The organism is Riemerella anatipestifer (assembly GCF_035666175.1).
Taxonomy (GTDB): domain Bacteria; phylum Bacteroidota; class Bacteroidia; order Flavobacteriales; family Weeksellaceae; genus Riemerella; species Riemerella anatipestifer_D.
Genome location: NZ_CP142016.1, coordinates 1,440,710 through 1,902,082 on the forward strand (window position 1 = coordinate 1,440,710; position 461,373 = coordinate 1,902,082).

Below are 461,373 nucleotides of genomic sequence, written 5' to 3' on the forward strand. Positions count from 1 at the left end.
AAAATGGGAGATTTTCTTGAAAAGGAATATTTACCAAAGGCAAGAACTACCGACGGCTACAATGCTCTACCAAAAGGTAAAGAAATCTATAACTATCATGTAAAGCGCTGGACAACCACCAACCAAACTCCAGAAGAAATCCACAATATTGGATTAAGCGAAGTTGCGAGAATAAGAGGTGAAATGGAACAAGTAAAAGAAGAGCTCAAGTTCAGCGGAACTCTAGAAGAGTTTTTGGTGCATTTAAAATCCGACCCTAAGGCAATGCCTTACCAAACGTCTCAAGAAATTTTAGATGGGTTTAATGCTATCTTATCAAAGATTAAACCTAAGCTAAAAACGATGTTTAATAATGTTCCAAAAACAGGCTTTGAAATTAGACAAACCGAAAAATTCAGAGAAGCATCTGCTAGTGCAGAATATCAACCAGGTACTCCAGATAGAAAAAGAAACGGTATTTTCTACATTCCAATTCCTAATCCTAAAGCCTTTAATGTAACTTCTGGTATGGAATCTCTTTTCCTTCACGAAGCTATTCCTGGGCATCATTATCAAATTGCTTTACAGCAAGAGAATCTTAATTTACCAAAATTTATGCGTTTTGGTTGGATAGGTGCTTATGGAGAAGGTTGGGCTCTCTACTGTGAGTCTTTAGGAAAAGAATTTGGACTTTATACCGACCCATATCAAAAAATGGGAGCCTTGAGTGATGAAATGATGAGAGCCGTTAGACTCGTTATAGACACTGGACTACACACAGGGAAACTTAATAGAGAAGAAGCTATAAAATATTTCCTAAGCAATGTAGCATACGATGAAGCTGGAGCCACAGCAGAAGTAGAACGCTACATGTCTATGCCAGGACAAGCACTAAGCTACAAGACTGGAGCATTGAAGATACAAGCACTAAGAGCTAAATATGAAAAAGATTTAGGCACTAAATTCAACTTAGCTAAATTCCATGATGAGCTCTTAAATCAAGGTTGTCTTCCTCTACAAGTTCTTGAAAGAAAAATGGAAATTTGGGCAAAAAACCAAAAGTAGAAGTATGAAAATAGAGAAGTAATGTATAAATAGAGGTTTGTATTTTTAAGAACTCTTACAATCATCATTTTTAACACAAAATTTAGTTAGAAACTTTATTAAATTTGATTCATTGAAAAATAGTATAAAAAACACACTTAGAATAGGAGCTATTATTTTAGGAAGCGTTGTTATAATATTAAGTATATTAGTATTTAGCCTTAATATTCCTGTCGTTCAGAACTTCGTTAAAGACCGTGTTGTAAGTTATGTTGAAACTAAAATAAAAACTCCTATAAGCCTAAAAAGAGTTTACATTAGCTTCCCTAATAAATTAGGACTAGAAGAACTTTATTTAGAAGAAAAAAACAAGGATACATTACTGCACATCAATAAATTAGACGTTGGTTTAGATATTTTTCAGCTTTTGCAAAACAAAGCAGACTTCACATCTATTGAATTAGATGGACTTAGAGCCAATGTAAAAAGAGACGAACAAGGGCGTTTTAATTTCGATTATATACTGGACGCTTTCGCTAGCAACAAAGACGAAGAAAAACAAGATTCTAAGCCTTTCATTCTATCTCTAAATAAAATAAAATTACAACACGTTAATGTCAATTTTAATGATTTTCAGCAAGGAAACCATCTGAAAATAGAATTCAATAATTTCGAAACAAAAGTTAAAGACTTTAATCTTAAAGAAAATATTTATGCCCTCAATGGGCTTACTGCTGATGGTCTCAAACTAAGGTTAAAACAAGAGGTCTTAAATGAAGCTATAAAAGAAACTGCAAAAACAATAGATAGTCTTTCAGCCAAAAAACCGATGCAGATAAAACTAGATTTTCTGCGTTTTACCAATTTTGATGTAGATTATGCAGACAATACTACTCAATCTTATTTCAAGGTTTTATTTAAAGAACTATCTGGGGATTTTAATAATATAGATTTACCTGAAAATAAATATGATATAGACCAAATTAAACTTCTAGGTGCCAAAATAAATGTGGATCTCAAAAGCTCTTCTCAAAACAAATCTTTACAAGATGAGCTTCCAGAGAACCCTGCAAAAGTCAAGAGTAAAACTCCCAATGTAAAACTTAATTTGTTCGCTTTAGATGATGTAATGTTATCCTATAATGATAATTCAAAAAAGCATCAACAAGGATTTGATGCTAATCATTTAAACTTCAAAAAACTCAATGTAAATATTAGAGATTTTAGAATGTTGAATGAAGAGCTGATTGGTTCCGTAAAAAAAGTAGAACTTTACGAAAAGAGCGGGCTTGCAGTAAAGAATTTCAAAACTGACTTCGCGTACAAGAAAAATATAGCATACCTTAAAAATCTGCTTTTGGAAACCAACAACAGTATTCTTAGAGACGAAGCTGTAATTACCTATAATTCTCCGCAACAACTGTCTAGTAACATAGGCTCTGCTGGGCTAGCCATTAACCTTAGAAACTCTAAAATAGGCTTCAGTGATTTGTATTTATTTGCTCCTGATTTAAAGAAAAATGAGATACTTAAACAATATCCCAAATCAGTACTAAATATAGATGCCAGCTTAAGAGGTAAAGTAAATGATTTAAATATAAACACATTACACATTAGTGGTTTAGGTAGTACAATACTGGATATTTCGGGACAAATAAAAAATGTAACTAATCCTAATTTACTAAATTACAATATCGCCATTAACGAGTTAAAGACAACTAAAAAAGATATACAAAATTTAGCTCCTAGAAATAGTATCCCCTCAAACATTGAACTACCTCAAACTATTTCTTTAAAAGGCACTGCTAGAGGCAGTACTTCCTCTGTTTTATCCCACCTGAAGATAAATACCAGTTTAGGAGACCTTAGACTAGATGCCTATGCTAACCTTAAACCCAAAAATGGAGAAAAATACACCATCTTAGCAGAAACGGAACAACTCGTTCTAGGAAAATTATTAAGGAATAAAGATTTAGGAATATTTTCAGGAGAAATAAAAGCAAATGGAGTAGGGTTTAACCCTAAAACGGCCCAAACATCAATCAACGGAAATATTAAAAAATTTGACTTTAAAGGCTATCGCTATACAGGTGTTAATCTCAAAGGGAGTCTAATGACAGGGAGATTAACCGCTCATATTATGTCTAAAGACCCTAATGCTAATTTAGATCTTAAGCTAGCAGGCAACCTCAACAAAACCTCGAATATAAAACTCAACGGAAATATTGAATTACTAAATCCATATAAGCTAAATTTATACAAAGAGCCTCTAGCCTTATCAGGTAAAATAGATAGTGATTTTAGTAATATCAACCCAGATTTTCTCAACGGTTATATTCTTTTAGAGAATTTTAAAATCACACATAAAGACCAAACTTTACCTTTACAAGAGATTAAACTTGAAGCATTATCTACCCCTAATGAGAACAAAATAAATTTAAAATCTCAAGTTATAGATGCTTCTATACAGGGAAAATATAAACTTACTCAAATTTCTGATATTTTATTAAAAACACTTAATAATTACTATGAATTTAACCCTAAATCTAATTACAAAAAGAGCTTAGAACCTAACCAGCACTTCACTCTGAATGCTAAAGTAAAAGATGACAATCTTCTAAGAATATTTGTACCTGATTTAAAATATTTTGATGGAGGAGATATAACAGGTGTTTTTGATTCAAATCAGCAAAAGATAGAGTTTCAGGCAGATTTCCCAATAGTAGAATATGCAGCATATAAACTTAGTGGGCTATCACTTAACATAAACAATAGTCAAGAAGAACTAAGATATAGACTCGGTCTAACAGAGGTAACTAATGAAAATTTAGCCTTACATCAACTCGATTTGAATGGAACCATTAACAATAATAATATCGGAATTAACTTTAGCACTAAAGACTCCAAAGGGACAGAGCAATATGCGTTAGCTGGTATATTTAGAAATGAAAAAAACATCAACAAATTTAGTTTTATTCCGCAAGGTTTAATGCTCAACTATGATAAATGGCAGGTAGAAGAGCAAAATGTTATCGGCTTTGGAAAGGAAGGTATATTTGCTGATAACTTTAATCTTACCAAAGGAAACTCTTCCATTTTGTTGCAAAGCCAAGAACAAAAATTAGGTAGCCCATTAAATATCTCCATCTCTAATTTTAAAGTAGAAGATATTACAGAGATGGTAAAAAAAGACAGTCTTATTGCTAGTGGCTCTGTTAATGGTAATGCATTAGTCTCTACTTTTAAGCCCAATTTAAAGGTAGATGCAGACCTAAATATATCTAACCTAAAGCTAAAAGGAAACAGAGTAGGAAATCTAGATATAAAAGCCAATACCAAAGTGATTGACTTAATTGATACCAAAATTGCTCTTACAGGAGAAGGCAATGATGTACAATCAGAAGGTAACTATCACCTCAAAAAAGGAGATTTAGGGTTTATTTTAAATCTTAATAATCTTCCTACTAAAACTTTAGAGGCTTTTGCCTTAGGTAATATAAAAAATGGAGAGGGCTATTTTAGTGGAAAACTAAACATCAATGGTACGGCTCAAAAACCTCAAATAAGAGGTGGGATAAAATTCAATAATGTAGGGCTAGAGATTGCTAAAACAGGAACTGTTTTTAAAAATATTGAAGATGAAATAAGATTTTCAGGACAAAATATTGTTTTTGAACAATTTAAACTTCGTGATACAGAAAATAACAGTTTACTCATAAACGGAGATATACAAACCGAATATTTCAAGAAATATGCTTTCAATCTTGATGTTAATGCCAAAGATTTTAAGCTAGTAAATTCTGAAAAAGATAATGATAAAATGATGTACGGTGTACTCTCTCTAGATACCAATCTAAGGATAAGAGGTAATTTGGATTTGCCAAAAGTGGACGGGACATTATCTGTAACCGATGCCACAGATTTTACCTTTATACTCCCTCAAAGTACTCCTACGAAACAAGATAGAGAAGGAATTGTTGAATTTGTAGACAAAGCTAAATTTGGATTGGCTAAAAATGAGATAGCAGACACTTTAAGCCCCAAAAATCAACTTAAAGGTATGGATATCTCGGTTAATATAGATATAGATAAAAATGCGAAAATGTCTTTGGTCATAGACAAAGCCAATGGCGATTTTGTAAAACTACAGGGGCAAGCACAGCTCACAGGAGGTGTATCTCCTTCCGGAAGAACCACTCTCGTAGGTGTCTATGAGGTACATTCTGGAGCCTATGAGATGTCCGTGAATATGCTCAGAAGAAAATTTGAAATAAAAAAAGGAAGTACCATTACATGGAACGGAGAACCTACTGAAGCTGATATGAATATAACTGCAATTTATACCACAGAAACGGCTCCTCTAGATTTGGTACAGCAACAGTTGGCAGGACTTAGCCCAAGAGAGCTTAATCAGTATAAACAACGTATTCCATTTAATACCCACCTCATTATGAAAGGTGAACTCATGAAGCCCGAAATCTCTTTTGACATTACAACAGAGGATAAGAACGCCGCAGTAAGTTCTACCGTAATATTAAACACAGAACAAAGACTAGCTCAGCTTCGTCAAGAAACTTCAGAGTTAAACAAACAGGTCTTTGCCCTTCTACTCCTCAATCGTTTTATTGGAGAAAACCCTTTTGAAACGAGTTCAGGAATATCCGCTGAATCAATGGCAAAACAAAGTGTTAGTAGAATTTTAAGCCAAAGTTTAAACGATTTAGCTGGAGATTTAATTGCTGGTGTAGAACTTAATTTTGATCTAGAATCGTCAGATGATTATTCTACTGGAGAAAGAACCTCAAGAACAGACCTAAATGTAGCTTTGAGTAAAAAATTACTTAATGATAGGCTCAAGGTATCTTTAGGTAGTAACTTTGGATTAGAAGGAGCTACTAGACTTGGAGAACAAGCCTCTAATATAGCAGGAGATATTATGGTAGATTATATGCTTTCTAAAGACGGCAGATATCTTCTAAGAACTTACAGAAAAAACCAATATCAAGTAGCTCTACAAGGGCAAGTTATAGAAACAGGATTAGGCTTTGTAATCACTCTGGATTACAACGACCTTAGAGAAATTTTAAAAAAGAAAAAGAATAAAAAACAATAGAATATCTTTCTTCAAAAATGAAACATATAATCAAACAATATTCAATATTCATACACATTGTTTATATCAGTATTTTTATAGTAGGCTGCTCTGGAGCTTCTACCCTTAAAGAAGGAGAAATTTTATATACTGGAGCTAAAATCAAAATAAAATCAGAACAATTGAACAAAAACGATATTTCTGAGCTGAAAAAAGGTACGGAGAGCAAACTTTCTCCTAAACCTAATGCTTCATTTTTAGGAATACGTCCTAGATTGTATTTTTATAAATGGGCAGGAGAAACTAAACAAAATAAAGGTCTGCGATATTGGATTAAAAATAAACTAGGAGAAAAACCTATTCTTCTACAAGATGTAGATAGAGAGTTTAATAAAGAAATTACCGTTAATTATGCAGAAAATATTGGCTATTTTAATACTAAAGTAAGATATGATACCCTCACAAAAGGTAGAACTGCTAAGGTTTTATATACTATAACTCCTTACAATAGATATTTTATAGATACCGTAAACTTCCTGTCTTCCACCAATGAAGAGGTAGTAGAAGATATAAAAGCAACACAAAAACAAAGCCTAATAAAACCACAAGAACCCTATAATCTCGAAATAATAAAAAATGAGAGACTCCGTATAGATACTTATATGAAGGAGAATGGATATTATTATTTTAGTCCAGATAACATCATTATTCAAGCGGATAGCACTGTAGGAAACAATAAAGTTGCAGTCAATGTAAAACTAAAAGACCAAACTCCAGAACTTAGCAAAAAAAAGTTTAGTATAGATAAAGTAATTATTTACCCCGATTATAGCATACAAAATGTAGAGAAAGGAAGTATAGCTATTCCCACCACGACTGACGGCCTAGAAGTTTACAAAGACATGTACATTATAGACCCTGAAAAAAAATTTAAACCACAAGTTTTTGATAGGACTATGTACTTTCACTCAGGTGAAATTTATAACAGAAGAGACCATAACCTTACGCTTAAAAGACTTATAAATCTAGGTGTTTTTAAGTTTGTGAAAAATCAGTTTATCATTTCAGATTCTCTAAATAATAAATTTGATGCGTACTACCTACTCACCCCAAACAATTTTCAATCACTCCGTATGGAAGCATTAGGTAAGACTAATTCTGCAAACTTTAACGGTGGAGAGATAAATATCAATTGGCTTCACAGAAACTTATTTAAAGGTGCAGAGCAACTAAGAATTACTGCTTATGGAGGTATGGACGTGCAAGCTGGAGGTCCTAGAGCTTTCAGTAATATATTAAGATTTGGAGGCAACGCTCAACTTACTTTCCCAAGGATTATAGCTCCTTTTAAGTTTCATACCAGTTCAGAGTTTGTTCCAAGAACACAAGTAAACCTAGGGTATGACTATCAGCGAAGAACAGGACAGTATACTTTACATAACTTTAGTACCTCTTTTGGATATTTGTGGAAAGAAAATGCACAGAGAGAGCACGACCTTAAAATATTTAGTGCTACTTATGTTAACCCTAAAAGTGTTTCGAATGAATATAAATCCCTAGCAAAGATATACCCTAATTTAGCTAGAGCAATAGAAAGGCAGTTAGTTTTTGGACCTATGTACCAATATACATACACCAATACCATCATACCTAGAACACACCAATTCTACTTTCGTGGTATAGCCGACTTATCAGCCAATCTTACAGGGTTACTGTCTAATGCAAATGTAAAAGAAGGAAGACAAAAAACCATACTAGGTGTACCCTTTAGCCAGTATGCAAAATTGGATACAGACTTTCGTTACTACTATAATATAAACTCTAAAAATGTTTTAGCTGCAAGGCTAATGATGGGATTAGCTTACCCTTACGGCAATTCTATTACAGTACCTTTTTCTAGACAATTTTTTGTAGGAGGAAGTAATAGTATCAGAGCCTTTAGAGCTAGAACACTAGGTCCAGGTAGTTATGACCCAAGAAACCAACAAGGCAGTTTCTTTTTAGACCAAGCAGGAGATATTAGGCTAGAAACTAATTTAGAATATCGTTTAAACCTCTATCGTTTTCTTAACTTAGGTCTCTTTTTAGATGCTGGTAACATTTGGCTTATCAATGATGATCCTACTCGCCCAGGTGCTAAGTTTGGTAAAGATTGGGCTTCTGAAATTGCTATAGGAGGAGGCTTAGGACTTCGATTTGATTTTAATATATTTGTACTAAGGACAGATCTTGCCATTCCTATAAGAGTACCCTATTATAACAAAGGGGAACGATGGAGATTTAACCATATTGATTTTAACAATTCTTCTTGGAGAAAAGATAACCTAATCCTAAACATAGCCATCGGCTATCCTTTTTAGAAAAAAGACTATTATGAAAGATAATCTTAAATTTTACTGGGAAACCATTAGAAAAGCAGGAGCAGATTGGAGCAACTCAAATACAGATAGAGATGCGGCAGGAATTGCTTACTATGCTATATTTTCCATACCTGGATTACTTATAATTTTAATTTGGGTTATGGGGATTATTTTCGGAGATACCAATTTTCAACAAAAAATATTACAAGAGGTTACAAAAATTATGGGAGAAGATACCGCCAAAAGTTTAGATGGTATCTTAATATCTTCTATGATAGACCAAGACGGAATTATTATGAGAATTATTGGAGTGGTAACTCTCATTTTTGGGGCGACAACCCTATTTTTTCAACTTCAAAAGTCTCTCAATGAATTATGGGGTGTAAAAGCAGCTCCCCAAAAGGCTATACTCAAATTTCTAGTAGACCGTGCAAATTCACTAGGAATGATACTCATTATTGGCTTTCTAATGATGATTACAATGATTTTATCTACACTTATAGGGCTAACTAATGATTTTATCTCTCAACACCTAGGGCTAGAGACCTATTATATTATACAAATCATAAATACACTTGTGGGGTTCCTTATTGTTGTTCTACTGTTTGCTCTTATGTTTAAAGTCCTTCCAGATGTTCAGCTTTCTTGGCGTTCTGTATGGGTAGGAGCATTTATTACCGCATTTTTGTTTACTTTAGGTAAATCTCTATTAAGTCTTTACTTCAGTCATTTTAAACCTACATCTGCTTTCGGAGCAGCTGGATCCGTTATTCTAATTATAATGTGGATAAATTATACTTGCAGACTCATCTTTTTTGGAGCAGTATTTACCAAAGTTTATACCTACCGTAGAGGTCTAAAAATACAGCCTTCTCAACATGCTAAATGGACTTCCGACAGAAGAGAGCCTTCTTCATACTAACCATTCTCTCTAGGTATGAGCAAAAAATTTCAACATAAAAATATCCTCATCACAGGAGGCGCTAGCGGCATCGGTAAAATTATGGCTAGACTTTCGTTAGAGAAAGGTGCTAAAGTGATTATTTGGGATATTGACCAATCAAAAATTGATGAAACTATCCTCCAGTTTTCATCACTAGGTTCTATCTTCGGATATAAGGTAGATGTTTCCAATTATGACGAAGTACAACACTTCGCCATAAAAACTAAACAAAAGATTGGTAATGTTGATATTCTAATTAACAATGCAGGGATTGTGGTAGGCAAATATTTCCACGAACACTCTCAAAAGGATATTTTAAAAACCATAGAAATCAATACCAATGCACCTATGGTAATCACTAATCTATTTTTACAAGATATGCTCACAAAAAATTTAGGACATATCTGTAATATTGCCTCTTCGGCAGGATTGGTATCTAACCCTAAAATGTCCGTATATGCAGGGAGCAAATGGGCTGTTGTTGGTTGGTCTGACAGCCTTAGGCTAGAAATGGAACAGCTGAAAAAAAACATCAAAGTAACCACCATTATGCCTTACTATATCAACACTGGAATGTTTGATGGCGTAAAATCTGTTCTACCTATATTAGATCCTGAAAAAGCAGCTAAAACTATCATTAGTGCCATAGAAAACAACAGAAAAATGGTAACGCTTCCTAGCTATATCTATCGTTTAACTCGTATAGGTCAAGGGTTGTTCCCTCTTCGTTTTTTTGATTGGTTTGCAGGAAGTTTACTAGGAATCTATAAAACAATGGCTGACTTTAAAGGTCATAAAAAATAATTATACCAATGGAAACTCCAAAAGCCCAAATATCAGCACTCGTCCAAAAGCAAAAAGCATTTTTTGCAACTCAACAAACCAAGGCTATTGATTTTAGACTAAAGCAATTATCTCTACTAAAACAAGCCATACTAAAATATCAACCCGAAATAGAAGAAGCCTTATGGAAAGATTTACACAAATCTAAAGAAGAAGTTTACCTTACAGAAATTAGCATTGTTCTCAACGAAATTAATTATCATTTAAAAAAATTAAAAAGTTGGACTCGTCCTAAGAGGGTTTGGTCGCCTATTTCGGTACTTCCTGCATCTAGCCGTATCATCTACGAACCCTTGGGTGTAGCTCTTATTATCTCTCCGTGGAATTATCCGTTCCAGCTTCTTATCAATCCTCTAGTAGGGGCTATTTCCTCTGGCTGTTGTGCTTTACTAAAAGCCTCTCCTGACGCTCCACATCTTGCGAATGTAGTGGAAGAAATGCTAACAGAATATTTTCCGCCAGAGTACATTACCTTTGTTAAAGGTGGACGAGAAACCAACACCTACTTGCTAGAGGAATGCTTTGATTTTATTTTCTTTACCGGAAGTCCATCTCTAGGAAAAGTGGTTATGAAAGCGGCGGCAGAAAATTTAACACCCATTGTGTTAGAATTAGGTGGTAAAAGCCCTTGTATTGTGGATAAAGAGGCAAACCTCAACCTTGCTGCCAAAAGAATTGCGTGGGGAAAACTCATCAACGCTGGACAAACTTGCATCGCTCCAGATTATCTTTGGGTACACCGTTCAGTAAAAAAAGAGCTTCTTGAAAAAATAGCTTACCACATTAAAGAAATGTATGGCACCAATGTTAAATCTAGCCCTTTTTACCCTCGTATTGTAAATGATAAATCAGTAGAAAGGCTTTCTAAGTTTCTTAATGAAGGAAATATCTATTTAGGTGGAGAAGTAGATTCCAGCCAAAAATACATCGCTCCAACTATTATAGATAATGTAGAGCCTCACTTCGCCATTATGCAAGAGGAAATTTTTGGACCATTGTTACCTGTAATGACATTTGACCATATTGATGAACCTATCTCGTATATCAATCAACATGAAAAGCCATTAGCATTGTATTATTTTGGTAAAAATAAAACTGCTAAAGAGGTAATTTTAAAAACAAGTTCTGGCGGAGGTTGCATCAACGATACGCTTATGCATATTGCCAATCATCATCTTCCTTTCGGTGGTGTTGGGAATAGTGGTATGGGCAAGTACCACGGAAAGTACAGTTTTTTAGCCTTTAGTAATGAAAGAGCTATCGTAAAAACACCAACATTTTTAGACCTTCCGTTCAAATATGTTCCATTTAAATTTTTTGAATGGGTAAAGAAAATGATATAGTTTTGCTAATAAAAAAAACCTCAGAATAAATATTTATTCTGAGGTTTTTAAAGAAGTCAATCAAGTATCAAAAATGTAGAAACTAATCTACATCTTTATTCAAAAATTTGTTTTCTCTAAGCTCTACTCTGCCATTGTTATCAGCTAAAAAACTACTGATACGCTCATCAGAAGGGCTATCATCTAGTTTAATATTTTTTCTTCTAAAAGCAGGTACTGTTTCAAAAGTATTTTCCTCATCTACATTTTGGTAACGAGAATTAAATTCTTTTAGCTTATTTCTTCTCTCCTGTACTTTAGAGTCTTCTACTTTTTTCTCTATAAAAGTAAAAAGCGTTTCCTCTTGAGCTATTTCTTCATTACGAAATATAGGTTTCTCTTCTACTTTCTGAGTTACTTGAGGCTCTTGAGACACAACAGTATTAGATACTGTTTTTACTTCCTCTTCAAAAGTAGGCTCTTCTTCTTTTATTTTAAAGCTGAACTCTACAGGTTTTTCATCTAAGAATAAAGATTTGGTAGGTTGTATGCTACTTTCGTCTTTTGATTCAAAAGTAAAAGATATTCCTTTTGGTTCTTCGTATCCTTCATCATAAGAGAATAAATCTAGTTCATTACTTCCTTCTTCAAATTCTTCATTAACCTCTTCAACATAGGTCATTGGTTGTACTTCTTGAACCGCTAACTGCTCTCCACTTAACCTATTTGCTGAAAATTGTGGTGAAGAAAAATCATCTTCTTCATCTAGCTTCACGATGTTTTTCTCTGTAGCAACAGAACCTAACCCTGCATTCTTAGCATCAGAAGAAATTTTAAAAGGCGACTCTCTTCTAACTGAGTTTGCCGTTTCGTGTAAAGGTACCTTAACTACTTCCGTAGGACCTGCATTGATGTGGTTTTCATTAGTAAATCCCGTAGCAATTACCAATACTCTAATAGCATCACCAAGTTCTTCATCTGTACCTACACCAAAGATAATGTTAGCTGTATTTCCTGCCTCGTTTTGGATATAATCGTTGATAAGACCAATTTCGTCCATCGTAGCTTCAGAAGCCTCATCAGAACCACTCTGAATAAGAAGCAATACATCTTGAGCTCCCGTAATTTTGTTATCATTAAGAAGCGGGGAGTCTAATGCCTTTTTAACAGCTTCTTCTGCTCTCTTCTCTCCTGTAGCACTTCCTGTAGACATCAAGGCTGTACCTGAATTCTGCAACACCGACTTAGCATCTCGGAAGTCAATATTGATAACAAAAGAACCAGTAATTACCTCTGCCATACCTTTGGCTGCATTGGTAAGCACCTCATCTGCTTTAGAAAAACCTTGTTTAAATCCTAAATTACCAAACTGTTGTCTTAGTTTATCGTTGTTTATCACGATGAGAGAATCCACATTATTTCTTAGTTTCTCTAGCCCTGCTTCAGCTTGGTCTAATCTTCTTTTTCCTTCAAAAGAAAACGGAACTGTAACGATAGCCACCGTTAAAATACCCATTTCCTTCGCCGCCTTAGCAATGATAGGTGCCGCACCTGTACCTGTACCACCACCCATACCAGCGGTAATGAACACCATTTTGGTATTTTGTCCTAGAGTGCTTTTTATTTCGTCTATACTTTCTATTGCAGCCTTTTCTCCCACTTCTGGGTCTGCACCAGCACCTAAGCCTTCTGTAGTTGTGATACCTAACTGAACTTTATTAGAAACAGGATTGTTATTCAGCGTTTGTGCATCTGTATTACAAATGACGAAATCTACGCCGTGAATCCCTCTTTCATACATATGTTTTAAGGCATTGTTTCCGCCACCACCTACACCTATCACCTTGATAATAGATGAGTTGCCTTTTGGTAAATCAAATTCAAAACCTGTTTTATTGGTATTTTCCATTACTTCATTTTAAATGACTAAATTACTTAATTATTCCGATTCCTCAAAGAATTTTTTTATCTTTTCTAAGATGTTTTGCCCTATGGTAGGCTTTCTAGAAGCATTTTGCTGAACCACAGTCTCATTATGAGTTGGTTCGGTACTATCTAATGCTTTATCCTCTTGACTGGTTTTATCAGCAACCGTTTGGTTAGAAACAGATACTTCCTCTTGAACTAAAGAATTAGTTTTCTTATCTCTAATAGACAAACTCTCCATTAGAAGCCCTATAGATGTTGCAAATTCAGGGCTTTTTAAATGTTGATTTTTATCGTTAGAAATATATTCATTAGCGTAACCTATACGGCTATCAAACCCTGTGATATAATTTGCGAGCTGTCTCAGATGTTTTAGATTAGAACCACCACCTGTAAGCACAATCCCCGCAATGAGTTTTCTTTTTTTCTCATGTGCTCCGTAGGCTTTAAGTTCGGTATTTACCATCTCCAAAATTTCTTCTACTCTAGCATGAATAATCTTCGCTAATGTTTTTAGAGAAATTTCTTTTTCAGTTCTTCCATGAAGCCCAGGAATGGTAACAAAAGTGCTTTCCTTTTCCAATTCTGGAACAGCAGACCCAAAACGAACTTTAAGTTGCTCTGCGTGTTTTTCGATAATAGAACAGCCATCTTTAATATCCTCGGTAATAATACCACCTCCGTAAGGGATAACACAAGTGTGACGGATAATATTATCCTTAAATATTGCAATATCAGTAGTACCACCACCTATATCTACAATGGCTACTCCAGCCTCCTTTTCTTCCTTAGTAAGAACAGCTTCAGATGATGCCAACGGCTCCAAAGTAAGCGACTCCATCTCTAGCCCTGCTTCTTTAACGCATCTACTGATATTTTTAATACTACTCATCTGCCCTACCACCACATGGAAATTAGCTTCAAGACGCTTTCCGTGCATTCCTATTGGCTCTTGGATTTCGCCCTCCGAGTCTACCTTATATTCTTGTGGAAGTACATGGATAATCTCTTCACCAGGAAGCATCACCAATTTCTTAACTTGATTTTTAAGCTCTTCTATATCCTCCTCGGTAATGTATTGATCTGGATTTTCTCGCATAATGTAATCCGAGTGTTGCAAAGAACGGATATGTTTACCTGCAATACCCACCGTTACCTTAGTAATAGGTACACCTGCACTTTTTTGAGCCTCGCTAACAGCTGTTTTAATGGAATTGATGGTTTGGGCAATGTTGTTTACAATCCCTTTATGCACACCTAAACTAGGTGCCACACCTACTCCCATAACCTCTATCTTACCGTACTGATTACGACGACCAACGATGGCAACGATCTTGGTGGTCCCAATGTCTAATCCTACTGAATACTCTTGGCTTTCCATTTATCTTGATTTGAATTTGATTTTATTGATTCTTTTCTTCTTCTTTATCTGTTTCTTCTTTGTAACCTTTACTAAGTGTAGTTACAATCTGATTATCATATTTCAATGATATTTTGGTGTACTTATCCGAAGGTTGATAAACCAAATACTTTTCTACAAACGCTTTGAAACCTTTAACTTTGAAATCTATATTTTCCAAACTTCCTAGCTCCACTCTGTAGTTTTCTTCATTGGCAATAAGATAATAATTTTCTCTCTCTTTTACAATACCAATGAAAAACTTTTTACTAAAGTCGTCTTTATTTATTTTTTTTACCAGCTCTATCAATTGAGGATATTCCTCTGGTTGCACATTACCACTCACAAGCATACACGATGCTGAATAATTACGATTGATAGGAAATTCAATCCCCTTTTCATCTACATAAAACTCTTTCTTCCCTTTGCTTAGCCTAAACACAGGCACTCTTTGCACAATATCTAAATGCAATATACCATCAAGGCTAAGATAAACATTGGCACTATCTACCGCGGAATATTCTGTGATTTTTCGTTCCAATTTGGGTATATCAATATCTCCAACTTTATTGGTAGTATTGGCTTTTTTAACAATGCTTTCTATTTCTTTCTCATCAATAAAATAGACTGGCTTCTCTCCTTGAATAATATTAACAGCCACTTTATCCATAGAGGTATTATTAAATCTTTTCAATGAAAAGTTTAACAAAAATCCCAGCAGGATAATCGTAACAGCTATTTTTAATATTCTGTACTTGTTCTTCATTTTAAAGTTCTATGCTTCCTTTAACCAGCTTACAATACCATCATAAAGCGTGTCTATATCTCCCGCACCTACCGTAAGTAAAATGTCAAAGTTTTTATTTTTAATTTTACCAAAAGTCTCCGACAAACTAGAAACCTCTTTGTCTGCCAATGTTACTTTTTCTAACAACCAATCTGAACTAACACCTTCAAAATCCTTTTGCAATTCTCTCGCAGGATAAATATCTAAAAGCATCAACTCGTCTCCTTGAGACAAACTTTTAGCAAAGTCATCTGCAAAATCTCGCGTTCTACTGAACAAGTGCGGTTGGAACACCACCAAAAGTTTCTTATCGGGATAGAATGTTCGGATAGAACCAATCACCGCATTAAGCTCCGTAGGATGGTGGGCATAATCGTCTACATAAATCTTTCCGTTAGGGAAAATATGCTTGGTATATCTCCTTTTAATGCCTTTAAATTTAGCCAAAGCCTCTTTTAAATCTTCTAAAGAAACACCTATTTTATGCAAAACAGCCAATGCTGCTGTGGCATTTTCCACATTATGAATGCCTGGTATTTCCCAACTAAAGCATTGAGTTTCCCCATCTGGAGTATAGAAATTAAACGATATAGAATCTCCCTCCAACCTCAACTCGTCTGAATAATAATCGGCCTTTTCGTTCACAGCATAGGTAGTCGCATTTCTATCCAAGTTTATACCTTTTCGCACAAAAAGCTGACACTCCTCCGATACCAAATGAGCAAAATCTCTAAAGCCCTTTTCTATGGTAGTTTTATCTCCATAAATGTCTAAATGGTCTGCATCTGTAGAGGTTATAATTGCCCAATCTGGAGCTAAATTAAGAAAACTTCTGTCGTATTCATCGGCTTCCACCACAGAATAATCGTTACCATTAAATATGAAATTAGACCCAAAGTTTTCAGCAATACCTCCCAAAAAACCAGAAAATGGCAAATTAACTTCCTTACAAAGATGGGCTACCAAGCTAGAAGTAGTAGTTTTACCGTGAGTTCCTGCAACAGCGATGCACTCGGTTTCACTAGTAATAAGTCCTAAAACCTTCGCTCGTTTAAGTACCGTAAAGCCTTTTTCTTGGAAAAAATCTAAAATGCCTAATTGTTTAATTGCTGGCGTATAAATTACTAAAGTGTCTTCAGGTTTAAAGGCTTTTATTTGCTCATCAATACTATCTTCAAAACTGATTTTTATCCCTTCCGAAATAAGTGTCGAAGTTAGTTTGGTAGAAGTTTTATCATAGCCTAAAACCGTTTTCCCAATGGAATGGAAATATCTCGCCAAGGCAGACATTCCTATCCCTCCAATGCCTATGAAATAAAAATTTTGATATGTACTAATATTTTGCATTTCTATTTAAAAATTTTAATTATTTCATCTACAATTTCCTCTGTAGCCTTTGGTTTTGCGAAATAAGATAGGTTTTGCCCCATTTCCTTTCGTAAATTTTCGTTACCACAAATTTCTGAAAGCGTATTCCAAAAACGCTCTTTCATCTCCACATCTTTTACCATTCTCGCTGCATTTTTCTCAACTAAAACCATTGCATTTTTGGTCTGGTGATCCTCTGCTGCGAAGGGAAGAGGCATCAATAAAATAGGCTTCTTAACTACCGCCAACTCCGAAATAGCAATCGCACCTGCTCTAGACACAATCACATCTGCCGCAGAATAAGCTAATGCCATATCTGTGATAAATTCCTTTATTTGGATTGTATCTTCTTCTAAATTAACCTTATCTTTAATCGTTTGATATTCTGTTTTTCCTGTTTGCCAAATCAGTTGCCAACCTTCCTTTTTAATCCTTTCCAAATTTTCTAACCAACCATTATTAAGTGTTCTAGACCCCAACGAGCCTCCCACGGAAAGAATACTCAATTTATTAGGGTCTAATCCTAACTTTTCTTTAGCCGTAGCAGTATCTGTAAGCCCCTCCATTAAAGATTGTCTAATAGGATTTCCCGAAAAAATCGTCTGAGTTTTTGGAAAAAAATGAGCCATATCAGGATACGCCGTAAAAACAGCCTTGGCTTTCTTTCCTAAGAAAAGATTAGTTTTACCAGGTAGAGAGTTTTGCTCCTGAACAAAAGTAGGCACACCCAAACGAGAAGCCATATATAAAGCTGGACCACTGGCAAATCCGCCTGTACCTATTGCCACATGAGGTTTAAAATCTTTTATTATGCGATTGGCTTTCCTAACACTAGAAACAATTTTGAAAGGCAGTTTAAAATTCGCTAAAAGACTGCTCCTATTAAATCCTGAAATGTTAAGTCCTTCTATTCTAAACCCAGCTTGAGGCACTTTCTCCATCTCCATCTTATTCTCTGCCCCAATGAACAAAAATTCCGCTTTCGGAAATCGTCTTTGTATCTCTTGAGCAATGGCTATCGCAGGGAAAATATGTCCTCCCGTGCCACCACCACTCATTAAAACTCGAGGTGCAAAATCTTGATTGATATGATGTATATTTTCTGACATTTTATTCTTTAATATTAAATTAGCTTTTAGGCAATATCATTTATTTCCTCGATGTTTTGTTTTTTACCAATGCCTTCTTCATCATAAATTTGTATCCTAGAGCTAATATTGAGTATTAAACCTAGTTGAGCGTAAGTTACTAACATAGAAGTACCTCCGTAGCTTATCAACGGTAAAGGCTGTCCCGTTACAGGAATGAGATTAAGTGCCACCATAATATTAGCACTGAGCTGAATGAAAATCATAATTCCTAAAGAAATAACCAATAGAGAACCGAAAAAAGCCCTAGTTCTACTCGCTATAATTAGTATTCTTATAATGATAATAAAATACATACCCAATAAGCCAACTGCGCCTATTACACCATACTCTTCCACAATAATGGCAAAAATAAAGTCTGATGCCGACTGCGGTAACCTCTGTTTAAGAGCACTTTTGCCTGGTCCTTTACCTGTAATACCTCCGTGTACTATAGCTGCCTTAGCGTGCATCACTTGATAATTTTTAGCCTTTACTGCATCTCTTTCGGCACTATCTAATTGTGCATCTTTGGAAGAAGAGAAGGTTTCTACCCTACTTATCCAAGTATGAACACGGTTGTTAGGCATTAAATTAGTGTTCAATGCTACCAAAATAAAAATAATAGACGCTAAGCCCGACAAAGAGACAAACCCTGCAATATACTTCCAAGGGAATTGCCCTATTATAAGGACAATTAGTGAAGTAGCTAAAATCATCAGTGCCGTAGAGCCGTTATCTTTGGCTACTAAAATAAATACCAATAATATAGGTCCAAAAACATACATAATGTTTTCTATGGGCAGCCTTTGTCTTTGAATATTTTTAGTTAAATAACGGCATAGATAGATAACTAACATCAAAGCTGCCAACGCTGACGGCTGAAATGAGATTGCCGTACCTGGTATTTTAAGCCACCTAGAAGCACTCGCCCCATCTATGGTTTGCCCTGTAAAAATAGTAACTCCTAAAAGAATTACAGAAATTACAAGAAGTATGGAACTCAACTTTCCTATAAACTCATATTTTATCGCTCCGATGACTCTCATCAAAAATAACCCTAAAGCAATGAACATCACATGCTTGATAAGGTGGCTGGTGGTTGTTCCTGTATTTACGATGTACTCTAAATTAGAACTCGCCGAATAAACAGGAAGTATGGAGAATACAGAAATAAGAATTACTGTAATCCACAGCACTCTGTCTCCTTTTAGATATTCTATTTTTTTATTTACTTCTGTATGCTCCATGGTTTATTATTTTAGAACCTCAGCTTTAAACTTTTCACCTCTATCTTCGTAGTTTTCAAACAAATCAAAACTTGCACAGCACGGCGAAAGGAGTACAGCATCTCCTGCTTCTGCTATGGATTTTGAAATTTTAATAGCTTCCTCCATACTAGAAGTATTATAAATAAACTCTTTTTTATCTCTAAAGAAATCTATAATCTTTTGGTTATCTATACCTAAGCAAACAATCGCTTTTACTTTCTTTTTAACCAATTCTTCTATTTCGGTGTAATCATTGCCTTTATCCACTCCTCCTACAATCCAAACGGTAGGCTGAGTCATACTTTCTAAAGCATAGTAAGTAGCGTTTACATTAGTCGCTTTACTATCATTGATAAATTTAACTCCATTAAGATTAGCTATTTCCTGTAACCTATGGTCTACAGCTTGGAAGGTCATCAACGAATTTCTAATACTTTCATTGCTAATATTAAGTATTTTACCCGCTATAGACGCTGCCAAGCTGTTAGCCACATTATGATTCCCGATAAGAGCTAAGTCTCTAATTTTCATAGTAAACTCATCTTGAAGTTTTACCACAATATTTTCATCGTTCATATATCCACCCTCTGAGAGAGTTTCTTTTATGGAGAATGGCACTTTTTTGACCTTTAAATCTAACTCCTGAAGAATTTTTTGACTCATTTCATCATCTTTATTATAGATGAAAAAATTATCATATTCTTGATTTTCAGTAATTCTGAATTTAGCTAAAGCGTACTCCTCATAATTATAATTGTATTGGTCTAAATGGTCTTGACTCAAATTAAGAAGTAACGAAATATATGGTCTAAAATTCTGAATATCATCTAATTGAAAACTACTGATTTCCAAAACATAATAATCAAAAGATTCATCGGCTACTTGTTTAGCAAAACTCTTACCTATATTACCTCCCAAACCTACATTCATCCCATTATCTTTAAGGATGTGATAGATGAGAGAAGTAGTAGTAGTTTTACCATTACTGCCCGTAATTGCTACAATTTTGGCATTAGTAAATTCCGATGCAAATTCTATTTCGGAAGACAGTCTTATCCCTTTCTGATTGATTTTAAACACAATATCTGCCTTTTTAGGAATACCTGGGCTTTTGACCACCCAATCGGCATTTAAAATTCGTTCTTCATCATGCTGACCTTCTTCAAATTCTATATTATTCTCTATCAGTTGTTTTTTATACTCTTCTTTTATACTTCCTCTATCGGATACAAAAACCTCCATACCTTTCTTTTTAGCAAGGTAGGCTGCTCCAAAACCACTTTCTCCAGCTCCTAAAACTACTATTTTCATATTCCTTAATATTTTTATTGAAAATATTTATCTGATTTTAAGTGTAATTAAACATACAATCGCTAAAACTACCCCTATGATTATCATTCTATTAACAATCTTACTTTCGTGGTAACCACTCTTCTGATAATGATGATGAAGAGGAGACATTTTAAACAATCGGTTATTTTGAGCATATTCTAATCCATATTTTTTCTTTCTGTATTTGAACACTGCTACCTGAAGCATTACCGATAAGTTTTCAATTAAAAATATTCCACACAGCACAGGTATCAATAATTCTTTTCTTAGAATAATGGATAAAACTGCGATAACTCCTCCTAGCATTAAACTACCTGTATCACCCATAAATACTTGGGCAGGATAGGTATTATACCAAAAAAAACCAATAACCGCTCCTACCATTGCCACCGCAAAAATGGTAGTTTCTCCCATATTAGGCAGAAACATAATATTGAGATAATCCGCAAAGATGATGTTACCCGAAACATACGCAAAGAAAGCTAATGTGAGTAAAATAACCGCACTCGTACCTGCAGCTAAACCATCTATACCATCGGTAATATTAGCTCCATTAGAAACGGCTGTAACAATAAATATCGCCATCGGAATGAAAACCACCCAAGCCCATTCTTCTGCTTCTTGCTCATCCATCCAAAAGAGAATACCACTATAATCAAACTCATTATTTTTAATCATCGGTACGGTAGAAATTACTTTTTTTTCTTCCTTCATAAAGTTCTGTTCTACATTGTTACGATTAATTTCTTTTGCATCTGCATATTTTCTTTTAACGGTAATATCTGAATTAAAAAACATTGTAACCCCAACAATTAGCCCTAAACCAACTTGACCTATGACTTTAAATTTGCCACTTAAACCGTCTTTATTCTTCTTTATTTTTTTAAGATAATCATCTATAAAGCCTATCGCCCCCATCCAAAGCACAGATACAATGAGTAGAATAATATAGATATTCGTAATCTTAGTAAACAGTAATACAGGTATTAAGGTAGCTATAATGATGATAAGTCCTCCCATAGTAGGAGTACCTTCTTTTTGTTTTTGCCCATCTAATCCTAAATCTCTTACCAGCTCTCCCATCTGTTTTCTACGAAGAAAATTGATGATTTTTTTACCATAAACCAGTGCAATAATAAGCGACAATAGAACCGCCATAGCAGCCCTAAAAGAAATGTACCTCAACAGGTTAAGACCTGGTATATGTATGCCGTTAGCCGTAAGATATTCGTATAAGTAGTATAACATATTTGTATTTCTTATTTTTAAATTATTGTTTTTCTATTTACTCATCATTTTACACAATTCTAATATCACCTCTTTATCATCAAAGTGATGTTTTACCCCATTAACTTCCTGATAAGTTTCGTGACCTTTCCCCGCCACAAGTATAATATCTTTTGGCTCTGCAAATTTTATAGCCATTTTAATAGCTTCCCTTCTGTCTGGAACTACCGTATATTTACTAAAACATTGTGGCTCCACGCCCGCCTCTATCTCTTGGATAATGGCATTAGGGTCTTCTGTTCTAGGATTGTCCGATGTAATAATCGCCAAAGTAGATTTCTGTGTAGCTATTTTCCCCATTTCTGGGCGTTTACTATGGTCTCTATCACCACCGCAACCAAACACACTAATTAGCCTTTCGTTTTTAGTTCGTATTTCATTGATGGAGTCTAGAATATTCTCTAAAGCATCTGGCGTATGTGCATAATCTACCACAAAAAAGATTCCGCCTTCTGACTTTATCGTTTCAAATCTACCATTAACTCTTTTCAGTTGAGAAATTGCCGTAAGTATTTCCACCTCATCAAACCCTAACTCTCTAGCTATACCAAATACTAAAAGCAAATTATAGACATTAAACTTCCCTGTTAAGCTCGTCCAAACTTCTTTACCATTAAAATTGAGCAACATTCCGTTAAAATCCACCTCCAACAATCGCCCATGATAATCGCTTAAAGTTTTTAACGCATAGGTTTTCTTTTTAGCCTTGGTGTTTTGGAGCATTACCAATCCGTTTTTATCATCTAGATTAGCAATTGCTACCGCTGAATCTGGCAAATTATCAAAAAATGATTTTTTGGTATTAAGGTATTCTAAAAAAGTTTTATGATAGTCTAAATGGTCGTGAGTAATATTGGTAAAACCTGCCACTTTAAAATGCAAACCTTCCGTTCTGTTTTGATGAATGCCGTGAGAAGAAACTTCCATAAAGGCATACTCGCAACCTTGTGCCACGGCTTTTGCCAATAGTTCATTAAGTTTAACCACATCTGGCGTAGTGTGTGTAGATGGGAAAACCTCATCGCCAATTCTATACTCCACCGTAGAAATAAGTGCAGACGGATAACCTAAATTCTTAAAAACATCGAAAAGCAAGGTAGATACAGATGTTTTACCATTAGTACCTGTAACTCCTACTAGATTAAGCTTTTCAGAAGGATTACCATAGAAGTTAGAAGCTAATTGCCCCAATACTTTAGACGAATTTTTCACTTTAATATAAGTGATGGTTTCATCTAAAATTTCAGGTAAATCTTCCAATACAATAACTTTAGCTCCTTTTTCTATTGCAGAACTAATGAACTGGTGTCCATCTGAAACACTCCCTTTGATAGCTACATAGAGGCTTTTTGCTTCCGCCTTTCTACTATCAAAAATAATAGAGCTTACCTCAATGTCTAATGCACCGATGGTTTCTAAAACTGGTATATTATGTAATAACTCTCTGAGTAACATTTTATCTTCAATTTTTATTTTTGTAGTGTAAGATAAATTTTTTGGTCTTTTTTCATGATAGTTCCCTCTTTAGGAAACTGTTCTAAAACTTTACCTACACCTTTATAATCTACACGATAACCCAAATTCTCCAACTGAGGAATAACCTCTCTACCCGCCATACCTACTAACGCTGGCATTTGCTGACGGTTTATTGCTATCTTTACTTTGGGAGTGGTCATCTTATTTAAATTCACTTTTTTATCTTGGAGCATCTCTTTTTCCACATTCAGTGGTGTTTTTAAGAAAGTTTTTCCTGCTATTTCCTTAAACACCGGAGCCGCTACCGTACCTCCGTAAAACCCAATAGAAGTATCAGGCTGATTAACCATAACAATACAAGTATATTTTGGATTATCTGAAGGATAAAACCCTGCAAAAGATGCCTGATATTTCATTGGTCCAGCTTTCCAGTATTCAAACCTTGCCGTTCCTGTTTTTCCTGCCATTTTAAGGTTAGGTGTAAAGATACTTTTTGCTGTACCTTTTTCTACCGCTTTGGTAAGAGCATCTGTCATCATTTTTATGGCTTTATCTGATGCCATTTTATTTACCATTACCTCTGGTTTGGCTTCGTATGTAATCTTACCGTCTTTCATTATTTTGTCTATGAAAAGAGGCTTTACCATTTTACCATTATTAGCAATACCATTATAAAATGTAGCTAACTGCAACAATGTAAAGTTGGACGAGTAACCATAAGACAAAGACGCCAAAGTAGCTTTGTTCCACCTCTTATCTTTTGGAGTAACTATCTTTGGTTTTGTAATCCCAGGAAGTTCTATATCCATCTTATCAAACATCTTCCATCTTCTAAGATGATTAAGGAATACTTCTGGTTTATCTGCATAATATTTAGTAATGAGTTTTGCCGTACCCACATTGCTTGATTTTGCCAAAACATCACTAATCTCATAAGTTCCTCCACCGTGTCCGTCGGAAATTCTTTGCTTAGCGTAAGTCCATACTCCGCCACCTACATTTACGGTTGTATTTTCATCTATAAAACCGTCGTCCATCGCTGCCAAAAGAGAAACTACCTTAAAAGTAGAACCTGGTTCGGTAGCGTTTTTTATAGCGTAATTGTATGAATCTACATAAACTCCACTTTCTTTTTTTCTGAGATTTACCATTGCTCTTACCTTTCCCGTTTGGGTTTCCATAACGATAACCGTCCCATGGTCTGCATTAAAACTTATTAGCTGCTTCTCTAGTGCAGAATGAGCAATATCTTGTATCCTTAAATCAAGAGTAGTATAGACATCTTGCCCATCAATAGGTTCTTTAGCCTTCCAATGGTCAATGGGTTTCCACTGAGTGGAATTAACTCTTTGTTCTAGCCTTGAACCATCTTTACCCGATAGATATTCACTAAACGCTCCTTCTAGTCCAGATTTATAGGCTTCGTTATCCATACCTATAGTTCCAGAACCTATTTTTGCAGTAGCTAATTCTCGCTTGTATTTTCTATCAATGATAAAGCCGCCCTTATTTTTACCTTTATTAAAGATAGGAAACTTTCTTATACGGTCATACTCATCAAAATCTAAATCTCTTTTAAGAGAATAATACTGATTGCCTTTTTTCCTTTGAGCATCAAAATTTCCCCTAAAGTAATGCTTAGGTTTCCCAAACATTTTGCTTAAAGAATCGGTAAGAGCTCCTATATTTTTACTATACAGAGTATCTTTTATAGTCTTAAAATCTATATAAACATCATACCTCATAACTGTAGTAGCAAGTATAGAACCATCTGATACATACAAATTTCCTCTTGCTGCTTTTAGCGTTGCCTCTCTATAGTTTTTGTTGATATAATCCTCTTCTATCTCCTGAACATTAGTATTTTGCAATAAGAAAATACGAATAATAAAAGTGATAAACAAAAAGAAAGCAGCACCTCCAAAAAGATACCCCCACACTAAAGTTTTATTTCTTTTCTTATCAAATTCGTTCTTAGTTTGCATTAGTAGAATCTAATTTTATAATCAATTTATGAGGATGATTTTCTAATGGTACCAAAGAATCCTTAACTACTTCTTTCCCCAATTCGCTCTCTAATTTTATTTTGATTAGCTTACTCTGTGCATACGCATTTCTAGATTTATACTCTTCTGTTTGCTCTTTCAAAGTATTGATTTGCTTTATTTTTTTGCTCGCTAAATGGTTGGTATAGATAATCCCTGCCATCATCACGGCTAATAATATAAAATACTTGTAATGAGCCTGTATCTCATCACGATTTAAGAAATTACCTTTAACAATATCACTAAAGGTTAGTTTCTTCTTTTTATATGTCTGTTTTTTAGCCATCTCTAACTTTCGAAAAAACATTACACCTTAATACCTACCCTCATTTTAGCACTTCTTGCTCTAGAGTTAGCTTCAATTTCCTCTTCCGTAGGAACAAATGCTTTGGATTGCAACAACTCAAACGCTTTATTATAGTTACCATAAATATCTCTTTCAGGCTCACCATCAAACATTCCATTCTTCAAGAAACGCTTTACCAGCCTATCTTCCAAAGAATGATAAGATATCACCACCAATCTTCCTCCTGGTTTTAGAATTCTATAAGCCTGTTCCAGCATTTCCTTTAAAGCCTCTAATTCTTGATTAACCTCAATTCTTATCGCTTGAAATAACTGTGCAAAAAATTTATTCTGCTTATGTGGAGGAATATATTTAAAAACACTTTTTAAATCTTCCGTTGTCTTAATCGGTTTTGATTTTCTGTAATGAACCAACTCTCTCGCCAATCTCCTTGCTTCTCTTAACTCTCCATAATGATAAAATATATCAGCTAAATGCTCCTCTTCGTACTCATTAACTACCTTTTGAGCGTTTAACCCTTGCATTACATTCATTCTCATATCCAACGGAGCATCACTCCTTGTAGAGAAACCTCTTTCCGCTGCATCAAACTGATGAGAAGACACCCCCAAGTCAGCCAATATCCCATCTACTTGGGTAACCCCATAAAGCATAAGAGAGTTTTCTAAAAATCTAAAATTCTGATTAATAAGTGTAAAACGCTCATCGTCTAATTTATTTTCTAAAGCATCTAAGTCTTGGTCAAAACCAAAATGCCTCCCAGCAGGAGACAACCTAGAAATGATTTCTCTAGAGTGTCCACCACCTCCAAAAGTACAATCTACATAAACCCCATCTGCATTTTGCACAAGAGCATCTACACTTTCCTTTAATAAAACCGACTGATGATACATCTTCTTAATTTACTATAATTTACAAACTTTCCCAATCACTCCCCATCACTTCCTCTGCCAAGCTAGCAAAGTCTTCTTCTTTCATTGCTATATTTTCTTCGTAGGATTTTTTATCCCATATTTCAAAAAAATCTCCCACGCCAGAAATCACTATCTCTTTTTCCATACCAGCAAAGTCTTTTAAATCTTTAGGCACCTGTATCCTATCTGATTTATCCACCTCTACCGCCTTTACCCCTGCCGTGAAAACTCGTATAAAGTCTACATTTTTCTTCACAAACCTGTTCAGTTTATTTAGTCGCCCCATTAGAGACTCCCAAGTACTCACAGGATAAACCTCTAAACATTTCTGAAACACCGCTCTCTTTATCACAAAATCCTTCCCATGAGCCTCAGACAAAAGCTTAGCTAACGCCGAAGGCAGCTTTATTCTACCCTTATCGTCTATCTTACACTCATATGTTTCAAAGAAATAATTCATCGGATACAAAAATAGATAATATTTTCTAAAAATTTCCACTTTTTACCACTTTTTAACTCATTGTGGATAAGTTTTATTTAATCCGACAAATCCACATAACCATCTGATTATCTAAATATAACAAAACATTTCATACATCTCTAATAAAACCTCAATCACACAGAAATTTCTAAGTATAAAAAAGTAAAACATTATGATTTTTATATCGTTTGTTTAATCTTTAATTTGTATTTTTGCATGGCTTAGTAGTGTTTTTATGATTTTTAAAACTAAAAAAGAAAAGAAGTTCAATTTTATTGAAGAGGGAGAGGGACACCCTTTGGTACTCCTGCATGGACTTATGGGAGGGCTAAGTAATTTTGATGATATGGTAAAATTCTTTTCTGAAAAAGGGTATAAAGTCTATGTCCCAGAACTACCTATATATGACCTTCCTGTTCTAAACACGAATTTAACTGCTATTTCAAAATTCGTTGCAAAGTTTATAAAAGAGGAAGTTAAAGAGCCTGTTACTATTGTAGGCAACTCTATGGGAGGGCATATAGGGCTTATTCTTACACTATCAAAACCTGAACTTGTTAAAAACTTAGTACTTACAGGAAGTTCAGGATTATATGAAAAATCTTTTGGAGATAGTTTCCCTAGAAAAGGAGATAAAGAGTACATTAGAAAGAAAACACAAGAAGTTTTCTATGACCCTGCTGTAGCTACAGACCAATTAGTAGATGAGGTATTTTCTGTAGTTAATGATAGAATGAAAGGCATTAAAACCGTGATGCTAGCTAGAAGTGCTATAAAGCACAATATGATAAAAGATTTACCTAAGATTACTTGTCCAACCTGCATTATTTGGGGCAAACAAGACAATGTAACTCCACCAGAGGTAGCCGTTGATATGCACAAGTATATTCCTAATTCAGATTTGTACTGGATAGATAAATGCGGACACGCAGCTATGATGGAAAAACCACAAGAGTTCAATGAAATTCTCCTCTCTTGGCTCAAGAAGGTTAATAAATAAGAACTAAAAAATAGAGGAAGCCTAAATGCTTCCTTTTTTATTATTTAAAATTTAATACTAATAAAAATGATTTCTATAAAAAGTGCCGAGTTTGTTAAAAGTAGTCAAAAGTGGCAAGAATGCCCCGAAGCTAATCTTCCAGAATATGCATTTATAGGGCGTTCTAATGTAGGTAAATCCTCGCTAATCAATGCCATTACAGGAAATAAAAATTTAGCTAAAACCTCCCAAACTCCTGGAAAAACCCAACTCATCAATCATTTCATTATCAACGAAGAGTGGTATTTAACCGACCTCCCTGGTTATGGTTATGCCAAAGTTTCTAAAACCCAAAGAAAAGATTTTGAAAAACTAATCACCAACTATATCCTCAACCGAAAAAATTTGGTAAACCTTTTCATTCTTGTAGATATAAGACATACGCCTCAAAAAATAGATTTGGAATTTATTGAATGGTGTGGCGAAAGTGGCATTCCGTTTTCTATTGTTTTCACAAAAGAAGACAAACTAAAGCCTAATACCGCTAAAAGAAATGTAGAAGACTACACCAAAAAACTATTAGAAAATTGGGAAGAAGCTCCACAAATGTACATTACTTCCGCCGAAAAGAAAACAGGCACAGAAGCTATTCTAGAATACATAGAACAAACCAACCTATTTTTACAACAGAATAAAGTTAACTTTAATGAATAATATCAATACTACAGATTTGACTTGGCATATTAAAGCCTTTGATGAGCTTTCTGCTTTGGAGCTTTATAAAATCATGGTTGCTAGGCAAGAGGTGTTTATTATAGAGCAAGATGTAAAATATCAAGACGCTGATAACACAGACCAAAAAGCCTTTCATATATGGGCAGAGAATAGTGAAGGGCAACTATTAGCTTATTGTAGAATCTTCCCTGAAGGTGTAAAATACAACGAAACCTCAATAGGAAGAGTACTCACTACCTCTCTTGGAAGAAGAAAAGGCATAGGAAGACAACTCGTATCTTACGCCATAGAAGCCATAGAGAATATATATAAAACTTCCCGAATCAGAATATCTGCCCAAGACTATCTTTTGAAATTCTATTCAGAATACGGTTTTTCTGATACTGGTAAAAAGTATTTGGAAGATAATTTACCACATACAGAAATGGTTCGACAGTAATTTAATATTCCTTCAACCAACCTAAAGCTCCAAAATGAGCTTTAAATTTAGCGACTTTTGGTCCCACCACCGCACTACAATAAGGCTGAGTGGGATTATCTTTATAATACCCTTGATGATAGCTTTCTGCTTTCCAAAACTTTTTAAAAGGAGCAAGTTCTGTAACATAAGTACCACTCCATTTGCCTGTTGCCTCAGATGTTTTTATAGCCTGTTCCGCTTTTTGTTTTTCCTCTTCTGAACGATAGAAAATCACCGAACGATATTGTGTTCCTATGTCTTCTCCTTGTCGGTTAAGTTGAGTTGGGTCGTGTAGAAAAAAGAACACCTCCATCAGCTGTTCAAAAGAGATTTCATTGGGTCTATAAGCTATCTGTACCACTTCCGCATGTCCCGTTTCTCCTGTACACACCTCTTCATAAGTTGGATTTTCTTTATGACCTCCTGAGTAGCCAGACTCTACCGTTTCCACTCCTTTTAGCATATTGAAACAACTTTCCACACACCAAAAACAACCACCTCCTATGGTTAAGTATTCTATATTTTCCATATTCTCATTTTTATTTAAAGAAACTTGTACTTGGTTATTTTTACAATCAACCAAACTTATAAAACTCACCAAAAGTATTAAAAAATTCTTCATCAAAACAAGTTTTCATTTTGTTAATAGCCAATTTCTATCTTAAAACCTACACCTAAAATTGGCATAGGAATTGGGACTATAAAGCACTGCTTTAATTCTACTTATTTAAAAGTAAAATAAAGACAAAAGTAACGATTATAAAAACAAAAAAGCGACAGTTTGTCACTTTTAACATTTATTGAAGCCATAAAGATATGATTGATATTGAAGAACTTTCTCTAGACGGACTTTTAAATGAAAATTTCAGTTTCGTAACTGAAGAAATTCAAGAAAAGGCAGAGAATACAGAGCAAAACTTATTTCCTATTCTTCCTGTAAGAGATATGGTTATGTTTCCTAAAATTATTATGCCTATTACTGCGGGGAGAGAAAAATCTATAAAATTACTACAAGATGCACTGCTTAATAACGAAATTATAGGCATCATTTCTCAAAAAAACGCTAAAGAGCAAAACCCTACCGAAAAAGACCTGTATAAAGTAGGCACTACTGCCAAAATACTTAAAATCATTAAACTTCCCGATGGTAATATCACCGCAATTATGCGAGGTGTGGGAAGGTTTAAACTAAATAAACTTGTAGAAAAAGAGCCTTTCTTAAAAGCCGAAATAGAAAAGCTAAACGAAACTTCTACCAAAAGCAAAGAAGAGTATGATGCTCTTATAGAAAACATTAAAGAGTTAGCTCTTAAAATTATAGAGCTAGACCCACAAATTCCTAACTCGGCAAGGTTTGCAATTACAAATATTGAATCTCAAGAGGAACTCCTCAATTACATCTGTGCTAATGCAAAATTTACCGCAGAGGAAAAACAAAAATTATTAGAAACCAAGAGCTTTTTAGTTCGTGCAAAAAAATGTTACGAACTGATGCACGATGAGTTTAATAAATTAGAACTCCGCAGCATTATCCATCAAAAAACCACAAGAGAGATGGATAGAAACCAGAGAGAGTATTTTCTGAATCAACAAATCAAAGTCATACAAGAAGAGCTTGGCGGTGGTCCAGAAAACGATGCCGCAGAACTCCAAGAGAAAGCAAAAAAAATAAAGTGGAATGAGGAGATAGAACAACATTTCCAAAAAGAAATACATCGCCTTAACAGACAAAACCCTCATTCTCCAGACTACAATGTACAGAGGAACTATCTTGATTTTTTCACAGATTTACCTTGGGAACACTACTCCAAAGATATATTTGATTTGAATAGAGCCGAAAATGTACTCAACTCCGAACATTTCGGTATGGAAGATGTTAAAAAACGGATTCTAGAATACATTGCCGTTCTCAAGTTAAAAAACAATATGAAATCGCCTATCCTTTGCCTTGTAGGACCTCCAGGCGTGGGGAAAACCTCATTAGGAAAATCCGTTGCAGAGGCTTTAGGAAGAAAATACATCAGAATTTCTTTAGGAGGGCTACACGACGAAAGCGAAATTAGAGGACACCGAAAAACCTACATCGGTGCTATGGCAGGACGCATACTCCAATCCATCAAAAAGGCAGGCACCTCTAACCCAGTCATCGTATTAGACGAGATAGACAAAATAGGTCAAGGCATACACGGCGACCCTTCCTCTGCCTTACTAGAAGTCCTAGACCCAGAACAAAACAAAACTTTCTATGATAACTTTCTAGAAATAGGGTACGATTTGTCTAAAGTAATGTTTATTGCAACCGCCAATAGCCTAAATACCATTCAAAGACCACTATTGGACAGAATGGAGGTCATTCAGCTTTCAGGCTATACCGTAGAAGAAAAAGTACAAATTGCAAAAAAACACTTAATAAAAAAACAAATTGCAGAAAACGGATTAAAAAACACCCAACTAAAACTAGGAGTTAAAGAAATCACTCATATCATAGAATCTCACACTAGAGAAAGCGGTGTGAGAAATCTAGAGAAAAAAATAGCCAAAATAGCTCGATGGGTTGCCCTGCAAATTACAATGGAAAAAGAGTATAATCCTAAAATCAACATTGTTACCATTGACGAAATATTAGGCGTTCCTATCAAAAAAAATCTATCTGAAATGCTAGATGTTCCTGGTGTAGTTACAGGTCTAGCGTGGACAAGTGTAGGAGGTGATATTCTTTTTATCGAAAGTATTTTATCCGAAGGAAAAGGAAATCTCACGATGACGGGTAATCTAGGAAATGTAATGAAAGAATCTGCCACCATTGCACTAGAATACATCAAAGCAAAGCACCAAAGCCTAGGAATAGAACAAGAAACTCTATCCAAAAACAACATACACCTGCACATTCCCGAAGGAGCCACACCAAAAGACGGTCCTTCAGCAGGTATAGCTATGCTAACCTCAATGGTTTCTAGCTTCAGAAATAAAAAAGTAAGACCTCATATCGCTATGACGGGCGAAATTACTCTAAGAGGTAAAGTACTCCCAGTAGGAGGCATCAAAGAAAAGCTGTTAGCCGCATCTAGGTCAGGCATCAAAGAAGTTATCTTATGCGAAGACAATAAGAAAGACTACGAAGAGATAAAAGACAAGTCTTTAAATAGCCTAAAAATCCATTATGCAAACACAATGGAAGAAGTCATTAATATTGCATTAGAAAGTTAAAATTAGGGGTAAATCTATCTTGTTTTAGCATAAAAACTCACTCCATCATTTTATGTATGGAGAGAGTTTTTTTCTATATAGTTTTTTGGGCGTATCCCTTAGCAATTCTAAAGCCCTAGCAAGGGTCGGTCTACGGGCAGTCGCTATCTTAAAAAGCCCACGCCTATCCCTTACTCTTTTGTAAGATGAGCTTCAACAATGCCCTTCGCCCTTACGCAACTAAATCCTACACATAATCATCAATACCCTAAAACAAAAAAAGCCTCTAGCAGTGTTGCTAGAGGCTTTTCAAAAATAAAAACTGGCGGCGACCTACTCTCCCACTTTCGTAGTACCATCGGCGCTGGTGGGCTTAACTTCTGTGTTCGGAATGGGAACAGGTGAGCCCCACCGCTAAAACCACCCTAAAGTTCTTTATATAAAAATTAGTGTGTCCTAATTCTTTTTATCGGTAATTTTCATCACAAAGACAAAACCTTGCTCGCACTTATAAGGCTTTTTTAACATAACCCATTAGGCTATAAATCTACGGGTAATTAGTACTACTCGGCTATGCTGTTACCAACTTTACACCTGTAGCCTATCAACGTGGTCATCTCCCACGACCCTTAAAAGATGTCTCATCTTGAGGCAGGTTTCGCACTTATATGCCTTCAGTGCTTATCCTTACCAAACTTAGCTACTCTGCGGTGCGCCTGGCGGCACAACAGATACACCAGAGGTTTGTTCAAATCGGTCCTCTCGTACTAGATTCAAGCCCTCTCAAACATCTAACGCCCGCAATAGATAGAGACCGAACTGTCTCACGACGTTCTGAACCCAGCTCGCGTGCCACTTTAATGGGCGAACAGCCCAACCCTTGGGACCTTCTCCAGCCCCAGGATGTGACGAGCCGACATCGAGGTGCCGAACCTCCCCGTCGATGTGAGCTCTTGGGGGAGACTAGCCTGTTATCCCCGGAGTACCTTTTATCCTATGAGCGATGGCCCTTCCATACGGAACCACCGGATCACTATGTCCTGCTTTCGCACCTGATCGACTTGTAGGTCTCACAGTCAAGCACCCTTATGCCATTACACTCTACGCACGGTTACCAAGCGTGCTGAGGGTACCTTTGAAAGCCTCCGTTACTCTTTTGGAGGCGACCACCCCAGTCAAACTACCCACCACGCAATGTCCTCGTTTCCGAGTTAGGCTCTAAGTAAACAAAGGGTGGTATTTCAACAACGGCTCCACCAACACTAGCGTGCCAGATTCACAGCCTCCCACCTATCCTACACATTGTTTACTCAAAGTCAATACGAAGTTATAGTAAAGGTTCACAGGGTCTTTTCGTCCCATTGCGGGTAATCGGCATCTTCACCGATACTACAATTTCACCGAGCTCGTGGCTGAGACAGTGCCCAGATCGTTACACCATTCGTGCAGGTCGGAACTTACCCGACAAGGAATTTCGCTACCTTAGGACCGTTATAGTTACGGCCGCCGTTTACTGGGGCTTCAGTTAATGCCTTCGCTTACGCTAAGCACCTTCCTTAACCTTCCAGCACCGGGCAGGTGTCAGACCCTATACAGCATCTTTCGATTTAGCAGAGTCCTGTGTTTTTGATAAACAGTCGCCTGGGCCTCTTCACTGCGGCCAACATTTCTGTTGGCGTCTCTTCTTCCGAAGTTACGAGACTATTTTGCCTAGTTCCTTAGCCACGACTCACTCGAGCACCTTAGGATTCTCTCCTCGACTACCTGTGTCGGTTTTGGTACGGGTTGCTTCACTTCGGCTTTTCTTGGAACTGCTTTCCCTACAACAACTTCGCCCGTAGGCTAGGTCTCAACTATTCCGTCAGTCTTCAGTAAGTACGGCAATCCGTCCCCTTTTTAGTGTGAGCAAGTATGGGAATATTAACCCATTGTCCATCCACTTCCCCTTTCGGGTACGCGTTAGGTCCCGACTAACCCTCAGCTGATTAGCATGGCTGAGGAAACCTTAGTCTTTCGGTGAGGGGGTTCTCGCCCCCTTTATCGTTACTTATGCCTACATTTTCTTTTCTATAAGCTCCACAATACCTCGCGATACTGCTTCTGCGCCGATAGAATGCTCTCCTACCGATGTATTAATACATCCCATAGCTTCGGTAATATGCTTATGCCCGATTATTATCCATGCCGGACCGCTCGACTAGTGAGCTGTTACGCACTCTTTAAATGAATGGCTGCTTCCAAGCCAACATCCTAGCTGTCAATGCAGTCCAACCGCGTTATTTCAACTTAGCATATATTTAGGGACCTTAGCTGTTGGTCCGGGTTCTTTCCCTCTCGGACATGGACCTTAGCACCCATGCCCTCACTGCTGATGAACATTTATTAGCATTCGGAGTTTGTCAGGAATTGGTAGGCGGTGAAACCCCCGCATCCAATCAGTAGCTCTACCTCTAATAAACTTAACATCAACGCTGCACCTAAATGCATTTCGGAGAGTACGAGCTATCTCCCAGTTTGATTGGCCTTTCACCCCTACCCACAGGTCATCCGAAGACTTTTCAACGTCAACCGGTTCGGTCCTCCACTTTGTGTTACCAAAGCTTCAACCTGCCCATGGGTAGATCACAAGGTTTCGCGTCTAATCCTACTAACTATTCGCCCTATTCAGACTCGCTTTCGCTTCGGCTCCGTAACTTAATTACTTAACCTCGCTAGTAAAATTAACTCGTAGGCTCATTATGCAAAAGGCACGCCGTCACAGCAATAAGCTGCTCCGACCGCTTGTAGGCGTACGGTTTCAGGTTCTCTTTCACCCTTCTATTCGAAGTGCTTTTCACCTTTCCTTCACAGTACTTGTTCACTATCGGTCTTTCAGGAGTATTTAGCCTTGGAGGATGGTCCCCCCATATTCAGACAGGATTTCACGTGTCCCGCCCTACTCTTGTATCACTTATGTATGCCTTTCATGTACGGGGCTATCACCCTCTATGGCCACTCTTTCCAAAGTGTTCTATTAAACATATAAAAGCTTTTGGGCTAATCCGCTTTCGCTCGCCACTACTTACGGAATCTCTTCGATTTCTTTTCCTCCGGGTACTTAGATGTTTCAGTTCTCCGGGTTTGCTCTGCTTACGCAGTAATACATCTTCAATGTATTGGGTTGCCCCATTCGGATATCTACGGATCTATTCGTGTGTGCCAATCCCCGTAGCTTTTCGCAGCTTACCACGTCCTTCGTCGCCTCTGAAAGCCTAGGCATCCGCCATACGCCCTTAACGATTTCTTTCCTAATATTTTTGGTTACTCAAGCACTTATAAGTGCTCGGTTTTCTCTTTGTGATGTCTTTTACCGTTAATGTCAATGTGCTTTACGCTCGCTAAATATTTAATGAACTGATGTTGTATTTGGCCCCATCCGTCACTTTTAAATTAAATATCTAACCCTTGTGGAGAATAAGGGAGTCGAACCCTTGACCTCCTGCGTGCAAGGCAGGCGCTCTAGCCAGCTGAGCTAATTCCCCCTCTTTTTATAATTAGTAGTCTCGGGCAGGCTCGAACTGCCGACCTCTACATTATCAGTGTAGCGCTCTAACCAGCTGAGCTACGAGACTGTCTTAGATGTCAGAGTTTAGATTGTTAGAATTTAGACTTGCATCCTTTTTCTAACTTCCAACTTCTAGTTTCTAATCTCTTTCTTATCCCTGATACTAATCTTAGGGGTTATTTCTTTATATACCAACCAGTAAAAAAACCAAAGCTACTTTAAGTAAGCTCTCTTATTTTTGTTTATACTCCAAATGAGTCTCTAAAATGAGATGTTCCAGCCGCACCTTCCGGTACGGCTACCTTGTTACGACTTAGCCCTAGTTACTAGTTTTACCCTAGGCAGCTCCTGTTACGGTCACCGACTTCAGGTACCCCCAGCTTCCATGGCTTGACGGGCGGTGTGTACAAGGCCCGGGAACGTATTCACCGCGCCATGGCTGATGCGCGATTACTAGCGATTCCAGCTTCATAGAGTCGAGTTGCAGACTCCAATCCGAACTGAGACCGGCTTTCGAGATTTGCATCACTTCGCAGTGTAGCTGCCCTCTGTACCGGCCATTGTATCACGTGTGTGGCCCAAGGCGTAAGGGCCGTGATGATTTGACGTCATCCCCACCTTCCTCGCTACTTGCGTAGGCAGTCTCACTAGAGTCCCCAACTTAATGATGGCAACTAGTGACAGGGGTTGCGCTCGTTGCAGGACTTAACCTAACACCTCACGGCACGAGCTGACGACAACCATGCAGCACCTTGAAAATTGTCCGAAGAAAACCGTATTTCTACAGCTGTCAATTCCCATTTAAGCCTTGGTAAGGTTCCTCGCGTATCATCGAATTAAACCACATGATCCACCGCTTGTGCGGGCCCCCGTCAATTCCTTTGAGTTTCAACCTTGCGGTCGTACTCCCCAGGTGGCTAACTTATCACTTTCGCTTAGTCTCTGAACCCTAAAGCCCAAAAACGAGTTAGCATCGTTTACGGCGTGGACTACCAGGGTATCTAATCCTGTTCGCTCCCCACGCTTTCGTCCCTCAGCGTCAGTTATAACTTGGTAACCTGCCTTCGCAATCGGTGTTCTGAGTAATATCTATGCATTTCACCGCTACACTACTCATTCCAGCTACCTCAACTATACTCAAGACTAGCAGTATCAACGGCAGTTCTACAGTTAAGCTGTAGGCTTTCACCACTGACTTACTAGCCCGCCTGCGGACCCTTTAAACCCAATAAATCCGGATAACGCTTGCACCCTCCGTATTACCGCGGCTGCTGGCACGGAGTTAGCCGGTGCTTATTCGTACAGTACCTTCAGCTACCCTCACGAGGGTAGGTTTATCCCTGTACAAAAGAAGTTTACAACCCATAGGGCCGTCGTCCTTCACGCGGGATGGCTGGATCAGGCTTGCACCCATTGTCCAATATTCCTCACTGCTGCCTCCCGTAGGAGTCTGGTCCGTGTCTCAGTACCAGTGTGGGGGATCACCCTCTCAGGCCCCCTAAAGATCATTGACTTGGTGAGCCGTTACCTCACCAACTATCTAATCTTGCGCGTGCCCATCTCTATCCGCCGGAGCTTTCAATACTAATTGATGCCAATCAGTATATTATGAGGTATTAATCTCCCTTTCGAAAGGCTATCCCTCAGATAAAGGCAGGTTGCACACGTGTTCCGCACCCGTACGCCGCTCTCAAGTATCCGAAGATACTCTACCGCTCGGCTTGCATGTGTTAGGCCTCCCGCTAGCGTTCATCCTGAGCCAGGATCAAACTCTCCATTGTATGTTTTTCCCGTCTCACTCAAAGTTTTGTTACGCTTTGGTTTTTTCCTTACTTGGTTGTTATAGTATCTTTCAATGTCCTCTATTCTTCTCGCTAAATCTCTCACCGATTTTCTCAGTTCCGATTTGCGAGCGCAAAAGTAAAAAGTTTTTTTTAATTGACCAAATGTTTTTGAAAAAATTTTAAATATTTTTTCTCAACACCGATAAACACCCCCTCGCAATACTCCTCCTTATTCTTAAGGCTTATTACTACTAAGCATTTAAACTAATCAATCCACTCCTACTCTCTCATATCGAGGCTGCAAAAATATAAATTCTTTGTCATTAACTCCAAATGTTTTATAACATTTTTTTATCCATCATATATAATCGACTGATTTGCAAAATGAAAAATTTTAGAAACATCTAATAAGATGTATAGAAATTTAATAGATAGTTAGCGTAAGCCTCATCTAATCTTTCTAAATCTCCTGTCTTTAGATTGAGAAAACCGTCTTTTCCCCTAAGTGAAGTATCGGATACATTAAAATATAATGAGTTATTGGTTCCTGTTTTCGTTGGAAGTTTAATCCTAGAGCCAAGAAATCCACCTACTGAAACATCTATTGGCTTTTCAGTTAAACTTATTTTATAATAAGATTTTGGTAAAAGCGTTAATATTTTATCTTCTATTTTTAATTTCCGAGCTTTGTCTCCTATATTAAATAGATAAACTTCATCATGAACCCTTGTTATATTTTCTACATTTATAGAGTACAATAGTACTGCATAGTACTGTTTATTTTTAGCTTTTAGCCCATCTATAGTTTCAGGAAATATAATTTGATAAGCATTAGCTCCTATAAATTTAGCCTTATTGTATATTGCTACATAATTAACTTTGTCGTCCGTAGATGCATTAGCTACTTCTAGTTTACCTAAATAATGTGCCTTTTCAATATCTTCTTGGATAAGTCTAAAGAACGATTTATCTGTACTTTCTATTTTATCTTTAATTTCCACTAGGTCGTATCGTTGAGAAAACCCAGCGACTGATAAACATAGACTAAGAGCTAAAATAATTTTCTTCACTCGTTGTGCATTTTAAATAATACTGATTTTTAGATGATTTAATTTTCTTTGGAAGATAAATTTATTGATATATTGAATAACCGTTGCGGCGGTTATTTTACTGATTATCCTTGTTTTAAAGCCTTCAAAAGTTTTAGCATAGTTTCTTTTAATCATAAATTGGTCGCAAAGTTGAGAGAAAAATGTCTCAATTCGTTTTCGCTTTTTCTTGTACAATGAAAATTGAGGAATATAATCTTTCTGATTACTTCTCATTGGTGTATCTAATTTAATATTAGCATAGTTAAATAAATCTATTTGAACTTTTGCTGATAAATAGCCTCTATCTCCAATTAAAGTACAGTTTCGCATTTGCTCACCAATATCTTTTAAATAGTGGATGTCGTGAACGGATGCAGGGCTTATATCAAAATTCTTAATCAACACCATTTAAAGAACATACTGCGTGTAGTTTATAGCCATAGAAATATAATTTCTGTGAAGCACAATAACCATATGTTGGTGAAGAATAGGATTGCTCTTTACAAATTTTTGAACGAGTAGAACGAGCGTTTTCACAAACTTTCATTGGCATGCTATCAACGATAAAAATATCTTCAAACTCATTGAACTCCATCGAAATACGCTGTCTAATTTGCTCTGTTTGTAGGGATAGTCTTCGTTTTCGCTTATTGTAAACACTTCTTTCAATTTTGTTTATCAGAGAGTTTGGCAATTTTCTAAATAACTGTAATTCGCTATCAATACTCAAGTATTCAGCAGTAATATTAAGACTTATGACTTCTAAATCGCTCATTTTAGGTGTTCTTCTCTGATAACTAATCAGTTGATTTTCTGAAAAAAGTCCTAAAACTTCCAAAATTCTTTCATATATTTGCTCTAAGTTGTTCATTTATACCGTTTTATAGCAAAAACAATATACTTATTTTCAGTCTAATAAACAACTCTTGTTTTTTTCATTTCATAATGCACAACGGGTTTTTCTTCATTTTCTTTAAGGATTTCTATGCAAGACTCTAAACTAGGTTGCCAATACTTTATTTCTATCTGATAATCTTTTTCTATTTTATCTAAAGCAAATGTACTTCTATGTGGTCTCTTTGCTGGTGTAGGATAGGCTTCTGTTGGAATAGGATTTAGTTTAATATTACTTTTTGAGAATTCTTTAATTTTTGTAGCAAACTCGTACCAAGTGGTCTCTGAGTAGTTAGAGAAATGATAGATACCCATTTTTTTTGAAGGTGTTTCTATGATTTTCATTACAGCTTCTGCCAAATCATTGGCATTAGTTGGCTGACCGAATTGGTCGTTTACTATATTTAATTCATCTTTTTGAGAAAAAAGGTGAAGCATTGTTTTTACAAAGTTTTTATTAAACTCAGAGTAAAGCCAAGAAGTACGAATGACTATTGTATTAGGATTATTCTCTAAAGCCAATTCTTCCCCTCTAAGTTTAGACTTCCCATAAACTCCAAGAGGATTGGTAAAATCGTCTTCTGAATAAGGCAAATTTGTATCTCCATCAAAAACATAATCGGTGCTGATGTGTATCAATAATGTTTGATTTTCTTGACAAGCTTTTGCTAGATTTTCCACTCCATTAGCGTTAATATCATAGGCTTTTTCTTGCTCCTGCTCCGCCAAATCTACAGCGGTGTATGCAGCAGCATTGATACAAACTGATGGTTTTTCTTCATTAAAAATATCCAAAACAGCTCCTTCATCTGTTATATCCAACTCTTTTGAAGTTTTAAATACAAAGTTATATTGTGGATAGTTTTCCTCTAACTTTTTGAAACAATTACCTAATTGTCCCCCTGCTCCTGTAACTAAAATTCTACTCATATCTTATCTAATATATTTAGACTATATCCCCACAAATTTATTTATTTTTCTCAAGTTATCAACTCTTTCTTGGAATGTTTTTTCCGATATTTCTACCAAGAATTCACCAAGCTGTTCCATAATTTCTGGAGTGTGTTCTTGTGATTTTCTTGTTTTAAGATTAAAGTGAATAACCTTTACCCATAATACAGCGTAAACTAAATCAGAATCCAAAGCCTTCATTAAAATTTCTACTAAAGCTGTTCTTTTATCCATCATAATGGTTTTACTTGTAATTTTAGCTTTAGTATTAGCTTTTATTTCTCTTAGGTATGCTATTTGATTTTCTATAGCAATCCAAGTGCAGCCCGTTTTTTGTGCATATTCTTGATAGGTAAATCCGTAGTTATCTTCCACATGATCTTCTCTTGCATTGAGCATATACTCCAAATATTTTACATTATTGAGATGCCCTATTGGGTCGCAATCAGCAAAACGAATTTTAACTATACTCTCAAACTCTTTTAATTCTCCCATATTTATATATTTAAATAAAAAAACCACTCAAAAGAGTGGCTTTATAGATATTTTCAACTTAATTAAAGTCCTAATTCTTTTTTAACAGCTGCAGTAGCATCAGCTCCTCCTTTATAGATTAACCCCATAGTGTTAGAGTCAAAAATAAAGTCCCAACCGTTAGCTTTAGCTGCTTTTTCTGTAGCTTCCATAAATTTCTTATCTATAGGAGCGTAAGCTGCTTGTTGCTTCTCTGTATAATCTTTCTGAGCAGCTTCTGACATTTGCTGAATATTCTGTTGTTTCTTCTGCAATTCTCCTTCCTTAGCAGTTCTCTGAGCCTCAGTCATTGTAGCTGCCGATTTTTGATAAGCTGCAACCTCTTCTTGCCAAGCTTGTGCTTGTTTTTGAATTTCTACTTGTTTTGCTTTAAATACACTTAGTAATTGTTCATCTGCTTTTTTCTTTTCAGGCATCATGCTCAAAATAGCTTCTACATCTACCGTAGCTATTTTTTGTGCCTTTGCAACTCCCATAGATACAAACATCATTACCGCTGCAAACAATACGCTTAATTTTTTCATAATAATAAATAAAGTTTAATTTTTATAGTTTTTTATTTCTCTCTGCAATTATACTTATTTTTTTTGATTTTTAAGTAAAATATCCAATACTTTATCGGTATAATCGTACTTTTTATCAGTAAAGAGTATATTTGCATCGTTACCCTTATCAAGAACTATGCCTAAACCATTTTTATCACTAACTTGCTTTATGGCATTCCAAATTTGATCTTGAAAAGGCTTAGTTAGAGATGTTCTCAACTTATTAACCTCTCCATCCGTTCCAAATCTTTTAGAGATAAGTCCTTTAAGCTCTTTTTCTAATTCTAAAACTTCTTTTTCCCTTGTCTTTAGTTGCTCTCCTACAAGAAGTACTTTTTCATTTTCAAATGATGTTTTTTTAGCTTCGTAATTGGTCTGCATTTGGCTAATTTCAGTTTGCCAAGTTTGCACTTGTGTTTCCAATCTTTTTTCTGCCTCTTTGTATTGAGGAAACTTCTCCAAAATATATCGTGTATCTACAACTCCTATCTTCTGTGCTTTGATACCAAAGCTTATAAACAACAGACTGAGAACAAAAGCTATTTTTTTAAAAAAACTTATCATCTTTTCAATATTTGGATTATAATGGTTGGTTCATTAAGAAGTGAGTATTCCAGCCCGAAGGTTGTGTGCCTCCTATAGTTTTATCAAATCCGTAAGCAAAGTCGAACCCAATTAAACCAAAAGCACCCATAAATACTCTAATACCAACACCTACAGAGCGTTTCAACTGGAACGGATTGTAAGTTGAAAAGTTATTCCAAGTATTACCTCCTTCAGCAAAAGTAAGTGCATAGATTTTAGCAGTTTGGTTCATTGAGATTGGATATCTTAATTCTACTGCAAAACGGTTATATAATGTACCCCCACCTGTTGGCGTGACATCTTCTGTTAACCCACCTGTCATAGATGCGTTTTGATAACCACGCAATGGTATAAGCTCTCTACCGTCAAACCTTCCCGCAAAAAGCCCTACACCTCCTAAATAGAATCTCTCAAAAGGTGGAGCTCCTAGTTGTCTATTGTATCCGTCCATAAAGCCCATTTCTGCAGTAGAACGTAGTACTAGTTTACCAACAACCGTATTATAAGTTTCAGCTCTAAGTTTTACTTTGTAAAATTCTAACCAATTATATTTTGCCGCAGTGGACATAGTACTATAATCTTTATTCGAAAATAAAGAATACGGTGGTGTAAACTTTACAGAAGCCTCTATATTAGACCCTTGCGTAGGGAAATGAGGATCAAATCCTGCTGAATTTCTACTCAGTGATATATTAAATGCAAAGTTGTTTGCGGAACCATTACTCACTTGTTCTGACCCGAACTGGAATGGGAAGTTATTGAAATTATAGCCCTGATAAGAAATCCCTGTATAAAGGGAGAAATTATAATCTGGCCATAATAGTCTTCTTGTTAAACCTACATTCGCAGAGAATATATTTAACCTTTGACTACCTCCTGTAAGGTCTGCATATTTTACTATAGAGTTATTTACACTTATAGATAAAGCAGTTGGACGGCTACCAAACAACCAAGGTTCTGTAAAAGCAAAACTATAATTTTGGAAGAATTGCCCTGCCTGTGCCTGTAATGATAATACTTGCCCATCTCCTTGAGGAACAGGTTTAAAATCTTTGCCTCTCAAGAAGTTTCTAAGAGAAAAGTTATTAAACGTTAGCCCCAAAGTCCCTATAAATGAGCTACCACCATAACCTGCCTGTAATTGCACTTGTGAAGAGCCTTTTTCTACCAAACTCCAAGCAACATCTACAGTGTTATTTTGTGGATTTGGTTTGATGTCATATTTAATTTGTTGAGGGTCAAAAAACTGCATCCCTGCTAAATCAAAGTAAGTTCCTTTAATATCTCTTTTAGAAAATAAATTACCTGGTCGTGTCTGCAAAGAACGAAGTATTACATGGTCGTGTGTGGTCGTATTACCACTCCACGTTACTCTATCCCAAGAAGCCTTTTCGCCCTCCTTAATTCTTATTTCTAAGTCTATAGAGTCTCCCTTTATTGCTTTCTCTACAGGTGTTACTTGGGAGAAAAGATAACCGTTATTAAGGTATAAAGACTTGATATCTGAATCATCTTCTTTGCCACCATCTTCACCCACTTTTTTATTAAATCCTACGGCATCATAAATATCTCCTTTTTTATAACCTAATACTTTTTGTAAAAACTCTGTGCTGTAAGCCGTATTTCCAATGAAATTAATGTCTCCAATATAGTATTTTTTACCTTCGTTGAGTTTTACATTAATTTCATAATTGTTGTTTTTATTTCTCCAAACCGAATCGGAAACAATTACCGCATCACGATAACCTAAAGAGTTATAATAGGTTACTAAGTTTTTCTTATCTTCTTCGTATTTCTCTTTAACAAACTTAGAAGATTTTAATATTCCTAATAAAAATCTTTTTTGTTTAGTTTCTTTAAATGCTTTTTTTCTAAGCTTTCTAGATGAAATATTCTCGTTTCCTTCAAAAGTAATACGGTCTATTTTTATACGCTTCCCCCTCTGTACCTCTATCGTCCAGTCCATCATATTAGGGTCTTTAGGGTTTGCAGTATTCTTTACATTTACCTTAGCATCAGAGAAACCTTTATCTATCTGCTGTTTGGCAATATTGTGTTTTACCGAGTTTATTAAGTCATTAGTGATTTTTACCCCAGGTTTTAAATCATTATCTTTTATGATTTTTTCAGCCTTAGATTTACTGACTTTCTTATCTACCCCTACTACTTTTACTTCTCCTAAATCTTTTAAGTCTTCCAATAAAAATCTAAGCACAATATTTTGCCCATCTACACTTTGTACATAAACTTCTACCTCAGAGAAATATTTAGAATTCCAAAGTTTTTTTATAGCCTCGCTAATTTTTTGTCCAGGCACTTCTATCTGCTCCCCTTTTCTAAGTCCTGTAAATCTTAAAACCTGATCTGCACTATATTTTTTGACGCCATCTACCACTATATCCTTCAAAATATAGTTTCCTTGTAAGTCATCTACCTGAGCTGTACTCTCACTTTGTACCCCTTGTTGAGGATTTGTCTTAGGCACCTCTTGTCCAAATAAATGAGCTGACGCTGCAAATAAAAGAACTGGTAAAAATTTATATCTCATTATATAAAATCTATTCTTTTTCAATTAAAATATTAAGGAGCTACCTGCTCACTAGTTTTGCCGTATCGTCTCTCCTTGTTTTGATAATCTACGATACATTGGAAAAAATCGTCTTTAGAGAAATCTGGCCATAGAACATCTAAAAACTGTAGTTCTGCATAAGCTATTTGCCATAAAAGGAAATTGCTTATCCTCACTTCTCCACTTGTTCTAATCAATAAATCTACATCTGGAATGTCTTTAGTAAACAAGTTCTGACTTATAGTTTCTTCTGAAATCTCCTCTACCGATAATTCTCCATTTTTAACTTCGGTGGCAATTTTTTTCACTGCCGTTAAAATCTCATGTCTAGAACCGTAGCTCAGGGCCAAAACTAAATTTCCGTTAGTATTATCCTTAGTTAAATCTACTACATTTAGCAACTGATCTTTAACCAAAGAGGGCAATCTTTCCACATCGCCTATAACATGCATTCTCAACCCTTTATTGAATATATCTTCTGCCTCTGCTAATAAAGTTTCTGATAACAAATTCATAAGCGTATCTACCTCATCGGAAGGTCGTCCCCAATTTTCCGTGGAAAAGGTATATAATGTAAGATAAGGTACACCTATCTCATTACAAGCATTGATGGCATTTCTTACGGCTTCAATAGCATTCTTGTGTCCAAAGGTTCTTTCTTGTCCTTTGGATTTTGCCCATCTCCCATTGCCATCCATTATAATAGCGATGTGTTGGGGCAATTTGTTTTTATCAATTTTGTTTTTTATTTCTGACATTTCTTAATCACAATAACACGGTGGACTCCCAAAAGAATAGGATACACCTAAAGCAACTGAATTTACCCAGTCCTTAGAATTTAGATTTCCTACTTTTCTTGATTCCAAATAAGGTTTTATAATTGTATCTATTTCTTCTTTTGATAACATCGTATTACCTCCTCTTATTGCCTTTACAATTTCTTTATCATAAAGAACTCTTACCTGACTTTCTTGTATATTACTGTAATCAATATTGTCTGTAAAAGTAGGGCGGAAGGTAATCTCTCCAAATAAAGCCCAATTATAGTTAAATTTATACTTTAATCCCACTCCAAATGGAATAGACATCGTCAGTTTATTAATCATAGTTCGTTGCTCTTCAGGATAATCTTCAATCGTAGGAGGCGTAAAAGCCCCTATAGCATCTACTAGCTGATAATTAGAAAAATCTAATGTAGTATTAGTACTTGAATAAAGCATTGCTCCTACACCCCCAAAAATATAGGGGCTGAACATAGGTTCTTTCTGCTCATTATTCACTGGTAAAAATTGATACTCAAAAATAGATTCTAAGGATAATATTGTATTATTACCAGAATTATTTCTCATTCTACGGTACCCTTCCTTTGCCAAATAGTCTTGAAATTTAATATTTGAATAAGATAAATTAAATCTAAGCCCTTGATATGGATTAAAGTTCATCTTGTAAAAACCTCCTAAATTGACTGGTGGCCCATAAATACTATTAAATGTTGAAATATCAGGGAACAAATAATCGGTCTTTCCAATATCTCCCACAAGATTACTCACCCCTGCATAAACACCAATCTCATGCTTTTGAGCAAAAGACAGAGTGGAGGTTGTAAAAATACACAATAGACCGAAAATTATTTTCTTCATAATTTATTGTTTTTGAATAAAACAATGTGCAAATATAAATCTTTTTAAAGATTAAGCCAATCTTAAAGAAGCGTTAAAACTATTTAATGTTATAGATAACCTCTAATTTTGGATTATTAACTCTTACTTTAAGCCATTCATTTATTTTGATCTTCTCTACTTCTCTAATAGATTCTCCTACAGTTATAAGCATTACATTCTTCTTAATTATAGAAGAGTCTGTAACCTCATCCATAGTGCTGAACGCAAACTTCTTTATATTATTATTTTGAACCTTAAGCTCTTTAAATATTTGTTCGGTTTCTTTTTTATGAGCGTTAATACTATCACTCCTCATCACTAAAAACTTCTTGAGCTGTTGTTCCGAATCATTAGCAGGAACAATATTATTCTGTCCATTAACCGATGGCACAAAATTAAACCCTTGTTTTATGACTAATTTCACGCCCTCCAAATCATAATTATTAGCCTTTTTTTTAAGCGCTTTCATACTCTCTTCGCTTAACTTTTCTCCGCCATAAGTAAGTTCTATTTCACCATTCTCATAACTAATTTTCTTACTTAAAAGAAAATTGTTTTGAAATACAGCTTCACCGCTGATAAAACGAGAGGCATTTCGTTCAAATTTATTTTTATTCACCATCACATAGCCGAAGTAAGTACTTGGTATCAAAGTAAGAACGACTAAAAACCACATAATTTTCCTAGAGCGTTTCTCTATCCTCTCATCTTTGAAATGATAACGAGGGAAATCCACTACCTTAAGCACAATAAAGGTTGCTAACGCGATATAAACCGTATTGATGAGATATAAATATAAAGCTCCAAAAAAATACGAAAACTGCAATGTTGCCAGCCCATATCCTGCCGTACACAAAGGAGGCATAAGTGCCGTAGCAATGGCTACTCCTGGTATTACATTACCTTTCAGTTTACTATAAGTAGCCACAATTCCTGCTAAACCTCCGAAAAAAGCGATAAGTACATCGTAGATATTAGGAGAAGTTCTCGCCAATATTTCTGAATAGGCATCGCTAATAGGAGAAACTAAAAAATAAATCATAGAAGCTACCAAGCCAACTCCAGAAGCGAAGGCATAGTTTTTAATGGCTGTTTTCAGCATCCAAGGGTCGTTAATCCCAACAGAAAAACCAATCCCCATAATAGGTCCCATAAGTGGAGATATAAGCATCGCTCCTATAATCACCGCAGTAGAGTTCATATTAAGCCCCAGACAAGCTATAAATATGGCAAAAATTAAAATCCACAGATTAGTCCCTTTAAATGGAATATTTGCAGCTATGTTTTCTTTAACATTATCAAATGTTTCTTGCTGAGAAAGAAGGCTAAAAACTTCTTTTAATTTGGTTAGTTTTTCTAACATTAGCTTTTCAGTTTAGCGATTACATCTAAGCCTCCCTTAGTTTTATCTCCTATTTTGCAAAGTATCTCTGTATCTCGTGGCAAAAACACATCCATACGAGAACCAAATTTAATAAATCCAAACTCGTGCCCTGCTTTGGCTACATCTCCTTCGTTACAATAGAATACAATTCTTCTCGCAACATAGCCTGCAATCTGACGAAATACAACATTAGACCCTAAAAGAGTTTTAACTGCAACTGTAGTTCTTTCGTTTTCGGTAGAAGATTTCTCGTGCCACGCTACTAGATACTTACCTGGGTGATATTTTTTATAAACCACCTCTCCACTTACAGGATAACGGCAAATATGAACATTAAGTGGCGACATAAAGATAGAAACCTGAATACACTTTCCTTTTAAGAATTCATTTTCCTCTACTTCTTTTATCATTACCACTTTGCCGTCTACAGGTGCTATTACATTTTCTCTATGTTCTAAAATAGTTCTATTAGGCACTCTAAAAAACCATAAAACCAATCCTAAAATAACCAAAAGAGGAAGTATAATAACCAGTGCCCACCCCTTTAAAAAATAAATAGACAAGCCGCTTACTATAGCCACCACGCTTCCCACCACAAGTAATGTTCCTTTAGATTCTTTGTGTAATTTCATTATCATCAGTTTATTATTAAAATAACTTTTCTATCGCAAAATATAAATATAATACTGGAGCACATACCATAAAACTATCCAGTCTATCTAAAATTCCTCCATGACCAGGAATGATATTTCCACTATCTTTAACTCCGAAAGTTCGTTTTAGTTGACTTTCTAACAAATCTCCCATAGGAGCAAATACAGATACTAACACACATACCAATATCCAATTACCTCTAAGTTCCGTATAGTTTTGCTCTATAAAAAAACCTAATAGCATTGTGCATAACACTCCACCAATAAAGCCTTCCCATGTTTTCTTAGGACTTATCTTAGGAGCCATTTTATGTTTACCCGATAATCTTCCGAAAATATAAGCAAAGGAATCACTGCTCCAAATAAGAACAAACATCCAAAATACTTCCATAGAAAAAGACTCTGGTAAACCTTTAATAAAAGTAGGTAAACCTAATGCAAAAGAAAACGGTATCACAGTATAAATAACAGCAAAGATGAGTTTGCCATTTTCGTAATAAAGCTCTTTAGGGTAACGAAATAATGTTAATGCCGCAATAGGCAGTAATGCTAATCCTAATATTTCTGATAGTGTAATATTAGCATAAAAACCACTATAGAAGTACTTCATACTAAAGCGATAATACACAAGAAGAACGGCTGGGAAAACCAACCATTTCCAAAAAGTATTATCAAACTTCATCATTCTCACGCATTCCCATACGCCTACAAATAATAAAAATGTAATTAGTCCAAAATAGAGTTGCTCCGCTCCTACCACATAATTCCCAAACAAGTTATTGATAGCAACAGCTCCATAAGGCGTTGTACAAGCAATTATCACAAGTGCATAAACACCACCAAATATTATACGGAGTAATAAATTTTTATCCAAAACAGAATTGATTTAGTTAATTTAATCTTCTAGTAGGAGAAGAAAAAGTTTAGTATTCTTTTTTTGAGGGTCATCTAAGTGTGATTGCCCACCACTTATCGAAGTTAGATTTTTAAGAGTGCTTTTTCTCCGTTTCACTTTCATCATCGCTTCGTTAAGATTGGTTACTATTTGAGAAACAGTAGCCATAATCACAATTTTATCTGGTAGCCTAGAAGAGTTATAGTGTAAGATATTATTGTGAGAAAGCATTATTTTGCCATCGTAAGCGATAAGATATTCACAAGTGATAAAGGCTGCATCATTGAAAAGTTCTAGAGTTTCCGTAGAAGATACCCCTATCACATTTAAGAAATCTCTAAGGTTTTCATCACAACAGAAAATAGAGGACATACCTTCTAACTTAACGATTTGATTGAGCGTTTTAAGAGCTTCTGCCTCGTCTGCACAGTAATTGAAAATACCTCCAGAATGTGTAAACAACTGGGCAAATTTATAATCTAAATCTGCAGAACTAAGCTTATCACCTAATTTTATGATATTAGGCTTCTCTGCTTCCTCTTCTGTATTAAAAATTTTACCGACGATGTTCTTAAACCAACTCAAAATCAACAGAGGCTTTTTCAATTCAATTAACAAAAATAATAAATATTTATTACATATGGCATTAAAAATTAAATTCTCAATCTTTAATGAAACGATAATAAAAGCCTTAATTCAATATTTTTTCTAAAATCCTCAATGTGATAAGGTAGGTAGGCTTAACACCTGTAAGCCCCAATCCTCCCGAAGAAAGGGTACTCCCTGTTTCTAAAGGGTTATCCGAAGCATAGTAAGCATAACACACAAACAAATCTGGACTGATGTGATTTCTTATTTTAGAAGCTACTTGTATGGCTTTTTGATAATGAGCTCCTTCCATCTCAAGACCTATAGCTTTCCAAGAGGTAGTCATAAAGAATGAAAGAATATCCTTATTTTGCAAGGAAGTCCCTAATACCGTAATCATAGACCCTTGAAATGCCTTTAGCTCATCATCTTGAAAATCGGAGAGGCTTAATGCATTTTCAAAAGGGTAATTATCTGCCGTTCCTTCAAAAATATGAGAGGTAGGTATCATAATGTCTCCTTTTTTACCTTCCAAAATCCCTGCTTTACCCATAATGGAAATGGAACGAACTGACATAAAACACATTTCGTCTCCTAGCTTAAATGGTTTTAAAAGTTCGTCCATAACTTCAAAGGCTTGTTCGCCAAAGGCATAATCAAACACCAAAATCACATCTTCTTTACCGATAGCTTTTCCTTGAAAAGGTGTATTCTCTGAAGTAAATTTCTTTAAATCTATGATTTGAACATCTATATTACTTCCACTTTGGTCATCTATATAGATAAGTCCTTTTGATAGGGCATAGTCCGAAACTTTTTTTCTTAGATTGGCATCGTTGCTAATATTTTCGTATAGAGAATAATCTACACTACCTTTATTCTTAATATTAAGAGCATCATTGGCGTAAAGCATATTTTTAACACTGTGCATATTGGCACTTATGATATGCAAAGGTCTTTTGTGTAGGTTATTATTTACCAAAACTTCCTTAACCTTGTTTGCCCATTTTTCGCCAAAGAAATGATGTCCCACACGCTCCTGAAGTATCGCACTAAAGAAGATTTCTCTCGCTCGTTCTTGTCGCCAATCCGCCAAACTTACCTCACCCATGTTATAGATGATTTTGAATAATCGGTCTGGATTTTTCTCATCACCAAACTTTTCGTAAGCATCTAAAGTTTCCTCAAAGGTTCTCCCCAAAAAGGCAGAAAGCTGTATTAAGGCAACTTCTTTTTCTTTTCGTGTAAATTTCTTTTCACCTTTAGCAACCTCTTCTATTGACTTCCAAATACGGCGAGGTGTGCCTCCTTTTTCTAAATCAAAGCCGATGTTTCTTATTTTATCTGCCTCTATATAGAAGAAAGTCAAGTGTGTGAGTATATCGTAAATTTCCGACCTTCCTAGAAGCACCTCAATATTCATTTGATGAGCATCTATCCTGTAGCAATTTCGTCTTCTTTTTTTAGGAACGATAGGCTGAAAACTCGCCTTGTGAAAACCCTCATCTGAAGTTAAATGTATAAAAGCACATTCTTCTACACCTTCTGGCAAACGGTCTAGCACATAGAGTAACCCATCTAGCTCCACCTTTTTAGGCGAGGACATAGAACCGTAAATTTCGGGCTGTATTACCATCAACAAATCCCTAAGGCTTTCTCCTGATACGCCTCCTGGCTTGAAAAAACCTCTATAAAATAAGTGCCTCATACTCACAAACAACCTCTCAATAGCCTCCGTTGTTTCTCTTGCTCTAGACTTTACCATAATGTTAAAAAAGAATAAATTAAACTGCAAACTTACATAATTTTCCAAATTTATAAGTCTTTAGCTTAATTATCCATAGTAATATTGGTCTCTGTATGCCTTTTTTGATTTTCTTTTTAGCAGTCTATTTTAAAACCTTATTTTTGCATCAATTAGTTTTAGAATTATGGGGAGAAAGCATAAAAACATCATTATAGAAAACCTAAAGTTAGTATCAGCGGGAGCTAAAGGCGTTGCTGTAGGGAAAACCACCGAAGGCAAAACCGTGTTAGTTTCAGGAGCTGTCCCAGGTGATACGGTAAACGCTAGAGTGAAAAAATCTAAAAAACAATACTACGAAGCCGAAGCTGTAGAGATTGTAGAATTTTCTCAAGATAGAGTAGAGGCTCAATGCAAACACTTTGGGGTATGTGGTGGTTGCAAATGGCAAAACTTGTCTTACGAAAAACAGCTAGAATTTAAACAGTCTGAAGTTCTTAACAATCTTAAACGAATTGGTGGTTTAACCGATTTTGAGGCTTTGCCGATTTTAGGCTCTCCGCAAGAGTATTTTTACAGAAACAAGATGGAGTTTTCTTTCTCTAATGCTAGATGGCTGACTTCCGAAGAGATACTTAACGGAGCTGACATTGACAATAAAAACGCTTTAGGCTTCCATATTCCTGGTATGTGGAGTAAAATTTTGGACTTAAAAGAATGTTTCCTACAAGAAACACCTTCTAACGAAATAAGACTTGCTGTAAAAAATTATGCCGATGCCCACCAGCTAGAGTTTTTTGATGTTAAAAATCAGGAAGGGTTTTTAAGAACACTAATGCTAAGACAAAACTCCAAAGGAGAGTGGATGGTGCTGTTCCAATTCTACAAAGAACAAAAGGAAGACCGCGAAGCCTTATTTGAATATCTCCTCAACGCTTTCCCTCAAATCAAAACTTTGGTGTATGCCATCAACCCTAAACCTAACGACTCCATCTACGACCTAGAGGTAGAGACCTACTATGGCGATGGGTTTTTAATAGAACAAATGGAAGATTTGCAATTTAAAATAGGTCCTAAATCTTTCTTCCAAACCAATTACCAACAAGCCTTAGCCCTTTACCAAAAGACACTAGAGTTTGCCGATTTAAAAGGGGACGAAGTGGTGTACGACCTCTACACAGGCACAGGGACTATTGCCCAGTTTGTAGCGAGAAAAGCCAAGCAAGTGATTGGGATTGAGTCTGTACCAGAAGCGATAGCTGCCGCTAAGGAACACGCTAAACACAACGGTCTAGACAACTGCACCTTCTACTGTGGGGATATGAAAGATATTTTTACTGATGAATTTTTAGCTCAACACCCTAAGGCAGATGTCTTAATTACCGACCCTCCTAGAGACGGAATGCATCAAAAGGTAGTGGAACAAATTCTAAAGTTAGCTCCAGAAAAAATAGTCTATGTAAGTTGCAACTCTGCTACACAAGCAAGAGATTTAGCCCTGATGAAAGAACATTATCGTGTGGAGAAAATCCTTCCTGTAGATATGTTCCCACAAACACATCACATAGAAAATATTGCCCTACTAAAGAAGATTTAAAATGAAATTATTCAAACTTGTTTTTGTTTTGGGAATGCTACTTTCCCTCGCCTCTTGTGGAAGCGATGACGATATTTGCGAAAGTGGACTAAGCTCTCCTAGAATGAAACTTAAATTTAAAGACAGCTCCAACAAACTCTACCAGCCAGATACCCTTATTATTGGAGTAAAACTGACAGGGGAGGAAAACATTAAAACGGTAGTTTCTGCCTTAAAACCAGATTCGGTACTCGTGCCATTGAGAGTAGATGATACCAATTTTACAGACCTCTACATTAGTACCAGTGCCAAAGGAACACCCTCTAAAGTAAGGGTGCTTTACACGCCTGTTTCAGAATATGTTTCTCCTGCTTGTGGTATGCGAAGGCTCTACAACGACCTATCTGCTGTTTTGGAGAATGCCACCCCTGTTAAAAATATAGAACTCAACGAAAAGAATATCCACGATGAAAATAAAACCCATCTTTATCTTATTTTTTAGTGTTTTTTTTCTAAACCTATCTGCTCAAGACAAAGACAGCCTAAAAACAAAATGGAAATATCAGCCTAACGCTATGGTGGGTGTCAATGTTTTAGGAGCAGGTCTTTCAGTATTTTCTAAGCAAAAAAACATTCAGTTTTTTGTTTCAAGGGAAATTAAAGGCAAACTCAATGGGATTGTAGAAGGTGGCTACGCCCAAAATATTTATGACAAAAATGCTTATAATGCAACTACTTCGGGTATTTTTGGTAAGCTAGGAGCCTTCTATATGATGGTAACCGATGCCGAAGACCGCCGTAATGGATTCTATGCAGGAGGTAAACTCGCTACTGCTTTTTATCAGCAAACCTACCTCGCCATTCCTACCAAAGGCTCTCTAGGGCAAGTTTTTACGGCTAGTTTGCCCACTTCTCGGCAATCCTCTTATTGGGTAGAAGCTACCGTGGGCGGAAGGGTAAGGCTTTTTAATTCTAACTTCTTTATAGATGTTAATGCACAACCTAAATACTTGCTTTATACCACAAAACAAGACGGCGTTTTCCCTATGGTTGTTCCTGGATTTGGACGAAGTTCTGGGAAATTTAATATGGGATTTGCTTGGAATTTAGCGTATTATTTTTAGCCATAGTTTTCTCGTCCCTTTTGGCTACGCTAAACCACTGCGTTAGGTTTAAGTCAAGCTAAAAGTACAGATATATACATCTATTTCCCTTCTTTTGTCTTGAAGCAAAAGAAGCAAAAATTCAAGACTGTAACCCCTTTGGCTAAACCTCATTACTAAAGGCTAAAATCCCCAAAACTCGCTCTAACGCTTTTGTCCACACCTTTGCTCAAACAATGGGTATTTTTTAACGCCTTTACTAACGAGGTTCTTAACGCCATCGGGCTTAGAGGTCAGATATACTATATATATTATAAGTACTCCTATCCAAAGACCATTTTAAAACCGCTTTAAATTATAACCTTTTAGCTATTATCAACGCTCTGCTGAGCAAATACCATTTAAAGCAATGCTAAATTATTAGCACTCCACTCTCCGACCTAAGGAAACGAAGGCGTTAAGAAAATGAGGTATCCATTCGTTAAAAAAGACCTATTGTCTGAACAAGCGTGGGACTTAGCCTTGGCGTGAGTTCTAGGGCTTTTAGAATGGACAACGCAGTTTTAGCCGCAGTTTTCTAGTCTTGACCTTTTGGTACTTTTAGGTCAAGCTAAAAGTATAGACAGTAAAATAAATAATATTGTTCTTTTGCCTTGAAACAAAAGTACAAGCATATACATACACAGTGCTTCTGCTTTGCCCTCACTACTGATGTTCTCTTAAAGTATAGTTGAGACTACTAAAAACCTAGCTAGGTTTTCACAAAAACATCACTAGGTTTTAAGCAAAACATAGCTACCTTTTGGGTAAAAGATAGCTATGTTTTTAATACTCCTAAATATAAGTGGTTTCAGGGGGCTTGTAAAAAGACTTATTTCTTCTTCTCAAAGCCTGCTGCCTTCATACTGTCTAAAATGCGTTTACCAGGGCGGTAGTTTACACCTACCGATTTAATAAGACTTTGATTAAAATCTTTCTCCGTAGCTGCTCCGCCACTGCTTAGGGTAGGATAGAGTGTCCCCAACTTTTCCAAACGGACGATTTTACTATCTGCCAAAGCGTTTTGTATCACATTCTCTAAAGCGATGATGACCGCCTTAATATCTGCCTCACTTAGAGCAGAAAACTTCTCGATTTGCTTGGTAAGCTCGTCTATACCTACCTCTCCGTCGGTGGTAATACTAGCGTACCATTTTTTATCACCTCCACCAGCAACACCTGGTTGAACTCTTTCAATAACTTTGTACTTGATTGACATATCTTTTATTTTTATGGTTTATTTTTTCTCTGTTAAAAAATCCCCCACCGTGCTAAAACACACAATAGGGGAAAGGATTAAACTATTTTACTAATAAGGCTTCTAGCTTCTGTAAACGAGCTTCCAACTCCTTATTTTTATTTTCTAGGCTCTCTATTCTTGCATCTTTCTCTTTTAGAGCCTTGTCTTGCTCTATACTATGCAGGTACAATTCCTCTATCTTTTCTACATTGGTAAGTTGTGTTGCCATAAGGTCTATATAACCTTGTTTTTTGATAGCTTCCGCAGACTGATACCCTGGTAAATGCCCATTAGTCTTTACAAAATCTTCTACTTGGCTTAGGGTTTTAAAGCTATAATCCGCTTTGATACTAGAAGTACCTGTGTAATACTTTTGGAAGACATAGTCTGGGAAAAGTGTTGCTCCATTAGTTCCTGCAAAAGAGGCTGCTTTTACCCTCCCTGCCACTTCTAGTTTTTCGGTTGGAGATATCGTACCTATACCCACATTACCTATTTCGGTAATACGCATACGCTCTTCTTCTGAAGTTTTAAATTTTATACCTTCAAATCTACCTGTTGCTGATGAATAATTTGTATTGGAATCTGATGAAAGTTCTATAGCTCCAACGGAACGAACTCCAGAATTAAGTGCACTTGTACCGTTGTTAATTAGATAAACTCCATCATCCATAATAAAGTCAATACCAGAGTAAGCATGACCTACAGCTAACTTTACTTGTGGGTTATTAGTTCCTACACCTACATTACCACTGTCTCTAACAAAAATATTTTCACTATCAGTTCTTACAGTTGCACCATCAGATAAATTAGTAAGCTTTATGGAGGTATTAGCTTTATCATTAGTCCATAGATTAGATAAAGAGGCTAAAGAACCTGTTTTAAGAACACCATTAGCATCTACTGTTACTAAACGATCTTCTGTAACATTATTATCTGCCAACTCTCCAAATCTAATATTTCCCAGATTCGTAAAAATAGCATATCTGTTTACTCCTTGTGTAATACTATTGACATGAATCCCGTGATTATTTTCAATTCTATTTCCAACACTTGGGTCTATTTTTTCTCTTATATATAGACCAAATGCATTAGTTACACTCCCTGTAAAATTAGCATCTAATTCTCTACTAGACGATAACCCAATAAAATTGGTTATATTTCCTGTTGCTAGCGTAGTTTTATTATCTACCATACCTCTGACACCTTCCAAAGATGCAATAGTACCAGCTCCTCTTTGAGAGGCATACCCTTGAAATCCTACCACATTAGATGAATTTTGATTTGAATATTGACTTGCTTGTCCAAAATAGCCATACTGATTTACAACTGTTGAAAGAGGATAGACTGTTGAGACAGCAGCTCCTCCTATCACTCTACCTACAGTACCTGAACCTTGGTGTGATATATCTAAAAACTCTCCGTAAAGACGATCAAAATTATCTGAATTACTCGCGTCATTTAATAAAGTCTGTGCTGAACCATAAACTTGGCTATATTTAGCTGACAAAGAAGTGTTCACAATACCCATTTTACGGAAAAACACCCCTCTTTTATCATTAGTATCACTTTGAGTTATTTTTGAAGCATCATAAAACTTCCCGCTAACAAAGTTTCCTCCTACAACAGGATAAGTAATAGGGAGAGTAGAAGCTATATCCTCCCAAGGATAGACTTTATAAGAACCCAATCCTTTTGTCTTTTGGATATGTTGTGTTTTTGTATAATACTCTTCTATATCTGAACTAGGATAATTTAGTTCTACATTTCCATTGGTATTATTATATATCCATGGAAACTCACTAGCTCCCTTATTGTCGTTTAGTTTTACCCATTCTCCATTAGTAATACTTCCATTCGGATAAGTTTGGTTAGGATTTTTAAAATAATAGAAACCTGGAGTTACCTCTACTTGTTTCCCTCCTTTACTAGTGTCTGCTAAGGTTTTTCCTGTACCAGAGTTGTAAACTATCATACCGTCAAAATAGGTAGAGAATTTACCTGGATTGATACTTGATATTTTAAATTCCCATGTAGTTAAGTCTACCTTTGGAAAATACAAACCTTTACCAATATTGTTGTTTGAACGATTGTATCCAGAAGCATCTAAAAAAGGATTCTCTTGATTGATTACTGGGTTAAGATTTGATTGTGTATTGATTTGACCGTAAGCCCATGTTCCCAATAATACACTTATTGCAATTATATTTTTTTTCATTGTTTTTATTTTTATCCTCAGTTTTTATTTATACTAGTAACTTCCTCCTATTACATACCACGCTGAACCATCTGACATCAAAATATGTCCTTTACCACCATCTAATGTAGTAGCACTAATTGGCTGATAACTTCCTCCATAGTTTAACTGTGTACCTGACTGATTATTTACAGATAGGATTTTCCCTGCATAGTTGGCAGGATTAGGCATATCAATAGTTTCAGTAGTAGTTTGGATTAAACAAAAAGTACCCTCTTTTTTCCATTCTGTATCATTAGCTTGATCTACTTTTCTAATACTTCCAGTAATGGCATTCAAAGTGTTTCCTCCTGAAAAACTTGAACGCTCTACAGTCTTTAGTATTCCGTTAGTATCTGCTACTACTACTTTATCCGTAGCTACAGTTGATGTTTGTAGTCCTTCTATTTTAACAGGATCTGTATCTGCTTTAATATGCAACTTGTTAGTAGGTGCTATTGTACCTATACCCACTTTACCACCACTTGCAACCCTCATATGTTCTTGATTAGATACTTTAAAAGTAATTTCTCCCACAGAAGGAAAATTTCCTTCAAAATCAGAAGCAATTTCCACACCTCCTATAGAGCGAATACCAGCCTTCTCTCTATTTGTCAGTTTGTTTAATAGAAAAATCCCGTCTGTGGTGGCATAATTTATACCTGTATGCGGAGTACTAACAGATAAGCTATATAATGGAGCACTTGACATTCCAATACCAAGTTTACCATCTTTATTCAATGTCATTTTTACAGAGCGTTCTGTTTCCAAATCATTGGTTGTTGAGAAAGTAATATCTGACTTTATTGCCTCTCCCGCAACAACATCTCCATTTACTTTTGAGCCTATACTTGATGTATTTACATAATTAGCACCATCATAACCTCTAAATAAAAGATTTCCTAAATAATCATTATTACCTACAGGTTTCTTTGCTACACCAGTTCCTCTAGTTTTATTAAATTCTAGCGTAGGAGCTGCATTTACACTACTATAATTTCGCTCTATAGCTATTGACCCATTGGAATAGTTATCTCCTTTAACAAAAATGGCTCTGGTAGGATTATTTTCTCCAACTCCAACAAAACCGTCATTATTTACAAATACATTGTTATCATCTGTTCTTTCTGTTGTTCCATCAAAGAGATTTTTAATTTTTACTACTCCAGTAGTAGGGTCATTAGTCCAAATTTGGTCATTAGCTTGAGTATCACTCAAGCTTACCCACTTACCGTTAGTAAAATAATAAAACCCTTTACCTCTTATTTCAGAAATAGTGGTATTAGCTTCAGCAACACCACTTTCTATATAAACTAAGGTAGATTCCTTTACATCTGTTCCCATTGCCTTAGCTCTTGCAGCAGTAACACTTGGGATTAAAATCCCTTCTTTAGTACTTCCATTTTTGTTAGCATCAGATATTTGAAGCTCCAATGTTGCATTAGGAGTAGTGGTATTAATCCCTACTTTACCATCGTACTGTCCATAAGCTGCTAAGCTTAAGCCTAAAAAGGCTAACACACTTAATTTTGTCGTTTTTGTTGTCATAATATTTAATTTTAAAATGGTTAATATTTAAAGTTTATAGAAGTTAGATATTGGATTTTAGATGTTAGAGGTTGGAGGTTCAGCTTAAGGGTTGATGGGGCTATACTAAGTTCTAAACTCTCATATCTCACCTCTAACCTAAAAAAACGCCTTCCCCCTCTAAACACACACAAAATGAGAGGAAAGGCTAAAACAGAAAGAGCAGAATACTCTCTCTGAACACTAAAAGCACCTAACAAGAACGACCATGTTATGAGACAAAACAATGGTGCTTTTAATAAGTATTTATGAAAGCTAAAATTAGAATGATATAAACGCAAAAAGCCCCCAACAAAAGTTGGCGGAACGATATCTTGTTTTAACGATAAAAGTCTAAAGAATTTTCTAGATAATAGGACGCATATACACGAAACTATCTGTGTGTGTGTGTGTGTGTGTGTGTGTGTGTGTGTGTGTTTACACAATTATTTGGAAATACCAAATTTTTGTGTAAGTTTTTTTTACTTTTTTGTATGTTGCTGATAGTGTATCGCATAAATTTGAAGCAAACTTATAACCTTTTGCGGAAGTGTGCAAGTTTTTAGAACATTTTTAAATATTTGATAACCCAATTATAGGTCTATCAGCTTTACTCTTTAGTTAATCAACATAAAAAAATCTTTTAGCAGCTTGCTAAAAGATTTTTTTATCATTTCTATTTATCATCTAAACCAACTGATGTTTTACTAAATATTCTGCTATTTGTACTGCATTGGTAGCTGCTCCTTTTCTTAGGTTATCTGCTACAATCCAGCAGTTAAGTGTATTAGGTTGAGAAATATCTCTTCTTAATCTACCCACAAAAACATCATCTTTACCTTCGGAGTATCTTGCCATAGGATATAGATTTTGGCTCAAATCGTCCTGAAGCGTTACACCACTAGTATTGGCTAATATTTGTTTCACCTCTTCTAAATCAAAATCGTTTTCAAACTCTATGTTTACGCTTTCAGAATGTCCGCCTTGCACAGGTACTCTTACCGCTGTAGCCGTGAGGTTAAAGCTATCGTCTCCCATAATTTTCTTAGGCTCACGCATCAGTTTAAGCTCTTCTTTGGTGTAGCCTTCATCAGAAAACACATCGCAATGAGGCAAAGCATTTTTGAATATTTCATAAGGGTAAACCTTCGGAACTGATGCTTCTCCACCTTCTACAGAAGTTCTAATTTCATCATTAAGCTGGTCAACCGCCGCCTTACCTGTCCCTGTAACCGACTGATAGGTAGATACTACCACTCTTTTTATTTTATACTTTTTATGCAACGGATTAAGCACCATTACCAACTGAATTGTAGAACAGTTTGGATTAGCAATAATCTTATCGTCTTTGGTTAAAACCTCTGCATTTATTTCTGGAACTACCAATTTTTTAGTAGGATCCATTCGCCACGCTGAAGAGTTATCCACCACAAAAGAGCCTACTTCTGCAAACTTAGGAGCCCACTCCAAAGAAGTGCCACCACCTGCGGAAAATATAGCAATGGCAGGTTGCTTTGCTACGGCATCTTCCATAGACACAATAGGATATTCTGCTCCTTTAAATTTTATCTTTTTTCCAACCGATTTTTCAGACGCTACAGGAATAAGCTCCGTTATAGGAAAATCTCTTTCTTCCAACACTTTAAGCATCACTTGTCCCACCATACCTGTGGCACCTACTACTGCTATTTTCATATCTAATTTATTCTGTATTTATTTTAGCACCAACGCTCTAAAACACCATAATTATTGATTTTTTAGAGCGTTGATTTAATTATTTTTAAACCTAACTTTTAAACAAAAAGTTTATCAAAAGGGAACCTCAACAAGAATAAAACTACCGCTAACAGCCCCATAATAACAATACCAAAGTTTAGCGTTTCAGAAGTTTTAATTTTCTTATTTACTATCGTCATCAGTACAGCAGCCACCAACATCGTTACAGGGTGTTCTACATAAGAAAACCTTAAAACGGCATCTTTCATAATGCCTCCCATACCTATTTCTTTAAGATAGAATAAAAACTGGGACTTAAAAAACAACATTCCCAAACCTATAAGAAACTGTGTGTGAAACAAAATCATTGTAAATAAGCTGGACTTTTTAAGCAACTTGGAAACCTTACCAGAATAACCAAACATAGCTACCAAAAGTGCTACCACAAATACTGCTGCCGCTAATAAAACCAAATAAGCAAACCCTCTATGAGCGTGCAAAATCATATTTTCCATAATAATCTATTTTTCGGTAGCAAATATAGAAAAAAATCCCAACGAATACCGCTGAGATTTAGTAGAATTGATAGCTATTCTTCTTATCAAAAATAGTTTAGTAGCTAAATTCTCCAATGATAGGATAGTGGTCAGACAGTTTTCTGCTTCTATCCGTTTTCAGAGAAACAGGTTTTATTTCTTTAGTTGAAAATAGATAATCTATTCTTATCGGAAATTTATAATCGTGGAAGGTTGTGCCTAAGCCTTTGCCTACTTCTAGGAAGCTGTCCGTCATATTTTGGCTTAGATAATAATACTCATAAGAATTAGGAACGGCATTAAAATCACCACCTAAAACCACAGGATAAGGCGATTTTTCTATGGCTTTTCTAATTTGCTCTACTTGAGTTTGGTGAGCTTTAAAGACAGGTAAAAATCGGGCTATTAAACTTTTAGCTTTTTCTTCGGAAACATTAAGATTTGTACTTGGTTTTACCATTTCTTTATTCAGTTCAAAAGGCTTTAAATAGACATTTACAAATCTCATTCGTTTGCCTTTAATTTCAGTGTCTATATAACCCGCATAGCCATTATCTGCATCAATTAGAATTCTCCCAGATTCTATTATCGGTGTTTTAGAATAAAACTCCAAAATGTCTATTTCTTTTCTGTAAGGCAAATCTTTTATATTTTCCTTAAAAACACCTTTCTCTTGAATTAGAATAATATCAGGAGAGAAAGATTCTAGATGTTGTGCGATATTTAGGATACCCTTTTTTCCTGCCTTAATATTAAAACTAACCACCTTGAAATCAGAAGCGTTTTTATTTTCTGTGGAATAGTTAACCCATCTCCTGATAGGTGTTAAAAGCAATGCTAGAGCCAATAGGAAAAATAAGCCTCTCTTTTTCCAACCTAAAATCCAAAACAAACATAACAAACAATAGCCTAAAACTAAAATAGGGAAGGCTAAAGACAAAAGGTTAAGTTCTGCAAATACTCTCGGCGGAATATAGGCATTCATCATACACAAATAGAGCAATGCCAAAAGCCCTAAATGTATAATAAATACAATAATTCTAAGAATTTTCATTATTTATATTAGGGCTATTACTGTATTCTGAAACGGTTTCTACTCCACATTTTTATGAGAATATATCCTACTAATGCTCCGCCTAAATGGGCAAAATGAGCCACATTATCTCCTGCCATCTGAGTAAACCCTAAATAAATAGACCCTGCTATAATGATTGGGAATAGTATTTTAGCTTTTATCGGGAATGGTATAAACAAAATCATAATCCCTGCATTGGGGTAAGCCACTGCAAAAGCTGCCAACACACCAAATATCGCTCCAGAGGCACCTACCATTGGCGTTATTAAAAATTGTTGTAACTGTCCTACCTCATCACCTCTCCCAAAAATAGCTCCCATGTTAAAAGAAGGATTGTTAAGATTAGCTCCTCTAAACACCGATGCTAAATCTACACCTTGCTGATGCAGACTGCTCGTAAGTTGATAGAAGTGATAATAGTTCCAAACATTAAATAGAATGAACGCTCCCAAACCGCTAAAAAAGTAGAGTGTAAGATATTTCTTATCGCCCAAAGCCCTTTCCAAAACAGAACCGAAACTCCATAACCCTATCATATTAAACAAAAGATGCGGAAATCCTCCGTGCATAAACATATGCGTAATGATTTGCCAAGACCTAAAATTAGGCGACAATGGGAAATAAGCAGGTAAGAAATTCTCTATCCCTGCGGGTAAAAAGTAACCTAGTATAAATACAACCACATTGATGACGATAAGATTCCTAGTGATTGGTGGTATATTCTGGAACATCATTTTTTTAGTTTTATCAATTTTTAATTTTATTCTTCAAGTCTTCCAATGGCAGGGCAATGTAACATTTTTTTCCTGATGGTGTATATTCAGGAAACCCCAAATCCGAGAAGTCTTTAATCATCTGCTCTACTTCGGTTTTATAGAAGAAATCAAAGCGAGACTTAGCGTTAATCTTCGTCCATTGATTTTCATAGTAAGCCATAAATTCTTCCTCGGTTTTGTAATCTAACACTTCAAATAGTTTCTCCAAAAACTCATTGACTTGCTTCTCCTTCAATCCGTTAGGCACGGCGTTTATTCTCAAAACATTGTCGTCCCCAAGTTCCATTTCAAAGCCTAATTGTGGCAAATATTTCTTTATGGAACGGTACTTATTTTTCTCCATTTCGTTGAGCAGATACTCTATGGAAAACAGTAGTTTTTGACCTACGCCTGTCTCTTTTTTCTGTTTTCTTCGTTCGCTAACAACCACAGAGTGCATTCTTCCCAAATCTAGCATAAGTGTATCTTCTCCTCGGTTATAAAGCCAATAGCCATTAGGCAATCTCATTAAATCCTCATCAAAGTCTTCATCTTCAAATAAATTGATTCTAGAAGGCTCTGCTGTGGTAATACTTTGGCTATAAAGCTCTGTAAGGGCGATGCTTTCAGAAGGTTTTACACGCTCCTGCTGAAACGGATTATAATCTCTATCTACCTGTATAGACGGTGCTTTGTAACTACTATTACTGATGGACAGCGTAGCTTTAGGATAATGACTTTGCAAACCTAAAAGCTGACTTTGGCTTTCATCTTTATCAAAATCTAAACTAGGAGACACATTATAAACACCCAAAGATTTCTTTATTGTAGAACGAATAAGAGCGAAAATAAGGGCTTCGTCCTCAAATTTAATTTCGGTTTTTTGTGGGTGTATGTTTACATCTATTTTCTCTGGGTCTATTTCTAGATATAAGAAAAACGACGGATTGTAGCCTTGTTGAAGCAACCCATCAAACGCTTCCTGAACCGCTTTATTGAGATAAGCACTTCTAAAAAACCTACCATTAACAAAGAAAAATTGCTCTCCTCTCGATTTCTTAGCTCCCTCTGGTTTTGCAACATAACCATTAAGTTTTACCCAATCTAAATCTTCTTTTATAGGAATAAGCAAAGGCTGAAGTTTCCTACCGAATATATCTACAATTCTTTGTAGAAGACTTGCTTTTCTGAGTTTGAAAATTTCCTCATCATTATGATAAAGCGAAAATTCTATATCCTCATGAGCCAATGCTACTCTATGAAATTCGTCTATAATGTGCCTAAATTCTACATTGTTAGACTTCAAAAATTTACGCCTAGCAGGTACATTGTAAAATAAATTTTTAACTGCAAAATTAGACCCTTCCGAAGTTTGTACAGCCTCCTGAAATTGCAATTCTCCACCTTCTATATAGATATTAGTACCTACAATATCTTCTTCTTTTTTAGTTTTCAGCTCTACCTGTGCCACCGCTGCAATAGAGGCTAAGGCTTCGCCTCTAAACCCCTTAGTAGCAATCTTAAAAATATCTTCGGTAGCATAGATTTTAGAAGTGGCGTGGCGTTCAAAAGCCATTCTTGCGTCAGTTTCGGACATTCCCGCACCATTATCTACTACTTGTATCAAGTTTTTGCCAGCTTCTCTTATGATGAGTTCTACTTTAGTTGCCTTAGCATCTATAGCATTCTCTATCAGCTCCTTTACTACAGAAGCTGGTCTTTGCACCACCTCACCCGCTGCAATTTGGTTGGCTACATAATCTGGTAAAAGTCTAATAATATCTGCCATAAACTCACTTTATCCGCCCCAAAAATAGGCATAAGATTTTTAGTAAAAAAACGAATTTATTTTAATTTTTAGTATTTAATAACAATATTTAATATTTATTATTAAATTACCAATACAAACTATACAATACACAAAAAGTAAAAACTCTTTTATAAATATGTAATTATTATCACACTTTACCTTTAAAATGAATTTTTAATAAAATTATTAACTTTGCAAAAAACTTGCAAAGAATGCATTACAAGAACTATTTTCTAATGGAGAGTTTTTGTATTGTTATACTTTTTGCCTTCAAATCTTAAAACCAAGTGGAATTCCATACAATCCTTACATAATGAAATGGGAATGTATTACCCAAGGTTGTAGTGAATAAAAAATAATGATATTGAAAATATTATTTACTGGCATTGTATCTATTTTGTTAAATCATTGGTCTATTGCACAAGTAGCGATAGACAAAAGCACTTTACGAAGTACAAGCTCTATTTTGGAGTTCAACGATATGAAAGAAACTAATGGCTCTGCTAAAGGCATTATACTGCCAACATTATCAGACCATTCTTTGGCTCAACAAGGTGCTTTATGGTTTGATTTACAAAACCAAAAAGTGATGTATAAATCTGCCACAGCAAATATCCCCCTTACAACTGCGGCTCCTAATCCAACAGTTGTTTCTACCTATACAGGAACAGAGAATACGGGAATAGAAGGAGTGGTCATTAGACGTACTACAGAAAATTCTTCCTCTGACGACCCTGCGGTTTTGAAATTAGATAGTAAAAGTACTGCTTTACTACTACCTTATGTCAACGATGTAACTACTGATTTGGCAAGCCCCGAAGCAGGCACGATTGCCTACGACGGAAAGAGTAAATCTTTGGCTATCTTTAATGGTGAACATTGGTACTTTTGGAATTAAAAATAAAACTATAATCTAATAATATGTACAAAAAAGTATTATTATTAACCTATTTTTATGCCTCTCTACTGATGGGGCAACAGCAAGAACTCTACGACCCCTACACACCAGAGTATTTTTCAATGGGGAAAAATGACCCTGCGTGGTTGCAACTCATCGTAGATAATCCGAGTGGGGTTAATTTCTTTGAAATGGAAAAGAAATTTGGCGAGTGGTTAGACAGTGACCCTGATGCCAGACGCAAAACCCCAGAGAAAAAACCTGTCGTAAACTTCTACCGAAGATGGCAGAAGGCGTACAGACCATTTGTAAATGGCAAAGGGGAAATCGTGCTTCCTACCAAAAAAGATTATTTCGCCAGATTAGACAGACAAAACTTAGAAAATAGCCCAAATATCAAGAGGAGTAAACGAGATATAACAACATTCAATACAACCCCTTCTACACCCAAAAGATGGCATAGCGTAGGACCATTTACTACGGATTATAATGGGAACGAAGGCTACCGAAAATCTTATGATTCTCACGCCAACGTTTTCAGAATCGATGTTTCTAAAACCAACCCTAATATTCTTTATTCTGGAGCAGAAACAGGCGCCGTCTTTAAAACTATAGACAAAGGAAAAACTTGGACCGCTTGTGCTTCTGATTATAACTTCGGGACCAACATCACTGCCATTAGAATAGATCCACAAGATCCAAATACGGTATGGGTAGGTTCTACTTCTGGATTGTTTGTTAGTAACAATGGTGGTAATAATTTTAGAAGAATAGGAAACATCACCACCACTGTAAACAGTATAAGAATAAGCGACGACAGTAAAACGGTAACTGTAGCCACAGGGGAAGCACACCGATTTAAAGCCAGTCGTCCTAACTCAAAAATAGATGGTTTCTTCATTTCGGAAGACGGTGGTAAAGAATTTCGAAAAGTCATGAACGGAATTTTCTATGATCACGAACTAAAACCAGGAAATTCCAAAGTGGTCTATCTTTACGGAAGAAAGGATAGAAACTGGCACTCACAACTACACATCTCCGACAACGGAGGGAAATCTTTCAAAAAAAGTCTAACAATAAAATACGGCAATATTGCAGGACGTTTAGCGGTGAGTGATGCTAAAGGAGGAGAAAATTATCTTTATGCTTTAGTAAGTGTAGAAAAGAAAGGGCATTACTACGGAGAACCCCATATCCTACAAAGCACCGACGGAGGGATAAACTGGACGGATAAAACCCAAATAACAAACGATCTCAGAGAATATACAAACACTTTTTGCCCTTCTATTGATGGACCAAACGGTGGACAGGGGTACTACGATATGATGATAGGCGTTTCTGGGACCAATCCCGAACACGTGATTTTTGGATTATGCAGTGCTTACCGTTCCCTCAGAGGAGGTTCCGGAGGCTATAAAGAAACAGCCATTGGTGGCTATTGTAGTGTGAACTTTAAAATGCACGCCGATATGCAAGATATTGCCATCGCAGGCGATGAGGTGTGGATTGCCAACGATGGGGGCATTAAATACTCTGATAATTTTTTTAAAGAGGATCACAGTGGAAAAATCACAGGAGAAGACCGAGTCAACGGCATCTATGCCAGTGACTATTACGGTTTCGGACAGGGTTGGAACGAAGATGTAATGGTGGGAGGTCGATGGCACAATGGCGATGCCGTGATGATGAAAAGTTATGGCGAAGGCAGAGCTGTCTATGTGGGCGGCGTGGAGCAGGCCACAGGCTACGTCATGGTAAGTAATCCTAAGAAAGTTTATTTTTCTGACGCAGGAATGTTCACCATGCCAGAGAATATAGAAGGAAAAACCATTTCGGATTGGAGACCGTTTGACTCCCAAAAACCTTACGAAGCCCTAAAAGTGAACGGATTTTTCGGAACAGACCCACGCTATGCCAAAAGAATTCTATATCACCCCAGAGAAAGAACAGGCAACCCTACCCGGGAGATTTGGGAAACCACAGATGAAGGGCATACTCTTAAGCAGATACATACTCCTAATGATAATATTTCTAATGTAGAGTTTGCCCGTTCTAATCCCAATGTGATCTATGCTTGCGGACAAAGCTTCATTTATAAATCTACAAATAATGGAGCTACATGGAAACAAATAAATATGCCTCAGCTAAATGGTTTTTTTCCAAACATTACTGTAGATCCCAAAGACGAAAATAAAATATGGATAGTACAAAGCTATACTTTAGGTGGAGTAGCTTACAGTGAAAACGGTGGAGAAACTTGGGTAAAACCATTAGAAAATAATCCCATTATGAGCAAAATAGCCTTTCGTTGGTTAGTATTGGCTGGTGATGAAACCAATGGCGTTTATTTAGGATCTGATGAAGGCTCTTATGTTTATTACAAAGACGATACGATGACGGAATGGATAAATTATTCCCAAGGCTTGCCGCCGGCAGCAAGGCTCACCCGTCTCGTTCCATTCTTCAAAGAAGGAAAACTAAGAGCCGCAACCTCACAAGGGATATGGGAAATTCCTTTATACAGACAAAAATTTACACCCGTAGCACAACCAATGGCAACCAACATTAGCCAAGCCCGATTAAATGATGCTAATATGACGGTAGAGTTTGAATCTTACTCTATTGTAAACCAAGACAAAGTTGAATGGGAATGGTCGTTTAAGCCTGAACCTCAATATGTAAGCAACAAAAAGGTAAGAAATCCCAAAGTCATATTTAAGTATAACGGCAAATACGATGTTACCCTAAAAGTTACCACACCAGAAGGCTCCCATAGCCGAACCATTGAAAATATGATTATAGTGGACAACGGAGTGCTAGGAACCAACGAAACCCAAGCCTCTACGAATAAAGTAGCCGTTTATCCTACCTCGTTAAATTCGGGAGAAACACTTTACATAAAACGAGGCTTATCCCAAGAACAAGGAAAGTTTCGTATTTATAGTGCCGATGGAGCGTTGATTAAAACAGTAGAGATAGAAGCCAATTCTGGAGCGGAAATTACCGTTCCTACTCACGGATTGCAAAAGGGCGTTTACCTTTTCCAATACTCTACCTACAACCACATACACCGTGGTAAATTCATCATAAAATAAATACATTAACCAACAAAAGTTGCCTTCTTTGGAAGGCAACTTTATCATTTCATAACCTTTCAGCAACATTACTTTAATAAGAAGCTTTTCATAAAATCCTTAACTTTGCAAAAAATTTCAATTAAAATGCATTACAAGAACTATTTTTTAGTAGCTGGTCTTTGTGTTGCGATGCTTTTCAAAGCTCAACAAACTCAACCAGAACTTTACGACCCCTACACACCAGAGTATTTCTCGGTGGGGAAAAATGACCCTGCGTGGTTGCAACTCATCGTGGATAATCCGAGTGGGGTTAATTTCTTTGAAATGGAAAAGAAATTTGGCGAATGGCTGGACAGCGATCCTGACGCCAGACGCAAAACACCAGAGAAAAAACCTGCCGTAAACTTCTACCGAAGATGGCAGAAGGCATATAGACCTTTTGTAAACGGTAACGGAGAGATTGTACTTCCTAAAAAAGAGGACTACCTCGCTAAGCTGGACAGACAAAACCAAAGAAGTAACCAAACAATGGTAAAACACCAACGCGGAGGTTTAACTACTTTGGGAACTAATTCTACTCCTGCAAACACAAATAAATGGCGGAATATAGGTCCTTACTCCACGGATTACAATAGCCAGCACGAAGGATATAAACCGTCTTATGACTCCCACGCTAATGTATTTAGAATAGATGTTTCTAAAACTAATCCTAATATTCTCTACTCTGGGGCAGAAACTGGAGCGGTATTTAAAACTACTGATAAAGGTAAAAATTGGACAGCTTGTGCTTCCGATTATAACTTTGGAGCTAATATTACCGCCATTAGAATAGACCCAAAAGACCCAAATACCGTATGGGTAGGTTCTACTTTAGGTCTATTTGTGAGTGATGATGGAGGAAATAGTTTTAGAAGAATAAATAACATTACCACCACAGTCAACAGTATAAGAGTGAGTGATGACAGAAAAACAGTAACTGTAACCACAGGAGAATCACATAAATTGGGTGGAGGCAATAAATCAGATAATCGTAAAGATGGGTTTTACCGTTCCACAGATAGTGGTAAAACCTTCAATAGAATAATCAGCGGCATTTTCTATGACCACGAACTAAAACCTAATAATTCTAATGTTGTCTATCTTTATGGAAGAAAGCAAGGAGAATGGTACTCTAAACTCTATATATCTAACAATGGTGGTGGGAGTTTTGATAACGGTAGAGAGGTATTATCTGGAGCTAGGATAGGACGATTAGCAGTAAGTGATGCCCCTAATGGAGAAAATTATATCTATGCTTTAGTCACTGTACAAAAAAAAGGCTATCACTACGGGGAGCCTCATATCCTTCAGAGTACTAATGGAGGACAAAGTTGGACAGATAAAACCAAAATAACAAATAATATTAGTGAATATCAAAACACATTCTGCCCAACGATTGATGCCCCAAACGGCGGACAAGGCTATTACGATATGATGATAGGCGTTTCTGGAACCAACCCTGAACATGTTATTTTTGGATTGTGTAGTGCGTACTGTTCTCTTAACGGAGGAGAGGGAGGATACAAAGACACAGCCATCGGAGGCTATTGTAACTTTAAGATGCACGCCGATATGCAAGATATTGCCATTGTAGGTGATGAAGTATGGATTGCCAACGATGGAGGCATTAAATACTCTCCTAATTTCTTTAAAAAAGACGAAAATGGTAATATGACAACAGAAAACCGTGTAAAAGGAATTTATGCTAGTGATTACTATGGGTTTGGGCAAGGCTGGAACGAAGATGTAATGGTGGGAGGTAGATGGCACAATGGAGATGCCGTAATGATGGAAAACTACGGAGAAGGTAATGCCGTATATGTGGGAGGTGTGGAACAAGCTACAGGCTATGTGATGGTAAGCAATCCTAAGAAAGTTTACTTTTCTGATGCAGGAATGTTCACTATGCCAAATAATATAGATGGTAAGTTAAATGCAGATTATTTTGCCTTTGACAGGAAAAAACCCTACGAAGCTCTAAGAGCCAATGGCTTTTTAGGAACAGACCCTCGCTATGCTCAACGAATTTTATATCATGCAGCAGAAGGCCACTGGGGAACTCCTCTAAGGCAAATTTGGGAAACACTTGATGAAGGAACTAATTATAGTTTGTTATATAACCCATCAGACAATATCTCTAACATAGAGTTCGCTCGTTCTAATCCTAACGTAATTTATGCTTGTGGGCAATACGATATTTATAAGTCAATAAATAATGGTCAAAGTTGGACTTCATTTAAAATGCCTCAATTCAACGGCTTTTTCCCTACCATTGCTGTGGATCCTAAAAATGAAAACAAAATATGGGTAGTACAAGGCTACACTAACGGTGGCGTAGCTTATAGCGAAGACAGCGGACAAACTTGGGTAAAACCGCTGGAAAACGATGCCGATATGAAAAATATAGCCTTCCGTTGGATTGTATTGGCAGGAGATGAGCATAACGGGGTTTATCTAGGATCTGACGAAGGTTCTGCCGTTTACTATAAAGACGACACTATGGACAAATGGATTAACTATTCCAACGGTTTGCCACCTGCAGCAAGACTTACTCGTTTAATCCCTTTCTTTAAAGAGGGCAAACTAAGAGCCGCTACCTCGCAAGGGATATGGGAAATTCCTTTATACAGACAAAAATTTACACCCGTAGCACAACCAATGGCAACCAACATTAGCCAAGCCCGATTAAATGATGCTAATATGACGGTAGAGTTTGAATCTTACTCTATTGTAAACCAAGACAAAGTTGAATGGGAATGGTCGTTTAAACCTGAACCTCACTATGTAAGCAACAAAAAGGTAAGAAATCCCAAAGTCATATTTAAGTATAACGGCAAATACGATGTTACCCTAAAAGTTACCACACCAGAAGGCTCCCATAGCCGAACCATTGAAAATATGATTATAGTGGACAACGGAGTGCTAGGAACCAACGAAACCCAAGCCTCTACGAATAAAGTAGCCGTTTATCCTACCTCGTTAAATTCGGGAGAAACACTTCACATAAAACGAGGCTTATCCCAAGAACAAGGGAAGTTCCGTATTTATAGTGCCGATGGAGCGTTGATTAAAACAGTAGAGATAGAAGCCAATTCTGGAGCGGAAATTACCGTTCCTACTCACGGATTGCAAAAGGGCGTTTACCTTTTCCAATACTCTACCTACAACCACATACATCGTGGCAAATTCATCATAAAATAAATACATTAACCAACAAAAGTTGCCTTCTTTGGAAGGCAACTTTATCATTTCATAACCTTTCAGCAACATTACTTTAATAAGAAGCTTTTCATAAAATCCTTAACTTTGCAAAAAATTTCAATTAAAATGCATTACAAGAACTATTTTTTAGTAGCTGGTCTTTGTGTTGCGATGCTTTTCAAAGCTCAACAAACTCAACCAGAACTTTACGACCCCTACACACCAGAGTATTTCTCGGTGGGGAAAAATGACCCTGCGTGGTTGCAACTCATCGTGGATAATCCGAGTGGGGTTAATTTCTTTGAAATGGAAAAGAAATTTGGCGAATGGCTGGACAGCGATCCTGACGCCAGACGCAAAACACCAGAGAAAAAACCTGCCGTAAACTTCTACCGAAGATGGCAGAAGGCATATAGACCTTTTGTAAACGGTAACGGAGAGATTGTACTTCCTAAAAAAGAGGACTACCTCGCTAAGCTGGACAGACAAAACCAAAGAAGTAACCAAACAATGGTAAAACACCAACGCGGACTCACCGCCCTAGCGACGACTCCTACCACTAACAAATGGAAAAATATTGGTCCTTTTTCCACAGCTAGAAACACTCCTAATCCAGACCCTGATGGGAATTATTATGTAGAATCCTATGACTCCCATGCCAATGTTTTTAGGATAGATGTATTTAAAAAAGATGCTAATATCCTCTATTCGGGAGCTGAAACAGGAGCCGTATTTAAAACTACTGATAAAGGTAAAAATTGGACAGCCTGTGCTTCCGATTTTAACTTCGGAACTAATATCACTGCTATTAGAATAGACCCTAACAATGCCGATATTGTATGGGTAGGTTCTACTTCAGGACTATTTGTAAGTAAAAATGGGGGAATATCCTTTGATAGAATAAAAGAAATTACTACTACCGTAAATAGTATAAGGGTAAGTAATGATGGTAAGATTGTAACTGTAACTACTGGTGAGCAACACAAATTCAATGCTAGTAAACCCAACACAAAGGTAGATGGATTCTTTATTTCGGAGGATAAAGGTGCTACATTTCGTAGAGTAATGAGTGGTATTTTCTACGACCACGAATTAAAACCTAACAATTCTAAAGTAGTCTACCTTTATGGACGAAAAGATACAAATTGGCATTCTCAATTATATATTTCTTACGACGGTGGTAAAAATTTCGACAATGGTAGAGATGTTTTATCAGGAGCCAGACCGGGCCGTTTAGCGGTGAGTGATGCTCCAGGAGGAGAAAACTATCTTTATGCCTTGGTAAATGTAGAAAACTCTGCTTATTCTTATGGACAGCCTCATATTCTGCAAAGTAAAGACGCTGGACTGACTTGGACGGATAAAACCACTATAACCAGTAATAGAAATGAAACTAAAAACACCTTTTGCTATGCAATAGATGGCAAAAACGGAGGGCAAGGCTATTACGATATGATGATAGGCGTATCAGGCAAAGATCCAGAGCATGTAATTTTCGGTCTATGTAGTGCCTATCGTTCCCTCAAAGGAGGGGAGGGCGGTTATTTTCACAACTCCATAGGAGGTTACTGCAACGGCAACTTCTCAATACACGCCGATATGCAAGACATTGCCATCGCAGGCGATGAAGTTTGGATAGCCAACGATGGAGGCATCAAATACTCACCTAACTTTTTTAAAAGAGATAATGAGGGGAAAATAACAGGGGAAAACCGTATAAAAGGCATCTATGCGAGTGATTATTGGGGTTTCGGGCAAGGTTGGAACGAAGATGTAATGGTTGGTGGTAGATGGCACAATGGCGATGCCGTAATGATGGAAAACTATGAAAAAGGCAAAGCGGTTTATGTAGGGGGAGTAGAGTATCCCACAGGTTATGTAATGGTAAGCAACCCTAAGAAAGTCTATTTCTCTGACTCAGGTATGTTTACGATGCCGAACAATATAGAAGGGAGAGTAACAACAGATTACCGAGCATTCATCAAACAACCTTATGAAACATTAAGAACCCACGGTTTCTTCGGAACAGATCCTCGCTACGCACAACGAATTTTATACCATCCAAAAGAAGGTGCTTGGAGTGCCACTATGCAAATCTGGGAAACACCAGACGAAGGCGTTACCTCTAGTTTACTATATGATGCACAAGAATACATTTCTAACATAGAATTTGCCCGTTCTAATCCTAATGTAATTTATGCTTGCGGACGATACTTCATCTATAAGTCTGTGGATAATGGGAAAAGCTGGAGTCAATTATCAATACCTAAACCTGGTGGGGTTGCCTCCTATATAGCTGTAGATCCGAAAGACGAAAACAAAGTTTGGTTGGTACAGTTCGTTACCAGCGGAAAGAATGGAGGGCTTCTTTATAGTGAAGATGGAGGGCAAAGCTGGAAAAATGTTCTAGAAAATAGCCCTACAATGAGAGACAAAGAATTCCGTTGGATTATACTAGCTGGAGACCAGACCAATGGCGTTTATTTAGGGTCAGAAAGTGGGGCTTATGTTTATTACAAAGACGATACTATGAGCGACTGGATTGACTATTCTAATGGGCTACCCCCTGCAGCAAGGCTTACCCGTTTAGTGCCGTTCTTTAAAGAAGGTAAACTAAGAGCCGCTACCTCACAGGGGATATGGGAAATACCTCTATACCGAGAAAACTTTACACCTGTGGCACAACCAATGGCAACCAACATTAGCCAAGCCCGATTAAATGATGCTAATATGACGGTACAGTTTGAGTCTTATTCCATCGTCAATCAGAAAGATGCTCAATGGGAATGGTCTTTTAGTCCTAAACCACATTCCATAGACAACCCTAAGGCAAGAAACCCTAAAGTAGTCTTTAAGTACAACGGCGAATATGATGTTACTCTAAAGGTTAAAACTCCTCAAGGCGAACATTCTCGTACCATTAAAAAAATGATTATAGTAGATAATGGAGTACTAGGAACTAGCGAAACTCAAACCTCTAATCCTAAGAAAGTAGAAGTTTATCCTACCCTACTAAATCAAGGTGATAATATTCATATCAAAATGGGAGTAACTAGAGAGAAGGCTCAATTCCGCCTCTATGACGCAAGTGGTACTTTGGTGAAAACCGAAGATATAGAAACTAACACACCACAGGAAGTTACTATCTCTACTCAAGGTTTACCTAAAGGCGTTTACCTCTTCCAATATTCTACTTACAGCTATATACAAAGAGGTAAATTAGTTATTAAATAAATATCCCAGCAGAACCCCTCTGCTCGGTAAGACAGAGTCGTTCTGCCTGAGGCTACAGCCGCCGTCTGCTCGTACGAGCAGACGGCGACTTAGTTATTTGTAATAATTTATTTCCCGAAAATAGCATAATCTACTACTATCTCCAATTTCTATGTTCTTTAATATCAGATTTTTTAATTCCTTTATTTATTTTATAGGCAAACCCTACACCTAGAGTTTGTTTTAATTGGGTTTTTCTGATTTGGTTATGGTCGTATAATAAATCAAGAGTAATTACAGAAGAAACATACTTGTTAATCTTCATATTAAGCACCCCATTGTAGCCCAACACCAATCTTTCGGGGTGATTAAGATAATCGGACAATACAGAGGCTGTATTAACGAGTGATATATTCTCCATCAGTTGTACCTTATAAATAGCCGTCCCCAAAAAACCAAATTGAAATAAAGAAGAATCCCCATCATTTTTTAAACCAAAATTTCCAGATTTTTGTAAGTCTTTATCCAGCACCAAAGTCCATCTTGCATTAGCAGGTCTTAAGGTAATTGTAAGGTCTTCGTGAGGTCTATAAGTAAAACCTGCACCAGCCATTATATAGCCAGGAGCCATAAAATTAGATATTTTTTTAGCAGAAGGGTCATTACCATTCTCATAGCCGGGAGCAAATTGAGTTTGCAGGCTAACTCCGCCAGACGCATACCAATTGTGAGAAATTTTTCTGCCGTAGTTAGAAGAAAGGTTGATGATATCTTGAGTTTTTCTGCTCCCTGTACCTTTAGTATTATTTTGCCCATAGCCTAATACCACTATGTTCTCCCAAAGGTCTTTACCTTTCTCATAAGTCATATTGTAGTTAGTACCTGCTAGCCAACCCACATTATTAGCTCCACCACCTACCCAGTTAGAGAAGGCCGCCTGGTTAAGCATAAGTGTGTTTGCCCTACTATAGACCAATGTTTGGTACTATCTGATACTGTTTCTTGTGCTGATGCTACCGTACCCACAACAGCCAACGCCATAAAAAGTGTCTTTTTCATTCTATATTATTTTTGAGGGGGCAAAAGTACAAAAACCTTTTTTAAAATATACAATTGTATTTTATTTTCAACCACTTAGCTAATATATTTTTAAAATTTTATTATACTAATCACACTTGCATGACCTGTAAAAATTCATATTTTAATTTTACTCACAATTACAAATAGATTATATCTAATATTATCAATATTGATAATCAGTCATATAAATAATTTATATAGCTGTAAATATCACAATTACAAATAAATATTTCTATATGGATAAGTTTGTTAATATCTTTTAATTCTATTGTGGATAAGATAGGAAAACTAAGTCTTAGAATTTTAAAATATTTTTTCTATTGCTACATTTTGAAATATTATCCAAATCAAATTTTAATTTTTTTGAGAGAAGATTTTTAAAGTTTTTCCATAGGATAGTTATCCCAAATCAAGACAGTGTATAATTACCCACATTGTGTTAGTAAGTACATAAAAAGGTTAATTTATAAGCCTTTATATTGTTCATAAAATATGAATTAACTACCTATGATATGTGATGAAAAATAAGAGAAATACTTATCCACAAAATACACAACACTTAACAACATACAACAATCTTCTTTTTATAAATATATATCTAAAAAAATAATGTTATTGATAGATGTTGCTCGTGTGGATTGTGAAATATTTGTGGCAAAAATTTTAGTTTTTAAGACAGATAAATCTTAAATTTGTGAGTCGTTAAAAATTAAATAAAAGTAATTATGAAAACTATTAAAGACTATAATTTCCAAGGGAAAAGAGCCGTTATAAGAGTAGATTTTAATGTCCCTCAAAACGAAAAACTAGAAGTTACAGATAATACCAGAATACAAGCCGCAAAGCCTAGTATAGATAAAATACTTAACGATGGCGGTTCGGTGGTTATCCTAACCCATCTAGGGCGTCCAAAAGGACAAGCAAACGAGCAATTTTCTCTAAAGCATATTCTCCCAGAAGTTTCTAAAGTGTTAGGCAGAGAAGTTAAATTTTGCCCTGTAACAGTAGGAGAGGAGGTCGAAAAAATGACCGCCGAACTAAAAGCAGGAGAAGTGCTATTGATGGAGAATGTGCGTTTCTACGAAGGAGAAGAGAAAGGAGATAAAACCTTTGCAGAGGCACTTTCTAAATTAGGAGATGCTTATGTAAATGATGCCTTTGGTACTGCTCATAGAGCACACGCTTCTACAGCGGTTATTGCAGAGTTTTTCCCATCAACTAAGTTCTTCGGTTTGTTGATGGAAAAAGAGCTAGAAGCCATAGATAAAGTATTAGGTTCTGGCGAAAGACCAGTAACTGCTATACTCGGAGGTTCTAAAGTATCTACCAAAATTACCATTATAGAAAATGTATTACCAGCTGTGGACAACCTTATTATAGGGGGGGGTATGGCATTTACATTTATCAAAGCTCAAGGAGGACAAATAGGAAATTCTTTGGTAGAAGAAGATAAGATGAGTTTAGCTCTAGAAATTTTACAAAAAGCAGAACAGCAAAATGTAAAAGTTTATTTACCTGTAGATGTAATAGCTGCGGATAGTTTTAGCAACGAGGCAGAAACTCAAGAAGTAGATTCTAACGAAATACCAGAAGGTTGGATGGGCTTAGATGTAGGGGCAAGAACTAGAGCTCTTAACAATGATGTTATTATGAATTCTAGAACAATACTTTGGAACGGTCCGTTAGGAGTGTTTGAAATGTCTAATTTCTCTGCGGGTACAGAAGCTTTGGGAGATAGCATTGCAGAGGCAACTAAACAAGGTGCATTCTCATTAGTAGGTGGGGGAGATAGTGTAGCATTCGTAAAGCAGTTTAATTATTCTGATAAAGTATCTTATGTTTCTACAGGAGGCGGAGCTATGTTAGAGTCATTAGAAGGTTTAGAACTTCCAGGAGTAGCTGCTATCAATAAATAATTATAAAAAGGAATACTTTTTGTAACACTAGAGATAAATTAATTTAATTCAAATTAGAAAACTATGAAAAAGTCAATTTTAAGTTTAATGTTAGTTGGTGTGGTATTAGCTTTCACTTCTTGTAAGGATAAATGTAAAGAGCATTGTAAAGAAACTTGCGAAAAGAAAGAAAAAGCTGCTGCTAGTGATAGCACTAAAGTAGAAAACCAAGAAGTTGCTACAGTAGTTGCTGAAAATGTTTTAACTCAAAATGTAGGTAAGTATCCTAAAGATTTAGGACTTCTTGATAAGAGTGATTTATCTGAAAGAATTAAAAAACTAACAGGAGATAAATACTCTGAAATTGTGGCTAACTTTAATGTAGAAACACCAGTAGTATCTGAAGGTGATGTATACAAAACTACAGGTTGTAAAAAGAATAGTTGTTCAGATTATATGACTACTATTTTATATGATAAGAAAAATGATAACCTTAATGTAGTAGTTACAAGCAACGATGCTGTAGTTAAAGAATACAACGAGAAAGGAAAGATAAATTATACAGAAACATTAAAGTCTAAATAATTTATCTTATCATTAAAAAATAAAATAGACCTCATTTTTGAGGTCTATTTTTAAATTAAATACTAAAATTTTCTACTTGAGAAAGGTATTTCTGTTTTTCAGTTTCTGGGAGGAAAGAGTATTTAAAACTATTACTCACTAGAGTTTTAATATCATTTTGGTTTAAATCCAAGGCATTTGCAGTTTGTATAAAGTTTTCGTTGAGATAACCCCCAAAGTAAGCAGGGTCATCAGAATTAACGGTAACTTTAAGCCCTAAATCAAGCATTTTTTTAAGTGGATGGCTATCTAGATTTTCTACCACTTTAAGCTCCAAGTTAGAGAGTGGACATACCGTGAGAGCCATTTCGGTTTCTACCAATCTATTTATCAACTTTTCATCAGATAAGCAGTTATTTCCGTGGTCTATTCTTTTTATTTTGATAAGGTCTAGAGCTTCCCATATATATTCTGCTGGACCTTCCTCACCAGCGTGAGCCACAGGGATATAACCTTCTTTTACAGAGGCTTCAAAAACTCTTTGGAATTTAGAAGGTGGGTTACCTCTTTCCGAAGAATCTAATCCCACAGCAGTGATTAGAGGTTTGTAAGGAAGAGATTGTTCCAAAGTTTCAAAAGCATCTTCTTCAGAAAGATGTCTTAGATAACTCATTATGAGTAGGGAAGAGATGCCATATTTGCTTTGAGCTTCCTCTCTTGCTTTTTGGATACCACCTATAACCGTCCCAAACGAAACGCCTCTTTTAGTGTGGATTTGAGGGTCGAACATAATTTCTGTATGCACAATGTTTTCTTCTGCACACTTATCAAAATAAGCCATTGTAAGTTCATAGAAATCTTGCTCGTAGAGAAGCACACTTGCCCCTGCATAGTAAATATCTAAAAAGTCTTGAAGACACGAAAACTGATAGGCTTTCTTGACTTCTTCTACTGTTTGATAAGGAATTTTAACTTGGTTTCTTTGGGCTATTTTGAACATTAGTTCTGGTTGAAAACTCCCTTCGATATGGAGGTGAAGTTCTGCCTTAGGTATTTTTTTAATGTATTCTGTGATGTTCATAATATTTTATTTTAAATAAAAAAGGGAGCAAATGTAGTGATTTTGACTATTTATATTATAAAAAACTGATATTATTACTTTATTTCATTGACTTTTGTACTTGTTTTTTGGAAAAATTAAATAGTAATAGCAAAAGTATTATTAAACCATAGTGGATTCAGTAAAAAAATGAAAATTTGCATAATAGATACATAATGTATACTCGTTGTGCATTTTAAATAATACTGATTTTTAGATGATTTAATTTTCTTTGGAAGATAAATTTATTGATATATTGAATAACCGTTGCGGCGGTTATTTTACTGATTATCCTTGTTTTAAAGCCTTCAAAAGTTTTAGCATAGTTTCTTTTAATCATAAATTGGTCGCAAAGTTGAGAGAAAAATGTCTCAATTCGTTTTCGCTTTTTCTTGTACAATGAAAATTGAGGAATATAATCTTTCTGATTACTTCTCATTGGTGTATCTAATTTAATATTAGCATAGTTAAATAAACCCGTTGTGCATTATGAAATGAAAAAAACAAGAGTTGTTTATTAGACTGAAAATAAGTATTATTTAAAATGCACAACGAGTTTTTGCTATAAAACGATATAAATGAACAACATAGAGCAAATATATGAAAGAATTTTGGAAGTTTTAGGACTTTTTTCAGAAAATCAACTGATTAGTTATCAGAGAAGAACACCTAAAATGAGCGATTTAGAAGTCATAAGTCTTAATATTACTGCTGAATACTTGAGTATTGATAGCGAATTACAGTTATTTAGAAAATTGCCAAACTCTCTGATAAACAAAATTGAAAGAAGTGTTTACAATAAGCGAAAACGAAGACTATCCCTACAAACAGAGCAAATTAGACAGCGTATTTCGATGGAGTTCAATGAGTTTGAAGATATTTTTATCGTTGATAGCATGCCAATGAAAGTTTGTGAAAATGCTCGTTCTACTCGTTCAAAAATTTGTAAAGAGCAATCCTATTCTTCACCAACATATGGTTATTGTGCTTCACAGAAATTATATTTCTATGGCTATAAACTACACGCAGTATGTTCTTTAAATGGTGTGATTAAGAATTTTGATATAAGCCCTGCATCCGTTCACGACATCCACTATTTAAAAGATATTGGTGAGCAAATGCGAAACTGTACTTTAATTGGAGATAGAGGCTATTTATCAGCAAAAGTTCAAATAGATTTATTTAACTATGCTAATATTAAATTAGATACACCAATGAGAAGTAATCAGAAAGATTATATTCCTCAATTTTCATTGTACAAGAAAAAGCGAAAACGAATTGAGACATTTTTCTCTCAACTTTGCGACCAATTTATGATTAAAAGAAACTATGCTAAAACTTTTGAAGGCTTTAAAACAAGGATAATCAGTAAAATAACCGCCGCAACGGTTATTCAATATATCAATAAATTTATCTTCCAAAGAAAATTAAATCATCTAAAAATCAGTATTATTTAAAATGCACAACGAGTTTTTTTTAATATTTTATTAACTAATTCTATTTTTGTAACGGGTATAACTTATGGAGTTTTAATTTTAGAGTTATTACTTTTTCTTGCTTTATGTTCCAATAGGAAATATAAAATAGTAATGCTTTATATTGCTTTATTATTTCACTTCTCTATAATAATTTTTCACGGAATATTTTCATTTTTCTTTTCTATTAGCGCAGCATTAATTCTTTATTTGTATCCCACACACCAAAACTTAAAATTATGGACTCAAAAAAAATAAAATTATTTTACTTATTGCCAATAGGCATAGTTACTCTCTATACATTCTTTTTATTATATAAGTTTGAAAATATTCCTGATACAATACCCATATATGGATATGGAGATAAAGCTAAGTTTGGAAAAAAAATACTTATTTGGGTTCCAGTAGCATTAAATTATTTAATCTTAATGTTTATTTGGGTTCTAATCAAAAACCCAAATAAACTAAATTTACCAATAGAAATTAATAATAAAACCCGTTGTGCATTATGAAATGAAAAAAACAAGAGTTGTTTATTAGACTGAAAATCAGTATATTGTTTTTGCTATAAAACGATATAAATGAACAACATAGAGCAAATATATGAAAGAATTTTGGAAGTTTTAGGACTTTTTTCAGAAAATCAACTGATTAGTTATCAGAGAAGAACACCTAAAATGAGCGATTTAGAAGTCATAAGTCTTAATATTACTGCTGAATACTTGAGTATTGATAGCGAATTACAGTTCTTTAGAAAATTGCCAAACTCTCTGATAAACAAAATTGAAAGAAGTGTTTACAATAAGCGAAAACGAAGACTATCCCTACAAACAGAGCAAATTAGACAGCGTATTTCGATGGAGTTCAATGAGTTTGAAGATATTTTTATCGTTGATAGCATGCCAATGAAAGTTTGTGAAAATGCTCGTTCTACTCGTTCAAAAATTTGTAAAGAGCAATCCTATTCTTCACCAACATATGGTTATTGTGCTTCACAGAAATTATATTTCTATGGCTATAAACTACACGCAGTATGTTCTTTAAATGGTGTGATTAAGAATTTTGATATAAGCCCTGCATCCGTTCACGACATCCACTATTTAAAAGATATTGGTGAGCAAATGCGAAACTGTACTTTAATTGGAGATAGAGGCTATTTATCAGCAAAAGTTCAAATAGATTTATTTAACTATGCTAATATTAAATTAGATACACCAATGAGAAGTAATCAGAAAGATTATATTCCTCAATTTTCATTGTACAAGAAAAAGCGAAAACGAATTGAGACATTTTTCTCTCAACTTTGCGACCAATTTATGATTAAAAGAAACAATGCTAAAACTTTTGAAGGCTTTAAAACAAGGATAATCAGTAAAATAACCGCCGCAACGGTTATTCAATATATCAATAAATTTATCTTCCAAAGAAAATTAAATCATCTAAAAATCAGTATTATTTAAAATGCACAACGAGTTAATAAAGAAAAAGTACAAATAATCTTGATTATATTATCAACTATTATCTCAATATTCTTTTGTTTATTATTTGTAGATATTTTTTAAAGATTACATTAGATAAAATAAATTTTAGCTACAAAATATTTAAACATAGACATTGAAATTATTAAAAACTTTTACTCTATTTATTGCAGTAGAGCTTACAAAATACCAAAGTATAGCTTCCATTCGCCATTAGAATTTTTAAAATGAAGCGGTAGCACCTCCGTATCCATACCGAACTTTTAAACCATCAGAGTAGAGTTTCCGCCTGTGTACTTTGCTTTTAAAATATTAAAATAGAAGCTCCGCTTGCCATCAGAATTTTTAAAATAAAAATACCATTACTTTTGCTAAAAGTATAACCCTTAATTAGCAATACTGTAACCTATACAAGCATAACAGAAATCCATTAGTTCTTATTTCAAATTTTAACGAAAGTAAATTTCCACTCAATAATTTTCATTAACTTTGCCCCGTGCTGGCAAGCCATTTTAAAATAGATTTTAATATGAAAACTATTAAGGCAATTCTAAAAAAGAAATGAAAAACAAATTTAAACTCTACGAAGAATACGGTGTAAAGGAATATTGGATTATAAACCCACTAGACGAGATAGTCTATATCCACACTTTAGAAAACGAAAAATACAAAGGAGCTTTGCCCATCGTAGATGATTTTATTTGTTCAGAAATTTTTCCAGAGATACAAATTCATACCGACGATATTTTCAAAGGATAAAAATTAAAAACCAACCCCAATGTTTCACGTGAAACATTTTAAATTTAGATAAGAAACAAATACATATAATGATAAACGAAGTATATGATGTGATAGTAGTAGGAGCAGGACACGCAGGTTGCGAAGCAGCCGCAGCCGCAGCCAATCTAGGCTCCAAAACACTCCTTATTACTATGAATATGGAAACCATAGGCAAAATGAGCTGCAACCCAGCTATGGGAGGCATCGCCAAAGGGCAAATCGTAAGAGAAATAGACGCTATGGGCGGTTATAGTGGTATTGTAGCGGATAAATCTGCCATACAGTTCAAAATGCTCAACCTATCCAAAGGACCCGCAATGTGGTCACCTAGAACTCAAAACGACCGTATGCTCTTCGCAGAAGAATGGAGATTAGCCCTAGAAAACACTCCTAACCTAGACTTCTTCCAAGATATGGTAAAACAACTCATCATAGAAGGGAACAAAGTTGCAGGAGTCATCACTTCGCTAGGGATAGAGATAAAAGGGAAATCCGTAGTATTAACCAATGGCACATTCCTTAATGGACTTATCCACGTTGGCGACAAACAACTAGGCGGCGGAAGAATGGGCGAACCAAAAGCCTTCGGTATTACCGAACAACTTGTAGATTTAGGATTTACCGCAGGAAGAATGAAAACAGGAACTCCTCCTAGAGTAGATGGAAGAACACTAGACTACTCCAAAATGGAAGAACAACCTGGAGATGAAAATTCTCAAAAATTCTCCTATCTAGACACGCCAAAACTTACCAAACAACGCTCTTGCCACATTACTTATACCAACGAAATTGTACACGATATACTTCGTTCAGGATTTGACAGAAGCCCTATGTTCAACGGAACCATCCAAAGCCTCGGACCTAGATATTGCCCAAGTATAGAAGATAAAATCAATCGTTTTGCAGAACGAAACAGACATCAATTATTTGTAGAACCCGAAGGCTGGAAAACTATTGAAATCTATGTAAACGGTTTCAGCTCTTCCCTACCCGAAGACATACAAATAAAGGCGATGAAACACATTCCTGGTTTTAAGAATGTAAAGGTGTTCCGTCCAGGATATGCCATAGAATACGACTATTTCCCTCCTACACAGCTTAATCATACCCTAGAAACCAAAATCATAGAAAACCTTTATTTTGCAGGACAAATCAATGGAACTACTGGTTACGAAGAAGCCGCAGGACAAGGGCTTATAGCAGGTATCAACGCTCACAATAAAGTACACGAAAAAGAAGCCTTTATCCTCAGCAGAGATGAGGCTTATATAGGTGTACTCATCGACGACCTCATCACCAAAGGCACAGAGGAACCTTATAGAATGTTTACTTCTCGTGCAGAGTACAGATTGTTACTTAGACAAGATAATGCCGACATTCGTTTAACAGAAAAATCTTATAAACTAGGTCTTGCAAAAGAAGAAAGACTACAAAAAGTTGAGGACAAAATAAAGAAAAGCGAAGAATTGGAAAACTTCTTAAAGGATTATTCCTTAAAACCAAAACAAATTAACCCTATACTCGAAAGTATAGAATCTTCTCCTGTAGACCAAGCCTACCGTGCCTCACAAATTCTTACCAGACCTAATATGAAATTGGAACTTCTGGAAGAAATAGAAGAGATAAAAAATACGAGTAGAAACTATTCGGACGAGGTAAGAGAACAAGCAGAAATCAATATAAAATACAGAGGTTACATAGAAAAAGAAAAAGAAAATGTAGCCAAATTACACAGATTGGAAAACATCAAAATCCCCGAAGATTTTGACTTTACAAAAATCAATAGTCTTTCTGCCGAAGCTAAGCAAAAACTCAATAGTATAAAACCTAAAACCATAGCACAAGCCTCTAGAATAAGTGGCGTTTCCCCTGCTGACATCAATGTGTTACTTATATTTTTAGGAAGATAAATATTTGCACTCGTTGAATGTTTCACGTGAAACATTCAACGAGTTTTTATTAGAATTTATATGAAGATAAAAGACCATTTTCTTTCTCAAGAAATTTTTGAACTTAAAGAAACCTCCATTAATGGTATCTTAAAAACAGAGCCTGTACCTGAAAATATTGGCAAATATTACGAGAGTGATAAGTACATTTCCCATCATCAGGACAGTGGTAGTTTAAAGGAATTTGTTTATAAATTTATACAAAGTTTCAACATTAAATACAAGGCTAAAATAGTTAGGGAAAATCTTTCTGCTCCTAATTCTAAAAACTGTAAAATTTTAGACTACGGTTGTGGAGCAGGTGAATTTATAAAATCCCTAGAAAATAAATACATTACTTACGGCTACGAACCCAACGAAAAAGCTAGAAACTTCGCTAAGAAAAAAAGTTTTAAAACAAAATTTATAGACTCTCTGAACGAAATAGAAGATAATACATTAGACATTATAAGTCTATGGCATGTCTTCGAACATATAGAAAATCAGAAAGAAATACTAGATTTATTCAAGCAAAAATTGAAATCTGATGGAACACTCATTATTGCTGTTCCCAATTATAAATCTTACGACGCCGAAAGATACCAAGATTTTTGGGCGGCTTATGATGTGCCTAGACACCTATTTCATTTCTCAAGAGAAGGAATGGAAACACTAATGCAACAGGAACAACTTAAAATAAAAAAAATAGCACCTCTCCTACTTGATGCGTTTTATATTTCTATACTTAGCGAAAAATACAAAAAAAATAAACTTTTTTGGCTTTTTGGAGGTATCTATGGAGCGATTTCTAATTTTAAAGCGTCAAAAACGGGAGATTTTTCTAGTTTGATATATATAGTCAAAAAAAAATAGAAAATGGATTTTTACCCCATTTATTAAAGTCGTTTTTTTGTAAAATTTACAAAAAGCCCAACTTTATAAAGCTGGGCTTTTATGTACTCTATTGCTTAATCACAAAAATAGAATTTTGTGGTAAAGTGGTTTGATAAGTTTCATAATTAGGACATCTTTCAGGATTATACCAAATTTTATCTCTATCAAAAAATATCCTCATTTTATTAGGCTACTTAGAATATACTTCCATAAATACCACTCCAGAATCATTACATTCTGTATTGATTATTAAGTTCATCATGTAAATATTTCTTTGAAAATTATCTCCATGAAAATAAATTTTATCATCATTTCTTTCTGATAAAGTACTGTATGTTACCTTTCCATTGCTATCTTGTACCTGCATTCTTCCAATCAATAAATCTCTATATAAACCTTTTCCACTACCATATTTGATTCTTTTGTTAAATTTAAAAGTATAAATTTTACCATTATATGTTCCTTTCCATATGCCCACAAATTTATCTAACCTATTATCTACATCTTTTACATAAGTGAGATATTCTAAATCAGGACAACCTTCGGATTGGTAGTTAGGTCTATTAACACAATCTTCCAATTGCTTTAGTGTTCCTATTGATTGTTGTGTGTAAACTATATTTACCAAGAATACCGTTAGTAAATAACTTAATATTACCCGTTGTGCATTATGAAATGAAAAAAACAAGAGTTGTTTATTAGACTGAAAATCAGTATATTGTTTTTGCTATAAAACGATATAAATGAACAACTTAGAGCAAATATATGAAAGAATTTTGGAAGTTTTAGGACTTTTTTCAGAAAATCAACTGATTAGTTATCAGAGAAGAACACCTAAAATGAGCGATTTAGAAGTCATAAGTCTTAATATTACTGCTGAATACTTGAGTATTGATAGCGAATTACAGTTATTTAGAAAATTGCCAAACTCTCTGATAAACAAAATTGAAAGAAGTGTTTACAATAAGCGAAAACGAAGACTATCCCTACAAACAGAGCAAATTAGACAGCGTATTTCGATGGAGTTCAATGAGTTTGAAGATATTTTTATCGTTGATAGCATGCCAATGAAAGTTTGTGAAAACGCTCGTTCTACTCGTTCAAAAATTTGTAAAGAGCAATCCTATTCTTCACCAACATATGGTTATTGTGCTTCACAGAAATTATATTTCTATGGCTATAAACTACACGCAGTATGTTCTTTAAATGGTGTGATTAAGAATTTTGATATAAGCCCTGCATCCGTTCACGACATCCACTATTTAAAAGATAGTGGTGAGCAAATGCGAAACTGTACTTTAATTGGAGATAGAGGCTATTTATCAGCAAAAGTTCAAATAGATTTATTTAACTATGCTAATATTAAATTAGATACACCAATGAGAAGTAATCAGAAAGATTATATTCCTCAATTTTCATTGTACAAGAAAAAGCGAAAACGAATTGAGACATTTTTCTCTCAACTTTGCGACCAATTTATGATTAAAAGAAACTATGCTAAAACTTTTGAAGGCTTTAAAACAAGGATAATCAGTAAAATAACCGCCGCAACGGTTATTCAATATATCAATAAATTTATCTTCCAAAGAAAATTAAATCATCTAAAAATCAGTATTATTTAAAATGCACAACGAGTTTAATATTATTTTTTTCATTTTTTTATGTTTTTAAAAATTATGGGCAGTCACTAGACTGTATTCTGTTGTTATTTCCCAAAGTTTTATTTTCTACAGTACCATTATTTTAGTCTTATACAAAGATATACCTTTTACTTTCATCTTATCTTTTAACTTTATAAAAGAAAAACCCAGCATAGTATATACTGGGCTTTTATGTCCTATTGCTTTGTTAGTATAATCTCTTCATTAGGTATGGTTACTTCATAAGTTTCATAATTAGGACATCTTTCAGGATTATACCAAATTTTGTCTCTATCCATATAAAGACGCATTTTGTTAGGTTGCTTAGAATAAACCTCCATAAACACCACTCCAGAATCATTACATTCTGTATTCGCTATAAAATCCATCATATAAGTTCTTCGTTGAAAGGTCCAGCCACTAAAATAAGTTTTATCATCATCTTCATTAAAGGTATTATAAATAATCTTTCCATTTCTATCTGTGATTTTAAGCCTTCCTATCAAAAAATCCCATCTTACCTCATATTTATCATCATTTAATTTTTTTACAAAATTAAATTCATATGTTTTTCCATTATATATTCCCTTCCATGTACCTACAAATCTATTTAAATCACCGTTAATATCTTTTGCATAAGATACATCTTCAGGAATTCCATTAGGAGATTTTGAGTATTCGTATGCTTGGGCTAATGATATTGTTCTTTGGGCATTAAAACAATGTACTATACCCAAAAGTATTATTAATATTATTTTTTTCATTTTTTATATTTTTAAAAATTATGGACAGTCACTAGACTGTATTCTGTTATTATTTCCTAAAGTTTTATTTTGCACAGTGCCATTATTTTTAGTCTTATACAAAGATACACCGTTTATTTTCATCTCATCTTTTAAAAATTTTAAAAATTTCAATTCATGGCTACCCCTAGATCTTTTCCAAAATTCTACCATTTTATTCCCCCATTCTCTTGTATTAAATCCTGTTTTAATATCTTCAGCAGTACCTGTAAATTTAATGGTATAAATCCCATCACTGGAGACCATAGTTCCGTATAGGTCGGCATAGTTACCACTTGTTTGCATTTGTGCCATGGTCATTAGGGCATCTACATCTGCAGGAGAAAACATCTTGATGGGTTGCCTTATTTCAGAATTGCCATATTCGTCTACACGCCCCGATTCATACTCATTAACATGAGTGTGGATATAGCCTTTAGTATCCTCATTGATATTGATTCTCAACCCATCTGAATGTCCTGTAGAAGCACTAGGTGTAAGATTTTCAAATGTCCCATTTTTATTCTCTTTGTAACCTGTTTCATAAGTTCTGTTAAGAACAGATGCCCTATTAAGCTCCTCTATTTTGCTTCTGTATCCTGCACTAGAGTTCATTGTCTTCATTTTTTCGCAAGGGTCTGTGAGAGGGTTTTGTGGTGGAGGTGATTGGCTACCACCGCCACTACCACTGCCATCATCCGATTTACACATATCATACATACTACAACCTCCTCCTCCATCAATCCCCCTTCCTGGATTATGATCACCGTACCAAGGAGATGTGCTACCACCGCCACCACCAATACCTCTACGCGGAGGTGGAGAAATAATAACCCCATCTATCACACAATTATCATAATAACTTCCCTTTTTTTCACAAATACCCATAGGTAATAGCTCAAAGAGATTATTCTTGTTTACTTTAAATACATATCTATCCCTATACTTTTCCTCAAATAGATGCGCATTAGTTTTATAAATATCCGTATCAGGTTTTAAACTGTAGAAATGAACCTTGGTCTCATCTTCCGAAAGTACTCCTGCTACCAACTCTGCTACCTTACCACCTTTTATCCTAGGGAATACTACCCACCTATCTCCATTTTTCTCAACAATAGTCTGAGAGCGGATATTAAAATCTATATAAGCTTCAGCTTCTACTGCTGTTGGTGCTACTTCATTCTTTTTAGAAAGTACTCTAAGACGCTCCAGTGTACGCCTTCCCGATATGTTTTTGTTATGCAAACTATCATACCGTAATGCTAACCGTGCAAATCCACTAGGGTAGTCTATCACTTCATTATCAGTTTTCTTCGTAAAGACACTGAACTTCTTCGCCAAATCCTCTTGTCGTTTGGCATTGGTTACCATGTCGTCTGCCCTACAACCGGCTAATAACAACAGACCAGACAGACCCAAAATAGTTAATTTTTGTTTCATATTTTATCTTTTTTTGTTATTGTTTTTTATTGGTTAGTCCCCTTCGGAACGGACTTTTATCCCGTAGTTTACGACCTGTTACCCCCTTATCAACCCCTTTTTTATCCCTTCTGGAGGGGGCGGGTATCTAAATAACGCCTCCTGCACCTCTAAAATAGCCCCTCCTTATAGTAAGCAAGGGGAATTAGAGGGGTTAGTTAGTCGGTTCGGAGGGCTTAGCAACGGGGCTTTTGCCCTTCCTCCGGGGTATTGTTGCTTAAGGTCGGTGTAGATAATGCCCGCTCCAGGGTCGTTATTGGTAGCTGCCACCTTTATCGCACGGTAAAACATCAGGGCAGCACCGTCCAAATCGTAGCCCAAGAGGAGATTGGTATCCTTCATTAGTTGCAGTTGTTGGTCTAGGAGGTTGATGAGTTCGTTGAGCTGTTTGTGGGCGGCGTAGTCTTGGTCGAACTCCGTTTTGTCCACATAAGCAGGGACTTTGGTCGGGTTGGCGTCCATTTGGAGCTTCACACGGTCTATCCAAACCTCCTTTTCGTACTTTACCCGCCCGAAACCTTGCCTTTCCGTAGGCGTAAGGCTCTTTACTTTACCTTCTAAAACACTAGCAATGGTGCTGATAGCGTCTTTCACTTTTTTGATTTCTTCTGTACTGAAGTTTACAGAAATGGTGTTCTCTTGTGCCATTTTTACTTGTTTTTATTAGGTTGATACTACTTTTACTAAAAATCACATACTATTTTAGCCTCTAATGAGATAAATAGGTAATGATTTTTAACTTTCGATGATAAATCTATAAATTGCATTTCGATTATGCAAATTTTTGTTTTTTTAGCTGAAATCTCTTTATTTATGGGATATATCGATGAGTTACTTAGCCATCATCTTGTAAAATTCTAATGCAAAAATAGGCGGGAAGAAAGGGAAATAGGTATTTCATAAAAGGAAACGCGAATTGCCAATTACAGTAGTTTCAGTTACTTATCAAAGTTTTAAATCCATCACAAGCTCTAAAAAATAATTCTTATTTTCACGGAGTAATTTTAAACTAAAGACTATGAAGTGTACTTTAAAATCTATGAGTGCTACTTTGTTGTTTTCTATCACGACAGTAGCCTTCGCTCAAAGCTCCCACCCTATTGTGGAAAAAATGGTAGACGAAACCTATCAAAATTCTCAATTAGAAAAACTGGGATACGAGCTAATTGATAAAATAGGACCGAGATTGGTAGGAAGCCCTAAAATGCAACAAGCTCACGATTGGGCGGTAAATCAATTCAAATCTTGGGGAATTTCGGCAAAAAATGAACCTTGGGGTGAGTGGCGTTCTTGGGAAAGAGGTACTTCTCAAATCACTCTTACACAGCCTTACATCAAATCTTTGGAAGGGAGACAACTGGCATTCAGCCCTGCTACAACAAAAAATGGAGTGGAAGCAGAACTTATTACAATGCCTGTATTTAAAACCAAAGCCGAGTTTGATGCTTTTTTAAAAGGGGTAAAGGGAAAAATTGTAATGATTAGCCCATACGAACCTAGCGGAAGACCTGATTATAACTGGAAAGAATATGCTACGGAAGAGTCCTACAAAAAATATAAAGAAGAGGCTGAAAAAAGAAATAAGGAATGGGCTGCTTCTATGAAAACCATTAACTATACAACACGCACCATTCAGAAACCTATCGAGGAAGCAGGTGCAGTAGGCATCGTTATGTCCACTTGGAGTGGTGGGTTTGGAGTTAGTAGAATTTTCAATGCCACTACATCTAAAATCCCTGTTGTAGATATTGCGTTAGAAGATTATGGTCAGCTTTACAGAATGGTACAATATGGCGACCGCCCTAAAATCAATCTAAATGTTCAAAGTAAAAACCACGGCACTGCTAAAACTTTCAATACAATAGCAGAGCTCCCTGGTACTACTCATAAAGATGAATATGTTATCTTGTCTGCCCATATAGATTCTTGGGACGGTGCATCTGGTGCAGTGGATAATGGCACTGGCGTTATTACTATGATGGAGGTAGCTCGTATCCTCAAAAAATACTATCCTAACCCTAAAAGAACTATTATAGTTGGTCTATGGGGAAGCGAGGAACAAGGGCTAAATGGCAGCCGTGCTTTCGTAGCAGATAACAAAGATAAATTACCGAAAATACAAGCTGTTTTTAACCAAGATAACGGTACTGGTAGGATACAATACATCAATGGTTCGGGCTTTGTGCACGCCTACAATTACCTCCAAAAATGGATTGCCCCTGCACCTGAATACATCAAAAAAGAATTAAAATATACCTTCCCTGGTTCTGCAAGTGGCGGAAGTAGCGACCACGTTTCTTTTGTGGCTGCTGGTGTACCAGCCTTTATGCTGGGCTCTTTAACTTGGGCATACGGTACTTATACTTGGCATACCAATAGAGATACTTACGATAAAATAGTTTTTGATGATTTAAAGCACAATGTGGCACTCATCGCTACAATGACCTATATGGCGAGCGAAGACCCTGAACAAAGCAATCGTGAAAAGATGGTTTTACCCATCAACCCGACCACAGGAAAACAATACGAATGGCCTGAAATTAAAGAACCTATCCGTAAAGGCGGGTTTTAGACATTTTTTTACTAGTTTTATAAAATAAAACCACCCTAAAATTTAGGGTGGTTTTTCATTTTTGTGTTTTAATTAGAATACTAATTCTGTTTGATAAGAGGATTTGCGTTTAGCTCTCTTCTAGGTATTAAGAAAGTCCAACGAGAGTCCCCTGCTGATACCTCAAATACATTATTAACTACAACACTATTATGATTGCTGCCTGTTCTGTTAAGAGGTTGGTTAAGTCTCTTTAAATCTAAAAATCTAAAGCCTTCTCCCCACAGTTCTATACGGCGGCTGTCTAATATTTCGTTGATATAAGCTTCTCCTGTAGCAGTAGTAGCTACATAAGCTGGATTTCTGTTTTTAGAAAATTCGGTAAATACAACCTTAGATTCAGGTTCTTTGCCTAATCTTGCTAGAGCCTCTGCTTCTATTAAATACATTTCAGCAGCTCTCATATAAGGCACATCCATTCTACTATCTCCAGTACCTACTGCTAAGAATTTTTGACTAGTATAAGGGTACTTAGCAAAATTGGAAGGTAAACTTAAACTTAGGTGTTTTCCTGTAGGATCCACTACTTGCGTTCTCACATCTGTGCTAGGAAACTTGCTGTAAAGCAACTTATTCATAGCCTTTGGATTCTGTCTGATATTAGTAGAACTAAAATTTCTAGACATATAAGCCCCGAAATTAGCAAAATAGGCTGTTTGATCTTCTTTAATAGAGCTACCCCAAATCCATTCTGGATTATCTAAGCTGTTAAAACCAGCCTTGTAAGTACTATTGCTCATTAAAGTAAAACCTTGTCTTGCTAGTTTTGCCTGCTCAGCAGCCTCTTTGTAATTTCCTAAAACTAGTGCTACTCTTGCTTTGATACCTCTTACCACTTCAACATTAAAGTGTGATTTATGTACCCTACTAATTCCGTTTAAAAGTTCTATTGATTTATCCAAATCTGCATTGATTTGTTTATATACTTCCTCAACGGAAGACCTTGCTAGCGGGTCATCATTAGGCTCTAACCTCAACGGAATACCATTAGGATTAGGCGTACCATCGTATCTCTTAGCGTACAATTGTACTAATTGAAAATGACAAAATGCTCTGAAAGCATAGGCTTGACCTAAAGCATTATTTCTAGTAGTTTCGCTTCCGGAAGCATTATCTCCCCCATTTATCAAAACATTGGCATTTCTTATCAGTTTATAATAAAATCTCCAAGGATATGCGACATCAGCAGAATTTTCATCTTGAATACTCACCCATCTCACAGCGGATACATACCAACCATTTCCCACACTAGGAAATACCAAATCATCTCCTAAAGCATCCGTCATAATCATAATGCCTGACTGCCCAGATTGTGATTGATTCCCCTGACTAGTATACATACTTCGGTGCATACCATTTATAGATAGCATCATATTATCCGCTGTTTGGGTAATACTTTCTGCTGAAATATCACTAGTAGGAACTGTCTCAAGATAAGAATCTCTACAAGATTCTGCTGTTAAAAATACTCCTAATAGAGAAGTGTATATTAAAAATCTTTTCATTGTAATACTTGTTTAAAAAATTAAAAATTAGTAGAAAAACCAAAACTAATAATTCTAGCAGGTGTAAATCTATTAGCCGTAACACCTGAGAAACTTTGTGCTGGTTCTAGACCTTTTCTAGCTGTTTTAGACCATATATTTTCTCCGTTAACAAATATCTTAAGATTATTAACCCCTATCGGATTTACAATCTCTCTAGGCATTTCGTAAGATAAAGTTACTTGTCTTAAAGTAATATAATCCGAATTTACCAACCATCTGCTAGAACCTACCCCTACACTTTGGTAATTAGATGCATCTAGCCTAGGCACATCTGTTACATCACCTGGCTTTTGCCATCTTCTAAGTATATCTGTACTAAGAGCATCTCCTTGAGGATAAGCACTCATAAGACCTCCATAATTACTGTCATAAGTCTTACCTCCTAACTGATAAGTGAATAATGCAGATAAGGAAACTGATTTGTATCGGAATGTAGTTCCAAAGCTACCAAAGAGTTGAGGTATAGCACTTCCCGAATAATCATACTTTGCATCATTATGGTTTGTAGTTACTTTTACTCCATTTATTTCTCTAAGAGTAGTTCCTCCTTTAGCTATAGCTTCATCGGAAGCATAGAATAACCCCATACCATCAGCTGGGTCTACTCCATACCACTGTCTTAGCCAATAATCATAGATAGATTTTCCCACCATATACTTTTTCGTTCCTACTATTCTTTCATCTTGAGGGAATTTAGTAATCTCGTTTTTAAGAGTTGAGGCATTCACATTAAGGTTCCATTTAAAGTTATTTGTTTTAATAACATCTATACTAAGGGCTACCTCTATCCCTGAATTTACTAATGCTCCTGAATTTTCATCTCTACTAAGGTTACCAGAAGAATCTGGTTTTGGTACAGATAAAATAAGTCCATCTGTACCTCTCTTGTAATATTCTACACTACCTGTAATTCTGTTATTAAAAAATCCAAATTCTAGAGCAGCGTCTAATTGTGTATTACTTTCCCACGTTAATTGTGTATTACCTACGCTACTCATCATTACTCCTGCATAATCTCCATTGTTATAACCTAGACTATAAAGAGGTTGCCAAGCATAATAAGAGACATCTGTGCTATAGCTACCATCATTACCCACTTGCCCGTAAGACCCTCTAAGTTTTAACTGACTTATTGTAGAATTACCCTTTAAGAAATTCTCTTGGTCTATTCTCCATCCTGCTCCTAATGACCAAAATGTAGCCCAACGAACATCTTTATGGAACCTAGCAGACCCATCTCTCCTTACAGAAGCCGAAAGTAGATATTTTCTGTTATAATCATAATTTAATCTAGAAAAATAAGATTCCTTAGGTAAAATTCTATCATAAGAAGTTAAATTGGTAGGTGTTACAAAATTAACTAACTCATCATTATTATCAACTACTTGATTTGTCTTACGACCATAAACATACTCATATTTGTAAGAAATATTTTCGTGTCCCAATAGTACATTCAAATTATGATGTCCAAAAGATTTATCATAATTAAGTAACTGATTAAAGGTAATTGTGCGTGATTCTGTAACAGTTCTTGATGCCGCCCCATTAGGCACTGCATCGCCTATAATCTTATTACGATAAGCTATTCCTTTATAATTTCTTAAGTCATAACCCACATTGGTAGTGAATGTTAATTCTGGTAACAATTTAAACTCTCCAAAAAATCTTGAATTAATATTATATATTTTATCATAATTTCTGTTCAGTAATGTTTCTTGAATGACATGTCTACCTCCAGCCGCTCCTGCTCCTCTCTTATCTCCTGCATCATAAACACGATTACCTTCTTTATCATATATATATCCTCCGGTAATTGGGTCATGAGCATAAACATTATAAATAGGTCCTATATTTCTAGTCCAATTAAATGGATTAACATAAGAACTATTATTATCTACTCCATCTATAGCTTGGTTAGAAAATGAGTTGGAATAAGCCAAATTACTACCTACCTTAAACCAGTCTTTAATTTGGGTATCTATATTTAATCTAGCTGAAATTCTCTCATAGTCTGAACTCAAAGCGTAAGCATCTTCTTTAAGATATCCAAATGATGCATAGTAAGTCGTTTTATCTGTTCCCCCACTATAATTGAAATCATAGTTTTGTCTCATACCTACCTTAAAAAACTCCTTTTGCCAATCTAAATCATCATATATTAAAGATGCATTAGGATTTAAAACTCCATCTATTACTAACTGGTTGTCTGGGACATTATACACATTATTTTTCAAGACATCGGGTATCAATGTTCTAGAAGCGTAAGCATTAGCATCTGCCAACGACATCGCTCCACTAGGTTTATAAAGTTGTCCGTTTCTTATAGCCTCCCATACTATTGGATAATATTGAGCTGCATTCAATCGGTCATATTCAGGAATAGATCTCGTAGATATACCAGTACTTGCACTAAAATTAAACTGAGATCTTCCTTTTTTTCCCTTTTTAGTAGTAATCATAACCACCCCATTAGCTGCACTAGAGCCATACAAAGAGGTCGAAGCTGCATCCTTTAATATATTCAAAGATTCTATATCATCAGGATTTAGATTAGCTATATTTCCATTATAAACCGTTCCATCTACTATAAACAAAGGGCTATTGTTTGAGCCTATGGAACTAAATCCTCTGATTCTAATTGCTGGACCACTACCAGGCTGCCCTGTACTTGTAGAAACCTGTACTCCTGGGGTAGCTCCATCTAGAGCTTGAGCTACATTAGTTAAAGACCTTTGAGCTAAATCTTTTGCTTTTATTTCGGCATTTGCTCCTACTACCGTTTCTTTCCTTTGCTTACCATAAGCCACTACTACTACTTCCTCAATTTCTTTTGTTTTCGTAGAATCTTTTTTCCTTTGTCCATAGACTTCGTTTCCACAAAGCACCAATGACAAAGAAAAAACAGTAATAATTGTTTTCTTCATAATGTCAAAATTTATGTTAATACAGTTCCTAAATAACTACTGCAATTTATACATTAACCCGTTGTGCATTATGAAATGAAAAAAACAAGAGTTGTTTATTAGACTGAAAATCAGTATTATTTAAAATGCACAACGAGTTTTTGCTATAAAACGATATAAATGAACAACATAGAGCAAATATATGAAAGAATTTTGGAAGTTTTAGGACTTTTTTCAGAAAATCAACTGATTAGTTATCAGAGAAGAACACCTAAAATGAGCGATTTAGAAGTCATAAGTCTTAATATTACTGCTGAATACTTGAGTATTGATAGCGAATTACAGTTATTTAGAAAATTGCCAAACTCTCTGATAAACAAAATTGAAAGAAGTGTTTACAATAAGCGAAAACGAAGACTATCCCTACAAACAGAGCAAATTAGACAGCGTATTTCGATGGAGTTCAATGAGTTTGAAGATATTTTTATCGTTGATAGCATGCCAATGAAAGTTTGTGAAAATGCTCGTTCTACTCGTTCAAAAATTTGTAAAGAGCAATCCTATTCTTCACCAACATATGGTTATTGTGCTTCACAGAAATTATATTTCTATGGCTATAAACTACACGCAGTATGTTCTTTAAATGGTGTGATTAAGAATTTTGATATAAGCCCTGCATCCGTTCACGACATCCACTATTTAAAAGATATTGGTGAGCAAATGCGAAACTGTACTTTAATTGGAGATAGAGGCTATTTATCAGCAAAAGTTCAAATAGATTTATTTAACTATGCTAATATTAAATTAGATACACCAATGAGAAGTAATCAGAAAGATTATATTCCTCAATTTTCATTGTACAAGAAAAAGCGAAAACGAATTGAGACATTTTTCTCTCAACTTTGCGACCAATTTATGATTAAAAGAAACTATGCTAAAACTTTTGAAGGCTTTAAAACAAGGATAATCAGTAAAATAACCGCCGCAACGGTTATTCAATATATCAATAAATTTATCTTCCAAAGAAAATTAAATCATCTAAAAATCAGTATTATTTAAAATGCACAACGAGTTATTCCTATGTTTTTAAAATAATATGATAATGTTTAAAAATTAAGCCATTTTTTAAATTTGGTTTTGCTGTATAATTAAATTAGTCAAAGAAGGCTACCTAAACTTTCAGATTTAGAGCTTATCAGTTTAAGTATGAACTACCGAATATATGGGAACTGACATTGAAAATGATTTGTCTTAAATAAAGAAAATATTGCGTGTTTATCTGAATTTTTTTAACTTCAGCACATAAAATATAGTAAATCTTTTAAAATCTTTTTAAAAATGAAAATTAGTTTAGGGAAATTAAAAACCGTTACGCTTGCTGCGTTAGCAGAGCGTTTGATTTTGGCATCTAAGAATGGAAACTATACCATTAGTATAAGCAACCACCCTTTGCTAAAGGCTCTGGAGGCGGAGTATGATTTGTACAAAGATTTGGTGGCAAAACAGTTGTATAGCGGCAAAGGGGCAGAGGTTGCCAAAGAGGATAAGGAGCGAGATAAGGTTTTTGTGGGTCTTAAGGCGTATCTAAAAGCCTATGCGGCTCTGGACTTATTGCCAAACCAAGAGAAGGCGGTGGCGCTGTATGAGGTTTTTAAGCGTAATGATTTGAATTTGGATAAAAAGTCTTACGCAGACCAGTCTGTATTGCTTAACAAATTGCTCGCAGAACTAGATGCAGAACCCAATAAAACGGCTCTAAATGCTCTGAATTTAACCCCTGTATTTAATGATTTAAAAACGAAACAAGAAACATTTTCTAACCTGCTGTCAGAACAAACCGAAGCGAATGCAACATTAAGACTAACTAAATCTGCTAGTGCCTTGCGTGGGGATATAGAAAAATCAATACGGAACTATATCAATTTGGTGTCGGCAATGTAATCCCAAGCGGAGTGGGCAGCCCTTTATAAAGAACTGAATGAGATTATAAAATCGGCTAAAAACGCTTAGGGAAGTTTTTTTATTCTAAAACCACCTTAGTCCTAACGAGGGGCTAAGGTGGTTTTGTTAAGGTAGAAATCTTCTTTTCCACGCATTGTTTTAATGTCTTCTTCCGTTTTGTCTTTGTATCCGCAGAGATGCAAAATACCGTGAGCTAATACTCTTAGAAATTCTGACTGATGGTCTTTGGATAGGGTAGAGGCATTGTCTTTAACGCGTTCTAAGGACACAAAAATATCGCCCGATATGGTGTTTCCTCTAACATAGTCAAAGGTAATAATATCGGTATAATAATCGTGTTGTAAATGCTCTTGATTTATCTTGAGGAGGTATTCGTCATCACAGAATATGTAGTTTATCTTGCCTAGTTTTTTGTGTTCTGATAAGATGATTTGCTCTAGCCATTTGCTGATGTCAGTAGATATACTAATGGGCTCTATTTCTTCAAAAAAGAATTGTATCATTTTTAATTAAGTTTTTTAAAACCAATGTCCTAATATGACATTTAACATTCCTTTGTTTTTGTTTAGTGGATTGCTGTAGTTTATTTTTATTTGTCCAAAAGGTGATTTGTATCCTGCGGTAATGCCTAATCCTTTATGATTGATATTTAGCATCTCCTTCAGATTGATTTCATTGAAAAGGTTTGCCATACTGAAATGAGCGGTAACGAAATAGCTTTTCTGTATCCTGAACTGAAAATTATTGGTTGCCGTTAATAGATTTGGGCTGCTCGTGTATCCGAAATAGTACCCTTGCATTTGTGCAAAATTCCCTAGTTTTTGTTCAAAAATACCACCTATACGGTATTGATAGAAATGGGATAAATCATCGTAATTGGCAGTAAACCCTCCAAAAAGGCTTAGATTATAGGTGAGCCAACTGCTGATAGAGAAATTCATTCTAAGGTCTACCTTGGTTTGTATGGGAGTTATTTCGGCATTTTTCTCATTAAATAATTCTAATATTTTAGCTTCGGCATCTAGAAAGAAACCTCTAGTAGGGAAATTTTTGTTGTCCTGTGTATCGCTTTTAATAAAGAAATAAGGGTTAATAAAGTTTTTTATTTCACTGATGTTGGGATTATTCGTTTTAAAATAATCGTGGCTAAGCCCTCCACCTATGGCGTATCGATCTCTCCATATAGAATGGATAAAAACATCGTTTCTTAGCCAAGTCCAATCTTCCGTAATAGCACCTTGGTTGTTTTTGAGGTTTAATTTCATTCCTGATGAGGAAACTCCAAGCCCTGGTATATAGCCATTATCCATAAAGTAGTTAAAGTAATATCTAGGGCTATCTCCCACTACTATATCTAAGGATACGGTGGAGTTGGGCAGTAGGAGTCTTCTGGCGGTGGCATTGATGAGGAGCCCTGTTTTAAACAATTCATCGTAATGTAACCCAAACTTAAGATAATACCTGCTTTGGTCTTCATCTACTGTAACTTGGAGGGTATTTTTCCCGTTATTTTGAATGATATCATAGTTGATAAGATTATAGTTGTTGGTAGCGTATAGTTTGTCCACCATTTTATTGATACTTCCGTAAGTTTGTGGCGAAGGTGTTTTTAAGTTCATTTTACCTTGTAGGTATGAACGGCTAAATATTTTATTGTTATTCACTTCTAAACTATCTATTTTGTAGATGTTAGAGTAAATAGGGTTAGATGTTACTCTTAGTTGGGTATGTTTTCGTTTAGGAAGTTTGGATAGTATATCAGTATATTTTTGAGCTTTTTCGTAGCCTATTTTTAGTATTTTTTCTTTGTCTCCGTAGCTAGTGGCATTCATACCATCTAGGTTTGGATGTATGTTGATGTCAATGTATTGGTATTGGTTTTTGGTTTCATTCTGTATGCCAAAATCTATCACTTGGTTGAGGATACTAATGGCACTTTGTAAATCCTCTCTTTTAGCTAAACCTTGGCTTAAATCTACTCCTATAATAATATCCATTCCTTTCTCTTTGAGAGGTTGTGCAGGGTAGTTGATGGTCATAGCCCCATCTATATAAAGGCTATCACCTATCTTAACAGGGTCCATAAGCGAAGGATAGGCAGAACTCGCCATAATAGCTTTAATTAAATCTCCTTTTTCAAAAATTTTCATCTTACCACTTTCAAGGTTTGTGGTAACGCACATAAATGGGATAGGAAGTTGAGCAAAGTCTTCTACATTAGAAACATTTTTAAATAAATCTTTAAGCATATAAATGTTCTTTTGTCCCGTAGAAATAGCTTTAGGGAGCACATTTATCTTGCCATTTTTTATAGGAATATTCAAGAGGTATTTGTCTGTGGTTTTGCTGAAAAAGGAAGTTTCCTTTCTGTTTTTTTCATTAGCGATGATGTCGTAAAAATCAGTATTGGTAATTATTTTCTCAATATCGTTTCCTGTGTATCCAGAAGCATATAGTCCACCCACAATAGCCCCCATACTCGTCCCCGAAATATAATCTACCTTTACACCTAACGAGTCTAAAACTTTAAGAACACCCACGTGAGCAAAACCTTTAGCGCCGCCACCTGCCAAAACAAGACCTATTTTTGGTTTTTTGGGAATATTTAGATTATCCTTTACTTGAGATTTGTAAGTGAAAAATGCTAATAGTAAACTCAGCCATAATACTTTTTTCATAAGCATAAGGTTATGTGTTAGATAATAAACCAATGAACAAATATAACAATATATCAACTAATAATTGAGGCAAAATAAAGTTTACCTGTTTTAAAATCGAATAATTAGAATTAAATTTGCCTTATGGAACATTATTTCTCATCAGGAAAACTACTCATCACTTCAGAGTATGTTGTTTTAGACGGTGCTAAAGCTTTGGCATTACCAACCAAAATGGGGCAAGATTTGTGGGTAGAAGAAAAAAAGGATAACAATGCTAAAATCTTTTGGGAAACCTATCATCAAAACCAGTTGTGGCTGTATATAGAGATAGATTATCGTAAGTGGGAGATTATTTCTACTAACTTAAAACCTAATGCCGAATTTATCCTAAAAGTATTAAAGTATCTGCAATCTATTTCGCTGGAAAAGTTAAAAAAAGGAGTTTCCTATCATATCAAAACTAATCTTCAGTTTCCTGCCAATTATGGTCTAGGGAGTAGCTCTACACTTATGGCTAACTTAGCAAAGTGGGCAAAAACAGATGCATTTCTTCTTAACGAAAATACATTGGGAGGTAGTGGCTACGATGTGGCTGTAGCATTAGAAGAACAATCTATATTGTACCAACTAAAGCCCTTTAGGGAAGTTGTGCCTGTACATTTTTTACCTAAATTCAAAGACGATTTACTCTTTATACATTTAAACCAAAAGCAAGACAGTAGAGAAGGTATTGCTTTATATAAGGCAAGGGAAAAATCTAAAAAGGATATAGCTTTTTTTTCAGAACTTACCGATGCAGTACTAAAATCAGATAGTTTAGAAGAATTTTCAAAACTGATGATGGCACACGAGCAAAAACTTTCTGAATTTTTAGGGATACCTACAGCTAAAGAACTTTATTTTTCAGATTGTCCAGGGTTTATAAAAAGTTTAGGAGCTTGGGGTGGAGATTTTATTATGGTTGAGAATTTTTCTGGAGCAAGGTCTTATTTTGAGGAACAAGGTTTCTCTAATATTTTTAAATTTTCGGATATAATTTTATGATAATCAGTATTTTATTTTTAAGTTGCGATTTCTGACTAATATCATTATCTTTAACGCACTATTCCTCTCGGAGAATAAGTAAATTTGTATGCTTTAAAAATAAAACCATAATTTATATATAATTAATATCACCTATGAAAAATTTAAAGATTATCCAAGAGTTGCACAATTTGGGGATTACAGGTTACCATGAAGTCGTGTATAATCCTAGTTATGAAGAGCTTTATAAAGCAGAGGTTTCTGATAAGAACAAAGGCTTTGAGAAAGGAGCTCAAACAGAATCAGGAGCGGTAGCTGTTAAAACAGGAATTTTTACAGGGAGATCCCCTAAGGATAGATACATCGTATTAGATGATATTACTAAAGATACAATACACTGGGATGGTAATGTTAACAGACCCACTTCTCCAGAAGTTTTTGCACATTGTAAAGATTTAGTTCTTAAGCAACTTTCTACATCTAAAAAACTTTATGTGGTAGATGTTTTCTGCGGAACTAACCCTGATACTAGACTTAAAGTAAGATTTGTAATGGAGGTGGCTTGGCAAGCACACTTTGTTACCAATATGTTCATTAGACCATCTGTTCACGAGTTAGAAAACTTCGGAGAGCCTGATTTTGTTGTGATGAACGGTTCTAAAACTACTAACCCTGATTGGGAAAAACAAGGTCTAAACTCTGAAAACTTTGTGATGTTTAACCTTACAGAAAAAATCCAAATTATAGGAGGTACTTGGTACGGTGGAGAGATGAAGAAAGGTATGTTCGCGATGATGAACTACTACCTACCACTTAAAGGTATGGCATCTATGCACTGTTCTGCCAATGTAGGAGAGAAAGGAGATGTAGCGTTATTCTTTGGTCTTTCAGGAACAGGTAAAACAACGCTTTCTGCAGACCCGAAAAGATACCTAATAGGTGATGATGAGCACGGTTGGGATAACAACGGAGTATTCAACTACGAAGGTGGTTGCTATGCTAAAGTTATCGACCTTACAGAAGAAAAAGAGCCAGACATCTTTAGAGCTATTAAAAGAGATGCATTGCTAGAAAATGTTGTGGTAAATGAATACGGTGAGATAGATTACAAAGACGGTTCTATTACAGAAAATACTAGAGTTTCTTATCCTATCTACCATATCAATAAGATAGTACTTCCTTCTAAGGCAGGACACGCTAGTAAGATTATATATCTATCTGCTGATGCTTTTGGGGTATTGCCTCCAGTATCTATACTTTCAGAAGACCAAGCACAATATCACTTCTTATGTGGATACACTTCTAAGTTAGCAGGAACTGAGAGAGGTATCACAGAACCTACACCTTCGTTCTCACCAGCGTTTGGAGAAGCATTTCTTACTTTACACCCAACAATGTACTCTAAAACATTGATTAGCAAAATGAAAGAGCACGGTGCTAAGGCTTATTTAGTAAACACTGGGTGGAATGGTACAGGTAAGAGAATTTCATTAAAAGATACAAGAGCTATCATTGATGCTATTTTAGATGGTTCCATAGATAATGCACCTAAGAGCGTAGTTCCTGTAATGAATTTAGAAATTCCTACTTCGTTACCTAATGTTTCTGAAGGTATTCTAGATCCAAGGGATACTTACGCTACACCAGCAGAATGGGAAGAAAAAGCAAAATCTCTAGCAGCTAAGTATATTAAGAATTTTGAACAATATACAGATACCGAAGAAGGTAAGAGATTAGTAGCGGCAGGACCTCAGATATAATTTACTGGAAATACTTTAAATAGAATAGAGTGCTAATTTAGCACTCTATTTTTTTTATCATAGGTAATTATAATATGTTAAAGTTTGTTAATACACATTGTAATAAGAAATCTCTAATTACCTTTGCCCACTGAAATGAAAAAGTATTTAGCCCTTTTATTAGTAGTTTTGATTACTTTATTTTCCTCGTGGAAAATAGAGGCAAACTCTATGAAGCTACCTCTTAATAAAGAGATAGGTACAACATTGGCTAAATTTTCTAAAAAAAAGACATTCTTTGTTGAGAAAGATTCATCTAAGGATACAGCTAGTTTAATAGCTTCTTTAAATGAGATAGATGAAGACTTTAGTTTTATTATTTCTAGTACTATTAAGGAAGTTACTTTCTGTAGTTCTCTTTAAGGTAGCTAAAATACTGTACAGAGGCACTTCTGTTTTTTCCTATCTAAAGGTAAAACGCTATATTTTCATTCGTTCTATTAGAATTTGATTTGTTTTTTATTGTAAAAATTATCGTGTGTTTTCGTATTTATTGATATGCGGGATATACACTTTTTTCCATCAAACCAAGTTTGATGATAACCATACATAATTTTCTAATAACTTAACAAATTAACGAAATGAATAAAATCACACTTTTATCAGTACTAATAGTTTTAAATCTATCCTCTTGCAAATCAGAAGATAAAGATAAAAAAGAGGAAATGCCTGTTTATCCTACAACTCAACCTCTAAAAATGGATACTAATATATCCAAAGATTTTGTAGCTCAAATACAATCTCAAAAAAATATAGAAGTAAGAGCTCAAGAGAAAGGATTTTTGGATAAAATCTATGTAGACGAAGGTCAGTATGTTAAAGCAGGACAAGTTCTGTTCAGAATAATGCCACAAGTCTATGAAGCTGAACTCATGAAAACAAGAGCTGAGGTAGAGCAGGCTAGAATAGAATATCAAAATGCAAGTATTTTGGCAGGGAATAATATTGTTTCCAAAAATGAAAAAGCTTTGCTAGATGCGGCTAGTGCAGAAATGAGAATGGCTCAGTTACATTTGTCTTTTACCACTATTAGAGCCCCGTTTTCTGGTATTATCAATAGAATTCCTCTCAAATTAGGAAGTCTTATAGAAGAAGGAGATTTGTTAACAAGTCTTTCAGATAATACCAATGTCTACGCCTATTTTAATGTCTCTGAACCAGAATATTTGAGCTATCAAACCAATGCTGATGAGAGAAGCAAGCAGCAGGTAACTCTAGTTATGGCAAATGGTCAAGAGCACCCAGAGAAAGGTTTTATCCAAAATATAGAAGGAGAGTTTAATAATGAAACAGGTAACATAGCCTTCCGTGCCAAGTTTCCTAACTCGGATTTGCTTTTAAGAAACGGACAAACAGGAAAAGTAAGAATGGAGATTCCTGTGAAGAATGCACTTATTATCCCACAAAAGGCAACCTATGAAATTCAGGATCAGAAATATGTTTTTGTTGTAGATAAAAATGGTAAAGTAGAATCTAGAAATATTAAAGTTTCCTATTCTTTACCAGATATTTATGTGGTAAGTTCAGGGCTTTCTGCGGGTGACAAAATATTATTAGAAGGAGTACAAAAGGTAAGAGATAATGATGTTGTAAAAACTCAGTTTCAGAATCCTAAAGAGGTATTAAAAACTCTAAAACTTAATGCCAACTAAAATATTAAGCTATGTTTAAAACATTCATAAAGAGACCTGTACTATCAATAGTAATTTCTCTTATTATAGTATTTTTGGGGGTATTATCTCTATTAAGTTTACCTATTACCCAATTTCTGTCTATCTCGCCACCTAAAGTAAATATTACGGCAGAGTATCCAGGTGCCAATAATGAACTTTTGGTAAAATCAGTAGTAATTCCTTTAGAACAAGCTCTAAATGGGGTACAAGGTATGAAATACATTACCTCTGATGCAGGGAATGACGGGGTAGCCTCCATACAAGTAGTTTTTAATTTGGGTACAGACCCTAACTTAGCTGCTGTAAATGTGCAGAATAGAGTTTCTTCAGCCATTAACAAATTGCCTCCTTTGGTGGTACGAGAAGGTGTTAAAATTACGAGAGAAGAACCTAACATGCTGATGTATGTTAACCTCTATAGTGATGATCCTAAAGCCGATCAAAAGTTTTTATTCAACTATGCAGATATTAACATTCTACCAGAATTAAGAAGGGTTAATGGTGTTGGTTTTGCTGATATACTTGGGACAAGAGAGTATGCGATGCGTATTTGGTTAAAACCTGATAGGCTTACTGCATATAATATTTCTACTGATGAGGTGATGGAAGCGCTTAGTTCTCAAAGTTTAGAAGCTTCTCCAGGTAGAACGGGGGAAAGTTCTGGGAAGCGTTCACAAGCATTTGAGTATGTACTAAAGTATCCTGGGCGTTTTGATAATGAAAAAGACTATGGTAACTCGTTGTGCATTTTAAATAATACTGATTTTTAGATGATTTAATTTTCTTTGGAAGATAAATTTATTGATATATTGAATAACCGTTGCGGCGGTTATTTTACTGATTATCCTTGTTTTAAAGCCTTCAAAAGTTTTAGCATAGTTTCTTTTAATCATAAATTGGTCGCAAAGTTGAGAGAAAAATGTCTCAATTCGTTTTCGCTTTTTCTTGTACAATGAAAATTGAGGAATATAATCTTTCTGATTACTTCTCATTGGTGTATCTAATTTAATATTAGCATAGTTAAATAAATCTATTTGAACTTTTGCTGATAAATAGCCTCTATCTCCAATTAAAGTACAGTTTCGCATTTGCTCACCAATATCTTTTAAATAGTGGATGTCGTGAACGGATGCAGGGCTTATATCAAAATTCTTAATCACACCATTTAAAGAACATACTGCGTGTAGTTTATAGCCATAGAAATATAATTTCTGTGAAGCACAATAACCATATGTTGGTGAAGAATAGGATTGCTCTTTACAAATTTTTGAACGAGTAGAACGAGCGTTTTCACAAACTTTCATTGGCATGCTATCAACGATAAAAATATCTTCAAACTCATTGAACTCCATCGAAATACGCTGTCTAATTTGCTCTGTTTGTAGGGATAGTCTTCGTTTTCGCTTATTGTAAACACTTCTTTCAATTTTGTTTATCAGAGAGTTTGGCAATTTTCTAAATAACTGTAATTCGCTATCAATACTCAAGTATTCAGCAGTAATATTAAGACTTATGACTTCTAAATCGCTCATTTTAGGTGTTCTTCTCTGATAACTAATCAGTTGATTTTCTGAAAAAAGTCCTAAAACTTCCAAAATTCTTTCATATATTTGCTCTAAGTTGTTCATTTATATCGTTTTATAGCAAAAACAATATACTGATTTTCAGTCTAATAAACAACTCTTGTTTTTTTCATTTCATAATGCACAACGGGTTTTAGAAAATAATATCTATGCACAAGTTGCTCTAGTAATGTTGATAGGTTTATTGGGTAAAAACGCGGTACTTATAGTAGAATATGCAGTGCAGAGAAAAAACGAAGGTGCTACAATATTCAAAGCGGCTATAGAAGGAGCTGTGATGCGTTTTCGTCCTATTTTAATGACATCTTTTGCATTTATTGCGGGGCTTATCCCTTTAGCTTTGGCAACAGGTCCAGGAGCAATAGGTAATAGAACGATAGGAACTGCAGCGGCAGGAGGTATGTTTATTGGGACAATATTTGGCGTAGTACTTATACCTGGCTTATATCTTATTTTTGGTAAAATAGCAGGAAAAAATGAGTTGGCAGAATATGAAGACCTTAATCCATTAACTGAAGAAATTGAAGATGAAAACTAAACTAAAATATATATCATTGGTAGTGGGTAGCTTAGTGCTAGTTAATTGTAAAGCACCAGCACCATTACAAGTAAAAGATAATGTAAAAGAGGCTCTACCAGAAAGCTATACAAAAGATGAAGTTTCCAATAAAAGTACAGGGACACCACCTTGGAGAGAGTTTTTTACAGATCCTAATTTAGTTTCTTTAATAGAAACGGCACTTAGTAATAATCAAGAGTTACTAATTACATTACAAGAGATAGAAAAAGCCAAAAGTAATGTAATGTATAAAAACGGAAGATTGCTTCCCACAGTTTCTGTGGGGGCAACTGCTGGTGTTAGAAAAGTGGGGCGTTATACTAGTGAAGGAGCAGGAGATGCAGCTACACAGATGGAAGATGGAAAGCCGATTCCAGATCCGTTGGGTAATTTTGGAGTAGGCTTACAAGCCGATTGGGAGGTGGATATTTGGAATAAGCTTAGAACAGAAAAAAAATCTGCAATAGCTCACTATTTGGCTACAGTAGAAGGTAAGAATTTTGTGCTTTCAAGTTTGATAGCAGAAGTGGCACAAAGCTATTATGAACTTTTAGCTTTGGATAGCCAATACTCTTATCTTAAAAAATATATTGAACTTCAAAGAAAAGCATTGGAAGTTTCTAAAATTCAAAAACAGGCGGCTGCAACTACAGAGTTATCAGTTAAAAAATTTGAAGCTGAGTTAGCAAAATCATCGGCGAATTTATATACAGTTCAACAAAGCATTTTAGAGAAAGAAAATGATATCAATTTGTTACTAGGAAGATTCTATCAACCTATTCCTCGTTCAAGTGCAGAATTTTTAGATCTCGTACCACAGTCTATTAAAACAGGTATTCCTTCGGAGTTATTGGCTAATAGACCAGATGTTAAACAAGCAGAGCTAGAGATAGAGGCTGCCAAGTTAGATGTAGAAGCTGCTAGAAAAGAATTTTACCCTTCTTTAAATATTACATTTGGAGCTGGTTTAGAAGCTTTTAAACCGAGTTACTTCACTCATTTTCCAGAGTCTTTAGCTTATAATATAGTGGGAGATTTGGTCGGGCCGCTAATTAACAAATCAGCAATAAAAGCAAAATTTAATACAGCAAATGCATCTCAACTACAGGCTTTGTATGAGTATAATAAAACGCTCATCAAATCCTATATGGAAGTTTCTAATAATTTGAATAAAATTAAAAATTACCAACAATACTTTGACTTAAAACACACTCAAAGCAAAGATTTGGACGAGGCGATAGGGATTTCAAACCTTCTGTTTACTAATGCTAGGGCAGACTATATGGAGGTTTTGATGACGCAAAGAGATGCCTTAGATGCTAAAATGGAATTTATAGAAGCTAAAAATACACAGCTGAACGCAACGGTTTATCTCTATAAAAGTTTGGGAGGTGGATGGAAATAAGGCTTAATATTTTTATTATCTTTGCAGGTATAAAATTTAGGCTATGGCACTTATAAAATCTATATCAGGAATTAGAGGTACAATTGGCGGAAAAGTAGATGAAAACTTAACGCCGCTAGATGTCGTAAAGTTCACTTCCGCTTTTGGAACTTGGCTTCAGAATACCAAACAGAAGAAAGACTTAACCATAGTCTTAGGTCGAGATGCTAGGATTTCTGGAGGCATGGTATCCTCTTTAGTTACAGCCACTTTGCAAGGGTTGGGGATTCATGTTGTAGATTTAGGGCTTTCTACTACGCCTACAGTGGAGGTTATGGTGTCAGAGTTGAATGCAGATGGAGGTATCATTCTTACGGCTTCCCATAATCCAAAACAATGGAATGCCCTTAAATTACTTAATGAAAAAGGAGAGTTCATTAGTGGTAAAGATGGATCTGAGGTACTTTCGATAGCAGAAAGAGAAGATTTTAATTATGCTGATGTGGATAGTTTAGGAAGCTATGAAACTCGTGATGATGCTTTTGATATTCACATCAAAAAAATATTAGCACTACCAATGGTAGATGCACAAGCAGTTAAAGCTAAGAAGTTTAAAGTAGTTTTAGATGCCGTTAATTCTACGGGAGGAATAGCTATTCCGCTTCTTTTAGAGGCGTTGGGTTGCGAAGTTGTAAAACTCTATTGTGAACCTAATGGGCATTTTCCTCATAATCCAGAACCTTTGAAAGAACACCTTACCGATATATGTGAATTGGTGAAAAAAGAAGGAGCAGATTTAGGAATTGTAGTTGACCCCGATGTAGATAGATTGGCTCTTATAGATGAGAAAGGAGAAATGTTTGGAGAAGAATACACGCTAGTAGCCGTGGCAGACTATCTTTTAAGAAAGAAAAAAGGAGCAGCTATTTCTAACCTTTCTTCTAGTCGTGCATTGAGAGATGTGGCTCAAAGTTTAGGGTCTTCTTATTTTGCGAGTGCTGTAGGAGAGGTTAATGTAGTTACTTTGATGAAAGAGAAAAATGCCGTAATAGGTGGAGAAGGTAACGGCGGAATAATCTATCCAAATTTACATTATGGTAGAGATTCTTTGGTAGGAGTAGCTTTATTTTTAACTCACTTAGCTAAAGAGAACAAAACAGTGTCTGAGCTTAGACAAACCTATCCTGCCTATTTTATGGGTAAAAAGAAGATAGAACTTACACCAGATATCAATGTAGATGCTCTTTTGGAACAAATGACAGAGCGTTACAAAAACGAAGAAATATCCACTGTAGATGGTGTTAAAATAGATTTTCCTAATAATTGGGTACACTTAAGAAAATCTAATACAGAGCCTATCATTAGAATCTATACAGAAGCTCAATCTCAACAAGAAGCAGATGAACTAGCTGATAGAATTATAGAGGAGATTAAGGGTTTGATATAAAGAAGATTAAATAAAGTTAAATTATCTATTGGTTTAGCATTCTTTTTGATAAGGAAAACAACAAAGTTTTAAATTAATTTGGAAGAGTTTTTTGAAAATGAACTGGCAAAGCAGTTCGAAGAAATGATAGAAAATAACGAGGAACGCTACTTCGATACGGATGATTTGGAGGAAATCATCATCCACTATTTGGAGTTGGGTGATACTACCTATGCCGAACTTGCCGTTAATTTTGCATTAAAACTTCATCCTAATTCATTAGATATTAAAACTAAAAAACTAGAAGTTCTTTTAGAATTACAGCAGTATAGAGAAGCTAAAGAGCTTATTAACGAGCTAAGGGAGACATCTTTAGAAAATACAGATTTTCTAGTTTGTTGTGCTAAATATTATTCTAATCTAGGTAATCCTAGAAGGGCGATAGATTACTGTCTTAAGGCTTTAACGCTAAATGAAGAGGAGAATTTTCTGCATAATTTCATCGCTGATGAATATGTGAATTTAGAGGACCCTTCCAATGCTTTAATACATTATAAAAAAGCCCTTAACCACGACCCTTATGATGACTATGCTTTAGAAAATGTAATGATTTGTTTTTACAAGCTAAATAAAAATGATGATGCTATAAAATTCCTTAACCATTACATAGAAGAATTTCCTTTTTCGGAGACGGCTTGGTTTGAGTATGGTCAGTTTTATTTCAATAGAAAAAACTACGAAGAAGCCATACGAGGATTTGATTATCTTTTAGCCATTAACTCTAATTCTGTTGGGGTTTATGCCAATAAGGCTGCCTGTTATGAGGCGATGCAAGAGTGGGATAAAGCAGTGGAGGTATATGAAGAAATGCTAGAGTTAGAATATACTAAGGCGTATACTTACTACAAAATAGGCTTGTGTCATAAGGAAAATAAAAAGCCTTTATTAGCCTTAAAATCCTTTCAGAAATCTTTAGTAGAAGACCCTCAGTTTTACCTTTCTATGATGGAGCAATCTTTCTTATATGAAGAAATGGGACAGATGAGAGAGGCTCTTCACTTCGCTAAAGAGGCGACCGTTCTTAATGAAACCAATGTAGATTATCAGAAAAGGTTGGCATTTTTGTATATAGATTCGGAGCTTTTTGAAGAAAGTTTACCATGTTTAGAAAAAATGGTAGAGGCAGAACCTGATAGATTTTATAATTGGTATGCCTATACCGAAGTGCTGATGTTGGTAGGACAGTATAATAAAGCTTTAGAAATCTTACAGAAAGCTATCTCTTTACACAAAGATAGAGCCGAGTTTTACTATCAAATGAGTAATGTGCTGTTTAATCTTGGTAAAGAGGAAGAAGCTAGGGAGTATCTAGCTACGGCATTAGTAATGGAGCCTAGTTTAGCACAAGATATGTTACAGAAATACCCTTTTATCCGAGATGAAGTAAAAAGGGTAAAAGCCAATAAGAAAGAAAGCTAGAGGCTTTTTCTTATTGGTTTTAGTAGTTCTTCTAATCCATTGATTTTAATTTCATAAACGCTGGCTAGTTGCATTCCTAATTTATTTTTAGGGAAACCACCGTTTCTCATAAACCACTCTAAATAGGCTACGGGGAGGTCTGCCAAGATGTAGTTTTTATATTTACCAAAAGGCATTTTAGTAAGGCATATTTCCCTCAGAATTTCAGGGTTCATTAGTGGTAGAGTTTGTGTTATTTTCTTCAACATCTTCTGTAGTAGCTATACCTGCGAGAGCTTCTTCATCGGAAGCAATAACTACATTGTCTTCATCAGAAAATTCGTCTCTATATATTTGTATTAGAAGTAAAGTTACAGAGACTAAAATAGGTCCAAATACCAATCCCATAAAGCCAAAAAGATTCATTCCTAAAATGATTCCAAATACTGTATTAAGAGGGTGTATATCTTCTAGCTTTTTGAGTAATGTAAACCTTAATACATTATCTATAAGTCCTACTACAACAAGACAGTATATGGCTAGTCCTATACCAGGAATTGTATTACCTTCGGCTACCATAAATATAGCTACGGGAACATAAATAATAGCACCTCCAACAATGGGTATCATAGAGGCAATAGTTGTAAGGGCGAATAAGAGCATAACGCTAGGAGCCCCAAAGATGAGATAACCTACCAGTGCTGCAAAACCTTGCCCAAAAGCTACAACAGGAATTCCTATAGCGTTGGCAATAATCATTTTTCTTATTTTTTCGCTGATGAGGTTAACATTGGTTTTCTTTAAAGGGGCAGCATTGGTTAAAATACGCTCAAAAACTCTAGGTTTTACTAACATAAAATAGAGAAGAAAATAAGTAGAGGCAATAATGGTAACCGTATTAAGTGTGCTACTTAAAATGAAGGTAGATAATTGTCCTGCGGTTTCTTTTACCTTATCTAGGTTTTCTTTACTTAGAATGTCTATTTGTACTTCAGAAAGAATATAAGAGTGTATTTTATCTAGAAAATCATTAAACTTATCCATATAGGCTTGGGCATTGCCTAATTTTTCTATAAGAGTATCAATTAAAAAATAGAGTGGTAAAATAAGGATAACTACCGTAGCTAGCATAATAACCAAGGCAGAAATCCAAGGCTTCCAATTTCTTTTTTCTATGAGGTAGAGGTTGTATTTTCTTGAAATCACATAAAGCGTTATAGCTCCCAGCAACGAAGGAATAAACATAGCTAGCTGATAGGCCATCAGCAAGAATAATGTTACTATAACTATGATAAGAGCTATTTGCTTAATTTTAGTATTGCTTATAGCATCATTATATTTATTGTTACTCATTGATTTTTATTTATATAATTAGTTATGATTGATGTATTACTTTAATTTTAAATATCTGTTTATATAGGGTATAAATCATCGCATTCCAAAAAGGGAAGGTTAATAAACTCCCTATGCCTAATGCAAAAAATCCAGCATAGCTGAAAATGAATGCTACTAAAACTCCCACAAATATAGTGGTAAAATTAGCTTTCAAAGCCATAAAATTAAGATGAATACTAGTAAAAATACCTGCCCTTAGAAAATACATCAGAGGAGCTGCAAATAGCGTAAGAAATACCCAAAGTATAGGTAAAGGCTGAAGCATTCCTGCGTAAGAATAAATCATAGACCAAAATAGATGATAGCCAAAAAATCTAAGGAAAAAATAGCCATTATAGCCGATAATTAAATCCGATGTGGAAGGGATTTCTCCTAAATCAATCTTTTTATAAATTTCGTAAAAACCTATATTCAAAGGATATAATAATGATTTTACGATTATTATAGAAAATACGAAATACTGGAAAGAAGTATTCTCCATCAGTTCTGCTAGAGTTTGGGAAATTATAGTGTAATTTCCAGAAAATAACTTTCGGAAAGATTCCATCTCGGTCTCCAAACCAAAGTAGTTGAAAAGTCCAACAGCGAAAGTCATCAGTAGCCCAAAATACAAAACAGAAAATAGTATTTGGAAGCCTATGGTTTTTTGCCAGTAGCCAAAAGTATCCTGTAAAATCTGGCTGATGTTATTAACTTTATTAAACTCTGGGCTAGAACTCATACAATTTATTTTGCACAAAAATAAGCATTCTTTATTTTTGCCAAATGTTTTCTACAGAAAATCAGTTCGCTTTAATGGATAAACTCTCTTTGGAGGGTGTTCCGTTTCTTTTCATCATAGATTTTATGATGACTAAAATAGAAGTATTTACTTTAGAAAATTTGGAACAATCAGGGCTTAAAGTAGATTTTCCAAACTTTAAAATAAACTCAACGCCCAACATTCCAAAGCCTCATCGTTACGATTGGGAAGTATTTCCAGAAACGGAAGAAGAGTATCTCAAAGGTTTTCGTATAGTGCAGAAACATCTAAAAAAAGGAAATTCCTATTTAACTAATTACACTAGAAAGACCCAGATAAAAACCAATCTGTCGTTGGAAGACATCTTCTATTTCTCTAATGCCAAATATAAAATATTTTATTCCAACCAATTTGTTTGTTTTTCTCCTGAAACTTTTGTGGAGATAAAAAATAATAAAATAGCCACTCACCCAATGAAAGGGACGATAGATGCTTCTTTAGAAAACGCTACAGAGATTTTAAAAAACGATGTAAAGGAAAAGGCAGAGCATTATACAGTGGTAGATTTACTTAGAAATGATTTAAGTCAAGTAGCGGATAATGTTAAAGTTAAAGACTTTCAGCGAATTGATTTTATTAAAACTCAACAGCGAGATTTGTATGCAATGAGTTCCGAGATAGAAGGTATGCTAAAACCTCAATTTAGAAATAAAATAGGTAGTTTAATGCAGAAATTACTTCCTGCAGGTTCTATACTAGGGGCTCCAAAGCCTAAAACAAAAGCAATTATATTGGAGGCAGAAGGCTACAACAGAGGTTTCTATACAGGTGTTTGCGGTTGGTTTGATGGGAAGAATTTGGACTCTTGTGTGATGATAAGATTTATAGAAAAGGAAGGAGAAACTTTATTTTTTAAGAGTGGCGGAGGTATTACTCATTTAAGCAATCCTGACGACGAATATCAAGAAATGAAAAACAAAATTTATGTGCCAATTTATTGAAAGCATTTGTTGGGAATATGGTAAGTTTTATCTGGTTGATTTACATCAAAAAAGAGTAAATAGTTCTTTTCAGAGGTTTAATAGAAGTTCGGTTGTTGATTTGGAGAAAATCCTTAGAAGTGTTGATATTAAAACTCCACAGAAGCATAAAATAAGAGTAGTTTATGATTTAGAAGGTAATTACGAGATAGAATGTCTTCTTTATCAATCGCCTATACTTAGCTCTTTTGAAATAGTAGAAGCTCCTGAGATAGATTATAGTCTTAAATATAAAGACAGAGATAGTTTAAACCAACTAAAAGAAAACTCTAATGCTTCGGAGGTAATTATTACTCAAAAAGGATATATTACAGATACTACCTTTTCCAATCTTATTTTCCTTAAAAATGGGGAATGGTTTACTCCAAAATCTTACTTATTGAATGGTGTTCAGAGACAAAATTTGCTTCAAAAAAGACGGGTTAAAGAGGCAGAAATAACTTTAGATAACCTATCAAAATATTCTTATTTTAAAATAATTAACGCTATGAGTTGTTTTGAAATATCCCCGATGTTTTCAATAGACTTAATAAAATAAAGCCTTGTAAATCTTGTTTAGAGATTTCAAGGCTTAAGTTAATATGGATTTATTTATTTTTTGAATAGAGATAGAAATAAAGCTCCCATTACTCCTCCATAGAGTGTACTGTTGATAGGCTTAGAGGTAATAGCACAAGTTCCAGTGCTACAACCTACAAATTTCCAATATAGATAGCCACTTATGGCACCTATTATTGCTCCTATAATGCTTAGTTTATGCTTTTTAATAAAATCTATCATTTTTACTCCACTGGGTCGCTCATTCTACCAACGGCACAGCTTACAAAAGATTTGGCTTTCTTTAGTATAGTATTATTACCTTTCTCAGGATAGCCTAAACTAGATAGTTTTTCAACAAGAGAAGTACGGGCTATAGCTCCAGTAACTGTAACTGTTTCGGTATCTTTATCTATGGTGATGGTTTCTACATTTTCCATTTTAAGAATGGCTTTCTTTATACTGTTCATACAGCCTCCACATTTTATGTTTTCTACTTCTATGTTGTGGGTTGTTGTGTTGTTTGACATTGCTTTAAACTTTTTTAATTAGGTTAATAAATAATTCCGAATTGGCTCTAGGAGAGATGCTATTGTAGCAAGGCTCTAAAGTTTTTACTTTAAAAAAAGGTTCAAATAAATTTATATATTCATTTGATAATCCGCCAAAAGGAGGTCCTTTCTCTTCAAATATTTTATTAAATAAAACTCCTACGACTTGACCATTTTCTTTAAGCAAAGATAGAACTTTTTTAATATAATCGGTTCTTTTATTAGGGTTTATAGCACAAAAAAAGGTTTGTTCTATAATGAGATCATATTTGCCGTTATGCCTGAAAAAATCTTCACATATCACTTTGATATGAGGATTTTTGTGGAATTTAATTTTCAAATTATCAACAGCCTTTGGGGCAATATCTATAAGGGTAATGTTTTGAAATCCGTTTTCTATGAGGAATTCGGCTTCATAAGCATTGCCACATCCAGGGATTAAAATTTTAGCATCTTTATTAGGATATTGCTTCATATACTCCACAATAGGAGGAGAGGCGAATCCTATATCCCACCCTATTTTATTTTCTTTCCATCTGTCGTTCCAATAATTTTGGTTCAAAGACACCGTTTTTAATGTTATTCATTTTTAAATTAGCATTAAATATGCCAAAAGAATCATTTTTAAGATTAAATCCCCTTTATTCAACTGACTTTTTTCTCTTTTTTATAAAATCGGTAGGGCGTATGCCATTAATTTCTAAAAATAAGTCTGAGAAGTTTTGCCTTGATTGAATGCCACATTTTTCAGCTAGTGACTCAATGGTGTAATTAAGATATCGTTTGTCATTAAATAACAAATGAGTAATGTAGTTGATGCGTAGTTCAGAAATGTATCTATTAAAATTAGTATGGCGAGTTTCGCTAATCACTTGGGATAGATATTTAGAGTTAGTGTTGAATTTTTTGGATAGCTTAGAAAGGGTAATTCCTTTTTCGGTAAACCCTTGATAATGTTCAAAATTTTCTAGTTGGGATACAATTTTATCAAATATTTTTTGATCTATATTGGGTTTTTCAGAGGGAGTACTTTTGGTAAGATTAATACGCTTTTTATCCTTTATTTTACGCTCTAATTCTAAGTATTTTTTATGAATTTCTTTTTCTTTTTTGCGTCTAAAATACAGTACTATACACAGTGCTAATATAACGCTAGAGCTTATGGTAAGCCACCAATAGCTTTTTTTCTCGAGAGCAGCCTTAGCATCTAATAGCTTTTGGGTATCATATTCTTTATGGATTTTAGAGGAGAGGGTGCTGAAATCTTTAGAAAGTACTTTATCTATGCTTAAGAGTTGATTGATATAGTAGAGTTCTTGTTGTGTATCGTTCTGCAGACGAGCATCTTTTATGAGGAGTTCGTAATTTTCTCTTAATTCAGGAATTACGAGGCGACTTGTATTGAAAATAGAATCTATCTTTTTGAGATAAAGAATACCCTTATTACGCTGTTTTATATTTAGATAAGACTTGCCTAAATAGAGGTAACCAATGCTTTCTCCAGCTATGTCTTTATTCTTTATGATTGAAGGTAGTGCTAGTTCTAGTGAAGATATGGTATAATGATATTTCTTCTGATAAAAATTTGATAAAGCATTAGATTTTGTAAAATAAGCGTGTTCTAGTGAAAAACTTCCCATACCTTTAGTCTCTGATAGTCCTACCTTTATAAGAGAATCCGCCTTTTGGTAATTTCCTAATTTTTGGTAACAAACAATAGCTTGGTGCATACTGTTATAGTACCCCTTTTGATGATTGAAAAGAGTATTTTGGGATAATTTTTTACGGGTAAATGGTTCAAAAAAGGAAATACACTCTCTGAATTGTTCTAAGGCTTCTTCATAATAGCCCAAGTGGCTTTTTATAACACCTATATGGTAGATAATGGTATAGTCTCTATAAGGGTTTTCTTTGTTTTTTTTAGAGTAGTTAAATGCGGTGATATAATCTCTAAGAGCTTTCTTGAAATCTCTATAATAGAAGTAGTATAAACTACCTCTTGCTACATAGGAAGTAACAGTCTTTTCTATATCTGGAGAAAGTTCTGCAGCTATAACAGCACTATCGGCATATTTTGATTTTACTTTGTCATTAGGATGATAATAGCTGAAATCTAGACAGCCTTCGGCTAATTCTGTATAATTTTTTTCTTTTTTTGCTTTTGCAATATATTGTTTTATATAGGGTATAGCAGATAGATCATTCTCGTCTAAATGAGAATATTTTGAGCTAATCTCTGAATAAGATTGTGCTGATAGAGACGAAACCTCGATAAGAAAAAATAAAACAAAAAGTCTGTAAAGCATTATTCTAGAGCCAAAAATCATTAGATATGAATACTTAAATTTTGCTCAAATTTAAAGAAAAAAGACGATATTGTTTATCTTTTTGTAATTCAGTATTTTAGTGTTTGTTTTAGTTGTCCTAATTCTTGAATTAGGACTTGATTTTCCTAAATTTTGACCATAAAATATTGTATGAATAAAAAAGGCTTTTTAGCTTTAGAAAGTGGGAAATTTCAGAAAAATAAAGTCATGAGAAACTTAATGAAACTTAGCATGTTGATAGGGGTAGTATTGTTTATGAAAAGCTGTGAGCAGAGGGAGGACTTCTACGATGATACAAATGTTTTTAGTGTGAAACCTACTACCGTTAGAGTTAATAGACTTTTAAATGAGGAGATTAATGATAGTATTGTAAAATCAGGTAGGGACAGGGGGATTGATAAAAAAAAACGGTATTGTTAAATTATTATATTCAATTCATTATTTAGTTTCAAGAACAAAAGTTTTAAAGAATTTTCCAACATTGTTTTTGACTTAGAGTAACACTTTGTTTTTCTTTTAAATCTCGCCAAATAATGCCTTATTTTACTGTTATATCCCTCCACTGTAAAGGTTTCTGCTTTGGAGGTTACGTGTCTTTCACTGGGTATCAGCTCTGAATAACTTTTCCAATAATCACTACAAAAAACATTTATATTTCTGTTTTTCAATTGCTCCCAAAGTTTTAAGAAGGTTTTTGTGTCCCGTTTGTCACAAATAAAACTGATGAACCTTTTTCTAAGTCTATCAACAGCAATCCAGCTCCAACAGTAGTTTTTTTATGCTGTACATAGCTGTGAATCTCATCTAATTCCACTATTTCAATAGGAACTTCATTTTTTGGAAGCTCTACAGATTCTCCCCATTTCTTAACCCATTGATAAACTGTTCCATAGCTAATATTTAATAGCCTCCCAATGGCTCGAAAGCCTAACCCTTCTAGATACATTTCTAAAGCAAGACGCTTTTGTTCTAGTGTTTTTACATCTGATTTTTTCTCAACACTGAAAAAATAGCCACAATCTTTACATTTATATCGCTGTCGCTCTCTGGCAAAGCCTGCTTTAATCTTATTGGATGATTGACATTTGGTACATTTCATTAGGCTAAATTATAAAAAATATATCAGATTAACAATGCCAAAAAAACAAGTGAAATGGAGTGTAGGGGAGGGCTCAAATGTAGGAAAAGTAAGTGTAAATTATGGAATTATTATGAATTGATATATTAAGTATTTATTAGTGCGCAATAATAAAGAAAGATATTCAATATAGCTTGCAAGCGACTACCAATAAGGAGAGTTATGTAGTAAAACTATTTCTCAAAGTATAATTTTTAATAATTACTTATTATGAAAAATGCTAAATTAAGACAAGCTTTCATGGATTTAAAACTAAAAAAATCTGTGAGTGATATGGAGGTACTTACTGATACAACAGCGCTTTCAGCTTTAAAAGGAGGTGGGTGTAAATGTCAAGGATGTAGTCCAATGCAGTGTTGTAAACAAGGTAATTCTACAAATCTAGAGATAGATGTAGATGTTACAACGAGGTAAATGCTTGTAAAGTATTATGAGTTTAGTATAAACTCATAATACTTTTACCCGTTGTGCATTATGAAATGAAAAAAACAAGAGTTGTTTATTAGACTGAAAATCAGTATATTGTTTTTGCTATAAAACGATATAAATGAACAACATAGAGCAAATATATGAAAGAATTTTGGAAGTTTTAGGACTTTTTTCAGAAAATCAACTGATTAGTTATCAGAGAAGAACACCTAAAATGAGCGATTTAGAAGTCATAAGTCTTAATATTACTGCTGAATACTTGAGTATTGATAGCGAATTACAGTTATTTAGAAAATTGCCAAACTCTCTGATAAACAAAATTGAAAGAAGTGTTTACAATAAGCGAAAACGAAGACTATCCCTACAAACAGAGCAAATTAGACAGCGTATTTCGATGGAGTTCAATGAGTTTGAAGATATTTTTATCGTTGATAGCATGCCAATGAAAGTTTGTGAAAACGCTCGTTCTACTCGTTCAAAAATTTGTAAAGAGCAATCCTATTCTTCACCAACATATGGTTATTGTGCTTCACAGAAATTATATTTCTATGGCTATAAACTACACGCAGTATGTTCTTTAAATGGTGTGATTAAGAATTTTGATATAAGCCCTGCATCCGTTCACGACATCCACTATTTAAAAGATATTGGTGAGCAAATGCGAAACTGTACTTTAATTGGAGATAGAGGCTATTTATCAGCAAAAGTTCAAATAGATTTATTTAACTATGCTAATATTAAATTAGATACACCAATGAGAAGTAATCAGAAAGATTATATTCCTCAATTTTCATTGTACAAGAAAAAGCGAAAACGAATTGAGACATTTTTCTCTCAACTTTGCGACCAATTTATGATTAAAAGAAACAATGCTAAAACTTTTGAAGGCTTTAAAACAAGGATAATCAGTAAAATAACCGCCGCAACGGTTATTCAATATATCAATAAATTTATCTTCCAAAGAAAATTAAATCATCTAAAAATCAGTATTATTTAAAATGCACAACGAGTGATATTAATTTAATTCCTAAAGTTAGGACTTCTTCTTGCATGGTAGATAACATTGATTCAGAAGTGCACGATGCATTTGGTAATATTTACGCATGTTATGAGTATACCTATACTCCAGCTTATTCAGATAAGTCTTTTTTGGAAGGAAATCTTCTAAATTTAGAAAAAGGAGGAAGAAAACTTTCTCCTATAAGAAATTTTAAAAATGATATTTTGAATAGAACTCATTCAAACTGTATAGAATGTATATTCTTTCCTGTGTGTTCGGGAGAATGCCCCAAACAATGGATGAATGGTAAAGTACCTTGTCCTAGCTTTAAATTTAATATGGGGGAACGTTTGTTATTGGAATATTTAATTAAAAAATTATACTAATGAGGATACTTGAAAAAACATTGGAACAGAGAACCATATTTATAAAAGAAAGAATAGAGAGATATCCCGATTATCATATTTTTTTTAGGATAATAGAAGGAAATTTATTAAATGTATCGGATTCAGATAGAATAATGATGATGATGATGTATGTGAAAACTAGAGAAGCCTTGTCCTATGTTGTTGATAAAAAAGAAGCCTTGGTAAGTTTAATTTTGAGGGAATATGATATTTGTAAAAGTAAGTTATGTTTGGAGGAAAGTAAAAGAATAATGAGATCTATTAAATTACCTTTGGACGCTTTCATACATTATAAAAATAAAGAGTATAGGGATGCTTCCTTAAAGCTACAAAAATCATTAACTGATTACGAGATATTGTTTAATATGGGATGTTATGATGCTATATGGGCTAATTTAGAGCAAAATCTTAATAGAGTGAAAATAGAAATAGATAGGGGAGAATTTGACTTAGCAATGAATATGGTAGAATCTATTTTATTAGAGTTTGGAGGTTTTAAAAGTAAGGGGTTTTGTAGATTGACGGAAGAGATGCTGGCATATTTAAAAATATTATCCACTGAGGAGTTATATGTTAATCTAAATTATGTCATAGATTCTGTCTTCTTCAAAATTAAGAAAAAATATGAGAATAATAGTATCTATATTTCTAAGTATATTGACGTAGTATTGGCTTCGAATATTTACAGTCATTTAAGAGTATTTTTTTTGGAAAATAGAATTGATTTATTTAGTTCAAGTGTAGAATTTCCTAAAACTCTTGAGGCTTATTTCTTTGGCTTAAAAGAATATGATATAAGGTATCCTTATGTAAAGAAATATTTTAAAAATGTATATAAAATCAACCTCAATTAATTTTTTTCCCCAAAAAGATCAAATGGATTGTGGTCCCGCTTGTCTTGCAATGGTGTCAAGATATTTTGGAAGAAGATATTCTATAGAATACCTCAGAGAGAATTCTTTTATTACTCGAGAGGGTGTATCTCTCTTGGGAGTTAGTGAAGCAGCTAAAGAGATAGGTATTGAAACACAATCGGTAAAGCTTAGTGTAAGTAAGCTTCTAAAGCAAAGTAAATTGTTTCCTTGTATCCTACATTGGAATCAAAATCATTTTGTTGTTTTATTTGCTATAAGAAAGTCATTTTTTTCTAACAGAATTCGCTTTTGTATTGCTGATCCAGCTCATGGTATTATAACACTTACCCAAGAAAAATTTGAGAAATCATGGCTGTCAGATGAAGATAGAGGTGTGGTTTTATTCTTAAGCCCCACAGAAGAATTTTATAAAAAACAACCGCCAAAACAAGAAAAAATATCTATAGGTTATTTATTACATTATTTAAAACCCTATCGGAAGCAATTGAGTATTATATTCTTGCTGTTATTTTTTGGAAGTGGTCTTACACTGATTTTCCCATTCTTAACAGAAGTTCTTATTGATAAAGGGGTTAATGCTAAAGATTTAGAGTTTATTTTTGTCATTTTGCTGGCTCAGTTAGGCGTTTTTTTAGGTGCTATAACTATAGAGATTTTTAGAAACTGGTTGATGCTTTATATTGGTACACACTTAAGTATTAATATTATTTCGGATTTTCTAAAAAAAATGCTTCAACTACCCATCAAGTTTTTTGATACCAAAATGATGGGGGATTTTAATCAGCGTATCCAAGACAATGAGAGAATTGAAAAGTTTCTAACCTCTCAAAGCCTAACGACTTTTTTTTCTATTATTACTTTTTCGGTATTCTTTGGAGTACTATGGTATTATGATTTAAAAATACTTTTAGTATACTTGGTGCTCACTATAATATCTGTAGGGTGGTCTTTCTTTTGGTTGAAGAAAAGAAAAATTTTAGATTATTATAGTTTTCAACAGCGCTCAGAAAATCAAGAGTCTATATATGAGATTCTTAATGGAGTGACTGAAATGAAGCTTAATCAGTTCGAAGAATTTAAGAGAAAGGAATGGGAGCATATTCAAAAAAAGTTATTCCGGCTTAATATTAGAATTCTAAAACTCAATCAAGTCCAATTATCAGGCTTTGAGTTTTTAAATCAACTAAAAAATATTTTGGTTACCTTTTTAGCAGCTAATTATGTAGTAAAAGGAGATATGACTCTAGGAATGTTACTTTCCATATCCTACATTATAGGTCAAATGAACTCTCCTGTCAACCAGTTGGTCAATTTTTTTCGTTCTCTTCAAGATGCTAAACTAAGTTTAGAAAGGCTTAATGAAGTACAAAATAGACCTAACGAAGAGCAAATAGTTCCCTCTTATCTTGAAGGTTTAAAGAAACTTTCTCTGGATTTCAATACCGAAAGAAGTATAGAGTTAAAAAATTTAAGTTTTCAATACGAAGGACCTAAGTCCCCTTTTATATTGAGTGATATAAACTTAACGATTCCAAGTGGAAAAATCACTGCTATTGTTGGAGCAAGTGGAAGTGGAAAAACATCGCTTATGAAGTTATTACTACGGTTTTATAAGCCCGTATCGGGAGATATTTTTTACGGGGGAACTAATATATTGGAGCTTTCTCCCCAGAGTATTCGAGAAAATAGTGGTGTAGTTATGCAAGATGGATATATATTTTCTGATACAATAGAGAGAAATATAGCTACAGGAGATGAGATTGTAGATTATGATAGGTTGAAAAAGGCCATTAAAATAGCTAATATAGAGGATTTTATTTATTCTTTGCCATTAGGATTAAAAACAAAAATAGGTGCGTCAGGAAATGGTATTTCAGGAGGGCAAAGACAACGTATTCTAATAGCACGGGCTGTGTATAAAAATCCATATTATATATTTTTTGATGAAGCAACCTCTGCTTTAGATGCTGATAATGAAAAGATTATACATGATAATTTGCAGTCTTTTTTCAAAGGGAAAACTGTGGTTGTCATAGCTCATCGCTTATCAACGGTTAAAAATGCCGATCAAATTATTGTTCTTGACAAAGGGAAAGTTATAGAATTAGGTAACCATCAAGAGCTTGTGGCTAAAAAGGGGAATTATTATCATTTAGTAAAAAATCAATTAGAATTAGGAACCTAAAGAAGCGAAAAATAAAAAATAATGAAAAGAGGAGTTATATTAATTTTATTACATTTGCCTGTTTTAAGTTTTACACAAGAACTCAAGACAGATTCTGTTACAAAAGCTAAGGAAATTCAAGAAGTTATTATTAAATCTCAACGCAAGAAGCAGTACAATGACCACGCTGCCTATACCTTTGATAAAGCAGCTCTGGAGAAAGCTAATAATGCTAAGGATTTGTTGGTAACACTTCCAGAGTTGGTGCACGACCCTATAAATAATTCTACCAAAAGTATCCGTGGAGGAAAAACCTTGTTCCTCATCAATGGTATAGAAGCTACCGAAGCCCAAATAAGGAGTGTTGCCCCAACTAATGTGGTACGAGTGGAGTACTATGATATTCCTCCTGCTCGTTGGGCAAACCGTGCCGATGTGGTTGTAAATATGATTACTAGAAATCCAGAATTAGGTTACTCTTACGGGGCAGACATTACTTCCGCTCTTACTACGGGTTTCTTGAACGGAATGGTCTATGCCAATTATACCAAAGGTAAAAATGATTTTGGACTGGAGTATAGCTTGAATATTAGGGAATATAATGATAGAAGAACAAAAAAAATACTGACATATAATATCAATGGGATACATTATTCTTCTGAAATACTAGGAAGAGATGCATTTGGCTATACGAATCAGGATATAGCATTGCGTTATACCCGTGTAGAGCCAGAGAGATATACTTTCCAAGCCAAGTTTAGTATTTTCCCATTCACTTATCATAATGAAGGAGAGTCTTCTAATCTGTTTACCCAGACAAATATAATGAACAGGCATCAAGTTAAGGATAATTCATCAGAGCAATACACAAGCCCTACGATAGATCTTTACTATTCTAAAAATTTAGGTAAAAAAGATGAGTTGATTTTCAACTTTGTAGGTTCTTATTATAAGACCAATTCTAATCAATATCGTAGAGAATGGAACACCTCTAGTAACACTGAAGTTTTCCTCAATGATATGAAACTAAATTCAATACAAACAGGAGTTGTAGGAGAGGTTGCCCACAGCCATAGGTTTGAAAAAGGTAAATTAACGAGTGGTTACCGTTTAACCAATACTAATGTGGATAATCAGCTTAATAATATACTAGGAGCTTCTCAATTTGAAGTAAACTATTTGGAACAGTACTTTTATACAGAGTATAATGGGAAATGGGATAAACTTGGCTATCGTTTGGGTATAGGAGCTAATAATATACAGAATAAAACAGCTACTAGTTTTACTAATGACTGGGCATTAACTCCGAAGTTAGTTTTGTCTTATGCTCTGGGGGATAAACAATCTTTTCGTTTCTTCAGCAGCTATAAAAATATAAATCCAAGTGGAGAAATGATGAGTCCTAACTTAGAGCAAACGATGCCTAATTTATTCCGTTCAGGGAATCCAGATTTAAAACCTCAAAGGCAATTTAGGAACCAATTAAATTATTCTTTCAATAGCAAATATTTTGATTTAAATACTATAGGGTTTTATAATAATGTTAGAAATTATTTTGCTCAATTTTATCAAGAAAATTCTAGACTTGGGGGATATGTACTTAACTACCAAAATATACCATTTTATAGAGAAACGGGAGTAGCTATAATAGGTTCGGTAAAACCTTTTGCTAATGATTTATTAGTGTTACGACTATATCTACAGCCAACTTCTATGTTAATGGAAACGCAGGAAGGAAACAGAACAAAGGTAAGCTATGTTAGGAATAATTTTACGCTGACTTCCAGATATAAACAATGGAGTTTGACCTATCAATTTAATATTCCAGTTTATAGTGTTGGTGGATCTTTTCTTAATACAGAAGAAAATAAGAATGATTTGTTTTTGGCGTATCAGTTAGGAAATTGGAAACTATCTACAGGAATGTATTTTATGGGGGTACCTGCACAATATAAAATGAAAACATTAGATTTTAGTCCAGTACAGAATGAATCTAATACACAAATCTTTGATTGTAAAAACTCGTTGTGCATTTTAAATAATACTGATTTTTAGATGATTTAATTTTCTTTGGAAGATAAATTTATTGATATATTGAATAACCGTTGCGGCGGTTATTTTACTGATTATCCTTGTTTTAAAGCCTTCAAAAGTTTTAGCATAGTTTCTTTTAATCATAAATTGGTCGCAAAGTTGAGAGAAAAATGTCTCAATTCGTTTTCGCTTTTTCTTGTACAATGAAAATTGAGGAATATAATCTTTCTGATTACTTCTCATTGGTGTATCTAATTTAATATTAGCATAGTTAAATAAATCTATTTGAACTTTTGCTGATAAATAGCCTCTATCTCCAATTAAAGTACAGTTTCGCATTTGCTCACCAATATCTTTTAAATAGTGGATGTCGTGAACGGATGCAGGGCTTATATCAAAATTCTTAATCACACCATTTAAAGAACATACTGCGTGTAGTTTATAGCCATAGAAATATAATTTCTGTGAAGCACAATAACCATATGTTGGTGAAGAATAGGATTGCTCTTTACAAATTTTTGAACGAGTAGAACGAGCATTTTCACAAACTTTCATTGGCATGCTATCAACGATAAAAATATCTTCAAACTCATTGAACTCCATCGAAATACGCTGTCTAATTTGCTCTGTTTGTAGGGATAGTCTTCGTTTTCGCTTATTGTAAACACTTCTTTCAATTTTGTTTATCAGAGAGTTTGGCAATTTTCTAAATAACTGTAATTCGCTATCAATACTCAAGTATTCAGCAGTAATATTAAGACTTATGACTTCTAAATCGCTCATTTTAGGTGTTCTTCTCTGATAACTAATCAGTTGATTTTCTGAAAAAAGTCCTAAAACTTCCAAAATTCTTTCATATATTTGCTCTATGTTGTTCATTTATATCGTTTTATAGCAAAAACTCGTTGTGCATTTTAAATAATACTGATTTTCAGTCTAATAAACAACTCTTGTTTTTTTCATTTCATAATGCACAACGGGTTGTAAAAATATGTTTGTGCTAGGAGTGTCCTATGATTTTTCTTTAGGGAAAAAACTACAAGTTCAGAAGAAACTGGATAACCAGACTAGTGGAGCAGTAACTTTTTAGAGAGGGTTTAAGCTTTAAACCCTCTCCCAAAAGACAACTATTGATAGGTGGTAAATTACTATCCGCCAATGGCATCTTTTACATTATGCCAAGAACCTCCGTTAATTACATTTTCTATACCGTTTTGTTGTAGTAGGCTTTTGGCTTGTCCGCTACGCCCACCACTTAGACAGAAAACCACGATTTTATCTTTTCCTTTAAATTTAGAAATTTGAGAACTTATTTTATCCAAAGGGATATTTACTGCACCTTTAACACTGCCACTAGTAAACTCCGAAGCAGACTTTACATCTACTAGAAAAGCTCCTTGTTCCACTGCTTCTTTTATATCTTGTGAGCTAGTAGATGAAAACATATTTTTAAAACCCGTTGTGCATTATGAAATGAAAAAAACAAGAGTTGTTTATTAGACTGAAAATAAGTATATTGTTTTTGCTATAAAACGATATAAATGAACAACATAGAGCAAATATATGAAAGAATTTTGGAAGTTTTAGGACTTTTTTCAGAAAATCAACTGATTAGTTATCAGAGAAGAACACCTAAAATGAGCGATTTAGAAGTCATAAGTCTTAATATTACTGCTGAATACTTGAGTATTGATAGCGAATTACAGTTATTTAGAAAATTGCCAAACTCTCTGATAAACAAAATTGAAAGAAGTGTTTACAATAAGCGAAAACGAAGACTATCCCTACAAACAGAGCAAATTAGACAGCGTATTTCGATGGAGTTCAATGAGTTTGAAGATATTTTTATCGTTGATAGCATGCCAATGAAAGTTTGTGAAAACGCTCGTTCTACTCGTTCAAAAATTTGTAAAGAGCAATCCTATTCTTCACCAACATATGGTTATTGTGCTTCACAGAAATTATATTTCTATGGCTATAAACTACACGCAGTATGTTCTTTAAATGGTGTGATTAAGAATTTTGATATAAGCCCTGCATCCGTTCACGACATCCACTATTTAAAAGATATTGGTGAGCAAATGCGAAACTGTACTTTAATTGGAGATAGAGGCTATTTATCAGCAAAAGTTCAAATAGATTTATTTAACTATGCTAATATTAAATTAGATACACCAATGAGAAGTAATCAGAAAGATTATATTCCTCAATTTTCATTGTACAAGAAAAAGCGAAAACGAATTGAGACATTTTTCTCTCAACTTTGCGACCAATTTATGATTAAAAGAAACAATGCTAAAACTTTTGAAGGCTTTAAAACAAGGATAATCAGTAAAATAACCGCCGCAACGGTTATTCAATATATCAATAAATTTATCTTCCAAAGAAAATTAAATCATCTAAAAATCAGTATTATTTAAAATGCACAACGAGTTTTTAAACATTCCGAACATATCATTATTTTTTTAACCCGTTGTGCATTATGAAATGAAAAAAACAAGAGTTGTTTATTAGACTGAAAATCAGTATATTGTTTTTGCTATAAAACGATATAAATGAACAACTTAGAGCAAATATATGAAAGAATTTTGGAAGTTTTAGGACTTTTTTCAGAAAATCAACTGATTAGTTATCAGAGAAGAACACCTAAAATGAGCGATTTAGAAGTCATAAGTCTTAATATTACTGCTGAATACTTGAGTATTGATAGCGAATTACAGTTATTTAGAAAATTGCCAAACTCTCTGATAAACAAAATTGAAAGAAGTGTTTACAATAAGCGAAAACGAAGACTATCCCTACAAACAGAGCAAATTAGACAGCGTATTTCGATGGAGTTCAATGAGTTTGAAGATATTTTTATCGTTGATAGCATGCCAATGAAAGTTTGTGAAAACGCTCGTTCTACTCGTTCAAAAATTTGTAAAGAGCAATCCTATTCTTCACCAACATATGGTTATTGTGCTTCACAGAAATTATATTTCTATGGCTATAAACTACACGCAGTATGTTCTTTAAATGGTGTGATTAAGAATTTTGATATAAGCCCTGCATCCGTTCACGACATCCACTATTTAAAAGATATTGGTGAGCAAATGCGAAACTGTACTTTAATTGGAGATAGAGGCTATTTATCAGCAAAAGTTCAAATAGATTTATTTAACTATGCTAATATTAAATTAGATACACCAATGAGAAGTAATCAGAAAGATTATATTCCTCAATTTTCATTGTACAAGAAAAAGCGAAAACGAATTGAGACATTTTTCTCTCAACTTTGCGACCAATTTATGATTAAAAGAAACTATGCTAAAACTTTTGAAGGCTTTAAAACAAGGATAATCAGTAAAATAACCGCCGCAACGGTTATTCAATATATCAATAAATTTATCTTCCAAAGAAAATTAAATCATCTAAAAATCAGTATTATTTAAAATGCACAACGAGTTTAAATAAATCTATTTGAACTTTTGCTGATAAATAGCCTCTATCTCCAATTAAAGTACAGTTTCGCATTTGCTCACCAATATCTTTTAAATAGTGGATGTCGTGAACGGATGCAGGGCTTATATCAAAATTCTTAATCACACCATTTAAAGAACATACTGCGTGTAGTTTATAGCCATAGAAATATAATTTCTGTGAAGCACAATAACCATATGTTGGTGAAGAATAGGATTGCTCTTTACAAATTTTTGAACGAGTAGAACGAGCATTTTCACAAACTTTCATTGGCATGCTATCAACGATAAAAATATCTTCAAACTCATTGAACTCCATCGAAATACGCTGTCTAATTTGCTCTGTTTGTAGGGATAGTCTTCGTTTTCGCTTATTGTAAACACTTCTTTCAATTTTGTTTATCAGAGAGTTTGGCAATTTTCTAAATAACTGTAATTCGCTATCAATACTCAAGTATTCAGCAGTAATATTAAGACTTATGACTTCTAAATCGCTCATTTTAGGTGTTCTTCTCTGATAACTAATCAGTTGATTTTCTGAAAAAAGTCCTAAAACTTCCAAAATTCTTTCATATATTTGCTCTATGTTGTTCATTTATATCGTTTTATAGCAAAAACAATATACTGATTTTCAGTCTAATAAACAACTCTTGTTTTTTTCATTTCATAATGCACAACGGGTTTTTTTAGTTAAACTTTAATTTGATTATTTCTCTTACAAAGGAAGGTTAATCTAGCTTAACTAACTGTAACTTGGGTTACATATTTGGAAAACGGAACTTAAGTCTATCTAAACTAAGTGTAGTACTTATCTAAGAATGCAAAAAATTCATCCATTCTATAAAAGTTATTTAGGGCTAAAAATAAGGTCAGCAACCCTAAAAGCAACTGAAGCCCTAGTGTAGCATTGGTGTTTTTTCGGTAAGAGTGTAAAAGCCACCCCAAAATTAGAGGAATAACGAATACAAAATGTCCTCCGTAGATGTAGGAAGTATGTAGCCCGAATTTTAAGACACAATGTATCATAATATCCACAAGAAAAGACAACATCAGAACTTGAACGAGCGGCTTTCTGAACCCTCTTAAATATCCCCAAATAACGAGTATAAAAAGTAGCCCCACAAATACATAAGAGAGGTTAGAGGTATAGACTTCCATAAATAAGGCTTTGTAGTGAAAGTTGTGTTTGTTATGATAATCTCTTATAATAAAACTAGGGAATAACACGTTGCCACCCCAAAACCAAAAAACTATCATATCCCAAATAGGCACGAGCTTCGGTTGCGAAAATTTTTCGTACTGTTGCCCTGTTTTATCTAAAAATGCAGAAAACTGAAAATTCATTCGGTACATAAAAAGTAGTAAAAATACCCCTACCGAAAGCCCTACCTTTGCCACCGCATTCGCTAAGTGTTTGATGTTGTTGTACCATTTCCTTTCAAACAAAATAGGAATGTAGACTTTAACAATATTGGTAATGGTAAGCCCTCCTATCGCCAAGCTACTTAGGCATAGCATTCCCCAAGAGAGCGTTCTTCTTTGTGTGAGCCTCAAGGCAGCATAGTAGGTAAATCCGCTTAGAAACAAAAGACTGTAAGTATAGGTTTCTGGTGTGAAGGACAGCATAATGTTGGTACTAAACAAGCCAAAAAATACCACTAAAATAAGGCTACTAGCCAATGATAGCTGAATGATGTTTTTAAGATATTTAAAAATAAAAACCATTGTCCAACTAATGGCTAGGCTACTCAATAGGGCGAGACTTAGCCGAAAGAGATGATTTTTCTGTCCGCTAGAAATCCAAAGGGAGAACTCTCTAATGGCATCAAAAAAATAGTTGGATAAAGGGTGTCTTTCGTACCCGCCACCTGTCATTACAATAGCCCTATTGTCAAAACTAAAATAAGCGTCCCAAGGGATTCTATCATCAAATACAATGGTAGAAGTTAAGGCAATGTGCCCCGCCAAAATACCATACGTCACAAGAAAGAAAATAAACAAAGCCCACTCCACCCACGAGCTAGGACAACTTTGTTTTAGAATACCATAAAGTTTAGATTTCATTATAGTTTTACCAAAATTTCCGCAAAAATACTCTAATTGTTAAGAACTGCAAGACAAAGTAGAGCAACCCACCACCTCATCGTATTTTTGGGGTCTTTTAACGCTCCATTCTGGGAATGTTTCTTGGTAAGGATTTTTAAGAGCGGTAAGGAGTTGGTGAAAGTAATTGGTGTTCCCATTATTAAGTTCCTCTATACATTCGTGTAGGAGGCAGTTCCTAAGGGTAAATTTCGGATTGTTTTGGCTCATTAGAGCAAGTCTTTCGTTTGGAGAAATTTTGTTTAGAGTCAATCGGTTTTGGTAGGAATTTATCCATTGATTGAGGCGTTGTAGGTCTTCTGTATGGAGAGACTTATAAGAAATATCCTGCCAGTTGATTAGATGAACATCTTTCTCTAACGCATTGAAAAATAAGGTATAGTCTAGCTTTAGTGAAGTCATTAGATTTTGCCAATCTGTAAAGAAATCAACATCGGTATCTTTCATAAAAGTATCCAATCCCATTTTAGAACACATCATTTGGTCGTATTGATTCCAAAAATCAGTGCCAAAATCTTCCAAAGTTTGCTCAATAAAATCTACATCGTTTATTAGAGGAAATAAAGCATTGCCTAGTTGCCAAAGATTCCATTGTGCCATTTCGGCTTGTCTTCCAAAAGCATAACGCCTACCAGGTAAATCGGTAGTATTGGGCGTGAAATTCAAATCGTATTCATCTAGCATAGAGAATGGTCCGTAGTCTATACTAAGCCCGAGGATACTCATATTATCGGTATTCATCACGCCGTGGGTAAAGCCTACTCTTTGCCATTCTACCATAAGTTTGGCGGTTGTTTCAGTAATTTTTTTGAAAAACTGATGATAAGGTTGAGGTTTATCTGTTTTTATTTCACGGAAATAGCGTTGAATACAGAAGTCAGCTAGATTTTTCAGAGTGTCTATTTCGTTTTGGGCTGCCAATAGCTGAAAGTGTCCAAACCTTATAAATGAGGGAGCGGTTCGTATAACTATAGCTCCTTTTTCTTGTTTAGGATTGCCATTATAGAGTATATCTCTTGTTACCATTTCTCCTGTTTCGGCGATAGAAAGGGCTCTAGTAGTAGGCACACCTAGATGATGCATCGCTTCGCTCATAAGATATTCTCTCACAGAGGAACGAAGCACGGCTCGTCCATCTGCAAATCTAGAGTAGGGCGTTGCTCCTGCACCTTTCCATTGGATTTCGGTGGTTTCTCCGCTAGTGTTTTGTATCTCTCCAGCCAATATTGCTCTGCCGTCCCCCAGTTGCCCTGCCCATTGCCCAAACTGATGCCCAGCGTAAGCAGTAGCATAGGTTCTGATGTTTTTGGGTAAATCTTGGGCGGCTAAAAAAGCCTCGTCTTCGGGTTCAAAAGAACCTAAGCCTATCTCGTTAGAAAGGTCTTGATTGAATGCAATAGCTTTGTAGTTAGTAAATAGGGCAGGTTCTACCGTAGCAAAAAGCATTTTTGGTGTTTGCCTTTGCATGGTATCACCAGAAAAATCACCAGGGAATTGGTCTAAAAAAGGTTGAGTGATGAGGTGTATATTCATTTAATTTATATCAAAAATAATGGGGTAAAGTTAAGTAATTTACCCCATTAAGTTTTTTTTGATTTAGTTGGCTCTGTTTTTTTCTTCTTGGTTTCCAGAAGCGCGGGAGCTTACCGATATTTTATTGTTACCAAACTTATAGTTGAGAGAAAATCTCACATATTGAGAGTCATTGTATTGAGAAAAAGATTGTAGTATGCCTTGAGACACCTCTTTATAAGTGTATTGCTGGCTTCGGAATATATCATTAAAATTAAGTCCTAAAATTAGATTTTTGTTTAATAATAAGTACTTAAAACCAATGTCTAGTGAAGAGTATTCACTCATAGTACCTATCCCTTTTGAAGGAAGAGAATACTCGTAATTTAGACTGGCCAACAGTGTCTTTTTAGAATTGAGTGTAAAGGTATTTCTAGAGATTGTATAGCCACTCCAACCAGAATATTTGTGGTTAGAATAGATTTCTATATAAGGTTTTGTTTCTGAGTAAGAAGTGTTTATTTCTGCAGAGGCTTCCCACCAACTAAACGGTTTGTAATTGATGCTAATAGAACCACCAGTAAACATATCATTAGAAATGTCTTCGTACCTCATAACTGTGATATTCTCTGCAACATTGTGTCTAGAGATTTGAGAAATATTGTCTATGTAGTTTCCATAAAATAGTTGAAAGTTAAGCAGGCTTTTATAAGCATAATTAAATTCTATATTGTTTATGAAAACAGGTTGTAAAAAAGGGTTTCCTGTGGTATAAGACTTTGGAGTTTCGTACCATCTAGCTGGATTTAATGTGCCCCAAGAAGGTCGCCCTATACGTCTACCATAGTTGGCAGAGAAAGAGTGGTTTTCGTTAGGCTTATACATAATGTAGAGGGTTGGGAACAGTTTGGCATAATTTCTTTGGGTAATTTCGTTAGTAGAAATAGAGTTAGCATTGGTTTGAGTAGCTTCTCCACGAAGTCCAACCTTGGTTTCCCATTTTTCTCCGAAAGATTTAGAAGCACTAAAGTATAGCGCCTGTATATTTTCGGTATATTCAAAGTGGTCTTTTTGAGAAAGAATTAAATTGTTGTTGTCTTGATTAAAGAAATTTACATCTACTAAGTTTTTAGTTTTAGTAGAAGCGGCTCTACCTCCAAAGGACAAATTAGCCCAGGATAAAGGCATTTCAAAATCAGTCTTGATGGAATAATTCTTTACATTTTGATGCGAATTGTTTTGAGAATATTGTGTTTCTGTAGTCGCAGAAATAAGATCTTGTAATAAAGAAGTGAAATGATTAGCCTCTGGATTAGCCATATCAAAATAATCTGCATCTACAGACAGCTTTTTACCATCGTTGCCTAGTTTCTGAACATAATTAAGGTTTAGAGAGATGTTGCTAGGCGTTCCTTGAGATAGCCCCTCCGTTTTGTAGTAGTGAATTAAAGAATGGTCGCTGTACCTTCTCGCAAAATTATCTGCAAATTCATCGGAGTATTTATCTGTAAAAGAACCCATAAACTGCAATCCTAGACTGCTTTTATCTGTAAAGGCGTACTCTAAATTTAACAAAGTACCCCAGTTTTTTCTGTGGTTACGATTAAAGAGTTTATTGTTCCATTGGTAATCGGGATAATCGTAGAATATATCGTTAGTATAGAGGTTTCTTCCGTAGCTATAATTAACATCTACTAGGGCGGAAAACTTATCTTTTTTATAATTGAAGTTAGCACCGTGTACTAATCTTTCGTAGGTGGCTTGCTGATAGCTAGAGCGTAGTGTAGCACTCCAGTTATTTTGTTTAGAGCGTTTGAGTTGTATGTTAATAAGTCCACTATTTCCTTCGGCTTCGTATTTTGACGGAGGGTTAGTAATAACTTCTATCTTTAAACTCGTTGTGCATTTTAAATAATACTGATTTTTAGATGATTTAATTTTCTTTGGAAGATAAATTTATTGATATATTGAATAACCGTTGCGGCGGTTATTTTACTGATTATCCTTGTTTTAAAGCCTTCAAAAGTTTTAGCATAGTTTCTTTTAATCATAAATTGGTCGCAAAGTTGAGAGAAAAATGTCTCAATTCGTTTTCGCTTTTTCTTGTACAATGAAAATTGAGGAATATAATCTTTCTGATTACTTCTCATTGGTGTATCTAATTTAATATTAGCATAGTTAAATAAATCTATTTGAACTTTTGCTGATAAATAGCCTCTATCTCCAATTAAAGTACAGTTTCGCATTTGCTCACCAATATCTTTTAAATAGTGGATGTCGTGAACGGATGCAGGGCTTATATCAAAATTCTTAATCACACCATTTAAAGAACATACTGCGTGTAGTTTATAGCCATAGAAATATAATTTCTGTGAAGCACAATAACCATATGTTGGTAAAGAATAGGATTGCTCTTTACAAATTTTTGAACGAGTAGAACGAGCATTTTCACAAACTTTCATTGGCATGCTATCAACGATAAAAATATCTTCAAACTCATTGAACTCCATCGAAATACGCTGTCTAATTTGCTCTGTTTGTAGGGATAGTCTTCGTTTTCGCTTATTGTAAACACTTCTTTCAATTTTGTTTATCAGAGAGTTTGGCAATTTTCTAAATAACTGTAATTCGCTATCAATACTCAAGTATTCAGCAGTAATATTAAGACTTATGACTTCTAAATCGCTCATTTTAGGTGTTCTTCTCTGATAACTAATCAGTTGATTTTCTGAAAAAAGTCCTAAAACTTCCAAAATTCTTTCATATATTTGCTCTAAGTTGTTCATTTATATCGTTTTATAGCAAAAACAATATACTGATTTTCAGTCTAATAAACAACTCTTGTTTTTTTCATTTCATAATGCACAACGGGTATCTTTAAGATATTGGCAGAAGGTATAGACTTTAGATAATCTTGTAGAGCCTCTCCAGAGAGTTGAGTTATCTTATCATTTATCATCACCCTAACGCTGCTTTTACCTACAAGTTGTATATTGTTTCCTTGTATTCTTACACTAGGAGTCGCTTTCAGTGCGTCCAAAGCATCACCTCCCACTACAGAAACGGCGTTTTCTACATTAAAAATTAACCTGTCTACCTTTCTTTCTACAAGTTTTTTTTGAGCTTTGAGTTCTACAGCTTGGATTTCTTTTTCTATACTGTCCTGCTTCTGTTGTTGAGCGTTAGCCATACCAAAACAGATAAAAGATGTTATAATGATGAGTCTTTTCACGGTAGTTTATATTAGTTTTAAGTTTTGTTGCCGAAGTTAAATAAAATTAACTATTTGTGCAATAGCTTATAATAAAGGTGATTAGCGGGGTATGAAAACTCCACTCTTCCTATTTCATAAATCATAAGTAAATGCTTACTTTTGTAGCAAAATAAATAATTTAGCAATGCCAAAAATATCAAACAGAGCAGCCAATATGCCTGCTTCCCCTATCAGAAAATTAGTACCTTACGCTTTAGCAGCAAAACAAAGAGGGACTAAAGTCTATCACCTTAATATAGGTCAGCCCGATATAGAAACACCAGAAACAGCACTAGTAGAACTGCAAAAGATTGACTTAAAGGTGCTAGAATATTCACTTTCAGAAGGGAACTTAGAGTATAGAAAGGCTTTAGAGAACTATTACCATAGTTTGGGTTTTACAGACTTAACAACAGATAATTTTATCGTTACCAATGGTGGTTCGGAAGCGTTGAACTTCGCACTTTCTACTTTATGTGATGAGGGTGATGAAATCATCATTCCGGAGCCTTATTATGCCAATTATAACGGTTTTTCTAACCATATCAATGCTAAAGTGGTAGCGGTGCCGTCTTCCATAGATACAGGTTTTGCGCTACCTAGCATAGAAGAATTTGAGAAAAAAATTACCGATAAAACTAGAGCGATACTTATTTGTAACCCAGGCAACCCAACAGGTTATCTTTATACCAAAGAAGAGTTGAAAAGATTAGCCGAAATTGCCCTTAAACACGACATTGTAGTTATTTCCGATGAGGTTTACCGTGAATATGTTTACGATGGAGAGAAACAAACCTCAATGTTGGAGTTTCCCGAATTAGCAGAGAATTGTATCATCATAGACTCCGAGTCTAAAAGATACTCTATGTGTGGGGTAAGGATTGGCTTTATGGTTACTCGCTCTAAAGTGATTAAAGGCGCTGCGATGAAGTTTGCTCAAGCAAGGTTAAGTCCTGTATTGTTAGGACAAATTATTGCAGCGAAGGCTCACCAGAACGATACGGCTTATATCCAAAGTGTGAGAGAAGAATACACTAAAAGAAGAAACCTTTTAGTACAATTACTTAACGAGATACCAGGAGTTAATTGTCCGATGCCAAAAGGAGCATTTTATTGTATGGCAGAACTTCCTATAGACGATGCTGATAAGTTTGCACAATGGCTATTGGAGTCTTACTCTCATAACAGCGAAACCATTATGGTAGCTCCAGCGGGAGGATTTTATTCTAACCCAGAGTTAGGTAAAAAACAAGTGAGAATAGCTTATGTTCTCAAAGAAGAAGATTTAAAAAGAAGTGCAGAATTGCTTAAAGACGCACTAGAAAAATATCAATCTTTATAAAAAATTCTTGGAGAAAATACCGAAAAATAAACTTATATTTTTCGGTATTTTTTTAATAATCAGTAGTAGTGATATAAATTCAAGAAAAATGAAAACAGAGCTAAAACTCTACTGGTGTTTGACTGAAATCTTAGTTGCAAATAACTTTTTTAGTTTAGTCTTTTAGGGAATTAGGAGTAGCATTGCTAAGCTCATTATTATCATTAGAGCATCTTCAATTATGGTAATGGAGCTCATAGGCAAATCAAAGATTGTTCCTAGACAAGCACATTGTATTTTTTGTCGGTTAAGAACGGTTTGTTGTACTCCAATGATACTCACAGACATTATTACAAAGGTAATACTATTGGTAAGAAATGGGCTAAAATTAGTGAGATAGGCAAATCCCAAAGCTAGCTCTACGAATACATAAATGTAAGCCCAAAAGGGAATTTTTTTTGCAATAATATCATACATTCTATAAGTTTCTGCAAATCCTTTTAAGTTTAAAAATTTGAAAAAGGAAAAAACTAAAAAGAATCCAGCCATAAAGTGTTGCATCCACTGCATATAATCAAAATGCTGGTTCTTTAGCTGAATGCCTAAAGTTACAGATGTAATAAAACCAAAAATAAGGAGGATAGGACGGTAAGTTTTAACCCAAGATTTTGTTTGCTCTAAAGCTTCACTGTGATAAGTATTTAGAATTTGATACTTCGGATCCAATGCGTTTTGCAAAACGGCTATTGGTATGTGTTTATTCATTGTAATAGTGACAGATTTATCTGTCTTAGAAACATCTGCAGTAGAAACATGCTCTAAGGCTAGTAAAGCCGATTTTATTTTTTCCTCACAGCTTGTGCAAGTCATTCCTGTTATTTGATAAGTATGTGTCATTTTATTTTTTTTTATTGACACAAAGATCAGTCTAAATGATAGATTAGTGTTTACATAATTTAGGATAATAGTTGTAAAATTTATAAATCTTCTATCTGTTGTCGTTTTTTATCCTTTAGTTTTTTGAAATAACTAGGAGAGAACCCTGTGTGTTTTTTAAACTGATTACTCAAATGTGCCACACTACTGTAATTGAGTTGAAAGGCTATTTCGCTTAAAGTCATTTCATCATATATTAACAGTTCTTTTACTTTTTCTATTTTTTGACTGATAAAATACTTTTCAATGGTGGTGCTTTCTACCTCAGAAAAAAGATGGCTTAGTATACTATAATCTTGAGAAAGGTTCTGTGAAAGGTAGGTGGAAAGATTGGTTTTGAGTTCACTATTTTTATTTTGAACAAGGTCTATGATTAGCCTTTTGATATTTTCAATTATTTTACTTCTTTTATCATCAATTAGATCAAAACCTAGTGATTGTAGGGCGGTAATAAGCTTATCTTTTTGTACCGTATTTTCTGTAATTTCTACTTCTCCGAGTTCTACAGAAACAGGAGTAAGATTTAGTTTCTTTAGCTCTGCTTCCACCATCATTTTACAGCGGCTACAGACCATGTTTTTAATATAGAATTTCACTTTTTTGGATTTTTATTAAGAATTTACCTTGCTATTACAAGATGACAAAGGTATTGAAATTATTAAACTTTTGATGTTTTTACTTCAAGGCAAAAGAACCAAAAGTTCAAGACTAGATAAAAATGGGGAGTTCATTCTAAAAGCCCTAGAACTCACGCCAAGGCTAAGCCCTACGTTTGTTCAGACAATAGACCTTTTTTAACGAATGGACGCCTCATTTTCTTAACGCCTCCGTTTCCTTAGGTCGGGAGTGGAGCTGTTATTTAGCATTGTTTTAAATGGTATTTGGTAGGGCGTTTAAGGTGGGTATCAAAAACGCCTCGATGTTTTCTCCAAAACGCTTCGACGAGTTTGCAAACTCGTCGAAGCGTTTTTATGAAAATGTTGGGACATTTTTTCAACTCACTTTAGAGCTTTTACAAAAAATGAAAAGAGCAGGTCTTGTATAGGTTTTATTATCGGTATTTTTTGTATTTTAGCGAACTATTTTTAGAAAAAGCAAATTTTTTATCAAGATGAGTAAATTTACAGAATACAAAGGGCTTAATCTTACGGATATATCAGCACAAATAGCTGATTTTTGGAAAAAGGATAATACATTTCAGAAGTCGGTGGAGATTAGAAAAGGCAAACCAGAGTTCGTCTTCTACGAAGGACCACCTTCTGCTAACGGTATGCCAGGAATTCACCACGTAATGGCGAGAGCCTTAAAAGACATTTTCTGTAGATACCAAACTCAAAGAGGGAAACAAGTATTTCGTAAAGCGGGTTGGGATACTCACGGACTGCCAGTAGAGCTGGGGGTAGAGAAAGAGTTAGGCATTACTAAAGAAGATATAGGTAAGAAAATTTCGGTGGAAGACTACAATCAGGCGTGCCGAAATGCCGTAATGAAGTACACCGATGTCTGGAACGACCTAACTGAAAAGATAGGCTATTGGGTGGATTTAGAAGACCCTTACATTACCTATAAGCCTAAATATATGGAGACGGTTTGGTGGCTTTTAAAACAGCTTTACACCAAAAATTTGCTTTATAAGGGCTATACCATTCAGCCATATTCTCCTAAGGCGGGTACAGGGCTTTCTTCTCACGAGCTTAATCAGCCAGGGACTTACCGCGATGTAAGCGATACCACCATTGTGGCTCAATTCAAAGTAAAACAGCTTTCGGATAGTGTGGCTTCTAAGATAGGTCAGCAAAGTGGGGATATACACATTCTTGCTTGGACGACAACGCCTTGGACGCTTCCGTCTAACACGGCTTTGGCAGTGGGTAAAGAGGTAGAATATGTCTTGGTGAAAACCTTTAATCAATACACCTTTGAACCAATCCAAATCGTTCTTGCAAAGGTACTTCTTGAGAAAAATTTTGGTAAAAAATATTTTGAAGCCACAGATGAAGATTTTGCTAAATATCAATCCGAAGATAAGCAAATTCCTTATCAAGTGTTAGGGCATTTTTCGGGGGCAGATTTAGCAGGAACGCAATACGAACAGTTGGTGCCGTGGTTTTTACCATACGAAAATCCAGACCAAGCCTTCCGTGTGATTGTAGGGGATTTTGTAACCACAGAGGACGGAACGGGGATAGTACATATCGCACCTACCTTTGGTGCTGATGACGCTTGTGTCGCAAAAGAAAACGGAATACCTCCGATGCTCATCAAAGATGAAAACGATAATTTAGTTCCTTTAGTAGATTTACAAGGGAAATTTGTTAAAGGAGAGGCGGTGCCAGAGCTATTTAGTGGTAAATACATCAAGAATGAATATTACGATAATGGTACTGCTCCAGAGAAATCTTGGGACGTAGAAATGGCAATCCTCCTTAAAACAGAAAATAAAGCGTTTAAGGTAGAGAAGTACCTCCACTCTTACCCTCATTGTTGGAGAACAGATAAGCCTGTATTGTACTATCCACTAGACTCTTGGTTTGTTAAGATGACTTCGGTTAAGGAGCGTCTAGTAGAACTAAATAAAGAAATCAACTGGAAACCGAAAGCTACTGGAGAAGGGCGTTTTGCCAACTGGCTAGAAAATGTAAACGATTGGAATCTCTCTCGTTCCAGATATTGGGGAATTCCGTTGCCGATATGGAGAACGGAAGACCTAAAGGAAGAGAAAATCATAGGTTCGGTAGAAGAGTTGGTCAATGAAATCAACAAGTCCGTAGCAGCAGGAGTGATGGCGGAAAACCCTTTCAAAGATTTTGAAATAGGGAATATGAGCGAGGAAAACTATGCGAAGATAGATTTGCACAAAAATGTTGTGGACGAAGTGGTGCTAGTGTCCGAAACGGGTAAACCGATGAGAAGAGAATCCGACTTGATAGATGTTTGGTTTGATTCTGGAGCGATGCCTTATGCACAGCTACACTATCCTTTTGAAAATAAGGAACTCATAGAGCAGAACAAGGCGTTCCCCGCAGATTTTATCGCGGAAGGGGTGGACCAAACTCGTGGTTGGTTCTACACGCTACACGCTATTTCAACCAGCGTTTTTGACTCTGTGGCGTACAAAAATGTGGTGTCCAATGGTCTTGTGCTAGACAAAAACGGACAAAAAATGTCTAAACGATTGGGCAATGCGGTAGACCCATTTGATACTTTAGCGAAGTATGGTCCAGACGCCACCAGATGGTATATGATTTCCAATGCAAACCCTTGGGAAAACCTCAAATTTGATATTGATGGTATAGATGAAGTGAGAAGAAAGTTCTTCGGAACACTTTACAATACTTACTCATTCTTTGCACTTTACGCCAATGTAGATGGCTTTAAATATGCCGAGAAAGAGGTGGAAAACAGACCAGAAATAGACCGTTGGATTCTTTCGGAGCTTAATATACTGGTAAAAGAAGTTACCGAGTTCTATAACGATTACGAACCAACCAAAGTCGCTAGAGCCATCAATACCTTTGTTAATGATAATTTGAGTAACTGGTATGTAAGGCTTTGTCGTCGTCGTTTCTGGAAAGGAGATTATACCGAAGATAAAATTTCGGCTTATCAAACGCTTTACACTTGTTTAGAAACAGTGGCGAAAATATCTGCGCCAATCGCTCCATTCTTTATGGATAGACTTTATCAAGATTTGAATAAAGTGACCCAAAGAGATACGGCAGAAAGCGTGCATCTTACGGATTTCCCTGTGGCTAATGAAGGTGCGATAGACATCAATTTAGTAGAAAAAACCCATTTAGCACAACAGATTACTTCTATGGTATTTTCATTAAGAAAGAAAGAAAATATCAAGGTAAGACAACCGTTGCAGAAAGTAATGGTGCCTGTTTTGGATAAGAAAACGGAAGAGCAGATTGTGGCTGTTTCGGACTTAATCAAACAAGAGGTGAATGTGAAAGAGCTACAAATCATCAATGATAAAGAGGCAGAGGGACTTATCGTGAAACAGATAAAGCCTAACTTTAAGACTTTAGGTCCTAAATTAGGTAAAGATATGAAGACGGTAGCCCAAGCGATTTCAGCGTTTGATAATGCTCAAATTTCTACCTTAGAGAAAGACGGAAAGGTGAAGGTTGGTGCTTATGAGATTTGTTTAGAAGATGTGGAAATATCGACTAAAGATATTCCAGGTTGGACGGTGGCTAGCGAAGGCAAAATCACAGTGGCATTAGATTTGACAATAACCGACGAACTTAGGTCTGAAGGTGTGGCGAGGGAGTTTATCAATCGTATTCAGAACCTTAGAAAAGAAAAAGAGTTTGAGCTTACGGATAAAATTAAAATACAGTTAACACAAGATTGTCCATATTTGCAGGAAATTTTAAATAATGAGCAGTACATCGCTTCAGAGGTGCTTTCTGAGAAAATAGAAGTTCTAGAAGCATTAAACACAGGTGATGAACTGGAGATAGATGAAGTGAAGTTTACTGTAAATATTGAAAGAAACTAAGAATACTTAAATCATATTTTGTTATTATGGAACAGGAGAGACAAAGGTATAGTGATGCCGATTTAAAAGAGTTTAAAGAGCTTATAGAAAGCAAAATAGAAAAGGCAGAGAAAGATTTGGCGTTGATTAGACAAAATTTCATCAACGACCAAAATAATGGTACAGACGATACCTCGCCTACATTTAAAGCTTTTGAAGAAGGGGCAGAAACTTTAAGCAAGGAGCAAAATGCTATTCTTGCGGTAAGACAGGAGAAATTTATCCGAGACCTAAAGAATGCTCTTATCAGGATAGAAAACAAAACCTACGGAATTTGTAGAGTTACAGGTAACCTAATTGGTAAGGAAAGACTGAAAGCTGTGCCTCACGCTACTTTAAGCATTGAGGCTAAAAATATGCAACGATAATTGCAGAAAAATTAAATATTAGCTGTGTGTCACAAGAAATATTTTTTGTGATACACGGCGTTTTTCATTAAAATAAAACATAGATGAAGAAGATAGCATTTGTAACTATTTTGGTATTGCTTTTAGACCAACTTTCCAAAATCTATATTAAAACTAATTTTGAACTCAACGAATCTGTGAGAGTTTTGCCAGGTTTTAGATTAACCTTTGTAGAAAATCCAGGTATGGCTTATGGTTTACAGTTCGGAGGACTTATTGGTAAATACTTTTTAGTAATTACTAGAGTGGTTCTTATTGGAGTGATGGTTCATATCTTTAGAAAATGGCTTAAAGAAGGAGCATCTAACTATAGACTTATACCTATGGCAATGATATTTGCAGGAGCGATAGGGAACTTAATAGATGGTATGTTTTATGGGCTTATCTTTGATACAGGAACGGTGTTTGATGACAGTATAGGGCGATGGATAGGCTACGATGGAGTTTCTCATATTACAGCTTTTGGGCAAGGTTACTCTCATTTTATGAAAGGTTGTGTGGTAGATATGTTTCATTTTGATATGATTGATTGGTATGTGCCAGAAAATTATCCTGTAATTGGTGGTACTAGAATTCAGTTTTTTAAATATATCTTTAATGTGGCAGACGCCGCTATTACAGTTGGTGTGAGTGTATTGTTTTTGTTCAGAAGAAAAGCCTTTCCTAACGGATTAGAGTTTTAAGTAGATGAAAAAACTAGGGAAAGTTCTGCTAATTACATGTGTCTTATCCATTGTTAGTGTAGTAACGGTAGTATTGTGGTGTAACCATATCATTAAAACCCAGTCCGAAAATTATATCTTTAGCAACATTTCTGATGTGCCAACTAAAAAAGTTGGACTTGTTCTAGGAACGAGCAAATATCTCCAAAATGGTATTCCTAATTATTACTTTAAATATAGAATAGATGCGGCAGCGGAGCTTTATAAAAATGGCAAAGTGCAGTATTTTATTGTAAGTGGAGACAATTCTCGTAAAGACTACAACGAAACTGAGGATATGAAGCTAGATTTAATGGCTCACGGCATTCCTGAAAATCATATTTATCAAGATTTTGCGGGATTTAGAACATTAGACTCTGTAATAAGAGCGGAAGATATCTTTGGTCAAAAGACATTTATCATTATTTTACAAAAATTCCATAATGAACGAGCCGTTTATTTGGCTAGGAAAAATGGTTTAGAAGCGTATGGATACAATGCTCAAGATGTAAATGCCTATGCTGGGTTTAAAACCCAACTCAGAGAATACTTTGCAAGGGTAAAAGTCTTTTACGATTTATTATTAGGGGTAGAGCCTAAGTATAGCGGTGATAAAATTGAAATATAGTTTGGCTGTGATAGTATAGCCACTTTTTTTGAGAAAATTGATATAAATCAATATCTTTGCAGACTACGAATTCGTTTTCATGAAGAATATAAGAAACTTTTGCATTATAGCCCATATAGACCACGGTAAATCTACTTTGGCAGATAGGCTTTTAGAATATACCAATACGGTAACACAAAGAGAACTCCAAGCCCAAACTTTGGACGATATGGATTTGGAAAAAGAGCGAGGAATTACCATAAAATCTCACGCCATACAAATGGACTACGAGTATAAGGGTGAAAAATATGTTCTTAACCTTATTGATACCCCGGGGCATGTGGATTTTTCCTATGAAGTATCTAGGTCTATAGCAGCGTGTGAAGGGGCATTGCTGATTGTAGATGCCGCACAAAGTATTCAGGCACAAACAATTTCTAACCTTTATCTAGCATTAGAAAATGATTTGGAAATCATCCCTGTACTTAACAAGATTGACTTGCCGTCTGCAAACCCAGAAGAGGTTACAGATGAAATAATGAACTTATTGGGCTGTGAGTACGAAGATGTTTTAAGAGTTTCAGGGAAAACAGGAGAAGGTGTACACGAGCTTTTAGAGCAGATTGTGGAAAGGATACCAGCTCCTAAGGGCGAGCCAGATGCTCCGCTACAAGCTTTAATTTTTGATTCTGTTTATAACCCTTTTAGAGGGATAGAAGCCTATTTTAAAGTAGTTAATGGCAAGATAAGAAAAGGCGAGAAAGTTAAGTTTATGGCTACCGATAAAACTTACGAGGCAGATGAGGTAGGGACATTAAAACTAAAACAACAGCCAAAACAAGAAATCAAGTGTGGAGATGTAGGCTATATTATTTCTGGGATTAAAGATGCCAGAGAGGTTAAAGTGGGAGACACTATTACAAGTGTAGAAAACCCAGCTACTGCTCCAATAGAAGGTTTTGAGGAGGTAAAACCGATGGTTTTTGCAGGGATTTATCCAGTAGAAAGTGAGGATTTTGAAGAGCTAAGAACCTCTTTAGAAAAACTTAGGCTAAACGATGCTTCTTTGGTTTTTGAACCAGAAAGTTCAGCAGCGTTAGGCTTTGGTTTTAGATGTGGATTCTTAGGAATGCTCCATATGGAAATTGTTCAGGAAAGGTTAGATAGAGAATTCAATATGAATGTCATCACTACGGTTCCCAATGTATCCTACCACGGATATAGCAAGAAAGAGCCGGAAGTGCCAATCCTTATCAATAACCCTTCGGAAATGATGGACCCAACGGTAATGGATAGAGTAGAAGAGCCTTATATTAAAGCCTCTATCATTACCAAATCTGATTTCGTAGGAGCTGTAATGACGCTTTGTATAGAAAAACGAGGAGAAATTGTTAATCAAAGCTATCTAACTTCCGATAGAGTGGAGCTTGTCTTTAATATGCCTCTTGCAGAGGTGGTTTTTGATTTCTATGACAGATTAAAATCCATTTCTAAAGGTTATGCTTCCTTTGATTATCACCCAATAGGTTTCCGTGCTTCTAAATTAGTTAAGATGGATATTCTTATCAACGGAGATATGGTGGACGCATTATCTTCTCTCATACACCAAGATAATGCCTATGGTATTGGTAAAAAAATGTGTGAGAAGTTGAGAGAGCTTATTCCTAGACAACAGTTTGATATAGCAGTACAAGCGGCTTTAGGAACTAAAGTTATCGCGAGGGAAACCATAAAAGCTTTAAGAAAAGACGTTACAGCAAAATGTTATGGTGGAGATATTTCAAGAAAAAGAAAACTCTTAGAGAAGCAGAAGGAAGGTAAAAAGAAAATGAAGCAGATAGGGCGAGTAGAAGTTCCACAATCGGCATTTATGGCGGTACTAAAGCTAAATGATTAAACTCCAATTAAGGATAGTTTAAAATAAAAACAGAACCTAACCGAGCTATTTATAACAAGCGGGTTAGGTTTTATTATTTCTAGATAATATTGGTCTTAAGAAATTATCAATTAAGGTCATAGGTAAAAATGAAAAATGATTTTTGTCAGTCCATAAATTAGTTTGTATTTTTGTTGGCGAAAATCATTCTAAATAAACACAATGATAAAAGTATCAGACCAAGCTAAAGATAAAGCTGTTCAGCTTATGGCAGAAGATGGGTTTAATCCTAGTGAAGATTTCATTAGGGTAGGCGTTAAGAGTGGAGGCTGTTCTGGGTTAGAATATGTGTTGAAATTCGATAATCAGACCACGGATACAGACCAAATCTTTGAAGATAACGGAATTAAAATAGTGATGGACAAAAAATCAATTCTCTATTTAGCAGGGACAACTTTGGAATATTCTGGAGGTCTTAACGGAAAAGGATTTGTGTTTAACAATCCAAATGCTGCTAGAACTTGTGGTTGTGGGGAGAGTTTTTCGCTATAGAAAAGAAAAATAGGAGTAATTTTATAGAAATTATGGCAAAATATACAGAAGACGATTTAAGGGAAGACCTTAAAAATAAAGAATACGAAGCAGGTTTTTATACGGATATAGAATATGAAGATTTCCCTACGGGGCTTAATGAAGATATTATTCGTCAGATTTCAGCAAAGAAAAATGAACCAGAATGGATGACAGAATGGAGGCTGGAGTCTTTCCGTATTTGGCAAAAAATGGAAGAGCCAGACTGGGCAAATGTAAAGTATGAAAAGCCAGACTTCCAAGCCATAAAGTATTATGCAGCTCCTAAAAAGAAACCAGAATTAGCAAGTCTAGATGAGGTAGACCCAGAGTTACTAAAAACTTTTGAGAAGCTAGGCATCTCTTTAGATGAGCAGAAAAGGCTTACAGGTGTTGCCGTAGATGTGGTGATGGATTCTGTATCAGTAAAGACTACTTTTCAGGAAACATTGAAAGAGAAAGGTATTATTTTTTGCTCTATATCAGAAGCGATACAAGAGTATCCTGACTTAGTTAAAAAGTATATTGGTAAAGTAGTGCCAAGAGGAGATAATTTCTATGCAGCACTTAACTCGGCGGTGTTTTCAGATGGCTCTTTCTGTTACATACCTAAAGGTGTAAAATGTCCTATGGAACTTTCTACTTATTTCCGTATCAATCAAGCGGGAACAGGGCAGTTTGAAAGAACTTTAGTGGTGGCAGATGAGGGAAGTTATGTCTCTTATTTGGAAGGTTGTACAGCTCCTTCGAGAGATGAAAATCAGCTTCATGCTGCGGTGGTAGAACTTATCGCGATGGAAGGTGCTGAAATCAAGTACTCTACTGTTCAAAACTGGTATCCTGGAGACGAAAGTGGTAAAGGAGGAGTGTTTAACTTTGTTACCAAAAGAGGACTTTGTGAGAAAGATGCTAAAATTTCTTGGACGCAGGTAGAAACAGGTTCGGCGGTAACTTGGAAATACCCTAGCTGCATTTTGAAAGGCGATAATTCTATTGGAGAATTTTATTCTATTGCCGTAACCAACAATCATCAGTGGGCAGACACAGGGACGAAGATGATACACATCGGGAAGAATACCAAATCTACCATCATCTCTAAAGGAATTTCTGCAGGGAAGTCCAACAATTCTTACAGAGGATTAGTAAAAGTAATGCCTTCGGCAAAAGGGGCTAGAAATTTCTCCCAGTGCGACTCCCTTTTAATGGGGAATGAATGTGGTGCTCATACCTTCCCATATATTGAAATTAAAGACCCTTCGGCACAGCTAGAACACGAGGCTACCACTAGTAAAATAGGGGAAGACCAAATTTTCTATTGTAATCAAAGAGGTTTGGATACTGAAAAAGCTATCGCCCTTATCGTAAACGGATTTAGCAAAGAGGTACTTAACAAACTCCCGATGGAGTTTGCCATAGAAGCCCAAAAACTCCTAGAAATTAGTTTAGAAGGAAGCGTAGGATAGAGGAACTAAGCTCAGGGGAGCTTCCCGAAGCATTACTAAACCTAGTGCGGAGGGACAAAATAATACCAATAAACTTATGAAACAATGGTTTTTATTTATCTATCTGGTAATTTGTGTTAGAGTGATGGCACAGGCGGATACGCTTTATGTTTATGGTCCAGGCGGTCCTTATGCGCCCATAAATGAGGCGGCACAAATCTTTGCTAAAAGAAATAACCTAAATATTAAGGTAACCAAAGGTCCATTTTCGCAATGGAAAGACAAGGCACGAAACAATGCCCATTTAATTTATAGCGGAGCAGAGTTTATGATGACCCAGTTCATTTCAGAGTTAGGAAATGTGCAGGAGCAGACCGTTTATCCTCTTTATTTGAGGAAATCTGGGCTTATCGTAAGAAAAGGAAATCCTAAGAACATTAAAACTTTAAAAGATTTAATGAAGTCCGAACTTAGAATAATGGTGGTTAATGGGGCAGGACTTACGGGAGTATGGGAAGATATTGCAGGGAAAACACAAGATATAGAGGTGCTAAGGAAGATTAGAAAAAACATCGTCTTATTTGCTGAAAATAGCGGACAGGCTCAAAGCTTTTGGGCGAAAGACCCTAGCATAGATGTCTGGATTTCTTGGAATATTTGGCAAAAAAATAACACCGGGAGTGCTGATTTTGTATCTTTGGAAGATAGATATACCACTTATAGAGATTGTGGGATAGCTCTTACAGCCTACGGAGAGGCTAATCCTAAAGCCTTAGAGTTCTATCAATTTCTAAAAGGTAAAGAGGTACAAGCCCTTTTTGAAAAACAAGGTTGGATAGAACGAAACCCATCTGCCCAGAAAAAAAAGGAAGATAGGAAACCTCAAAAGGTATATTCCCGAAAAGAAAAGCTATCTTCCTTAAAGCAAAAGAAAGAAGGTTTATTGATAAATCATCAGTCCTAAAATAAAAGGTAGATAGATTTCGTAAAAATAAAGAAGAAATAGAGAAACAAATTATAAAATATAAAGATATGGCAACAAAATCTTACGCAGAACGCATCACAAAAGTAAAATTGATGCTAGATGCTATAACACAGAACAAGTCAGACCTTCCTAAAAAGCTAGATGACGACTACATCAGCCAGATGCAAACTCTAAAAGACAAAATAGAGGTTCTGAATACCGAACAAGAGAAGCTCAAAGCAGATTTAAAATCTAAAACAGAAGCCCTTAATAAAGAGATAAGTGCCTTAGACAAACTTTATAGCGAAGCTAAAAAGCGGATTAAACTAGATTTTGAACAAACACGCTGGATTGCATTTGGGATAGAAGACAAAAGATAACTTAGACCTAAAAAATCAAAATGAGAAAGTACATCATAAACGGTATTTTAGCCTTGGGGCTATTGTCTTTTGGGGCTTGTAATAAATCCGAAAAAACAGCCCAAAATCACCCCGCCGAAGGGCAGGTTATAGACACTCTTGTCTCTACTCCAAACGAAATGTATCAAGGCGTACTCCCTTGTGCCGATTGCGAGGGTATTTTTACCACCATTACTTTGGCTCCAGACCAAACCTTTGATAAAACCGACTATTACTTAGGTAAAAATGAATATTTCACCGAAGAAGGCTCCTACACCGTAGATGCTTCCACAGGGATTTATGCGTTATCTTCTAACAATGATAAGGCTACTCAATATTATCAAAGGGAAGAAGGTAAGTTAGTCCTTTTAAACGATAAAAAGGAGAAAAACACAGGAGCTAATGCTCATACTTATGAGTTAGAACAACTTTCTAACGATGATTACCACTTTACCCAAAGTCCCGTAGAGGGCTTCCTTATCATAGGGCACGAGGTGAGTTCTTTCAGACCAGCCAATTCGGCTAAAGTCTATTGGATAGAAGACCCTTCGGGCGAGTTACAGAAGAGATATGAAGCAATGGTAAAGGATAAAAAGATACCTTACTTTCCTGTAAAGGCAAATTTGGTTTTAGAAAAAGATACCAAAAAAGCGGAGGGCTTTGCCGAAGATTATGATGGGGTAGTAGTAGTGAAGAAACTACTAGATTTAAAGCTGATTTCTGTGGGAAATTAGGATAGGAAAGACGATGATAATTAAATAAACAAAAATTAAATTAAAACATTACATTATGAAAAAAGTAGCGTTATGGTTAGCATTCCTATTTACAGGAATTCTTTTCGCACAAGAAGTCAAGTATCAGTTGTCTAGTCATATTTTAGACATTACTCAAGGAAAACCAGCTCCAGGAGTAAGCATTACCTTGTCTAAACAAAATAAAAATGGTGTTTGGGTAAAGGTAGATGAAAAGGTAACAGATGAAAACGGGAGGATTAAGAATTTTCTAAAAGAAGAAAAAGGAGTAAGCCATCAGGGGATATACAAACTTACCTATCATACTACACCGTATTTTGAGAAGTTAGGGCAGCAGAGTTTTTATCCGTTTGTAGAAGTTGTTTTTGAGCTAAAGGACAGCAGCCACTATCATGTACCTATTACCTTAAGCCCTTACGGATATTCTACTTATAGAGGGAACTAAAACAAAGAGCAGAAGCTCATTAGAAAAGTTAATCCTTACTTCAATATTGCAGATTATGAAAAAAAGTATAATGGTTTTAGTAGGTTTATTGTTGGTTCAGTTTTCTTTAGCACAATATACCGAACAAGGGACTTCGCTCAATCAAGAGGGAGCTTTAGAACTGGCAAAGCAAGCTCACATAGAAGCTCGTAAATTAGGTAAAAAGGTATCCGTAGCAGTCCTAAACAATTCGGGGGTAAGTCTTTTATTATTGAAAGGCGACCAAGTAGGACCTCATAATACCGAAGCCTCTAGGAGAAAGGCTTATACTTCGCTTTCCACCAAAACCCCAAGTTTTGAATTGATGCAAAAGGCAGCCAGTAATCCTACGGCACAAAACTTAAATACCCTGCCAGAGCTTCTACTTTTAGGAGGAGGCGTACCCGTTTGGAAAGATGGGGAACTGATTGGGAGTCTAGGGGTTTCTGGAGCTGGTGGTGGAGAACAAGACCATAATGTGGCCAAGAAGGCGGTTGAGAATATGGGCTACGAGATAACCAAATAAAAATTAACAATAAATAAAATTATATATAGAAATGTTAAATATAAAAAACTTACACGCTAAGATAGAAGACGGAGCGGAAATCCTTAAAGGGATTAACTTAGAAATAAAACCAGGTGAGGTACACGCTATTATGGGACCTAACGGAGCTGGGAAATCTACCCTTTCTTCTGTAATTGCAGGAAAGGAAGACTACGAAGTTACCGATGGAGAAATCTTTTTTGAAGGGGAAAATATAGTAGAAGATGCTCCAGAAGAGAGAGCTCATAAGGGGATTTTCCTTTCGTTCCAGTATCCAGTAGAGATACCAGGAGTTTCGGTAACCAATTTCATCAAGGCAGCCATCAACGAAACCAGAAAGGCTAACGGGCTGGAGGATATGCCTGCGAAAGAAATGTTGGCACTTATCCGTGAAAAATCCGAGCTTTTAGGGATAAAGAAAGATTTTCTTTCTCGTTCTCTTAACGAAGGTTTCTCTGGAGGAGAAAAGAAAAGAAACGAGATTTTCCAAATGATGATGCTTAATCCTAAACTGGCTATCTTAGATGAAACCGATTCTGGGTTAGATATTGATGCATTAAGAATTGTATCCGAAGGGGTTAATCATTTCAAAAATGAGGGAAATGCGGTGCTTCTAATCACTCATTATCAGAGATTGCTTAACTACATTCAGCCAGATTTTGTACACGTATTGGCGGACGGTAAGATTATTAAAACAGGAGATAAAACTTTAGCACTGGAGTTAGAGGAGAAAGGGTACGATTGGCTACTCTAATCAATCTAAAACTTTTAAAAGTTTATAAGTTGTGTAAATCTATTAGTAGGTTTATCAATATAAAAATAAATGGTAAGGCACAACAGTCTTACTTAATTAGTCAAAAAAGATTTTTATGTCATTAGTTGAGAACATTAAAACACATTCTTCTTCACTTTCGGGGGATAAATTAAATGCTTTGGAACGATTCTTAAGCAAAGGTTTTCCTTCTAAAAAAGATGAGGAATATAAATATACTAATCTAAAAGAAATTATAGAAAAACAATATCAGTTTTTACCACAAGAAGAGCATCATATTTCTGAAGAGGAACTGAAAGCATTGCGTCTAGGAGAAGAAGATTTTGATTGGGTAGTGCTAGTTAACGGGAAATGGCGTCCAGAGCTTTCTAAGATTTCGGATAAAGATATTAAAGTACTTGCCTTAGACGAGGCACTTTCTAATGGAGAGAATGAGGCTTTGTTCCGTCCTTATTTTAATACTATTGCTAACGAGAGTTGGGCGTTTCCAAATCTTAATTTAGCATTCGCTCATTTGGGAGTAGCACTTTATGTGCCTAAAAATACGGTGGTAGAAAAGCCTATACATATTTTCTATATTTCACAAAATCAATCAGAAAATACGTTCTACAATCCGAGAAATATATTGGTGGTAGAAGCTGGCAGCCAGATAGAAGTGATAGAAAGTCATCATAATTTTGATACTTCGTTTACCTTTACCAACAGCCTTACCGAAATTTTTACTAAACCTAATGCTAAGGCAGATTGGCATAAACTACAGAACGATACAGATACTTCGTATCTGGTAGACCATACCTTTGTGAAGCAAGAAAGGGACAGCTTAGCTACGGTAAACACATTCTCTTTCGGAGGAAAGTTGGTGCGTAATAATTTAGATTTTATTCAGGAAGGAGAAAATATCAATTCTTTTATGAATGGTATTACTATTATTGGTAAAGACCAGCTAGTTGACCATCATACTGCTGTACACCATAATCAGCCTAATTGTGAAAGTTATCAGAACTACAAAGGAGTATTTAAGGATAATGCTCATGGAGTGTTTAATGGGAAAGTATTTGTAGATAAAATAGCTCAAAAAACCAATGCTTATCAGCAGAATAATAATATTTTACTAAGCGAGGGTGCTACGATAGATTCTAAACCACAGTTGGAGATTTTTGCAGATGATGTAAAATGTTCTCACGGTTGTACGGTAGGGCAGCTAAATGAAGATGCTTTATTCTACCTTCGTGCTAGAGGAATTTCTAAAAATGAGGCACAAGCATTATTGCTTTACGCCTTTGCAAATGATGCAATGGAAAACATAGATATAGAGCCTCTAAAACTCAAAATATCCAAGCTCTTAGCTGAAAAATTAGAAGTTAATATAGAGTTCTAAAAATAAACAAAGGTCTTATCAAAATATTTTGATAAGGCTTTTTTCTAATAAGTATAAGAAACAAGGATGGACTTAAATAAAGTAGAATTTCACATAGATGCTTACAAAACACATGGGCAAATTCTAGATGCGGCATCTTTTGTGATTAAAGCTTTTGGGTTAGAGCATTTTAATTTTGCAGGATTTGATTTTAGAGAGGAGATGGACGCTAGGTCTATTGTACTTACTACGGAGGGAGAACTATCCCAGCCACAGAAAGTTAAAATACCTAAAAATCTTTTTGATTTTGATTTTAATTTTAATTTAGTTCTTAATCTTATAGCACATGAGATGCTACATGTAAGACAAAAGGCACAGGAAACATTGGTAGAGGATAAAAATGAAAGAGAGTTCCAAGCCTATTATGAAACTTTATTCCATAAAGTATTTCCTCAAATACCAGATGTACCAGACTTCAATAGAAAACAATTTGCTGATAAAGCACTAGAGTACTACCGAAGAATGGGAGAAGGCTCGGTTTTACAAGAAAAATATGCTTCCCAAAAAGAAGAGGTAGAAACTCTTAAGAGAGAGCTTTCCCAAGAAAATAAAGACCTTTAAGGGTATGTAGCCTATCGGCTATATGGATTTTGTCTGATAAAGGCTTATAGACATGAGAAACGCCGCCTGTAGCTATTACAAAGGTCTCCTCTCCTATTTCTCGGTTGATTCTCTCTATGAAACCTTCTACCATACCTAGATACCCATATACCATACCACTTTGCATACAACTCACAGTGTCTAATCCTAGAACGGATTTAGGTGCTTGTAGCTCTATTTCTAGGAGCTGTGCAGTATCTTGTATTAAACTTTTAAGAGAGGTAATAATTCCAGGAGCAATAATAGCCCCCAAAGTTTCGCCGCTGTGAGAAATACAACTAGCCGTGAGTGCAGTACCAAAATCAAAAATTATCTTTGATTTATTAGGATAGAGATGATGAGCCGCAACTAAATTTGCATAGATGTCGGTACCCATTTGTTTGGACTTTGGTTTAACTTCAGAGGGTGTATTCCTATCTACCAAAATAGGTTTTAGGTGGTGTATTTTTTCTAATGCTCTTACAATGTCGTTGGTCATTTGTGGTACAACGGAGCCTATTATCAGTTGGTCTATTTCTTCAGGTTTGATGTCATAAGATTGATAATGCATCAGAAACTGAACAAAAAGTTCGTCTTTAGTTCGGTAGGGTTTAGTGTTAATAACCCACGAGAGGCTACATTCCTCATTGTTGAATAATCCAAAACGGATATTGGTATTTCCGATGTTGACTACAATGGTTTTCATAATGATAATTATTTTTCAGCAGATAAATTATTTTACTTCTAAAAAGTTATCTTCTGGATTTACATCTGCTAATCTTTGTGAAAAATCAATGCCTAGAACGGAAATTTGTTCTTTGGTAAAAGGTATCTCAAAAGTGTATTCTAAGGAAGTCCAATTCCAATAATCCAAAGTAGTGAAATTGCCTAAAAAGTCAGATTTTTTAGGAGTTCTCATCATATTTAATGGGATATGGTAAGAAGTTATTTTTTTATCTTTGGTAAGTACTCCAAAATCTATAGGCATAGGAACTCCACCTTTATTTACTAAAGTAATGGTAGTAGAGTTAGTATTGTATTTTACCTCTTTTATGGCATAGTCTATGGTTTTGGTGGTGTTAATCCAGTAGTGTTTAAACCATTTTAAATCCATACCAGATATTTTTTGAGCAATATGGAGAAAATCTCTATCGGTAGGATGTTTTAGATGCCATTCATCATAGTATTTTAGTAGTGTGGTCTTCAGAAGGTCTTCTCCCATAATATAGCCGAGCTGCACTAAGAAAAGCTCTCCTTTAGTATAAGACGCTACAGAGTAGGCTGTGCCGTCGTCGTGATGGTCAGCAAACCAAACAGCAGGTTCTTCTTTTCCTGTTTTTACAAACTTTCTATAACCTTCTAAAGCACCTACAAAAGGGTTTGGCCAAGCCTCTTTAGGAGGAAAAAGCTGATACATAGCAAAGTCTTCGGCGTAAGAAGTAAAACCTTCATCTAGCCAAGGTGTGGTACTTTCGTTGGTTGCTAACATATGCTGATACCAAGAGTGTGCACCTTCGTGAGCCATTAGCCCAACTAGGCTTTCTAAACTTTTGGCTTCTCCAAGTATCATAGTACACATACCATACTCCATACCACCATCGCCACCTTGTACAAATGAATAGCTAGGATAAACATAGCGACCGAAGTTAGCATTCATGATTTGAAAAAACTTATTAACATAAGGTTTAGCTTGTTTCCAATACTCGGTTTTTTCATTTTTTTGATAAACGAAATAGACTTTCGGTCCATCAGGTACAATAAATTCCTCTACGGAATAGTCTGGGTCTGCCGCCCAAGCAAAGTCTAGAATATTCTTTGCTGTCCAATTCCAAGTCGCTTTACCATTGGCATCTGTTTTAGGTTTAGACTGCAAAGAGTAGCCTTTAACTTCGGTAGGGTTTGTAAGTGTTCCGCCTGCACCTATAACATAGCTAGGGTCTATTTTGATATTGATGTTATAATCCGAAAAAGGAGCGTGGAATTCTCTCCCTATATAATCAAAAGTTGCCCAGCCATCGTAATCGTATTCTGCTAGTTTAGGGTACCATTGGGTCATAGTCATTTCTATGCCTTCTCGGTTTTGTCTTCCTGCTCTTCGGATTTGATAAGGGATATTAGCGTCCCAATCCATAGTGAAAGTAGTCGTAGAGTTTGGCTTTATAGACTGATTTAGATAGACCTTCATAATGGTTCCTTGAATTTCAAACTGGAGTTCTTTTCCATTTTGTTTAATCCAATTTACTTTTTGGTTGCCTTCTTTTCCTTCGGGAATAGAAGCTAATCTAGAAACTATTTTTCCTGCTTTATTTTTTTCTACTAGCCTTTTGTCGGCATTATCGCCTTGGTTTCTTACTCTTTCATCCATCATAGAGTTTGGTTTAAAGGCATTCCAATAGAGATGAAAGTAAACTTCCTTTAGCTCATCAGGAGAATTGTTGGTATAAGTAACGGACTGCTTGCCGTGGTAAGTGTAGTTATTAACATCTACATCAATATCCATATTGTAGCTAGCGTGTTGTTGGTAGTATTTACCTTTTTGTGCATATCCCAACGAGGTTAAAAAAAGCGATAATGATAGAAAAAAATATTTTTTCATTTTTCTGATAATTTTTAGTCTTCAAATATAACAAAATCTCATTTATTCACTATTTGAGTGGATTTCTAGTGAAAAAAGGTAACTTTGCAAGCGTAATAAAGACAACAAAATATTAAATTATGGCTACAGAACAAGAGCTTTGGGGTAGGGTAGAACAGTTTTTTGTAGAGCATTTTCAGAGTGAACGCAATCCGCCTTTGGAAACGATATTATTTCTCATAGGCGTTCAAGAATTGGGTGGTGGGAAACAAAAATATACCAAAGATGACAAACTAAATCTTCTCCATATAGCGGTGTGTAGGTTATTAGAGCCGTTTGGTTATTATAAATTTAAAGAGTACGATGCGGAAGGCTGGCCTCACTACGAGGAGCTAGAGCCTCTGCCTGAGCTAAAACCTAATGAGCAAAGTATTCTGATGAAAAAAGCAATTATACAATATTTTATAGATGAAAATTTGTTAGAACAAGAAAGTTAGAGGTGCGAAACTCATAATAATCTGTTAAAAAACTCGTTTTTAAGATAAAATTTCTAAAAAACGAGTTTTATTGCTTTTTTATTGATAAGAAATATTTAATTTTAACATCTGAAAAATAACCTGAAAAGTGCGTAACAAATTTATTCCTATTATATCTATTTTGATGACGATTTCTCTGTTGGTGTTCGTCAGTTTTCAATTTTATTGGCTTAAGGAATATTACAGTTCTATTGAAGAAGAATTCGCAGGCAAGGTACAGAAAGTTTTGGAACGCTCCACGCAAGATATTTCTAATATTGAAATAGATAAGTATTTAAAGGAATATGAAGGCTTCCAAGCATCTATAAATGAGGATAAAAACAAACCTACTCTAAATATTATCAGGCAAGTACAAGATTCGGCAGATAAAAAACTCATTTCCTTTAGTAGAAGTATTATAGAACCTCAAAAGATACCAGTTTCCTCTAAAGGGGACACTTTGGAAAGGGTTAAAGTCTATGCTGATGAAGGCATTTATCGTTTGAAAGGAGCAGGGCGTACAACAGAGTTGCTTACGGCACAACTGAGTAAAGACATCAATGATAATACTTTTACTTTCAGAGATTTTGCTAAACTAAATGCGAGTAACTTGCCTATACACAAAAGGGTAAGCGGTAAGGAGATAGATTCGGTACTCTCTAAGGAGTTTCAAAAAATAGGTATTAGTGCTAAGTTTGGTTATGGTGTGTTAGATAAAAATAAAAAACTAACCACTATTGCTGATGAGGTTTACCTTGAAAATCAATCTAAAGCTAATTATAGTTTTCCTCTTTTTACCGATAAAGAGGAGCAACCTATTTACACCTTATCGTTGGTTTTTCCAGATAAAAAATACTCTCTACTAAGAGATAATCTGCCATTGCTTTTAGGAACTGTTTTTTCACTTTTAACTATTGTATTTATTTACATTATTTCCATCAACTATATGCTGAGACAGAAAAAAATAGCAGAAGTAAAAACAGACTTTCTTAATAATATGTCTCATGAGTTCAAAACGCCTTTAGCTACAATTTCGGTGGCTACGGATTCTTTGGCTAACGATAAAATAGCCAGCGACCCAATTAAAGTGAAATATTACTCTGGACTCATAAAGCAAGAAAATCTCCGAATGAAAAAGCAGGTAGAGAATGTCCTCAATATGTCAAAGTTAGAGAGGAACGAAATGAAACTTTTCTTGAGAGAGACCAATTTGAGGGAGTTGATAAGAAACATTGCTAATTCTGTTAGGCTTATTGTAAACGAAAGAGGCGGAAGGCTTACAGAAGATTTTAAGGCAGAACGCTATAATCTAAAAGTAGATGAGTTTCATTTATCTAATACGCTTATCAATCTACTGGATAATGCGAATAAATATTCACCAGATAAGCCCGAAATTAAAATTGCAACCCGCAACGAGGGAAATTATTATGTGATAGAAATTTCGGATAAAGGTATGGGAATGGAGCCTCAAAATAAAACTAAGATATTTGAGAAGTTCTTTAGAGAAGAAACAGGGAATGTACATAATGTAAAAGGTCAAGGTTTGGGGCTTTCCTATGTTAAGAAAATAATAGAACTCCACAAAGGACAAATTAGTGTAGAAACCCAAAAAGGAAAGGGAAGTACCTTTATTGTAAAACTTCCAATGATTTAATTATAAAAAAATTAAGCTGTGAGCAACAGGATATTATTAGTAGAAGATGACCAAAGTTTCGGAGCGGTGCTTAAAGATTACCTAAGCATAAATAACTTTGAAGTTACCCTTGCTACAGACGGCGAGGAAGGTCTTAAAGAATATACAAATAACGATTTTGATATTTGTATATTTGATGTTATGATGCCAAAAAAAGACGGCTTCACATTAGCAGAAGATGTTAAGAAATTAGGGAAAAATATTCCAATTATCTTCCTAACAGCACGAAATTTAAGAGAGGATATCTTGAAGGGTTATCAGTTAGGAGCAGACGATTATATAACAAAACCTTTTGATACCGAACTGTTGCTTTATAAAATTAAGGCGATTTTATCCAGAAGTACTTCTTTGGAAGAAGAAGAGCAAGAGCAATTTAGCATTAGCAATATAGAGTTTGACTCTATGTTGAGACAGCTTAAAGTACACGATAAAGAATATAAACTTTCTCCAAAAGAGAACGAGCTTTTGAAGTTGCTTTGTCTCCACAGAAATGACTTTATGCCTAGAGATTTAGCACTTCGTAAAATATGGAAAAAAGAAAACTATTTTACCGCTAGAAGTATGGATGTATATATCGCTAAATTAAGAAAATTGCTTAAAGATGATGATGGTCTAGAAATCATCAATGTACACGGGGAAGGGTTTAGGCTTCTAGTTAAAAATTAAATTAAATAGCTGGTTCAAAATAATTGTGAATCAGTTTTTTTTTGTTAAAGCAAATAGAGTTCTACAGATGATAGATAAAGTAGTTAATCATCGCCTCATAAAACTCGCTCAGACATAAAAAGAGATTTATATCAATACAAAATTTCATTATCTTTGCGAAATGGAATACAATACCCAAAAGACAAACTTACAATTACCCGAATATGGGAGAATTATACAAGAACTTGTAGAATATTGCAAGACGCTTCCTTCCAAGGAAGAAAGAAATAAAGTTGCCAAAGCTATTGTTGATTTTATGGGACAGAGAAATCCGCAACTTCGAGACGAGGAAAACTACGCACATAAGCTTTGGGATCATTTGTATATTATTTCAGGTTATGATTTAGATGTAGATGCACCATATCCTTTTCCTACGCCAGAGGAAATCAATCAGAAGCCTAAAAAGATGGATTATCCTAAGCTACAAGGAGACTATAAATTCTATGGTAAAAGCATTTTGCAACTTATAGAAAGAGCTTTAGAACTAGAAGATGGCGATGAGAAAGAGGCTCTTATAGAGGTAATTGCTAATAATATGAAAAAGTCGTACAATGTTTATAATAAAGAACATGTACAAGACGATGTTATCTTCCGCCATTTAAAGGAACTTTCTGAAAATAGATTAGATTTAACAGGGATAGATTCTTTAGAAAAGAGTAAAATCTATTATAATTCTAATAAGAATAACCCTAAATATCAAAACAAACATCAGAATAATAACGGAAATAATAGAAGAAAATATAACTCTAACAATAAATACAAAAGAAAATCATAATGAGTGGTGCTTTTCAAATCAGAGGCGGTAAAAGACTTCAAGGCGAAATTACGCCCCAAGGAGCTAAAAATGAAGCTCTACAAATATTATGTGCCGTTTTACTAACAGATCAAGAAGTAAGAATAAAAAATATACCTGATATACAAGATGTTAATAAGCTAATTGGTATATTGGGAGACCTAGGCGTTAAGGTAACCAAAAATGGAAAAGGGGACTATACTTTCAAGGCAGATAGACTTAATTTAGATTATCTTAAATCCGAAAAATTTAAAAAAGAAGGAGCTAAACTTAGAGGCTCTATTATGCTTTTAGGTCCTATGTTGGCGAGGTTTGGGGAAGGTTATATGCCAACGCCAGGAGGAGATAAGATAGGAAGAAGAAGATTAGATACTCATTTTCAGGGATTTGTTGAGCTTGGTGCAGAGTTTCACTTTAATGATGTAGAAAGTTTTTATAGCCTGAAAGCAAAGTCCTTACAAGGTAAATTTATCCTTTTAGAAGAAGCATCAGTAACGGGTACGGCTAATATTATTATGGCTGCTGTATTAGCGAAAGGTAAAACTAGAATTTACAATGCCGCTTGTGAGCCTTATTTACAACAGCTTTGTAAAATGCTTAACCGAATGGGAGCTCAAATTTCGGGTATTGGCTCAAATTTATTAACTATAGAAGGAGTTTCATATTTACATGGTACAGAACACACTATGTTGCCAGATATGGTAGAAATAGGCTCTTGGATAGGATTAGCCGCAATGACGAAATCCGAAATCACCATTAAAGATGTTCATTGGAATCAGTTGGGGATTATTCCAAATACTTTTAGGAAACTGGGTATTCAGTTAGAGAAAAGCGGTGAAGATATTTATATCCCAGCACAAGAACACTACAAAATACAGAAGTTTATAGACGGCTCTATTTTGACCATTTCTGATGCACCTTGGCCAGGTTTCACGCCAGATTTGCTATCTATTATGTTGGTAGTAGCAACTCAAGCCAAAGGAAGTGTATTGATCCATCAAAAAATGTTTGAATCTCGATTGTTCTTTGTGGATAAACTGATAGACATGGGAGCTCAGATTATCCTTTGCGACCCGCACCGAGCTACGGTTATTGGTCTTAACCAAGAAACGCCACTTAGAGGTACTGTGATGACTTCCCCTGATATTCGTGCAGGAAATGCACTTTTGGTAGCGGCACTTTCGGCTGAAGGTAAATCTATCATTCACAATATAGAGCAGATAGACCGAGGCTACGAGAATATAGATGGCAGACTCAAGGCCTTAGGAGCAGATATAGAGCGTATATAATAGTCAGAAAATACTGTTTTCATCTTGGCTAGAACACTTATATCTGTTGTAGGTCCTACGGGAATAGGTAAAACCGAATTGGCAATAAAAATAGCCCAGTTTTTCGGTACTGAAATTTTATCCTGCGACTCACGACAGTTTTTTAAAGAAATGCCTATTGGTACAGCCGCTCCTTCTAAGGAGGAGTTGGCTGTTGTGCCACATCATTTTATAGGGCATATATCTATTACAGAAGATTATTCTATCGGTCGGTACGAAAAGGAAGCCTTGGCTTTATTAGATAAGCTGTTTCAGCAATATAAAGTCGTGGTAATGGTAGGCGGTAGTGGTATGTACGAGAAGGCAGTTGTGGAAGGTCTTAATGATTTACCAGAAGCTAACGAAGATTATATTAAAGAACTTGAACAAATCCTCAATAAGGAAGGGATAGAAGCCTTACAGAAGCAGTTAGAGGCACAAGATGAGGCCTATTATCAGCAGGTAGATAAAGATAATCCTAGACGCTTGATAAGGGCTTTAGATATTATTAAACAAACGGGGAAACCTTATTCTGAAATTATAGCTGAAACTAAGCCTAAAAGGGACTTTAATACTATTAGGATTGTACTCACGGCACCTAGAGAAATTATCTATGAAAGAATCAACCAAAGGGTGGATAGAATGCTAGAGAAAGGTTTGCTAGATGAGGTTAAAGGTTTACTTCAGTATCAAGATAGAGTAGCTTTGAATACAGTGGGTTATACAGAGTTGTTTAATTACTTGAATGGTGATTGGGAATTAGATTTTGCTGTTTCCGAGATTAAGAAAAACTCTAGACGCTACGCAAAACGCCAAATGACTTGGAACCGAAAACTTCCTCGTCTGATAGAACTTTCGCACCAATATTCTAACGAGGAATTAGTATCTTTGCTTAATAACTTAAATTTAAAATAAAATGGCTAGAACACCGTCTAATATGTTGGAGTTAGGAACTAAAGCTCCTTTTTTTGAGCTTCCTAATCCTGCTAAAAATAACGAGTTACAATCTTTAGAAAACTTAAAAGGAGAGAAAGGAACATTGGTAGTTTTTATGTGTAACCACTGTCCGTTTGTGATTCATGTGATAGATAAATTAGCAGAGCTTTATGAGGATTATAAGGCTAAAGGAATCGAATTTATTGCAATTAATTCTAATGATATAGAGAACTATCCTGCGGATTCACCAGAACTAATGATTGATTTTGCTGAAGAACACGGCGTTAATTTCCCTTATTTATTTGATGAAAGTCAAGCTATTGCTAAAGCCTACGACGCTGCGTGCACTCCAGATTTCTACTTTTTTGATGACAAATTAGACTTGGTATATAGAGGTCAGATGGACGACTCTCGCCCAGGCAATCAGCACGAGGTAACGGGAGAGGATTTAATTATTGCTTTTGAAAACCTTTTAGCAGAACAACCACAAGAAGAACTACAAAAGCCTAGTTTAGGTTGTAATATTAAATGGAAATAAAAGATTAAGTTTAGAAAGCATCTGTAAAAGTGAAAAATAGGAATAGGTTAATTGTATTAGGTTTATTATTTCTAGTTGCAGGAGGATTTGTTGTTTGTAAGTTAAATAAAGACTTTTTGCTTTTATGGAATAGTAATTCAATAAAAGTAACTACTGATGGCCCATTAACAAAGGATAAAGTGAAAATTGAATTTGGTAATGGTGTTAATTCAATTAATCGTACAACAGATGCTGAACTTTTCAGTAGGAGAGAGAAATATATCATTTTATATGACGGTAAGATTAAGGATAAAATGATGAATGAATATGGAGAGAATGATTTTTTGATTACCTATGATGATAAGTACTATTTCTCTTTCCGACAGTTTAAACTTAATAGAAGACACCAACACGACTATAAGTTCCATTTTTACCCTAAAGGCGATAAAATATACATTGCTGTTGATATAAAAGGGCAAGATGCAATGAAATTTAAGAGACCTATGATTGATATTAAATTAGTGGATAAATATATATGCAATACTCCAATTGATAGTGCTGGAGGTATTTATAATATGATTGAGCTAGAAAAAGAGTAGATATTAAGTGCTGGTTTCAAGATAAATTTTATTTTAATACTCATAACTACAAAAAAAACAAAATAAAAACTCCGCTTCAAAATTTTTGAAGCGGAGTTTTTTCATGTTTAACAATTAAACTTTACGTATGCAAAAAGTTATTTTTCTTATTAAGCGTTAGGTTCAACAGATACAAAAGATCTGTTGTTAGCTTTTTTCTTAAACACCACTGTACCATCTACTAATGCAAACAAAGTGTGGTCTTTACCAATCCCTACATTCTCTCCAGGGTGGTGTTGTGTACCTCTTTGTCTTACAATAATATTTCCAGCGATAGCTTCTTGCCCTCCGAAAATCTTCACACCTAATCTTTTAGAGTGAGATTCTCTACCGTTTTTGGAACTACCAACTCCTTTCTTGTGTGCCATTTTGTTTTAAAGTTTTTTAGGTTGAAAAAATACTTAGGCTTTTCCGCCTTTTAGTTGTCCTTTAAGAGTTTCTAACTCTTCAAACTTTCCATCAGCAGCTAGTTGTGCTTGTTGAGGCCAAGTTGTAGGATCCATAGCTGCATATACAGCACCGTTAGGATCTAAGATGGCTTCTAGCTCCTCTTTAGTTTTCTTTGCTAAATCAGCAAAAGAAGTAATACCTGCTCCTGCGAAAAGCTCTGCTACTTTAGGACCAATACCTTCAATTAGAGTAAGGTCATCTCCTTTTTTAGAAGATTTTTTTGTAGCAGCCTTGGTTTCTGTTTTTGCAGAAGATTTTTTAGCACCATCAAAACCTGTTATAGAAACAATTTTGATTTGAGTAAGAGATTGTCTATGCCCGTTTTTCTTAGCATATCCTTTTCTTCTTTTCTTTTTGAAAACGATAACTTTATCAGCTTTCAAATGCTCAATAATTTCCGCTTCTACAGCGATACCACTTACAGCTGGGGCGCCTACTGTTGTTGCTCCGTTTACGGTAAGAAGTACTTTATCAAAAGTTACTTTGTCTCCTTTCTCACCAGAAAGACGGTTTACAAACAATTTTTGGTCTTGCTCAACTTTGTATTGAAGCCCTGCTATCTCTACGATTGCAAACATTGTTATAAATATTTAGTTAGTTAAAGTCGCAAAATTAAGTATTTTTTTTGAATTATAGATATTTAACTCAAAAAAAGTGTTTAAAAATACTCCTTTTTTATGTATGTATTATTTATATAACATTAACCTCTCGTTCTAGGATAATCCCAAAGGTATCTTTTACAGAAGCGATGATTTCAGATGAAAAATGATAAATTTCTTCGCCTGTAGCCTTTCCCGTAGCGTTGATGATAACAAGTGCTTGTAAATGATGGGTAGCCACATTGCCTATTTGTTTACCCTTCCAACCTGTTTGTTCTATTAGCCAACCTGCAGGAACTTTGGTGTGGCTACCTTGTGGATAACCAGGTAGGCTAGGGAATTGTTTTTGTAAGTTCTGATAATGCTCTGTGCTGATACTCGGGTTTTTGAAAAAACTGCCTGCATTACCTATCTCTTTAGGGTTAGGAAGTTTAGAAGTTCTGATGTTTATGACTGCCTGTGCCACCTCTTGTATGCTGGGTTGGGTAACATTTAAACTAGAAAGTTCTTGTTGTATAGCACCATAGTCGGTTCTTATGAGGTGGTTTCTTTTCGTTAGTCTAAAGCTGACTTCCAGTATAACACACTTCCCCTTGCCTTCTTGTTTAAAAAAGGAATCTCTATATCCAAAGTGGCATTTCTCCTTATTAAAGGTTTCTACTTCTAGGGTTTCTAGGTTGAGGACTTGGCAAGACTCAAAATGGTCTTTAATTTCTACGCCGTATGCCCCTATATTTTGGATAGGGCAAGTGCCTACATTACCTGGTATTAGAGAGAGGTTCTCTAGCCCACCATAGTTTTTCTCTAGGCTGTATTGTACAAACTGATGCCAATTTTCTCCTGCTTGTGCTGTGAGTAATACTTCATCATAGTTTAGGTGTTGTTCTTTGATGCCCTTTAGGTTGAGTAAGATGGTAAGCCCATTAAAATCTTTTGTTAATAAGATATTGCTCCCACCACCTAAGAATAATATAGGTAAACCTTTAATCTCGTCTAGCTTTAAGATGGAGGTTAAGTCTTCTAAATTATTGACTTCTGCAAAGTATTTAGAAAACGATTCTACCCCAAAGGTGTTGTGGTTTTTAAGAGAATAATTGGTCTTAAGTTGCATAGATTGATAAATTAAAATAACGATGAGCAAAGATAATTTAAAAAAAGAAACCATTATCTTTTGTTTGTATGATAATTGTTTTATACATTTGCCCCAGTTTTATGACACGCAATACCAACAACATACAACAAAGTGAAAAAAAGTGGCACAAAAATTTGGTAGTTCCAAATAATTGTGTAAACACACACACACACACACACACACACACACACACACTTATTTAAGTTTTGTTTCCATAAATATCTGCTAGAAGTTCGTCTTTTTCATAAGCTGAAAAGGTTGTTTTGGTTTGGGGCTTCTAGCGTGCAGAGAGGATACTCTATTCTCTCTGTCTTAGCCTTCCTCCTCGTTTTGTGTGTGTTGAGAGGGGGAAGCATTTTCTTATTGGTTCTAGGTTTAAAATTCAAATATTCAAGGAATCATCGGAGCTATTGAACTACAACCCCAGAGCTTTAATCCTTTAACCCTTGAACTTTGAACCTCTAGAATCTAACCTCCATAACCTCTAATCCTTTAAACCATTAAACCTTAAACTATAGCATTTTATGAAAAAGATTTTATTATGTGCGGTATTTCTGCCTTTGATGCTGAACGCCCAAGATTACAGCGGCAGAGTGGGCATCAATACCAAAGAGCCACAAGCCACATTAGATATTTCTAAGAAAGAATTAAATATGCTCCCAAGTGGTCACACGCAGGGCGTATTATTTCCAGAGTTTAGTACTACCGAGCGTTCTACTTTTACCAACCCTAAAAAAGGAACGATGATTTACAATACCGACAAAGAGTGTATTGAGATTTATAGAGGCGTTTCGGGCGGCGTACACCAATGGTCTTGCTTACTCGATGTAGGGAGTAGCAAAGCCCAAAGCGTAGCGGTAAGCCCTCAAGGGTTTGAGGGCTCTTATATTGGGGGCATTCCACTTACTGATCTTGATACCAATAAGGTCAAATTTAAGTTAGAAAACAACTCATTTTCTAGTGTTAGTTTAGCATTTCACGATGCGGTTACGGTACAAAATGGTTCGGCTGCTATTTCGGCTGGCAACTGCCAATGGCAAAAACTTCCAGCAGGTAGTGTAGCACCGTGTACTTCGGGTAGCCTCATTAGTCTTGACTCTGGAGAGTCCGCTATGTTATGGTACACCCTCTCTGGTACTCCAGAAACGGGTACTTTGACGGCTAATTTTAGCAAACTCGGTGCTCAAGCCGACCACAATCTATTACCGTAGGTTTTGATTCTTTCGCCATTACCAACCCTAAAACGGAGTATATTGTATCAATCCCTTACCAAGGTGCATCTCAAATAGTGGGGATATTGGATAATGGGGCTAATAAATTGGTCGCAAAAATACCTTATAAAAACGGTCAGGGTTCTTATACAGCGGTGGAATCTCAAGAAGTAACCACAGCTATAGGACAAGACGGTGATACCAATACAGTAAAGCTCACCATTCCGCAGGGTAATTTTATGGCTAAAGGCTCGCTGGACGCTACCATTGTCGTGGGTGGTACAGACAGCCAATACAAGGTTCGTTTGTTACAGCCAGGGGAAGAATATACCATCGCTACTATACCTTACACGTTTAATGGGGAAAGCTACCAACTGGTCTTAAAGGGTATTGGTGGCATTCTTGACCGTTGTTTTGGTAAAACTACCTTGGAGTGTGTAGGGTACGGAGCAAATGTTAAAGAACACGAGTTTATTTATCTTCCTGTCCAAGGACCAGATGGTAAAATTTGGCTCAACAATAACCTTGGGGCGGAGTATGCTCGTGTAGGCTCCCAATGGTTTAACCCTGCGTATCAGGCAGGGGCTCTAGACCCTGCCAATACCACCATCGCCGTGCCGCTTTATAATCCGACTGCCGACCAGATTAAGATGGACTGGCGTGCGTATGGTTCTCTTTTCCAGTGGCAGCGTAATCCAGACGGACACGAACTTATCAATTGGACTTATATTTTTAATGATATTACACCGAAATATAATACAACATCGTCTTCATCTAATTCTTGGACGAATCCTGGGCATAATTTGTTTATCACGGGTTCTGATTCAAATGGTTCGTGGGTAAATAGTAGTTTATATAGTTCAGGACCTCGTAATTTATGGCAGTCTTCAGGTGTAGATAAGACTAATCCTTGCCCGTCTGGTTATCACGTTCCCACTCGCGATGAACAGGTAGCTTTACATAATGCGATTTTAAAGTATGATGCAGGTGATACCAGTACATTTTCTAGTGAAATGTGGGACGAGCAGGAGCTCCGCCTGCCAGCCAGCGGTGTCCGCGGCTACAGCGATGGCTCGTTCGGCAGTCAGAGTAGCTACGGTTTCTTGTGGAGCAGCGAGCAGTGGGACTATGGAGAGTTCTCGTGGAACTTATGGTTCGCTCCATACATGAGCGGCTACAGCTCCTACGGCATTCAAGCGAACGGCTTTAGTGTCCGCTGCATTAAAGATAACTAAGTGATCAGCCAAGAAACCAAGAGGGTAAAATCCTTTCCTTATATAAGATAAACTAAAGTATAACCTATAAAAAAACAAATATATTGTGCCAGTAAAATTTAAAGTCATTGAAAGAGGTCAGCCAGGTGTAAGCTGCAGCGGTAACAAAAAGTGGTATGCCAGTGCTGCCACAGATGGTGCGAGGTAGGTGTAAACTATCGCCCCAGTAAACGCATTTTAGATAGAATGAAGGCGGCAGGTTTTGAAAAAGTAAAGTAAATCGTTCTATCTATGCATCTTACAAAACTACCGCAGGTTTCTTTAGAAACCTGCGGTAGTTTTGGGTAAAACTTGCGGTAGTTTTTAGTGAAACCTGCGCAGGTTTTTTAGCCTACCTAGCTTATCTTCGGAAAGTCCCTATTCATAGGGGTTACAGAACTTCGTTAGGTTTTACATAAACTAAGGCAGGGTTTTAATAATTTTAATGTGTCTTTGTCCTTTTGGCTTCGCCGAACCATTGAGTTAAGTTTGTTTCAAAGCGATAAATATGTATGCTCGTCCTTTTGGGTCAAGCCAAAAGGACCAAAAAGTCAAGACTAGAAAACTACGGCTAAAAATGCGACGTCCATTCTAAAAGCCCTAGAACTCACGCCAAGGCTAAAGCCCACACTTGTTCAAACAATAGGTCTTTTTTAACGAATGGACGCCCCATTTTCTTAACGCCTCCGTTCCCTTAGGTCGGGATGCAGCGGTTATTATATATGGCAGAGAATACTCAGCCTCTAAGCCCGATGGCGTTTACCTTTTACTCTAAAAGATGCTTATATTTTGCCTAAAATCTAGTTAGGTTTTTGTGGCGTTTTGAGGAGTTACTTTAAAAACGGATTGTATTGTTGTTCAAAACCGATGTTGGTACTTGCTCCGTGTCCGCTATAGACTTGGGTATTCGGTGGTAAGGTGAGTAGTTTGGTTTTAATGCTTTCAATGAGTTGTTCGTAATTGCCTTTATATAAATCGGTTCTGCCAATGCTACCTTGGAAAATTACATCGCCAGAAATTACCCAATGTTGCTCTTTGCTGTAGAAGCTAATGCTCCCAGGTGAATGCCCAGGCGTGTGTAATAGGTGTAGAGTATCCGTTCCTAGTTGTAGTGTTTCGCCCTCATCTATGAAGATTACTTGTCCTACAAAGGGTAGCATATTAAATCCATACTGCCTTGCGGTAAGAGGGGCTCTATCTAGTAGTTCTTGGTCTAGATGATGCATCAGTACAGGTACTTGGTAGGTATCAAACGCCCACTGCAATCCTGCGATATGGTCTATATGGGCGTGGGTGAGCAGAATGTTTTTAACCGTTAAGTCCTGTGAGGTTATAAATTCGGATAACGCTAAAGTTTCGTTTGCGGTAAAATTACCTGGGTCTATAATGAAGGCTTGTCTATCCTCGTTATAAACCACATAGGTGTTTTCTGAAAAGGGATTGAAGGTAAATGTTTTGATACTAAGCATAATAAAGGTTGTTTTTAGGGCTGGGCATTCATATTCCTTTGGAATAGTTTAATGCCATTGTAGGATTTCATAATTTTGTTTTCGGTATTGTAAATTTTCTTTTGGATATCCAAAAGTTTAGACTCTCTAGAGTTGAGTATAAATAATGAACTTTCTCCGTTTTTAAATTTAATCTCTTCTCCTTTTACCAGTTTGTTGTAATTGTCGTAATACTCTTTGTAGAGTTCTAGCTGTTTGGTGTAGCCTTCAAAATCATTCTTGTAAACTTCTAACTTGGTAAAGAGTTCTTGTTTTTTCATTTTTAAATCTTCCTCGTTTTGGAGTTTTTTTAGTTTAATGATTTCATAGTCCGCCCTTGCTTCTCTCATAAAAATAGGAACTTCCAGCTTGAGACCGTATTGGAAATTATTATTAAATAGAGGGAATACCTCGGCAGGTTTGCTAGGTTTATTAAAGAGATTATAACTGAAATCTATCTTTGGGAGGAAGCTCTGCCACTTTAATTTTTTCTCTACATTTAGAAACTCATCTTTGTGTAGATAGTATCTTAGGGCTCTATGTTGCGAACTAAAGTTTTCTTCTATATAATTTTTCAGCATAGGGTAATCTGCTACTTTTTCTGAACTAAATACCTCTAGCGGATATACAGACGGCGGTAATGTTACCGACTGGTTATCTTTCCAGAGAAAAAGCTCAAGCTGTTCCATAGTGTTTTTATAATCCAATGATGCCTGCTGATAACCCAGTAGAAATTCTTGATACAGAGTTTCGGCTTCGGTTACGCCTATGGATGCCATTTCGCCGTAGTCATAAGACTTTTTTATCATTTCTAACCTTTCCTCGCTTATATTGAGCCTTTCTTTATAAACGGTAATGATTTGATATTGCTTTACCCACTCCCAATACATATTTTCGGCATCTACCAAAATCTCGTTGATGAGGGTGGTTTGTTCGGCTTCTGTCATTTTATACAAGGCTTCGGCTTGGTGCAAAACGGCTCTTCTTTTATCGTAAATTAGCCCTTTGCCTAAAGGGATATTAACGCCTACATTGTATAGCTCGCCAGAGGTTGTGCTGTTGTCTAGTTTTTTTCCAGAGATATTGCTCACGCCACCTACTATATTCATTCCGTACCATAGTGGGATATCTACTTCAAGCCCTTTTTTATCATAATAGATGGTATTATCAATGTTTTTTTGTCCCAAAGCTCCTGATAATATAGGGTCGAAATTTCCTTTGGATTTTAGGATTTCGTTTTTGGCTATTTCTTTGCCATAGCGGTATTTTTTGATAACAGGGTGATGCGTAGATACGGCGGAGAGATATTCGCCTAATGAAAACGAAAGGCTATCTCCTTGTGCAGACAAGCAATAGGAGAAAACCCAAAAAACAAGATATAGTGTTTTATTTTTTATTTTTTTCATCTTTTTGTTTGTTTGCGATGTAGTAATCAGGAGGGAAGCCGTTGATGTTACGCCATATCTCGTACCAGATAGGGACATCGTTTAGAAGAATAATACCCTTTGAGCCTGCTCCCATTTTGATGTTTGGTGGCCACTTTTTATCACCACTTTCTACTACTACTACTTTGAACATTCCGTTTTGAGAAATGTTGTTTTCTACAGCGATTATTTTACCAGGGAAAGTCCCATAGCTTGAGTTGGGCCACCCAGAGAATACAATGGCAGGGAAGCCATCAAAGGTACAGCGTATCTTTTGCCCTTCCTGTAATAGTGGCAAATCTACTGGAGATACATAAAATTCTACGGCATATTTTACCGATTTTGGAACAATAATACCTATGTTTTCGCCTTCTTTTATAATCTCACCAATCCCCGTTTTGCTGAGCTGGGTAATTTGTCCGTCTTGAGTAGCAATAATGTAATACTGCCCCTGTCTTACTTTGTAGTTTGTAACTTGGGTTTGTAGTTTGGCTATTTCTCCATCACTTCCTGCTACCTGTCCCATACTTTGGAACCGCTCGCCTTCTAGTTTGCTTATTTTTTCGTTATAGTCTTGTATAGTCGCATTTTGCTCTACCTGTAGAGAAAGGATTTCTTGCTGAGCTTCGGCAAGTTTGTTTTCTATACTATTTTTCTTTGCTAGGGCATTTTGGTAAGATACATTTCTCCTTTGGAAATCTGTTAAAGAGACAAGTCCTTGTTTGTACATTTCTTCTTGTCTTCTGTACTGGTCTTCTGTTATTCTAAACTCATTGTTGGCGGCTTGAAGTTCTGCATTAGTTGCATTGATTTTAAAGTTGAGCTGTTGCAGTTTTATTCTGATTTGGTTCAGTTTGAGTTCTCTAGCAGCATTCATAGCATCTAGCTGTCCTCCAATGGTTTTTATTTTTGCAGAGTAGTAATCTCTTACATTGTCTTTCGCATTGATTTGGTCTTCTGCTCTTTGCACCAATAGAGGATCCATATAGTCCTCCTTTATTTCGGAAATTCTAAGAAGAGTGTCACCTTTTTTTACTTGGTCACCGTTTTTTACATACCAGTGTATGATTTTCCCAGGTATTGGAGATTGTATGCTTTGGGGTCTCTGCTCTTGGTAAAGCCCACTTACATAGCCATTGGTATGGATGTTCTGTGTCCATGGAAGTAATAGTAATAAAAGCAGAATGCCAAGTCCAATAAAAAACCATTTTTTGATGTTGGTTTTTTGGTGTATTCGGTAGATTTTATTGTGAGATTTGTAGTTCATCTTTGCGTTTTTATTTTATGACTTCTAGTTTCCCTTTATTCATAGATAAATGATGTTGGCTTGCTTTAATCAAATCTTTATCTTGAGAGATGATAATATAGGTTCTGTATTGAGATGTTTTTTGGATATATTTTATCAGCTTAGGTTTAATGCTTTCGCCTAAGCCTTCTAATGGTTCTTTTAGAAGGATTAATTTTTTATTTCCAATTAAGGCTCTCAGAAGCATAATGATTTTTTTTGTACTGTAAGGGAGCTGATAATTAACATCATTAATTACACTAAGTAAGTCGTTTGAGAAGTAATGGCTGTCTATACCTATTTCTTTTGCCAATGCAACCACATCATCTAGTTTTATATTTTCATTGCCTACGGATATGTTTTCAAAAATAGTTCCTTTAAAAATACCTCGCTCGTCTATCATTAGCCCCAGCTTACTTCGGTAGATATTCATATCGATGTTTTCTATCCCCACACCATTGATGAAAATATTCCCTTGAGTAGGAGTATAAAAACCAGCTATTAAGTTAAGGAGTAAACTCTTACCAGAAGCGGTGTCTCCAGAAATTACGGTAATGCCATTAGCTGTAACATCAAAGTTTATATTTTCTAGTTTATTGGTTTTGCCATCAAAGGAATAGTTGACTCTATTGAAACTAATATCAACTCCAGCATTGCTGTTGTGGTAGATATTGTGTTTACCACTATTTTCCGTCTTTAATTCGGTGATTTTATCTAGCTTTGCTAGGGCGATAATGGTGTCATAATAACTTTCTAAACTTTTTATTAGTTTTTCTACTGCGCTTAATAGTAGTAAAATAACAATTTCTACTGCCATAAATGCACCAATGTTCAGTTTTTGATTGATGAGCAAATACACGCCAATAGATAACATCACTAGTGTAATGATAACCTTAAAAAATATAACTAATTTGTACTGGAATTTTAGAACATGAAAATGCTGTGTACGGTAGTCTAAATACGGCAATACCCTTTTATCAGTTTCTTCTAAATGAATATTTGAGTTAGAACTTACTTTAAATATCTTAATTGCTGATGATAAATCTTCCAGCCAAGCTGCTAGATGATATTTGCTATCGCTTTCTTTGAGGCTGGTTTCTATACCTTGTTTCATTGTAAGCTTAAATAGAACAACAATGCCTATGATGAGAAAAATACCAAAGACCAAAAGCCAAACATGATAAAGAGATAATAGTATAACTCCAAAAATAATCTGTATAATAGATGTAGGAATGCTCAATAGCATTTTGGAGAATGATTTTTGTAAATTCTGTGTATCAAAAAAACGATTGATAAGCTCAGGAAGATGATAATTGTTTACCGAATAGAGGTCTATATCAGGTAATCTTTTAGCGATTTTGAAAGTGTAATCCACAAATATTTTTTGTTGGATTTTCTCTATAATCATCATTACCTTTATTTGGAAGTAGCCTGTCAGCCAAGTGCCTAGCACTACAAGTGCAATCAATAAATAGATAGAAGTAACCATAGCGGCTCCAAAGGCATAGCTAATAATGGCTTGTATACCTAGAGGAATACTCAAATATACCAGTCCGCTAAGGATACCATATAAATAAATATTGACGATGTCTTTCCGTTCTATCTTTATTAGGTTGAGTAATAGTTCGTTTAGTTTTTTATTCATAAAGTGCTTTATTTATTTTTAATAAAAATTAAAACTTGTTTATAAAAAAACATCCTAAAATTAAAAATTCGGATGTTTTGTTTGTTATTTATCTTATTTAAAAATCAAGTGCTAATATATGTCTTAGCCAATAAATCACCAAATAAATAATTAGAATTTAGAAGGCTTTTAAATATCTGATAAATTAAATTTGTTATAAACTAGCGTTATTCTACGAATCCATTCTTTAGGTTGGGTAGAATAACCGTTGTTAGCAATGGTTTTCACCCACAGAGAGAAGTCGTTTTTCCCTTTTAAGTCTGAATAGTATTTTTTTCGTGTGAGCATTTTGCAAAAGGCATCAAAACTCTCCTCTTTAGAACTGAATTGTTTGTACTTAGAGCCTTTCTGATGATTTTTACCTACAATCCCAAAATGGTTGTTGAGTTGCTTTGAGTTTTTGCAGCTACCACCACCAGTTTCTACAAATGCGATGGACATAATTACAGCGGCAGGAATTTCATACTTTTTTGATAACTCGGTTACCAAGTTTTTGTTGCTTTTAATATACTGATGTGTAGCTTGTGCCTTCATAGGAAATGAGAATAGACACAGTAATACTCCAATAATAATAGTTCTAATATAAGAAGTGTGTTTTTTCATAATTATAAATAATTTGTGGGCAAATTTACAAATCAAAATTATAAGAGGGTGATTTTTAACAAAAAATAACATTTTTAGGTTAGAGAAAAAGTTTGTGATTTTTAGTGAAAATATTCTTATTTTAGGTTGTGTAGCGATTAAAAAAAGCATTACTTTAGCGACGTTTTTTTAAAGAAAAATTCGCCTTGAAATCAAACAAAAATTATAGAGTTTTTAGATTAGTCCTTTCAAGTTTTGTAATCTATTTGTCGGCTTCATTGGTTATGAAGATGATGAACTTCCACTGGCGTCCGTTAGATAATATAAACTTGGTTTCGGAGTTATTTCGGTCAGTAGAAATAGAAAAAGTTAATGAACAAAAAAAAGAAACTCTTTCGTCTCTTCCTGTTGAGCAGACCGTGCAATTTGACTTATATCAAAAACCAGATTTAATTACCAATTTTTTAACCAATTCACCTCAACCTGTGCTGGCTAAGTTTGTGGAAAAATTGGAAAACTTAAAGAAACAGAAGAAAGGCAAAGTAAGAATTGCGTTCTTTGGGGATAGTATGATAGAGGGAGATCTAATGACACAGACTTTAAGGAGGCTCCTACAAACCGAGTTCGGGGGTAAAGGTGTAGGCTTTGTGCCAATGTACTCCAATGTTGCAGGGTTCAGAACAACGGCAATGGTGTCTGGAAAAGGCTGGAAAGACACTCATTTTATGATTAAAGGAGCGGATAACCTCTACTTATCGGGGCATAGGTTCGGAGGATTAGGCACGGGTTCCTATGAGGATAAAACGATACAAAGTACCGATGTAGTAACCAAGGCGTTGCTATTTGGGAAAATAAATGATGCTGCTATAGTTGCCAACGGTACTCCATTAGTGTTGTCTGGAATAGATAAGGTCAATCGTATAGTGCTTTCTAATGATAACAATAATAGAATATCAGTACAGTCCAAAACAAACTCTTTGCCTCTATTCGGGGTTAGTTTTGAGTCCGAAAATGGTGTTTTTGTAGATAACTTCTCGTTTAGAGGGATTACTGGGATTGAGCTTGGTAAGATAGATAAGGAAATATATAATGCCGTTCAGAAGAATAATCCTTATGATTTGGTAATTCTTCAATATGGAGTGAATTTAATGTTCCGCCCAAAGGATACCAATTATGAATATTACGAGAAAATGATGTCGCCTGTATTAGAAAAACTGAAAAAAGAGATGCCTAATACCGAGTTTCTGTTAATAGGTAGTGCCGACAGAGCGTTTAGGTATAATGGGGAGTACAAAACAGCGGTGGGATTGCCTAACTTGCTGAAACTTCAGGCAGAACTCGCTTTAAAGTACAATATGGCTTTCTATAATAATTTTGCGACTATGGGGGGCGAAAATAGTATTGCTAAGTGGGCTAATGCCACACCACCGCTGGCAAACAAAGATTATATACACCCTAATGCTAAAGGTGCAGAAGTATTGGGACAAAAGCTATATGATGCCATTATAAAAGATTATCAAAAAAATAGAAAAAGGGATAAATAATGAATGTAGAACAGTTTTTAGCGTCCTTTGATTGGGCTGCTTTTGGGAATCAATTTTTATACGATAGTAAAAATCCGCTCTTGTTTAATAATGGGTTTTTCGTTTACTTTTTCTCATTATTTATACTATTGTTCTTTGCTCTAAGGCATCAGCATCAAGCAAGGCGTTATGTATTTTGTTTGTTTTCTTTATACTTTTTCTATAAAGCCAGTGGTTGGTTTGTAGGGTTGGTTATTTGGTCTGCTATTGTAGATTTTTTCTTGTCTAATGCTATTTACAAAGCGAAACAGAAGTCGGCTAAAACGGGTTTACTTGTTCTTAGTATTATATTCAATTTAGGAATGTTGTTTTACTTTAAGTACACCAATTTCTTTATTAGTATTTCTAATGAATGGCTTAATACAGACTTTAATCCGCTGAATATTTTGCTTCCTATAGGAATTTCTTTTTATACTTTTGAAAATCTTAGTTATACCATAGATGTCTACAGAGGTGATTTTAAACCAGCCTCCAAGTTTTCAGACTATCTTCTGTTTTTGGCATTTTTCCCAAAACTAATGATGGGCCCTATTGTAAGAGCTCACGATTTTGTGCCACAAATTAACGAACCTTATGTAATTTCCGAGAAAGACTTTGCTAAAGGTTTTTATCTGATTATTTCTGGATTGATAAAAAAACTAATCATTTCAGATTTTATCACGCTGAATTTTGTAGATTATGTCTTTGATAATCCTGCACTGCATACAGGGTTAGAAAACCTTTTTGCGGTCTATGGTTACGCTATGGTTATCTATTGTGATTTTAGCGGATATAGTGATATTGCCATAGGAATAGCCTTGTGGCTAGGCTTTAAAATACCACCTAATTTCCTATCGCCTTATCAAAGTAAAAATATTACAGAGTTCTGGAGACGTTGGCATATGTCCCTTTCTTCTTGGCTTAAAGATTATCTTTATATCCCGTTGGGTGGTAATCGTAAGTTTTCCGTAGCATCGTTTCTATTTGTTTCGTTGTTTTTGGTAGGAGTCTTTCTAATGGGAGTGAATTTGTTCCACTTATCTTATGCTTATTCCGGTGGATTATCCGCAGCGATGTTACTCATCTTTTTGTTGCCTGCACTCATTACTCGAGATTCTAAGGGTATTGCGGCTAACTTTAATCTATTGACCACAATGCTTTTAGGGGGATTTTGGCACGGAGCGAGTTGGAACTTTATTATCTGGGGAGCCATTCACGGAGTAGGTTTGGGTATTCATAAAATATGGATGTTACTTACAGGCAAAGCTCTTAAAAAGGTTAATAATACCTTTATCTATAAGGTAATTATGGGGCTGGTAACTTTCCATTTTGTGTGTTTTGGTTGGGTGTTTTTTAAGGCGGAAGACTTTGAAATCGCAAAGGCGATGTTATCCCAAATTTTCTATAACTTTGATGTTTCTGTCTTTATGCCTTTCTATGAAAATTATCAAGAAGTGCTTTGGATGATTGGCTTTGCGATGCTCATTCATCTAATACCTGATGGGTTGGTAGATAAGTTGCTAGACAAGCCCAAAACAATTCCTTTGGTGTTTTATATAATGGTGTTTTTCTGCTTTCTGTTGCTTTATGGTTTTTTTAAATCCTCGGAGCAGGTAATGCCGATTTATTTACAATTTTAAAGACAGAAAATGAGTGAAAATAAAAATCGTTTTTTATATCTTTTGTGTGCTGTTTCAATATGGTTTGGGGTAAACGCCCAAATAACCAATGCTGAAAATTTAGAGCCATTTGTAACTAAACTGAAGCGAAACGAAGCCGTAACACAGATTTTATTTATAGGTGATTCTCATATACAAGCCGATTGGCTCACAGGATACCTTCGTAATAAATTTCAAGAAGAATATGGCAATGCAGGGCGAGGTTTGGTGTTTCCCTATGCGTTAGCTAATTCTAATGGACCAGAAGATATATCGGCGTACAGTAATACAACTTGGGAGAACTTTAGATTGGTTTATGAACAAGATGTTTTTCCGAAAATAGGTGCTTCAGGGTTTGTGATTGGGAATAAAGAACCTTCTATTTTGGAAATAAATCTTAGACCTGAAGATGCATTTACTAAGGTAGTTATATTCAATGATAGTATAATGAAGGGAGAGCCTTTTGAACTAATGAAATCTAACGAAAGTTTAAAAGGTTTTATAAAAAAGGATAAAAAAATATTTCCTTATATCGTAAAAGTAGAGGATACATTCCCAGAGATAGCTTCTAAATTCTATACCACCACCACAAGGTTAAATCAGCTCAATCAATCCAAAAAGCCTATTGCTAATCAGCCCTATTCTGTGGAACAAGTAGGAATTAGTTATGACTTCTCCTTTGAAAATCAGCTAAAAAGTTTACCAAGGTCTACCTTCTGTGAACTAAATACAGTCGTGAATTTGTCTGAACCCAATACTCGTCTTTTATTGAAAACTAATGCTAAAAATGGTAATGTTTTCTATGGCTTTCAATTTTTGAATAGCAATACCAAAGGGGTTGTCTTTAATACGGTAGGCGTTAATGGAGCTACCTACGCTGATTTTTTAAAATATCCGTTACAGTTACAACAGTTAAAGTTGATTCAGCCAGATATTGCCATTATAGCTTTGGGCACGAATGAATCTTTAGGAGCTATAGGCGAGGAAGAATTTAAAAGAAATGCAATGCTTCTTATTTCCGAATTAAGAAAAGGCACACAACTTCCAATCTTGTTAATATCGCCACCAGACAATAAACTGAAAGGTGATAAAGCAGAACTCATCACTAAGTGGATTGCTCAAGTTGCTACTCAAGAAAAAGTAGCGTTTTATGATTTGAATAAAGCATTGGGTGGAAGAGGCTATTTTCAAAAAGCACTGAACAATAAAGATGCTAATAAAGATGGCGTACACTTTTTGAAAACAGGTTACGAAAAGCAAGCACAAAAGATTTACGAAGCTCTAAAAGCATTGTTTTAGAGTTAATCTTTAATATAAACTCTTTTCACTCGTCTAGAAATAGAGGTAAGTACTTCGTAAGGTATCGTTTGTGAATACATTGCGAAGTCTTCTAGAGAAGGCTTTTCGTAGAAGATAATCACTTCGTCACCTTCTTTGGCAGGGAGGTCAGAAATGTCCACCATCATCATATCCATACAAACACTGCCTACAATAGGGCATAAGGTGTTTTTAATGCCAATATAGCCCACGCCATTGCTTAACAGTCGAGGGACACCGTCAGCATAGCCCACAGGTATGGTGGCTATCCTTGTGCTTTTAGAGGCTTTGTAGCGTCTGCCGTAGCTTACACTATCGTTAGGTTGGATTTCCGAAATTTGAGAAATAACAGATTTGAATGCAACTACAGGATTTAATAAAGGCTGAATTTCGGGCGAGGCAGAAATCCCCATCATGCCGATGCCAATTCTTACCATATCCATTTGATAATCGGTGTAGTTGGTAATTCCTGCCGAATTGAGGATATGCCTTAATGGTTTATAGTTTAGGTCTTTGATGATGTTTTGTGAAAGTCTATCAAATTTTTGGCATTGTGCTAAGGTATAGTCTTTTTCTTGAGGAATGTCAGAACTAGAAAGATGGCTGAAAATACTTTCTACCTTTACACTCATTTGATTTAAGTAGTCTTTTAATTGGTCTATCTCATCTTCTTTAAAACCAAGACGATGCATTCCTGTTTCTAGTTTGATGTGAATGGGATACCTTCCCTCGTAACCGTTTTGTTTTAGTTGTTTGTGGAATAGTTCTAAAACTCTGAAACTATATATGTTAGGCTCTAGATTATATTCTATAATGGTATTATAGCTGTGTTGCTCTGGGTTCATTACTACGATGGGAACTGTAATTCCGTTTTTACGAAGCTCTACACCTTCGTCTGCAACAGCAACGCCTAAATAGTCTATATGGTGATGTTGTAGAAACTCTGCTATTTCGTAACCACCTAGTCCATAAGAGTAAGCTTTAACCATTGCCATGATTTTAGTTTCGGGTTTTAGCAATGATTTGTGAACATTGATGTTGTGGAGTAGATTGTTTAGATTAACCTCTAGTACCGTATCGTGCTTTTGTAGTTCTAGGTAAGTTTTTACTTGCTCTATTTCAAACTTTCTTGCTCCTTTGAGGAGGATAAGCTCATTTTCTAAATCTTTAAATTCTTGATGACTAAATAAGTCATTAGTAGTATTAAAACTAAAACTTTCAGTATTTAAAAGGTGTTGATACTGGCTGATTTCTTCTCCAATTAAAAAAACTTTATTAAAATTTTGCTCATTGATAAGACTTGCGACTTCTTGGTATAGATTGTCTGCGTCCGATTTTTCTGTAAAATCAGTAATGATTAAAGACTTTTTAGGTTTTTGGTAACTTTTAATAAATTCAAAAGCGATTTTGAGAGAGTCTAAATCTAGATTAAAAGAATCGTTGATGATGAGGTTGTTTTTAATGCCATTAACGCTTTCTAGCCTCATTTCCACTGCTTTTAGATTGTTAATTTTTTCTATCATTTTCTCTGTAGAAAATCCCAACAGATGCATCACGGCTATGATGGCTAACACGTTGGATAAAGTGGCCTCGTCTCTTTGCTGAGCTGGGAAAGAGAAAGATTTATCAAAGCATTGAACAGTAATGGGTTGTTGCCGGTCTTTCCAATTCGAAGAAATGTGAATATTGTTACTCTTATTAAATCCGTATGATGTTAAATGCCTACTTGAATATAATGTATTTATTTTATTATTAACTAGAGTGTTATCTCCATTAAATATGATGCTTTCAGAATCTTTAAAAAGGCTTATTTTCTCATCTACGAGATGCTCTTCAGATTTAAAATTAGAAATATGAGCTGAGCCAATGTGAGTTAAAACGCCTATTTTCGGTGAGAAAATTGTTTCTAAAGTTGTCATCTCATTGGGTTCGGAAATACCCACTTCAAAAATACCTACTTTATGTTCGGGTTTTATATTTAGGAGAGATAAAGGTAGACCAATTTGAGAGTTAAAACTCTTTGGGCTTTTAACGCATCTAATGTCTTCGGATAAGCATTGATAGAGCCATTCTTTAACGATGGTTTTTCCGTTGCTGCCTGTAATTCCGATGGTTTGTATGTTGTGAGATTTAAGATGTAGATGGGCTAATTTTTGTAAAAATTTTACGGTGTCATCTACAATGAGCCACGAGAGATGTTCGTTATCCAAAGTTTTATGTTCCGAAACAATGAGTTCTATACCCTTTTCTACCGCAGAAGCAATATACTTTTCGCCGTTATTTTTTTTAGTTTTAATGGCTACGAATCCTGTGTTTTTGGGAGAATAGATAATGCGGCTATCAAAGGCAAAATGTTTAATAATTTTGTCGCCAGCACCAATCAGTTTTGCTCCTGTGATTTCGGCAATTTGCCTTGCGGTGTAGTTCATAGGCTGTTAGGATTTCTTATTTAAAAACTCATCTACAAAAACGCGTCTACTTACAGCCTCGTAGCTTTCGGTTTCACCTAGTTCTACTAAATCTTGACTAGTAGAAGTTCTCATAGAGTAATTAGCGAGGTTGCCTGTTCTTTTACAGATGGCGTGTACTTTAGTAACATATTCTGCTGTTGCCATAAGGTAAGGCATAGGTCCAAAAGGTCTGCCTTTAAAATCCATATCAAGCCCCGCAATTACTACCCTAACTCCGTTGTTTGCTAGTTGGTTGGCTACTTCCACGATGCCTTGGTCAAAAAACTGAGCTTCATCTATGCCTACCACATCACAATTAGAACCTAGTAATAAGATTTCGTTAGGCGTATCCACCGCTGTACTTCTTATTTTATTTCTGTTGTGAGAAACCACATCTTCCTCGGAGTAGCGAGTGTCAAGTTTAGGTTTAAAAATCTCTACATTAAGCCCTGCCATTTCTGCCCTGCGAAGCCTACGAATGAGTTCCTCAGTCTTTCCAGAGAACATAGAACCGCAGATGACCTCCATCCATCCACTTTGTTTTGCGTGATTGATTGTATTTTCTAAAAACATTTGTTATTTTAGCCGTAAAAATAAAGCACCCCAAAATTAAGGATTTTTTAATAACGAAACATTATGGTAAACTTCAATTATACGGAAGAAAAAGTGTGGGAAGAATGTAAAACCTTGTTAGATAATCTATCAGCGATAAATAATTCCGAAGATTTTTTAGAAAAAGAAAACTTAGTATCTTCTCTCTATGAGAATCTTATTTTTCTTAAAAAACTTAAAGATTATGAGATAGGATTAAGTTTAAATGAGGTTGATAAAATTGATGTTAATCAGGAAGAAAAAACTGTTTTTGAAGAGTTACCTGTTGTGATAGATGAAACTAATCATCATACAGAAGTAGAGGAGTTACACGAAGTAGAGTTAGAAATAGAAACGCCAGCCTCTACTGAAATCGTAGAAGAATTAAAATTTGAATTTGCTAATGCTAAGGAAGAAGAACTTGAAGTATTGGAATTAGAACCAATACAAGAAGAGCTAGTGGAAGATGTAGAGACACAAAGTGTAGAAGCACAGCAAGAGGAAAATCAAGAAACAGAAGAGGAAATATCCGAAGAGCAAGATAAAAAAATAAAGTTAGCACATATTAAAGGACTTTCGGTGCAGTCTCTATTTGATGAAGAAACTATTACAGAACCAAAACAAGAAACAGCGGTTCCAGAGGAGATAGAACCTTTGGCAACACCAAGCAAACCTAGACAAGATTTTAAACTTGATTTTAACGACCGATTGGCTTTCCTAAAGGTATTATTTGATAATAGCCAAGTAGATATGAATGAAGTTATCAAAAAATTGAATTCTTTTGATAATATAGAACAAGCTAGAGAATATCTGAGTGATGTTTACTACGAAAGAAATTGGGGTAAGGTAGATGAGTATGCTCAGAGATTGTGGGCATTGGTAGAGAATAAATTCTTGTAGTATTATGTCAGGTACTTTATATTTTGTTCCTACGCCTGTTGGGAATTTGGAGGATATGACTTTTAGGGCAATTAAAACACTCAAAGAGGTAGACTATATTCTCTGTGAAGATACCCGAACTTCGGGAGTGTTGCTGAAACATTACGAGATAGCCAAACCACTAAAATCCTATCATTTACACAACGAACATCAAGCGACCGATAAAGTTATACAAGATTTACAAAACGGAGTGAATATCGCTTTGATAACGGATGCGGGAACGCCAGGTATATCAGACCCAGGCTATCTTTTAGCAAAAGCCTGTGCTGATAACAATATAGAAATGATTTGTTTGCCTGGAGCAACGGCGTTTGTGCCTGCTTTGGTAGTGTGTGGTTTACCCAATAATGAGTTTGTATTCGCCGGTTTTCTTCCACCCAAAAAGGGAAGACAAACCAAACTCAAACAATTAGCAGAGGAAAAAAGAACAGTAGTATTGTACGAAAGTCCACATAAAATTAACACCACATTAGAACAGATTAAAACCTTTTTTGGGGAACATACTAGGGTAAGCCTCAGTAGAGAAATTTCCAAGAAATTTGAAGAGACCAAGAGAGGAAGTATAGACGAGCTGATAGATTTTTCTCAATCTAAAACTTTAAAGGGAGAAATTGTTTTAGTTATCAATAATAGCATTTAGAAAAATATCATTACTTTTGACTAGAGAACAAAAAATAAATTAGATATATGAGATTATTAGAAGGAAAAGTAGCCCTCATTACAGGAGCTACCAGAGGTATAGGGAAAGGCATTGCCGAGATTTTCGCAGCACAAGGAGCACAGGTAGCATTCACTTATGCGGGGTCTGTGGATAAGGCACAAGCGCTAGAGGCGGAACTTAATAAAACAACCAAAGCTAAGGCTTACCAAAGTGATGCTTCGGATTACGAAGGTTCTCAAAAGCTCGTAGAAGAAGTTTTAGCAGAGTTTGGTAAAATAGATATTTTGGTTAATAATGCAGGGATTACCAAAGACAACCTCATGTTGCGTATGTCTAAAGAAGATTGGGATACCATTATTAAGGTTAATTTAGACTCGGTTTTTAACCTAACCAAAGCCGTTATCAAACCAATGATGAAAGAAAGAGGAGGCTCTATCATCAATATGACTTCCGTGGTGGGTATCAAAGGAAATGCAGGTCAGGCGAATTATGCAGCCTCTAAAGCTGGGGTAATCGGTTTTACTAAATCTATTGCATTAGAGTTAGGCTCTAGAAATATCCGTTGCAACGCCATTGCTCCAGGTTTTATAGAAACCGAAATGACGGCAGCACTAGACGAAAAAACAGTACAAGGTTGGAGAGAAACCATTCCGTTAAAAAGAGGAGGTCAGCCAGAAGATGTAGCGAATGCGTGCGTATTTTTAGGTAGCGAGCTATCTAGCTATGTTACAGGTCAGGTGCTTAATGTAGATGGCGGAATGCTTACTTAGAAAGTTTTTTGTAAATAAATTTTTGGGCGTGCCCCTCTCCTTGGCTTTACCCTAGGCTAGGGTCGGTCTTCGGGCAGTCGCTATTTTACGATAAAGGTTCGGAGCAAAGCTCCGAACCTTTATCGTAAAATGAGCTCCCACAATGCCTTTCGCCCTCACGCAAAAAAAGTGAAATTATAGTTAATTAAATGTTATAATTATTATATTCGTAGATGAAATCTTTAGTTTATAAAGTATATTGCGTACATTATCAGTTAGATAATATATGAATATTTGAATATCAAGTAAAGAGGTATATCAACACATAAATTACTTTAATGATTATGAAAAATTTGATTTTAAAAACATTATTGTTAGTTCTATTCGGACATCATTATTTTTATGGACAGTCTTATAAAGTTATTTATGAGATGAAATGGAAACCTTCAAAAAATGCTTCAGAATATAAAAAAGAGTTAACGGCTTTAATTATCAACAACAAAGAATCCTCATTTTTTGAATCTTACGAAAAATTTAGAAAAGACTCTTTGAAAACAAAATACATTGTTGATTATGAAAAAAATGGTTCTAGGGGACCACTTAGAATTCCAAGTAGCAATACAGAGTCCATTTATAAGACTTTTATTATCAAAAATGTTTTAGAGAAGAAAATATCCGTAGAAGAAAGTTTCTTTGCAAAAACTTTCAAAATAGATTATTATAACTGTTTCCAAAAATGGGACATTACTAATAGTGAACCAAAAGTTATTTTAGGTTACGAAGTAAAAAAAGCAACAACAAATTTTGGTGGCAGAAAATGGACGGCTTGGTTTACTCCAGAAATTCCAATTCAAGATGGACCGTATAAATTTTATGGGTTATGAGGACTTATCCTTAAAATTTCTGATAATACGAATGAGTACAGTTTTGAAATAAAAGGAATTTCAAAAGAGGAGAACGATTTAAAATTCCGAAATTTTGGGAACGGAAAACCGATAGAAATATCGCCAAATCAATATCAAAAATTTTGGAAAGAATATCAAAAACAACCTTCTATGATTTTAGAAAATCTTAATACTGAAAAAACCACCTATGTCATTGATGGAAAAGATGTCAATAATAAGGAAGTCAAAGACGAATATAATAGAAAAGAAAGGGAGGCATTAAAGAATTTTGAAAATCCTATAGAGTTAACTCCTGAATGTAAATAAGTCTTTTTTCGGAGTTATTGGTTTGCAGTAATGGATTTTAATACTTTAGTTTATGAAGTTTATTATATTATTATTCACAATACTTAGTTGCACTTCGCCAAGTAAATTTGAGCAGTCGGTAATTGGAGAATATGCCTCGCCTAAGAATAGTTATTTCAATAAAGTGAGGTACGGCAGTTTTGTGCTAGACCTTAATCTCGAGCTGAAGCAAGACGGTACTTATATATTAACTTCGTGTGGTCAAATTACCGCAGGAAAATGGAGGCAAGAAGGAAATTTTATACTTTTAGAATTTTGGATAGAAAATTCATTATAGATATGCGAACCATAACGAAGCCTACGCCAAAGGAAAAATCTGTAATGATATAGAAAAATACGAAATCAAAGATTTTGGTTTGTACAAAGAGGAATTGGTAGGTAATAGACTAGCCAAGTTTGTATTACTTAACAAATAGCTGTACAAGAAAATCGGAATATATTTAAAATAAAAAGGGTTATCTTATTATTGGAGATAACCCTTTAGTATTAAATTAGTTTTTAACCTTTTCTATAATTTTAAAATCCAATTGTTTTTGGATGAGATTCGCTTTCATTACTTTAATTTTAACGGTGTCTCCTAATTGATAGCTGTTACCTGTTCTGCTACCATAGACGGCGTGGGTTTTGGCATCGTACTGATAAGAATCGTCCATTAAATCCCTTAGTTTTATTAAGCCTTCGGCACCATTTTCAGGAATTTGAACCCAGAAACCAAATTCAGCAACGCCAGAAATAACACCTGTAAACACTTCGCCAAGATGTTTCTCCATAAATTTAACTTGCATAAATTTAATAGAATCTCTTTCTGCATCTGCAGCTAGGCGTTCCATTGCAGAACAGTGTTTAGATTTTTCTTCGTATTCTGCCTTGTCGGGAGATTTGCCTTGGTCTAGATAGTGCTGTAGTAGTCGGTGAGCTATAAGGTCAGGGTAACGACGGATAGGAGAAGTAAAATGGGTATAATACTCAAATCCTAAACCATAGTGTCCTATCGGCTCGGTAGAATAAACTGCCTTACTCATAGAACGCATTGCGAGGGTTTCAATCATATTTTCTTCGCCTTTGCCTTTAACGGATTTTAAAAGTTCGTTCATACTTTCTGCCACCTTTTGAGAGTTGGCAAGGTTCATTTTATAACCAAAAGTGGCTACAAAATCCCTTAAAGCCTCTAGTTTGGTAGGGTTTGGGTCGTCGTGTACTCTATAAATAAAGGTTTTGCCAGTAGGGCTTCCTTTTTCGTTAAGAGAAATAAACTCGGATACTTTCCTATTGGCGAGGAGCATAAACTCTTCTATAAGATGATTGGAGTCCTTGCTTACCTTAAAATAAACGCCTAGAGGTTCGTTATTTTCATCTAGGTTAAATCTGACTTCACTTCGGTCAAAAGTAATAGCTCCTTTTCTAATACGCTCTTCTCTAAGGATTTTAGCGAGTCTGTCTAAGGTTAAAATTTCATCGGCTAAATCTCCTTTGCCTGTTTCTATGCGTTCTTGAGCTTCTTCGTAGGTAAACCTTCTGTTGGAGTGTATTACGGTGCGTCCAAACCATTGTTTCTTTATTTCTGCCTTATCATTGAGTTCAAACACAGCGGAGAAGGTGTATTTGTCCTCATTAGGACGAAGTGAGCAAACCTCATTACTAAGAACTTCAGGAAGCATAGGTACCACTCTATCTACCAAATAGACCGAAGTGGCTCTCTGATAGGCTTCTTGGTCTAGCAATGTGTTGGGAACAACATAATGGGACACATCGGCAATATGTACCCCAATTTCCCAATTTCCGTTTTCTAACTTTCTTATGGAAAGAGCATCGTCAAAATCTTTGGCATCTTTTGGGTCTATGGTAAAGGTACAAATACCTTTCATATCCCATCTTTTTTTAACCTCGTCGTCTCTTATCTCTCGGTCTATGGCATCTGCTTCTTTCTCTACTTCCTCTGGGAAAGCATAAGGAAGACCATATTCTGCTAATATAGAATGTATCTCAGTCTCATGGCTACCAGGAGTTCCTAATACCTTAACGATTTCTCCGTGCGGATTCTTTTCGGTAGGGTTCCATTCTACCATTTTTACCACTACTTTATCGCCGTCTTTAGCTCCATTGATTTTGTTTCGTGGTACAAAAATATCTGTGTTGATTTGCTTTTTATCACAAACTACGAATCCAAAATCTTTATGTTTTATAAATTCAAAAGTACCTACAAACTCCTCACGGTTTCTCTCTAGAACTTCTATTACAGAGCCTTCTAGCTTTTTTGATTTGAAATGATAGGTTACAATAAGAACTTTGTCTCCTTGTAAGGCATCTTTTACATTTTTAGAATGAATGAAAATATCCTCCTCTAAGCCTTCTACTCTTACATACGCATTGCCAGAGTGGTTAAAATCTATAATTCCCGTTAGGGTATCTTTTATTTTAAGGTCGATAATATATTTACCTTTTTCTACTTCTTTTATTCTTTCGTCCGCTAATAGTTTATGTAAAGCTTGTATAACTTGCTCTCTTTGGCGAGGGTTTTTGTAGTCTATACCATCAGCAATCTGCTTATAATTGTATATTTTAGCGGATTGTTTATTCATAAAACTAAGGATTTGTCTTCCTAAATCCTTTAGTTTTCCCTCATTTTTTTTTGATATGTATTTTTTTTTCTTTGCCATTTTGATATGTATTTTTTATGATTAAGAATTTGTTAGAGGGGTGTGACGGTAAATTTTGTTAAATTTTAGCAGAACGCTATTTTGGACACTCTATTTTGGTGTCTTCCTCCTTCAAACTCAGTATTTAAAAATGTTTTGATGATTTCTAGTGCCAGTTCTTTTGAAATAAAACGAGCAGGAACGGCTACCATATTGCAATTGTTATGTTGTCTAGCTAAGGCTCCAAGCTCTGGCATCCAACACAACGCACATCTAATGCCTTGGTGTTTGTTAGCGGTAAGCTGTACACCTTGCCCACTACCACAAATGAGTATGCCCATTTCATTTTCACCGTTTTCTACAGAACTCGCTGCAGGATGTACAAAATCTGGATAATCTACGGAGTCAGCAGAATTTGTGCCAAAGTCGGTAATTTGGTATTCGTTGGCTAATTCTTTTTTTATAAATTCTTTGTATTCAAACCCAGCGTGGTCACAAGCGATAGCAATTTTTTTCATTTTTAAATTAAATTTTCATTAGACTATTTCACAAAAATAGTATTTAAAAATGAAAACTTATGACTTTATATCGTACAAATGTTTTTATATAATGTTTGATTCTGCAATTACTTGATGATAAAGCGTAAGGATTTTCTCCTCGTCCTTTTCCCAGCATAGAGCTTCGGCGGCTTTTTCTAGTTCAGATTGGTAGTGCAATCGTCCCTTTTCTAGCACACGGGTTATGGCATCAGCGAGTGCTTTTGGGTTGTGAGAATCTACTATTTCTCCCACTTTAAAATCGTTATAAACCCTCTTCATTTCAGGGAAGTTTATCATCACGAGCGGGACTCTACTCTGTATATAATCTGCCACTTTGTTCGGTAGAGAGTAGAGGTAACTTACACCGCCGTTTTCTTCAATGCTAAGACCAACATCTGCCGTTTGAGTAAGTTTTCTTAGCTCCGTAGGATGTAGCTTTCCTAAGAACGAAACTTTATGATTGAGATTTAATTTTTCAACCAATGCTTCGTATTCCTTTCTTTTGGGGCCGTCTCCTGCGATTTTAAAAATCACATTATCAATGTAGATTAAAGCTTGTATAGCTTTGTCTATGCCTCTGGATTGGTTGATGGCTCCTTGGTATAAAATTACTTTTGGAGTGTTTTGAGGTATGGTAATAGGTGTAGTGATTTTTCTAGGGATATTTCTCACTACAACAGGATTTACGGGATAGCGTTCTCTAAACCATTGGGCGTAGCTTTCGCTTTCCGTCATCATATATTTGATTTTAGGAAGCGAATATCGTTCTACCATTTGCCAAATTTTTTGAGTCCATCTTCCTTTAATGGCTGGCATTTCGGTGAAGATTTCGTGACTATCAAAAATAAGAGGAACACCTAATTTTTTGGAAACCCAAAGGTTGGGGAGTATTGCATCTATATCGTTAGCATGTAAGATGGTATTTTTGTCCGCTTTTTTTAGTAATTCGGTATAAAGCTTTTTATTAAACTCAAGGTATGCTCCACGGAGATTTTTCGATTTGATGTGTATTCTGCTAAAAGGATAAGGGCGCTCCATTGCTCCATTTCCTCCCCAATCGTTTCCAATGAGTTCTATTTGATAACCGTTGTCATAGAGAGTTTGGCAAACTTTTTCTATCCTCTGGTCTGTATATAAATTGCTGAAAGCTGATACAATTACTTTCATTGCTTTTTGGCTAAGAAAAGATAATATACCTGAACTACAGAAATAAGAATATTGGTGATAATTACAGGTAGACTGTCTATCAAGAAACCATAAGCTACAAATAGTAGGCAGCCAATTAGGTTGACCAATCTTATCTTGTTAATTTCTTTTAGCAAAAAACTGATAGCAACAAATGCAGATGCTAAGTAGCCAATATATTCAGGGTTCATAGTTTAAATTTTCGCAAAACTAAGAAAAATATGCCATAAAGTCATTTTTTATCTTTGGTAAAGTATTTGTAACTTTGGACAAGTCTAAATAAACATTTTGACAAATGTATCAAAGAGTTTGTTTAGAAATCAATGACGAACAATTATGATGAGTAATAAATTTTCGGGAGGATTGGATAAAGTCCTCAAAGCGAGTGCTAAAGAAGCAAAAAGATTAGAAAGTGAATTTCTTAATACCGAACACCTTCTTTTAGGGATTATTAAAACCGATAATTCTGCGAGGGAAATATTACAGAATTTACAGGTAGATTTAACCCAAATAAGACGAAAGATAGAGGCTTTAAACTCTTTAAGTTCTAATGTTTTTCCACCGAAAGAAATGGAGGTAATTCCATTTACTAAAATGGCAGATTATGCACTTAAAAGAGCTGATTTAGAAAGTAAAAGTTATCGTTCAGAACATATCAATACAGTTCATTTACTATTGGGTATTCTTTACAAAATGGAAGACCCTACAACTCAAATTCTAGAAAGTTATGATGTAGACTATGAAGCGGTTACTAAAGAATATCGCACGATGTTAGAGCAGAACGGAATTTTGCCTAAAATGAGTAGTGATTATGACGATAGTAATGAGGAAAGAGAAAGCTTTGGGCAGCCTAATAAACCAAGTAGCAATATCGGAACTGCAAAAAGTAAAACTCCGACCTTGGATAATTTCGGTAGAGATTTAACGGCTTTGGCTAAGGAAGGAAGGTTAGACCCAGTAATTGGTAGGGAAAAAGAGATAGAACGAGTATCACAAATTCTGTCCAGAAGAAAGAAAAATAATCCACTCCTTATTGGAGAGCCAGGTGTGGGGAAATCTGCTATTGCAGAGGGTTTGGCATTAAGGATACATCAGAAAAGAGTTTCTCGTGTATTGTACAACAGGCGTGTAATCACTTTAGATTTAGCTAGTTTGGTAGCAGGGACTAAGTACAGAGGTCAGTTTGAGGAAAGAATGAAAGCAATTATGACAGAACTTGAAAAAAATAGAGATGTCATTTTGTTCATAGACGAGTTGCATACTATTGTAGGAGCGGGAGGTTCTACAGGAAGCTTAGATGCGTCTAATATGTTCAAACCTGCTTTGGCAAGGGGAGAAATACAATGCATTGGAGCTACTACTTTAGATGAGTACAGACAGCATATAGAGAAAGATGGTGCTTTGGAGAGACGTTTCCAAAAAGTAATGGTAGAGCCGACTTCCATAGAAGAAACCATTCAGATTTTGTATCAAATTAAAGATAAGTACGAAGAACATCACAATGTAATTTATACAGATGACGCTATCAAGGCTTGTGTTAATCTTACCTCTAGATATATCACAGATAGATTTTTACCAGACAAAGCCATAGATGCTATGGACGAAGCGGGTTCTAGGGTTTACATTAAAAATATGAAAGTCCCTACCGAACTTGTAGATTTTGAAGCCAAAATAGAAGAAGTTAAAGAGCTTAAACAAAAAGCGGTTAAGGCTCAAGACTACCTAGAAGCGAGAAGGCTTAAAGATGAAGAAGAGCGTTTACAAATAGAGCTTAATTTGGTTCAGGAAGAATGGGATAGAAATGTAAAAGAGATGAAAGAAACGGTTACGGAGGAGAATGTCGCAGAAGTAGTATCAATGATGAGTGGTGTTCCTGTAACTAAAGTAGGCAAAAACGAACTTGATAAACTTGCCGAAATGGATAAAAACCTTAATGGTAAGGTAATTGGTCAAGAGGAAGCCGTTAAAAAAGTAGTGAAATCTATCCAAAGAAACAGAACAGGACTAAAAGACCCTAACCGCCCTATTGGTACTTTTATTTTCCTAGGAACTACAGGAGTTGGTAAAACAGAGTTAGCTAAAGTGATGGCTAAGGAATTATTCAACTCCGAAGATGCACTCATAAGAATAGATATGAGCGAATATATGGAGAAGTTTGCGGTGTCTAGACTCGTGGGAGCGCCTCCAGGATATGTAGGTTACGAGGAAGGCGGACAACTTACAGAAGCTGTTAGAAGAAAGCCTTATTCGGTAGTGCTTTTAGATGAGATAGAAAAAGCTCACTCTGATGTATTTAACCTATTGTTGCAGATTTTAGATGAAGGTTTCGTAACGGATAGTTTGGGTAGAAAAATAGACTTTAGGAATACGATTGTTATTTTGACCTCTAACATTGGTACTCGCCAACTGAAAGACTTTGGTGATGGCGTAGGTTTCGGAACTTCAGCAAAAAAATCTAGTACCGATGCCCACGCAAGAAGTACGATAGAGTCGGCTCTTAAAAAGGCATTTGCTCCAGAGTTTTTAAATAGAATAGATGATATTATTATTTTCAACGCTTTAGAGAAAGAAGATATTAAGAAAATTATAGATTTAGAACTTAATAAACTTTACCAAAGATTAAGCAAACTAGGTTATACTGTAAGTCTTACAGAGGAAGCCAAGGACTTTATTGCTGAGAAAGGTTGGGATAAAGACTTCGGTGCTAGACCACTGAAAAGAGCGGTGCAAAAGTATATAGAAGATTTACTAGCCGAACTTTTGGTAACCAAACAATTAAGTGAAGGCGAAAGTGTAGTCTTAAAACTAAATGAAGCTAAAGACGCTTTAGAAAAACAAAATTAAATAATTGATGTAGGTTAAGTCCACTAAATCTCGTATTTAGTGGATTTTACTTTTTTAATTTAAATGGAGCTATGATAAATATTGCAATTCTTGGGTTGGGGTTTATGGGGAAAAAATACCTCGCTGCTATTGAGGAAATTGATGAGGTACAAATTTCTGCAATCATAGATGATTCAGCGATTGAAAACATAGATGATATACCTTACTTTAAATCTTTAGATGATTTTTTACATTCAGAAATTAAGGTGGATTTAGTGGTAATATCAACTCCCAATTATCTGCATTTTTCTCAAGCAAAAACATTGTTAGAACACGGGTATCATATTTTAATAGAGAAACCATTTTGCCTAAAGGGCTCTGAGATGGAAACCTTAATTAAAATTGCTCAAGAAAAGCAACTGAAAATATTTTTTTCTACTCCAAATAGGTTTTCTCCTGCTTTGGCGTGGCTGAAAAAGATTCAGTCCGAAAATATTCTAGGACAACCGTATCTTGTCCAAGTTAATTGTTTTTGGAATAGAGACCAAAGATACTACACGCCAAAATCGTGGAAGGGTAGAAAAGAGTTAGATGGAGGCACTTTATATACTCAGTTTTTTCATTTTTTAGACTTAATACTCTTTACCTTCGGAAAGGCAGAACTACTGTCTAGTTATATGGATACCTTTAGAAATCGCTCTTTGATAGAGATAGAAGATACTGGGGTACTCACTCTAAAGTTGGCAACGGGAGGTTTAGTTAATTTTAATTTCACTACGGCGGTTTGGGATAAAAATATGGAAACCTCTATGAATATCATTGCTGAAAATGGGAGTGTTAAAATTTCTGGGCAGTACTTTGATGAAGTAAGTGTTTGTAATCTTAAAAACTATAAATTTAGTTTAAATGAAATTGCTGATAATGAATATTCTAATTTGCAGTTGAATTTAAAGTATGCATTAAAAAAACTTTCCGATATAGAATGCGACTTGGAAGAAATGGTTTATCATCAGAATTTGATTTCTTTGGTGGAGAACATCTATAGAAACTCAAAATAAAAAACTTCTTATCTTTGTGATATGACTATAAAAGAAAAACAACAAGAACTGATAGACGAGTTTGCTTTCTTAGACGATTGGGAGCAAAAATACGAGTATATTATAGATTTAGGCAAAGAGCTTAAAGGGCTTTCTGTGGATAAAAAGCAGGAAGAAAATTTGATAAAAGGTTGTCAGTCCAAAGTATGGTTAGATGCGTCTTTCAAAGAAGGAAAGGTATCTTTTGAGGCAGACTCAGACGGTATTTTGCCTAAAGGGATTATAGCAATGTTGCTTTCTGTGTATAGCGAGCATTCTCCTCAAGAGATTCTAGATTCCGATTTTGAATTTATTTCAGAGATAGGACTTCAGGAGTTTCTGTCTCCTTCTCGTGCCAATGGTTTAGCCTCGATGATAAAACAAATTAAATTCTATGCTTTGGCATTCCAAGCCAAGGCCTAATAAAAAGAGATGACGATACTAGCTTACCGTTTTTCTGCCTTTGGAGATGTGGCGATGATAGTGCCTGTGCTCAGAGAATTTTTGGAGCAAAATCCTCATGTGGAGGTAATTATGGTCTCTCGTAAAAACTTCGGTGATTTATTTAACGGAATTGATAGGCTTAGATTTCACGGAGCAGATTTAGAAGAATATAAAGGTTTTTGGGGGTTAAATAAGCTTCACAAAGAGCTGTTGAGTATTTACAAAATAGATGTTGTTGCTGATTTACATGATGTTATTAGGTCTAAAATTTTGAACCGACTATTTAGGCTAAAAGGAGTTCCTGTATTCAAGATAGATAAAGGTAAGGAACAGAAGAAAAAACTTACAGATATTTGGAATTTAGACAAACGACAACTTAAATTAACCACAGAACATTACACAGATGTTTTTAGAGCTATAGGATTTGAGGTTAAATTATCTCATCAGTATCGTGCTCAAGTAGTTGATAAAAAGGGGATTGGTTTTGCTCCATTCGCACAGCATCAAGGGAAAATGCTTCCGTTAGAAAAATCCTTTGAGCTAGCAAAAATGATAGCAAAACAAAAGCCACTTTTTTTATTCGGAGGAGGAGCGAAGGAAGTGGCGATTTTGAGCCAATGGGAAAAGGAAATTCCAAATACAAAAAGCGTTGCAGGACAACTTTCATTAAAGGAAGAATTAGAGAAAATTGCAGGGTTAGAAGTGATGATTTCTATGGATTCTGCTAATATGCACTTAGCAAGTTTGGTGGGGACTCGTTGCATTTCGGTGTGGGCAGCTACGCATCCTTTTGCGGGTTTTTTAGGGTATGGTCAAAAGGAAGAAGATGTTGTTCAGGAGGAAGACCTTACTTGTCGACCTTGTTCAGTTTTTGGAGATAAAGCCTGTTATAGAGGTGATTGGGCTTGTTTACAAGAAATAGATGTACAAAAAATTGTAGATAAAATTTAATGATATCTATCTGTATTCCTATCTACAATACCGAAGTTGCCACGCTAGTAACCGCTTTGAAATCCGAAATAGAAACGAACGATCTAAATGCAGAAATCGTTTTAATAGATGATGCCTCTGATAAGTATTATCAAGGCTTAAATAAACCGCTGGAAACTGTTGTGGATACAACGGTTTGGCTTCCTAAAAATGTGGGAAGAGCTAGAATAAGAAATTTGTTTTTGAAGTATGCTAAAGGTCAATATCTATTATTTTTAGATAGTGATGGCGAAATTATATCTAACCAATTCATTCAGAATTATCAAAAATTCATTACTGAAAATAAAGATGCAAAAGTCGTTTATGGAGGAAGGTGTATTCAAAAAGAAGAGCCTTCAGTAGAGAGATATTTGAGATGGAAGTTCGCTAATGAAAGAGAAAATTTACCTTTATTTCAACGAGAAAAAAATAAACATTTGTCTTTTCAGACCAATAATTTCCTTATAGAAAGAGAGACTTTTTCACAATGTTTGTTTGATGAACAACTTACAGGCTATGGCTATGAAGATTTAGTTTTTGCGAAAGATTTAAAGGATAAAGGCATAGATGTTTTCCATATAAATAATCCTATCCTAAATATTGATTTAGAAACTAATGAAGTTTATTTAAAAAAAGTGGAAGACTCTATAAACAACCTTTGTTTTTTATTGAAAAATTCTCCTAAAAAAGTAGAAGATATTAAACTTGTCAAAGCGTACTATATGGTAAAGAAACTAAAATTGAGTTTTGTTTTATCAAGGCTTTTTTCATCTTTTGGAAAAGAGTTTATACGAGAAAAATTGCTCGGTGGAAAGGTTAGCCTTAGATACTTAGATATGTATAAACTAGGGTTATTGTTAGAAAAAACAAATCCCTCCGTTTAAGAAGGGATTATTTATGAAGTTTAGGAGTTTAGTATCTCTTTTAGGCTTTCCAAATGCTCATAAGCAGTAAGGTCAAATTTCACAGGAACTACAGAAATATAGCCTTCGGCTAGAGCATTTTCGTCTGCTTCTTTGCTCGTGTCCATGTTGTTGAAATAGCCAGTAAGCCAATAATATTTTTTACCGTGCGGATTTACTCTTTCATCAAAACTTTCTTCCCATTTTGCATGGGCTTGTTTACAAACTTTAATCCCTTTTATATCCTCCTTTTTCAGATTGGGTATGTTTACATTTAGTACCATACCTTTAGGCATAGGATTTTCTAAGGATTTTTTAACGATGGTTTGGATAAACTCTTTAGCTTGAGAAAAATCGGCCTCCCAACTGAAATCTAAAAGTGAAAACCCAATAGCAGGAAGTCCCTCCACACCAGCCTCTACAGCAGCAGACATAGTCCCCGAATATATTACATTGATGGAAGAATTAGCTCCGTGATTGATGCCAGAAACCACAATATCAGGTTTGCGGGTAAGGATCTTATCCAATGCGAATTTTACGCAGTCCACAGGAGTACCGCTAAGGGCATAGTCTTTCTGTGGTCCTTCCATGGAAATTTCTTCGTAGGTAAGGGTAGAGTTGATGGTAATGGCGTGTCCTTTTCCAGATTGAGGAGAGTTAGGTGCTACCACAACTACATCTCCAATTTCGTTCATAAAAGAAACGAGGTTGCGTATGCCAGGAGCGGTAATTCCGTCATCATTGGTAACCAATATAAGAGGCTTTTTCATAATTTGAAACAAATTTTCACAAAAATAACCAAAAAAAATAGAGCAATAAAAAATAAGTATTAAATTTGGCATTCCTATTGCGTTTCAGTAGCGGAAAAAGGATTGTTTTAATTATTAAAATAAAGTATAGTTTTATGTTTAAAAAAATAAAAATTAATACACTATTATTATTTGTTCCACTTACCACTTTAATATTTTGCTTTAACTCACCTAAGAATGATGATGAGAAAATGCAGACTATTATGATGAGTGTTCGTAATACACTGTCTTATTTGCATTATAGCCCAAAGCCTATCAATGATGCGTATTCGCAAGATGTTTATAATAAATATTTTGAAAAGATAGACCCATTTAAGCGTTACTTCTTGAAGTCTGATATGCAAGAGTTTGAAAAACATAAAACTAAGCTAGACGACTATCTTAACCAAGGAGATTTAACTTTTTATAAACTTACTACCGACCGTCTTTATCAGCGTATGGAGGAGCTAGATGGGATTACTCAAGAAATTTTTAGTAAGCCTATTGACCTAAATGAAAATGAGGTGTTAGTTTTAGAACCAAAAGATAAAGAATCTCCAGTTGATAAGGCAGACTTAACCAAAGAGTGGAAGAGGTATATTAAATACAATATTCTACAAGAAATGGAAGTGATGAGCAATAGAGAGGAGCGAAGAAAAAAACTCAAAGACTCCCTTATTGCTAATAAATTGAAAGATACTGTAACACTTAAAATTCTTTCTCCAGAAGAGAAAAAAATAAAAGCGACTGAAGAGATTAAAGACTTGATGTCTAATATGTTCAAGAGATTCCAAAAGAGAAAGAAAATGGATTGGTTCTCTGTTTATATGAACGCTTATACAGAAGTTTTTGACCCGCATACTAACTATTATTCTCCTAAGGATAAAGAAGATTTTGATATGCAGTTTAAAGGTTCATTTATAGGGATAGGGGCAGTAATACAAGAGAAAAAAGGAGGAATATTCCTTGGAGCTCTTACCGTGGGTGCTCCTGCTTGGAAGTCTAAACAACTTACAGAAGGCGATAAACTTATTAAAGTAAAACCTTCTCCTAAAGAGGAAGCTATTAGTGTTAATGGTATGTTGGTGGACGAGGTAGTAAGATACATAAGAGGTAAAAAAGATACTCCTGTTACGCTTACTGTAATGAAGAAAGACGGAACGATAAAAGATGTTACTCTTATTAGAGATGAGGTACAGATAGAAGACACATTTGCTAGAAGTTTGGTTATCAATACGGCTAAAGGCGAGAAAGTAGGTTATATTTATCTGCCGAGCTTTAATGCTGATTTTGGCGATGCTAAGGGAAGAAATGCTTCTGATGATGTAAAAGCCGAAATTACAAAACTTAAAAAAGAGGGTGTTACTCGTCTTGTTTTAGACTTGAGAAATAACGGTGGTGGCTCTCTTTCTGAGGTGGTAGATATGATGGGATTGTTTATGAACAATGGTCCTGTGGTACAAATAAAAGACGGAAACGGTAAGATAGAAGTCTATAAAAATAAAACAAATGCTCCTGTGTGGGACGGCCCTTTGTTAATTATGCAAAACGAACTGTCAGCCTCGGCATCTGAGATTTTAGCGGGAGCGATGAAGGCTTATGGTAGAGCAGTTATCTTTGGTTCGCCTAGTTCTTACGGAAAAGGGACGGTGCAAACTTTTGTAGATTTGAATAGATTTTTAAATACTTCTGACGATTTCGGAGCGTTGAAACTTACTATACAAAAGTTTTATGGTATAGACGGAGCATCTAATCAGCGTAAGGGGATTACTTCGGATATTAGTCTTAAGGACTTCTTCTCTTATGCAGAAGTAGGAGAGCGTTATCAGGACTATGCTTTAGCTTGGGATAAAATTGGAAGTACAGACTTTAAACCACTTAACCAGCTTAATATAGCAGCTTTAGTTAAACGAAGCCAAGAGAGAATGGCTAATAATGGCACTTATCAGCTTTTACAAGAGTCTGCTCAATGGAAGGAGAGTTTGGATAAAGAGAAATCCATCACTATCAATCAGACTAAGTTTAATGATTTGATGAAGAAAAGAAAACAGGAAATAGAGCGTTTTAAAGTATTAGATAAGTATAATAACGGGCTTAAATTCACTCTTCACAAAGAAGAACAAATGAGAGGGAAAACAGATACTACTTTTGCTCATAAAAGCGATATTTGGCTCAAAGGTTTAAAGAAAGACCTCTTCTTACAAGAAGGTGTTAATGTAGTTTTAGATATAAAGTAGAATAATTTAATTGATTTTTTAATGAGGGAGTATAGTAAATTTTACTCCCTTATATTTTGTTGAAAGTACTAATTATATGCACGAGAATGTAAATCAAATTACAGATGATGTAAATCTTACGCTGAAACAAATCTTAGAATACCAAATTTTTTCCATCGGTAAATACAGTTTAAGTGTCTATCAGATAGTGGTGGCTCTTATCATTTTTATCATAGGTGCTCTGTTGGCTCGTATGATTAAAGTGCTTATTTATAGAACAGATAGATTAGATTTAGGGAAAAAATTTGCATTTTCTCAGATACTAAAATATACGGTATTTATCGTTACATTTTTTATTGCAATGAAATCACTAGGTATCAATATTTCTCCTTTGCTAGTAGGGTCTGGAGCTATATTGGTAGGGATAGGTCTTGGGCTTCAAAATTTGGTTTTAGACTTTATTTCTGGGGTGATTATACTTGTGGATAGAACAATAAAAGTAGGTGATGTAATCGAAATAGATAATATAGTAGGTAGAGTGGAACAGATACATATGAGAACTACTTCTATTATTACGAGAGACAATAAAAATATGATTTTTCCTAATTCGGTACTTACGAAAGAAAAGCTAATAAACTTCTCTCATGCAGATGAAATTGTAAGATTTGATGTTGATATTAGGGTACATTATACTGCAAATGTAGACTTGGCAACAGAACTACTCATTCAGTCTGCTATGGAAAATAGTTCTGTGCTGAAAGGAGAGTCTAATAAACCATTTGTTAGGCTAGAGCACTTTGGAGAAAGTTCGTTAGAATTAAAGTTGTTTTATTTTTCTACTCAATTATTTAGAGCTCCACAAACCAAAAACGAAATAAGGAGGCTTATTTTAGCCAAGTTTAGAGATAATGGTATTAGAGTTCCGTATCCTATTAGAACAGTGGAATTTCCGGTGGAAGAGCTGAAAAAATAAAAGAGCTAGTCTTAGTCTAGCTCTATAGGATTATTATTTTTTGTGTTATTTTCTTTTTGTCTTTCTTCCATTCTTTTTCTTGTGTTGGCATCCATTTCAATCCTTATTGGTCCGCCACTTCTGTTAATGAACGATAGAGGGGCTTCTTTAAACCTTTGTTCTATTTTTTGATAATCTTTCTTTTTAACCTCTATCGGTGCTGAACGGTAGGAGAAAGAGGTAGGAGCTGCTATCTTCTTACTTTCCTTAAGGTCAAAGCTATAATCTCCCTTGGTATCTTCTACCTTCACAATAAGACCAGGAAGACCAAAAAATTTGTAAGGTCCGTCGGGCATTGGGATTTCTGTGGTAAACCAAGCGATCCAAGTCCTGCCACCGTAGGTGGTTTTTGCCTTTTGGGTTTCATAATTACCTATTTTAGTGGTCTCGGGTAAAATTTCCCAAGTAGTAGGGTTGTTTTCTGTATAGCTGTAAGTATCGGCAGCAATACGGTTCTTAAAGGTGATGTTTTGGGAGGTATAATTTTTTTCTATGGAAAAATTGACGGCGGTGCGGTAGTTATCCATAGCTCCTCTATCAAAATTGAAATTTCTAGTTTCTCTCATTCTAGAAAATAGCGAATCTCTCTGCATTCTTTTTTCGGAATAGAAGATAGATTTATGGGCATCTACATCTAGAAATACGGTTTCTGTCTTAGTTTGTGTTCTATTGGTAGAATCTGGCTTGAAACTCATTTCGTAAACAAAACGAGTGGCTTGTGCTACTAAAGCTTGAGTTGCTAGAGCTAGAATTAAAAAGTAAAATCTCATAATGTGTAATTGTGATTTAAGTTGTGCTATTTGATGAATTTCTTTTGTTCCTCTTCGGAAAGTAATAAACAATGTTTACCTGCAATATTCATTCTGTTTTTGGCAACGAGGTCATACATTTTATTCCTGATGAATGTAGGAACTACTTTGCCAATATTTAACAGACTAAACTGACCACTTAAAACACTACCTATTTTAATAACGGCATCAGACTTAGTAAGGTAAAACGCATTGGGTTTCCAAAGGTAAAGTGTTGAAAAGTTAGAGGTAGGTAGATTTCTGTCCTTTAAAAAGCTTTGTCCAAAAGAAGATTGCAGTGCGACAAACCGAAAGTTATCATTTTTGTCATTCTTGAGTACCCATTGTACCCATCGGTTACAGACACCACAATCTCCGTCGTAAAAAAGGTAATATTTAGAAAAATCTAAATTCATGTAGATTTAATCTTCGTCTTCATCTCCATCTGTTGTAGCGCCAGAAGTTTGAGAGTTATCACCAATAGATTGCTTTAGGAAGCTTACTAGCTCTTTCTTTTGGCTATCAGATAGTTTTGCTTCAGAATGTGCTAATAGGTAAGATTCTAGTGGCATACCTCCTTTCTCTATTTCTTCTATAGACTCTTCTATTTTTTTTGTTTGCTTTTCAGGGCTATAAGTGGCAAATGTAGAGAAGTTAAGGTGCTTTCTACCGTCATCTATATGCTCTTTTACAAACCAAGCCACAGGTTGTACATTGGTGTACCAAGGGTACTTGGTTTCGTTGGAATGGCAGTCATAGCAAGCACTTTTAAGGATATTTGCGGTAGATTCTGGCATTTTTTTAATTTGTACAAAATCCATTCCTTTGTCTACGGGCGGATTAGTTTTATCTATTTGAAAGAATTGGAGAATTACTCCAGCGGCTAATAAAGCCAACGCTACTTTTTTCATTTTATAAGTTTTATAAGTTGAGGAAGTAAAGTTATAAAAAATATGCCGTAAAATGATTTTTATGAAAACTTTTTGTAAGTTTATCCCCGATAATTAGAATGATGATGAAAATATTGATTATTAACGGAGCGAATCTTAACCTTTTAGGGACTAGAGAACCAGAAATTTACGGTAATATTTCTATGGAGGAAGTTTTAGAAAATCTAAAAGATAAATTTTCAGCATACGGAGTGGATTATTTTCAGTCTAACCTAGAGGGAGAAATCATCAATAGAATTCAGAATGAAGACTATGATGCTTTGGTGATTAACCCTGGGGCATTCACGCACTACTCTTATGCTATTGCCGATGCACTTAAAAATCTTAAGAAACCTAAAGTGGAAATACATATTAGTAATATTTATAAAAGAGAGGAGTTTAGACAGAAGTCTGTTACAGCAGCTTATACAGACGGTATTCTATCAGGTTTTGGTATTAAAGGTTACCAGTTAGCTGTAGCTGCAGTCGTAGATTTGATGTAACTTACTTTAGTATTTTACCAAAAATATAGTAGGCTATTAGCTGAAATAGTGCTATGAAATAAATTTATATTAAATTTGCAAGAATTAAAAAATGTAAATTATGAGTTGTGGATGTGGAGCATCTGGAAACTCTACTCATACTTGTGGGACAAAATCAGCCTCGGGGTGTGCTAGTGTAGACACCTGTGGTAATAGTTATAAATTAAGTGTTTTTGATTGGCTTTCAAATATAAAGCCACCAGCACCTTCCCAAAATGAATTTGTAGAGGTAAGATTTAAAAACGAAAGGAAATGTTTTTTTAGGAATGTTCATAACCTTCCGCTTAGTATAGGGAGTGTGGTAACGGTAGAGGCAAATCCGGGACACGATGTAGGGGTGGTAAGCCTTACAGGGGAGCTAGTAAAAATACAAATGAAAAAAAAGAAGACTAGCCCTGAAGAGTGCCTTAAAATATACAGAATATCCAATCAGAAGGATATAGATGTGTGGCAATCCACTAGAAATAAAGAAGAAGAGGTTAAACTAGAGGCTCGCAAAATAGCAAGAAATCTTAGGTTGCAGATGAAAATTTCTGATGTGGAATTCCAAGGTGACGGTACCAAAGCCACTTTTTACTATACTGCTGAAGGCAGAGTAGATTTTAGACAGCTGATTAAGGAGTACGCCACAATGTTTCGTACTAAGATAGATATGAAGCAGATAGGCTACCGTCAAGAAGCGTCTAAAGTTGGAGGAATAGGCTCGTGTGGGAGAGAGCTTTGCTGTTCTACTTGGCTTACCGATTTTCGTTCGGTTAATACCAATGCAGCTCGTTATCAGCAGTTAAGCATCAATCCCCAAAAGTTGGCAGGGCAATGCGGTAAGCTTAAATGTTGTCTCAACTTTGAACTAGATAGCTATCTAGATGCCTTAGATGCGTTCCCTTCCACTAATACCACTATCAATACCGAGAAAGGTAAAGCGTTTTGCATTAAGATAGATGTTTTCAAAAAGAAAATGTGGTTTGCTTATGTAGAAAACTCTATGATGTGGTACGATTTAGATGTAGATGAAGTTAAAAGGCTTATCAAGCAGAATAATGAAGGTAGAAAAGCAGAACCCTTAGAAGATTTAAAGAGTCAAAATCTTCCCAAAGAAGTGCGCAATGTAGATCTTATTCAGGAAGATAGCATAGATAGATTTGAGAAGAAAGATAACGCTAGACGAAAAAATAGAAAACGAAATAATGAGGGTGGTAAACCTCAGAACAATAATAGAAGCCCTCAAAATAATTCAAATAAAGAGGAGGGAGGCAACGGAGCTAAGAAACCTCGCCCAAAACATAAAAATAAAAGAAAACCCAACCCAAGAAATACGGATAATGACAAAGGTTAATGTTTTTTGGATTATGTTAGTATTGTTCTCTTCGGCTTCTTGCTCGTCGTTTGGAGATGAAGAGGTTAAGATGAATGACCTTAACGGAGTGTGGCATAAAAATAATCCACAAAAATTTGAGTTTGAAATAAAAGATGCTCAGAATCCTAAAAATATTATCTTTGTTATACGAAATAATAATGATTATCCTTTTAGTAACCTCTACCTCATTAGTAAGATAAGTAAAGGGAATAAGGTTTTAGGGAAGATAGACACTCTAAACTATGTGTTAGCAATGCCAAATGGAGAGTGGATAGGCAGTGGTTTTGGTTCTACAAAGGAAACATTATTTCAATATAAGGTTAATTATAAATTTCCTGAAAATGGAGTCTATAACATAGAGCTTAAACAAGCGATGAGAAAAGATACTTTAAAGGGAATAGAAGATATAGGGGTAACAATCCAATCACTAAAATAGAATTTAATTAAGATGACTTCTGATAAAAATCAAAAACAAACCTTTCCTCTTCCTCCCAAAAAGAAGAAGAATAACGGATATAGAAAATGGATTAAGTTAATATGGCTAGGTTTAGTGGGCTTTGTAGTAGGTGTAGCAGCTTTGTTTTTTGCAACCTCTCAAGGTCTTTTAGGAGAAATGCCAGATGTACAAGATTTGGAGAATCCTGATATTTATGTAGCTTCGGAGATTATCTCTTCAGATGGGGTAACTTTAGGTAAATTTGAAATGGAGAAAACAGATCCTATTACCTATAAGGATATGCCTCCTCATTTAATTTATGCTTTACAAGCTAAAGAAGATGAGAGATTTAAGGAGCATTCAGGGATAGATTTAAAGTCTATACTGAGGGCTATTCGTTTTGGAGGTGATAGAGGTGGAGGTTCTACCATTACCCAGCAGTTAGCGAAACTTTTATTTACTAAAAAAGCGTCCACTAATAAATTTAGAAGGGTTACCCAAAAACTTAAAGAATGGGTAGTGGCGGTAAGTCTTGAGAAGCGTTATACCAAAGAGGAAATCATTACGATGTACTTCAATAAGTTTGATTTTACATACAACGCTCATGGTATAGAGATGGCGTCAAAGATTTACTTTAATAAGAAAACTAAAGATTTAACACTTCCTGAAGCTGCTATGTTTGTAGCGATGTTGGAGGCACCTGTGGCCAATAATCCGCTTCGTAATGAGGAACGAGCTAAGAAGAGGAGAGATGTGGTACTTAAGCAAATGTTAGAAACAGGCTACATAGACCAAGCAACTTACGAAAAAGCAGTTGCACAACCATTAGTGGTTAATTACACTCCAATTAAAAACATTACAGAAGGAAATTCTGCTTATTACAAATATTATCTTAGAAAAGAAATTGCTCAGTATCTAAAAGATTATGAGAAGAAAACAGGCAAGTCGGTTAATTTGTTTAGAGATGGGCTCAAGATTTATGTAACATTAGATTCTAGAATGCAGAAGTATGCAGAGGAAGCTATTAAGGAACATTTAACTCAACTACAGAAATCTTTTGATGCAGAGCAGAGAAGAAATCCTAGTCGACCGTTCTATAAGGTAAGTAAAGACCGTCAAAATAGAATTATGATGAGGGCGGTTAAGCGTACAGGGCGTTATCAGCAGCTTTTAGCATCAGGTATGCCAGAAGACTCTATTATTATGGAGTTTCATAAACCTACTAAACTAACGAGATTTACATGGGATGGAGAGGAAGAAGTTGAAATGTCTCCTTGGGATTCTATCCGCTATCATAAGCAAATTGCACAGGCTGGGTTAATGTCTATGGATCCATCTACTGGAGATATTAAGGCGTGGGTAGGAGGTATAGATTGGCAACATTTTCAGTATGACCATGTAAGACAAGGTAAAAGACAGGTGGGGTCAACATTTAAACCATTTGTTTATGCAGCTGCTATTATGAATTTGGGAATGACGCCTTGTACACCTATTTCTAATGCAACATATACCAAGGGAAGCTGGAGAGTTTTAGGCTCTGGAGGTTCGCTTACACTTAGAGATGCTTTAGCTCATTCTAAAAACCCTGTAGCTGCAAGGCTTATAGAATCTGTGGGAGTAGATAATGTGATTCAGTTAGCTAGAGATTTAGGAGTTGAAAGTGATATTCCTAGAAACAATACAATTGCACTAGGTTCTTCCGAAATTACAATATACGAAATGCTAGGAGCTTATAGTACTTTTGCCAACTTTGGTAACTATGTGAAACCTGAGATGATATGGCGTATAGAAGATGCCAATGGTAGGGTAATAACAGAAGTAAAATCTGAGTTAAAAGAAATAATGAATGAGAAGTATGCTTATTCTATGATTGATTTGATGAAAGGTGTGGCTGCCTATGGTACAGCATCTGGAGAGCTAAGAAGAAAAGGCATTAGTGCAGGTGTTGAAATCGCAGCCAAAACAGGTACAACTAACGATAACTCAGATGGTTGGTTTATAGGTATGGTGCCGAAATTAGCCACAGGCGTTTGGGTTGGTTGGGAAGATAGAGATACTCACTTCTGGAGTACAGGTGAAGGGCAAGGTGCTAAGATGGCATTACCTATATGGGCTCTATTTATGAAGAAAGTATGGGCGAATAAGAGTCTGAATATATCTCCAGAGGAAAAATTTGTAAAACCTTCGGATTGGACGAATGGTTGTGATGATCTTAGAGGTATGGGAGGCTATGGCGACGAAGGAGGGCTACAAACTTTAGATGAGTTAAGAAACCCTAAACCAGTAGAGGCTAAGCCTAAAGGCTCTTCTACAGGGCGGGAAGAAAATATAAATGAGAAATTAAACTCTTCAGAGGAAATAGATTTTAATCAATAAGGAAAAGTAAATGTATAATAAAAATCGCTCTTAGAAATTTCTAAGAGCGATTTTGCTTGATACTACCCAGTAAAAATAAAGCGAGAGATAGTATTTATAATTCCAAATTGAATTATATTCAAAGCGAGTATTAGGTTTTACAGTGTCCTTTTTATTTTATAAGTTATATTTCTAAAAGAATCTATTAGCTTGGCGTTAATTTGTAGAATGGTCTGAATTTAGGCTTTTGGATTATTTTAGTTTTATAAAACTCGTTGTGCATTTTAAATAATACTGATTTTTAGATGATTTAATTTTCTTTGGAAGATAAATTTATTGATATATTGAATAACCGTTGCGGCGGTTATTTTACTGATTATCCTTGTTTTAAAGCCTTCAAAAGTTTTAGCATAGTTTCTTTTAATCATAAATTGGTCGCAAAGTTGAGAGAAAAATGTCTCAATTCGTTTTCGCTTTTTCTTGTACAATGAAAATTGAGGAATATAATCTTTCTGATTACTTCTCATTGGTGTATCTAATTTAATATTAGCATAGTTAAATAAATCTATTTGAACTTTTGCTGATAAATAGCCTCTATCTCCAATTAAAGTACAGTTTCGCATTTGCTCACCAATATCTTTTAAATAGTGGATGTCGTGAACGGATGCAGGGCTTATATCAAAATTCTTAATCAACACCATTTAAAGAACATACTGCGTGTAGTTTATAGCCATAGAAATATAATTTCTGTGAAGCACAATAACCATATGTTGGTGAAGAATAGGATTGCTCTTTACAAATTTTTGAACGAGTAGAACGAGCGTTTTCACAAACTTTCATTGGCATGCTATCAACGATAAAAATATCTTCAAACTCATTGAACTCCATCGAAATACGCTGTCTAATTTGCTCTGTTTGTAGGGATAGTCTTCGTTTTCGCTTATTGTAAACACTTCTTTCAATTTTGTTTATCAGAGAGTTTGGCAATTTTCTAAATAACTGTAATTCGCTATCAATACTCAAGTATTCAGCAGTAATATTAAGACTTATGACTTCTAAATCGCTCATTTTAGGTGTTCTTCTCTGATAACTAATCAGTTGATTTTCTGAAAAAAGTCCTAAAACTTCCAAAATTCTTTCATATATTTGCTCTAAGTTGTTCATTTATATCGTTTTATAGCAAAAACAATATACTGATTTTCAGTCTAATAAACAACTCTTGTTTTTTTCATTTCATAATGCACAACGGGTTATTCTTAATGTCAAAGAAAAAGAAAAGTTATCTATCAGTGGAAGAAATGGTTGTGGGAAATCTACATTACTCAATATCATTTGTGGTAAGCTAAAAGGAGATATTGAAATTAAGAACTCCCTTTCAATGGGGTATTATGGAGGGCATATTTCTCTAAACAAAGATTTGTCATTAGCTAATCATAAAGATTTATTTAAAGAAGAATTGTTGTTAGATGTTTTTCAGAATCTAGTATTTGGTTTGGAGTTTAAATCTTTTTACAACACTAAGATAAAAAATCTATCTCAAGGAAATGTCGTAAAGGCACATATGGTATTTATTCTTTCTCTAAATAGGGAAATATTTATTTTGGATGAGCCTACTGAAAACTTAGATAATGTTTCTGTAGATTATTTATCAAACTTCATTAGACAATCTAACAAAAGATATATTATTGTTTCTCACGACCGTCACTTTGTATCCAAAACTTGTGAAAATCATTATATGATTAATGAAAAAACACTGCAAAAATATGAAATCAATTAAACTATTCTTCGCATCCAGATATAATGTTATTTCCATTACTATAGTGTCTATATTGCAGTATTTACTCTATTATTTTTTCTTGGATATTAGCAGTAGCAATCATAAAAACAATATTTTTTTTCAATCTAATATAGTTTCTATCCTCAGCTTTTCATTCTATATGCTCGTTTTTTATAAATTATTTAGTGATGGCTATTACCGACTTATTGCTATTAATTTTTCGAAAAATAAGAGTATTGGTATTGTTTATACGGATATTTTAAGAATATTACTTATTGGTGTTTTTAGTTGGATGCTTGTTTATTGCATATCCATCCTTATTTATTACGGAAAGTCAAACTTTGATTTTGAATATATAAAAAAGTATTTTATTTACTTCGTGCTATTTCAGTTATTTCTCTCTCTCTTTGCTTATTATTTGATGTCTATAAAACCAAGTGTCTGGACTGTTTTCATTAGTATAGGGTATCTGTTTTTTGAAGATACTATTGTGATGATGAATAAAGATACAATCGGGAATTATCTACCAAAAGAAATCTTTGTAAGATTGTTTACAGAAAACTCTATACTAACTATTTCTGTTAGTTTGGTATATATATCTATACTGTTATTATTAATTTATAAAAAAAACTATAAAACGATTTAATTATGAAGAATTTAGTTATATTAGTTTTAGTGTTGACATTTGAGAATATATTTTCTCAATACAGATTTGTTTATCGTATAGATTTCAAGATTGACTCCCTGAATAAGGATTTCGTTCAATCAGAAAATTTTAATTTGGACATTACCAGTAATGGGTCTGTTTTTTACCCAGAAGTTTTTTCAGAGTGGGCTTCTATTTATCAAAATAATGGGTCTGTAAGCAAAAGTAAGCTCCCAGAAACTAAATTAGATTATATGATACAGAAGAATTATAAAGATGGAGAAACTTATTTCAGAGAAATGATTGGAGCAAACTTGTATGAAATGCGTGAACCACGAAAAATTACTTGGAAACATTCTAATGAAACACAGCAATATAATAATTATAAAGTGAAAAAAGCAACTACTACTTTTGCTGGAAGACAATGGGAAGCGTGGTTTTCAGATGAATTCCTTGTCAATGATGGACCGTATAAATTTAAGGGATTGCCAGGTTTGATTTTGAAGATAAAAGACACGCACTCAGACTACGAAATCTTTCTTGTAGAAGTAAAGAAAATAGACCATCCGTTTACCTTTGATTTTTTTAATCATATAAGAATTAAGACATTGAGTATAGACTACGACGCCTATCTCAAAAAGAATCAAAGTTTTAAAGAAAATCCAGCGTTGATGTTTATAGAAATGGGTATCCAGTTGCCGCCTGAAGAAATGAAAAAGTTTTCAGAAGCCCGTAAAAGTATAAATGCCAAACAAAATAATAAAATAGAATTAACCTATTAATTTCCCATACTGTTCTGAAAAGTGCTTGAAATTCAATCTTTGTTATTTTTGAAATTGGGAGGAAACTAAAAAACAAATACAAACTTTTTTGTATAAAAGATATGAGAAAAAACAAAAAACCTCGTTTCTAAATGTTCTCAGAAACGAGGTTTTTGTTTTTAGAGAAATGTCTTAGAGGGCATCTGTACAAAAAATCATATATTTTACGGGAATAGCAGATTTAAAATAACCTCTTATATTTCTTAAATCGCTTGCTGCTCCTTCCTTGGTGAAATAGCTACCCGCCAATACTTTGTAATTTGGTCTAAGAGAAGCATCTAGCTGTACTTTTATGTACGGAAATCTCCTTCTGAAATACTGAGCAACCTCGTCCGCTTCGGCTTTACTTTTTACAACTACAAGTTGTATTTTATATCCCAATATTCTAGGATTTTTTCTGCAAATTTCAGCATTAGACAAATTTTTGTTAGTATTTGTTGTGTTAGAGGATGCTATATAATCAGATTTTTCTGCTTTCTTCACCGTGCTTTCTTTTGTTGCACACCCTTTTTCTAAATTATCTAGCAGAGAACTAATGTTTTTATCAGTAGTGATACTAAGCTCTGTACCTTCTAATGTATCTTTTTTTATAACCGTATTTTGTGCATTACAAAAAGAAAAGGCAAGAAAGAATAAAGCATAAAAGCTTGAGTTTATTAATTTTTTCATTTGAAAGTGTTAAAAATATTCGGCAAAAATACTAAAAGTAAAAAATATACCAAGTGCCAAAATTTAAAAAGACGACCTGGTAGTTTAGAATAATTATAAATTAGTTAAATATGATAATTTACACCCATTCTAGTCTGTTAAATTTGTGTTAATGTCTTATTTTTGCCCAACTGAATATAAAATTCATTTTTATTAATAACCCAAGATTATATAAATGATTAGTTGGAGAAAGCATTACAAAAAGGGATTGATAGCTATAGGATTATTGCTATCAACTAGTGCTTCTGTGTACTCACAGGATGCTGCAAGTGGCGACCCAAAGAATGGGGAAACGCTTTTTAAAACCAATTGTGCTGCCTGTCATGCGTTAGATAAACAAATGGTAGGTCCTGCTCTGGGAGGTGTGGTTGATAGGCTGCAAACCGAGCAAGGGCTGGGGGCAGATTGGTTACATAAGTGGATAAAAGACAACAAGGCTCTCAGGGCGTCGGGAGACAAGTATGCTAATGAAGTTTTTGAAAAGTTCAACAAGACGGAAATGACTACGTTTCCAGGGCTTTCGGAAAAAGATATTGATGATATCTTAGCGTATACCACAAACCCTCCTGTTGTTGACCCACCTGCTGCTGATGCGGCAGCAGAAGCTAATAATTTAGATACTATAAAGAAGGCACAACAGGAGCGTACTAACTCTACAATAGTTTTGGTATCATTACTATTTATTGCGGCATTGTTAGTATGGTTGTTATTAAGACTTAGACAGTTGGTTAAACTTAGCCAAAGTGATGAGTTGTCAGAGCTTAATGCGACTAGAACGCAATCTTTTGGTGAGCTTTACCAGAAGTATCATTATGTAGGTAAGGGTGTTTTAGCGGTACTGGCTATATTGGCGGTTTATGGTGTTTGGAACTGGCTGATGTGGGTAGGTGTTTATAAGGGGTATAAACCTGAGCAGCCTATCTATTTCTCTCACAAAATTCACGCAGGCGAAAATAAGATAGACTGTCAGTTGTGTCACTCAAGTGCTAAGTATGGTAAGGTTTCAGAAATTCCTTCACTTAATGTTTGTATGAACTGTCATAAAAATATTTCAGAATATAAAGGTAACTATATTGAACCTGGTAAATCTAAAGAATTCTATACTGCTGAAATTAAAAAGATTTACGCTGCGGTTGGTTGGGATGAAACTACTCAGTCTTATACAGGTAAAACTCAACCTGTGGAATGGGTGAGAATCCACAATATGCCTGATTTTGTTTACTTTAATCACGCACAGCACGTAGTAGCTGGAGAGGCAGCTATTAAAAAGGCTAAAAATGTAGATGTGGTTTGTAAGGCTTGTCACGGTGCTATAGATACTATGAATGTAGCTAAAATGGCAAATGATTTCACTATGGGATGGTGTATCGACTGTCATAGAAGTACAGAAGTAGATATGAATAACGATTACAACAAAGAGTATTTCAAAAACTTACATGATAAGTTGAAAAAACAGTACGGCGAAGGCACTAAAATTACAGTAGATGCTATCGGTGGACTAGAGTGTGGTAAATGTCATTATTAATAACAGAAAACTAGAAGTATCAAAATGGCTTCAAATAAAATACAATTCAGAAGTATTCACGAATTAAAAGACCCAACGCTTAATAATAAGTTGGCTCAGAAGGAATTTCAGAACGAAATTCCCGTAGATGAGTTCTTGGGCAATGATGATAAGATGAATAATTCCGGAACGAGTAGAAGAGACTTTCTTAAGCTATTAGGATTCTCTACTGCTGCGGTTACTTTAGCTGCGTGTGAGTCTCCGGTAATTAAAACAATTCCTTATGTTGTAAAACCTCATAATATTATTCCAGGGGTGCCTAACTACTTTGCGTCTTCATTCTTTGATGGGTATGATTTTGCGAGTGTTTTGGTGAAAACAAGAGAAGGAAGACCTATCAAAATAGAACCGAATCCAGTAGCAGGTTCTTTGGGTAAAACTAACGCTAGAGTTCAGGCAGGATTATTATCACTATATGATAATGATAAATTAAAACAGCCGAAACTAGACGGTAAAGATGAAACTTTTGATAAAGTAGATGATTTTGTTATCAAAGGATTGGAGGAAGCTAAGGCTTCAAACAAGAAAATTGTTTTATTATCTCACTCTTTTGCAAGTCCTACTTTTAAGAAGTTATTTGGAGATTTCAAAGCAAAATATCCTAACGCAGAGTTAGTAACATACGATGCTATACCTTACGCATCGGCTTTAGATGCAGCAGAGGAAGTTTTCGGACAAAGAGCGTTACCTGTTTATGATTTGTCTCAGACTGAATTGGTAGTATCTTTTCAAGCAGACTTCTTAGGTGATTATAATGCGGGGTCTTTAGAAACTTCTTATGCGGCTGCTAGAAAACCAGGTGCCAATATGCTTCGTCATATTCAAGTGGAGTCAAACATGTCTCTTACTGGAGCGAATGCAGATACTAGGTTGAGAATGAAGCCTAGTGAGGTGTATAAGACATTGGTAGAGGTTTACAATGGGCTTAATGGTTCTACTTCTAACCAAGTAGCTGCTAAGATTGTTGCAGAACTTAAGGCAAAAGGAAGCAAAGCTGTTGTATTTGCAGATGGTTCTAAAGCTGCTTATGTTTTAGCTCATTTAATTAATCAGAAATTAGCTTCTGTAGCGTTTACAGGAAAGGCTAATTATCTAAAAGAATATAACGCTCAGAGATTTAACGAGTTTATAACTTGGCTTAACTCTGGTCAGGTAGGAGTACTTATTTCTAATAATGTTAACCCTATCTATTCTCACAAAACAGGTGCTAAGCTTAAGGAAGCTATTAAGAAAGTACCTTATCATGTAGCTGTAACACAGAAGAAAGATGAGATGTATCAAGTAGCTAAAGCAGCTATTCCTGTTGCTAATTGGCTAGAGTCTTGGGGAGATATAATGCCTGAGACAGGAGCATACTCTTTAATGCAGCCTACAATTCAGAAAATTTATAAATCAAGACAGATAGAAGAGTCTTTATTAGTTTGGACTAATGGTAAAAATCATCCGGCTAATAACTACTATGCTTATCTTAAAGCTAGTGCTTCAACTATTTTAGGAGAGACTTCATTCAATAAAGGTTTATATAATGCATTTAATAGTGTTGCTGCAGGTAGTACTTTATCGTATGCAGGAGGTAATGCAGGTGGAGCAGTAGCAGAATTATCACAATTCAAATCAAGTGATTTAGAATTGGTGCTTTATACAAAAACTTCTATGGGAGACGGTACTCAAGCCAATAACCCTTGGCTACAAGAGTTACCAGACCCTATTTCTAGATTATCGTGGGATAACTATTTAACAGTATCTCCTAAAGATGCGGAAAGATTAGGGTTAGAAAACGAGCTTAACGGAAGAATGCAGTTAGATGGTTCTAAAGTTAATGTTACCGTTAATGGAGTTACGATAGAAAATGTACCTGTATTCATTCAACCAGGACAGGCTGATGGCTCTGTAGGGTTGGCTTTAGGATACGGTAAAAAAGATTCAGGAAAGGTAGCTGAGACAGGTGTTAATGCTTATCCTTTATTTGATGGATATAACTTAGCAGTTTCTAATGTTAAAATAGAGAAAGTTTCTGGTGAGCATGAGTTTGCTGGAATGCAGCTTCAAAACACTCTAATGGGTCGTTATGAAATTGCTAGAGAAGTTTCTTTAGATACTTTCCTTAATGTTCCTTTTGATGATCACCTTAAAGGTTGGAATAAGCCTTTGGAATATCACACTATCAACGGTGCTTTACCAGCAGGTAAAATTACGCTTTGGGATGCTTATGATGATACAGATGGTCCACACTTCAATTTATCAGTAGACTTAAATGCTTGTACTGGTTGTGGAGCTTGTGTAATTGCATGTCAAGCAGAAAACAATACGCCAGTAGTAGGTAAGGAAGAGGTAAGGATGTCTAGAGACATGTACTGGTTGAGAATAGACCGTTACTACTCTGCAAAAGAGAAAATTGAGGTTAAAGAAGGTATAGACAGAGGTCTAGATGTTCCTAACCTTTATGATATTCTTATCCAGCCAAATGAAAGTCCAGATGTGATTTTCCAACCAGTGATGTGCCAGCATTGTAACCATGCACCTTGTGAAACGGTTTGTCCAGTAGCTGCGACTTCTCACGGTAAGCAAGGGCAAAACCAAATGGCTTACAACAGATGTATTGGTACTAGATATTGTGCAAACAACTGTCCGTACAAAGTAAGAAGATTCAACTGGTTTACTTACAACTTAAACGATAAGTTTGACTTCAATATGAATAATGACTTAGGAAGAATGGTACTTAATCCAGATGTTGTAGTAAGAACTAGAGGGGTTATGGAGAAGTGTTCTATGTGTATCCAAATGACACAAAGTACAATTCTAGAAGCTAAGAAAGATGGTAGAAAAGTACAAGATGGAGAGTTCCAGACAGCTTGTTCTAAGGCTTGTTCTACAGGAGCTATGACTTTCGGTGATATGAATGATAAGTCTTCTAAAGTAAGAGAGTTATTCAAAGATGAAAGAAGATACTTCTTACTAGAGGAGATAGGAACTAAACCGAATGTATTCTATCATACTAAAGTTAGAAATAGAAAAGAAGAAGAAAATAAAATTTAATTATAAATAGGTAAAAAATGTCAGGACATTACGAAGCTCCAATTAGGGAACCTTTAATTATAGGGCATAAGACTTATCACGATATTACAGAAGATATCGTAAAGCCTATAGAAGAAAGAGCAGGTAAGTTATGGTGGGCGTCTTTATACGCAGCCTTAGTGTTATTCATTTATGGGTTTGGCTGTATAGCTTATACCATTGGTACTGGTATCGGTGCTTGGGGACTCAACAGAACTATCAACTGGGGTTGGGATATTACCAACTTCGTATGGTGGGTAGGTATCGGGCACGCAGGTACACTTATATCAGCTGTACTCTTACTATTTAGACAAAGATGGAGAATGTCTGTGAACCGTTCCGCTGAAGCGATGACTATCTTCGCGGTAGTTCAGGCAGCTATTTTCCCAGTAATACATATGGGTAGAGTTTGGGTTGGTTATTGGGTATTCCCAATACCTAACCAGTTCGGTTCTCTTTGGACAAACTTTAACTCTCCTCTACTTTGGGACGTATTTGCTATCTCTACCTATTTCTCTGTATCAGTAGTATTCTGGTTTATGGGACTTATTCCTGACTTTGCAATGATTAGAGATAGAGCTAAAACACCATTTACTAAGAAAATATATACAATATTAGCTTTTGGTTGGGGTGGTAAAGCTAAGCACTGGCAAAGATTTGAAGAACTATCACTTGTGTTAGCAGGTTTGGCAACACCTTTGGTATTCTCGGTACACACTACGGTATCTTTTGACTTTGCTACTTCGGTAATTAAAGGTTGGCACTCTACTATTTATCCTCCTTACTTCGTAGCGGGAGCTATCTTCTCAGGGTTTGCAATGGTACAAACTCTATTATTAGTAGCTAGAAAAGTATGCCACTTAGAGGAATATATCACAATGTATCATATTGAGATAATGAACATCGTTATCATCGTAACAGGTGGTATGGTAACTGTGGCTTATGCAGCAGAGTATTTCATCGCTTGGTATTCTGGAAGTCGTTATGAAGACTTTGCATACTTAACACCAGGAGCAGCTACGGGACCTTATTGGTGGGCGTTCTGGGCACTAATTATATGTAACTTAGTGATTCCTGCATTATTCTGGTTCAAGAGAGTAAGAACTAATATTTTTGCAACATTCATTATTGCATTAGTAATTAACATAGGTATGTGGTTTGAGCGTTTTGATATCATTGTTATTAACCTTTCTAGAGACTATCTACCTGGTTCTTGGACAATGTTTAAGCCAACCATTATTGATGTGGGCGTTTACTTAGGAACTATCGGGTTCTTCTCTGTATTGTTCTTATTATACGCTAGAACATTCCCTGTAATTGCACAGGCTGAATTGAAGAGTATTTTGAAAATTTCAGGTGAAACTTATAAAGCAAAAGAAGGAGATGAGCACCACTAAAAGAATATATGGACTTTACGGCGATGATAATGATTTAATGCACGGCGTAAAGGCTTTCAGAGAAAGAGGTATTGAAATAGAGGAGGTTTATACCCCTTTTCCAGTACACGGTTTAGATAAGGCACTAGGTTTAAAGAAAACTAGAATTTCAGATGCCGCATTCATCTACGCAGTTTATGGTGTAATGATAGGAGCTCTTACAACATGGTATACTATGAACCATGATTGGCCTCAAAACATAGGTGGTAAGCCAGCTTTTGACTGGGCTCATAACATGCCAGCTTTTGTGGTACCAATGTTTGAGTTAATGGTATTTTGTTCGGCTCACTTGATGTCTCTTACTTTCTTATTTAGAAATAAGATGTATCCAGGAGCTAAGCCACAAAACCCAGATCCAAGAACTACAGATGATAAGTTTATGATGGAGTTTGTGTCTTCTGATGTAGAGACTATTAAACAACTTCTTATAGACACAGGAGTAGAAGAAATAACTGTAAAAGATGCTTAAAATGAAGAAAAATATTTTTAAATTATCAGGTATCTTTGGTGTGTTAGCAATAGTTTTGAATTCTTGCGGACCTAAAGAAAATCCACCATTGGTGTATTTCCCAGATATGTATTTTCCAGTGGCCTATGATCCGCTAATGAAAGCAGCAGATCCTTATTCTAAGCATGAGAATGAAATTCCTGCTTTTGTTAAGAATAATGGTGCTACGGCTTTAACAACAGTAGAGGGAACTGTATCTCAGAATCCAGAAGGTTTAGCAGAAAGTACTCCTGGTGCTACAATGACAGCAGATGAGTATAATGCAGGGTATGATGCATCAAAAGCAATAGTGGAGTCTCCACTAAATCCAGCAAATAAAGCTAAAGATTTAGCAAGAGGAAAGCATTTATATGAAATAACTTGTGCTGCTTGTCATGGTACAGCTGGAGATGGACAAGGACCAATAGTTCAGTCTGGAGCTTACTTGGGAGTGCCTAAGTATGCGGATAGACAAATTACAGTAGGATCTGTTCACTATGTATTAACTTATGGTAGAAATGCTATGGGATCTTATGCAGGGCAGCTAAAGCCAGGTGATAGATGGAGAGTTTCTATGTATGTAATGGATGCATTTAAAGGAGCAGCATTGCCTGCACCTGCAACAGCATCTGCAGATCAAACAAAAAACAATACTAAATAATAAAACTAAAGAAAATGTATAGTTTTTCACCAAAATTAAGATTATATTCTATCGTATTCATCATTTTGGGATTGGTGCTTTTCGGTGCGGGGTATTTTATGAATCATGGAATAGATGATGCTAAAATAGAGCATATGATGGAAGCAGTACATGCTTCAGGACACCATAATCCTACTCATTCTAGTGAACTTGTAGGTCCTCAGGATCATACAGCTCATTTGGAACACGCAAAAATGCAAGTGCACAATCAGCCTTTAGCAGCTATTCACTCTGTGGCGGTTTTCTTCTTCGGACTTAGTTGCTGTGTAATGTTTTTCTACTCAGTTCAGCATGCGGCTCATGCAGGGTGGTCTATTATCATTACTAGAGTAATGGAGGCGATTGGAGCTTACATTCCTTACGGTGGAGCGATTCTTATCATTATAATGATTTTAAATGTAACTCATAATGGGCATCTTTTCCATTGGATGGATCCTGAACTTACAGATCCAAACAGTCCTCATTTTGATGTTATTTTATACGAAAAGAAGAAGTTTTTAAATATTCCTTTCTATGTTGTAAGAAATATTGCATATGTACTTGGAGCTTCTTTCTTTGCTTGGAAACTTAGATCTATGTCTGAGAAAGTAGATGAAACTAAATCTTTAAGAGACTACCAAATGCTTTATAGATGGAGTGTAGGTTATATTGCTTTCTTTGGATTTGCTTCTGCTTTATGGGCATGGGATTGGTTGATGTCTATAGACCCTCACTGGTACTCTACTATGTATATTTGGTATTCTATGGTGAGTTGTTTAGCAAGTGCTATAGCTGCTATTATCCTTGTGAGTGTTTATCTTAAGAAAAATGGTTTCTTACCTCAGTTTAATGATAATCATTTACATGATTTAGGTAAGTATCTTTTCGCTACGAGTATGCTATGGACTTATACTTGGTTTGCACAGTTTATGCTTTATTGGTATGCAAATGTACCTGAAGAAGTAAACTATTTCTTTGGAAGATTTGAGTACTATGCGCCAACTTTCTTACCAATGTTAATCCTTAACTTCTTAATACCTCTATTAGTAATGGTAAGTAGTAGTATTAAGAGAAACTATAAAGTGGTAACTACTATGGCAGTGATTGTAATTATTGGACACATCGTAGATTACTTCAATATGGTAATGCCAGGAACAGTAGGTCCTCACTGGAATAACTTTACAGTTCTATTGCTAGTTTTAGGTTCTGTTTTGTTTGTAGTAGGTTTATTCGTATTCGTAACTATGACACAACTTTCTAAAATGAAGCTTATTCCTAAAGGAAACCCATACCTACATGAATCTGAAATTTATGAATATCCTTTCTAATTAGGAAAAGACTATAAAATAAAATTAAAATCCCGATGTATTTGTCGGGATTTTATTATTTTTGTGAAGATATAAATATTAAATAATGAATAGATTAAAACTACTACCAATACTTTTTTTGCTTTTCTTCATAGGTTGTAAAAAAGATCAGGTAGATGGTAGTAATATAAGAGCATTTCAGTCAAGTATCAATGATATGTCTTCGTCTTTAACTACGCTTGAGCAAGTCAAATTTAATGAAGCTCTTTACATTCTTAAGACATTTGGAGTGGAAGCAGATGGAGATATACAAGAGTTGAATGCGTTGTCAAAATTACTTGATGGTAAAAAGGTACCTGAAATTTTAGCTATGGCTAATGAAGTAGCGGCTAAAAATGAGTTAGAATGGTCTAGTACTTCTCCACCATCTTTAGGAAATATGAATATCTTCCAAAGTCAAGAGCCTACTACGATAGACCCTAATGATGTTAAGGCTTCGTCTATTAGCTTACAGATAAACCCTGTTTCTGTTGATAGTGTATTAGGTGCTAGAGCATTACAAGTTGTTCCGAGATTGATAGATACAAGGGGTAATTTAGTAGACTTTTCTAATGCAGGATTAGAGACAACATTGGAGGTTTACAGTAATGATTTAAAGCTGTTAACATCTAAAAGATTGATGACGGATAATAATTTTAAAGGATTTTATGTAAATCTAGCATCTATCCCTCAAGAAAAAGTAACAGGTGGAGTAATAGATATTAAAGTAACTGTAAGAACGGCACAGAAGTTTTTACAAATGGCAAGACGAGGAATGACTGTAAATACCAAAGCATTAAAGCAACCTATTACTGTTGATGAAACTGTACCTACCGAAAGTGGAGATGGAGAAATAAAAGAACAAGATGCGGGAACAGTTCAACCAAAAGAAAATACTCCAAAAGTTAAAACAGACCCTAAGTCTACAGTTAGCAAGTTTTTAAACAACTTAGGAAGTAATAATTTAAAAGCGGCTTATGAGATTTCTTCAAATCCAAAGTGGGGCTCTTACGACCAGTTTTCTAATCCAACATCTGGTTTTGGTTCTGTAAAAAATATTACTGTAAAAAACATTTCAACTCAGTCTAGTTCTGATAATTCTGCAACAGTAAATGCAAGTTATAATGTAACGGATAATAATGGCAATACTTCTGCATTGGAGGTTACCTATACGCTTAAATCAGACGGAAATAGTTGGAAAATTACAAACTATAAAATTAATTCTACACAAAAACAATAGTGCTAATGGCAACTCGAGAACTCATTAAAAAATTAGAACAAACCATTGATAATATTCCAAACTTCCCTAAAGAAGGGATACAGTTTAAGGATATCACACCTATTTTTCTTAATCCAGAACTTTATGAAGAGGTCATAGATGATTTGGTAGAGTTCAGTAAAGGTAAGGTAGATGTAGTCTGTGGTATAGAGAGCAGGGGCTTTCTTTTTGGAATAGCTGTGGCAGTAAAGTTAGGAGTTCCTTTTGTGTTAATTCGTAAGAAGGGTAAACTTCCTCCGCCTTTTATTTCTCAAAAATACGATTTAGAGTACGGCTCATCAGAGATAGAAATGAAAGAGGGACAGTTAAAAGCTGGTGATAGAGTTCTAATTCACGATGACCTTTTAGCAACAGGCGGAACTACTGAAGCTGCAGCAAAACTAGTGGAGAAACAAGGAGCAAAAGCAGCACAGTTTAGTTTCTTAATTGGGCTTAAGGCTCTTGGAGGAGAGGCGAAATTAAAGAAATTCAATTCAGAAATTTATCAGTTATTAGAATACTAAAGCACAGATTAAGTTTTGTGTATCAGAAAAGAAAAAACTAAATTTGCGGACTAAATAATAATCAAAATGTCAGGAAAATACAATAAATTAAGTGAAGAGCAGATAAAAGAAGGAAAAGAAACTGTAGAGATATTTCAGGAGCTAGATCAAACTGCACTAAAATCTGAAAAATTTTTAGAGAAGTATTCTAAATACTTGGTTGGTGTATTTGCATTGGTGTTAGTATCTATATTGGGATATTTTGCTTATCAACAATTTATAGTAGCTCCTAAAAATGAGGAGGCTACAAAAGGATATTTAGCAGCACAGAAAAACCTATCGGAGGGGAATAACGAGCTTGCATTAGGAGGTAAATCTGCGGCTAACCCAGGTTTTCTAGGAACATACCAAGAGTTTTCAGGTACTAAGGCAGGAAAACTTTCAGCATATAATGCAGGTCTTCTTAAATTTAAAGAAGGGAAATATCAAGAAGCTTACGATTTGTTAGATGCATTCAAGTCAGATAATAAAATATTGATGGCACTAAAATACGGTGCTATGGGTGATTGTCTGTCTAACCTTAATAAAGCTGATGATGCTATGGCACAGTATGATAAAGCATCATCTACATCTGATGACCCATTCACATCTTATTACTTCACAAGAAAAGCAGGTTTGGTAGCAATTTCTCTAAAGAAAAATGCTGATGCTAAAAAATATTTTGAAGCTATTGATGAGAAATATCAAGACTATGATGGTGGTGCTTCAGATGCTTATATAGAAATGGTAAAATATTACTAAATTTACATCATAACTCTAAAATAAAAAATATGGCAACTATTAATCTTTCTGATTATAAGCCACTCGATATTAAAAATGCCGATGAGTTCAACATCGGCATTGTTGTCTCTGAGTGGAACGATTTTGTAACTTTCAATCTTCGAGATGCAGCTATAGAAACACTACTCAAAGAAGGTGTGAAGAAAGACAAAATAAAAATTTACTATGTACCAGGTGCTTTTGAACTTAGCTATGCTGCTATGAGACTTTGTGCTAAGCAACGCTACTTTGATGCTGTTATAACCATAGGGTGCGTTATCAGAGGAGAAACCCCCCATTTTGATTATGTTTGCCAAGGTGTTACACAAGGCATTACAGCATGTAATACACAAACAGACACCCCAACAATATTCTGTGTGCTTACAGATGATACCAAAGAACAATCTATAGCACGAAGTGGAGGGAGTTTGGGTAACAAAGGTGTAGAGGCTGCTGTTACAGCTCTAAAAATGGTAGATTTTAAGAAAAATATTTAATCTAGATTAGTACTAAAATGAGATGGACTAATAATAGAGGGGATAATGTAGAAGACCGAAGAGGAAGAGGAGGGATGGTTGTAGGCGGTGGTCTAGGCATAGGAACCTTAATCATAGCTGCTATTGTGTTTTTTCTAGGTGGCGACCCTTCTTCAATTATAGGAAGCGGTGGTCTGGGAAGTACTCAACAAACAGAGCAGAGAGAGTTAACCCAAGAGGAATTACACGTAAGAGAGTTTATTGAGATGTTAATTTTTGAAAATGATACTACTTGGCAGAAAATTTTTTCGGAAAATGGTATGCAATATCGGAAGCCTAAAGTTGTGCTTTTTGAAAGCGTAACACAATCAGGGTGCGGGACAGCACAGTCTGAAATGGGACCTTTCTACTGTCCAGCTGATGAAACTATCTATATGGATATGAGTTTTTTCTCAGAGCTTCAGAGTAGATTTGGTGCTAAGGTTACCGAATTTTCTGTAGCCTATGTTTTGGCACATGAGGTAGGGCATCATGTACAGACCATTTTAGGAACTACTGAAAAAGTAAATTCACTTAGAGCTAGTGGAAAGTATTCGGAAGCAGAGATGAATAGAGTATCTGTGGCTACAGAGCTTCAAGCTGATTTCTATGCAGGGCTTTGGGCAAAAAAAACAGATGAAAGAGAAGGTATTTTAACGCCAGGAGATATAGAAAGTGCAATTAGTGCTGCTGAAGCTGTGGGTGACGATAATATTCAAAAAAGAGGACAGGGGTATGTTAATCAGGAAAGCTTTACTCATGGTAGTTCTGCTCAAAGGAAAGAATGGTTTATGAAGGGGTATGAGACTGGCGATATTCGTCAAGGAAATACCTTTGATGTTTTGCTAAAGTAATTTTATGAAAACATTAACTAAATTTTAGTATTGTTTGGGTAAAGTGGGTCTGGTTTTTGATACTATACCAAGCAAATAATATTAAAATGAAAAAAATACTTATCGCAATGTCATTCGTACTAGGATTGAGTACAGCTTACTCTCAACAAGTACAAGGTTCAGTAACATCTAAAGCTCAAGAAAAAGTTATGAAAAAGGAGCAAAAGATGCAAAGCCAGAAAAAAGATTTCAAAAAGGAATACTCCGAATCTGTTGAAAAAGGTAAAGAAGGAAAAGAGGCTTTTGAAAAAGGTGAAAAAGGAGAACATAAAGGGAAGTTAAAAGCTGATGGTACACCAGATAAACGCTACAAAGAAAACCGTAAACTTAAAAAAGACGGTACCCCAGATAAGCGTTTTAAAGGTAAAGAAAATGATAAAGAATAGGGAGCTATTTCTTTAAAAAGAGTAAGGTTCGGTTGTGAAACAGCCGAACTTTTTTGTGTGCATATATTTCATTCCTGTATTTTAAGACGTATCTTTGAGGTGTTATAATTAAATGCTGGAAAATGAAAAGAGATTTATATATTGATTTTGCAAAAGGCTTAGCAACTTTATCCATTATCTTTATCCATACCACTTTTTGGAGCGGTCAGTATTATATTCCTACGGAACTTAGGGTATTGTCATTGTTATTTGATGTTCCTATTTTCTTTGCACTTAGTGGTCTTACCTCTGGTGGGAATGTAGAAAAAACATTGTATAGGCTACTTAAACTCCAAGTAACCTATATGATTTTTGTAACACTATTGTTTTTTGTAGATTATTTCTTTAAAGTTTTTGGGCTTTATTTTTTTGGTCTAGAGAGTTTGAAAAACTTTTATGCTACTTTTGGGAGCAAGTTTGTACCACAGTCTATAGCTTATTTTCCTCAATGGGAAAATTTAGGAAACTGGTATTTGCACCAATATTCTACTTGTGATACTTTTCCAGTGGTGATGGGTAGCTTTTGGTATCTTAAAGTCTATTATATTTTGACGGTACTTGGGGTACTAATACTTAGGTTTTTCCAGCAACATATCAATTGGTTTATAGCCCTATGTTTTGGCTTAACTTTATTGTTTAATATTTTTCCACATTATTATCCAACAGGTCAGGTAGGGTATGTTTCTTTTTATCTTGGTGTATTTCTCGTGGCTTATAAAATGAGAGGCAAAAGAATAAAAAATAGTCATATTCCTCTACTGTATGGAGCTTTAGCTCTAGTTTTAGTTTGGCTGTTTTGGTTCTATGGAACGGATATTTTCTATAAAATAAATAAACAAAAATTTCCTCCAAGAATACCGTATATTGTGTGGTCGTTCCTTTCTTTGATAACAGTATTTGTACTTTATAACAGGCTTAAAATCACTAAGGATAATTTTATAAACTATATTGGTAAGAATGCCATTTTTTATTATTTTGCACAAGGTATTAGTTCATCATTGGTTTATTTTATGGTGGTTCCTTTGCAGGATAATATCCATTGGGGTGTTTTAATTTTAATGGTTTATTTGGTTAATGTGATTTCGGCTATATTTATTGCAGAGCTGCTTAAAAAGATAGATGCTTTAGGTTGGAATACTTTAACTTGGCTGAGAAGAAAGACGGCAAGTGCTGGTTAGATAAAATTTACTTTTGTGGAAATCTAATAAAGAGTATTTTTGCAAAAAAATAATCTTGATAAGAATTGTAGAAAATAAAGATTGGATTATATACACTCTTTTAGGAGTTGGGTTTTTGTATGTAGTGATGTTTCGTGTTCTTTTAAGTTTAAGGGATATAAGTTTAATTAAATTTTTCACTCTTAAAGAAGAATTTGCTAATAATACCATTCAGTCTTGGGTTGTAACTAGTGTGGGGTTTATTATTTTAGCGGCTATAGCGTTATCTAATATTCTTCCTATAAACCCACGCTTGTTTGCTGAGTATTTTAATGTTTTTGGGTATACTCCTAATAAAGTAGGTAGTATTATTTTAGCAGTAGTTTTTTTGTTTTTTTTTAGAACCGTATCTACCTATTTCTTTTTGGCAAGTATAGGAGAGGTAGAGAGATGGAAGAGTTTTTATTTTTTAGCTACAAAATTCTTTTTAGGCTATAGTTTAGCTCTAATAGTACTGGTTCTCGCTCAGAATTATTTTCCCATAGAAACAGAATGGATGATATACGTGTATGCCGTCTTTTTCTGTATGTCTTTTATTTTTAAAAACTTGGTCTATCTGTTTCATCATAAGACCATTTTGCCAGATGAATGGTATTATAAAATTTTGTATATTTGCACGCTCCAAATTTTACCTTTTTTGGTAGTTGGGAAATTTTTATTCTTTTAATCAATTTTTAGGATTTTAAAAATGTCAAAAATTAAATCTATTCTAATATCTCAGCCTCAACCTGCGGAATCATCTCCTTACTTAGAACTTGCGAAAAAGGAGAAAATAGAAATAGATTTTCGTCCATTCATTTATGTTCAGGGGGCAGATGCCAAAGATTTGAGAACACAAAAAATAGACCTCTCTAAGTATACGGGAATTATTTTTACTAGCAAAAATGCAATAGACCACTACTTTCGTTTAGCTGAGGAGATGCGTTTTTCGGTTCCAGATTCTATGCGATATATTTGCCAGTCAGAGGCTATTGCTAATTATTTGCAAAAGCACATCGTTTACAGAAAAAGAAAAATTAGTTTTGGTGAAAAATTACCCACTGATATAATCCCTTTGCTTAAGAAATATCCATCAGAGAAGTATCTTTTACCTTCTTCTGATATTCTTAATGATGGGATAACTAAGGTTTTAGATGAGTCTGGAGTAGATTGGACTAGAGCTATTATGTACCGTACGGTTAATAGTGATTTGTCTGATATAAATATCAATGACTATGATGTTCTAGTATTTTTTAGCCCACAAGGGATAAAGTCTTTGGTAGAAAACTTTAAAGATTATAAAAAATCTAAATTTAAAGTAGCTGTTTTTGGTAATTCTACGAAAGCGGAGGCAGAAAATGCAGGGCTAACGGTGGATATTATGGCTCCTACTAAAGAAAACCCGTCTATGACTATGGCGATAGAGAATTTTGTAAAGAATGCCAATAAGTAGAAAGTAAGAAATATTTAACATATTAAACTCATTATAAAAAGGTCATCATCTTTCAATATAACGAAATGAAGATGACCTTTTTAGTAAAAATAAAAAATGATGCAACCACCTAAAGCAATAAAAAAACTACAGAAGTTAGTTGTTCATAATGATGAAAGGATAGACCCTTACTTTTGGTTAAACCAAAGAGATACTCCTGAGGTTTTAGAATATCTTGAGCAAGAAAATGCTTATACAGAATTTATATTAAAGGATACTGAAGATTTTCAAAAAGGACTTTTTGAGGAAATGAAAGCGAGGTATAAAGAAGATGATGCCTCGTTGCCGTATTTTTTTAATGGGTACTGGTATATTGTTAAATTTAAAAAAGGGAAAGATTATCCACTCTTTTTCAGAAAGTATCAAACTTTAGAAGCGGAGGAAGAACTTTTGCTAGATGCTAATCAACTAGCAGAAGGTAAGAAGTTTCTAGATGTAGGAAGTATGGCGGTAAGTCCTAATAACAAATTAGCTACTTATTCTACAGACGAAATAGGAAGGCGTATTTACAGTATTTTCATTAAAAATTTAGAAACGGGAGCAGTCTCCAACGAAGTCATAGAAAACACCACAGGTAAAGCTGTTTGGGCTAATGATAACGAGCATTTTTTCTATATCAGAAAAGATAAAAGTCTTAGGGCATATCAGATTTTTAGACATAAACTAGGAACTTCTCCTAGCGAGGACGTTTTAGTTTTCCACGAAAAAGATACTTCATTTGATGTCAATTTATTTAAAACTAAATCGTTAGAATATATATTTATTGCGAGTTCTAGTACGGTTTCAGATGAGCATCGTTTCATTCCAGCTGATGATGTGTCTGCACCATGGCAAATCGTTCAAACTAGAGAAGAAGGCTTAGAGTATGCGGTAGAGCATTATCAAAATCATTTTTATATCATTACCAATGAGGGAGGAGCAACTAATTTTAAATTAGTGAAAACACTAGTAGCTACACCACAGAAAGAAAATTGGCAAACAATAATTCCTCACAGAGAAGATACTTTATTAGAGGGTTTTGAAATTTTTAAAGATTACCTCGTGGTGGAAGAGCGTAGAGAAGGTTTGCTTCAAATTAGCATCAGGCATTGGGAGACGGGTGAGCAATACTATCTTCCGTTTCAAGAGGAAACTTATACAGCTTATATTGGGTTGAATTTGGACTTCAATTCTACAAAATTAAGATATGGATATTCATCTCTTGTTCAGCCATCTGCCATTTTTGAATTCGATATGAATAGTCAAACCCAAATACTTCTTAAAGAGCAAGAGGTTTTGGGTGGTAAATTTTCAAAAGAGAACTATACTTCGGAGAGGTTGTGGGCGTCTTCAAGAGATGGTGTTACTAAAATACCTATATCTTTAGTTTATAGAAAAGATACGGTGCTTTCTCAGGATACACCATTATTACTTTATGGTTATGGAAGTTATGGTCATACCATAGATGCTTCATTTTCTAGAGGGAGATTGTCGTTACTAGATAGAGGTTTTGTGTTTGCTATTGCACACATTAGAGGAGGAGAATATTTGGGTAGAGAATGGTACGAAAAAGGAAAGTTGCTTCACAAAAAAAATACCTTTTATGATTTTATAGACTGTGCCAAATTTTTAATTGAGAAAAACTATACTTCTTCAAAACATCTTTACGCTATGGGAGGTAGTGCAGGAGGATTATTAGTAGGGGCTGTTATTAACGAAGAACCTAGCCTTTTTAATGGAGCGGTTGCACAAGTTCCATTTGTAGATGTGGTTACCACAATGCTAGACGAAGACATACCTCTAACAACAGGTGAGTTTGACGAATGGGGAAATCCTAAAGAAGAGCAGTATTATCATTATATGAAGTCCTACTCTCCATATGATAATATCAAGGCTCAAAGTTATCCTCATTTACTAGTAACTACAGGATACCACGATAGTCAAGTGCAGTATTGGGAACCAGCAAAATGGGTAGCAAAGCTACGAGATATGAAAAAAGATCAAAATTTTTTGGTTTTTAAAACTGATTTTTCTTCAGGACACGGAGGGGCTAGTGGTCGATTTGAATCACTAAAGGAAGATGCTTTAGAGTATGCTTTTTTAATGAAGTTAGAAAAACTGAGTAAATAAATATAGATAAATAATAAAAAACCTTCGGAATATGCTATCTGAAGGTTATTAGTGTGTATAATATCATTTTGTTGTACTAAACTTACTGAAAACTTTGGTTTAGAATGTGTGTTTAATATAGCATTTTTCGTGCCAAAAAAAACAGATGATGAGTAAAATTTAATGAAAGTGCTGGTTTTGAGAATTAATTTAGAAAAATATTTGGCTATGTCAAAAAAACTTCTTTATTTTGCACTCTCAAATATTTAGTAGTAAAAAAGAACATCGAGATATGTCAAGAATTTGCCAAATAACAGGAAAGCGTGCAATGGTAGGAAACCATGTTTCTCACGCTAATAACAAAACGAAGCGTCGTTTTGAGATTAACTTATTAGAGAAGAAGTTTTACCTTCCAGAGCAAGAGAAACATATTACACTTAAAGTTTCTGCTCACGGATTGAGAGTAATTAACAAGATTGGAATTGAGGAGGCTGTAGAAAGAGCAACTCGTAACGGATTTATCAAATAATTAAGAAATCATGGCAAAAAAAGGGAATAGAGTCCAAGTGATTTTGGAATGTACAGAGCATAAAGAAAGTGGTGTTGCTGGAATGAGCAGATACATCACGACTAAGAATAAGAAGAATACAACGGAAAGATTAGAGCTTAAAAAGTATAATCCTGTTCTTAAAAAGTATACACTTCATAAAGAAATCAAGTAATCATCTTTAAAGATATTTTACAATGGCAAAAAAAGTAGTAGCAACCCTACAAACATCTTCTAAGAAGATGACAAAAGTAGTGAAAATGGTAAAGTCTCCTAAAACTGGGGCTTATGTTTTCGAAGAGAAAGTAATGAATGCAGATGATGTAGATGCTTATTTAAAAAAATAAGTATTACTCGTTCTAGTATAAGAAATATAAAAGCTATCCAAATAATTTATTTGGGTAGTTTTTTTATATATTTGTTTCTGTTAATCGTACACAAAAATATATGAGTTGGTTTAAAAAAATATTCAAAAAAGAAGAGAAGGAAACTTTAGATAGAGGGTTAGAAAAGTCAAGTCAAGGCTTTTTTGAAAAAATATCCAAAGCAGTCATAGGGAAAAGTAAGGTAGATGATGAAGTTTTAGATGATTTGGAAGAGGTTCTTATTGCATCAGATGTAGGGGCTCAGACAACTATCAAGATTATCGAACGAATTGAAGATAGAGTTGCTAGGGATAAGTATGTTGGTGTAGATGAACTACATAAGCTTCTTAAAGAAGAAATTACAGCATTGCTTTTAGAAAATCCTCATGCTGATACGGGGAATATAGATGAGGCTAAAAAACCTTACGTAATAATGGTGGTGGGAGTCAATGGAGTAGGTAAAACAACTACGATAGGTAAATTAGCACATCAGTTTAAAACACAGGGTAAAAAAGTGGTGCTAGGAGCAGCAGATACTTTTAGAGCGGCGGCGGTGGACCAGCTGGTGATATGGAGTGAGCGAGTAGGTGTACCTATTGTAAAGCAAAATATGGGTTCTGACCCTGCTTCTGTTGCCTTTGATACAGTGCAATCTGCAGTAGCTCAAAATGCAGATGTAGTACTTATAGATACAGCTGGGAGGCTTCATAATAAAGTAAATCTAATGAATGAATTGTCTAAGATAAAAAGAGTAATGCAGAAAGTAATTCCTGATGCTCCACATGAGGTTTTATTGGTATTAGACGGTTCTACAGGGCAAAATGCATTTGAACAAGCTAAGCAATTTACTGCTGCAACAGAAGTTAATGCTCTTGCGGTTACAAAATTAGATGGTACGGCAAAAGGAGGTGTGGTTATTGGTATTTCTGATCAATTTCAAGTTCCTGTAAAATATATAGGGGTAGGAGAGAAGATGGAAGACTTGCAGTTATTTAATGGCACGGAGTTTGTTGACTCTCTCTTCAAGAAAAAGAGTTGATACTCAGAAAATAAATACTAAATCTTAAAACTATTAAATTATGGGAATTTTATCTTGGCTATTATTTGGTCTTATTGCAGGTGCTATTGCTAAAGCTATTCATCCTGGGAAGGATCCTGGAGGATGGTTAGTAACTATTGTTATAGGTATTTTGGGAAGTATGGTAGGAGGCTGGTTGGGCTCTATGTTGTTTAACATAGATGTTACAGGCTTTAATCTCAAAAGTTTCTTTGTAGCGGTAGGAGGAGCGTTAATTTTACTGGTACTTTATTCAAAAGTAATCGCAAAAAAGTAGAAACATTAATTTGAATACGGTTATATACTGGCATTTCTGATTAATTTAATTATAGAGAGGTTGTTCTAAAATAGAGAACTACCTCTTTTTTTTATATCAAAAAAAGAAATTCTTTCAAGTAATTAAATAAGATAATAAATAGTCATTTGTTAAAAAGTTTATACTTTTGCAAAAAATAAAAAACACATGCCCAAAAACTTAGTCATCGTAGAGTCTCCTGCAAAGGCGAAAACTATCCAAAAATATTTAGGTAAAGATTTTGAAGTATTGTCTAGTTTTGGACACATTAGGGATTTGCCTAAAAAAGGGATGGGGATTAATCTTAATACCTTTACTCCAGAATATGAGGTGTCTACGGACAAAAAGAAGTTGGTGTCGGATTTAAAAGCAGCAGCGAAGAAAGCGGATATGGTATGGCTAGCATCTGATGAGGACCGAGAGGGAGAAGCTATTGCTTGGCATCTGGCTCAAGAGCTTAAGTTAAAGGATGAAAAAATAAAAAGAATTGTGTTCCACGAAATTACTAAAAATGCAATTCTAAAAGCTATAGAAAATCCTAGAAATATAGATAAAAACTTAGTGAACGCTCAACAGGCTAGGCGTGTTTTGGATAGGATAGTAGGTTTTGAAATGTCTCCCGTCCTTTGGAAGAAAGTAAAAACAGGACTTTCTGCGGGCAGAGTTCAGTCGGTTGCAGTTAGGCTTATCGTAGAAAAAGAAAAGGAAATACAAGACTTTGTTCCTAACTCCTATTATAAAACAGAAGGGAAGTTTTTAAACGCTGATAATCAAGAAATATCAGCTCAGTTGAAAAAGAGCTTTTTTGAAGAGTCAGAGGCGAAAGAATTTTTAACCTTAGCGAAAAATACAGCGTTTAAAGTTCTTAATATAGAAAAAAAGCCAGGTAAAAGAACAGCTTCTGCTCCTTTTACGACTTCAACTTTACAACAAGAAGCGAGTAATCGCCTAGGTTATGGAGTTACCACTACGATGAGGGTGGCTCAGCGATTATACGAGGAAGGGTATATTACTTATATGAGAACCGATTCGGTTAATTTATCTCAAGAAGCGATAGAGGGAGCCAAAGAACAAATTATCAAAGAATTTGGGCAGGAATACTCTGAACCGAGAAACTATACTACTAAATCATCTTCTGCACAGGAAGCTCACGAGGCTATTCGTCCTACGGATTTCAAACTAAAAACAGTTGCGGGAGATACTCAACTTAATAGGCTTTATCAGCTCATCTATAAGAGAACGCTGGCTAGCCAAATGGCAAATGCTCAAATAGAAAAAACCGTTGTTGAGATAGGTAATCCAAAGTTGCCGTATAATTTTGAAGCTCAGGGGGAGGTTATTGTATTCGATGGTTTTTTAAAGGTTTATGGTATATTAAAATCGGAGGAAGAAGATGCAGAAGATACCGAAAAAGCTTTACCAAAGGTAAGTGTTGGGGAGAGTTTAACTTATCAAAATATCATTTCCGTTCAGAAGTTCACTCGCCCACCTGCACGATATACAGAGGCAGGGCTTGTGAAGAAACTTGAAGAATTGGGTATTGGTAGACCTTCTACTTACGCTCCAACCATACAAACCATACAAAATAGAGAGTATGTAGATAAAAAAGAGATTGCTCCGCAGGAAAGGGAAGTTATTAAACTTAACCTCACTTCAAATAAGATAGATAGAAAGGTTTTAACCGAAAATTACGGTGGAGATAAAAATAAATTTGTACCTACGGATATAGGTATTGTAGTTAATGATTTCTTAACCAAAAATTTTGCAGAAGTTTTAGATTACGGTTTTACGGCTAAGGTGGAACAAGATTTTGATGACATTGCGAACGGTGATGAAAAATGGAAGGAGGTGCTTTCAGGGTTTTATGAAAAATTCCATGATAAAATAGAAGATGTAGAGGAAAATGCAGATAGAGCGAATGGAGAGAGAATTTTAGGGGAAGACCCTAAAACGGGAAAGACGGTTTTAGTGAGAATTGGTAGATATGGAGCTATGGCTCAGCTAGGAGATAGTGATGATGATAATCCCATTTACTCTTCGTTATTGTCCCGCCAGAATATCAATACCATCACATTAGAAGAAGCCTTAGACTTGTTTAAAGTCCCTTTTGATTTAGAAAAAGTAGACGGCAAGACTGTTTCGGTGGGGGTAGGTCGTTTTGGACCTTATGTGAAGTGGGGCGAAACTTACATTAGTATTCCCAAAGAGGAAGACCCCTTAACTGTAAATCAAAAAAGAGCTGAAGAGCTGATTAGAGAAAAACAAAAAGCAGATGCTCCTATAACAACATTTAAAGGAGAGCCAGTAACTAAAGGGACAGGGCATTTTGGACCTTTCTTGAAGTATAAAAATATTTTCGTAAATGTGCCTAAGAAGTATGATTTTGAAAATCTTAGTCAAGATGATATTGTGGAACTCATAGAAGCTAAGTTAGAGAAAGAAGCTAACCGTTACATTAAACAATGGGAAAAAGAAGGTATTTCTATAGAGAATGGAAGGTGGGGACCGTTTATCAAATTTAATAAAACTAATTTCAGGATTCCTAAAAATGGAGATGAGAAATACACTGCTGAAGAATTGAAAGAAGTACCTTTGGAAGAGATTAAAAAATGGATTGTAGCACAGGATAAAAATGCCTTTGCAGAGAAAAAAATAACTAAAAAGAAAACCGTAACTAAGAAAAAATAGTACAAATATTCATGACTATTGAAGAGATTGTAAAGCCTTTTCCTTTAGGAGATTATAAACCATGGCAACTGGGTAGTTTGGTATGTAATGAGATAAAAGAAGGTGGAGTAGTGCTATTATTTTGCTCTGATGATAGAGGTGCAGGAGGTTCTGCGGTGGCGAGGGATTTTAGTGCAGTAAGAAAATGTTTATATCAACTTTCTAAGAATGATTTTAACTTTCCTATTTGTGATTTAGGAGATTTAATATCAGGAAAATCATTGGAAGACACTCAGTATATTGTTGCTGAAATTGTTTCTAAATGTATCGCCGAAGGAGCATTACCTATAGTTATTGGTGGTAGCAATGATTTGGCTCTTTCGTTATACACTGCGGTAAAAAATCATAAAGAGAAAATTTCTTATACACAAATTAACTCGTTTATACATTTAGAAGATGTGAAAGAAAGTATCAACGAGCGAAATTTTGTATCAAAAATATTGAGCGAACCTTCACTGAAGAATTATTATCATTTAGGTTATCAAAAACATTTGAACGAACCTCATTCGGTTTCTGTACTTAAAGAGATAGATTTTGAAGTGTTAAGGCTCGCTGATATGATGAACAGTACAGACCTAGCAGAACCTTTCTTAAGAAGGGCAGAAGTGGTAAGTCTTAGTGCTGATGCGGTGGAGAGTTTTAGTGGAGAGTTTTCTTTTCACGCTCAAGTTAACGGGTTGAATAAGAGAGAAATTTGTGCCTATATGAAAGAAATAGGCTTAGGTGAAAACTTAATGGCTTTTGGTTTGTTTAATGTAAATATAGACGCTTCTTATTTGGTTTACAATCAACTTATTGCCCAAATGATTTGGTATTTTTTAGAAGGTCTGAGCATACAGAAAACTCACCCTAAAGAACGCCAGTACGAAAATTATTTAGTGGTAATCAATAATCAAGATTATACTTTTAAGAGAGATACCTTTAGTGGATTATGGTATTTTGGAAATGACGATGATATTTTAAAATGTTTGCCTTGTGCTGAGAAGGATTATCATAATGCTAAAAAGGGGCTTTTGAACCCTAGGTTTTTAAAATAGTATGAAGAAAGTTTCCGTTATTGTTCCTGTTTATAATGTTGAACGCTTTTTAAAAAAGTGTTTGGATTCTTTGGTCAACCAAACATTAGAGGATATTGAAATTATCGTGGTAAATGATGGAAGCAAAGATGGCTCTCAGTCTATTATTACTGAGTATGAAGATAAGTATCCTAATAAAATAAAGGCATTCCAAAAGGAAAATGGGGGATTGAGCGATGCTAGAAACTTTGGTTTAGAACAGGCGAATGGTGAGTATATAGGCTTTGTAGATAGCGATGATTTTGTGAGAGAAACAATGTTCGAAGAGATGTATCATCTTGCAACGAAGCACCAAGCAGAAATGGTAATATGTAATCTACAAAAAGTGAATGAAGCTGGAGAGGTCACTCAGTTACTTACACAAGTACCTAATATGCCTGAAAAAATAGTTCTAGAAGAACATTTTTCCGTTTTCTCTGATATGAGCTACTTTGCTTGTAATAAATTGTTTCACAGTAGTTTATTTCAGAATAAAAGATTTAAAAAAGGAGTTCATTTTGAGGATATACAACTTATTCCTCAATTATTGTTAGAGTGTAAAGTTATTGCCCAAACTCAAACTTATCATTATCAATATTTAGAACGAACGGATTCTATCACTAAAACCCATACAGAGAAAGGTCTGGATATTTTAAGAGCGGTAGAAGATGTGGAGAATGCTTTTGAAAACTCACTCTATAAGCATAAAAAAGAAGAACTAAAAGGATTTCAGATTTTAGAAGGTTTTTATACTTTTCTAGCCTATTTAGCATTTGTTAAAGATGAGCAAGTATATCATAAATTATCCGAAGAGCTAAAAAAATTTCTGTTTAAGAGGAAGATTTCCAAGAAAGAAATACTTAGTTATCGTAGATTTGGAAAGAATTATCTCGTATCTTTGCCAGTTAAGAAACAGGTTTACTATCTATTTTATCTTTTGGGATTAAATCGATTGTTAAGGAAACTAATTCACTAATAATAAACAATGAACATTGTTTTTTTACATCCTATATTTACCATTATAACTATAATTTTAATAGCTTATAGTTTTTTGGAGGTTTATAATTATAAAAATTATAAATCAGTCTGGGTGGTAGTATTTGTGATGATTCTTTTAGTGGGTTTTAGGGCATGGGTAGGAGCAGATTATGGAGCTTATGTACAGATGTATGAGTATTTTGGACAAAGAACAGCATATTCAACAGTCTATAATAAGGCTTTTTTTTCAGGTAATGAGAGATTAGATGTAGAATGGCTTTATGTTTTAGTAGGAAAATATGTTTATGATTTTGGAGTTCCGTTTTTTGTTTTTACATTCGTAATAGCTTTATTATCTATTGTTCCAAAATATTTTACATTTGAAAACGCAGTAGTTTATCCATCATTGAGCTTATTGCTTTATATGTTCCCTTCTTATTTTACAGCAGATGGAGGGCATATGAGACAGGCGGTATCGATGTCTATTCTTATTTTTTCTTTTTATTTCATTAAAAAACGAAATTTACCGTTGTTTTTATTGATGATCTATTTGGCAATGGGGTTTCATAAGTCTGCTGCCATTTTTATTTTAGCTTATTGGATTGCTTTAATCCCAATGACTAAAACAAGAATTATTCTCGTTTTAGTAGTTAGTGCTATTTTATCTCCATTTCAAGTGTATCAATATTTTTCCTTGTTTGATACATTGGCTCCGGCTGAGGTTTATGAGGCGTTCTCTGCGTATGAAACGATAGAGAATAGTGAAGCAACGGGAAGAATAAGCTTTACGGATATGATTATTGTCTTCTATAGCTATTTTCTAGTAACTTATAATGAGGAGGCGTGCGAAAAAATTCCTTATTACGAATATATGAGAAATATAGCGTTGTTTGGAATGTGCTTGTACTTTATATTCAGAGGAAGTCCAATATTCTCTTCAAGATTAGCTATGATATATATGATTTTTACAGTAATGGCTTTGCCTAATATTATTGCTTCAGTAGAGGATGAAAAACATAAAAAATATTTACATTTAATAATTGTTTGTTTTGCTATTTTTTATTATTTTGTATACGGTAGTTTTCAGGCTACTAGAGCAAGATATACTTGGGATTATGGCAATTATTTGTGGTAGATATTAAATTTGAAATATGGCATATCTAGATTATTTAATTATACAACTGGGGATACCTTTATTTTATATAAAGTTAGTAGGTGCTGTTTTTGTGTCTTTGGTATCATGTTTTTTTTCTATTCCCATCATACTCAAAATTTCTAAAAGGAAAAATTTAATGGATGAGCCTGGGATTAGGAGTTCTCATGTGCGAAAAATTCCTAATTTGGGAGGAATAGCTATATTTTATGCTATAGGAATAGCTACCCCAATGTTTGGGTATGAACTGTTTGATTTGTATAAATTTTTATTTCCTACTCTGATAATTTTATTATATGTTGGTGTAATGGACGATATTGTAATTATGGGAGCGTATAAAAAATTATTTATACAGATATTCGTAGCATCACTAATGGTAATAGGTTCTGATGTAAGGATAAGAAGTTTATTTGGACTCTTTGGTATTTATGAATTGCCTTATTTTATAAGTATTCTGTTTACTATCGTTACCATTATAATCATTATAAATTCGTTCAATTTGATAGATGGAATAGATGGCTTGGCTGGAACGTACACTATCATTTGTTGCTTGTTGTTTGGAGTTAGCTACTATAGGTTGGGAGAGTATAATTATCCCATGATTATTCTGTGTGCTTCGATAATAGGAGCTTTAATAGGATTTTTATACTACAATTTATCAAGTAGTAGGAGTAAAAAGATATTTATGGGGGACACGGGCTCAACGATAGTGGGTTTTTTATTAGCATTTACTGCAATATATTTTATAAATATTTTTACAGCAAGTGGTGGAAGAAGCTTATATCACTTACCAACGGCACCTGTCATTGCATTTGCAATACTAATTTTACCAATGGTGGATACACTTAATGTAATTTTGATAAGGCTTTTCAATAAAAAATCGCCTATGGAAGCAGATAAAAATCACATCCATCATAAGCTTTTAGATCTCGGATTATCACATAAAAAATCAACTTTTTATATCCTATGTTACTATATGTTTACGATAATAGTAGTCTATTTTTTTAGACATATAAATATAAACCTACTTCTTGTTTTTGTCTTGATGCTAGGTTTTATGGGAGCATATATACCTAGGTTTATTCTAAAATTGAGAAATTAAAACTTACTTTTGTATAAATATCTTTTCTATGAAAAATATAAAAATATATCTATTATTGTCAATTATATCTCTGTTTTTAGTATCCTGTCTAACGACTAAGGAAGTGAGATACCAGCAACCTAATGAACATCTTGTACTTAATGAAGAGGGGTTGATACCGTATAGTAATGAAGTTTATCGAGTAACTAAAGCAGATATTCTTAATCTTAATATAGTAACCACTCCTAAAGGAGATGCAGCTCAGTTTTACTCCCGTTTTAACACTTCTGGTGGTGAAAATGGAGCAGGAGGAAATATAGGAGGTGCAGGAGCTGTCTCTGGAGGAGGTGTTGGTGTTGCTGGTGGAAGAATGGGAGGTAATAGTAATTTTTATTTTAATGGATTAAAGATAAACTCTAGAGGAAACATAGATATAATGGGGATAGGAGAAATAAAAGCCGTAGGTAGGACTATTGAAGATATAGAGGCAGAAATACAAACTCGTGTTAACGAAAATTTTGTTGAAGGTAAATCTCAAGTAAGACTTAATACAGATGGGATTACTTATTACATATTGAGTGATATAGAGGAGATGGGAGCTCTTACTGGAGAGAAAAAATCTTACACCTCAATGTTAAGTATAACAGAAGCTTTAGCTCAAAATGGTGGGCTTAATAGAACCATAGATAAAAAACATGTTGTTTTACAAAGAAAATATCCAGAAGGTATTAAAAGAGTTACACTAGATTTAACGAGAGATGATATTATGAACTCTCCATATTATTGGATTCAAAATGGAGATATGGTTTATCTCAATACTCGTTCTAAAAGTTTATATGGGTTTGGTAAAGAGCCTTTGCAAACTTTAACTACGGGGGTTTCTCTTATAACAACAGCACTTTCTGTATATTTATTAATTTCAAGATTTTAGATATGATACCAGAAAAAGTAGGACAAAAAACACCTAGTGCACAACCTGAAAAGTCTAAAGTTGGAACATTTGACTTCTTTAATCTTGAATTTTTTATAAAGAAGGTACTAAAAAATTGGTATTGGTTTTTGTTATTAGGTATATTAGGTTATGCTATTAGTTATATCTATAAAAAATACTATATACAATACACTTATGAGTCTAATATATCTTTGAGTGTTTCTAATAATACAGCAAGTTATTTGGCGCCAAGTAACCAGTCTATTAACTTTATATGGGGGCAAGGAGGAAATCAAGACGGATTGTATGTGAAAAAATTACTTTTATCAAGAACACATAACGAATTTATTACTAGAAAACTTGAGTTATACATTGATTATAGCACTTCAGGTAAGCTAAAAAGCACATTTTTAGATAAGAATGAATCTCCCTTCTTTTTAGAAATAGATAAAGAGCACTTTCAGGCGATAAATATTCCAATCACATTTATTCCTAAAGATAATTCTTATACAGTTAATTTGCCAGAGGATTTACCCAACTACCTATATAGTTATAAAACTGAAGATTTTCATCCTTTAAAAGAAACATATAAAAAAGAGGTTCAAAAAAATATAAAATTAAACGAGTGGTATGAGTCTCCTTACTTTAGGTTTAGATTGATAAAAAATCCGGTACAACCTAGTATTGATTATAATAACATAACAGTTGTTCTAAGTAGCATAGATCAAAAAGTAAGGGAAAATATAGGCAGTATCAATATAGAGTTTGATAAGGAGTTTCCTTCTATAATGTCTGTGTCGAAGAGAGGAGCCAACTTAAACTCTACAGTTAACTTTTTGAATAACTCGATTAAAGAACTTATAGAAAAAAGAAAGCAGGATAAGAGCTTAGTAGATAAAAATACAGTTGCATTTATAAAGAGAAATTTAGATAGTGTAAAAATAAAGTTAGACTCTTCTGCACAAAGCCTTAATGGAGTTAGGATTGGAGAAAATATCGTTGATGTTGAAGGAGGTGTAAGCTCCATAATGGAAAAAATAAAGGAGATTGAAAAGAGAAAGGCAGAGCTACTTACACGAATTTCAGCACTTAATAGTATCCGAAACTCTATGAATAAAAATTTAGATGAGGTGATCAATATCAATGCTGCTGGAATAGAAGATGGTAATTTTATGGGTTCTGTTAGTGAGCTAAAAGCTCTTATACAAAAAAGGGAGGAGATGAGGACTATTTATACGCCAAACTCTGAACCTATGAAAGAAATTAATCGTCTTATTAAAGAGGCGAGAGGCAAGTCGTCTGGAGTTGTGGGGAACTATTACAGTATGTATTTGAGTGATATCGAAAAATTAGATGCAGAACTCTTACAATACGAGAGAGAGATAAGAAGGTTTCCTCTTAAGGAACAGAAGCTAATTGATGCAGAGAGAGGCTACTCAATTAACGAAACTACATATAACGCATTGCTGTCGGAACAGGCAAAAGCAGAGATGCGTCTTGCTGTAGGACAGTCTGATATAACGGTCTTAGATTGGGCTAAAAATCTTGGGCAGGGTCCAGTAGGACCTAATACCTCTATGTTTGGAGTAGTACTTATTGGAGGATTGTTATCTATTCCATTTATAATACTACTTATTAGCTCTCTTTTAGATAATAAGATAAGAAGTGTTAAGGAGGTGGTAAAAGCAACCAAAATACCTTTATTAGGGGTTATTGGTAAAAATACTAATGAAAATAATCTCACAGTGATAGAGCAATCTAAATCTTCTGTTGCAGAGTCATTTAGAGGAGTTAGGTCTAATTTGAGATTTTTGTATGACGACGGAGTAAAAGGCGGAAAAGTGATATTGGTAACTTCTTCTATTAGTGGAGAGGGCAAAACATATACCTCAATAAATATAGCCTCTGTTTTAGCTTTAAGCGGTAAGAAAACCATATTATTAGGAATGGATTTGAGGAAACCTAAGATTTTTGGGGATTTTGAAATCAATAATAAGTACGGAATTTCTAATTTCCTGACAGGGGAGATACCAGTGGAGCAAATTATAAATAAAACTAAGATATCTACATTAGATGTAGCGACCTCTGGACCTATTCCGCCTAACCCGTCAGAGTTGTTGATGAGTGACAGAAACACACAGTTTATAGAAGAGCTTAGAAAATCCTATGATTTTATTATTATAGACTCACCTCCAGTAGGTCTAGTGGCAGACTCTTTTGAATTGATGAAATATACAGACGCTAACATTTATGTTGTACGTCATGAATATACGGAGAAGTATATGCTTAAAATGATTATAGAGAAATACCATAATCAAGAGGTTAAACATTTAGGATTGGTGTATAATGATTATCCTTCTAATCAAGGTTATGGCTATGGTTACGGTTATGGCTATGGTTATTTTGATGAGGATAAAAATTATCAAGAACCTATACTTGTAAGGTGGAGAAATAAATTAAAATCAATTTTTAATAAAAAAGGTTAATACTAAAAGGGCTACTTCTAATTTTGGGAGTAGCCTTTTTTAACCCATAATGTTTTGTTATTTTTGCTGTTCAAAATCAGGATAGATATGGCAAAAACAAAGAAAGAAACTCCTCTAATGCAACAATACAATAGTATCAAAGCAAAGTACTCTGATGCGATATTACTTTTCAGAGTAGGAGATTTCTATGAAACCTTTGGAGCAGATGCCATTAAAACAGCTCAAATATTAGGAATTGTTCTCACCAAAAGAAATAACGGGGGAGATGGTCAGAGTATAGAGCTTGCAGGGTTTCCACATCATTCTTTAGACTCCTATCTTCCAAAATTAGTAAGAGCAGGTCTTAGAGTGGCAATATGCGACCAATTAGAAGATCCTAAATTGGTAAAAGGTATTGTTAAAAGAGGGGTTACGGAATTGGTAACGCCTGGAGTTACATTTAATGACCAAGTTCTTAATTCTAAGAAAAATAATTTTTTACTTGCCCTTCATAAAGAGAAAGAAAAATATGGTGTGGCTTTAGTAGATATTTCCACTGGAGAATTTTTGTTAGGAGAGGGCAATTTAGAAAAGTTATTACATATCATCAATACCTTTGAACCTAGCGAAATTATTTACCAAAGAACTCAAGAAATTCCTAGTCAAGTTAAAAATAAAAGCGTTTTTAAGATGGAGGATTGGGCATTTCAGTATCATTTCGCTTACGAAAAGCTCACGCAACACTTTAAAACCAATTCTCTTAAAGGCTTCGGAGTAGAAGACTATAAGCTAGGCATTACGGCTGCTGGAGCTATTTTTGCCTATTTGGTGGAGGATACGCATCATAATTTGCTCAATCATATTACTCAGATAAAACTTATTCCACAGGAAGATTATTTAATGATGGATCAGTTTACGCTGAGAAATTTGGAAGTGGTATTTCCTACACATCAAAACGGGAAAAGTCTTTTGGATATTATAGACAAAACAGCCACGCCAATGGGCGGAAGACTTTTGAGAAGAAGATTGATATTGCCACTTAAATCCGTAAATGAAATTAACAGAAGACTTTCTTTAGTTGAATTTTTGAATAACGAGGAGCAGCTAAGATTAGATGTTGCAACAAGGCTTAAAGGTATTTCTGACTTAGACCGATTGATGGGTAAGCTAGCGGCAGAAAAAATTTCACCTAAAGAATTAGGTTATCTTAGACAAAGTTTAGTTTATATTTCCGAGATAAAATCGTTACTGCATCAATATCCTGATGTTTTGGCGTGGCTTAACCCGCTTAATCATTTGGAGGAAGTTATCAATACTTTAGAGAGTAACCTAAACGAGGAACTACCTGTAAACTTAGCCAAAGGCAATGTGATTAAGTTGGGTGTTTCTGACGAGCTAGACCGTTTGAGAGGTTTGCAGAACTCTGGTAAAGATTACCTAGACGAGATGTGCCAAAGGGAAATAGAAAGAACGGGCATTGCTAGTTTGAAAATCAATTTTAATAATGTTTTTGGCTATTATATAGAAGTTAGAAACACACATAAAGACAAAGTTCCTGAAGAATGGATTAGAAAGCAAACACTAGTCAATGCAGAGAGGTACATTACAACAGAACTGAAGGAATACGAAGACCAGATTTTAGGAGCAGAAGAGCGTATAGCCATTCTAGAGCAAGAGCTTTATAGAAAGGTATGCCAAGAGGTACTTGTTTATATAGACCAAATTCAGGAAAACGCACAACTCATCGCACAGCTAGATGTGGCGGTTGGGTTATCAGAGTTGTCTATAGAAAAAGGCTATACTAAACCAGTGCTTAACGATGGCTTTAGTATAGAACTCAAAGAAGCAAGACACCCTATTATAGAAAATGCTTTGCCGTTAGGCGAAAAATACATTCCTAACGATTTGTTTTTAGACCGAGAGGAGCAGCAGATTATTATGGTAACTGGTCCCAATATGGCGGGTAAATCGGCGATATTGAGGCAAACGGCGGTTATTTGTCTCTTGGCACAAATCGGGAGTTTTGTCCCAGCTAAATATGCTTCTATTGGCATTTTAGATAAGATATTTACGAGAGTTGGGGCAACGGACAATCTCTCTGCGGGAGAATCAACCTTTATGGTGGAAATGAATGAAGCCGCTAATATTCTTAATAATATTTCCGACCGAAGTTTAATTCTTTTAGATGAAATAGGGCGAGGTACTTCCACTTATGATGGTGTTTCTATCGCTTGGGCTATTGCGGAATATTTGCATCAGCACCCAACCAAGCCTAAGACCTTATTCGCCACCCACTACCACGAGTTGAATGAAATGACCAATAACTTTGAAAGGATTAAAAACTTCCATATTTCAATTAAAGAGCATAAGGGGAACATTATTTTCCTAAGGAAGTTGGTGTCTGGTGGTAGCGAACATAGCTTTGGTATCCATGTGGCAAAATTGGCAGGAATGCCTGCTACGGTAGTTAATAGAGCTAACGAAATCCTAAAAACTTTGGAAAACAATCGTTCACAGAATGATACAAAAGAATCTATTAAAAGGGTAACGGAAGAAAATTTGCAACTCTCGTTCTTCCAATTAGACGACCCAGTTTTAGAAAATATCAGAGAGGAACTTACCAAGATAGACATCAATACACTCACGCCTATAGAAGCCATGATGAAGCTCAATGCAATCAAAAATATGATAGGTAAATAATATAATGAAATTAAGGTTTAGTCCTTTTTGGTTTGCTATTACCCTATTGTTATTTTTAACAGAGGTAATAATTGCGGTTTGGCTTAAATCCTGTTATTTTATTAGAGCATATCTAGGAGATGTGTTAGTGGTAATTCTTATTTATACCTTTGTTTTGACTTTCTTTAAAATCAAAGAGAAAACTCAACTGATTTTAGGGATATTTTTGTTTTCTGTTGTAGTAGAGATATTACAATATTTTAGCATTGCAGAGAAACTAGGGTTTAGAGAAGGTAGCGTAGGGCATATTGTTATTGGGAACTCTTTCTCTTGGTTAGATATATTGTGCTATGCGGTGGGGTGTGCTTTTATTTTTGTATTGGTTAAAACGAGAGGTAAATAACATAACTTGCGATTTCTCTGCGAACCACTTTTTCTAATTAAAAATATTAGTTTTGTGGCTATTATAGTGCCTCTGTTGTGGGGAACTACTAAAAAGAAAATCACCTGAAGGTTTGTTCTTCAAGTGATTTTTTATAATACTTTTAGAGTACAAAATTACTTAGATAATAGAGTTTCTATTTTAGATAACCTTTCTTTGAGTTCTTTAATTTCGGCATCTTTAGCTTTTAGGGCTTTGTCTTGCTCTATACTGTGCAGATAAAGCTCTTCTATCTTCTCTACATTGGTAAGCTGGGTAGCCATAATATCTATATAGCCTTGTTTTTTAATTTCTGCGGCAGATTGGTACCCTGGCAAATACCCATTGGTTTTTACAAAGTCTTCTACTTGGCTTAGAGTTTTAAAATTATAGTCTGCCTTTAGGCTAGAAGTACCTGTATAATACTTTTGGAACACATAATCTGGGAAGATAGCGGCATTAGCACCTATAAAACCTGTAGCTTTAACATTACCTGCAACTTCTAGTTTTTCGGTTGGAGCTACTATTCCAATCCCCATTTTACCATCTGTAAATTTTACTTTTTCAGAATTACTTAGCCTGTCCCATATAGTTAAATCCCCACCTTCTACTTGTAAATGGAGTCCAGATACCTGACCGTTATTTCTTGCCATTATTTCATTCTTGTCCATCGCTAAATTTTCCTGATCGTATCTACCAATTATGAATGGAACAAATATAGCTCCAAGAGAGACATCGTCATGTGAAGCAACTTGCAATAGACCATGATCCAATGTGTAACCAATCCCTAAACTACCACTTGGTAATAACCCCATTACAGCACGAGGTTGAATATCAGAACTCCTTCTTGTCCACCATGAGATTCCAGATGAAAAAGAATTTATGTTATTGTAATCAGAGATATAACTTCTCATAATACTAGCATTTCTATTTCCTAAAGAATTTACTGTTGGATTACCTACTCTGAATAAAATTTGACCTAAAACATCGCCATTTTGAACTTCTAAAGGACTATTAATTGTTCCTCTATTTTTCTCGAAAACTAATGATGGTGCATTACTATTGTTAACATATCTGTTAATATTTAAACCATATGCTGAGGCACCGAAGAGTAGTTCGTTCAACTTATCTGGAGATTGGAAAGAAGCAGTTATCCCATTTCTTTTCTCCCCTTCTGAATCTAAGAATGGGAGTATAACCTCTCTTCTGAAAATACTTCCATCCATGAATTTATTCTCCTTCCAAATTTCGCTATAACTTCCTGTGGTACTCTTCACCCACTCTGTACCGTTGTAGTAATAGTAGCCTTTTTCAGTGATTTTAGCTACTCTGGCATCTTTAGTACCATCGATGGTAGTAAAACTCGTGTTATCTACATATACTAGTGTCCCCTCTTTAGGGTCGTCTGTTTGAGCCACTCTTTGTTTAGATAATTTAGGAGCGATGAATCCTTCATTGGTAGCTCCTGCTAAATTAGTAGAGCTAGGCTGAACATCTAAAGTTGCTTCGGGATTAGAGGTGTTAATCCCCACCTTACCACTTTGTCCATAAACCGCTAAGCCTAAGCCTAAAAAGGCTAACACACTTAATTTGGTTGTTTTTGTTTTCATAAAATTTAATTTTAAAGTTGTTAATGATTTCGTTTAATTTTTTTCTTTGTTGTCCTTTGGTTAAAAATTCCCTAGCGTGGCGTTTAGAATTTCCAAACTAGGGAATTAAGATTTCCTAGCTTGAGAATTACCATTTCCTAGCTAGGAAATTTTTTGTGGGTAGCTAGGCTTTTTCAAACTTCAGCGTTTGCAGCATCTTTTTAAGGTCAGAACCTGGGGTGAACAATACCTTTGCTGACTTTACTGCTGCCGAAGTTACCTCCTCTTCTTTAGCTTTGCCCTCGCTGCTAAGGCTCACTCTCATACTGCCGAGTTCGCCTAGTCTTACAATTCGTCCTTCTGATAATGAGGTTTGCATTACATCTACTAGGGCATAAAGTACCGCTCTAATGTCTGCTCCACTTACGGTAGAAATCTTCTCGATGTCTTTGGTAAGACCTTCTAGAGTTTTCTCTCCTTGATACACAGACGATGCATAGAACTTTTTGTCGCCTCCGCCCGCCACACCTGGCTGGGCTTTCTGAATGGTTTTGTACTTAATAGACATAATCTAGTATTTAATGACCCGTTGTGCATTATGAAATGAAAAAAACAAGAGTTGTTTATTAGACTGAAAATCAGTATATTGTTTTTGCTATAAAACGATATAAATGAACAACATAGAGCAAATATATGAAAGAATTTTGGAAGTTTTAGGACTTTTTTCAGAAAATCAACTGATTAGTTATCAGAGAAGAACACCTAAAATGAGCGATTTAGAAGTCATAAGTCTTAATATTACTGCTGAATACTTGAGTATTGATAGCGAATTACAGTTCTTTAGAAAATTGCCAAACTCTCTGATAAACAAAATTGAAAGAAGTGTTTACAATAAGCGAAAACGAAGACTATCCCTACAAACAGAGCAAATTAGACAGCGTATTTCGATGGAGTTCAATGAGTTTGAAGATATTTTTATCGTTGATAGCATGCCAATGAAAGTTTGTGAAAATGCTCGTTCTACTCGTTCAAAAATTTGTAAAGAGCAATCCTATTCTTCACCAACATATGGTTATTGTGCTTCACAGAAATTATATTTCTATGGCTATAAACTACACGCAGTATGTTCTTTAAATGGTGTGATTAAGAATTTTGATATAAGCCCTGCATCCGTTCACGACATCCACTATTTAAAAGATATTGGTGAGCAAATGCGAAACTGTACTTTAATTGGAGATAGAGGCTATTTATCAGCAAAAGTTCAAATAGATTTATTTAACTATGCTAATATTAAATTAGATACACCAATGAGAAGTAATCAGAAAGATTATATTCCTCAATTTTCATTGTACAAGAAAAAGCGAAAACGAATTGAGACATTTTTCTCTCAACTTTGCGACCAATTTATGATTAAAAGAAACAATGCTAAAACTTTTGAAGGCTTTAAAACAAGGATAATCAGTAAAATAACCGCCGCAACGGTTATTCAATATATCAATAAATTTATCTTCCAAAGAAAATTAAATCATCTAAAAATCAGTATTATTTAAAATGCACAACGAGTTTAATGGTTAATTGTTAATGTTCAATGGTTATCTAAAATCTAATCTCTCATATCTAACTTCTAACCTTAAAAAACGCCTTTCCTCTCTAAACACACACAAAACGAGAGGAAAGGCTAAAGCAGAAAGAAAGTGAAAACTCCCTTTCTGAACGCTAAAAGCACCCAACAAGAACGACCATGTTGTAAGACAAAACAATGGTGCTTTTAGTAAATATTGATGAAAGCTAAAATTAGAATAGTATAAACACCAAAAGCCCCCAACAAAAGTTGGCGGAATAATATTTTGTTTTAACGATAAAAGTCTAAAGAATTTTCTAGATAATACAGCACATACCCACAAAACTATCTGTGTGTGTTTACAAAATTATTTGGAACTGCCAAATAATTTTGTAACTTTTTCACATTTGGTTGTATGTTGCTGATAAAGTAAGGCATAGCGATGGCAAATGTAAAAACTTTTTTTGATGCGAGCAAGAGGAGGGGCTATTTTTCAGTAGAGGGAGAATATAAGACCGCCATTGTTTAAGAGTAATTATGTTTTGAACCAATGTCCGTTATGGGGTTATCTAAGAAAAGGCTAATGGATACCCCACCAATTAAATGGTTAAAAAGTTAATTCTGCATATTTGAATAAAAGACTTAACTTTGCAGACTATTAGTTTTTTTGAATGAAAAAAATCGTTGTCATTCCTACCTATAACGAAAAAGAAAATATACAGTCCATTATTCAAGCGGTGATGGACTTAGAAGGAGGTTTTCATATTTTGGTCGTAGATGATTCCTCTCCTGATGGTACGGCGGATATTGTTCGTTCTATGCAGAGTCTTTTTCAGGATAGGCTTCATTTAACCGTAAGAAAAGTAAAAGATGGTTTGGGCAAGGCTTATTTGCACGGCTTCCGTTGGGCAATAGAGCAAGGCTATGATTTTATTTTTGAGATGGACGCCGATTTTTCTCATAATCCAAAAGACTTACCTAGACTTTATGAGGCGTGTTTAGATGCGGATATGTCGGTAGGCTCTCGTTATTCCCAAGGGGTTAATGTGGTTAATTGGCCTATGGGAAGGGTTTTGCTATCTTATTTCGCGTCTAAATATGTAAGGTTTATTTTAGGTTTACCAGTACACGACACTACGGCAGGTTTTGTCTGCTTCAAAAAAGACACACTTCTAAAAATAGGGTTAGAAAAGGTAAAACTAAAAGGTTATGGCTTTCAGGTGGAAATGAAATATAGAGTATTCAAAAAAGGATTAAAAATAAAAGAAGTCCCTATTATTTTTACCGATAGAACCAAAGGCGAGTCTAAAATGAATGGTGGAATCATTAAAGAAGCAGTAATAGGTGTACTTAATCTAAGATGGAAGGCTTTAATAGGTAGATTATGAGTAGGTTGATTGGGCTTTTTTTTGTGATGATATTCGTGGTAGCTTGTAGACATTCAGTCGAAGCTCCTAAAGATTTATTATCCAAAGAAGAAATGGCACAGATAGTAGCAGACTTTGCTGTTTATACACAGTCTTCCGATTTTACTAGAAATATGGATATGGAGGAAGTCAGTCGTTTTGTGATGAATAAAAATAAAGCCAAAGGCAAAGCATTTGAAGATAGTTTTAAATACTATTTGAACAAACCGTCTGATGTAGATAAAATTTATGATATGGCTCAAGATATATTGCTTAATGATTCAGACTTAGAGGAGTATATTAAGAAGAAAGAAGGAGAGAATAAAAATCAAAATAAAGAAGAAAAAATTAATGCAGGAGATTTACAACAACAATAATAACAACACAATGTCAAAACCATTTTTTAGTATAGAAAAAACTACCGAATCTAAGGCTAGAGCAGGAGTAATTAGTACCGCTCATGGAGAAATCCAAACGCCTATTTTTATGCCTGTGGGTACGGTAGCATCGGTAAAAACACTACATCAAAGAGAAATAAGAGACGATGTTAAGGCACAAATTATTTTAGGTAACACCTATCATCTTTACCTAAGGCCAGGTATGGAAGTGATGGAGAAAGCAGGAGGACTACATCGTTTTATGAACTGGGAGCGTCCTATCCTTACGGACTCTGGAGGTTATCAGGTCTTTTCTCTTTCAAAAAGTAGAAAAATGACGGAGGAAGGGGTTAAATTTAAATCTCATATTGATGGAAGCTACCATTTCATTTCTCCAGAAAAATCTATGGAAATACAAAGGCAGATAGGAGCCGATATTTTTATGGCGTTTGATGAGTGTACACCTTACCCTTGTGAGTATAATCAAGCCAAAGCCTCTATGGAACTCACCCACAGGTGGCTCAAGCGTTGTATAGAATGGACAGAAAATAATGCTGAATTGTATGGTCATAAACAGCGTTTATTTCCGATAGTTCAAGGCTCTACTTACTCTGATTTAAGAAAGATTTCCGCTGAAGTTATTTCAGAGGCAGGAGCTGAAGGTAACGCCATTGGAGGGCTTTCGGTAGGAGAACCAGAAGAAGAAATGTACCGAATTACCAACGAGGTTACCGATATTCTTCCAAAAGAAAAACCAAGATATTTAATGGGCGTAGGCACACCGTGGAATATTTTGGAAAGCATAGGTTTGGGAGTGGATATGATGGATTGTGTGATGCCAACTAGAAACGCCCGAAACGGAATGTTATTCACTTGGCAAGGCGTTATGAATATGAAAAACCAAAAATGGAAAGACGATTTTTCTCCGTTAGATGAGATGGGGACGAGCTTCGTAGACAAGGAGTATTCTAAGGCTTATGTAAGGCATCTTTTTGTAGCTAAAGAATATTTAGGTAAGCAGATTGCTTCTATACACAATTTGGCATTCTATTTAGATTTGGTAAAGGTGGCTAGAGAGCATATCTTAGTAGGGGATTTCTACGAGTGGAAGGAGCAGATTGTACCAGTTTTAAAACAAAGGCTTTAGTGAGTTTACAACTTTTAGTAAAGTTAGGGCGTTTCCCTCTCCAGGGCTAAAGTCTAGCGGCTAGGGTCGGGCTATCGCTCATACGCCTTCGGTCATTGCCGCTCCGCTTCGCTCCGCGGCTTCTTCCCTTCGGGGTATCCACTCTATCCCTAACGCGGTAGCTGCCAAAACAAAAAATAGAGAAAAGTAAGAATTAAATTATGAAAATAATAGACGCCTATATCATCAAGAAATTTTTAGGGACATTAGTTTTTATGCTAGTGTTGTTATCTATTATTGTGATAGTGGTGGACATACAGGCGAAAGCTCCCAACATAGAGAAAAGTGGTTACACGGTGGGGTACTTTTTATTACACTTCTATCCGTTTTGGATGATATATCTTATCCTTACCTTTATGTCTATTTTGGTGTTTATTTCCGTCATTTACTTTTCATCTCGTATGGCGGATAATACCGAAATTGTAGCCATTGTAAGTAGCGGAGCTAGTTTTCATAGATTTGCAAGACCATACTTTATGGTAGCAGTTGGGATAGCCTTGTTTATGTTGATGCTTAATCATTTTGCCTTGCCTTGGGCTAATGTTAAAAAGAACGAACTGATGGTTTTTACCGAAAGCCAAGTAAGGCAAGATGAGAAGAACAGAAGTGTTCCCATTTCAGCTCAGATGTCGCCAACAGAATATGTATTTATAGGCTCTTATCACAGGAAGGAAGCAAGAGGCTCGGATTACCTTTACCAAAAATTTGATAAAAACAACAAACTTATACATCAAATTAGAGGAGATTATGTCTCTTGGGACGAAAAAAAACAAGCCTTTTCCATCACCTCTTTTTATGAAAAAAAGGCAGGTAAAAACGAAACGGAAAAGCTAAGTAATGGTACGCAGACCTATCAGAGTTTTGGTTATCCACCAGAAGAGCTTTTTCCAGACGAGCTTTTAGGTGAGAACAAAACAACACCAGAGCTAGTGAAATTCATCAATAGAGAGAAAATAAAAGGCAACGGTAACATCAATGCTTATCTCAATGAGCTTCACGCACGCACCTCAATGCCTGTTTCTATTATAATTTTAACTATTTTAGGCTTGGCTCTAGCGTCCGAAAAAAAGAGAGGAGGGATAGGAGTCAACCTTGCTGTGGGGATAGCTTTGGCATTTGTGTTTATTTTCTCATTTGAGGCACTTAAAGTGGTTTCATCTAGTAAAATACTCACACCTTTCGTAGCGATGTGGATGCCTAATTTTGTATTTGCTCCGCTTGCCTTATTGCTGTATTTCAGAAGGGCTCGTCAGTAGAGCATTTGGATTTCCTTATGGTAAAACTTATGCAGTTGCTCGTCTTCTAGTTCTATCCAAAGATATCCTTCGGCATCTGCTTTTCGGATAATGCCATTTTGTCTTACGCCTTTAATGTCAAACACGCAGACCTCGTCTTTTTTGAAAAGAGTATTATTAAGTATTTCTAGAATTTGGGCTTCTGTTTTTGGTTGTGCTATTTCGTTAGCAAAAAATTCAAAGAACTCTTTAGCAAGTAGATGAGGTTCAAAAGAGCGATGAGTTTGCGTATAGATAGATCCTGCTTTCGGGAAATGCTCAAAGTTTTGTTGCAATACATTGATGCCGATGCCAATGACTAAACAGTTATTTTTCTTTTCAAGAAGGATACCTGATACTTTCTTTTGGTTAAGTATAATGTCGTTTGGCCACTTGATTTTTGGATGAATTTGGGTCAAATTGGCAATAAAATCTCTCACGATAATGGCGGTATAATAATTGATGATAGAAACCGCAAACGGAAATCTATCCAGAGAAACTGCTAGGCTGATGGCGATGTTTTCGTTAGGATTTATTTCCCAAGAATTGCCGTATTGTCCCTTTCCTTGAGTTTGGTTAAGTGTATAGACACCTACTAAATCTTCTTTTTGGAGAATAGAGGGAACAAAGTTGATAATCTCGTCATTGGTAGAATTACATTCGGTAAGATGATGTAAGATTTTCATAATGGGCAAAATTACGGTGTTAAAGTAGATAAAATAAATAAAAAACAATTAAATTTGCAGATAATACATTTTTGAATGAGTAATACAAACGATAAACAAGAGTTGATAGACACTATCATTAGAGCAATACAAGATACTAAGGGAGAAGATATCCAAGTTCTTAATTTAACTAAAATAGAAAATGCCGTAGCAGATTATTTTATTATCTGTAGTGGTAACTCTAATACTCAGGTATCAGCTATTGCAGGGAATATAGAGAAAACAGTGCGTAACGAGCTTAAAGAACGCCCTTGGCATACCGAAGGTGCAGAAAATGCATTGTGGGTACTGGTAGATTATGTATCTGTAGTGGTGCATGTTTTCCAAAAACACATTAGAGAATATTACGAAATAGAGGAGCTTTGGGGAGATGCAGAAGTAACCAAAATAGAAGATTTAAATTAAATTTAAGAAAAAAGTATGGATAAAAATAAAGGGTTTAACTGGTTCTACTTACTTATTTTTGGTGCTTTGGCAGTTTTATTTTTGCCAAAGTTGTTTTCTTCATCTAATACGAAAACCATCAATGAAGATGAGTTTTTTAATATGATGAGAGGAGGCAAAGTAGAGAACCTTGTCTTAATGAGAGACTCTAAAGAAGGCTTAGTTTTTCTAAACAAAACTGCGAAAACAGCCTCAAAAGGTACTTCACAAGCGGATAATCCACTTATGGCATTGCAGCCATCGCCAGATTTTAAATTTGCTTTTGGAGATTTACAATATTTTCAGCAGAGATATGATGCTATAAAGAAAGAAAACCCTCAGGTAAAAACTTCTATGGACTTTGATGATTCTGAATCGCCAATGCAGAGCTTATTATTCCAAGCGTTGTTTTGGATAGGGATTATGTTTTTGTTCTATTTTGTTATCTTCAGAAAAATGCCTGGAGGCAGTGGTGCCGGTGGTCAGATTTTCAACATAGGAAAATCGAGAGCTAAGCTTTTTGATGAAAAAGATAAAGTGCAGGTAACATTTAAAGACGTTGCAGGATTAGAAGGAGCTAAAGAGGAAGTACAAGAAGTAGTGGATTTCCTTAAAAACGCAGAGAAATATACTAAACTGGGCGGAAAGATACCTAAAGGAGTTCTTCTTGTAGGACCTCCAGGTACAGGTAAAACTTTATTGGCTAAAGCAGTTGCTGGTGAAGCTAAAGTACCTTTCTTTTCGTTGTCTGGTTCAGACTTTGTAGAGATGTTTGTGGGAGTTGGGGCTTCTAGAGTGAGAGATTTGTTTGCTCAAGCTAAAGCAAAATCACCAGCCATCATATTTATAGACGAGATAGATGCTATTGGTAGAGCTAGAGGTAGAGGTGCTTTTACGGGAGGAAATGATGAAAGAGAAAATACGCTAAACCAACTTTTAACAGAAATGGACGGTTTCGGTACAGACACTAATGTGATAGTGATGGCGGCAACTAACCGTGCAGATATTTTGGATAAAGCCTTGATGCGTGCAGGAAGGTTTGACCGCTCTATCTATGTGGATTTACCTGAATTACACGAGAGAAAACAGATATTTAATGTTCATTTAGCTAAAATAAAACTAGACAATACCGTAGAGGTAGAGTTTTTGGCAAAACAAACACCTGGTTTTAGTGGTGCAGATATTGCGAATGTGTGTAATGAGGCGGCATTAGTAGCGGCAAGAAAAGGTCATGAAGCGGTAGGAAAGCAAGATTTCTTAGATGCGGTGGATAGAATTATAGGAGGACTAGAGAAGAAAAATAAAGCCATTAAACCTTCCGAGAAGAGAAGGGTAGCATTCCACGAAGCTGGGCATGCGAGTATTAGTTGGTTAGTAGAACACGCTGCACCGTTGCTTAAGGTAACTATTGTTCCTAGAGGGCGTTCTTTGGGTGCAGCTTGGTATCTTCCAGAGGAAAGGCAGCTTACTACTACAGAGCAGATGTTAGATGAAATGTGTGCAACTCTAGGTGGTAGAGCAGCAGAGCAAGTAGTATTTGGAACCATCTCTACGGGAGCATTGTCTGATTTGGAAAGAGTTACAAAGCAGGCTCAAGCGATGGTTACCATTTATGGATTAAATGATAAGGTAGGGAATATTTCTTATTACGATAGTTCAGGACAGCAAGAATATAGTTTTAGCAAGCCATATTCTGAGCAAACGGCTAAAATGATAGACGAAGAAATTTCTAAAATTATTGAAGGTCAGTACCAAAGAGCTATCAATATTTTGAACGAAAATAGAGATAAACTAGATGCATTAGCGGAAAAACTCCTTGAGAAAGAAGTTATCTTCCGTGAAGATTTAGAAGCGATATTTGGTAAAAGAGCATGGGACCCAGAACTTACTGAAACTCCCGTTTCATCTACAGAAGATATTAAGAAAGATGATAAGCCAGTGGTGATTGATAATGATGAAGAAAGACAAGGGCTAAATCAATAATAATAGAAAACTAAAAACAAAAACAGACTGCTTTTTGATAAGGCAGTCTGTTTTTGTTTTTTTATGTTTGTGTCTTCTTCGCTTCTTTAGAGAAAAAAATCCAAAGGAGTACACATAAAAGCAATAGAATAGGATAAAAAGTATAGCTTACTAAGTTAAAATAATCAATACGGTTATTGCTTAGTCCAATGATAATAAGTATCTGAGCTCCATAAGGGAGAAGACCTTGTATAACACAAGAGAAAATATCTAGTACAGAAGCCATAAATCTAGGAGCTATTTTATAGTGTGTACTTATATTTTTAGCAATTTTACCTGATATAATAATAGCTATCGTGTTATTAGCAGTTGCCATATCTACAAGGCTTACAAGCGTACCTACACCTAGTAAAGCAGACTTTCTTCCTGAAATAATTTTTTTTATTCTGTTAAGAAGAAAATCCATTCCTCCAGCTTTTTCAACTAAGGCAGCTAAGCCTCCTGTGAAAAAGGAAAGTATAAAAATCTCTTGCATACTGGTGAAACCTTCATATATTTTTTTACTAATTTCTAGTATCCCAAAATCCAAAATAAAAAAACCTAAAAAACTACTAAATAAAACACCTAGTAGAAGCACTAAAAAAACATTAATGCCCATAAGCGAAAGGAGTATTACTAATAGATATGGTAGTATTAAAAATAGCTGATAGGTATTAGTTGGAGAGGTGCTAGATGTGATGTTGCTGGCAGGAGTATTTGTATTTGCTAATACAATATACAGTACACAGGTAACGATAGCAGCAGGAATAGCTATTTTAAGATTGGTCCTTAGCTTGTCCTTCATTTCACATCCAAGTGTTTGGGTAGCGGCTATGGTAGTATCCGAAATTACGGATAGGTTATCTCCTAGCATAGCTCCACCTAATAGTGCCGCTCCTAATAGGTTAATATCTATACCTTTGTCAGCGAATCCAACTACCACAGAGCCTAAAGCTACAATAGTTCCTACAGAAGTTCCTGATGATATCGAAATAAAAGATGCAATTATAAAAACGCCGACAGGTATATATGAAAAAGGGATAATATTAACTCCTAAATTTACAATGATATCTACACTTCCTATAGATTTTGATACTACAGCAAAAGCTCCAGCAAGAAGATAAATAATACACATATTGAGTATCTTGTGATCGCCACAACCATTTAGAAAGGTGTCTATTTTTTCGCTAAGTTTTCCTTTAAATAGAAGGAAAGCAGATATAATCCCTACCATTACAGCGATAGGAGATGGAAGAGCATAAAAATCATTAAAATAAATACCACTACCAATAAAGATGGATACAAACACCAGTAGAGGAATAACTGAGATAATAGATGCGTTTTTCATTTTTCAATACAGTTTTTCTAATCTGCATTTACCAATGAACCTCGTTGTAACTCAAGAAATAATGTGGGAGGATAAAACAACATTTTTTCCTTTATTTAAGGCTTATCATTTTCAGCACCTTGCTTGTTGTTGCAGGTTGCTACCTTTCTTATAGAAGGTTCTTGATAAATACAATGCGACAAATATAGAAAATTTAATTTTTATTAACAAAAGTTAAATTTTGGCATAATATTTACATTATCATCCCTCAATATATATTGTGATATATTAAATAATACTTATGTTTGCACAAAAATTACGCACACTATGATAAAAAAACTACTAAGTTTGACTTTGGTCATACTCCCTTTGCTTTTTTAGCACAATTACAGAGTTTTACAATTAGTCTCACAGGAACTCCAGAGATTTGTACTAACAACGGTACGCTTTCTTGGACGACTAGTGGAACCACCGCTAACTCTAGTATAGTTTATAGTATTTATAAAACTTCCGATTTAAGTAAGGCTATTGAAACGACAAGTTTGTTAACTTTTACTGGGCTTCCTGCAGGTACTTATAGAGTAGTAGCCACACAAACTCTAAGTGGTACTACACAAAGCAACCAAGCTACAAGTAACGATTTTACTATTGCCGACCAAAAAACACCAATTACCAATGTAAGTTCTCAAGTAGTAAGTAACGAAACTTGTGGTAATGATGGCTCTTTTCGGGTTACTGTTACAGGAGGAAGATCACCTTACCGTTATCAGATTTTAGATGATAGTAATGTGGTGGTTTCAGAATTTCAAGATGACGCAAACACCTATACTTTTACAGGACTTAAAGCGGGTAACCACAGATATAGAGTAATAGATGATTGTGGAACAGGTTTCGTAAGAGGGAGAGAAATTCAAAATCAAGTAAGTAATTTTACAGAAATAGTGTTTAAAGGTACACCTACTCAAGATTGTGAAGGTGTGCAACTAACTTACGAAGGTACAAGATATTATTATGCACGTCACATAAAGCTACCTTTATCTATTAAAATGGAATATACCAACCCTAATACAGGAGCAATAGAAACTGTTTCAGGTACTGATACTAATATGCCTATAATACCATATTTTAAAGGAGTGAGTCAGCTACAATTGAAAACAACTACAACAGATGCTTGTGGTAGAAAGGTAACTCAATATAATGATTTTAAATATAGTGCTTCTTATAATGCCTTTATAGGAAATACATCAGGAGTTTGCCCTGGACAATACTTCAGTACTTATGCTGTAGATACTTGGCAGGCTAATTATACTCTTGTTTCAAAATATCGTGTGAACTTTATTTCTGCACCTCAGGGTTTTGACCCTTTGGTTTACAATAGTAATCATGGGCAATTGCGTACAGTTCATCGTTATGGAAGTTACTCACAAGCATTACCTGAGGGTACTTATAAATATCAAATTATAGATGAATGTGGTAATATACAACAAGAGAATACACTTGTTATTACTCAACCATTATTTCAATTACAGGTAGGTCAAGTAGGAAGTTGTAGCTCATCAGCAGTAACACTTTCAGGATATGCAAAAAAATCAAGTTCTCTTGAGACATTTCCTTTGATTAATACTCGTATTACTTCTGCTCCTCAAGCATTTATAGATCAATATGAACCTTTGCCATACATCATTCCTGATGATGCTTTTGTAACACAAGATGGTCATAAAGATGCGTTTTTATTGATTGATATTCCTCCAGGTGCTTATACCTTTAGTTCTGAAACAACTTGTAATAGTTCTGTATCAACTTTTGATATCAATGCTAGTGTAAATCAGCAAGTTGATCCAACTACAAGAATAGAGTTTAACTGTGCTGGACAATTTAAGTTTATAAGAGATTCTGGTAGTGGTTCGATAGTAGATTATCAAAAATTTTTTCCAGAAAAAAATGCTTGGGGGACGAGTCCAATGGATGCTGTACCATCATATGTTGGTACGTTTAGATCTCATCCAAATGAATGGAATACTCAGTCAGCTGGGAAGTATAGGATTATTTCAACTCCAAGATTTTATAGAGAAATAGTTGACAATAAAATTGTAGCTAGGGTTTGTGACCCTATAGTTCTTAAAGAATTTGAGATAGGAGCTACACTTACTTTTTCTAATGCTTATGCATTTGCTTGTGCAAATGGGACTTATGATGTTGCTTTATCTGCAAGTGGTGGTACAGCTCCTTTAACTTACGCTATAGTATCCTCGGAAGCTAATGATGCTACAACAATTAAAGATAACGGAACCAACCCTATATTTGAAGGGCTTGCAGGAGGTACTTATTTCTTCCGTGTGTATGACCAGTGTGGTAACTTCCAAACAAGAAAATTGGATATAGCTAAGCTTGGTCGTCCAGGTATTCGTATGGTTCCTGTGTGTGCATCTAATGAGCTAAGTCTCGTGGTAGATGGGCTAGATTATCTAAACTACGAGTGGACAAAAGAAGGAGAACCTAATAATATCTTATCTACTACCAATGTACTAAATCTAGGAACATATACAGCCGATAAAGCTGGTATTTATCATATACGTCTTAGTACTAACTCGGCTACAAGCTGTATCAATACAACTTTAGACCTAAAACTTACAGAAGATGCACTCACTGCAGCTAAAGCAGGAACTGGTCAAACCGTTAACCTTACTTATGATGAAAATATGGGTACCAATCTTAACCTTTTTGATTATCTTCAAGGAAACTATGACGGTTTTGGAACATGGACAGAAACTACCACACCATCAAGTAGTCTTTTGATAGGTAACCAGTGGAGAGTTAGTTCAGCACAATCAGGTACTTATAGTTTTAAGTATACAGTTACAGGAGCTTGTGGAGGAGTAACAGATACCGCAACAGTGATTATTAACTTGGCTAAAGTTTGTTACAAAAAGCCAGTTATAAGTGCGGCAGGAGATGCACTCCCTACTAAGGTGGGAATTACGTCTCTCTCTAGAGCAGGAGCAGATGCACAAGGAGAGAATTGGCCAATGGTAAGAGAGGGTGGTTGGATCGCTTTAGAGTCAAATACTAAAGGATTTGTAGTAAACAGAGTTCCTTTTGATACTAACGGTCTTCCTGTTGGGATTCCAGTAGCTAACTTTGTAGCAGGTATGATGGTTTATGATACCACAAATAACTGTCTAAAGATTTATAACGGTAGTATTTGGAGTTGTTTTTCAACACAAACTTGCCCAGAGTAATTTTATAATATACAAATAGAAAAACAAATGAAAATTAAATTATCAATATTTTTTATAGGCTTGTCCATGTTTGCATTTGGTCAGGTAGCCTTGGGTAAGAGTGAAGTTTCTAACCCATCAGTATCCCTAGAATTTGGGACGCAATATAGAGGTCTTATTTTACCTTATGTAACTTCATTGTCGTCCGTGTCTGATGTAGTTCCAGGAACAATTGTGATGGATGGTTCTGATAGGGTAGTGAAGTATGCACGGCCTAATGGAGATTGGCGAGCATTAACATTTAATACCCAACATACTTTTGGTGGTGTTACATTAGATACTACAGGTAAAGTAGATAGGAGTCTTCAGTCATCAAAGACGGATAAAACAGATGCCTCTGTAATTATAGGAGCTAATACTAGTGGTCAACCTTCGGGAATACTGGTGTTGTCAGATAATAATAAGGCGATGATTTTACCTAAGATGGATTCTCCACATTTGAAAATTATCAACCCTGCTCCAGGAATGATGGCATACGACACAAAGATGAACCAGTTGGCGGTATTCAACGGTACTGTATGGACTTTTTGGAAAGATTAGATAAGGTAAAAAGTAAAAAAATAATAAAGGAGTTTACTATAAAATGGGTAAGCTCCTTTATTGTTTTTTAAGCTAAAAAAATCTAATAGTTAAAGGATATCTTACAGTTTGGTTATCTTTAGATTTAATAGCTTGTATAATAGGTACTATAATCATAAGAAGTACTATAATAGATATGAATAAAAAACCTATCAGGATAAAGCATAAAGGTATAGATACCAAAATGCCTAGAAACATAGTGATTTGAAAGTTGATAACCTCTTTTCCTTGCTCATTTACTCCCTGTATTTCATCTTTTTTGAAAGCCCAAATTAAGATAGGAGCTATAAGAGCCCACCGAATCCTGTAATAAGATTAAATAATTGAGATAAGTGTAGTAGGAACAATATATCTTTGTCTTCTTTCATTTGAGAAAAATTAAGGTTTTCCATTTTTATAAAGTTTTTTACGAAAATAACTAATTTATTTGATTCTTGAACAATCTTATAAAAACTATTTAATAACTGAAAATGATGCAAGAAGCTGTTAATTGTATTTTGGAAGGATAAATCCGTTGCTGAATTTTAAGTTTGTTTCTGGGAAGTCTAGCTCTGTTAGTTCTTTTATTTTATGAAATGCTCTTTGTTCGTTATCTAATATAGGACCACCTTTCCCTGTCTGAATTCCACTTATTACTTTCACTTTTACCAATTCTCCATTGGGTGCAAGCTGAATTCTGAGCATAGGAGCTAGAGCATTATCTCCTTTGAGGTTAAATTGCCCGTAAGTGCAAAAGTTTCCCAAACTATAAGCTATAAATTTATTTTTATACATTTCTACAGCTCTTATCACATGAGGACCGTGTCCTAATACCACATCTGCTCCTGCGTCTATCATTTGGTGAGCAAATTCGTAGACATTACCTCTATTTTGTTGATAAAAGATTTCTCTTTTTCTGGTGACCCTTTGGTGTTTAGCACCTTCTGCTCCTCCATGGAAACTTACAATAACAAAGTCATTATTTTTTCTAAGCTCCTTAACTATAGATATAGCGGTTTCTAGGTCATTCATATCTTGAGAGCCCGTATGAGGAGCAAATGCAGCAAATCCAACCTTTTTATTATTAGCTATTAGCTGAGTGTGGGGTTGAGCTTTAGACCCTGCAAAAGCTATTTCTAGCTGACGCAATGTGTTTTGAGACGACTCTATCCCTACTTGACCAAAATCTGCCATGTGATTGTTAGCTAGACTCAAAAGATTAAATCCGTAATCCTTGTAAATTTTTGCCATTTCGGTGGGCTGGCGAAAACAGAAAATATTATTCCCTTTTCCTTTAGGTGTGCCTCCTGAATCTAGAAATACGCCTTCTACATTGGCAAATGCAACATCTGTATCCTTTATAAAAGGTTTAAATTCAGCCATTAGTTCTTTACCACCATCAGGAGGAAGAAAAGAAGGGTCAGGGAAATTAGAACCAAACATGACATCTCCTACCGCAATAATACTCAAACTATCTTGATTTTGAATGGTTGCAGAGGGCGATATATTTGGCTCTATGTTATTATTTACTTGTGTAGTATTTGTTTTAGTTGAAAGATCTACTTTATTATGCTTTGAACTCGCTAAAATGTAATATATAGAAAAACCTAATAGTACTAATCCTATAGTGCCCCATAGGCTTTGCTTCCAAATTTTCATAGATTTATATTCAATAATGTTCATGGGGTAAATATAATAGATTTTTAAAAGATAGATAACCCGTTGTGCATTATGAAATGAAAAAAACAAGAGTTGTTTATTAGACTGAAAATCAGTATATTGTTTTTGCTATAAAACGATATAAATGAACAACTTAGAGCAAATATATGAAAGAATTTTGGAAGTTTTAGGACTTTTTTCAGAAAATCAACTGATTAGTTATCAGAGAAGAACACCTAAAATGAGCGATTTAGAAGTCATAAGTCTTAATATTACTGCTGAATACTTGAGTATTGATAGCGAATTACAGTTATTTAGAAAATTGCCAAACTCTCTGATAAACAAAATTGAAAGAAGTGTTTACAATAAGCGAAAACGAAGACTATCCCTACAAACAGAGCAAATTAGACAGCGTATTTCGATGGAGTTCAATGAGTTTGAAGATATTTTTATCGTTGATAGCATGCCAATGAAAGTTTGTGAAAACGCTCGTTCTACTCGTTCAAAAATTTGTAAAGAGCAATCCTATTCTTCACCAACATATGGTTATTGTGCTTCACAGAAATTATATTTCTATGGCTATAAACTACACGCAGTATGTTCTTTAAATGGTGTTGATTAAGAATTTTGATATAAGCCCTGCATCCGTTCACGACATCCACTATTTAAAAGATATTGGTGAGCAAATGCGAAACTGTACTTTAATTGGAGATAGAGGCTATTTATCAGCAAAAGTTCAAATAGATTTATTTAACTATGCTAATATTAAATTAGATACACCAATGAGAAGTAATCAGAAAGATTATATTCCTCAATTTTCATTGTACAAGAAAAAGCGAAAACGAATTGAGACATTTTTCTCTCAACTTTGCGACCAATTTATGATTAAAAGAAACAATGCTAAAACTTTTGAAGGCTTTAAAACAAGGATAATCAGTAAAATAACCGCCGCAACGGTTATTCAATATATCAATAAATTTATCTTCCAAAGAAAATTAAATCATCTAAAAATCAGTATTATTTAAAATGCACAACGAGTAAGATAGATACTATTTTATTAGCATAAAAAATCCGATATAACTATATCGGATTTTTATTATTTATATCAAATAAGTATTTAGTTCTTATAAAGAAGCAGCTTGTATATCTTGCTTTTTTTGTTGAGCTATTACCATTTCAGGTGTTAATATTCTTTTAGCAAATCTAAATCTAGCTTTCCAGTAATTGCTGTTTAATGAAGAGAAGCTCACTCCCTGAGAGGTAGAAGCGTGTATAAACTTCACATCACCTTCTGCGGTTACTTCATGAACAATTGCAACATGAGAAATTCTTCCTCTTCCTTGTGAGAAAAATAATAAATCTCCTTTTTGTAATTCTTCTTTTGATACCACTTCGCCCTCTTGTGCCTGTGCAGCAGCTACTCTAGGAAGGCTTATGCCAGTAACTTCGTTAAACACAGATAATACAAATGCAGAACAATCTATACCACTTCTAGTAGTGCCTCCGTAACGGTAAGGAGTTCCCAGGTAAGTATTCGCTTGATTAAGAATTTCGTCTATTGTTTGTGAGTGCTTAATAGCTTTCTCTATCTCGGCTTTAGTTTCTAAATTATTTACTCTTGCTAAAGTTGTTTTTGCTGCAACATAGTTAGCTTCAGCTTCATCTTGGTAAAGAGATTTTTTTGCTGAAGTTAAACTTGCTTTGCTTATTTTAGGTACTTTGGTATTAGATTTGTATTCAGTGTTAGCATTAGAAGGAGTAGCTGTAACTACATAGTTACTTACACATGACTGTAAAGAAAAAGCGACTAAAGCTAATAAAACGTATACTAAATTTTTGTTTTTCATTTCTGACTATTTTAGTAGTGTCCCTATTAAATAAAGAATTCTTTTTCTTTAAAAAGACCTTACAAAGGTAAGTAATCTATGGGAGCCTTTTTTTAGAGTGTTACAAGATTTAACAGTTTTTAACATTATTGTAAGGTTTGTTAAAATAAAAAACCACAGAAATTCCCTGTTTTAGGTTTTCTGTGGCGTTGATTTATTAAGATTTTTTAACACCTCTATCTAGTGAAAAGGAGTTCTCTATATTTTGTCATTGGCCAAAGCTCATCATCTACCATCATTTCTAACTCATCTGATGCTTCACGAATGCCGTCAAACAAAGGTTTTACTTTTGAACAATAAGCTTCCGCTTGTTTCATGCCGTGCAACTCTTTAGCTTTAGCTTTTTCTGAAAGAAGCTCATCTACGCCTAGTTTTATTTTGGATACATTTTTAGAAATTTCGGAAATAAGATTTAGTTGCTCTTTTGCGAGAATCTTATACTCTTTTTCAGGGAAGATTTCTTTTAATCCTTTAACATTTTCTATCAGTCTGTTCTGATAGTTAAGAGCGGCAGGAATAATGTGGTTTCGTGCAATGTCTCCTAGTACTCTAGCCTCAATGTCTATTACGGTAGAATATTTTTCTATCTTGATTTCGTTTCTCGCTTGGAATTCTCTTTTTGAATAAATTCCAAGTTCTTCATAAAGTTGTACAAACTTATCGTTTAATTCATTTTTAAGAGCTTCAGGTGTAGTTTTTAAATTGTTAAGACCTCTTTTTTTTGCCTCCTTTTCCCATTCTTCAGAATAGCCATCGCCTTCAAAAATGATATTTTTAGACTGCTTTACATACTCTCTCAATACATTAAATATAGCTTCATCTTTTTTAAGACCTTTTTCAATAAGTGCATCTACTTCTTTTTTGAAAACGCCTAACTGCTTAGCCATAATTACATTCATTACGGTCATTGGTTCGGCACAGTTTGCAGAAGAACCTACGGCACGAAGTTCAAATTTATTTCCTGTAAAAGCGAATGGAGAGGTTCTGTTTCTATCGGTATTGTCCAGTAAAATCATTGGGATTTTCCCTACAACATTTAGTTTTAAGTCTGTCTTTTCTTCTGGAGATAATTTTCCGAAAGTTACTTTTTCAAGTTCGTTGAGAACGCCTGAAAGCTGACTTCCTATGAAAGCGGAAATAATGGCAGGTGGTGCTTCGTTTGCTCCTAAACGGTGGTCGTTACTTGCAGAAGCGATACTTGCTCTAAGTAAATCTGCATAGTCATGAACGGCTTTTAAGGTATTTACAAAGAATGTTAAAAATTGTAGATTCTTTTTAGGGTTTTTGCCTGGGCTTAAAAGGTTTTCTCCAGTATCTGTGCTTAGAGACCAGTTGTTGTGTTTTCCGCTACCATTAACTCCAGCGAAAGGCTTTTCGTGGAATAAAATATGGAAGTGATGTTTGTGTGCTACTCTAGCCATAACATCCATTAAAAGTGAGTTGTGGTCTACAGCGACATTGGCTTCTTCAAACATCGGAGCGAGTTCAAATTGGTTAGGAGCCACCTCGTTGTGTCTTGTGGTAACAGGTATTCCTAGCTTCATGCATTCTATTTCTAGCTCCTTCATAAAGTTCATTACTCTAGTAGGAATGGAACCAAAATAATGGTCGTCTAACTGCTGACCTTTAGCAGGAGAGTGTCCTAAAAGGGTTTTTCCTGTAATTACAAGGTCTGGTCTAGATTGGTAAAGAGCGGTATCTACTAAGAAATATTCTTGTTCCCAGCCAAGAGTGGCGGTAACTTTATTTACATTTTTATCAAAATAAGCTTTACATACCTCAGTCGCTGCCATATCTATAGCGTGTAGAGCTTTTAGAAGAGGTGTTTTGTAGTCAAGAGTTTCTCCTGTATAAGAAATGAAAATAGAAGGAATACATAAGGTGGTTCCCATAATAAAGGCAGGAGAAGTTGGGTCCCAAGCGGTATAACCTCTAGCTTCAAAAGTATTTCTTATTCCTCCGTTAGGAAAAGAAGAGGCGTCTGGCTCTTGCTGGATAAGCATACTTCCGTTAAATCTCTCAATAGCTCTACCGTCGCCTATAGGAGTGAAAAAACTATCATGCTTTTCTGCTGTAGCACCTGTAAGTGGCTGAAACCAGTGAGTGTAATGTGTAACACCTTTGCTCATAGCCCAATCTTTCATAGCTACTGCAACTTGGTCTGCAATGTGGTGTTCTATCTTAGAACCTATTTTCATTGCATCTAAAATAGAATTGAAGGCCTCTTTGGTTAAGTATTTTCTCATAGTTTCTACGGAAAATACATTTTGGCAAAATAAATCTGATAATTTAGTAGGTACATCTATAGAGTTAGATCTTCTATAGTCCCTAAACGGAAGCTCTGATAAAGCTTTAAATCTTAAAGTTGACATATTTTGTAATTTTAGATGGGGCTAAATTACAAAAAAATCAATTATAAAGTTAGTGTACCCTATAAAATTTAGGGGTGTTTGTTTTAAAATAGTATTTTTATCTAAATTCGTAGGGCTTTAAGATCTTTTTTTGAGGTATTTTACCTTTTTCATCTGCTCCAAAATTATAGGTAAGACCTATACCTAAAGTTTGTTTCATTTGTAGTTTTTGTACCTGATCATGGTCATAAAGTAGATTTACCATTACCATAGTTGTAATAAATTTACTGAACTTAAGGTTAAGAGTCCCTGTGTAGTTGATATCTACTCTTTCTGGGTGATAGAGGTAGTTGGTAAAAAAGCCTATTTGGTTAACTAGGTTAATGTCTTTATAAATTTTAAGTCTATACAAAGCGGTAAGCATGGCACCGAGCTCTACTCTTACTGATTGCCCATCTCTTTCTAAACCATATCTGCCTGCACGTTGTAACTCTTTGTCTAAAACAAAAGTAAGTTTTGTGTTTGCAGGGCGGAAGATTACTTGAAAATTTTCGTTTGGGTTGTAAGAAATACCCATACCCGCATTGATATACCCTGGAGCCATGAATTTTGAAATCCTATTCTCGTAGGAAGGTTTAGGTGTAATTGCGTAATTATAACCTGGCATAAATTGAGTTAAAAACTGAGCACCTATAGATAAGTAATAGTTTCCTCCTATTTCGTAGCCATAGTTGCTCATAATATTAAGGTAGTCGTCGGTTTTTCTTGCTGCTTGGTTTTGAGTTGAAACCATACCGTATCCCATTCTTACAATGTTTTCCCAGTAATGATTTCTATTTTTATAGCTTAAGTTATAGTCTATATTTCCTATGACTCCAACACTATTATTTCCCCCAGAGTTCCAATTAGAAAAGCTCGATTGGTTAAAAACCAAAGTGTTCTGTCCCCAAAAATACCATTTCTGAGGAGTGTCCATTTTTAGAAATTTATAGGGAGTTACAGGGATATCTTCCTTAATGCTCTTGGGTGGAGATGAGGGAATTAAGGTGTCTATTTTATAGGATTTAAGGGCAACTAAATGCTCTTTACTAAAACTATCTATGTCTATGATATTGGATTCCCAATGCTTGTTGCTTATAGAATCTATTAGCTTTTTATTATGCTGTATTTGTCCTAGTACAAAAGTATGACAAATTGATAAAATAAAAAGGGCTAAATGTTTTAGCATTAGTAATTTATTTATAATTTTAGTACAAAAATAGGACAGTTTTTCTATTTATGAAAAATAAAGTCTCTTTTTTTGGTTTGGCAAAACATTTGTGAGGAAAACCGATATGTTTAAAAATGAATCTTTTCGCTCTATAAAAGTACCAATTGTAGTATTATCAGCTATATGGATTGGGTTTTTATTACAATCCGTGGGCTTAGTGGAGCATTGTCAGGGAGCACTAATTCCGTTAGCTCCAGAAGGGCTAAAGGGTGTTTTGTTTTCTCCTTTTTTACATTCTGGCTTAGATCATATATGGAGTAACTCTGTTCCTCTAGGTGTTTTACTTTTTTTATTGTACGAGTTTTACCCTAAAATAGCAAATGTTATTTTCTTATTGGGTTGGTTGTCTACTGGGTTTTTAGTTTGGCTTACACCTCAGGTAGACTTATTTACAGGAGAAATGCATTATACCTGTATTATAGGTGCTAGTGGTATAGTCTATATGTTGGCTTTCTTCTTATTCTTTAGTGGAATTTTTAGATGGAATATGAAATTACTCACCATCTCTCTCCTTGTAGCTTTGTATTATGGAAGTTTAATTTGGGGAATTTTTCCTGAAGAATTCTTTTCTCAATTAGACCAACCCAGCCAAATCTCATGGCAGTCTCATTTAGTAGGAGCGGTAGTGGGCGTTGTTCTAGCTTTTATGTATAGAAAACAAGGCGAAAAGAAACACCGATTTATATGGCAGTACCCTAATTATTACAGTGAAAAAGACGATAAACTTTGGCAAGCCTACAAAGCAGAACACCCCGAAGATTTTGAGGAGCTCCCAAAGCTGAATGAACCCGATATATGGGAAGAACTTAATAGATTGCGTAGGCAGTAATAACTATTTATTTTTGGTTTCCTCTAAAATAATGGAAGGTAGTTGTTGCTTTCTTCTTTCTCTAGTTTCTTCTTTTTTGGCAGAGGTAATCCATAGCATTAGCTCTTTTTTTCGGGTGTACGATAGCTTGTTATAAGCTAACCCTACTTCAGGATAAGCATTAAATATAGTTAATACTTCCTCAGGTATAATAACCACTCGTTCCTCTAAATCTTGCTGAAGGCTTACCTCTACAGTGTCTCCAAAGGTTTTATTTAATGATGTTCTAATTTCTTTAGTTAAAATTAAAAAATGATAGGATTTGCCCATTTTAGCAAGACTTCCTCGGTATGGTACTTTATTGTCAAATAGCACTTTTACCTTTACTTGCCCTTTCTTTCCAAAAAGCTCTTCGGTGGAAAAAGGGAAGACAACATAGCCAGCATTGTCCGTTCCGTGTTGGATAATTTCTGCAGTGAAGTTAATAGTTTTCATATTAAATTTTTCCATTTAGAAAATCTTGTCTTAGAGGTTCATCTAGTTTTTCTATGGCGTATCTTAGAGTGGTTCTAGGCATAGCAGTATAGTGCTGTTTGAGAAACTCTAATAATACTTCTTCGTTTCTTTTGCCTAGTTCTCTCAACATCCAGCCATTAGCTTTATGCATTAAGTCGTGAGGGTGGTTAAGGTGTTTCAAGATGAGTTTTTGAGGAAGTGTATATTGTTTTTTCCGTATGTAGTAAAGCATTGATACTACTGCAATTCTATTATGCCATAGATTTTTAGAATTGGCTAGACTATCCAAAAGATATTCAGCATCGTTATCAAAACAATATCTACCCAAAAGTTTATACGCAGAAGTATCTACCAAATCCCAATTATTAACACCTTCAAGATTTGATAAATAAAAATCTACTAACTCTTTTCGTTTTGGAGGTGTTTTTTCAAATTTCAGGACGAGCATAAGCAGTGCTGTTAGCCTGTGTTCGTGTATTTCTGACTGTAGGAGTTGCTTAATTTCTTCTAAAGAAACTGTTTGCCAAAACGCTTTTGCAACTTGTCTTTGGTCTGGTACGGTAACCCCAATAAATTGGTCTCCTTCGGCGTATTCTCCTTTATTCGCTTTAAAATATTTAAGACTAAATGTAGCCCTTTGCTCATCGGATAAATCTTTGAGAGCTTGTTTAATTTCTTGTAAAATCATTTTGCAAATGTAGTAGATTATAGGATACATTCATTTAAAAAAAATAATGACTATATTTGTTCTGTCAATGAGTAAAAAAATCCACATATTGTTTTTATTGTTGTGTTTAGGTATTTTTATTTTTCCTAAGCAGAACGGTTATGCAAGTATGACGAAAGTGGTGCAAGTAGAGTCTTCTAACTGTTGTGGAGAGGAGCATTCTAAGGAGTGTTGTTCTACTCATTCTAAAGGAGAAAATCAGCATCAAAATCCTTGTGGAACAGATTGTAATAAATGCCCTAATGTTTATTCATTTAATCAATTAGTCTATTCCTTGGATACCACTCAATGGGTGGCTTTATGTCATTTAAAATTTCATAAAAAACCAAATACTCATTATTTCAGATTTATTCCTACTAAGCCTTTAGTAGAGATTTGGCAACCACCCAAAATAGGTTAATTTATAGGTGTTTTTTAGGTAAGATAATCCTAAAAATAGCAGTTAAAATATCGTTTTGTTAAATAATGAAATGATAATGTTTCGTATAAATTAAACCTAAAATCAATGAAAAATAGATTAAAAGGAGCAATGCTAATTGTTCTAATATTGGTGTTTGCAAATCATATAAAAGCACAAATTCAAAACCCAAAGACAGAAACTGCCATAGTATTAGGTAACTGTGGTATGTGTAAGGCAACCATAGAAAAAGCAGCTAATGAGGAAAATGTAGTGGAAGCCGTTTGGGATAAAGAAAAGAAAATCCTTACTTATACTTATGATTCTAAAAAGACTTCAAAAGAAAAAATTCTCAAAAAAATAGCAGAAGTAGGATATGATAATGAGTTGTATAGAGCAGATGAGGATACTTATAAGAAACTCCCTCAATGCTGTTTATACACTAGACGACTTTCTGATACTACACCAAAATCTGAGGAAGATTCTATTCAAAAAGAAGACCACCACCACGACCATCATCAAAAAGCGAAGCAAATAGATGAGGTGGTGGTTACCAAAGTAGGAGAGGCTACATCACTAAATAAAAAAGAGGTGGGTTTAACGTTTAATATTTCTTCTAAAGAGCTTCTAAAAGCCGCTTGTTGTAATCTCTCCGAAAGTTTTGAAACTAATGCAACGGTAGATGTGGCTTTTACCAACGCTGTAACAGGGACAAAACAACTTAGAATGTTAGGTTTGGAGCAAAAATATACCAGCCTTACCAAGGAACTTTTGCTCGAAATAAGAGGGCTAGCGACTGCTTATGGGCTTAATTTTATTCCAGGTAGATGGATTGGTGGCATACAGCTTACCAAAGGTGGGAGTACAGTGGTTAGTGGCTACGAGGGCATTACGGGGCAAATTAACACAGAGCTAGTTAAGTTTAACCAAAAACCAAAAACAGAGCTTAATTTTTTTGCTGATGAAAATGGGCGTACAGAGTTTAACCTCGTTAATACTTCGTTGCTTTCTGAACAATGGAATCAGTCTATTTTAGTTCATGCTAATGGAACTTTCCCAGAAATGGACAGAAATAAAGATGGATTTTTAGACCAACCTAAAGGTCATCAACTTAATGTAACTTATCTATTGAATTATAATGATTTAGACCATACAGGCTGGGGGAATCATTTAGGAATGAATCTAGTTAAAGATGAAAGAAAGGCTGGACAGGTTGGTTATGATTGGACAAAAACTCAAGACCAACAAAATCTTTACGGTGTAGGTGTTGATATTTCTAGGTTCCAAATTTGGAATAAAACAGGTTATGTTTTTAAAGGAAAGCCTTATCAAAGCTTAGGATTTATCAATCAGTTTACCTATCATCAACAGGATAGCTTTTTCGGAAAGAGAACTTATTTTGGAAAACAGCAATCTTTCTATTCCAATTTAATTTTTGAAAGTATTATTGGAAATACCAATCATAAATATAAAGTGGGAGGGAGCTTTTTGTATGATGCTTATGATGAAGATTATTTAGCTCAAAATTTTATGAGAACGGAGCGAGTGGCAGGGGCATTTGCAGAATATACACTCACGGGAGCAGCTTATACTTTGGTGGCAGGATTGAGGTCTGATTTCCATAATTTGGCAGGGACACAACTTTCTCCTAGATTGAATTTTAAGTATGATATTAACGATAAAACCATTGTAAGGCTAAGTGTAGGGAGAGGATTTAGAACGGCTAATATCTTTGCAGAAAATCAAAACTTTTTTGCCTCTAATAGGGCAATAGAGGTGCTGAATCCTAACGGAAAAGTTTACGGACTTTCTCCAGAAATAGCGTGGAATTATGGACTAAGTTTGCAGAAAGAGTTTAAACTTTTTAAGAGAAAGGCTTCATGGGTAACAGATGTTTTTCGCACCGATTTTCAAAATCAAGTAATAGTAGATTTAGACCATTCTCCTCAAAAGATGCTTTTTTATAATTTAGAAGGCAAGTCTAGGGCATTGGCTTTCCAAACGCAGTTGGATTTTAGCCCAGTGAACAGATTAGATTTTAGGCTAGCTTATAAGTATTATGATGTATGGGCGGATTACCTAGGGGGAAGAAGAGATGTGCCATTTACCGCAAAACACAGAGGTTTTGTCAATATGGCGTATTCTACTACAAAAAATAGCAAACAGACTTACTGGAATTTAGATGCAACTTTGCAGTGGATAGGCGCTCAAAGATTGCCTAATACTTACCAAAATATAGAAGAATATCAAACGAAAGTGTTTACAAAGCCTTATGTTCTACTTAATGCTCAAATATCAAGATTTTTTAATCGTAATATTAGATTGTATTTAGGAGCAGAAAATTTGACTTCTTACACACAAGAACGCCCAGTCATAGATGCTAAAAATCCTTTTAGTAATTATTTTGATGGTGGAATGATTTATGCGCCAATTATGCCTGTCAACTTTTATACAGGTATAGATGTGAGTTTTTAATTTAATATGCTTAGCATAATAAAATCATCTTTTTTTTTTTTGCAAAGAATTAAAATGAAGAATATTTTCGTATTGTAACAAAAATAAATTATTATGAGAAAATTTAATTTAATGGCAGCAATTGCATTACTAGGCAGTCTTTATTCTTGTGATAGAGATGCAACAGGTAATTTAACTTCTAACGAAACTGAAGTAATCAATTATGAATTTAGTTTAAAAGATAAAATTAACATTGAAAAAGCCTCTTTACAAAGAAAGATTCTATATAAAAGATATTTCTTAAAAGAAGCTACAAAAAAAATGTTTTTGTCAAATATTTCAAACGAAGATATATTTGATCAAGTTAATTTTGGTAAAATTCAAAAGAATACTTTTAAAGTTCAAGATTTATCATCAAATTTTGGTAATGACATAGCTGATTTTAATAAAGCTTTTAAAAATTTGGAAGGGAGAAGCTATTCTATCAGCTTGTATATTCCATTTGCAGAAGAATTAAAAACTAAAAAGACTAATGTTAAAAATAATATATACATATTTGAAGAAGTAGATGACTCTGATAGGTTAGAATACGATGGGTATACGCTAAATGAAAACGGCGATTTTGTTAAATGTGATTTTCCTATAACTGAAAATCTAGCAGAAAATTTAGCTAAAAAAGGAATTTCTGTGATTGTAGTTGGGCTACAAGATGATTCATTGAAACCTATCAATGAAAGGGGAGATTTAAGTATTTCTGAATCATTGTCTTCTTCCTCCAATAAAAACTGGTATATTGATAATATGACTGTTAAGGCACATAAGGAATCTTGGGTAGCTGGTGCTTCAGAAATAGCAGTTCAAGCATATTCTTACAACCACTTAAATAACCAACTGAAAAAAATAAATTATACCCGTTGTGCATTATGAAATGAAAAAAACAAGAGTTGTTTATTAGACTGAAAATCAGTATATTGTTTTTGCTATAAAACGATATAAATGAACAACATAGAGCAAATATATGAAAGAATTTTGGAAGTTTTAGGACTTTTTTCAGAAAATCAACTGATTAGTTATCAGAGAAGAACACCTAAAATGAGCGATTTAGAAGTCATAAGTCTTAATATTACTGCTGAATACTTGAGTATTGATAGCGAATTACAGTTATTTAGAAAATTGCCAAACTCTCTGATAAACAAAATTGAAAGAAGTGTTTACAATAAGCGAAAACGAAGACTATCCCTACAAACAGAGCAAATTAGACAACGTATTTCGATGGAGTTCAATGAGTTTGAAGATATTTTTATCGTTGATAGCATGCCAATGAAAGTTTGTGAAAACGCTCGTTCTACTCGTTCAAAAATTTGTAAAGAGCAATCCTATTCTTCACCAACATATGGTTATTGTGCTTCACAGAAATTATATTTCTATGGCTATAAACTACACGCAGTATGTTCTTTAAATGGTGTGATTAAGAATTTTGATATAAGCCCTGCATCCGTTCACGACATCCACTATTTAAAAGATATTGGTGAGCAAATGCGAAACTGTACTTTAATTGGAGATAGAGGCTATTTATCAGCAAAAGTTCAAATAGATTTATTTAACTATGCTAATATTAAATTAGATACACCAATGAGAAGTAATCAGAAAGATTATATTCCTCAATTTTCATTGTACAAGAAAAAGCGAAAACGAATTGAGACATTTTTCTCTCAACTTTGCGACCAATTTATGATTAAAAGAAACTATGCTAAAACTTTTGAAGGCTTTAAAACAAGGATAATCAGTAAAATAACCGCCGCAACGGTTATTCAATATATCAATAAATTTATCTTCCAAAGAAAATTAAATCATCTAAAAATCAGTATTATTTAAAATGCACAACGAGTTAAATTATATAAATAGCTCTACCGCTGGTTCAAATTCAGAATATATTTTTGCAAAATTTACAAGAAAGGATGTTCGTAGAAAGCATAATAGGAATTTAAATGCTATTATTGCTGGAGGAATAGATGCCTCCCATAATATGTATCAGAACACTAATTTTCTATGTGATTTATGAAGCTGATAATTGGCCTGTAGAAACTCGTACGGTTAATTTTTCAAATATTGGAGGAGTTCCGTCTAATATAAGTATACGTTTTGGCTCTTCTGATCCTGAATATTATAACAGCAATGTTGATGGAAATAAAATCAGCGGTACTGTTAATAATGGTGAAATATATTTTAAAAACTCAATTAGATAAGTTTAATGCTATGAAAAAGATTCTTATACTCTCAACAAGTTTAATGATGACTTCTATAATATATTCTCAGAAGTTTTCTGCTAGTGTAGATTTCGGAATGCCAACTGGAAAAATAGCTAAGCACACCTCGTCTAATATAGGCTTGGGGTTAGCCTATACCAAAAGTATATCTGATAAATTTTCTTTAGGTTTAACAACAGGATATTCACATTATTTTGTAAAGTCTAGTGGCAAAGATATTGGAACCGTTCCTTTAGCGCTTAAAGTGCAAAGTTTTTTTAGTGGTAATAAAGTTTACGCAGATTTAGATTTAGGTTATTCATTCTCAATTAACAATTCATTTGAGGGAGGATTGTACACCTATCCTAAGGTAGGTTACATACTAAATAAAAATGGTAAGCTTTATGTGGGTTATAAAAACACAATGAGCTCTTATAAGCATAATATTATAGGTAATTCCGCCATTAAGTCAGGTGCTATTGGATTAGGTTCAATCAATTTTGGGATAGACTGGAGTTTTTAGGTATAATAAATATAACTCTCTTAAAAACAAAAAAGCCGATACATTCGTGTATCGGCTTTTTTGTTTTGAAATTGGAACTTTTATTAGAAAGTACTCGTTGTGCATTTTAAATAATACTGATTTTTAGATGATTTAATTTTCTTTGGAAGATAAATTTATTGATATATTGAATAACCGTTGCGGCGGTTATTTTACTGATTATCCTTGTTTTAAAGCCTTCAAAAGTTTTAGCATAGTTTCTTTTAATCATAAATTGGTCGCAAAGTTGAGAGAAAAATGTCTCAATTCGTTTTCGCTTTTTCTTGTACAATGAAAATTGAGGAATATAATCTTTCTGATTACTTCTCATTGGTGTATCTAATTTAATATTAGCATAGTTAAATAAATCTATTTGAACTTTTGCTGATAAATAGCCTCTATCTCCAATTAAAGTACAGTTTCGCATTTGCTCACCACTATCTTTTAAATAGTGGATGTCGTGAACGGATGCAGGGCTTATATCAAAATTCTTAATCACACCATTTAAAGAACATACTGCGTGTAGTTTATAGCCATAGAAATATAATTTCTGTGAAGCACAATAACCATATGTTGGTGAAGAATAGGATTGCTCTTTACAAATTTTTGAACGAGTAGAACGAGCGTTTTCACAAACTTTCATTGGCATGCTATCAACGATAAAAATATCTTCAAACTCATTGAACTCCATCGAAATACGCTGTCTAATTTGCTCTGTTTGTAGGGATAGTCTTCGTTTTCGCTTATTGTAAACACTTCTTTCAATTTTGTTTATCAGAGAGTTTGGCAATTTTCTAAATAACTGTAATTCGCTATCAATACTCAAGTATTCAGCAGTAATATTAAGACTTATGACTTCTAAATCGCTCATTTTAGGTGTTCTTCTCTGATAACTAATCAGTTGATTTTCTGAAAAAAGTCCTAAAACTTCCAAAATTCTTTCATATATTTGCTCTATGTTGTTCATTTATATCGTTTTATAGCAAAAACAATATACTGATTTTCAGTCTAATAAACAACTCTTGTTTTTTTCATTTCATAATGCACAACGGGTTAGAAAGTATATTTAAATCCTAATACAGCACTCCATGTAGTAAATCTGCTACTCATTGGTCTGTATGGAGAAGAAACCAATTCGCTACCCTCTCTTTCCATTTGGAAGTTAGGATTAGGCGTTAGAGTTCTATCGGCAACTCTTAAAATAGCAGCACCATAAGAACTTATGTTATAATCTTGAATCCCCCAATTAGAGTTAAGCATATTTCCAAAGTTGATTATATCACAAGTAATTTGAATTTTATCTCCTCTTCTTACCATATTTGTAAATAAGTTTTGAGTAAGTCTTATATCAAAACGATTTAACCAAGGTAAAAGGAATTCGTTACGAGGTAATATTTGACCTCTGTATTTTTCAAGACCATTATTTGCTATAAATTTATCAAATGCTTCTCTTTGCTGATCCGCAGTAAATACAACAGAACCACCTCTAGTAATATCAGTAAATTTTAAATCTGCAGTATTCTTTGGGATATAGAGTAAATCATTAGACATACCATCTCCATTCACATCATTAGCGTAGTAGTAAGAGAATCTACCTTGATGACCACCTGTATAATAAACACCTAAAGTAGTTCCTTTTATAGTATAGCTAAGATTCGCAACCACTCTATGAGGAATAGCAAATGCAGATGTGCTTAAGAATTGCTGGTTAGGTGTATCTACCACGGGAGAGCCTCCCCAAGCGGAAGATGCACTAGAGCCTGAGTTAGAAGATACTTCTTTAGCATCTGAATAAGTATAGAATACGGAACCGGATAGCCCGTTCCAAGGTCTTAAAGTAGCACCAATAGTAGCTGAGAGTGCGTAACCTTTAGTTCTTGTATTTGTTAATACCGTAGCATCATTCCCTCCAATGGCACTATTGTATTGGTAAGATGCTTTGTTAGGATAAAACACTCTGTCTACTCCAGCGTAGGTCATTTTAACATCAGATTCTTTTCTATTAGCTCCAAACTGGAATACCGCATTTACGTCTCTAGTGTAAAGGATATCAGAAGATAGTGTTAAGTAAGTATTAGGAATTTTATAGTCTACTCCTAAACTAGATCTCCATACAGATGGCATCTTGAAGTTCTCATCAACTAGAGAGAATGTATTTGGTACACCATCTTTTGGAGTTTGAATAAATACATTTTCAGCACCTCTAGGTACATTTTTTAGGTGATAGTAAATATCTCCAGGCTGGAATCTTACATTCCCTATCCAGTTTGCAACATCTGCGTAAGAACCTGGTTCCACTGTATTTTGGAGAACACCAGCATTGGTTGGCATATTGGTAAACCAAACGAAAGGAACTCGTCCTGTAAAGATACCTGTACCACCTCGGATAACCAAAGAACGGTCTCCGTTAACATCATAATTAAATCCAAAACGAGGAGAAAGCATCACTCTTGATTTTGGCCATCTACCAGAATTATAAGTTCTCTCATTTCCATTAACATCTAAAAGAGCGAGGCTGTTAATAGCTTCATTTGGTGTTAACTTATTAAGGTAAAGAGGGAGCTCTGCTCTTAAGCCTACAGTGAAGTTGAATCTGTCGTTAAGTGTTATTTTATCTTGAATGTAAGCTGAAGCAAGTCCAAAATTAATTCTAGAATAGGTGTCTTGCCCTTGATAAGGATAAGTGAGCCCGAACATAATAGGAGCTACTTCCGCTGAAGTTCCTGTTTTTAAGAAATCTTCTACAGAAGCATATCTATAATACCCTGTACCCATTCTGGTATATGAGTTTCCGAATTTTTGAAGTTCAAAAGCAACCCCTCCTGTAACAGAGTGCTTTCCTGATGTATAAGTAAGGTTGTTTATGAATGAATAGTTGTTATTTACAACATCGTTTAAGTATGAGAACAGCTCAGTTCCAAAGCTGATGTAGTTACCTCCAGTAGGTGAGCCATCCCAAATATCCACGAATGGGAACAAAGATTTAGAAGGTGTTGTTCTTTTATCTTGAATATTAGAGTAAGTGAACAAAAATTTGTTTGATAATTTAGAGCTAAATGTAGAGTTAAGTTCTGCAGTTAAAGACTGAACTTTATTGTTGAATCCATAATTACCATTTTCAAAAGTCATTGCTCTATCGCTTACACGCCCCCAAGCCGATCTAGGTCTAGGTCCTGATGTAGCATTAGCTATCTGCATAGAGTTCCCATCTAAAATATTATATCTAATGGCAAATTTATGCTTATCACTAATGTTCCAGTCTAATCTAATCAAAAGCTTGTCTCCAGTTTGCATAGCTTCATTCGCGTAGCCTTGGTACCTGCCTGGGTCGTATCCCCATCTGTTAATTAAGTGATTTCTAACGGCAATAAGATCACTCTCTTTAACTCTAGAAATGTTGGAAACTGCGTCTGCTATACCATCTTGAGATGCTTTCCATAAATTTGCTCCCGATGCATTTGCTCCTGTAGAAACTTCCCTTTCCGCACTAACGAAGAAGAATAACTTGTTCTTTACTATAGGACCTCCTATGGTAAGACCATTTGTCATTTTAGCGCCAGATAATCTATCTATATTTTCTCCATTTATTCTCCATCCGTTAAGCTCTTTTGCGTTATAATATCCGTATAAAGACCCTTGGAATTTGTTTGTCCCTGATTTTGTAACAGCGTTTATACCTGCCCCAGTAAATCCTGACTGTGTAACATCAAAAGGAGCAATGTTAACCGTAATTTCTTGAATAGCATCTAGTGAAATAGGTTGTGCATTGCCACCAGGTAAAGGGTTGCCACTAAGACCAAAACCATTATTAAAGTTAGCACCATCTATTTGTAGATTGTTATATCTAGAGTCTCTACCAGCAAAAGAAGTTCCATTAGATTGTGGAGTTAATCTAGTAAATTCTGTGATACTACGAGAAGATTGCGGTAATTCTTGGATTTGCTTTAACCCTACATTAACACCCGCACCGGCTTTATTACCACTTCTTCCCTTGCCACCAGAAAGAACCACTTCTTGGATAGTTTTAGTTTTTTCCCCTAAAGTAGCATTTAAAACATAAGGTCTGTCAAGTTCAATGTAAACATCCTCGTAAACCATTGGCGTTTGTCCAGAATATTGTATTTCAACCTTGTAAGGTCCTCCCACTCGCATGTTAGGAAGGTTGAAACTTCCTGAGTTGCTTGATTTAGCAGAATAGACGGTTCCCGAAGGGAGGTGTGTAGCTTTAATGCTAGCACTGGTAGATTTTTGCCCTGAAACAGTAGTTACAACTCCAGTCATACTTCCTGTAGTTACCTGAGCTTGCATCGTTCCATAACCACAAAATGCTATAGCAGCGATTAAAACGGTCTTTTTCATTGACCCTATGTTTTTTACCATGACGAAATGTATTTTAAAGTAAGTTTTTCGGTGGCAAATATCGTTAATTATACTTTAACTAATTTTAACTTTATGTTAATTTTTAGTTTAAGTTGATTAAAAATGATTGTTGATTTTTGTGTGGCTTATGAAGCTATTGAGTTGTTAAATAATGGTGTGTGTTAATCTACTAAAGATAATGTTTATTATATTCATTTTGTAGTAAATTAAAAAAGCCAATACAATTATGTATCGGCTTTTTAAAATTTTAAATGATTACTTTCTTAGAATGTGAAGCTCACAGAAGCAGACCATGTTCTTCCGAAACCAAAGAAGACCTGGTTAGAAGTGTCTAAACCTTTGTAAGTGTTGTTCTTCAAATAAGCATCATACTGCTGTTGGGCTGTAGCGCCAGTAGCAGTATTATCATTGAAATCAGCTAGAGTTTTGGTATGGTTGTTAGTTCTAGCTTCAGCAATGTAAGTGGTGTCAAGTACATTGTAAATATTTCCTGTAAAAGTAAAAGCATTTCTATTATTCAGCTTTAATTTATAGGAAAGCCCTAAATCCATCAAGTTGTAGCTTGGTAATTTAAGAGACCCCTTGTGATTTGCAGAGGTAAAGCTACTGGGATTGATATCAGCATATAAATTATCTATATATCTCCAGTCTGCGTTGAATGATAATCCATCTACAGGTCTAATAGCTAGTCCTAAATTTGATGTTATCTGAGCTGAGTTACCTACTTTTACACCATCTAGATAAAGTGTAATTTGGTCTACAGCCTTGTTGTTAGCACCTAAAATAGGAGCATTGCTGTCATCAAAATAGCTTGCAGAAACATTTCCTTTATATTGCCAGTTTCCTGCAGAGAACATACCTGTTAATGATAATAATTTAGAAAGTTTATACTCCATATCTACCTCTATACCATGGTGAACTTGAGTTACCCCAAAGATATTGGCGATCCCTAATATGGTTTGAGCCTTACCATTAGCATCTTTTAATATAGGGTAGTTTCCTTGAGCATCTGGCGTTGCACTATAATCATACAAACTAAACTCATTTCTATTAGAGATTACTCTATCTCCCCAATGTGTTCTGTAAAGGTTTAAGTTAGCATTAAAATTACTAGATCTAAAACTATATCCTATCTCTGTTCCGAAGATTTTTTCATTCGTAAGGTTAGGGTTTAGGTAGTTTCTGTTGTTAGGATATACTGCATCAAAAAATGGCTGACGCTCATAGTATCCAACATTAGCAAACACATTATGATTTTCGTTGATGTTATAGTTAGCACCTGTCTTTATATTAAATCCGATAAGATTGTTAAATCCTGTTTTGGTTTTCATTGCGGATTTAGGATTTGTAGCTACGGCCAATGTACCTGGTAGTAAAAAAAGGTCTATTCTTTGGAATGATTGGTTAGATACAGACCCTTGGAAGAATGCTGATAGCTTGTCGTTAGTATATTCTACTTGACCAAACACTCCTCCCCAAAGAACTTCACCATCATTGTTATAAGAAATAGCCTCATGGTTTATTTTGGCAAAAGGATTCCAAGGTGCTCTATCTGTATAGGTTGTTGTAAGTCGTCTAGTAGAGTTAGCTAGGCTTTTGTTGGCTGTGTCTGTATAAGAAGTAGCACCTAGCAAATCGTTCAATACTTGATAGTGCATTCCCTTATAATATCTACCATCTAAACCAACACTCATTTTTAAATTAGAATTAAATTTATGAGTGAAATTAGTTAAGAATCCATACCAGTCGTGTTGATTGATACCAGATCTTCTAAGAATTTTAGGAGCGTTAGGGTTGGCAGAGTTATCTGCTACCATTTGGTCTATATTTAATTGACCGTTAGTCATTCTATATCCCTCCAAATTTCTTGCAATAAGAGGGCTAGTTCCACCACCGCCTCTTCCCCAAGAGCCGTAGATTACGGTTGCTAGATCATTGTTAGAATTAATCTTCCAATTCCAGTTAAACATGGCTACCGGCTTGTGGTAGTAGTTTACCCACCAAGCATATTTTTCTCCATTAAGATAACCCCAATCTGCGTTGTAGCGTCTGTTAGGTTTTCCATCTGTACTATACTTTATGTAGTCAGCTATGGTAACTTGGTTTCTTCTTTGTTCGTGCCATTGTGGAGCACCCGTGATTGTAAACTGGAAATCGTGGGTCTTATTAGGTTGGAATCCTAATGCAAAGTAATAGTTATATCCTTCAAAATCTGTCCCGTCAGCGTACATAGCTCCCGCTGTTCTACTCATTAAGAATGAAGAAGACCAACCTTTTTCATTTTTACCTGTATTGTATGAGAATAATGATTTGTGATATCCGTTATTACCTACACCTACAGTTACTATCCCTTGTTGTTTTTTATCTGCAGATCTTGAAACAATGTTAATGGTTCCTCCCACAGAAGCAATAGCTAATTTGGAAGCACCAAGACCTCTCTGAACTTGCATTGCAGATGTAACATCAGAAAGCCCAGCCCAGTTAGACCAGTATACTTTGCCGTTTTCCATATCGTTAACAGGCATACCGTTAATCATTACAGCAATGTTTTCTTGTGCAAAACCTCTAATGTTTATTCTAGAGTCTCCAAAACCGCCACCACTCTTTGTTGCATAAACAGATGGTGTGGAGTTAAGAATTTCAGGGAACTCTTGGTTACCCATTTTTTCTACGATTTTAGACTCTTTAATAGTGGAAACAGCTACAGGTGTTTTTCTGTCTTTGGCGATATCTGCTACCCCTGTAAGAACTACGGTCTCAATATCTTTAGACCTTGCTGAATCTTTTACCGACTGTGCGAAATAAACGCTTGCAGTAGAGAGTGTTACTACGGCTGTAAACGCCGTCTTTCTTAAAGCATTAATTTTCATAAGATTTATTATATCTAAAAATAAGTTTTTCGGCGGCAAATATCGTTAATTATTTTTTAACTAATTTTAACTTTGTGTTGTTTTTTTTAATTTAATTGAATAAGAGAGTTTTTATTGTATTTAACTATCTGTTTTTTAATTTTTTATACTGAATGTTCTTTGTGTTTAATATTGTGTGTAGGATAATTTTAATGCCACTTTTTTGCTAAATAGTTAACGGACAAAAGAATGTTTCTGTTCTGAGAATTATAATGAAAGCAAAAATACCGATACATATTAGTACCGGTATTAAATGATTTTATTTTTTAGATATACAAAACTTACGAGAGCTATTCTGAAGGAATAATAGAATGTTATTTAATGAATTGAAACAAATCATCAGAAGGTTTTCTTACTTTTTTACCATGTTGAAATAAATCATCGTGAGCTCTATAACCTAATGCTAAACATACCGTAGGGATTTCCTTAGAAGAATCTATGTCTAAAATTTCTGCTACTTTATGGGCGTCGAATCCCTCCATAGGGCAAGTATCTACTCCTTCTAAAGCGGCAGAAAATATAAAGTTGCTTAGTAATATATAAGCTTGTTTTTCATTCCAATAAGGTAGAGTTTCGCTGTTGTGCCTATTGATGTAGCCTTCTACACTATTTCTGAAAGGCTGTAATGCTTCTAATGGGGCTTGACGCTCTTTGGAAATTAGGTTAAAGTAACTATCTACATAATTTTTCTCTAACTCCTTTTTAGAAATAATGACTAATAAATGCGAACAAGTAGAAGTCTGTGAAGGGTTATAAAAAGCTGAAGCTAAATCTTCCTTTTTTGAAGGGGAAGAAATAACTAAAACTCTATAAGGTTGCAGCCCTAGAGAACTTGCAGATAATCTACCTGCTTCTAATATACGACTTAGGGTATCCTCTGTAACTTTTTTTTCAGTATCAAATTTTTTTACAGAGTAGCGTTTGTTTAGTGCGTCTATATAATTCATTTAGCAAATATATAAACATTTCTGTAAAAGCATGGTTATTTGTATTTCTCATTTACACCTATATTTGCAGATATAAAATACAAAAATGCAGAGTCTAAAAACTTTTTTTTATTTCCTATGCCTACTGTGGTATACCATAGGCCTTGCGCAAGATAAAAAATATTTTTTACACGATACTGCCACTAAGAAAACAGTTATAAAAAAAGATTCACTTTCTGCAGTTAAGTTTTTAGATTCATTGGTAGAAAATAAGTATTACTTCACAAAGCTACTTAAAGCAGAAAAAACTGGTGATAGAGTTGATATTTATTTTGATAAAGGTCAAAATTATCAGCAAGTTTTAGTAAAATTATCAGATTCCATAGCGAGTGAATTGGGCTTGAAAGGTACATTTGTTACCACGAATCTAGATTCTCTAAAAAATACTATCAATAAAGCATATTTAGAGAAAGGTTTTGCATTTAATCGGGTTAAATCTACCTTTTTAGGGTTAGATGCTACGGGTAAACCAATAGCTAGTATTTCTATAATTAAAGATAAAAAAAGAGTAATAGATGCTTTCAAAATAAAAGGCTACGATAAAGTGCCAAAACGATTTATCTATGATTTAGAGAAGGAGTTTAAAGAAAAACTGCACCACTCTACCCAACTGATGGCTATACATAAACGTCTGCAAAATCATAGTTTTGTTTTGTTAGAAAGACCACCTCAGACACTATTTACGCCAGATTCCACCCAAGTGTTTTTATTTTTACAAAAAAAGAAAAACAATAGTTTTGATGGTGTTTTAGGATTTGGTAACAATCAGTCCGAAAAACTAACATTTAATGGGACACTTAACTTTAACCTAAAAAACATATTTAATAGCTTTGAAACCCTAAATCTTTTTTGGCAAAGGACGCCTAATAGTGGGCAAACCTTTGATGTAGGTGTAGAGATACCTTATTTGTTTAATTCCGATATAGGTACTCAGTTTAAGATGTCTGTTTTTAGGCAAGATTCTACTTTTGCTCATGTTAAAATTCAGCCGAGTTTGTATTACCAGTGGAGATTTAGACATAAAATTGGTGTTAGAGGGAGTTTTGAATTGTCTTCGGTACTTTCCGAAACTTATAGCTTAGCAAGAGAGTTTAGCCGAAAAGGTGTGGGGCTTTGGTATGACTACACTGAAAATAGCGACAATGAACTAATGCCATACCTTATGAAAATAAATGCTGAAGCGGATATACTGAATACTCAATATACAGATAGTAAGGCTTCGCAGTGGCGCTATAGGATTTTTGCGGAACGAAACATTAACCTCAAGGGGAAACATTACCTCAATTTGCATCTCAATTCTGCTCGATTGCAAACTAGAGAAGTATTGTCTATAAATGAATTGTATAGGATAGGTGGTTGGAACTCGTTAAGAGGTTTCAACGAAGAAAGTTTGCTTACAAATGCCTATTTATATGGCGGTGCAGAGTATCGTTATTTGGTAGGGCAGCAAGCTTTTTTTGATGTTTTCGGACAACTGGCTCAAGTAAGGGCTTCTAGCAGTAGTATTTATAACTATTTTTATAGCGTAGGTACAGGGTTTAATTTTAGATTGCCTCTCGGTATTATGAGTTTCCAAATCTCTAATGGTACGGCTTTTGGTAGTCCTTTTAGGTTTAAAGATGTTAAAATACATTGGGGATTAGTAACTAGATTTTAAACAAGTGATTAAATAAAGGACTGGGTGAGAATTAAAATTTGTAACTTTGTAGCCCTTTTTTTAATTCTAGAAGATATTTACGGTACACTATTCATAAGGAGTTTTCCGTTATACAGATAGTTGAAAAATATGAACAATAACGAGTTTGGTAAAGAAGTTTGGAAGCCTATTAAGTTTGATTTTGAATTTACTAACGATTATAGATTTGAAGTTTCTAACTTAGGGCGAGTGAGAAGCTTTAATAAAGTTTCGCAAGGTAGAATTTTAAATGGTTCTACCACTGGAGGATACAAAATAATTAGGCTTAAATTATATAGACCAAGAACAGAAAAAGAGCAGCAAAAGTTTGATGAACTTAAAGCCGAAATTTCCAATTTGTACAAGAAAAGAAGGGAGTATATAAAGAAATATAATGATATAGCAAGTTTTGAAGCTGCAACGCTATTGTTAGAAAAAAAGAAAAAACAGCTAAGCCAAAAGCTAGCAAGAAATCTAAAGAAACGAACCATTAACCATCATTTTTTAATACATCGCTTAGTAGCGACCTATTTTCTGCCGAAGCCAAAATCAGAGGAAACAGTTGTAGGGCATTTAGATTTTGATAAAACTAACAATACGGTAGGCAATCTTAAATGGATGACAGCTGAAGAAAATCAAGCTCATCAAAATAATAGTCCTAAAGTAATAGCAGAAAGAAAGTGGCGAAAATATAGAGGAAGCAATCGTACAAAGGGAATGAAGCTGACTTCTACTCAAGTTATACATATCAAAACTCAACTGAAAAGAAATCGTCCAGTTAAGCAAATTGCAAAGCAGTTTGATATTTCAACTATGCAAGTTTGGCGGATTAGAAGTGGAGAAAATTGGGCTCATATCAAAATTCCAGAATCACATAGTTAAAACATACTTTTAATAAAAAAACTCGTTTTGAAAATCATCAAAACGAGTTTTTTAGTTTATTCTTCTATTTCTGCATCATTATCGTAGTACTGAAAAAGGAAATCATTATAAGGGAACCTAGAAATATGTATACGATGAACTTCGTCATAGATAAGTTTTTTCATCTCTGGGAAGTTTTCCTTCGTTAATGCCGAAATAAAAACAGTCGGGAATTTAGATTTAGCCATCCAAGTTTTTTTCCATTCGTCTAGCGATATGTTTTTCTTGGTAGAAGGTGTTAAATCATCTTCGTCCTTTTTCTCATAGGAGAAGTCATCTATTTTATTAAAAATCATAATAGCAGGTTTCCTATGAGTATCTATCTCCTGTAAAATCTGATTTACAGAGTCTATATGGTCTTCAAAACTCTCGTGCGAAATATCCACAACATGAACTAACAGGTCAGCTTCTCTCACTTCATCAAGTGTGGATTTGAAACTTTCTACCAATTGAGTAGGAAGTTTTCGGATAAAACCAACGGTATCTGTCAAAAGGAAAGGTAAGTTGCCAATCACCACTTTTCTTACTGTGGTGTCTAGTGTTGCAAAGAGTTTGTTTTCTGCAAATACTTCCGATTTGGATATGGCATTCATTAGAGTAGATTTGCCCACATTGGTATAGCCTACTAAAGCCACGCGCACCATTTTCCCTCGGTTATTTCTTTGGGTTGCCATTTGTTTATCAATGGTCTTTAGTTTTTCTTTTAGTAAAGAAATTCTATCTCTAATGATTCTTCGGTCGGTTTCAATTTCGGTTTCCCCAGGTCCACGCATTCCGATACCACCTCGCTGACGCTCTAAGTGTGTCCACATACGAGTAAGTCTAGGGAGTAGATATTCGTATTGTGCAAGTTCTACCTGTGTTCTAGCATAAGAGGTTTGAGCTCTTTGTGCGAAGATATCCAAAATCAAATTCGTACGGTCTAGGATTTTTACTTCCATTTCCCTTTCGAGGTTTTTGAGCTGTGAAGGGGAAAGTTCATCATCAAAAATAACTGTTCCTACTTCGTTTTCCTTTACAAAATCTCTTATTTCCTCCATCTTTCCTTTGCCTACAAAGGTTCTAGAATCTGGTTGAGAGAGTTTTTGGGTGAAGCGTTTTTCTACCGTAGCTCCTGCGGTATAGGCTAAAAATTCTAGTTCATCTAGATATTCGGTAAGTTTATCTTCGTCTTGGTCTTTGGTAATTAAGCCTACTAAAACGGCTTTTTCATATAAATGTTCCTTTTTTTCTAACATAAATCTAATTCTTTGATTAAGAAATCACGCCGCTCCCCACTAATTCATCTTCTAAATACCATGCGGCAAATTGCCCTTCTGCTACGGCAGATTGAGGGTTTTCAAATTCTATGTATAGCCCGTCTTCGTATTTGTGTAAGGTGGCTTTTTCCAATGGTTGGCGATAGCGTATCCTTGCCGTCACTTCCATAGTTTCGTTGTTTTTCAGTTCTAAATCTTCTCTTACCCAATGAATATCGTTAGGCTCTATCTTGATTACCTTTTGGAATAAACCTGGAAAATTTTTGCCTTCTCCTACAAAGATGAGGTTTTCTTTAACATCTCTAGAAATAATAAAACAACTCTCCTTATGTCCACCAATGCCTAGACCTTTACTTTGCCCAATGGTGAAAAATTGAGCTCCTTGGTGTTTACCAATACTCTTACCATCGGATTTTTGGTAAGTGATTTTTTTGGAAAGATGCTTTAGCTCTTCGTACTTATCGTTAAAGTGAGGAAGAGGTTGATGATAGGTTTCAAAATCTTTAAAAATTTCTATTATTTCGCCTTCCTTAGGTTTTAGCTGTTGTTGTAAAAATTGAGGTAGGCTTACCTTTCCTATAAAGCATAACCCTTGGGAGTCTTTTTTGTTGGCAGTTACCAGCCCTATTTCTTTAGCTATTTCTCTTACTTCAGGCTTAGTAAGTTCTCCAATGGGGAATAGTGCTTTAGAAAGTTGCTCCTGATTGAGCTGGCACAGGAAATAGCTTTGGTCTTTGTTATGGTCTTTCCCTGCTAAAAGATGGTAGGTGGTAGCTCCATTCTCATCTTCCGTAGTGCCTAATCTTGCGTAATGCCCAGTAGCTACCTTGTCTGCTCCTAAAGAAAGAGCGGTTTTCATAAATACATCAAATTTAACTTCTCTGTTGCATAAAACATCAGGGTTAGGAGTTCTTCCTTTCTCGTATTCTTCAAACATATAATCTACAATACGCTCTTTGTAGAGTTCACTCATATCTATTACTTGAAAAGAAATGCCTAGTTTTTGGGCAACCAATAGAGCGTCATTACTATCTTCAACCCAAGGGCATTCATCTTCTAGCGTTACCGAAGCATCGTTCCAATTTCTCATAAATAAGCCGATGACTTCGTGCCCTTGTTGCTGCAAAAGGTATGCTGCTACACTGCTATCTACACCGCCTGATAAACCTACAACTACTTTCATTTTAGTGATTTAAAAATTATAATTATTTCTCATATAAATCCGAAATAATGCCGCAAAGTTACAATTTTTAACCTTGTTTTTAGTAAAACGAAAATGCCAGCACGAAATTTGTAATGTTGAGATACAAATTAAATTTCTTAAACTCGTTGTGCATTTTAAATAATACTGATTTTTAGATGATTTAATTTTCTTTGGAAGATAAATTTATTGATATATTGAATAACCGTTGCGGCGGTTATTTTACTGATTATCCTTGTTTTAAAGCCTTCAAAAGTTTTAGCATAGTTTCTTTTAATCATAAATTGGTCGCAAAGTTGAGAGAAAAATGTCTCAATTCGTTTTCGCTTTTTCTTGTACAATGAAAATTGAGGAATATAATCTTTCTGATTACTTCTCATTGGTGTATCTAATTTAATATTAGCATAGTTAAATAAATCTATTTGAACTTTTGCTGATAAATAGCCTCTATCTCCAATTAAAGTACAGTTTCGCATTTGCTCACCAATATCTTTTAAATAGTGGATGTCGTGAACGGATGCAGGGCTTATATCAAAATTCTTAATCACACCATTTAAAGAACATACTGCGTGTAGTTTATAGCCATAGAAATATAATTTCTGTGAAGCACAATAACCATATGTTGGTAAAGAATAGGATTGCTCTTTACAAATTTTTGAACGAGTAGAACGAGCATTTTCACAAACTTTCATTGGCATGCTATCAACGATAAAAATATCTTCAAACTCATTGAACTCCATCGAAATACGCTGTCTAATTTGCTCTGTTTGTAGGGATAGTCTTCGTTTTCGCTTATTGTAAACACTTCTTTCAATTTTGTTTATCAGAGAGTTTGGCAATTTTCTAAATAACTGTAATTCGCTATCAATACTCAAGTATTCAGCAGTAATATTAAGACTTATGACTTCTAAATCGCTCATTTTAGGTGTTCTTCTCTGATAACTAATCAGTTGATTTTCTGAAAAAAGTCCTAAAACTTCCAAAATTCTTTCATATATTTGCTCTAAGTTGTTCATTTATATCGTTTTATAGCAAAAACAATATACTGATTTTCAGTCTAATAAACAACTCTTGTTTTTTTCATTTCATAATGCACAACGGGTTTTCTTAAATATTATGAAGTATTTATTAGCTCTAGGGTTAGGTGTAGTTTCAGTATTTGGTTTTTCTCAAATTCAGACTGCTAAAAGAATAGATTTGGGTAACAAATGGACTTTTGGCGGATATGCTGGGCTTGGTGGTGCTTTGAGTGGTGGAGGTAGAGCTACCTCATTATTTGTTTCTCCTAGAGTGGGGTATATGGTGTCTCCTAATTTTGAAGTAGGTATGGCGAGTAATCTTACATGGACTAATGCTTCTAGTTTTTCTAATACCATGATTGGTGTAGGTCCTTTTGCTAATTATTATTTTGATAGGAAATTTTTTGTGCAAGGTCTATATCAGCATCACTTCATCAATCTTAAAAATAAGATAAGCAACGAAAAATATTCAACAAACGAACCTGCTTTGTATCTAGGAGGAGGTTATATGCAACGCTTGGGGAGTAATGCTTATATGCAAATAGGAGGTATGTATAATGTGCTTTATAACAAAGATAAAAGCTACTTTAGTAATGCTTTTGTGCCTAATGTTGGGATAGTGTTTGGGCTGTAAATTGCTTTACTGATGATTATCATTTTGGTTTTAGTACAAATTATTGTTTAGATTTGGTTTAAATAACTATATTTGCAGTCTAAAACTGAAATCTATTGAAATCCACAGCAGAAGATAAATTAAATATCTTTCCCAAGCATACTTATGGTAGGGTTTTGGGCTATGATGATAGCCAATTAGAAATGCCTACAAAAATTATGGAAATGGGCTTGCTACCCGATACTGTATTTAAAGTGCTTTATCAAGCTCCTTTTAATGGGCCTTTATACATTGAATTTGGAGAGGAAAAAAATCGTATCGCTCTTAGAGAAGAAGAAGCGGCTTATATTCTAGTGGAACCAATGTAAAGTTTTAGGGCTTGTCAAAACTAAAATACCCAATGATGAAGGAAGATAAGACCACCAAAAAAGTACTTTTAGTAGGAAATCCTAATGTAGGGAAGTCCACTATATTTAATAAACTTTGTAATCTTCAGCAAAAAACAGGTAATTATGCTGGGGTTACGGTGTCTAGCCATTCGGGAACTTATATTTTTAATAATGAAACAGTACAGGTTACAGACTTGCCTGGGGCTTACAGTATTTATCCTTCATCAGAAGACGAAGCGGTTTTTAGTCAGTTTCTCCTTAGTAATAGAGAAGATTACTCTGGGATTATTTATATTTTAGAGGCAATTAGTATTAAAAGAGGATTGCTATTATTTCAGCAGATACAAGATTTGGGTATTCCTGTTGTATTGGTGGTTAATCAGATAGATCAAGCAGAGAAAAGAGGTGTTAAAATAAACATCAATTTGCTTGAAGAAAAATTAGGAGTTAAAGTTTTAGCTACTAACGCTAAAGAAAATGAAGGTATAGATAATATTAAAGAAGCTGTTTATCAAAATTTATTTAGTGTTTTAAAAGAAAATGCGTTTAAAATTCCTAGTGAGCAGTCAGGTTTAATACATAAACTATCACTTCAAATTCAAGAAAATAATTATTACAAAGTATGGACTTTGCTAGCGTCTGAGGAATATCTTGGAGAAGTTAAAAGTATTAAACAAAAGCTTGATAGCAAAGATACTAAATGTGTTATTCCTAAAAGATTACAGGTTAAAGAGACTATAAGGAGATATCAAACAATAGAGCCTATTGTAGCTGAGGTGATATCTAGAACTCCTCAAACAACAGAGAGTTTTACCGAAAAGCTAGATAAATTGCTCGTGCATAAGGTTTTCGGGTATCTTATTTTTGGGGTTTTATTGATGATTATCTTCCAAAGTGTATTTTTTCTTGCGGATTATCCAATGACGTGGATAGATGAAGCTTTTGCATGGTTGGCAGAAAAATCGGCGGAGGTGTTACCCGAAGGACCAATCAATAGTTTAGTATCTAGTGGTATAATACCAGGGCTTGGTGGCATTATTATTTTTGCACCACAGATAGGTATTCTTCTCTATTTTCTCTATTTATTGGAAGATTCTGGCTATATGGCAAGAGTGGTTTTTCTTATGGATAGGCTATTGAGACCTTTTGGGCTGAACGGTAAAAGTATTGTGCCTTTAGTGTCTGGGACGGCCTGTGCGATACCCGCAATTATGTCCACCAGAAATATTGAAAATATTAAGGAACGCCTCATTACTATTTTAGTAACACCGTTTATGACTTGTGCTGCAAGGCTGCCAGTGTATAGCATTATTATTACCTTAGTTATTCCAGATAAATATTTTCTAGGTGTGAGTTATAGAGCGATGGTTCTGATGGGTATGTATCTTTTAGGCTTTGTTACGGCTCTTTTGGCATCTTTAGTATTGAAAAAAATTATTAAGACAAAAGAAAAGTCTTTCCTTGTTATGGATTTGCCTACTTATAAAGTGCCTCTTTTTGGGTATGATTTAAAGTTGGTTTTAGGGAAAGTTTGGGATTTTATTACAGGAGCAGGTAAGGTTATCTTTTCGGTGAGTATCATATTGTGGGTTTTAAGTTACTTTGGACCGAAGCAATCGGCAGATGAATGGATAAGTACCGATGTAGCTTTAGAGAACTCTTATCTTTCTAAAATGGGCAAAACCATAGAACCCGCAATTAGTCCACTAGGATATGATTGGAAGATGGGAGTAGGAATTATCACTAGTTTTGCAGCAAGAGAAGTATTTGTGGGTACAATGTCCACTCTGTATAGTTTAGATGAAGATGTGGAAGAAGGTACTATCGTCCAGAAAATGCAACAAGACACAAAAGCTAATGGGGAGAAAGTATTTAGCTTTGCTACAGGGCTTTCCATATTATTATTCTACGCTTTTGCGATGCAGTGCATCTCTACTATAGCAGTGGTTTATAGAGAAACTAAAAGCTGGAAATGGACTTTGATTCAAATCGTAGGAATGTCAGGATTGGCATATGTAGCATCTTTAATAGTGTATCAAATATTCAAGTAAACTAAACTATGAATGCACTTTGGTTACAATATATTATTATTTTACTTGTTTTTTTAATGGCGAGTTATTCTCTTTTTAAAGTGGTAAAAAAAAGTGTTTCTCCTACCAAATTCAAAAGCAAACGAACCCATTGCGACAAAGATTGTGGCTGTTCTTGAGTTATTTAAGTGTTAAATAAAATTTATTTTCAAAAAATAGTAAAACTATTGTTTTGTATTATTTAAAATAGTAAATTTGCAGTCTTTCATTTTTACTTTTTATTAGATTTATTAGGATTGCTGTGTGTAACTATTTAGTTCACACAGCTTTTTGTTTTTTATTTGAGGGTCTAAAATATCAAGGAAAATTTCCTTTCTTATAAGTGTTGCTCCAAGGCTTTCTAAATGTTGGGAATAAACCTGACAGTCTATCAATCTTATTTGGTTGCAATATTTCTCAGCAAAATAGATAAGCCCGGCTTTAGAGGCGTTGCTTGCCTTGCTGAACATACTTTCTCCACAGAATATATTATGAGTCATGATACCATAAAATCCACCGACGAGAATGTTATTCTGATAAACTTCTATACTTTTTGCAATGCCTAGTTGGTGTAATCTAAGATAGGTTTCTATCATTTGCTCAGTAATCCAAGTCCCATCTTGTTCGGAGCGTTTTATGTGAGCACAATTTTTAATAACGGCTTCAAAGTTGTGATTTTCTTTAAACTCAAAACAATTACTTTTCATAATTTTCCTCATAGATTTAGATATTTTTATCTGTCTAGGAAATAATACAAACCTTTCTAGCGGAGACCACCAAAGGATTTCTTCTCCTTCATTAAACCATGGGAAAATGCCATTTTGATAAGCTAATAGTACTCTTTTAGGAGAAAGGTCACCACCAATAGCTACAATGTCTTCTTTTTGATAATAGGGATTAGGAAAAACGATAGTTTCTTTAGGTAAAAGAATCATAAGGAGTAAGGGTTTAAATAATAATCCCACCTATTTAAAATGGTGGGATTGTATTAGATAGTATTATTTTAATTAAAATGGTAAATCGTCATCTTCGTCCTCAAAAGGATTTTCGTTAGATGATGAGGTTGTTTGTGAAGCGTTCATAGCTTGTGTGGGTTCGTTTTGGTAGCCAGAACCTTCGGTTTTTTCTATTCTCCAGCCAACGATAGAGTTAAAGTACTTTACTTCACCTTGAGGGCTTGTCCACTCTCTACCTCTAATGTTGATGCCTATTTTCACAGCATCACCTTCGGAAAAAGGTTCTAAAGCATGAACTTTTTCTTGTAAAAATTCTATATTGATAGGTTGTGGGTATTGTTCTTGGGTTAGTAAAACTAATTCTCTTTTCTGAAACCCACTTGGAAATGTTTGTATTTCTCCTATTTTTTTAATTGTACCTTGTAACTCCATTGTCTTAAAATGTATTTTTAATAGACCGTAAAGATAAGAATAAAAAATAAATATTTTATAAAATTTGGGTTTTGGGTTTTCTTTTTATTGCTTATTTGTGTTGATTATCAAATCGGTAAAAATAATGTTGTAAAAATTAACAAAAAAACTTGGATAGAATTGAAAAAAGTTTCTATATTTGCAACCACAAAAGAGGAGTTATCTCTTCTTGAGTAGAGTAAAAGTTTTTACATAGTTTTTTAAACATCTGCGGATGTGGTGTAATTGGTAGCCACGCTAGACTTAGGATCTAGTGCCGAGAGGCGTGGGGGTTCGAGTCCCTTCATCCGCACTGTTTGCGAAAATAGCTCAGCTGGTAGAGCGCAACCTTGCCAAGGTTGAGGTCGCGGGTTCGAACCCCGTTTTTCGCTCTGTCTATATGCCCTGGTGGTGGAACTGGTAGACACGCAGGACTTAAAATCCTGTGCCTCTTTTGGCGTGCGGGTTCAAGTCCCGCCTGGGGTACGAAAAGACTGATTATCATATTGATTTTCAGTCTTTTTTGTTTTTGTGGGTGACTAAAAGGGTGGCTATACTCTTTTTAAACATATATCAAGTATATAAGTCAGCCATATTCATTTTAAGTTAAAAAAAACAGTATTTCTAACTTAATCCCTATCAATTTTCTACATTATTTAGTATTTTAGCACCATAAAATACAAGATTATCCTGCTTTGCTAAAATCAATATTTTCACTATATAGATTGGCACTGCATTAAGTCTTTTATCATCTTAAATAATAAAACTACCCGTTGTGCATTATGAAATGAAAAAAACAAGAGTTGTTTATTAGACTGAAAATAAGTATATTGTTTTTGCTATAAAACGATATAAATGAACAACATAGAGCAAATATATGAAAGAATTTTGGAAGTTTTAGGACTTTTTTCAGAAAATCAACTGATTAGTTATCAGAGAAGAACACCTAAAATGAGCGATTTAGAAGTCATAAGTCTTAATATTACTGCTGAATACTTGAGTATTGATAGCGAATTACAGTTATTTAGAAAATTGCCAAACTCTCTGATAAACAAAATTGAAAGAAGTGTTTACAATAAGCGAAAACGAAGACTATCCCTACAAACAGAGCAAATTAGACAGCGTATTTCGATGGAGTTCAATGAGTTTGAAGATATTTTTATCGTTGATAGCATGCCAATGAAAGTTTGTGAAAACGCTCGTTCTACTCGTTCAAAAATTTGTAAAGAGCAATCCTATTCTTCACCAACATATGGTTATTGTGCTTCACAGAAATTATATTTCTATGGCTATAAACTACACGCAGTATGTTCTTTAAATGGTGTGATTAAGAATTTTGATATAAGCCCTGCATCCGTTCACGACATCCACTATTTAAAAGATAGTGGTGAGCAAATGCGAAACTGTACTTTAATTGGAGATAGAGGCTATTTATCAGCAAAAGTTCAAATAGATTTATTTAACTATGCTAATATTAAATTAGATACACCAATGAGAAGTAATGAGAAAGATTATATTCCTCAATTTTCATTGTACAAGAAAAAGCGAAAACGAATTGAGACATTTTTCTCTCAACTTTGCGACCAATTTATGATTAAAAGAAACTATGCTAAAACTTTTGAAGGCTTTAAAACAAGGATAATCAGTAAAATAACCGCCGCAACGGTTATTCAATATATCAATAAATTTATCTTCCAAAGAAAATTAAATCATCTAAAAATCAGTATTATTTAAAATGCACAACGAGTTTATAGAGTTAATTGCTAATGCTGATGGCGAATACGAAGATGCCGAAAAAAGAAAATTGAATGAAATTAATGAAGCAATCGAAAAAGGTCATTTAGTAAAACCAACTAAAACTTCTAATTTCTTAAAAACATGGCAAGTAAGTTACCCTCTAATAATACTAATGGTGGTTCTTATTTATTTACTTATCAATAGTCTTATTAAATAATTTACCATTCATAATTTTTATCAAAATAATGGGAAATAATAGCATATCAATAAAACCAATTGCTGATTTATTAAAGTTCAATTTTTATATTCCGTCATATCAAAGAGGCTATCGCTGGACAGAACAACAAGTAACAGATCTACTAAATGACATTAATGAATTTACGCCAAAAGAAATTAAAAATTCTGATGAAAAAACTTGGTATTGCTTACAGCCTATTGTAGTAAAGCAAAAAGAAGCAAATGAATGGGATGTCATTGATGGTCAGCAACGACTTACAACAGTATTATTAGTTTTACACTATTTAAATCAAGGTTATGTTGAAACTAGACAAAAAAAAACTATTTAATCTAATATATGAAACAAGAGAAAACTCATCAGAATTTTTGAAAAAAGAATTGGATGGACAAACAATAGATGAAACTAACATCGATTACTATTTTATCTTTTCTGCATATAAAACAATATGTGATTGGTTTAAAGACCAAGGAGAGCAATTTGATATAAATACATTTGAATCAAAATTTAATTTTCATACGAAAGTTATTTGGTATGAAACCTCTAAAGCTGAAGATTCAATTGATATTTTCACTAGAATAAATAGTGGTAAAATTCCTTTAACAAATGCTGAATTAATAAAAGCACTATTCTTAAATAGTTCTAATTTCACAAATACAGATACAGAAAAACTTCGTTTGAAACAATTAGAAATCGCATCAGAATGGGATAGAATTGAGTACGCTTTACAAGATGATTCTTTTTGGTATTTCATAAACAAAAGTGAAAATAATGTTGCAACGAGAATTGAGTATATTTTCAATTTAATGTCTGACAATTTTGGTGATGACAAATATTCAACTTTCTATTTTTTTAGTGAAAAATTTAAAAACAAGACAGAAAATGAGATAAATGTTAATTGGCAAGAAATAAAAAAATATTTTCAAACTCTTGAAGAGTGGTACTATAATAGAGAATTATATCACAAAATTGGATATTTAATTTCAATAGGCACAAATATCAGAAGTATTCTTAAAGAAAAAAGAGAAAAAACTAAAACAGAATTTGCAAATTGGATAAAACAAGAGATAGAAGCAAATTTTAAACTTGTAAATCTGGAAGAATTAGAATACAATGGAAAATATGTAAGGGAGATTTTATTACTTCATAACATTCAAACAATGCTCAATAATGAAGAAGAGACCACTCGCTTCCCTTTTGAAAGATATAAAAAAGAATTATGGAATGTTGAACACATTCACGCGATTGCCACAGAAGTTAAAGTAAAAAAAGAAAGCCAAGTTGATTGGTTAAAAAACAATTTTATTAAAACAAATAATCACAAAGATGAAAAAATAAATAATCAGATAAAACAAATTATTGAGAATAATGACCCCATAAATGAAGAAGATTTTAGTGATATTGTTGATTACGTTTTAGGGGAAGAAGATAACAGTATAAAAAACCTTTGTTTATTAGATCGGGGAACAAATCGCTCTTACAAAAATGATTCTTTCAAAAAAAAAGAAAAAAAATAATTGAAAGAGAAATTGAAGGGACTTTTATTCCAATCTGCACCAAGAATATCTTTATGAAATATTATTCTGAAAATGTTAAAGATATAGAAATATGGAATGAAAGTGATAGAATATCTTATATCAATGAGATACAAAAAGTAATTGATCAGTATTTGCCTAAAACAGAATTTGAAGAACATGAATAACATTCAAACATCAGAAAAACTAACCTTTCATGAGTTGATCAGTAAACATTATATAGAAAATCCAATAATTCAACGAGATTATGCTCAAGGTAGAGAAGGAAAAGAAGAGATACGGACTAACTTTTTGAAAGCACTATTAGAAATTGTAAACGAAAAAAAATAGAATTAGATTTTGTTTATGGTAGTGTAAAAAATAATATTTTACAACCTCTTGATGGTCAACAGCGATTAACAACCCTATTCCTTTTATATTGGTTTATTGCAATCAAAGAAAATAAATTATCAGCAGAGTTAAAAAAACTTTTAACAAAATTCAATTATGAAACACGAACGAGTTCAAAAGAATTTTGCAATGATTTAATTGATAAAGGTATTGTTTATAATAAGGAACAAAAAATATCTGACCTTATAATAGATAGCCCTTGGTTCTTTCTCTCATGGAAAAGAGATCCAACCATAAAATCAATGTTAACTATGTTAGATGCAATTCAAGAAGTTTTTAAAGAAAAAACAAATGTTTGGGAAAAATTAAATAACATCAGCTTTCATTATATTGAAATGCAAAATTTCGGACTTTCCGATGATTTATATATTAAAATGAATGCGAGAGGTAAACCCCTGACAGATTTTGAAAATTTCAAGGCAAAATTCGAGCAATATATAAAACAAAATAATTGGGAAAACAATGAAAACCCAATGGAAACATTCTCTCACAAGGTTGATTCTCATTGGATAGATTTATTTTGGAATTACCGCAATGATGAAAATGTTTTTGATGAACAACTTTTAAATTTTTTCAGAACACTTGCCGTAATAAATTACACAATTAAAGCAAATAGTAAAGAAGAAAAGTTTAGAAAAAATCTTGATTTATTGAGAGGGAATCAAAAAGTTTCATTTAATAAATATTTGGAGTTAGATTGTTTTGACACTGAATATTTTAAAATGCTGAAATCTGTATTAAATAAAATATCTGACAAAAAAGGACTAAAAACATTTTTAACAGACGCAACTTATATAAACGAAAATGAAATTTTTAATGGTGCTATTAAAAATAATTTAGGATACGCTGAACTATTAAAATTATTTAGTTTCTATCAATATTTAACTAGTGATAGTGAAATAGACATAGCAAATCTACAAAATTGGTTGAGAATTGTTCGAAATCTTGTTGAAGCACACAGATTATATTATGATAATGCAAATACATTTGCAGACTCATTAGTATTCTTTTCAAAATTAATACTACATAAAAACAATATTATAGAATATTTTAGAGATTATGTAAATCCAGAAGAAAAAGGATTCCCAAAATTTATAATTGAAGAAGAAAAAACAAAAGCAAGATTAATTTCAGAAAATAATGATTGGAAAAATGCAATTATTAATATTGAAAACCACTCCTATTTTAATGGACAAATTGGATTTTTATTAGATTGGTGTAAAGATGAGAATAATCAATATTCCTTAGAAAACTTTACCAAATATTCAGAAAAAGCAAAAGCAATATTTAATAATGATGGATTAAAACATTTTGACAAATTTCTTTTTGAGAGAGCGTTATTAGCTACGGGTGATTATTTACTTAGTAAAGGGAGAAATCGTAGTTTTTTAATCAGTAAAGGACGTGATTTGCGTGACATTAGTTGGAAAAGACTTTTGCGTGACGATAGCGAACAGCGTAAGATTTTAAAAGTACTTTTCGATAAAATTAATCCTTCAACTTTAAATGAAGATTTAGAGAAAATTATAATAGACTTTTCTGACAAAAATGATTGGAGATATTATTTTATTAAACAGTATGAAATGATTGAAACTTGTGGAGAACAAAAACTTATAAGAAAGGATAGTAGCGGATTTGACATTCTTTTATTAGGTTCTTCGATGACGAGTGGATTTCATAAAGAATATTATTCTTAACCCGTTGTGCATTATGAAATGAAAAAAACAAGAGTTGTTTATTAGACTGAAAATCAGTATATTGTTTTTGCTATAAAACGATATAAATGAACAACATAGAGCAAATATATGAAAGAATTTTGGAAGTTTTAGGACTTTTTTCAGAAAATCAACTGATTAGTTATCAGAGAAGAACACCTAAAATGAGCGATTTAGAAGTCATAAGTCTTAATATTACTGCTGAATACTTGAGTATTGATAGCGAATTACAGTTATTTAGAAAATTGCCAAACTCTCTGATAAACAAAATTGAAAGAAGTGTTTACAATAAGCGAAAACGAAGACTATCCCTACAAACAGAGCAAATTAGACAACGTATTTCGATGGAGTTCAATGAGTTTGAAGATATTTTTATCGTTGATAGCATGCCAATGAAAGTTTGTGAAAACGCTCGTTCTACTCGTTCAAAAATTTGTAAAGAGCAATCCTATTCTTCACCAACATATGGTTATTGTGCTTCACAGAAATTATATTTCTATGGCTATAAACTACACGCAGTATGTTCTTTAAATGGTGTGATTAAGAATTTTGATATAAGCCCTGCATCCGTTCACGACATCCACTATTTAAAAGATATTGGTGAGCAAATGCGAAACTGTACTTTAATTGGAGATAGAGGCTATTTATCAGCAAAAGTTCAAATAGATTTATTTAACTATGCTAATATTAAATTAGATACACCAATGAGAAGTAATCAGAAAGATTATATTCCTCAATTTTCATTGTACAAGAAAAAGCGAAAACGAATTGAGACATTTTTCTCTCAACTTTGCGACCAATTTATGATTAAAAGAAACAATGCTAAAACTTTTGAAGGCTTTAAAACAAGGATAATCAGTAAAATAACCGCCGCAACGGTTATTCAATATATCAATAAATTTATCTTCCAAAGAAAATTAAATCATCTAAAAATCAGTATTATTTAAAATGCACAACGAGTTTGTTTTAAATAAACAAATATCCCATTACCTAAAGTAATTGTATGATCATTTATAACACTTCTATCTTCATAAAAGAAACCAGGTTCATCTATTCCACGGGCGCTTTCAGATATTTGTATCCATACCGATGCAGCACCATTATCTGCATTTCCTCCATTATTCGGATTAGGATTCTGCGTATAAAACCATCTGGAAACTAAAGTGTACCAGCCTGTTTTAGGAACAGTATAGGGACCGTAAACTACCACACCTTGCGAGTCTATTTCGTTTGGTTTTCCATTAGCATTCCACCAAGCATCAGGAGCAGCATAGTTAGGGGCTTTTAGAGCGGTACTTGTCCAAGTAGCCTTACCTTCAGCATCACTTGTTAAAACTTTTCCTGCGCCTTGGGTACCGTCTGCTATTCTTAACCCTCCAGCCACATCTAGCTTAGTAGTTGGGGCATCAGTACCAATCCCTATATTCCCTGCTCCCTTAAATACTAGGTTATTAGCTCCTAGAGTTACTGTTCTGTTACCTGCTAGAGTGCCATCTGCGGTGTAGAGGTTAGTAGATACCCCTCCGTCACTACTCAATCTTACCCATTCCCCATTAGCAACACTGCCTGTAGGAAAAGTTTGGTTAGGGTTTTTAAAATAGTAGAACCCTGGGCTTACACTCACTTGTTTTCCTCCCTTACTAGTATCGGATACCGTAAGACCTGTTCCCGAGTTATACACCACCATACCATCAAAGTAATTAGAAAACTTACCTGGATCAATTGAGGAGAGTTTAAACTCCCAAGTAGTTAAATTAGTAGTAGGAAAATACAACCCCTTTCCTAGAGTATTAGAAAACTGATTATAGTAAGAAGCGTCCATAAAAGGGTTTTCTCCTCCTATAGTATTAGTAGATTGATTTTGAACTTGAATTTGGGCATTAGCTGTAAAAAAAGCCAATAACCCTAATAAGATGATTTTTTTCATAACGATATAATTTAAGATAATACCTAGGCTAATAGCTACCGCCGATAAGGTACCAAATAGCACTATTTTCATCTTTTGGATCTTGTAATCCTGCCATGAGGATATGGGCTTTGCCAGAAGCCAAAGTGCTAACATTCTTAGGCTGATTGGTTCCAGAGTAAGCTAGTGCAGTATTGTGCTGATTGTTTACAGAAATTATTTTACCTAACTCGTTGTGCATTTTAAATAATACTGATTTTTAGATGATTTAATTTTCTTTGGAAGATAAATTTATTGATATATTGAATAACCGTTGCGGCGGTTATTTTACTGATTATCCTTGTTTTAAAGCCTTCAAAAGTTTTAGCATTGTTTCTTTTAATCATAAATTGGTCGCAAAGTTGAGAGAAAAATGTCTCAATTCGTTTTCGCTTTTTCTTGTACAATGAAAATTGAGGAATATAATCTTTCTGATTACTTCTCATTGGTGTATCTAATTTAATATTAGCATAGTTAAATAAATCTATTTGAACTTTTGCTGATAAATAGCCTCTATCTCCAATTAAAGTACAGTTTCGCATTTGCTCACCAATATCTTTTAAATAGTGGATGTCGTGAACGGATGCAGGGCTTATATCAAAATTCTTAATCACACCATTTAAAGAACATACTGCGTGTAGTTTATAGCCATAGAAATATAATTTCTGTGAAGCACAATAACCATATGTTGGTGAAGAATAGGATTGCTCTTTACAAATTTTTGAACGAGTAGAACGAGCGTTTTCACAAACTTTCATTGGCATGCTATCAACGATAAAAATATCTTCAAACTCATTGAACTCCATCGAAATACGCTGTCTAATTTGCTCTGTTTGTAGGGATAGTCTTCGTTTTCGCTTATTGTAAACACTTCTTTCAATTTTGTTTATCAGAGAGTTTGGCAATTTTCTAAATAACTGTAATTCGCTATCAATACTCAAGTATTCAGCAGTAATATTAAGACTTATGACTTCTAAATCGCTCATTTTAGGTGTTCTTCTCTGATAACTAATCAGTTGATTTTCTGAAAAAAGTCCTAAAACTTCCAAAATTCTTTCATATATTTGCTCTATGTTGTTCATTTATATCGTTTTATAGCAAAAACAATATACTGATTTTCAGTCTAATAAACAACTCTTGTTTTTTTCATTTCATAATGCACAACGGGTTTACCTATATATTTTTTAGGGTCTGGAAGGGCTATTTGCTGGTCTCCAGTTTGTGCTAAAGCAAAAGTATTAGGCACGCTCCATTCTGCAATATTGGCATGTGCTACTTCTCTAATATTACCAGTAATAGATTGCAGTGTCGCTCCTCCTGTGGTACTACTAGCTCCTGCTCCCAACTTTACCCAAACCCCTCCTTTAAAGAAGTAAAAGCCCGTAGCATCTACATTAACCGTGGTTCCTGAAGCAGCACCATCTGCCACAGAGCTAATGTAAAGCAAAGTAGATTCTGCTACACCCGACCCCATGTTGGCAGCTCTCAAACGGCTCACCCTAGGAATTAGCACTCCTTCTATAGTAGAAGCCGTGCTTAGACTGTTAGCAGTATTTGGTTTTATTTCTAAAGTAGCTTGAGGCTGAGATTCATTGATGCCTACTTTACCATCATACTGCCCATAAGCCATTAAACCTAAACCTAAAAAGGCACATACACTTAGTTTGGTTGTTTTTGTTTTCATAACATTTAATTTTAGAATTGTTGATATTTAATTGTTTAAGATTATAGAGGTTAGATATTGGATTTTAGAGGTTGGGAGGTTCGGTTTAAGGGTTGATGAGGCTGTACTAAGTTCTAACCTCTGAAATCTCACCTCTACCCTAAAAAAACGCCTCCCCCCTCTAAACACACACAAAATGAGGAGGAAGGCTAAAACAGAAAGAGCATTACGCTCCCTCTGAATACTAAAAGCACCCAACAAGAACGACCATGTTATGAGACAAAACAATGGTGCTTTTAGTAAGTAAGTATGAAAGCTAAATTTAGAATGGTATAAACACCAAAAGCTCCCAACGAAAGTTGGGGGAACGATATTTTGGCTTAACGATAAAAGTCTAAAGAATTTGCTAAATAGTCGGACGCATACCCACGAAACTACCTGTGTGTGTTTGCACAATTATCTGAAACTACCAAATAATTGGGGTGCTTTTTTACACTTGTTTGTATGTTACTGATATTGCGTGTCATAAAACTAAGGCAAACTTATCATCTTTTGCGGAAGTATGCAAATTTTTAATGTGTTTTTCATTGATTAATACTAAAAATATCTTAAATAGGAAGTGATATTAAATTTTTATTAAGAATAAGATTAATAATATTTATTGTAAATTTGCCCCTTCTTTAAAAATAAAATTATGAAAAAACATGTATATTCTTTATTTTTAGCCGTTGTGTCTGTGTCTGCATTTTCTCAGGTAGGAATCAATGAATCAGATCCAAAAGCTATTCTAGATATTAAAGTTAAAGACCCCGATAATCCAGACTCTTCCGCTGGTATCCTAATCCCCAGAGTGTCCCAAAATCCGGCAAAAGGCAACGAAAAAGGGCAGCTTATTTTTAATACCACCGAAAACCGCTTTCTCTTTTGGGACGGTGCGTCGTCTTGGGTCCCGATAAGCCAAGGAGGCCCATCATCCAGTCCTGCGGCCCAAAACTACGCTTATTTTACAGATACCCGAAGTGCCAGTCCAATTTCGGTAAACCAAAACTCCAGCGAGAGCCTTATTCCCAACACCGCCGTTGAGTTCACCCTGAACGCCCAAACAAATGTTCAGTTTAACGCTACTGTAAACTTCAAAGGAAGAAGCTCCGCTTTTGCCCCATTATTTAAACTGAAACTTACCAATACTGCGGACAGCACTTCGGAAATTATTGACAAAGCCTCCAATACCTTCTTATCCGACGGTATTACAGACTACTACGGCAATATGCAGTTATTAGCCATAAAACAACTCCCTGCCGGAAGTTATAAAGCCGAGATTATAGCCACCTATAATACTTGTTGCAATTTCAATTTTACTTATGAAGTGGGTGGTAGCGATACGCCCGTAAGCCTATTAGTTCAGTACAAATAAAAGATATAAACAATGTTAAGATACTTATTTGCCCTTTTTCTGCTTTTGGTAGGTACACTAAAAGCACAGACAGATGAGGTACCCACTTTCTACAAAGAAATGCAGAAGCACAGACCTAATGTGTTCGTTGTAGATTCCCTATACGATATTTACAGAGCAAATACCTCTTTAGACTTTGATGCCGAAACCTTGGAAGAAATCAAAAGGATGAAGGCGTCTAACCCGAATAAAGTAGAAAAGTCCCCTTGGCTGTCCAATGCAAGGCAAGAAAACAGCCCCATCAAAAAAGAGTTCCGCAGCGAATACGAAAAAAAATACCTCGAATGGCGAAGAGAAATCCAGCCCTACATCAACGAAGAGGGCTATATCGACTACCCCTCCGCCCAAGAGCGTAACCAAACTTTTTCCCAAAGACCCAAAACCCCTTTTCTAAAAAAGGTTTTAAGGAGTTTAGGCCTTGCCTCAAGCGGGACTTCGTCCAATATCTATGACAGTTCCGAAACGCCCTATCACGCCACTTTTTCGGGGTGGCACTACTATGGTCCCGTTCAGTTGCTTTCCAATACGGGGCAAAACAATGTGGTGAGCCAAGCCAATGTAAGAGCCTTTGCCCAGTCGCCCACCAATCCCAACCATACCGTGTGTGCGGTGGAAAGCGGCACGGTCTATATCTCTCACGACAAAGGCAAAATGTGGCACTTAGCCACTAAAGGCTACGATATTAGGGAGGTTACCGCCCTAAGTTTTTCGGCTTCGGACGAGAAGGTCATTTTTGTAGGAGGGGCTCACGGGCTCTATATCTCACGGGACGGCGGCGTTACTTGGACGATTCTTACCAACTTTAATAATCTAACCCGATATGCAGGCATAGGGAATAATGTGTCTAAAATCATTAGTGTTGCTACCGATGGTAACGCCGTAAACGACAATGTCCTAATGGCAACCAACCGAGGGATTGTAAAACTAAAACAAACGGGAAGCGGCTCGTCGGTAAGCTACCAGTACGAAGTAAAACTTCCGCTTTGTGTTACGGATATTGTTAAGCGCCCTAACTCCGATAATGAGTTTTATGCCGTAGCCTATGATGCTGCCACCAATTTTATGTATTTCTACAAGTCCACCGACGGCGGAGAAACTTGGGTGAAAAAAGGCACCGAAGGAAAAGGCTGGTACGAACCTGCTAAAAAAATGGCTAATGTTTGGGGGGCAAGACTTGCCATAACCCCCGCTGATGACCAAGTGGTGTATGCGTACATTATTGCCAACCAAACCTCAAGAGATAATGGGCATTGGGGCGTGTACCGAAGCAATGATGCAGGGGAAAATTGGACGCTCCCTAACCCTAACGGTCCCGGAGCAGGAACAAGAGGCTACAACAACTCCAACAATATCAACTTAGCCACTTTCCCTTTCCAGCCTACGGGAAGCTACACGCAAGGGTTTTACAACTGTGCCATCATTGCCTCACCGACTAATGCCAATACCATTATCGTGGGAGGGCTTAATGCCTACATTTCGAGAGATGGTGGGCAAACGTTTAAATATTTCGGAGGCTATTGGGGACCCAAGTCGTTGCACGCCGATATGCAGACCTTTTATCAGCAGACCAACGCCGATGGTAGCACAGATACTTGGCTCACTACCGATGGAGGTATCAACTACTCCACCGACTTTTTTGAAGCGATGGACGAAGTGAGAACTTTCGGACTGGGCGGCGACTATTGGGGCTTTGACCTTGGAGAGTATAATACCAATATGGGAGGCGGTATGTACCACAACGGCGACAGCTATCATGTGTCTACCTACGGCAAAGGCGTATTCAAGCACTTAGGCGGTGGCGAAAGTTCTACGGGGTATGTTCTTCCGGGTAATGACGAAAGGCATTTCTTCTTTTCGGATTTCTCGGGCATCATTGCTTCGCCCGAAGTTAATACCTCTTACTCTCCAGCGTATAAGTTAGACCCAATCCCTTCGGAACCCTATGCGGGAAGAGGGCTCCCTTACTATACCCAAAGAGATCACAACGGGAATATGTATTATTTTACGCAGACCAAAGAAGAAAAGGTTTTGGGTAAATTCAAATTACAAGTTTACAATTATAAGGATAATAAAGTGTATCTGTTAAAGGAAATGACTACCTCGAAAGACACTGCCCCACAGCAGTATATGGTGTCTTTCTCTAATCCTTTGTATCAGTATTTAATCGTGAATAACAAGTTGTATGCTTCTACCGACGGAGGGAAAAATTGGGAAGAAAAAACAACGCCTTTTGCCAATAATATGAGTTTGGCGATTGTGGATAACGACCCCAAAACCATTTATGTGTTGAGAACCTACACTACAGGAAACAATGTTTTAAAAGTGAGTAATGATGGCGGAAGCACCTTTCAAAATATTGATAACCCCAATACTAACCGTAATTACAAGCATATCCTAAATGTAAGAGGAACCGATGTGATTTTTCTTTTCGGAAATAACCAGTCCAAAGTGCATTATTATATTGATGGTACTTGGAAAGAATACAGTGAGGATTTGCCTTTTAACCTCAACATCTTGGAACCCAAAATCCAATACCGTACGGGCGAGTTTTTTATGGCGACCAGCGGAAGCGGGATTTGGACCAGAAAACTCCCTGATGATGTTTTAGCTAAAATGAACGTGGTTAAAATCAACATCGAATCGCCGAAGAAAACCACCGTGGTTAAAGATTTTACTTTTGAGGTGAGTAATATTTCCCTCTATTATGGTAAAACCATCGTGAGCCGCCAGTGGGAATTCCCCGGAGCAGCACAAGTAAACAATGCCGAAACCGATAAGCCTTCCGTGGTCTATAATAAATACGGAAAGTTTGGCGTAAAACTAACTTTAACCGATAGCGAAGGGCAAAACTATACCCAGACCTTCCCCGATTTTTTCACGGTGTACCCTTACTGTGCTTGTGATGCTCCAAATGTTATGAAGGAGCTTATTGGCAATATATCCGTATGGGTAGATGCCGATAGAACCAATATGCAAAACCAAACCGTAACCGACCGGATAACGGGCGAAGTGTATAGCCTCGTTAATACCGCTGGAATGAGTTTGGAAAAAACACCCGACCTCCACAACGGAAAGCCGGTACTAAGTTTTAAAGCCAATAACAGCTATATTGATTTAGGGAAAACCTATGAGGGCAAAACCTTTTTTGTGGTTTCCAAGCTCAACCCGAATGCCAATAATGCTTTCAACTTCCTATTAGGGGATAATGGAAGCGCCGATTTTCATAGCAATGGACGATTGGGCAGCATCTTTAGTTCAGCCTATATGTCCGACAGACAGCGGTTCAATTCTGCTAATAACGGAAGAACCCAAATCAACGGGATTAACCGAAATTTTTTCAACACCAATTTTTATACGGATAAGCTCTCCGTGTACGCTATGCGTGTGGCCGATGGCAAAACCGGAGCAAGGGTAAGATACATTTCCAAAGACCGAAACTTTTCCGACCGTACTTGGAGAGGCGAAGTCGCCGAGGTGATTGTTTTCGACAAGTCCCTTACCGATGAGGAAATGACCCAAGTGAACGAGTATCTTATGACCAAGTATGCCTTGAAGACCGAGGTCCAAGACCTTCCGTCCTCCATACCGGGGCTCATTGCCCGCATAAATGCCGACGGAGCAGACCTTAACAATAAAGTCGTATTGGACTACGTTGCAAAATCGGCTTATGATATGCTCAATCCCGTTGCTTTTGAAATCAAAACTTCGGGGAAGAATAACCAAAAGGTGATTAACATAAAACCGGATTACAGCAACGCACATCTCCAACTTAACACCACCTACGAAGGCAAAACCTTTTTTGTGGTTTCCAAGCTCCATGCGGATACCAAAAGCAACTTTAGTTTTCTTTTGGGAAGCGATGCCACCGATTTTCATAGTGGCGGAAGATTGGGTCCCATATTATCTTCGTCTGCTATGCGCGATAGTGAACTGTTTTTTCCGCTTGATGATGGACTTACCATGATTAACAACCGACCAGTCAGCTACTTCTCCACCAATTTCAATACCTCCCAACTCACCCTTTACACCCTAAGGGTGGCCAATGGAAAACCCGCTGCCAAAGTGAGTAAAGTCTCCAAAGACCGCAACGACATCAGGCGGGTTTGGCAAGGTGAAATCGGGGAAGTGCTCATCTACGACCGACAGCTAAGCGATGAGGAAGTTCAGCAAATCAATGCTTATCTTATGCAGAAATTTGGTTTGTAAAAACAGAATATATCATTAAAAAATCCCTACTTTTGTGATGATGAAATCAATAATTATCTCATTAGTAGGGATTTTTTCTTTACTACAATGTTTACCCAAAAACTCTAATATGGAAAAGCCTCAATCTATCAAAAAGAATCCTTACTATTCTCGTACAGACTCTACTCCAGTAAAGTTGTCCAATGAAGAATGGCATAAGGTACTTTCGCCAGAGCTTTATTCTATTGCTAGAGAAGCTGCAACGGAAAGACCTTTCACAGGCATATATAACGATTTTGATAAAAAGGGAAATTACTATTGTGCCGCTTGTGGTAACCATTTGTTTAAGTCAGACTATAAGTTTGCGTCTTCCTGCGGTTGGCCAAGTTTTTTTGAAGTGAATAAAGAAGGTGTTATCTATAAGAGAGATTCTTCTCACGGTATGGAACGTACCGAAGTTTTATGCAAAAGATGCGAAGCTCATTTAGGGCATGTGTTTAATGATGGACCTCCACCCACGGGCATACGCTATTGTATGAACTCTATAAGTTTAGATTTTGTTCCTGAAGGAGAATAAGTTATAATTTTTACCTCTTAGATTTAAAAAACTCTTTTACTAGATTACGGCAATCGTCTTCCATAATTCCAATGGAAATTTGGGTTTTGGGGTGAAGGTTAATGTTTTGGTTTAAAAAGCCTCTATGCTCGTCTCTAGCACCTATAACCACTCTAGAAATTTGAGACCAAAATAAAGCTCCAGCACACATAGTACAAGGTTCTAATGTAACATACATAGTACAGTCTTTAAGGTATTTGCCTCCTAGAGCGTTAGCCGCAGAAGTTATGGACTGCATCTCTGCATGAGCAGTAACATCATTAAGAGTTTCTGTAAGATTATATCCTCTAGCAATTACTCTCTCATTGTGTACAATTACACAGCCCACAGGTACCTCATCTTTTTCAAACGCATTTAAAGCCTCCTGAAGGGCCATTCGCATAAAGTATTCGTCTGTAAACATATCTGTTATAAACAAAAGGCGAAGCAACCCTTGTCATCACTTCGCCTAAAAATATTGTATTCTAATTATTCCTTTATCTCTACACAGCCCACTCTTCCACCTGCATTACCTGTGGGTTGAGTACGATAATCATCTTCTCCAGCGTGGATGATAATAGATTTATTGTAAAGGTTTTTAGTTTCGTCTTTACAGCCCAAACACCATTTATCTGTACTAAATGTAAGCGTTGCATGTCCGTTTTTATCGGCATTGAGGTTTCCTATATCTCCCATGTGGAAATGTTCAGTATCCCACTTTCCGTGGTGATGTCCTGTAGGGTTCCAGTGTCCACCAGCAGAAGAACCGTCTTTAGCTGAGCAATCTCCAAACTCGTGAATATGAATGGCATGTTTACCAGGCGTTAGGTTGTAAACATCTATATTCAAAATAACCGTTTTAGCTTTTTGGGTAAAAGTAGCAGTACCCTTTGTATCGGTATTACTTTTAGACTGTATAGTGTAAGTTTTGCTTGTAACACAAGAGGTTAAAACTAAAACACTTCCTAATAACAAACTTAGTTTTTTCATTTGATTAAAATTTTTGATAAAGTTAAAAAAAATATTATAAATATAATATTTACACGGCACTACATTCTTCCTTACCTCAAAAATACCTTACCTTTGCATAAAGTTTTTTAAGATTTTCTATGAAACAATATACCTCTAAACGTAGCATACAAATTTTAGCACATTTGCTATCTCAATATGGCATTAGTAACATTGTAATTTCTCCTGGTTCTAGAAATGCCCCTATGGCGATACATTTTACAGAATTTGAAGAGTTTAATGTTTATAGCATAGTGGACGAAAGAAGTGCTGGGTTTGTAGCATTGGGCATGGCAAAGAGTCAGAAGAAGCCTGTGGCTTTGTCTTGTACCAGTGGTTCTGCGGTGGCTAATTATTACCCTGCGGTGGTAGAAGCTTTTTATCAAAATGTTCCTTTGTTGTTACTAACCGCCGATAGACCTTCTGATTATACTGATATTTTTGATGGACAAACCATTAGACAAAATCAGATTTTTCAACAGCATTCTTATGGTGATTTTCAACTTTTGGAGGATAGCCACGAAGAAGCCGATGAGCATAATTTTAAAACCATTAAAACAGCCATAGGACTTTGTTTAGAGAAGCAAGGTCCTGTGCATATCAATATTCCTTTAGAGGAGCCTTTATACAATTTGGTATCCGAAATTCCCGTAATGCCTACCATAGAAAAAGAGAGCAAAAATAATGGTTTTGAGTTAGATAGTACTTTAGTAGCAGAATGGAATACTTCCAAAAAGATAATGATTCTTACGGGAACTTTGGATAAAAATCCAGAGTTGGAAGCCTATCTTTCTCAGTTAGTTAAAAATCATACAGCGGTGGTTTTAACGGAGGTTAACTCTAACCTTCACAACGAGAAGTTTTTTGGGCATATAGACCGTTATATTTTCAATTTAGAGGAGAAAGATTTTCCAAACTATGCTCCAGATTTACTTATTACTATTGGGCAAAATGTAGTTTCTAAAAAGATAAAACATTTTCTACGAAAATCTCAAATCAAAAATCATTGGCATATAGATGAGCATTGGCACCCAGATACCTACTTTGTGTTTAATAGAAAAATTAAAACCAAAGCTGAAGAGTTCTTTAAAAAACTTATACAGGGTATCAATCTAGAGCCAAGAACCTATTTTAATCTTTGGGAGGGTCTTAAGAATAAACTAGATGCTAAGCATGAGGAATATGTTTCTTTAGCACCGTTTTCCGATTTTAAATGCTTTGAAATTATCACCCAAAATACACCAAAAGAATACAATATCCACATTTCTAATAGTTCAGCTATAAGGTATGCGCAGTTATTTGATTTTCAGTATCAAAATACAATCTACTGTAACAGAGGAACTAGCGGTATAGATGGTTGTACCTCTACGGCTATGGGTTTTGCTATTGCTAACGAAAAACCTACGCTTCTCATCACGGGAGATATTAGCTTTTTCTATGACATCAATGGACTTTGGAACCCTTATATTCCGCCTTATACTAGGATTATTATACTCAATAATGGAGAGGGTAATATTTTCCGTATCATACCAGGACCTGATACTACTAATGCAATGGACGAGTTTATCGCTACTAAACACTCTAAGAATACCGAAACTATTGCCAAACATTTTGGGTTTTCGTATTTCAGAGCGGAAGATTTGGTAACCGTAGAACGGAGTTTACCTCATTTCTTCTCCCCTGATGCTAAGCCTAAAATATTGGAAATTTATACCAAAAATGCTTCTTCGGAAGAGGTGCTTAAAGCATATTTTAAAAGTTTAAAACTAGATTGATGAGTGTATTTCCTCAATTTGTTGTTTTATTTTGAAATGCTTAATTTTAGCCCATCGAACTTTTTAAATATTTAAAATTATAAATCGAACATGAAAAGATTGTTTCTTGGACTCACATTTTTGTTGAGTTTCCTACAAGCGAAAGCAGATGAAGGTATGTGGCTTCTGATGCTAGTTAAAAGATTAAATGGTGTGGATATGCAGAAGCAAGGGCTTCATCTAACACCTGAAGAAATTTACTCTGTTAATAACTCCAGCCTTAAAGATGCTATTGTAAGTTTTGGTGGTTTCTGTACAGGTGAAATTGTATCTCCAGAAGGTATGATTTTTACCAATCACCACTGTGGGTATGGTGCTATAGCAGCACTTTCTACACCTAAAAAAGACCACTTGACTAATGGTTTTTGGGCAATGAAAAAATCTGAAGAACTTAATGCTAAAGGGCTTTATGTAAGATTTTTGGAAAGAATGGGAGATGCTACAGAACGCATCAACTCTAAACTTAATAATAATATGACTGCTTCTGAAAGAGAAGCTATTATAAAAGCTGAATACGAGGCTATCAAAAAAGAAAATTCCGAAAATGGTAAATATACCGTTGTTATTAAGGATTTCTTTAATGGTAACGAGTTCTATTACTTCGTGTACAGAGATTATACCGATGTTCGTTTGGTAGGTACACCTCCTGCATCTTTGGGTAAATACGGTGGAGATACAGATAACTGGGAGTGGCCTAGACATACAGCGGATTTTAGTATCTTCCGTGTGTATGCAGACAAAAACGGAAATCCGTCTGAATATAATGTGAATAATGTTCCTCTTAAGCCAAAACATTTCCTTCCTATCTCTTTAAAAGGAGTAAAGCCAGGAGATTTTGCAATGATAATGGGCTACCCAGGGAGAACTAATAGATATTTAACTTCTTATGGTATTTCTCAACTTGTTAATAAAGATTATCCAGCATGGGTAGAGGCTTCTAAAACAGCTATGGATGTGATGAAGAAGTATATGGATAAAGATGATGCTACAAGATTAGGTTATGCTTCACAATATGCTTCTGTGGCTAACTATTGGAAAAATAGAGCAGGTACTATAGAGGCAGTTAATAAAAATGGTACTATTGGAGAAAAGCAAGATTTGGAAAATAGATACTTGCAGTGGGCTGTTCAGCCAGCTAATGATGCTACTTATGGTAATGTACTTAATGAAATAAAAGCTTACTATAACCAAGTATCTGATAGAAATGTAGAAAAAAACTATAGCCTTATCTTACAAAGAAATGCTAAGTACATAGGTGTAGCTTACCGTTTAGGAAGCTTATTTAAAACTTATGCAGACCAGGATAAAGCTGGGCAAGATAAAATGAAGCCAGAGCTTGAAAAAGCAATAAATGACTACTATGAACACTTTGATGTTCAACTAGAAGGAGAAATGTTAAGTAAATTAGTAAGTCTGTACCAAGTAAGAGTAAAAAAAGAAGCTCAATCTAAAACACTAGCTAGTTCTAACGCATCAGAGCTTGCTAATTTAGCTTATGCTTCTATATTTGCTAATAAGCAGTCTGCAACTCAATTCCTTAATAATCCTGATAGGCTTAAAATTGATGGGGATAAACTTTATCAATGGGCTAACGCTTACATTACAGACCAAAGACTTCAAATGGAAACTTATGTAAAAGTAGAAGAAGCTTTTGATAAGAACACTAGATTATTCTTAGACGGTCTTAGAAAAGCGGTTCCTGAGAAGAAATATTATCCAGATGCTAACTCTACAATGCGTTTAACTTACGGTAAAGTAGATACACTTCCATTCCGTTCAGATAGACTTTATCATGGTGTTACTAATAATTACTACACTAATATGGAAGGTCTTATCGCTAAGTACAAAAAAGGAGATGAGGAGTTTGATTTACCACAAAGAGTATTAAAACTATACAAAAATAAAGACTATGGTATCTATGCAGATAAGGCAGGATATATGCCTGTAAACTTCTTATCTGATAATGATATTACAGGAGGGAATTCAGGTTCTCCAGTGATAGATGCTAATGGACATTTAATAGGTATTGCCTTTGATGGAAATAGTGAAGCTCTAAGTGGAGATATCGTATTCGAGCCTAAATTACAGAAAACTATAAATGTAGATGTAAGATTTGTACTTTGGGTAACAGACAAATATGCAGGTGCTAAAAACCTAATACAAGAAATGAAATTAGTAAAATAAGTTATTTACTAAAGTCGGATAAATTTAATAAAAGCAGTACAAATATGAAAATTTGTACTGCTTTTTGTGCTAAATATCCCATTGCAAGGCTATTTCTTTAAAGTCTTGTATGGTGTCTTCTATACTTTTATGATATCTTCCTCCCGCAGCATTTATGTGTCCACCTCCGTTAAAATATTGTCTAGCAAACTGGTTAACATCAGCAGTATCTTTACTTCTAAATGAAATTTTTATAAAATCCTCATAAAGGTCTTCCATAAAGAAAGCGGAAACTTTTACACCAAGTAAACTAAGTCCATAGTTTACAAAACCTTCAGTGTCTCCCTTTTGGAAACCATACGTTTGTAGTTCAGAGCGTTTGAGCCAAAGAATGGCGATTTCTCCGTTTTTTATCAATTCTATTCTTCCTAATATCAAAGATAATAGATTGAGTCTTGAAATAGTATTGGTATCCCAAGTGTTTGAAGTAATATTAGCAGGGTCTGCACCGTGTTCAATCAGTTGAGCGATAATCCTATGAGTTGTGGCACTGGTAGATCTAAACCTAAATCCACCTGTGTCAGTCATAATTCCTGTGTAGAGGCATTCTGCAATGGATTGGTTGAGTTTTTGAGTGCCTTCTAAAGCCTCTATAAAATGAAATACCATTTGAGAAGTTGCGGGGATACTCGTGTCGGAGTAGACGAAGTCAAAAGCGTCTGGCTGTTGATGATGGTCTATTAAAATTTTAGTAGCAGGAGATTTACTTACCCATTCTCCCACAATACCAATACGAGAAAGAGTGTTGAAATCTAGACAAAAAATAACATCAGCATCTTTTATCAGTTCAAAAGCTTTTTTCTTTTTATACTCTGCAATGGTAATTTTTTTAGCTTCGGGCATCCATTTAAGAAATTTTGGAAAGTCATTAGGGACAATAACTTCCGCTTCCACATTTAGAGTTGCTAAAAAATGTTTTAGTCCCAAACTAGAGCCTATAGCATCTCCGTCTGGGTTATAATGGGTGATGATAACAATTTTATTATCAGGTGTTATCAGGTTTTGTATATCTTTAATTTCTTGTGAACTAAACATTTTTTTGTTCTTTTTTGATGAGACTGCAAAGATAGATAAGCCAAATTAAAATGAGATGTAAATACAGAATAAAAAAATATTTTTGTGTTGAGGTTTGTATATTTTAAAAAAATATTTATCTTTGCAGTCTCAAAAAAGAAAGAATATTACTGACCTATAATAAAGACTGTAATGAAAAGAACATTTCAACCATCAGAAAGAAAAAAGAGAAATAAGCACGGATTCCGTGAGAGAATGTCAACGCCTAACGGAAGACGTGTATTAGCTGCTAGAAGAGCTAAAGGCAGAAAAAGATTAACAGTGAGTGTATCTCGTGCTAAAAGATAGTATGTAAATATTGTCTGTATTGTACAGGCATTATGCTATTTTACTTTACTGTATAAAATCGTGCTTGAAAGATAATTTTTTTTCAAGCATTTTTTGTTGTTAAAATTTCCTAAAATTGATTTGAACCTCAAAAGTTTTATTTATTTTTGAAGTTCATATTAAAAATATCCAAAATGCCACATAGAAACGAAGAAGGAAGTAGTATCATAAGCCTTAAAAATGCTAAAATAGTTCAGAAAAACTTTACGGTTTTAGATGGTGTTGACCTTGAAATTAAAAAGGGTGGTTTTTGCTATCTTATTGGTAAAACAGGTTCAGGTAAGAGTTCCTTGCTTAAGGTTCTTTATGGGCATTTGCCTTTAAAAGAGGGGAAAGGTACGGTAGCGGGGTTTGATTTAGCAAGTCTTAAAACTTCGGATATTCCTAATCTTAGAAGAAAATTAGGAATTGTATTTCAGGATTTTCAGCTTCTTACAGATAGAAGTGTGGAAAAAAATCTTCGTTTTGTACTTCAGGCAACGGGTTGGAGCGATAAAGCAAAAATGGACGCTAGAATAGATGAGGTGTTGGCAAGTGTTGGTATGAAAACCAAGAAGCATAAAATGCCACACGAATTATCTGGAGGAGAACAGCAGAGGGTGGCCATAGCAAGAGCATTGCTTAATCATCCGCAACTTATTTTGGCTGATGAACCAACGGGGAATTTAGACCCAGAAACTTCTAATGATATTATGACTTTGCTAAAGAGAGTGGCCCAGGAGAACGAAGCGGCTGTACTCATGGCAACGCATGATTATCATATGATACAAAACTTTCCTGGAGAGGCTATTAAGTGTAATGCAGGCAAGGTTTCAGTAATGGCTACAGAGGAGTTGTTTGAGTAATATATCCTATCCTTAAGAATTGAAAATGTGAAAGTCCTTTGTGGCTTCTAAATATTGGTCCGAGTATTGTCTCGGACTTTTTTCTATAATAAAATCCTCATCTTTTGTTTCATTTTTAGAGAAAGAAAACTCTAATATAACTCGTTTTTTAGGATTGTGTTCGATTCCTTTTATGTTAATTCTTCTTTGTAGGAAAAGCGAATGTGTTTTACAAGTTTCAATAAAAAGGCTCTCATATTCGCTAGGAATAATGACCGCGAAAAGCCCATCTTTTGACAGAAATTGAGAGCTTTTTCTAATTAAATCTTCAAAATCTAAGGTGAGCCTTTGTCTTGCTATTTTGTCTTTATCAGAAGTGTTAGTTTCAAAATATGGAGGATTAGAAAAGATAAGCTCAAACTTTTGGTTGGGTTGATACTCCTTAAAATTAATATTGATGGATTTAAGTCGTTCTTGATAAACCGAGTTATCAAAGTTTTCTTGCGCTAGATTAGAGGCGTTTTCGTCAATATCAATGGCGATGATGGAGCAGTTAGGATTTCGTTGGGCTATCATTAGGCTGATAATACCTGTGCCGCAGCCTACTTCAAGTGCGGTTTTAATGTTGTCTACTGTTGCTAATGCTCCCAATAGAACGGCGTCCGTACCAACTCTAAAAACGCTAGAGTTTTGTTTTATAGAGAAATTTTTGAAACGAAAAGGTTTTAAATCTTTTGGCATCAGACTAAATGTTTTTAGGAATGGTAATGGTAAATTTAGTCCCTTTATCTAGCGTAGACTCTACCTTAATATTTCCTTTGTACTCTTCAATCATTTTTTTTACCATGGTAAGTCCCAGCCCCATTCCGCTAGATTTAGAGGTGAAATTTGGTTCAAAAATTTTTCCCATTTTTTCCTCGCTCATTCCCTCCCCATTGTCTTCTACAGTGAATTTTATGTAATTATATCGCTCCTCTAAATCTATATTGATGATTAGCTTTCTTTTCTCGGATTCCGCTTGTATGGCGTTGGTAATAAGGTTATTTAATATTCTAGTAAAATAGCTCTTGTCTAAAGGAAAAATAATATTAGGTCTATTAGAATGGAAGAAAATGTTCTTGCTATCAAAGATGGTGATAATATTTTTGATTTCTTCGTTTAAATTAAGAGGTTGGTCTTCTTTTTCAGGTAGTTTGGCAAACTCAGAGAAAGCTGTAGCTACTTTGGAAATAATATCTATTTGAGTAATCATAGAGTCGCTGAGTTCTTTTACCTTTTGCTCTATGTCGGGAGCGTTGGCATCAAATCTTCTTTCAAAACTTTGCATAAGTAGTTTCATAGGAGTTAGTGGGTTTTTAACCTCATGGGCAACTTGTTTTGCCATTTCTCTCCATGCACTTTCTTTTTCGATATGTGTAAGGCGTTCTTTTTGAGCATCTATCTGGAAAATCATACTGTTGTAGGATTTTACTAAGATGCTTAACTCATCATTTCTATTGTATCTTATGGGTTTTAGTTCTTTATTAAATAGATTGATTTTAGATAGAAATTCAGAGATTTTAGTAAGACTTCTAGTAACTCTTCTAGAGATAAACCAGCTAAGAATAATACTGGTTAGAACTAGTAATATATTGATGATAAATATATTATATATGTATTTGTCTATTAAATCATAGTAAGAAATATTACTGTGATAGGAAGGATAGTAGACAATTCCGATAGGTTCAAAAATATTATTCTTTAAGACCAAATAAGATGAAGTTACTTGATTATTGAGAGTGTTATCGTAGGTTTGTATATCTATTCTTGCATCAGAAGAAATAATTTTTTTTAGGAGTTCGTTTGGTATTCTTTTATCCTTTACTAGGGAACTATTTTTATTTGACAAAAGAAAATTGCCTTCTAAATCATAAATAATAATATCGTGTTTATTGATGTCGGCAATCTCTTTGATTTTGTTGTCTAGAACTTTTTTAATGTTTTGTGGAGTTACGGTTTCTCTACTCACAGCATAATCTAAAGAGGCGGTAAGTACTTCTGCTGTTTGCTGTATTTCTATTTTGTTTTGAGTTAGAGCACTTTGTCTCAGTATCATATAAGATATAAAGGTAGAGCCTACTATACTTAAAATACATATAAGTAGAAAGCCGAAGAAAATTCTATTTCTTATACTGAAACCGCGATAATTTTTTTGTGGCATTTATTTTATAGTCATTAGTTTAGCAACATACTTCCCGATAATATCAAATTCAAGATTAACGAGGTCACCCGTTTTAATATGTTTTAGGTTGGTGTGTTCCCAAGTGTAAGGAATAATAGCTACAGAGAATTTTTTATCCATACTTTTAGCAACTGTTAGGCTAATGCCGTTAATGGTAATAGAACCTTGTGGAACAGTTACAAAATCAGAAATATAAGATATTGTAATGATGTGGCTTCCGTTAGTTTCTTCTATGGACTCTATGGCTCCTACTCCATCTACATGTCCTTGCACAATATGTCCGTCTAGCCTTCCGTTCATTATAGTGCATCGTTCTAGATTGATTATGCTACCTTCTTGCCACTGGGAAAGATTGGTTTTTTCTAAAGTTTCATTGATGGCTGTTACGGTATAGAGGTTTTCATTGATGTCCACCACAGTTAGGCAGCAACCATTATGAGCAAGGCTTTGGTCTATTTTAAGTTCTTGCGTAAAGGGACAAGATAGAGTAAAGTGTATATTATTACCTTCTTTCCTTATTTTTTTAACAATTCCCGTAGCCTCTATAATTCCTGTGAACATATTAAATAATTTATTAAATTTGTAACTTTAGAAAACAAAGATAAGTAAAATGAGTGTAAAACATCACAAACCTAGAGTAGGGATTTCCATAGGAGATTTTAACGGTATAGGTCCTGAAATTATTCTAAAAACATTAAAGGATAAATCTATTACCGATTTTTTTACTCCTGTGATATTTGGTTCAGGGAAACTTTTTTCTTATCAAAAAAATATATTTAAAATTCAGACTAACTTTAATTATATCAATAAAGCCACAGAAGCGTCTGCTGGTAAAATTAATATTGTTAATCTTTGGAAAGATAATGTTAATGTAAATTTAGGAGAACCTACGGAGGAATCCACAAGAATGGCGATAGATTCTTTGGAAGCAGCTACAGAGGCTTTGAGGCAAGGAGAGATAGATGTTTTAGTAACAGCACCTATTAATAAAGACGAAATGCTAAAACATGGATTCAAGCATGCAGGGCATACAGGTTTTCTAGAAGAGAAATTTGGGAAGAAAGGATTGATGTTTTTAGTAACCGAAGATTTAAAAGTAGCCGTGGTAACGCATCATATCCCAATTTCGGAAGTGGCTCAAAACATTAGCAAAGAAAAGATAAAAAATCATCTAAATATATTAAATGCCACGTTGGTGGAAGATTTTTGTATTGCTAAACCAAAAATAGCAGTTTTAGGGCTTAATCCACATGCTGGAGACGGTGGAGCGATAGGCAAAGAGGAGCAAGAAATTATCATTCCAGCAATAAAAGAGGCTTTTGATAATGGTGTTTTGGCGTTCGGACCTTATCCTGCAGATAGTTTCTTCCAGCCACAGAAATATAAAGCTTTTGATGCTGTTTTAGCAATGTATCATGACCAAGGTTTGGCACCATTTAAAACTTTGGCGTATGAGGAGGGAGTAAATTATACAGCGGGTTTACCTTTTATAAGAACTTCTCCAGACCATGGAACAGCTTATGATATAGCAGGAAAAAATATGGCTGATCATAGCTCTTTTGAGGAAGCGGTATTTACAGGGATAAAAATTTTCCAAAATAGGAGCGAATATCAATCTCTTATGGAGAATAGGCTGAAAGTTAAAAGAAGTGGGAATAATGGCGTAGACGAAGATTTGCCAGATGAAGATGTTTAAAAAATAGAGGAAAAGACATCGGTTCTGTTTAATTTGTAATGTAGATTTTGTTATATAAAAAAAAACACTTATTTTTGCAGACCATTTTTATGGATAAATTTAGAAAATATGATATTGTTTTCTCAGGCTTAAAAAATGGTAAACACCAGTTTGAGTTTGAGATAGATAAAGAGTTCTTTAGTTTATTTAATGCAGATGTAGATTTTAGTGAACCTAAGATTTTGGTAGATGTTTTGTTGGAAAAGCATACCACTTTCTTAGAGTTTTGGGTGAAAGTATCAGGAGAAGTAACTTTGATTTGCGATATAAGTGGGAACGATTTTCCTTATGAAATAGAACATGAGCTCAAAGTTTTAGTGAAGTTTGGAGAAGAGTATGATGATAGTAACGAGGAAGTTATTACAATTCCTTCAAGTGATTATCATTTTAATGTGGCTCAATTAGTTTACGAGGCGGTGATTTTATCTATTCCAATGAAGAAAGTTTCGCCGGAGGTAGAGGGGAATGAAGAGTATGAGGCTTTGTTAGAAAAGTATAGTCCTAAAGCCTTAGGTGAATTAGAGGAAGAAAAATCCAATGAAGATATAGACCCTAGATGGCAGGCATTGAGCAAGTTAAAAAATAAATAGAGAAGAGAGTATTAACATAATATAGAAAAATAAAAAACAGTAATAATGGCACATCCTAAGAGAAGACAGTCGTCAACCAGAAGAGATAAAAGAAGAACTCACTACAAAGCAGTAGTTCCTCAGTTAGCTAAAGATGCTACTACAGGAGAGTTACATCTTTATCATAGAGCTCACTGGCACGAAGGAAAACTTTACTACAGAGGAAAGGTAGTAATGGAGAAAAATGTAGAAACTACAGAAGAAAACTAAGCTACTGTAGTAGAAATTATTTTATGTATAAAACCGCTCTTTTTTTTGGATTGAGTGGTTTTTGTTATTATATTTGGGTGTTAAAAATTATCTTATGGATTTAAAAGATTTACAAAACCTCATTAAGTTTGTTTCTAAGTCGGAAGTGGCTGAGGTTAAATACAAAACAAAGGATTACGAAATAAATATTAAAAATCCTGGCTCTAATGAGAATATAACTTATGTTCAGCAATCTTTACCACAATCTCCTGCAGTTTCGCCTGTGGCATCGCCAGTAGCTCCTGCGGCAGTATCTTCGTCATCTGCTCCTGTAGCTCAGGAGGGTAAAGCAGATGATGATAGTAAATATATCGCTATTAAATCACCAATGATAGGTACATTCTATAGAAAGCCATCGCCAGATAAAGATGTTTTTGTAAATGTAGGAGATTCTGTATCTGAAGGGAAGGTAGTTTGCGTTATAGAAGCTATGAAACTATTTAACCAAATAGAGAGTGAGGTAAGTGGTAAGATAGTTAAAATATTGGTAGATGATGCAACTCCTGTGGAGTATGATCAGCCATTATTCCTTGTTGATCCGTCTTAAGTAGAGAAATTTTAAGTCAAAAAAGTGTTACAGTTTGCTCTGTTGATATGGGGTAATTTATTTTTAATTTAAAGTTTCTTATAAAATGTTTAAAAAAATATTAATAGCCAATCGTGGAGAGATTGCAATGAGGATTCTCCGTACTTGTAGGGAGATGGGGATAAAAACTGTTGCAGTTTATTCTACAGCGGATAAAGATAGTCTGCATGTAAGATTTGCAGACGAAGCGGTTTGTATAGGACCTCCAACGAGTAAAGACTCTTATTTGAGTATACCTAATATACTTGCTGCAGCCGAGATTACCAATGCTGATGCTATCCACCCAGGATATGGGTTTTTGTCGGAAAACGCTAATTTTTCTAGAATTTGTCAGAAAAATAATATCAAGTTCATAGGAGCTAGCCCAGAACAAATAGAAAAAATGGGGGACAAGGCTACTGCTAAAGCAACTATGAAGGCTGCGGGGATACCTTGTGTGCCAGGTTCTGATGGTTTGATAGGTTCTTATGAAGAGGCTGCAAAAATTGCAGAAAAAATTGGTTATCCAGTGATGATAAAAGCAACTGCAGGAGGTGGAGGAAAGGGTATGCGTGCTGTTTGGAAAGCGGAGGATCTTAGAGATCACTGGGATTCCGCGGTGCAAGAGGCTGTTGCTGCTTTCGGTAATGGAGGTATGTATATGGAAAAACTCATAGAAGAGCCTAGACATATTGAAATACAGATAGCTGGCGACCAATATGGTAAGGCTTGCCATCTTTCTGAAAGGGATTGTTCTATACAAAGGAGAAATCAAAAGTTAACAGAGGAAACTCCTTCTCCTTTTATGACTGAAGAACTTCGTGAAAAAATGGGAGAGGCCGCGGTAAAGGCTGCAGAATATATTGGTTATGAAGGAGTAGGTACGATAGAGTTCTTAGTAGATAAGCACAGGAATTTCTACTTTATGGAAATGAACACTCGTATCCAAGTAGAGCATCCTATTACAGAGCAGGTTATAGATTATGACCTTATTAGAGAACAAATTCTTCTAGCGGCAGGAACGCCTATATCTGGTGTAAATCATTATCCTAAACTACACTCAATAGAATGTAGGATTAATGCGGAAGATCCTTATCAAGATTTTAGACCATCTCCGGGAAAAATTACTAGTCTTAATATTCCGGGAGGACACGGGATAAGAGTAGATACTCATGTTTACTCTGGTTATACCATACCATCTAATTATGATTCTATGATAGCTAAACTCATTACTACGGCTCAAACTAGAGAAGAAGCTATTGCTAAAATGAAGAGGGCTTTAGAAGAGTTTTATATAGAGGGAGTTAAAACTACGGTAGCCTTCCATAGGCAGTTGATGGATGATCCAGACTTTGTAGCAGGTAATTATACTACCAAGTTTATGGAAACCTTTAAAATGAATAAAGATTACGAAAATATGTAATGTGCTTAGCCCCTAGAAATAATTTTTTAGGGGTTTTTCATAAAGAGTGGCAAAAGGGTGGTTTAAATAAAAAATCATTAAATTTGCCGATATACTTGTATTTATTTAAAAATAGTAATATGTCAAATAACAAAAATTTGAAAACAGCTCAGTATTTTATAGATTTGGAGGATCGTCATGGTGCCCATAACTATCATCCACTACCAGTAGTTTTAGACAGAGGAGAAGGTGTTTTGGTATGGGATGTAGAAGGAAAACAATATTATGATTTCCTTTCTGCTTATTCGGCAGTTAATCAAGGGCATTCTCATCCTAAAATTGTAAATGCTTTGGTGGAACAGGCTAAGGTATTATCATTAACTTCTCGTGCGTTCTATAATTCTAAACTAGGGATTTATGAAGAGAAGATAACTAAACTTTTAGGTTTTGATAAAGTATTGCCTATGAACTCTGGTGCAGAAGCCGTAGAAACAGCTATAAAACTTGCGAGAAAATGGGCCTATGAAGTAAAAGGCGTTCAAGGTAATAATGCTAAAATTATTGTTTGTGAGAATAATTTCCACGGAAGAACGACAACGATAGTTTCTTTTTCTAACGACCCTGATGCTCACAGTAATTATGGTCCATTTACGCCAGGGTTTATAAGAATACCTTATGATGATTTAGATGCTTTACAAAAGGTGTTAGAAGAAGAAGCTGAAAATGTAGCTGGATTTTTGGTAGAGCCTATACAGGGTGAAGCTGGAGTATATGTACCTACAGAAGGTTTCTTGAAGAAAGCACAAGAACTTTGTAAAAAGCATAATGTTTTGTTTATTGCAGATGAAGTACAGACAGGTATTGCTAGAACGGGTAAGCTAATAGCGTGTCATCACGAAGAGGTGCAACCAGATATTTTAATTTTGGGTAAGGCGTTGTCTGGAGGAATGTATCCAGTATCTGCTGTTTTAGCGAATGATAGTATTATGAAGGTAATACACCCAGGGCAACATGGTTCTACCTTCGGAGGTAACCCTTTGGCGTGTGCTGTGGCAATAGCAGCTTTGGATGTAGTTCAGGAGGAGAAATTATCTGAAAGAGCAGAAAGATTGGGTAAAATATTCCGTGCGGAGATAGAAAAGATTATAGCAAAAACAGATTTAATCTATAAGGTAAGAGGAAAAGGATTATTAAATGCTATTCTTATCAATGATAGCCAAGACAGTCCAACAGCATGGAATCTTTGTTTAGATTTAGCTAAAAATGGTCTTCTAGCGAAGCCTACACACGGTAATATTATCCGTTTAGCTCCACCTTTGGTAATTACAGAGGAGCAGCTAATGGAGTGTGTTGCTATTATAGAAAAAACGGTTTTGGAGTTTAAGAAAGCTTAAATGGTAACCATTATCATACCTATCTATAAAGAGAAACCTACAGCACTTGAAGTGGTTTCTATTGAGCAAACCTTTAAGGTTTTAGATGGGTATGATATTGCTTTTGTCTGCCCCAAAACACTTGATATTTCTTACTATAGGAAACATTATCCAAAAGCACGATTTAAGTGTTTTGCAAAATGTTATTTTGATGGTATTTATGGGTACAATCAGTTGATGTTGAGTGAGGATTTTTATCAATCTTTTAAAACGAAATATATTCTTATTTGTCAGCCCGATGCTTTTTTGTTTAAAAATGATTTGGAAAGCTGGTTATTGGAGGACTATGATTATGTTGGAGCTCCATGGTTAAGGAGTTCAGACCATATACCTATTCCCCAAAAAATGTGGGATTTTGGATTGTCATTTCTAAAACAAATTATCAATTATAAAGGAAATGGTAAATGGCAAAAGAATAAATCGTTGTTGTACAATCAAGTAGGTAATGGAGGTCTTTCATTAAGGAAAAGAGAAAAGTGTATTGAGGTGCTTAAGCAGCTTTCGGAGGTTGTCTCTATTTATCTTAAACCGAGCAATCAATCTTCTTTTTATGCTGAAGATGTTTTTTTTAGCATTGAACCTCAACGAAATGGACTTTCGTTCCGTAAGCCAGACTATAAAAAAGCGTGTGAGTTTGCAATTGAAAATAAGCAAGAAAAAGCCTTTGTTTTGAATGGAGGAATGTTGCCTTTTGGATGCCATTGTTGGGATAAGGAACTAGACTTTTGGAAGGAGCATATAGAGCAGCAAGGGTATAAATTAGAACAATATGAGTAGGGATTTTAAAGGGAAAAGCATTATTTTGGGAATTCCTAATCATTTTGGTTTGCCAGAATGTTTTAGAAAAAACTTAGAATACTTAGGTTTTAAAGTCTATTTGTTGCCTTATGATATGAATGCAAAATCTCAACTTATATGGCAGGACTACCTTATACACGGAGCTAAGAAAATTTTTCTTAACAACCGAGTCTATAAAGCAGAAAAACTTGCAGAAATTCAGGAAGCTAATCAATTGAAATTTATTGAAAAACTAGGCAGTGTTGATTATGCATTGGTTGTTCGTCCTGATTTATTTTCTAGGAAGGTATTACAAAGTGTAAAAGAGAAATCAGATTTTTCCGTTGGTTATCAGTGGGATGGTATGAGTAGATTTCCTTTGGCAAGTACTAGAATTTCTCACTTTGATAAATTTTATGTATTTGATAAGGAAGATACAAAGCGCTTTCCCAATACCTATCATACCACTAATTTTTATTTTGATTATATATCTCAACGAGTTGATATAAAGCAAGATGTGTTTTTTGTGGGAACTTTTATGAAAGATAGAATGGAGATGTTAGTTAGTCTATCGGAGTTGTTGAAGTCGTTCGGATTGTCTTTGAATATGACTGTAGTATATGGAAATGAAAGTAAAATAAAACCATACAAAAATACACCTATTCAGTTTCGAAAAACGGGAAATTCGTTTGAAACTTCTATGTTGGAGAGTATGGCCTCCAATATTCTAATTGATGTTGAAAACACAATACATAAAGGCCTATCATTTCGTTGTTTTGAGGCGGTAGGGTTTTCGAAAAAGCTAATTACTAACAATAGATTAGTTAAAAATTATGATTTTTATGATGAAAATAATATTTTTGTTGTGGAATCGGATTGTAGTCAAGTGGATTTTGAGCGATTTATTAATAAATCGTATAAATCTCAACATGATATTGCCTCTAAGTATAGTTTTTCGTATTGGTTTTCTAAGTTGTTTTGTTAAAAGATGAAGAAAATTCTTTTTATCGCTCCAGATTATTATGGATTTAATGAAGTGGTGTATGATGGGCTGAAGAAATATAGTAATGCCGAGGTTACTCATGTTGTGAGTGCTTATACACAACGATATAAGTATAAGCACATTGGTGAGCGTATTCAAAATCTATTTATGAAAACATTTTTAGGAAGAAATCTTAAAGATGAAAGGCAATATGGAGAATTAAAAGAAGTAGCTCATAATTCAGATTTTTTTGATCAAATAATCATAAATCGTCCAGATGTTTTGTCTCCAGATGATTTAATTCGGCTAAAATCTAAAACGAATATGTTGAAGGCTTTCTTTTGGGATAGTATAGAGAAAATTCCTAGTCAAAGAGATAGTATTGCTTATTTCGATAAATGTTTTAGTTTTGATTCTTTGGATTGCGAAAAGTATGGTTTTGAGAAGAATACTAATTTTTTCTTTGCTCCTACAATGCCTAATCAAGATATTATTTATGATGTGTTATTTTTAGGAACACAAGATGGTAGGATTGATAAGCTTGTGAAAATTTTGGAACATTTAAATCGTATAGGATACCATTCAAGGGCTCTTTTGTACAATCATTATTCCAGCGAAGAATCAGAATATTCCAAGAGTCCTTTTATTACAATCACTAATAAATTAATTCCCTTTTCTCAATCTTATAAAATTAGTAGTCAATCTCGTATTTTGCTGGATTTGGCACAGGATAACCAGGCGGGATTGTCTTTCAGGCCTTTTGAGGCTTTGGGGCTCCAGAAAAAAATGATTACAGATAATCCCAATATTTTAAATTATGATTTTTATTCTCCAGAGAATATTTGTTTGATTGATCCTGAAAATATTAAAATTTCGGAAGCCTTTTTTAGCAAACCTTATAATCCGTTAGATACGGCTATTTTGGGTAAATATTCATTGGAGCATTGGATTCATAACATAATTAAGTAATAATGAGGAAAATCTATTTTTTTTGTCCGTCAAATACAAATCCAACAGGAGGAGTGAAGCAGATTTACCGTCAGGTGGATAATTTAAATCGTTTAGGCTATTTGGCTGTATTATTATTAAAGAAGCGTAGTTCAAATAAAAATAAATGGTATTCTACTGAAAAAATAGCATATAACTACGATATTTTTTGTAAAGTATTAAGTAAACTCGGAAATAAAAAGAAGACACTTTTTGATAGTCTGAAACGAAAAATAAGAAGAATAAAAGATACGGTTGTAGAAAAAGATGGCATAATTGTTATGCCTGAAATTTATGGAAGCCAAATACATAAGTCGTTGGAGGGAAGGAAGTATGTTATTTTTAATCAAAATTGTTATTATACATTTCAGCATTATAATTTTAGGTATAGTGTAGATAATCCTTATCTTAGCAAAGATTGTTTGGGGGTAATTGTAGCCTCAGATGATGCTTATAAATACTTGAGGTATGTTTTCCCTAGTATAAATATTCAGAAGATTACATTGGGAATAGATAAAACAAATTTTTATTATTCAGAAAATAAGGCAAAAAAAATTTGCTATATGCCACGTAAATTGAAAGAAGATTCAGAGCAAGTGATTTTAATCTTAAAAGCTAAGTCTTTGATAGAAGGGTGGGAACTGTGTGCTTTAGATAATATGAGTGAAGAAGAAGTCGCAAGAAATTTGAGAGAAGCGGTATTGTTTTTATCATTTAATCATAGAGAAGGTTTTGGTCTTCCACCCGTAGAAGCAATGGCGTGTGGATGTTATGTGATAGGTTACAAAGGGCAGGCAGGAAGAGAATATTTTAATACTGAATTTTCTGAGCCAGTAGCAGATGGTGATATTATTCAATTTGTACAGTCTATTGAAAGGGCTATTCAAGATTATGACAGGTGCCCGTCAGAGATTTTAAACAAAGGAAAGAGGGCTTCGGAGTATGTTTTGGAAAAATATAGTATGGAAAATGAGTTTGAAACCACTAAAAAAGCGTGGGAAAACTTATTAGTTCCTTGACTAATAGTTATGTGTGTATTCAAAATATTTTTTTAGTACCCATAGGCTACATAAGTCTTCTATGTCTGGATTCCAAAATTGCTGACAATGTTGATGGGCATTGTGGAGGATTTCCAAGCAAATCTCAGTATTTTCACTATAAAAATTTAGTTGTTCTTCCAAATCCGAATAGTCGGGTTTTATTTCAATGTAATGTTTCCCACCAACTAGAGTTCCTTCCATAAACCAAGATTCTATAGTAGGTTTAGGCATTACAGCGATAGAATTGGAAGACATAATCCATTTAAGATTGGTAGCTACATCATTGCCTTGTAAACTCAAAATGAATTTGTATTTTAAATGTTCTTTTAGGGTGATTTTGGGTTTTATCCATTCAGGATTTCCACCCTGTTGGTTGGTTTGTCCCAAATTACATAACGGATGTTTAAAATATTTTCGGTAAAAATCTATCCGATGGTTTTGCACCACCGCACCTCTTCCTATTAGGAGTGTCTTCTTTTCCGAAAATGGAATATCTTTTTTTACCCAGACAAAATGACGTACCTTATCCAAATTGAGCAAAATACTATTTTGGTTATTTGGATTTATAGGTCTACTTTTTACAATACTAGGTGTATCGGGAATATGTATTACATCACCAAAAATACAATCAAAGAAAGAGTGGTGGTCAAAAAATCTAGCATACTCATAAGTATCAAAATAATAAACCTTTGGAGTTTTGGGGTGTTTTAAATCTTTGATTTGTAGTTGCTTGGTTATTTCTTTTGGTTGGTTCAGTTGATTATAGTAATCTACACGCTGCCGAATTTTTTCTAATGTTGTGTCAGAGAGCGATGTAACTAACTGTGTAATTTTGTCATCAAAATCAAGTGACGGGCGTAGAAATCGGGCGTAGCTCTCAAGGTAGTAAAGAAGTTTATTTTTTTTGATTATTTTCATGAAAACTTCGGGCTATTCTCTTGCGTAGTCATCCTGTAATCTTACAATGTCGTCTTCGCCAAAGTAAGTTCCTGTTTGCACTTCTATGAAAATTAAGATATCATCGCCGATATTTTCAATACGATGTTTTGAGCCAAGGGGTATGAGTACAGTTTCGCCATATTTATAGATGGTTTCTACATCATCCAAAGTTACCTTAGCGGTACCTTGTATAATGGTCCAAGCTTCTTGTCTTTTATTATGGTATTGGTAAGAGAGGCGTTGTTTAGAGAATACTTCTACACGCTTTAGTTTATAGTTGGTTTCGTCTGCTAATACAAAATACTTTCCCCAAGGTCTTTCTCCTATTTCCATACAGTTCTCTTTAAGATTAAGGACACAAAAGTAAATAAATTTGTTTATTTCCTAAAGTTTTGGGAGAAAAATAAAAGAAAATAATGTTTTATATTATTCTAAAAATGTGTATTTTCGCAAATTGATTTTAAAAACTAAATATTAGAAATGGCAGTTTTAGGAGAAATTAGAAAAAGACCTTGGATATTGATAGGTTTTATTGCTATTGCACTACTAGCATTTTTGGTAAATCCAGATAGTTTAGATAAGGTTTTTGGTAAAGATCCTAACATTCTTGGTAAAGTAAATGGTGAGGAAATTACTAGGGACGAGTATAATGAGCAACTTATGCTGATGCGTAATCAAGCGGAAAGCCAAGGTCAACCTTTGGTAGGATTGGAAGAGCAGGCTTGGCAAACTTTGGTACAGTCTAAACTTATCAAGCAACAGTTTGAGAAAATGGGATTAGAACTTACTGAAGATTTCTTTTGGAATCAGTTGCAGTACGACCCAATGTTTTCACAAAACCCTCAAAATTTTGATGCTAAAGGAAACTTTAAGCTAACCGAAATTAAAAAGGAAATAGAAGGGCTTAGAGAAAGTGGTAGAGTACAGGAGTATAATCAGTGGCTTAATATCAGAAAAACAATAGAGTACAGAATGATGGCTCGTCAGCTTTTTGCTAACGTAACTAATGGTATTACGGTAGGCAAAAAAGAAGCTGAGCTTATCATGAAAAATAGAGATCAGGTGGCGGATATAGATTTTGTGAAAATAGATTACAATACATTTGCACAAAAGAATCCTGTTAAAGTAACCTCTGAAGATTTAGCTAATTTTATCAAGAAGCACCCTGTTGCATTTAAGGCAGAAGCAAGCAGAAATTTAGGAGTAGTTTTGTTTCCTGCCAAACCTAGTGCGATGGATGATAGCTTGACACTAAAAGAGTTAAGAAAACTTTATAACGGCGAGGGGGAAAACTTCTTAAACTCTCCTAGTGATTCTATGTTTGTAGAGATAAATTCAGAGGCTCCCGTTAAATATGGTTTTGTGTCAGAGCAAGAAGTTCCACAAGAAGCGCAGGCTTTTGTGAAGACAGCTACTGTAGGTCAAGCTTACGGTCCATATAAATCAGGAGGGAAATACTATGTGACTAAATTAGTAGGTAAAAGTGAGGCAACTTTACCTAAGCATATTCTGATTGCTTTTGCAGGTACAGATGTAGCTAAGCAAGATCCTTCGATAAAAAGAACTAAAGAGGAAGCTAAAAAGTTAGCGGATAGCATCGCTGCTCAAGTAAAGGCTGATCCTGCTAAATTTGCTCAGTTTGTGTCATTGTCAGCTGATAAAGGGTCTGCACAACAAGGGGGAATGTTACAATGGGTTCTTCCTGGTAAGAGTGGTTTTGTAAAGCCTTTTGCAGATTGGGTAGAGTCTAATCCTAAAGGTGCAGTAGGTGTTGTAGAGACTCAATTTGGATACCATGTTATGGTAAATGAAAATAAGATGCCTGTTTATAAAATTGCTAACTTAGCTAAAGATATAAGAGCTTCTAAAGAAACACAGAATAAAGTTTACGCACAAGCAAATACTTTTATACAGCAGATTCAGGGTAAATCGTTTAATGAGTTTGCTAATTTAGCTAAGAAGAGCAACTATCAGTTTGCTAATCCTAAAATGGTAGGTCGTTTTCAGGGGCAAATACAAGGTTTAGGAACAGATAAAGACGAAGAAGTTTTAGCTTGGGCATTCAATAAAGATACGGGTAAGGGAGATACAAACATATTTACTACAAGTAATGGAGATTATGTTGTGGCTTATCTTAATGGAAAACAAGAGGCAGGGTTAGCCGATCCAGAGTCTGTAAGAGAGCAGATAGAGCTAATAGTAAGAAATCAGTTATTGGCTAAGAAAATCGTTGAAAAATTAAATGCTTCTAAGTCTTCGTCATTAGATCAAGTAGCTAAACAGTTTGGAGCAGTTAAAGAGAGTGGACAGATAAATATGCTAACTCCTAGCTTAGGTATGGCAATAGAACCTAAGGTAGCGGGTGCGGCTTTTGGTGTAGCTCCTAATAAAGTTTCTAAACCAATAGAAGGTAATACTGGTGTTTATGTTGTGGTTAAGAAAAAGGTAGCAGAGAACAAGCAGCCAGGAGATGCTAAGCAGTTTGTGCAAATGTTAGAGCAACAGAATGCTCAAATGTTTACACAGAGCTTACTGAAGAGCCTTCAGGATAATGCAGATATAAAAGATTATAGAATTGAAGTTTATAATAAAACTCAAGAGCAATAATTTAGATTTAATATAAATATGATTAAAAAGCGACTTTATAGTCGCTTTTTTGATGTTAAAAATTAAAAATCTTATCTTTGCTTAGTTGAACCTAATGTAATAAAATGAAGTTTTCTAAAGAATTAAAAGCGGGGCTTATTGCAATATTGGCTATTGTAGGGTTTGTACTTCTTTATCAATTTATGAAAGGGAGAAATATATTCTCTATGGACAATGTCTATTATGTAAAGTATGATAATGTGCAAGGGCTTTCGGCGTCTAATGCAGTTTCTATAAACGGGCTAAAAGTAGGTCAAGTGGAGGAAATTAAGCCAGTAAAAGCAGCCAATGGTCATATTTATTTTGTAGTTAAGATTACTGTAGATAATAAGTTTGGATTTGCTAAAAAATCTACGGTTGAGATATTTGAACCAGGGTTGATGTCTGGTAAAGAAGTTAAAATTAATCTTATTTATGATGGCGAGCAAGCCAAAAATGGAGATACTTTAATGGGTACACTCCAGCAATCAGTGTTTAATAGTCTTTCTTCTGAGGTTAAGCCTGTTAAAGATCAGTTGTCTCATGTTTTAACAAACTTAGACTCTACTCTTGCGAGTACCAATAAAATAATGGACGAGCAAAACCGAAGAGAAATCAAGCAACTTTTACAAAGTCTTAATCATACGGTAGAGTCATTCAGACAGACTTCTCTTCAGACTAACCAAATGCTTTCTAACACAGACCCTAAAATACAAAAGATGCTAGATAATGCTAACTTGGCAACCGTGAGTGCAAAGGCAACATTAGACAAGTATGGTAATGTGGTAGAGAATCTAGACATCAATAAACTAAATGATGCTGTTGCTAAACTAAGTTTGACGTCTGATAAATTAAATACACTAATTTCTGGAATTCAAAACGGAGAGGGTTCTTTAGGAAAGATAGCTAAAGACGAACAGCTTTACAATAATCTTAATCAGACCTCAAAAAATCTTAATGGGTTAATAGAGGATATTAAAAATAATCCTAAACGCTACATTAACATCTCTGTGTTTGGGAAGTAGAATATAAAAACAGTTACAATGCAGTACATAGATAACATATTGTTCCTTATTTGTTTGGTGGTAGGCTTTGGTCTATTTATTAAGAGTTTAAAAGAGATTTATCGCAATATCAAACTCGGTAAGGCTATTGATAGAACTGATAATAAGCCTGAAAGATGGCGTACTATGGCGAATGTAGCCTTAGGACAAAGTAAGATGGGAGCAAGACCAGTGGCTAGTTTCTTACATATTTTGGTATATGTTGGCTTTTTAGTCATCAATATGGAAATGTTAGAAATTATAGTTGATGGACTTTTCGGTACACACAGGTTTCTAGCTAGTGTGATGGGAGAAACGCTATATGCTCTGTTTACTGGTACTTTAGAAATTATGGCTTTGCTGGTTCTCATTGCAGTGGTTATATTTTTTATAAGAAGGAATGTGCTGTCTGTAAAGCGTTTCAATATGAAAGAAATGTTTGGGTGGCCTAAGAATGATGCTAACTGGATTTTGGTAATTGAGTTTGTACTTATGATGACATTTCTTAAAATGAATGCTGCAGACTCTATTTTACAGACTCGAGGTGTAGAGGGTTATCATCATTTAGGAGCGTTCCCTGTGAGCGGAACATTTTTAGTGCCTATTATGGAGGTGTTTCGTTTTGATAGTTCTTTTCTTATTTTCGTTGAAAGAAGTGCTTGGTGGGTACATATACTAGGGATTTTATTCTTTATGAATTACCTTTACTATTCCAAGCATTTGCATATCATTTTTGCATTTCCTAATACTTGGTTTGCCAATCTTAAACCTAAGGGTGCATTTAATAATTTGGATTCTGTTACGAAGGAAATTAAGCTAATGATGGATCCTAATGCAGACCCTTATGCAGCTTCGCCAGATGGAGCTGAACCGCCAGCTAAGTTTGGGGCAGAAGATATTTTTGATTTAAATCAAGTACAGTTGCTAAATGCTTATACTTGCACCGAGTGTGGAAGGTGTACTGCGGTTTGTCCAGCTAATTTAACAGGAAAAAAATTATCTCCTAGAAAAATAATGATGTCCACAAGAGATCGTTTGGAAGAAGTAGGACAAAACATCAACAAGAATGGCAAATTTGTAGATGATGGTAAAAAGCTACTAGATGACTACATTACTCGTGAAGAACTTTGGGCGTGTACCTCTTGCAATGCTTGTGTAGAGGCTTGTCCTGTACTTATAGACCCATTATCTATTATTTTTGAGATGAGAAGATTTTTGGTAATGGAGCAGTCAGCGGCACCACAAGAGCTTAACTTAATGATGACAAATGTAGAGAACAATGCTGCGCCTTGGCAGTACAATCAGGCAGATAGACTGAATTGGGCTAATGAGGATTAAAAGAATGGAAGGTTGGAGAAATTTATTTGAAGCTCGTTGTTTTGAAATAAACAAAAAAGGTTGACTTATTCTTTGGAGTCAACCTTTTTTTGATTTTTAACTAATCAACCTTCAGTTCAATAGGGTTGTTTTTCTTTTTGGCTCTATCTTGAGCTTTTTTTATAGCATCTGCTCCAATAAAAATACCAGAGTTTCTAAGTTCTTCTCCTAAATTATCAATATAGTTCTTTTTGGCGTTCAGGTATTCTTTTTTTGTTATCTTTTTTCCGTTAATATGGTTGTTTTCCATGTCTATAGTTTTTTATAACTACTCAAGTCTTTAATACTGATGAGCTCAAATTTATAATATCCTTTTGTGTCTTCTATTTTAATTATGAGTCCAGGAAGTCCGTTAAACTTGTAAGGACCTTCTGGTAGGAGAATGTTTGTGGCATACCAAGCTTTATACACTCTTCCTGCATAATTTGTATATGCTATGTTACAATCTATATTTGCTATTTTATCTGTTTCATCAGAAATTTTCCATATTAAGTTAGGTTGTTCGGTATAATAAACAGAAAGTTTTGCTGAAATATCATCATAAAATAAGATGTTGTTATTAACATAATCTTTGACAATTTTGTAGGGAAACGCTGTTTTAGGAAAATTTGTTAAATCCAGCATTTTAATACTACTTTGTTTAATATATGAGTTTTTTATAGAATCTCTTTTGTATTTATTGGTGCTTAAAAAAAGAGATTTGTTTTTCCCTATAAACAATAAAAAATTTTCGTTGTCTTTGCTATGTATATCGGTAGAGTCAGTTTGATAGTGCAATGAGTATTCACACTGAATTTTTAAGCTATCAATAGCTGTTTGTTGTGCTTTAAAACAATTCAAACTTACAAATATTAAGCTTAGAAAAATATATTTCATTATACTTTGTTTTTAAAAACAAATACTTTTCTTGAAAAAAGGTATTTGTAAGGTTGTTGATTATTTGCCGCAAATATCATCATCTGCTTTTAAGATTAATCCTATAAGCTCAATGGTAGAATCTCCGCACGCTGTGCCTGGTATTCCACAAGATAAGGTAAAAGAGAAACAGCCTGATTGTTGTTTTGCTGGTGGCAGTGTTTCTGTTTTTACTGATTTTTTTTCATTGATTTTTTAATCAACTTTACCTTCTTTTGCGGTAATTAGTCCTGTTGTAAACAAGGCTACAATAAAAATAATTTTTTTCATAATATTAGATTTAAAAGTTTACTTATTCCATAAATCTAATAAAAAATTTTGGTATTACAAATAATGAGCTAAAATATTAATCTGAGGTAAAAAAGTTTTATATATTTGTACTTGAAAATAGCATAATTATGAAAATAAAAACAATGGCGGAATACGCTGCCGAAGGTAAAGCTCCCGAGGTTTTGTTTTGGGTAGGTTGTGCAGGAAGTTTTGATGATAGAGCTAAAAAAATCACCAAAGCCTTTTGTAAAATCCTCCACAAAATAGGGGTAGAGTTTGCGGTTCTAGGACAAGAGGAAAGCTGTACGGGAGATCCAGCTAAGAGAGCAGGGAACGAGTTTGTTTTCCAAATGATGGCACTCACCAATATAGAAATCCTTAATGCTTATGAAGTCAAGAAAATAGTAACGGCTTGTCCGCATTGTTTTAATACACTAAAGAATGAGTACCCTAGCCTTGGTGGGAGCTATCAAGTGCTACATCACACACAGTTTTTAAAGCAACTTATGGAGGAGGGAAGATTGAAGATAGAAGGCGGTAGGTTTGAAGGTAAAAAAATCACTTTCCACGACCCTTGTTACCTTGGTAGAGCCAATAACGAGTATGAAGCACCTAGAGAACTCCTTAAAAAATTAGATGCAGAGTTGGTTGAAATGAAGCGTTGCAAACAAAACGGATTGTGCTGTGGAGCAGGAGGTGCACAGATGTTTAAAGAGCCAGAAAAAGGAAATAAAGACATAAACATAGAAAGAACAGAAGAGGCTTTAGCGAAAACACCTGATGTTATTGCGACGGGTTGTCCTTTCTGTAATACGATGATGACGGACGGTGTGAAGCATTTTAATAAAAACACAGAAGTAGAAGTTAAAGATATTGTGGAACTTTTAGCAGAAGCAGAGGATTTATAGTTGAGTTATCTTATAAACTTGTTATATGAAAATAGAAGAATCTAATATAGTAGAAACCAACGATTATAGAGTGCTTATTTATCCAGCCTCTAGACCTTTTTTACCTAAAGAAAGTAAGGAAATTACAGAAAAACTTTTTGACTTTCTTTCCGTTTGGGCTGCACACGGCAAACCATTGTCATCGTCTTTTAAGATTGAAAAAAATCAATTTATCGTCATTAGTATAGATGAGGAACAAGAGGTGGCTTCAGGGTGTTCTATAGATGCCCTTAATGGTGTGATGAGAGAGATAGATACTACTTATCAGCTAGGATTATTTGACCGAATGAAGGCTTGTTTCGTAGAAAATGGCGAAGTGAAAACCATGAAACTACAAGAGTTTCGCTCGGCATTAAAAGAGGGCAAACTATCTCAAGAGATAGAAGTATTTGATTTTTCTAAATCAACTTATGTGGCTTTTTTGTCAGATTTTCTTCTGCCGCTTAAGAGAAGTTGGGCAGGTATTTATGTAGAGTCTTAGTGAATTGGGAAAAGCTACTCCACTGTGATTTTGAAATAAAGAGCAGCCCTAAAACCCATATTTCCACAAAAAGCGTATCGCTGAAAAAGTACAAAAATAAATGAAGTCCTACGATGGCCCAACCTAAAAAGGCATCGTATTTTTTTGTGAAAAATCCAATAAAATAAAGACCCTCAAACAAGAATACAAGTTTATCCCCAATGTTGAGAATCCAAGGGTGTTCAATACAAAAAAGGTAAAATTTACTTAAAATACTATCAGGATTGGTAAATATATACCAGGAGAAGTTGTCTTTAAAAGACATTTCTCCGAATCTAGGCATAAACATAGCTCTATGTATAAACTTCCATAGGAAGGCGGAAAAGTAAATCCAACAAGCATAATACCTTAATCCTTCCCACATAAGATTAAAATTGATGGGAGAAATAACAAAAAATATAAAGCCTATAATGATAAAGCCTTTAAGGTAGCTAGAGAGAAACCCCATATTTGAATTAAACCCAATGGCATAAATCAAGAAAAAGATATAGAATAAAATAGGGATAGCTTTTTTATTTGGGGATACGAAACTTAGTATCCAAAATATAAATAGTAGAACAGTAAATACAATGCTATAAATAGGGTGCTCAAAAACAAAATAATTGATGCCGAAATAATTATATAAACTCGTTAAAAAATCACCTCCTGAAATTTGGAACGAAGGGTTTTCCATCTGAAAATTCAATGTAGAAGAGTAACTTCTGAATAAGAACGACAAACCAAAGCATAAAAGTACACTTCTTTTAATTAAAGCCTGATAATTGGCTAAATCTCTAATGGAACTATTGCCCTTGCGTAAATATTTTTTCAACATTTTTTACGGAGTATTTATTATGTTTGTCGTAGTTTACAGTTACTTTGTATAAAGTGATGTGGTCTAACTTCTTACCTTCCACTTGTTGTATGTATCTAAAGAGCCATTTGGGATAATGTGTATTTAAGTAGTTTTTGTCCGCGGAAGGATAGACTTTTTTATGGAATACGGTTTTTGGGCTGTCTTGACCTAAAAGTTGCTCCCAAGTTCTTGACGAATAGTAAAACACGATTCGCTTATGATGATTCCACAATTCAGGATGATTGAAAATTTTGCCGTCGCTTTTCTTTATCACAAAAAACGAAAAGTCATTCTGTATGGGGACGGGAGAGGAGTACATTGCGTAAATGAAAAAAGGAATGCTACTCGTCCTAAAGACATGGCTTATCAAAGTTAGCACGATAAATCCTACAAAGAAATAATACATCTTTTTTGATTTTTGGTAAGCTATATTTAGGAAAGTCATCTGTAAGTTATTATTTTTACCGAAACAAAATTACAGCTATTTTGTCAGTATTAAAAATCTTAAAATCAAACATACTTTTTCTAAAATCTTTTTTCAAAAACGATGGTTTTTGGACGGCTTCGGCGATGCTAGTTTCTAAATTAGTATTGCTTATCGTTAATATTTATGTGGCTAGAGTATTACTGAAAGAAGATTTAGGTATGGTGTTTAAGGTTCAAAACTTTATTTCTTTTTTTATTCCTTTTGTGGGGTTGGGGACTTATCAAGGGTTATTAAAATTCGGCAGTCAATTAGATCACTCAACCGATTTTAAAAACCTAGAGGCTTATTCATTATACTACGGCTTGTTGGGGCAGTTGGTTATAAATGCGTTGGTCTTCATACTTGCATTGGTAATGTTTGGGCAACAATTAGAAGTCTTTTTTTTGGTGTTATGGTTCTTGGTAAGGCTTGTGGGATTATTCTTTTTGGAAGTGTATAAAGCCTCTTGTAGAGCCTCTTTCCGTAATAGGAAATTTGCTTTTTGGGAGATTGTCAATAGTATTGCCTTGCTAGGTTTGGCATTAGGGCTTACGCCGTTGTTAGGGCTTAGGGGTTATGTCTTAGCCTTGTGTTTGTCGCCTTACTTTATATTCTTTTTGGGGTTTAGGAAGTTCAGAAAAGTAGAACTGAAACCACTCTCGGTAAAATCACTTTGGCGATTTAACCTTTCTACCGCCGCTGCGAGCCTTATGCAAGAGTTGTTCTTGCTTACGGATATATTTATGATTGGGGTGTTGTTTAGTGAGGGGGTCTTGGCGGAATACAAAACGGCTTCTCTCATACCATTAAATTTAATTTTCCTATCACGAGTGTTCATTCATAATGATTACCCTAAACTGTGCAAACACCATCAAGATAAAGCATTTATCAAAAGGTACATTACTCAATATTTAGTCTTATTCTCGGCGCTATCAGTATTGATTTTGGGCTTGGGAACAGCTTATGCCAATGAGATTATGAGTCTTTTTGGAACTCAATATTTAGGGCAAACTCACTTATTTAATATTTTCTTAGGAGCAGCGGTGATAGGTATGATGCTTAGGACGCCGTTTAGCAATTTGGTCTTTGCGATTGAAAAGACGAGGTTGCATCTTATTATTTCCACACTGTCGGTAGTATTGCTCGTCCTTCTCATCTTTGCCTTACAACCCTATTTTGGGATTTTAGGGGTAGGGTACGCCCACCTATTAGCCGTCTTTTTTTCAGGAGTTCTTTATAGTGGAGTGGTTGTAAAATATCTAATAAAACGCTAAAAAGTCTTAGTTTTTGTTCAATTTATCGCTTTTTTTTATCGTTTAGTTTAATGTCTAAGCGGTTTGGAGTGCTTAATGTTAAAAAAAATACGGCGAGGTATTGCGTATATAAATGCAAGTATGTAAATTTGGTTCACACTCAACGATAGAAATGCAATGATTTTGACTTATTGTTGTTTTTATATTTGAGTTGGCAGAAATTTTATAAAAAACGTGTTGAATATCACTTCTACAACTTTGATTGATAGGATTGAAAACAGAAAACGCGGTCTTAACTTTTAAGAATTATAAATTTATGTCATTTTAAACAGTTATTTTTTAATTAATTTTTAAATTAAACACAATGAAAAAGTTCATTTTACTTGCGTCATTATTTTTGACATCAGCACTAACTTATGCAAATTCAACTGACTTGTCTTCTCAAAGCAAATTGGAAAAAGAAAACGGACAAAGTTCCTTAGTATTAACTAGATATCTTGTTACTTTGAGAACAGTTTGTGGAACACTACATCAAACAATTTATGATGATCAATTTGATAGTCCAGAATGTTTATACAATGAATGGGAAATGATGAATAAAGAAGATTGTGGAAGCACAAGCTATGAAAATCCTATGGTTTAATAACTTTTGAGGGCTGTTTCACTAACAGCCCTTTTAAAAAATTTAATTATGAGAACACTATTTAGTTTATACTTTTTCATATCTTTTTGTATTGCAGCAAAATCTCAATCAAAAATCGATAGTTCTGATATAGAAATAAAATATAAATTTAGCTACCTTGTTGATACATTGGATAAAAAAAGTATTATAACTGAACCAATGATATTAATCGCTAATCAACATAAATCAGTATACTATAGTGAATATTATAAAGCAAATATTGATGCCGTTAAGAAACAGTTGCAAGGTATTGGAAATGGAAATGTAACAATTGATCTGAGTGAAATTCCAAGAGCAAAGGTAAGACATTCAGTATATAGAGATGGCAACGAAATTTATATATCAAATTATCTGGGAAGAAATCTATTTACTTTCGAAACTAATGATAAAATTAATTGGATTATTGATAAAAACGAAACAAAAACAATTTTAAACTATAAATGTAAAAAAGCTTATGCTAAAATTGGTGACAAAAACTATGTTGCGTGGTACACAAGTGACATACCTTTAAATGACGGACCGTATAAATTTAAGGGTTTACCAGGGTTAATTTTAATGTTGCATGATGAAAATAATTATTTCATTTTTGAAATCATAGAATTAATAAGAAAAAAGGAGCTGATAAAATTTAATCAGGGAATATTAATCTCAAAAGAACAATACTTGACTAAACGTAGAGAATATATGAATGACCCTTCGCAAGGAAAAATTAATACGCCTGAATATAGAAAAACAGTAGAGGAAAATAAGAAAAAATATAACAACTCTTTAGAATAAAAAACTTCTGCCAACAAGGTATTGCCAAAAGCGGGGCTGAAGTTCTTCGATTGGACATTTGTGCAAGGTTCAACAGTAGTAATTCTATTGAACTTTAGTACTAAAAATCCCCGCCTTCTGCAATACCTAGGACGAAATAGTGTAATTCGTATATTTTTAACACCAAAAAAACAGAAGAAATGGCAATTGACAATTTAATTTCAGTAGAATTTTCGGCACAAGAACTCAAAACGATAGATGATGCCATCGGAGCGATACTCGGCGTTATCCAATCCAAGGCAGTCAATCTCACTCCAGAAGAAAGAAGGCAATACGGGCGTATAGCAGACAAAAACAAGGTGCTGGTAGACAAATGCAAACTCTATATGGAGCAAGACCCTAGCACAGTGCCGCCTACCATAGACAAGGCAGAATTTGATAAAGACTATCTCGCAAGAACCCAGCTAGAAGCCCCTCTGAAGAAACTAGACCGAGTGATAGAAATGATGACAGACACCAAAACACTTTTGGATTACGACAACTACACCGCTGCAGTATCTTACTACCGTTATGTAAAATTCTTAGCCACCCAAAACCAAGCAGGGACTACCAGTATTTACAAAGATCTTAGCACCCATTATCAGACCAGAGCAGCCGCCACTAGCGGTACTACCAATACCAAAGACGAAGAAAATAAAGCCTAGATAACAGTATAATGAAGGCTAAAGGGGCAAACGAAGACCTTACAAGGCTAAAAATAGAGTTGGGAGGCTTTAACTTAGACCTTACCACCACTAGATTTACCTCTGTAAGGTCTTAACTGAACCCCGTAGGCTCTATTTTAGACCCTGTAACCTCTAAAACGGACCCTCTAGGGTGTAAATTAGACCCTAAAAGGTGTAAAATAAAACCAGTACCCTCTATCCGAAGAGCCTATGCTAGAAAGGGAAAGCTGAAAACCTAAAAATAGATTAAGTGAGATAGGATATTTTAGCTTATCGTGGTATTATATTTAACTCGTTGTGCATTTTAAATAATACTGATTTTTAGATGATTTAATTTTCTTTGGAAGATAAATTTATTGATATATTGAATAACCGTTGCGGCGGTTATTTTACTGATTATCCTTGTTTTAAAGCCTTCAAAAGTTTTAGCATAGTTTCTTTTAATCATAAATTGGTCGCAAAGTTGAGAGAAAAATGTCTCAATTCGTTTTCGCTTTTTCTTGTACAATGAAAATTGAGGAATATAATCTTTCTGATTACTTCTCATTGGTGTATCTAATTTAATATTAGCATAGTTAAATAAATCTATTTGAACTTTTGCTGATAAATAGCCTCTATCTCCAATTAAAGTACAGTTTCGCATTTGCTCACCACTATCTTTTAAATAGTGGATGTCGTGAACGGATGCAGGGCTTATATCAAAATTCTTAATCACACCATTTAAAGAACATACTGCGTGTAGTTTATAGCCATAGAAATATAATTTCTGTGAAGCACAATAACCATATGTTGGTGAAGAATAGGATTGCTCTTTACAAATTTTTGAACGAGTAGAACGAGCGTTTTCACAAACTTTCATTGGCATGCTATCAACGATAAAAATATCTTCAAACTCATTGAACTCCATCGAAATACGCTGTCTAATTTGCTCTGTTTGTAGGGATAGTCTTCGTTTTCGCTTATTGTAAACACTTCTTTCAATTTTGTTTATCAGAGAGTTTGGCAATTTTCTAAATAACTGTAATTCGCTATCAATACTCAAGTATTCAGCAGTAATATTAAGACTTATGACTTCTAAATCGCTCATTTTAGGTGTTCTTCTCTGATAACTAATCAGTTGATTTTCTGAAAAAAGTCCTAAAACTTCCAAAATTCTTTCATATATTTGCTCTAAGTTGTTCATTTATATCGTTTTATAGCAAAAACAATATACTTATTTTCAGTCTAATAAACAACTCTTGTTTTTTTCATTTCATAATGCACAACGGGTTATATTTAGTATTTTTTTCAAAAATTTAATTTACAATTAATAGCTTAATCAAGACTGCTCTTTGTTTTAGTACTAAGTACTATTTTGTTTATCCCTTTTGTTAATTTTCTCGTAATTATAAGTTAAAAATAAGTTTAAAGACTTTCGCTATCTTTGCTAAAAATGGTAAAAAATGAAAGAAAACGTATTTAAAATTTACAAAAAAGAATTTAGTGAAATTAGGACAGGAATATTAACGGGTGCCGAAAGGAAAATTATCTCTGGTGGAAAGGAGTTGGTGGAAGAATTGCCTCCTTGGGAAGTTATTTATAATGTTAGTGAGTATGTTGATATTGATTTATACTATATAAAAAAACTCGTTGTGCATTTTAAATAATACTGATTTTTAGATGATTTAATTTTCTTTGGAAGATAAATTTATTGATATATTGAATAACCGTTGCGGCGGTTATTTTACTGATTATCCTTGTTTTAAAGCCTTCAAAAGTTTTAGCATAGTTTCTTTTAATCATAAATTGGTCGCAAAGTTGAGAGAAAAATGTCTCAATTCGTTTTCGCTTTTTCTTGTACAATGAAAATTGAGGAATATAATCTTTCTGATTACTTCTCATTGGTGTATCTAATTTAATATTAGCATAGTTAAATAAATCTATTTGAACTTTTGCTGATAAATAGCCTCTATCTCCAATTAAAGTACAGTTTCGCATTTGCTCACCAATATCTTTTAAATAGTGGATGTCGTGAACGGATGCAGGGCTTATATCAAAATTCTTAATCACACCATTTAAAGAACATACTGCGTGTAGTTTATAGCCATAGAAATATAATTTCTGTGAAGCACAATAACCATATGTTGGTGAAGAATAGGATTGCTCTTTACAAATTTTTGAACGAGTAGAACGAGCGTTTTCACAAACTTTCATTGGCATGCTATCAACGATAAAAATATCTTCAAACTCATTGAACTCCATCGAAATACGCTGTCTAATTTGCTCTGTTTGTAGGGATAGTCTTCGTTTTCGCTTATTGTAAACACTTCTTTCAATTTTGTTTATCAGAGAGTTTGGCAATTTTCTAAATAACTGTAATTCGCTATCAATACTCAAGTATTCAGCAGTAATATTAAGACTTATGACTTCTAAATCGCTCATTTTAGGTGTTCTTCTCTGATAACTAATCAGTTGATTTTCTGAAAAAAGTCCTAAAACTTCCAAAATTCTTTCATATATTTGCTCTATGTTGTTCATTTATATCGTTTTATAGCAAAAACAATATACTGATTTTCAGTCTAATAAACAACTCTTGTTTTTTTCATTTCATAATGCACAACGGGTTATATAAAAAAATCAAATTCTTTGTCAAAATCATATAATTTTAGTGGTGAAATTATAGGTGCTAGTGAAGATCTTTATATAAATAATTCTGTTAAAATTGCGACAGGTGTTATTTTTGATACTAGTGAAGGTCCTATTTTTATAGATAAAAATGTTAAAATTTCCCCTTTTTCTTATTTAAAAGGACCGCTTTTTGTCGGAGAAAATACTTCAATAAAAGATGCAAGAATATATGGGGGAGTAATAATTGGGAAAAATTGTAAAATAGCAGGTGAATTAGAAAATGTAATTATTGGAGATTTTACAAATAAAAGTCATGAATCAGCTTTGATACATTCATATGTTGGAGATTGGTGTAATATTGCAGGGTATACTAAAACAGCAGATTTAAATGTAGATTATTCAACTATAAAAGTAAAATTATTTGATAATATAATTATTGATACAAAGAAACAAAAATTCGGAGCAATAATAAATGATTTTGTAAGAATAGGTGGAGGTGTGCTTATTTACCCAGGTACATTTATTGATTTTGGGAGTACAGTTATAGAGTTACCAAAGTTAAGTGGTTATTATAATCCTTTTACAAGATTTGAAAGAGGGAAATTTTATGAAATTGATGTTTTTTTTAATGAGGTTGAAATATTTATGAAAAGAAGAGAGGTATTTCCAAGTTCAAACTTTAGAAGTCGTTGTGTTGATATTTTTAATGAGTTTAGTTTAAAATCGGTTTGATGTGAAAGTTTATATATTTGACTTAGATGATACTCTTTTTGCTGTAAATAGTATTAGTGGTGATATTGGGATTCCTATATTTAATTCTTTAGCACAAATCAATAAAACATCTAAACTTTTTTCAGAATCTGATATTGAAAATATTTATAAGGATTGTTGGAAACTTCCTTTAGATATGGTAATCTCTAAATATGGGTTAAATAATGAGTATAAAAATATTCTCATTACTACGTATGAAGATTTGGAAGTAAATCATCCTTTAAATTTATTTGAAGGATATTATCAAATTTCTTCAATGGAAGCGGATAAGTTTCTTGTTACAACAGGATATGAAAAACTACAAAAAAGTAAAATTGAAAATTTAGGAATAAAGGATGATTTTATAGAAATTTTCATAGATGTTCCTCACATAAATCCAAGGAAGGATAAAGAATATTATTTTAAGGAGATAATGAAAAAATATTCTATTAGTTCTAAAAATTTTATAGTAGTAGGAGACAACTTATTGTCTGAGATAATTGTGGCAAAAAAGTTAGGAATGACCTCTGTTTTATTTGATTCAAAACAACAGTTTAATAACCATGAAATTAGACCAGATTATGTAGTAAATAGTTTAGAAAAAATACCAAAAATTTAAATTCAAACTCGTTGTGCATTTTAAATAATACTGATTTTTAGATGATTTAATTTTCTTTGGAAGATAAATTTATTGATATATTGAATAACCGTTGCGGCGGTTATTTTACTGATTATCCTTGTTTTAAAGCCTTCAAAAGTTTTAGCATAGTTTCTTTTAATCATAAATTGGTCGCAAAGTTGAGAGAAAAATGTCTCAATTCGTTTTCGCTTTTTCTTGTACAATGAAAATTGAGGAATATAATCTTTCTGATTACTTCTCATTGGTGTATCTAATTTAATATTAGCATAGTTAAATAAATCTATTTGAACTTTTGCTGATAAATAGCCTCTATCTCCAATTAAAGTACAGTTTCGCATTTGCTCACCACTATCTTTTAAATAGTGGATGTCGTGAACGGATGCAGGGCTTATATCAAAATTCTTAATCACACCATTTAAAGAACATACTGCGTGTAGTTTATAGCCATAGAAATATAATTTCTGTGAAGCACAATAACCATATGTTGGTGAAGAATAGGATTGCTCTTTACAAATTTTTGAACGAGTAGAACGAGCGTTTTCACAAACTTTCATTGGCATGCTATCAACGATAAAAATATCTTCAAACTCATTGAACTCCATCGAAATACGCTGTCTAATTTGCTCTGTTTGTAGGGATAGTCTTCGTTTTCGCTTATTGTAAACACTTCTTTCAATTTTGTTTATCAGAGAGTTTGGCAATTTTCTAAATAACTGTAATTCGCTATCAATACTCAAGTATTCAGCAGTAATATTAAGACTTATGACTTCTAAATCGCTCATTTTAGGTGTTCTTCTCTGATAACTAATCAGTTGATTTTCTGAAAAAAGTCCTAAAACTTCCAAAATTCTTTCATATATTTGCTCTAAGTTGTTCATTTATATCGTTTTATAGCAAAAACAATATACTGATTTTCAGTCTAATAAACAACTCTTGTTTTTTTCATTTCATAATGCACAACGGGTTAATATAAACTAATAAGCATATCTAAAAAGCTTGAAATTTTTTCAAAAAGAATATAATTTGATATGAAATTTCATATATTTGCACCGAACAATAATTTTAAAACTTAATATTATGTCAGACATTGCATCAAGAGTAAAAGCGATTATCGCAGATAAGTTAGATGTGGAGGAAACAGAAGTAACTCCAGAAGCTAGTTTTACTAACGATTTAGGAGCAGATTCGCTAGATACTGTGGAGCTTATTATGGAATTTGAAAAAGAATTCAACATCCAAATCCCTGATGATCAAGCGGAGAAAATTACTACAGTAGGGCACGCTATTGCTTATGTAGAAGAAGTGGTAAATAAATAATTAGTATTTTTATCAAAGATTAAATTTATGGAATTGAAAAGAGTAGTTGTTACCGGGTTTGGTGCTATTACGCCTATTGGAAATAATGCTAAAGAATATTGGGAAAGCCTTGTGAAAGGTGAGAGCGGTGCTGCTCCAATTACTCTTTTTGATGCCACTAATTTCAAAACTAAATTTGCTTGCGAGGTTAAAAACTTCAATCCATTAGATTTTTTTGACAGAAAAGAGTCAAAGAAAATGGATAGAAATACTCAGTTGGGAATTGTAGCCGCTAGAGAAGCTATAGAACATTCTGGTATAACTAGTATAGAGGTTGATAAAAACAGAGTAGGTGTTGTATGGGGGTCAGGTATTGGTGGACTAGAAACTTTTGAAAAAGAAGTTTTAGACTGGGCTAAATCTGATATTCCTAGATTTAATCCGTTTTTCATTCCTAAAATGATTGCGGATATTACACCAGGGCATATTTCTATTGAATATGGTTTCCACGGACCTAACTATACTACGGTATCGGCTTGTGCGTCTTCGGCAAATGCAATCATAGACTCTAAAATGTTAATCCAACTTGGAAAGGCAGATGTTATTGTTTGTGGAGGTTCCGAAGCTGCAGTAACGGCAAGTGGCGTGGGTGGATTTAGCGCTATGATGGCACTTTCTACAAGAAATGATGACCCTAAAACAGCCTCTAGACCTTTTGATAAAGATAGAGATGGTTTCGTTCTAGGAGAAGGAGCGGGGTGCATTATTTTGGAGGAGTATGAGCACGCAAAGAGAAGAGGAGCAACTATTTATGCAGAGCTTAAAGGTGGAGGTATGAGTGCAGATGCACATCATATGACGGCACCACACCCAGAAGGTTTGGGAGCTTATTTGGTAATGAAGAACTGTTTAGAAGATGCAGGAATTACTGCTGATGAGGTAGATCACATCAATATGCATGGGACATCTACGCCATTAGGAGATATTGCAGAATCTAACGCAATTTCTAGATTACTTGGTGACCGCGCCTTTGATATACAAATCAATTCTACAAAGTCTATGACAGGACATTTGCTGGGAGCGGCAGGTGTTGTAGAGGCTATTGCTGCCATAGGAACTATTATTCATGATGTTGTTCCACCTACAATTAACCATTTTACAGACGATGAAAAAATAGATAGTCGTCTTGACTTTACTTTCAATAAAGCGGTAGAAAAAAAGGTTAATGTTGCAATGAGCAATACTTTTGGCTTCGGTGGACACAATGCGTGTGTGCTATTCAAGAAAGTCTAAAGAATGAAAATCGGACGCTATTTCAATAGAATTTTATCTAGACGAAAGAAGCCAAGATATACACAGAGAGAGGCTTTTATAGTAAAAGGATTAGAAAAAATATTGGGTATACAGCCTAAAGAAGTCTCTTGGTATCAGGAGGCTTTTTCTCTCAAAAGTACTTCCAGTCAACTCAATTATGATAGGCTAGAGTTCTTAGGAGATGCCGTTCTAGGGAGTATAGTTTCCTATTATCTTTACAGGCAGTATCCACAGGAGAGTGAAGGGTTTTTAACCCAAATGAAATCTAAAATTGTTAATAGAAAGAACCTTAATCAAATAGGGGAAAAACTAAATCTGACTTCTCTAGTTTTGAAAAATGGTTCTAAGTTTGGAGCGGACTTGTCAGGTAACCTATTAGAAGCTCTTATTGGTGCTATTTATATGGATTTTGGCTATGATAAATGTCAGAAAGTAGTACTGTCTAAGATTCTTACCCACTCAGAAATGCTAAAACTCGAAAACAAAATTATAAGTTATAAGAGTCTGTTGTTAGAGTGGAGTCAAAAGAATAAAATTAAAATAGACTACAAAACCGAAGAGGAGCTTTTACCGAGTAAAGCAAAGATGTTTAAAACCTACATTTTCGTAGGTGGTGATAAAGTGGCTAGTGCTACGGAAACTTCTAAGAAAAAATCGGAAGAAAAAGCTGCACAAAGAGCATTTTATACATTAAACAAAAAAGAAAAAATAATTGAAAGACAATAAAATATTTCTTGATATAGAAGAAGAGGAAATCTCGATAGGATTATTAAGACTTTCTCGGAAAATACAAGATTGTGAGTTGTTTTTCAATATCAACCTCCTGAATAGCTTTAAATTTAGCAGAGAAAAAGATTTTATTTTAAAAAAAGGAGGACGCTTGTATCTGTTTGTACAGTATCAAACTTATGATGAAATTACTAAATGCACATACAGTTTTATAGCGAATAAATTTTATGATACCAAATTAGAGGACGGAACTCATTATGATTTGTTTTCAAATCTAGTGGAAGAGACTTATTTGTTGCCAGAATATAGAGATGTAGATTATATTCTGTTAACAAAGGACTTTTTATCCGATTTTTCTGTAATTTTGTTGCCTGATAACTTGGTGTTTCCTATACAGGAAATGTTATTAAGTCCAGAGCAAGAACTCTATCAAACCATTCAGTACTATGAATAAGAAATTAAAGAAAACAAAAATAATAGCAACATTAGGACCTGCATCATCTTCTAAAGAAACGATGTTAGAGCTAGTTAAGGCAGGTGTAGATGTTTTTAGAATAAATTTTTCTCACGCAGATTATGATTTGGTGAGGAGAAATGTGGAACTGATAAGAGAGATTAATCAAGAATATGGTTATTCAGTTTCGATATTAGGAGATTTACAAGGTCCAAAACTAAGAGTAGGGGTTGTAAAAGAAGGCTCTTATCTTAATCCTGGGGATATTCTTACTTTTACTAACGAAAATGTAGAAGGAGATTCAACTAGGGTATATATGACTTACCAACAGTTTCCACAAGATGTAAAAGTAGGGGAAAGAATCTTAATAGATGATGGTAAACTGGTGTTAGAGGTTATCGAGACCAACTTAAAAGACACCGTTCGTGCTAAAACGATTCAAGGAGGACCATTAAGTTCTAAAAAAGGAGTTAACCTTCCTAATACCGATGTATCGCTTCCAGCCCTTACAGAGAAGGATATTAAAGATGCTAATTTTATTTTAGACTTAGAACTAGACTGGATTGCATTGTCATTTGTTCGTCATGCTCAGGATATAAAAGATTTAAAGGAGCTTATTAAGAATCACCCAACAAATAACTTTAAGACACCTATTATCGCCAAAATAGAGAAGCCTGAAGGGGTGAAAAATATAGATGAAATTCTCATGGAGTGTGATGGGATTATGGTAGCTCGTGGAGATTTAGGTGTAGAGGTACCTATGGAAGAAGTTCCTGTAATTCAAAAGACTCTAGTTAAAAAAGCAAGAGCCTATGCTAAGCCTGTAATTATTGCTACTCAAATGATGGAGACTATGATTACGAGTCTTACACCTACTAGAGCGGAGGTAAATGATGTTGCAAACTCGGTGTTAGACGGTGCCGATGCGGTGATGCTGTCTGGAGAAACTTCCGTAGGGCGTTATCCTGTAGATGTGGTGAAGAATATGTCTAAAATAGTGAAGAGTATAGAAACGACTAACTACTACTACGACAGAAATAGTATTTTAGATAATCAGATAAGCTGTTTAGATGAAAGATTTATCACTGATAAAATTTGTTTATCAGCAGTTAATATAGCTAAGAGTTCAGGGGCGGAGGCTATTATTACGCTTACCCACTCTGGCTATACAGCTTTCCAAATTTCTGCACATAGACCAAACTCGCACATTATTGTTTATAGTGCTAATAGAAGGGTGCTTACGATGCTTAACCTACTTTGGGGTGTTAGAGCATTTTACTATGATATGGAGAAAACTACAGACGAAACCGTGATACAAGTTAATATGCTTACTTGCAATTATGGTTTCGTAGAAAAAGGAGATTTTGTAGTTAATCTTAATGCAATGCCTGTACACAACGGTGGAAAAACCAATACACTAAGGCTTTCTACAATATAGAGAGTAATGCTATAAGGATAAAAAAGAAACCATCAGATTTTATGTCTGATGGTTTTTTTATTTAGATGATGAAATTTGATTTTAATTTCCTACGATGGTTTTAGGATAAGTAAACTCTTTAAGGGCTAGGGCAGATAATTCTGTTCCGTAGCCTGATTTTTTAGCTCCACCAAACGGAAGTCTTGGGTCGGATTTGGTCATAGAATTGATAGCCACAGTGCCAGAATTTAGTTTTAGAGCAAAATCAAGGGCTTTGTTTTGGTTTTTAGTCCAGACGGAGTTTCCTAATCCAAACGGAATGTCATTGGCTAAGTCTAGGGCTTCATCATCGGTTTGAGCTATCATTACCATACCGAGAGGTCCAAATAATTCTTCGGCTAAAATAGGATTTCCTTTTTTTACTAAGATAAGCCCTGGTTTAAATTCTTTATCAGACAATCGTTCTAAGGGAATGATGATTTCTGCTCCGTTAGTAATTGCTTTTTGATATTGTTGTTCTAGTTCATCAGCGAGGTCTTTTCTTGCCATACCCGACAATATGGTGTTGGGATTTAGAGGGTCTGATGGTTGATACTTTTGATAGGCTTTAGTAAACAACTCCAAGAAAGCATTGGCTATATTATGGTGAATGATAAATCTTTTGGCAGCAACACAAGTTTGTCCACAGTTTTGTAATCTTGCTAAAGCACCTACTTCTGCCGCTTGTTCTAAATCAGCATCTTCTAGAACAATAAACGCATCGCTGCCTCCAAGTTCTAAAACTGATTTTTTGATTTCTCTTCCAGCTATGGAAGCCACACTACTTCCAGCCAAATCACTTCCTGTAAGGCTTACACCTTGTACAGCAGGGTGTTTTAGTATGGTTTCGATGTCTTGATGTCCTACTTTTAAATGCTGGAATACGCCTTCAGGAAACCCAGCTTTTAGAAAAGTCTCTTCTATGGCATCTCCACTTTGGGTACAAATGGAAGCGTGTTTTACGATAACGGTATTTCCTGCTAAAATAGTAGGCACTGCAAAACGAAGTACCTGCCAAAAAGGGAAATTCCAAGGCATTACACCTAAAATTACCCCTAGAGGCGTATGGTGAACTTGGCTAATATTAAAGTCTGTTTGGATATGTTCTGGAGCTAATACATTAGCGTCTATATTGGTGTAAAAGCGAGTCATCATTGCTGATTTTTCTACCTCCGACAAGGCTTGAGAAATGGGTTTATTCATTTCTGTGGTAATGATATTAGCATAAGTGTTTTTTTGCTCGTCTAATATATCTGCTAAGTTTTTGAATAATAGTTGTATCTCTTGAAAAGAGCGGTTTTTCCATTGGTTAAATTCGGTATTAGCAAGGTTAATTTTATCAATCATTCTTGTTTATTTTTTTAGTTGAAGCCTCCCTATTTAAGGGGAGAAAGCTACAAATTTAAGTATAAAATGTTGGATTTTGTTAAGTTTATACTCTTAATATTGATGGGTTTTGTCATTTTGGCAGTCTTTTTTTACAGGGTATCGCTTCGGGGTAGGTTCGAGAGGCGCTCGAGAGAACTTCGACTAAACCTCAAAATCTGACTTTGCTTTTTGGAGCAGGTTTTTATAGAACACTACTTTTACTCCTATTCATAAGATTTAGTCGCAAATTTAATCATTATTTCCCAGCCTTAAGCCCTAAAAAAATACAAAGTATTTTATAAACAATTATCTCCACATTTTGTGGGGATTTGTAATTATTTTAAATATTTATCAGGATCGTTTATGCACTCTTCTAAATCAGGATATTTTCCCGACTTATACCTTCTTAAAGTCTCATTAAACAATGAATCAGAATATTTCTTTAAATCTTCGCTATTATAAAAATCAAACATTTTCATTAAACTTAAGGTAGGTTTATGATTATAGTTTTCAAAATGATAGTTCTCAAGATAATTCTTTTTCTTCCATTTTTCTACTATAAAATTTCCTAAAACATCTTTGTATTCAAAGTCGTCTCTGCTTTCTCTTAGGGAAATTAATATACACTTATCATAAACCAATTTGGATTGTGAAATATCCAACAATTCCTTTTGGTTTTTTAATCCATATCTTTCCCTCATTTTTTTTTGATCATCTTCATAAATAATAATCGCCAAATCTTCTTTTCTATAATTCACTAATTCCCTAATTGTATTTTCAACATTTCCGTGTGAGGCAACTCTTGAAGATGTCTCACTTTTATTAGCATTGCAACTAAAAAGAAAAGTTAAAATTAGTAGATTGAAATATTTCATGATATACTATTTTATGGGAAGCCAATTTACTGTTTTCCAATTCTGATAATGATTAGTTCCAAGATTACCTTTATAGGCAACATCTACATGTAGGACAGAATTTGCACTTCTATATTGTGCTATAATACCTGTGACCGCAACATCTGACTGTTTATAGGGTTTGCCATATGTGTACTGTCCTCCAAAACTATTTAGATAATTATTAGTCATTCTTGTTGCAGACGTATAATATCTTAAGCCTCCCGCCTCCTATCCAATCTCCATTTACTGAAAATCCTGCTTTGTTCATAGCATAACTCAATCTTAAAGCACAAGTGTTACCTTGTAACTCATTATAAAGATTGGTTCGCTTATTATATTCCTTCTCTAGGGGACCTCCGATTTTTTTTACCAATTCATCAACCGAAACATCGCCTGGTTTCAAGTAGTTATCATAAATACTCTTTATTTGTTCTTCTGTGAAACCCTTTCTCTGCAATTCTGCTATACGAGATGCTTTGTTATTCATCGAGTGCATTGAGTGGCTTAACCCAGCGACAATACCACCTGTTACAGCCCCTTGCCAGAAATTTCCTCCAGTTAGTTCTGCGCCTATCCCACCAGATAATGCCCCAAAGAAAATTTGCCCACCTGCTTTACCTGCCCAATCACCTGCTATAGCGCCAAATCCACTGGCACCTAAACTTCCTGCAAATCCACTAACTGCAGAACTTAAAAAGTCTTGCCCTTGCATTAAACCTAATACTCCTTGGGAGATAGCGTGTGTACCTGCTTGTACTATAGCTAAACCTACTCCTCCAATAGATTCTTTTAAATTGCCTAAAAATGTGGTGAGTTTACAGTTGTAATTAATGAGAAAACACCCTTTCTGCTTTAATATTAGTTTTTATTACCCACTTATTATTTTCATAATAAAACTCGTTGTGCATTTTAAATAATACTGATTTTTAGATGATTTAATTTTCTTTGGAAGATAAATTTATTGATATATTGAATAACCGTTGCGGCGGTTATTTTACTGATTATCCTTGTTTTAAAGCCTTCAAAAGTTTTAGCATAGTTTCTTTTAATCATAAATTGGTCGCAAAGTTGAGAGAAAAATGTCTCAATTCGTTTTCGCTTTTTCTTGTACAATGAAAATTGAGGAATATAATCTTTCTGATTACTTCTCATTGGTGTATCTAATTTAATATTAGCATAGTTAAATAAATCTATTTGAACTTTTGCTGATAAATAGCCTCTATCTCCAATTAAAGTACAGTTTCGCATTTGCTCACCACTATCTTTTAAATAGTGGATGTCGTGAACGGATGCAGGGCTTATATCAAAATTCTTAATCACACCATTTAAAGAACATACTGCGTGTAGTTTATAGCCATAGAAATATAATTTCTGTGAAGCACAATAACCATATGTTGGTGAAGAATAGGATTGCTCTTTACAAATTTTTGAACGAGTAGAACGAGCGTTTTCACAAACTTTCATTGGCATGCTATCAACGATAAAAATATCTTCAAACTCATTGAACTCCATCGAAATACGCTGTCTAATTTGCTCTGTTTGTAGGGATAGTCTTCGTTTTCGCTTATTGTAAACACTTCTTTCAATTTTGTTTATCAGAGAGTTTGGCAATTTTCTAAATAACTGTAATTCGCTATCAATACTCAAGTATTCAGCAGTAATATTAAGACTTATGACTTCTAAATCGCTCATTTTAGGTGTTCTTCTCTGATAACTAATCAGTTGATTTTCTGAAAAAAGTCCTAAAACTTCCAAAATTCTTTCATATATTTGCTCTAAGTTGTTCATTTATATCGTTTTATAGCAAAAACAATATACTGATTTTCAGTCTAATAAACAACTCTTGTTTTTTTCATTTCATAATGCACAACGGGTTAATAAAGTAAATAAATAACAAGAATTTCTGATCTTATACATTTTTTATCTACAGCAATAAGAATTCTTTCACTATTAATAGCTCGTAAGGGTTTAGAGATCTTTGTTATACAATGAGATTCTAAATTACTTACTTTATTAGTAATTAATGCAGTATCTATTTTATATTTTTTTTCATTTTGTATTTTGAATCCCACTTCTTCAAATACACTTTCCTTAAAGTATTCTAAAGAATTTTTAAAATAATAAGGCTCGGTAGATAAATTCTCCAATCGTATATGTTTTTCTTTCAAAAAATGGTTGATTATGTCATATTCATTATGAGTAGAAGAGCAAGAGATTAAAGACAATAAACTAATTACGATTAATATTACTTTCATTTTATCTAAAATTTATATTGATTTTAAAAGCTGTATTGCTTAATAATTTCCAAATCTTTTGATTGGCCATCTGATAATTTACAGAATTAAATACACTAGAAGGAATAGAAGATCTTATCCCACTCCAGCCATTTATTTCTAGAAATTTTGTTCCATATTCTTGTATATGATAATGTCCAATGTTATCAAGCAATTCAGAGTATTTCTGAGCAGCGGGGCTTTTTAACTGAATTTCTCGACTTGCAATGTCACTTAGACCAGCATTAAAAATTCTTACATGATTAAGTTCATGTTGCATAACATATGCTAACTGCTCACGACTTGAAAAAGCATTATGAGATAAATACATTTCATGTACAGTTTGCTTCCCTCTCCAAAAACCATGATCTACAATATCTGATCTAGTGACCCCTAAAGCACTTTTTCCATCACTAGTCAATATATTTCCATCAGCTTGTATTCTTCCTCCAGGTGGTGCTCTATTATATATATTATTTTTATCAAGACCATCTTGTAATCCAAACTGTTTTTCATATAAATCTCTAGCGTAGTCTCGACTTCCTACGGGGGTATTTTCATCAATTCTATTCTCCGGGAATATCCTCTATATAAGAAGTTTTGCTAACTGTTTTTGTGGTATAATATTTTATGGTATAACTAACTGCTCCAACAGCACCTCCAATTATAGCACCTTTTACCATCCCTTCAAAAAAGTTTTGTCCAGAAATAATTGCGTTGACACCACCACTTCCTGCACCTGCTAAGGCTCCATTTCCTACGGTTGCCCAAAAGCTGCTCGTGCTAAAAACTTGTCCTAGTGCACCAGAAATAGCTCCCGTTAAAGCTCCTCCAAAAAATGCCTTTGCAAAACCTCCCCAAGAGAAATTTCCTGTTATTGCGGCTTGGCCTAAATATAAGCCTCTACCAATCCGCTTTATAAGCCTTCCAATCTTCGGGAACTTTTTCGGATTTTTGGTAAACTGTACATATAAATTCTGAATTCAAAAAAGCATTTTTATTTTCTAATAAACCCGTTGTGCATTATGAAATGAAAAAAACAAGAGTTGTTTATTAGACTGAAAATCAGTATATTGTTTTTGCTATAAAACGGTATAAATGAACAACTTAGAGCAAATATATGAAAGAATTTTGGAAGTTTTAGGACTTTTTTCAGAAAATCAACTGATTAGTTATCAGAGAAGAACACCTAAAATGAGCGATTTAGAAGTCATAAGTCTTAATATTACTGCTGAATACTTGAGTATTGATAGCGAATTACAGTTATTTAGAAAATTGCCAAACTCTCTGATAAACAAAATTGAAAGAAGTGTTTACAATAAGCGAAAACGAAGACTATCCCTACAAACAGAGCAAATTAGACAGCGTATTTCGATGGAGTTCAATGAGTTTGAAGATATTTTTATCGTTGATAGCATGCCAATGAAAGTTTGTGAAAACGCTCGTTCTACTCGTTCAAAAATTTGTAAAGAGCAATCCTATTCTTCACCAACATATGGTTATTGTGCTTCACAGAAATTATATTTCTATGGCTATAAACTACACGCAGTATGTTCTTTAAATGGTGTGATTAAGAATTTTGATATAAGCCCTGCATCCGTTCACGACATCCACTATTTAAAAGATATTGGTGAGCAAATGCGAAACTGTACTTTAATTGGAGATAGAGGCTATTTATCAGCAAAAGTTCAAATAGATTTATTTAACTATGCTAATATTAAATTAGATACACCAATGAGAAGTAATCAGAAAGATTATATTCCTCAATTTTCATTGTACAAGAAAAAGCGAAAACGAATTGAGACATTTTTCTCTCAACTTTGCGACCAATTTATGATTAAAAGAAACTATGCTAAAACTTTTGAAGGCTTTAAAACAAGGATAATCAGTAAAATAACCGCCGCAACGGTTATTCAATATATCAATAAATTTATCTTCCAAAGAAAATTAAATCATCTAAAAATCAGTATTATTTAAAATGCACAACGAGTTATTGGAAGTTTTTTTACCATGACGTAAATTGATTTCTTGTTCTATATTGGAAGTATGGATTGATAGCATTTGATAATACCCTAAAACCTGGCTGTAGGGAAAGAAATGTATGTGCAAGTCTATTTTGTATTGCGTGTCTAACATGTCTATCAGAATCAATACCTATTCTATAATTACCCCACCCCACATAAGCTGCACCTAATCTGTATTGTTTCCCATTTTCTTGTGCTAAACCATATTTTGACATAGCACCATAGCCAACATCATATTTCCCCAACTTCAAAATTCGTCTAATACTAGCGTCCGCCATTGTCATTAAATCAGCTCCTCTTTTTTCCTCATAACTGCTACTCAGTCGCTCTCCTGTAAACAGATTAAAACCTGCTTGAAAAGAACCAATACCAATAGTCATAGCAGCGGTTCGAAATCTGTCATGATTATCTCCAAGAATTTTCTCAGGAATTCCCTTAGCAAACGGGCTTCCATCATTTTCATAAGTCATTCTAAAATCTCCGTGCCTAAATCCTATGATTCCCGTCTGCTGTTCATGTAATCTACTCCATAGATTAGTTCCAAGATTTATTCCAAATTTGCCATCGTTATATGATCCTAAAAGTAACACTATATATTTTTATTACAAAGATCATTACTTTTGAATTTTTGGTAATTGTTTTCGCTTCTCGAAAACAGTAATCAATGGTTCATAGAATACAATCTTATCTCCTTCTAATCTACCTTTTTTAATATACTTATGATGCCAGTCTCCCGCATCCGGAGAACTTACAAAACGCTCTATTTCTATATTATTACCTATAATTCTATACCTTCCATAATGAAGCGTATTTCTATTTGCAATTTCATCAAATTTACCAAAATATAAAAGAGATTGACTTCTTACAAACCCATCATTATGAAAAATTAATATCAATGGATTTCTTTTTTCATCTTCATTGTAATATCTCCCCTCAAAAATTTGTACATAAAAGGCTGTGGTATCGATTTTTTTCAGACCCTCTATAGTTGGTATTTCTGTAAAGGTGTATCTTGTCTTATCATTTAATATATACTGTCCATATTCGTCTCTGTTTAATTTATATATTTTTTGCCCACAAGCAAAAAAAGAAAATAGATAAGAAAACAATACTATTTTTTTAATTACCATGATGTGAATTTATTTTTTGTTTGATAAAGTAAGTATGGATTTATGGCATTAGAAAGTACTTCAAATGCTCTTTGTCTGGCAAAACTACTATTGTGTATGAGCAGCCCTTGTATTGGGTATATAACATGTCTATCAGAATTTATTCCAATATTATAGTTTTTATAACTTATACTCGTTGTGCATTTTAAATAATACTGATTTTTAGATGATTTAATTTTCTTTGGAAGATAAATTTATTGATATATTGAATAACCGTTGCGGCGGTTATTTTACTGATTATCCTTGTTTTAAAGCCTTCAAAAGTTTTAGCATAGTTTCTTTTAATCATAAATTGGTCGCAAAGTTGAGAGAAAAATGTCTCAATTCGTTTTCGCTTTTTCTTGTACAATGAAAATTGAGGAATATAATCTTTCTGATTACTTCTCATTGGTGTATCTAATTTAATATTAGCATAGTTAGATAAATCTATTTGAACTTTTGCTGATAAATAGCCTCTATCTCCAATTAAAGTACAGTTTCGCATTTGCTCACCAATATCTTTTAAATAGTGGATGTCGTGAACGGATGCAGGGCTTATATCAAAATTCTTAATCACACCATTTAAAGAACATACTGCGTGTAGTTTATAGCCATAGAAATATAATTTCTGTGAAGCACAATAACCATATGTTGGTGAAGAATAGGATTGCTCTTTACAAATTTTTGAACGAGTAGAGCGAGCATTTTCACAAACTTTCATTGGCATGCTATCAACGATAAAAATATCTTCAAACTCATTGAACTCCATCGAAATACGCTGTCTAATTTGCTCTGTTTGTAGGGATAGTCTTCGTTTTCGCTTATTGTAAACACTTCTTTCAATTTTGTTTATCAGAGAGTTTGGCAATTTTCTAAATAACTGTAATTCGCTATCAATACTCAAGTATTCAGCAGTAATATTAAGACTTATGACTTCTAAATCGCTCATTTTAGGTGTTCTTCTCTGATAACTAATCAGTTGATTTTCTGAAAAAAGTCCTAAAACTTCCAAAATTCTTTCATATATTTGCTCTATGTTGTTCATTTATATCGTTTTATAGCAAAAACTCGTTGTGCATTTTAAATAATACTGATTTTCAGTCTAATAAACAACTCTTGTTTTTTTCATTTCATAATGCACAACGGGTAACTTATATATAATGCTCCTAACCTATATTTATTTCCTTGTTCCATCACAATTCCATTAGGGTAGTGTACTCTATTTTTAGTAGTTGCTGGTCCAACTTTATTCGCGATTCCATCCCAACTTCCCGTTTTTTCTTCAGCATAAAAACTCTTGGAATCCCTTAAACCTGTAAATAGTTTAACTCCTGCAGAAAAACCCGCATATCCAACTAAAGCTCTCGCAGTTCTATAGCTATCACCACCATCACCAAAATTGAAAAATCCATTTACATCTTTTTGGAAAGGTGTTCCGTCATTTTCATAACTCATTGCAAATTTCTCCCACCTCATGTTGACGAACCCCGTCTGCTGTCCTTTCCCATCAGTTATACCTCCGTTCCAATTATTTAAACCGAGCCCCAAACCAAAATTTCCATCATCATAATTTAGCATCGCTGATTTTCTAAATTCTATACCAGAGTTTCCACTTCCTTCGTGTGCACCGTAATTCATTATTCCAATACCTGCAGATATAGCAAAGTCTCCAGAGCGGAAAGTAGCACTAATATTAGCTCCAAACCCCCAGCCTTTGCCTATAGCTATGCTTGGAGAGAAGTTAAAGTCAAAGTTTCCGATGCTAATATTCCAAGAAGGTAAAATACTTGAAATAGCCTGTCCCCCCATTCTGTATAGTGTTCCAGCAGCGGAGCTAAATATTCCAGGGTTCATTCCTCCCGATATAGCTCCCGATATAGCTCCCGATATAGCTCCCATCAAAATAGATTTAGCAAAACTTCCCCAATTCCAGTTGCTGCTTATTACTGCACTTAATACGTAAGATGTAGCACCTACAATAGCTCCTGCAATTGCCCCCGCAACTACTCCAGCTAAAACTTCTCCTAAAATAGGAGTTAGGATAGCAAAAAAGAAAATTTCTCCACTTGGGTCATTGTACATCAGTGGGTTGTTTAGTACATACCCGTACTTGTTGTAGTTTTGGGTGTTAAAGGCGTCTTGTATGTTTTCATCTGCATTTAAGAATCTTCTTAGCAATGGGTCGTACAGCCTTCCGTTCATGTGTATTAAGCCCACCTCTGCTAGATGTTCGTGGCTGGTATAGCCTCTATCTGTTATTAAATTGCCACTGGCTAAATAATCTTTAATTTGGTTTTTATCTGTTATGGTGGTTTGTTCCCCAATCTTAAGATGGGTTAGGTTGCCCCAAGCGTCGTAGTGGCGTTGTTCTAGCTTGTTACCAGCTTCATCGCTTATGGCTAAAATACTGCCTAAATAGTCTTTGTGCAAAAACTTATAACTTGCTTGGCTTTCGGTATAGTTTTTAAGGTAAATAATATCACTCTCGTAAGGGGAGCCGCCTATATAGAGGGTGTGTTTTTCTCTGCCTGTGGCGTGGTCTAGTGTTACTTCGTAGCTACCGTCTTCGGAGTAGTAGCGGGTAAGTTTACCGTGTGAGCCGTTTGCTATTTTACCACCAAAAGTCATTACCTGCCTCATAGAAGATAGCCCATACTCAAAACGCAAGTCGCCCTTTACGCCTTGTATCAACAGAGGGTCGTTGTTCTCGTTATAGGAAATCTGCTGTACTAGGTCGTTTTTGAGGTTTTGCTCTCCTGTGGCATTTAGTGTAATAGCGGTAGGCTGATAGATTTTTTGGCTGTTGCCAAAGGAGATTTTGCCTAGCTGGTCGTTTTCTATAATCCTGCCTTGTGCATCATAGATGTTATGGTGCATTTGCCCTGTTACGGGGTTCGTCCAGTTGGTTAGGCGGTTGTTTTCGTCATAGGTGAAACTTTCTAGAATATTGAAGTCTCCTCCCGTGGTTCTAGAATTAAGTTCGTTTTTGATGGCATCAAACCTATAGCTTATCTGTAAAATACTAGGCTTTCTTGCGGAAGAGTGGTTGATATTGGTTAAGAAGCCGTTGGTATCATAGGTGTTTTCAATTGTGCTAGCGCCTAGTTTAGCCTGTGTTACTTGCCCTTTGGCGTTATGCTGTTGGAGCTGCCAAAGTACTTTTCCAGAGGTCTTGTCCTTAAGCTGGTACAGAGCGCCAGACCAAGGGTCGTAGATGTTCTCTATAAGGGCTTTAGTATAAGTTCCACCAGAGTAGAGGCTTTTTTCGTAAGAGATAACTCGGTTTTTGTCGTCGTAAACAATATCCTTCTGCATAAAGTACCTGCCATTGTTTTCTTCTGAAGAAGAAAGCACTCTACCAAAGCCATCATATACCAAAGATGAGGTATAGGTTTTGCCCTTGGATACTCCCGCTTTTTTAACCACCAAGCCTTTGGCATTATAAGTATAGCTAATGCTTTTATCGGTAGCATTGGTATTATCGGTAGAGAGTTCTCTTTGTGAAACGAGTTGCCCTTTGGTATTATAGGTATAGGTTTTGGTACCTTTAGGGCTTATGGTTTTGGTGTTTTGCCCAAAGCCGTTGTATTCGTATCTATAAATGCCGTTAGAAGGGTCGTTAAACTCTATTTTTCTGCCCCAAGCATCATACTTTGTGGTTACCGTATTGGTGCTGTATTTTGCTTCTATCTGCTCTCCTGCGGCATTGTATTTAAAGGCAATAGTACCGCCTTTATCTGCCGAGGAGCTAATATTCCCTAGTGCATCAAAAGTTTGCTTTTTAAAGCGGTTATTGGCGTTGGTCTCGGTAGTAGTTACGGTATTTTGGGTATATTGGGTGGTAACTATTTTGCCTGTGAATGCCGTTGCCTTTATTGGGCGAGAATATTCGTCGTATTCTATGGTATTCCACTGGGTAGGGCTTTGGTGGTCAAAATAAGGTTCGGACTCGTTTGTCTTTCGACCTAAACCATCAAAAATAACCGACTTAGACACCCATTGGTTTCCAAAGGCTTTTGAGGTAGATTTGTAAGTTTGCCCAATTTTATTGGTAAACGAAATACTAACACTTCCGTCTGGGCTGTATTCTGTAGTCTTGGTATCTCCATTGCCTAGTTTTTCGTAGGTATAGGTACTTACACCTCCCAAATTGGTCTTAGCGGTTAGTAGTTTCCCCCAAGCATCATAAGTATTTGTAAGCTGGTTGCCCAATGGGTCTGTTTGGGTAAGTACTTGCCCCCAGTCGTTATAAGTAATGTGGGTAACTAGCCCTAAGTTATCTGTTTTTTTGACTACAAAACGACCTTTGGATTCGTATTCTGTTTTTGAGTTTTGGGTGTGGCTATCTACACTATTAGTAATGGTCTTTTGTATAATGTTCCCAAAGCCGTCGTAATCATAAGTTTCTTGTAACCATCCTGAGTTATCTCTATTCCAAGTTTTAAGAGTTTTAAGGAGGTTATTCTCGTAGGTATATTCTTCCTTGGCTCCTTTGGAGTCGCCATAGGCTTGCATTAGTTCTGTCTTAGAGCGAGGTCTTCCTACATGGTAGTCTTTACCTGTAGCTGAGAGGTTGGGTGGAAGATACTCTAAATTAGTGGTAGATGTGGCAAAAACTGAACTTCCACTGAGGGTTTGGGTAATGGTACGAGTAGGGAGATAAAAATTATCATAGGTAATGGTGCTTTTTGTGGTAACATCTTTAATAAAGTCTTTAGAAGTGTTACGAACGGGTACCAAAGTCTTTACAATTCGGTTTCTATTAGTATCGGTTATAGCATCTACTTTCGCTCCATCTACAAGGAGATCGGTTCTGTATTCCGTAGTTTTTAAGGCTAGCAATTTACTGTTGCTAAAGGATAAATCAGACGGGAATATCTCGGCCTCGTTGGTGGTTTTGATACTCCATTCTTTAATAGGTACGCCCTCTTGATGTGGATCTATTTCTGCTCCGCTCCATACGATGGTGTTTCTAAATTCATCGGTGTACCAAGAGGAACGAGCGGTTTGGCGGAAACCAATCATTCCCCTACCTTGAAGGTGCGAAAGCAACCCTCGGTAACGGAAGTCTTGTTTTCTCCCTTCCTGATAAAGATTACTTACTACATAACTTTGATTAACTTTGTTTAGCGATATATAAGGGTAGCTTATAGCCCCCATAGGTTGATATATTGTTCTAGGTAATAACTCTTCATAAGTGATATTGGTTCTTAAATTACCTTGTTCAATAGAGGCCATTCTTGTTTTAGTGGGTAGGTTCTCATAATCAAGATAAATGGCATTAATTCTATCACAACCGTTCGTAGGACAGTCATCTGGTCTTCCTACCAAGATAATCTGTTGATTGGTTTTATTGATAAATAAGGGTTGGAAATAGATTACTTTCCCACCAAAATAATAAGAAGAAGATTTTGTGAGATTATATCTTAAAGGGAGATTTGTAGATGTTCCAAATGAGGTAGTTCTATAAGGACCCTTAGGTTTACTTACGGAGTATACATCAAGTGTAACGCTTGTGTTTTCTCTATCATTGTGGGCATTCCAATCATGATTTCTAATTACAACTTTAGATACAGTAATCTCTGACTTACCGTCATTATCCAAGTCCGTAGCACTATACTGGTAATAGGTTATAGTTCTACCAACACATCCAGATTCCAAAAAAGTGTTATGTCTATCTTCGTTTGTTATTTCTTGCTGTGAGGAAAAGTAAATGAATCCATTGTAATAATACTCTTTAAAACCACTACCTGTAGCAAAATAAAATTTCCAATGATACGATTTTTGAGCTTGAGGAACTGCCAAATCAATTTTTCCATCACCATTAAAATCACCCTTTATAGCATGTTGTACTAACCCACTTAGAGGTTGATTACTCATGATGGGAGTAAAAGAATACTGTCCAGAAGGAGATTTTTTGATATTGGATATATCACGGAGTAAATTATCATTTTCAATAATGTAAAGTTCATCAATACCATCACCATTAAAATCTGCTATTTCAAAAGGTTTTCTATAAATATAAGAATCCGAATATTTGTGATTGAATTTATAAAAGCTTTGTTCATAAGGAGTGTCTTGTTTTAAATCCAAAAACAAAGTGAACTGCTGGTGTTCTGATATTGGTTGAAATTTTTCGGGAGGTCTGATGTAGTTATAGGTTACCCTTTTTTCATTTTCGTTATCTTGTGTTATATAATATTCTGTATTATCTGATAAAAGTGTATTATGTATCTGTTCTTTAGATATATCTTTTGTTTCATTGAGTATGTTAAGAGAATCTTTATTCTTCTGATCAAAAGGTGTCGGTAGGAACGGATCTGTACTAAAAAAGCATTCTCTTGAATAGCTAAACTCAGCTAGAATTTCAGAAATACCATCCCCATCATAATCATAGGCTAGTAAAGAAGATAATGTTGTAGGAGAAGTATGGCACCCTAAATTATCTTCTGTATTTTCTGAGGGTTCAGAATTAGTTTTAAAATCTTCATATTTTAATGTTTTCGAATACTGGAAATCTAGAGTTTTGTTTTGTAGATTTACGGAATAAATTCTGAATTCGTAATCATAAACACTCATAGAGTTCTCCTTATATTTTTTTACAGGAATGACGATTCCAGCCGATGTCCCTACAATATTGTTATTTTTGTAAGTTACAATAGCTGCATCTCTAAAATTGTTGACAGAGAATTCTCCTCTGTTATAGGTAATGATAATAGGAGAAGAGTCATCTTTATATACCGAGTTTTTATAATATAAAGCTCCATTATATTCCATTTCTAAGAAATCAGTAACCCCATCAAAGTCAAAATCTCCATATTTTTTTGTATGAGTATTTTTTACTCCTTGTTCTGTTGTGTTTTTTCCAGCAAAAGTAGCAGGTTCTTGATATGAGAAAACAATAGGATTAGCAGCTTGACTTTCTGAGTTATATTCTGTAATTTGTTCTACTCTAGGATAGCCATCAATTGACTTATGCTGAAATACATACTTTTTGAATAGATTACCGTTGGTGATTACTTGAACGGTTTTTAGAAGATACTCTTGTATATGCTCTAAGCTATACGTATAAGAAATTTCTTTTATTTCTCTGTTGATATAAGCAAATTCTATTTTATTAAAATGGGGTTTATTTAAAGCTTCGTTACCTCCCCATTCAATACTAGATATGGCAGCAACATTATTAGACTGAGTATAATTATAGGTAATATAATTACCTTGGGCATCTTTCCACTTTACAATGTTGTATTCAATAGGAGTTCTTGCCGAGCTGGTTGTACCGTACCATGCTTGTGAACCATCCTCAAAAGTAACTTCCCAATATTCAGGTCCTTGGAAATAACCGTTGATACTCCCTAAGGATTTAATTTTAACATTGGAATATTTTTCGGTAATATATTCCGCTCCATTTTTGCCATATTCTCCTGATTTTAGGATTAATCTTTGACCATTAAAGCTGTAATAATCGTCATAATTAAGTTTAATCCCCTCTACTTTTCCATCTTTCTCTATCGTTTTCCCCATTCGGCTAATCGCTGTGATACCAGATAGATTCCAGCCATATCCCGCAATACCATTGCCACTACCACTGGTATAGACCAGATTGATTTGAGGGGCAACGCTCTTAACTCCAGGGGGTAATGCTATGGGTAGTGTATATTGTAGCTGACCGGAGGCTGTTACCTCTATATTTCCTTGTGTATCATGGAAATTACTAGTTCCTATAGTTCCGTTAGGGTTAGAAATTCCTGCATTGGAGTCTGACGGACTTGGGGAAGATTGTACATTTTCTCCAATCCTAGCAACAAAGACATTGTTTCCTTTTGCGTGAAATCCATTGGTTAAAATAATGGTATTAGGATCCTCTACTGTTCTAGATGAATTTTCTGGTTGATTGAGGATAGTTTGCCCAAATCCTAGGCTACAAATAAGGGTAAGTAAAGAGTAAAGTTTTTTCATAGGGAAAAAATGTTAGGAAGGTTCTTTATTCTTTTATGATATTTTTGGATATGGTCTTTCCATTTTTCAGCTGAAAACTCAAAATATAAACTCCTGTACGATTAGGTGTTAAGTCTATTTTAATTTCTCTATTAAGATGAGATATATTTTTCTGAGTGAACAAATTTGTTAAAAGATTATGTTCATATAAAGAAACATGGTCTATTAAGTCATCTACTTCGGAACTCCATCTTATGGTTAAAATGTCTTTTACAGGAATAGGATAAAGTTCTATATTAGTTAGAAATATATCCTCTTCTTTGGTGTTTTGGTGTTCAATGATTACCAATTTTTCCTTTTCGGTATTGGTTTTTGATAAGGATTGTATATTGTTATCAGGTCCTCTGTAAATCTGATTACCAGCTTCGTCGTACTGTATGACTATTTTTGTTTGTGCTAGACTAGTAGAAAAAAATAATATAACCCGTTGTGCATTATGAAATGAAAAAAACAAGAGTTGTTTATTAGACTGAAAATCAGTATATTGTTTTTGCTATAAAACGATATAAATGAACAACATAGAGCAAATATATGAAAGAATTTTGGAAGTTTTAGGACTTTTTTCAGAAAATCAACTGATTAGTTATCAGAGAAGAACACCTAAAATGAGCGATTTAGAAGTCATAAGTCTTAATATTACTGCTGAATACTTGAGTATTGATAGCGAATTACAGTTATTTAGAAAATTGCCAAACTCTCTGATAAACAAAATTGAAAGAAGTGTTTACAATAAGCGAAAACGAAGACTATCCCTACAAACAGAGCAAATTAGACAGCGTATTTCGATGGAGTTCAATGAGTTTGAAGATATTTTTATCGTTGATAGCATGCCAATGAAAGTTTGTGAAAACGCTCGTTCTACTCGTTCAAAAATTTGTAAAGAGCAATCCTATTCTTCACCAACATATGGTTATTGTGCTTCACAGAAATTATATTTCTATGGCTATAAACTACACGCAGTATGTTCTTTAAATGGTGTGATTAAGAATTTTGATATAAGCCCTGCATCCGTTCACGACATCCACTATTTAAAAGATATTGGTGAGCAAATGCGAAACTGTACTTTAATTGGAGATAGAGGCTATTTATCAGCAAAAGTTCAAATAGATTTATTTAACTATGCTAATATTAAATTAGATACACCAATGAGAAGTAATCAGAAAGATTATATTCCTCAATTTTCATTGTACAAGAAAAAGCGAAAACGAATTGAGATATTTTTCTCTCAACTTTGCGACCAATTTATGATTAAAAGAAACTATGCTAAAACTTTTGAAGGCTTTAAAACAAGGATAATCAGTAAAATAACCGCCGCAACGGTTATTCAATATATCAATAAATTTATCTTCCAAAGAAAATTAAATCATCTAAAAATCAGTATTATTTAAAATGCACAACGAGTTAATATAGGTAGAATAGAAACAATAGCCTTCATGATTATTTTTGTTTTTGAGTTTTTCTATGCGTTTTTTGAGTTCTTTATTTTGTTTATTTAGCTCAATGGTATAGAGTGTAAGTTCTTCTATTTTTTGAAGAAGTTTTATTTGAAACTCACCAATATTTACGCCTTCTTTCTCCATTTGAGTAGCGGAAGCTATTTCTGGCAGATGCTTTTTATCCCTGATGTGTTTTTCAATTTCTTCTAATTTTGGTAGCCGATAATCTTCTGCAAAAACAAAATCGGCTGTAGGTGTTGTGGTTACTTTGACTTCTTTTGCTTCAAACTTTCCTGTAGGTAAAGACATATTTCCATTATCGGAAATTATAAGCCGAGCTGTTCTCATAGAGTGATCGGATGAATAATTCCAAAATTGAAGGGAATTACCATACTTTCCAGTCATATTATACAAAACCCAACGATAAGCATGGTTGGTATTGCCATGTTTTCTAGGGTTGTGAAGTGTAAGAGAGCCTCCCTCATCTGAGTCTATAGAAGAGGATAGAGAACCATTTATATTAAAATTAGAGTTATATATTTCAGAATAATTATTTTTATATGGTAAGGTAAGTCGCTTATCTCCATACAAAGGTTCATCTACTATAGACCAATTTTTATAGTATTCAGGATTTTCACTTCCAGAAGCCCTTACTGAAAATCTCACAAAATATATTTTATCCTCCATAAAAATAACTACTTTGCCATCTTCATTTGCTAGTGTAATTTTAGGAGAGAAAGAACCATAGGACGAAATTTGTGAAGTAGGGGCATGGAATTCGCCTTGATAGATATAATAGTTTATGATAATACCAATACTTTTTCTTGCACCATAAGCATAGCCTTCCAATATTATACTAGGCATCTGAAAAGTAGAGAACGGTAAATTTGTTTTAATTTTCAACCCGTTTATAGGGGTGCTTCTAGTTGAGTAATTAGCAACATCGTGATATTGAGATTTACAAAAGATAAATAAAATAAAAGCAAATAAAAAAGATAGTTTTCTCATAATCTAAGTGTTATATTATTTGTTTTCAAAGTTAAAAAAATTAACATAACAAGCAAATTTTAACTTAAAATTAACACTATGGAATATAAAATTTTGTTTTACAATACTTTATATCGTGGTTGTTTTAAGTCATAGGAGTGCTTTTAGCATTATTAGTTACCAAAATAGTGTTGTAATTTTAGTAGCTTAATTCTTCATTGATAATTTCCGCACAATTTTTAGGGAGTTCCCAATGTCCGTTGTGTCCACAATCTAGGAGGTAGTGCTTTATAGACGCTCTTTGTGGCAAAAGATTAAGCAATGCTTCGTGGTTTACAGCAGCATCGTGTCGCCCTGCCAATACCAGTACTTTGGTTTCTATCTGTTCAAGTAGATTTCGTTTATCTGTTCGTTCAATCATACCTTTTACGGCGGCTAGAGCCCCCTGTGTAGGCGTACTTAGTGCGATTTTCTTGGCTTGTTCTATTTTAGAATCTAGCTGTTCTCTCTCGTTTGGATTGAACAAAAGCGGAACGCCAGCTCTTACATAAGTAGAAAAACTTTCTTGTATAATTCTAAAACTTTTTCTTCTCAGTTCCTTTTTAGCGTCGTCATCAGCTTGGAAGGTAGAGAAAAAAAGCGTGAGACTTTTAAGTTGTGTATGCCATTTTTCTGCAAAAGCAAGACTTACATAACCGCCCATAGAATGCCCCAAAATATGAAACCTAGACAGACTGAGGTGGTCTGTTACCTTTTTCACTTCTTCTGCCATAAGTTCCATTGTATGGACATCGCCCATCACCTCCGATTGTCCGTGTCCTGGTAAATCTATTTTGATTAGGCTAAAATGCTCGGATAAATACGGCTCCAAATCGTTCCAAATACTATTGTTTTCCAAAAAACCGTGCAACAAGACCAAAGGCTCTTGTCCCTCACCAGAAATCTCGTAATTAAGCATATTCAGCAGAAAGTTATTTTTTTATAATACTAAGATAAGGGCGTATCCCTTTGCCTAGGCTATTCCCACAGCTAGGATCGGGCTATGGCTTCTACTCCTCGGTCATTGCCGCTCCGCTTCGCTCCGCGGCTTCTTCCCTGTGGGGTATCCGCTCTATCCCTTACGCAGTAAGCGTTTATACAAACAAAATCCCTCCACTAGACTTTAAGGAAGGGATTTTGTATTTTTAAATTACTTTTTATTTTTTTTGAACCAATTTACACCACATTCTAAGAATTGTTTAAACTCTTCTTTTGGCATATATCCAGAGACAGGTTTATTGATGACTTTTCCGTCAGGTGTTACCAAAACATAATGGGGTTGAGAATTATTATTAAAATTCACTTGTTGGAAAAGGCTCCAGCGGTCTCCTATTGTTTTCACTTTTTTCTTCTGACCGCCACCCATATCTATTTTTATTTGTTCGTTTTCAGGAAGTTCTTCTTTATCATCTACATATAAGGACGCTAGAACAACTTCATTTTGTAAGATAGGCAAGATGTCAGGTTCAGACCATACGAACTCTTCCATTTTTCTACAGTTTTCACAACCATAGCCTGTAAAATCTATCAGTATAGGTTTGTTTACCTTTTTAGCTTGTTCCAGAGCTACGAAAAAGTCGTGTTCTGGGTGCATACCTAAGATGCCTTCTTGCTCGTTGTGTAAGTAGCTTACGTTGATAGGAGGTAAAATGCCACTTAGTAGTTGTAATTTGGGCCTGTCCGAAGGAACTAGCCCTTGAATTAGATAAATAACAAACCCAATCCCAAGTACTCCGAAAACCTTACGAGTGGTGGATGTTTTGGCGTTTTTATCATCGTGCGGAAATCTTATTTTTCCAAATAGATATAATACAAGTCCTATGGTGATGATAATCCACAATACAATGAAAAGCTCTCGTTTTAATAAAAAAGTTTTAGATACAAGGTCGGCTTTAGAAAGGAATTTAAGAGCCAAAGCTAACTCTATAAAACCGAGTATTACTTTTACGGTATTCATCCAGCCACCAGACTTTGGTAAAGATTGTAATGCTTGAGGGAACAATGCCAACGCCCCGAATACAATAGCCCAAGATAGCCCAAACCCAGCTAAGGCAAAGGTGAGGAGCATTGGTACATCACTAGAGCCAGTAACGGCACTACCGAGTAAGCTACCAAGTATAGGACCCGTACAAGAGAATGATACAATTACTAAAGTAAGAGCCATAAAGAAAATACCAATCAATCCACCTGCTTCTTCTGCTTTAGACGATTTGTTGGCAATCCAGCCTGGGAGTGTAATATCGTAATATCCAAAGAAGCTCAATGCAAAGAATAAGAATATCCCAAAGAAGAACAAATTAAGCCAAACATTGGTAGAAATATTATTAAAGATATTTCCAGAAATTCCATCTATAATATGGAAAGGGATACTCAATAAAATAAAAATTACCAAGATAAATATTCCGTAAATAATAGCATCTCGTTTACCTTTAGCCTTATTGGCAGCCCCTTTGGTAAAGAATGAAACCGTAAGCGGAATCATAGGGAAAACACAAGGTGTTAATAATGCAATAAGCCCTCCAATAAAGCCTAAAATAAGAATCCACCAGTTGCTAGAACTTTCCTCTTCTGTTGCCACGCCGCAGTCTGTAAGTGGTGTTTTAGGATTTAAAGATTCTACCTTTAGAGAATTTTCTCCTTGTAGCACTTGTGCGGACGGTGTTGTATTTTCTGCTGAGGTTAGATTTGTATTTTGGTTTACTGTATCTTTAATAGTCTCTTGTAATGGTGTTTGTTCGCTTTCTTTAGAGTTGGTCTCTGTGAGATTGACTTTAATTTTTTCCTTAAATTCTAAAGTGTTAGGAGCCAAACACACACGGTCGTTACAAGTTTGATAAGTAATTTCTACATTTACATCTGCAGGTTTGGAAGCGTCTTTTAGCTTAAATTTCTGTTTGAATGTGGCAGTATTAGAGAAGTAAACAATCCTAGCACCAAAGGCTTCTGAAAATTCATCGTGTTTTTTACCAATTTCTACAATTTTACCCACAGGAATTATATTCGCTCCTGAAACTTTCATTTCAGTAGGAATACCACTGTCTTCGGGTAAATCTTTGGAGTAGATATGCCAACCATTTTCTAAGGTAGCAGTAAGGACTGCCTCATACTCTTGGTTACTAAGTTCATTAACTTTTAGTTTAAATTTTACGGGGTCTTTTATCTGAGCCGAGAAGTTTACGGCTAGCATAGTCCACCATAAAAGTAATAAGTGTCTCAGTTTCATAACTTTTTATTATAAAATAATTTTGATGTTTTTTTCTGTTTTGTCATTAGAGGCAAATCTGCCGTCTTGTCTCAAAGGTACAATGCCTAAAACACGATTTTCGTTATCGCAAAGCAACCAAATTTTTGATTTTGCTAAAATAGACAATTTTTCGTCTTTAAAAAACTTAGAAACCTTTTTTCTCCCCATCATTCCTTTTGGATAAAAGAAGTCGCCAGCCTCTTTATGCCTCAATTTTAGAGGTAAAGAAATTTGTTCTGCATCAAAGTTCCATTCTAAAATCTCTTTTTTTTCGTAGGTTATCCATTGGTCTAGTTTTATTTCCTTTTCGCTGGGAAGTGTGATATCTTCATCATTATTTGAAATAGGTTCTTTCTTACTAATAATGAATTGCTCTCTGTTGATAAGGCATTGGTATCCGTTGGAATAAAACGATTTCCCAGTTTCTGCTGTAAACATCTTACTAATTTCCGCTTTATTGCTAAATCCAAATCTATTGAGTATTTCAAATTGAATAAAGCTAGATTCTTTTTCTAAAGCGTGTCGGTCTATAATAGTTTCACATTCAGTGCTTATTGAAAATTCTTTTATTTTGTATTCAATTTGTTGATTTATAAAGTGTTTGGCTTCAGATAAAAAATCAATACTCTTTCTAAAATTATCCAAAAAATCAGGATTGATTTCTTCTAGATTTGGAACAACAGAATGTCTTATCTTGTTTCTAAGATAATCTTGTTTTTGGTTAGATTTATCTTCTCTAAACGCTACGGAATGTGCTTCTGCAAAATGATAAATTTCCTCTTTGCTAAAATCTAGTAGAGGGCGTAAAATTTCGTTTTCGTTATTAGGAATACCAGCTAATCCTTTAATACCACTACCTCTAGAAAGATTGATGATAAAGGTTTCTAGCTGGTCGTTTAAGTGGTGAGCAGTTACGAGGTGGCTTAGACTCCGATTTTTCATAATGTCTCTAAAGAACTGATATCTAAGCTCTCTTGCCCATAGCTGGATAGACCCCGAAGGTTTTTCATCTTTTTCCGAAACGGTATAACAATGAAACGGAATATGGTGCTTTTCGCAGAATTCTTGTACTAATGCAGCGTCTTTATCCGAATCTTCGCCTCGTAATTTATAGTTGATGTGAACAATTTCTATTTTAGCATTTATTTGTGTCATCAGATGAGCCAATACCATAGAATCTGCTCCGCCACTTACCGCTAATAGAAATTGATGTTTGCTGTAGTTAGGTAGTAGCTCCTTTAGTTTAGTTTTAAATAAATCCACGGAAATCATTGTCCAAAGATACAAGAAAATTAGGTAGTGAAGAAGCCAGTATAAATCCGCTAAAACTTAGTATATTTGTGATAATGAAAAGATACACAGTTTTTATAATTTTACTGTTGGTATTTTCTTGTAGGAAGGAAGATGCTGAGGTACAGTATATAGACCAAACGATAGATATTTTTCTAAAAGATACTTCGGGTAGAGATTTGCTTAATACCAATACTTCTCAAAATAGAGCTAGTTTCACTTTGAGTGATTTGGGAGGAGCGTATAGCTCGGTTAATCTATCTTCGGGGTTTTCTAGGAGGATGGGCGTAGACTCCATCTATTATATCCAATATATTTCTGGTGCAACTAGAAATTTAAAGGATTCGGTGTCTCCTAGTTTAAAATACTATCAATCGGATATTGCATTTAATTGGAAGAAAAAACTAACGGATTCTACCTCCGTCACAGAAATAGATACAATGAGAGTTATTTACTCTTGGCAGCCAAGTCTTTTTCAAGTCAAAGAAATTTTTTGGAATAATAATCAAATTTTTTCTAAGCAAAGTCAGGCGAGTAATGTTATTACAATCGTAAAATAATGCTTACTTTTGTGGAATATATAAACTCCTTATTTTAAATAAATATCAATGTTACAAGTTCAATTTTTAAGAGAGCAAAAAAGCCGTGTTTTAGAAGGGCTTAAAAAGAGAAATTTTAAGGAGCTAAACCTTGTAGATGAGGCAATAGCGACTGATGACGAAAGAAAGAAAATACAGTATGAGTTAGATGAAAATTTAGCTCAAATGAATAAAATTTCCAAAAAGATAGGGCTTCTAATGAAGGAAGGGAAGAAGCAAGAAGCAGAGGAGGCTAAAACTAAAACAGGAGAGTTTAAGCAGAAATCGCAGGATTTACAACAATTATTGAAAGAAAAAGAGGAGTCTCTACTGAATATTCTTTATCAAATCCCAAACATACCATCAGATATTGTAAAAGCAGGTAGTTCGGCAGATGATAACGAGGTGGTGTATCAGTCTTGTGATACTTTTGAAATGGGAACAGAGGCTTTGCCACACTGGGAACTCGCTAAAAAACACAATCTAATTGATTTTGAGCTGGGGGTGAAAATAGCGGGAGCAGGTTTTCCTGTTTATTTAGGGAAAGGAGCTAGGTTACAAAGGGCTTTAGTACAGTTTTTTCTTGATAAAAATACTGACGCAGGTTACCTAGAGGTAAATCCACCACATGTAGTAAATGAAGCCTCTGGTTATGGTACTGGGCAACTTCCTGATAAAGAGGGGCAAATGTATTTTGTAAATGAGGATAATTTATACCTTATTCCTACAGCAGAAGTGCCTGTAACCAATATTTATAGAGATGTAATCTTGGAGGAGAAAAAACTTCCTGTAAAGAATACGGCTTTTTCTCAATGTTACAGAAGAGAAGCGGGAAGCTACGGTGCTGATGTGAGAGGACTTAACCGTCTTCATCAATTTGAAAAAGTAGAGATTGTAAGACTAGAAAAACCTGAAAACTCTTACGCTGCACTAGATGAGATGGTGGCTCATGTAAAGTCTATTTTAGAAGATTTGGGATTGCCATTTAGAATTTTGCGTTTATGTGGTGGTGATATGGGCTTTACTTCTGCACTTACTTACGATTTTGAGGTGTGGAGTGCGGCTCAACAGAGATGGTTGGAGGTATCTTCAGTGTCTAACTTTGAAAGCTTTCAAGCTAATAGATTGAAGTGTAGATATAAATCAGGAGATGATAAACCTCAGTTAGTACATACATTAAATGGTTCTGCGATGGCTTTACCTAGAGTAATGGCAGCTCTTTTAGAGAACAACCAAACGAAAGAAGGTATTAAAATTCCAGAAAAGCTAAGAGCGTATACAAGATTTGAGAGTATATAAAAGAACTCATTTTAAATATAAAGAATAAATAGGCTATCTCATTAAAGAAATAGCCTATTATTTTATCACATCATTATATTGAAATGAAAAAAAAGACACTCTAAATTTAGAGTGTCTTAGTTTGTTGTATATCGCTTAAAGACTACTTAGTAGCTTCTTTTACTTTGTCAGCAGCGTTGTCAACAGCACCTTTAGCAGCGTCAGCAGCAGCATCAGCAGCAGCACCAACACCTTCAGCAGCTACAGTAGAAGCAGAGTCTACAACAGTAGCAGCAGAATCAACAACAGTAGCAGCAGAATCAACAGCCTCAACAGCAGTAGAATCTACAGCAGCAGTTTCAACGTTTTCAGTTTTTTTACAAGCTACAACAGCTAAAGCAGCAACAGCCGCTACAAATAATGACTTTTTCATAATTTTAAATAATTTTTTAAATTTGTTTCTTTTTGTTATGTTACTCTGTTCATTCATTTGAACAAGGCAAAGATATGGTGGGAAATAAATTTGTGCTAGAAAAATTATTGTAATATCTTTGTAAAATAGTTTTGCAAATAAATATTTTTGTAAATCAGTGGTTTAAGTTAAATTTTTGAAATTTGTCAGATTTAGATTTACTGCACTTTGAACAGCTTAAAGCGGAAGTTCAAGAGGTTTTTTTAGAGTCTCATACACCTTCGGAGGAAGATATATCCTTATGGAAGGGAATTGATATTGTTTATTTTCAAGAAGATTTAAGAAAGAAGGTAAAAGGAAATATTAGTGAACGCTCTTTTTATACTTATTTTAAGAGTTCTCCTACACAGAAATTACCAAGAATAGATATGCTTAATCTTCTTTCTAGCTATGCGGGTTATGCTAATTGGTATGATTTTAAGAAAAATCATTTATTTGCTAATGAAATTCTTAGTGAGATAGATGAAAGTAATGAGGAAGTATTCCAAAATGGTATTGATGAGTCAGTTTTAGATAATCAACAGGAACAAGAAAAATCAATAAATTCTAATGAAATTATTGATGGTGTTGATGAAGGTAAAAATAGTATTTTGCAAAAAAGTAATTCTGATTTAGAGGTAGTTGTTGAAAATGATGAGGTGTTGAAAAATAATAGTAGAGCTTTAAAATTTACTAAATCTTCTTATGTTTGGATTTCGGCAACACTTATACTTTTATTAGTTCTTGTGGGAATTATTTTTTCAGACTTAATCTTGACCAAAAAGTATTCGTTTAAGTTTATTGATGCGGATAGAAATACAAGTATTAACGACTATCTTGATGTTAAAATCATAAAAGAAGGTGAGTCTCCTATTTTGCATAAGGTAAAGCCGAATGATATTTTAACATATACTACAAAATCAAAATCTCTCATGATGATAATATCTTCTCCTTATTATAAGACAGATACTATTGTGAGAAACTTGGAGAATGCTCTTACTTATCCGGAATATGAAACTATAGAGTTAAAGCCTGATGACTATGCTATTATGCTAAACTATTACTCCAAAAAGGCAGATGAAGATGTTAATAAGAAGAGGGAAAGATTAAGTAGACTTATTAGTAATGGTGCTTTAATTTATCAAGTATTTGATAATGAAACTTATGGTGTGGAAATTTTAGAGAAAGATAGATATATTACTTTAATGACAACGCCAACAACTTCTCTTAAAAATTTAGAAATTATAGGGACTCAAATGAAGAATGGTAAAATAGTGATGATAAAATTTAGAATTACAAACGACGAAAAGTAAACACTTATGAAAATATTTAAAAACTTATTATTCATTCTAATAGCATTGATGATTTTATCCTGTGAAAAGAAGGAGGAAATCAGTGATTTAGATAAAGTGAGAAATACAACTAATGCTACTTCTTATCCTGTTGCTAAGATGGATAGTGCGCAAGCTATAAATGCTATTACTAAGCAAAAAGTTCAGGAGGTTATGGATTTGTCTATTCTCTATTTGTCTGGTAATAGAAATACGGATATAGACTCTACAATCCATACGCAGCTACTTAAATATTTTGCAACTCCTGACACTCTTAAGCTAAAACCTCTGTTTAAAGAATTAGAAAGTCTAAGAGTTAAGACAGTTAAGGTACAAAATTTAGAAATTAAGAAAAGAAATAGTGAAAAAGATACGCTGAATCAGGCAGTGGTTAAGGTAGAATATTTTGATAATAAAAAATCCTCAATAGGGATTTATGAAAGAAATGTGCAATATATTCTAAAGCCTTTCCCTGAGAAGTTTAAGAAAGAGTTTAAGTTTTATTTTCTCAATTTTTACACTCCTCAGAAAGATAGTATCTCCGAAGGTGTAATAAGGTAATCTAACGAAATATCTTCGTTTCTTAAATCGTCTATATTTTCTAAAGGTGAAAAAAAGTTTACTCCTATTTTTTTTGTAGTGGAAGGCATAGTCCTGAAAAGTTCGTCATAGAAGCCTTTTCCATAGCCTACTCGGTTGCCTTTATCATCACAATAGAGTAGAGGTGTGACGATGTAATCAAAGTGAGTTATATTAGCTGGTGTGTTTTCAGAAGGTTCTAATATCCCCCATTTGTTTTCAGATAGCTGAGTGTTTTCTTTCAGTTCAATAGCTATCATTTCAGTATCTATAATTTTTGGAACAAATACATTTATTTTTTTTGAAAAACAAGACTCTATAAGAGGTAAAGTATTAACTTCCTTAAATTTTTTTATAGGAATAAAACAGTGAATGTTTTGGTTTTCAGTAGGGTTGAATTGTAAAAAGAATAAATGAGCTATTTTTTTTGATAGCTCATTTATAGTATTTTCAGGAAGTTGTTTTCTTTTTTCTAGATAAACTTTTCTAAGTTCCGCTTTGGTCATAAGTTAGATTTCTTTTACAGAAATTATTTTTACAGGACACGCCTTAGCTGCCTTATCGCAAGGTTCAAAAGCTTCTGGTAGAGGCACTTTTATTGTGTGAAATCCTTTTTTATCGGTAGATTTTAACAGAACAGACTTACCATCTTTCTTTGACATTCTAAAGTATTCTGGAGCAAACTCCGCACAGTAGTTGCACCCGATACATTTATCTCGTTGTAGTGTAACAATAACCATTAGGCAACCACTTTATTATTAGGCTTTAACAATTTTATATAGCTTGTCACTAGGTCTTACACGGAAGTCAGTTTTGAATGTGATGACCTCACTTTTAGTAGCTTTTTCGCTAATGCCTTTTCCGTCCACCATCATTTCGGTGATTTCTAATTCTTGAGAACCTGTGGTAGGTCCTTGGATTAAAACTTTATCGCCCACATTCAAATCGTATGCTTCTATTAAAAACTCAGCAATGTTAGACTTTGGATAATAATGTCTGCCTTTACCTATGTAAAGTTTCTTTTGTGTGGCATTAGAACCTGGATTTGGAGACCATTCTCCTAGCTCTTGTCCTAAATAGTAACCACTCCAAAAGCCTCTATTATAAACGGTTTCTAGCTGTCTCATCCATTCTGCTACTTTCTCTTGAGAAAAAGAGCCGTCTTCTATACTGTCTATGGCTTCTCTATAGCACTTGGTTACGGTGGCTACATATTCGGGAGCACGCCCTCTGCCCTCTATTTTTAGAACTTTAACTCCTGCATCTACAATTTGGTCTAAGAAATTGATGGTGCATAAGTCTTTAGGAGACATCATATACTCGTTGTCAAGCTCTATTTCAAAACCGCTTTCTTGGTCTATTACAGTATATTTTTTTCGGCAATTTTGTTTACAAGCCCCACGGTTAGCAGAAGAATTATGTGAATGTAGGCTTAGATAACACTTCCCAGAAACTGCCATACATAAAGCTCCGTGTCCAAATATTTCTATTTCTACTAAATTTCCAGAAGGACCTTTAATTTGCTCTTTTTCTATTTGAGTACAAATCTTTTTTACTTGGCTGATGCTAAGCTCTCTACTCATTACCATAGTGTCTGCAAACATTGCATAGAATTTTACAGTTTCTATATTGGTAATGTTAATTTGAGTAGAAATATGCACCTCCATACCAATTTGTCTTGCGTAAGCTATCACTGCCTGATCCATAGCAATAACAGCGGTAAGGTTGGCTTCTTTTGCCTTGTCTAAAAGGGTTTTTATGATTGATAAATCATGATCATAAATAATAGTGTTGAGGGTGAGGTATGTTCTTACACCTTTCTCTTGGCATCTTCTGCTAATTTCAGGTAAGTCGTCTATGGTAAAATTCATAGAAGCTCTAGCTCTCATATTAAGCTGTTCTACACCGAAATAGATAGAATCTGCACCATTATCTAAAGCTGCCTGAAGAGAAGTGAAATCTCCTGCAGGACACATTAGTTCTATTTTTCCGCTTTTAGTCATTGAATCAAAAAAATTTTTGCAAAGATAGAAATTTTTATAATAGGCTATTAAGTTCTATCGTTGTGGTATAAATATTAAAAATCCCTCCTTTCTATTAGGAAAAGAGGGAGAATAAGGATTAGTTAAATGGTTTTTCTATCTAAGGCATATTAAATCCTCTACTAGTTAAACGTCCATAAACATCTAAATATTTTATAGAGACAATACCCTTGTAGTTTTCTAAAATATTTTCTATATCTTTTTGAGAATTAACAGGTTTTCCATTAACCTCTGTAATGATATAGTTGTTATCAATACCTGTTTTGCTAGCAAGAAGACTGTTTTCGTCTACATCTGTAACTACTACACCGCTTCTAAGACCGTAATAGACTTTGTTTTCATCACTTAAAGGTTGGAATTTAGCTCCTAGCTTTTCAACGACAGTAAGGTCGGCTTTAGTTCTAGTTTTTGTATTTCCACTTTGGTCTTTTAATGTGGCTCTTACAGTTTTAGTTCTTCCGTCTCTTAGGTAAGTTACAATTACGGTATCTCCAGGTCTCTTACTACCAATCGCTAGAGAAAGGTCTGCAAAATCAGTAATTTTACTATCGTCTATTTGAATGATTATGTCTCCTTTTTTGAGACCAGCGTCCTCCGCTCCACTATTATTGGAGATTTCTGTAACGTAGATTCCGTTTCCTGATTTTAAGTTGCTTTTAGTCTGTTGGTTGTACATTTTTACTTGTGTCTCGTCAGATAAATCTAATGAACCAATTCCTAGGAAACCTCTTTGTACTATTCCGAACTTCTTAATGTCTTCTACAACTTTTCTTGCTAAGTTAGACGGAACAGCGAAACCATATCCTTCATAATATCCAGATGATGAGGAAATAGCAGAATTAATACCCACTAAGTCTCCGCTAAGATTTACTAAAGCTCCACCGCTATTACCTCTGTTGATTACAGCATCTGTTTGTATGAAACTTTCAATTGGGGTTTTGGACTGTTGTCTTAGAAGGTCAATGCTTCTTCCCTTTGCAGAAACGATACCAGCAGTTACGGTAGAATTAAGTCCTAGAGGATTTCCTACGGCTACCACCCATTGTCCTACTTCTAACAAATCTGAGTTGGCGAAGTTAAGATAAGGTAGTCCGCTATCTTCTATTTTTAATAGTGCAATGTCGGTAGAAGGGTCACTTCCTATAAGTTTAGCCACATAAGTTTTTTTGTTGCTTAGGGTTACTTCTAGTTTACTAGCTCCCGCTACCACGTGATTGTTAGAAATGATGTATCCGTCGGGAGAGATAATCACCCCAGAACCTAGACCAGTAGGCATATCTTGTGGTGCTTGCTGTTGTTGTCTTTGTCTTTGGTTTTGACTTCTGTTGAATGGGTCGCCAAAGAAAAAGTCAAGTAGGTCTTGCTCAGAGCTTCTAGAAGTTCTGGTATTGTTTTGATAATTTTTTATGGTTACCACGGCAGGTACTGTAGTTTTGGCTGCTTTTACGAAATCATCTCCTAAAGCGGCAGCATTAAGTCCTGCAAACTGACTGTCATTTTTAGCAGTATGGAAATACGAAGAGTCAGCAATGTTATCATTTTTAAAATATTCAATAGTTCCAAAAGTAGTTGCTGCAGAAACTACACCTACGGCAGCTAGAGGTATGAGTTTTTTTAGATTATTTTTCATTTTATTTATTTTTATAAATTTAAAGTGTACTAAACAAATACTATGCAAAAATACTCTAAACCGTTCTTAATTTGTAATCTTTTCGCCTGTATTTAACTAATTTTTAACTATAATTATGTGTTTTTAATGAAAATAACGGAATTATATTTTTTATAATGTTAAATTTTTATGACAAAATTTCCGTTTTGATTGTTTTAGTTAAATCATTTAGAGTATTTTAAAAAGCCATTAAAAGCCCAATGTGCCGTATAGTAGAGTGATTTTAAAGTAGAAAAATTCATAAAGTCTTTATAAACTAGATATTGGTCTTTGATAATATTGCTCTTTTTCCTAGAAACACTGTTGCTATGCATACGATATTTTGCCATTGTTTTAGGGAGTGGCTTTCCTTGCGGAATTTTCTTTAACAGGTTAAGCCACATAACATGGTCTTCTCTTTTAGAGCCTTCGGGGAAGAATTCTTTGCCCACTCTTTGGCTATCGTACATAGAGGATAGTAGAGAAAGTCTGCAGGTTTTTAGTAGGTTATTGAATGTTACTATTTTGTCAGCCTTAAAGTCTTCTATGGTGGGCGTCATATTTTCATCACATCTAGCATAGTTAGAGTAAGCAAGTTCTGCATTTTCTCTTTTCATAAAGGATACCATTTCTTCAAGAAAATTAGTTTCCCATAAATCGTCAGCATCTAGGAAGGTAATATATCTGCCTGTTGCTAGTTCTAGTGCTAGGTTTCTAGCCTTTCCTGCTCCACCGTTTTGTTTAGATTCTATCAGTTTTATTCTTGGGTCGTTAATCTGTTTTATAATCTCTACTGAATTATCCTTGGAGTTATCGTCAGAAATAATCCACTCCCAATTTGTAAAGGTTTGATTGAGCACAGAGTTTATAGTTTCTTTTAAAAACTTAGAAGCATTGTAACAAGGCGTTATAATAGAGACTTCGGGCATAACCTACTTTTTAATTTTTGCAAAGATAAGTAAAGATAAGGGAGTTTTAAATTGCCTTTTTTGGAGTAAATTCAAATTATTTGTTAATGATACAATTAAAAATATTAATTGAAAAATCGTTATTTCTATTTCAAACTATTAAATTTGTGGTTTGTTTAACTAATTTGTAACCTTTAATTCTTCTAGAAGAATGTTTTATAATCATCAAGAAATAGAAAAGAAATGGCAAAAATATTGGGAAGATAACCAAGTTTTTAAAAGCCAAGAGCCGAAGTCAGGTGTTGAAAAAAATAAGCCGAAATTTTATGTGCTAGATATGTTCCCTTATCCTTCTGGGGCGGGTCTTCACGTGGGGCATCCACTGGGGTATATAGCATCGGATATTTATGCAAGATATAAGAGGCATCAGGGTTATAATGTACTTCATCCCATAGGTTATGACTCTTTTGGACTTCCAGCGGAACAATACGCTATACAGACAGGGCAGCACCCTGCGGTAACTACGGAAAATAATATCACTAGGTATGAAGAGCAATTGAGAAAAATTGGGTTTTCATTTGATTGGAGTAGAGAGTTGAGAACATCAGACACTTCTTATTATAAATGGACTCAATGGATTTTCATTCAGTTGTTTCATTCGTGGTATAATAAAGATAGGGATAGAGCAGAGTCTATTGATACTCTTATAGCTCAATTTGAAACTAAGGGTACCGAAGGGCTTAATGCGGTGCAAACCGATGAATTATCATTTACATCAGAAGAGTGGAATTCAGCATCGGAGCAAGATAAACAAGATATACTTTTAAATTATAGATTAGCCTACCGTGCAGAAACTACGGTTAATTGGTGTCCTGCATTGGGAACGGTTTTAGCTAATGATGAAGTAAAAGACGGTAAATCCGAAAGAGGGGGGTATCCTGTCTTTCAGAAAAAAATGATGCAGTGGAGTATGAGGATTACGGCATACTCTGAAAGATTATTACAAGGATTGAATACCTTAGATTGGCCACAGCCTCTTAAAGATTCTCAAGAGTATTGGATTGGGAAATCTCAAGGGGCATTAGTTCAGTTTTCTATAGATGGTTTAGAAGGAGAGAGTGTAGAAGTCTTTACTACTCGTCCAGATACTATTTTTGGAGTGAGCTTTATGGTGTTAGCGCCAGAACATCATTTGGTGGAAAAGCTAACAACAGAAGAACAAAAAAATGCTATAAATCAGTATATAGAAGAAACCTCTAAAAAGACGGAAAGAGATAGGATGGCAGATGTAAAGTCTGTATCTGGAGCTTTTACGGGGGGCTATGTAATTCATCCGTTTACCAAAGAACTTATACCTATATATATATCAGACTATGTGCTTATGGGTTACGGTACGGGTGCGGTAATGGCAGTGCCTGCACACGATGATAGAGACCACAGGTTTGCAAAGCATTTTGGTTTACCAATTAAGAAAGTTGTAGCCACAGATGTAGATGTTCAAGAAGAGTCTTTTGATTCTAAAGAAAGCACTTGTGTTAATTCTGAGTTTTTAGATGGATTAAATTACAAAGATGCAAAACAAAAAATTATACAAGAAATAGAAAAGCTAGGCATAGGTAAAGGTACTACAAATTATAGACAGAGAGATGCTATCTTCTCTAGACAAAGATATTGGGGAGAGCCAGTGCCTATCTATTATAAAGAGGATATGCCATATACTTTACCGTTGTCTGCTTTACCACTTGAGTTGCCAGAGGTAGAGAAATATTTACCTACCGAAGATGGAGACCCACCGTTAGGAAATGCAAAAACTTTCGCTTGGGACGAGGTTAATCAGAAAGTAACCTCTGTAGATTTAATTGATAATAAAACGGTATTTCCAATGGAGCTATCTACGATGCCGGGTTGGGCAGGTAGCTCGTGGTATTTCTTAAGATATATGGATTCTACTAATGATGAAGTTTTTTGTGTTAAAGAAAAATCGGACTATTGGGGGCAGGTAGATTTATATATAGGTGGAAGCGAACATGCTACAGGGCATTTATTATATGCACGTTTTTGGAATATGTTCTTAAAAGATAGAGGTTTTATCAGTCACGAAGAACCATTCCAAAAGCTAATCAACCAAGGAATGATTTTGGGAATGAGTGCCTTTGTCTTTCGAGTAGATGGGACGAATCAATTTGTTTCTAAAAACTTGGCGAAAGATTATCAAACCCCAAAAATTCATGTAGATGTTTCTTTATTAAAAGGAACTAGCGATGAATTAGATACTGAAGCCTTCAAACAATGGCGACCAGAATTCAAAGACGCAGAGTTTATCTTGGAAGAGGGTAAATACATCACAGAGCGAGAGGTAGAAAAAATGTCCAAGTCTAAATATAATGTAGTAAATCCAGACGACATCTGCGAAGAATACGGTGCAGATTGCTTAAGACTTTACGAAATGTTCCTTGGTCCTTTAGAACAAAGTAAACCTTGGAATACACAAGGGCTTTCAGGAGTTTATGGCTTTCTAAAGAAGTTTTACAATCTTTACTTTGATGGCGATGAGGTCAATATATCAGACGAAGAACCAACTAAAGAGGAGTACAAAGTGCTACATACTTTAATAAAGAAAGTAAAATTTGATATAGATAACTTCTCATTTAATACTTCTGTGTCTTCGTTTATGATAGCAGTCAACGAATTGCAAAAGTTGAAAACTAATAAAAGACAGATTTTGGAGCCACTGGCAGTGATTGTATCTCCTTATGCTCCTCATATTTGTGAAGAGTTGTGGCAATTATTAGGATATAATGAATCTATTGAGTTTGTAGAGTTTCCTGCTCTTAATGAAGAGTATCTAAAAGAAGACGAAATAGAGTATCCAGTGAGCTTTAATGGTAAAATGAGATTTAAATTACCTCTTTCTGCAGATTTATCTAAGGAGGAAATTGAGAAAATAGCAATAGAAAATGATAAAGTATTACAGTATTTAGACGGTAATAGTATCAAAAAAATCATTGTAGTACCTAAAAAAATCATCAATATTGTATTCTAAATAGAGTAAAAATAAGTTTTTTAATAAAAATTTAACACTTGCTAAATCGAAAAAAATAAGGTCTGTTTTTTCTTATGAGTTAATCAAAAGTGGGTGTATAAATGAAATAATGATAAAAATCAGGAAAAAAAGTAAATCTAATTTAAGAAAGCAGAAGGTCTAGAATGTCAAAAAAACACCATGTTTAAAGATAATATTTGGATTTTTCAATATTTTAACTTTACTTTACAGCCTGAAAAAAATAACAATTATAATTTTAGTTTAATATGGAAATGAATGTTTCAAACACAGAGGAGCAAGTAATTGCTAGACAGAAGAGTGGGCTTAACCCAGCTGTAGTACTACCTATTTTGTATGTAATTGCGTTAAGTATTTACATCTTTATATTAGGTAACCCAGGTAACTTTAAAGAAGATGCAAGGATTGCAGGACAAGCGTCTGTAGCTTTTGCAGATATACCATCTAAGGAGTTGCATCCAGAGTCTTTCATGGGGATTATCTACATGGGAGGTCCAGTGGTACATATCCTAATTTTATTTATGATTACAGTAATCGTTTTCTCTTTTGAGCGTTTCTTCGTTATTAAAAAGGCTCAAGGAAAAGGAAATCTTGACAAATTTGTACTTGAAATAAGAGGTCTTCTTAATCAGAATAAAATTGATGAAGCTATTGAGAAGTGTGATGCTCAACAAGGTTCTGTAGGTAATGTAGTGAAAGAAGGACTAGTTACATATAAGGCATTGGCTAACGATAGCTCTATGGATAAAGAGAAGAAAATGGTTGCATTAACTAAAGCTTTAGAAGAAGCTACAACATTAGAGATGCCTATGTTAGAGAAAAATATGATGATTCTTTCTACATTAGGTACAGTAGCAACATTAGTAGCACTTTTAGGTACGGTAATAGGTATGATTAAGGCGTTCTTCGCTTTAGGTTCTGGTGGTGGTACTCCAGATGCTGCGGCTTTATCTATTGGTATCTCAGAAGCCTTGATTAACACGGCTTTAGGTATCGGTACATCAGCTATTGCAATTATCCTTTACAACTTCTTTACATCTAAGATAGACGGATTAACTTATAAGATAGACGAGATTGGTATGTCTATTCAGCAGTCTTTTGCTGAGTTCAACTAATAAGTTAGATTCTGAAAAAAGAAATTTAGAGCTTCTGCTAAACAATAATTTTAGCGAAGCTCTAATAAAAAAGAAGTTTAATAAATAAAAAAGAGTTAATAATATGGCGAGAGTCAAACCAAAAAGACATGGTGTAGTAACGGATATGACAGCGATGTGTGATGTTGCGTTCCTACTACTTACCTTCTTTATCTTGACTACACAGTTTAAAAAGCCTGATGTAGAGCAGATAAAACCGCCATCTTCTATATCTGAAAAGTTGTTACCAGATGCCAGTCTAATGACGGTAAATGTAACACCAGATGGAAAATTTTACTTCCAACCTGTGGAAAACGGAACTGAAAGAATTCAGCTTCTAGACAACATGGGGCAGAAGTACGGACTTTCTTTTACCGATAAGGAAAAAGTAGCGTTCACAAAAGTGCAAGCAATAGGTGTGCCTATGACACAGTTGAAAAGTTACTTAAACTTATCAGAAGATGAGCAGAAAGCGTTTAAGAGTCCTACGGGAATACCTATGGACAGTACAAATAAACAAGTTATTGATTGGGTAGAGCAGAGTTTAAAAATAAACCCTGACTATAAGTTAGCCATCAAAGGAGATGGTAATACAAACTATCCAAAAGTAAAAGATTTATTTGAAGGACTGAGAGATATTGAGTTTTACAAGTTTTGGTTAATCACTACCCAAGAGGGAGGTAAATAGAATAGAAATGGCAGAAGTACAAGTACAGGATAAGGGCGAAAAGGGCGGCAAAGTCCGTTCCAAGAAGCAGTCCACTAGAGTGGATATGACTCCGATGGTAGACTTAGGTTTTCTACTCATTACATTCTTTATGTTTACCACTACTTTTAGTAAACCAAATGTGATGGATTTAGGTCTTCCTGCGAAACCTAAGAAAGATGCTCCTAAACCACCTCCTACGGAGATTGATTTGAGCAACTCTATGTCTTTGATTATAGGTAAGGATAATAAGATTTTTTATCATCAAACGGATAAAGATGGTCTTAATGAAGGTACACTTCAGGAGACAACCTATGATAAAGATGGGATTACAAAAGTAATAGAAGATGCTAAGAAGAGGGCTAAAGATGTAACTAAATTTACAGTTATTATCAAGCCAACGGATGATGCAGTGTACAAGAATTTTGTAGATGTTCTTGACGAAATGGCTGTCACCAAAAGTGAGCAATATGGGGTAACCGATATTAAAGACTGGGAAAAAGCTGTTTATGAGAAGAAAGTAGGAACTGCAAAATAATATTAACCCTTAAAATTCATATTTTATATGTCAAATGAAAATTTAGGGTACAATCCAAGTTTGGATGAGATTGTATTTGAAAACAGAAATAAGGCCTATGGTGCTTATGATTTAAGACAGAGCTATAAGAGTATTCTTACAAGGTCTATGATTATAGGTACTACTTTGTTCTGTTTAGCTGCGGCTACTCCGTTTATTGTTATGAAAATTAAACAGTTAACGGCTCCGCCTAAACAAGAAGTAGAGGCTAATCTTATAGAAATTCTTCCAGAAGAAGAACAGATTATAGAACAACCTAAAGAGGAGGAACCACCTCCACCACCTCCACCGAAGGTAGAAGAGGAAAAGGTTGAAATTATTCAGAATGTGGTTCCTGAGCCGGTAAAAGCTCCTAAAGTGGAAACTCCACCGCCACCAATATCTAAACAGTTAGAAACTACTACAGGTTTAGTAAATCAAGAGGGTGTTAAAAAACCGTCTTATTCACCACCACCGCCACCACCTTCTACAGGAAAAGGAACAACGGTAGAGGTAAAGCCTCAAGTGAGTACTACTGAAGTATATACAACGGTAGACCAAGAAGCGGAGTTCTCAGGCGGAGGTCTTAACGGATTTAGAAGTGCTTTCCAAGAATCTTTTGATACTTCGGTAATGGAAGGTGATGAAGGTACTTTAAAAGCTGAGGTTACTTTCGTGGTAGAGAGAGATGGTTCGCTTTCTCAGGTAAAAGTTACAGGTTCTAATTCTACATTTAACAGAGAGGCAGAAAGAGCTGTAAAATCTATTAGAAAGAAATGGACCCCTGGTAAAGTAAATGGGGAGCCAGTTCGTTCAAGATTTAGAATGCCAGTGGCAATGAATTTTGAGTATTAAAATTCTGTTAAAATTATTATAAGAGAAGCTTTAAGGCTTCTCTTTTTTGTTATATTTGTTGCTATGTTTAATTATTTATCTATTTTGGCAGGTGTTATGTACCTTACTTTAGGTGTTGTGGTACTAGTGTATAAATTTTTTGTAATTCAGTTAGATGATTATGTTGCCTATCCGTTAGGTATTTTGATGATAATTTATGGTGTCTTTAGAGTCATTAGAGCAATCCATAACATAAAAGAAAGTAAAAAAGATGTATAAAAAGAGAGTAGTTTACTTCTTATTTCTTCTTATTTCTTTATTCTCTTGTAAGAAGGGTAAAGAGGCAGAAAACCCTCAAAAAGGAGAAATTCAGGTGGTGGCAGACCCTTCGTTTAAAAATGTAACGGAGGCTTTGGCAGAAAGATATATGGCGTTCTATCCAGAGGCTAAGCTAGATGTTGTTTATAAAAAAGAAGATTCGGCTTTTATAGACTTGCTGGACGGTAATGCTAGAGTGATAGTGATGTCTAGAGAGCTTACAAAAAAAGAAAAAGAAGTTTATAAAGAAAAGGTGGATTTGGAATATAATCCAGCTAAATTTGCGGGAGATGCGGTAGTATTTGTTGTTCCTAAAAATTCAAGTAGAGAGCATATCAAAGTTTCTGAAATTAAAGAAATGCTTAACTCTGATGATAAGAACCTCATATTTGATGGAGCTAATGCAAGTAATCTTAATTTTATAGCACAGAAATTTCAGGTTAAACCTTCGGCTTTAAAGTATTCTATTATTAAAGGGAATGAAAATATTGTAAACAGTATAGATAAATTTAATAATAAAATAGGGGTTATAAGTCTTAATACGATAAGCAGAGAGTTTTCTCCAGAAGCTATAGCGTTAAGAGAGAAAGTGAAAGTACTACCAGTAATGGATGATAAAGGTAAAATATATAAGCCTGAACTTTCAAATATAAGGAATATGGAGTATCCGTTCTCAAGGATTCTTTACTTCTTGACAAATGAAGGTTTTTTTGGAGTGGGAAACGGATTTATAAGATTTTCTTGTACTCAAATAGGTCAAATAGTGGTTTCTAAGCAGGGGTTACAGCCTTACAATATCTATAAAAGAGAAGTTCAAATGAGATAAAATTCTTATATTAGCAACTCTTTACTTTAAAAATGGCTTGATAGTTGTTTATAATAAAGTAAGCCAAATTATAAATAACCTTAAAAATGAAAAATATAAAAATGACAAAGAAAATGGTATTAGGTGCTGCAGCCGCTTTTATGTTCGGTTTTGCAGGTGCACAAACAGTAGAAGAAGGTCTCCAGAATATGGATGCTCATAAATATGCAAAAGCTAAAGAGGTGTTCAATCAGTTACTTCAGAAATCTCCTTCTGCGGAAAATTATTTTTATTTAGGAAACATTTACTTAACTCAATACGAACCTAATTTTGATAAAGCTAAAGAATACTTTGATAAAGGTTTGGCTTTAGATAAAAAAGCATATTTAGATAGAATAGGCTTGGCTTCTATTAAGTTAGGAAAGGGAAATAAATCTGCAATTAACGAAATACAGGAAATTGTAAATGATTCTAAAGGAAAAGATCCTGAGGTATTATTTAGAGCAGGTGAGGCTCTTACAATGTTTGAGAATAATAATGCTCCAGATTTAGCTGTAGAATTTATTAGCCAGGCTATAGAAAAAGCAGAAAAGAAAGGTAATGTGCCTGCTAATTATTATTATTCTTTAGGCGATGCTTATCGTCTTAAAAAAGATGCTGGTAAAGCGATGTCTGCTTATGATAAAGCAGCGGTAGTAGCTAGAAATAAAGCATCTGTATTTACTAGAATGGCGACTTTGTGGATGGCTGCTAATCAGTGGCAATTAGCAACGGATAACCTTAACAAAGCTATAGCGGTAGACCCTACCTATGCTCCAGCATATAAGGCTCTTGCTAATTATAACATCAGATATCAAAAGCATGATGCGGCGGCAAGTAATTTGTTGAATTATCTTAAATATGCTGATGAAGACCCTGTAACGATGTTAGAGGTATCCAAGCTTTATTTTGCAAATGGAAACTATACAGAATCTAGAGAAGTTTTAGATAAGGTTTTTAATAAAGTTGAAGATGTTATTAAGTACAAGCTCAATGCTTATCTTTTATATGGAGAGCAAAAGTATGATGAGGCTAAACAAAATCTAGATACATTTATTTCTAAGGCAGATGTGTCTAGAGTACTGCCTGCAGACCAAGGTTTATTAGGGTTAATCTACGCAGGGCAATCCCAAAAAGCACAGGATGAGTCAACAAAGGCTAATCTTATGAAAATGTCTAGCGAAAAAATAGCAATCGCGAAGGCAGCAAAAGATGAAACTATGCAATGGGATGCAGAGTTGGCTAAAATTATGGCAGGAGGAGTTGATCTTAAAAAAGCAGCAGAAGCAGGTCCTACTAATCCAGAAATAGAAGCATTGAAGAAAACCGTTGCTGCAGACCCTAAAAATACAGACAATATTTATAAGTTAGCGATGGCTTATCAAGAGGCTAAAAACTGGAATGGGGCAGCTTATACTTGGCAGAACATGATAGATTTAATTCCTGACTGGGCTCCAGCTTATTATAGCCAAGGGTATGCGTATCAACAAGCGGGTAATAATGAGTTAGCTAAAGTTTCTTATCAGACTTATATAGATAATATGAATAAGAAACCTGCAGAGGAACAAATGCAAGGTAAAGAAACCCTTTCTTATGCTTATTTCGCAGTAGCTTATTTAGAAAAAGATAAAAATAAAGAGAAGGCTAAAGAATACGCATTGAAATCTGTTCAGCTAAATCCTGAGTATAAAGATGCTCAAAATTTATTGAAATTACTTAGCCAATAATTAGTGTTTTTTAATATTTAATTGATTATAAATAAGAGTTTCTTAATTTATTAAGAAGCTCTTATTTTTTTAGAATAAAAAACCTTATATTTGTAATATGAAAGTAGATATTTTAGCCATTGGAGCACATCCTGATGATGTTGAGCTAGGGTGCGGTGGAACTTTAGCCAAGTTTATTTCTCAAGGTAAAAAAGTAGCGATAGTAGATTTAACAGAAGGAGAATTAGGTACGAGAGGGACAAATGAAACTAGAGCAAAAGAAGCTAAAAGAGCGTCAAATATTTTAGGAGTTGTGGCACGAGAAAATTTGGGTATGAAAGATGGTTTTCTTAGTAATACAGAGGAGTATCAAATGCGTATTGTAAAGATGGTGAGGAAATATCAGCCTGAAATTATTTTTGCAAATGCAATAGATGACCGTCATCCAGATCATGCAAAAGCGGCTAAATTGGTTTCAGATGCTTGTTTTTTATCAGGTCTTATTAAAATTGAAACGGTGGATGCTGGTGAAACTCAGCCAGTGTGGAGACCTAAGCATATCTTTAACTATATACAATGGAAGTCTATAAAGCCTGATTTTGTGGTAGATATATCTGATTTTATGGATAAAAAGATTGAGGCTTGTTTAGCATACGAAACGCAATTTTATAATCCTAATTCGGAAGAACCAATGACTCCAATCTCTACTAAAGATTTTCTAGAAAGTCTTACTTATAGAGCTCAGGATTTAGGGAGGTTGTCTGGAGTGTCTTACGCGGAAGGATTTACTTCTGAAAAACTGATAGCTTTTAAAAATTTTGATTCAATAATTTTGTAAATAGATAAAATATTTCTATATTTGCACCCACAAAATGGTGATTGTAGCTCAGTTGGTTAGAGCGTCAGATTGTGGTCCTGAAGGTCGCCGGTTCGATCCCGGTCAGTCACCCTAACAAAAAACATCTACATAAGTAGATGTTTTTTTGTTTTTATGAAGTTTATATTTTTAAATCTCTTCGTGGTTGTCTAAGGTGTAATTTCTTCCTTTGAAATCTTTATCGTGTTTTTCAGAGATTACATCCTCTCCTTTTTCACTAATAATAAACTCTGACGCTTCATCAAACATTTCAGAAAAGTTTTTGAAATCCTCTTTATAAAGGTAAATCTTATGCTTTTCGAATGTGGCCTCGCCTCCGTCTTGGAAGTGTTTCTTACTTTCGGTAATGGTAAGATAATAGTCTCCTGCTTTCGTCTCACGAACATCAAAGAAATAGGTTCTTCTTCCTGCTTTTAACACTCTAGTGAAAATTTCATTTTCATTTCGTTTTTCCTTGTAATCACTCATTTCATCTATTTTTTAGAAATCTTAGGTAACAAATATAAAATAAATCTGCTAATCATCAAAGGATTATTTAAAAACTTTAATTTTATGTTTTACTTTTTGTTAATCAGTATTTTATGTGTTTTTGTATCTACTTTTATAAAGTTTTTTCTCTTTTTTGAGAGTGTCAAAAAGTAACATAAGATATTGAAAATTAGTTGCTCGGGGAAAGATGTAATGTGTGATGTGCATTTTTAGCACTAGATGTACGATGGGTGATAATGATTCTGGTACACTCCGTTTCTAGGTTTTCTAGATTTTTTAGAATGTTTTCTTCAGTTTCTGTGTCTAGTGCAGAAAGGCTATCATCAAATATAAGTATGGTAGGCTTCTTTATAAGGGCTCTAGCGATGCAAATTCTTTGTTTTTGCCCTCCAGATAGCATTACACCTCTTTCTCCTACCATAGTTTGATATTGGTCTTTAAATTCAATGATATTTTTATGAATATCGGCTTTTTTAGCGTATTCTTCAACGGTTTCTATGCTGGGATTGTCTATGGCAAAGCCTATATTATTCTCGATGGTGTCAGAAAACAAGTAACTTTCTTGTGGAATGTAGCCTAAAGCATTTCTGTAAACCTCTAGATTGTGTTCTTTTAAATTGATACCATCTATGAAAATATCTCCTTCGTCTGGGTCTATCAATCGGCAAAGAAGAAGAGCTATGGTGGATTTTCCTGTGCCTGTTTTCCCCATAATGGCAAGAGATTCTCCTGCTTTTATTTTAAAGCTAATATTATTTAGTGCTTTAATACCCGTATTAGGGTATGTGTAACTCACATTACGAAATTCTATATCTCCTTTTATACTATAATGATTTTTATTTTTATTAGTAATCTCAGATTTTTTGTCAAGGAACTCATTAAGTCTTTGCATAGAGGCGGCAGCTCTTTGGTTTACTGAGGTTACCCAGCCTACTAGAGAAAAAGGCCATATAAGGATATTGATATACATAAAGAAATCTGCAATGGCACCTATGCTCATTTCTCCTTTTATGTATTTTTGTCCTCCAATGTATAGTATAATAATATTGAGTAAACCAATGACTAGTAATATTATCGTGAAAAAATAGGCTTCTGTTTTGGCAAGATCTAGAGCTTTTTCTTGATAATGTTTTACCTTAGTATTGTGATTCTGTTGAATGTACTTTTCCTTATTGAAAAACTTTATGACTCTAATACCAGAAAAGCTGTCCTGTACAAATGTAGAAATAGCAGATTGGCTTTTCTGCATGATTTTAGACTTTTTATTGATAATAGAACTTACTTTATAAATAGTGAATGAAAGTATAGGTAAGGGAAGAAGAGTCCAAAGAGTCATTTGTAGATTAGTTTGGAACATATATACACTTGTGATAATGAGTAGTATCACCAAGTTGATGACATACATAATCCCAGGACCTAGATACATTCTTACTGCAACGACATCTTCACTTAGTCGATTAAGCAAATCTCCTATAGTGGTAGATTTGTATTGAGTTAAAGATAATTTTTCATACTGTTGGTAGATATTATTTTTTAGCTCATATTCTATTTTTCTAGACGCCACAATAATGGTTTGTCTCATCATAAATCTAAATATGCCAGACAGTACAGAGGCTCCTATGATGATATTTCCGTTAATTAAAAGTGTGCGAAAAAGAACCTCTTGGGTAGTGTCTTTTTGAGATATGACCTCTTGAATAATATCCACAGTTTTGCCTATAAACTGAATTTGGTAGATGGCAAAAAAGTTACTTGCTATAATGAAAAAAATCCCCCAAGAAAGAAGTTTCTTGTGTTTCCAAAAATAAGGGTTAAGTGTTTTTAGTGAGCTCATTTATGTAGCAAAAATAGAGAAAAATGATGATAAATATTTTGTGTGAAACTTATTTTTAAAGATAAAATATGACATTAATTAGATAGTATGTTCAGAATAACTCGTTGTGCATTTTAAATAATACTGATTTTTAGATGATTTAATTTTCTTTGGAAGATAAATTTATTGATATATTGAATAACCGTTGCGGCGGTTATTTTACTGATTATCCTTGTTTTAAAGCCTTCAAAAGTTTTAGCATAGTTTCTTTAATCATAAATTGGTCGCAAAGTTGAGAGAAAAATGTCTCAATTCGTTTTCGCTTTTTCTTGTACAATGAAAATTGAGGAATATAATCTTTCTGATTACTTCTCATTGGTGTATCTAATTTAATATTAGCATAGTTAAATAAATCTATTTGAACTTTTGCTGATAAATAGCCTCTATCTCCAATTAAAGTACAGTTTCGCATTTGCTCACCACTATCTTTTAAATAGTGGATGTCGTGAACGGATGCAGGGCTTATATCAAAATTCTTAATCACACCATTTAAAGAACATACTGCGTGTAGTTTATAGCCATAGAAATATAATTTCTGTGAAGCACAATAACCATATGTTGGTGAAGAATAGGATTGCTCTTTACAAATTTTTGAACGAGTAGAACGAGCGTTTTCACAAACTTTCATTGGCATGCTATCAACGATAAAAATATCTTCAAACTCATTGAACTCCATCGAAATACGCTGTCTAATTTGCTCTGTTTGTAGGGATAGTCTTCGTTTTCGCTTATTGTAAACACTTCTTTCAATTTTGTTTATCAGAGAGTTTGGCAATTTTCTAAATAACTGTAATTCGCTATCAATACTCAAGTATTCAGCAGTAATATTAAGACTTATGACTTCTAAATCGCTCATTTTAGGTGTTCTTCTCTGATAACTAATCAGTTGATTTTCTGAAAAAAGTCCTAAAACTTCCAAAATTCTTTCATATATTTGCTCTAAGTTGTTCATTTATATCGTTTTATAGCAAAAACAATATACTTATTTTCAGTCTAATAAACAACTCTTGTTTTTTTCATTTCATAATGCACAACGGGTTCAGAATAGTATTTTAGTATAAACATTTTTCTAAATTTATTAAGAAATAAGATGTAAAATCATGTTAAGTAAAAAAAAGGAGCCCTAATATTAGGGCTCCCTTTTTGTGGATTGTATTAAGTTTTATTTTGACTTAAAATTTAGTTTTTAAAATCTGAGGATTTACATTTAAACTCACCCAGAACCAATCTTGATAAGGATTAGCTGTGCTTTTATTTTTAAGATATCTCAATGATTCTGTGTTTAGGAAGAAAGAATAACCACCTACAATACTTACATTAGGCATCACATTATATCCAAAAGTGAAATCCCATTCATTACCAAGGTAAGAGGATAGCTTTTTATCATTATTGTAAATGTTAGCGCCAGAATAGAATAAATGGGTATTTAATCCTAGATTTAGTGACGGGCTAACCTTTGCAGATAGCTTAACATGGGTGTCTAACAATCCTACATTTTTATGAGCGTTCCCTACATAAAAATAATCCATGAAACCATAGAATTTATGGTGAGTCCCGTAAAGTGGGTCGAATGAGTTAGAAATGTTATCGGTTTTGTTGGTATCATCGCCAGAGAGATAATCTGCTCCAATGCTGATGTTGAGAGGTTTTGCAACTTGATAACCTAATGAACCAGAAAGTAAATAGGCAGATTTTTTAGTACCCTGAGCGTTTTTTCCCATTTGATAATAAGATGAGAAATGTCCGTTCCAAGCGTTTTTCTTACCAAAATAATTCATACCCAAAGTTTGTAAGTTATGTGTTTTGGCATCAGGTAATAAATCGTTTCGGTAGCCTAGGTTATTTAACAATATTGAAAAATAAGAAGTTTTAGATAGTTGATGTTTAAAATGAATCAACTGAAGGTGCTGGTATGGCTGCGCATCTGTAGGGGTGAAAAATTGACCTATTGGATTATTTACATTAAGATTGTTGTTTTTATAATTCTGGTTAAAAGCGGCATAAGTAATAACGCTGGTATTGTTTTTATTCCATTCTACGGCTAAAGCGTCGTGGCTTCTTCCTGCAGGGTGCCAGTCGAGGCTTCCGAAAATTCTATCATCATCTAGAGCTATCATTTGGCGTCCTACTCTAGTTCTTAGATTTTCAGATAACTTTAAGTCTGCATATGCTTCGTAGATAGACATTCCTCCGGTAGGATCAACGGTCTGTACTTGGTTAGCTTGCCCCCAAATATTGATGTTTTGTACTGAGAATTTTACCTTTAATAAGTCTTTGTTAGAGTAATTCATGCTCAGTCTTGTTCTGTTGTGTGTGAGAAAAGCATTCTGCTCGCCTTGGTTTAATGGAGTGTAGGCTCCGTTTCTGTACTCGGTTCTTGGACGAATTTGCAAGGACATGTCGAAAGTATTGTCTTTGTTTGAAGAATCCTGAGCTAATATTTGAGAATGAGATAATAGAAAAATACTCAATAAAGGTAAATAATAAGTTTTCATAATATTTATTATTAAGTTAATAATTCAAATGCTAGACAAAATTAGTATCAAATCAGTTTCTAATAAGTGTATTTTGTTGTGATATTTGTCATAATGATATTTATCAGTTAATATTTATCATTTAATCAAGGTTAATTTTTAAAAATATGATAATTATTAGGTGGTTTTATTAGGAAGAAATATTTAATACTATTTACCTTTGTCTAGTAATTTAAAAATAGATCCCTATGATGAAGAGAGAAAACTATGAAGGTAAGTCTAAAACAAATAGACGGAAGGAAAGATGGTTATTTCCTGTACTGTTAGGAGTAGCACTTGGGTTATTTATGTATGTGTTTTACATTTCTAAAGCGTACTCTTACCTTTCAGATGATCCTAAAGCCTGTGTAAACTGCCATATTATGGCTCCGGAGTACTCTACATGGTTTCACTCTTCTCATGGTAGGGTAACTAATTGTAATGATTGTCATGTGCCTCACGACAATGTTTTCAGAAAGTACTATTTTAAAGCAATGGATGGTATGAGACATGCCAGTATGTATTCTCTAAGAATGGAGCCTCAGGTGATTAAAATCAGAAAACCAGGGGAAACAGTAGTTCAGGAGAATTGTATCCGTTGTCATAATGATTTGAATAGTGTGGTGGGTACAGCCTCTGTAACAGCAAGTATGGCTCATAAGGACGAAGGTAAACTATGTTGGGAGTGCCATAGAGATGTGCCACATGGTAATGTAAGAGGGCTTAATTCTGCACCTCATGCTAGAGTGCCTTTGGCGGAAACTCCAGTGCCTGAGTGGCTTAATAAAATGACAAAAGAAAAAGCAAACAAGTAGAAAAATAATAATACATAAAGTTATGAAACGCAAGAGTTGGTTAATTGTAGGAATTTTAGGAGTGGTTATTTTTGGTTTGGGGATGCTTGCTAATTCTATTATGCAGAGAAAGGCAGAGTCTATGCATCTTTCTAAAGCTAATAATAATATTAAAGATTTTGAATCTAGAAATGAAATTTGGGGAGATTCTTATCCTCGTGAGTATGAATCTTGGGCAAAAACGGCAGACACTACTTTTAGATCTAAACATATGAGTAGTAATGCTGATGACTTGCTAGAAGAAAGACCAGAAATGGTAATCCTTTGGGCGGGATATGCTTTTGCAAAAGATTATAAAGCACCTAGAGGGCATTTCTATTCAGTGAAAGATGTAGTGGGTACTCTAAGAACAGGTGCTCCTGATGCCAATCATCCAGATGTGCAACCAGGTACTTGTTGGACTTGTAAAAGCCCTGATGTGCCAAGAATGATGAACCAAATGGGAGTAGAAAACTTCTATAAAGCCAAGTGGTCTCAACTTGGAAGCGATGTGGTAAACCCTATCGGTTGTGCAGACTGTCACGACCCTAAGACTATGAATTTAACCATTACTCGCCCTGCATTGGTAGAGGCTTATCAAAGAATGGGTAAAGATATTAAGAAGGCAACACACCAAGAGATGCGTTCTTTAGTCTGTGCACAGTGCCATGTGGAGTATTACTTTAAAGGAGATAATAAATATCTTACTTTCCCTTGGGATAAAGGTATGTCTCTAGAAAATATGGAGGAATATTATGATAATGCAAAACATGTGGACTTTGTACATAAGTTGAGTAAAGCTCCTATTTTAAAAGCTCAGCACCCAGATTTTGAAGTTTATAATTTAGGTATCCATGCCCAGAGAGGAGTATCTTGTGCGGACTGCCATATGCCATATAAGTCAGAAGGAGGGGTTAAATATACAGACCACCATATTTCTAGTCCATTAGCTAATATCAATAATACTTGTCAGGTTTGTCATAGAGAGTCAGAAACTACTCTTGCTCAGAATGTGTATGAAAGACAAGATATGGTATACCAACTTAGAAATAGATTAGAAAAGCAGTTAGCAAAAGTTCACTTAATGGCTAAGTTCCTTTGGGATAATAATGCTACAGAACAAGAGATGAAACCAGTTTTAGACCTTATTAGAAAGTCACAATGGAGATGGGACTTCATCACTGCATCACACGGAGCGGCGTTCCACGCTCCACTAGAATCTCAGCGTATTTTGGGTGATGGTCTTTATCTAGCGGTACAAGCTGAAGCGAAGATGAATGATATTTCTAACAAGAAAAATATTAGTGGTAAGTTTGTAATGCCAGATGTAAGTACTAAAGCTAAAGCACAAAAATTCATTGGTTTAGATATACCTAAAGAATCAGCTGCTAAAGCACAGTTTATGAAAACCGTAGTTCCAGAATGGTTGAAGAAAGCAAAAGCTAAGGGAGTTCTGGTAAAAGATAAATAAGACTAATAATATTAAGCTCCCACATTTCTAGTTGAAGTTGTGGGAGTTTTTATGTTTGTTAAATAGATAGAATTGATATGAAATTTGAAAATACATTAACTAGTAGAACTCAGTTTAGAGATGCCTTAATTATCAATTTAGGGTTGTTAGCGTTGGGAGTTCTTCTTCAGTATTTTTTAGGAAATATTCCTAAACAGTATGTTTCGTTTCCATATAATATAGGAGCTGGTGTAGGCTTTGTATTGGTATGGACGCTTATTTTTTATTTTTTCAAGCAGAAGAAAATTATTAGTTTATTAGATAGCTCACCATTTGCTATTGTAACTACTATTGTTTTAGGCTTTTTGAGTATAGGTTTGGGCGTATTTAATGTAGCTCCAGAATCTACTTATTATAATACACTTAACAAGCTAGGGGTTAACCAGATTACGACTACATGGTATTTTGCCCTAATTTTCTTTATTCTATTGGTCAATTTGTGGTTGAGTATTCTCAAGAGGGCTTTGGTTTTTCAAGCCAAAAACATCACTTTTTTACTCAATCATTTTGGGTTATGGTTAGCTTTATTTGCTGGAGTTTTAGGTCAAGGCGACCTTACGAAACTTAAAATGACTTTGCAAGATGGTCGTCCCGAGTGGAGAGCGGTAGATGAGAATGGGCATGTGGTAGAGTTGCCGCTAGCACTTGAGCTCAAGAAGTTTGAAATGGAGATTTATCCTAACAAGCTATTTCTCATAGATGAAAAAGGTGAAACCCTACCAAAGTCTAAACCAGACGGTTTTGTGTTAGAAAAAGTAGGGGCAAAACATACTTTTGAAGATTGGGAAGTGAAACTGGTAGAATATGTACAGAATGCAGTTATTGTTAGAGAGAATACTTACGCTAAAAATCCAATGTGGGGAGCAACTAATGCGGCTAAGGTTATTGTAAAAAATAAAAAAACACAAGAGCAAAAAGAAGAGTGGATTTCTTGCGGAAACTTTATGTTTCCACCTAAAGCTATCAAGCTAAGTGAAAATAGAACCTTGGTAATGTCGCCACCAGAGGCTAAAAAATACCAGTCCGATGTTTTAATTTACCAAAAAGAAAGTTCAAAAGTAGAGGAAGGCAAAATATTGGTTAATCAGTCGCTGGAAGTTAATGGTTGGAAAATCTATCAAGTGAGCTATAACGAAAACTTAGGGCGATGGTCAGATATTAGTGTGTTAGAATTGGTGCTAGACCCATGGTTACCGTTGGTGTATATAGGTATTTTTATACTTATGTTGGGTACTATTAGTTTTTTATTTCAAAATCGTAAGTAGTTATGTGGAGTGTATTTAGTTATATTGTATTTTCTTTATTGATATTGTGGGTAACCTTAGGGGTTTTGTTATTATTCAAAAAGAAACCTTTGGTTAATTTAGCATTAGGACTTCACTTGGTGGGGATTATTGTTTTAGGATATTTTATCTCCAATTTATGGATAACCCTAGAGAGACCACCTTTGCGTACCTTAGCAGAAACTAGAATTTGGTATGCCTTTTTTATCTCGGTAATAGGTTGGGTATTGTATTTTTTATACAAACAAAAATGGATTTTGCACTATGCTATCGTAATGGCGGGAGTTTTTACTCTGATTACCTATTTTAACCCTGATACCATCAATAAAACTTTGATGCCTGCCTTACATAGCGTTTGGTTTATTCCGCATGTGGTGGTGTATATATATGCTTATGCGATGTTTGGTATGGCGACATTAGTGGCTGTTTTTGGGCTTTACCGTTATTACAAAAAAGAGCAAGTAGGAGAGACGGTGCAACTGATGAACCAGTTGGTAAATGTAGGTTATAGCTTTTTAACATTAGGACTTCTGTTTGGAGCATTATGGGCAAAGGAAGCGTGGGGACATTATTGGACTTGGGATCCTAAAGAAACTTGGGCATTTATAAGTTGGTTAGGATATTTGGTGTATATTCACTACAGATTTAAGTTTAAAAATGAAGAAGGCATAATGCCGTTTTATATCATCATAGTGGCATTTTTGTTATTGTTGGTATGTTGGTTTGGAGTTAATTACCTGCCAACCGCACAGAATAGTGTACATACTTATACAGGATAAAACTATTGAACAGAATGATAATAAAAGAACCGAGATGTGTATTTTCTCGGTTCTTTTAGTTTTATATCGAATTAAGGTCTTGTGCGATGAGCCATGCTTCGCTCCAACAAGCCTGAAAGTTGAATCCTCCAGTAACGGCATCTATGTCTAAAACTTCTCCTGCAATGTAGAAGTTAGGAAGTATTTTAGATTTCATATTTTTAAAATCAATTTCTTTTAGATAGACGCCTCCAGCGGTTACAAACTCTTCTTTAAATGTAGATTTGCCTGTCACGGAAAGCTTCTTTTTACAGAGGTTTGCTATGATAGTTTGTGTTTCTTTTGCGGAGAGGTGAGCCCATTGTTTTTCGGAGTTGATACAAGAAACTTCTAAAACACTTTGCCAAAAACGGTTGGTAACCTCAAAAGGTTTTCCTTGGCTTAATGTTTTCTTTGGGTGGTTTTGTTTAAATTCTTGGATAAGAGTCTCAGCATCATTAGGTGAAATTCCAACGAAATTAACTTCAATACTAAAATTATAGTTTAAGTCATTTAGCCTTCTAGCCTCCCAAGCGGATAGTTTTAAAATGGCAGGTCCACTAAGTCCCCAATGGGTAATAAGTAAAGCTCCTGCTTCTTCGGATTTTAGTTCTGGTATTCTCACTTCTGCTGATGGGAAGCTAGTACCTGAAAGCCCTTCTAGTAAGTCATCTTTGATGTTAAAGGTAAATAAAGAAGGGACGGGCTTTACAATAGTATGTCCTAAGCTTTCCATTAGCCTTAATGCTTTAGGAGAGCTACCTGTACAGAAAATCACAATATCTGCTAAGAAAGATTCACCATTAGTAATAATGAGATATTGATGGTCTTGCTTAGAGATAGATTTTACTGTAGTTTTGGTATGGATTTCAATATTTTTCTCTTTGGTAGAAGAAAATAAGCAGTCGATAATAGTTTGGGAGCGGTTAGATTCTGGGAAGATTCTATTATCGTCTTCAATCTTCAACGAAATACCTCGTTCTGAAAACCAAGCCATAGTATCACCAGGTTGAAATTTACTAAAAACACTTCTAAGTTCCTTATGACCTCGTGGATAAAATTGAACTAAATCTCTAGCATCAAAACAAGCGTGAGTAACATTACAGCGTCCGCCTCCTGATATTTTTACTTTCTGTAAAACTTCTGCATTTTGTTCTAGTATGCAGACATCATATTTTGAGGTGTCTATATTAGCTGCCGAAAAAAATCCCGAAGCTCCGCCTCCTATAATAACTATATTGGGTTTATTCATCTTGAATTTCCTTATATCCTAAAAATCCCTTTGTTGATTTGGCTTTAGAAAGTGATTTTGTAAGTGCCCGTGGAAGAAGTGTTAGCTCTCTCGGCTTTCACATATTTCTTTACCCACTCTATGGTTGTGTTTACGGCACAAGGGTCTGTAATACCGCCACTTCGTCTAGCCGAAATTACATTGCCCGCTTTATCTACCACATAAGAGATGCTAATGGTGCCTGAGGCAGAACATTGGTGGGTCGGCTGTGAACCACCACGCCCCATAGTTCCAGGTATAAATCCGATTAACTTTCGGTCTATGCCGATTTTACTATCGCCATTGCTATCGCCACCTAGTGGGTCTCCTGAATTGCCGGAAGTGTTTTGGGAGTTTCCTTGAGCTCCTTTGTTGGCACCTCGCCCTCTGATGAGGTTGCCAATAGCCTCGTTACCTCTGCCATCACCTTGGTTGGTCACGGTTTTATTTTGTGTAGTGGTACTGCTTTTTTTAGGTGTCGTGGTTTCTTTCTTTTGGGTGTTTGCTGTGCTTTCTTTTGTAGGTTTAGAGGTTACTTTTTCCACCTTTTCAGCACTTGTTTTGGTATTTTGCCCTGTGATAATTTTCTCCTTTACCACTTCTTTTTTGGGCTGAGGTTCTACAGGTGTAGGTTGTATTTCTTGTATTGGTGTAGGTGCTTCGGTGGCGGATAGACTGCCCTCTTGGTTTTGGGGTTCTTCAGGCAGGTTACCCTCGTTTTGGTCTCCAAAATTGATGAGCATCGTGCTTACGACTTCCTCCTTTGGAAGTTCTCTAGTAAACGAATAAAAATACAAAGCTAAGAATACCAAAAGGCTAATCAAAAATGTGATGATGGCACTTTTGATTTGGTCTTTTCTTTCCGATGTATTTATGGTTTGGCTCATAAGTTTACTTTTCTTGTACGGTTGCAATAGCAATGTTGTAGCGGTTTCTTTCGGCGATTTCCATTACGAAAACAACATCTTTGTGCCTCGTATTTTCATCGGCTCTTATTGTAAAAGAAGGTTTGGTTTCGTTTTTCAATAAGGCATTAAGGGTAGTTTCTAGAGTTTCCTTATTTACAGCTTTATCGTTTACGAAATAGTCACCTTCTGGGGAAATGGTAACCGAAACAGGGTCTTGTACTGCAGGAGAGCCTTCTGCTGCTTGTGGTAACTTCACTTCGATAGCACTTTGGCTAATAGCAGAGGAGGTTATCATAAAAAATATCAGCAAGAGGAAAATAATATCCGTCATAGAAGCCATACTAAACTCCGCACTTGCTCTATTTCTGCGTTTTAATTCCATAAATTAAATTTTTAGTTTATAATGGCTTATTGATAGCATCTAGGAATTCCCCCGCATGAATTTGTATTTTAAGCACCAAACGGTCTACTTTAGTTACGAGAATATTGTAGAAGAAATAAGCTGGAATACCCACAAAAAGCCCTGCGGCAGTGGTTGCCATAGCGGTATAAATACCTGATGCTAAAAGTTTAGGGCTTACGGCTCCCGTTACATTAGAGATTTCAAAAAACGCCATAATCATACCGATTACCGTACCTAAAAAGCCTAGCATAGGAGCGGCACCAGAAGCAGAAGCTAATAAGTTGAGGTTTTTCTCAAGTTTAGACACTTCTAGGTTACCTTGGCTTTGCATCGCATTGCTAATATCACTTATAGGGCGACCTATCCTGCTAAGCCCTTTCTCTATCATTCTAGCTTCAGGGGTGTTAGAGGTCTTGCACAAATCTATAGCCGTGTCTATTTTACCTTCATAGACGAAATCTTTAATATTATTAAGGAAGTTAGGGTCAGTCTTAGCCGCTCTACGAATAAAAAAGTAGCGTTCTAGAAAGATATACAGAGCGAGTATCCCTAGTAAGAATATAGCTATCATAATCACATTAGAGATGATGCCACCTCCGAATAATATTTCCCATAGAGAAAAGACTTGCTTTTCTGTATTTGTGGTTTGAGATACCATTTGTATGCTGTCGTTCATTTTTAAAATAAATTTATGTTATACTAACGAAAAAAGCCTTGAGATATTACTTAGGCTAATTTCTCAACTTGTTTGTGATGTTATGAATTATCTTTTGTTAATCCTCTATCTCTATAGAATCCTCCTTAAAATGGCATTTCAGTTTAAAGGAAAGAGGCTCGTCAGAATTAGTGTAAAAATCTGAAACTTCGCCTTCCCATACCAGTTGTAAAACGCCTTCGTCATTAAGGCTAAATGAAAGTTGGTTGTCTAAAAGTTCCGCTTCGTCATCGTCGTATAAATTGATTTCGGCGTAGAGTTCTTCTTCATTATTGATATTGAAAGTTTGTCCTTCTAAAGCTTTTGATGCGATGGGGAAGTCCGAAATATTAAGTGCCAGTTGAGGAAAACGGTATTGTAAAGAGTCGTCTTCCACATGATCCATATCCTCGCTGGTGATGAGTTTTACCTCTAATAAGATTTTATCGTTACTAAGAACCGATTTGCAATAGGTTTTACTGAAGTGATATTTCAGTGTTTCTTCTGGGTGATAGATTTTTAAAATCCCTTTCATTTTGATATGAAAATTAAATCTGTTTTTTTGTTTTAGCAAAGATAATTTTTTTTAGAGAAAATAAAGCTAAAGCAACTAAAAAACTGATTGATAAGTATCATGCCTTATATCTAGGTTGGTTATTGATGTGTATTACGATGTTTTATATAAGGATAGACCACTTTATCATGTCGTATGGTACGACTTGTTAATATCGGAATGATAGACATTACCGTGTCGGAGGTTTCGACATTGGGCAGACTGTTTGTGATTATGCTATCAGAATAACAATGCCCACCACTCTTAAATTGTAGTGGTGGGCTTTATTGATGTTATTAAAACCATTATCCTATCACCACAGGTGTTGCTAAAATCTCGGTTCTAGGGTCTTTGAGTAGGGCGTTGCCACTACTTCTTTGCGTGGTGATGCTGAGTTCATAATTACCCGCCTCCAAATCTGCAGGAACGAGAATGAGTAACCTTGACGGCTCGTTAAGGACAATATGCTCTGCTGAGAGTTTCACTTCTTGTTGAGTATCTAGGTTTTTAAAGACGATACCATTTTTGGGGTCATTGCCGTCTATTTTAATATAAGTGCCTTTGAGTTCAGCGTTTTTGCCTTTGGTAAGGGTGCCATCTGCTTTGCCTGTGGCTTTGTCAGTAATGCTGAACACTCTCATTGGGCTGGACTGCTCGCCAAGGATTTCTACTTTGGTATCATTAGCGGCTTTTCTTAGGTCGGTGCCTTGGTTCACATTTACATACACCGAGTGTTTCTCTTTATCCCAAGTCTTGTCGTAAAACACCCCCTTAATGGCAGGACGCATATACACCAGCCCTGTATTTACACTATACCCATTGAGTACCAGCTCTGAGGCTTTACGGTTAAAACGAGTGATAATATCTACTGCGGTTTCGGTTTGTATCTCCATACCCTCTTTTTTAAGAGCATTTACGATTTCTGTAATGCCAAGGCTACCGCCTAGAAGAGGTACGACTACAAAATCGTTAGGGTCGTCTTTGGTGAGTAGATTGGGACGCAACCACGCTTTTAAAGTGTTCATAATGTATAAATTTTTGATGTTAGTGTTAGATGTTTATAATACTTTGTGAAGTATAAAAAAGCCCCATTGCGATACCTATCACAATGGGGAAAGGTTAGACTATTTTACTAATAAGGCTTCTAGCTTCTGTAAACGAGCTTCAAAGTTTTCTTTTTGAGATTTCAACTCATTTTCTAATTCAGCAATTTTTGCATCTTTTACTTTTAAAGCTTTATCTTGCTCTATACTATGCAGATAAAGTTCTTCTATCTTCTCCACATTGGTGAGTTGAGTTGCCATAAGGTCTATATAACCCTGTTTTTTAATTTCTGCGGCGGACTTATACCCTGGCAAATGTCCGTTAGCTTTTACAAAATCTTCTACTTGGCTTAGTGTCTTAAAGCTATAATCTGCCTTTAAGCTAGAAGTACCTGTGTAATATTTTTGGAACACATAGTCTGGGAAGATAGCTGCATTAGCACCGATAAAGCCTGTTGCCTTAACATTACCTGCAACCTCTAATTTTTCTGCTGGAGCATTTACACCTATCCCCACATTATCCCCAAAACGAACGGTTCCTAAACCTGTATAAATGGCGTAGTTGCTTCCTGTTGCTTTATTAACATCGGCTAGCTTAATCCCATACATATTGGTGATATTTGCTTTGGCAGAAATCTCTGTTGATACAAATTGATATCCTATATAATCTCCAATAGACGCACCATCAGCTATTGCGGTATAATTACCAAACTCTGCTAAATTGGCCATTGTTGTGTTTGTCGCAATATTAGGACGAGACAGAATATTTGTACAAAACGTTTCTGATTTTGCATTTTCCCTCAAGGTAAGATAAGATATAATGCCTCTCACCCCATTACCTTTTACTGTTGCATTTTCCTTTATATCCACAGTATTTGTTATCCCTAGAAGATAGTCTTCTACAGTTCCACTAGGTGCTACTGATACAATATTCTCTATCCCTTTAGCCTGATTTACAGAATGAGCTGAGATGTCTGTTGCATTTCTTGTATTTAGAGTGTTATAAATTCCTCGTAAAACCTTAGCATTAGCATTATTGTAGTTTACAACTCCTGAACGAATAGCTGTGATTTCATCTGAAGTTCCATAATTATGAGCCCAAGCTCTAATAGCAAAGCTGGCTTTTGCAGTAGGAGTAGTATTGGCTTGTCCCCCAATAAATGAATGAATATTTGCAGCCGTAAACGAGTTAATTGTTGTGTTAGATAAGTGAGAACCTACTGTTTTAAATACATCTACACTATGAAAAGGAGTTGTAACCCCCTGAACAATAAAATCATTAGAAATATGTTCGTACCTTTTTTTAGTTCCTGTAGCAGAAGATACATGGGATTCATTTAATAATCCTATGTTTTTATTATACTCAACCCGTTGTGCATTATGAAATGAAAAAAACAAGAGTTGTTTATTAGACTGAAAATCAGTATATTGTTTTTGCTATAAAACGATATAAATGAACAACATAGAGCAAATATATGAAAGAATTTTGGAAGTTTTAGGACTTTTTTCAGAAAATCAACTGATTAGTTATCAGAGAAGAACACCTAAAATGAGCGATTTAGAAGTCATAAGTCTTAATATTACTGCTGAATACTTGAGTATTGATAGCGAATTACAGTTATTTAGAAAATTGCCAAACTCTCTGATAAACAAAATTGAAAGAAGTGTTTACAATAAGCGAAAACGAAGACTATCCCTACAAACAGAGCAAATTAGACAGCGTATTTCGATGGAGTTCAATGAGTTTGAAGATATTTTTATCGTTGATAGCATGCCAATGAAAGTTTGTGAAAACGCTCGTTCTACTCGTTCAAAAATTTGTAAAGAGCAATCCTATTCTTCACCAACATATGGTTATTGTGCTTCACAGAAATTATATTTCTATGGCTATAAACTACACGCAGTATGTTCTTTAAATGGTGTGATTAAGAATTTTGATATAAGCCCTGCATCCGTTCACGACATCCACTATTTAAAAGATAGTGGTGAGCAAATGCGAAACTGTACTTTAATTGGAGATAGAGGCTATTTATCAGCAAAAGTTCAAATAGATTTATTTAACTATGCTAATATTAAATTAGATACACCAATGAGAAGTAATCAGAAAGATTATATTCCTCAATTTTCATTGTACAAGAAAAAGCGAAAACGAATTGAGACATTTTTCTCTCAACTTTGCGACCAATTTATGATTAAAAGAAACAATGCTAAAACTTTTGAAGGCTTTAAAACAAGGATAATCAGTAAAATAACCGCCGCAACGGTTATTCAATATATCAATAAATTTATCTTCCAAAGAAAATTAAATCATCTAAAAATCAGTATTATTTAAAATGCACAACGAGTTTTAAATAATATATATTCGAAACCATCTTAGAGAAATACCCTAAGGTGGTTTTTTATTTTGATTGATGGAATCTTTATAGCAAATTAAATTTCTGTATTTTTGTATCTAATAATACTGTGAAGTGAAAAATATATTTATAAATAAAACTAAAACTATTTTATTAGTTTTAGTGTTAGTTTTGTTTGGATTGTTCTATGCCAAAGCCCAAAATAAAATGGCAACACACCCGATGATATTTGTAGGGTATAATTATCAAAATGCTAGTTTTGGAGAGGTGGGAGGAAGACTTTTATTTCTAAAGAAAGATAATATTATGTACCGATTGGGAGCTTCTGCTATGTTGGGTAGTCCTAACGGAAAGTTTGTGGTAATTCCTAAATTGCAGGGAGATATTTTATTTAATTTTCAGGAAGATAAAACGCTTAATCATTCTTATTACGGTCTAATAGGTATAGAAACTACCACTAAATATTTTGCTCCAAAGGTAGGGCTTAGTTTCTTTGGAATACTAGATTTTACCGCAGGATACGCTTTCCAAATTCCTAATCAGACAGTTAATGATAAATCTTTAAAAGGGTTTAATGTGGGGGTAGGTTTAAATATTCCGGTGCATTTAAAATTAAAGCTTTAATTATTCTATCTATTTAATCAAAGTAAATGATTTTCAATATGAAACAAAGCCATTCATTTTTCAGCTCTTACTTTTTTCTCTTGCTTATAACATTATTGATAAAAATACCTTTTTTATTTACACACCATATTCAAGAAGATGCGTTTATCACTTGGAATGTAGCACAAAACCTTATAGATTATGGTGTGATAGGTTTTAATGGAGAGGAGCCTATATCTGCATCTACCACGCATTTGTATGTGTTTTTGTCTGCTTTTTTTCAGCTTATTTCGGGGGAATATTTTGTCTATGTTATCCTACTAGTAAATTCGTTTTTGTTTGGACTAGGTAGTATTTTTTTAGGTAAAGTTTTCTTTTCCGAAAGAAAACAGTTGTTTTGGTTTGTAATTTTACTCAACCTATTACCACCTTCTATTACTGCTTCTGTACTAGGTATGGAGTATGGCTTGCTATTTTTTCTTTATACCATTTTTATATACTACGCTGTTGTTAAGAATAAAAATATAGTATATTTCATTTTGCCTATTCTATTAATATGGACGCGACTAGACACGGTAATATTTTTAGGGATTTTAGGATTACTTCTTTTAATATTTACTCGTAAAATAAATCCTTATTTCTTTTTTGGTGGTCTCTTAGGATTGGGAAGTGTGTTGTTATTTAATTATTTGTATTTTGGAGATATTGTTAATCACACTATTGTAGCTAAGAAAATAGCTTACCCTGCACCTGCTGAATTTAGTATAAAAGCCTTTTTCCATCAATTAGCTTATTATGGAGGATATCTTAAAATATCAGGGACTCTAATGATGGCTGTATTTTATCTTTATTTTGTATTTGCAGTGGGACTTTTAATATATGTCGTACAAAGAGAATTTGATACTAATAAAAGAAGAGTATTGCTCATGATATTTACATTCGCGGTTACAAAAATTACCATATTTGTGTTTTTGAGGGCTCATTTTGATTGGTATTACTGGTTGCCTAGAGTATTTATGGCAGCCGTTGTAGTGTATTTTATAGTAAGGTATTTGCTGAGTTACAAAATCAGCCGATTGTTATTGCCTATATTATTTTTAGGATTTGGAGCATTTCAGTATTTGCAATCACTGAGTATTGGTTATATGGAATATACTCAAAGAATACAAATGGTGAAAGATTTAGAAAAAATGGGTGCAAATAAAAATGAAAGTATCGTTTTAGAACCTGCAGGCAAAATTCCTTTTTATACAAGGCTTAAAACTTGGGATGAGGTAGGATTAGTAGATAAAAAAATGACTAACGAAATGATAGCTAATTTTGATTATGCGTGGATAAATCTAATTAATAAATATCACCCTACTTATATACTAACCATAGGCGTAAAGGCTGGAGAAAATGGACTTTATAGAATGTCTGCTACACAAAAAGAAAAGTTTGATAAAGAATATACTTTACTTAAAGAATATCCTATTAAAGAGGTTCATCAATCTGCACCTTTTCTTATTAACACTGTGTATAATATTCGTCCTATAGGACAAAACTATTTTTTATATAAAAAGAAGTGAAATAAAAAAGGCAGCTCACTCCCACAAAAGAGTTAGCTGCCCATTTACAATGAAAAAACTATTTAAAATAAAGGGTTTATATTGTATATTACCGATGGTTTATTCTCTAATATCCTTTTGCAGAATTCTTTCCTCAATATCTCGCCAATCGTAGATGTGAAATACTTTGCCATTACTCATAGCTACAAATATGCCTTTGGGAAATTTGTCTCCAAAGTTTACAGCTGAAGCCTCAGAACCATCACTTTCTTTAGTAGATACTGGGATTTCTGCTATTTTCCCTGTCGTTGGTTTTTCTCTTCTATAAACATTAAAAGTGTCAGCCTGTTGGTTAGAAACGAGTATATAGCCAGTATTAGATGAGGTAGGATAAATGGAAATACCTTCTATATCCGATAAGAAATCTCCTTGTCCAAAAACGGCTACAGATTGGTTCCCTTTTTCAGGGTCTGCATAGTATTGGTGTATGCCGTATTGCTCATCAGAATAATAGATGTAGCCCAGCTCGTCATCTACAGCTATGGCTTCTATTTCTTTAATGCCACTATATTTCCCAAACTTTCTTACAAGTTCTCCTGTTATTTTACCGTTTTTTTCTACCAATTTGTATTGCCAAAGATAATTGTCTTTTGGTCCTGATTTTCTACCTACAATAGCATACATAATGCCTGTAGATGGATTTTTATAAATAGATATTCCCATTGGGCTACGATGTTCCTCACCATCGAAAACAGAGAATGCTCCAACTTCTTTCATACTCGGTAGCGAAAATATTCTTACTTGATTTCGTTCTCGCTCGGTTGTAAGAGCAATATCTATTGTTTGGTCTCCTAGTTTAAAACCATATTCAATATCTACATTGTTTGGTCGTTTAATATCTGTAACTTTATTTACGATAACTCCATCTAGGTTGAAAACAAATAGTCCTCCATCAGAGTCTTTATCTGTTCCTATAATTAGGCTTTTGCTCGTATCTTCGGGGTGTATCCAAATGGCAGGGTCGTCTGTATCGTGTTTTACTTGTTGAGTAATGATTTTAGGCTTAACAACATTTACTCTACTTTCGGTAGATTTGGATATAGATGTACATTGGTGGCTAGATAATAATAAGGCTAATACGGCTGTTGTGATTGTAGTTTTCATTTTGCTAAATTACAATTTAATAAAAATTAAAAATCAAATTTAAGACCCATGGTATAGCGTGGTCTATAGTATTCCATTTGCATTGTTCTAGAACTTATGCCTTGATAATATCTTAGAGGTTGATTTGTGAGATTATTAGCTTCTACAAAAACTCTCATCCATTCTTTAATAGCATAAGTTGCATTTATGTCTAGAAAACTTTGTTTGTCGTAATAGCGGTCATAGAAATCATTATCGCCTAATTCATCTAAATAAGCTGAGGTGTGATTAAACGATACTCTGGTTTGGAATTTTTTGTTTTCCCATGACAAGGATGCATTGAACATATGTGGTGCTGTACCTGGTAGCATAAGTCCTTCTCTCATTACTCCTTCATCTGTATAGATGCCTTTTGCGTAAGATTTGGTATGGGTATAATTGGTGTATATCCCTAGATTGGATAAGAAGCCAGGTAAGAAGTCAAGTTGTCTTTGGAAGGCAATTTCAAATCCATAGACATTTACAGCATCACCATTTCTTGATTGTATAAAGGTATATATATCAGTTTGATTTAGCTGATTAGTGATGTCTGGGAAATCGTTAGAAAATTTATTGTACGAGTATTGTGAATCTCTATAATCATAAATAAAATGATTGATTTTTTTATAGAATCCGCCAATAGAAATTAAACCTACAGATTTAAAGTAATATTCTCCCATAACATCAAGATTGTGAGAGTAAGCGGCTTTTAGGTTAGGGTTTCCCGCGGTAATATCTCTGTCTTCAGGAATTACACTTACAAAAGGAGACAGCCTGTAATAGTTTGGTCTTGCTATTGCGGTGGTGTAAGCTCCTCTGAGAACTAAATTTTTGGTAGGCGTATATTTAATACTTGCGTTTGGTAGGTAGTTGATATAGTTGTTAGAAACGGTTCTTGTACCCTCTAGGTTGTTTTCATCTTGTACGATATTTCCTGTATAATGGGTTTTTGTATTTTCCATTCTAACACCTAATATAAATGAGATTTGTTCATTAAGATGCTGATCCCATCTTATGTACCCAGAGTAGATGCCTTCTTTGGCGTTATAGTTTGAAGTGAGATATTCAGATGGATTTCTCTTTTTATTAAAGAGGTTAGGGTTGTTTAAATCCAATCTGCCTAGAAAGTCTCTAGAAGCAAAATATCCAGGAGTGTATTTGCTATTAGGATTCCAGTTTTCACCGCTAAAAAAGATGTTGTCTGCTCCTGATAGTGAACTCATAGCATTATCTATAGGAGTGAAAGTATGATATTCGCCGTCTCTTTTCTTGAATTTTAATCTCATCTTACCTCCAATTCTTAACCTTCCTTTTTGATTTTCTATGATTGAAAATGGGAATCTAAGGTTGAATTTGCCAGTAGTTTCTTCTTCAAAGGTATGAGAGTTTTGTTCGGATAACTTATCAAACTTATAATCGGATAGGCTAGGTGGCGTGGAGCTAGTATATAGTGGTTCTGCATCTGAGCCAATATCATTACTATATTTTACCATTTTTTTTCTATCGGTATAGAAGGAAATATATCTTTCATCTGGGCGTTGTTCTTCTGCCTTAGCATAGGAAATTCCCCAATCCAAATCAATTTTATTTCCTAATATATGGTCGCCTTTTAAAGCGTAGTTTTGCATAATTTGTCTTTCTAATCTTCCTCCATTATTAGGTCTGTTCAAGATACCACCTTTGGTTTGTCTTTCCTCTCTTCCTTCAAATCCTTGTTGGTTTTCTAGAGGAGCTATTCTTTTAATTCTTAGACGGTATCTGTTTTCCCAATCATCACGCCAGTTGTACATAGCAGAAAGACGGATGTTGTTTTTAGGATTTATTTTTATATCAAAATCAGACCCAATACTTTTTCTTTCTCTCTTAACATCATATTTCCTTATATCCATTTGAGAGATGTACTCTCTTCCTTTCTTATCTTTTATCCATTCCGCTTCTACATTATCCGAACCATAATCGTTGTTATGATAAGAGCCGTTCAAAACCCAGCCTAGCTTCCCATTAAAAAATCTGTTGCTATATAGAAAATTGTTAGATAATAGAGCTTTATCTCTTATTGGGCTATATCCAGAGGCGGTGGAAAAATAGAATCTTTCTTTATTAGATGCTGTTTTTGTAATTAAATCCACGGAACCTCCTATAGCATCAGCGTCTTGGTCTGGTGTTAGGGTTTTATTAACCTCTATCATTTGTATCATATCAGATGGAATTAAATCCATTTGAACATTTCTATTATCACCTTCTGCAGAAGGAATTCTGTTGCCATTAAGTGTTACAGAATTAAGTTCAGGAGCTAGACCTCTTATAATGATGTTACGAGCCTCCCCTTGGTCATTCTGCATAGTAATCCCAGGTATTCTTTTAAGAGCGTCTCCGATATTAGCATCAGGGAATTTGCCAATTTGGTCAGAAGAAACAATATTAGATATATTCATATTATTTCTTTGTTTATTGAGTGCTCTAGCTTGGCTTTGTCTAGAAAAACCTATGACAGTAACTTCCTTTATGTTGGATATTTTTTTATCGTAAATAATATTTTGATAGGTATTTTTATTAGAACCTACAGTGATGTTGTATTTACGTTCCCCATATCCTATATAATCTACACTAAGAGTATATTTACCTTCAGGTACATTTAGGAAAATAAAGTTACCATTGTCGTCAGAGATGGTATGGTAGTTACCAGGGGTTAAGATTAGTTTGGCACCAGGAAGTGCTATTTTAGAATTATCGTTAATATTTCCGGATAGAGTACCTACTTGAGCTTTAGTAAATATTGCGGTTGATATTAGTAGGACAAATTGTAAATTTCTTTTCATTTCCTATAGCTTTAGTTTTCGTGGCTAAATTAGGGATATGAATAGGAAGAGGAGGTTATTTAAAGTTTAAAAAAATATTAACAAATTATTAACGAAATTCTTTTTTGGGATGATTTAAAAAGAAAAACCACCTTTGAACAATGTCAAAAGTGGTTTCTATTTTGGATAGAGTCTTAATTAAGCATCAAAGTCTGCATCTTTTTCAGCAGAAACTTTTTCTTCTTTAGACTTTTCTTTTTCAGCTTTTCTTTGAGTTAATCCTTCTTTGATAGCTGCAGAAACTTGTCCTAAAATCATATCAATAGACTTAGAAGCATCATCGTTTCCTGGGATTACATAGTCTACTTTTCTAGGGTCAGAGTTTGTATCTACGATAGCAAATACAGGAATACCTAGTTTTTTAGCTTCTGTAACCGCAATGTGTTCTCTCATAATATCTACTACGAAGATAGCAGAAGGAAGACGCACCATGTCAGCGATAGAACCTAAGTTCTTCTCTAGGTTAGCTCTTTGTCTATCAACTTGCAATCTTTCTTTTTTAGATAAAGTTTCGAAAGTACCATCTTTCTTCATTTTATCAATAGCGTTCATTTTTTTAACCGCTTTTCTGATAGTAACGAAGTTAGTTAGCATACCTCCAGGCCATCTTTCAGTGATGTAAGGCATATTAAGCTCAGAAGCGTGCTTAGCTACCACTTCTTTAGCTTGTTTTTTAGTTGCCACGAAAAGAACTTTTCTACCTGCAGAAGTTATTTTTTCTAAAGCAGAGCAAGCCTCTTCTAATTTTACAGCTGTTTTATGTAAATCAATAATGTGAATACCATTTTTCTCCATAAAGATGTATGGAGCCATGTTAGGATTCCACTTTCTCGTCATATGTCCGAAGTGTACTCCTGCCTCTAAGAGGTCTTTTACATTTACTTTTGCCATTGTTTTAATGTTTGTTAGTTTACTTTCCGCTTTTTTGAGCAATCAACTGTTTCTTAAGATGGGAGAAATGTTTGGATGCTAAACATAACGGGCAATTTTAATTTGTTGTGTAGCAGACTGTGTTTTTGTAATAAAATTGATTACAAAACTGAGCCATGCCACAAAAATATTAACGCTTAGAGAATTGGAATTTCTTTCTAGCTTTCTTCTGTCCTGGTTTCTTTCTTTCCACCATTCTAGCGTCTCTAGTAAGAAGACCGTGTGGCTTAAGAACAGCTCTAAACTCTTCGTTAATCTCGCATAAAGCACGAGAAACCCCAAGTCTAATAGCTTCTGCTTGACCAGTAATACCTCCACCGAAAACATTTACAGTAACATCATACTGCTCTGCAGTTTCCGTAAGTAAGAAAGGTTGGTTTACTTTATATACAAGAACTTCTGTGTTGAAGTAGTCTTTTACATCTCTACCGTTTACTGTAACTTTACCTGCTCCAGGTTTTACATAAACTCTAGCTACAGAAGTTTTTCTTCTTCCTATTTTGTGTACTGTAGACATATCTTATTTTAATTCGTTAATGTTAATTACTTTCGGCTGTTGAGCTTCGTGCTTGTGCTCAGTACCTTCATATAGATAAAGGTTTTTAAGAATAGCAGCACCAAGTCTGTTTTTAGGAAGCATTCCTTTTACAGATTTTTCTAAAATTCTTAGGCTATTTCTTTTTCTAAGCTCTTCTGCAGTCATAGACTTTTGTCCACCAGGGTATCCTGTGTGCCAAATGTAAGTTTTATCTGCCCACTTGTTTCCAGAAAGTTCTACTTTCCCAGCATTCAAAACAATTACATTATCTCCGCAATCTACATGTGGAGTAAAGTTTGTTTTGTGCTTACCTCTCAAAATCTTCGCAACTTTAGACGCTAGACGTCCTAATGGTTGCCCGGCAGCATCTACCACAACCCATTCTTTATTAGCGGTAGCCTTGTTTGCCGATACTGTCTTGTAACTTAATGTATTCACAATTTATCGTTTATGATTAGACATAATTTTCCCTCTAAGGGTCTGCAAAGGTAAGAATATTTTTTTAATTGAAAAAATACAACTGTAAAATTTTGAGTGCTATAGCTTTTGATAGATGTTTGTGCTGATAAATTTTGTTTTACTAAACAATAAAGCTCTTTCCATGAAAGAGCTTTTATATTATCGAAGTTTATTTTTTATAGCATACCTAGCTCAAATCGAGCTTCCTCGCTCATCATATCTTTTGTCCACGAAGGTTCAAAGGTAAGTTCTAAATCTACCTCGTTTACGCCTTCTACTTCGCTCACCTTTTCTTTCACTTCTTGAGGGAGAGATTCTGCTACGGGGCAGTTAGGTGTAGTAAGTGTCATAACTACTTTCACCTTGCCTTCATCTGAAATTTGAACATCGTACACTAGCCCTAATTCATAGATGTCTACAGGTATTTCTGGGTCATAGACTGTTTTGAGGGTCTTTATGATTTCCTCTCCTATCTCTGCGATTTGTTCGTCTGTATATTTCATCATTTCTCTAAATAATTCGTTAGTCTTCTGACAAACTCAATAAATCTTCTTGCCTTAACTTTCTAAAAATATTCGCCAAAGTTAAAACATCTTTTTCACAATATTTAATAATTCTAGGTAAATCTTTTTCTTTATAATATATTTCGGCAACCATAGAACCATCTATATCGTCTTTGGGAGTAGGAACGCCAAAAATATGAGCCATTAGTTCCAGTGATATAAAACTTTTATAATCTCCGAATTTCCATAGCTCCAAAGTATCTAAATGTGGAACTTCCCAAGGTTTCTTTCCGAATAACTGAAATGGGGAAGGAGGTATCATACCATTAACTAAAAATCTTCTTGCAATCCAAGGGAAGTCAAATTCTTTTCCGTTGTGTGCACATAGAATAACATTAGTAAGGCGAGTGCTATTGAATATAGCTCCGAATTCTTCTAGTAATTTTTTTTCGTTATCCCCAGCGAAACTTCTTATTTTAAGCGTTTCGTTTCGGTCTATCATTCCTACAGAAATACAGATTATTTTTCCAAATTCTGCCATTACGCCTGCCCTTTGATGATAGAAATCTTCTGCGGTTATCTCTTCCTTGCGTTGATGTAAGGTTTTTTTATCCCAAAGATTTTGTTCTTCAGTTGGGAGGTTTTGCCAGCTTTCTTCTTGAGGTACAGTTTCTATATCTAAAAATAAGATTCGTTCTATAGGGATTTGTTTAATCATATTTTATCCAAAAAATAAATAAGCTAATGTAATAGAAGTGATAATACCTACTAAGTCTGCTAGAAGCATAGTGCCAACTGTATAGCGAGTATTTCTAATACCCACGGCTCCAAAATAAACAGCAATAACATAGAAAGTGGTGTCAGAACTTCCTTGTAAAATTCCAGCCAATCTAGAAGGGAATGAGTCAGCTCCGAAGGTAGCCATCGTATCTACCATCATACCTCTTGCTCCAGAGCCCGAAAGTGGTTTTATGAGTGCGGTAGGAAGTCCATCTACAAATCTAGTGTCTAGACTTACCATATCAGCAATCCATTTCATTCCATCTATAATGATGTGGAATACTCCCGAAGTTCTTAAAAGGGAAATGGCAATGAGCATTCCTACTAAATAAGGTATGATTTTAACACACACCGAGAAGCCTTCTTTAGCTCCTTCTACAAAAGCATCAAAAATGTTGATTTTTTTATAAATACCTCCAAGCACAATGGCAAAGAATATCAGAAGGATAATACCATTACTTAAAACTTTACTAAAGTTATCTAGCTCCTCTTTATTTAATTGAACAAGAAATAAGACCAATCCAGCTATAACAGCAGAAATACCACCTAAATACATCAATACCACAGGCTGAAGTAAATTGATTTTTTGTCTTATCGAAACCAATATCATTGATGCCATAGTGGCTGCAAAAGTGGCTATCATACAAGGTAAGAATATATCCGTAGGTGTGGCAGAGCCCATAGATGCTCTTATAGCAATAATAGAAACAGGGATAAGGGTAAGCCCACTAGCGTGCAAGCATAAAAACATAATTTGAGCATTGCTGGCTTTATCCTTATCAGGATTTAGGGACTGTAGACTATCCATCGCCTTAAGACCAAAAGGAGTGGCAGCATTATCTAGCCCTAAAAGATTGGCAGAAAAATTGAGCATCATATGCCCAAAAGCAGGGTGGTTTTTAGGAACTTCTGGGAAGAGCTTAGAGAAAAAAGGTTGTATCATTCTACTTAATAAGTTGATGCCCCCAGCTTTCTCGGCTATACTCATAAAACCCATAAAAAGCGTCATAATACCTATAAGACCTATACATATATCTACGGCAGTTTTGCTCGTGCCTATTACACCATCGGTCTCTTGTATTCTGTAAACTTTAACATTATTGCTGTTAGGTTGATATTCGTAATGAATCCCTTTATTTATAAAAACAGGCGTAGTTTGAAAACTTTCTATAGCATTGGGGTGAAACTCGTTAATTGGTTTAGTAGTGATATTTACGGTGTCGCCACCTTTGCCTACTACCATATCATTATAAATAGCCTTATAATTATCAGAGAATAAATACTTAGCACCAGCTACCACGATGGCAACTAAAATAAAAGCACTCCAAATTCTGCTTAAAATCATAGTTTGAAAAAATTTGGATAAAAGTAAGTGTTTTTAGCTAAATGAGAAAAAAGAAATTGAAAGTTTATTGTACAGAAATCTATTTGTAAAGATGAAGGTATTGGGGTATGAGAGATGAAAATGAAAGTATAATGTTGATATTTTGGTTATCTTTGTGGCATAAATTATAATATTTATGAATATTACTATAGTAGGTACTGGTTATGTAGGACTAGTTACAGGGACAACATTAGCAGAACTAGGAAATACAGTTTACTGTGTTGATATAGATGAGAAAAAGGTTGAGGGAATGAAAAAAGGCATCGTTCCTATTTATGAGCCTAATTTAGAGGAAATGTTTTTGAGAAACATTCAAGCACAGAGATTATTTTTTACTACCAATTTAAAAGAAGCTGTTGACCAAAGTGAAGTGATTTATTTAGCTTTGCCAACGCCTCCAGGGGAAGATGGCTCAGCAGATTTGTCCTATGTCCTTAAAGTAGCTAACGATATAGGCGATATTATTACAGAATATAAAGTTATTGTTAATAAATCCACAGTGCCTGTAGGAACGGCAGATAAAGTTAGAAGTGCTATAGCTGCTAAGACTCAAATACCGTTTGATGTGGTATCTAATCCAGAGTTTCTTAGGGAAGGTTTTGCGGTGGAAGACTCCATGAATCCTGCTAGAGTAGTGGTGGGAAGTTCTTCTGAAAAGGCGAGAGAGATTATGGCAAAAATATATCAGCCATTTACCAATACGGGTGTTCCGATTATTTTTATGGATGAAAAATCTTCGGAACTTACAAAGTATGCAGCTAATTCTTTCTTAGCAGTTAAAATTACTTTTATGAACGAAATCGCAAATTTCTGCGAAAGAGTAGGAGCTGATGTAGATAAGGTAAGGCTAGGAATGGGCAGTGATGATAGGATAGGACACCGTTTCTTATTCCCTGGTATTGGGTATGGTGGTAGCTGCTTTCCTAAAGATGTAAAGGCATTGATAAAATCTGGTAAAGAAGCTGATTTTAATTTCCAAATATTAGAAGCGACTGAAAATGTAAACCAAAATCAAAAAGTTATTTTGGTGTCAGAAATAGAAAAATATTTTGGAGGGAATCTAAAATGTAAAAAGATAGCACTTTGGGGCTTGGCTTTTAAAGCGAATACAGATGATATTAGAGAGGCTTCTTCTTTAGATAATATTAAAATTTTATTAGAAAAAGGAGCTACAATTACAGCTTATGATGCGATAGCAGAGTCTAATGTGAAAAAAGTGCTGGGAGATAAAATAACCTATGCAAGTGATATGTATTCTGCATTAGAAGGAGCTGATGCTTTATTGATAGCTACGGAATGGTCAGAATTTAAAAATCCTAACTTTGATTTGATGGCAGAAAAAATGAACGGTAAAGCTATTTTTGATGGTAGAAATATGTTTGCCTTAGAACAAGTAGAAGGAACAGGTTTCTATTATAAGAGTATAGGTAGAAAGACTTTAGGGTAAATACACTCTTTTAATGACAACTATGATGTCCCTTGTTTTCAGGGGACATTTTGTTTTCTATGCTAAGAGCTTCTTTCTTTGGTGATAAATAAGGGATTCCTAACTCTAAACCTCTTAGTATAAAGAGCCCACCCAAGATAAGCATTACTACAGGCATTATTTTTAGGATTTTATTTCTAGTAGCTATATTAAGCATGTTACCTAATAAAACAGTAACAAACATAAAAGGGAAAGTACCTAGTCCAAATAGCATCATAAATAATCCTCCTTGTATAGCTCCACCAGCTGCTAGAGAAGCTGCCAAGGCTACATAAACCATTCCACATGGTAAAAAACCATTAAGCACTCCTGTTAAAAACCTTGATGAATAATCGGTTTTGGATAATAATTTTCCTAGGTTGAGTTTTATTTTTAATAAAAATTTCGAGAGAAAAGGTATTCTAGAAGCAAAATCTCCGTTTCCGAAAGAAAAAAGAGCCATTATGATTAAAATAATTCCTGCAAAAATGGTAAGCCAACCTTGAACTCCAGCTAGCTGAAAGCCTTCGCCAATTAGTCCTAGTAAAATTCCCAATATAGAATAAGTGAAAATTCTTCCTAATTGATAAGTTATATTTTGAAGATGAAAGTTAACCTGTTGTTTTCTTGAAAGTCCTAAAGAAAGAGCTATAGGTCCGCACATACCAATACAATGGAGTCCTGTTGTGAAACCCAAAGTAAGTGCTGCTATGATGAGAGTTATTTCCATACTAGGTCGTAGTCTATTTGATAATCTTTGTTATCTTTTGTCCACATTAGTTTTAGAATATAGCCTCCTGGAACTAAAACCTTTTTAGGAATGAGAAAGGAATTATTAACATCTAAAGTCATGTCCTTTTTTACATCTAACTTTTGGTCATCTATTCTATAGAGAACAAATTTTATTTTAGTATTTTGATTATTATTCTCCGAAGGAAATACGATATTTATTCCATGAGGTGTTTGCTGATATTTAGGAGCATTCTCAATCGTAGACGCATTTTTCTTAGCATCTATTACACTTTGGTAGGCTAGTTCATCTTCATAATAATTATCCGAAACCAATTCAGAATTCTGCTGCCCATGAGAGAATACAAATATGAGATAAAGAATAAATAGTATAAACGAGCCTAATGCAGCTACAACTCCATGTGCCCAAGTGAACTTAAAATTTTTCATTTAAAATTGCAAATTAAATTCTCCTTCAAAATAAGTTTCAAAAGTAGTGAGTAACTTGCCGTCTTTATCATAGACACCAATTACTAAATTCTGTTTAGAAAGTTTTATTTCTTTTTTAGGGAAGCTAATATTTACCGTTCCCTTTTCCATTTTATCTCTCTTTAATACTATTTTGCTAGAACCTCCATATTTTATAACGCCATTAGCAGGTTCTAAAACTTTAAAGGTTACTACATAGTCCTTGCTAGACTTATTAAGCAAGGTGTAATTGTAAGTGTTGGTAATTTCGTTATCAGATATAAAGAATGTACTTCCAGCAGGTTTAATAAATTTAGCCTCCATACTTCCTCTATTGTATAAAAGGAACGATACAAAAGTCATCAATGCTATTAAAACTGCAGTGTAAGCTTTCATTCTAGAGGTGAATTTAAACCTTCTACCTTGTTCTATTTCATTTTCGGTAGCGTATCTTATCAGCCCTTTAGGTAAGCCCACCTTTTCCATAACTTCATTACAAGCATCTATACATGCCGTACAATTAATACATTCTAATTGTTGTCCATTTCTAATATCTATTCCCGTTGGACATACTACTACACATTGGTTACAATCAATACAGTCTCCTTTACCTTCGGCAGCTCTGTCTTCATTCTTACGCCATTTAGAACGATTTTCACCTCTCTTAAAATCGTAGTAAACATTGATGGTTTGCTTATCTATAAGAACACCTTGTAGTCTTCCGTATGGACAAACAAGTGTACATACCTGTTCTCTAAACCAAGCGAATACTAAATAAAAGGCTGCGGTGAAAAGTAGCATTACCAAAAAGTTGGTAGGGTATTTTATAGGACCTTCTTTCATTATTCTAAAAACCTCTTCGTAACCTACAATGTACATGAACATAAAATGAGTTACAACCAAAGAAATAATGATATAGATTGTCCATTTAAGCCCTCTTTTTCTTATTTTTTCAGAATTCCAAGGCTGTTGGTCTAGTTTTATTTGCTTGTTTCTGTCGCCCTCAATCCAATATTCTATCTTACGGAATACATTTTCCATAAAAATGGTTTGTGGGCAAATCCAACCGCAGAATATTCTTCCGAAAACAACGGTAAATAGAATGATGAACACTATAGAAGTGACTGCTCCTAGAGCGAGAATGAAAAAATCCTGAGGATAAAAAGGTTGTCCCACAATAAAGAACTCCCTATCAAGGATATTTATTAGAAGAAATGGATTTCCGTTTATTTTAATAAGCGGAAGAATAAAAAATATGGCTAATAAAAAAATACTAACATAGTTCCTATAATCAGTAAACTTACCTTTGGGTTTCTTGGGGTATACCCATTTTCTTTTCCCCGTATTATCCATGGTTCCTACAGAATCACGGAAGGTAGTAGCTTCTATTACGGCTCCTGTGCCTTGTACTTCTTTATCAGCCATATTGATGTAAAATTTATTTTATGGTACTAGTTCTCCCACTTCACTTCTTCACCTTGAGGTGCAGCACCTCCTTCGGATTGAGTGATAGGAGCTTTTTCTTGATTGATATGGTAAACATAAGCTGCTACCTTTTCAATATCAAATCCAGTAAGAACTCCATTTTTACCCCAAGCTTGCATCGCAGGGTTGTTTGGAGAACCGTTTTCTACCATATGAAATACTTCTCTGAATAGAGTAGGTTCTGTATGGTTAATCCAATATTTATCAGTAAGGTTTGGACCAATACCACCTTTACCACCCTCACCGTGGCAAGATACACAGTTAGTTTTGAAAATTTCTTCCCCTTCTGCAATATTGTCTGCAGAATATACTGCGTTATCAATTGTAGGAGGAGGAGTGTCTTTCATCCACTGTTCTATGCTTGCAAGTTGCTCTTTATGCTCAACCTCATACTCTTTGTCTGGGTGTGCAAAATCTGTAAAAGAGAAAGCAAGAATATAAACAACTAAGTATGTAAATCCTAGCCAAAAAAGACCTAACCACCATTTTGGTAATTGGTTATCTAACTCCATAATACCATCAAAACCGTGGTCTATAATGATATCTTTTTCTTCAGAAGCAGATTGCTTTTTGAATGCACTATCCCAAAGTCTTTTCCAGTAAGGTATTTTCTTCTCTTCTAAGTAAGCTTTCTTAGCCTCATCAGAAAGTTTAGCGAAGTTTTGATTTTCAATTAAATCTCCAATAGCACCATGTATCATTGCTAAAATGACACTAATAACTACCGTTCCCCAAAAGTAAGGTGAAGTAATAAAAGATGCATTTTGAACGAACATATAATACACAATAAATAATATTGTAAGTATTACTAAAATGTTCACATAAACGGGCGTTCTTTGTTTCATAATTTCTTAATTTTTAGAACTGTTTTGTATTTCATCATCTAAAGGAGCATTAGCTTCGTCTTGATAAAACTTTTTAGGTTTACTCATAACATAGTATACCACTCCAATAAAAAATATGATAAATAATATGAGTGCTAAACTTTGGTAAAATCCAGTACCTTCGGTATTAGATAATATATCTTTAAAGTTTTGTGGTATCATTACTATATGCTCCTTTAGTGATAATATAATTTATTTTACACTTGCTGTTTTAACTTCAGTAGTCTTAATATCAGTACCTAATCTTTGTAGGTAAGCAATAAGTGCTACAATCTCTCTCTTTTCAAGAGGAACAAACTCAGCTCCTTCTTCTTGCTGTTTTTTAGCAAATGCTCTCTTAACGTCATCAGCTTCAGCATAAATTCTACTTACAATTCCTTTAGCTTGATTGTCCATCCATGCATCTACAGTATCTATTTCAGCTTTAGTGTAAGGCACGCTAAATACATTCTTCATAAGTTCTAACTTATCTTTAGTCTGAGAACGATCTAATGTATTAGCAATTAGCCAAGGGTAACGAGGCATTATAGAACCTGCTGATGTAGCTCTTGGGTTTAGCATGTGCTTAAAGTGCCAAGAATCAGGGTTTCTTCCACCTTCTCTATGTAAGTCTGGACCAGTTCTCTTAGATCCCCAAAGGAAAGGTCTGTCATATACGAATTCCCCAGCTTTTGAATACTGTCCGTTTTTACCGTTAAATCTAACTACCTCGTCACGGAATGGTCTAATCATTTGAGAGTGACAAGCGTTACAACCTTCACGGATATATAAATCTCTACCTTCTAATTCTAGAGGAGTGTAAGGTTTAACAGAAGAAATAGTAGGTACATTATCCTTAACAGTAAGTGTAGGGATAATTTCAACGATACCACCAACTGCTAGTGCAAAAAATGCTAATACAGTTAAATAAAGTGGCATTCTTTCAATCCAAAGGTGAACAGTTTCACCTTCTTTTCTTGCATCACTAATTCTAGCAAGTGCAGGTGCTTCTGCAGGTACCTCTTTTTGGAAAGAACCTTTTCTCACAGTAGCTACAACATTCACTGCCATAAGAATAGCTCCTAATAGGTAAAGGATACCTCCAAAGAATCTCATCCAATAGTAAGGGATAATTGCAGTTACAGTATCTAACCAGTTTTTGTAAAGTAGAGTTCCGTCTGGGTTAAATTGTTTCCACATTAAACCTTGAGTAAATCCAGAGATGTACATAGGTACAGCATATAGAATGATACCTAAAGTACCTAACCAGAAATGCCAGTTAGCTAATTTTACAGACCATAGTTTAGTTCTCCACATAATAGGAACTAGGTAGTAAATCATACCAAACGCCATGAATCCGTTCCAGCCTAAAGCACCGATGTGAACGTGACCAATTACCCAGTCAGTAAAGTGTCCAATTTTATTTAATGTTTTAGTTGCCAATAGTGGTCCTTCAAATGTAGCCATACCGTAGCAAGTAACTGCTACCACGAAGAATTTAAGTATAGGATTTTCTCTTACTTTATCCCAAGCGCCTCTTAATGTTAATAAACCATTAAGCATACCTCCCCAAGATGGTGCGATAAGGGCAACAGAGAATCCTGTTCCTAACGCTTGAGCCCAAGCTGGTAGAGAAGTGTATTGTAAGTGGTGAGGTCCAGCCCAAATATAAACGAAAATTAAAGACCAGAAGTGGATAATAGAAAGTTTATAAGAGAATACTGGTCTTTCTGCCGCTTTTGGTAAGAAGTAATACATTAGACCAAGTACAGGTGTTGTAAGGAAGAATGCTACGGCGTTGTGTCCGTACCACCATTGTACTAGAGCGTCTTTTACTCCTGAATATGCAGAATAAGACTTCCAACCAGTGAAAGAAAGAGGTACCTCCAAGTTATTAAATACATGTAGCATTGTAATACCTACCCAAGTACCAATGTAGAACCAAATAGCTACATAAAGGTGTCTTACTCTTCTTTTAGCTATTGTACCAAACATGTTAATACCAAAAATAATCCATACCACTGCGATAAGGATATCAATTGGCCATTCGTGTTCAGCGTACTCTTTAGATGTGTTGATACCCATGAAGAAAGTAATCACCACCGCTACGATAGTAATTTGCCATCCCCAAAAGTTAATCCAAGAAAGTGTATCACTGTACATTCTTGCTTTCAACAACCTCTGTAATGAGTAATAAACCCCCGCGAAAATAGCGTTTCCAACAAAGGCAAAAATTACTGCACTAGTGTGCAACATTCTGATTCTCCCAAAACCAAAAGCTCCTTGGGTGTTGATGAGACCTTGTAAATCACCGCTTCTTAAGCTGGCAATTGTAGTGTCATCAGTACCAAATAAAAACTCTGGTAGTTCTGGATAGAAAAGCATCGCAGCCGCCGTAAGTCCAAGAATGAAACCAGCTATCCCGAAGACGATGGTTGCATAAAGGAACGCACGCACAATGCTGTTGTCATAACTAAACTTTTGTGTTTCCATATTAACTAATCACTTTTATTGTTTTTCTCTTTATTTTCTTTGTTTTTAGTTTCGTCATCAAGGAGAATCCTTACTGCAGGAGATTCATCGTCTTCAAACTGTCCTTTTTTTGCTCCGATAATGAATATTATCAAAAAAACGACAGCTAAAGATACACTGCATATGACCATTAAATATAATATCTCCATACAGTTCGCAAATATAAAATTAAATTGCCCCCAAAATTAAGAAAATATAATGACTTAAATCAGTAACTGTTAAAAAAAGTTAATTTATAACACTTCTAAATAAGATAAAAATGTCTAATTTGATTTTTTCTTAAAATATCTAGTCGCTGTTAACCAAGTGGTTGCGGAGGTAAATGATACCACGCTTATAGAACTCAAAGGCATTAGTATAGCGGCTACTAGAGGAGATAAGTGTCCTGTAACAGCAAAGCCTAGACCTACCACATTATATAATATACTTATAACAAAAGTAGCTGATACTATTTTAATAGCATCTTTACTTAGAGCTAAATAGTCTGGTAAAAAGTTAATGAATTTGCCGTCCATAATAACATCAGAAGATGGAGTGAAGGAGTTGGTATCATCGGATACAGCGATCCCTATATTACTTTGTTTTAATGCACCAGCATCGTTAAGTCCATCGCCTAACATAGCTACTTTTTGTCCTGAATTTTGTAGGTTTTGTATGTAGTCCAACTTATCTTCTGGAGTTTGGTTGAAGCTCATGTTAGCTACATTTGGAATTATTTTTTTGAGCTGATTGGTTTCGGAAGCATTATCTCCACTAAGGATGTGGATAGGGTAAGAGTTGAGCTTTTGATACATTTCAGAAAGTCCCTCTCTATACTCATTTCTAAATATGAACTTCCCTATAAACTCATCATTTTTACTGATGAAAACAGCAGTTTCTAAGTTTTTGCTTTCTTGTCCTGTAAACGAAGCTGAACCAATTTTATAAACTTGACTTCTGACCTGAGCGGAGTATCCTTTACCTGCTATTTCTTGGAAGTTTTCTATTGGAAAATATTCGTCAGTTGTTTCTATGTGTTCGTATAAATTTTTGGATAGAGGGTGGTTGGAATTTTTGAGTAATGTTTTAATATTTTTTAAATCAAATTCACTAATGGTGCTACCTTCATATTTAATATTAGATTTAGTGTTGTAGGTAATAGTGCCTGTTTTGTCAAATACGAGTGTGTTGATTTTAGCAAGTTTTTCTATGGTAAGAGTATCCTTAACATAGAATTTTTTTCTACCTAATATTCTCATAATGTGTCCGAATGTAAACGGAGCTGATAGAGCTAACGCACAAGGGCAGGCTACTATAAGTATTGCAGATATTACTTGAAACATTTTTTCTAAATCAATTCTATACCAATAGATTCCTGCGATTAGCGTGATGCCTAGTATAATGAATGTAAAATATTTACTTATCTTATTAGTAAGGTTATCTAAACCTGTTTCTTTCTGTTTAAAAGCTTCTTTGTTCCATAGTTGGGTAAGGTAGCTTTGGTCTACGGTTTTAATAACTTCTAGCTCCAAAATAGCCCCTTGCTGCTTAGCTCCTGCGAAAATTTTATCACCTGGTTGTTTAGGTATTGTAGCTGACTCTCCAGTAATAAAACTATTATCAATATTGCCTTCACCGCTAATAAGAATAGCGTCTACGGGAATAATCTCTTGATTTCGCACTAAAATTCTATCGCCTACTTTAATTTCAGATAAAAGAATATTTTTTTGTTTACCCTCAAAATCCACTTTAGTTACGGCGATAGGATAGAAAGATTTATAATCCCTATCGTAGGATAGTGCGGTGTAGGTTCGCTTTTGGAAAAATTTTCCCATCAACATAAAAAATAGCAATCCACACAAGGTGTCAAAATAACCAGGTCCATAATCTGTGGCTATCTCGTAGATACTTCTTCCAAATAGAACGAGTATTCCTAAAACGATAGGTATATCTATATTTACAATGTTATTCTTAAGTCCATACCAAGCAGATTTGTAGTAGTCTGAAGCAGAATAAGAAACAACAGGAATGGAAAGTAATAGGGTTAGAAACCTAAAGAAAGGAGCAAATTGGTTAATCCAATAATCGTTTTCTTTTGTAATCCAAGAAAGATATTCAGGGAGGGCAAACATCATTGCATTTCCGAATGCAAATCCTGCTATGGCAAGTTTGATGATTAAATCTCGGTCTGTTTTCTCTACCTTTTTCTCACTAGTTTCTAGATTGATAACAGGTTTGTAGCCAAGATTGGTTAAAAACTTAGCAAGTTCACTTAGTTTTAGCTCATTATGATTAAACGAAATTTGTAATGTTTTCTTTGTGAAATTAGCTTGAGAATAGCGTATTTGTGGATTGATATCTTTGAGGCTTTCAAGTAACCATATACAAGAGGAGCAGTGTATTACAGGTATTTTAAAAGTTACTAAGGTAGAATTGCCTTCCGAAAAGTCCACAATTTTGTTAAATACCTCAGGGGTGTCTAAGTAGTCAAACTGTGAAGAGCCGTCTGTATTTGGTCGGATTCCAGCGTTTTTATTTAGTTCGTAAAAGTCACTTAATTGATTGAGATTTAGTATTTCGTAAACTGATTTGCAACCGTTGCAGCAGAACGTTTTTTCGTCAAAAGAAATTCTTTCTTTATCTATCTCTAGTCCACAGTGAAAACATTTTTCTGACATTACCTCAAAAGTTTAACACGCAAAAATATAATAAAAAACTTGGTTACACATATTAAAAAATAGTATTTTTGCTGATAAATATCAGTTAAATGTCGTTTGAAAAACAGTTAGAAATTGAAAAGAAGTTTCAAGAAGTCTTTAGTGAAGCATTCTTTCGGAAAAACCTTAAACCTGAAGATTTTGAGAAATATACATCAAGTAAGGAGGTTTTAAAGTATGATAAGGGAGATGTACTTTTTGATGATGGAGAGCTACCCAAAGGAGTTTATTTTGTAGAGAAAGGTACGGCTAAGCTTTCGAAATCTGGGGTTTATGGTAAAGATTATATTCTAAGAATAGTAAAGGAGGGAGATATATTAGGTTATCGTTCATTACTCTGCGATGAAAACTTTCAAGCTAGGGCCGAAGCGATGACGGAGCTAGAAACTACTTTTGTGCCGTCTGATATTTTTATGCAACTATTAGAGGCAGATTCTAGATTGTCTTTTGCGATGATGCAAAAAATTGCCTTTGAATTAGGAGAATCATCTAATATCATTACTTTTTTAGCACAAAAAACAGTTAGAGAAAGATTAGCTGAAATTTTACTTTTACTAGAACTTAAGTTAGGAACAGACCCTGAAGGCTTCATTAAAATATGCCTTACTAGGGAAGAGGTAGCTAATCTTATAGGTACAGCAACGGAGAGTGCTATTAGACTTATTTCTGAGTTTAAAAATGATGGTCTTATCGAAGTCGAAGGTAGGAGTATCAAGATAAAAGATTATGATAAGTTGAAGAAAGTAGGACATGTGGTTCTCTAAATTTTTAATGAAGTAAAAATATGTCTGTACATTCAGAAATAAAAAAGGTAACTACTGAGGTCTTGCGAAAAATGAAATTTAGCAAGGAGAAAATTACAATGCTTACGGCATATGATTTCACTACTGCAAAAATGGTAGATGCTGGAGGGGTAGATGCTATTCTAGTCGGGGACTCAGCAGCCAATGTAATGGCAGGTTATGAAACTACATTGCCAATTACTCTAGACCATATGATATACCATGCACAATCTGTGGTTCGTGGGGTAGAGAGAGCTTTGGTGGTAGTGGATTTGCCATTTGGAACTTATCAAAGTCACTCTCAAAAAGCTTTAGAGTCAGCAGTGAGAATCATGAAAGAGTCAGAGGCTCATGCTGTAAAATTAGAAGGAGGAGCAGAAGTTTCAGAAGCGATAAAAAATATCATCAATGCAGGTATTCCTGTAATGGGACATTTGGGGCTTACGCCACAATCAATCAATCAATTTGGAACTTACAAGGTAAGAGCAAAAGAAGAAGCAGAGGCTGAAAAACTAATTAAAGACGCTCAGCTATTAGAAGAATTGGGTTGTTTTGCTGTTGTCTTAGAAAAAATACCGTCCGAGTTAGCTAAAAAAGTAACCGAAAGTATTTCTATCCCTACCATTGGGATAGGTGCCGGTGTTAATTGCGATGGGCAAGTTTTAGTTTATCAAGATATGATAGGTATGAATCAAGGCTTTTCTCCTAAGTTTCTAAGACGCTACCTAGATCTTTATTCGGAAATTACAGGGGCGGTGTCTCAGTATGTTAAAGATGTAAAAACATTGGACTTTCCTAATGAGTCGGAAAGTTATTAAAATTTAATTATGGATAAAAGAACTTTACAGAGCATTGTTTCTGTTGCGGCGATATTGTGTATTGTAGTGGGTTGGGTTAATCCGTTTTCTCCAGAGATTAACTATATTATTTTTAGACAGGTCTTTTATATTCTTGTTGGGGGAAGTTTTGTTCTTATGGGAGGTATGTTGCCTAATAAAAAATACTCCTATTTAATGTATCTAGCAGCTGGGCTTTGTATTGTAGGGGCTTTTTTACCTATGGGCTCTTCTTTTGAGGTTATTAAAACAGTGGGGTTACTTCTTGGGGTGGTAATTTCTTTTGTTGGTCGTAGAGGTTAATGATTATTTATGATTCAAGAACAGATTCTTTATGAGGATAATCATTTGCTAGTTATCAATAAAAAAGCTGGACAATTAGTACAAGGAGATAAAACAGGTGATGCCTCGCTACTAGAACTGATAAAGGATTTTATAAAATCACGAGATAATAAGCCAGGCAACGTTTTTTTAGGATTGGTTCATAGGATAGACCGTCCAACATCAGGATTGGTGATTTATGCTAAAACATCTAAAGCTCTTACGAGACTTACCCAAATGATTAAAAATAGAGAAGTTAAAAAAACTTATTGGGCGATAGTTCCCAAAGAAATGATTTCTCCATCTCAAAAATTAGTTCATTATCTCAAAAAGAATGAAAAAAATAACAAAGCGATAATCTTTACTAAACCTACGGAAGGTGCTAAGCAAGCTATTTTATCCTATAATTTAATATTAAGTTTAGATAATTATTTGCTTTTAGAGATAGATTTAGAAACAGGTCGTCATCACCAAATTAGGGCTCAGCTGTCTAAGATAGGAGTTCCTATAAAAGGGGATTTAAAATATGGAGCCTCTCGTTCTAATTCAGATGGAGGAATTTCTCTTCACGCAAGAAGGTTAGATTTTATTCACCCTGTATCCAAAGAAAAAATAACCATTGTGGCTCCTGTACCATCTCACGATTCTGTTTGGCGAGCGTGTGAGGACGGAATAATACAATAATTTATCTTCTAAAATTTGCTATATCTAGCTTTAGTGAGAAAAAGTTAGAATAGAAATTACTTCCTCCAATGCCAGAATTGGTGATGGCATAATCTAACGTTAAACCTTTATAGCGAATACCTAGACCTGCACTTGGTTGAAATGATAATTGTCTTTTTTGACTTTCAAGGTCTGTAATATTTTGAAATCGGTTAACACCTAATCTTACAAAAATCATTTTTTGAAAAGAAAGTTCACTTCCTAGATAAGGTGTGATACTTGCGAAATCTGTGGAAATAAGTGCTGCAGTTTTTGTAAAATCAACATTAAGACCTGCCTCTGAGAGAAAGTCAAAATCACGATTGAGTTCAAAGTTTTTGCTAACTCCTAAGTTTAATTTCGGCATAGATAGTTCCATTTTGTTCTTAGGAGCAGGGTTGAATTCTTCTCCGTTAACTACGGTAGAAAGTTCTTTTTCGTTTATAGACCAAAAGTTAACGGTAGTAGTAGCATCTCTAAGCATCGCGCCGTAATTCCATCCTTTGTCCGAATGGTAGATGGCTCCTATATCAAACCCAAATCCAAATCCGTTAGCAAATTTCCCTACATTTCTATAAACTAGTTTGGCATTAACACCGACATCTAACTTGTGGTTTGGACGAAAAGCATAGGAGAGTAGTGCGGCATAATCGGCTTGAGAGAATTTTGTAATTCTATCATAATCTATATTACCTTCACCGTCTATCATTTGAGTAGTGTTGAGAATATTGTCCACGCCCAATCTTATCAAAGAAAAAGCTACAATACCTTTGTTGTAATCCAAAGGCTTTGCAAATGCCATATAATCATATTTAGCAATGCTTTCAAAATATTCGGCGTGCATAGCGGAAGCTTGCCAATCGTTTTCAATTTTTGCTAATCCAGCAGGGTTCCACATTGAAGAATAAACATCATCTTGGTTAGAAATAACAGCTCCTCCCATAGCGAGACCTCTAGCACCAGCACCAATGTTTAGAAATTCATTAGAATATTTCCTAACGATTTGGGCAATATTTAGATTGAAAACTAATAGTAATATGAGGGTAATAATTTTAAATAAAGTCTTCATATATTATTTTAATGACTTGTTTTTAATACTTTTTTTCGTTTTGCTTTTATGATGCCATTGGCGACTATGGAAAGAATCATAATCCCAGCTCCTACATAAAACATAGGGTTCATATGTTCGGATTCGCCGAAAATAAGATAGGCTAAAATAATTCCGTACACAGGTTCTAAATTTACAGTTAGTATAAGTGTGAATGGCGAAATCACTTTCATTAAGCTAGTAGATTCTATCATAGGATATGCAGTAAAGCCAATAGCGAGAATTAGCACTAGCAGAGCGTCTTTAATTCCTATCTCGTGTATGTTATCAAGAGTTCCATTGATGCCTAATATAACACTTACGAGAAGCCAACCGCCTATCATTTCATAGAAAATAATATGGCTAGCAGAAGTTGTTTGTGATAATTTTCCGTTAAGAATAGAAAAAATAGTTCCTAGCAAAGCACAAGTAGCTCCGTAGATAATACCTTCTACATATCTAAACTCCGTTTTAAAGATAAGCCCCATTCCTCCCAATATCACAATGCCTATAGCAACTTCCGTCCAGTCTAGTTTTCTTTTATAGATGATGGGTTCTGTTATAGAAGCAAAAATAGTGGATAGAGCTACGCAACTGAGAGCAATAGATACATTAGAAACCTTAATAGACTCAAAGAAAAATAACCAATGAAGCCCCATAATAACGCCAATACCTAGTAGTTGTAATAGGCGTGTAGATGAAAGTTTAATGCTCTTTCTCCTAATAAGCCTCAAGAATACAAATAGTACTAAAGCGGTCAGTCCCATTCTGTAAAAAACTAAAGAATAGGTGTCTAGACTAATCATTTTACCAAGTATAGCAGTGAATCCCCACATAAATACAATGAGGTGTAGCCTAAAGGTTGTATTGTTCCACATTTGATTTAAAATAATACTGCAAAGAACGAAAATAAATACTAAAACATCAATTTTTTATACAAAAAACTTAGCCTACATTTGGAATATAAAAATTAAAGCCTTACTTTTGCACCCGAAAATGAGATGTAAACTATGCTAGTAATTCCAGTAAAAGATGGAGAAGCCATCGACAGAGCGCTGAAAAAATACAAAAGGAAATTTGACAAAACTGGTGTTGTACGTGCTTTAAGAGCAAGACAGCAGTATGTTAAGCCTTCTGTACTTAGAAGACAGCAGATTTTAAGAGCGGCTCACAAGCAAAGAGCTTTAAGCAAAGAAGAACAAGCATAAAAATTTCTTCTTAGGTTTAAGTCTAAAAATCACTTCTTAATTCTAAATTAAGAAGTGATTTTTTATTTATATTTGAATATGGTTGAGAAATTTTTAGATTATATTACAATTGAGAAAAGATATTCTTTAAATACACTTGCTAGTTACAGTAGAGATTTACAAGATTTCTCTGATTTTGTTAAAGAAACTGAAGGGGCAGATACTTTGATAAGTGTAGATAAAAAAGTAATAAGAAATTTTGTGGTTTATCTTAGTGAAAATAATCTGAGTAAGAGAACCATTAATAGAAAATTATCTGCGTTAAGGAGTTTTTATATTTATCTTGTCAAATTGGGGATTATTTCTGCATCTCCTATGGAAACGGTGTCTTCTTTGAAATTTTATGGAGAAAAGCAAATTCCTTTTTCTCAAAAGGAAATGGAAAATTTGCGAAATATCTTAAACGAAGAAAAGTTATTACTAAATAAACTTATTATAGAATTACTTTACCAAACAGGAATGCGTAAGTCAGAATTGTGTGGGCTTGCATTAAAAGATGTGGATTTTATTCAGAATAGGATACGGGTTGTAGGTAAGGGTAATAAGATGAGAGAGATACCTATTTCAGAAAATATAAAAAGAGAATTAAAACTGTATCTTGAAAAAGAAAGAAAGCCTACTAAAGAGAATTTGGATTATTTTTTTGTTCGAGAAAGCGGTCAAAAACTAACGGGGAAATTTGTTTATTCTGTAGTAAATAACTATCTTAGTGCTGTAACTTCCAAAAAAAAGAAAAGTCCTCATATGTTAAGGCATAGTTTTGCGACGCATGTTTTGGAGAATGGTGCGGAAATTGCTCAGGTAAAAGAGATTTTAGGACACGCGAGTTTAGCATCTACTCAGGTGTATACATCAGCAGATGTTAATAAGTTGAAAAAGGTGCTTAACTCGTTTCATCCTAGAGGAAAGAAATAAGAAAATAACTTTATAAAAAATAACTTTATGAAAATTACAGTTCAAGCAATGGGGCTTACGCCTCATCAACCATTAGAGGAGTATTTAGATAAAAAATTAAATAAATTAGATACTTTTTATGATAAAATTTTAGAGTGTCAAGTTTTTTTGAAAGTAGAAAATACATCAGAAAAAGAAAATAAAACAGCGGAGGTTATTTTGGCTGTACCGGGAGATGATATTGTGGTAAAGAAGACTTGTGCTACATTTGAAGAAGCAATAGATAAATGTCATGATATAGCTAAAAAATTGTTAATCAAGAAGAAAGAGAAAAATTAAAATATTTTTTTATTTTTTTTTGATAAAATATTTGTTTATTTCAAAAAAAGTGTTGTATATTTGCAACCGCAAAAGAGAACAGTTGTTTACTTGAAATATACAAATATTTGCCTCCATAGCTCAGTTGGCCAGAGCACGTGATTTGTAATCTCGGGGTCGTGGGTTCGAATCCCTCTGGAGGCTCATAAAAAATTGCTGGGGAGATACCAGAGTGGCCAAATGGGACGGACTGTAACTCCGTTGTCGTGAGACTTCGCAGGTTCGAATCCTGCTCTCCCCACATTTTTTAAAAAAAAAGTATTTGAAATATTTGCGAGTTTAAATAAAAGTTTTTAAATTTGCACACCGTTACCAACAAAGTAATAAAATTAAATGCGGAAGTAGCTCAGTTGGTAGAGCGTCAGCCTTCCAAGCTGAATGTCGCGGGTTCGACCCCCGTCTTCCGCTCTAAGAAATCACAACCATTGCGGCTTGTGATTTTTTTATAAGCCGATATAGCTCAGCGGTAGAGCGCTTCCTTGGTAAGGAAGAGGTCTCGGGTTCAAGTCCCGATATTGGCTCTGAAAAATGAATAAAGTAAGATGCTGATAAATAGTATCTTACTTTTTTGTTTGCAAAGAGTATCATCTATAATGATTAAAAATATAATTCTTAAAATAGGTATAAAATAGGTACAAAATAAGAATGTTTTTCTAACTATTTTCCAACTATACAAAAATGACAATAACAATAAAGATAGATACTAAACAAACGAAGAAGCAAGGACACCCAATAATACTATACATCTATGTTTCAAAAACAGATAAGATGACCAAATACACGGGGTATTATTCAACAGCGGATAATTGGGATTTTGAAAAGGAGGAGCCAAAGAGAACACACCCGCTTTTTGTTGCCATAATGGATTATCTGCTAGAAAAAAGAAGAATTATTTTAAATATATTAAATTCAAGAAAGAGGTACACGGCAGAGCAAATCAAAAATCAACTATTGAAAAACTCAACAAGCCTTTATGATTTTTGGGAAGAAAGAATATTAGAAATAGAAAATAAAGGAACACAAGATTCGTATAGAAATACGCTTTCAGTGTTCCGAGCATTCAGGAAGGAAATTTTATTTGAGGATATAGATTATAATCTTTTAAACAGCTTTAAACAGTTCAAAAAAGGAACTTGTAGCAATAATGGCATCAACTCATACCTAAAGAATATAAAAGCAGTATATAACGAGGGAATAAGGCGAGGATTGTATAAACCAGATACATTTATAAGTCCGTTTAGTCAAGTTATGGAACGGGCGGAGAAGACAAGAGATAAATATTTCACGATAGAGGAATTGAGAAAAATTGTTAGTAAAAAAGAGAAGACTAAATACGACTATTATTTCTTGTTATCTTTTTATCTAGGCGGTTTGGACTTTATAGATATAGCAAGTCTTAAAAAAGAGCATATTGTAGGAGGAAGAATAAAATTTGAACGATTTAAAGGAGGAACTAATGAAATAATAGATAACTTTATTTTTCCAGAAGCCTATGAGATTATAAATTATTTTAATGATGGGGAATATTTAACTGATATTTATAAGTATTCCGATGTAAAAACAGCTAGAGGTAACTTTAATAAACGATATAGAAAGCAGTTAGAACATATAGGTATAAACTCTTATTTTTCATCAAAAACGGGCAGGTATTCATTTATAAATGTGGGAGAAGAACTATTGCTTAATAGAGATGTTATTATGGAACTGACAGGTCACTCTCGCGGAGATGTGCATTCTATTTATGAGGGGAAGTATTCCAACAAAATAAAAGACGAAGTCCATAGAAAAATAATAGATGCGGTTGTTTTATAGTTAAAACTGCAAAGATTTGAAGAGGCTAAAAAATAAAGCTGCCTTCTTTTTAGATAAAAACCGCGAGAACTTTGTAAATTCTCGCGGTTTTGGTTTATAATTTCCGTGAATCTTGTTTAGAGTATAACTCTTTTATCTCTTCTGTAATAATAGGTTCATAAAACTTTATAAACTCATCTATAACACTTTCGTCACATGAATTTTTATTATAACCTACATAAATATTGTGTCTGATATTTCCTTTTTGCATCATATTATATGCTTCTTTTATACAATTTCTTTTCAAAAAAGTATAAAAAACGCTCATTCTTCTGTTTAAATCCTCTCTTTGAGAATGTTCGACATAGCTGTCATCTAATGCATAAAAACAAAAAGAATAACCCTTATGTTCTTCTGTACAAAGGTTAAAGCATTCTCTGAACAGTCGTAAAGTTACCAGAGGATTTATACAATCCTTACCTTTATTTCTTTTAAATTTTTTTATTCCTTTAGATTTGGAAAATTTAGTAAAATAAAAAGACAAAACAATTATTTTGTATTTTTCAAAACGCTCTAAAATAATTATCCATCTATGCTTTTTATCTTCATCACAAATAATGAGGCTATATTCCTCTTCAATGTAAAATACTCCGTGCTTGTCTTTATTGTAACTATCAATCTTTCTTTTAGAGACTTTAAAATAATTCTTCCCCAACATTACTGTTAAAAGTTGCTATCCCACATACATTGTTATTGGCAACAGGTATCCTTCCATCACCGTCCAATGAAAAATCAGAAATACTTTGTTCATCTATTTTTATTGTATTGGTAGATATTTGCTCAGGAGAAATTTCTCCTCTAGCATTTATCCAAAGAGATTCACTATGAGTCAAATCTACTAACTCTAACCCCGTATACCCTCCATAAATCTTCCAAATTTCATTTAGATGAGAAACGATTTCTTTATCACATATATCTTTTTCAATATATCTCTCGTTTATTAAATCCCCTCTTCTTATAAACCTATATTTATCCCAAACATTGCGAACAACAGGACCTAATACCCAAGCCTGTATTTCGTCTTTAAATAGCAAATTTCTATACTTAACAAAATACCAAACTTGAGAGTAAAATAGAAGTTTCTGTAACTTCAGTGGTGTTACTCCTTTTCTAATAAAGAAAAACGATATATCTACTGCGGAATACACGATACAATATTTTATATATTAAATTTGATAGTGCAAATATAATATTTTAAAATTATTTTTATTTTTCTATTATTAAATTATGTAGTCAAATGTGTAAAAGCAGTTTAAATCTAAATGTCTAAATGATAAAAACCACCGCGAGGGTGGTTTTTGTTTTTACTTGCATTTGACGATATTAGAAACTTACATATTCTGTCTTTTGCCTATTATACAACCCTTGCAAATCTGCAATAGACTTACCAAAGGTTTTTTGAAAATGTGGAGGGTCAGTAAATCTCCAATCGCCGCCCCAAGTCCAACCATAGCGTTTAAATATAGCTACAATTTCTTGCCAATCTGCTATTTTATCATTATCAAAGTCGGCTTTTGTGTCCCACACGGCTGTTTCGTAGGTTCCGTTACCGTCTTTATCTACTAATAAGCAAATATCAATAGCCAATCCATAATTATGGTAAGATTGTCCACCTCTTGCATTAGTTACTCGTCTTCCTTTTTTTGTTCGACCTATTGCGTATAGGTCGTTTTGTTCTTGGAAAGTTCGGAGCGTATGAGTAAATCTACAAATAGCATTCCCTGTAAGAGCCTCGCAAATTTCCTTATAAATAGCTTTAGCTTCTTCCCTTAATTTCGGGTGCAAAAGTTCAATTCTTTGTAGTGTGATTTTATCCATTATGATTTATTTACTTTGTAAAACAAGACTTAACAGCATACATACAAGCCGTTTCTATTTCCGTTTGTGCAATGGAAATTAATCTGTGCTTTTCTCCACTTATTTTTTCAGCGTGTGAGCCATGCTCTCTCATTCCTTCAAGCAAGTCTATTAACTCAGCAGATTTATTTTTAATTATATCTACCAATTCATTTTTAGAAGGATTAAATTCTGCCCCTACTCTTTTTTGTCCTAAAGTTTTTGTATTCATATTTTATTTATTATATTTTTAATCTTGATTTAATAGCGTATTTTGAAAATTCCCAAATAAGGATTATTGAAATCCCAATAATTCCATAAAGCCATTTTCGGTCTGTTTTTGAAGACTCTTGTAGCTTAGTTATAAGCTCTACATTACTTTTATTTTCTTTATGAAGCGAGTCATTACTTTTTGAAAGCTCTTGGTTTTTATCCTCAAGCTGCTCTATGGTCTTGCGTTGTTTTTCAATAGTGGATTTAAGGCTATTTATTTCGCTGATTTTTTCTGATAATTCATTTTGCAGCTTTGACATGGTTGTCCTTAGTATTCTAGTACCATTATCAGCACCAATCTCATAACTATTTCCATTCCTATCAGTCAATTTCACGATACCTTTGGCGTTTTCTATTACCAAATCTTCGGAACTTTCAGAGAGGCTTTTCTCTTGTAGCTCTTTTATTTTAGATTGGTAATTCTCAATCTCATTTTTGAATGATTCGTTTTCTACTTTAAGGTTTTTATTTTCATTTAATACCTCAGATAACTTATTATTAACAGAATTAAATATACTATCATTCTGCGTTTTTAATTGTGTTATTTCTTGTGTCCGTTTGTTTTTTCTAACAGAACCACAAGAAGCCAAAAGCACGAGGCTAAGAATTGCTAATCGTTTCATAAGTGTGTAATTTTTCTTTTAATGCTTCTATTCTTTTTTTACCTGCTTCAAAGTATTCCTCTTCTATTTCAGTGGCTATACCTTGCATACCCATATTATGGACTGCTTCCATAGTGGACATTGAACCTGCAAAGAAATCAGCTACCACAATATCCTTTGATTCTTTATCTCTTGGGATAACTAATGCTAATAATCTTTCTAATAATCGCACAGGCTTTTGTGTGGGGTGGATGCTAGTATAGTGGTCTCTACCTTGTTTGATGATGCTTTTTTCGTTCAAACCAAAGTGAATGGATTGAACTGCATTAACCGCTCTATCTCCTGTTTTATTTTTGTTAGCATTGACCCCCCATTTTGTGAAAGTATCACAAACTATCCTATCATTTCTGATAATACTTTTTTCATTTAAGCCTTTGGATATAGATTGTATAACAGTTACGCATCTATTGTGATTTATTGATGAACTGCCAGTAATTCCGTCTCCTGCATTTTTGTTAAAATCATTTCTAACTATATTATCTTCTGTTTGTTCATTATTTTTAAGAAATTCCAGCACGGCATTTAGAGATTTAGTATTTTTAAAAGTATTTTTAAGACGCTTTATATCCGTAATGATGCTATCTATATCATGACCTTTCATTTCTAGGTAAGGCACTTTCACTTTGTTGATACTTCCTTTTCCTTTCGTAAAAATGGAAATGGTTTCGTGGACGCGGCTTAGTCGCATAAGAGGACTCGTAACATACCTTTTATCCCAAATAATTTCTTCTTTGAAATTAAATCCTAAATTTGCTAAAATGGTATTTCAGCGGTAAAAGCTCACGCCACGCCCAAACATCACTATAAACCCATTTTTTGTTAAAAGTCTTTTGCATTCAGAAAAGAATTTTTGCTCATCAAAGGGTCTTTCTAATTTTTGGTTTTTTAAATAGAGATAAGGTGGGTCTATGCAAATAACATCAATGCTTTCATCAGGCATCGTTGCCATTACTTTCAAATTGTCTTCGTTGTGTAATGACAAGTTAGATATTTGTGTCTTTTTCATTTTGTATTGTTTTTTTTTAGTTTTATTAGTCCATAAGTAAGAAATAATATATTAGCAAATGTTTCCATTTGTCCTAGTGTAGGATTATAATTATCGGAAAAAGTATTTTGCCAATAGCCTCTAACTAAGTAAACAGCCATAAAAAAAGAATAAATTCCTATCAAATAGTAAATGAAACATTCTCTTTTTATTACACCACATCTATTTCTCCCATGTAGTATTAAGAATACTAATGATATGAGAAAATACACCGTTGCGTTAATCAATATTTCCATTGTTATTATTATTTTTAAATTGTTCGTCTTCGTACTTAAACTCGGGGTCTATTTTTGTAAATACTGTTTTGAAAAACACCCTCAATGCAGTATCTGAGAAGTAAGTCAGTATCCAAGTGAAAAATAAATTTCCTTTAAAAGATAGTCCCATTAGCTCTCCACCTATATAAGGTACCGCTACAAATGCAATGAAACAACCAAACAACAAGTGCGTAACCAATACCCATACATCTTTTATTCTATTCTTTAAGTAGTGGTATATACTTGCAAATGTTGCGGCTATAAATAGCAAAGCATATTCTAAAAAATTGTTATCAAATTTCATTATAATTCTCTTATTGATTTCACGCAGTGGTTTTTATCTATCAGGTCTAATAGTCCTGCTAACAATCTACCTGTACAACTTAGCGTTTTTCTTAGTTTATTTTTACCCAAAGCTGATGATACAGTTTCTCTCTCATCTCCAAAAGGATAATATTTCATATTTCTAATTACTAGAGTTGAGTTCCATAAAGCTCTGAAATTTCTATTTCCAAATCGGTCTATATCTATTGCCGTGTATTTAAAATACTCGTTGATGGTTTTAAAATACCCTTTTCTCTTTCTATACTTAACCAAAACAACAATTATGTTGATAATAGTAAGAGGTATGTAAAGTATAAATGCTATTAAAAACAATATGAAGCCCATTATCTATCTTCCGTTTAATTCGTTAATTTTTATTCTAACAAAATCCCCTAAGTAGCCTTCTATAAGTTGTAAAAAGTTAGCGTGGTTGTTAGTCATCAACCACAGCATATATTTGTATGCAGGGACTCTCAATTTTGTGATAGTCTTTTCATCTTCTCCTGCCTCATAGTCTTCTTTTAGTGGCAACTCAATAGGTTGCCCATCTTTGCCTCTGAAATAAGACCATGTATATATATTTACCTCCCATCTAGGCTTTGGAAGCGGTATATTTAAAATAGCCCCTGTTTCTTTATTAGTTAATACTTGTTCATAAATGAAGTGACAATATTCCACTTCTGCGGTGGTTTCCATTCTCAACACCCTTATCGTTCTATTGCAAGAAGGGTAATCTGGGTGGTCTTCTATAGTAAGTTCTGCTAAATGTAATGGTACATTATTTATTTGTTCTACAATACCTTTCAAATTTTCAGGTATTTGTAAATGGTTGTTTAATGTCTTCATATATAATTTTTAGTCTAAAATTTTATAACTCATTCTTCCATTCACTCTTCCGTGTGATTTGTGAATATTGATTTTCGGCGTGTAGTTTCCAATTTCTGTGTATGCATTAGACACATGATACACACATTTCCCGCCCGAATAAATAGAAGTACATATGATATTGCCCGTTTTAACGATAATGCATATGAAAGGTTTTCTTGGAGCTGTACTAGATTCACTATTTCCAATAACAGTCAAACTACTGTAATTTGAACCTTCAACACCAAACAACACACTATCATCTCCATGTCTAGACACCCCTATGTAATTTAAACCTCCACGATATCCTGTTTCCAAAACTCCATTAAATTTAAAAATCCAATTCCCATCCGCTGGTAAAACTATATTGTTAGCTGTCAAGGAGACTACAAGTTCATCATTCGCATATTCGCTAAAATCTGTTGAATTTCCATCTAGTGAAAATAGTCCATCAGAATCTATTCTATTGACTGGCAATCCTTTATTTCCTTTAGTCCAAAGTGTCAAATCGGCACGTGTTATTGGTATGAAGTTTATATTCTTATAATTAGCCATAATTTCTTGTATTTCATCTGCAAATGAAGGTCTGCTTGGTATAGCTTGTGGGTAAATATGATTAACTCCTATGGTTATACTACCAAGACTAGCACTACCATTGAAAGTTTCTGGAATGTTAATGGTAATATCCTCCCTTTCAGAGATAGCTACTTGTCCATTTGAATCTATTACTACTTTTTTATTAAATGTTGTATCAGCATATTTATTAGGGAGCTGCCTAATAAATAGAGGTATGCCATTGGTATCTATATACCACGGAGTAACTAGGTTAATACCACTGTTTGGGGTATTGTTTGGCTTACTATTTGCTAAATTTTTTCCTAAGTTCCCTGCTAACATTCTTCGAGTTTCGTTAGCTTCATTTGTGAGGTAGATGTACTTAAATTCTACTGTGGGAGTAGATATGTTACTTTCCGACTTAGGTAGTTTATCCTCTATAAAATCGTAATGCTCTTCTAGTCTTCCGTGTAGATATGACTCAGCTATTTCTAATTTAGTGTCTATTTGTTCTTTCGTGTAGGCTGTGCCTACTTTTCCATTTTCATCTATGGTGGCTATGTTAGTAGGTATGCTTTCAGCATCTAGTTTTTCTTGGTTTAGTTTAGTTAGAATACTAGCAACTCTCTCCCTAGTATTGCCGTACATCTCCGTTTCATTACGGATAGCCTCTATATCGTTTTGTATAATTTCCTTGCTCATTACTCAAATGTTTTGTCAAATGTTCTGTCAAAAATTTTATAGTCCATATCGTCGACCTCGTTTTCACAAACACAACTCTTGTTAAATATTATGTTTTGTAATTGGTCTATATTTCGCATTTGAACGCCGTCAACCATTACCTCGTTAGGACTAAGATTATCAAATAAAATAGCCCCATCTATGACGCTAGAAATTCTTAGTTTCCCGTTGTTTTTTTGTACGACTTGATATATCCTTTTGTAAATATCAACGCCTACTTTGAACCTTTGTATCGTTAAGCTCTCAAAATTCATCTGCTGATTATTTTGTATTTTGCACCTCTAATTTTTTTTGTTTCTCCTCCGTTGCAGTCGTCATTACAACCACCTGAACAGTCCTTAGCATTGAACTTTGGAAACCTAGACCTGTTTACACATAAAAAACTGTAGACACTCTCAAAAGCCTCTTTTCCCATTACCCTGTAATTGTTAGAAATATCCGTAATCTCTTTTAACGGGGTAGGTATAGACCACTCGTTATTTTTTTGAACAAGTCCATTAGCGGTGTCGTTATAATTGTTTATCAATACATATCTTGAATAAGCGTAGTAAACCCAAACCGTCTTAAACCCAAAAGAATAGCTAAATCGCCCTGATGATTGGTACTTAGATTCATTTATCAAATCTTTGTAGTTGTCATTATTCCAGTTGTCAAGAATATCATTAACGAAGTCAAAACAGAATAAAGGGATAATGTCAAACTTAAATGCTTCGTTGATTGCTATTTCTAGCTTTTCTAAGTCGCAATGTTTGGCAAGTAATCCTAAACCTTTGAAATCATTTGCAGTTAAATATTTAGAGGCTTCCATTTGAATCTATATTAAAAGGTTGAAATTGGACTTCATAGCCTAGAGTTTTAAAGGTAGATTCTAACTTTCGTCTTTCTCTTTCGTTCTGTTCCCAATAAAACATTTTCATTTGGTTAAAGGTTTCAGCGTTTACTCCAAATAAAGCTCCGTCGCCTGATGTAACTAACCCCTCAGGAATGTTGTTAAAAGCCTTCATTATCCTTTTTTCTATGGACTTCTCAAGACTGCTAAATAGTTTATCGTCAAATTGAGGCTCTAGCTGTTTTACCACAAAGGCTCTGTTTAGGTCGTCGGTTGCTCCTAGAGGAACATCTATCGTTAAAACATTTGAGGAATTTTCAGCTCCAAGAGAATTTTTTATTTTATTCTCAAACTCTGTGTCGTCATCGTTATCTTCGTCAAAATATCTAACTATTACCGTTTGACCTAAAAAGCCCCTTCTTGTTTGCGTGTTGTTGTATAGGCTTAATCTAAACTCTGTGTCGCAATCGTTATACACACTATCAATCAGCGGAAGAGCGTATATATATTTGGGGGTCATATTCAAATAAAGGACTTGTCCTCTTTGATGCTTTATCATTTCTGCTAGAGTAGGCTCTTCAATGCCAATAGCTTTACAATCTGCTATCATTTGAGATTTGACAATATCTTTGTCATCATTAAAAGGGTAGTACCATTGTGTTTTATCTTCCACATTTGAAAAAAGCCCTTTTTCTTTTATGTCTAGGCGATAAAAACGACCAGAATAACCATTGTCGTCTTCTTTACTTTTTGCCATTCTTATAATCTAAAAGCTCTATATCCTTTTTAAAGTCTAAAGAATAATCATTTTTTAGATTGTATCTAATATGCAAGTAAGCTCCGCCTTGAACGGCTATATCGTCAGCCATTTTTTCGGATAGGTCGTTTATTTTTTCGCCTTTTGAGTTTATTTGTATATTTTGGCTTTCAGGTACGCCATTACCAATAATGTATTTACTCATCAGGGTTGCACAACGCCTAGCTGTAGGGCTGTTATTACAGATAAGCTCTATTCTTTGAGGGTAGAGGTTATCTTCATCTCGTGTATAGATTTTATTGTCGTTTTGAGGCTTAATATCCCTGTTGAATAACTCTATACTACTTGCCCTAAAGCTCGGCTTATTATTGGTATGCTCGTATCTTTTTTTTGCCATTTTTTTAGTTAGATTTTATCAACAAAATCAAATCACTTTTTTTTAGACCTTTTAAATCTTCCTCTTTTAATCCTTTTTCAAGGGCGAGTTTTTTTAATTCAGCTACTTTTAAAGCGTCTAAATCTTGCTCTGTTTCTTGTTTGTTATCTGCCGTGTTTTCTCCTTCGTCTAAAGTTTCTAAATCGCCCTCTGTTTCCTGTTTAGGATTAAGATTTTCTTTTTCGTCTAAATCTTGCTCTGTTTCTTCGATTGGAAATTCTGGCAATATTTTAAATTGCTGTTTTCTTTCCTCTATTTGTTCAGGCGTTCCTTTGGTAAGGTAATTAATGGCGAAGTCCTCCGTCATTAAATAACCGTAGGTTCTTACTGGTATTTTATTACCTGATTTGTTTTTTTCGTGATAGGTGTATATAATGCTATTATCAAATAGCTTGAAAGTTTTGTTTTCCATTGTTTTGATGTTATTTTCGTTTGCGTTTATAAATTTGTTCCAATCGCTGTCAAAAGTGCAACCTGTGCAGGGAGGAATATGTCCAAATAATTCTTTGTATGCGACCTTATAGGCTTCAAGGAGGCTAGCAGAATTTCTAACCTCCCTTTTACCTATTTTAATTAACTCCTCTCTTGTCATTAAGAAGCATTTTCAAACAGTGAATCAAAGTCCGCATCAGCGTTTCCGTCATTGGCAGGCTTGTAAACTAAAGGAAGCATTGTTTCCTTAGCTTTTTCATCTGACTGCAATGGAATGATACTTCCACCACCACCTTCTACAATATCATAGGTGTAATCTCCAGTAGAGATACCATTTTCCCAACCATAAACTTCGTAAGTTCCGTCAGAAAGCAGAGTAACCCCTACAAATCTTCCGTGGTCTAGCTTGTCAAGTTTACACTTAACCTCCTTAGACGCTCCTATAATTAGGAGTTGCAACTGATGTAGATATTCTACAAAACCATTATCTGTCGTTGATTTGGCAAAAAATCCTTTAATGGAACTTCCGTTTTCTGGAAGTTGGAATAATACCCCTCTTTTGCCTTCTTTTAAGACCATTTGAACGGTGTAATCGCAGGAAGCACCTCCTAAGTTTCCAACCGTACTATTCACTCGGTCTATATCATTGAAATTGATGAGTACCAATTTCTGAACATACCTTTTAGGAATACTCCTTTGGCAAGACACATTCAATCCTTCTGTTAATTCTGAACATATACTAGACATAATTCTTATTTTTTTAAGTGTTAAATTGCTAGGACGTAGTTTTTCAACGATATAGAAGCTCCTAGATATGCTCCTGCTTCGATATATACCTTTCTATCGGTTCTATCATACCAAATGTCAAACATATCTAAATCCTCTCTGTTTTGTGTTCCTACCAAGAAATTAGAATCTTCTCCCCAAACTATTCTGTTTGGTTTCATTCTTGCGTTATTTCCGCCTCCGCCATTTAATTCTGATGTTTTTTCTATAATTTCGTCCCACTCTGCTACTGGCTCAATCTTCGTTCCGTGAAACGCCATATTATCAAACCTAAATGACTTGGTTTGTATAGCATCAGGATTGATAATTTCCATTCCTTGGCAACATTGCTTATCCTTTAAGTTGTTTAGGTATCTCGCTAGAATTTTAGCGTTCCTTTTACCCATCTTTATTGTTGTGTTCTCTTCTTCATCAAGACCCAAGTCCTCACGCTTTTCTTCCATTTCGCAAAGTGTGTCGTAAATTTCTTTACCTGTCATTTTTTGAGCAGAGTAGGTACTTTCGTTGTTTTTTGCAATCCTTACAATGTGGTTAGGAGTAGCCTCCATTCTCGTAAAGAACCCGTTAAACCCATTGAAAAACTTGCTATCCGAAGACTTGTCAGCAAACCAAGCTACTCTCCACCTAGAAGCGTTCAGGTTGTTTTTTACTTGGTTAGTAAGGAATTGCAACAAAGCCGTTTTTAGATAATCGTTAGTAGCGTTTTCAGTTGGGTTAATCATTTTGTACTGGTTCCAAAACGCTAAGAAGTTGTCGTCAAAACTTCTCAAACAGATAGGAATGCGGCACTCAATAAGCCCTAGTTCCCATTTTTCCCCTGAGTATTGATGATTTAAGCTACATTCCGTAGTGTCGCAAGAATTAGCGTCCACAAAAGGGAAACTTTCATAATTTGGTACATCTTTTAGGATAGGCACTAAATTACCCTGTTTTACGCCTGTTACAATTTTGTGATTTTTCTCAAAGTCCCTAGAAAGGAATACTTTTTCAAAAAGTAACTTTGAAAAGTCAGCTTCTGATTTGATGTCGTTTACCAATGGTAAAAGTACATCTGTGAAATTTGATGTTATTGCCATTATTTAATGTTTTTAAAAAGTTGATTTAATTTTGTTGGTGTTGGATTTGGTTTTGGGTCTCTCGGCTCGTCTTCAATTTTGAAATCGTTGATTTCTTTTAGTAGATTGTTAGCTTTTTTAAGCTGAGTTTCTAGCTCTGCTATCCTTGAATTTTTAGTCTGAACCCGTGTCTTGAGGTTAGATATTTCGTTGTCCTTAGCTTCAAGGTCTTGCTTTAGGTTTTCTACCTCATCGTTGGTTTCCTCGTCTTTTGGTTTAATTTCTTTCAGTTCTTCTCCCTCAAAGATGTAGGTTTCTCCGCTTTGCATTAGATATTCTCCTCCGTTTAATTCTCCTGCTGGCTTACCTCCAAAAGTGGCTTTGTCTCCTACTTTAACCTCGGCATCTTCTGCTAATTCGTAGAAGTCTAACTCCTCGTTTAAGCTAGTGAACAAAATTTTGTTATTAGCTCCTGTTTCTTGAAATAGGGAGTTAATTTCGTTCTTAATCCTATTCCAAATGGTCTTTTTTTCATCTGTCATTTTATTGTTATTTTTTATTGGTTTTCTTCTTAGCTTCTCATTTCTTGTGATGATGGAGTTAAAGATTTTGTTTTCAATCACTCTCACATTTTCTATTTCGGTGTAGAAACCATACTTTTTACATTCGTCAATGGTTAGGTCTCTACTTTCATTCATAAATTGCAGAGCTTCTTCCTTAGTGATTGAGGTTTCAGAGGCGTATAGTTCCGCTATTTCATTATCTACTTTGTCTAAATCTTCGTAAATGCGTTTTGCTTCCTCTTTATTCATTTCAAAAGAATAAGTCCAGGCGTTATGCACGAATGGTTTAAGATACTCAGAGCCTACACGCTCATCTCCTGCGAGAAGAAGGATAACTCCTGATGAGGCGCAGTAACCGTCCACTCTTGTTTTAACATTGATTTTTTGCTCGTTTTTGAACCTCTTAATCAAGTTGAACATTCCAAATGCGGTTGTTGTGTCTCCTCCGTATGTGTGAATATTGATTGTTAAAGTGTCGCCCTCTTTCAACTCGGTGTTATCTAAATCGTCCTTTAGATTTTTCAGGGAATACTCATTATCTCCCCAGTAATTGAAAGCGACGATGTCGCCGTAAATGTTTATTTCATTTTTCATTTAGTTATTTAAGTAAAAAAAAGTAAACTATTGGTTTACAAATTTAACTTAAATCATAGGCTTTTTTCGTTGTAAGCGTTTACATATAAAAACACGAAAACCACCGTAAATAGGTGGTTTTATAGGGTTTGGAAAAATTATTTTCGCTAGACAAAATAAAAACCCTGCCAAAAACGGCAGGGTCTTAAAAGTGTAACAGAAACGCTGTCAAACAATATCTATACACTTACTAACTCTCTTCCAATAGAACGAATCCCTTTAAGTATCTGCTCCCTTTTATTAGGGCGTGGCTTTCTGTATCCACTCATATAATGTCCTAATTGTCTTTCATTTATCCCTGTTACCCTAGAGAGTGCTGAGCGTGTAAGAATGCCATCAAATTTATGCAATAATGCAGACACCTCAAGATTAAAGACCAACTCATAGTGTCCCTGTATAAGATATTCAGGCAAGTGGTCTCCATCTTCTACACAGCCTTCAATGTGGAATTTTAAGGCTTCAGCAAAATTACTTTTCAATATATCTAAATCTTTATGAGTATCTACCACAATACCATTTATATCTTTATCATCACATATTGCAGAGTAATTTTTATCTTCCCAACCTATATTAACTTTTATCTGTTTCATAATTTTTTTATTTTGTGCAGGGGGCTTATCGCCACCCTGCTTGTTTGAAAATACTGTTTAATAATTCTTGACTTAGAGTATCACTCGGCTTTCCATTCACAGTTACTTTTCCTTTCTTAGTAGGGTGTTTAAACTGTCTGTGGCTTGTACCGTTGTGCTTGTTAAGATACCACCCGTCATCTTTTAACATTTTTAAGATGTCCTTTACTTTAAAGCGTTTCATTATGTTATTATTGATATTGTTTGACAACACAAAGATAGTAAAAATACTAACATTATCAAAATTTTTAAACTAAAAAATTTAACTTCTCATTTCTATTTCACTCTCCATTAGAGCAAGGGCGTTTTCAACGGTTTTCACGGTAACCTTGCATTGGCTGGCGGTTAATTCCTTTCGTTCTTTATTGCTCTCTATCCAAGAGTAACGCTTGTAAACTTCAGCGATAGAGTAGTAGTCAATAGCGGTGCTAATGGTCTTAACTCCAGCAAGAGAAAGTTTGTATAACATTTCTAGGTTTTTCTCTATAACCTCGTTTATTTTGAAATGATTTGGATTTTCTACTCTTATTTCCATTTTTCGCAGGGTTTTATGTTTTGTCTTAGTTTGTATGAAAGAACGCAACCGCAAAGACTACAGGAGCGTTTGCTTAATTGTGGTATTTTTTCGTCTATAACGACCATTGTGGATACTTTTTCTTCCTGATTGTACTCGCATTTATAGCAATGGTTTGTATATCTTTCTTCGGCTATTTTAGTGGCTGATTTTATGCCTAAGTGAAAGTTTGTCATACCCACTGCTACTGCCTTGATTGTTTTGGCTATTTCTGGGTTTTCTTCTTTTTTCATAGATGAAATTAACCTTTCTATTTTTTCTTTCATATTTGTAAAATTAAAAACTAGATGAACCTTTTAAATTACTATCACTTCCTGCTTCCACAATACCGCTTTGGCTTCCTGCGTGAGTACCCATTATCGCTCCTTCGTAAACGGCTTCTTTTACCGCTTCTACTAAAGCTACATCGTCCCTTTTTTGAGTGAGCGAACGCTGTACTCCTGCTATATTTCCACCAACTACACCGCCTCTCGCAAATTTCACTCCTCCACCTGCTACATTGATGTCAGAAAGCAAGTCTTTAAATATGGACGCTGAAATTTTATTGATAATAATTTCTCCGCCTTCTGCTTCTATCATTCCGTTAGGAGTAATTATAGGAACACCCCCTTGTGCGTGGCTTTTACCCTCTATAAACATTCCTCTTTGTGCCTTTGGGGTTTGGACGCTCATTATTTTTCTAACAGACTGCAAACCACTAGAAAGTATTACTCCTGCGTTAACTACTTTTGCGATGGTTCCCATTGGCTCTGGTAAGGTGGACTTTGAGGAAAGTACTTCCGTAACTCCCTGATAAGTGTTAATAGTTGCTTGAGCAATACCCGCTGCTTTACCTGCCTCTGTATTTTCTCCAAGAAGTGTTTTGATGTTTCCAAATGTTTCAGCATACCTGCTCAATCTGTCCTTTTGTTTTTCTTTTTCTATTTCTTTTGTTTGCTCGGCGTATTTCCTTTCTATGTTATTTATTTGTTCTAACTTGTTTTGCAGTCTAAGTTTGTCATTTTCGTCATCGGTAGCTTGTATTTGTGCTTCTAATTCTTTTCTTTGATTTTTTATTTCTGTTTCTGAAATGTAGCCGTCGTTATCTGCGTCCATTTTCAGTTTGTGTTCTTCATAAAGGCTTTCGGCTAGTGCATTTAGTTTTTCTTGTTTATCCTCATCGGCTTGTACTTTTCTTATTTCGTATTCGTTCGCATTTTGCTCTTTTAGGTCTAAAATCTTTTGTTGAAATTCAATAGCTCTAGCTAGTTTCTTATCTTCTTTGGTTTGCTTCTCAAATTTCTCATTATTTTCTTTGATTTTTATTTGAGTTTCCTGTTCTAGCTTGGCTCTTTGTTCGGAGTATTCATTTTCAATTAAAATAAGCTCATTTTTGAGATTTTGAAGCTCTTGCTTTTCGTTACTATTAAGTGTTTTTTTATTATTAAGCTCACTTATTTTAATTTTAACAACTTTCTCCTTTAGTTGCTGTTCTTGTGCTAAAATGTCAAGTTGTTTTTTCTGTACCTCTTTTAAATATTCGTTTTGTAGCCTTAACTTTTCTGAGGTCAGCCTTTTTTCATCTTTTAGTTTTTCTGAATTGACACGGATATATTCGGCAAGTTCAATCTGAGCCTGTTTTATAGATTGCTCACTAGCTTCTTTTTGAAGCTCTAAGGCTTTTTTTGCTTCGGCTTCTATTTTTTTACTTGCGTCGTCTTTATTCTTGTCGCTTTTTCCTTTTTCCTTTTTTTGGTCTGCTGTGCCGTCAAAGTTATTTGTCGGTTTGTTTGTTTCATCTTTCTGGTTTCTTCTATCCTCAATTATACGCTGTGCGGTAGCATCTGCTTTTATTTTTTCGTTATATTTATTCCTGTAGTTATTAGCTTCTGTAACCCCTCCTTTGTGTAAATTTTTACCGAAATCGCTAGCAATACCGCCTATGTCTTTTTTAATTTTTATCATAGAGGCTTTGAAGTTTTTGGCGTCCGCTAAAGCTCCGTCAAAGTCGCCTTTAAAAAACTTACCAATAGCCCCTGCTCCTTTTGCAAAATTTTGGAGTAAGTCAGATAGAAGCGTTTTAATCTGAGAAAAAGAAGACTGAACGGTGCTAGGCAATGAAATAAAAACCCCTCTTACATATTTTGAAGAGGCGATAAACTCCCTGTCAAATGTTTTAAGCCACGCAAGTGTGTCATAAAACCCTTTTTTAAAAGAAATGGTTAGTTTCTCCCAATCTCTTTTCAAAGCTAGAATTTCATCAGATTTTAGAGCGTCATATTTTGCTTCTCCCAACTCATTATAATCATCTATTTGCTCTTTTATTGTTTTTTGTAAATCGGTCAGTTCTCCTCCTTGCTCAATAACCGCTAAGGTTACTGCGTCCATTACTTTAGCAAATCCTCCTGCGTCTTCTCCTGCACCTCTGAAAATGTCAGCTGTAAGTTGTGCCTGTTGTTTTTGAGTTAGATTGTATTTTTCAGACTCTTTGTTTATTTCTACTAGAGCGTCTTTTACGCTCATTTTACCTGTGTTTACCTTTTGCAGTAATTCATCTGTAAACCCAGCCCCAAAAGCATTAACTAAAGCATCTCTTGTAGATTTAGTTTGCTCCTTGATGGAAATAGAAAACTCTTTTATCGCATCAGGCAATTTGTCCTTATAAATGCCTAAGTCGTAACCTGCATTTATTATATTTATGAACTCTTTAGCTGAGAATCCTGCTTGAGCAAAGAAAGTAGGATATTCTCTTATACTATCCAGATATTCACTATTAGCCGCACCTCCTCTTATCGCTCCGTCTTCTATCCTGTTTAGGGCTTCTTCGTAAGTGATACCAAACTCATTAACGAGGGCTTTTGCTGATTCTAAAGTTTCCTTTCTGTCTAAGCCTAAAATATCTTCTAAAGTTTGGCTTTTTATGGTTACTTTATCTAGCATTTCCCCCTTTAGATTGGTTACCTGTTGGGTTAGCTTGTTGGCTTCTAGTAAAGCGGAGTTATATTCCCAAATCTCCTTTACGGCAAGACCTATGCCTGTTGCTACTCCTGTAACTATGGCAAGTACAGCGGTTAATGGGTTAGACATCAAGGTTGCCCATAATGCCCTTGCGGAAGTAGCGACGCCTTGTAATCCTGTTTTAACTACAGCGAAGGCTTCCGTTGCATTTCCTTTTTTTAATTCATCAATACTATTTGATATACTGATGAAATGGGAGCTTACTTCTTCACTGAAAACCTTAACACCTTCGCCATTAGCTATAAGCTCTTTTCTGTAGGCTTCTTGCTCTTTTTTTAGCTTTGAAATTTTATTTGAAACACTATCTAGCTTTTTGTTGGTGTCGGCTATACTTCTGTTGTAATCTTCATTAGAAATTTTATTTTGTTTATACTGTTTGTCAAGCTCTGATAAGGTGTTTTTTAAAGCCCTTTCTTTTTTTTCTAAGACACCTGTTTCCTCAATAGCTTTCTTCATTTGGTCTTTATAATCTCCCACAGAGCGGTGGTTATCTCCGACGGCTTTATCTAAGGATTTAAGTTCTTCGTTTAGTTTTTCTGCCTTGCTTGTAGTTTCTTCATACTCTCTTTTTAAAGCCTTGAATTTGATTGTGTTTTCCTGACCCTCATTGCTTAGTTTAAGTAGAGTAGCCCCTAAGTCCTTTGACTTTATTTTGAGAGCGTCTAGTTCTTGACTGGCTTTCTTGTAGCTTCCTGTGCTTTCATCTATTGTCCCTATGCCTCCGTCTAGTATTTTGTTGAGCATATTATTTTCTAAGCGGAGGTTTTTTATTGATTGCTGTAGATTATTATTTTTTATTATACATTCGGATAGCCCATTACCATATTCAATGTGTTTATTTTGAATATTATTAACCTCTTTATTGCTTTTTTTTAGCTCTTCTTTATATTTTTCTTGGGTAATAATACCTTCTTTAAGGTTAGTTTTAAGTTGGTTTTGGAGCTTATACTGTTCTTCTAGTCTTGCATCTAGTAGTTTGAACTCTAAAGAGTATTCTTTTATTCTTGATTTTCCAAGTTTAAGCTCTTCGCTTAATCTGTCAATTTCTTTAATGTTATTAGCTATGCCCTCGGTTACTTTCTGTGTATCCCAGCTAAAAGTTCCTAAATCTATTGTTTTATTACTCATTATTGTCTAGTGTATTTTAGAGTGTTAGAATAGTAAACCTCATCTCTGTTGGTAGTTAGCTTTAGTCTAAACTCATTCAGTCCGTCTGTTAAATCCGTGTAGGTTATTGACGGTACGGAAGCGTCTAAGTAGTCTGACCACTCCATACCTGTGTTAGCATTTCTGATTTGAAAAGTGTGTCCTACTATTACGCCTGTCGTTCCTAGAACATCTATTGAAACCCAATTTTGTTTGCCTGTCCTGTCCTCAAATTGGTCAGTCCAAGTATTAGCGTCTGATGAATCCATATCCCACGCTATCTCTGACCCCAATTCAGGCATTGGGGTAGTTATGGCGGTAATTCCTGTTTTATCTACTTTTACAAATACAGCCTTTGCCTCTTTGGTTGAGGTAGTGTATCTTAATGCATCAAGTAAATAATAATGCCCCTCTTGTTGGAAGTAGTAGAGTTTATCAAAACTAAGGCTTAGTATATCTATCAAGTTTAAGTTTAGGTTTATGGTGTGTAACCTAGACCTGCTGATAATCTTTCTTAAATCGTTATAATACTTACTTATCAGGCTTCCCCAACTCAAACCGTCAAAGTGAGCAACAGCTACTTTATTCGTTGCTTTGTCCTTGTTGAATACCTTGCTCCCTAAGGATACATTTGTAGATACTTCGTTTATTCTGATGAGGTGGAAACGCTTTTGTAAAGGCTTGTATTTGATAGGTTCTTCGCCGTCTTTAGGTCTTTCTTTTATTTCTTTGTCAAAGAATTTCATCAGTAGAACGCTTTGGCTTGTGTCGCCTAGATAAAAGTTTTCTGTTGCTTCTCTTTCAGGGCTGTAAAACTTAGAACTAAAAGCCTCTTTTTCTGCGTCTAGGTTGATATTATCTACTTTTATACTACCATTATTATAGTCTTCTTCTTTGTCGTTGTATTGGAGTTTAAAGGTGTTTTCTTGGGCGTATTGACCAAACAAATAAGTTTCGGATTCTCTATTGATATATTTGTCCGTCCAATCTATGGCTTCTGCATTTACACGCTCCGAAATCGTAAGATATTTAACCTCCTTTTTATCTACATCTACCAATGGTGTAAGCCCAAAGCGGTTAAGTATTTCTTTATAGAAATCAGTCATTGATAGTTGGCTGAGGTCTTGGGTGTATACAGGATTAGCATTTGGGTAGCCTATTATAGATAATGTACCTCTTAGTCCCTTAATATCCCCATGACTTCTATTAGGAATACCTTCTTCTTTTAGAATGAAGTAAACGAGAGTATTGTCTTCTTTTATTTCAAAATTAATTTTTTTAGTGATTTTGTTTACAGTTGTGTCTTCTTTTGGTAAAGAGTATTCTATTCTGTTTACATCATCGTTATAAATCTCTCTCAATGGTTTATCTTCCTTAGATTGGCAAACCGCTAGTGTGATTTTTTCTCCAGCAAATAAATACTCTCCACCCTCCGAATTGAAGTCAAAGGAATAAACGCCCTTTTTCTTGAATAGTAAATGCGAAAATATTGCTCTTGATAGCTTTGTTCCACTAGATGGTGTCCTATAAATAGGTTTGTAAACTTCGTTTTCTTTGAATGTTTTAACTTCTCCGCCGTTACCAAGTCTTCTCTCATAATCAAATGTGCGGTAACTAGTAGGACTAATAGGGATACTATATGAATTACCTGTAAAAAAAATATCTGCACTATCAAACACATTTTCTTCCTGCAGTCCTACAGATTTTGAGTAAGTCAGCCAAAGATTATTGAAATCTTGGGTGTCAAATATAGAGCCTGCATAAGTAAATCCTGCGTATTTGTGCATTTTATCCCAAAGATATTTTACAGCTACGGAGGGAGCGATAGGGTCAATATTGATTATCTTAGTTCTGTCTTTGTCGTAATGTGTCAGACCATTGTAATCAGCAATAGGGTATTTGTAGTAAGGGTTATCTATGGAGTTGATAACGGTGTCTATATTTTTCTCGTGTTGTATCTCTGACAAGTCTGTAATATCAGACATATTTTTATTTTGGATAGCTTTAAAAAAGTCAATAACTCCTGATGATATAGCTACTTTGTAATCCTCTTTTGTGGTTTCAATAAGTTTTAACCACCCTTTGTTTATTATAGTATAACCGTCTATCTTTAGCGTAGCCTCCATTTTCCTGTAAGGAATAGTTGAGGTGTCGCCCATAAGACCTACCCCCTCAAATATCTGAATGTTTGCAGGGGTTCTAGGGAGGGAAAAATGATAAGTAAAATCAGTCTCCCTAGTGTTTATATCTGAAATCCTGTTTACTTGATAATTAACTGTGATTTTCTCGCCTGTTCTTAGGTCTGTTTCTCTGCCTTCTAAAAATAGCTGTACGCTCATAATTAAGTAAATTTTTAATATACAAATATACTAAAAAGTAAACTTTTAAAATACATTTGTTAAAAATTTTATAGACTGTATTTGTTTTAACTCGTTGTGCATTTTAAATAATACTGATTTTTAGATGATTTAATTTTCTTTGGAAGATAAATTTATTGATATATTGAATAACCGTTGCGGC

At 34.8% G+C, this 461,373-nt stretch carries 414 protein-coding genes, 10 tRNA genes, 3 rRNA genes, 10 pseudogenes and 1 riboswitch (2 of these 438 only partly in view); of the genes and pseudogenes, 230 read left to right on the forward strand and 207 right to left on the reverse strand.

Annotated features, from left to right (window positions below; translation table 11 throughout):
• From VIX88_RS07165 to VIX88_RS07190, 6 genes are all read left to right on the forward strand, one after another.
• Positions 1-1,044, forward strand: the 3' portion of a protein-coding gene (locus VIX88_RS07165) for a DUF885 domain-containing protein (RefSeq protein ID WP_004917066.1). The gene continues 762 nt to the left of window position 1, outside the view; the window shows 1,044 of its 1,806 coding nt (coding positions 763-1,806); the start codon falls outside the window, past its left edge; the stop codon is at positions 1,042-1,044.
• A gap of 112 nt (positions 1,045-1,156) precedes the next feature.
• A complete protein-coding gene (locus VIX88_RS07170) occupies positions 1,157-6,136 on the forward strand; it encodes a translocation/assembly module TamB domain-containing protein (RefSeq protein ID WP_064969346.1) in 4,980 nt (1,659 codons plus the stop codon).
• 17 nt (positions 6,137-6,153) lie between these two features.
• The gene (locus VIX88_RS07175) at positions 6,154-8,475 is read left to right on the forward strand and encodes a BamA/TamA family outer membrane protein (RefSeq protein WP_064969345.1); all 2,322 of its coding nucleotides are present in this window, start codon (positions 6,154-6,156) and stop codon (positions 8,473-8,475) included.
• A gap of 13 nt (positions 8,476-8,488) precedes the next feature.
• On the forward strand, positions 8,489-9,397 hold the full coding sequence (locus tag VIX88_RS07180) for a YihY/virulence factor BrkB family protein (RefSeq protein WP_222535070.1): 909 nt from the start codon (positions 8,489-8,491) through the stop codon (positions 9,395-9,397).
• A gap of 15 nt (positions 9,398-9,412) precedes the next feature.
• Positions 9,413-10,222, forward strand: a complete 810-nt coding sequence (locus VIX88_RS07185; RefSeq protein WP_214193712.1) for an SDR family oxidoreductase — start codon at positions 9,413-9,415, stop codon at positions 10,220-10,222.
• A gap of 8 nt (positions 10,223-10,230) precedes the next feature.
• On the forward strand, positions 10,231-11,604 hold the full coding sequence (locus VIX88_RS07190; RefSeq protein ID WP_064964549.1) for an aldehyde dehydrogenase: 1,374 nt from the start codon (positions 10,231-10,233) through the stop codon (positions 11,602-11,604).
• Between the two features lie 82 nt (positions 11,605-11,686).
• Here VIX88_RS07190 and ftsZ read toward each other — a convergent pair whose 3' ends face one another.
• From ftsZ to mraZ, 13 genes are all read right to left on the reverse strand, one after another.
• Positions 11,687-13,492: a cell division protein FtsZ gene (gene ftsZ / locus VIX88_RS07195; RefSeq protein ID WP_064969343.1), complete on the reverse strand. Its 1,806-nt coding sequence runs from the start codon at positions 13,490-13,492 to the stop codon at positions 11,687-11,689.
• Positions 13,493-13,522: 30 nt separating this feature from the next.
• Positions 13,523-14,890, reverse strand: a complete 1,368-nt coding sequence (ftsA, locus tag VIX88_RS07200) for a cell division protein FtsA (protein ID WP_064969342.1) — start codon at positions 14,888-14,890, stop codon at positions 13,523-13,525.
• Positions 14,891-14,912: 22 nt separating this feature from the next.
• The gene (locus VIX88_RS07205) at positions 14,913-15,602 is read right to left on the reverse strand and encodes a cell division protein FtsQ/DivIB (protein ID WP_064969341.1); all 690 of its coding nucleotides are present in this window, start codon (positions 15,600-15,602) and stop codon (positions 14,913-14,915) included.
• A gap of 81 nt (positions 15,603-15,683) precedes the next feature.
• Complete coding sequence (gene murC, locus VIX88_RS07210) at positions 15,684-17,042, reverse strand: UDP-N-acetylmuramate--L-alanine ligase (protein ID WP_064969340.1); 1,359 nt, start codon at positions 17,040-17,042, stop codon at positions 15,684-15,686.
• A 2-nt stretch (positions 17,043-17,044) separates the two neighbouring features.
• Complete coding sequence (gene murG, locus VIX88_RS07215; RefSeq protein WP_214193713.1) at positions 17,045-18,172, reverse strand: undecaprenyldiphospho-muramoylpentapeptide beta-N-acetylglucosaminyltransferase; 1,128 nt, start codon at positions 18,170-18,172, stop codon at positions 17,045-17,047.
• A gap of 26 nt (positions 18,173-18,198) precedes the next feature.
• The gene (locus tag VIX88_RS07220; protein ID WP_014937849.1) at positions 18,199-19,440 is read right to left on the reverse strand and encodes an FtsW/RodA/SpoVE family cell cycle protein; all 1,242 of its coding nucleotides are present in this window, start codon (positions 19,438-19,440) and stop codon (positions 18,199-18,201) included.
• A gap of 6 nt (positions 19,441-19,446) precedes the next feature.
• A complete protein-coding gene (murD, locus tag VIX88_RS07225; RefSeq protein ID WP_064969337.1) occupies positions 19,447-20,772 on the reverse strand; it encodes a UDP-N-acetylmuramoyl-L-alanine--D-glutamate ligase in 1,326 nt (441 codons plus the stop codon).
• 27 nt (positions 20,773-20,799) lie between these two features.
• The gene (gene mraY, locus VIX88_RS07230) at positions 20,800-22,041 is read right to left on the reverse strand and encodes a phospho-N-acetylmuramoyl-pentapeptide-transferase (protein WP_064969336.1); all 1,242 of its coding nucleotides are present in this window, start codon (positions 22,039-22,041) and stop codon (positions 20,800-20,802) included.
• 33 nt (positions 22,042-22,074) lie between these two features.
• The gene (locus VIX88_RS07235) at positions 22,075-23,535 is read right to left on the reverse strand and encodes a UDP-N-acetylmuramoyl-L-alanyl-D-glutamate--2,6-diaminopimelate ligase (protein ID WP_064969335.1); all 1,461 of its coding nucleotides are present in this window, start codon (positions 23,533-23,535) and stop codon (positions 22,075-22,077) included.
• Positions 23,536-23,549: 14 nt separating this feature from the next.
• A complete protein-coding gene (locus VIX88_RS07240; protein WP_064969334.1) occupies positions 23,550-25,541 on the reverse strand; it encodes a penicillin-binding protein in 1,992 nt (663 codons plus the stop codon).
• Entirely contained in the window at positions 25,531-25,887 is a 357-nt protein-coding gene (locus VIX88_RS07245) for an FtsL-like putative cell division protein (RefSeq protein ID WP_052911302.1), read from the reverse strand. The genes VIX88_RS07240 and VIX88_RS07245 overlap by 11 nt, the downstream gene beginning before the upstream one ends.
• Positions 25,888-25,907: 20 nt before the next feature.
• Positions 25,908-26,801 (reverse strand): 16S rRNA (cytosine(1402)-N(4))-methyltransferase RsmH, encoded by an 894-nt coding sequence (rsmH, locus tag VIX88_RS07250; RefSeq protein WP_064969333.1) that lies wholly within the window; start codon positions 26,799-26,801, stop codon positions 25,908-25,910.
• Between the two features lie 19 nt (positions 26,802-26,820).
• Positions 26,821-27,321 (reverse strand): division/cell wall cluster transcriptional repressor MraZ, encoded by a 501-nt coding sequence (gene mraZ / locus VIX88_RS07255; protein ID WP_064969332.1) that lies wholly within the window; start codon positions 27,319-27,321, stop codon positions 26,821-26,823.
• Positions 27,322-27,538: 217 nt separating this feature from the next.
• Between mraZ and VIX88_RS07260 the strand changes: the two genes are divergently transcribed.
• From VIX88_RS07260 to VIX88_RS07270, 3 genes are all read left to right on the forward strand, one after another.
• On the forward strand, positions 27,539-28,303 hold the full coding sequence (locus VIX88_RS07260; RefSeq protein ID WP_004917015.1) for an alpha/beta fold hydrolase: 765 nt from the start codon (positions 27,539-27,541) through the stop codon (positions 28,301-28,303).
• Positions 28,304-28,369: 66 nt separating this feature from the next.
• Positions 28,370-28,996 carry a ribosome biogenesis GTP-binding protein YihA/YsxC gene (gene yihA, locus VIX88_RS07265; protein WP_064969331.1) on the forward strand — a complete coding sequence of 209 codons (627 nt, stop codon included), beginning with the start codon at positions 28,370-28,372 and terminating at the stop codon, positions 28,994-28,996.
• Positions 28,989-29,456: a GNAT family N-acetyltransferase gene (locus VIX88_RS07270; protein ID WP_064969330.1), complete on the forward strand. Its 468-nt coding sequence runs from the start codon at positions 28,989-28,991 to the stop codon at positions 29,454-29,456. The genes yihA and VIX88_RS07270 overlap by 8 nt, the downstream gene beginning before the upstream one ends.
• A gap of 1 nt (position 29,457) precedes the next feature.
• Here VIX88_RS07270 and msrA read toward each other — a convergent pair whose 3' ends face one another.
• Positions 29,458-30,099 (reverse strand): peptide-methionine (S)-S-oxide reductase MsrA, encoded by a 642-nt coding sequence (gene msrA, locus VIX88_RS07275; protein WP_064969329.1) that lies wholly within the window; start codon positions 30,097-30,099, stop codon positions 29,458-29,460.
• Positions 30,100-30,293: 194 nt separating this feature from the next.
• Here msrA and lon point away from each other — a divergent pair, with 194 nt between their 5' ends.
• A complete protein-coding gene (lon, locus tag VIX88_RS07280) occupies positions 30,294-32,684 on the forward strand; it encodes an endopeptidase La (protein ID WP_214193714.1) in 2,391 nt (796 codons plus the stop codon).
• Between the two features lie 299 nt (positions 32,685-32,983).
• Here lon and rrf read toward each other — a convergent pair.
• The 19 genes and pseudogenes from rrf to VIX88_RS07375 all read right to left on the reverse strand — a co-directional run bounded on the left by rrf (position 32,984) and on the right by VIX88_RS07375 (position 52,106).
• Positions 32,984-33,091 (reverse strand): 5S ribosomal RNA (gene rrf / locus VIX88_RS07285).
• A 109-nt stretch (positions 33,092-33,200) separates the two neighbouring features.
• Positions 33,201-35,949, reverse strand: a 23S ribosomal RNA gene (locus VIX88_RS07290).
• A 161-nt stretch (positions 35,950-36,110) separates the two neighbouring features.
• Positions 36,111-36,184, reverse strand: a tRNA-Ala gene (locus VIX88_RS07295).
• 16 nt (positions 36,185-36,200) lie between these two features.
• Positions 36,201-36,274: transfer RNA gene (locus VIX88_RS07300), tRNA-Ile, on the reverse strand.
• A 197-nt stretch (positions 36,275-36,471) separates the two neighbouring features.
• Positions 36,472-37,988, reverse strand: a 16S ribosomal RNA gene (locus VIX88_RS07305).
• The 16S, 23S and 5S rRNA genes sit together here with 2 tRNA genes alongside, the layout of an rRNA operon.
• Positions 37,989-38,395: 407 nt before the next feature.
• Positions 38,396-39,061 carry a hypothetical protein gene (locus VIX88_RS07310; RefSeq protein WP_064970539.1) on the reverse strand — a complete coding sequence of 222 codons (666 nt, stop codon included), beginning with the start codon at positions 39,059-39,061 and terminating at the stop codon, positions 38,396-38,398.
• 12 nt (positions 39,062-39,073) lie between these two features.
• Positions 39,074-39,953: pseudogene (locus tag VIX88_RS07315) on the reverse strand (IS982-like element ISRa1 family transposase).
• A gap of 41 nt (positions 39,954-39,994) precedes the next feature.
• A complete protein-coding gene (gene rfbD / locus VIX88_RS07320; protein WP_214193715.1) occupies positions 39,995-40,906 on the reverse strand; it encodes a dTDP-4-dehydrorhamnose reductase in 912 nt (303 codons plus the stop codon).
• A gap of 21 nt (positions 40,907-40,927) precedes the next feature.
• Complete coding sequence (locus VIX88_RS07325) at positions 40,928-41,422, reverse strand: acyl-CoA thioesterase (protein ID WP_064970537.1); 495 nt, start codon at positions 41,420-41,422, stop codon at positions 40,928-40,930.
• A 62-nt stretch (positions 41,423-41,484) separates the two neighbouring features.
• Positions 41,485-41,985 carry an OmpH family outer membrane protein gene (locus VIX88_RS07330; RefSeq protein ID WP_014937836.1) on the reverse strand — a complete coding sequence of 167 codons (501 nt, stop codon included), beginning with the start codon at positions 41,983-41,985 and terminating at the stop codon, positions 41,485-41,487.
• 54 nt (positions 41,986-42,039) lie between these two features.
• A complete protein-coding gene (locus tag VIX88_RS07335; RefSeq protein WP_014937835.1) occupies positions 42,040-42,570 on the reverse strand; it encodes an OmpH family outer membrane protein in 531 nt (176 codons plus the stop codon).
• A gap of 16 nt (positions 42,571-42,586) precedes the next feature.
• A complete protein-coding gene (locus VIX88_RS07340) occupies positions 42,587-45,139 on the reverse strand; it encodes a BamA/OMP85 family outer membrane protein (protein WP_064970536.1) in 2,553 nt (850 codons plus the stop codon).
• A gap of 32 nt (positions 45,140-45,171) precedes the next feature.
• A complete protein-coding gene (locus VIX88_RS07345; protein WP_064970535.1) occupies positions 45,172-45,918 on the reverse strand; it encodes an isoprenyl transferase in 747 nt (248 codons plus the stop codon).
• 3 nt (positions 45,919-45,921) lie between these two features.
• Positions 45,922-46,800 carry a DUF6089 family protein gene (locus VIX88_RS07350; RefSeq protein ID WP_064970534.1) on the reverse strand — a complete coding sequence of 293 codons (879 nt, stop codon included), beginning with the start codon at positions 46,798-46,800 and terminating at the stop codon, positions 45,922-45,924.
• A 79-nt stretch (positions 46,801-46,879) separates the two neighbouring features.
• The gene (locus VIX88_RS07355) at positions 46,880-48,184 is read right to left on the reverse strand and encodes a TIGR00341 family protein (RefSeq protein ID WP_064970533.1); all 1,305 of its coding nucleotides are present in this window, start codon (positions 48,182-48,184) and stop codon (positions 46,880-46,882) included.
• The gene (locus tag VIX88_RS07360; protein ID WP_064970540.1) at positions 48,184-48,837 is read right to left on the reverse strand and encodes a phosphatidylserine decarboxylase family protein; all 654 of its coding nucleotides are present in this window, start codon (positions 48,835-48,837) and stop codon (positions 48,184-48,186) included. Before VIX88_RS07360 ends, VIX88_RS07355 begins: the two co-directional genes overlap by 1 nt.
• 16 nt (positions 48,838-48,853) lie before the next feature.
• Positions 48,854-49,732: a phosphatidate cytidylyltransferase gene (locus tag VIX88_RS07365; protein ID WP_064970025.1), complete on the reverse strand. Its 879-nt coding sequence runs from the start codon at positions 49,730-49,732 to the stop codon at positions 48,854-48,856.
• 21 nt (positions 49,733-49,753) lie between these two features.
• Complete coding sequence (locus tag VIX88_RS07370; protein ID WP_038693711.1) at positions 49,754-50,338, reverse strand: LUD domain-containing protein; 585 nt, start codon at positions 50,336-50,338, stop codon at positions 49,754-49,756.
• A gap of 106 nt (positions 50,339-50,444) precedes the next feature.
• On the reverse strand, positions 50,445-52,106 hold the full coding sequence (locus tag VIX88_RS07375) for a DUF6909 family protein (RefSeq protein WP_017686079.1): 1,662 nt from the start codon (positions 52,104-52,106) through the stop codon (positions 50,445-50,447).
• Between the two features lie 166 nt (positions 52,107-52,272).
• Between VIX88_RS07375 and rlmD the strand changes: the two genes are divergently transcribed.
• The 3 genes from rlmD to VIX88_RS07390 are packed head-to-tail and all read left to right on the forward strand — an operon-like array spanning position 52,273 to position 54,785.
• Positions 52,273-53,682, forward strand: coding sequence for a 23S rRNA (uracil(1939)-C(5))-methyltransferase RlmD (rlmD, locus tag VIX88_RS07380; protein WP_014937827.1), 1,410 nt, complete (start codon positions 52,273-52,275; stop codon positions 53,680-53,682).
• 1 nt (position 53,683) lies between these two features.
• Positions 53,684-54,163: a DUF6452 family protein gene (locus tag VIX88_RS07385; RefSeq protein ID WP_014937826.1), complete on the forward strand. Its 480-nt coding sequence runs from the start codon at positions 53,684-53,686 to the stop codon at positions 54,161-54,163.
• Positions 54,129-54,785 (forward strand): DUF6048 family protein, encoded by a 657-nt coding sequence (locus tag VIX88_RS07390; RefSeq protein ID WP_214193717.1) that lies wholly within the window; start codon positions 54,129-54,131, stop codon positions 54,783-54,785. Before VIX88_RS07385 ends, VIX88_RS07390 begins: the two co-directional genes overlap by 35 nt.
• An 850-nt stretch (positions 54,786-55,635) precedes the next feature.
• On the opposite strand, the gene VIX88_RS07395 is transcribed toward VIX88_RS07390, so the two are convergent.
• The 8 genes from VIX88_RS07395 to mutL form a co-directional block, all read right to left on the reverse strand.
• Positions 55,636-56,022 (reverse strand): HU family DNA-binding protein, encoded by a 387-nt coding sequence (locus VIX88_RS07395; RefSeq protein ID WP_014937824.1) that lies wholly within the window; start codon positions 56,020-56,022, stop codon positions 55,636-55,638.
• A gap of 82 nt (positions 56,023-56,104) precedes the next feature.
• On the reverse strand, positions 56,105-58,261 hold the full coding sequence (locus VIX88_RS07400; RefSeq protein ID WP_014937823.1) for a hypothetical protein: 2,157 nt from the start codon (positions 58,259-58,261) through the stop codon (positions 56,105-56,107).
• Between the two features lie 33 nt (positions 58,262-58,294).
• A complete protein-coding gene (locus VIX88_RS07405; protein ID WP_014937822.1) occupies positions 58,295-59,827 on the reverse strand; it encodes a hypothetical protein in 1,533 nt (510 codons plus the stop codon).
• A 705-nt stretch (positions 59,828-60,532) separates the two neighbouring features.
• On the reverse strand, positions 60,533-61,540 hold the full coding sequence (gene asd, locus VIX88_RS07410) for an aspartate-semialdehyde dehydrogenase (protein ID WP_004917578.1): 1,008 nt from the start codon (positions 61,538-61,540) through the stop codon (positions 60,533-60,535).
• 98 nt (positions 61,541-61,638) lie between these two features.
• Positions 61,639-62,076: a hypothetical protein gene (locus VIX88_RS07415; RefSeq protein WP_004917576.1), complete on the reverse strand. Its 438-nt coding sequence runs from the start codon at positions 62,074-62,076 to the stop codon at positions 61,639-61,641.
• Between the two features lie 97 nt (positions 62,077-62,173).
• The gene (locus tag VIX88_RS07420) at positions 62,174-63,154 is read right to left on the reverse strand and encodes an endonuclease/exonuclease/phosphatase family protein (protein WP_161399329.1); all 981 of its coding nucleotides are present in this window, start codon (positions 63,152-63,154) and stop codon (positions 62,174-62,176) included.
• 14 nt (positions 63,155-63,168) lie between these two features.
• Positions 63,169-63,903 (reverse strand): rhomboid family intramembrane serine protease, encoded by a 735-nt coding sequence (locus tag VIX88_RS07425; protein ID WP_214194207.1) that lies wholly within the window; start codon positions 63,901-63,903, stop codon positions 63,169-63,171.
• A 16-nt stretch (positions 63,904-63,919) separates the two neighbouring features.
• Positions 63,920-65,716, reverse strand: a complete 1,797-nt coding sequence (gene mutL / locus VIX88_RS07430) for a DNA mismatch repair endonuclease MutL (protein WP_260644964.1) — start codon at positions 65,714-65,716, stop codon at positions 63,920-63,922.
• 379 nt (positions 65,717-66,095) lie between these two features.
• Here mutL and VIX88_RS07435 point away from each other — a divergent pair, with 379 nt between their 5' ends.
• From VIX88_RS07435 to VIX88_RS07450, 4 genes are all read left to right on the forward strand, one after another.
• Positions 66,096-66,635 (forward strand): hypothetical protein, encoded by a 540-nt coding sequence (locus tag VIX88_RS07435; RefSeq protein WP_214193719.1) that lies wholly within the window; start codon positions 66,096-66,098, stop codon positions 66,633-66,635.
• A gap of 23 nt (positions 66,636-66,658) precedes the next feature.
• Positions 66,659-69,730, forward strand: coding sequence for a T9SS type A sorting domain-containing protein (locus VIX88_RS07440; RefSeq protein WP_214193721.1), 3,072 nt, complete (start codon positions 66,659-66,661; stop codon positions 69,728-69,730).
• 105 nt (positions 69,731-69,835) lie between these two features.
• Entirely contained in the window at positions 69,836-72,952 is a 3,117-nt protein-coding gene (locus VIX88_RS07445) for a T9SS type A sorting domain-containing protein (RefSeq protein ID WP_324711469.1), read from the forward strand.
• 105 nt (positions 72,953-73,057) lie between these two features.
• Positions 73,058-76,186, forward strand: a complete 3,129-nt coding sequence (locus VIX88_RS07450; RefSeq protein WP_418949101.1) for a T9SS type A sorting domain-containing protein — start codon at positions 73,058-73,060, stop codon at positions 76,184-76,186.
• Positions 76,187-76,322: 136 nt separating this feature from the next.
• On the opposite strand, the pseudogene VIX88_RS07455 reads toward VIX88_RS07450, so the two are convergent.
• Positions 76,323-77,224: pseudogene (locus VIX88_RS07455) on the reverse strand (DUF3078 domain-containing protein).
• 746 nt (positions 77,225-77,970) lie between these two features.
• On the opposite strand from VIX88_RS07455, the gene VIX88_RS07460 reads away from it, so the two are divergent.
• Together VIX88_RS07460 and VIX88_RS07465 are read left to right on the forward strand one after the other, a co-directional pair.
• Positions 77,971-79,161, forward strand: coding sequence for a phosphoglycerate kinase (locus VIX88_RS07460; RefSeq protein ID WP_222535071.1), 1,191 nt, complete (start codon positions 77,971-77,973; stop codon positions 79,159-79,161).
• Between the two features lie 63 nt (positions 79,162-79,224).
• Positions 79,225-79,725, forward strand: coding sequence for a hypothetical protein (locus VIX88_RS07465; protein ID WP_064970993.1), 501 nt, complete (start codon positions 79,225-79,227; stop codon positions 79,723-79,725).
• A gap of 55 nt (positions 79,726-79,780) precedes the next feature.
• On the opposite strand, the gene VIX88_RS07470 is transcribed toward VIX88_RS07465, so the two are convergent.
• Entirely contained in the window at positions 79,781-80,785 is a 1,005-nt protein-coding gene (locus VIX88_RS07470) for an adenosine deaminase (protein WP_064970994.1), read from the reverse strand.
• A gap of 214 nt (positions 80,786-80,999) precedes the next feature.
• Positions 81,000-81,278 (reverse strand): annotated as a pseudogene (locus VIX88_RS07475) (transposase); the annotation flags it as partial.
• A 103-nt stretch (positions 81,279-81,381) separates the two neighbouring features.
• On the opposite strand from VIX88_RS07475, the gene VIX88_RS07480 reads away from it, so the two are divergent.
• The 6 genes from VIX88_RS07480 (at position 81,382) to VIX88_RS07505 (ending at position 87,337) form a co-directional block, all read left to right on the forward strand.
• Positions 81,382-82,260, forward strand: a complete 879-nt coding sequence (locus VIX88_RS07480) for an IS982-like element ISRa1 family transposase (protein ID WP_127919822.1) — start codon at positions 81,382-81,384, stop codon at positions 82,258-82,260.
• 257 nt (positions 82,261-82,517) lie between these two features.
• A complete protein-coding gene (locus VIX88_RS07485; protein ID WP_214193728.1) occupies positions 82,518-82,790 on the forward strand; it encodes a hypothetical protein in 273 nt (90 codons plus the stop codon).
• A gap of 69 nt (positions 82,791-82,859) precedes the next feature.
• The gene (locus VIX88_RS07490) at positions 82,860-83,738 is read left to right on the forward strand and encodes an IS982-like element ISRa1 family transposase (RefSeq protein WP_127919818.1); all 879 of its coding nucleotides are present in this window, start codon (positions 82,860-82,862) and stop codon (positions 83,736-83,738) included.
• Positions 83,739-84,317: 579 nt separating this feature from the next.
• Positions 84,318-84,515, forward strand: a complete 198-nt coding sequence (locus VIX88_RS07495) for a Uma2 family endonuclease (RefSeq protein ID WP_307846873.1) — start codon at positions 84,318-84,320, stop codon at positions 84,513-84,515.
• Positions 84,516-84,583: 68 nt separating this feature from the next.
• Positions 84,584-86,446: a tRNA uridine-5-carboxymethylaminomethyl(34) synthesis enzyme MnmG gene (gene mnmG / locus VIX88_RS07500; RefSeq protein ID WP_064971259.1), complete on the forward strand. Its 1,863-nt coding sequence runs from the start codon at positions 84,584-84,586 to the stop codon at positions 86,444-86,446.
• Between the two features lie 60 nt (positions 86,447-86,506).
• Entirely contained in the window at positions 86,507-87,337 is an 831-nt protein-coding gene (locus tag VIX88_RS07505) for a class I SAM-dependent methyltransferase (RefSeq protein WP_004920430.1), read from the forward strand.
• 211 nt (positions 87,338-87,548) lie between these two features.
• On the opposite strand, the gene VIX88_RS07510 is transcribed toward VIX88_RS07505, so the two are convergent.
• Entirely contained in the window at positions 87,549-88,046 is a 498-nt protein-coding gene (locus tag VIX88_RS07510; RefSeq protein ID WP_013446985.1) for a DUF6705 family protein, read from the reverse strand.
• Between the two features lie 55 nt (positions 88,047-88,101).
• Between VIX88_RS07510 and VIX88_RS07515 the strand changes: the two genes are divergently transcribed.
• Positions 88,102-88,980, forward strand: a complete 879-nt coding sequence (locus VIX88_RS07515; RefSeq protein ID WP_127919813.1) for an IS982-like element ISRa1 family transposase — start codon at positions 88,102-88,104, stop codon at positions 88,978-88,980.
• Between the two features lie 215 nt (positions 88,981-89,195).
• On the opposite strand, the gene VIX88_RS07520 is transcribed toward VIX88_RS07515, so the two are convergent.
• From VIX88_RS07520 to VIX88_RS07530, 3 genes are all read right to left on the reverse strand, one after another.
• Entirely contained in the window at positions 89,196-89,762 is a 567-nt protein-coding gene (locus VIX88_RS07520) for a DUF6705 family protein (RefSeq protein ID WP_004917547.1), read from the reverse strand.
• A gap of 18 nt (positions 89,763-89,780) precedes the next feature.
• Positions 89,781-91,220 carry a hypothetical protein gene (locus VIX88_RS07525; RefSeq protein WP_214193729.1) on the reverse strand — a complete coding sequence of 480 codons (1,440 nt, stop codon included), beginning with the start codon at positions 91,218-91,220 and terminating at the stop codon, positions 89,781-89,783.
• A 165-nt stretch (positions 91,221-91,385) separates the two neighbouring features.
• Entirely contained in the window at positions 91,386-91,907 is a 522-nt protein-coding gene (locus VIX88_RS07530) for a hypothetical protein (protein ID WP_013446982.1), read from the reverse strand.
• A 370-nt stretch (positions 91,908-92,277) separates the two neighbouring features.
• On the opposite strand from VIX88_RS07530, the gene VIX88_RS07535 reads away from it, so the two are divergent.
• Positions 92,278-93,831 carry a M20/M25/M40 family metallo-hydrolase gene (locus tag VIX88_RS07535; protein WP_064971119.1) on the forward strand — a complete coding sequence of 518 codons (1,554 nt, stop codon included), beginning with the start codon at positions 92,278-92,280 and terminating at the stop codon, positions 93,829-93,831.
• 80 nt (positions 93,832-93,911) lie between these two features.
• Here the strand turns inward: VIX88_RS07535 and VIX88_RS07540 are convergent, their stop codons facing one another.
• A complete protein-coding gene (locus VIX88_RS07540) occupies positions 93,912-95,375 on the reverse strand; it encodes a RagB/SusD family nutrient uptake outer membrane protein (RefSeq protein WP_014937798.1) in 1,464 nt (487 codons plus the stop codon).
• A 20-nt stretch (positions 95,376-95,395) separates the two neighbouring features.
• Entirely contained in the window at positions 95,396-98,341 is a 2,946-nt protein-coding gene (locus VIX88_RS07545; RefSeq protein WP_017686081.1) for a SusC/RagA family TonB-linked outer membrane protein, read from the reverse strand.
• 159 nt (positions 98,342-98,500) lie between these two features.
• Between VIX88_RS07545 and VIX88_RS07550 the strand changes: the two genes are divergently transcribed.
• Positions 98,501-99,379: an IS982-like element ISRa1 family transposase gene (locus tag VIX88_RS07550; protein ID WP_127919822.1), complete on the forward strand. Its 879-nt coding sequence runs from the start codon at positions 98,501-98,503 to the stop codon at positions 99,377-99,379.
• A gap of 279 nt (positions 99,380-99,658) precedes the next feature.
• Entirely contained in the window at positions 99,659-100,261 is a 603-nt protein-coding gene (locus tag VIX88_RS07555; RefSeq protein ID WP_081276937.1) for a DUF6261 family protein, read from the forward strand.
• 101 nt (positions 100,262-100,362) lie between these two features.
• Here VIX88_RS07555 and ybeY read toward each other — a convergent pair whose 3' ends face one another.
• Positions 100,363-100,785, reverse strand: a complete 423-nt coding sequence (gene ybeY, locus VIX88_RS07560; RefSeq protein WP_064971129.1) for an rRNA maturation RNase YbeY — start codon at positions 100,783-100,785, stop codon at positions 100,363-100,365.
• A gap of 15 nt (positions 100,786-100,800) precedes the next feature.
• Positions 100,801-102,966, reverse strand: a complete 2,166-nt coding sequence (locus VIX88_RS07565) for a patatin-like phospholipase family protein (protein WP_214193730.1) — start codon at positions 102,964-102,966, stop codon at positions 100,801-100,803.
• 117 nt (positions 102,967-103,083) lie between these two features.
• Here VIX88_RS07565 and VIX88_RS07570 point away from each other — a divergent pair, with 117 nt between their 5' ends.
• The 5 genes and pseudogenes from VIX88_RS07570 to VIX88_RS07590 all read left to right on the forward strand — a co-directional run.
• Positions 103,084-103,986 (forward strand): GYDIA family GHMP kinase, encoded by a 903-nt coding sequence (locus tag VIX88_RS07570; RefSeq protein ID WP_064971131.1) that lies wholly within the window; start codon positions 103,084-103,086, stop codon positions 103,984-103,986.
• Between the two features lie 134 nt (positions 103,987-104,120).
• Positions 104,121-105,725 carry a phosphoenolpyruvate carboxykinase (ATP) gene (gene pckA / locus VIX88_RS07575; protein ID WP_064971132.1) on the forward strand — a complete coding sequence of 535 codons (1,605 nt, stop codon included), beginning with the start codon at positions 104,121-104,123 and terminating at the stop codon, positions 105,723-105,725.
• Positions 105,726-105,860: 135 nt separating this feature from the next.
• Positions 105,861-106,127: a hypothetical protein gene (locus VIX88_RS07580; protein WP_237190247.1), complete on the forward strand. Its 267-nt coding sequence runs from the start codon at positions 105,861-105,863 to the stop codon at positions 106,125-106,127.
• 218 nt (positions 106,128-106,345) lie between these two features.
• Positions 106,346-107,416, forward strand: coding sequence for an efflux RND transporter periplasmic adaptor subunit (locus VIX88_RS07585; RefSeq protein WP_064971133.1), 1,071 nt, complete (start codon positions 106,346-106,348; stop codon positions 107,414-107,416).
• Between the two features lie 11 nt (positions 107,417-107,427).
• Positions 107,428-108,174, forward strand: a pseudogene (locus tag VIX88_RS07590) (efflux RND transporter permease subunit); the annotation flags it as partial.
• Positions 108,175-108,186: 12 nt separating this feature from the next.
• On the opposite strand, the gene VIX88_RS07595 reads toward VIX88_RS07590, so the two are convergent.
• Entirely contained in the window at positions 108,187-109,065 is an 879-nt protein-coding gene (locus tag VIX88_RS07595) for an IS982-like element ISRa1 family transposase (RefSeq protein WP_004918508.1), read from the reverse strand.
• An 88-nt stretch (positions 109,066-109,153) separates the two neighbouring features.
• Here VIX88_RS07595 and VIX88_RS07600 point away from each other — a divergent pair.
• From VIX88_RS07600 to VIX88_RS07615, 4 genes and pseudogenes are all read left to right on the forward strand, one after another.
• Positions 109,154-109,558: pseudogene (locus tag VIX88_RS07600) on the forward strand (efflux RND transporter permease subunit); the annotation flags it as partial.
• Positions 109,548-110,984: a TolC family protein gene (locus VIX88_RS07605; protein WP_064964603.1), complete on the forward strand. Its 1,437-nt coding sequence runs from the start codon at positions 109,548-109,550 to the stop codon at positions 110,982-110,984. The pseudogene VIX88_RS07600 and the gene VIX88_RS07605, both read left to right, overlap by 11 nt.
• Before the next feature lie 43 nt (positions 110,985-111,027).
• Complete coding sequence (glmM, locus tag VIX88_RS07610) at positions 111,028-112,410, forward strand: phosphoglucosamine mutase (protein WP_064971039.1); 1,383 nt, start codon at positions 111,028-111,030, stop codon at positions 112,408-112,410.
• Positions 112,411-112,488: 78 nt separating this feature from the next.
• Entirely contained in the window at positions 112,489-113,868 is a 1,380-nt protein-coding gene (locus VIX88_RS07615; protein WP_004920461.1) for a tetratricopeptide repeat protein, read from the forward strand.
• Here VIX88_RS07615 and VIX88_RS07620 read toward each other — a convergent pair.
• From VIX88_RS07620 to VIX88_RS07630, 3 genes are read right to left on the reverse strand one after another with little or no spacing between them, the layout of a single operon-like run.
• A complete protein-coding gene (locus VIX88_RS07620; protein WP_064971040.1) occupies positions 113,865-114,083 on the reverse strand; it encodes a DUF3820 family protein in 219 nt (72 codons plus the stop codon). The genes VIX88_RS07615 and VIX88_RS07620 overlap by 4 nt on opposite strands.
• A complete protein-coding gene (locus tag VIX88_RS07625; protein WP_064971041.1) occupies positions 114,073-115,200 on the reverse strand; it encodes an AI-2E family transporter in 1,128 nt (375 codons plus the stop codon). Before VIX88_RS07625 ends, VIX88_RS07620 begins: the two co-directional genes overlap by 11 nt.
• Before the next feature lie 22 nt (positions 115,201-115,222).
• Complete coding sequence (locus VIX88_RS07630) at positions 115,223-115,963, reverse strand: hypothetical protein (protein ID WP_064971042.1); 741 nt, start codon at positions 115,961-115,963, stop codon at positions 115,223-115,225.
• A gap of 44 nt (positions 115,964-116,007) precedes the next feature.
• Here VIX88_RS07630 and VIX88_RS07635 point away from each other — a divergent pair, with 44 nt between their 5' ends.
• Positions 116,008-116,985, forward strand: a complete 978-nt coding sequence (locus tag VIX88_RS07635; RefSeq protein WP_064971043.1) for an aminodeoxychorismate synthase component I — start codon at positions 116,008-116,010, stop codon at positions 116,983-116,985.
• Positions 116,969-117,562, forward strand: coding sequence for an aminotransferase class IV (locus VIX88_RS07640; protein ID WP_064971044.1), 594 nt, complete (start codon positions 116,969-116,971; stop codon positions 117,560-117,562). Before VIX88_RS07635 ends, VIX88_RS07640 begins: the two co-directional genes overlap by 17 nt.
• Before the next feature lie 53 nt (positions 117,563-117,615).
• On the opposite strand, the gene VIX88_RS07645 is transcribed toward VIX88_RS07640, so the two are convergent.
• The 4 genes from VIX88_RS07645 to VIX88_RS07660 form a co-directional block, all read right to left on the reverse strand.
• Positions 117,616-117,804 (reverse strand): DUF6132 family protein, encoded by a 189-nt coding sequence (locus tag VIX88_RS07645; protein WP_064971045.1) that lies wholly within the window; start codon positions 117,802-117,804, stop codon positions 117,616-117,618.
• 2 nt (positions 117,805-117,806) lie between these two features.
• Positions 117,807-118,091 carry a heavy-metal-associated domain-containing protein gene (locus VIX88_RS07650; RefSeq protein WP_064971046.1) on the reverse strand — a complete coding sequence of 95 codons (285 nt, stop codon included), beginning with the start codon at positions 118,089-118,091 and terminating at the stop codon, positions 117,807-117,809.
• A 4-nt stretch (positions 118,092-118,095) separates the two neighbouring features.
• Positions 118,096-118,680, reverse strand: a complete 585-nt coding sequence (locus VIX88_RS07655; RefSeq protein WP_064971047.1) for a methyltransferase domain-containing protein — start codon at positions 118,678-118,680, stop codon at positions 118,096-118,098.
• A gap of 73 nt (positions 118,681-118,753) precedes the next feature.
• Positions 118,754-120,418, reverse strand: coding sequence for a helix-turn-helix domain-containing protein (locus tag VIX88_RS07660; RefSeq protein WP_064971049.1), 1,665 nt, complete (start codon positions 120,416-120,418; stop codon positions 118,754-118,756).
• Positions 120,419-120,589: 171 nt separating this feature from the next.
• Here VIX88_RS07660 and VIX88_RS07665 point away from each other — a divergent pair, with 171 nt between their 5' ends.
• Positions 120,590-120,859 carry a hypothetical protein gene (locus VIX88_RS07665; RefSeq protein WP_064971048.1) on the forward strand — a complete coding sequence of 90 codons (270 nt, stop codon included), beginning with the start codon at positions 120,590-120,592 and terminating at the stop codon, positions 120,857-120,859.
• On the opposite strand, the gene VIX88_RS07670 is transcribed toward VIX88_RS07665, so the two are convergent.
• Positions 120,856-121,538, reverse strand: a protein-coding gene (locus VIX88_RS07670) for an IS1 family transposase (protein ID WP_127919902.1) whose coding sequence is annotated in 2 segments (ribosomal slippage) — positions 120,856-121,211 and positions 121,211-121,538 — 684 coding nt in all. Because the reading frame shifts where the segments join, the coding sequence is not laid out codon by codon here. The two genes, VIX88_RS07665 and VIX88_RS07670, sit on opposite strands and share 4 nt — an antisense overlap.
• A 249-nt stretch (positions 121,539-121,787) precedes the next feature.
• Between VIX88_RS07670 and VIX88_RS07675 the strand changes: the two genes are divergently transcribed.
• The 6 genes from VIX88_RS07675 to VIX88_RS07700 all read left to right on the forward strand — a co-directional run bounded on the left by VIX88_RS07675 (position 121,788) and on the right by VIX88_RS07700 (position 128,507).
• Positions 121,788-121,991 (forward strand): hypothetical protein, encoded by a 204-nt coding sequence (locus VIX88_RS07675; protein WP_064971326.1) that lies wholly within the window; start codon positions 121,788-121,790, stop codon positions 121,989-121,991.
• 133 nt (positions 121,992-122,124) lie between these two features.
• Positions 122,125-123,003, forward strand: coding sequence for an IS982-like element ISRa1 family transposase (locus tag VIX88_RS07680; protein ID WP_127919812.1), 879 nt, complete (start codon positions 122,125-122,127; stop codon positions 123,001-123,003).
• Positions 123,004-123,056: 53 nt separating this feature from the next.
• Positions 123,057-123,392 (forward strand): SPASM domain-containing protein, encoded by a 336-nt coding sequence (locus VIX88_RS07685; RefSeq protein ID WP_064971244.1) that lies wholly within the window; start codon positions 123,057-123,059, stop codon positions 123,390-123,392.
• Positions 123,392-124,267 (forward strand): hypothetical protein, encoded by an 876-nt coding sequence (locus tag VIX88_RS07690; RefSeq protein WP_064971245.1) that lies wholly within the window; start codon positions 123,392-123,394, stop codon positions 124,265-124,267. The genes VIX88_RS07685 and VIX88_RS07690 overlap by 1 nt, the downstream gene beginning before the upstream one ends.
• Positions 124,242-126,473 (forward strand): peptidase domain-containing ABC transporter, encoded by a 2,232-nt coding sequence (locus VIX88_RS07695; RefSeq protein WP_064971246.1) that lies wholly within the window; start codon positions 124,242-124,244, stop codon positions 126,471-126,473. The genes VIX88_RS07690 and VIX88_RS07695 overlap by 26 nt, the downstream gene beginning before the upstream one ends.
• A gap of 21 nt (positions 126,474-126,494) precedes the next feature.
• Complete coding sequence (locus tag VIX88_RS07700; RefSeq protein ID WP_081276945.1) at positions 126,495-128,507, forward strand: TonB-dependent receptor plug domain-containing protein; 2,013 nt, start codon at positions 126,495-126,497, stop codon at positions 128,505-128,507.
• Here the strand turns inward: VIX88_RS07700 and VIX88_RS07705 are convergent.
• Positions 128,487-129,365: an IS982-like element ISRa1 family transposase gene (locus VIX88_RS07705; RefSeq protein WP_127919822.1), complete on the reverse strand. Its 879-nt coding sequence runs from the start codon at positions 129,363-129,365 to the stop codon at positions 128,487-128,489. The two genes, VIX88_RS07700 and VIX88_RS07705, sit on opposite strands and share 21 nt — an antisense overlap.
• Positions 129,366-129,634: 269 nt before the next feature.
• Positions 129,635-129,931, reverse strand: a complete 297-nt coding sequence (locus VIX88_RS07710; protein ID WP_064971325.1) for a rhodanese-like domain-containing protein — start codon at positions 129,929-129,931, stop codon at positions 129,635-129,637.
• A 96-nt stretch (positions 129,932-130,027) separates the two neighbouring features.
• Here VIX88_RS07710 and VIX88_RS07715 point away from each other — a divergent pair, with 96 nt between their 5' ends.
• Both VIX88_RS07715 and VIX88_RS07720 read left to right on the forward strand, forming a co-directional pair.
• On the forward strand, positions 130,028-130,906 hold the full coding sequence (locus VIX88_RS07715; RefSeq protein ID WP_127919812.1) for an IS982-like element ISRa1 family transposase: 879 nt from the start codon (positions 130,028-130,030) through the stop codon (positions 130,904-130,906).
• Between the two features lie 135 nt (positions 130,907-131,041).
• Positions 131,042-131,920, forward strand: coding sequence for an IS982-like element ISRa1 family transposase (locus VIX88_RS07720; RefSeq protein ID WP_004918508.1), 879 nt, complete (start codon positions 131,042-131,044; stop codon positions 131,918-131,920).
• 16 nt (positions 131,921-131,936) lie between these two features.
• On the opposite strand, the pseudogene VIX88_RS07725 reads toward VIX88_RS07720, so the two are convergent.
• From VIX88_RS07725 to VIX88_RS07750, 6 genes and pseudogenes are all read right to left on the reverse strand, one after another.
• Positions 131,937-132,542: pseudogene (locus VIX88_RS07725) on the reverse strand (IS982-like element ISRa1 family transposase); the annotation flags it as partial.
• A gap of 200 nt (positions 132,543-132,742) precedes the next feature.
• A complete protein-coding gene (locus tag VIX88_RS07730) occupies positions 132,743-134,011 on the reverse strand; it encodes a DUF6080 domain-containing protein (protein ID WP_154212743.1) in 1,269 nt (422 codons plus the stop codon).
• A gap of 39 nt (positions 134,012-134,050) precedes the next feature.
• The gene (locus VIX88_RS07735) at positions 134,051-135,583 is read right to left on the reverse strand and encodes a protein adenylyltransferase SelO (RefSeq protein WP_109475333.1); all 1,533 of its coding nucleotides are present in this window, start codon (positions 135,581-135,583) and stop codon (positions 134,051-134,053) included.
• A 63-nt stretch (positions 135,584-135,646) separates the two neighbouring features.
• Positions 135,647-137,518: an outer membrane beta-barrel family protein gene (locus VIX88_RS07740; protein ID WP_324711525.1), complete on the reverse strand. Its 1,872-nt coding sequence runs from the start codon at positions 137,516-137,518 to the stop codon at positions 135,647-135,649.
• Complete coding sequence (locus VIX88_RS07745) at positions 137,470-138,348, reverse strand: IS982-like element ISRa1 family transposase (protein ID WP_267274608.1); 879 nt, start codon at positions 138,346-138,348, stop codon at positions 137,470-137,472. The genes VIX88_RS07740 and VIX88_RS07745 overlap by 49 nt, the downstream gene beginning before the upstream one ends.
• 41 nt (positions 138,349-138,389) lie before the next feature.
• Positions 138,390-138,752, reverse strand: a complete 363-nt coding sequence (locus tag VIX88_RS07750) for a hypothetical protein (RefSeq protein ID WP_064970243.1) — start codon at positions 138,750-138,752, stop codon at positions 138,390-138,392.
• 208 nt (positions 138,753-138,960) lie between these two features.
• Between VIX88_RS07750 and VIX88_RS07755 the strand changes: the two genes are divergently transcribed.
• Positions 138,961-140,157 carry a pyridoxal phosphate-dependent aminotransferase gene (locus tag VIX88_RS07755; protein ID WP_064970244.1) on the forward strand — a complete coding sequence of 399 codons (1,197 nt, stop codon included), beginning with the start codon at positions 138,961-138,963 and terminating at the stop codon, positions 140,155-140,157.
• A 162-nt stretch (positions 140,158-140,319) separates the two neighbouring features.
• Here VIX88_RS07755 and VIX88_RS07760 read toward each other — a convergent pair whose 3' ends face one another.
• Positions 140,320-141,033, reverse strand: a complete 714-nt coding sequence (locus VIX88_RS07760; RefSeq protein ID WP_081276911.1) for a heavy-metal-associated domain-containing protein — start codon at positions 141,031-141,033, stop codon at positions 140,320-140,322.
• Positions 141,034-141,113: 80 nt separating this feature from the next.
• Complete coding sequence (locus VIX88_RS07765; RefSeq protein WP_237190252.1) at positions 141,114-141,647, reverse strand: AraC family transcriptional regulator; 534 nt, start codon at positions 141,645-141,647, stop codon at positions 141,114-141,116.
• Positions 141,648-141,741: 94 nt separating this feature from the next.
• On the opposite strand from VIX88_RS07765, the gene VIX88_RS07770 reads away from it, so the two are divergent.
• The 16 genes from VIX88_RS07770 (at position 141,742) to VIX88_RS07845 (ending at position 157,095) form a co-directional block, all read left to right on the forward strand.
• Complete coding sequence (locus VIX88_RS07770; protein ID WP_255886959.1) at positions 141,742-141,870, forward strand: hypothetical protein; 129 nt, start codon at positions 141,742-141,744, stop codon at positions 141,868-141,870.
• Positions 141,871-142,183: 313 nt separating this feature from the next.
• Positions 142,184-145,582: an isoleucine--tRNA ligase gene (gene ileS / locus VIX88_RS07775; RefSeq protein WP_064970246.1), complete on the forward strand. Its 3,399-nt coding sequence runs from the start codon at positions 142,184-142,186 to the stop codon at positions 145,580-145,582.
• Between the two features lie 26 nt (positions 145,583-145,608).
• A complete protein-coding gene (locus VIX88_RS07780) occupies positions 145,609-145,989 on the forward strand; it encodes a TraR/DksA family transcriptional regulator (RefSeq protein WP_014937768.1) in 381 nt (126 codons plus the stop codon).
• Positions 145,990-146,072: 83 nt separating this feature from the next.
• The gene (locus VIX88_RS07785; protein ID WP_014937767.1) at positions 146,073-146,711 is read left to right on the forward strand and encodes a lipoprotein signal peptidase; all 639 of its coding nucleotides are present in this window, start codon (positions 146,073-146,075) and stop codon (positions 146,709-146,711) included.
• A gap of 4 nt (positions 146,712-146,715) precedes the next feature.
• Positions 146,716-147,357, forward strand: coding sequence for a SanA/YdcF family protein (locus tag VIX88_RS07790; RefSeq protein ID WP_064970247.1), 642 nt, complete (start codon positions 146,716-146,718; stop codon positions 147,355-147,357).
• A gap of 79 nt (positions 147,358-147,436) precedes the next feature.
• Positions 147,437-149,233, forward strand: coding sequence for a translation elongation factor 4 (lepA, locus tag VIX88_RS07795; protein WP_004920511.1), 1,797 nt, complete (start codon positions 147,437-147,439; stop codon positions 149,231-149,233).
• A gap of 201 nt (positions 149,234-149,434) precedes the next feature.
• On the forward strand, positions 149,435-149,764 hold the full coding sequence (locus VIX88_RS07800; protein ID WP_214193734.1) for a HesB/IscA family protein: 330 nt from the start codon (positions 149,435-149,437) through the stop codon (positions 149,762-149,764).
• Positions 149,765-149,796: 32 nt separating this feature from the next.
• Positions 149,797-151,245, forward strand: a complete 1,449-nt coding sequence (gene sufB, locus VIX88_RS07805; protein WP_064970260.1) for a Fe-S cluster assembly protein SufB — start codon at positions 149,797-149,799, stop codon at positions 151,243-151,245.
• A 76-nt stretch (positions 151,246-151,321) separates the two neighbouring features.
• A complete protein-coding gene (locus VIX88_RS07810) occupies positions 151,322-152,188 on the forward strand; it encodes a substrate-binding domain-containing protein (protein WP_004920525.1) in 867 nt (288 codons plus the stop codon).
• 68 nt (positions 152,189-152,256) lie between these two features.
• Positions 152,257-152,568, forward strand: coding sequence for a hypothetical protein (locus VIX88_RS07815; RefSeq protein WP_004920528.1), 312 nt, complete (start codon positions 152,257-152,259; stop codon positions 152,566-152,568).
• Positions 152,569-152,588: 20 nt separating this feature from the next.
• On the forward strand, positions 152,589-153,320 hold the full coding sequence (locus VIX88_RS07820) for a copper resistance protein NlpE (RefSeq protein ID WP_064970248.1): 732 nt from the start codon (positions 152,589-152,591) through the stop codon (positions 153,318-153,320).
• Positions 153,321-153,375: 55 nt separating this feature from the next.
• Positions 153,376-153,783, forward strand: coding sequence for a hydroxyisourate hydrolase (gene uraH / locus VIX88_RS07825; protein WP_214193735.1), 408 nt, complete (start codon positions 153,376-153,378; stop codon positions 153,781-153,783).
• 55 nt (positions 153,784-153,838) lie between these two features.
• The gene (locus tag VIX88_RS07830; protein ID WP_014615085.1) at positions 153,839-154,327 is read left to right on the forward strand and encodes a GlcG/HbpS family heme-binding protein; all 489 of its coding nucleotides are present in this window, start codon (positions 153,839-153,841) and stop codon (positions 154,325-154,327) included.
• Between the two features lie 31 nt (positions 154,328-154,358).
• Entirely contained in the window at positions 154,359-155,099 is a 741-nt protein-coding gene (sufC, locus tag VIX88_RS07835; RefSeq protein WP_214193736.1) for a Fe-S cluster assembly ATPase SufC, read from the forward strand.
• A 115-nt stretch (positions 155,100-155,214) separates the two neighbouring features.
• Positions 155,215-156,495: a Fe-S cluster assembly protein SufD gene (gene sufD, locus VIX88_RS07840; protein WP_064970249.1), complete on the forward strand. Its 1,281-nt coding sequence runs from the start codon at positions 155,215-155,217 to the stop codon at positions 156,493-156,495.
• Positions 156,496-156,561: 66 nt separating this feature from the next.
• Positions 156,562-157,095 (forward strand): hypothetical protein, encoded by a 534-nt coding sequence (locus VIX88_RS07845; RefSeq protein ID WP_064970250.1) that lies wholly within the window; start codon positions 156,562-156,564, stop codon positions 157,093-157,095.
• Here the strand turns inward: VIX88_RS07845 and VIX88_RS07850 are convergent.
• On the reverse strand, positions 157,058-157,819 hold the full coding sequence (locus VIX88_RS07850; protein WP_064970251.1) for a type III pantothenate kinase: 762 nt from the start codon (positions 157,817-157,819) through the stop codon (positions 157,058-157,060). The two genes, VIX88_RS07845 and VIX88_RS07850, sit on opposite strands and share 38 nt — an antisense overlap.
• A gap of 27 nt (positions 157,820-157,846) precedes the next feature.
• Positions 157,847-159,709 (reverse strand): M1 family metallopeptidase, encoded by a 1,863-nt coding sequence (locus VIX88_RS07855; protein ID WP_214193737.1) that lies wholly within the window; start codon positions 159,707-159,709, stop codon positions 157,847-157,849.
• 119 nt (positions 159,710-159,828) lie between these two features.
• Here VIX88_RS07855 and VIX88_RS07860 point away from each other — a divergent pair, with 119 nt between their 5' ends.
• From VIX88_RS07860 to VIX88_RS07895, 8 genes are all read left to right on the forward strand, one after another.
• Positions 159,829-160,185, forward strand: coding sequence for a hypothetical protein (locus VIX88_RS07860; RefSeq protein ID WP_017686191.1), 357 nt, complete (start codon positions 159,829-159,831; stop codon positions 160,183-160,185).
• A gap of 163 nt (positions 160,186-160,348) precedes the next feature.
• The gene (locus VIX88_RS07865; protein WP_154212476.1) at positions 160,349-161,857 is read left to right on the forward strand and encodes a sensor histidine kinase; all 1,509 of its coding nucleotides are present in this window, start codon (positions 160,349-160,351) and stop codon (positions 161,855-161,857) included.
• Positions 161,858-161,875: 18 nt separating this feature from the next.
• A complete protein-coding gene (locus VIX88_RS07870) occupies positions 161,876-162,562 on the forward strand; it encodes a response regulator transcription factor (RefSeq protein ID WP_052910946.1) in 687 nt (228 codons plus the stop codon).
• 160 nt (positions 162,563-162,722) lie between these two features.
• Positions 162,723-163,376 (forward strand): DUF4290 domain-containing protein, encoded by a 654-nt coding sequence (locus VIX88_RS07875; protein ID WP_004920566.1) that lies wholly within the window; start codon positions 162,723-162,725, stop codon positions 163,374-163,376.
• A complete protein-coding gene (gene murA / locus VIX88_RS07880; protein WP_154212474.1) occupies positions 163,376-164,683 on the forward strand; it encodes a UDP-N-acetylglucosamine 1-carboxyvinyltransferase in 1,308 nt (435 codons plus the stop codon). Before VIX88_RS07875 ends, murA begins: the two co-directional genes overlap by 1 nt.
• A gap of 24 nt (positions 164,684-164,707) precedes the next feature.
• Positions 164,708-165,616, forward strand: coding sequence for a tRNA (adenosine(37)-N6)-dimethylallyltransferase MiaA (gene miaA, locus VIX88_RS07885; protein WP_109475347.1), 909 nt, complete (start codon positions 164,708-164,710; stop codon positions 165,614-165,616).
• A 1-nt stretch (position 165,617) separates the two neighbouring features.
• On the forward strand, positions 165,618-166,175 hold the full coding sequence (locus tag VIX88_RS07890; protein ID WP_064970255.1) for a thioredoxin family protein: 558 nt from the start codon (positions 165,618-165,620) through the stop codon (positions 166,173-166,175).
• A 179-nt stretch (positions 166,176-166,354) separates the two neighbouring features.
• Positions 166,355-166,753 carry a hypothetical protein gene (locus VIX88_RS07895; protein WP_229578677.1) on the forward strand — a complete coding sequence of 133 codons (399 nt, stop codon included), beginning with the start codon at positions 166,355-166,357 and terminating at the stop codon, positions 166,751-166,753.
• A 149-nt stretch (positions 166,754-166,902) separates the two neighbouring features.
• On the opposite strand, the gene rpmA is transcribed toward VIX88_RS07895, so the two are convergent.
• From rpmA to murB, 3 genes are all read right to left on the reverse strand, one after another.
• Complete coding sequence (gene rpmA, locus VIX88_RS07900) at positions 166,903-167,160, reverse strand: 50S ribosomal protein L27 (protein ID WP_004920580.1); 258 nt, start codon at positions 167,158-167,160, stop codon at positions 166,903-166,905.
• 33 nt (positions 167,161-167,193) lie between these two features.
• A complete protein-coding gene (rplU, locus tag VIX88_RS07905) occupies positions 167,194-167,820 on the reverse strand; it encodes a 50S ribosomal protein L21 (protein ID WP_014937747.1) in 627 nt (208 codons plus the stop codon).
• Positions 167,821-167,932: 112 nt separating this feature from the next.
• On the reverse strand, positions 167,933-168,952 hold the full coding sequence (gene murB, locus VIX88_RS07910) for a UDP-N-acetylmuramate dehydrogenase (protein WP_214193738.1): 1,020 nt from the start codon (positions 168,950-168,952) through the stop codon (positions 167,933-167,935).
• 545 nt (positions 168,953-169,497) lie between these two features.
• Between murB and VIX88_RS07915 the strand changes: the two are divergent.
• A pseudogene (locus tag VIX88_RS07915) lies at positions 169,498-171,419 on the forward strand (hypothetical protein).
• A gap of 848 nt (positions 171,420-172,267) precedes the next feature.
• On the opposite strand, the gene VIX88_RS07920 reads toward VIX88_RS07915, so the two are convergent.
• The 5 genes from VIX88_RS07920 to VIX88_RS07940 form a co-directional block, all read right to left on the reverse strand.
• A complete protein-coding gene (locus VIX88_RS07920) occupies positions 172,268-172,906 on the reverse strand; it encodes an MBL fold metallo-hydrolase (RefSeq protein WP_064969721.1) in 639 nt (212 codons plus the stop codon).
• A 14-nt stretch (positions 172,907-172,920) separates the two neighbouring features.
• The gene (locus VIX88_RS07925; protein ID WP_064969719.1) at positions 172,921-174,330 is read right to left on the reverse strand and encodes a TolC family protein; all 1,410 of its coding nucleotides are present in this window, start codon (positions 174,328-174,330) and stop codon (positions 172,921-172,923) included.
• Entirely contained in the window at positions 174,311-175,615 is a 1,305-nt protein-coding gene (locus tag VIX88_RS07930; protein ID WP_064969717.1) for an HlyD family secretion protein, read from the reverse strand. Before VIX88_RS07930 ends, VIX88_RS07925 begins: the two co-directional genes overlap by 20 nt.
• Before the next feature lie 10 nt (positions 175,616-175,625).
• Positions 175,626-177,278, reverse strand: a complete 1,653-nt coding sequence (locus VIX88_RS07935; RefSeq protein ID WP_064969715.1) for an ABC transporter ATP-binding protein — start codon at positions 177,276-177,278, stop codon at positions 175,626-175,628.
• Positions 177,279-177,446: 168 nt separating this feature from the next.
• Positions 177,447-177,920 (reverse strand): glucosaminidase domain-containing protein, encoded by a 474-nt coding sequence (locus tag VIX88_RS07940; protein ID WP_064969727.1) that lies wholly within the window; start codon positions 177,918-177,920, stop codon positions 177,447-177,449.
• 185 nt (positions 177,921-178,105) lie between these two features.
• Between VIX88_RS07940 and VIX88_RS07945 the strand changes: the two genes are divergently transcribed.
• From VIX88_RS07945 to VIX88_RS07955, 3 genes are read left to right on the forward strand one after another with little or no spacing between them, the layout of a single operon-like run.
• Entirely contained in the window at positions 178,106-179,443 is a 1,338-nt protein-coding gene (locus VIX88_RS07945; RefSeq protein WP_214193739.1) for a hypothetical protein, read from the forward strand.
• Complete coding sequence (locus VIX88_RS07950) at positions 179,443-181,101, forward strand: MBOAT family O-acyltransferase (protein WP_014937733.1); 1,659 nt, start codon at positions 179,443-179,445, stop codon at positions 181,099-181,101. Before VIX88_RS07945 ends, VIX88_RS07950 begins: the two co-directional genes overlap by 1 nt.
• A gap of 9 nt (positions 181,102-181,110) precedes the next feature.
• The gene (locus VIX88_RS07955) at positions 181,111-182,418 is read left to right on the forward strand and encodes a GDSL-type esterase/lipase family protein (protein WP_014937732.1); all 1,308 of its coding nucleotides are present in this window, start codon (positions 181,111-181,113) and stop codon (positions 182,416-182,418) included.
• 2 nt (positions 182,419-182,420) lie between these two features.
• Here the strand turns inward: VIX88_RS07955 and VIX88_RS07960 are convergent, their stop codons facing one another.
• Both VIX88_RS07960 and VIX88_RS07965 read right to left on the reverse strand, forming a co-directional pair.
• On the reverse strand, positions 182,421-184,865 hold the full coding sequence (locus VIX88_RS07960) for a bifunctional UDP-N-acetylmuramoyl-tripeptide:D-alanyl-D-alanine ligase/alanine racemase (RefSeq protein ID WP_154212475.1): 2,445 nt from the start codon (positions 184,863-184,865) through the stop codon (positions 182,421-182,423).
• A 6-nt stretch (positions 184,866-184,871) separates the two neighbouring features.
• Positions 184,872-185,459, reverse strand: a complete 588-nt coding sequence (locus VIX88_RS07965) for a thymidine kinase (RefSeq protein ID WP_004920607.1) — start codon at positions 185,457-185,459, stop codon at positions 184,872-184,874.
• A 63-nt stretch (positions 185,460-185,522) separates the two neighbouring features.
• On the opposite strand from VIX88_RS07965, the gene VIX88_RS07970 reads away from it, so the two are divergent.
• The 6 genes from VIX88_RS07970 (at position 185,523) to VIX88_RS07995 (ending at position 189,353) form a co-directional block, all read left to right on the forward strand.
• Positions 185,523-186,377 (forward strand): hypothetical protein, encoded by an 855-nt coding sequence (locus tag VIX88_RS07970; RefSeq protein WP_064964599.1) that lies wholly within the window; start codon positions 185,523-185,525, stop codon positions 186,375-186,377.
• Between the two features lie 4 nt (positions 186,378-186,381).
• Positions 186,382-187,056: a 16S rRNA (cytidine(1402)-2'-O)-methyltransferase gene (gene rsmI / locus VIX88_RS07975; RefSeq protein WP_109475351.1), complete on the forward strand. Its 675-nt coding sequence runs from the start codon at positions 186,382-186,384 to the stop codon at positions 187,054-187,056.
• A 47-nt stretch (positions 187,057-187,103) separates the two neighbouring features.
• Positions 187,104-187,847 carry a 3-oxoacyl-[acyl-carrier-protein] reductase gene (gene fabG, locus VIX88_RS07980; protein WP_064969703.1) on the forward strand — a complete coding sequence of 248 codons (744 nt, stop codon included), beginning with the start codon at positions 187,104-187,106 and terminating at the stop codon, positions 187,845-187,847.
• A gap of 323 nt (positions 187,848-188,170) precedes the next feature.
• A complete protein-coding gene (locus VIX88_RS07985; protein ID WP_164857929.1) occupies positions 188,171-188,710 on the forward strand; it encodes a GLPGLI family protein in 540 nt (179 codons plus the stop codon).
• Positions 188,711-188,881: 171 nt separating this feature from the next.
• A complete protein-coding gene (locus VIX88_RS07990) occupies positions 188,882-189,037 on the forward strand; it encodes a hypothetical protein (RefSeq protein ID WP_153926770.1) in 156 nt (51 codons plus the stop codon).
• A 52-nt stretch (positions 189,038-189,089) separates the two neighbouring features.
• On the forward strand, positions 189,090-189,353 hold the full coding sequence (locus tag VIX88_RS07995) for a hypothetical protein (RefSeq protein ID WP_237190254.1): 264 nt from the start codon (positions 189,090-189,092) through the stop codon (positions 189,351-189,353).
• 214 nt (positions 189,354-189,567) lie between these two features.
• Here VIX88_RS07995 and rnr read toward each other — a convergent pair whose 3' ends face one another.
• The 3 genes from rnr to VIX88_RS08010 form a co-directional block, all read right to left on the reverse strand.
• Positions 189,568-191,733 carry a ribonuclease R gene (gene rnr / locus VIX88_RS08000; protein WP_064969701.1) on the reverse strand — a complete coding sequence of 722 codons (2,166 nt, stop codon included), beginning with the start codon at positions 191,731-191,733 and terminating at the stop codon, positions 189,568-189,570.
• A gap of 65 nt (positions 191,734-191,798) precedes the next feature.
• A complete protein-coding gene (rpiB, locus tag VIX88_RS08005; protein WP_004920632.1) occupies positions 191,799-192,230 on the reverse strand; it encodes a ribose 5-phosphate isomerase B in 432 nt (143 codons plus the stop codon).
• 84 nt (positions 192,231-192,314) lie between these two features.
• Positions 192,315-193,418: a glycosyltransferase gene (locus tag VIX88_RS08010; RefSeq protein WP_064969699.1), complete on the reverse strand. Its 1,104-nt coding sequence runs from the start codon at positions 193,416-193,418 to the stop codon at positions 192,315-192,317.
• A 354-nt stretch (positions 193,419-193,772) separates the two neighbouring features.
• On the opposite strand from VIX88_RS08010, the gene VIX88_RS08020 reads away from it, so the two are divergent.
• The 5 genes from VIX88_RS08020 (at position 193,773) to VIX88_RS08040 (ending at position 199,632) form a co-directional block, all read left to right on the forward strand.
• Entirely contained in the window at positions 193,773-196,280 is a 2,508-nt protein-coding gene (locus VIX88_RS08020; RefSeq protein ID WP_081276901.1) for an ATP-dependent Clp protease ATP-binding subunit, read from the forward strand.
• Positions 196,281-196,351: 71 nt separating this feature from the next.
• On the forward strand, positions 196,352-197,317 hold the full coding sequence (locus VIX88_RS08025; RefSeq protein WP_064969695.1) for a Gfo/Idh/MocA family protein: 966 nt from the start codon (positions 196,352-196,354) through the stop codon (positions 197,315-197,317).
• Positions 197,318-197,338: 21 nt separating this feature from the next.
• Complete coding sequence (locus VIX88_RS08030; protein ID WP_004920646.1) at positions 197,339-197,758, forward strand: SufE family protein; 420 nt, start codon at positions 197,339-197,341, stop codon at positions 197,756-197,758.
• A gap of 9 nt (positions 197,759-197,767) precedes the next feature.
• Entirely contained in the window at positions 197,768-198,730 is a 963-nt protein-coding gene (locus VIX88_RS08035) for a glycosyltransferase family 9 protein (RefSeq protein ID WP_222535073.1), read from the forward strand.
• Positions 198,730-199,632, forward strand: coding sequence for a glycosyltransferase family 2 protein (locus VIX88_RS08040; RefSeq protein WP_064969694.1), 903 nt, complete (start codon positions 198,730-198,732; stop codon positions 199,630-199,632). The genes VIX88_RS08035 and VIX88_RS08040 overlap by 1 nt, the downstream gene beginning before the upstream one ends.
• A 20-nt stretch (positions 199,633-199,652) precedes the next feature.
• On the opposite strand, the gene surE is transcribed toward VIX88_RS08040, so the two are convergent.
• The gene (surE, locus tag VIX88_RS08045) at positions 199,653-200,420 is read right to left on the reverse strand and encodes a 5'/3'-nucleotidase SurE (protein ID WP_013447017.1); all 768 of its coding nucleotides are present in this window, start codon (positions 200,418-200,420) and stop codon (positions 199,653-199,655) included.
• A 134-nt stretch (positions 200,421-200,554) separates the two neighbouring features.
• On the opposite strand from surE, the gene VIX88_RS08050 reads away from it, so the two are divergent.
• A complete protein-coding gene (locus VIX88_RS08050) occupies positions 200,555-202,675 on the forward strand; it encodes a carboxy terminal-processing peptidase (RefSeq protein ID WP_214193741.1) in 2,121 nt (706 codons plus the stop codon).
• Between the two features lie 76 nt (positions 202,676-202,751).
• Positions 202,752-203,627 carry a mechanosensitive ion channel family protein gene (locus VIX88_RS08055; RefSeq protein WP_064969690.1) on the forward strand — a complete coding sequence of 292 codons (876 nt, stop codon included), beginning with the start codon at positions 202,752-202,754 and terminating at the stop codon, positions 203,625-203,627.
• 11 nt (positions 203,628-203,638) lie between these two features.
• Here VIX88_RS08055 and VIX88_RS08060 read toward each other — a convergent pair whose 3' ends face one another.
• The 3 genes from VIX88_RS08060 to VIX88_RS08070 are packed head-to-tail and all read right to left on the reverse strand — an operon-like array spanning position 203,639 to position 205,365.
• Positions 203,639-204,436, reverse strand: a complete 798-nt coding sequence (locus tag VIX88_RS08060; RefSeq protein ID WP_064969725.1) for a GLPGLI family protein — start codon at positions 204,434-204,436, stop codon at positions 203,639-203,641.
• A 26-nt stretch (positions 204,437-204,462) separates the two neighbouring features.
• Positions 204,463-204,870 carry a thiol-disulfide oxidoreductase DCC family protein gene (locus VIX88_RS08065; protein ID WP_064969688.1) on the reverse strand — a complete coding sequence of 136 codons (408 nt, stop codon included), beginning with the start codon at positions 204,868-204,870 and terminating at the stop codon, positions 204,463-204,465.
• A gap of 6 nt (positions 204,871-204,876) precedes the next feature.
• Positions 204,877-205,365: a heme-binding domain-containing protein gene (locus tag VIX88_RS08070; RefSeq protein WP_064969686.1), complete on the reverse strand. Its 489-nt coding sequence runs from the start codon at positions 205,363-205,365 to the stop codon at positions 204,877-204,879.
• Positions 205,366-205,469: 104 nt separating this feature from the next.
• On the opposite strand from VIX88_RS08070, the gene aroQ reads away from it, so the two are divergent.
• The 4 genes from aroQ (at position 205,470) to VIX88_RS08090 (ending at position 210,094) form a co-directional block, all read left to right on the forward strand.
• Positions 205,470-205,886 carry a type II 3-dehydroquinate dehydratase gene (gene aroQ / locus VIX88_RS08075; RefSeq protein ID WP_004920670.1) on the forward strand — a complete coding sequence of 139 codons (417 nt, stop codon included), beginning with the start codon at positions 205,470-205,472 and terminating at the stop codon, positions 205,884-205,886.
• A gap of 100 nt (positions 205,887-205,986) precedes the next feature.
• Positions 205,987-207,261: a PSP1 domain-containing protein gene (locus VIX88_RS08080; RefSeq protein ID WP_064969684.1), complete on the forward strand. Its 1,275-nt coding sequence runs from the start codon at positions 205,987-205,989 to the stop codon at positions 207,259-207,261.
• Positions 207,248-207,718, forward strand: coding sequence for a gliding motility lipoprotein GldH (locus VIX88_RS08085; protein ID WP_064969682.1), 471 nt, complete (start codon positions 207,248-207,250; stop codon positions 207,716-207,718). The genes VIX88_RS08080 and VIX88_RS08085 overlap by 14 nt, the downstream gene beginning before the upstream one ends.
• A 12-nt stretch (positions 207,719-207,730) precedes the next feature.
• On the forward strand, positions 207,731-210,094 hold the full coding sequence (locus tag VIX88_RS08090) for a penicillin-binding protein 1A (protein ID WP_109475360.1): 2,364 nt from the start codon (positions 207,731-207,733) through the stop codon (positions 210,092-210,094).
• 263 nt (positions 210,095-210,357) lie between these two features.
• Here VIX88_RS08090 and VIX88_RS08095 read toward each other — a convergent pair.
• Positions 210,358-211,237 (reverse strand): annotated as a pseudogene (locus VIX88_RS08095) (IS982-like element ISRa1 family transposase).
• A 55-nt stretch (positions 211,238-211,292) separates the two neighbouring features.
• Between VIX88_RS08095 and VIX88_RS08100 the strand changes: the two are divergent.
• Positions 211,293-211,850 (forward strand): ATP-binding cassette domain-containing protein, encoded by a 558-nt coding sequence (locus VIX88_RS08100; RefSeq protein ID WP_064971320.1) that lies wholly within the window; start codon positions 211,293-211,295, stop codon positions 211,848-211,850.
• Between the two features lie 648 nt (positions 211,851-212,498).
• Positions 212,499-213,278 (forward strand): GLPGLI family protein, encoded by a 780-nt coding sequence (locus VIX88_RS08105; protein ID WP_154212681.1) that lies wholly within the window; start codon positions 212,499-212,501, stop codon positions 213,276-213,278.
• Between the two features lie 171 nt (positions 213,279-213,449).
• On the opposite strand, the gene VIX88_RS08110 is transcribed toward VIX88_RS08105, so the two are convergent.
• Positions 213,450-213,986, reverse strand: a complete 537-nt coding sequence (locus VIX88_RS08110; RefSeq protein WP_064970142.1) for an SPOR domain-containing protein — start codon at positions 213,984-213,986, stop codon at positions 213,450-213,452.
• Between the two features lie 214 nt (positions 213,987-214,200).
• On the opposite strand from VIX88_RS08110, the gene VIX88_RS08115 reads away from it, so the two are divergent.
• The 30 genes from VIX88_RS08115 (at position 214,201) to VIX88_RS08260 (ending at position 247,516) form a co-directional block, all read left to right on the forward strand.
• Positions 214,201-215,550: a c-type cytochrome gene (locus VIX88_RS08115; RefSeq protein ID WP_064970141.1), complete on the forward strand. Its 1,350-nt coding sequence runs from the start codon at positions 214,201-214,203 to the stop codon at positions 215,548-215,550.
• Between the two features lie 24 nt (positions 215,551-215,574).
• Positions 215,575-218,625 carry a TAT-variant-translocated molybdopterin oxidoreductase gene (locus tag VIX88_RS08120; protein ID WP_109475363.1) on the forward strand — a complete coding sequence of 1,017 codons (3,051 nt, stop codon included), beginning with the start codon at positions 215,575-215,577 and terminating at the stop codon, positions 218,623-218,625.
• Between the two features lie 17 nt (positions 218,626-218,642).
• On the forward strand, positions 218,643-220,040 hold the full coding sequence (gene nrfD / locus VIX88_RS08125; protein WP_064970139.1) for an NrfD/PsrC family molybdoenzyme membrane anchor subunit: 1,398 nt from the start codon (positions 218,643-218,645) through the stop codon (positions 220,038-220,040).
• Complete coding sequence (locus VIX88_RS08130; RefSeq protein ID WP_310503707.1) at positions 220,027-220,548, forward strand: DUF3341 domain-containing protein; 522 nt, start codon at positions 220,027-220,029, stop codon at positions 220,546-220,548. Before nrfD ends, VIX88_RS08130 begins: the two co-directional genes overlap by 14 nt.
• Positions 220,541-221,227: a c-type cytochrome gene (locus VIX88_RS08135; RefSeq protein WP_064970138.1), complete on the forward strand. Its 687-nt coding sequence runs from the start codon at positions 220,541-220,543 to the stop codon at positions 221,225-221,227. Before VIX88_RS08130 ends, VIX88_RS08135 begins: the two co-directional genes overlap by 8 nt.
• Before the next feature lie 14 nt (positions 221,228-221,241).
• Positions 221,242-222,573: a quinol:cytochrome C oxidoreductase gene (locus tag VIX88_RS08140; protein ID WP_064970137.1), complete on the forward strand. Its 1,332-nt coding sequence runs from the start codon at positions 221,242-221,244 to the stop codon at positions 222,571-222,573.
• 85 nt (positions 222,574-222,658) lie between these two features.
• Positions 222,659-223,831, forward strand: coding sequence for an NTF2-like N-terminal transpeptidase domain-containing protein (locus VIX88_RS08145; protein WP_064970136.1), 1,173 nt, complete (start codon positions 222,659-222,661; stop codon positions 223,829-223,831).
• Positions 223,832-223,836: 5 nt separating this feature from the next.
• Positions 223,837-224,373 (forward strand): adenine phosphoribosyltransferase, encoded by a 537-nt coding sequence (locus VIX88_RS08150; protein WP_064970135.1) that lies wholly within the window; start codon positions 223,837-223,839, stop codon positions 224,371-224,373.
• A 66-nt stretch (positions 224,374-224,439) separates the two neighbouring features.
• Positions 224,440-225,153 carry a hypothetical protein gene (locus tag VIX88_RS08155; protein ID WP_064964685.1) on the forward strand — a complete coding sequence of 238 codons (714 nt, stop codon included), beginning with the start codon at positions 224,440-224,442 and terminating at the stop codon, positions 225,151-225,153.
• A 29-nt stretch (positions 225,154-225,182) separates the two neighbouring features.
• Positions 225,183-225,668, forward strand: coding sequence for a 6,7-dimethyl-8-ribityllumazine synthase (gene ribH / locus VIX88_RS08160; protein ID WP_004916130.1), 486 nt, complete (start codon positions 225,183-225,185; stop codon positions 225,666-225,668).
• Between the two features lie 17 nt (positions 225,669-225,685).
• Complete coding sequence (locus VIX88_RS08165) at positions 225,686-226,540, forward strand: neutral zinc metallopeptidase (protein ID WP_064970134.1); 855 nt, start codon at positions 225,686-225,688, stop codon at positions 226,538-226,540.
• A gap of 86 nt (positions 226,541-226,626) precedes the next feature.
• Positions 226,627-226,965 carry a hypothetical protein gene (locus VIX88_RS08170; RefSeq protein WP_064970133.1) on the forward strand — a complete coding sequence of 113 codons (339 nt, stop codon included), beginning with the start codon at positions 226,627-226,629 and terminating at the stop codon, positions 226,963-226,965.
• Positions 226,966-227,087: 122 nt separating this feature from the next.
• Positions 227,088-228,182, forward strand: a complete 1,095-nt coding sequence (locus VIX88_RS08175; protein WP_064970132.1) for an acyltransferase family protein — start codon at positions 227,088-227,090, stop codon at positions 228,180-228,182.
• 55 nt (positions 228,183-228,237) lie between these two features.
• A complete protein-coding gene (locus VIX88_RS08180; RefSeq protein ID WP_222535074.1) occupies positions 228,238-228,888 on the forward strand; it encodes a DUF4271 domain-containing protein in 651 nt (216 codons plus the stop codon).
• A gap of 21 nt (positions 228,889-228,909) precedes the next feature.
• The gene (locus VIX88_RS08185; RefSeq protein WP_014937684.1) at positions 228,910-229,653 is read left to right on the forward strand and encodes a uroporphyrinogen-III synthase; all 744 of its coding nucleotides are present in this window, start codon (positions 228,910-228,912) and stop codon (positions 229,651-229,653) included.
• A 99-nt stretch (positions 229,654-229,752) separates the two neighbouring features.
• Positions 229,753-231,801 (forward strand): S9 family peptidase, encoded by a 2,049-nt coding sequence (locus VIX88_RS08190; RefSeq protein ID WP_064970130.1) that lies wholly within the window; start codon positions 229,753-229,755, stop codon positions 231,799-231,801.
• A 271-nt stretch (positions 231,802-232,072) separates the two neighbouring features.
• Positions 232,073-232,309 carry a 50S ribosomal protein L28 gene (gene rpmB / locus VIX88_RS08195; RefSeq protein WP_004916140.1) on the forward strand — a complete coding sequence of 79 codons (237 nt, stop codon included), beginning with the start codon at positions 232,073-232,075 and terminating at the stop codon, positions 232,307-232,309.
• A 10-nt stretch (positions 232,310-232,319) separates the two neighbouring features.
• Positions 232,320-232,502, forward strand: coding sequence for a 50S ribosomal protein L33 (rpmG, locus tag VIX88_RS08200; protein ID WP_004916141.1), 183 nt, complete (start codon positions 232,320-232,322; stop codon positions 232,500-232,502).
• Positions 232,503-232,524: 22 nt separating this feature from the next.
• Entirely contained in the window at positions 232,525-232,674 is a 150-nt protein-coding gene (locus VIX88_RS08205) for a DUF4295 family protein (RefSeq protein ID WP_004916142.1), read from the forward strand.
• Positions 232,675-232,774: 100 nt separating this feature from the next.
• Positions 232,775-233,731 carry a signal recognition particle-docking protein FtsY gene (gene ftsY, locus VIX88_RS08210; RefSeq protein ID WP_004916143.1) on the forward strand — a complete coding sequence of 319 codons (957 nt, stop codon included), beginning with the start codon at positions 232,775-232,777 and terminating at the stop codon, positions 233,729-233,731.
• Between the two features lie 40 nt (positions 233,732-233,771).
• Complete coding sequence (locus VIX88_RS08215; protein ID WP_004916144.1) at positions 233,772-234,026, forward strand: GlsB/YeaQ/YmgE family stress response membrane protein; 255 nt, start codon at positions 233,772-233,774, stop codon at positions 234,024-234,026.
• Positions 234,027-234,212: 186 nt separating this feature from the next.
• Complete coding sequence (gene topA, locus VIX88_RS08220) at positions 234,213-236,732, forward strand: type I DNA topoisomerase (RefSeq protein WP_064970129.1); 2,520 nt, start codon at positions 234,213-234,215, stop codon at positions 236,730-236,732.
• An 11-nt stretch (positions 236,733-236,743) separates the two neighbouring features.
• Positions 236,744-237,808, forward strand: a complete 1,065-nt coding sequence (locus VIX88_RS08225; protein WP_064970128.1) for a formimidoylglutamase — start codon at positions 236,744-236,746, stop codon at positions 237,806-237,808.
• 1 nt (position 237,809) lies between these two features.
• A complete protein-coding gene (locus tag VIX88_RS08230) occupies positions 237,810-238,802 on the forward strand; it encodes a glycosyltransferase family 2 protein (protein WP_064970127.1) in 993 nt (330 codons plus the stop codon).
• 9 nt (positions 238,803-238,811) lie between these two features.
• Positions 238,812-239,939 carry an EpsG family protein gene (locus VIX88_RS08235; protein ID WP_222535075.1) on the forward strand — a complete coding sequence of 376 codons (1,128 nt, stop codon included), beginning with the start codon at positions 238,812-238,814 and terminating at the stop codon, positions 239,937-239,939.
• Between the two features lie 16 nt (positions 239,940-239,955).
• On the forward strand, positions 239,956-241,059 hold the full coding sequence (locus VIX88_RS08240) for a glycosyltransferase family 4 protein (RefSeq protein ID WP_222535076.1): 1,104 nt from the start codon (positions 239,956-239,958) through the stop codon (positions 241,057-241,059).
• Positions 241,060-241,087: 28 nt separating this feature from the next.
• Positions 241,088-241,969, forward strand: a complete 882-nt coding sequence (locus VIX88_RS08245) for a polysaccharide biosynthesis/export family protein (protein WP_038693625.1) — start codon at positions 241,088-241,090, stop codon at positions 241,967-241,969.
• Between the two features lie 2 nt (positions 241,970-241,971).
• Positions 241,972-244,455 carry an exopolysaccharide transport family protein gene (locus VIX88_RS08250; RefSeq protein WP_214193745.1) on the forward strand — a complete coding sequence of 828 codons (2,484 nt, stop codon included), beginning with the start codon at positions 241,972-241,974 and terminating at the stop codon, positions 244,453-244,455.
• A gap of 87 nt (positions 244,456-244,542) precedes the next feature.
• The gene (gene mutS, locus VIX88_RS08255) at positions 244,543-247,134 is read left to right on the forward strand and encodes a DNA mismatch repair protein MutS (protein WP_014937675.1); all 2,592 of its coding nucleotides are present in this window, start codon (positions 244,543-244,545) and stop codon (positions 247,132-247,134) included.
• 4 nt (positions 247,135-247,138) lie between these two features.
• Entirely contained in the window at positions 247,139-247,516 is a 378-nt protein-coding gene (locus VIX88_RS08260) for a DUF2809 domain-containing protein (protein WP_214193746.1), read from the forward strand.
• 155 nt (positions 247,517-247,671) lie between these two features.
• Here VIX88_RS08260 and VIX88_RS08265 read toward each other — a convergent pair whose 3' ends face one another.
• Both VIX88_RS08265 and VIX88_RS08270 read right to left on the reverse strand, forming a co-directional pair.
• Positions 247,672-249,144: a hypothetical protein gene (locus tag VIX88_RS08265; RefSeq protein WP_014937673.1), complete on the reverse strand. Its 1,473-nt coding sequence runs from the start codon at positions 249,142-249,144 to the stop codon at positions 247,672-247,674.
• Positions 249,145-249,307: 163 nt separating this feature from the next.
• Entirely contained in the window at positions 249,308-249,691 is a 384-nt protein-coding gene (locus tag VIX88_RS08270; protein ID WP_014937672.1) for an HU family DNA-binding protein, read from the reverse strand.
• A 103-nt stretch (positions 249,692-249,794) separates the two neighbouring features.
• On the opposite strand from VIX88_RS08270, the gene VIX88_RS08275 reads away from it, so the two are divergent.
• From VIX88_RS08275 to VIX88_RS08295, 5 genes are all read left to right on the forward strand, one after another.
• Positions 249,795-250,673, forward strand: a complete 879-nt coding sequence (locus VIX88_RS08275; protein WP_127919818.1) for an IS982-like element ISRa1 family transposase — start codon at positions 249,795-249,797, stop codon at positions 250,671-250,673.
• A gap of 682 nt (positions 250,674-251,355) precedes the next feature.
• On the forward strand, positions 251,356-252,072 hold the full coding sequence (locus VIX88_RS08280) for a polyprenol monophosphomannose synthase (protein ID WP_064970880.1): 717 nt from the start codon (positions 251,356-251,358) through the stop codon (positions 252,070-252,072).
• On the forward strand, positions 252,069-252,467 hold the full coding sequence (locus VIX88_RS08285) for a DUF4296 domain-containing protein (protein ID WP_064970882.1): 399 nt from the start codon (positions 252,069-252,071) through the stop codon (positions 252,465-252,467). The genes VIX88_RS08280 and VIX88_RS08285 overlap by 4 nt, the downstream gene beginning before the upstream one ends.
• Before the next feature lie 10 nt (positions 252,468-252,477).
• On the forward strand, positions 252,478-253,614 hold the full coding sequence (gene tgt / locus VIX88_RS08290; protein ID WP_064970884.1) for a tRNA guanosine(34) transglycosylase Tgt: 1,137 nt from the start codon (positions 252,478-252,480) through the stop codon (positions 253,612-253,614).
• 200 nt (positions 253,615-253,814) lie between these two features.
• Complete coding sequence (locus tag VIX88_RS08295) at positions 253,815-254,909, forward strand: LptF/LptG family permease (RefSeq protein WP_014937666.1); 1,095 nt, start codon at positions 253,815-253,817, stop codon at positions 254,907-254,909.
• Here VIX88_RS08295 and VIX88_RS08300 read toward each other — a convergent pair.
• On the reverse strand, positions 254,903-255,613 hold the full coding sequence (locus VIX88_RS08300) for a biotin--[acetyl-CoA-carboxylase] ligase (protein WP_014937665.1): 711 nt from the start codon (positions 255,611-255,613) through the stop codon (positions 254,903-254,905). The genes VIX88_RS08295 and VIX88_RS08300 overlap by 7 nt on opposite strands.
• Positions 255,614-255,688: 75 nt before the next feature.
• Between VIX88_RS08300 and rsfS the strand changes: the two genes are divergently transcribed.
• Both rsfS and ftsH read left to right on the forward strand, forming a co-directional pair.
• Entirely contained in the window at positions 255,689-256,057 is a 369-nt protein-coding gene (gene rsfS / locus VIX88_RS08305) for a ribosome silencing factor (protein WP_004916172.1), read from the forward strand.
• A gap of 15 nt (positions 256,058-256,072) precedes the next feature.
• The gene (gene ftsH, locus VIX88_RS08310; protein WP_064970886.1) at positions 256,073-258,058 is read left to right on the forward strand and encodes an ATP-dependent zinc metalloprotease FtsH; all 1,986 of its coding nucleotides are present in this window, start codon (positions 256,073-256,075) and stop codon (positions 258,056-258,058) included.
• A 61-nt stretch (positions 258,059-258,119) separates the two neighbouring features.
• Here the strand turns inward: ftsH and VIX88_RS08315 are convergent, their stop codons facing one another.
• Complete coding sequence (locus VIX88_RS08315; protein WP_064970888.1) at positions 258,120-259,424, reverse strand: Na+/H+ antiporter NhaC family protein; 1,305 nt, start codon at positions 259,422-259,424, stop codon at positions 258,120-258,122.
• A 72-nt stretch (positions 259,425-259,496) separates the two neighbouring features.
• Positions 259,497-259,597, reverse strand: a riboswitch (SAM-I-IV-variant riboswitch).
• Between the two features lie 111 nt (positions 259,598-259,708).
• Between VIX88_RS08315 and VIX88_RS08320 the strand changes: the two genes are divergently transcribed.
• Both VIX88_RS08320 and VIX88_RS08325 read left to right on the forward strand, forming a co-directional pair.
• A complete protein-coding gene (locus tag VIX88_RS08320; RefSeq protein WP_064970890.1) occupies positions 259,709-262,642 on the forward strand; it encodes a SprB repeat-containing protein in 2,934 nt (977 codons plus the stop codon).
• Between the two features lie 27 nt (positions 262,643-262,669).
• Positions 262,670-263,221, forward strand: coding sequence for a hypothetical protein (locus VIX88_RS08325; RefSeq protein ID WP_081276922.1), 552 nt, complete (start codon positions 262,670-262,672; stop codon positions 263,219-263,221).
• A 72-nt stretch (positions 263,222-263,293) separates the two neighbouring features.
• Here the strand turns inward: VIX88_RS08325 and VIX88_RS08330 are convergent, their stop codons facing one another.
• Together VIX88_RS08330 and VIX88_RS08335 are read right to left on the reverse strand one after the other, a co-directional pair.
• Entirely contained in the window at positions 263,294-263,563 is a 270-nt protein-coding gene (locus tag VIX88_RS08330; RefSeq protein ID WP_225910686.1) for a DUF4870 domain-containing protein, read from the reverse strand.
• A gap of 183 nt (positions 263,564-263,746) precedes the next feature.
• Entirely contained in the window at positions 263,747-264,922 is a 1,176-nt protein-coding gene (locus tag VIX88_RS08335; protein WP_081276923.1) for a CapA family protein, read from the reverse strand.
• Between the two features lie 121 nt (positions 264,923-265,043).
• Between VIX88_RS08335 and VIX88_RS08340 the strand changes: the two are divergent.
• Positions 265,044-265,923: pseudogene (locus tag VIX88_RS08340) on the forward strand (IS982-like element ISRa1 family transposase).
• 99 nt (positions 265,924-266,022) lie between these two features.
• On the opposite strand, the gene VIX88_RS08345 reads toward VIX88_RS08340, so the two are convergent.
• The 3 genes from VIX88_RS08345 to VIX88_RS08355 all read right to left on the reverse strand — a co-directional run bounded on the left by VIX88_RS08345 (position 266,023) and on the right by VIX88_RS08355 (position 270,363).
• On the reverse strand, positions 266,023-266,745 hold the full coding sequence (locus VIX88_RS08345) for a C40 family peptidase (RefSeq protein ID WP_109475385.1): 723 nt from the start codon (positions 266,743-266,745) through the stop codon (positions 266,023-266,025).
• A 215-nt stretch (positions 266,746-266,960) separates the two neighbouring features.
• Positions 266,961-269,156 (reverse strand): glutamine synthetase III, encoded by a 2,196-nt coding sequence (locus VIX88_RS08350; protein WP_064971082.1) that lies wholly within the window; start codon positions 269,154-269,156, stop codon positions 266,961-266,963.
• Positions 269,157-269,253: 97 nt separating this feature from the next.
• Positions 269,254-270,363, reverse strand: coding sequence for a DUF3078 domain-containing protein (locus tag VIX88_RS08355; protein ID WP_064971083.1), 1,110 nt, complete (start codon positions 270,361-270,363; stop codon positions 269,254-269,256).
• Between the two features lie 106 nt (positions 270,364-270,469).
• Between VIX88_RS08355 and VIX88_RS08360 the strand changes: the two genes are divergently transcribed.
• Complete coding sequence (locus VIX88_RS08360; RefSeq protein WP_064971084.1) at positions 270,470-271,234, forward strand: rhomboid family intramembrane serine protease; 765 nt, start codon at positions 270,470-270,472, stop codon at positions 271,232-271,234.
• A gap of 3 nt (positions 271,235-271,237) precedes the next feature.
• Here VIX88_RS08360 and VIX88_RS08365 read toward each other — a convergent pair whose 3' ends face one another.
• The gene (locus tag VIX88_RS08365; protein WP_064971085.1) at positions 271,238-271,723 is read right to left on the reverse strand and encodes a YdeI/OmpD-associated family protein; all 486 of its coding nucleotides are present in this window, start codon (positions 271,721-271,723) and stop codon (positions 271,238-271,240) included.
• A complete protein-coding gene (locus VIX88_RS08370; RefSeq protein WP_064971086.1) occupies positions 271,710-272,417 on the reverse strand; it encodes a DNA alkylation repair protein in 708 nt (235 codons plus the stop codon). Before VIX88_RS08370 ends, VIX88_RS08365 begins: the two co-directional genes overlap by 14 nt.
• Before the next feature lie 46 nt (positions 272,418-272,463).
• On the opposite strand from VIX88_RS08370, the gene VIX88_RS08375 reads away from it, so the two are divergent.
• The 6 genes from VIX88_RS08375 (at position 272,464) to VIX88_RS08400 (ending at position 278,076) form a co-directional block, all read left to right on the forward strand.
• A complete protein-coding gene (locus VIX88_RS08375; RefSeq protein ID WP_185116887.1) occupies positions 272,464-272,856 on the forward strand; it encodes a hypothetical protein in 393 nt (130 codons plus the stop codon).
• Between the two features lie 105 nt (positions 272,857-272,961).
• Positions 272,962-275,328: a TonB-dependent receptor domain-containing protein gene (locus VIX88_RS08380; RefSeq protein WP_064971087.1), complete on the forward strand. Its 2,367-nt coding sequence runs from the start codon at positions 272,962-272,964 to the stop codon at positions 275,326-275,328.
• A gap of 93 nt (positions 275,329-275,421) precedes the next feature.
• Positions 275,422-276,234 (forward strand): hypothetical protein, encoded by an 813-nt coding sequence (locus VIX88_RS08385; protein ID WP_154212708.1) that lies wholly within the window; start codon positions 275,422-275,424, stop codon positions 276,232-276,234.
• Positions 276,235-276,303: 69 nt separating this feature from the next.
• Positions 276,304-277,182, forward strand: a complete 879-nt coding sequence (locus VIX88_RS08390) for an IS982-like element ISRa1 family transposase (protein ID WP_127919822.1) — start codon at positions 276,304-276,306, stop codon at positions 277,180-277,182.
• A 176-nt stretch (positions 277,183-277,358) separates the two neighbouring features.
• The gene (locus VIX88_RS08395) at positions 277,359-277,553 is read left to right on the forward strand and encodes a hypothetical protein (protein WP_127919895.1); all 195 of its coding nucleotides are present in this window, start codon (positions 277,359-277,361) and stop codon (positions 277,551-277,553) included.
• Positions 277,554-277,563: 10 nt separating this feature from the next.
• The gene (locus VIX88_RS08400) at positions 277,564-278,076 is read left to right on the forward strand and encodes a hypothetical protein (RefSeq protein ID WP_153937324.1); all 513 of its coding nucleotides are present in this window, start codon (positions 277,564-277,566) and stop codon (positions 278,074-278,076) included.
• A 106-nt stretch (positions 278,077-278,182) separates the two neighbouring features.
• Here the strand turns inward: VIX88_RS08400 and VIX88_RS08405 are convergent, their stop codons facing one another.
• From VIX88_RS08405 to VIX88_RS08420, 4 genes are all read right to left on the reverse strand, one after another.
• A complete protein-coding gene (locus VIX88_RS08405) occupies positions 278,183-279,061 on the reverse strand; it encodes an IS982-like element ISRa1 family transposase (protein ID WP_127919811.1) in 879 nt (292 codons plus the stop codon).
• Between the two features lie 86 nt (positions 279,062-279,147).
• The gene (locus VIX88_RS08410) at positions 279,148-282,453 is read right to left on the reverse strand and encodes a TonB-dependent receptor (RefSeq protein WP_237190258.1); all 3,306 of its coding nucleotides are present in this window, start codon (positions 282,451-282,453) and stop codon (positions 279,148-279,150) included.
• A 284-nt stretch (positions 282,454-282,737) separates the two neighbouring features.
• A complete protein-coding gene (locus VIX88_RS08415; RefSeq protein ID WP_214193749.1) occupies positions 282,738-285,344 on the reverse strand; it encodes a TonB-dependent receptor in 2,607 nt (868 codons plus the stop codon).
• Positions 285,345-285,697: 353 nt separating this feature from the next.
• Positions 285,698-286,330 carry an NAD(P)H-dependent oxidoreductase gene (locus tag VIX88_RS08420; RefSeq protein ID WP_214193751.1) on the reverse strand — a complete coding sequence of 211 codons (633 nt, stop codon included), beginning with the start codon at positions 286,328-286,330 and terminating at the stop codon, positions 285,698-285,700.
• 238 nt (positions 286,331-286,568) lie between these two features.
• Here VIX88_RS08420 and VIX88_RS08425 point away from each other — a divergent pair, with 238 nt between their 5' ends.
• Both VIX88_RS08425 and VIX88_RS08430 read left to right on the forward strand, forming a co-directional pair.
• Positions 286,569-288,026, forward strand: coding sequence for a hypothetical protein (locus VIX88_RS08425; RefSeq protein WP_237190259.1), 1,458 nt, complete (start codon positions 286,569-286,571; stop codon positions 288,024-288,026).
• Positions 288,027-288,155: 129 nt separating this feature from the next.
• Positions 288,156-288,926, forward strand: a complete 771-nt coding sequence (locus VIX88_RS08430; protein WP_310503729.1) for an NUMOD4 domain-containing protein — start codon at positions 288,156-288,158, stop codon at positions 288,924-288,926.
• A gap of 56 nt (positions 288,927-288,982) precedes the next feature.
• On the opposite strand, the gene hflX is transcribed toward VIX88_RS08430, so the two are convergent.
• The 3 genes from hflX to VIX88_RS08445 form a co-directional block, all read right to left on the reverse strand.
• Positions 288,983-290,203, reverse strand: a complete 1,221-nt coding sequence (hflX, locus tag VIX88_RS08435) for a GTPase HflX (protein ID WP_064970949.1) — start codon at positions 290,201-290,203, stop codon at positions 288,983-288,985.
• Positions 290,204-290,219: 16 nt separating this feature from the next.
• A complete protein-coding gene (mnmA, locus tag VIX88_RS08440) occupies positions 290,220-291,407 on the reverse strand; it encodes a tRNA 2-thiouridine(34) synthase MnmA (RefSeq protein WP_214193753.1) in 1,188 nt (395 codons plus the stop codon).
• 155 nt (positions 291,408-291,562) lie between these two features.
• Positions 291,563-292,441: an IS982-like element ISRa1 family transposase gene (locus VIX88_RS08445; protein WP_267274608.1), complete on the reverse strand. Its 879-nt coding sequence runs from the start codon at positions 292,439-292,441 to the stop codon at positions 291,563-291,565.
• Positions 292,442-292,541: 100 nt separating this feature from the next.
• On the opposite strand from VIX88_RS08445, the gene VIX88_RS08450 reads away from it, so the two are divergent.
• The 3 genes from VIX88_RS08450 (at position 292,542) to feoB (ending at position 295,497) form a co-directional block, all read left to right on the forward strand.
• Positions 292,542-293,078 (forward strand): hypothetical protein, encoded by a 537-nt coding sequence (locus VIX88_RS08450; RefSeq protein WP_004916262.1) that lies wholly within the window; start codon positions 292,542-292,544, stop codon positions 293,076-293,078.
• Between the two features lie 95 nt (positions 293,079-293,173).
• Positions 293,174-293,425 carry a FeoA family protein gene (locus VIX88_RS08455; protein WP_004916263.1) on the forward strand — a complete coding sequence of 84 codons (252 nt, stop codon included), beginning with the start codon at positions 293,174-293,176 and terminating at the stop codon, positions 293,423-293,425.
• A gap of 32 nt (positions 293,426-293,457) precedes the next feature.
• Positions 293,458-295,497, forward strand: a complete 2,040-nt coding sequence (gene feoB, locus VIX88_RS08460) for a ferrous iron transport protein B (protein ID WP_064971266.1) — start codon at positions 293,458-293,460, stop codon at positions 295,495-295,497.
• Between the two features lie 269 nt (positions 295,498-295,766).
• Here the strand turns inward: feoB and aat are convergent, their stop codons facing one another.
• Both aat and VIX88_RS08470 read right to left on the reverse strand, forming a co-directional pair.
• Positions 295,767-296,450: a leucyl/phenylalanyl-tRNA--protein transferase gene (gene aat / locus VIX88_RS08465; protein WP_004916267.1), complete on the reverse strand. Its 684-nt coding sequence runs from the start codon at positions 296,448-296,450 to the stop codon at positions 295,767-295,769.
• A 72-nt stretch (positions 296,451-296,522) separates the two neighbouring features.
• Complete coding sequence (locus VIX88_RS08470; protein ID WP_064971265.1) at positions 296,523-296,903, reverse strand: DUF3127 domain-containing protein; 381 nt, start codon at positions 296,901-296,903, stop codon at positions 296,523-296,525.
• A gap of 249 nt (positions 296,904-297,152) precedes the next feature.
• On the opposite strand from VIX88_RS08470, the gene VIX88_RS08475 reads away from it, so the two are divergent.
• From VIX88_RS08475 to VIX88_RS08520, 10 genes are all read left to right on the forward strand, one after another.
• A tRNA-Leu gene (locus VIX88_RS08475) sits at positions 297,153-297,234 on the forward strand.
• 6 nt (positions 297,235-297,240) lie between these two features.
• Positions 297,241-297,313 (forward strand) — tRNA-Gly (locus VIX88_RS08480).
• A 10-nt stretch (positions 297,314-297,323) separates the two neighbouring features.
• Positions 297,324-297,407, forward strand: a tRNA-Leu gene (locus VIX88_RS08485).
• 369 nt (positions 297,408-297,776) lie between these two features.
• On the forward strand, positions 297,777-298,655 hold the full coding sequence (locus VIX88_RS08490; RefSeq protein WP_222535069.1) for an IS982-like element ISRa1 family transposase: 879 nt from the start codon (positions 297,777-297,779) through the stop codon (positions 298,653-298,655).
• 1 nt (position 298,656) lies between these two features.
• Complete coding sequence (locus VIX88_RS08495) at positions 298,657-298,875, forward strand: hypothetical protein (protein WP_064971301.1); 219 nt, start codon at positions 298,657-298,659, stop codon at positions 298,873-298,875.
• A 28-nt stretch (positions 298,876-298,903) separates the two neighbouring features.
• Entirely contained in the window at positions 298,904-299,224 is a 321-nt protein-coding gene (locus VIX88_RS08500) for a DUF262 domain-containing protein (protein ID WP_081276948.1), read from the forward strand.
• Entirely contained in the window at positions 299,193-300,410 is a 1,218-nt protein-coding gene (locus VIX88_RS08505; protein ID WP_081276949.1) for a GmrSD restriction endonuclease domain-containing protein, read from the forward strand. Before VIX88_RS08500 ends, VIX88_RS08505 begins: the two co-directional genes overlap by 32 nt.
• A gap of 177 nt (positions 300,411-300,587) precedes the next feature.
• Positions 300,588-300,758, forward strand: coding sequence for a hypothetical protein (locus VIX88_RS08510; RefSeq protein WP_153929380.1), 171 nt, complete (start codon positions 300,588-300,590; stop codon positions 300,756-300,758).
• 35 nt (positions 300,759-300,793) lie between these two features.
• A complete protein-coding gene (locus VIX88_RS08515) occupies positions 300,794-302,515 on the forward strand; it encodes a GmrSD restriction endonuclease domain-containing protein (protein WP_237190452.1) in 1,722 nt (573 codons plus the stop codon).
• A gap of 86 nt (positions 302,516-302,601) precedes the next feature.
• Positions 302,602-303,480, forward strand: coding sequence for an IS982-like element ISRa1 family transposase (locus tag VIX88_RS08520; protein WP_127919812.1), 879 nt, complete (start codon positions 302,602-302,604; stop codon positions 303,478-303,480).
• On the opposite strand, the gene VIX88_RS08525 is transcribed toward VIX88_RS08520, so the two are convergent.
• The 4 genes from VIX88_RS08525 to VIX88_RS08540 are packed head-to-tail and all read right to left on the reverse strand — an operon-like array spanning position 303,477 to position 306,162.
• Positions 303,477-304,460, reverse strand: coding sequence for a hypothetical protein (locus VIX88_RS08525; protein ID WP_237190260.1), 984 nt, complete (start codon positions 304,458-304,460; stop codon positions 303,477-303,479). The two genes, VIX88_RS08520 and VIX88_RS08525, sit on opposite strands and share 4 nt — an antisense overlap.
• Positions 304,461-304,488: 28 nt before the next feature.
• Complete coding sequence (locus VIX88_RS08530; protein ID WP_237190261.1) at positions 304,489-304,680, reverse strand: hypothetical protein; 192 nt, start codon at positions 304,678-304,680, stop codon at positions 304,489-304,491.
• A gap of 1 nt (position 304,681) precedes the next feature.
• Positions 304,682-305,560: an IS982-like element ISRa1 family transposase gene (locus tag VIX88_RS08535; RefSeq protein ID WP_127919812.1), complete on the reverse strand. Its 879-nt coding sequence runs from the start codon at positions 305,558-305,560 to the stop codon at positions 304,682-304,684.
• 41 nt (positions 305,561-305,601) lie between these two features.
• Positions 305,602-306,162, reverse strand: a complete 561-nt coding sequence (locus VIX88_RS08540) for a hypothetical protein (protein WP_237190262.1) — start codon at positions 306,160-306,162, stop codon at positions 305,602-305,604.
• Positions 306,163-306,835: 673 nt separating this feature from the next.
• Between VIX88_RS08540 and VIX88_RS08545 the strand changes: the two genes are divergently transcribed.
• Genes VIX88_RS08545 through msrB form a run of 3 tightly spaced genes read left to right on the forward strand, consistent with a single transcriptional unit; the run spans position 306,836 to position 312,356 of the window.
• On the forward strand, positions 306,836-307,555 hold the full coding sequence (locus tag VIX88_RS08545; RefSeq protein ID WP_014937809.1) for a hypothetical protein: 720 nt from the start codon (positions 306,836-306,838) through the stop codon (positions 307,553-307,555).
• A gap of 12 nt (positions 307,556-307,567) precedes the next feature.
• A complete protein-coding gene (locus VIX88_RS08550) occupies positions 307,568-311,800 on the forward strand; it encodes a WD40/YVTN/BNR-like repeat-containing protein (RefSeq protein WP_214193756.1) in 4,233 nt (1,410 codons plus the stop codon).
• Positions 311,801-311,840: 40 nt separating this feature from the next.
• Positions 311,841-312,356 carry a peptide-methionine (R)-S-oxide reductase MsrB gene (gene msrB / locus VIX88_RS08555; RefSeq protein ID WP_038693688.1) on the forward strand — a complete coding sequence of 172 codons (516 nt, stop codon included), beginning with the start codon at positions 311,841-311,843 and terminating at the stop codon, positions 312,354-312,356.
• A gap of 10 nt (positions 312,357-312,366) precedes the next feature.
• Here the strand turns inward: msrB and VIX88_RS08560 are convergent, their stop codons facing one another.
• Together VIX88_RS08560 and VIX88_RS08565 are read right to left on the reverse strand one after the other, a co-directional pair.
• On the reverse strand, positions 312,367-312,798 hold the full coding sequence (locus tag VIX88_RS08560; RefSeq protein ID WP_038693686.1) for a nucleoside deaminase: 432 nt from the start codon (positions 312,796-312,798) through the stop codon (positions 312,367-312,369).
• Positions 312,799-312,863: 65 nt separating this feature from the next.
• Positions 312,864-313,364, reverse strand: coding sequence for a superoxide dismutase family protein (locus VIX88_RS08565; protein ID WP_014937805.1), 501 nt, complete (start codon positions 313,362-313,364; stop codon positions 312,864-312,866).
• Positions 313,365-313,483: 119 nt separating this feature from the next.
• Here VIX88_RS08565 and menD point away from each other — a divergent pair, with 119 nt between their 5' ends.
• Both menD and VIX88_RS08575 read left to right on the forward strand, forming a co-directional pair.
• A complete protein-coding gene (menD, locus tag VIX88_RS08570; RefSeq protein ID WP_214193757.1) occupies positions 313,484-315,157 on the forward strand; it encodes a 2-succinyl-5-enolpyruvyl-6-hydroxy-3-cyclohexene-1-carboxylic-acid synthase in 1,674 nt (557 codons plus the stop codon).
• Between the two features lie 90 nt (positions 315,158-315,247).
• A complete protein-coding gene (locus VIX88_RS08575; protein WP_214193758.1) occupies positions 315,248-317,380 on the forward strand; it encodes a S46 family peptidase in 2,133 nt (710 codons plus the stop codon).
• Between the two features lie 69 nt (positions 317,381-317,449).
• On the opposite strand, the gene VIX88_RS08580 is transcribed toward VIX88_RS08575, so the two are convergent.
• Positions 317,450-318,454, reverse strand: a complete 1,005-nt coding sequence (locus VIX88_RS08580) for a DHH family phosphoesterase (RefSeq protein ID WP_064970090.1) — start codon at positions 318,452-318,454, stop codon at positions 317,450-317,452.
• A gap of 171 nt (positions 318,455-318,625) precedes the next feature.
• Here VIX88_RS08580 and rpmH point away from each other — a divergent pair, with 171 nt between their 5' ends.
• Together rpmH and VIX88_RS08590 are read left to right on the forward strand one after the other, a co-directional pair.
• Positions 318,626-318,781 (forward strand): 50S ribosomal protein L34, encoded by a 156-nt coding sequence (rpmH, locus tag VIX88_RS08585; protein WP_004917131.1) that lies wholly within the window; start codon positions 318,626-318,628, stop codon positions 318,779-318,781.
• Between the two features lie 173 nt (positions 318,782-318,954).
• Positions 318,955-319,665 carry a cell division ATP-binding protein FtsE gene (locus VIX88_RS08590; RefSeq protein ID WP_004917134.1) on the forward strand — a complete coding sequence of 237 codons (711 nt, stop codon included), beginning with the start codon at positions 318,955-318,957 and terminating at the stop codon, positions 319,663-319,665.
• A 12-nt stretch (positions 319,666-319,677) separates the two neighbouring features.
• On the opposite strand, the gene VIX88_RS08595 is transcribed toward VIX88_RS08590, so the two are convergent.
• The 3 genes from VIX88_RS08595 to VIX88_RS08605 are packed head-to-tail and all read right to left on the reverse strand — an operon-like array spanning position 319,678 to position 322,426.
• Entirely contained in the window at positions 319,678-320,385 is a 708-nt protein-coding gene (locus VIX88_RS08595; RefSeq protein ID WP_064970088.1) for a tRNA1(Val) (adenine(37)-N6)-methyltransferase, read from the reverse strand.
• Between the two features lie 4 nt (positions 320,386-320,389).
• Positions 320,390-321,844: a sensor histidine kinase gene (locus tag VIX88_RS08600; protein ID WP_064970086.1), complete on the reverse strand. Its 1,455-nt coding sequence runs from the start codon at positions 321,842-321,844 to the stop codon at positions 320,390-320,392.
• Entirely contained in the window at positions 321,845-322,426 is a 582-nt protein-coding gene (locus VIX88_RS08605) for a riboflavin synthase (RefSeq protein WP_064970084.1), read from the reverse strand.
• A gap of 49 nt (positions 322,427-322,475) precedes the next feature.
• Here VIX88_RS08605 and pdxA point away from each other — a divergent pair, with 49 nt between their 5' ends.
• The 10 genes from pdxA to VIX88_RS08655 all read left to right on the forward strand — a co-directional run bounded on the left by pdxA (position 322,476) and on the right by VIX88_RS08655 (position 331,643).
• Entirely contained in the window at positions 322,476-323,561 is a 1,086-nt protein-coding gene (gene pdxA, locus VIX88_RS08610) for a 4-hydroxythreonine-4-phosphate dehydrogenase PdxA (protein WP_064970082.1), read from the forward strand.
• Positions 323,562-323,650: 89 nt separating this feature from the next.
• Positions 323,651-324,190, forward strand: a complete 540-nt coding sequence (locus tag VIX88_RS08615) for a YceD family protein (protein WP_052911342.1) — start codon at positions 323,651-323,653, stop codon at positions 324,188-324,190.
• Between the two features lie 45 nt (positions 324,191-324,235).
• A complete protein-coding gene (rpmF, locus tag VIX88_RS08620) occupies positions 324,236-324,439 on the forward strand; it encodes a 50S ribosomal protein L32 (protein WP_004917152.1) in 204 nt (67 codons plus the stop codon).
• 94 nt (positions 324,440-324,533) lie between these two features.
• Positions 324,534-325,025: an acetyl-CoA carboxylase biotin carboxyl carrier protein gene (accB, locus tag VIX88_RS08625; RefSeq protein ID WP_064970079.1), complete on the forward strand. Its 492-nt coding sequence runs from the start codon at positions 324,534-324,536 to the stop codon at positions 325,023-325,025.
• A gap of 85 nt (positions 325,026-325,110) precedes the next feature.
• On the forward strand, positions 325,111-326,466 hold the full coding sequence (gene accC / locus VIX88_RS08630) for an acetyl-CoA carboxylase biotin carboxylase subunit (protein WP_052911343.1): 1,356 nt from the start codon (positions 325,111-325,113) through the stop codon (positions 326,464-326,466).
• Positions 326,467-326,585: 119 nt separating this feature from the next.
• On the forward strand, positions 326,586-327,839 hold the full coding sequence (gene rocD / locus VIX88_RS08635; protein WP_064970098.1) for an ornithine--oxo-acid transaminase: 1,254 nt from the start codon (positions 326,586-326,588) through the stop codon (positions 327,837-327,839).
• The gene (locus VIX88_RS08640; protein ID WP_064970077.1) at positions 327,840-328,655 is read left to right on the forward strand and encodes a DUF5672 family protein; all 816 of its coding nucleotides are present in this window, start codon (positions 327,840-327,842) and stop codon (positions 328,653-328,655) included.
• A complete protein-coding gene (locus VIX88_RS08645; RefSeq protein WP_064970076.1) occupies positions 328,648-329,640 on the forward strand; it encodes a hypothetical protein in 993 nt (330 codons plus the stop codon). Before VIX88_RS08640 ends, VIX88_RS08645 begins: the two co-directional genes overlap by 8 nt.
• A gap of 3 nt (positions 329,641-329,643) precedes the next feature.
• Positions 329,644-330,606 (forward strand): hypothetical protein, encoded by a 963-nt coding sequence (locus tag VIX88_RS08650; protein WP_064970074.1) that lies wholly within the window; start codon positions 329,644-329,646, stop codon positions 330,604-330,606.
• Between the two features lie 2 nt (positions 330,607-330,608).
• On the forward strand, positions 330,609-331,643 hold the full coding sequence (locus tag VIX88_RS08655) for a glycosyltransferase (protein ID WP_064970072.1): 1,035 nt from the start codon (positions 330,609-330,611) through the stop codon (positions 331,641-331,643).
• Here VIX88_RS08655 and VIX88_RS08660 read toward each other — a convergent pair whose 3' ends face one another.
• Entirely contained in the window at positions 331,644-332,582 is a 939-nt protein-coding gene (locus tag VIX88_RS08660) for a glycosyl transferase family 90 (RefSeq protein WP_064970070.1), read from the reverse strand. It abuts the gene before it with no gap.
• Positions 332,583-332,594: 12 nt separating this feature from the next.
• On the reverse strand, positions 332,595-332,936 hold the full coding sequence (locus tag VIX88_RS08665) for a phosphomannose isomerase type II C-terminal cupin domain (protein WP_004917166.1): 342 nt from the start codon (positions 332,934-332,936) through the stop codon (positions 332,595-332,597).
• A gap of 147 nt (positions 332,937-333,083) precedes the next feature.
• Here VIX88_RS08665 and VIX88_RS08670 point away from each other — a divergent pair, with 147 nt between their 5' ends.
• From VIX88_RS08670 to VIX88_RS08680, 3 genes are all read left to right on the forward strand, one after another.
• On the forward strand, positions 333,084-335,210 hold the full coding sequence (locus tag VIX88_RS08670) for a peptidylprolyl isomerase (RefSeq protein WP_064970068.1): 2,127 nt from the start codon (positions 333,084-333,086) through the stop codon (positions 335,208-335,210).
• 104 nt (positions 335,211-335,314) lie between these two features.
• Positions 335,315-336,253, forward strand: a complete 939-nt coding sequence (locus VIX88_RS08675) for an MlaD family protein (protein WP_049354204.1) — start codon at positions 335,315-335,317, stop codon at positions 336,251-336,253.
• An 18-nt stretch (positions 336,254-336,271) separates the two neighbouring features.
• Complete coding sequence (locus VIX88_RS08680) at positions 336,272-337,609, forward strand: (Fe-S)-binding protein (RefSeq protein WP_064970877.1); 1,338 nt, start codon at positions 336,272-336,274, stop codon at positions 337,607-337,609.
• Positions 337,610-337,709: 100 nt separating this feature from the next.
• Here the strand turns inward: VIX88_RS08680 and VIX88_RS08685 are convergent, their stop codons facing one another.
• Both VIX88_RS08685 and VIX88_RS08690 read right to left on the reverse strand, forming a co-directional pair.
• Complete coding sequence (locus VIX88_RS08685) at positions 337,710-337,898, reverse strand: hypothetical protein (RefSeq protein ID WP_214193759.1); 189 nt, start codon at positions 337,896-337,898, stop codon at positions 337,710-337,712.
• A gap of 2 nt (positions 337,899-337,900) precedes the next feature.
• Positions 337,901-338,524, reverse strand: a complete 624-nt coding sequence (locus VIX88_RS08690) for a GLPGLI family protein (protein WP_214193760.1) — start codon at positions 338,522-338,524, stop codon at positions 337,901-337,903.
• A gap of 31 nt (positions 338,525-338,555) precedes the next feature.
• Between VIX88_RS08690 and VIX88_RS08695 the strand changes: the two genes are divergently transcribed.
• From VIX88_RS08695 to VIX88_RS08705, 3 genes are all read left to right on the forward strand, one after another.
• Positions 338,556-338,762 carry a hypothetical protein gene (locus tag VIX88_RS08695; RefSeq protein ID WP_214193761.1) on the forward strand — a complete coding sequence of 69 codons (207 nt, stop codon included), beginning with the start codon at positions 338,556-338,558 and terminating at the stop codon, positions 338,760-338,762.
• A gap of 193 nt (positions 338,763-338,955) precedes the next feature.
• Positions 338,956-339,741, forward strand: a complete 786-nt coding sequence (locus VIX88_RS08700) for a (Fe-S)-binding protein (RefSeq protein WP_127919915.1) — start codon at positions 338,956-338,958, stop codon at positions 339,739-339,741.
• Between the two features lie 25 nt (positions 339,742-339,766).
• Entirely contained in the window at positions 339,767-340,261 is a 495-nt protein-coding gene (locus VIX88_RS08705) for a hypothetical protein (RefSeq protein ID WP_004917175.1), read from the forward strand.
• On the opposite strand, the gene VIX88_RS08710 is transcribed toward VIX88_RS08705, so the two are convergent.
• Both VIX88_RS08710 and VIX88_RS08715 read right to left on the reverse strand, forming a co-directional pair.
• A complete protein-coding gene (locus VIX88_RS08710) occupies positions 340,224-341,114 on the reverse strand; it encodes a GTP cyclohydrolase (protein WP_214193762.1) in 891 nt (296 codons plus the stop codon). The two genes, VIX88_RS08705 and VIX88_RS08710, sit on opposite strands and share 38 nt — an antisense overlap.
• Entirely contained in the window at positions 341,083-341,580 is a 498-nt protein-coding gene (locus tag VIX88_RS08715) for a hypothetical protein (protein WP_004917177.1), read from the reverse strand. Before VIX88_RS08715 ends, VIX88_RS08710 begins: the two co-directional genes overlap by 32 nt.
• On the opposite strand from VIX88_RS08715, the gene VIX88_RS08720 reads away from it, so the two are divergent.
• The 4 genes from VIX88_RS08720 (at position 341,547) to VIX88_RS08735 (ending at position 344,996) form a co-directional block, all read left to right on the forward strand.
• A complete protein-coding gene (locus VIX88_RS08720; RefSeq protein WP_064971260.1) occupies positions 341,547-342,875 on the forward strand; it encodes a lipopolysaccharide biosynthesis protein in 1,329 nt (442 codons plus the stop codon). The genes VIX88_RS08715 and VIX88_RS08720 overlap by 34 nt on opposite strands.
• 343 nt (positions 342,876-343,218) lie before the next feature.
• The gene (locus VIX88_RS08725) at positions 343,219-343,497 is read left to right on the forward strand and encodes a hypothetical protein (RefSeq protein ID WP_064968471.1); all 279 of its coding nucleotides are present in this window, start codon (positions 343,219-343,221) and stop codon (positions 343,495-343,497) included.
• 48 nt (positions 343,498-343,545) lie between these two features.
• Entirely contained in the window at positions 343,546-344,313 is a 768-nt protein-coding gene (locus VIX88_RS08730) for a GLPGLI family protein (RefSeq protein ID WP_064968472.1), read from the forward strand.
• 179 nt (positions 344,314-344,492) lie between these two features.
• The gene (locus VIX88_RS08735) at positions 344,493-344,996 is read left to right on the forward strand and encodes a hypothetical protein (protein ID WP_064968473.1); all 504 of its coding nucleotides are present in this window, start codon (positions 344,493-344,495) and stop codon (positions 344,994-344,996) included.
• Positions 344,997-345,321: 325 nt separating this feature from the next.
• Here the strand turns inward: VIX88_RS08735 and VIX88_RS08740 are convergent, their stop codons facing one another.
• The gene (locus tag VIX88_RS08740) at positions 345,322-346,200 is read right to left on the reverse strand and encodes an IS982-like element ISRa1 family transposase (protein ID WP_127919813.1); all 879 of its coding nucleotides are present in this window, start codon (positions 346,198-346,200) and stop codon (positions 345,322-345,324) included.
• A gap of 259 nt (positions 346,201-346,459) precedes the next feature.
• On the opposite strand from VIX88_RS08740, the gene VIX88_RS08745 reads away from it, so the two are divergent.
• Positions 346,460-346,663 carry a hypothetical protein gene (locus VIX88_RS08745; RefSeq protein ID WP_214193763.1) on the forward strand — a complete coding sequence of 68 codons (204 nt, stop codon included), beginning with the start codon at positions 346,460-346,462 and terminating at the stop codon, positions 346,661-346,663.
• Here VIX88_RS08745 and VIX88_RS08750 read toward each other — a convergent pair.
• Positions 346,656-347,534: an IS982-like element ISRa1 family transposase gene (locus tag VIX88_RS08750; protein WP_127919822.1), complete on the reverse strand. Its 879-nt coding sequence runs from the start codon at positions 347,532-347,534 to the stop codon at positions 346,656-346,658. The two genes, VIX88_RS08745 and VIX88_RS08750, sit on opposite strands and share 8 nt — an antisense overlap.
• 108 nt (positions 347,535-347,642) lie before the next feature.
• Here VIX88_RS08750 and VIX88_RS08755 point away from each other — a divergent pair, with 108 nt between their 5' ends.
• Positions 347,643-348,356, forward strand: a complete 714-nt coding sequence (locus VIX88_RS08755) for a hypothetical protein (protein WP_064971315.1) — start codon at positions 347,643-347,645, stop codon at positions 348,354-348,356.
• Position 348,357: 1 nt separating this feature from the next.
• Positions 348,358-348,993: an HAD family hydrolase gene (locus VIX88_RS08760; RefSeq protein WP_064968475.1), complete on the forward strand. Its 636-nt coding sequence runs from the start codon at positions 348,358-348,360 to the stop codon at positions 348,991-348,993.
• A gap of 20 nt (positions 348,994-349,013) precedes the next feature.
• On the opposite strand, the gene VIX88_RS08765 is transcribed toward VIX88_RS08760, so the two are convergent.
• The gene (locus VIX88_RS08765) at positions 349,014-349,892 is read right to left on the reverse strand and encodes an IS982-like element ISRa1 family transposase (RefSeq protein ID WP_127919813.1); all 879 of its coding nucleotides are present in this window, start codon (positions 349,890-349,892) and stop codon (positions 349,014-349,016) included.
• Between the two features lie 199 nt (positions 349,893-350,091).
• On the opposite strand from VIX88_RS08765, the gene VIX88_RS08770 reads away from it, so the two are divergent.
• Genes VIX88_RS08770 through pyk form a run of 5 tightly spaced genes read left to right on the forward strand, consistent with a single transcriptional unit; the run spans position 350,092 to position 354,245 of the window.
• Complete coding sequence (locus VIX88_RS08770) at positions 350,092-350,331, forward strand: acyl carrier protein (RefSeq protein ID WP_004917181.1); 240 nt, start codon at positions 350,092-350,094, stop codon at positions 350,329-350,331.
• A gap of 27 nt (positions 350,332-350,358) precedes the next feature.
• Complete coding sequence (gene fabF / locus VIX88_RS08775; protein ID WP_214193764.1) at positions 350,359-351,603, forward strand: beta-ketoacyl-ACP synthase II; 1,245 nt, start codon at positions 350,359-350,361, stop codon at positions 351,601-351,603.
• Positions 351,604-351,606: 3 nt separating this feature from the next.
• Positions 351,607-352,350 carry a ribonuclease III gene (gene rnc / locus VIX88_RS08780; RefSeq protein ID WP_064971142.1) on the forward strand — a complete coding sequence of 248 codons (744 nt, stop codon included), beginning with the start codon at positions 351,607-351,609 and terminating at the stop codon, positions 352,348-352,350.
• Entirely contained in the window at positions 352,337-352,807 is a 471-nt protein-coding gene (locus VIX88_RS08785) for an IPExxxVDY family protein (RefSeq protein ID WP_064971143.1), read from the forward strand. Before rnc ends, VIX88_RS08785 begins: the two co-directional genes overlap by 14 nt.
• On the forward strand, positions 352,800-354,245 hold the full coding sequence (gene pyk, locus VIX88_RS08790) for a pyruvate kinase (RefSeq protein ID WP_064971144.1): 1,446 nt from the start codon (positions 352,800-352,802) through the stop codon (positions 354,243-354,245). The genes VIX88_RS08785 and pyk overlap by 8 nt, the downstream gene beginning before the upstream one ends.
• A gap of 81 nt (positions 354,246-354,326) precedes the next feature.
• Here pyk and VIX88_RS08795 read toward each other — a convergent pair whose 3' ends face one another.
• The 6 genes from VIX88_RS08795 to VIX88_RS08820 form a co-directional block, all read right to left on the reverse strand.
• Entirely contained in the window at positions 354,327-355,610 is a 1,284-nt protein-coding gene (locus VIX88_RS08795; protein ID WP_064971145.1) for an NAD-dependent succinate-semialdehyde dehydrogenase, read from the reverse strand.
• A 356-nt stretch (positions 355,611-355,966) separates the two neighbouring features.
• Positions 355,967-356,506 (reverse strand): hypothetical protein, encoded by a 540-nt coding sequence (locus VIX88_RS08800; protein WP_064971146.1) that lies wholly within the window; start codon positions 356,504-356,506, stop codon positions 355,967-355,969.
• Positions 356,507-356,708: 202 nt separating this feature from the next.
• Positions 356,709-357,239 (reverse strand): hypothetical protein, encoded by a 531-nt coding sequence (locus VIX88_RS08805; RefSeq protein ID WP_310503739.1) that lies wholly within the window; start codon positions 357,237-357,239, stop codon positions 356,709-356,711.
• Positions 357,240-357,436: 197 nt separating this feature from the next.
• Entirely contained in the window at positions 357,437-358,315 is an 879-nt protein-coding gene (locus VIX88_RS08810; protein ID WP_127919813.1) for an IS982-like element ISRa1 family transposase, read from the reverse strand.
• Positions 358,316-358,401: 86 nt separating this feature from the next.
• A complete protein-coding gene (locus tag VIX88_RS08815; RefSeq protein ID WP_214193765.1) occupies positions 358,402-358,782 on the reverse strand; it encodes a hypothetical protein in 381 nt (126 codons plus the stop codon).
• Position 358,783: 1 nt separating this feature from the next.
• Positions 358,784-359,221: a hypothetical protein gene (locus VIX88_RS08820; RefSeq protein ID WP_127919919.1), complete on the reverse strand. Its 438-nt coding sequence runs from the start codon at positions 359,219-359,221 to the stop codon at positions 358,784-358,786.
• A 296-nt stretch (positions 359,222-359,517) separates the two neighbouring features.
• Between VIX88_RS08820 and VIX88_RS08825 the strand changes: the two genes are divergently transcribed.
• Both VIX88_RS08825 and VIX88_RS08830 read left to right on the forward strand, forming a co-directional pair.
• Positions 359,518-359,781 carry a hypothetical protein gene (locus VIX88_RS08825; protein WP_064971151.1) on the forward strand — a complete coding sequence of 88 codons (264 nt, stop codon included), beginning with the start codon at positions 359,518-359,520 and terminating at the stop codon, positions 359,779-359,781.
• 117 nt (positions 359,782-359,898) lie between these two features.
• Entirely contained in the window at positions 359,899-360,777 is an 879-nt protein-coding gene (locus VIX88_RS08830) for an IS982-like element ISRa1 family transposase (protein WP_004918508.1), read from the forward strand.
• Between the two features lie 28 nt (positions 360,778-360,805).
• On the opposite strand, the gene VIX88_RS08835 is transcribed toward VIX88_RS08830, so the two are convergent.
• The 5 genes from VIX88_RS08835 to VIX88_RS08855 all read right to left on the reverse strand — a co-directional run bounded on the left by VIX88_RS08835 (position 360,806) and on the right by VIX88_RS08855 (position 370,424).
• Entirely contained in the window at positions 360,806-361,414 is a 609-nt protein-coding gene (locus VIX88_RS08835) for a polymorphic toxin type 23 domain-containing protein (protein ID WP_081276933.1), read from the reverse strand.
• Between the two features lie 24 nt (positions 361,415-361,438).
• Complete coding sequence (locus VIX88_RS08840; RefSeq protein WP_064971091.1) at positions 361,439-361,954, reverse strand: hypothetical protein; 516 nt, start codon at positions 361,952-361,954, stop codon at positions 361,439-361,441.
• Between the two features lie 184 nt (positions 361,955-362,138).
• Entirely contained in the window at positions 362,139-363,017 is an 879-nt protein-coding gene (locus VIX88_RS08845) for an IS982-like element ISRa1 family transposase (protein ID WP_237190265.1), read from the reverse strand.
• A gap of 80 nt (positions 363,018-363,097) precedes the next feature.
• Complete coding sequence (locus VIX88_RS08850) at positions 363,098-369,931, reverse strand: polymorphic toxin type 23 domain-containing protein (protein ID WP_250206818.1); 6,834 nt, start codon at positions 369,929-369,931, stop codon at positions 363,098-363,100.
• A 25-nt stretch (positions 369,932-369,956) separates the two neighbouring features.
• Positions 369,957-370,424 (reverse strand): T9SS type A sorting domain-containing protein, encoded by a 468-nt coding sequence (locus tag VIX88_RS08855; RefSeq protein WP_237190268.1) that lies wholly within the window; start codon positions 370,422-370,424, stop codon positions 369,957-369,959.
• A gap of 55 nt (positions 370,425-370,479) precedes the next feature.
• On the opposite strand from VIX88_RS08855, the gene VIX88_RS08860 reads away from it, so the two are divergent.
• Positions 370,480-371,358, forward strand: coding sequence for an IS982-like element ISRa1 family transposase (locus VIX88_RS08860; RefSeq protein WP_214193766.1), 879 nt, complete (start codon positions 370,480-370,482; stop codon positions 371,356-371,358).
• On the opposite strand, the gene VIX88_RS08865 is transcribed toward VIX88_RS08860, so the two are convergent.
• The 4 genes from VIX88_RS08865 to tilS all read right to left on the reverse strand — a co-directional run bounded on the left by VIX88_RS08865 (position 371,338) and on the right by tilS (position 376,948).
• Positions 371,338-372,414, reverse strand: coding sequence for a hypothetical protein (locus VIX88_RS08865; RefSeq protein WP_237190269.1), 1,077 nt, complete (start codon positions 372,412-372,414; stop codon positions 371,338-371,340). The genes VIX88_RS08860 and VIX88_RS08865 overlap by 21 nt on opposite strands.
• 178 nt (positions 372,415-372,592) lie before the next feature.
• A complete protein-coding gene (locus tag VIX88_RS08870; RefSeq protein WP_064970491.1) occupies positions 372,593-373,351 on the reverse strand; it encodes an alpha/beta fold hydrolase in 759 nt (252 codons plus the stop codon).
• Positions 373,352-373,582: 231 nt separating this feature from the next.
• Entirely contained in the window at positions 373,583-375,655 is a 2,073-nt protein-coding gene (locus VIX88_RS08875) for a protein-disulfide reductase DsbD family protein (RefSeq protein ID WP_214193767.1), read from the reverse strand.
• A 9-nt stretch (positions 375,656-375,664) separates the two neighbouring features.
• Positions 375,665-376,948, reverse strand: coding sequence for a tRNA lysidine(34) synthetase TilS (gene tilS, locus VIX88_RS08880; protein ID WP_064970493.1), 1,284 nt, complete (start codon positions 376,946-376,948; stop codon positions 375,665-375,667).
• 74 nt (positions 376,949-377,022) lie between these two features.
• Between tilS and VIX88_RS08885 the strand changes: the two genes are divergently transcribed.
• Positions 377,023-377,526, forward strand: coding sequence for a hypothetical protein (locus tag VIX88_RS08885; RefSeq protein ID WP_185126654.1), 504 nt, complete (start codon positions 377,023-377,025; stop codon positions 377,524-377,526).
• 48 nt (positions 377,527-377,574) lie between these two features.
• On the forward strand, positions 377,575-378,843 hold the full coding sequence (gene serS / locus VIX88_RS08890) for a serine--tRNA ligase (protein WP_109475277.1): 1,269 nt from the start codon (positions 377,575-377,577) through the stop codon (positions 378,841-378,843).
• A gap of 142 nt (positions 378,844-378,985) precedes the next feature.
• Here the strand turns inward: serS and VIX88_RS08895 are convergent, their stop codons facing one another.
• A complete protein-coding gene (locus VIX88_RS08895; protein WP_064970512.1) occupies positions 378,986-379,255 on the reverse strand; it encodes a hypothetical protein in 270 nt (89 codons plus the stop codon).
• Positions 379,256-379,437: 182 nt separating this feature from the next.
• Between VIX88_RS08895 and VIX88_RS08900 the strand changes: the two genes are divergently transcribed.
• Both VIX88_RS08900 and VIX88_RS08905 read left to right on the forward strand, forming a co-directional pair.
• Complete coding sequence (locus VIX88_RS08900; RefSeq protein ID WP_064970496.1) at positions 379,438-380,586, forward strand: hypothetical protein; 1,149 nt, start codon at positions 379,438-379,440, stop codon at positions 380,584-380,586.
• Between the two features lie 6 nt (positions 380,587-380,592).
• The gene (locus VIX88_RS08905; protein WP_064970497.1) at positions 380,593-381,165 is read left to right on the forward strand and encodes a hypothetical protein; all 573 of its coding nucleotides are present in this window, start codon (positions 380,593-380,595) and stop codon (positions 381,163-381,165) included.
• On the opposite strand, the gene VIX88_RS08910 is transcribed toward VIX88_RS08905, so the two are convergent.
• The 5 genes from VIX88_RS08910 to VIX88_RS08930 all read right to left on the reverse strand — a co-directional run bounded on the left by VIX88_RS08910 (position 381,129) and on the right by VIX88_RS08930 (position 385,802).
• Complete coding sequence (locus VIX88_RS08910) at positions 381,129-381,689, reverse strand: 5-formyltetrahydrofolate cyclo-ligase (protein ID WP_064970498.1); 561 nt, start codon at positions 381,687-381,689, stop codon at positions 381,129-381,131. The genes VIX88_RS08905 and VIX88_RS08910 overlap by 37 nt on opposite strands.
• Before the next feature lie 3 nt (positions 381,690-381,692).
• Entirely contained in the window at positions 381,693-381,923 is a 231-nt protein-coding gene (locus VIX88_RS08915; protein ID WP_004917220.1) for a ferredoxin, read from the reverse strand.
• Between the two features lie 18 nt (positions 381,924-381,941).
• Positions 381,942-383,186 carry a peptidase U32 family protein gene (locus tag VIX88_RS08920; RefSeq protein WP_310503722.1) on the reverse strand — a complete coding sequence of 415 codons (1,245 nt, stop codon included), beginning with the start codon at positions 383,184-383,186 and terminating at the stop codon, positions 381,942-381,944.
• A gap of 139 nt (positions 383,187-383,325) precedes the next feature.
• Positions 383,326-384,855: a Do family serine endopeptidase gene (locus VIX88_RS08925; RefSeq protein ID WP_064970500.1), complete on the reverse strand. Its 1,530-nt coding sequence runs from the start codon at positions 384,853-384,855 to the stop codon at positions 383,326-383,328.
• 203 nt (positions 384,856-385,058) lie between these two features.
• Positions 385,059-385,802 (reverse strand): glycosyltransferase family 2 protein, encoded by a 744-nt coding sequence (locus VIX88_RS08930; protein WP_214193768.1) that lies wholly within the window; start codon positions 385,800-385,802, stop codon positions 385,059-385,061.
• A 190-nt stretch (positions 385,803-385,992) separates the two neighbouring features.
• Between VIX88_RS08930 and leuS the strand changes: the two genes are divergently transcribed.
• From leuS to VIX88_RS08975, 9 genes are all read left to right on the forward strand, one after another.
• Positions 385,993-388,824 (forward strand): leucine--tRNA ligase, encoded by a 2,832-nt coding sequence (gene leuS, locus VIX88_RS08935; RefSeq protein WP_064970502.1) that lies wholly within the window; start codon positions 385,993-385,995, stop codon positions 388,822-388,824.
• 266 nt (positions 388,825-389,090) lie between these two features.
• Entirely contained in the window at positions 389,091-389,957 is an 867-nt protein-coding gene (locus VIX88_RS08940) for a MotA/TolQ/ExbB proton channel family protein (RefSeq protein ID WP_064970503.1), read from the forward strand.
• Between the two features lie 103 nt (positions 389,958-390,060).
• Complete coding sequence (locus VIX88_RS08945) at positions 390,061-390,663, forward strand: ExbD/TolR family protein (RefSeq protein ID WP_004917229.1); 603 nt, start codon at positions 390,061-390,063, stop codon at positions 390,661-390,663.
• A gap of 7 nt (positions 390,664-390,670) precedes the next feature.
• Positions 390,671-391,219 (forward strand): ExbD/TolR family protein, encoded by a 549-nt coding sequence (locus tag VIX88_RS08950; RefSeq protein ID WP_064970504.1) that lies wholly within the window; start codon positions 390,671-390,673, stop codon positions 391,217-391,219.
• Between the two features lie 27 nt (positions 391,220-391,246).
• Positions 391,247-392,092, forward strand: coding sequence for an energy transducer TonB (locus VIX88_RS08955; RefSeq protein ID WP_064970505.1), 846 nt, complete (start codon positions 391,247-391,249; stop codon positions 392,090-392,092).
• Positions 392,093-392,342: 250 nt separating this feature from the next.
• Positions 392,343-393,215, forward strand: coding sequence for a PstS family phosphate ABC transporter substrate-binding protein (locus VIX88_RS08960; RefSeq protein ID WP_064970507.1), 873 nt, complete (start codon positions 392,343-392,345; stop codon positions 393,213-393,215).
• 86 nt (positions 393,216-393,301) lie between these two features.
• A complete protein-coding gene (locus VIX88_RS08965) occupies positions 393,302-394,960 on the forward strand; it encodes a tetratricopeptide repeat protein (protein ID WP_064970508.1) in 1,659 nt (552 codons plus the stop codon).
• A 97-nt stretch (positions 394,961-395,057) separates the two neighbouring features.
• Positions 395,058-395,777 carry a bacillithiol biosynthesis deacetylase BshB1 gene (bshB1, locus tag VIX88_RS08970; protein WP_064970509.1) on the forward strand — a complete coding sequence of 240 codons (720 nt, stop codon included), beginning with the start codon at positions 395,058-395,060 and terminating at the stop codon, positions 395,775-395,777.
• 37 nt (positions 395,778-395,814) lie between these two features.
• Positions 395,815-395,888: transfer RNA gene (locus VIX88_RS08975), tRNA-His, on the forward strand.
• A gap of 57 nt (positions 395,889-395,945) precedes the next feature.
• Here VIX88_RS08975 and VIX88_RS08980 read toward each other — a convergent pair.
• The 4 genes and pseudogenes from VIX88_RS08980 to VIX88_RS08995 all read right to left on the reverse strand — a co-directional run bounded on the left by VIX88_RS08980 (position 395,946) and on the right by VIX88_RS08995 (position 400,673).
• On the reverse strand, positions 395,946-396,284 hold the full coding sequence (locus VIX88_RS08980; RefSeq protein ID WP_064970510.1) for a DUF3276 family protein: 339 nt from the start codon (positions 396,282-396,284) through the stop codon (positions 395,946-395,948).
• 190 nt (positions 396,285-396,474) lie between these two features.
• A complete protein-coding gene (locus VIX88_RS08985; RefSeq protein ID WP_064970511.1) occupies positions 396,475-398,139 on the reverse strand; it encodes an ABC transporter ATP-binding protein in 1,665 nt (554 codons plus the stop codon).
• A 113-nt stretch (positions 398,140-398,252) separates the two neighbouring features.
• Positions 398,253-399,130: pseudogene (locus tag VIX88_RS08990) on the reverse strand (IS982-like element ISRa1 family transposase).
• 220 nt (positions 399,131-399,350) lie between these two features.
• On the reverse strand, positions 399,351-400,673 hold the full coding sequence (locus VIX88_RS08995) for an alginate export family protein (RefSeq protein WP_064971003.1): 1,323 nt from the start codon (positions 400,671-400,673) through the stop codon (positions 399,351-399,353).
• 227 nt (positions 400,674-400,900) lie between these two features.
• On the opposite strand from VIX88_RS08995, the gene nrfH reads away from it, so the two are divergent.
• The 4 genes from nrfH to ccsA all read left to right on the forward strand — a co-directional run bounded on the left by nrfH (position 400,901) and on the right by ccsA (position 405,096).
• Entirely contained in the window at positions 400,901-401,506 is a 606-nt protein-coding gene (gene nrfH, locus VIX88_RS09000) for a cytochrome c nitrite reductase small subunit (RefSeq protein ID WP_064971004.1), read from the forward strand.
• Positions 401,507-401,528: 22 nt separating this feature from the next.
• Positions 401,529-402,995 carry an ammonia-forming cytochrome c nitrite reductase gene (gene nrfA / locus VIX88_RS09005; RefSeq protein WP_064964559.1) on the forward strand — a complete coding sequence of 489 codons (1,467 nt, stop codon included), beginning with the start codon at positions 401,529-401,531 and terminating at the stop codon, positions 402,993-402,995.
• 77 nt (positions 402,996-403,072) lie between these two features.
• Positions 403,073-404,299: a cytochrome c biogenesis protein ResB gene (locus tag VIX88_RS09010; protein WP_064971005.1), complete on the forward strand. Its 1,227-nt coding sequence runs from the start codon at positions 403,073-403,075 to the stop codon at positions 404,297-404,299.
• 2 nt (positions 404,300-404,301) lie between these two features.
• A complete protein-coding gene (gene ccsA, locus VIX88_RS09015; protein ID WP_214193769.1) occupies positions 404,302-405,096 on the forward strand; it encodes a cytochrome c biogenesis protein CcsA in 795 nt (264 codons plus the stop codon).
• A gap of 61 nt (positions 405,097-405,157) precedes the next feature.
• Here ccsA and VIX88_RS09020 read toward each other — a convergent pair whose 3' ends face one another.
• The 7 genes from VIX88_RS09020 to VIX88_RS09050 form a co-directional block, all read right to left on the reverse strand.
• Positions 405,158-406,366 carry an NAD(P)/FAD-dependent oxidoreductase gene (locus tag VIX88_RS09020; RefSeq protein WP_214193771.1) on the reverse strand — a complete coding sequence of 403 codons (1,209 nt, stop codon included), beginning with the start codon at positions 406,364-406,366 and terminating at the stop codon, positions 405,158-405,160.
• A 44-nt stretch (positions 406,367-406,410) separates the two neighbouring features.
• Positions 406,411-407,271, reverse strand: a complete 861-nt coding sequence (locus VIX88_RS09025) for a ferric siderophore ABC transporter substrate-binding protein (protein WP_154469280.1) — start codon at positions 407,269-407,271, stop codon at positions 406,411-406,413.
• A 4-nt stretch (positions 407,272-407,275) separates the two neighbouring features.
• The gene (locus tag VIX88_RS09030; RefSeq protein WP_079207034.1) at positions 407,276-407,674 is read right to left on the reverse strand and encodes an ExbD/TolR family protein; all 399 of its coding nucleotides are present in this window, start codon (positions 407,672-407,674) and stop codon (positions 407,276-407,278) included.
• A 16-nt stretch (positions 407,675-407,690) separates the two neighbouring features.
• Entirely contained in the window at positions 407,691-408,371 is a 681-nt protein-coding gene (locus VIX88_RS09035) for a MotA/TolQ/ExbB proton channel family protein (protein WP_013446946.1), read from the reverse strand.
• A gap of 97 nt (positions 408,372-408,468) precedes the next feature.
• Positions 408,469-408,924 (reverse strand): hypothetical protein, encoded by a 456-nt coding sequence (locus VIX88_RS09040; RefSeq protein ID WP_154212705.1) that lies wholly within the window; start codon positions 408,922-408,924, stop codon positions 408,469-408,471.
• Positions 408,925-409,247: 323 nt separating this feature from the next.
• The gene (locus tag VIX88_RS09045) at positions 409,248-409,967 is read right to left on the reverse strand and encodes a DNA-binding domain-containing protein (RefSeq protein ID WP_064971011.1); all 720 of its coding nucleotides are present in this window, start codon (positions 409,965-409,967) and stop codon (positions 409,248-409,250) included.
• A gap of 99 nt (positions 409,968-410,066) precedes the next feature.
• The gene (locus VIX88_RS09050; RefSeq protein ID WP_064971012.1) at positions 410,067-411,383 is read right to left on the reverse strand and encodes a hypothetical protein; all 1,317 of its coding nucleotides are present in this window, start codon (positions 411,381-411,383) and stop codon (positions 410,067-410,069) included.
• Positions 411,384-411,438: 55 nt separating this feature from the next.
• On the opposite strand from VIX88_RS09050, the gene VIX88_RS09055 reads away from it, so the two are divergent.
• The 3 genes from VIX88_RS09055 to VIX88_RS09065 all read left to right on the forward strand — a co-directional run bounded on the left by VIX88_RS09055 (position 411,439) and on the right by VIX88_RS09065 (position 414,510).
• Complete coding sequence (locus VIX88_RS09055; protein ID WP_214193733.1) at positions 411,439-412,317, forward strand: IS982-like element ISRa1 family transposase; 879 nt, start codon at positions 411,439-411,441, stop codon at positions 412,315-412,317.
• Between the two features lie 136 nt (positions 412,318-412,453).
• Positions 412,454-412,963: a hypothetical protein gene (locus VIX88_RS09060; RefSeq protein WP_064969796.1), complete on the forward strand. Its 510-nt coding sequence runs from the start codon at positions 412,454-412,456 to the stop codon at positions 412,961-412,963.
• A gap of 38 nt (positions 412,964-413,001) precedes the next feature.
• Complete coding sequence (locus VIX88_RS09065) at positions 413,002-414,510, forward strand: hypothetical protein (RefSeq protein WP_064969794.1); 1,509 nt, start codon at positions 413,002-413,004, stop codon at positions 414,508-414,510.
• Between the two features lie 99 nt (positions 414,511-414,609).
• Here the strand turns inward: VIX88_RS09065 and VIX88_RS09070 are convergent, their stop codons facing one another.
• The 8 genes from VIX88_RS09070 to VIX88_RS09105 all read right to left on the reverse strand — a co-directional run bounded on the left by VIX88_RS09070 (position 414,610) and on the right by VIX88_RS09105 (position 423,084).
• Positions 414,610-415,653, reverse strand: a complete 1,044-nt coding sequence (locus VIX88_RS09070) for a phytase (RefSeq protein WP_064969792.1) — start codon at positions 415,651-415,653, stop codon at positions 414,610-414,612.
• A gap of 26 nt (positions 415,654-415,679) precedes the next feature.
• Complete coding sequence (locus VIX88_RS09075; protein ID WP_064969790.1) at positions 415,680-418,490, reverse strand: TonB-dependent receptor; 2,811 nt, start codon at positions 418,488-418,490, stop codon at positions 415,680-415,682.
• Positions 418,491-418,667: 177 nt separating this feature from the next.
• Complete coding sequence (gene rpsB / locus VIX88_RS09080; protein WP_004916689.1) at positions 418,668-419,420, reverse strand: 30S ribosomal protein S2; 753 nt, start codon at positions 419,418-419,420, stop codon at positions 418,668-418,670.
• 169 nt (positions 419,421-419,589) lie between these two features.
• Positions 419,590-419,976, reverse strand: coding sequence for a 30S ribosomal protein S9 (gene rpsI / locus VIX88_RS09085; RefSeq protein ID WP_004916691.1), 387 nt, complete (start codon positions 419,974-419,976; stop codon positions 419,590-419,592).
• Positions 419,977-419,979: 3 nt separating this feature from the next.
• Positions 419,980-420,435 carry a 50S ribosomal protein L13 gene (gene rplM, locus VIX88_RS09090; RefSeq protein ID WP_004916694.1) on the reverse strand — a complete coding sequence of 152 codons (456 nt, stop codon included), beginning with the start codon at positions 420,433-420,435 and terminating at the stop codon, positions 419,980-419,982.
• 197 nt (positions 420,436-420,632) lie between these two features.
• Positions 420,633-420,959, reverse strand: a complete 327-nt coding sequence (locus VIX88_RS09095; protein WP_004916697.1) for an SUF system Fe-S cluster assembly protein — start codon at positions 420,957-420,959, stop codon at positions 420,633-420,635.
• A gap of 19 nt (positions 420,960-420,978) precedes the next feature.
• Entirely contained in the window at positions 420,979-421,677 is a 699-nt protein-coding gene (locus tag VIX88_RS09100) for a 3'-5' exonuclease (RefSeq protein ID WP_004916700.1), read from the reverse strand.
• A 3-nt stretch (positions 421,678-421,680) separates the two neighbouring features.
• On the reverse strand, positions 421,681-423,084 hold the full coding sequence (locus VIX88_RS09105) for a nucleoside recognition domain-containing protein (protein ID WP_064968411.1): 1,404 nt from the start codon (positions 423,082-423,084) through the stop codon (positions 421,681-421,683).
• 175 nt (positions 423,085-423,259) lie between these two features.
• Here VIX88_RS09105 and VIX88_RS09110 point away from each other — a divergent pair, with 175 nt between their 5' ends.
• Positions 423,260-424,570 (forward strand): UDP-glucose dehydrogenase family protein, encoded by a 1,311-nt coding sequence (locus VIX88_RS09110; protein ID WP_004916706.1) that lies wholly within the window; start codon positions 423,260-423,262, stop codon positions 424,568-424,570.
• A 10-nt stretch (positions 424,571-424,580) separates the two neighbouring features.
• Here the strand turns inward: VIX88_RS09110 and VIX88_RS09115 are convergent, their stop codons facing one another.
• The 8 genes from VIX88_RS09115 to VIX88_RS09150 all read right to left on the reverse strand — a co-directional run bounded on the left by VIX88_RS09115 (position 424,581) and on the right by VIX88_RS09150 (position 433,322).
• On the reverse strand, positions 424,581-425,318 hold the full coding sequence (locus VIX88_RS09115; RefSeq protein ID WP_064969788.1) for a sulfite exporter TauE/SafE family protein: 738 nt from the start codon (positions 425,316-425,318) through the stop codon (positions 424,581-424,583).
• Complete coding sequence (locus VIX88_RS09120; RefSeq protein WP_064969786.1) at positions 425,309-425,767, reverse strand: FixH family protein; 459 nt, start codon at positions 425,765-425,767, stop codon at positions 425,309-425,311. Before VIX88_RS09120 ends, VIX88_RS09115 begins: the two co-directional genes overlap by 10 nt.
• Positions 425,768-427,210 (reverse strand): cytochrome c oxidase accessory protein CcoG, encoded by a 1,443-nt coding sequence (gene ccoG / locus VIX88_RS09125; protein WP_064969784.1) that lies wholly within the window; start codon positions 427,208-427,210, stop codon positions 425,768-425,770.
• A gap of 26 nt (positions 427,211-427,236) precedes the next feature.
• The gene (locus VIX88_RS09130) at positions 427,237-428,115 is read right to left on the reverse strand and encodes a c-type cytochrome (RefSeq protein WP_064969782.1); all 879 of its coding nucleotides are present in this window, start codon (positions 428,113-428,115) and stop codon (positions 427,237-427,239) included.
• 6 nt (positions 428,116-428,121) lie between these two features.
• On the reverse strand, positions 428,122-428,316 hold the full coding sequence (locus VIX88_RS09135; protein ID WP_064969780.1) for a cbb3-type cytochrome oxidase subunit 3: 195 nt from the start codon (positions 428,314-428,316) through the stop codon (positions 428,122-428,124).
• A gap of 30 nt (positions 428,317-428,346) precedes the next feature.
• Entirely contained in the window at positions 428,347-430,626 is a 2,280-nt protein-coding gene (gene ccoN, locus VIX88_RS09140) for a cytochrome-c oxidase, cbb3-type subunit I (protein ID WP_064969778.1), read from the reverse strand.
• Between the two features lie 5 nt (positions 430,627-430,631).
• Complete coding sequence (gene ccoS / locus VIX88_RS09145) at positions 430,632-430,814, reverse strand: cbb3-type cytochrome oxidase assembly protein CcoS (RefSeq protein WP_049334480.1); 183 nt, start codon at positions 430,812-430,814, stop codon at positions 430,632-430,634.
• 114 nt (positions 430,815-430,928) lie between these two features.
• A complete protein-coding gene (locus VIX88_RS09150; RefSeq protein WP_064969776.1) occupies positions 430,929-433,322 on the reverse strand; it encodes a heavy metal translocating P-type ATPase in 2,394 nt (797 codons plus the stop codon).
• 89 nt (positions 433,323-433,411) lie between these two features.
• On the opposite strand from VIX88_RS09150, the gene VIX88_RS09155 reads away from it, so the two are divergent.
• The 4 genes from VIX88_RS09155 to VIX88_RS09170 are packed head-to-tail and all read left to right on the forward strand — an operon-like array spanning position 433,412 to position 435,984.
• Positions 433,412-434,125, forward strand: a complete 714-nt coding sequence (locus tag VIX88_RS09155; protein WP_310503719.1) for a Crp/Fnr family transcriptional regulator — start codon at positions 433,412-433,414, stop codon at positions 434,123-434,125.
• A 20-nt stretch (positions 434,126-434,145) separates the two neighbouring features.
• A complete protein-coding gene (gene panB / locus VIX88_RS09160; RefSeq protein ID WP_014937434.1) occupies positions 434,146-434,961 on the forward strand; it encodes a 3-methyl-2-oxobutanoate hydroxymethyltransferase in 816 nt (271 codons plus the stop codon).
• A 9-nt stretch (positions 434,962-434,970) separates the two neighbouring features.
• Positions 434,971-435,282: a hypothetical protein gene (locus VIX88_RS09165; protein WP_014937433.1), complete on the forward strand. Its 312-nt coding sequence runs from the start codon at positions 434,971-434,973 to the stop codon at positions 435,280-435,282.
• Between the two features lie 9 nt (positions 435,283-435,291).
• Positions 435,292-435,984 (forward strand): RluA family pseudouridine synthase, encoded by a 693-nt coding sequence (locus VIX88_RS09170; protein ID WP_014937432.1) that lies wholly within the window; start codon positions 435,292-435,294, stop codon positions 435,982-435,984.
• A gap of 1 nt (position 435,985) precedes the next feature.
• Here the strand turns inward: VIX88_RS09170 and VIX88_RS09175 are convergent, their stop codons facing one another.
• Positions 435,986-437,071 carry a PorV/PorQ family protein gene (locus tag VIX88_RS09175; protein WP_064969774.1) on the reverse strand — a complete coding sequence of 362 codons (1,086 nt, stop codon included), beginning with the start codon at positions 437,069-437,071 and terminating at the stop codon, positions 435,986-435,988.
• An 8-nt stretch (positions 437,072-437,079) separates the two neighbouring features.
• Entirely contained in the window at positions 437,080-437,925 is an 846-nt protein-coding gene (locus VIX88_RS09180; RefSeq protein WP_064969800.1) for a DMT family transporter, read from the reverse strand.
• A 174-nt stretch (positions 437,926-438,099) separates the two neighbouring features.
• On the opposite strand from VIX88_RS09180, the gene rpsU reads away from it, so the two are divergent.
• The 8 genes from rpsU to VIX88_RS09220 all read left to right on the forward strand — a co-directional run bounded on the left by rpsU (position 438,100) and on the right by VIX88_RS09220 (position 441,420).
• Positions 438,100-438,297 carry a 30S ribosomal protein S21 gene (rpsU, locus tag VIX88_RS09185; RefSeq protein WP_064969772.1) on the forward strand — a complete coding sequence of 66 codons (198 nt, stop codon included), beginning with the start codon at positions 438,100-438,102 and terminating at the stop codon, positions 438,295-438,297.
• A 78-nt stretch (positions 438,298-438,375) separates the two neighbouring features.
• A complete protein-coding gene (locus tag VIX88_RS09190) occupies positions 438,376-439,251 on the forward strand; it encodes a tyrosine-type recombinase/integrase (protein ID WP_064969770.1) in 876 nt (291 codons plus the stop codon).
• A gap of 27 nt (positions 439,252-439,278) precedes the next feature.
• Entirely contained in the window at positions 439,279-439,569 is a 291-nt protein-coding gene (hpf, locus tag VIX88_RS09195) for a ribosome hibernation-promoting factor, HPF/YfiA family (protein ID WP_004916755.1), read from the forward strand.
• A gap of 109 nt (positions 439,570-439,678) precedes the next feature.
• Positions 439,679-439,752: transfer RNA gene (locus VIX88_RS09200), tRNA-Thr, on the forward strand.
• Positions 439,753-439,766: 14 nt separating this feature from the next.
• Positions 439,767-439,849, forward strand: a tRNA-Tyr gene (locus tag VIX88_RS09205).
• A gap of 94 nt (positions 439,850-439,943) precedes the next feature.
• A tRNA-Gly gene (locus tag VIX88_RS09210) sits at positions 439,944-440,016 on the forward strand.
• Positions 440,017-440,057: 41 nt separating this feature from the next.
• Positions 440,058-440,129 (forward strand) — tRNA-Thr (locus tag VIX88_RS09215).
• 157 nt (positions 440,130-440,286) lie between these two features.
• Positions 440,287-441,420 carry a site-specific integrase gene (locus VIX88_RS09220; protein ID WP_214193773.1) on the forward strand — a complete coding sequence of 378 codons (1,134 nt, stop codon included), beginning with the start codon at positions 440,287-440,289 and terminating at the stop codon, positions 441,418-441,420.
• A gap of 94 nt (positions 441,421-441,514) precedes the next feature.
• On the opposite strand, the gene VIX88_RS09225 is transcribed toward VIX88_RS09220, so the two are convergent.
• From VIX88_RS09225 to VIX88_RS09350, 26 genes are all read right to left on the reverse strand, one after another.
• Positions 441,515-442,117, reverse strand: coding sequence for a hypothetical protein (locus VIX88_RS09225; RefSeq protein ID WP_154212761.1), 603 nt, complete (start codon positions 442,115-442,117; stop codon positions 441,515-441,517).
• A complete protein-coding gene (locus VIX88_RS09230; protein ID WP_153937906.1) occupies positions 442,095-442,607 on the reverse strand; it encodes a Panacea domain-containing protein in 513 nt (170 codons plus the stop codon). The genes VIX88_RS09225 and VIX88_RS09230 overlap by 23 nt, the downstream gene beginning before the upstream one ends.
• Positions 442,608-442,782: 175 nt before the next feature.
• Entirely contained in the window at positions 442,783-443,277 is a 495-nt protein-coding gene (locus tag VIX88_RS09235) for a M15 family metallopeptidase (protein WP_214193774.1), read from the reverse strand.
• Between the two features lie 10 nt (positions 443,278-443,287).
• Positions 443,288-443,527: a DUF7681 family protein gene (locus tag VIX88_RS09240; protein ID WP_154212644.1), complete on the reverse strand. Its 240-nt coding sequence runs from the start codon at positions 443,525-443,527 to the stop codon at positions 443,288-443,290.
• Between the two features lie 10 nt (positions 443,528-443,537).
• Entirely contained in the window at positions 443,538-444,191 is a 654-nt protein-coding gene (locus VIX88_RS09245; protein ID WP_214193775.1) for a hypothetical protein, read from the reverse strand.
• The gene (locus VIX88_RS09250) at positions 444,169-444,990 is read right to left on the reverse strand and encodes a DNA methyltransferase (RefSeq protein WP_222535164.1); all 822 of its coding nucleotides are present in this window, start codon (positions 444,988-444,990) and stop codon (positions 444,169-444,171) included. Before VIX88_RS09250 ends, VIX88_RS09245 begins: the two co-directional genes overlap by 23 nt.
• A gap of 6 nt (positions 444,991-444,996) precedes the next feature.
• A complete protein-coding gene (locus VIX88_RS09255; RefSeq protein ID WP_222535066.1) occupies positions 444,997-445,236 on the reverse strand; it encodes a hypothetical protein in 240 nt (79 codons plus the stop codon).
• A 258-nt stretch (positions 445,237-445,494) separates the two neighbouring features.
• The gene (locus tag VIX88_RS09260; protein ID WP_079206726.1) at positions 445,495-445,836 is read right to left on the reverse strand and encodes a hypothetical protein; all 342 of its coding nucleotides are present in this window, start codon (positions 445,834-445,836) and stop codon (positions 445,495-445,497) included.
• The gene (locus VIX88_RS09265; RefSeq protein WP_154212512.1) at positions 445,836-446,201 is read right to left on the reverse strand and encodes a hypothetical protein; all 366 of its coding nucleotides are present in this window, start codon (positions 446,199-446,201) and stop codon (positions 445,836-445,838) included. Before VIX88_RS09265 ends, VIX88_RS09260 begins: the two co-directional genes overlap by 1 nt.
• Positions 446,202-446,204: 3 nt before the next feature.
• On the reverse strand, positions 446,205-446,702 hold the full coding sequence (locus VIX88_RS09270; protein WP_154212513.1) for a hypothetical protein: 498 nt from the start codon (positions 446,700-446,702) through the stop codon (positions 446,205-446,207).
• A gap of 9 nt (positions 446,703-446,711) precedes the next feature.
• Positions 446,712-447,977 (reverse strand): hypothetical protein, encoded by a 1,266-nt coding sequence (locus VIX88_RS09275; RefSeq protein WP_214193776.1) that lies wholly within the window; start codon positions 447,975-447,977, stop codon positions 446,712-446,714.
• Positions 447,977-448,270, reverse strand: coding sequence for a hypothetical protein (locus VIX88_RS09280; protein WP_154212515.1), 294 nt, complete (start codon positions 448,268-448,270; stop codon positions 447,977-447,979). Before VIX88_RS09280 ends, VIX88_RS09275 begins: the two co-directional genes overlap by 1 nt.
• The gene (locus VIX88_RS09285; protein ID WP_214193777.1) at positions 448,267-448,824 is read right to left on the reverse strand and encodes a hypothetical protein; all 558 of its coding nucleotides are present in this window, start codon (positions 448,822-448,824) and stop codon (positions 448,267-448,269) included. Before VIX88_RS09285 ends, VIX88_RS09280 begins: the two co-directional genes overlap by 4 nt.
• A complete protein-coding gene (locus tag VIX88_RS09290; protein WP_214193778.1) occupies positions 448,811-449,602 on the reverse strand; it encodes a hypothetical protein in 792 nt (263 codons plus the stop codon). Before VIX88_RS09290 ends, VIX88_RS09285 begins: the two co-directional genes overlap by 14 nt.
• Entirely contained in the window at positions 449,589-449,999 is a 411-nt protein-coding gene (locus tag VIX88_RS09295) for a hypothetical protein (RefSeq protein ID WP_214193780.1), read from the reverse strand. The genes VIX88_RS09290 and VIX88_RS09295 overlap by 14 nt, the downstream gene beginning before the upstream one ends.
• Positions 450,000-450,003: 4 nt before the next feature.
• Positions 450,004-450,630: a hypothetical protein gene (locus tag VIX88_RS09300; protein WP_214193781.1), complete on the reverse strand. Its 627-nt coding sequence runs from the start codon at positions 450,628-450,630 to the stop codon at positions 450,004-450,006.
• The gene (locus VIX88_RS09305; protein WP_214193783.1) at positions 450,630-451,217 is read right to left on the reverse strand and encodes a hypothetical protein; all 588 of its coding nucleotides are present in this window, start codon (positions 451,215-451,217) and stop codon (positions 450,630-450,632) included. The genes VIX88_RS09300 and VIX88_RS09305 overlap by 1 nt, the downstream gene beginning before the upstream one ends.
• Positions 451,218-451,237: 20 nt before the next feature.
• A complete protein-coding gene (locus tag VIX88_RS09310; RefSeq protein WP_154212519.1) occupies positions 451,238-452,332 on the reverse strand; it encodes a hypothetical protein in 1,095 nt (364 codons plus the stop codon).
• Positions 452,332-453,468: a Clp protease ClpP gene (locus VIX88_RS09315; RefSeq protein ID WP_214193785.1), complete on the reverse strand. Its 1,137-nt coding sequence runs from the start codon at positions 453,466-453,468 to the stop codon at positions 452,332-452,334. Before VIX88_RS09315 ends, VIX88_RS09310 begins: the two co-directional genes overlap by 1 nt.
• 218 nt (positions 453,469-453,686) lie before the next feature.
• Positions 453,687-454,097, reverse strand: a complete 411-nt coding sequence (locus tag VIX88_RS09320) for a type II toxin-antitoxin system HicB family antitoxin (protein ID WP_214193786.1) — start codon at positions 454,095-454,097, stop codon at positions 453,687-453,689.
• A 25-nt stretch (positions 454,098-454,122) separates the two neighbouring features.
• Entirely contained in the window at positions 454,123-454,320 is a 198-nt protein-coding gene (locus tag VIX88_RS09325; RefSeq protein ID WP_214193788.1) for a type II toxin-antitoxin system HicA family toxin, read from the reverse strand.
• Positions 454,321-454,398: 78 nt separating this feature from the next.
• A complete protein-coding gene (locus VIX88_RS09330; RefSeq protein WP_214193790.1) occupies positions 454,399-454,671 on the reverse strand; it encodes a hypothetical protein in 273 nt (90 codons plus the stop codon).
• Positions 454,662-454,976 (reverse strand): hypothetical protein, encoded by a 315-nt coding sequence (locus VIX88_RS09335; RefSeq protein WP_214193791.1) that lies wholly within the window; start codon positions 454,974-454,976, stop codon positions 454,662-454,664. Before VIX88_RS09335 ends, VIX88_RS09330 begins: the two co-directional genes overlap by 10 nt.
• Positions 454,977-454,986: 10 nt before the next feature.
• Positions 454,987-458,835 (reverse strand): phage tail tape measure protein, encoded by a 3,849-nt coding sequence (locus tag VIX88_RS09340; protein WP_214193793.1) that lies wholly within the window; start codon positions 458,833-458,835, stop codon positions 454,987-454,989.
• Positions 458,835-461,192, reverse strand: coding sequence for a hypothetical protein (locus VIX88_RS09345; protein ID WP_214193795.1), 2,358 nt, complete (start codon positions 461,190-461,192; stop codon positions 458,835-458,837). The genes VIX88_RS09340 and VIX88_RS09345 overlap by 1 nt, the downstream gene beginning before the upstream one ends.
• A 103-nt stretch (positions 461,193-461,295) precedes the next feature.
• On the reverse strand, positions 461,296-461,373 hold the end of the coding sequence (locus VIX88_RS09350) for an IS982-like element ISRa1 family transposase (RefSeq protein WP_127919811.1). Its footprint extends 801 nt past the window's final position; 78 of the gene's 879 nt are visible here — the last part of the coding sequence; the start codon falls outside the window, past its right edge — the gene reads right to left on this strand; it ends in the stop codon at positions 461,296-461,298.

Coding starts and splice junctions, on each gene's coding strand:
- VIX88_RS07175 (WP_064969345.1), top strand. CDS start 6,154: ATGAAACATATAATCAAACAATATTCAATATTCATACACATTGTTTAT.
- VIX88_RS07180 (WP_222535070.1), top strand. CDS start 8,489: ATGAAAGATAATCTTAAATTTTACTGGGAAACCATTAGAAAAGCAGGA.
- VIX88_RS07185 (WP_214193712.1), top strand. CDS start 9,413: ATGAGCAAAAAATTTCAACATAAAAATATCCTCATCACAGGAGGCGCT.
- VIX88_RS07190 (WP_064964549.1), top strand. CDS start 10,231: ATGGAAACTCCAAAAGCCCAAATATCAGCACTCGTCCAAAAGCAAAAA.
- ftsZ (WP_064969343.1), bottom strand. CDS start 13,492: ATGGAAAATACCAATAAAACAGGTTTTGAATTTGATTTACCAAAAGGC.
- ftsA (WP_064969342.1), bottom strand. CDS start 14,890: ATGGAAAGCCAAGAGTATTCAGTAGGATTAGACATTGGGACCACCAAG.
- murC (WP_064969340.1), bottom strand. CDS start 17,042: ATGCAAAATATTAGTACATATCAAAATTTTTATTTCATAGGCATTGGA.
- murG (WP_214193713.1), bottom strand. CDS start 18,172: ATGTCAGAAAATATACATCATATCAATCAAGATTTTGCACCTCGAGTT.
- VIX88_RS07220 (WP_014937849.1), bottom strand. CDS start 19,440: ATGGAGCATACAGAAGTAAATAAAAAAATAGAATATCTAAAAGGAGAC.
- murD (WP_064969337.1), bottom strand. CDS start 20,772: ATGAAAATAGTAGTTTTAGGAGCTGGAGAAAGTGGTTTTGGAGCAGCC.
- mraY (WP_064969336.1), bottom strand. CDS start 22,041: ATGTTATACTACTTATACGAATATCTTACGGCTAACGGCATACATATA.
- VIX88_RS07235 (WP_064969335.1), bottom strand. CDS start 23,535: ATGTTACTCAGAGAGTTATTACATAATATACCAGTTTTAGAAACCATC.
- VIX88_RS07240 (WP_064969334.1), bottom strand. CDS start 25,541: ATGCAAACTAAGAACGAATTTGATAAGAAAAGAAATAAAACTTTAGTG.
- VIX88_RS07245 (WP_052911302.1), bottom strand. CDS start 25,887: ATGGCTAAAAAACAGACATATAAAAAGAAGAAACTAACCTTTAGTGAT.
- rsmH (WP_064969333.1), bottom strand. CDS start 26,801: ATGTATCATCAGTCGGTTTTATTAAAGGAAAGTGTAGATGCTCTTGTG.
- VIX88_RS07260 (WP_004917015.1), top strand. CDS start 27,539: ATGATTTTTAAAACTAAAAAAGAAAAGAAGTTCAATTTTATTGAAGAG.
- yihA (WP_064969331.1), top strand. CDS start 28,370: ATGATTTCTATAAAAAGTGCCGAGTTTGTTAAAAGTAGTCAAAAGTGG.
- VIX88_RS07270 (WP_064969330.1), top strand. CDS start 28,989: ATGAATAATATCAATACTACAGATTTGACTTGGCATATTAAAGCCTTT.
- msrA (WP_064969329.1), bottom strand. CDS start 30,099: ATGAAGAATTTTTTAATACTTTTGGTGAGTTTTATAAGTTTGGTTGAT.
- lon (WP_214193714.1), top strand. CDS start 30,294: ATGATTGATATTGAAGAACTTTCTCTAGACGGACTTTTAAATGAAAAT.
- rfbD (WP_214193715.1), bottom strand. CDS start 40,906: ATGAGTAGAATTTTAGTTACAGGAGCAGGGGGACAATTAGGTAATTGT.
- VIX88_RS07325 (WP_064970537.1), bottom strand. CDS start 41,422: ATGGGAGAATTAAAAGAGTTTGAGAGTATAGTTAAAATTCGTTTTGCT.
- VIX88_RS07330 (WP_014937836.1), bottom strand. CDS start 41,985: ATGAAAAAATTAAGCGTATTGTTTGCAGCGGTAATGATGTTTGTATCT.
- VIX88_RS07335 (WP_014937835.1), bottom strand. CDS start 42,570: ATGATAAGTTTTTTTAAAAAAATAGCTTTTGTTCTCAGTCTGTTGTTT.
- VIX88_RS07340 (WP_064970536.1), bottom strand. CDS start 45,139: ATGAGATATAAATTTTTACCAGTTCTTTTATTTGCAGCGTCAGCTCAT.
- VIX88_RS07345 (WP_064970535.1), bottom strand. CDS start 45,918: ATGTCAGAAATAAAAAACAAAATTGATAAAAACAAATTGCCCCAACAC.
- VIX88_RS07350 (WP_064970534.1), bottom strand. CDS start 46,800: ATGAAGAAAATAATTTTCGGTCTATTGTGTATTTTTACAACCTCCACT.
- VIX88_RS07355 (WP_064970533.1), bottom strand. CDS start 48,184: ATGTTAGAAAAACTAACCAAATTAAAAGAAGTTTTTAGCCTTCTTTCT.
- VIX88_RS07360 (WP_064970540.1), bottom strand. CDS start 48,837: ATGAAATTACACAAAGAATCTAAAGGAACATTACTTGTGGTGGGAAGC.
- VIX88_RS07375 (WP_017686079.1), bottom strand. CDS start 52,106: ATGGTAAAGTCTAGAGCAAGAGAAACAACGGAGGCTATTGAGAGGTTG.
- rlmD (WP_014937827.1), top strand. CDS start 52,273: ATGGGGAGAAAGCATAAAAACATCATTATAGAAAACCTAAAGTTAGTA.
- VIX88_RS07385 (WP_014937826.1), top strand. CDS start 53,684: ATGAAATTATTCAAACTTGTTTTTGTTTTGGGAATGCTACTTTCCCTC.
- VIX88_RS07390 (WP_214193717.1), top strand. CDS start 54,129: ATGAAAATAAAACCCATCTTTATCTTATTTTTTAGTGTTTTTTTTCTA.
- VIX88_RS07395 (WP_014937824.1), bottom strand. CDS start 56,022: ATGTCAATCAAGTACAAAGTTATTGAAAGAGTTCAACCAGGTGTTGCT.
- VIX88_RS07400 (WP_014937823.1), bottom strand. CDS start 58,261: ATGAAAAAAAATATAATTGCAATAAGTGTATTATTGGGAACATGGGCT.
- VIX88_RS07405 (WP_014937822.1), bottom strand. CDS start 59,827: ATGACAACAAAAACGACAAAATTAAGTGTGTTAGCCTTTTTAGGCTTA.
- asd (WP_004917578.1), bottom strand. CDS start 61,540: ATGAAAATAGCAGTAGTAGGTGCCACAGGTATGGTGGGACAAGTGATG.
- VIX88_RS07415 (WP_004917576.1), bottom strand. CDS start 62,076: ATGGAAAATATGATTTTGCACGCTCATAGAGGGTTTGCTTATTTGGTT.
- VIX88_RS07425 (WP_214194207.1), bottom strand. CDS start 63,903: ATGTTCCAGAATATACCACCAATCACTAGGAATCTTATCGTCATCAAT.
- mutL (WP_260644964.1), bottom strand. CDS start 65,716: ATGGCAGATATTATTAGACTTTTACCAGATTATGTAGCCAACCAAATT.
- VIX88_RS07435 (WP_214193719.1), top strand. CDS start 66,096: ATGATATTGAAAATATTATTTACTGGCATTGTATCTATTTTGTTAAAT.
- VIX88_RS07440 (WP_214193721.1), top strand. CDS start 66,659: ATGTACAAAAAAGTATTATTATTAACCTATTTTTATGCCTCTCTACTG.
- VIX88_RS07460 (WP_222535071.1), top strand. CDS start 77,971: ATGAAAACTATTAAAGACTATAATTTCCAAGGGAAAAGAGCCGTTATA.
- VIX88_RS07465 (WP_064970993.1), top strand. CDS start 79,225: ATGAAAAAGTCAATTTTAAGTTTAATGTTAGTTGGTGTGGTATTAGCT.
- VIX88_RS07470 (WP_064970994.1), bottom strand. CDS start 80,785: ATGAACATCACAGAATACATTAAAAAAATACCTAAGGCAGAACTTCAC.
- VIX88_RS07480 (WP_127919822.1), top strand. CDS start 81,382: ATGAACAACATAGAGCAAATATATGAAAGAATTTTGGAAGTTTTAGGA.
- VIX88_RS07485 (WP_214193728.1), top strand. CDS start 82,518: ATGGACTCAAAAAAAATAAAATTATTTTACTTATTGCCAATAGGCATA.
- VIX88_RS07490 (WP_127919818.1), top strand. CDS start 82,860: ATGAACAACATAGAGCAAATATATGAAAGAATTTTGGAAGTTTTAGGA.
- VIX88_RS07495 (WP_307846873.1), top strand. CDS start 84,318: ATGAAAAACAAATTTAAACTCTACGAAGAATACGGTGTAAAGGAATAT.
- mnmG (WP_064971259.1), top strand. CDS start 84,584: ATGATAAACGAAGTATATGATGTGATAGTAGTAGGAGCAGGACACGCA.
- VIX88_RS07505 (WP_004920430.1), top strand. CDS start 86,507: ATGAAGATAAAAGACCATTTTCTTTCTCAAGAAATTTTTGAACTTAAA.
- VIX88_RS07515 (WP_127919813.1), top strand. CDS start 88,102: ATGAACAACTTAGAGCAAATATATGAAAGAATTTTGGAAGTTTTAGGA.
- VIX88_RS07520 (WP_004917547.1), bottom strand. CDS start 89,762: ATGAAAAAAATAATATTAATAATACTTTTGGGTATAGTACATTGTTTT.
- VIX88_RS07525 (WP_214193729.1), bottom strand. CDS start 91,220: ATGAAACAAAAATTAACTATTTTGGGTCTGTCTGGTCTGTTGTTATTA.
- VIX88_RS07530 (WP_013446982.1), bottom strand. CDS start 91,907: ATGGCACAAGAGAACACCATTTCTGTAAACTTCAGTACAGAAGAAATC.
- VIX88_RS07535 (WP_064971119.1), top strand. CDS start 92,278: ATGAAGTGTACTTTAAAATCTATGAGTGCTACTTTGTTGTTTTCTATC.
- VIX88_RS07540 (WP_014937798.1), bottom strand. CDS start 95,375: ATGAAAAGATTTTTAATATACACTTCTCTATTAGGAGTATTTTTAACA.
- VIX88_RS07545 (WP_017686081.1), bottom strand. CDS start 98,341: ATGAAGAAAACAATTATTACTGTTTTTTCTTTGTCATTGGTGCTTTGT.
- VIX88_RS07550 (WP_127919822.1), top strand. CDS start 98,501: ATGAACAACATAGAGCAAATATATGAAAGAATTTTGGAAGTTTTAGGA.
- VIX88_RS07555 (WP_081276937.1), top strand. CDS start 99,659: ATGAAAATTAGTTTAGGGAAATTAAAAACCGTTACGCTTGCTGCGTTA.
- ybeY (WP_064971129.1), bottom strand. CDS start 100,785: ATGATACAATTCTTTTTTGAAGAAATAGAGCCCATTAGTATATCTACT.
- VIX88_RS07565 (WP_214193730.1), bottom strand. CDS start 102,966: ATGCTTATGAAAAAAGTATTATGGCTGAGTTTACTATTAGCATTTTTC.
- VIX88_RS07570 (WP_064971131.1), top strand. CDS start 103,084: ATGGAACATTATTTCTCATCAGGAAAACTACTCATCACTTCAGAGTAT.
- pckA (WP_064971132.1), top strand. CDS start 104,121: ATGAAAAATTTAAAGATTATCCAAGAGTTGCACAATTTGGGGATTACA.
- VIX88_RS07580 (WP_237190247.1), top strand. CDS start 105,861: ATGAAAAAGTATTTAGCCCTTTTATTAGTAGTTTTGATTACTTTATTT.
- VIX88_RS07585 (WP_064971133.1), top strand. CDS start 106,346: ATGAATAAAATCACACTTTTATCAGTACTAATAGTTTTAAATCTATCC.
- VIX88_RS07595 (WP_004918508.1), bottom strand. CDS start 109,065: ATGAACAACTTAGAGCAAATATATGAAAGAATTTTGGAAGTTTTAGGA.
- VIX88_RS07605 (WP_064964603.1), top strand. CDS start 109,548: ATGAAAACTAAACTAAAATATATATCATTGGTAGTGGGTAGCTTAGTG.
- glmM (WP_064971039.1), top strand. CDS start 111,028: ATGGCACTTATAAAATCTATATCAGGAATTAGAGGTACAATTGGCGGA.
- VIX88_RS07620 (WP_064971040.1), bottom strand. CDS start 114,083: ATGAACCCTGAAATTCTGAGGGAAATATGCCTTACTAAAATGCCTTTT.
- VIX88_RS07625 (WP_064971041.1), bottom strand. CDS start 115,200: ATGAGTAACAATAAATATAATGATGCTATAAGCAATACTAAAATTAAG.
- VIX88_RS07630 (WP_064971042.1), bottom strand. CDS start 115,963: ATGAGTTCTAGCCCAGAGTTTAATAAAGTTAATAACATCAGCCAGATT.
- VIX88_RS07635 (WP_064971043.1), top strand. CDS start 116,008: ATGTTTTCTACAGAAAATCAGTTCGCTTTAATGGATAAACTCTCTTTG.
- VIX88_RS07640 (WP_064971044.1), top strand. CDS start 116,969: ATGTGCCAATTTATTGAAAGCATTTGTTGGGAATATGGTAAGTTTTAT.
- VIX88_RS07645 (WP_064971045.1), bottom strand. CDS start 117,804: ATGATAGATTTTATTAAAAAGCATAAACTAAGCATTATAGGAGCAATA.
- VIX88_RS07650 (WP_064971046.1), bottom strand. CDS start 118,091: ATGTCAAACAACACAACAACCCACAACATAGAAGTAGAAAACATAAAA.
- VIX88_RS07660 (WP_064971049.1), bottom strand. CDS start 120,418: ATGCTTTACAGACTTTTTGTTTTATTTTTTCTTATCGAGGTTTCGTCT.
- VIX88_RS07665 (WP_064971048.1), top strand. CDS start 120,590: ATGAATAAAAAAGGCTTTTTAGCTTTAGAAAGTGGGAAATTTCAGAAA.
- VIX88_RS07675 (WP_064971326.1), top strand. CDS start 121,788: ATGAAAAATGCTAAATTAAGACAAGCTTTCATGGATTTAAAACTAAAA.
- VIX88_RS07680 (WP_127919812.1), top strand. CDS start 122,125: ATGAACAACATAGAGCAAATATATGAAAGAATTTTGGAAGTTTTAGGA.
- VIX88_RS07685 (WP_064971244.1), top strand. CDS start 123,057: ATGGTAGATAACATTGATTCAGAAGTGCACGATGCATTTGGTAATATT.
- VIX88_RS07690 (WP_064971245.1), top strand. CDS start 123,392: ATGAGGATACTTGAAAAAACATTGGAACAGAGAACCATATTTATAAAA.
- VIX88_RS07695 (WP_064971246.1), top strand. CDS start 124,242: ATGTATATAAAATCAACCTCAATTAATTTTTTTCCCCAAAAAGATCAA.
- VIX88_RS07700 (WP_081276945.1), top strand. CDS start 126,495: ATGAAAAGAGGAGTTATATTAATTTTATTACATTTGCCTGTTTTAAGT.
- VIX88_RS07705 (WP_127919822.1), bottom strand. CDS start 129,365: ATGAACAACATAGAGCAAATATATGAAAGAATTTTGGAAGTTTTAGGA.
- VIX88_RS07710 (WP_064971325.1), bottom strand. CDS start 129,931: ATGTTTTCATCTACTAGCTCACAAGATATAAAAGAAGCAGTGGAACAA.
- VIX88_RS07715 (WP_127919812.1), top strand. CDS start 130,028: ATGAACAACATAGAGCAAATATATGAAAGAATTTTGGAAGTTTTAGGA.
- VIX88_RS07720 (WP_004918508.1), top strand. CDS start 131,042: ATGAACAACTTAGAGCAAATATATGAAAGAATTTTGGAAGTTTTAGGA.
- VIX88_RS07730 (WP_154212743.1), bottom strand. CDS start 134,011: ATGAAATCTAAACTTTATGGTATTCTAAAACAAAGTTGTCCTAGCTCG.
- VIX88_RS07735 (WP_109475333.1), bottom strand. CDS start 135,583: ATGAATATACACCTCATCACTCAACCTTTTTTAGACCAATTCCCTGGT.
- VIX88_RS07745 (WP_267274608.1), bottom strand. CDS start 138,348: ATGAACAACTTAGAGCAAATATATGAAAGAATTTTGGAAGTTTTAGGA.
- VIX88_RS07750 (WP_064970243.1), bottom strand. CDS start 138,752: ATGGCTAACGCTCAACAACAGAAGCAGGACAGTATAGAAAAAGAAATC.
- VIX88_RS07755 (WP_064970244.1), top strand. CDS start 138,961: ATGCCAAAAATATCAAACAGAGCAGCCAATATGCCTGCTTCCCCTATC.
- VIX88_RS07760 (WP_081276911.1), bottom strand. CDS start 141,033: ATGACACATACTTATCAAATAACAGGAATGACTTGCACAAGCTGTGAG.
- VIX88_RS07765 (WP_237190252.1), bottom strand. CDS start 141,647: ATGGTCTGTAGCCGCTGTAAAATGATGGTGGAAGCAGAGCTAAAGAAA.
- VIX88_RS07770 (WP_255886959.1), top strand. CDS start 141,742: ATGTTTTTACTTCAAGGCAAAAGAACCAAAAGTTCAAGACTAGATAAA.
- ileS (WP_064970246.1), top strand. CDS start 142,184: ATGAGTAAATTTACAGAATACAAAGGGCTTAATCTTACGGATATATCA.
- VIX88_RS07780 (WP_014937768.1), top strand. CDS start 145,609: ATGGAACAGGAGAGACAAAGGTATAGTGATGCCGATTTAAAAGAGTTT.
- VIX88_RS07785 (WP_014937767.1), top strand. CDS start 146,073: ATGAAGAAGATAGCATTTGTAACTATTTTGGTATTGCTTTTAGACCAA.
- VIX88_RS07790 (WP_064970247.1), top strand. CDS start 146,716: ATGAAAAAACTAGGGAAAGTTCTGCTAATTACATGTGTCTTATCCATT.
- lepA (WP_004920511.1), top strand. CDS start 147,437: ATGAAGAATATAAGAAACTTTTGCATTATAGCCCATATAGACCACGGT.
- VIX88_RS07800 (WP_214193734.1), top strand. CDS start 149,435: ATGATAAAAGTATCAGACCAAGCTAAAGATAAAGCTGTTCAGCTTATG.
- sufB (WP_064970260.1), top strand. CDS start 149,797: ATGGCAAAATATACAGAAGACGATTTAAGGGAAGACCTTAAAAATAAA.
- VIX88_RS07810 (WP_004920525.1), top strand. CDS start 151,322: ATGAAACAATGGTTTTTATTTATCTATCTGGTAATTTGTGTTAGAGTG.
- VIX88_RS07815 (WP_004920528.1), top strand. CDS start 152,257: ATGGCAACAAAATCTTACGCAGAACGCATCACAAAAGTAAAATTGATG.
- VIX88_RS07820 (WP_064970248.1), top strand. CDS start 152,589: ATGAGAAAGTACATCATAAACGGTATTTTAGCCTTGGGGCTATTGTCT.
- uraH (WP_214193735.1), top strand. CDS start 153,376: ATGAAAAAAGTAGCGTTATGGTTAGCATTCCTATTTACAGGAATTCTT.
- VIX88_RS07830 (WP_014615085.1), top strand. CDS start 153,839: ATGAAAAAAAGTATAATGGTTTTAGTAGGTTTATTGTTGGTTCAGTTT.
- sufC (WP_214193736.1), top strand. CDS start 154,359: ATGTTAAATATAAAAAACTTACACGCTAAGATAGAAGACGGAGCGGAA.
- sufD (WP_064970249.1), top strand. CDS start 155,215: ATGTCATTAGTTGAGAACATTAAAACACATTCTTCTTCACTTTCGGGG.
- VIX88_RS07845 (WP_064970250.1), top strand. CDS start 156,562: ATGGACTTAAATAAAGTAGAATTTCACATAGATGCTTACAAAACACAT.
- VIX88_RS07850 (WP_064970251.1), bottom strand. CDS start 157,819: ATGAAAACCATTGTAGTCAACATCGGAAATACCAATATCCGTTTTGGA.
- VIX88_RS07855 (WP_214193737.1), bottom strand. CDS start 159,709: ATGAAAAAATATTTTTTTCTATCATTATCGCTTTTTTTAACCTCGTTG.
- VIX88_RS07860 (WP_017686191.1), top strand. CDS start 159,829: ATGGCTACAGAACAAGAGCTTTGGGGTAGGGTAGAACAGTTTTTTGTA.
- VIX88_RS07865 (WP_154212476.1), top strand. CDS start 160,349: ATGACGATTTCTCTGTTGGTGTTCGTCAGTTTTCAATTTTATTGGCTT.
- VIX88_RS07875 (WP_004920566.1), top strand. CDS start 162,723: ATGGAATACAATACCCAAAAGACAAACTTACAATTACCCGAATATGGG.
- murA (WP_154212474.1), top strand. CDS start 163,376: ATGAGTGGTGCTTTTCAAATCAGAGGCGGTAAAAGACTTCAAGGCGAA.
- VIX88_RS07890 (WP_064970255.1), top strand. CDS start 165,618: ATGGCTAGAACACCGTCTAATATGTTGGAGTTAGGAACTAAAGCTCCT.
- rpmA (WP_004920580.1), bottom strand. CDS start 167,160: ATGGCACACAAGAAAGGAGTTGGTAGTTCCAAAAACGGTAGAGAATCT.
- rplU (WP_014937747.1), bottom strand. CDS start 167,820: ATGTTTGCAATCGTAGAGATAGCAGGGCTTCAATACAAAGTTGAGCAA.
- murB (WP_214193738.1), bottom strand. CDS start 168,952: ATGCAACTTAAGACCAATTATTCTCTTAAAAACCACAACACCTTTGGG.
- VIX88_RS07920 (WP_064969721.1), bottom strand. CDS start 172,906: ATGCTTAGTATCAAAACATTTACCTTCAATCCCTTTTCAGAAAACACC.
- VIX88_RS07925 (WP_064969719.1), bottom strand. CDS start 174,330: ATGAAAAAAATAAAAAATAAAACACTATATCTTGTTTTTTGGGTTTTC.
- VIX88_RS07930 (WP_064969717.1), bottom strand. CDS start 175,615: ATGAACTACAAATCTCACAATAAAATCTACCGAATACACCAAAAAACC.
- VIX88_RS07935 (WP_064969715.1), bottom strand. CDS start 177,278: ATGAATAAAAAACTAAACGAACTATTACTCAACCTAATAAAGATAGAA.
- VIX88_RS07940 (WP_064969727.1), bottom strand. CDS start 177,920: ATGAAAAAACACACTTCTTATATTAGAACTATTATTATTGGAGTATTA.
- VIX88_RS07950 (WP_014937733.1), top strand. CDS start 179,443: ATGAATGTAGAACAGTTTTTAGCGTCCTTTGATTGGGCTGCTTTTGGG.
- VIX88_RS07955 (WP_014937732.1), top strand. CDS start 181,111: ATGAGTGAAAATAAAAATCGTTTTTTATATCTTTTGTGTGCTGTTTCA.
- VIX88_RS07960 (WP_154212475.1), bottom strand. CDS start 184,865: ATGAACTACACCGCAAGGCAAATTGCCGAAATCACAGGAGCAAAACTG.
- VIX88_RS07965 (WP_004920607.1), bottom strand. CDS start 185,459: ATGTTTTTAGAAAATACAATCAATCACGCAAAACAAAGTGGATGGATG.
- VIX88_RS07970 (WP_064964599.1), top strand. CDS start 185,523: ATGGTAAACTTCAATTATACGGAAGAAAAAGTGTGGGAAGAATGTAAA.
- rsmI (WP_109475351.1), top strand. CDS start 186,382: ATGTCAGGTACTTTATATTTTGTTCCTACGCCTGTTGGGAATTTGGAG.
- fabG (WP_064969703.1), top strand. CDS start 187,104: ATGAGATTATTAGAAGGAAAAGTAGCCCTCATTACAGGAGCTACCAGA.
- VIX88_RS07985 (WP_164857929.1), top strand. CDS start 188,171: ATGAAAAATTTGATTTTAAAAACATTATTGTTAGTTCTATTCGGACAT.
- VIX88_RS07990 (WP_153926770.1), top strand. CDS start 188,882: ATGATTTTAGAAAATCTTAATACTGAAAAAACCACCTATGTCATTGAT.
- VIX88_RS07995 (WP_237190254.1), top strand. CDS start 189,090: ATGAAGTTTATTATATTATTATTCACAATACTTAGTTGCACTTCGCCA.
- rnr (WP_064969701.1), bottom strand. CDS start 191,733: ATGGCAAAGAAAAAAAAATACATATCAAAAAAAAATGAGGGAAAACTA.
- rpiB (WP_004920632.1), bottom strand. CDS start 192,230: ATGAAAAAAATTGCTATCGCTTGTGACCACGCTGGGTTTGAATACAAA.
- VIX88_RS08010 (WP_064969699.1), bottom strand. CDS start 193,418: ATGAAAGTAATTGTATCAGCTTTCAGCAATTTATATACAGACCAGAGG.
- VIX88_RS08020 (WP_081276901.1), top strand. CDS start 193,773: ATGATGAGTAATAAATTTTCGGGAGGATTGGATAAAGTCCTCAAAGCG.
- VIX88_RS08025 (WP_064969695.1), top strand. CDS start 196,352: ATGATAAATATTGCAATTCTTGGGTTGGGGTTTATGGGGAAAAAATAC.
- VIX88_RS08030 (WP_004920646.1), top strand. CDS start 197,339: ATGACTATAAAAGAAAAACAACAAGAACTGATAGACGAGTTTGCTTTC.
- VIX88_RS08035 (WP_222535073.1), top strand. CDS start 197,768: ATGACGATACTAGCTTACCGTTTTTCTGCCTTTGGAGATGTGGCGATG.
- VIX88_RS08040 (WP_064969694.1), top strand. CDS start 198,730: ATGATATCTATCTGTATTCCTATCTACAATACCGAAGTTGCCACGCTA.
- surE (WP_013447017.1), bottom strand. CDS start 200,420: ATGAAAAAGCCTCTTATATTGGTTACCAATGATGACGGAATTACCGCT.
- VIX88_RS08050 (WP_214193741.1), top strand. CDS start 200,555: ATGTTTAAAAAAATAAAAATTAATACACTATTATTATTTGTTCCACTT.
- VIX88_RS08055 (WP_064969690.1), top strand. CDS start 202,752: ATGCACGAGAATGTAAATCAAATTACAGATGATGTAAATCTTACGCTG.
- VIX88_RS08060 (WP_064969725.1), bottom strand. CDS start 204,436: ATGAGATTTTACTTTTTAATTCTAGCTCTAGCAACTCAAGCTTTAGTA.
- VIX88_RS08065 (WP_064969688.1), bottom strand. CDS start 204,870: ATGAATTTAGATTTTTCTAAATATTACCTTTTTTACGACGGAGATTGT.
- VIX88_RS08070 (WP_064969686.1), bottom strand. CDS start 205,365: ATGAAAAAAGTAGCGTTGGCTTTATTAGCCGCTGGAGTAATTCTCCAA.
- aroQ (WP_004920670.1), top strand. CDS start 205,470: ATGAAAATATTGATTATTAACGGAGCGAATCTTAACCTTTTAGGGACT.
- VIX88_RS08080 (WP_064969684.1), top strand. CDS start 205,987: ATGAGTTGTGGATGTGGAGCATCTGGAAACTCTACTCATACTTGTGGG.
- VIX88_RS08085 (WP_064969682.1), top strand. CDS start 207,248: ATGACAAAGGTTAATGTTTTTTGGATTATGTTAGTATTGTTCTCTTCG.
- VIX88_RS08090 (WP_109475360.1), top strand. CDS start 207,731: ATGACTTCTGATAAAAATCAAAAACAAACCTTTCCTCTTCCTCCCAAA.
- VIX88_RS08105 (WP_154212681.1), top strand. CDS start 212,499: ATGAAGAATTTAGTTATATTAGTTTTAGTGTTGACATTTGAGAATATA.
- VIX88_RS08110 (WP_064970142.1), bottom strand. CDS start 213,986: ATGAAAAAATTAATAAACTCAAGCTTTTATGCTTTATTCTTTCTTGCC.
- VIX88_RS08115 (WP_064970141.1), top strand. CDS start 214,201: ATGATTAGTTGGAGAAAGCATTACAAAAAGGGATTGATAGCTATAGGA.
- VIX88_RS08120 (WP_109475363.1), top strand. CDS start 215,575: ATGGCTTCAAATAAAATACAATTCAGAAGTATTCACGAATTAAAAGAC.
- nrfD (WP_064970139.1), top strand. CDS start 218,643: ATGTCAGGACATTACGAAGCTCCAATTAGGGAACCTTTAATTATAGGG.
- VIX88_RS08130 (WP_310503707.1), top strand. CDS start 220,027: ATGAGCACCACTAAAAGAATATATGGACTTTACGGCGATGATAATGAT.
- VIX88_RS08135 (WP_064970138.1), top strand. CDS start 220,541: ATGCTTAAAATGAAGAAAAATATTTTTAAATTATCAGGTATCTTTGGT.
- VIX88_RS08140 (WP_064970137.1), top strand. CDS start 221,242: ATGTATAGTTTTTCACCAAAATTAAGATTATATTCTATCGTATTCATC.
- VIX88_RS08145 (WP_064970136.1), top strand. CDS start 222,659: ATGAATAGATTAAAACTACTACCAATACTTTTTTTGCTTTTCTTCATA.
- VIX88_RS08150 (WP_064970135.1), top strand. CDS start 223,837: ATGGCAACTCGAGAACTCATTAAAAAATTAGAACAAACCATTGATAAT.
- VIX88_RS08155 (WP_064964685.1), top strand. CDS start 224,440: ATGTCAGGAAAATACAATAAATTAAGTGAAGAGCAGATAAAAGAAGGA.
- ribH (WP_004916130.1), top strand. CDS start 225,183: ATGGCAACTATTAATCTTTCTGATTATAAGCCACTCGATATTAAAAAT.
- VIX88_RS08165 (WP_064970134.1), top strand. CDS start 225,686: ATGAGATGGACTAATAATAGAGGGGATAATGTAGAAGACCGAAGAGGA.
- VIX88_RS08170 (WP_064970133.1), top strand. CDS start 226,627: ATGAAAAAAATACTTATCGCAATGTCATTCGTACTAGGATTGAGTACA.
- VIX88_RS08175 (WP_064970132.1), top strand. CDS start 227,088: ATGAAAAGAGATTTATATATTGATTTTGCAAAAGGCTTAGCAACTTTA.
- VIX88_RS08185 (WP_014937684.1), top strand. CDS start 228,910: ATGTCAAAAATTAAATCTATTCTAATATCTCAGCCTCAACCTGCGGAA.
- VIX88_RS08190 (WP_064970130.1), top strand. CDS start 229,753: ATGCAACCACCTAAAGCAATAAAAAAACTACAGAAGTTAGTTGTTCAT.
- rpmB (WP_004916140.1), top strand. CDS start 232,073: ATGTCAAGAATTTGCCAAATAACAGGAAAGCGTGCAATGGTAGGAAAC.
- rpmG (WP_004916141.1), top strand. CDS start 232,320: ATGGCAAAAAAAGGGAATAGAGTCCAAGTGATTTTGGAATGTACAGAG.
- VIX88_RS08205 (WP_004916142.1), top strand. CDS start 232,525: ATGGCAAAAAAAGTAGTAGCAACCCTACAAACATCTTCTAAGAAGATG.
- ftsY (WP_004916143.1), top strand. CDS start 232,775: ATGAGTTGGTTTAAAAAAATATTCAAAAAAGAAGAGAAGGAAACTTTA.
- VIX88_RS08215 (WP_004916144.1), top strand. CDS start 233,772: ATGGGAATTTTATCTTGGCTATTATTTGGTCTTATTGCAGGTGCTATT.
- topA (WP_064970129.1), top strand. CDS start 234,213: ATGCCCAAAAACTTAGTCATCGTAGAGTCTCCTGCAAAGGCGAAAACT.
- VIX88_RS08225 (WP_064970128.1), top strand. CDS start 236,744: ATGACTATTGAAGAGATTGTAAAGCCTTTTCCTTTAGGAGATTATAAA.
- VIX88_RS08230 (WP_064970127.1), top strand. CDS start 237,810: ATGAAGAAAGTTTCCGTTATTGTTCCTGTTTATAATGTTGAACGCTTT.
- VIX88_RS08235 (WP_222535075.1), top strand. CDS start 238,812: ATGAACATTGTTTTTTTACATCCTATATTTACCATTATAACTATAATT.
- VIX88_RS08240 (WP_222535076.1), top strand. CDS start 239,956: ATGGCATATCTAGATTATTTAATTATACAACTGGGGATACCTTTATTT.
- VIX88_RS08245 (WP_038693625.1), top strand. CDS start 241,088: ATGAAAAATATAAAAATATATCTATTATTGTCAATTATATCTCTGTTT.
- VIX88_RS08250 (WP_214193745.1), top strand. CDS start 241,972: ATGATACCAGAAAAAGTAGGACAAAAAACACCTAGTGCACAACCTGAA.
- mutS (WP_014937675.1), top strand. CDS start 244,543: ATGGCAAAAACAAAGAAAGAAACTCCTCTAATGCAACAATACAATAGT.
- VIX88_RS08260 (WP_214193746.1), top strand. CDS start 247,139: ATGAAATTAAGGTTTAGTCCTTTTTGGTTTGCTATTACCCTATTGTTA.
- VIX88_RS08265 (WP_014937673.1), bottom strand. CDS start 249,144: ATGAAAACAAAAACAACCAAATTAAGTGTGTTAGCCTTTTTAGGCTTA.
- VIX88_RS08270 (WP_014937672.1), bottom strand. CDS start 249,691: ATGTCTATTAAGTACAAAACCATTCAGAAAGCCCAGCCAGGTGTGGCG.
- VIX88_RS08275 (WP_127919818.1), top strand. CDS start 249,795: ATGAACAACATAGAGCAAATATATGAAAGAATTTTGGAAGTTTTAGGA.
- VIX88_RS08280 (WP_064970880.1), top strand. CDS start 251,356: ATGAAAAAAATCGTTGTCATTCCTACCTATAACGAAAAAGAAAATATA.
- VIX88_RS08285 (WP_064970882.1), top strand. CDS start 252,069: ATGAGTAGGTTGATTGGGCTTTTTTTTGTGATGATATTCGTGGTAGCT.
- tgt (WP_064970884.1), top strand. CDS start 252,478: ATGTCAAAACCATTTTTTAGTATAGAAAAAACTACCGAATCTAAGGCT.
- VIX88_RS08295 (WP_014937666.1), top strand. CDS start 253,815: ATGAAAATAATAGACGCCTATATCATCAAGAAATTTTTAGGGACATTA.
- VIX88_RS08300 (WP_014937665.1), bottom strand. CDS start 255,613: ATGAAAATCTTACATCATCTTACCGAATGTAATTCTACCAATGACGAG.
- rsfS (WP_004916172.1), top strand. CDS start 255,689: ATGAGTAATACAAACGATAAACAAGAGTTGATAGACACTATCATTAGA.
- ftsH (WP_064970886.1), top strand. CDS start 256,073: ATGGATAAAAATAAAGGGTTTAACTGGTTCTACTTACTTATTTTTGGT.
- VIX88_RS08315 (WP_064970888.1), bottom strand. CDS start 259,424: ATGAAAAACGCATCTATTATCTCAGTTATTCCTCTACTGGTGTTTGTA.
- VIX88_RS08325 (WP_081276922.1), top strand. CDS start 262,670: ATGAAAATTAAATTATCAATATTTTTTATAGGCTTGTCCATGTTTGCA.
- VIX88_RS08335 (WP_081276923.1), bottom strand. CDS start 264,922: ATGAACATTATTGAATATAAATCTATGAAAATTTGGAAGCAAAGCCTA.
- VIX88_RS08345 (WP_109475385.1), bottom strand. CDS start 266,745: ATGAAAAACAAAAATTTAGTATACGTTTTATTAGCTTTAGTCGCTTTT.
- VIX88_RS08350 (WP_064971082.1), bottom strand. CDS start 269,156: ATGTCAACTTTAAGATTTAAAGCTTTATCAGAGCTTCCGTTTAGGGAC.
- VIX88_RS08355 (WP_064971083.1), bottom strand. CDS start 270,363: ATGCTAAAACATTTAGCCCTTTTTATTTTATCAATTTGTCATACTTTT.
- VIX88_RS08360 (WP_064971084.1), top strand. CDS start 270,470: ATGTTTAAAAATGAATCTTTTCGCTCTATAAAAGTACCAATTGTAGTA.
- VIX88_RS08365 (WP_064971085.1), bottom strand. CDS start 271,723: ATGGAAAAATTTAATATGAAAACTATTAACTTCACTGCAGAAATTATC.
- VIX88_RS08370 (WP_064971086.1), bottom strand. CDS start 272,417: ATGATTTTACAAGAAATTAAACAAGCTCTCAAAGATTTATCCGATGAG.
- VIX88_RS08375 (WP_185116887.1), top strand. CDS start 272,464: ATGACTATATTTGTTCTGTCAATGAGTAAAAAAATCCACATATTGTTT.
- VIX88_RS08380 (WP_064971087.1), top strand. CDS start 272,962: ATGAAAAATAGATTAAAAGGAGCAATGCTAATTGTTCTAATATTGGTG.
- VIX88_RS08385 (WP_154212708.1), top strand. CDS start 275,422: ATGAGAAAATTTAATTTAATGGCAGCAATTGCATTACTAGGCAGTCTT.
- VIX88_RS08390 (WP_127919822.1), top strand. CDS start 276,304: ATGAACAACATAGAGCAAATATATGAAAGAATTTTGGAAGTTTTAGGA.
- VIX88_RS08400 (WP_153937324.1), top strand. CDS start 277,564: ATGAAAAAGATTCTTATACTCTCAACAAGTTTAATGATGACTTCTATA.
- VIX88_RS08405 (WP_127919811.1), bottom strand. CDS start 279,061: ATGAACAACATAGAGCAAATATATGAAAGAATTTTGGAAGTTTTAGGA.
- VIX88_RS08410 (WP_237190258.1), bottom strand. CDS start 282,453: ATGAAAAAGACCGTTTTAATCGCTGCTATAGCATTTTGTGGTTATGGA.
- VIX88_RS08415 (WP_214193749.1), bottom strand. CDS start 285,344: ATGAAAATTAATGCTTTAAGAAAGACGGCGTTTACAGCCGTAGTAACA.
- VIX88_RS08420 (WP_214193751.1), bottom strand. CDS start 286,330: ATGAATTATATAGACGCACTAAACAAACGCTACTCTGTAAAAAAATTT.
- VIX88_RS08430 (WP_310503729.1), top strand. CDS start 288,156: ATGAACAATAACGAGTTTGGTAAAGAAGTTTGGAAGCCTATTAAGTTT.
- hflX (WP_064970949.1), bottom strand. CDS start 290,203: ATGTTAGAAAAAAAGGAACATTTATATGAAAAAGCCGTTTTAGTAGGC.
- mnmA (WP_214193753.1), bottom strand. CDS start 291,407: ATGAAAGTAGTTGTAGGTTTATCAGGCGGTGTAGATAGCAGTGTAGCA.
- VIX88_RS08445 (WP_267274608.1), bottom strand. CDS start 292,441: ATGAACAACTTAGAGCAAATATATGAAAGAATTTTGGAAGTTTTAGGA.
- VIX88_RS08450 (WP_004916262.1), top strand. CDS start 292,542: ATGAAGTATTTATTAGCTCTAGGGTTAGGTGTAGTTTCAGTATTTGGT.
- feoB (WP_064971266.1), top strand. CDS start 293,458: ATGATGAAGGAAGATAAGACCACCAAAAAAGTACTTTTAGTAGGAAAT.
- aat (WP_004916267.1), bottom strand. CDS start 296,450: ATGATTCTTTTACCTAAAGAAACTATCGTTTTTCCTAATCCCTATTAT.
- VIX88_RS08470 (WP_064971265.1), bottom strand. CDS start 296,903: ATGGAGTTACAAGGTACAATTAAAAAAATAGGAGAAATACAAACATTT.
- VIX88_RS08490 (WP_222535069.1), top strand. CDS start 297,777: ATGAACAACATAGAGCAAATATATGAAAGAATTTTGGAAGTTTTAGGA.
- VIX88_RS08495 (WP_064971301.1), top strand. CDS start 298,657: ATGCACAACGAGTTTATAGAGTTAATTGCTAATGCTGATGGCGAATAC.
- VIX88_RS08500 (WP_081276948.1), top strand. CDS start 298,904: ATGGGAAATAATAGCATATCAATAAAACCAATTGCTGATTTATTAAAG.
- VIX88_RS08505 (WP_081276949.1), top strand. CDS start 299,193: ATGTTGAAACTAGACAAAAAAAAACTATTTAATCTAATATATGAAACA.
- VIX88_RS08510 (WP_153929380.1), top strand. CDS start 300,588: ATGAATAACATTCAAACATCAGAAAAACTAACCTTTCATGAGTTGATC.
- VIX88_RS08520 (WP_127919812.1), top strand. CDS start 302,602: ATGAACAACATAGAGCAAATATATGAAAGAATTTTGGAAGTTTTAGGA.
- VIX88_RS08525 (WP_237190260.1), bottom strand. CDS start 304,460: ATGAAAAAAATCATCTTATTAGGGTTATTGGCTTTTTTTACAGCTAAT.
- VIX88_RS08530 (WP_237190261.1), bottom strand. CDS start 304,680: ATGCACAACGAGTTAGGTAAAATAATTTCTGTAAACAATCAGCACAAT.
- VIX88_RS08535 (WP_127919812.1), bottom strand. CDS start 305,560: ATGAACAACATAGAGCAAATATATGAAAGAATTTTGGAAGTTTTAGGA.
- VIX88_RS08540 (WP_237190262.1), bottom strand. CDS start 306,162: ATGAAAACAAAAACAACCAAACTAAGTGTATGTGCCTTTTTAGGTTTA.
- VIX88_RS08545 (WP_014937809.1), top strand. CDS start 306,836: ATGAAAAAACATGTATATTCTTTATTTTTAGCCGTTGTGTCTGTGTCT.
- VIX88_RS08550 (WP_214193756.1), top strand. CDS start 307,568: ATGTTAAGATACTTATTTGCCCTTTTTCTGCTTTTGGTAGGTACACTA.
- msrB (WP_038693688.1), top strand. CDS start 311,841: ATGAAATCAATAATTATCTCATTAGTAGGGATTTTTTCTTTACTACAA.
- VIX88_RS08560 (WP_038693686.1), bottom strand. CDS start 312,798: ATGTTTACAGACGAATACTTTATGCGAATGGCCCTTCAGGAGGCTTTA.
- VIX88_RS08565 (WP_014937805.1), bottom strand. CDS start 313,364: ATGAAAAAACTAAGTTTGTTATTAGGAAGTGTTTTAGTTTTAACCTCT.
- menD (WP_214193757.1), top strand. CDS start 313,484: ATGAAACAATATACCTCTAAACGTAGCATACAAATTTTAGCACATTTG.
- VIX88_RS08575 (WP_214193758.1), top strand. CDS start 315,248: ATGAAAAGATTGTTTCTTGGACTCACATTTTTGTTGAGTTTCCTACAA.
- VIX88_RS08580 (WP_064970090.1), bottom strand. CDS start 318,454: ATGTTTAGTTCACAAGAAATTAAAGATATACAAAACCTGATAACACCT.
- rpmH (WP_004917131.1), top strand. CDS start 318,626: ATGAAAAGAACATTTCAACCATCAGAAAGAAAAAAGAGAAATAAGCAC.
- VIX88_RS08590 (WP_004917134.1), top strand. CDS start 318,955: ATGCCACATAGAAACGAAGAAGGAAGTAGTATCATAAGCCTTAAAAAT.
- VIX88_RS08595 (WP_064970088.1), bottom strand. CDS start 320,385: ATGCCAAAAGATTTAAAACCTTTTCGTTTCAAAAATTTCTCTATAAAA.
- VIX88_RS08600 (WP_064970086.1), bottom strand. CDS start 321,844: ATGCCACAAAAAAATTATCGCGGTTTCAGTATAAGAAATAGAATTTTC.
- VIX88_RS08605 (WP_064970084.1), bottom strand. CDS start 322,426: ATGTTCACAGGAATTATAGAGGCTACGGGAATTGTTAAAAAAATAAGG.
- pdxA (WP_064970082.1), top strand. CDS start 322,476: ATGAGTGTAAAACATCACAAACCTAGAGTAGGGATTTCCATAGGAGAT.
- VIX88_RS08615 (WP_052911342.1), top strand. CDS start 323,651: ATGGATAAATTTAGAAAATATGATATTGTTTTCTCAGGCTTAAAAAAT.
- rpmF (WP_004917152.1), top strand. CDS start 324,236: ATGGCACATCCTAAGAGAAGACAGTCGTCAACCAGAAGAGATAAAAGA.
- accB (WP_064970079.1), top strand. CDS start 324,534: ATGGATTTAAAAGATTTACAAAACCTCATTAAGTTTGTTTCTAAGTCG.
- accC (WP_052911343.1), top strand. CDS start 325,111: ATGTTTAAAAAAATATTAATAGCCAATCGTGGAGAGATTGCAATGAGG.
- rocD (WP_064970098.1), top strand. CDS start 326,586: ATGTCAAATAACAAAAATTTGAAAACAGCTCAGTATTTTATAGATTTG.
- VIX88_RS08640 (WP_064970077.1), top strand. CDS start 327,840: ATGGTAACCATTATCATACCTATCTATAAAGAGAAACCTACAGCACTT.
- VIX88_RS08645 (WP_064970076.1), top strand. CDS start 328,648: ATGAGTAGGGATTTTAAAGGGAAAAGCATTATTTTGGGAATTCCTAAT.
- VIX88_RS08650 (WP_064970074.1), top strand. CDS start 329,644: ATGAAGAAAATTCTTTTTATCGCTCCAGATTATTATGGATTTAATGAA.
- VIX88_RS08655 (WP_064970072.1), top strand. CDS start 330,609: ATGAGGAAAATCTATTTTTTTTGTCCGTCAAATACAAATCCAACAGGA.
- VIX88_RS08660 (WP_064970070.1), bottom strand. CDS start 332,582: ATGAAAATAATCAAAAAAAATAAACTTCTTTACTACCTTGAGAGCTAC.
- VIX88_RS08665 (WP_004917166.1), bottom strand. CDS start 332,936: ATGGAAATAGGAGAAAGACCTTGGGGAAAGTATTTTGTATTAGCAGAC.
- VIX88_RS08670 (WP_064970068.1), top strand. CDS start 333,084: ATGGCAGTTTTAGGAGAAATTAGAAAAAGACCTTGGATATTGATAGGT.
- VIX88_RS08675 (WP_049354204.1), top strand. CDS start 335,315: ATGAAGTTTTCTAAAGAATTAAAAGCGGGGCTTATTGCAATATTGGCT.
- VIX88_RS08680 (WP_064970877.1), top strand. CDS start 336,272: ATGCAGTACATAGATAACATATTGTTCCTTATTTGTTTGGTGGTAGGC.
- VIX88_RS08685 (WP_214193759.1), bottom strand. CDS start 337,898: ATGGAAAACAACCATATTAACGGAAAAAAGATAACAAAAAAAGAATAC.
- VIX88_RS08690 (WP_214193760.1), bottom strand. CDS start 338,524: ATGAAATATATTTTTCTAAGCTTAATATTTGTAAGTTTGAATTGTTTT.
- VIX88_RS08705 (WP_004917175.1), top strand. CDS start 339,767: ATGAAAATAGAAGAATCTAATATAGTAGAAACCAACGATTATAGAGTG.
- VIX88_RS08710 (WP_214193762.1), bottom strand. CDS start 341,114: ATGTTGAAAAAATATTTACGCAAGGGCAATAGTTCCATTAGAGATTTA.
- VIX88_RS08715 (WP_004917177.1), bottom strand. CDS start 341,580: ATGACTTTCCTAAATATAGCTTACCAAAAATCAAAAAAGATGTATTAT.
- VIX88_RS08725 (WP_064968471.1), top strand. CDS start 343,219: ATGAAAAAGTTCATTTTACTTGCGTCATTATTTTTGACATCAGCACTA.
- VIX88_RS08730 (WP_064968472.1), top strand. CDS start 343,546: ATGAGAACACTATTTAGTTTATACTTTTTCATATCTTTTTGTATTGCA.
- VIX88_RS08735 (WP_064968473.1), top strand. CDS start 344,493: ATGGCAATTGACAATTTAATTTCAGTAGAATTTTCGGCACAAGAACTC.
- VIX88_RS08740 (WP_127919813.1), bottom strand. CDS start 346,200: ATGAACAACTTAGAGCAAATATATGAAAGAATTTTGGAAGTTTTAGGA.
- VIX88_RS08745 (WP_214193763.1), top strand. CDS start 346,460: ATGAAAGAAAACGTATTTAAAATTTACAAAAAAGAATTTAGTGAAATT.
- VIX88_RS08750 (WP_127919822.1), bottom strand. CDS start 347,534: ATGAACAACATAGAGCAAATATATGAAAGAATTTTGGAAGTTTTAGGA.
- VIX88_RS08765 (WP_127919813.1), bottom strand. CDS start 349,892: ATGAACAACTTAGAGCAAATATATGAAAGAATTTTGGAAGTTTTAGGA.
- VIX88_RS08770 (WP_004917181.1), top strand. CDS start 350,092: ATGTCAGACATTGCATCAAGAGTAAAAGCGATTATCGCAGATAAGTTA.
- fabF (WP_214193764.1), top strand. CDS start 350,359: ATGGAATTGAAAAGAGTAGTTGTTACCGGGTTTGGTGCTATTACGCCT.
- rnc (WP_064971142.1), top strand. CDS start 351,607: ATGAAAATCGGACGCTATTTCAATAGAATTTTATCTAGACGAAAGAAG.
- pyk (WP_064971144.1), top strand. CDS start 352,800: ATGAATAAGAAATTAAAGAAAACAAAAATAATAGCAACATTAGGACCT.
- VIX88_RS08795 (WP_064971145.1), bottom strand. CDS start 355,610: ATGATTGATAAAATTAACCTTGCTAATACCGAATTTAACCAATGGAAA.
- VIX88_RS08800 (WP_064971146.1), bottom strand. CDS start 356,506: ATGAAATATTTCAATCTACTAATTTTAACTTTTCTTTTTAGTTGCAAT.
- VIX88_RS08805 (WP_310503739.1), bottom strand. CDS start 357,239: ATGCAAGGGCAAGACTTTTTAAGTTCTGCAGTTAGTGGATTTGCAGGA.
- VIX88_RS08810 (WP_127919813.1), bottom strand. CDS start 358,315: ATGAACAACTTAGAGCAAATATATGAAAGAATTTTGGAAGTTTTAGGA.
- VIX88_RS08815 (WP_214193765.1), bottom strand. CDS start 358,782: ATGAAAGTAATATTAATCGTAATTAGTTTATTGTCTTTAATCTCTTGC.
- VIX88_RS08830 (WP_004918508.1), top strand. CDS start 359,899: ATGAACAACTTAGAGCAAATATATGAAAGAATTTTGGAAGTTTTAGGA.
- VIX88_RS08840 (WP_064971091.1), bottom strand. CDS start 361,954: ATGGTAATTAAAAAAATAGTATTGTTTTCTTATCTATTTTCTTTTTTT.
- VIX88_RS08845 (WP_237190265.1), bottom strand. CDS start 363,017: ATGAACAACATAGAGCAAATATATGAAAGAATTTTGGAAGTTTTAGGA.
- VIX88_RS08850 (WP_250206818.1), bottom strand. CDS start 369,931: ATGAAAAAACTTTACTCTTTACTTACCCTTATTTGTAGCCTAGGATTT.
- VIX88_RS08860 (WP_214193766.1), top strand. CDS start 370,480: ATGAACAACATAGAGCAAATATATGAAAGAATTTTGGAAGTTTTAGGA.
- VIX88_RS08865 (WP_237190269.1), bottom strand. CDS start 372,414: ATGAGAAAACTATCTTTTTTATTTGCTTTTATTTTATTTATCTTTTGT.
- VIX88_RS08870 (WP_064970491.1), bottom strand. CDS start 373,351: ATGCTTAATTACGAGATTTCTGGTGAGGGACAAGAGCCTTTGGTCTTG.
- VIX88_RS08875 (WP_214193767.1), bottom strand. CDS start 375,655: ATGAAACTGAGACACTTATTACTTTTATGGTGGACTATGCTAGCCGTA.
- tilS (WP_064970493.1), bottom strand. CDS start 376,948: ATGATTTCCGTGGATTTATTTAAAACTAAACTAAAGGAGCTACTACCT.
- VIX88_RS08885 (WP_185126654.1), top strand. CDS start 377,023: ATGAAAAGATACACAGTTTTTATAATTTTACTGTTGGTATTTTCTTGT.
- serS (WP_109475277.1), top strand. CDS start 377,575: ATGTTACAAGTTCAATTTTTAAGAGAGCAAAAAAGCCGTGTTTTAGAA.
- VIX88_RS08895 (WP_064970512.1), bottom strand. CDS start 379,255: ATGAAAAAGTCATTATTTGTAGCGGCTGTTGCTGCTTTAGCTGTTGTA.
- VIX88_RS08905 (WP_064970497.1), top strand. CDS start 380,593: ATGAAAATATTTAAAAACTTATTATTCATTCTAATAGCATTGATGATT.
- VIX88_RS08910 (WP_064970498.1), bottom strand. CDS start 381,689: ATGACCAAAGCGGAACTTAGAAAAGTTTATCTAGAAAAAAGAAAACAA.
- VIX88_RS08915 (WP_004917220.1), bottom strand. CDS start 381,923: ATGGTTATTGTTACACTACAACGAGATAAATGTATCGGGTGCAACTAC.
- VIX88_RS08920 (WP_310503722.1), bottom strand. CDS start 383,186: ATGACTAAAAGCGGAAAAATAGAACTAATGTGTCCTGCAGGAGATTTC.
- VIX88_RS08925 (WP_064970500.1), bottom strand. CDS start 384,855: ATGAAAAATAATCTAAAAAAACTCATACCTCTAGCTGCCGTAGGTGTA.
- VIX88_RS08930 (WP_214193768.1), bottom strand. CDS start 385,802: ATGCCCGAAGTCTCTATTATAACGCCTTGTTACAATGCTTCTAAGTTT.
- leuS (WP_064970502.1), top strand. CDS start 385,993: ATGTTTTATAATCATCAAGAAATAGAAAAGAAATGGCAAAAATATTGG.
- VIX88_RS08940 (WP_064970503.1), top strand. CDS start 389,091: ATGGAAATGAATGTTTCAAACACAGAGGAGCAAGTAATTGCTAGACAG.
- VIX88_RS08945 (WP_004917229.1), top strand. CDS start 390,061: ATGGCGAGAGTCAAACCAAAAAGACATGGTGTAGTAACGGATATGACA.
- VIX88_RS08950 (WP_064970504.1), top strand. CDS start 390,671: ATGGCAGAAGTACAAGTACAGGATAAGGGCGAAAAGGGCGGCAAAGTC.
- VIX88_RS08955 (WP_064970505.1), top strand. CDS start 391,247: ATGTCAAATGAAAATTTAGGGTACAATCCAAGTTTGGATGAGATTGTA.
- VIX88_RS08960 (WP_064970507.1), top strand. CDS start 392,343: ATGTATAAAAAGAGAGTAGTTTACTTCTTATTTCTTCTTATTTCTTTA.
- VIX88_RS08965 (WP_064970508.1), top strand. CDS start 393,302: ATGAAAAATATAAAAATGACAAAGAAAATGGTATTAGGTGCTGCAGCC.
- bshB1 (WP_064970509.1), top strand. CDS start 395,058: ATGAAAGTAGATATTTTAGCCATTGGAGCACATCCTGATGATGTTGAG.
- VIX88_RS08980 (WP_064970510.1), bottom strand. CDS start 396,284: ATGAGTGATTACAAGGAAAAACGAAATGAAAATGAAATTTTCACTAGA.
- VIX88_RS08985 (WP_064970511.1), bottom strand. CDS start 398,139: ATGAGCTCACTAAAAACACTTAACCCTTATTTTTGGAAACACAAGAAA.
- VIX88_RS08995 (WP_064971003.1), bottom strand. CDS start 400,673: ATGAAAACTTATTATTTACCTTTATTGAGTATTTTTCTATTATCTCAT.
- nrfH (WP_064971004.1), top strand. CDS start 400,901: ATGATGAAGAGAGAAAACTATGAAGGTAAGTCTAAAACAAATAGACGG.
- nrfA (WP_064964559.1), top strand. CDS start 401,529: ATGAAACGCAAGAGTTGGTTAATTGTAGGAATTTTAGGAGTGGTTATT.
- VIX88_RS09010 (WP_064971005.1), top strand. CDS start 403,073: ATGAAATTTGAAAATACATTAACTAGTAGAACTCAGTTTAGAGATGCC.
- ccsA (WP_214193769.1), top strand. CDS start 404,302: ATGTGGAGTGTATTTAGTTATATTGTATTTTCTTTATTGATATTGTGG.
- VIX88_RS09020 (WP_214193771.1), bottom strand. CDS start 406,366: ATGAATAAACCCAATATAGTTATTATAGGAGGCGGAGCTTCGGGATTT.
- VIX88_RS09025 (WP_154469280.1), bottom strand. CDS start 407,271: ATGAGCCAAACCATAAATACATCGGAAAGAAAAGACCAAATCAAAAGT.
- VIX88_RS09030 (WP_079207034.1), bottom strand. CDS start 407,674: ATGGAATTAAAACGCAGAAATAGAGCAAGTGCGGAGTTTAGTATGGCT.
- VIX88_RS09035 (WP_013446946.1), bottom strand. CDS start 408,371: ATGAACGACAGCATACAAATGGTATCTCAAACCACAAATACAGAAAAG.
- VIX88_RS09040 (WP_154212705.1), bottom strand. CDS start 408,924: ATGAAAGGGATTTTAAAAATCTATCACCCAGAAGAAACACTGAAATAT.
- VIX88_RS09045 (WP_064971011.1), bottom strand. CDS start 409,967: ATGAACACTTTAAAAGCGTGGTTGCGTCCCAATCTACTCACCAAAGAC.
- VIX88_RS09055 (WP_214193733.1), top strand. CDS start 411,439: ATGAACAACATAGAGCAAATATATGAAAGAATTTTGGAAGTTTTAGGA.
- VIX88_RS09065 (WP_064969794.1), top strand. CDS start 413,002: ATGAAACAAAGCCATTCATTTTTCAGCTCTTACTTTTTTCTCTTGCTT.
- VIX88_RS09070 (WP_064969792.1), bottom strand. CDS start 415,653: ATGAAAACTACAATCACAACAGCCGTATTAGCCTTATTATTATCTAGC.
- VIX88_RS09075 (WP_064969790.1), bottom strand. CDS start 418,490: ATGAAAAGAAATTTACAATTTGTCCTACTAATATCAACCGCAATATTT.
- rpsB (WP_004916689.1), bottom strand. CDS start 419,420: ATGGCAAAAGTAAATGTAAAAGACCTCTTAGAGGCAGGAGTACACTTC.
- rpsI (WP_004916691.1), bottom strand. CDS start 419,976: ATGTCTACAGTACACAAAATAGGAAGAAGAAAAACTTCTGTAGCTAGA.
- VIX88_RS09095 (WP_004916697.1), bottom strand. CDS start 420,959: ATGAAATATACAGACGAACAAATCGCAGAGATAGGAGAGGAAATCATA.
- VIX88_RS09100 (WP_004916700.1), bottom strand. CDS start 421,677: ATGATTAAACAAATCCCTATAGAACGAATCTTATTTTTAGATATAGAA.
- VIX88_RS09105 (WP_064968411.1), bottom strand. CDS start 423,084: ATGATTTTAAGCAGAATTTGGAGTGCTTTTATTTTAGTTGCCATCGTG.
- VIX88_RS09110 (WP_004916706.1), top strand. CDS start 423,260: ATGAATATTACTATAGTAGGTACTGGTTATGTAGGACTAGTTACAGGG.
- VIX88_RS09115 (WP_064969788.1), bottom strand. CDS start 425,318: ATGGAAATAACTCTCATCATAGCAGCACTTACTTTGGGTTTCACAACA.
- VIX88_RS09120 (WP_064969786.1), bottom strand. CDS start 425,767: ATGAAAAATTTTAAGTTCACTTGGGCACATGGAGTTGTAGCTGCATTA.
- ccoG (WP_064969784.1), bottom strand. CDS start 427,210: ATGGCTGATAAAGAAGTACAAGGCACAGGAGCCGTAATAGAAGCTACT.
- VIX88_RS09130 (WP_064969782.1), bottom strand. CDS start 428,115: ATGAAACAAAGAACGCCCGTTTATGTGAACATTTTAGTAATACTTACA.
- VIX88_RS09135 (WP_064969780.1), bottom strand. CDS start 428,316: ATGATACCACAAAACTTTAAAGATATATTATCTAATACCGAAGGTACT.
- ccoN (WP_064969778.1), bottom strand. CDS start 430,626: ATGGAAACACAAAAGTTTAGTTATGACAACAGCATTGTGCGTGCGTTC.
- ccoS (WP_049334480.1), bottom strand. CDS start 430,814: ATGGAGATATTATATTTAATGGTCATATGCAGTGTATCTTTAGCTGTC.
- VIX88_RS09150 (WP_064969776.1), bottom strand. CDS start 433,322: ATGTCAGAAAAATGTTTTCACTGTGGACTAGAGATAGATAAAGAAAGA.
- VIX88_RS09155 (WP_310503719.1), top strand. CDS start 433,412: ATGTCGTTTGAAAAACAGTTAGAAATTGAAAAGAAGTTTCAAGAAGTC.
- panB (WP_014937434.1), top strand. CDS start 434,146: ATGTCTGTACATTCAGAAATAAAAAAGGTAACTACTGAGGTCTTGCGA.
- VIX88_RS09165 (WP_014937433.1), top strand. CDS start 434,971: ATGGATAAAAGAACTTTACAGAGCATTGTTTCTGTTGCGGCGATATTG.
- VIX88_RS09170 (WP_014937432.1), top strand. CDS start 435,292: ATGATTCAAGAACAGATTCTTTATGAGGATAATCATTTGCTAGTTATC.
- VIX88_RS09175 (WP_064969774.1), bottom strand. CDS start 437,071: ATGAAGACTTTATTTAAAATTATTACCCTCATATTACTATTAGTTTTC.
- VIX88_RS09180 (WP_064969800.1), bottom strand. CDS start 437,925: ATGTGGGGATTCACTGCTATACTTGGTAAAATGATTAGTCTAGACACC.
- rpsU (WP_064969772.1), top strand. CDS start 438,100: ATGCTAGTAATTCCAGTAAAAGATGGAGAAGCCATCGACAGAGCGCTG.
- VIX88_RS09190 (WP_064969770.1), top strand. CDS start 438,376: ATGGTTGAGAAATTTTTAGATTATATTACAATTGAGAAAAGATATTCT.
- hpf (WP_004916755.1), top strand. CDS start 439,279: ATGAAAATTACAGTTCAAGCAATGGGGCTTACGCCTCATCAACCATTA.
- VIX88_RS09220 (WP_214193773.1), top strand. CDS start 440,287: ATGACAATAACAATAAAGATAGATACTAAACAAACGAAGAAGCAAGGA.
- VIX88_RS09225 (WP_154212761.1), bottom strand. CDS start 442,117: ATGTTGGGGAAGAATTATTTTAAAGTCTCTAAAAGAAAGATTGATAGT.
- VIX88_RS09235 (WP_214193774.1), bottom strand. CDS start 443,277: ATGGATAAAATCACACTACAAAGAATTGAACTTTTGCACCCGAAATTA.
- VIX88_RS09240 (WP_154212644.1), bottom strand. CDS start 443,527: ATGAATACAAAAACTTTAGGACAAAAAAGAGTAGGGGCAGAATTTAAT.
- VIX88_RS09245 (WP_214193775.1), bottom strand. CDS start 444,191: ATGAAACGATTAGCAATTCTTAGCCTCGTGCTTTTGGCTTCTTGTGGT.
- VIX88_RS09255 (WP_222535066.1), bottom strand. CDS start 445,236: ATGAAAAAGACACAAATATCTAACTTGTCATTACACAACGAAGACAAT.
- VIX88_RS09260 (WP_079206726.1), bottom strand. CDS start 445,836: ATGAAATTTGATAACAATTTTTTAGAATATGCTTTGCTATTTATAGCC.
- VIX88_RS09265 (WP_154212512.1), bottom strand. CDS start 446,201: ATGGGCTTCATATTGTTTTTAATAGCATTTATACTTTACATACCTCTT.
- VIX88_RS09270 (WP_154212513.1), bottom strand. CDS start 446,702: ATGAAGACATTAAACAACCATTTACAAATACCTGAAAATTTGAAAGGT.
- VIX88_RS09275 (WP_214193776.1), bottom strand. CDS start 447,977: ATGAGCAAGGAAATTATACAAAACGATATAGAGGCTATCCGTAATGAA.
- VIX88_RS09280 (WP_154212515.1), bottom strand. CDS start 448,270: ATGAATTTTGAGAGCTTAACGATACAAAGGTTCAAAGTAGGCGTTGAT.
- VIX88_RS09285 (WP_214193777.1), bottom strand. CDS start 448,824: ATGGAAGCCTCTAAATATTTAACTGCAAATGATTTCAAAGGTTTAGGA.
- VIX88_RS09290 (WP_214193778.1), bottom strand. CDS start 449,602: ATGGCAAAAAGTAAAGAAGACGACAATGGTTATTCTGGTCGTTTTTAT.
- VIX88_RS09295 (WP_214193780.1), bottom strand. CDS start 449,999: ATGGCAAAAAAAAGATACGAGCATACCAATAATAAGCCGAGCTTTAGG.
- VIX88_RS09300 (WP_214193781.1), bottom strand. CDS start 450,630: ATGACAAGAGAGGAGTTAATTAAAATAGGTAAAAGGGAGGTTAGAAAT.
- VIX88_RS09305 (WP_214193783.1), bottom strand. CDS start 451,217: ATGTCTAGTATATGTTCAGAATTAACAGAAGGATTGAATGTGTCTTGC.
- VIX88_RS09310 (WP_154212519.1), bottom strand. CDS start 452,332: ATGGCAATAACATCAAATTTCACAGATGTACTTTTACCATTGGTAAAC.
- VIX88_RS09315 (WP_214193785.1), bottom strand. CDS start 453,468: ATGAAAAATGAAATAAACATTTACGGCGACATCGTCGCTTTCAATTAC.
- VIX88_RS09320 (WP_214193786.1), bottom strand. CDS start 454,097: ATGAAACAGATAAAAGTTAATATAGGTTGGGAAGATAAAAATTACTCT.
- VIX88_RS09325 (WP_214193788.1), bottom strand. CDS start 454,320: ATGAAACGCTTTAAAGTAAAGGACATCTTAAAAATGTTAAAAGATGAC.
- VIX88_RS09330 (WP_214193790.1), bottom strand. CDS start 454,671: ATGGAAATAAGAGTAGAAAATCCAAATCATTTCAAAATAAACGAGGTT.
- VIX88_RS09335 (WP_214193791.1), bottom strand. CDS start 454,976: ATGAAAGAAAAAATAGAAAGGTTAATTTCATCTATGAAAAAAGAAGAA.
- VIX88_RS09340 (WP_214193793.1), bottom strand. CDS start 458,835: ATGAGTAATAAAACAATAGATTTAGGAACTTTTAGCTGGGATACACAG.
- VIX88_RS09345 (WP_214193795.1), bottom strand. CDS start 461,192: ATGAGCGTACAGCTATTTTTAGAAGGCAGAGAAACAGACCTAAGAACA.